This is a genomic window from Chryseobacterium sp. CH25, from assembly GCF_004119455.1.
Lineage (GTDB): Bacteria > Bacteroidota > Bacteroidia > Flavobacteriales > Weeksellaceae > Chryseobacterium.
The window spans coordinates 115,344-554,889 of record NZ_NRQT01000003.1; the positions used below are offsets into that span (position 1 = coordinate 115,344).

Here is a 439,546-nt window from a genome sequence, read left to right on the forward strand (position 1 = left end):
AGCTTAATATCTTTTTTAAGCTCCTGACTGATGCAATACTTTTTTTCAGCATCGTTAGTTGGTTTCTCTTCTTTACAACCTGTAAATAGAACCAGGGCAGACAGAGATAATACAGAGATATATTTAGTAGTGTTCATTTTCATAAGTAGATGTTCGTATTTTTTAAGGTCATGCTTAATGATCGTTTATAAATCTTGTCCAACAACATATTGCAGGTTTTCATAGTATTGATTAAGCTCTTTTTTGGTATCGAGTATGATCATTTTATTGCCAATGTAGGTATCCAGGAAATCCATATATTCAAGCATACTGATGTTTCTGAGTCTGAAATTCTTTTCATGACTTACCAGCAAACCGTCTAATGTAGATTCATAGGTATCATCAATTTCTTCAGAGACCTGTTGGGTACGGATATAGTTTTTGAAAACAGCAACAATTTCATTTTCCGACTTCAGCTGATTTTTACGGGTTTCATTTTTACTTTTTTGAATTTCAAGTTGAGCTTCCTGAATGTTTCCTTTATTTCTGTCGAAGATGGGAAGGTCTACAGAAAGTCCTAATCCGATAAAATCTTTCATGATATTTCCACCACGATCATAACCAATGGAAACAGCTACATCCGGAGTTTTCATTGCATTCTGAATTTCAAGATTCTTAGCTGCATGCTTCTCTTTATTTTTAGCAATCAGGATATCCGGACGGTTTTCTTTTGCTTTTTCCACCCATTGAGTGAGTTCAATTTCTGAAAGCTGTTTTTCCGGCATGGTAAATGAATCTGAAATCACAAGATAAGAATGGGATGGAATCATCAGTAAAGCTTTCAGTTCTGCCTGTTGGTCTTCAATTTCCTGCTTCAATGACACAAGCTTTTTCTTGAATTCAATTTCCTGTGCTTTCAGACGGATATATTCAGCCTTACTGATATTCCCAAGATTTAATTGATTATTATATGATTTCGTTAATTTTTCAATAGAAGCAATCTGACCCTGATAAATCTTTTGCTGTTCCTGATTATACAGAATCTCCGTAACTGAATTTCTTAAGGTCTTTTTAAGTTCACGCAATACTTCCTGTAGTTCGTATTTTTCACCTTCTACTTCAATTTTTTGTAATTCAATGTTTTTCCTTCTCTTTCCTGCAGTCTGAATTACCTGTTCTATTTCAGCAGAGATCTGGGTATTCTTTCCCCAGTTTCCGATAAGCGCTGGCTGCTCTTCAATATCATAAGTTCTCCATAGGTTAACTTCACTGATACTTAATGTAGGATTAGGCCAGTACTTAGCCTGAAGTGCTCTGGCTTCTGCCTGGGAAATCTCTAATTTCTGGGCAATAATATCAAGGTTATTGGCAAGAAAAATAGTTTCAGCCTCCTTTCTGCTGATCTTCAGAGTATCCGAAGCCTGCGCAGAAAAGAAACTAAAACAATGAATATAAAATAGTGTAAAAAAATCTTCTTCAAGGTCTCTTATTTTAAGACCACAAAGCTATTCTCCTAATATTAGAGCCAATTTCGAATGAAATTAAAATTCAGTTAGGCCAACATTAGAGTTTGATTAGAATAGGTTGGGATTTATTTTTAATTCTCGCAGATCATGGAGATTACGCAGATTTTTTTAACACGAATTACACTAATGTATTTCACAAATAACACTATTATTTCTGCAAGAATTATCCACAAACATCTGTGTAAACCTGTGTAATCTGTGGGAAATACAATCAATAGAAACGGACTTTAGTCCGTTTACATATAAATAAGAATTCCATTGGCTTTAGCCAAAACCTGGAAATATGCACTATAGTTTTAAAAATGAGAAGGAAAAACAAGCAGAACATTCGTGCCTACATCTACTTGAGAATCAATTTCCATGGAAATATGGTGATGATCAAAAATACTTCTGGATAAAGATAACCCAATACCACTTCCTTTAATCCCATCCACATTTTTTCCTCTGTAGAATGTATCAGTAATTTTAACAAGATCATCTGCCGGAATTCCTTTACCCTGATCTTTCACTTCAATATTCAATTGATTATTCTTTTCCAATAAGATGATCTCAACAGGCTGTCCATAAGAATATTTAATAGCATTTTCTACAATATTGTATAATGCGAGATATAAAAGCGTTTCATTACCCGGGAATTCTAAAAGAGAAGGTTTAGTAACCTGAAGCTGGATCTTGATAGCCGAATTATTTTCTTTGGCTTTAGCATCAAGTTTTTCATAAATCTTCCAAATCAATTCATCCACTCTTACCTGTTTGTGAGAAGACTCCAGCTTTGTCATTCCGGACATTAAAAGAAGATTATTTAGAATATTTTCAATCTCATAAACATTATCCAGAGATTCTTTAGCTACTTTTTTGTACTCTTCAGGTGTTCTGTCTTTTTGAGCAAATACTTCCAGATTCCCTGAAATAGCCGCTAACGGAGTTTTAAATTCATGAGAAACATAGTTGATGAAATTCTGCTGCAACAAAACATTTTCAGAGATTCTCCCCAACAGTTTATTATAAGACTTAATTAGATCTTCTATTTCATCATTGGTATTGGTGGAAGTAATGGCAGTAGAAATATTATTATAATCTACCTTATTAATTCGTTCCACCACATTAGAGATAGGTTTATATACTACCTTTGATAGATACCGGCTTAAGAAATAAATAGCCAACAATCCAATAATCAAAACAGAAAGCATAATAATGGCAAGTCTCCAGATCTGCGACTGAAAAGAATCATTCGGAGATTTTACAAAAACCACAAAGTCTCCCTGATTATCCGGATAGAAAATCCCATAATAGAATTGATTACCAGCCATGAACTGAGTTCCCTTATTATTTCTGGCAGCCTGTAAGTGAGAAAATTTAATATTTGTATCATTCAGATTTTGTCCAAATGTCACTTCATTGTTCCGGTTATAAACTGCTACCTGATTATTCTGAATAAGATGTTTATATTCCTGCTTAATCTGAGCGTGTCTGTCTTTCGGTAATTCGTCTTTTTCAAGATAATAAATAGCAGAAATCAGGGCGGTATTCCTGAGCTTTTCGAAATAAAAGATCTTTGTACTGTCATAATAGGCAAAAAATATCACCGCAGATGTGATGATAGAAACAATGCCAAACGAAAGGCTTGAAATAAGGGTAAACCTGTTTCTAAGCGTCATGCTAATCTTTAATTAAATATCCTGTTCCTTTAACGGTATGAATAATTTTCTGTTCAGATTCATCAATCTTGTTGCGAACGTAGGAAATGTACACATCCACTACATTGGTTGAACTGTCAAAATCTATTCCCCAAACGTTATGTAAAATCTGGGTTCTGCTCAGTACTTTATTTTTATTCTCCATCAGGAAAGTAAAAAGTTTATATTCTGTAGGAGAAAATTCAATCTCTTTATCGTTTTGGGTAACCTTATGAAGATCCGTATCAATCATAATATTCCCACATGAAAGATGATTATCTTCTTTTTTATAACTCAGTTTATTTCGTCTTGTTAAGGCTTTGATCCTTGAAATCAGTTCTTCAAAATGAAATGGCTTAGATAAATAATCATCTGCCCCAAGATCCAGCATTTTAATTTTATCATCCGGACTGTTCAATGCACTTAAAACTAAGATCGGAGTATAATTTCCTTTAAATCGGATGATCTGTGTAAGCTGCATTCCATCTAATCCCGGAAGCATAATATCCATCAATATAATATCAAAATCATAGGTATGAATAATTTCTCTGGCTTTTTCACCCGAGTCTGCAAGCGTCATCGTATACCCGGCTTCAGAAAGTCCTTTCAACAGGAAGCTGCTAATTCTCTGATCGTCTTCTACCAATAAGATATTCATACTATTTCTTAAATTTCCCATAAATATAGGGATTCTGGCTGAAGAGAGGAAGCCGGGAGAAGGAAGCAAAGATTTTTCAAGGTATAAAGAGAGAATTTGAAACCCCATTCGGAAATTCATCACCAAGTATTAACTTCCAGCCTTTTTTCCTAATTTTGAAGAATGGAGATGACCTATTTAATTATTGGATGTATTGTGGGTGGAGCCTTAGGAGCCATTATTTTATATTTTGCCTTGAAATCATCTATGGTTTCAAGAAGTACTTTTGATGAGTTAAATTTCTTACATATTAAAAACAAATCTGACCTTGAAAATTCAAATACAAAAAATCAGGAACTGAACCAGAATCTCAATAAGGAAAAAGAACTCAATATACAACAACAGGATCTTCTGAACGATCTTAAAAATGAATTTGCCAAACTCTCTGCACAGCATTCTTCACTGAACAGCCAGTTCCAGGAACAAAAGCAATTAACATTAAAACAGGATTTCCAGATAGAAACTCTGATTGCTGAGAAACAGGATTTCTTTGCTAAAAATGCAGAGCTTTCTGCCCAGAATGAAAATCTTCAAAAATTACTGGATACCCAAAAGGATGAAATCACCAAAATACAGGAAGAATCCAAACTGCAATTTGAAAATCTGGCTACAAAAATATTAGAAGAGAAAACAGAGAAGTTTACTGCTTTAAATCAAAATAACTTAAAAAATATCCTTGAACCTTTTCAGGAAAAAATCACTGATTTAAAAAACAGAGTGAATGAAGCTTATGAGAAGGAAAATAAAGAACGGTTTTCTCTTGCTGAAAAAGTAAAGGAACTTGCCGAACTGAACCAGCAGATTTCCGAAGATGCCAAAAAGTTAACGCGAGCATTGAAGGGGGAAAGCAAAACCCAGGGTAACTGGGGAGAAATGATTCTTGAAAGCATTCTTGAAAAATCAGGACTGGTAAAAGGAAGAGAATATTTTCTAGAACATGAACTTCGTGATGAAGACAACAAAGCCCTATTTTCTGAGTTTTCCGGTAAAAAAATGCGACCGGATGCCGTTGTAAAATATCCCGATGAAAGAAATGTGATTATCGACTCTAAAGTTTCTCTTACTGCTTTCACAGAATTAGTGGATGAAACAGATCAGGATGTGTATAACATGAAACTTAATCAACATTTAAGTTCCATCAAAAATCACATTATGCAGCTTAGCCAGAAAGCGTATGATGACTATGGAAAATCATTAGATTTTGTAATGATGTTCATCCCTAGTGAACCGGCTTATATTGCTGCTATGCAGGCAGATCAAAATCTTTGGAACTATGCCTACGAAAGGAGAATTTTACTTTTGAATCCAAGTAATCTTATCACTTCTTTAAAACTGATTGCCGACCTCTGGAAACGTGAATACCAGAACAAAAATGCTCTGGAAATTGCAGATAGAGGAGCCAGATTATATGATAAGTTTGTAGGTTTTGTGGATAACCTTGAAAAAGTAGGGCGCAATCTCGATCTTGCTAAAAACGTTTATAATGATGCCTACAAACAACTTTACACAGGTAATGATAACCTGGTGATCCAGACTCAGAAACTGAAATCATTGGGGATTAAAAATAAAAAGGATCTTCCTCAGAGCCTTATTGACAACGGTAATCTGATAGAATAAAACCTAAACACCATGAAAAAATCAAATCTCATCCTATTAATATGTCTTATTCTTTATCTTGCATCACTTCCTTTCACAGCAGTATATGCAAAGGGGCATGAAATGAGCGGACTAGCCTGCGCTCTGTTAGGCTGGGCAGAAATGAAAGGCGGCGGAATAGCATGGATGGCTAACCCACTACTATTTATTGGAGCATTTTTTCTATTATTAAAACAGGTAAAAATATCAGCAGTCATTAGCCTTATTGCCTTTGGCCTTACTTTCTGCTATTTATCTGTGGATGAAATTACCGTGAATGAAGCAGGACATCAATTTCCCATAACAGGATATGGTCCGGGGTATTTTCTTTGGATAGCAAGCTGCTTTACTTTATTATTGGGAAATATCATTTTAATAAAAACACCGGATCAAATTCAGAATCAACATTAATGCTAAAAAAATGCGGCAACCTTTATTTCAGATTGCCGCATCAATTTTATTTTCTGATGAATTGAACGGAATTTCCGTTTTCAAGTTTCAGAAAATAGACACCTGAAACAAAATGATGAGTATTAATTTTTTCACCTTCTGAAATTTTTCCTTCAGTGATATAGTTTCCTACTGAATTATAGACCGTATATTTTTGAGTCTTACCTAAACCTGCAACCTGAATAAAATCAACAGCAGGATTCGGATATACAGAAAGTTCATTTTGTTTAATTTTCACTTCCTGAGTTGCCAATGTTCCAGAAAAACTAATATTGCTACTGAAATTCTGGGTAACCTGCCCACTTCCTTCAGCTGTTCTCCATTGTATTGTATATGTTCCGGAATTTGTAGGATTCTTGATCATTCCAGAAATGACAACCTGAATCTGGGCTCCGGCAGGAATGACAACACCACTAGTTGCTCCACTTACGGATAGCTGTACACCATTACTCCAGCTTCCACCTACTGTTCCAAATGAAGCAGAACATGGATAGGATACTCCATTTACTTTAAAAGTAACATAGGACTGTAAATTCTTTCCCCCTGATACAACAGGAGAAATTGCCGGAAATCCTGCTGGTAATGAAAAGTAAAACACATTAGGTGTTACAGTACCCGTTCCAATAGCCCCGGATGTTACATATTCAAATGTATAAACAGCAGGTTGCCCCGTTCCGCTATTACTCACCTTTACGGTCTGTGCTTTAGATAGCGAAAGCCCAAATAGCAGGTTAATCATTACAACATAGAAAAATTTCTTCATAAATTCTTTTTTTAAAAGTTTTTTTGATAATAAAAGGCTATTAGTTTTTAATTATTTTTTTTCATCATTCTGTTTTTATTTAGCTGGAGCAATACCATAATATTGCTCTTCTTAAAATCATCAATGTGCTTATTAGAATCAATTCAGTTTTTACGAGTTATTATCTACAAACCCGCTCTATCATTAATCTTTTTGCAAAATTAAATTTTATACAAAATCATAAAACTGAGAGTAAAGTCATATTGAAAAAATGATTGAAACAGACGCACCACACTGAATAACAATTATTTAACATAATCATTTTATAAATATGATTAATGAGGATTTTTTAGAGGATTTTAAAAATAGTTTCAACAATAATTTAAATCGAATATTTACATTGTATAAAAAAAATTTAGAGGCTATATTTGCTTACTCTAAATAATGAATAAAAGCTGAAGGCCTGCTGCGATGAGAATTACTCAATATTACAACAACAGAATACATTCATTAAAAAAACAGCTTATTGAATTTTATTTAGTTATCCTGGCTATCTTCCACGCTGTTTCTATTTACATCTACCTGTTTTGGTTAAAAAACACTTTTCCGCTCTATTATTTCGCAGGTGCATTAGTCTTTTATATTTATTCATATATACTGATCCGAAGAAATTTTAATATATCCAGGATTGTGAATGCCTATCTTCATTTCAGTTCTCTATATATTTCTGTTATTATCTTAAACTTTATTGATGATTCTCTTGTAGGATTTATCTGGTTGTTTCCCATGCCAGTATGTGCCTATGTTTTTTTAAAAAGAAAGATGGTTGTGTATTATATGTTTTACACCATGATATTGATGCTGCTCATTATGATATATGCTAAATATTTTAACCATCATTTTTATGATTATGACAAAAAATTTCTCCGTCCTACCAATGCTGCAACGATACTGGCTAACTTTTCTCTAGTGTGTTTATTTATATATTACAAAATAAAAATCAGCAACTTAGAAACGAAAGCTCTTAAATACACTATTAAAATCAAAATGAAAGAAAAGCATCTGTACAAACCGAATTTTCTTTCAAAAGAGCCACATTATCTGATAGAATTATCTGATAAAAACAAAAATGACTTAATCATAGATCATCGTAAGTTAGAAATCCTGTTTTTTGAGTTGGATAAGTATATGAAACACAATAACTACTTCACGAATCCTTCTATTAAAATTTCTGGTTTATGTTCAGAATTAAAAACCAATATAAACTACCTGTCCAGAGCTATAGATTATAAAGGATACAAAAATTTCAACCAATACCTCAATTCACTAAGAATTAAACATGTAAAAGATCTCATTAAAAAATCAGATTTAACGAAGGTTACCTTAATGTACATTTACACAGGAGCTGGTTTCACAAGTCAGGCAACCTTCAACAGGGTATTTAAACAGCTTGAGGGCATTACCCCCAGTGAATATATTGCCAACCAGCTGCTTACCGACCAAAAAATACTTGCTGAGCCCTAGCATAATCAATCACTTTTATATAATTTTACAAAAGCTGATATAAAAATCTTCAGGTACAGTGAGATGAAATATCTACCTTCATTAAAATTGAATTCTTACCCCAGGTCGGAATCATTTGCAGAAATTTTGATCTCTTCCTTTGGAGCGGGGATTACAGTATATCTTTTTCTGATTATTTTCCAACCTTTTGGTACGGAAAACTTCCATCATCCTTACAAATACCTCATTCTTTTTCCTTACACTATTATCTTTGGAGCTTCTTTTTTCGTTTCGGATCTTTGTACTTTCCGTTTCAAAACCTGGAATACAGGATCTGAACTTTTAAAAATATTGATCATCTTACTTCTGGGATCTGTTTTTTCCTATTTCTATAATTCATTATTCATCAGCCATGTAGCACTTAGTTTTGAAAATTATGGTTATATGTTTCTGTATTCATTAGCTGTAGGCATTCCTATTTCTGCTATATACGTTTTGTCAAGATATATCTATCTGAAGAAAACTCATGAGAATGTTCCGCGGACTATTGATTCACAGCTCAATCAAAACCCTATAAGCTCAACCAGGATTGTTTTTAAAATTCAAATAAACAATACAGAGTTTTCAGTTACTGAAGATAATTTCCTCTGTGTTCAGTCTATGGAAAACTATTGTACACTCTATTATTTAGACAACAATAGAATAAACAAGCAATTATTCAGAATAAGCCTGTCTAATTTATTGATACAAATAGAAACCCATAACATCCAAAGATGTCACCGCTCCTACATTGTCAATCTTGACAAAGTAAAGAACCTGAAAGGCAATGCTCAAGGCTACAAATTGATTCTTCCAGAAATGGATTTTGACATACCGGTTTCCAGAAGTTTCATCTCTGTTATTATCCCTCGGTTACAGCAGTTTAAAAAATAAAACGTTGTCATTGGTCACTATTTCTTGTTATTCATCACATTAAATTGATCTCCTTTTCAGAAAACTACATTTTTGCTCAAAAAAATTAATATGAGTAAAAACATTCGCTTCTTTTCGATCTTTATCTTAGGATTTATCATCTATTATTTCTTTGATCTTTTTTGCTTTAAAAACATTCAGCATTTTACAAAAAACCTGTTTCACAGTAAAGCTATAGCCCATGCAGTAGCCTATTCCATAACATTGCTCCCAATAATCATCACTCTGAAAATTCTATTTCCTAAAAAGAAAATCCTTAATCTTTTTTCTTTAGACCAATCTATTATTAAAGGCTTTTCCTTAGCTTTTATGGCAACCTTACCTATGCTAATTGGATACATTATTCATTTCAGATTAGTCAAAACAGTCAATTTTGAATCATTATTCATCAACACCCTCTCATCTGCTTTTTTTGAAGAACTCATCTTCAGAGCTTTTCTTATCGGAACTTTATACAGATTCACAAGATTAGGCTTCCTTTCATCCATCCTGTTCGGTTCATTATTATTTGCACAGGTCCATTTATATCAGAGTCAAAACACAATAGAGCTTATTGAGATATTTGCGATTACATTTTTAGGTTCAATTCTTTTTGCCTGGATATATTTTGAACAGAATTTTAATGTCTGGGGAGCCATATTCCTACATTTTTTCATGAACCTGTATTGGGAGATCTTCAACGTCTCGGAAAATGTTTCCGGAAACCTCTATGGAAATGTTTATAAGTTTGTATCCGTAATTCTGATAATAGGTCTTGTTGTATACTATAAAAAGAAGAAGAAAAGTCCGTTTCAGGTTACCTGGAAGAACCTTTTTATAAAAAGCAGAGAAGTACAATCATAAATTTTGCATAATTTTGCAAAATGTTGATAGAAAGTTTTCAAAACGAAAAAATAAAAAACGTCACTAAGCTACTTACTGACAACAGGTTCCGTAAAAAATCAAATGTTTTTGTTGTAGAAGGACAGCAGGAAAATGCAAGAGCCATACAATATGATTTTAAGCCTGTAGAATTCTTTATCTGTGAAAATATCTTTAAGGAGCAGGTTCCGGAAGGAAGAATCCACTATGTAAGTGATAAAGTGTATGAAAAGATCGCTTACAGAGGTAGTTCAGAAGGAATTATCGGAGTATATAAAGTAAAAGAAGCTCCTCTTTCTTCTTATGTTCCAAAAGAGAACTCTACAGTTATCATTGTTGAAGGAGTAGAAAAACCAGGTAATTTAGGCGCTATTCTTAGAAGTTGTGAGGCTTTTGGTATTGATGCTCTTATTGTTGCTGACGGAAAAACCGATTTTTATAATCCAAATGTTATCCGATCCAGTGTAGGCTGTCTTTTTGGAATGGAAGTGTATCAGGCAGAAAATGAAGAAACCTTGGAATTCCTCCAGAAAAACAAATTCAACATTTATACAACTTTGATGGATGAGACCGCTGAAGATCTTTACAAAAGAGATTTCACACAGCGTTCTGCAGTATTATTCGGAACAGAACATTCCGGATTAAGTGATTTCTGGATTGGAAAAGGGAAAAACACATTGATTCCTATGGCTGGAAGTATAGATTCATTAAATCTAAGTAATGCCGTAGCCATTACCTGCTATGAATCTTTAAGGCAGAAGAAAGGATAAATAAAGTTGAATCTGGACGGATTGTCTTACAGTCAACGTTCCTGTATTATTCTATCATAAGATTGTTTCACCTTCGGTTCGTAATGACAGGTTAAAGGTAGAAGTTGTGAATAAAGCATAAAAAAACCGTTTCACTGGGTGAAACGGTTCCTTTATTTTTAAGCTTAAGCTAGAATTATTTCTTAGCAGCGTCTTTAGCAGCATCAGCAGCTCCTTTAGCAGCATCAGCAGCACCTTTAGCAGCGTCAGCAGCACCTTTAGCAGCATCTTTAGCAACTTCAGCTCCAGCAGCAGTAGTAGCAGCAGCAGCATCTTTAGTAGCTTCTACAGCAGTAGTTGCAGCAGAATCAACAACTTTAGCAGCAGAATCAGTTACAGTAGCAGCAGAATCAGCTACAGTAGCAGCAGCAGAATCAGTTGTACCTTCAGTAGCTGTAGCGTCAGTTTTTTTACAAGCAACTAGAGAGATTGCAGCGATAGCAGCTACGAATAATGACTTTTTCATAATAAATTAAATTTAATTTTGTTAATATTGTTTTATAAAATTTTCTTCTGTTCTGTTATTTGAACAAGACAAAGGTATAGCAGTTAGAAAATTTGTTTATGAAAAATAATTGTAATACCTTTGTAAAATAGTTTTACAAAAAACATAACTGATAATCAACAATTTAATTATTTTAAAAAAAATTGACAGATTTAGATCTATTACACTTTGAACAGCTAAAAAAGGATGTCCAAGGCCAATATTTAAAAGAATACACCCCTTCACAGGATGACATATCCAAGTGGAAGGGTATAGATATCATATATTTTCAGGAAGACCTACGCAAAAAAGCGAAAGGCAACATCAGCGAAAAATCATTTTACACCTATTTCAAAACTTCACCGGTTACCAAATTACCAAGAATTGATATGCTCAATTTATTGAGTATTTATGCAGGTTACGATTCATGGTATGAATTCAAAAAGCAACATCTTTTTGCTGGAGAATTATTACTGGAAAATGAAAATCTGGAAGAAGAAGAAATCAATGAACTGGAAAAAACAGTTTCTTCAGCACCTGAAATTCCAAAAACTGAAATTCAGCCTAAAAAAGTTGAAATTCAGACCCCTGAAAACACTGATTTACAAAAAATAAATATTGAAAATCAAGAAGTTAACAAAAAACAAACTTCAACCAATCAAATTGAAATTTCAGCAGTTCCACCTAAGAAAAATTTCTTAAAAAAGAACGCATGGGCACTTATTACTTCCGTTTTAATTGCCATCACAGGTTTACTGGGGTTCAAAGATGTACTTTTTTCAAAAACTTACACATATTGCTTCATTGATAAAGACCGAGGGGTTTCTGTTATTAATACATTAGACATCATGGTTATCAAGGAAAATGAATCTCCTTTGATGTATAAAATAAAGCCTGGTGAATGTTTCTCTTATTCAACAAAGGACAAAAACCTGAAAATGAAAATCAGCGCAGCATTCTATGAGCCACTGGAAGTAAACAGAAATCTTGAAAATGCTCCTGAAGAAGAAAAGATAGAACTTAAGCCGGATGATTACAAAATGGCAGCTTATTATTTCTCAAGAAAAGATATCACAGGAAACTCAGAGGAACAGGTAGCCCTTATTAAGCAGAAAAGAAATCAACTGGAGAACCTAATCAGCAACAATGCTGTTATTTACCAGGTGTATGACAATAATACTTATGGTATTGAAAAAATAGACAAACAAAAGTATATCACCCTCGTTACTACTCCTACTACATCTCTGAAAAATCTGAATGTAATAGAAATGAAAAAAGACAACGGTAAGATCGTATCCATTAAATTCAAAATTGCGACTACAGATGAAAAAAATAAATAACTTTTTAATCCTCACTATACTTCTGACTTTATTTACTGCCTGTACAAAGAAGACAGAAGCCAGTGACCTGGATAAACTGCGAAACAGCAATAACACAAAAAGTTATCCCGCTGTACAGATGGATAGTATGCAGGCTATCAATTCTATTACCAAACAGAAAGTTCAGGAACTTCTTGATCTTTCTACCCTTACGCTAGTGGTAACAGAAATACCGAAGTAGACAGTTTTATTTATTCACAGATGGAAAGTTATTTCCACAAACCAGATTCCCTTACCTTTAAAAGAATGTTCAAGGAATTAGACAGTATGAAAGTAAAAGCTGCTAAAGTAAACTCTCTGAATGTTTATAAGGAATTTTATAAAAAAGACACTTTAGACTACGCCAAATTCAATGTAGAATATTTTGACGATAAGAATAAATCTTTAGGAAGTTTTGAGAAAAATGCACAGTATATATTACTGTCAACATCCAAAATGAAAAAAGAATTTAAATTTTACTTTTTAGACTTTTATTCTAAGCCACTTACAAAAGACAGTACTTCTGTGGGAGTCACTAAATAGTCCAGAGGAATATCATTTTCCCAGACATCATCAATAGAATCATCGGGGTCAAAATAATTGACTCCGATTTTTTTTGTATTCTCAGATACACTTTGAAAAAGCCCATCATAGAAGCCTTTCCCATATCCCACTCTATTTCCCTTTTGGTCGCAGTATAAAAGCGGAGTAATCACATAATGAAAATCATTTTCTCCTGAATCTTCATTGGAAACAGGTTCTGAAATACCCCAACTGTTGGTTTCAAATAGAGTATCGCTGAAAATTTCAATACTAATTAGTTTATCATCTACAATTTTAGGCACATAAACACGGATATTTTGCGCTAAAAAATAATGGATGAAGATTTGAGTGTCAATCTCATTAAACTTCTCAATCGGAACGAAAATATGGATTTTCTGCTCAGCCTGAGGTTTAAAGTAAGTAATGAAATTCTGAAAAATCTTTTCAGATAACAAGAAAGCCTCATCATGAGACAAGGCTTTTCTTTGTTGTATATATTTTTTTCTAAGCTCAGCTTTCAACATAACTGTGATATTATTTTTACTGAACAGTTTCCTGATATTTTATGCGTTTTCAGTTGGTTCAAGAACTTTATAAAGTTTATCTGACAAACGAACTCTGAATGGAATTTCAAAAGTGATCTGATCTCCCTGTTTTGCTGTTTCGCAAGGTCCTCCGTTAGCATAAATCTGAGTAATTGTAAATTCCTGCTCCCCAGTTGTAGGTCCGGAAATCAAAACCTTATCTCCTACTGAAACTTCTTTATTTTCAATTAAAAACTGTCCGATTTTAGATTTTGAGAAATAATGTTCTGCTTTTCCTACCAAAACTTTCTTAACTGCAATTTTCTGACGGATATTCTTAGTTTCAGCTTTTGCTAAAGGAGCTTTCGGTAAATCACCTGAGTTTTTAAACTTCAGAGCATCAGATTTTCCTTTTCTGAAAACTTTATTTCCAACTTGTAGTCCTTTTCTTAGCTTCAACTGCTCTTCCCAAGGTAAATGGATCGTATCCAGACATTCTGTAGAACAGCAGTTTTCCATAGCTGCTTTACAGTCGTCACACTGGATAAACAATAGGTGGCAGGCGTCATTGGCACAATTAGTATGATTATCACAAGGTTTTCCACACTGGTGGCACTGTGCAATAATATCATCCGTAATTCTTTCCCCTAAACGGTGGTCAAATACGAAATTCTTCCCAATAAACTTACTGTCTATTCCTTCTTCCTTAATCTGACGGGTATATTCAATGATTCCACCTTCTAATTGGAATACATTTTTGAATCCTTGATGTTTGAAATAAGCACTGGCTTTCTCACAACGGATTCCACCGGTACAGTACATCAATAGGTTTTTATCTTCTTTAAAATCCTGTAATTGTTCGTTAATAATCGGCAAACTTTCTCTGAAGTTTTCCACATCGGGAGTAATAGCTCCTTCAAAGTGCCCTACTTCACTTTCGTAGTGATTTCTAAAATCTACTACAATCGTGTTAGGATCATCAAGCATATTATTAAATTCCTGAGCTTTTAAGTGAACCCCTTTGTTGGTTACATCAAAAGTATCATCATTAAGACCGTCTGCAACAATTTTATGTCTTACTTTAATAGTCAGCTTTAAAAAGGAATGATTATCCTGCTCTACTGCTACATTCAAGCGGATTCCTTTCATAAAGTCATATACTTCTAACGTATCGCGGAAAGCCTCAAACTGATCTGCAGGAACACTCATCTGAGCATTTATTCCTTCATGGGCAACATAAATACGGCCAAGGGCATCAAGGGCGTTCCAGGCTATGAATAAGTCGTCACGAAATTTTTTGGGATCTTCAATTTTAGCGTACGCATAGAAAGATAAAGTAAGACGTTCCTTACCAGCTTCATCAATAAGTCTAGCTCTTTCTTCTGCGCTTAAGGTGTTATACAGTTGCATGCTATAAACGTTTTAAGTGAGAAAAATATTTTTGCAAAGATAGGCATTTTCAAATTAACGCCTTTTCATGGGGTAAATGATAATTGACAGCTTACAGATCATGAGTAATGAGTAATGAGTAATGAGTAATGAGTAATGAAAAATACTTTGTATATTGTATCTATTACAATAACAATCTGTCATATTTTGTTTAAGTTTTTTTTAATTTTTGTTAACTAGAGGCTTAACAATTATGACATAATGCATAAAATGATATAATAGCCGTTAAATTTTAGTTAAAATTGAAACATAGCATACTAATTGCTTACTTATTTAACATTAAATTTGTTTACTCAAAAACATAAAATAGAAATTAATTAATAAACAAGAAAGATATACAATGAAGAGTACTTTAAAAAAACTATTACCATTTGCAGTAGTTGGGGTTATTTCCGGAGCTACTACCGTTGGAGCAATACAATATTTCGGACACGGCTCCAATAATGGAGATCAATCATTTTTCACAACATCAGCTCCCAATACATCATTCGCAGGAATGAATACAGGAGCAGTAGGTGATGATTTTGTAAAGGCAGCTAAAACAACTGTTCCGGCTGTGGTTACTATTAAAAATTATCAAAGCAGAACAGCAAGCAGGGCTACAGAGCAGGATCTGTTCGACTATTTCTTCGGTGATCCGTTTGGCGGAAGAGGCCAGCAAAGGCAAAAGCAACAGCAGGCTCCCGAAAATATGCCTTCAGGAATGGGTTCAGGAGTAATTATTTCTCCAGATGGTTATATTATTTCAAACAACCACGTAGTAGCAGGTGCCAACAAGCTTGAAGTTGTCCTAAGCAATAAAAAATCATATATCGCAACTTTAGTGGGAACAGATCCTAATACGGATATTTCTCTATTAAAAATTGAAGAAAAAGGACTTCCTTACTTAAACTTTGCCAACTCTGACAATATTGATGTGGGACAATGGGTATTGGCAGTAGGAAATCCACTGGGATTAAATTCTACTGTAACAGCAGGTATTGTTTCTGCTAAGGGAAGAGGAATTGGTATTTTAGGAAGCCAGGGGAAAGCAAGCAACCCAATTGAAAGTTTCATTCAGACAGATGCTGCGATTAACCCAGGTAACTCCGGTGGTGCTTTGGTAAATACTAACGGTGAGCTTATCGGAATCAACTCTGCGATCCAGTCTACAACAGGATATTATCAGGGATACGGTTTTGCTGTTCCATCCAATTTAGCTAGAAAGATTGTTGAAGACATCAAGAAATTCGGTATTGTACAAAGAGGATTCTTAGGAGTTTCATCATTAGATCTTTCCAATGATCAACAGGTTCAGGCTTACAATAAGCAATTCAAAACCTCTATTAAATCAGGTAGCGGAGTGTATGTAACAGGATTTGGAGACAACAGTGGTGCAGAAGATGCAGGACTGAAAAAAGGAGATATCATTACGAAAATAGACAACTACGACATCACTGATTTTGCTGACCTTTCTATGTCTATCGGAAGCAAGCGTCCTGGTGATAAAGTTCTGGTAACTTATTCAAGAAATGGTAAAGAAGCTACAGCTAATGTAACGTTAAGAGATCAGAAAGGTGGTACTTCAACCAGAACTAAAGCAGATCTTAGCGTAACAGAAAAAATTGGAGCTGAGTTTGATCCTCTTAATGAGAGATTCAAAACTGAATACGGTCTGAATAGCGGAGTGGTTACTAAAAACGTATCTGAAGGCGGTGAAATGGCCAAGATTGGAATCGTAGACAACTATATCATTATTGAAGTGAACGGCAAGCCGGTAAACTCACAAAAAGACATCGAAAGCATCCTGAATAAATACCAGGGGAATGTACAGGTGAAGTTTGTAGATGACTACGGAAGAATGTATACTAAAGGATTTAAAATGCCTTAATCAACTAAACAATAGTTAGTTTCACATATCAAAAGAAAAACGCTGCAAAAATTTGCAGCGTTTTTCTTTATTATTTATTTGGGTTTATTCATTTTCTCAGCGATTCTTTTTTTCTTATTCCGTTCATAGATCACTTCTACGATCTTACCGCCAATCCAAGAGAATGGAAAAAAGGTAAGGAAGATTGAAATCTTATAAAATGTAGGGTGATAAGGAAAAATAATCACATCCAGCATAGCAATGAAAAGCATGATGAAACCGATTAGAATAGCATAGGCTACTTTAGCGTATTTAACGATGATTGCCGTTGCTACTCCACCAATGGTAGTTCCCAGACCGGAAATAAACAGAAGAAAGCCAAAGAAGGCCTTATCGTCTTTCATACTGAATAGAAATCTCTGCCAATGCTCAAACGGAGCGAAAGCTTCGAAAGTAACCCATTGCGGGAAAGCTCTTATACCAAGAGTAATTATAAGCCCTGTTATCCCAAGGCCTACCAGAACCGCAAATGTATTTCTTATAAAGTTCATTAATCCTGATGTGCAATCATAGAAATTTCAATATCCACATTCTTAGGCAAGCAAGAAACCTGTACTGTTTCGCGTGCCGGGTAGCTATCTGCATCTAAATAAGAAGCGTAAATATCATTCATTACCGCAAAGTCATCCATGCTCTTAAGGAAGATTGTTGCTTTTACAACATTTTTAAAAGTCATTCCAGCTTCTGTAAGGACAGCCTCAAGGTTTTTCATTACCTGATGTGTTTCCTTTTCAATTCCCTCTACAAGTTTACCAGTTGAAGGATCTACAGGGATCTGTCCGGAGATATATAAAACTCCATTAGCCATATTAGCTTGTGAATAAGGACCGATAGCCGCAGGTGCATTAACTGTATTGATTATTTGTTTCATATATGGATATTTATTTTTTTCTAAAATCATCTTTCATTGCCCACCATAAGTTAAGCAATTTCAAGATAATCTCGTTAGATTTATTTTGGATACAAATATAAAATTTATATTGTCAAATGCCAATCTGATATTAGAAAGGTGCATTTGGCTGAGTAAAGCTTCTGTCTTTGTACTTTAAAGCATCACTTAAAATATTGGCTTTGATCCCGATAAAGAAGTCATATACTTTATATTGCCCGAATGGCACCCAGTTAAAAGTAAAGGTAAAACTTCGCTGATCTCTTGCAAAACCAATCCTTGTATAAGCAAGTTCTTTAGTTACCAAGTCATAGTGTGTACTTCCGGTAACATTCCAATAAGGGGTAAGTTTAATACTTCCGTCAAGCCCCAGAGATGCAATTTTACTTCCGAACCTGTTCGTTCCTTTTGAGTACGCATAATTTGCATTAATATTTAATGTCCATGCCTGATCGAAGCGTGCATAGTGATCATCATCAAAATAATAATTCTCATTTCGGACTTCTCCTTTTGAGCTATATTTTTTAGCATAATCCGTTTTCTCTCCAAAGATTTCGCTGCTTAAAGGATAAGACAACTGAACATTGAATCCCTGCACTCCAAAAGCTCCAAATTTCTCTGTTCTGATTCCCTGATCCTGTCCTGGAATGAACTCAATTTTATAGGGATCAAGAGAGAGACTTGTATTAACTGTAAGTTTATTATTAAAGAATGAAGACTGCCCGTTAATAGTGAAAATAGACCAAGGGTGATCTTTAGCTGCAAAGTTATAACTTCCTGAAAGGTTTAACGATTCAAAGATCTTCACTTTCTTTACTCCGGTAGAATCACTTTTAGACTTCACCTTCATTTCGATATTGTTTCCGATGCTGAAGCCTAGTGCCCCAACCAAACTGTTTGATGGGCTTCCAATAATTCCTTTCTCAAAGATAGAATATGGAGTAAGTGCTCCGGTTGCATTATAATAGTTCTTGTAATATCCGAAACCAGGACTTGAAAAATCCGGAGAGTATGTAAACCCAATACTTGGAATTACCATGTGTCTCACAGCTTCTACAATAGACCCCTTTTTGAATTTCATCATTCCATACAATGTAGTCTGAAGACTTGCAGTGGTAGAGAATGAAGAATATCCGGCAAACTTTTTATTGATTTCATCTACAGTTACATTCTTTACGGGATCATAATATCTGTTTAATGTTTTTGTAGTTAAAGCATTGTCAATATTAGCACTTAAACTGAATGTAAAATACTTAGCTAAAGTAGTATTAGTAGCTAAAGCAATATTGTTCTTAAGCCCCGTCTGCATTTTATCCCACATCTCCTTTTTGAACAGTTCATTTTCCTGAGTGTTCACAAAATTCGTCAGGTTAAAACCGGTATTTACGGTAATATTTTCAAGAAGTCCTTGTCTTACTCCTGATTTCGATTTAAACAGATAAAACTGATTCACCGCTACGTTCATCTGTGGAAGACGAAGATCAGCAAGCCCTGTTGCAAAATTCTGAGAGTAAGAAGCAGTTCCTGTAATGGTTACCGGAAGTTTCAGAAATCTTTTGGTAAGGGTTACCGTTGAATTCTGCTGGGTATTCAATACATTCTGGTTGAAAATATAGTTGTTGTTAAGCGGGTTATTATAAAACTTTGTACTTACGATATCCACCTGCGCACTGAACGTAAGGAATGGATTTGCCTTAGAATCCTGAGAGTGTGACCAGCTGATTCTATAGGTACTGTTTTTAGTATAATCATCCAATCCTTTGATCCCTCTTACCATAGTTCCAACATCCGCATTGAAAGTTCCAGAGTAACGGTATTTTTTCTGATAATTCATCTGTGGCCTTAAGTTCCAGCTTCCTTTGGTATAAATATCGGCCAGCACTTTAAGATCAAAATGTTCTCCAATCGGTTGATAATATCCTATCCCATTCAGGAAGAATCCTACGTCTTCTCTTTCCCCAAAACTTGGAATCAAAATACCAGCGGCTCTTTTATCCGAGAACGGCAAGATGGCAAAAGGCATCACAAGTGGCGTAGGAACCTGCTCTATATACATTTGAATAGGTCCTGTAACAATTTGGGATTTATTTTTTGATTTTATCAGCTTGATATTGGAAGCTCTCATGAAATAATCCGCTGCCGTATCTTTTTTCTTTACAAAGTACTCATCGGTAGTATAATCTGCCTTTCTCATAGCAAACACCGAATCATTGTATTTCTTTGTTTTTTGGGCTATAATTACCCCTTCACTTTCTTCTGTTCTTGCATTGAAAGCGATAGCCTGTTTGGTTTTTGTATTATAGCTGAACTCATTGGTTTCGTACTTTTTCCCGGCCTGAGTAGTCACTACAGGCTCTATAATTTTTCCTAAAGAATCCAGTTTTCCTCTGGCATAGATCAGGTTTTTATTATCATCAATGGAAATATAATCTGCATCAATCTGCATATCCTGATATTTTACCTGGGCATTCTTATTAAGGAATGTCATTTTTTTAGGGATATCTCGCCGCTGATCATCTGCTTTTGTCTGAAGTACATCATCTAAAGCTTCTTTTTTTGCAACAATGGTATCCTTTTTGGAAATAGTATCATTAACCACATTTTTAGGCAATTTTTCAGGGGTTTTCTGTGCTAAAAAATTGTTAAAAATTAGGATAATTAAAATTTGTAATATATTTTTGAGGACGGTTTTGGCCAATTTTGTTCTATATAATTAAGGCCCAAAATTAATATAATTTTTATAACTGTAAGATGCACAAACAAAATTTTAAAATAATTTTATCATTTCTCCTACTCCTAATCAGTAACTTTATTTTCTCTCAAAAGAAGTTTACACTGGTTCTTGATGCGGGACACGGAGGAAGTGATCACGGAGCCAACAGGACTTATTCAGACATTGGAAGAATTGCAGAAAAGGATATTACTCTTGCCATTACCTTAAAGGTTGGAGCTATGCTTGAAAAAAACAGGGACTTCAAAGTAATCTATACCAGAAAGATTGATGAATACCCTTCTTTATCTGACAGAACTAACCTTGCCAACCGAAGCAAGGCGGATCTATTTGTATCCATCCATTGTAATTCTTCTGCAAGACCTACAGCATATGGTACGGAAACTTATGTACAGGGGCCTAACCAGAACAATGAAAACCTGGAGGTTGCCAAAAGAGAAAACGATGTAATCTTTTTGGATGAAAAGGATAAGCAGACCTTCGGATCTTATAACCCTGATTCTCCGGAATCCTTAATTGCATTAAAATTACAGCAGAGTAAATATCTTGAATCCAGTCTTCTTTTAGGTGGATTGGTAGAAGATAACTTTGTGAATAAGGATAAAAGATCTTCAAGAGGTGTTTTCCAGAAGAACCTTCACGTTCTTCGTATGAATGCCATGCCATCTGTTCTTATAGAAACAGGTTTCATCAACCATCCGGAAGAAAGCCATTATATTGCTTCAGAAAAAGGTCAGAATGAAATTGCAGAAAGTATCTACAATGCTATCATTGACTATAAAAAAGCGATTGACAGAAAAACAGGCGGATCTTTCACTACTAAAAAACAGGAACCGGAAAAACCTGCAGAGGTACCATTGAAAAATGATTTCAGAATATTGCTGATGAGTTCTCCTACAAAATACAATGAGAACGATCCTGCACTGAAAGGACTTAGTTATATTCTTACTCTTAAAGAAAACGGGCAGTACAAATACTATTATGCAGTAACCAATATGGCTTCTGTGAAAGACATCAATCTTAAAACAGCCAAAGATGCAGGATTCAGAAATGCATTTGCGGTAGGATTTATGCCTAATCAGAGAATAAACATGGGATATTATACCCTAGAAGTATATACCGGCGAAAAACTGAACGGAAATTCATACATCCTTCAGAACCTTAAAGATGTAGAAAGAGAGAAAGACAATGGCGTGTTCTATTACACCTATGGAAAGGCTTATACTTTGGAAGATGCTGTAAAACTACAGAAAGAAGTTGAAGCCAAAGGAATTAAGAATACAGTGATTCAAAAAGTTTATAAATAACTAAAAAATAATTTTGAAGTTAAAAAAGGTTTTTCTACTTTTGCAACCTCAAAATTTGGCCTATTCGTCTAGTGGTCAGGACTCAAGATTTTCATTCTTGCAACAGGGGTTCGATTCCCCTATAGGCTACAAAAAAGAGAAACGACAGAGATCGTTTCTCTTTTTTATTTTAAGATAATTGAGCTGTTTTTAAAGATGGCATTTCTACAATTTGATACTCCTTTTTAAAAAACTTAAATTCTTCAGAAAAATCAATCCAACACCAATACCTTTTATGAGATGATAAAATATATTTCTTTGCCCATAATTCTGGGATAAAAGATCAACATTTACATTCATCCTGGCATCATTTATTTGATATTTCTAACTAAAATTAAAAATAACGCATTGAAACATCCCACCACAGAATATTGGTAATGAATCACTTATTATTATTCAACTAAAAAATCAGAACTTTTTCTCTAAAAAAGCATTCTCTATACGTTATATCTCACAAAAGCATTATATTTGCAAAAGTTTTTTAATAACTATTAGCCATAGTTGGTCAAACAAATATGGTGACACTGATGAAAAATTTTATTGATAACCCCAGTCTACAGGAAACTGCAGATTATCAAATTTTATATCATGCCGGATTTAAAGATACAGGAAGCGAAATTGCTTTTTAAGAAAATCCACTCTAACCCAAAAAGTTACGATTTACAAATCAATGAAGGCGGGATTACAGGCAAGGATGATAAAATAAGTTTCAGACTTTACAGGACAGGAGAAAGGGTTGCTTTTGAAGTAACAATAGACGAACTTACTTTCACCAATACTACTGGAGAATGGAACAACGCACTGATCATGTTGGGAAACACGATCAAAAAAATAGAAAAGGAACAAGAAAATTTAAAAATAGAACAAGCAATAGATAAGCTTAGAAAGTACCTTTCAGAAGAAAATTAAATTTTTTCAAAATAAATTTGGTAGTTTAAAAAATAGTTTATACTTTTGCACTCACATTTGAACGATATGGCAAATCATAAATCAGCACTAAAGAGAATCAGACAGAACGAAACTAGAAGACTTCGTAATAGATATTATCACAAGACTGCTAGAACAGCATTGAAAGCCTTAAGAAATGAGGAGAACAAAGCTGCTGCAACAGAGCAACTGCCAAAAGTTATCGCTTTATTGGATAAATTAGCTAAGAAAAATATTATCCACAAAAACAAAGCAGCTAACTTAAAAAGCAAATTAACAAAGCACGTTAATAAATTAGCGTAAAAGTATAGCGGCCCGTTCGTCTATCGGTTAGGACCTCAGATTTTCATTCTGGTAAGAGGGGTTCGATTCCCCTACGGGCTACTTAATTTTTAAAAACCACTGAGTTTTTACAGTGGTTTTTAAAAACAAAGTAGGAAGCTAATACTTAAAATAATCTAACCGGCCCGTTCGTCTATCGGTTAGGACCTCAGATTTTCATTCTGGTAAGAGGGGTTCGATTCCCCTACGGGCTACAATAAGAGTTGATACTTATAAAAACAAAAACTAACACACTATTTCGGTAGTGGAAGATAGAGGGCCCGTTCGTCTATCGGTTAGGACCTCAGATTTTCATTCTGGTAAGAGGGGTTCGATTCCCCTACGGGCTACCAAAAAGGACTTTTTACAAAGTCCTTTTTTTTGTTTTTATACCTTTCCCTATCCTTTCCGGATCTATTTCTTTCAAAAGTTTTAAAATTTACAGCATCATCCTTACTGATTAAATTATATCTTGTTTAATTATGTTGAGGAATATTAAATTTCATTAAAAATATCACCAAAAATGGAAATATTATTTCCTGTGTCTTCTTTAATTCCTTAAATTTGACTAAAACTATTCATCTAAAAAATAATAACATGAAATTTAATTTACTTTCGAGAGATAAATTCTCTTTTCAAGCAGCTTTAATAGCATTCTGTTTATTCTCTACTCAGCTTATATTTGGTCAGGACAGGATCTATGCTCATGCACAAAGTTCTGGTGTATTTGGTGTAGCGTGCTTAGGATGCCGCGTGGACAATCCATTGAATGCTGTTGGAGGTAACGAGGATGATTATTCAACAATGGTATTGGGAACTGCTTTATTGGGGGGTGTTCAACAGACCTTAATTTTCCCTGATCTCAGAGCTGATACAAGACTTGTTGTAGGTATTGGAACAGATAACATTCCTTTATCTGTACAACTTCTAAGTGGAGTAACACTGGAAACAATGAATGGCGGAACGTCCAATGAAGATCGCAGAACAATAGACATCAGTCTTTTAAAACTGGGAGCGACTCCTAACAGAGGTACCGTAGAATTTAAACCTGCAAAGCCTTATGACGGAATAAGAATTGGGTTAACAGGAGGTGTGTTAAGCCTTGGTGGTGGTTTCAGAATTTATTATGCTTATCAGGATCCATTAATCCATTTATTGGCACATAGCCAGAATGGGCAGGTTACCTTAAGTGGAAATGTCAGCGTAGAAGGTTCTGAAGTTTCATTAACCAATACTTCAGGAAAAGAAGTTTACCGTTCAAAACTTACGAACAATACCTTTAACGCTAATCAGCCTGGCGGGGTTTATATAATGAACCTTCAAACCAAAGAGGGGAAAACATATTCAAAGAAAATTATAATTAAATAAATGATAAACCCAAAAACGGCAGCCTTTTCTGAGGTTGCCGTTTTTTTTGCACATAAAAGAGTAAAATAATTAAATATAATTCTTTATAAAAGCGAATTTTTACTATTTCACAAAAAACTGAAATAAATTATTTAACATAATCATTTTATTTATAAATTTACACAAAACTAAAGAACAAAATTTTTTATATATGAAAACTAATTTATTATTGAGATCACGCAGTATTAAGACTGCTGTTTTTGCTGCTTTATTGTTTCTAACAAGCAATATGTCATTTGCACAGATTGTAAAATATTATGCAAGTGCTCAGACCAATCAGGTACATGGTGTATGCATCGGATGTGGAGTTGTTAATCCTTTGAATGCGGTGGGTCCTAATGAAATGGATTATTCTGTTATACAGGTATCCATAGGTTTGCTGGCCCGTACTGAACAAACATTGATTTTCCCGAACAGTGCTTACACTAACAAACTGGTGATTGGTATTGGTTCTAACGGAACACCTCTAAGTGCACAAGTATTAGGAGGGGTATCCATTGAAACATTCAATGGAGATGTATCTAACAATGATTATCAGAATCTGAACAATGACATCCTACAGTTAGGTGCTGCTGATCCGAGCAAAGGTGAAATTGAGCTTACCATGAATAAACCTTATGACCGTATTAAGATCAATGTCAATGGTGGGTTATTGAGCTTAGGTGGTGAGCTTAGAATATATTACGGATACCAGTACAGAGATCCTTTCATCAGTTTTATGGCTCACGGTCAAAACGGACAGGTTACTCTGGATAAGAATTTAAAAGTAGAAGGTTCAGAGGTTACTCTTATCAACCCTTCCGGAAAAGAGGTATTCCGTACCAAATTAAATTCCAATACATTTGAAACCAACCAGCCTGAAGGACTTTATATTATCAAACTTCAGACTAAGGATGGGAAAACACATTCAAGTAAGGTTTTACTTAAATAAATAATTAAACATGCCAGAGGCGGCAGGCTTGAAAAGCCTGCCGCTTTTTCTATATATACTATTAAAACAGTATTATGATTTATTGACAATAAAAAAACTAATACCTAAATCCCAATACATGAAAATAAATTTATTAGCAGCCTACCTTCTGAGAAAGACAGGAGTATTGATCTTATTACTATATCTAATGAATACAATGTTTTTCTCACAAAACAAAGTATATGCAAATGATCAATCAGCAAATTCATTTGGAGTATGTTTAAGTTGCAGCGTATTAAACCCCAGCAATGCTGCAGGAAATAACGAAGATGATTATTCAACTCTCATAATTAATGCAGGAGCATTAGGACGTGTTGAACAGACCTTGTATTTTCCAACACCCACTACTAAATTAACCAAGTTAACAATTGGAATCGGAACCGAAAGCGCTCCCCTATCCATCCAGCTTCTCAAAGCAGTCAGTATAGATGTTATAGATAAATATGGCTCAGTTATCGAAACCAAAAATATTGACAACAATCTCCTAAAGATCGGGCAACAAGGAGCCACAAGGGCTACTATTGAATTTACTCTCACTAAGTCTTTCAACCGAATTAAAGTCAATCTAAACGGAGGACTTCTAAGTCTCAATACGGGAATACGAATTTATTATGCTTATTTTATTGACCGCTCCGTATGTGATCCTCTAGCAGACGCACTATATCAGTATTCATTTGAAGGAAATACTCAAGATCTTGTTTCCAACTTTAATTTAACTAGTACATTTTTACCTCTTACTTTCGCTAATAATACGCTTACTTGTGACGGAAGAAAAGGTTTAAGCTTTACCCCTAATCAGCAGATTGTTGACGAATTCACTAGCCCTCAATTACCTTCTTCCTTACGAGCTACCCCAAAAACAGTTTCCTTCTGGGCTCGAATGGACCCTGGAAATTCAAAAGCTTTTATTGAACTGAAAATGTTTGGAGCTAAAATCAATATAACCCCAGACACCATAAAAATAAAAGAAGATCAAAATTTTACGCCACCTCCTCAGTACGCAAAGTTCACTCGATTAGCTCGCCCCAATATACCCGGAAAATTAAACTTCTATACAATTGTATTTAGTGATACTCAAGGAACGATGTTTAATCCACTTTCACTCTGTTTATATGTCAATGCAATACCAAGCATTGCTCGCAATGATTTTTTCCCACCTGGTGTTAATATTCCTCCTGGTCTTGGTATCCCAGAATTTACTTATTGTACCAGCTGGTCTAAACCCGTTACCTATACAAATGGAATGTCCCATCCCATGCATAATGATTTCAGTTTTTCTATTAGACAGGCTGAATTTGACGAATTAATTATCTATAATAAAAGTCTAGATTATAATGAAATACAACTATTAAAAAATACATTTAATTCCCCAACAAATATACTACCTACAAAGTCCAATATAATGAAAACGGTTTCTACAGAAAGAAACTTTACAGTATCTCCTAATCCTACTTCTGGGCAAATTACAATTGATGGAAATATCCTTCTAATAGATTCTGATATTTCTGTGAGAAATACATCGGGAACGGAAGTGTATCATTCAAAGTTCAAGTCAAAAACTTTTGATTTACCGCCTACTCTGCCTGGTGGAGTTTATATTTTAACTGTAAATACCACAGATGGAAAAATCTATTCCCGTAAAATTATCCTGACAAGATAATGACTCTATAATTTTAAGATAAGTTAAGGCAGGTTTACATAACCTGCCTGTTTTATACTATAATGCTGAGATACTACACACCTGCTACATGAAACAGTAAAGAGCCTACAATAAAGCAATACGAATGAATCACCAAAGGTTCTCAAAATAAAAATAAGACAGGTTAAAGAGAACCTGCCTTATCAGCACTTGTGTACAATTTAAAATAGACTTGTGATGTTAAACCAAAACTGTTCTAAGATTTCCAGTGCCCAAACAAATATTAATAGAAATGTTAACTTTTTATTTACTGCATCATCCATGCTACTGCATTAGCATACAAAATACTGTTATAAACTACTGATGAAGCTGAAGTTCCGGTACCGAATCTGGTTTTCGGGATTGGTTTTCCTGATGCATCTACTCCAGCAGGATATGATGCTGCAGAAGTATTATCGACTGCACCAAGCGGGAATCCTCCATCTCCCCAGAAGAACAATTTGTATGTTTTATGGATAAAACCTACCATCTGCCCATTGTTTGTGGATATAATATCGACATTGGAACTGTTGATATTAGCATTGGTATAAGAACTGGAATCATCATTATCATCTCCTACCAGCTTTCCTCTTGCATCCCCAAAAGGACCATTAAGGATAGGATGGCTTAAATTAGCTATCGGTTTAACAAGGCCTGTTGCTGTAGCTGCGCTATAGCTCGTAGTTCCTCCGAAGATCTGATTCAACAATTGATTGGGTTGTGCCTGCTGCAGAAAGATCATTGCCCTTCCGCCTTTATCAAGATAATCTTTAAGGGCTACTGCATCTGCGGCATTGGAAGTATAATCCCAGGTAAAAATAATCATATAGGGATTGTAGGTCGTAATGTTGGCTGCTAATTTTCCTTGTGTAATTCCAACAGTTTTAATATCAAATCCCTGTGACGGAACGGTTCCTGTAGGGCCAAAATTTGCTGATGACTGTAATATTGTGGTAGGTGCTGTTGTATTTCCCGGATTAGGTGTATACATCCCTCCTCCTAAAGACAATATTACTCTTTTGGGAATTACGCCTGCACTTACATTCACAGAAAAGCTACAGGATTGGCCTGCAATATTAATCGTGAATAATGCTGTGCCTGAAGAAGACGGGATTCCTGAAATATTGAGAGAAATACTTCCACTTCCATTGGCCAACGTACCTGCACCCGCTGAAGCTACAAGACCTGAAACTCCTGACGAAGGAGCTGATATTGCTGAGTATGGCTGTCCTGTTGCGTTGGAATAATTAATTGTTTTAGTACCATTCGATTGGGTGCCTGAAGTGAAAGTTCCGCTAAGTGAACCGCTGGAACAGTCTAGTGCAAAATTGGGTCCGGGGGTTGGACCGCATTGATCACACAGACAATTAGACCAGCCTGTAGGTTTAAAAACTCTTACACAACTTAATGTGGAATCATACATAATTGTTCCTATAGCAACATCACCACCTTTGGGGTTGATCATGTTTTTAGGATCTGCATTGGTAGGAAGAACCAACCCCATATTATTGGTGGTTTCTTTATTGATGTCTAACGCACCCCTGGGATTGGCCGTACCTATACCTACCTGAGAGAACAAGATATTCACAAAGAATATCAAGGGTAATAAATAATTTTTTATGCTTTTCATTTGGTTTGATTTTGAGGCAAAAGTATATTTCCAATATCCCAACATCCAAAAATACACCTACGCCTTACATACAACAATTGCAATATCCATCGTACTTCAGACATTCTACATGCATTCTACAACCTCAATAACTGAAAGGTCTCAAACCTTGTATTTTTTATCAATCTTTCTCCTCAAACTTTAGAGTAAAAACATAAAATTTTCATCTTTTTTCTGACAACACTAAAAAAAACGTCTGATTTTGTCAAAAAAAACCCGGCCATGAATTGGCCGGATCAGAGTGAAACAAAAATTAGCTATGCTAAAATTAATTTTTAATCAGTTTTTGCTGGTATACAGCTTTATCAGTTGTTGCTTTTAGAATGTACATTCCTTTTGGTAATGAGCTTACATTAATCTGTCCGTTATTGAATTGGGTATTGACAAGTTTTCCTGAAGCATCGTAAATGACAACATTAACCACTTTTTCCTGTGTTTTGATATACACAACATCCGTAACAGGGTTTGGATAAATGCTGAATTCAATCTTTTTCACCTCTGCTGTTGCTAATGTAGAAGCAGTGCTATTCACTTTAAGTGTTTTTTCTACTACTTTTCCGTTTGAGTTGAAGCTGATTACAATATCTGCTGTTCCTGAACCTATCGGAGTAAGTACCAGCTCTTCATCAGCGTTGATATCAGCCGATACTACTGACGGATTACTATTTGACTTAACAGATTTTACAATTGATGATCCAAAGCTGTCTTCATCTGAAACCAGTGTTTTCAGATCAATAGCTGTAGTGCCTGTTGCTGTAACTTGTGACGGGAATGTGTTGCTTACTACAGGAGCTGTATTATCTGGGAACACAGCCAATGCAGGGAACCAATAGTAATCATTCAAAGTTTTAGTATCAATAAGGGTACCGCCTGTATTAAATGTATGGATCCAGTTCTTTTGGAAATGAGCTCCATACCCGCTTTCTGTAGTATTCAGAATCAGATTTCCTGTAGAAGGGTTTACGCGAAGAGCTGCACCGTAAGGAATCTGTTTAAATGTTCCTGTTTGTCCTGGAATTGTAATAAATGTTTCATTAAATACTTTTGTTGTAACATCAAATCTTACAATCTGGTTTCCGGCATTAAAACCTGCTCCTGCTTTAATCCAATACAAGGTATTCTCTGTATTGCTTGCTGTAAAGCTTCCCGCATTCCATGCTCCCCATGAATCTGAGTATTTAGAGGTAGGAATGTTATAATCCTGAACCGTAAGTGTTGCCGGGTTAATATTAGTCAGCTTCTGATTCTGAATAGCCCATACACTTCCGTCCTTTGCCTGAACAATAGAACTGAAAGCTCCTGCAATAGTCGTAACTACAGTATCCGTATTAGGGTCAATAACCAAAACTCCAGCTGCCTGCTTTACGGCAAAGACATATTTTGAAGTACGGATCATATTTCCGATCTGTCCTGAATATTGGCTTCCACCACCTGTTCCGGTGATCATACTTCCAATCTGCAGATTATCAATATCAAACAGATAAATTCCGTTAGAGGCTCCGATATATCCTTTATGCTGATTTACTCCAAGGAATGATCTTCCGTCTCCGCTTCCAATCGTATTGAATGTTGCAATTTTTTGCATGGTCTGAGCATTTGCTACCACCAATCTTCCACCAGGTGTATACTGAGTGTCTCCACCATCCGCAGCCTGTTTAGATACAAAATAGAATTTATCTCCATAAATTGTTCCGTACTGGGTAGTGGCCCCGAAAGCATGATTATTGTTAGCATTACTATAAACACGGTAATTAATAGGTCCATTATTGCTTATAAAGTTAACCGAACCGTTGGTATGCCCAAACCATTCTTCATTCACCATAAAAAATCCATCAGTAAAGTTTGTAGAACTTACATAAGGAGAAACAGGTGTTAATGTTGAAGAAATTGGAAATGATCCTGACATAGGGCTGTAGTTCCATACATCCCACGAACCGTTTTGCAAAGCTCTTGAAGTTGCTCCTACCCCGGAAAATCCGAAATCGGTATCTGTAGGATCTTTAACATAATAGGACCAGAAGCCGTTATACCATCCTGAAGCCCAGTGATCATTAGTATCCTGTGCAGTATAATCATCAAAATCATAAGCTGTTGTGTTTACAATTCCATCTACAGGATATAATGGATAGATTGTATTTCCGCTTTTAATCAGTGCATTAGAATTCTGACTGTTCAAATCAAAACCCAGACCGCCTATTGCAGTTCCGAACTGTGTTCCCTGATACAAAAGGGTAAAAAGTCTGTGATCTGCCTTAGCAATAGCTTTCAGCATATCTTCTCCTGTAGCATTTCCGTTCCATCTGAATCCCCATACCAAAGCATCTGGATTTTTACTGTCATTCCACTGTACAACAAATGCAGCCTGATTGGAACCTGTTCCTACCCAATACTGAATATCAGAGAAACTGATATTCGCAGTAACATTGGTGGTAGTTAATGGAGTATTCCCAGAAACATCATTCCGGGGTACACCCTGTACTTTGATCTGGGCATTCGTGAAAAATGCAAACAGAAAAAGTACGGTAAAAAGGTAAAACTTTTTCATTTTTATTAATTTAAAGATTTTATATGTTGATTATTTTTTTAAATGTAAATCGTAAGCTCCGGCTACTTCTGTAGAAACTTCCCCTAACCAGCCAGCTTCCTGATTGATTCCGGTATACACTTTTACAAAATCAATTCCCAATAGTTTTACATACTTCCCGTTTCTGTCAACCGCCCAGGAAATATCAATATTGGAAGCTTCATCATTATTGGGAGCATTATCTGCATATCCGAAATCGTAAGATTTTCCTACCCAATAGCTTCCAGTTCCACTTTGATCGTAAAAATTATCTTTAAGTCTTGTGCCGGTAAAACCATATGAAGCATTTGAAAGCCATAGCGGATAATAGCTTTGTGCATGGAAGGTATTCTTTGTTTTAAATCCTGTATTCCCAAGATTATCCTGCCATTTGATGTATTCTATATCAGTTTGCCATCCGGTATTTCCCGGAACAGGTGCTTTATTTTCGTCTGGTCTGAAATACGTAATATTATAATCTTTTGTCGTAGTATTTTTGAAATACTCACTTCCTGCAATTTCATACCACTCATTATCATCAGGTTTCCCATTTTTGTTTTTGTCATAAGCCACCATAATAATTCCAGGTTCGCAGTTTCCTGAACGGGGATCATTGGCTGCATTTCCAAAGAATGCATTTCCCAACACTTTAAAATCTCTTCCTTCCAGATTGGGAATTGTGTGATCAAAACCAAATACTACATAGCCTCCAAAACCTCCAAGGCTTACCATTGACGGATTAGAGCCTACCAGATAGCTGTTAGCTTTTTTAATCATATCGGCTTCGGTATTTCCCTGCTCAAACTCCGGAATTTCATTCATAAACTGCCCAACAGCAGGACGGAAATCGAATACTTTAGAGATATACTTACTCAGCGTTCCGGCTTCTTTGGTGACTATAATTTTGGAATGAAATACTTTATTGGCACCCACCTTTAATGTCAGAGGATAAGTAGCCGTTTTGGTACTGATGAATTCCAGTTCAGCATTTTCGGAAATAATAGAATCTTTAATGCTCCAGCTAATTTTTCCGGAAATATCGGTAGGAATATTTAAAACTCTAAAACGTTCAACGGTATAGGCTGTATCTAATTTAAATGCTGGTGGTATTACTTCCGGATCGACAGGAACCGGTGCAGCCACCTCATCATCACTCTGACAGGCGGCAATTATTCCTGCAAAAAGCAGAGATAATAGTCCGGCTTTTAAATAATTAAGCGTTCTTTTATTCATGTTTATCAGTTTTGTTTAATTATATAAAAAGGCAAAATGGGCAGGGATATTTCCGCCTTCGGTTTTCCATTTAAAGTGTCCGTTTTTATCAAAGCAGTATACAAATCCCATGGAAACATAGTTTCGGGCATCTGTCATATAAATGTCCTCTGTAATTGGGTTTACAGCAATTCCGTATGGAGTTTTAATAATGTCTTCATACTCTTTGTCAATAATTCTGTTGGAAATGACCTGCTCTGTTTTTACATCAATGATCCCAAATGTTTTTACATAAGCATGGGTATTGTAATTGAATTCATTGCCGTAGTAATACAGCTTATCATTCACGATGGTCATTTCGCTTACTGCAATATGAAAATCTTTTTTAATGGTGCCTGTTGCTGCATCTACCAGATATAAATTAGAAGGAACGTTATAGTAATCTCCTCTTGAGCTTACATACAGATCTCCATAATTGTCCTTTTTAAGACGGTGAAGATTGATGGCTACATCAATTTTTTTCTTTTCTGTAAAGGTGTTCAGATCAATTACAGAAACCGTTTTATCATAATTCGGAACCATATATCCCCCGGAATTGGCTACAAACAACTGGTTCCCCACGATTTCCATTTCCTCAGGCTGATATCCTACCGTTACATTTCTTTTGATAGACAGAGATAAGGTATCTATTTCCACTACTTTTCCTTTAGGAGCTAATGGATTAATATCTACAGGACCTGCATAACTGCTGGCATAGGCATTTCCATCCTTGAATGTTAAATATCTACAGTTCTGTAAATAGATAGATTTGATATGCTTGGCTGTTTTAGCTTCCAGCACTTCGATGGTATTGGAAACATTGACAACGATGTACATCTTGCTGCCATAGATTTTAATATCGTTTCCTACATCTCCCAGCTCTTTTAAAACATTGGGATTGATTTCGGAATAGATATTCCTGAAATAGGTTCCTTTGGTATAATCAAAGAAATCAAGGGTGCATTTATTACTTCCCATATTTCCTTCATTCAATACGTAGAATCCTTTTATGGTGTTTTTTTCAACAGGGTTAAGTCCTTCCACTACTTCCATAGGAATGATCGTATCATCTGTACGGCAGGAAGTAAGAGCAATGAATACAAAAAATAAAAAAAACAGATTTAGCTTCTTCATAATGTAAAATTTAAAGTGAGTCTGAAGTTTCTTCCCGGCATGGGATAATTCAGGACAACGTCATAATATTGATTAAAGACATTGTTCATTTCAAGGTTTATTTTAAAAGGATGCCCGGCAAGGCTTAGTTTTCTCTGAACAGAAAGGTCGTGGGTATACCAGGGCTGAATATAGTTATACCGGATATTATCCTGCTGTCCGTCATATCTTTCCCCAACATAGATTGTGCTGTAATTAAAACTCCAGTCTTTATAATCTGCCATTAGAGTGAAAGATCCGCTATGTCTTGGTGTATAAGGGATTTGCTCTCCGTAATAGGTTTCTTTAAATCCTTTAGTGATTGTTTTATCTTGGGCGCTCTGGTAAGTATAAGCCAATAATGGTTTGATCTTAACATTCCCCAACATCATTTCGGTCTGAACATTCACATCTGCTCCTATAATTTCAACCTTTCCCAGATTGAGCATCATCCAACGAAACATATTGGTTGTAGGGACGGCAACGATCTTATCCGTCACCTTGTTATAATACCCATCAACCTTTACATAAAGTCCTTTGAATAAAGACTTGTCATACTTTTTCTGATAGGTAAAACCAAGATCATACTGATGGGTAAATTCCGGTTTCAGAAAAGTATTTCCAACGCTGGTATAATACAAATCGTTAAATGTTGGTAGCCTGAAGATATTTTTATAGAAAGTTCTGAGGGTAAGTTCCGGTATGGAAGCAGGCTGATAGCTCATAAAGAAAGCAGGAGTCCATTCTCTTCTGTCATCAGCTTTGAAATTCATTTTGACGTCTTCAGAAGTAAATGTCCCTAAAAGACTTCCTAAAAACTTAAATCTGTTCCACTGATAGGTTGTAGCTAATGCAACCAGAGTTGTATAGCGGGTAGGATAAGAGAAGTTTCTTAAATCAGCATCTAAATTATTGTACTGAAAGTCTCCACTTAAACTGACATCCCAATTAGGAGTAATTGAATATATATTGGAAGACGAGAGATAAACTTCCCGTTGGATATAAGTATTTTTTGCTTGATACTGTGCCTGAGACCTTACCGTATCATTAAAATAAGTGTAATCATAAGCAAACTTACCCTTCAGTTGAGTTTCAAACTTAGGAAACAGCTTTTTCCTGAAATTGGCCTGTACAAAATAAGTTTCATCCAGCATTCTTGCTCCTCTTGCCTTAAAACGGTTTTTTACAATAGGGGCAGGAATACCACGGTTTGAAATATAACCATAGCCGCGAATATTCCAGCTTCCGTTATTCAAAGTTCCATTTACAGATGTTTCAAAGCGTTTTGCTTTAATATCTGAATCATATCTTTTGGAAATGGTATCAGAAGCTGTGGCTCCATTGGGAAATTTTCTGCCATAACGGAATTTATAAAGACCGTCACTCTGAAGAAACTCTGCACTGAAGCTCGTTGCAATCCGTTTTGAAATCTTTTGTTCTAATCGGAATGAAGGATTAAATAAATCAATGGAAGCACTTTTTGCTCTTATAGTGAGATTGGTTTTTCTGTTTCCTGTGAATACTGGTGTTTTGGGCTGTAAATAGATAGATCCTGATGACCCGAAGTCTTTTGCAGGCTGAAAGATTTCACTTTTTTGTCCGTTGTACAATGAAATTTCTTCCAAATCATCCAGAGAATATCTTCCAAGGTCTACCAGTCCGTTTTGGGCATTCCCCAGTTGAATACCGTCATAGAATACGCCTACATGCTGGCTTCCCATACTTCGGATATTGACGGTTTTCATACCACCCATACCTCCATAATCTTTGATCTGAAGTCCGGAAAAATACCTCAGCGCATCTGCAACAGAGTGGCTGTTCAGTCTTTCAAGCTCTTCACCCTGTAAAGTCTGGGCCGGAAGAATTTCTTTAAAGTTCTTTTTATAGATATTGACAGCCTTTATGGCTTCTTCTTTAATACTGTCTTTTTTTCTGGTTTGAGAAAATAGAGTTTGAGAGGTTAACACGAGTACCGTGAAAACAATTTTATGGAATTGAAATGTAGTTAGTTTTGCTACCATTAGCTCATTCATGGATAATGATGACACTAATGGATATAAGAAAAGCAACGACAAAGCACAGCAGTACTGCACAGAATCATTGTAGTCCTAAGCTTTATTCCACGAAAGCGTCAAACGTTTATTTATTTTGGCAGGTCTTCTGACTTACTCCGTTTTTGAAATCCTTCCCATTCCTAGAAACAGTGGATATGCTTTTCAAAAACTTTGGTGCGGAGCTTACAGCAGCGGGTCTGTTCCGGATTTTCACCGGATTCCCTTTTAAGAGCTTTTTACGGCTCACCAAATTTCGGCAAAGATATAAAATTCTATTTAGATACAATGTCATGCAGAATAAAATGATTATCAATGCATAAACATGAAAAATCCCGTCAGGTTGTAACGGGATTTAAACAATGAATTTTATAGGATTATCAATGATTATCTTTTCACAAATTCACGGTCACTCAGGGTTTTCATAAACAAGATAAGATTGGTCTTTTCCTGCTCTGTGAGAGGAATCCGGTTTCCGTTGTTTTTAAAGATGGGATCAAGATTATCTGCTTCCAAAACACCTTTATCAAAATAATCAAGAACAGCTCTTAAAGTTGGGAACTGTCCGAAGTTTCCATAAGGAGCCGTATATTCTACATTTCGTAATGAGGGCACTCTGAAGCTCATATAATCTTCCGGCTTTCCTGTCACTCTTCCACGTCCGGCTTCATTGGTATTAGAGTTTACAGGAAATCCAATATTTCTGAAGCTCTGATCGGTAAAAAGCTCTGTACTATGACAGCTTGCACATTTTTGTTGAAAAGTCTGATAACCTTGTTTCTCGTTTTCTGTAAAAGGATCTCCTTCATTTCGTTTTACTTTATCATACTTGCTATTGGCAGAAATCAACATGTATTCGTACTGTGCAATACTTTTATATATTCTTTCCGAAGTAACGGCTTCATCTCCAAATGCTTTTCTGAATAAATCTTTATACATTAGATCATCCTTTAATTTTCCTATGACTTCCAAAATAGAAGAACCCATTTCTTCATGAGTGATGATAGGAACCAATGGTTGGTTTTCCAATTGAAGAATATTTCCATCCCAATTATAAAACTTCATAAACATCATATTCTGAATAGCTGGTACATTTCGCAGTCCTACTCTATTCTGAATACCTATGGCCTGGGCATTGTTATCCGCAAAAGCATTTCCCTGAATATGGCAGCTGGAACAGGAAACCGTATTATCTGCACTCAGTCTTTTTTCATGAAATAGCTTTTCTCCCAACTCTACTCCATATTTTGTAGGCAAATTGGAATTCACAGAAGTATTAAGTTCCGGAAAACCTAAAGGAATATTAAGTATTAATTTCGGATTATCAATAGGAGCTGGCTCATAATGATCGTTATTACAAGAGATTAACAGTATAAAAATCGTTAAAATGCTTAATCCTTTTTCCATTACAGCTGAAATAAATCTAGTTTTCAACACTACTTACTGAAAACATTCCTGAAATATCACTGGAGCCGTTTCCTCCTAAGTTATCCACAAATTTTATCATTTGATTGGCTGTATGAATATTCGGAGTGGCATTTCCATCTGATCCTGTTCCGGTAACCAGTACAATGGTATTGATCTTACCCGTCAGCAACTTATCAAAATCTGCTTTCACAATAATTTTAGGAGCTTTGTTATCTACTATTGCAGTTTTAGGCAGGTCTAAGGTAACGTCTCTGTATGCATCTACTCCCTGGGTAAAGTTTCCTTCAGATGCTTTGATGGTACTTCCCGTATGAATAGACATCTGTTTGTTATCTGTTCCGTAGAAACCTTCTATTTTCGTAAAGCGATAGCCAGCTCCCCATTCCCACATCATTTGAGTGTCATTAGCACCTGCAGTAGCATAGAATTTTGGAAATCTCACCTGATCCAGCACATTCAGATCTCTTTTTACTCCCAATCCGAACTTAATTCTTTTGTATTCTCCAGCTGGGATATTACTCAGAATATAACGAAGGGTTTCCGGTTTCGACTGATCTATCACGGTAGCTCCCTGATCAAGGTCATTAATTTTATAAGGAACTTCATTGCCATCTGCTTTTATCAAACGAATATTACTGATGACGTATTTCAATTCTGAAAAGTGGTGAACCTGTCCTTCTGCAGAAATATTTGTAGTTGCAGTAGCAGACGTAGATCCTCCAAGAACAATGGTTGTATTTTTAAAAGTATTATTAAACTCAAGGGTTACGTTATTCGCTACAGAGTTATCATCACTATTCTGGCATGAAATTACACCTAATGAAAAAGCGGATACTAGTAGATATTTTTTAAAGTTTTGCATTGTAAAAATTTTAGTGGTTGTTTTGATTAAAGTTGTTTTTATCCTTAAAAACTGAATTTTAAAGAGGTATAGATATTACGCCCCATTCTTGGGATGTTTCCCCAATCTGCATAGGTGCTGTAGTATTTGTTCAACAGGTTTTCTGCGCCTACCTGAAAAACGGTTTTCAATTTTTGGATCTTGAAAGTATAGTTCACGGAGAAATTCCATATTGTATAAGCCGGAGTTTGGTCTTCTCCATATTCTGGGCTGTAATTACGTTGGATAAAGTCTCCGTTTACAGAAGTCTGAACACCGAAATTATGATGGTTAAAATGTAAAGAACTTAAATAACTCAATGGGCGGATGAAGGGTAGATTCTTTCCTTTATCATCTCTTCCGCGGGCATAGGTTAAAGTTCCTTTCCAATGGAGTTCTGGTAAAATGCTGTAGCTTCCATTCAGAGACATATTGAAAAGTGTTGCATGATCTAATGAAGTATAAGCCTTCACTCCTACCGATTGGTAATTCATTGGACTTCCGAGACTTAGAATTTTCCCGATAATGTAATTCTGAATATAGAAGTAGTTTACTTTAGCTTCAATACTCATTTTTTCATTTTTAAACCCTGCACTGGCATTGGTTTCATAGGAAATTTCATTTTTTAAATCAGGATTTCCGATATAATCATAACGGTCAAAGCTATTGTAGATATAATATCCATAGCCTTCTGAAACGGAAGGAGCTCTATGCCCATAACCCGTTCCTACAGAAAAGCTAAAATGATTTTGTGTAAATTGATAACCTGCATGTAAACTGGGAAGAATCCTCGTCTTTTGCTGAGATGCTCCCGGATGAAAAATCCAGTTGAATTCAACATATTTGGACTCATTATAGTTCAGTCCTAAAGATCCACCCAAACTCAAACTGCTTTTATCTGATATTTCCCAGTTGTTAGTCATTGAAAGTCCTGCAAAGCGTGTGGTTACCCAAGGCCAGCTGTACGCAAACATGGATCTGTTCTTTCTGTCCTGTGGATACATCCTCATTTCTGCAATGGATGTATTATTGTACATATTGAGCTCTATGGCTGAAGTATATCTTTCTTTTTTCAGATTCAAAGAAGAAACCAGTCCATAAGTAGTGCTCCATCCCGGCATATCCATGTGTACAAGATTTTCGGGACGTCCGGTATCATCCATATAATGCTCTATGGTATTATAATAGATTTTCGTATCCCAGGATTTAATCAATCCTTCTTTAAACAATTGCTTATAGGAAGCTGAAGTAATCATCGCCCTGGAAAGCCATAAATCCATCGGTAATGCAGGAAACCCCACACTTTTTGCCATATCAAAAATAGCGTCTACTCTTACTGAAGATAAAGGGCTTGTTTTATAAGCTATTCCAATTCCGGTATTGAATTTATTATATTGTGAATGATTGACCTCAGCGCCATTTCCATCATAATAATTTTCTGCTTTCCGGAAGGAAATACTTCCATCCACCACAAGTTTTTTGCCGGAATAGGAAATATTTCCCAGATTGAAAAACTGCTTATTATTGAATTCAAAGCCTGTCTGATACATTCCATTCCACTTTTTTTCAAGGCCGAAAGGAGTACTTTTTCTTTTCAGATCAATACTTCCTGCTATTGTAGCCCCGTGAGAACTTCCTTCCTGCCCTGACTTTATATCGATCGCCGAAAGTGTATTGCTCTCCATATACGACGTTACAGGATCCATTTTATCAGTACATGCTCCGAAAATACGCATCCCATCAATGGTAACAACAGATCTTTCCGTACTCATGTTATTGAGTAAAGGTTCCCAGGCATACGCTCCCCGTTTTATAAAGCTTATTTTGTCTGAAGAAGCCAAAAACTCGTCTATTGAAACTGCCATTTTCATATCCGTTTCAATTTTCTTTTTGCTACTCTTTACTTCTACCTTATCCAGAAGAGTAATGCTGTCTTTTCGTGTTTTCCTATTTTGAGCATTCATTACAACACCCAAAAAGATCAATATTATTCCGAACTGCTTCATGGCATTAGAATAAAGTATCAATAAACAATTCGCTTTTAGCCCCCGGAACACCTGGTGTAAAATCTGTAGAAACCTTGGTTCCTTTGATAATTTTTCCATTTTGATTCAACAGGATAAAATTTAAGGTCCAGTTTCCTGTCATGGTATAATTAACAACACCATGGTAGAGACCGTCATTTTCCTGTATTAAATCTTTATTATTAGGTGATGAGTGATTTCCCATCGAAGGTTCCGGCATTCTTGGATCCAATTGTAAAGTATATCCTTTCACCTCTGAATAGGAGAACTGTGAAGGATCAGGAAAACTTCCTGTGGAAACCGCAGGCTTATTGTATTTATAAATTCCTGCTACCAGTTTATTTTCTGCTACTTTAGGTTTCTGAGGGGAAACAAGAGCAATGTAGTATTGTTCCCCATCATTTCCCGTAAACGAGGTCATATTCAGATTTTTATTATTCTGTTCAGCCACAGTAATATCTTCGTTGATAGCATATACTTTTTGGTTCACCGTAAAACTCAAATAAAGTTTCCAGTTCCCGGAAGCATTGCTTTTATCCGTAAATACAGAATATCCTGAATAATATTTACCTTCCTTTTTATAACTCAGATTGTATTGATACGGACATGAAGTTTTACTCCCATCAGCTTTCGACATAATCGGTAAAAAAGTGACCTCCGAAGTATTGATATTTTCATGAGTCTGGGTATTGGTAATCTTTATTCTGATTTCATTATACCCCTGATAAAATGTTCCGTTTAAAGTCTCGACGCTTATGGTATAGCCATCTGTGTTTACTGTTGCTGCTTCTTTAAATTCGTAATGTTCCGGAACGGCCGTGTTGATTTCGCTTTCATAATCGGTTTTGTCGAGGGTGCAGGAAACAGCCATCAACAAAAGTCCCATGATGAAAATATGATACATTTTCATTGTTGATTTTTTAGTTGGATAAATACAATAGAAATACTTTGAATGCTGAAACATTCAAGATTTTTTTACCACAAAAGGCACAAATATTTTTATAACATGTAAGGTGCTTTAAAGTTATCCACAGCGTGTGGATAAGTCATAACCCTTTATGAAATAGGTACATTAAGCATATTCAAGATATCTTAAATACACTTTTGTGCTTAATTTTCTATAGGAGAATCCTAAAAAACCGGTGGTCTGAAAATGTGTTTCAGAAACAGAAAAGAATAGGCTGTTTCGTAGATGAAATTAGTGTTGGAAACTATAGTTTTTCCAGTGTGAAGGATCTCTGTAATTTCAGGCAGGGTATAGATATCAAGAATTTTCTGGCCTGAATTCTTTGTTTTATTGAAAGGAGTAGATTCCGTATCACTGTTTGCTTTTGCCAGCTCTTTGCTCAAATGGCATTTTCCCTTACAGTGAAGCTCCGGTTTACTTTTGTTAACACAGAGCGTATTAACAATATAATTATAATTTACAGCATACTCAGCCAGGGGTATCAGAGGTCTGAACACCATATAGCTTATAAAGAGTAGGCTGTAAATTAATTTCATGAATTATTTTTTGCTTAAAGCATCATCATATCTTTTGCTCACTTCTTTCCAGTTCAGCACATTCCAGATGGCAGAAAGGTAGTCTGCTCTTTTGTTCTGATATTTCAGATAATAAGCATGTTCCCAAACATCAATTCCCAGGATAGGAGTTCCTTTTTCTTCCACAATATCCATCAATGGGTTATCCTGATTAGGCGTAGAAGAAACGAAAAGTTTTCCGTTTTTATCCACAGAAAGCCACGCCCATCCTGACCCGAAACGGTCTGCACCAGCTTTACTCATCTTTTCTTTGAAAGCATCCATACTTCCAAAAGTTTCAGTAATTGCTTTTGCTAATTTTGCAGAGGGTTGAGTATTCTTCTCCGGAGTAAGGATCGTCCAGAACAATTCGTGGTTATAATGTCCGCCAGCATTATTTCTTACTGCAGGACTTAATTTTGAAGTCTCAGAAAGAATTTTAATTAAAGTTTCTTTTTCCTGAGGAGTTCCTGCAATCGCTTTATTCAGGTTGCTCGCATAGGCTGCCCCATGCTTTGAATAATGGATTTCCATTGTTTGCGCATCAATTGATCCTTCCAATGCATTATAAGCATAAGGCAAAGGAGTTTGTTTAAATTGTGCCAGTGTAAACTGAGCCGCGAATACTGCTCCTAAAGCAGCTATTTTCATAATCTTCATAATGTTTTGTTATATGGTTTAACAATATTTTTTTAGAAAGGAAGTAAGGGTGCTGGAAGCTGGGAGTTATATTAGTTAATAATCGGAACTCCTTTTATTCTATAAACGAAGAGTCCTTCCATCTTCGATCTTCCCTCTTCCATCCTAGTTTAATAACTTCTTAATATCCTCAATCAGGATTTCTCTGTCCGGATGGTATTTTCCGGTAAGCTTAGGATTCTTTCCTTCAGGATCTTCGTAATTCAATCCTGAGTAATAAAGGATCGGCATATTTTCTTTATTGTATCTGCAACGGATATTACCATTCTCATCTACCAGCGCAATCATTCCGCTGTGATTAAGACTTTCTGCTTCATCTTCTTTATCGCCTACATAAATATTGAACTGATCTGCAAGTTTCCCGATATAGGTTCTGTCTCCTGTCAGGAAATGCCAGTTAGGAGATTTTGCACCTATTCTTTGAGCATGCTCTTTTAAGGTTTGCGGAGTATCATTGTCAGGATCAATACTGATGGAGATAATTCCAAAATCCGGATTGTTAATTTGGTTCTGAACCGCTTTCATGTTCGTATTCATTACGGGACAAATGGTAGGACATTTACTGAAGAAAAACTCTACCAGATACACTTTTCCCAACATATCTTTATTGGTGATTTTTTTCCCGTTCTGATCCGTGAGTTCAAAATCAGGAACCTTCATCACGGTATAAAGACTCTTTTTAAAATAACTCATTCCAACTCCTATTCCTAAGAACAGTAAAGCAAACACTGCAATCGGAATAATGATTTTGCTCTTGTTATTCTTCTGATTATTTTTGGGCATAACTTTCAGGATTTTTCTTGAATTCATCTTTACAGTATGAGCTACAGAAGCCATATACTTTAGCTTTATATACCGCAGTATCTTTTAAAGAACCTGCTGTTTTCATATGGCAGATAGGATCTTCTTCATTCACTACCTGAACATTCTTTATGTTTTCTCCTGAAGAGTCCATATTGCTTTTGTGTTTTACCTGGGGTTCTTTGGCGCAGGAAAAGAGGGTTATTGACAGCAGAGCCGTCAAAATAATTGGAAATTTCATTTAATGATCAATTGAAATTAATATTTTTGAATACAATTGTAAGGCTAAACAGTACGTAACAACAACCATACGATCAGTTGGAATCCTATAAATTCCTACTAACAAAGTTTTTTAGGTTAATCTGTAATGAATTGTTTAAATAGACTTTATACAAAAACTAAAATCTTAGTTCAATGTAAAACATTAAACTAAAGGTGGATGGAATATCCTTGAAAAATAGTCTGAAGAATGGGAATCAAAATAATATGAATCTGGAGTCTCATCCTGCAATTCAGTATCTTTTTTATCTGAAAAAGAAAGAATTTCATGAGAAATAAAGACATCTAATCCAGCAATCTTTATCGTCTGTGAACTGTTGGATTGCTTTTCTGTTTTTGCCAGTTCTTTTTCAACGTAGCATTTTCCTTTACAGGTAGACTGAGGAACCTCTCTGTTTTCACAAAGATTTTTCACTATATAATCATAGTTTACCGCATAGTTTACCAATGGCAGAACAGGACGTACTGCAACCGTAAAAATGATAAATATGGAAATAAATAACCTCAATTCTTCAGTTCTGTGTTACAAATATACTACTTCAAAATTGTTTTCTGTTCTATTTATGATGAATGTCATTGATGGATTTTTATTGATCTCTTATGTTTTGTTGGAATTCGCAAGGGCGCAAGGATCTTTTTAAAAGATTATGTTTTTAAGGCGCAAGGATTTTATCTGCGATAAAATTGAATACTGCTTATTTTTTTGAGCTTTAAAATATACACAATGTGAATAAAAATCCTTGCGCCTTTGCGTTTTCCAACAGAAAAGACTCCGCTGTTACCAGCAGAGCCTTCTTAATATAATATAGCCGTATGTTTTTAGTTTCTAAAACTTCATTCTCTGAATTCTCACTGCATTTAAAATTGCCAGTAAAGCAACTCCTACATCAGCAAACACAGCTTCCCACATGGTAGCCAAACCTCCTGCACCCAATACAAGAACCACAGCTTTTACAGCAAAGGCAAGGATAATATTCTGCCAAACGATTTTTTTCGTTTGCTTCCCAATATTAATAGCCATTGGAATTTTACTTGGTTTATCATCCTGAATGACCACATCCGCTGTTTCAATAGTGGCATCACTTCCTAATCCACCCATAGCGATTCCTACATCACTTAAAGCAACTACCGGAGCATCATTTACTCCATCTCCTACGAAAGCTACCGTCTGGTTTTTTGCTTTGATTTCTTTTACTTTATTCACTTTATCTTCCGGCAGAAGATCTCCGAATGCATTATCAATACCCAGCTGATCTGCTACATATTTTACAACAGTTCCTTTGTCTCCACTTAACATAGTGGCTTTTACCCCCATTTTATGAAGATTATCAACGGTTTCTTTGGCATCTGCTTTAATACTGTCTGCAATCGTGATATAACCTGCAAACTTTTTATCGTATGCTACCGCAATAAGAGTGTACACAATATTAGCATGGTTGATATCATAGCTGATGCTGAACTTATCCATTAACTTAAAGTTTCCCACCAGAAGTTCTTTTCCATTGACCGTTGCTTTCAACCCATGCCCTGCAATCTCTTCAACGTTTTCCATTGGAATGGAATAATTGATATCTCCTACATAGTTATGAATTGCCGTGGCTACAGGGTGGGTACTTTTACTTTCCAGCAGATTAACCAGCTGCATGATTTCATCTTTATTAAATTCAGGACTAATGCTTACTTCCTGAACTTTGAAAACGCCTTCCGTCATGGTTCCGGTTTTATCCATCACCACGTTCTGAATTTCGGCAATACTATCCAGGAAGTTACTTCCTTTGAATAAAATTCCGTTTCGGCTGGCGGCTCCAATTCCTCCGAAATATCCTAATGGAATAGAGATCACTAAGGCACAAGGGCATGAAATCACCAGGAAGATCAATGCTCTGTATAACCAATCTCTGAATTGATAATCATCCACAAAGAAATAGGGTAAAAAAGTAATTCCTATGGCAAGAAATACAACAATCGGAGTGTATACTTTTGCAAATTTTCTGATGAATAACTCAGTAGGCGCTTTCTGAGCAGTTGCATTCTGAACCAGCTCTAAGATTTTACTTAGTTTACTGTCTTCATAAGCTGTGGTTACCTTCACAAGAGCAATACTGTTCATATTAATCATCCCTGCCAATACTACTTCTCCTTTATTTTTGGTGTCCGGTTTACTTTCTCCAGTCAAGGCAGCGGTATTGAATGATGCCGAATCTGAAAGCAGTTCTCCGTCTAAGGCCAGTTTTTCACCTGGTCTTAACTGAATGACATCACCTACTTTGGTTTCTTTTGCTTTAATCGTTTTAGGCTGATTATTTTCCATAATTGTAACCTCATCAGGTCTTTGATCCAGTAAAGCTTTAATATTTCCTTTAGCTCTGGTTACTGCCATCGACTGGAAAACCTCTCCTACTGCATAAAAAAGCATTACCGCAACACCTTCAGGATATTCTCCGATGGCAAATGCACCAATGGTAGCAATACTCATCAGAAAGAATTCTGAGAATACATCTCCTTTAATAATACTTTTATAAGCATCTTTCAAGACTGGAAATCCTACAGGGATATAAGCGGCCAGGAACCAAACTAATCGTACCCATCCTGCAAACCATGTAGGTTTTATATAATTGTCAAATGCAATTCCTAATAATAAAATCACAAAGGATATAATCGCCGGGAGAAACATCTGAAAGATGCTCTGATCTCCTGTATCATGAGAATGCCCGTCGTGATCGTGGTCATGATCGTGCCCATCTCCTGCTGAATGATTATGTTGATGTCCTTTTGTTTCTTTTTCCGGGGTTGTACTACAGCACTTTTCCATAACTGTTATTTTTATACAAATTTAAAGGTGAGACAGATGCAATGCTATTGCAAACTTTCGAGACAATTTTCACAGATTCCTTTGGCAAAAAGTCTTATTTCATCAATCCGGAAATTGGTCTGTATATTTTCAGGAAAGGAAATATCTTCTTTACAGGTGGTCTGTTTGCATATTTTACAATAGAAATGAAGATGCCAGTCTTTATGGGTTTTCTCATCACAGTCGTCATCACATAGTTTGTATTTTGTGGTGGTATTTTCCTGTATGCTGTGAACAATTCCTTTTTCTTCAAAAGTTTTTAAGGTTCTGTAAATGGTAATTCGGTCTGCATTCTCAAAGTGATTTTCTATTTCAGACAGAGACATAGCAGCGTCCTGTGAGCTTAAAAAATCATATACCAAAATCCTCATACTGGTAGGCTTGGTATTTTTATCGATGAGTTTGTTTTCTATATCTTTTTTCATTTTTAATCTTTTAAAATATTACAGATGTACTTCATTCTCTTCATATCCTTCTTCTTCGATCTGAAAAGTGGTATGGCTTATTTTAAAATTCTCAACGGTTGTATCTGTCAAGATTTTTAATAATTGATTCTGCGAAACATTAGCTTCCTTTACAACATGAGCACTCATTGCGTTCACACTGGAAGTTAGCGACCATACATGCAGATCATGAACATTCTTCACGCCCTGAATCTGCTCCAGAGATTTACGGAGTTCATAAATATCTACATCAGCCGGAGTTCCTTCCAACAGTACATTGATGGCTTCTTTCAATAATCGCCAAGTTCTTGGGAATATTAATAATCCTATAGCTGCAGAAATCAATGGATCAGCATAATACCAGCCTGTTGTAAGCATAATAATCCCTGCAATCATTACTCCAACAGAAGTTAACATATCGGAAAGTACTTCGAAATAAGCGCCTTTCATATTCAGACTTCCTTCTGAATCTTTTCTGAGGATCATCATCCCGATGATATTCACCAATAATCCGATTCCAGCTACAATCAACATAGATTTACTCTGTACTTCCGGTGGATTCTGAAACCGTTGATACGCTTCAAATAAAACATATATTGAAATTCCCAAAAGAACAACAGCATTTATTACGGCTGCTAATATTTCGGTACGGTAATATCCAAAGGTTCTGGAAGGGTCTGCTTTTTTCTCTCCTATTTTTATCGCAATAAATGCCAGCAATAAACCTACAACATCGGTTAACATATGCGCTGCATCAGCTAATAATGCGAGACTGTTGGTGACAATTCCACCTATAACCTCAGCAATAAGATAAGTCCCGCTAAGGCACAGTACAATCAGTAAGTTTTTTTTATGTCTGCTTGCTGCAGAGGGAGTCTGTATTTGTGTTTGGGTGTTTTCCATAGCTAATGGCTTAATTACATTTCATAATAGGAGGTATTTTCTTTTTTAGGGGGAACATTTTGCTCCCCAATCATTTGTCTGATATTGATCTCTATGGTTTGTGCCAAAGAAGTTACCGGAGTATCTACCGGTCTGTTTTCAAATGGATCCTGCATCATAATTGAGGTCTTTTCGATAGTAATAAACACAATCGGAATCAGGAAAGTAATGAGAATCTCTATAATCAGCTGGGAATCATCCAATCCAAATGGAAGTATGATCGCAAATACGTAGATTAATGTATGCACAAGAATGCTGTAAGATCTTGGAAACACTGTGTTCTTTAATCTTTCACATTTTCCCATGCTGTCGCAAAGTCTTGTGACCATATCATTAAGCTGCATATGTTGAAAATCCGTCAGTTTTGAAGTTCCTATCTCTTTAAGCTGTTTGGAATGGGCATCCAAAAGAGCATTCGGAATATTAGTACCGTTGATTTGATTTTCGTTCAAATAGCCCTGAACTTTATCTGAAAAAGGCAGTTTTCTCAATGATTCTCCTAAAGCATAGGTCCAGATGATCTGCCTCTCTGCAAACTCTCTGATGGTTTTATGATCCTCAGCAGGTAAAAACTGGGTAACCAGCCTTACAAAACTTCTGGAATCATTTACAATGGCTCCCCAAACGGTTCTTGCTTCCCACCATCTTTCATAAGATTGAGAGGTTCTGAATGCCAGCAACAATGATACTGCTGTTCCTAAAAGAGCAGGAATATTCAGAGGCAATGAAATTTTCTGAAACCACGGAAGCATATCCAAAAGTCCTATGGCTACGGCAAATATTCCGATGAACAGAATCTGAGACTTTATTTCACGGATGAAATACCAGACTGATATTTTTTGTTTAATAGCATAATAATTCATGTATTAAATGTTGTAAGATACTCTTTACTTTTCCCTCAGTCGGTTTTTATATTTCAATATAGCAACCCGTAAACAGCTCTAATTTACGTATAAAAATCGACACTTCATTGATTCTAATCTCCTTCATTAATGCTCGTGCTCTCCAGAATTAACCAATTTGGCATTCACAAAAAAGGCAGATTTCACTACTATTTTAGCATTATCCGGAATATCCCCAACAGGCGTTATAGCCGTATATCCCATATCGGAAGTTCCTTTCACCACTTCTACTTTTTCAAAATTCAATGTTTTAGGATGAGGTTTTCCTTTTTCATCATGTTCTTCCTCTATCTTTTTATCGGTTTGAATAAAGACATAGAACTTCCCGTCTGCTTCTACAATGGCTTCAGTAGGAACAGCTGGGGTAACACTTTTATCAAGACTTACGATCCCGGTGATATTCATTCCGTCAATTAATCCTGCTTTATTTCCAATTACTTCGCAGTGCATTGAGATGGTTTTGCTTTCGTTTTCAAAGGAAGATCCGATGCTGTAAATTTTTGCATCGTATTCAGTTTCCGGATTATTGGTCAGTTTAAAATGAACAATCTGTCCTACTCTCATTTTCGGAAGATCTTTTTCAAATACCTGAAGATCTAAGTGAATAGAACCGTTATCAATCACTGTAGCTACAGGAGAAGAAATATCCACATAACTTCCTATCTGAGCGGTAATACTACTGATGGTTCCACTGATAGGAGCTGTAATCACTAAACCGGATCTCATGTTCCCATTGTTGACATTTCCGGGGTTAATTCCCATCATCTGAAGCTGTTTAAGAAGAGATGCTCTTTTAGTTCTTAAAGTTTTCAATTCTGCATCGGCACTTTGAAGATTTTTCTTAGCTCCGGCATCGTTATCAAAAAGTTCTCTCTGTCTTCTGAATTCCTGTTCAGCATAGGTAATTCTGCTATTGGTTGTCAAATAATCTTCCTGAAGCTGAATATACTCAGGATTGGCAATGGTAGCAATTACCTGCCCTTTCTTTACAATACTTCCTACCTGAATATTGATGGTTTTGATGATTCCACCATACAAAGAAGTAATGGTCGCTTTATTGCTGTTCGGTACGCTCAAAAGACCATTTGCTTTAATGGTGGACGTAAGCTCTTTCATTTCTACCGTTCCTAAAGCTACTCCTACCGACTTCATCTGTTCTTCTGTTAAAGAGGCAATGGTTTGTGACTCTTCTTCATGTGCATGTTCTTTCTGCTCTTTTTTTTCAGGTGCTTTTTCTTCTGCAACTTCTTTTTTTCCGCAGCTAACAGCTAACAGAGAGATGAATACAAGGGCTATGATATTATATTTGAGTTTCATATTTGAATTTTTAGCGATACTAAGGTCGTTTACAATCGACTTCATATTATTTGTTGATGATTGAGTTAATAGTGACTACAGCTTGGTTCACCTGCTGAATAGATTCCAGGTATTTTAACTGAATATTGGTAGCCGTCTGCAGGGCAAAAAGATATTCTACATAAGAAATCTCTCCTGTTTTATATCCTAACTGAGCTGCTTTTACAATTTTCTCAGCATTGGGCAACGCCTGATTGGTATAATAATCATATTGCTGTATATCCTGCTGATATTGACTAAAAGCATTTTCTAACTGTGTAGTAAGCTGCTTTTTCTGCATTCTTGCATTGGTTTCTGCTACCTGCTTATCATATTCCAGAGACTGCATTCTGGCTTTCGTAGCCCCAAACGTTAATGGAATAGATACTCCAACCGTTGCAGACTGAAATCGTTTTCCTGAATCATAAAAATTCTCCTGTCCGTTAATGGTATGGAAGCCTATCAGTGATTGATTGGTATATCCTAAACTGAAATCCGGTAATCCTGTAGCTTTTTCAACCTTTTTATTCTTCTCCGCAATTTCCATTTCGTGATAAAAGGCCTTAACAGTAGGATTATTGACAACAACACTGCTATCCAAAACATTTTCAGCTTTTAAAGGTTGATAATTTGTATTGAATGGCACTTCCAGATTTTCTGAAGTATTTAAAAGTGTTTTTAAATTTTTATAAGCATTATTTAAGTACACTTCATTCTGTCTCAACAATAAATCAATTTCTCCTTTTTGGGTTTCTGCTGTATTGATCTCAATCTTTTTAATATCTCCTGCTTTAAATCTCACGGTTGCAATCCTGATAAAATCTTCATAAAACCCTGCAAGACTAGTTAGTTTCTCTTTGTTATACTGAAGATATTCAATCTGATAATAATACGTTCTAACATCTTTTACCAGTTCATTGGTTGTAATCTCTTTATCAATCTGCTTACTCTTAATCGTTTCATTAATGAGTTCCTTTCTTGCTTTAAATAAGGTTGGAAAAGGAATACTTTGTGAAATAGCAAATGACTGGTCAAATTTCGGACTGTTGTATTGTCCTAACTGAGCATCAAAGCTTAATTTAGGAAGTTCTTTAGCTGTAGGCCTCAAAGCTTCGGCTGATTTAATGCTTAAATCCTTTGACTGCAGTGTTAAATTATTATCCATTGCCATTTGCACCGCTTCTTCTACAGATATTGGTCTGGACTGAGCTTTAAAAGTCTGCCCAAGCATCATTAATCCAAAAATAAGCACTATAGTAAATGACTGCATGTTATTATTCTTTCTTTTCAAAATCTTTGTATTAAAAATGATGTACAGCATTGGCAGCACAAATAAGGTAAGGAATGTTGCAGTTACCAGACCACCGATCACTACGGTTGCCAAAGGTTTCTGGACTTCTGCACCGGCTCCTGTAGAAATCGCCATCGGTAAAAATCCTAGAGAAGCCACTGTGGCGGTCATGAGAACGGGTCTTAATCTGGTTTTGGTTCCTTCAAAAACACGTTTTAAAATATCAGTTTCGCCTTCTTTTTCCAATTGATTAAAGGTTCCAATTAATACAATTCCGTTAAGTACAGCAACTCCAAACAGGGCAATAAACCCAATACCAGCACTGATACTGAATGGCATGTCTCTCACCAGAAGGGCGAAGACTCCTCCAATCGCACTCATTGGAATGGCTGTAAAAATCAGAGCAGCCTGTTTAAATGATTTGAATGTAAAATACAACAACATAAAAATTAGCAGCAAGGATACAGGAACAGCAATCATCAGACGCTTACTGGCTTCCTGAAGATTTTCAAACTGTCCGCCATAGGTAAAGTAGTATCCGGATGGTAATTTTACTTTATCCAATTTGGTCTGAATATCTTTTACCACACTTTCCACATCCCTTCCTTTTACATTAAATCCTATTACGATTCTACGTTTTCCCTGCTCGCGGCTGATCTGTGCCGGGCCAAGTTTATAACTCACATTGGCAACCTGTGACAACGGAATCTGAGCTCCCGTAGCTGAGGTTATCATCAGATTATTCACATCTGAAATATCGGTTCTGTGAAGACTGTCTAAACGGACTACCAGATCAAAACGTCTTTCATTTTCAAAAACCTGTCCGGCTGCTTTCCCTGCAAAGGCTGTACTTACCGCGTTGTTGACATCTTCTATATTTAATCCGTAATTGGCAATTCTTGTTCTGTCATACTGAACGTTGATCTGTGGAAGCCCGCTTACTCTTTCAATCTGAGGGGCAGTAGCTCCATCAACCGTTTGAATAATCTTACCCACTTTATCAGCATACACTGCCAATGAATCCAGGTTTTCTCCAAAGATCTTCACCGCAACATCCTGTCTGATCCCTGTCATCAATTCATTAAAACGCATCTGAATAGGCTGGTTTTTCTCAAAGAATACTCCAGGAATGGTTTCCAGCTTTTCGCTGATCTCATCGGCCAGCTCGTTATAAGATTTTTTGGTTTTCCATTCGCTTTGTGGCTTTAATACCACAATCATATCGGTAGCTTCCGGTGGCATCGGGTCTGTAGGAACTTCTGCTGATCCAGTTTTCCCGACTACCATTTTCACCTCATCAAACTGTTTGATAATTCTGGAAGCCTGCATGGACGTTTCTATACTCTGGCTAAGAGAACTTCCTTGCGGCAATATACAGTGGAAAGCGAAATCTCCTTCCTGCAATTGCGGAATGAATTCACCACCCATGTTTTTAAAAGTGAATGCTGCTATTACAAAGATTGCAACAGTTGCTGATACAATAATATATTTTACTTTAATTGCTTTCTGCAGTAAAGGCTGATAGATCTTCTGCAGATAGTTCATCATTTTATCTGAGAAGGTTTCCTTGTGTGATATTTTTTTGGATAAAAACAAGGCACTCATCATTGGAATATACGTCAATGAAAGGATTAAGGCTCCAAGGATAGCAAATCCTACTGTTTTAGCCATTGGGGTAAACATTTTTCCTTCTACTCCTGCCAAGGTAAGAATCGGGATGTAAACAATCAGGATAATGATTTCTCCGAATGCTGCACTGCTTCTAATCTTCGATGCAGAAAGGAACACTTCTTCATCCATTTCAGACTGCGTTAAAGTCCGCATCGATTTCCTTACCCCTAAATGGTGCAGGGTAGCTTCTACAATAATCACGGCTCCATCCACAATAAGCCCGAAATCTATGGCTCCTAGACTCATCAGGTTGGCACTCACTCCAAAGACATTCATCATTCCCAAAGCAAATAATAAGGACAATGGAATGGCTGAAGCTACAATAAGCCCAGCTCTAAGGTTACCCAGGAAAACAACAAGAACGAAAATAACGATCAAAGCTCCTTCAATCAGGTTCTTTTCAACGGTACTGATGGCTCTTCCCACTAAGTCTGTTCTGTCCAGAAACGGTTCTATCACCACATCATCCGGAAGAGATTTCTGAATGGTAGGAATTTTTGCTTTAATATTATTTACAACCTCATTACTGTTGGCTCCTTTCAGCATCATTACGACTCCACCTACCGCATCTACTTTTCCGTCATACGTTAATGCTCCATAACGAACAGCACTTCCCAGACGAACATCAGCTACGTCTTTGATGAAAATCGGAACGCTTCCTGTTTCATTTTTAACGGCAATATTTTTAATATCTTCCAGAGAGGTTACCAATCCGATTCCGCGGATAAAGTAAGCGTTAGGCTTTTTATCAATATAAGCACCTCCGGTATTCTGGTTATTTTTTTCAAGAGCTGTAAAGATTTCAGTAATACTGGTTCCCATGGCCTTCAATCTATTAGGATCAATGGCTACTTCATACTGTTTCAATTCTCCTCCAAAACTGTTGATCTCAGCAACGCCCGGAGTTCCGTTAAGCTGTCTTCTCACGATCCAGTCCTGCATGGTTCTCAGTTCCTTGGCATCGTATTTTTTCTCACTGCCTTTTTTAGGGTGAAGAATGTATTGATATACTTCTCCCAGACCTGTACTTACAGGAGCTAATTCAGGAGTTCCAACTCCTTTGGGAATTTCCTCTACAGCATTTTTTAATTGTTCATTAATAAGCTGTCTGGCAAAATAGACATCAACATTTTCCTTGAAAACTACTGTAATAACAGACAGTCCGAATCTTGAAATACTTCTTGTTTCCTGAATATCCGGAACGTTTGCAATACTCTGTTCAATGGGAAAAGTCACCAGCTGTTCTACCTCCTGACCTGCCAACGTAGGACATGCAGTAATGATCTGAACCTGATTGTTGGTAATATCGGGTACTGCATCTATGGGTAGCCTGGTGGCACTCCATGTTCCCCAGATAACCAATATCAGCGTCATAATACCAATAACAACCTTGTTCTTGATACTGAATTTTATAATTTTATCTAACACGATTTTTATTTAATTTTATTGAAAATATAGGCATACAGCATAAAATACTGCAGCAAAAATATCCTGAAAACCTCTGCAATGGTATTGCAAAGTTTCAAGTAGGCTTAGAAAGCATAACTTTCTAACTGTCAATAAAATTAAATTTTAGGGGGTTGCCATATAGGATCGTATACCTGATAGGCAAAGTCGTTTTTATGAAATAGAATTTTCTTTGAAAAATAAGCAGGAATCTGCTCAGGAATTTCCAATAAAGGATCCATTTTAAAGGCAGAAACAGTCATCTGACAACAACTGCAGGCACACAATGGTGAACAGATGTCTCCTTTATCCGTAGAATGAGTCTCAGAAATACTTAAAGAAATTCTTTTATTTCCTGAATTTAATGGATGAGACACATCTTCACATGGCATCAGTGATAACGCCATGAAATAAATTGCCAGTATCCATCTTAACAGGTTCATTGTTACAAAGGTAAAGTTTTTTTCTAAAATGAGTGAATCGTTAAAGTTTTAAACATGACAAAAATCATTCCTCTTTCATCCTTTATTTTTTTCCAAAAAACATATTTATCACTCAATAGTTATTTTTTTTAAAAGAAAAAGTCATAGTTATTATTCTATTCAACAATAGAATTAGCAAAACAATAAATTTATTTAAAACACCGATCAACAAACGATTAATCAAGATTCCCGATGTACATTTACTACAAATCATGAGACGCCGAAGAGCAGGGATTTGGTTTCGGATTATAAGTTAAAATATTAAAATAATGAAAAGGAAAAATATATTTTTAATAGTAGTAGTTATGCTAGCGGGTTTATTTATATTATTTAGACCAGATATTTTTATAAAAGAAATCTTTGCATCCAAGATGACTATGGAAATACATAAAAGATATTCTAATAGTATACCTAAAACCTTTATTTCTAATCATGTTTATACTTTAGATTATTCGGATAGTCCATCAGTAAGTTTTTTTAGAAATGAAAAAGCTGACTTTATTACTGCCCAATATAAAGGTTCTTTCAATACTAATATTATATATTCTAATAATGCTTTTGAAAGTTTAACCAATAAATTCTCTAGTGCATTTGAATTTCAAAATTCGATTGTTAGATATTTTAATAAAAATATTACAAATGAAAAAGTAAGAGTTGTTAATTTAAACGGAAATTACACAATAAAAAATACTGTTGATAAAAATATGACTTGTATATTTTTTACAGGTGATTTTGAAGTCTTTATGAATAACAAAAGGGTCATTTATTATAAATCATCAGATAAAAGTTCCGTAATTATTAAGAAATATGAATCATTTATACAATTATATATTATAAATGACGATAATGATGAAATCATTAACAAGTTTTTGTTGTAAAATAGTATGATGACTTATTAGCATTATTCAAATAAAATTGATAAATCCAAACCACTGCAGGGTTGCAGTGGTTTTTTATTTATAAGTAAGAGAAATAATAAAGAATTATTGAAAAAAATTGTAAACTCTAATACCTCGGATAATTTTATTTTAAAACAATATAAAGAAACTGAACTATAGCTAGATTCATATTCTTGAAAATACGATCAAGTATCTTTATTATTTTTAACTAAAAAAAACCACCGCAAAAGCAGTGGCTAAAAAATCAAATCTAATTATGGACTGTGATTATAAATTGGGATTATTTTCAATCTCTTTCAGTGGAATACTGAATAAATAATATGGGCTGTTTGATACAAACGGAGTTTTATTCGGAAGATCAAAAACTGTGTGCCCCTTACCATCAACTGTCTTTACAGTTCCGTTAGGTGTTGTTATCTGAACTTTGATTGCCTTTCCTTCTGCATCTACGAACGGTTTTCTTACCACCGTTCCCTGCGTTCTGATAATATCCGAAAGCGAGAATCCTTCTCCAAATAATTCTTTTCTTCTTTCAATTAAGATTTCATTTACCACATCATTCTGTGCCAATGGTCCTGTATAAGCATCCGCATTTCTGGCAGCTCTCAATTGATTTAAAACAGCTACTGCCTGAACTGGGTTTCCATTTCTTGCTTCCGATTCTGCTTCAATCAGGTACATTTCAGCCGCTCTCATATAAACAATGTCCGCAATAAGAGTAGACTTGAACTTGAATTTAGCATACCTCAGCAACCCTTCTCTTGCCGGAAGACCATCCCATGAGAACAATTGAGATCTGATGTCGTTGGAATCAAACAGTTTTTGAAAATAAGGATCAGCCATAAAACTGTAATAATAGCTACCTGATGAAGACACATCCAGATAATGGAAAGCATAACTTGCATCAGACATCTCCTGAGTCTGTGCATGTCCCCAGATCCATTCCCCATTATTAATATCATTGAAACCTTCTTTATACTTTTCAGGAGTCATCAAAGCAAAACCTTCTCTTGCTGTTTTTGCCGCTGCTGCAGCCTTGCTCCACTCTCCTGTATTCAGATAAACTCTTGCTAAGATTCCGTTTACCACGTTACGGTTGATCTTATCTTTTTTATTTCTTGTATAGTTCTTCAGTAAATTATCTGCATCCGTAAGATCACTTTTAATTAAGGCATAAATGTCTTCCAGACTGGATTTTTTCTTTGGAACACTGCTTGTTGTTGAAGGTTCCGTATAAATAGGAGCCGTTAAAGCAGATTTGTCTTTAAGATAGCTGAATTGATAAAAGCTGGCAATATTCAGATAACAGAAAGCACGCAATGCTTTTGCCTGGCCTTTTACCTGATCTTTTTTGGTTTGAGTTCCCTCTGTAGCATCAATCTTAGCAATAACATTATTCATATTATTGATGGTAGAATACAGCATTGTCCAGATAAATGACGGACGGCCTACTGTATTATTCACCATTTCCGTAAAATCGTAGGTAGATGAGAAACCATATTTATTGGTTAGTACAGCTACATCGCTTCCCATCGCATCGCTTGCTCTTAAAACAGTTGAATATCCGATATTCGCAAAGGTAGTTCCGTCATTATTGAATTTTGCCCAGGTTCCGTTGATCACTGTTTCAGCACTTTCAGCAGTTTTGAAAACCTCTACGCTGGTAGCCTGATCTGTAGGAGCCGTATCCATTTCACTTTCACAGCTTGTCAGCGACCATAATCCTATTAAAGCAAAAGATAAATATTTTAAATTTTTCATTGTTCAAATTTTAAAAGTTAGAATGTTGCCTGAAGACCAAAAGTGATTGTTCTCATCGCCGGATATCTGTAATACGTTGTTCCATCCAGGGCCTGTTCAGGATCCATTCCTTTATGTTTATAGAAGGTCAGAAGGTTCTCTGCCTGAACATAAATTCTGAATTTCTTCAATCCAATAGTTTCAAAATAATCTGATGGCAGTGTATATCCTAAACTCACATTCTTAAGTCTTGCATACGTTCCGGAATAAAGGAATCTTGTAGACATTGAATTCCAGTTATTCGTTTTTGTGTTTAACGCAGGAACATCGGTGTAAGGATTCTCAGGAGTCCATCTGTTCAGCATTTCCACACCCCATGCACGTCCACCAGAGTTTCCACTGTGTAAGAGTGAGGTGTAATCTGTATCAAGAATTTTTCCACCAATCTTGAAAGTCAGCAATGCTGAGAAATCAAAATTCTTATACATCATACTTGTACTTACTCCCCCTGTTAATTTAGGCAAAGCAGAGCCTTGTAATATTTTTGTAGCCTTAGCATATTCTGATGTTGTTCCTTCTACCAAGTTTCCATTAGCATCTTTGGTAATTGTCTTCCACAATGGTTTACCATTACTTGGATCTACCCCTACCCATTCCTGAATAAAGAAATCATATACAGAACCTCCTTCATTCAGCTGCTTAGTGGATCCTACTGCAAGAGGTCCTTTTGGCAGTTTAGTAATTTTATTTGTTAAAGTACTCAGGTTAACATCCACATTCCATTGAAAATCGTTTGTTTTAATAGGTGTTGTAAACAATGAAATTTCAAACCCGGAATTCTTAATGGTTCCTACGTTGGCAGGATAATCACTGATTCCTAAAGACGGAGCTACTGGTACGTTAAACAGAAGGTCCTTACTTTTTCTTTCAAAATATTCCACATTACCTTTAATTCTGTTATTAAGAATCGCAAACTCAAGCCCTAAGTTAAGGTTCAGGTTGGTTTCCCATTTCAGATTAGGAGTTCCTACTTTTTCCAATGTTTTTCCTGGCTCGCCGGCAAGAGCATAATCTCTATATAATTCAGGATATGCATAATACAACTGTGAACCGTCTGGTTTCAGCAATTTATCATTTCCTTGTCCCCCGTAACTTGCACGCAATGTCAACTGGTTGAAGAAATTCAGGTTTTTAATAAACTCTTCGTTAGAAAGCTTCCAGGATCCTCCTACAGACCAGAATGTACCCCATCTATTTTCTTTTGAAAATCTTGAAGAACTATCTGCTCTTGTTGATGCGGATAAGAAATATTTATTATCAAAATCATACTCTACCTTTCCAAGGAAACTCAATAAGCTTAGTTTATCACTGTTCCCACCGAAGTTCACCAATAAAGAGGCTGCATCAGGCTCATAATAGTTAGGTAATGAAAATCCCTGTCTACTTCCTGAAATAACCTGGTAATCATATTTATAAAATTCATGACCTCCCAACACATTAATGTGGTGTTTTCCAAACCTCTTATCATAGGTCAGAATATTACTGGTTGTATAGGAAAGTGTTCTGCTGTTTAACTTTGAAACAGAACCTCCCGTCTCTTTCGATTGTCCAAGAAGTGGATTCGTATAATAGTGTTGATTATAATTAACCATGTCAACAGAAAAGCTTGATCTAAACTTCAATTCAGGAAGGAACGTTAATTCCATAAATCCTTTTCCTGAGAAGTTATCGATCTTATTTTCGTTTTTATCCAATGGTAAACTCGCAGCCAAGTTCTGATTCGGAAGCGCTACGGCAGGTCTATATTTTCCAAAATCATAAACCTTGTTTCCTTCTGCATCTAGCACATAAGACCCATCGGGATTTCTTTCATAATAAGGATAGAAAGAAGGAACTACTCTTGCTGCCTGAATAACATTACTAGCTTTAGAATCTGAAGAACTTGGAGCCTGTTGAATACTGTTGGTATAACTTAAGTTTACCCCAACATTCAGCCAGCTTTTAACCTCAGAATTAAGTTTCAATCTTGTATTATATCTTTTAAACCCTGACTCAATTGCCATTCCTTTATCATCCAGATATCCTAATGAAAAGAAATAATTGCTTTTTTCACTTCCACCACTGATATCCAGATCTACCTGGTTTCTGGAAGCCACTCTCTGCAAGATATCTCTCCAGTCATCATTCCATAAAGCTTTTGCTCCCGGTAATAATTTTCCGTCTGTTCCTACTGGTTTTGGATAATTAGCACCATAAGGATTAACCCCTAAATTAGAAATAATATTATCTGTAGCCATCTGGGCTGCCTGCTGGGCTGATATTGAACCTGACTGATAACCGTTTCTCATGGCTTCCCAATACAATTGGAAATACTGATCTGTACTTACCTGTTCATAATCTTTCACCGCTCTACCCGAGAATCCCTGGCTGATATTAAGGTTTACTCTTGCTTCTCCTTTTTTACCGGACTTTGTGGTAATAATAATGATCCCGTTTGCTCCTCTTGAACCATATAAAGCACTTGCTGTAGCATCTTTAAGAACACTGATAGATTCTATATCGTTAGGGCTGATAGCATTGATGTTTCCATCAAAAGGAATTCCATCTACAACATATAAAGGCTCACTGGAAGCACTTACCGAGCCAACTCCTCTGATCCTGATGGTAGATGTTGCTCCAGGCTGTCCTGAAGCTCCGGTAACCTGAATTCCGGGAACCTGCCCTTCCAATGCTTTTGTAACGTTAGTTACAGGTCTGTTATTGATTTTATCGCTGGAAATAGTTGCTACGGAACCGGTATAGCTGTTTCTTTTTGCCTTTCCATAGGCTACTACAACTACTTCGTCTATTTCCTTTTCTTTAAGTGTATCTTTTTTAGGCTTGGAATTTTGTGCACTTACGCTTACAATTCCCAGGAAAAATACAGCAACTGGCGGAATCCAAGCTTTAGAGCTAAATAGATTTTTATTAATCATAATCAATTTTGTTTACCATATATTAAAATTTCGCCCTTTACTGAAAAGTCAGCAAAGGGCATCGATAAATACGATAAACCAAATGCTTATTTTTCCTTTAAAGGCTGAATTTAACACCTTACATAATGCAGGTTGTCAAGATATCATCGGGTCAGTTCCCTCCATCTTTCTTTATAAGCCGATCGAAATATGGTTGCAAAGCTATAAACTTTTAGTCTATAAAACAAGTAGACTTATTAATTTTTCATGATAATTTTTCAAAAATTAACATAAGTTTTTATTAAAAGCCATTACAAAAAGGAGTTGCAACGATTATCATTTGAACAAACATGACAAATATCATTATTAATAATTCAATAAGCAAAACCTAATAATTGACAGATATTTTTGATTTTTAATTAAAAAAACTTTTTAATTTTATAGAATGAAAGTTTTGATTATAAATGGGCCTAACCTGAATCTTTTAGGAACCCGCGAACCTGAGATCTATGGAACTGTTTCTATGGAAACTTATCTGGACAACTTAAAGTCTGAGTTTCACACTCATGAATTAAGCTACTACCAATCCAATATTGAAGGTGAGCTTATCAACAGGCTTCAGCAGGATGATTTTGATGCATTGGTTATTAATCCAGGAGCATTTACCCATTACTCTTACGCAATCGCCGACTGTCTAAAGAATATCAGAAAACCTAAAGTAGAAGTTCACATCAGCAACATCTATAAAAGAGAAGAATTCAGACAAAAATCTGTAACAGCCGCTAATACTGATGCGGTTTTATCCGGTTTTGGAATGGATGGATACAGATTAGCCATACTAAGCTTAAAGTAAATACTAACAGATGACACAGATTTTTTATCTGTGAAATTTGTGCTATCTGTGGGAAATACAAATAAAAAAGCCTCATCAATGATGAGGCTTTCTATTTGTATAATATCTGATTAGATAGTTTGTTCCTGTAATTGAGGTCCTGAAGGGATTAATCTCTTACCTTCTTCAGTATCGCAATACTGCTCGAAGTTTTTGATATATCTTGAAGCAAGATCTTTTGCTTTCTCTTCCCATTCTGAAGCATTTTCATAAGTATCTCTAGGGTCTAAAATACCTGTAGAAACATTTGGAAGTTCAGCAGGAATTTCAAGGTTCATAATTGGAACCTGAACTTTAGGAGCGTTATCGATAGAACCGTCAATGATAGCATCAATAATTGCTCTTGTATCTTTTAGAGAAATTCTCTTACCAGTACCATTCCAACCAGTGTTTACTAAATATGCTTTAGCTCCGTGTTCTTTCATCTTTCCGATCAATGTTTTAGAGTACATTGTTGGGTGTAATGTAAGGAATGCTTCACCAAATGCTGGAGAGAAAGATGGCTGAGGCTCAGTAATTCCTCTTTCAGTTCCTGCTAATTTAGAGGTATAACCGCAAAGGAAGTGGTATTGTGCCTGATCTTCGTTCAGGATAGACACTGGAGGAAGTACTCCGAATGCATCTGCTGAAAGATAAACGATCTTCTTCGCATGACCAGCCTTAGATGGCAATACAATTTTGTTGATATGATAGATTGGATAAGAAACTCTTGTGTTTTCAGTGATAGATCCATCAGTATAATCTGCTACTCCATTGTGAATTACTACGTTCTCAAGAAGTGCATCTCTCTTGATAGCTCTGAAGATATCCGGTTCTTTTTCTTCTGAAAGGTCAATTACTTTAGCATAGCATCCACCTTCATAGTTGAATACTCCGTTGTTATCCCAACCGTGCTCATCGTCACCGATAAGGTATCTCTTCGGATCTGCTGATAAAGTTGTTTTACCTGTTCCTGAAAGACCAAAGAATAAAGCTACATCACCTTTTTCACCTACGTTAGCTGAACAGTGCATAGAAGCCATACCTTTTAATGGAAGGTAATAGTTCATCATCGCGAACATTCCTTTCTTCATTTCACCTCCGTACCAAGTACCTCCAATGATCTGTAGTTTTTCAGTAAGGTTGAACATTACAAAGTTCTCTGAGTTTAATCCCTGAGCTTCCCAGTTAGGGTTTGTTGTTTTAGAACCGTTGATTACTGTGAAATCTGGCTCTCCAAAGTTTTCAAGCTCATAGTGAGAAGGACGGATGAACATGTTGGTAACAAAATGCGCCTGCCATGCTACTTCCATGATAAATCTTACCTTAAGTCTTGTATCTGCATTCGTACCACAGAAAGCATCTACAACATAAATTTTCTTAGCTTCTGAAAGCTGGTTCATCACTAGTTCTTTACAAGACCCGAAAATTTCCGGCGTAGTTGGTAAGTTTACTTTACCATCCCAGAAAATTGTATCTCTTGTAACATCATCCTGAACAATATATCTGTCTTTAGGTGAACGACCTGTGAAAATTCCTGTTTTTACTGATACCGCGCCCGATTCTGTAAGTTCCGCTTTCTCAAACCCCTGATTTTCAGGAGAAACTTCAGCCTGGTATAATTCTTCATAAGAAGGGTTACACACTACTTCATAGTTTCCTTTAATCCCTAATTTCTCTAAATCCTGGATGATTTTAGTGTTTTTCATTTTACTTATATTTTCTATTTCTTTATTGACTTCAACAAAAATAATATTAATTATTTGTTAAAGGTGGTTTAAATATACTGATATAAGTCAGAATGACAAATAAAAAAGCGGGCTTGTAAATTACTGATTATAAATTAATTAAATCTGACCATTCAAAAACAGTAGTAAAACCTTTCTCCCAAAAATAGTCTTTAAAGCCCCCAAATTTGGCACTCATCACGAAATCTCCACCCCAGGCACCCAAACTTTTGACAATACAGGGCAATCTGAGAATATCTTTTCTTTAACTGTGGGAATTTCAATAAAATCGGAAATTTTACGCTCATGAATCATCATTAGTTCAGAAAAATTTTCCAATTCACTGCATAATAAAATTTTCTTTGTGATATCTGAAAATTCATTCACCAATTCCTGAGACTTCTTTTTTGATTTATAGAGATTGATTCCTTCGCGGCTATCTTGCTTCTGATTTAAGTGAATAAATATCAGTTCATTTTTAAAGGATGGATTAAAATCTACCTTCTCATATCTGATCTCCGGCTTGCTCTGAAAAAGTACTGCAGATTTTTCTTTGGCAACGGCAATATCGTATCCGCTTCCCCCCAAACTGATTGTATTTAAATAGAAAGGATCTATTTCAGACCACTCAGCAAGGTTGTTCATTAATGTAGAACTGCTTCCAAGTCCATAATCAGCAGGAAACTGAAGATTGGTTTTTAAATGGTAAGTAAAGTCGTTTTTGAATTTTGTAGTAGAAAGCTGCTGAACATTCTTCAATGTTTTTACAATAAATTCAGCGCTTGATGGAATATTGGTTTCCAGAATCTGCCATGTTTTATAATCAATGACAGCTTTTAACCAAGGTTTGTTCTGATGAAGAGCTTCCCAAAGAATTAAAGACTGTTTATCCTCTTTTTCTTCAAAGAAAAACTCTTGTCCCAGCCTGGTTGGTACCGCTAAGACAAGAGCTCCATCGATTGCGAAATATTCTGAAGTAAGCATAAGCTTGCCCGGTGAAAATATCGCGCTCATATTTTTTATTAATTAGATTGCAGAAGTAGAGTCTACAGATCCGTCAATTTTTTTGATTAATCCCTGAAGGGTTTTTCCTGGTCCTACTTCTACGAAGTTAGATGCCCCATCCTTAATCATATTCTGTACAGACTGAGTCCATTTTACAGGACCAGTAAGCTGATCGATAAGATTTTGTTTGATCTCATCAGGGTTTGTTACTGCTGTAGTAGTGATATTCTGATATACAGGAATAGTAGCTTTTCTGAATTTTGTGTTTTCGATAGCAGCTGCTAATCTTTCCTGAGCCGGCTGCATCAATGGTGAATGGAAAGCTCCGTTTACCGGTAATAATAAAGCTCTTTTTGCTCCTGCTTCTTTTAATTTAGCACAAGCTTCTTCTACTGCAGGAGTTTCTCCTGAGATTACCAATTGCCCCGGGCAGTTATAGTTTGCCGGAACTACGATTCCACTGATTTGCGCACAGATTTCTTCAACTTTAGCATCTTCAAGACCTAAAATCGCTGCCATTGAACTTGGATTTGCATCACAAGCTTCCTGCATTGCTTTAGCTCTCTCAGAAACCAATTTCAAACCATCATCAAAAGATAAAACGCCATTAGCTACCAATGCTGAGAACTCTCCTAAAGAGTGTCCTGCTACCATTTCAGCTCCAAGACCATTTACTGCTTTTAATGCTGCTACTGAGTGTATAAAAATTGAAGGCTGGGTAACCTCTGTTTTTTTAAGATCCGCATCCGTTCCGTTAAACATAATGGAAAGAATATCGAAACCTAAAATTTCATTGGCAGATTCCATCAGATCTTTAATATCTTTTCTAGAATCATACAATTCTTTTCCCATTCCTACGAACTGAGAACCCTGCCCTGGAAATACAAGTGCTTTCATGTATTGAATTAAATATTATGCAAATATAACTATAATGTTAACAATAATCTCTGAAACAGAGATAAATCATCTAAGGTACTAACCTGATTACTCTGTAACCAGTGTTTACATAAGCACCATTTGCTTTAGATTTTACAAACTCAAATTTGGTAGCAAGCTGAGTCTGCACCTTATTCATTTGTTTGAAGATTTCTCCTTTTCTGTTTTCTCTTGTCAACATATCATTAACAACGTCAAAACCTACAATAGCGTATTTTGGTGGAGTCTTGCAGTATTTGTTTTTATAAGCTGCCAGGATCTCTTTTTCAAAATTCCCCTCTGTATTGATTTTTCTGTCCATCAGATATACCAGACTAGCCTGGCTCAAATCATCCACTTTCTTCTCAAAAACAGGAGAATAGAACATACTGAATGCTTTTACTCCCTGTACTTCTTTAGAAAGGGCAATCACTTTATTAGCGAAAGCTTCTCCCATATCATCATTGGCCAGAACAGCAATAACCGGAGCAGACTGCCCTGTCATCATGTTTTGATCCAACTGAATATCTGCTGGAGAGTTTACAATAACGATATTAGGATTTTTCACTGCTTTTTCAAGCCCGGTTTTGATGTAGTTGGCATTTTCTTTTTTAGTATCTGCCACTACATATATTTTTTGATCTGAATATACTGCTTTAACTTCTTCTACAAGTTTATCTGCATAAGTCTGATTATTCGTTTCCACAATAATCAGATTACTATAATTGTATAATTCCGGTGTATTGGCAAATGGTGCCACTACAGGAATTTTTTGATTTTTAGTAAAATCTAACACATCAATTACATTGGACTTAAAGAATGGCCCAATAATAAGGTCCGTATTATCCGGATTGATTTGCGTTAGAGAGTTTTTGAAAGAAGCTTCGTTTCCGGAATCTACAACTTTGATATCCAGTTTCTGACCTCCTCTTGCATTTCTTTCAATAGCTAATTTAGCTCCTGTTAAGAAATCCAGAGCCATGCTTCTATATTGTGTTTCATTGGTACTATATCCAAAAGGAAGCATCAATACAACACTTAACGCATCACCGTTTTTCTTAACATAAGCTGGATCCTGCTTTTTGATTTTTAACACCATTCCGGCTTTTAATCCTTTTGAAAGATCTGGGTTAAGAGCAATTAATTCATCAATACTTACTCCAAACTTATTAACAATGGAAAATACGGTATCTCCCTGTTGAACGGTATAGGTAACATAATCATCACCAACTACTACATTAGCTACATTATTGGAAACGGTTGAAGAACTTTCATTCCCAGAATCCATTTTTGTTTTGGAGTTGGTTGTTTCCGTTACAGAATCCGTATGTATTTTTTTTATTTTGATCGTTTCTCCAGGCTTTAATCCTTTTTCTTCCAATCCTGGATTTAAGGTATAAAGGTCCTGTTGGCTGATTCCAAACTGTTTTGTAATTCTGTAATAATTATCTTTAGCCTGGATTACATAAGTTTCTCCTTCAACAGCAGGTGTAGCTGTTGCTGTTACTGTTTTTTCAACAGGAGTTTCTACAGGCTTTGTTACTGTAGCTGTTACAGTAGGCTGATCTCCACCATATTTTTTGATGCTGGTAAGAGGTAATGTGATCTCATCTCCAATCTTCATGTGAGAATCCAGTTCAGGATTCAGCTTTCTAAGATCTGTTTCAGAGATTCTGTATTGTTTTGTAATCCCGTAGATTGTTTGCTTAGGTTGTAAAATAATTTTACCTACCGGAGTTCCCGCAATTGTTCCTACTTTTTCAGGAGCAACAGTTTTAGGAGCAACCGGAGCTGCAGCTTTTTCTGTTTTTACGGTTAAAACATCTCCAATAGCAAGCTTGCCATCTTTATGTTTTGGGTTTAGTTTCAGCAATTCATCTACAGTTATTCCATACTTTTTTGCAATGTTGTAAGGGTTATCACCTTGTACAACGGTATGTGATTTCTGGGCTGAAACTCCCAAAACCATACATAAACTGGATAGAATAAAAAACCTCTTTATCATATTCGATAATTATAATTTACAAAAATACTTCTTTAAAATTAAATGGCAACAATTATTAATTTGGAATCTTGAACCACCATCTCTTCCAAACAATTTTCAAGCCATGGATATCCTTCATCTGAAAAGAATACACTAAAGTTGAAAACTCTTTCCTGCCACGTTTTGGAAGGATGTACATCTAAAAACAGATTTTCAAGCCTTTCCAACAATTCACTCTGTTTTATTTTTTCTGCATGAAGAAGACGCTTTTTCATTCTTTTAAATGATTTCAGCTGTCTTACTTCTTCAGCTTTCACCATATTTCCGAAGGATTTCTCAGTGGTTTCTGCAGATATTTTTAACTCAGCGAAATCATTAATCAGTATTTCCTCTTTCTTATTCAGTAATTCTAAAATAGGATTATCTGTTAAAATCTTACGGTTCGTAATTGTCGTAAAATTCTGAAAAAAATCTTCTATAGTAAGATCCAACTTTTGAATTTTTCCTAAAGTCTTCTCTTTAAGAAAAAGCATAGAGTTTCTTGGAATCAGAATAGGAAAAGGGATATTTAATTTTGAGAAGTAATCTTTAAGTTCCAGCCAATACATTATTTCAGCATTACCACCAATATAGGCAAGGTTTGGCAATACTTTTTCCTGATATACCGGACGCATTAAAGCATTTGGACTGAATTTTTCAGGATGATTTTCAAGTTCTGCAAGAATTTCCTCTTCTGTAAATTGAGTATTGGTATCTACAACAAAATATTTCTGTCCGTTAAAATCAATTCTATCTCTCGTTTCAGAAAGGTAAAAAAGATTAATTTCACGAGGGTTCACCTGTACTTTCCCATACTTTTCAGTCAGGAAATCTACTTTATCTTTTGAAGTTTTCTGTAAACTGAAATGAAGGAGCTCATCTTTAAAAACTTCTTTTATCTGTTCTTTAAGCTCTCTTGAATCACCATCCAGTATCAGTAATCCGAATTCTGAAAAAAGACGGTTCACCAAAATCTGAATAGCCTGCGTCAAAGTATTTCCAACTTTATAGGCTTCTTTAAGCATTAAGATCAATTCTGTACCGAAAACTGAATCTTTGAATTCTTTTTCAAATTCAGAGATAAAGTAAGTATCATTAATCTTGATTCTGCCTACAGGTCCACCGGTTTTTTCATTAATTTCATAATAATTATTTTCCGTTTTAAAATGGTTGATTTCAGCAAAATCATGATCTTCAGAAGCCATCCAATATACCGGAACAAAATTAAAATCCGGAAAGTGTTCTTTAAGATAGGTACAGGTTTTAACCGTCTGCAAAATTTTATAGACAAAGAAAACAGGCCCAGAAAACAGGTTCAGCTGATGTCCTGTGGTAATGGTAAAGGTGTTAGGCAACTTTAGATTATCAATATTTTCTTTCTGTTTTGATGAAAGAGTAAGGCCTGACAGCTGCTTTGTAAATACATCAGATAAAATATTCCTCTGCTCTGAAGAAAAGGAATCTTTTTTAAGATGAATCTGCTGGCTAAAATGCTCTACAGAAAATGTTTTATTTTCAAAACCCTCAATATTCTGATTCAAAAAATCTTTTACTAATTGAGGTATGCTTTCTATATCATTAAATGATATTTTATTAATTGTTTTCAACCTGTATCGTTTTTAGTTGAACAAATACCATACGATCCCGATATTCAATCTGAAATCATAGACCGGATAATGTGGAAATGCGTATGCTTTGTTAGTAGAAATAACAGTTCCTATCTGCTGCCCTTCTATGAAAAAGAACATTTTTTTCACTTTCATATTAATGTATAGATCAGCAATTGGCTGTCCTCCAATAGAGAATGAATTAGTTCCAGGAAGTATATATTCATTAAGAACAGGGAAATATTCTCTAGAATTAAATTTAGAGAAATAATATACTTTAAGCCCTGCCTGAATTTCCGCAGCTTTTTTAAAGGCCTGTGTCTGATAGAAGAAATTGGCTCTTCCTACAAAACTTGGCATTGGAAGCAGATTTTTATTAGTTAATGCATTTTGGAAATGCAGTCTCGTATTCAAATGGAATTTCCCGTAACTGAAAGTAGCATCACCTCCAATCTGAGAAATATTCAGTGAATTTTCACTTTGTTTTGGTGTGTAATTACTGTCAAAATAAGTATAATTATCAATTCTGAAATAATTCGCAAAAAGTTCTGTTTTAAACCACTTCAGGTTAATACTTCCCCCAAGCTCCATCACAGATTGGTTCTTCGCATTTTCAAGATAATAATTGAAGTTATTATAAATAGAAGTATTCAACAAGTAGTTAAATGATGGATAAGCGCTCTGGAAGTTTACTTTTGCGTTTACAAAATAATCCTTTATCGGTTCAAACTTCAGGTTATTTGTAGTTCTTAAGTAACTTTTAAACTGACTTCCGTTTGAAAATTCAAGGAATGAATTAAGTTGAATTTTATCCCAAAGTTTCACCTGCAGATTTCCTACAGCACCAATTCTGTTTTCCTTAAGCTCAGCAGGAAAAGGCACCCCATCGAGTGCTACTAAATTATCGATTCCAAATTTAAGCATCTGGTAACGGACTCCTGCATCTAACTTGAATTTTTCATTATCGAAAACTAAGCTCAAAGTATTGCTCAGATTGCTGGAATATTTTTTGGTTGTTAAAGGAAATCCACTGACTAGCTCTGTAGCATCTTTATACCAATATCCTTCCAAGGCACCCTGATTGTAGTAGTATTTATTCCCTAGGTGGAAAATAGTATGTCTTATACGGAATGGGAACTTTTCAGCGTTGAAAGGTGTAAACTGATGGCTCAGATAATATCTTCTGTAAGCGAATTGAGAACTCGTTGAAGCCAGATTAACCTGAGCATTCTGTCTGTTTTTATAATTGCTGTCTCCACTCTGAAACAGGTTATCTTCAGTAATTCCCCCACTTTCCTGGTTGTTAACATTTTGATGAAGGTAATGCGTAAACAATTCATAGTTTCCACTTTTCGAAACGTAATGTCCGGAGAATATGGTATTGTTGTTCGCAGCCAGGGAATTTCTGTAAAGCCCCTGTGAACGAAGTCCCATATATTCTATGGCAAAATTGAATCTTTTCCCAATATTCTGAGTGTAGGTAGATCTTAGCGCAGCACCGTTTCTCATTGCATTATGATAGATAAATGTTGCCGTAGGTGTCTTCACATCGTAGTACTTTACATCATTTGCTCCCAGGATCATATATGCTTTATTGGAAGGTAATAAAGATAAGTTCTGTTCTGGATTCACTTCAAATACAAGAGGATTAAAACCCGATCCGATATTGGCAGGCTGTACTCTTCCGAAATTATCATTGTTATTATATTGTGAAAAAATATACGTTTTATCAAAAGTCATTACTGTATCAAAAACTTTCTTCTCTGAGAACTGAGTCTGATATTGGTAATCATTGATGGTAGGTTTAAAAATTTTTAAGGAATCTTTCTTCCCGGAGTCTATCACCAGAGTATCTTCCGGTTTCTTGGATGTTTGGGCATCTTCTGTTTTAACAACCTGTGCATTGGCAGCGAATCCGAAGAAAGTGATTATGAAAAGGATATACTTCATTATTCATTATTGTACAGCAAAAATAAGAAATAATAGTAAATAAAAAACCCCTGCTTAGAGCAGGGGTTGTATATAATATGATCATTATAGATTAATAACCAGGATACTGTTGAACATTTGGGTTAGCATTCTGTTCCTGTAATGGAACAGGTAAAGCCTGAAATTCTTTCATACCCGGACTTAAAGTAACTGTAGTTTGTGGATTAGTAAACCCTCTACCATTTCTTTTCAAGTCGTTATATCTAAATCCTTCAAGGAAGAATTCCATATTCTTTTGCTTCAAGATCTCATCCAGAAGAGCTGTTCCTGTTCCTGCAAATACATAACTAGGATCTCTATAAGTACTTACCCAAGCAACTAATTTAGTTAAAGCAGAAGACGGATTAGTATAATATAAAGCTTCCAATTGGTTAAATACAGCTTCTGTTTTTCTCATGACGATAATATCCTGATCCGGTGTAGTGTATTTTTTTACATCTACTGGCTTAGGATTATCAGGGAAAGTTGTAATACTTGGTGCTCCAATACCTGTTAAACTGTACCAAGCATTCTTTCTAACGTCCGTCGCACTGTATTGATTATAAAATGCTCTGGTTGCAAAACTCTGTCTGTATCTTCCTCCTGAATACCAAGTTGCTGTGATACCATCATTGGCACCTGGCTGATCGTTAGGAGTATATTGAAGTTCAAAGATTGTTTCCGGCTGCCCTTCTGCAGTAAAGAAACTAGCTACTCCACTTGCAGGTAAAAGAGTATAGTTTGCATTATCCAATACTTTCTGGCTATATAGATTTGCATTAGCATAATCTTTAATAGAAAGATAATATCTAGAATACATCATATCCAATGCTGCCTTACCTAAAAGATTAGTTTTTCCACTAGTACTTTCATTTACATCATGAATATTCTGAGCAGCATTTAAATCGGATTTAATCTGATCATATACTGCCTGTACAGAAGATCTTGATAACTTTTGAGAAGGGTCATATTTTAATGCAATAGGAACTCCTAAGCTTTGGTTTGCTCCTCCTACATTATCAGCAAAGAAAGTAATCAAAGTATGGTAGCACATTGCTCTCACTAAGTGAGCCTGAGCAAATAAGTTTTCTGGTGTTTGTGGATCTGTTGTTATATCATCGCTGATTGTACCTTCTTTACTAATGATATAATTGGCATTGGCAATAATCTTATATAGAGAATTCCACAATGTCTGAATATCCCCACTTTGTCTTACAAAGAAAGTTAACGTAGGTTGTCTGGTAGCTGAGAATCTATTAGAGTTACGTAAACTTACAAAACCATTATCTGCTAACAATTCGTTTAATGTAGGAATCAATGCACCATAAGAGTTCTGAGAACCATCATTATTGGTTTGCATTAAATGATATAGTCCCTTAACTGCAATTTCTAATGTCTTTTCATTGTTAATAGCTGTTTCTGTTGGTGGATTTACCGGATTTTCCTGCTTCAAAAACCCTTCCTCCCCACAAGATGTCACTAATAAACCTAAACTGACAACAGCTAATGTATTTATTTTTCTCTTTATATTTTTCATAATGTTTAACTATTTAATAAATTTAAAAATCGATTGAAACCCCCATAATATACTGTCTCATGTTAGGTTGTGTCTGATCATAAACCCCCATGTTCTCTGAAGTATAAGTCCATGCATTCGAATTCGCTTCTGGATCGAAATATAATTTTTTATCAAATGCATACGTCCAAAGGTTTACCCCTCTTACATATACATAAATACCATTAACACCATCAATATTCAAAACGTTCTTAGTAAACTTATATCCAAGCTCAACTTGTCTTAAACGAATGTGATCTCCGTCATATAAGAATCTGTCTGAAGCAGCAGTTGAGTTTCTGTTACCTCCAAATACATATTTTGGTCTGGTAGCATTAGGATTACTTGGCGTCCATGAATTGTATAATGCATCACTAAATGAATTTACGTTAGCATACTGACCATCTCCGTCATAGATAAATGCCCAACGGTCATATACAGAGTACCCTCCTAAGAAATTAAATTGGAAACTTAATTTAAAGTTTTTATACTCCATATCAGTCTGCCAGTTTAACATATGTTTAGGCAATGCGCTTCTTCCTGTAAACACTTGCTTAGCAACAGAAGAACTGTTTGTTGTTGCTGTACGTGTTTCATCTGTATACCATAATGGATCTCCATTTTTAGGATCAACACCAGCCCATAAACGTAAATAGTATTCAGTTGGATTGTGATCAACTGCCCAAGCCTTGCTTCCGTTCCTTACAATTGTAGTAGCTCCTCCTGCCCCTAAAGACTTGATTACGTTCTCATTGTAAGTGTAAAGGAATTTAGTATCAAAGCTAAAGTTTTCTGTATTTCTTCTAAATCCTAATGTTGTTTCAATTCCTTGAGAAACTGTACTACCAAGGTTTCTTGTAATACCTGTAAATCCAGATCCACTAGTAGGAATTGGGAAACTCAACAATTGATCTTTGTTACTGTTCTTAAAGAAGTCAACAGTACCGTATAGGTTATTATTTCCTTTTGTACTGAAATCTACCCCTAAGTTAATTTTTTCAGATACCTCCCATTTTAATCTCTCTCCAGGGTATGCTCCTGTTTGGAAAATATAACCTGCATTTGATGCAAGATAGTCACCTGAGTAAGCATATAGTGCAGCTTTCTGATAAGCAGTTAAAGATGGGTTACCATTTTGTCCGATTGATCCTCTCACCACTAAATTTCTGAATACATTATTCAAGATATTTAAGTTAGTAAGGTTCACACTAGCTCCTACACCATAAAAGTTCCCCCAATAATCACTGAATATAGAGTTTCCTTCTCTTCTAAATGATCCTGATAAGGTAACAAATCTGTTATAAGTATACGCAAATCTACCCATGTAACCTACATCTGTAATCCTTGTAAAGTTAGAAGAAGGAGTAGATGAAGGGTTTGCCGCTACAGCAGCATAAGGAATTCTAGTTCCTGCAGGGAATCCTTGAGCATCCCAATTACTGTTGTTATTTTCAGTTGTATAACTTTCTATACCAATGGAAGCTGAAACATCATGTTTTTCACCAAACTTTTTATTGAAGTGTAAGAATGAATACCAATCCCATGTAAATAGATTTTTGTTATAACCATACAAATAACCATTTCCTTTTACGTCTCCATCAAAATTACCGTCTCCAAAATCTGGATTATAGTAAATCATTTCTCTAGACTGAGTATTATCAATCGCAAAATTGGTTGAGAAAGTTAAATATGGTAAAATTTTATAATCAGCACCTACACTTGAAATAACTTTATCAAAAGTTCCCTTTTCAATATTTTCATTTTCTATCCCGATTGGGTTGAACTCAGGATTTAGAAAGTATAAATTCGTATTATATGATCCATCAGAATTATATGGCTTTTGTGTTGGTGACAAAAGTCTTGCTGAGAATATTGGGTTAGAATAAGAAGATCCATCAGTAGCTCCTGTTTGAATAGATCTGGATAAGTTGATATTAAAATGCATTTTTAATTTATCAGATGCATTCCAATCTCCTTTTAAAGATCCTGAGTATCTCTGGAACTCTGCATTTCTAGCCAAACCTTCTTGCTTCAAATATCCTAAGGAAGAAAATATTTTAAAGTTTTCAGTTCCTCCGGTATAACTGAAATTATATCTATTATAAGATGGAGTATTTCTTCTTGCTAATTTATTCCAATCAGTGTCAGTAACACCATCCCAATCAAATTCAGATTTAGCTAAATCATAACCTCCCTGTAATGAACTTGCATTCCCTGAATTATATAATGCCAAACCAAATAACTGAGTATGCTCAGATGCGTTTGTCATTTTAAATTTTTCAAACGCAACGCTACTTCCACCAATTTCACTGATGAAGTTTATTTGTGACTTCCCTTTCTTTCCTGATTTTGTTTTAATAAGGACAACCCCAGCAGCTCCTCTGGATCCATATAGTGCTGTAGAAACACCATCCTTTAATACTTGAATATCCTCAATATCAGAAGGGTTAATCAAGGAAAGTGCATTCTGAGATGTTAATGCTCCAGCAATATCTCCTGACTGTACAGCAACACCATCAATTACATATAAAGGCTCGTTATTACCAGTTAATGAAGTAAGACCTCTAATTAAAGTAATAGTACTTGCTCCTGGCTGACCAGAACTTGCAGACGAGTATAAACCTGCAACTTTACCTTGTAAAACATTATCAATAGAAATAGCCGCAGGCTTCTCTAGTTCAGCAGCTTTTACAGTTGAAGTAGATCCAATGGATTGTTCTGGCGTAAGTTTTGTACCAAAAGCTCCAGTTAATACTACCTCTTCAATTTTCGTTTCTTTTGTAGCTGTATCTCTCTTTGTTGATTGTGCAAAAGCAACCTGTCCCAAGAAGAACAATGCTCCAGCACTTAATACACGTAGTTTAACATTCATATTAACAAATTTTAATATATTTTAGAGGCAAATATGTTAATAAATATTAACACTAGCAAATTTAATATGCACAGAAAGCTCACTTTCATTCATAATACAACAGAAACACCCCTGTTAAAACAGAAAGATCCTCAATATTTTAACACATTTACCTACAAAAACAAAAAATAAACCCTCTAAAAACAGCTTTAACAATTAATAATTTGACATAAAAAAAATTATTTATAATGAATCTAAATTATAATAGTGCTAATTTTCAATTAAATAGGTGTTTAAATGAAAAAAAATCAATCAATTTTAACGATATATAAAGTTTTATATATGTCTCTACAATTTCAACCCTTTTCTTCAAAAAACCTACTAGACAGGCTATTAACTACATCAAAGTATTATTATCTACAAAAAAAATATTTTAACATTTTAACTACTTTTTAAACCAGTAATTAACTCACAAAAAAGAGAACGCCCTCTTAAACTATTTTGATAAACTTTAAGAAAAAACACCAAAAGCATAAACAAAAATAAGCCGTCTCAATGAGACGGCTTATTTTATATATTTATCTGATATTATTTCAGCTTTTTCTTAACAGCTACTTCTTCATAAACTTCAAGAATATCTCCGATTTCAATATCGTTGTATCCTTTTAAGTTCAATCCACATTCGTAACCTTTTGTTACTTCTTTTACATCATCTTTGAAACGCTTCAAGCTTTCAAGCTCTCCGTCGAATTTCACGATACCGTCTCTTAATAAACGTACTTTAGACTGTCTTGTTACTTTTCCAGTAAGAACCATACAACCTGCAATTGAACCAACTTTAGAAATCTTGAATACTTCACGGATCTCAACGTTACCAATTACCTGCTCCTGAATTTCCGGAGAAAGCATTCCTTCCATTGCTTCTTTTACTTCATCAATAGCTTTATAGATTACAGAATACGTTCTGATTTCAATTTCTTCACGATCTGCAAGTTCTTTTGCATTTGCACCAGCTCTTACGTTGAATCCGATGATAATTGCATCTGATGCTGCCGCTAAGTTGATATCAGATTCTGTGATCTGTCCAACACCTGAGTGAAGGATCTTAACACTGATCTCTTCTGTAGATAATCTCTGTAACTGATCAGAAAGTGCTTCTACTGAACCATCCACGTCACCTTTAAGGATAATATTCAATTCTTTGAATTCTCCTAAAGCAATACGTCTACCTAATTCTTCAAGCGTTGTATGTTTTTTCGTTCTGATAGATAGTTCTCTCTGAAGCTGCTCTCTCTTGTTTGCAATAGCTTTACCTTCACTTTCGTCAGTATAAACTCGGAATTTATCACCTGCTGTAGGCGCCCCGTCTAAACCTAAGATTGTTGCAGGAATTGAAGGACCTGCTTCTGCAAGATTCTTTCCTCTTTCATCAAGCAAAGCTTTTACTTTACCATGATTTTTACCTGCTACTACATAATCACCAACTTTTAAAGTTCCGGTTTGTACCAACATGGTTGCAACATAACCTCTTCCTTTATCTAAAGATGCTTCAATAACAACTCCATTAGCTGAACGGTCTGGATTAGCTTTTAATTCAAGCATTTCTGCTTGTAATAAAACTTTTTCCAACAATACATCTACATTGTTACCGAATTTAGCAGAGATTTCCTGAGCCTGAACATTTCCACCCCATTCTTCCACTAAAACCGGAGGGTTTAAACCTGAAAGCTGTTGACGGATGTTGTCCGGGTTTGCATTTGGCTTATCAACCTTATTGATAGCAATAATCATTGGAACTCCTGCAGCCTGTGCGTGAGCAATAGCTTCTTTCGTCTGTGGCATTACATCATCATCGGCAGCAATTACGATAATTGCAATATCCGTGATTTGAGCACCTCTTGCTCTCATCGCCGTAAAGGCTTCGTGACCTGGTGTATCTAAGAATGTAATTCTCTGACCGTTTTCAAGTTTCACGTTATAAGCTCCGATGTGCTGAGTAATTCCTCCAGATTCACCCGCAATTACATTGGTTTTTCTTACATAATCCAGTAATGAAGTTTTACCGTGGTCAACGTGCCCCATTACAGTAACTACTGGTGCTCTTGACACTAAGCTTTCTTCAGTATCGATTTCATCTTCTGCGTCTGTATCTTCAAGATCTGCATCAGAGAACTCAATTTTATATCCGAATTCATCAGCTACTAATAATAAGGTATCAGCTTCCAGTCTTTGGTTCATGGTAACCATTACCCCAAGTGAGAAACATGCAGAGATTACTTCAGTTGGAGATACGTTCATTAAGCTCGCTAATTCTCCTACCGTAATAAATTCTGTTACCTTCAGTGTTCTGTCTTGTGCTTCAAGCTCCTGCTGACGTTCATCCTGTTCTCTACGGAAAGTTCTCTTATCTTTTCTGTGTTTTGCAGATTTAGATTTACCTCCTTTATTGGTAAGTTTTTCTAGGGTTTCTTTGATCTGGTTTTTAACTTGTTCGTCAGTTAATTCAACTGGCATCACTCTTTGACCAGGTCTATTATTTTGACCTCCTTTCTTAAATCCACCACCTTGGCCACCTGGACGGTTTCCTCCTTGGTTATTTCCGAAACGGTTTCCACCCTGGCCACCTTGACCTTGTGGACGGTTTCCTTGTCCACCCTGACCTTGACGGTTTCCACCTTGGCCACCACCATTGTTATTGTGCGGACGGTTTCCACCCTGGCCACCTTGGTTATTATTTCCAGAGTTTTGATTGTTTCCACCTTGGCCTTGGTTATTCTGACCTCCGCCGCCTGGCTTTTCAATTCTCTTTCTTTTCTTTTTAGCACCAGCACCTGGTTTTGGAGCAAATTGAGTTAAGTCAATTTTTTCACCTACGATCTTAGGACCGTCCAGTTTCTGATAAACAGTTTCAATTTTTTGAGGTTCCTGATTTTCAGGTTCAGCTTCCACTTTTGGAGCTTCTATTTTTTTCTCTTCTACCACTGGTTTTGGAGTTTCTTTTACAGGTTCAACCGGTTTTTCTTCTTCTTTTTTCTCCTCCATTTTTGGTTTGTCTTTTTTTACAGGTCTATTTCTAGATTCTATCTGAGACAAATCAATTTTATCCAAAACTTTAAATTCCTGCTTTTCAGGAGCAGCTTTAACTTCCGGTTCTTCTTTCACTATTTCTTCTTTCTTTTCTTCAACCGGTGTTGCTACTGGAGCAGCAGGTGTTTCTTCAACTTCAGGTTTAGCAGGTTCTAAATCTATTTTACCTAAAATTTTAGTTTCTGGTTTATTTGCTTTAGCTCTTATCACTTCAGGGGTTTTCTTCTCTTCAATTTCCAGCTTTTCTTCCGGAACTTTAGTGATCACCACCTCATGGGAAGCCTTTCTCTGTTCGCCATCTTTAGCAAACTCAGCTTCCAATGCAGAATATGCCGATTCTTCCAATTGAGCGTTAGGATTGCCTTCAACTTCGAAACCTCTTGACTGTAAAAACTCTACTAATCTGGACATCGAAATATTGAATTCCTTAACCGCTTTATTTAATCTAATTTTTGGCATCTATATTATTTACTGTTTTTTAATTTTTAAAATTAAAGTATTTCCTTTTTACTGTCTTATTAAGATTTATTTCACATCTTAATCTTCAAATTCCTCTCTTAGAATACGTTTAACCTCTTCAATAGTTTCTTCTTCAAGGTCTACCATATTTAAAAGACTCTCAGTTTCTTTATCCAATACTGATTTTGCAGTTGTAAGTCCTACTTTCTTAAACTCATCCAAAATCCACTGCTCGATATCGTCATTAAATTCTCTCAATTCAACATCGTCATCCTCGCTGGACTCTCTGTAAACATCAATCTCATATCCTGACAACCAAGAAGCCAGTCTGATATTTTGCCCTTGTTTTCCAATTACTTTAGAAATCTCTTCAACAGGAGTATATACTAACGCGTAGCTAGCATCCTCGTTGATGTCAATTTTATTGATGGTAACATTTCCTAAAGCTCTTTTCACCAAAATCTCAGGGTTTTTAGACCACTGAATAACATCGATGTTTTCATTTTTCAACTCTCTTACTACCCCATGAATTCTAGATCCTTTCACACCCACACAAGCTCCTACAGGATCAATTCTGTCATCATAAGCATCTACTGCAATCTTCGCCTTTTCTCCTGGGATTCTCACTACCTTTTTAAGGATAATGGTTCCGTCCTGGATTTCAGGAATTTCCAGCTCTAATAATTTCTCTAGGAATTTAGGTGCAGTTCTGGAAATAATAATCTGCGGTTTTGAACCTTTAAAATCTACTGTTTCAACAATAGCTCTGATATTCTCACCCTTTTTAAAGAAATCGGATGGGATCTGGTTTTCTTTTGGTAAAATGAATTCGTTTCCTTCGTCATCTAACAAAATTACGTGTTTGTGACGAATGTGGTGGATTTCTCCAACAACGATTTCACCAATTTTATCTCTAAACTGTTCGTACAGCATTGCATTATTATGCTCCTGAAGTTTTGTAGCCAGGATCTGCTTCAGGGTAAGAATATTTCTTCTTCCCAACTGCGCAACAGGAATTTCCATTGTAAAGTCTTCACCTACTTCAAAGGTAGGATCAATCTTCTTCGCTTCAGAAATTTCAATTTCCAAATCGTCGTCTTCAGACATTTCGTCCTCTACAATTGTTTTATTTAAAAATATCTGAAAATCTCCTTTATCCGGGTTTACAATCACATCAAAGTGATCATCTGAATCGAATCTTTTTCTCAAAAGTGTCTTCAGTGAATCTTCAATAATTGCCATAAGATCAATCTTACTGATCCCTTTTTCGTCTTTAAAATCACCAAAGGATTCAATCAACGCTATATTATCCATCTATTCTTTTTTCTTTTTTAAAATTTAATTACTACTAATGCCTTTTTGATATCTGTGTAAGGAATTTCTTTTTCCTCTTCCACATCAACCTTTCCTTTTCCGATATCCTTCGGTTTACGGTAACGCAAAACAAGAGTGATCTTTTCTTCGTCTACTTTTGATAATTCCCCTTCTATTTTTGAAGAATCTTCCAGCATCACTTCAATCTCTCTTCCTATGTTTTTATTGAACTGTCTTGGTGTTACTAATGGTTCGCTTAATCCTGCCGACATCACCTGAAGGCTGAAGTCATGCTCTTCACGATCCATATTGAATTCTATAGCACGGCTTGCATCCAGGCAGTCCTGAAGAGAAACTCCGTTATCACCATCTAAAATCACTGTAATATCATCCCCTGCAGAAATCTTCAGATCAATAAGGAAAAGATCATTTCTGGTCTCAAGGAATTCATTTAATAATTCTTCAATTCTTTTTTTAAACTCCATACATTCTTTTATCTTGATTTACAGTACGAAAAAAGGCTTTCTTGCGAAGCCTTCCCATTTTTTCCGTAAATCCATTGCAAATATACGCTTTTTTTCCAAAAATGCAAAATTATCTTATTATCAAGCAAATAGAACAAAATTCATTTACATTAAATTAAACAGGCATATGAAGGTATTTTTATTATTTTTGTCTTTGAATTTTAAAAACAAACATTTTGAATATAACGATTGTAGGAACAGGTTATGTGGGGTTAGTTACAGGAACTACTCTTGCAGAGCTTGGCAATTCAGTATACTGTGTTGATATTGATGAAAAAAAGGTAGAAGGTATGAAAAACGGCATTGTTCCCATCTATGAGCCGAACCTTGAAGAAATGTTCCTTAGAAACATTCAATCTGAAAGATTATTTTTCACTACCAATTTAAAAGAAGCTTTAGACAAAAGTGAAGTAATCTATCTGGCATTACCTACCCCACCAGGTGAGGATGGTTCTGCAGATCTTTCTTATGTATTAAAGGTTGCGAATGACATCGGAGAAATGATGACTGAGTATAAGGTTGTTGTTAATAAAAGTACGGTTCCTGTTGGTACTGCAGACAGAGTAAGAGAAACCATAGCTTCTAAAACAGATATTCCTTTTGATGTTGTTTCCAATCCTGAATTTTTGAGGGAAGGCTTTGCTGTTGAAGATTCTATGAATCCTGCCAGAGTAGTTGTAGGAGCAAGTTCTGAAAGAGCTAAAGATATTATGGCTACCATTTACCAGCCATTTACCAATACAGGTATTCCTATTATTTTCATGGATGAGAAATCATCTGAACTTACTAAATATGCTGCCAATTCATTTCTTGCTGTAAAGATTACCTTTATGAATGAAATTGCCAACTACTGTGAAAAAGTAGGTGCTGATGTGGATAAGGTAAGATTAGGAATGGGTAGTGATGACAGAATTGGACACAGATTCCTTTTCCCTGGAATCGGATACGGCGGAAGCTGTTTTCCTAAGGATGTAAAAGCACTTATAAAATCAGGAAAACAGGAGAATTTTAACTTTCAGATTCTCGAAGCTACAGAGAGCGTAAATACTTCACAAAAAATAATTCTTGTTTCTGAAATTGAAAAATACTTTGGCGGAAGTATTGAAGGTAAAAAGATCGCTATGTGGGGACTTGCCTTCAAAGCCAATACAGATGATATCAGAGAAGCATCTTCTTTAGACAATATTGCTCTTTTATTAGAAAAAGGCGCAACAATTGTAGCTTATGATGCTGTAGCCGAAACTAATGTTCAAAGACTTCTGGGAGACAAAATTCAATATGCTAAAGGAATGTATGATGCACTGGAAGATGTAGATGCTTTATTTATTGCTACAGAATGGCCGGAATTCAAGAATCCTAATTTTGACCTTATGGCTAAGAAAATGAAAAATAAGGTTATTTTTGACGGAAGGAATATGTACCCGCTTGAAATCCCACAACAAAAAGGATTTCATTATAAAAGTATAGGTAGAAAGACAATTACAAAATAAAGAAATGAAAAATATTATTATTACGGGAGGTGCAGGATTTATTGGATCTCATGTTGTAAGAGAATTTGTAAAAAATAATCCGAACAGTACGATCATCAACCTTGACGCTCTTACTTATGCCGGAAATTTAGAAAACCTTAAGGACATTGAAAATGAGCCTAATTATGTTTTCGAAAAAGCAGACATAACAAAGCCTGAAGAGCTAAGAAAGATATTTGAAAAATATAATCCGGATGCAGTTGTACATTTAGCTGCAGAAAGCCATGTTGACAGAAGTATTACTGACCCGATGGCTTTCATCAATACAAACGTAAACGGAACAGCCAATCTCCTTAATCTTTGTAAGGAGTTCTGGACCTTAAATCCGGATCACACCCATGGCAGATTCCCGGATGAAAAAAGAACCAATCTGTTCTATCATGTTTCTACAGATGAAGTATACGGAAGTTTAGGAGAAACAGGATTCTTCCTTGAAACCACTTCTTATGATCCACAATCTCCATACTCTGCATCCAAAGCAGCCTCAGACCACCTGGTAAGAGCTTATGGAAATACTTATGGAATGCCATTTATCGTATCTAACTGTTCTAATAATTACGGGCCAAACCACTTTCCGGAAAAATTAATTCCGCTTTGTATCTCCAATATTATTAATGAGAGACCTTTACCTATTTACGGAGACGGAAAGTATACCAGAGACTGGCTGTATGTAATTGATCATGCAAGAGCTATTCACCAGATATTTAATGAAGCCAAAACTGGTGAAACTTACAATATTGGCGGATTCAACGAATGGCAGAATATTGATCTGGTAAAAGAACTCATCAAGCAGATGGATGCTAAACTGGAAAGACCTGAAGGCTACTCTGATAAACTTATTACGTTTGTAAAAGACAGACCAGGCCACGATAAGCGTTATGCTATTGATGCCAATAAATTGAATAAAGATCTAGGCTGGAAACCGTCTGTAACCTTTGAAGAGGGGTTAGGAAAAACGATCGACTGGTATCTTGAAAACAAAGAATGGCTGGAAAATGTAACCAGTGGAGATTATCAGAAATATTACGAAAACCAGTACAACTAAGATAATGAGGTATATTGTTTCGTTTCTTTTTGTAGTATTCTCTTCTTTTGTTGCAGCTCAGGAACTTCCCTCTCCACCTGCAATGTCTAATTTGTCTAAACAACGATTGATAGACGAATTTATAGAAGTATCTTATTACAAAGAGGCATTGAACAATTATGCCAGGGAATACCTGGAACTCAAAATGTTCGATTACAGTGTAGACCCACCCAAACAAAAATTAACCAAAGAACAAGTTCAGACAATCATCAAAAACTTCAATTTTGATGATTTTAAAATTTCATTATATAGTTCATTCTCATTTATATCAGAAGAAAACTTAAAAAACCTTATAAAGCTGCATAAAAATATTGGCGGCCAGTTATCAGGAAACAATTCTGTACTTTTAATGACTCCTGCTATTGATTTAAATATTAAAAATCAGATGGACTATGCAATAGAGAATATCAAATAATAAGAAAAGATGAAAGGAATAATATTAGCCGGAGGATCCGGTACAAGACTTTACCCTCTAACCATTGCCGTAAGCAAGCAGCTGATGCCTGTTTATGATAAACCAATGATCTATTACCCGTTATCCACCTTGCTTTTAGCCGGAATTAAGGATATCCTGATTATTACAACCCCACATGACCAGGCTGGGTTCATTAAATTATTAGGCGACGGTTCTCAGATCGGATGTAATATAGAATATGTTGTACAGCCAAGTCCGGACGGCCTTGCACAAGCTTTTATTCTGGGTGATAAGTTTATAGGTAACGATCCTGCAGCACTTGTTTTAGGGGATAATATCTTTTATGGTTCTGAAATGGGTACTTTATTAAAAAACAAAACCAATCCTGATGGAGGTGTTGTTTTTGCTTATCACGTTGCAGATCCTGAAAGATATGGCGTTGTAGAATTTGATGACAACTTCAAAGCTGTTTCTATTGAAGAGAAACCTTTAAAACCTAAATCAAATTATGCAGTACCGGGCCTTTATTTTTATGACAACAATGTAGTGGAAATCGCTAAAAATATACAGCCGTCTGCCCGAGGAGAACTGGAAATCACTGATGTGAACAATGTTTATCTGAAGAATGAAAAACTTGAAGTGGGAGTTCTGGACAGAGGTACAGCATGGCTGGATACAGGAACTTTTGATTCTCTTCATGATGCTTCAGAATTTGTAAGTGTTATTGAGAAAAGACAGGGCTTCAAAATCGGATGTATTGAGGAGATTGCCTTCAGAAATAAATTCATCAACGAAGAAAAATTACTGGAAACAGCAGCAAAATATGGTAAAAGTGGCTATGGCAAGTATTTAAAGCAACTTGTTGGTCAATAACCATATCATTTATAAACCTTACAAACTATTGGCTTTATAGTCAATAGTTTTTGTCCGTAATAACAAATATCAATATATTAGTTGTTATTTTTTTAGATTTATGTAAGCAATAATTTACAGACTAAGAAATCCGGTAAGAATTAATTATTATAAATTTGCAAAAACTTACACAGATGAATGAACCACAGCAAAAGTGGACAGAAACCATTGAAGCGAATCATTCTTTATTTGATTTAAAACTCAAGGAAGTCTGGCGGTATAAGGATCTTGTTTACATGTTTGTAAAAAGGGATTTTATATCAAGCTTCAAGCAAACTATTTTAGGCCCGATCTGGTTTTTTATTAACCCGATTTTAACAACAATTGTATATCTGGTTGTGTTTGGGGCTATTGCAAAGCTTCCAACAGATGGAGCTCCCCCTATTTTATTTTATCTTGCAGGAGTAACTCTGTGGAATTACTTTTCTGCGTCATTACTGGCAACTTCCAATACATTTGTAGGAAATTCCACCATTTTCGGGAAAGTATATTTTCCAAGGCTGGTAACACCGCTTTCGATTGTGATATCCAACCTGATGCGCTTCGGTGTGCAGTTCCTTTTATTTATCATTGCATGGGCTTATTATTTAAGCCAGGGAAAGATACAGCCTAATATATGGATTCTTGCCACTCCTTTTCTTATTGTACTGATGGCATTTTTTGCGCTGGGAGTAGGAATGATATTTTCTGCTCTTACTACAAAATATAAAGATTTGAGTATGTTACTGGGATTTGGTGTCAGTTTATATATGTATGCAACTCCGGTAATCTATCCTGTGTCTTCACTTCCGGGAGGATTCAAAAAGTTAGCATATTATAATCCACTCACCGGGATTTTTGAATGTTTTAAATATGCCTGGCTCGGAGTAGGTGATTTTTCACCGCTAATGTTGGGAATCAGTACGGTTCTTATTCTTATTCTCTTTTTATTGGGAATACTTATTTTTAATAAGGTTGAAAAAACCTTTATGGATACCGTATAAGATTTAACTGCTATCTTTAACTTAAAATCAATCAGAACATGCTGGCTTTAAAAGCAGAAAATATATCAAAACAATACCGCCTGGGACAGGTGGGTACGGGAACCCTCTCCCATGACCTTAACAGGTTCTGGCATAAAGTAAGAGGAAAAGAAGATCCTTACTTAAAAATTGGAGAAACCAATGACAGAACCACAAAAGGAGATTCTGAATATGTCTGGTCCCTCCGTGATATCAATTTCGAGATTGAACAGGGAGATGCCGTAGGAATTATAGGAAGAAACGGTGCCGGTAAATCTACTTTACTTAAACTTTTAAGCAAGGTAACCAAACCGACTACCGGAAAAATTTATACTCAGGGAAGAATTGCATCATTGCTGGAAGTAGGAACTGGATTCCATCCTGAAATGACGGGTCGTGAGAATGTATATCTTAACGGGGCCATTCTTGGAATGACCAGAAAGGAAATTACCAGAAAATTTGACGAAATTGTAGACTTTTCAGGAGTTGAAAGATATATTGATACTCCGGTAAAAAGATATTCTTCGGGAATGTACGTTCGTCTTGCATTTGCCGTAGCCGCTCACCTGGAATCTGAAATCCTGATTGTAGATGAAGTACTGGCAGTAGGAGATTCTGAGTTTCAGAAAAAATGTCTTGGAAAAATGGGCGATGTTACAAAAGGACAGGGAAGAACCGTTCTTTTTGTGAGCCACAATATGGCTGCTATTAATGAACTCTGCAACAGTGCTATCTTATTAGACAAAGGTTCTGTAGTAATGCAGGGCGACAAAGATAAATGTATTATCGAATATCAGCGTAAGAATTCTTATATCTCTCATTACGAAGCTTCAAGAGATCATTTTGAAATTGGTAATGAAAGAATTAAAGTTCGGTCTTATTCTGCAACACCTATCCAGGGAAATGTACTGAATATCAATTCCGGGATCAGAATAAAGGTAGATTTTACAAGCACAATTCAAAATGCTACTGTAGATCTTTCTTTTTATATCAAAAATTCACATGAAGTAATTGTGATGAGTAATGGTTTCATGATCAGTGAAAATGGAGAACCGGGAACCTATTCTATAAGTTTTGATATTCCTGCGAATATGCTTAATGAAGATTCTTATTATTTTGATATGTTCTGGGGAATGAACCGCTCTGAGATTGCATTCAAAACACAATCTTTTGGTTTTGAGATTAATGGAATCAGAAATCAGTTCGGTGATATCAAAAAATCTCCGGGGGTAATTTCTCCTGCTATTGTTTCGGAAATCAAAAAGTTATAACTTTTCAGTATTCATCATTCAAAATAATTAATAATGCTTTTAAATATTATCTTTTCATATAACCGCGCTATGCAGGTAGATTATCTGCTGAGTACTATTTTAAAAAAAATCAAAATAGATGATTATGAGACCGTTATTTTATTTCATACCACGGGCAATCATCATTTGGGTTATAAAAAATTAATTGAAAAGTATAAAGACTATCCCAATATCCGTTTTGAAGAAAGAAAAGAAATATGGTTTGATTCTGCTTTTTTAAAAACATTAACCAACAGAAAAAATTTAAAGTTCTTTTTGGAGAAAAACCTGAGGAATAAACAGGGCGATAACTTTAAAGGCCTGCTTCAGGGTTTACTGAGAGAAACTAAACATGAACTGATCATGTTCAATACAGATGACGGTGTTTTTTACAAGGATGTTTTTCTGGATGAAGATATTCTTTCTGAATTTAAAAAAGATCCTGAAAATTCATCCTACAGAATGTATGTAGGTGATAATATTGAAGGATTTCCTGATTATATTCAGAAAAAGAACAATCATTATGAATGGGATTATTATGCTGATAAAAATATCACACACTGGTCTTATCCTTTTTCGGTGGACGGAACGATATACAACACCAAGCATCTGTTGAAGGTTTTAGAAAAAATACCTTATCATAACCCAATCACATTGGAAGAAAACGTGTTCCGATATGCATTGCAGCACAAACTCTTCAGAAAAGGGATGAGCCCTCTACAGACCAAACTGGTAGGAACAACCTTAAACAGAGTTTCTGTGGAAACATTCAACCCAACCATCAACATCAGTGTTGATGAATTAAATGAAAAATTTATCGAAGGATATACCCTTCAACTCGGACTTCCAGAGCATATTGATGTGGCCAATATTGTACCTTTTGAAGTAAGTGTAGTAAAAGAAGATAAGAAAGTACTTCTGTATTCTTTAGATGAAGATGGAAAGAAAGTACAAAATTCGTATGGAATTGAAGGGACTAAAAACGAGTCCTAACAGATATATAAATTAAATGATTATGACTCCGCATATTATAGATTTTTTAAAGATCGGATCTCCGGAACTGGGATACATTACCGTAGCTGAAGCTCAGAAAAATGTTCCTTTTTCCATTAACAGAGTTTACTGGACTTATTTTACACCTCAAGATGTAATCCGTGGAGGGCATGCGCACAAGAAGCTGCAGCAGGTTATTTTTGCAGTTTCGGGAACAATAGAATTCAACACCCAGGATTTGGATGGTAATGAAGCTACATTCGTTTTAGACTCTCCTTCCAAGGGGCTTTATATTCCGGAATTAATCTGGAGAGATATTAAGTTCAGTCACAATGCAGTCCTTTTATGTCTCGCTTCCGAACATTATGACGAAGATGATTATTTCAGAGATTTTGAAGATTTTAAAAACTACAGAAAATGATACATCCTTTAGCAGACGTACAGTCTCAAAACATAGGTGAAGGAACTTTCGTATGGCAGTTCTGTGTCATTTTAAAGGGTGCTAGAATAGGAAGTGGATGTAATATCAACTGCCAGGTACTTATAGAAAATGATGTTACCATTGGAGATAATGTTACTGTAAAACCGGGCGTTCAGATTTGGGATGGTGTAGACCTTGAAGATAATGTATTCATAGGGCCTAATGTAACTTTCACCAACGATCTTTTTCCAAAATCTAAAAACAAAGATTTCAAGCTGGTAAAAACACTGGTAAAAAAGGAGCATCCATTGGTGCCAATGCTACTATTTTAGCGGGAATCACCATTGGTGAGAATGCACTCATCGGAGCAGGAAGCGTGGTAACTAAAAATGTTCCCGATAATGAAATATGGGTAGGAAACCCTGCAAAATTTTTAAAGAATAATAACAATGATAAAGTTTCTTGATTTACAAAAAGTTAATCTCAAATATCAACAGGAAATAGAAGATACTCTATTGCAGACCTTCAGATCCGGATGGTATCTTTTAGGAGAAAAAACCAAAGGTTTTGAAACTAATTTAGCTCAATATATAGGAACAAAACATGCCATTGGAGTGGCTAACGGACTTGATGCTTTGCGTCTGATTCTTCGTGCTTACATAGAATTAGGAATCATGAAAGCAGGAGATGAAATTCTTGTACCTTCCAATACCTATATCGCTTCTATACTGGCTGTTTCTGATAACGGATTAGTTCCTGTACTGGTAGAACCTGAAATCAATACTTACAATATTGACATTGCTAAAATTGAAGAAAAAATCACTCCCAAAACAAAAGGTATTCTTATTGTTCACCTTCAGGGAAGAATTGTGTTCTCAGATCAGCTTAAAGAGATTGCTCAGAAACATCATTTAAAAATTATTGAGGACAATGCTCAGGCTATTGGAGCAGAATGGAATAATATCAAATCCGGAAACCTAGGAGATGCCGCAGGATTCAGTTTCTATCCCGGAAAAAACCTGGGAGCATTAGGAGATGCAGGTGCTGTGACTACTAATGATGACGAACTTGCCAAAGCGATCAGAGCACTGGCTAATTATGGTTCCAATCAAAAATATGTCAATATTTATCAGGGATTGAATTCCAGACTTGATGAGCTGCAATCTGCGGTTTTAGACATCAAGCTTAAGTATATTGATGATGAAAACAATGCCAGAAGAATCATTGCCAAAAAATTCATCAATGAGATCACTCATCCTGATATCATTCTTCCTGAATATCCTGAAGACGAAAATGAACACGTATGGCATGTTTTTGTAATCAGAACAAACAGAAGAGATGAGCTTCAGACTTATCTTACTGAACACGGAATACAAACCATTATCCACTACCCTATTCCGCCTCATAAGCAAGAAGCCTATAAAGAGTGGAATGATCTGTCTTTCCCTATAAGTGAAAAAATTCATGCAGAAGTTTTGAGTCTTCCGATTTCCTCTGTTTTAGATGAAGAGGAAGTACAGACAATTATTAAAACTGTAAACGAATTTTAAATGGACCAGCCCTTAGTAACAGTTGTCGTAGTTTCCTATAATCAATCACAGTTTATTAAAGAGAATCTGGACAGTATAAAAAATCAGACTTACAAAAACATTCAGTTAATTGTAGGTGATGATGCTTCTCCGGATCACTCTGTAGAAGTTTTTGAGCAGTGGCTGAAAGAAAATAACTACCCTGCAGAAAAAAACTTTCACACTAAAAATACAGGTTTGCCAACCATGCTCAATGAGTGTATGGATCTGGCTAAAGGAAAATATATAAAAATCATTGCAGCAGACGATTTTCTACATCCGGAATCCATTGAAAAATCAGTAGCTGCTCTTGAAAAATCAGGCCCGGAATACGGAATGTCTTTTTCCCACACCCATGCTATCAACAATGACAGTCAGATTACTGAAGATATTGCAGATTATGATGCATTAGGCAACATCGATCCTTATATTTTCAGGGAAGAACTTTTAAAAGGTAATAGAATTGCTGCGTTAACGGTATTGCTGAGAACTGATGTAGTAAGGGAAACCGGTAAATATGATGCACAGTTTATTATAGAAGACTATTACCGTTGGCTGAAAGTAAGCCAAAAATATTTAATAGCTTATATCCCTGAAAAACTGGCTTATTACAGATTGCATACTGATAATATTTCCAAAGTTAAAGCAGACAGAATTGAAATGGAAGCAGCTTTGCTGCAGATGATGTTTGATAAAAAAGGAGCAGCAAGAGGAAGTATCAATTATATCACTCAGAAATTCTACCAATCAGGCACACCACTTCCTGAGGAATATATTGAAGCATATCATAATTATCCATTTCATTCAGGAAAGCTTGATTTTGCGGTAAGAAAAAAGCTTCCTGTTTCTTTATATAAGGTTTTAAAGAAAATTATTTAAGATGAATCCTCTAATCTCCATCATCGTTCCCTGTTACAATCAGGCTGTTTATCTTGATGAATGTCTTGAATCTGTACTTCAGCAGACCTATCAGAATTGGGAATGTATTATTGTGAATGACGGTTCCCCGGACAACACGGAAGATTTTGCAGGAAAATGGGTAGAAAGAGATTCACGCTTCCACTATCTTCATAAAGAAAATGGTGGGTTATCTTCAGCTAGAAATGCAGGGATAGATATTGCAAAAGGAGAATGGATTTTACCTTTGGATGCCGATGACAAAATCTCTCCGGTCTATCTTGAATTAGCAGAGAAAGAATTTAATAAAGGCTACACAGTCATTTACTGTGAAGCGGAAAAGTTTGGGGTGGAAAGCGGAAAATGGATACTTCCTGATTATAACACACAGACTTTAGCACTAAGAAATATTATTTTCTGTTCAGCGTTTTTTAAAAGAACAGACTGGGAGAAAGCAGGTGGCTATGATACAAGCCTTATTTATGGATTAGAAGACTGGGAATTCTGGATCTCTATCCTTAAAGACGGTGGCAAAGTATACAGAATCAACCACGTCTGTTTCTATTACAGGATCAAAGAAAACTCTATGATCAAAGATATGATCTCTAATAATGGAGACATGAAAAAATGGTAACCCATAATATTGTATACAGAAAACACATTGAGTTTTTCACAAAAGAACTTGGAAGTTTTGAGAAACTCTATGAAAGCAACCTGCATCTCAAAAATATCCTTAACAGCAAAAGATATGTTTGGGTAGATAAAATTTTTAAATTTTTTAACAGATAACGGTAATCATCACTTTCCCTGTCTGTAATAAGGCTGAAGTTCCCGGAAAGTAAAGAGAAGACTGATTCCCCCAACAAAAATGAAATACAATTCATATATTTGAGTATCTGATTCAAATAATTCATTTTTTCAGATATGAAATATTGTTCCCTTCTAACACAATTAATGAAACAACTAAGGTATGATTATTGGCAACGGTATTATAGCAAATGCTGTAAAATCTTATGACAGAAAAGATATAGTTTTTTTTGCTTCAGGAGTATCCAATTCCCTGGAGACCAGAACTTCTGAATTTGAAAGAGAATTTTCTCTTTTAAAAACGGTCTATGAAAATAACAGAGAAAAGAAACTGATCTATTTTTCTACCCTGAGCATCCATGACCAATCCAAACAAAACAGCCCCTATGTAATTCATAAAAAAGAAATTGAACACTACATAGAAAATAATATGGACCATTACCTCATCCTGAGAATTGGCAATATTGTAGGCAAAGGCGGAAACCCAAATACCCTTTTCAATTTTCTTAAAACACAGATTACCAATCAGAATAAATTTACCCTGCATCTTAAAGCCAGAAGACTTCTTTTAGATATTGAAGACATCTGCAGATTTGTAGAATCTCAAGGTTTGCAGGCCCATAATAAAGCCATTAATTTTTCCTTTCCTTATTACTATGATTTGAAGGAAATCATTAGTGCTATTGAAAAAGAAACTGATAAAAAGGGACTTTATACGGAGACCAATGAAGGAGATTTCTATAAAGTAGACTTTAATGAAGACATCATGACTTTTTTCTCAGGAAAAAGCCCGGAAAGCTACCTGGAAAACTTAACCCAAAAGTATATTTAAAATGGCCGGTATTTATGTTATTATTGTTACTTATAATGCCATGAAATGGGCGGAAAGATGTTTTACAAGCTTAAGACATTCTTCAGTTCCTGTAAAATGCATTACCATAGATAATGGCTCAACTGATGGAACACAGGAATATATCACACAACATTTTCCCGAAGTAGATTTTATACAGTCTTCTGAAAACCTAGGGTTTGGAAAGGCCAATAATTTAGGAATTGAAAAAGCCTATAAACAAGGTGCTGGTTTCTTTTATCTGATGAATCAGGATGCCTGGATCTATCCGGACAGTTTTCAACAGATTCTGGATGTTTATCAACAGTATCCGGACCAGAAGCAAATCGGAATATTAAGCCCAATGCATCTTGACGGAAGTGAGAAAAAACTTGATCTCCATTTTGAGAACTACCTTTCCAAAGACCTCAGGAATAACAGAATGCTTTCAGACATCTATTTTGATGAAGCAAAGACACACTACGAAATTAGTTTTGTAAATGCCGCCCACTGGTGTATTCCCAGAAGTATTATCGAAAAAGTAGGTGGTTTTAATCCTTATTTCTTCCATGGTGCTGAAGATTATGAATATGTAAACAGAATCACTTATTTCGGGCTTAAAATAGTGGTATGTTCCAAAAGTAAAGTGGTACACGATACTGTGCAATCCTTCTATAAACAGGAACCTAAAGATAAAGAGGAGCTGTTGAAAAATAAAAGGCTTTCCATGATTATGCAGCGGGAAACAAAATATCTTGACCCCAATTACAATTATGACAGCAGAAGAGAGAAAAAAGCACTCTTTTCTTTCGCCCTGAAAATGGGAGCCAAGAGAAATATCAGTGAGTATAAATTCTATATGGAGCAGTATAAATATTTCTCCGGAAAATTTAACGAAATTGAAACAGCCAGAAAAACAGCAATGACAGCTGAACATCCGTTCCTGAATATTTAAATAAGAATGAATATGGAAAAACTCCCCATAAGCATCTGCATTCTTTCCTGGAAAACAGGGAAAACATTAAGAAACACATTGAAATCCTATCGGAAGCATGGTCTTCTGGATATGATTGATGATATCGTTATTCTTTTTCAGGAAGTAAGCGAATCCGATAAAAAACTGGCGGATCAGTATAAAATCAGGTATATAGGCCTAAAAGATAATATCGGGATTGGGAAAGGAATGAAAACGCTTGCAGAAAATGCAGCCTGCGAAAACATTCTTTTTCTGGAACATGATTTTGAACTCGTTGAAGATCAGAAAACTGCATTTTCCCGTCTTAAAAGCGGTCTTGAAATGCTGAACAACGGTTTTGATGTAGTCCGTTACCGAAGCAGAAATACACCGGGCTATCCTCTTATTTCCATCAGACATAAAGGAAATGAGCTGAATTATTATGATGACTGGCATGAGTGTACTTCACCTCATCTCCTGGAATCTCTTCACTGGCTTGATCCTGCAAAGGAATTCCCTGAAAAAATACAGAAACAGGGTGAGTATTTTATTACCACCTCACGTTGGGCCAACTGGACTAATAACCCTTACCTTGTCAGAAAAAGCTTTTTACTGGAAACCATTATTCCTTTTTCAGGAGAAACGGCTTCACTGGAAAGAAATATTGCGGCATGGTGGGTAAAACAGAACTTCAGAATCGCACAGGGAGAAGGCCTTTTTAAGCATAATGACCTTACCAAATATGCTAAAAAAACTATTCTTCAGAAAATCATTGGGAGACTGAAAAACAAACTTAAATAACATTTTAAGATGAAAATTCTTTTTCATGAGGATGAACTCAACTACAGAGGGACTTCTATCGCGGTATATGATTACGCAGATTTCAACGAAAGATATCTGGGCAATGAATCTATCATTGTATACAATAAAAATTCAAAGACCAATCACCCACTGGGAATTGAAAAATTTGAAAAAAGATTTCGTGTACATGGTTATTCAGACTTCAGCGAGGTTGATAAACTTATTCGGGAAGACAATATAGATCTTTTTTATGCAATCAAAAATGGAAATATTGATGGGATTGATACCAAAGAATGTAAATCTGTAATCCACAGCGTTTTTAAACATTTTGAACCTCATGGAGACGTATATGCCTATGTTTCTGAATGGCTGAGCCAGGAAATGACCGGCTCAAAGTATCCTTATGTACCTCATATGGTTAATTTTGATTCTCAAACCCATGAAGATTTGAGGGCAGAGCTTAATATTCCCCCAAAAGCAAAAGTATTTGGGTATTATGGTGGCCATATCAGCTTCAATATACTTTTTGCTCAAAAAACTATTGAAAAGATAGCTTCAAAATATAAAGACATTTATTTCATTTTTATGGGGGTTGATCCCTTCATCAAAAAGAAATGGTGGAAATCTGTTCCTTCTAACATTATCTTTCTTCCACCAAGCTCTGATATCATTATGAAGCAGAAGTTCATCAATACCTGTAATGCTTTGCTTCATGCACGGGAAAGAGGAGAAACCTTCGGAATAACTGTGGCAGAATTCGCAATTATGGGGAAACCGGTGATTGCTTTTGCCAACCCACCGGAAAAAGCTCACATCACTCATTTAAAAGATCAGGCTTATTATTATAACGACAGCAAGGAATTACAAAATATTATCCTGGATGCAGACCTCACTTTATCCGCAAAGGAGCTCTATGAAAAATTTCTCCCTCATCCTGTAATGGATACCTTTAAAAAAGTTTTCATAGATCACTAATAACCAATTTCATTAATAACACATGCAGATAAAAAATTTTTAACCTTGGACATGGGACATCATCGGATATTCGGACTGGATATTCTGAGAATGCTGGCCATTATGTTTGTGGTGATAAGCCATACTCCTACTCTCCTTCCCCCATCTGTATATACTTTTTTAGAATATTTTATTTTTGATGGCGTATGCATATTCTTTGTTCTCAGTGGTTTTCTCATTGGAAACATCATCATCAGATCTGTAGAAAAAATGGATTCAGCAGAGCTGAACTTTTCAATTTCTGGATAAGAAGGTGGTTTCGCACCCTTCCGAACTATTATCTGTTTGTATTGATTCTTGCGGTGTTAAGCAAACTTTTTGTAGGGGGATTTCCACTTAAAGGGGTTTTCCCTTTTTTATTTTTCTGCCAGAACTTATTTCATGTCAATGATTTCTTTTTTGGAGAATCATGGAGTCTTTCTGTAGAAGAATGGTTCTATCTGAGTACTCCACTCATTCTTTTCTGCTGTGTGAATATATTTAAAATCAAGTTCAAAAAATCATTACTTATTGTATCTGTACTTTTACTGTTGTTTTATACATTTCTCAGATATTATATGTACCGAAATGGGCAGCTGTACGAAATGATAGATTACCGTCGTGTTGTTATTATGAGAATTGATAACCTTATGTATGGGGTAATTGGTGCCTATATCAGCTATTACTATCAGGATTTCTGGAAGAAGTATAAATATCAGTTTTTTATTGCCGGGATTGTTCTGGTATCCATATGGAAAGTGCTCTCCTATACCTATCCCGATATCAACAGTTTTTACTACGTTAATATTTTTTATCCGCTTTTCTGTACAGCCATATTTTGTCTTTTACCCTTAATGAGCCAGTATACTTTAAAAAAATACAATCTCATTGCTACAGCGATCACTTATATAAGTTTAATTTCCTATTCTTTATATCTGATTCATTATTCATTAATTAAAAAGTTATTGATAGACCATATATTTTCCTTCATATTTGCCGGAGATTATTTAGAAGCCTATATTCTGAAGAATGCATTTTATTGGGGAGCCTCTCTCTTTGGAGCCTTCCTTATTTATAAATATTTCGAGATTCCAACCACAAAACTGAGAGATCGTATTAGTTTTAAATCAGATAAAAAAAGCCAGTCTCCATCTTTAGAATTTTCAGAAAAGATTAATTAAATGAAAACAAAAACAGTCAACTATATAATCGGGTTACTATTTCTCATTTACTTTTGTATCTGTATTTATAACAGCTACCTTCAGCTCGTATTTCATAAAAACGGCTGGTATCTTGGTGAATGGCTGATTAATTATCAGGATGGTGGATTTAAGCGCAGAGGGCTTTTCGGAAGTCTGTTTATTTTCCTTAATGAACTTACCCACATCAAGCTGGAGTTCCTTGTATTTGCTTTTACAGCAATACTCTACTCTGTCTTTTTCACACTGCTGATTCAGCTTTTCATGCAGAAGAAAAATACACTGCTTACCATAAGTATTATACTACTTCCCGCAGGATTAGGAATGCTGTTGAAAGACCCTACCATTATTGCCAAAAAGGAAATCCTGATTTTCCTGCTGTATCTGATCTACTTCCTAAGACTTGAAGCTCAAAAAAAGGTAAAAGATATTGTAGTCAGCATTTTTATTATTATTGCGATTCTTAATCATGAAGCAGCCTATTTCTATATCCCATTTGTAAGCTTTACCTATTTTATTAAAGACAATGCACCATCTTTTACTAAAATAAAAAAATACTGCTCTATCATTTAGCACCTGCTACTGTTGTGATGCTGTTGCTTTATCAGTTCGGGTACAGTATAAGTACAGCCAACTCCATTCAGTTTCTGCAGGAACATGGGTTAACATTAGTGCTTAAAGGAATCTATGGATATGATCCGCATTATAATGTCCTGAACTTCTATAAAGCACACATGTATGGTTATCTTACCTACCTCATCAGTTTATTTTTTGCATCAGCAACCTTTTATATCTATTGCAGATCAAACAAAATCAGCATCAGTAAAAAATTTCTCGCTGTACAGGTCGTTTTCCTTATTCCTCTCTTTTATATTGCTTATGACTGGGGAAGATGGATCAACATTTTCTTTACACTGCTAACCATCTTTATTGCCGGTGAACAGCAATTGGTAAGCACCCTGAAGAAAGATATTACTGCAATACTATTGATTGCATTCAATTCATTATGGAGAATGCTGCTTTTTACAGCAGGCTTCCTTACCTTTCCGGTTATTGATTCAATTATAAAAAAACTGTATTACTTTATTTATTTTAAACTTTTTTAAAATAGAGTTTCAACCTCTGTTTAGATAACGTGTATGAAAACGAAAATAATTAATTACATTATTGGTATAGTATTTCTCATTTACTACTGTGTAAGTATTGCAACCTCTTATACCCTTATTATAGTAAAAAAAGGAGGTTGGTGTTTTGGTGACTGGATCATCAATTACCAGGACGGAGGATTTAAACGCAGAGGACTTTTCGGAACTCTATTCATGTGGATTAATGAGATTACCCATATTAAGCTTGAATATATCGTATTTGCCTTTGTATTCTTACTGTATACCGCTATTTTCTATCTTTTGGTAAAACTTTTCTGGAAAGAAAAAAACAATATTATGGTCATAGCCTTACTCCTACTTCCTGTAGGGTTCGGAATGATGGTAAAAGATCCCAATATTGCTACCAGAAAGGAAATGATGTTTTTCTTCCTCTATCTTGTTTATATTTTATGCCTGAGGTCAAAGGTTATTATTAAAGATATTACGATAACTGTTTTTATCATCATTACCCTTTTAACGCATGAGGCAGCTTTCTTTTATTTACCGTTTGTAGGATTAGCCTATTTCACAAAAAATGAAGGATCTGCATTTGATAAAATCAAAAAAATAATACTTTATCAACTTCTGCCAGGGGCAATTATCATGGTCCTACTTTATAAGTTCGGGATCAGCTTAAGAACAGAAAATACCATAGAGTTTTTTAAAGCCCACGGCCTGGTACTTGAAGAGATGGGAATTTTTGATTATGATCCCAACTATGATGTGATTGGGGTTTACATATCTCATTTTTATGATTATCAAACCTATGGAATAAGCATACTGCTAGGGGCATTAACTGTTTATATATATTGTAAATTCAATCAAATTAAAATCAATGCTCTGTTTCTTATAGTACAGATCCTGTTTTTAATTCCATTGTTCTATCTGGCAGTAGACTGGGGAAGATGGGTGAATATTTTCTTTACCCTTTTAACGATTTACATTGCTACAGAACCAAGAGCTGTTCTGAGCAGGAAACAGGAAATTATTGCTGTAATATTAATTTTGTTTAATCTTTCCTGGAGAATGATGCTGATAACACAGGGATTCTTAACTTTCCCTCAGTTTGATAGCTTTCTGAAGCAAATCTACTATTTTTTGTATTTTAGAATCACGAATTTGTTATAAGATGATGAGACATTCATTAATCCGGAACAAAAATATTGAAGTAAAAAATGCCTGATATTCACATTATCATTGTAACCTACAACGCCATGAAATGGGCCGAACGGTGCTTTACCAGTTTAAGGAAATCATCTGTTCCTGTAAAATGCATTGTAATAGACAACGGATCTACAGATGGAACCCAGGAATACATAAAAAAACATTTCCCTGAAGTAGATTTTACTCAATCCGAATCCAATCTTGGATTTGGAAAGGCCAATAATATAGGCATAGAGAAGGCATACAAAGCTGGAGCAGATTTTTTCTATCTTATGAATCAGGATGCATGGCTCTATGAAAACAGTATGGAAAAGATGCTTGAAGTATATAACAGCCATCCCAATAAAGAAGAAATTGGCATTATAAGTCCCATTCATATTGATGGATCAGAAAAATATCTTGATATCTTTCTGGATCAGTATATCGCCAAGAATTATGAAAAGACAAGAATGATTTCTGATCTGTATTTTCAGACTTTAAAACCCTACTATGAAATTCATTTTGTAAATGCGGCACACTGGCTGTTACCCAAAAAAACAATAGAAACCATTGGCGGATTTAATCCTTATTTCTTCCATTATGGAGAAGATGATGAATATGTTAACAGAATTCATTTTCACCAAAAGAAAGTCCTCCTCGTTCCGGGCAGTAAAGTGGTTCATGACGGGGTACAGCTACTCCATAAAATAGATTTCACAAAATACGAAGACGTGCGTGTAGAGATCAACACCCTGAATCCGGCTTTTCCAAATGCCCTACAGCAGGAAAAGAAATCTTTAAAACAGAGCATGCTTAAAAATTTTATAACAGGAAATTTTACCCGATACAATGAGCTCTCTCTGAAGTATAAAAAAATTGCAAGAGACAGTGAACAATTAAAAAGTTTACGAAATCAATTGATTCAATCGGGACCCAGTTTTCTGAATCTGTCGTAAATTAGCTCTACAAAAGTTGAAAATTAATGATGAAAAATAATATATTATGTGTGGAATAGCGGGAATTATAAGCAGTAATGCCAGAAATTACCAGGAGGAAATCCGAAAGATGACAGATTCTTTGGTTCATCGTGGCCCGGATTCTTCCCACTATGAATTTTATGAAAATGCTGCACTGGGCCACCGCCGACTTTCCATTATAGACTTGTCTGACAATGGAAAGCAGCCTATGTTCTCCAATACCAGGAATGAATGTATTGTACTTAATGGAGAGATCTATGGTTATCAGGACATCAAAAGACAATATGCAGAATATCCTTATCATGGAGGTTCTGATACAGAAGTTATTCTTGCCATGTATCAGAGAAAACAGGAAAACCTCATCCATGATCTTCCGGGAATGTTTGCATTTGCTATTTGGGATGAACAGAAGCAACAGCTATTCTGTGCCAGAGACCGCTTTGGAGAAAAGCCGTTCTATTATGCCATTGGTAAAAACAATGAATTTATTTTTGCATCTGAAATCAAAGCCATTTTAGCTTCAGGACTTATTCAGCCGAAAGTAAGTTCCCAGGCACTCTCCCACTACCTTCAATATGGATACGTAAGTTCTCACCAGAGTATTTACAGTAATATTTATACACTTCCCCCTGCACATCAACTGATCTGGAAAGACGGAAAGTTTACAGTTTCCCGTTATTACAGCTTACCGGCCAAAGACAGAGTCATAAGCCTTTCCAATGCTAAGGAAGAATTTCTGTACCTGTTAAAAAATGCAGTGAAAAAACAGCTTATTGCAGATGTAGAAGTAGGAAGCTTTCTGAGTGGTGGATTAGACTCCTCATCCGTGGTAGCTTTAGTAGATGAATTTTTACCTCATCAGACGACCATCAGCTTTGGATATGATCACAAAGACAATGAACTGAAATATGCCAAAGAAATTGCCGATAAGTACAAAACCAATCATATTGAAGTTCACGAGAAGAAATCTGACCTTGTTACTTCTTTACTGAAAATATCTCCTTTCTTTGACGAACCTTTTGCAGATGCCTCATTTATCCCTCACTATGAGATTTGCAGAGCAGCCAGAAAGAACCTTACAGTTGTATTATCCGGAGATGTAGGAGATGAACTGTTCGGCGGGTATCATTTCTATACCGTTGAAAATAAATTAAAAAAACATTTCAGCTATAAAAATATCATTGCCCAATTCGGATTAAAATTATACCAGCAAATGAAGCCTACTTCATTCCTCAGCCGGAAGAATGTAGAGTTTTCATCTATTATGGATTTTCATCTGAATGATGTAAGAAATGCCTTTAACAAAAAAGAACGTGATCTCCTTGGGGTTTCTTCAGATTATTTACAGACTTATAGCTTTACTCCCAATCCGGATTCCCTTAATGATATTATGAGAGTAGATCTGGAAAACTATGTCCCGGCTAATATGATGGTGAAATCCGACCGAATGGCAATGGCTAATTCTCTGGAAGTGAGAACTCCATTCCTTGATCTGGACTTTGCAGAATTCTGCATCCAATTACCGGATCAGCTCAAACTGAATGACAGCAATGATAAAATCATCCTTCGTGAAGCAATGGGTTCTTATTGGACAGAAACCATCAGAGCACGTCATAAACAGGGATTTGGTCTTGGAGTAAAAAGCTGGTTTGCAGAAGATAATCTGATGAATTTTTCAAACGACTTGTTAAAAGATCCAAATCATAAGGTATTTAATTTCATTGATTTTAAAGCGGCTCAGAATTTCCTGGACAAAGATGAAAGACATTGGAATCTTTTACAGCTTGCCTTATGGGCTGACAATAATAAATCATATTTGTAAATCTATTATATTTATATCTTTAAACACAAAGCCAAAAAAAATTATATGCCTAATTATTTAAAATCTCTTCAGAGCATATTATTTAAAGAAACGCCAATCAGCTTTATAAAAAGAAAGCTGAACATTTCGTATCTTGATAGTCGTAAGCTCTTTACAATTCATTATAACAATAGAAAAACCAAGATTTATCTTAATAAAAAATTTGGATTTGTTGATCTCTATATCTTTGAAAACGGTATTTATGAAAAATACATCATAGATGATATAAGATCTGTTCTTACCAAAGACAAGGTATTACTGGATATAGGGGCCAATATTGGCCAGCACAGTCTACTTTTAGCTCCGTACTGCAAACAGATTTATTCATTTGAACCTATTCCGGATGTATATCATGAATTTAACGAGAGCATTAAAAAAAATAATTATCAAAACATTAAGCTTTTCAATACCGCCATTGGAGGTGCCTCTGCTGTAAAATCATTTAACTATGTTGCAGGGCACGCAGGAATGAGTTCTTTTATTGAAACCAAAAATCCTGGAAAAAAATTAATCAACGTACAGATAGAGCCTTTGAAAAAAATGATATCTGATGCAAAGTTTGATGTTGTAAAAATGGACGTTGAAGGATACGAAGCCGTTGTTATTTTAGAAAACCAGGACATTTTCCTAAAAAACAGACCTGTTTTCTTTATGGAATTTTGTCCGGCTGCCATTGATGAGCAGGGTGATCATACTTCTAAAGATCTGCTTCAGTTCTTTTTTGATCATAATTTCAAAGTATACAGCAGAGTACATAAAAAAGACTTCTTCACAGTCAGCCAGGAACTGTTCGTTAATGATAACTTAATTATTACGCCCCTTTAGGTTCATGAAGATTTCAGTGATTATCCCCGTATACAATGCAGAAAAATATATTTCTAAAGCGGTAGAATCTGCCTTACAGCTTGATGAAGTTTATGAAATAATTTTAGTGGAAGACCAATCACCGGATAATGCTCTTCAGATATGTCGTGAACTTGCTCTGCAACACAGCAGAATAAAACTTTTCCAGCATCCGGACCAGGGAAATCATGGGGCCGGTGCCAGCAGAAATCTGGGAATAGAAAAAGCAACAGGAGATTTTATTGCCTTTCTTGATGCAGATGATCATTACCTGCCGAACCGATTTGATTCTGAAAAAAAACTTTTCAAAGATCCGAAGGTAGAAGGAGTGTTCAATGCTATTGGTACAGAATATTTAACAGAAAAAGGAAAAGAAGAATTTCAGTCCAAATTTAAAGAAGTATCTCTCAGCACAGTTCATTACCCTGCTGAGGGAGAAGAAGTGTTTAAAGGGCTTTTAAGTATAACACCTAAAGTTTTCGGTACTTCTTTTCATCTCAATTCTCTTACGATAAGAAAAACTGCTCTGGCAGCACATCATATCCAGTTCAATAAGGATCTTCGGGTACATCAGGATACAGATTTCATCATCAAACTGGCTTATCATTGTTACTTAAAAACCGGTAATATTACAGAAGCTGTTGCCATGAGAGGAATTCATGATGATAACAGAATCACGAAAATTGTAAAATACTCTCCACAATACAACCAAAGACAGTTTCTGTTATGGAAATCCCTGAATGAATGGGCTGTTTCCCATCAGGTTCCGGAAGAAGCCGGAAAAAGAATTTATTTAATCTATAAATCATTTGATCTTTCTCTAAAAAAAGGTCTCATCAAATACTGTAATATTTTAAAAGAAGCTCTGAAAAACCCTGAAATATTAAAGACAAAATACCGTTTTACTTACTACAATAGATGAAAATGAGGATCTCTGTAATTATTCCTGTATACAACGCAGAAAAATATGTATCAAAAGCTGTAGAATCAGCCTTACAATTTGATGAAGTCTATGAAGTAATTCTGGTAGAGGACCATTCTCCGGATAATGCTCTCCAGGTGTGCCGTGAATTGGTTCAAAAATATAATAGAGTAAAACTGTTCCAACATCCTGATTTGGGGAATCACGGAGCCGGTGCCAGCAGAAATCTGGGACTGAATAAAGCAACCGGAGATTTCATTGCATTTCTGGATGCTGATGATTATTTTCTGCCCAATAGATTTACCGCTGAAAAAGAACTTTTTGAAGATCCGAAAATAGATGGGGTTTTTAATGCCATCGGTACAGAATATCTTACTGAAAAAGGAAAACAGGAATTCATGTCCAATATTAATGACAGTGAACTACTCACCGTTAACTATGCAGCAGAGGGCCATGAGGTCTTCAGAGGTCTTTTAGGGCTTACCCCTAAAGCTTTTGGTTCATTTTTCACTTTAGATGCCCTTACCGTCAGAAGACATTCTCTTGAATCTAAAAAATTAAGATTTAATGATAGTCTTCGTCTTCATCAGGATTCAGATTTTATCATCAAACTGGCCCATCTGTGTCATCTGAAATCCGGTATTATAGATCTTCCTGTAGCCATGAGAGGAATGCATGATGACAACCGGATCACAAAAATTGTAAAATATACTCCACAATATAACCAACGCCAGTTTCTTTTCTGGAATTCCCTCTACGAATGGGCGAATACTTTATCTCTTGAAACGGATGTAGCACAGCACATCTATCTTCAGAAAAAAGCATTTGAACTTTCAGGAAAAAAGGAGTTTCAAAAACCATGGGATTGTTGGCAGCTGTTTTTAAAAATCCCAATATATTAAGAACAAAATACAGATTCACTTATTCTCACTCATAATAATATATTAGAGCTTTTCTCCCCTATTATTCAGGTAAAATTCAGCAAAAATAATTCCCATAAAGAAGGATTTATATTATTTTTCATCTTTAAAAAAAAATATTTTCTACAAAAATCACTGCTGTAGTTACTTCTACGATGTTAAATCTCATTTTATGGAAAAAAACGAAATCTTACTGCCTTAAAATAAAATTAAAAGCTTAAATTTCGAATTCAAAAGGTACTAATAAAACGCAATTGTAATTCTAAATTTGTTGTAAAAAGGAGAAGAAATGAGGATCTCAGTAGTTATTCCCGTTTATAATGCAGAAAAGTATGTTTCCCAGGCAGTAGACTCTGTTCTTCAGTTTGATGAAGTGCACGAAATTATTCTAATTGAAGATCAGTCCCCGGACAATGCATTACAGGTATGTCAGCAGCTAGCCGAAAAACATGAAAAAGTAAAACTTTACCAACATCCGGACAAAAAAAATCACGGAGCAGGCCCAAGTAGGAATTTGGGAATTGAAAAATCAACCGGTGATTTTATTGCCTTTCTTGACGCAGACGACTATTTCCTACCCAATAGGTTTGATGCTGAAAAGGAATTGTTTAAAGACCCCAAAGTAGAAGGAGTTTACGGAGCTCTTGGCGTACACTATTATTCCCAGAAAGCAAAAGAGCAGTATTATCAGTTATTTGGAGACAGGCTGACTACAGTTTATAAAAAATATGCTCCAAAAGATGTTTTCCCTGGTCAGCTTCATATGCTGGGAACTTTTGGACTCTTCAGTATTGATACTTTAACGGTGCGCAAAGAGTCTTTAATGAACAAAGTACAACCTCTGTTTAAAGCCCATTTAAGGCTTCATGAAGATACGGAATTCCTATTCCGTCTTTCTTATTATCTGGATCTGTATCCCGGAATTCTGGAGGAAGCTATAGCTGTAAGAGGGGTGCATGAAAATAACAGAATAACCAAAGTAGATCTGCGTGTCATAAATCCTGCCGTATCCCGGGCAATACTCTGGAAAGAGGTAGATCTTTGGTCCCAGACTGAAAACAGCATTTCTGAAGATGTCAGAATTCATATTAAAAGAATGCACAGAAGTTTTGAAATTGCAAAGGCTCCATTCCTGAAAAGATGGGGAATGATTATCAAATACTTCTTTACCGATTATAAAAGCATAAGATCCGGTTTATACAACATCAATTTCCGCCATTCATTAATCTCTTAAACCATAACCCTGAATTTACGCATTAAGTAAAATACAACAATCAGAAAAATTGTTGCAGATATTCTATTAAAGCATCCTGAGAACACTTCATTCGGCAAACTTTTTGAAGCAGTTTTTTAATAAAAAGCTGTTCTGTTTTTTTGTGTAAAAAAATTATATATAAGTCTTTATAATTAATTATATTGCAATGCTTTTACCACACAAATGATATAAAAAATTAAGTGACTCAAAAAATGAAAATCTCAGTAATCATTCCCGTTTACAATGCTGAAAAATATGTTTCCCAGGCGGTGGAATCTGCTCTACAGTTTGATGAAGTCTGTGAAATTATTCTGGTAGAAGATAAATCTCCGGATCAGGCATTAGAGGTATGTAAACAGCTTGCCGAAAAACATGAGAGAGTAAAACTTTATCAGCATCCCGATAAAGGAAATCATGGTGCAGGTCCTACAAGGAATTTGGGAATAGAAAAAGCTACAGGCGATTTTATCTCTTTTCTGGATGCAGATGATTATTTTCTTCCTAACCGATTTGATGCTGAAAAAGAACTCTTCAAAAAACCTGAAGTAGAAGGCGTTTATGGAGCTCTTGGGGTACATTATTACACTGAAAAAGCAAAAGCCCAATATTATTCTTTATTTGGAGACCGTTTAACTACTGTTTATAAAAGACATGAACCTGAAGATGTTTTCCCGGGGCAGATCTATATGTTGGGAAGCTTTGGACTGTTCAGTATTGATGCTTTAACAATCCGCAGGGATTCTTTAATAAAAAAAATGGACCCAATGTTTAAAGCCAGCTTAAGACTACATCAGGACACAGAATTTTTATTAAGACTTTCTTATTATCTCAAACTCTATCCCGGAATTTTAGATAAAGCCATTGCGGTAAGAGGTGTACATGAAGATAATAGAATTACAAAAGTGGATTCTAAAAAAGTAAACCCAGCCATTACCCGTGTTCTTTTATGGAAAGAGGTAGATGCATGGGCTGAGAATGAAGCTACAATTCCTGATCATATAAAACTTCATATTAAAAGAATGTATCGCAGTTTTCAGATTGCCAATACCACTACTTCAAAAAATGGGGAATGATTCTTAAATATCTTATAACGGATTACAGAAGTATCCGGTCCGGGATCTATAATATTAACTTCAGAAATAACTTATTTTAAAGTTTATTTTCCCCTGTTTGCCATAATAGAGTCTGCAATGCGGGCAGAAATTTTCCTGCTTGACTCTTTATACAAATGATTACCATCCGTGTAATCATACTCTGCATAATTACCTGAGAAATCAAAGAATTTTACATTCTGTTTTCTTGCTATATCTCTCAATAATTTATTAAAATGAGGGTATTTGTTATGTTCTATATCTGTCAGACTTTTCGATGTTGGAAGACGAACCAGATAAACCTTCCCTTTTGTCCGAAGATAATTAATCATTTCGTTCATAGCAGTGAGACGTTCCGGTGAAAGCGCTACTGTATTAGCCAAATCTCTGTAAAACTCTTCTTTTTTATTTGTTCGGACTGCTACAGAGTCTTTATGCATGTTTATATTGACTTCCAGCCAGCCATCAGCATGAAGAAAAGTATTGGATTTCTCCGCCTCTGCTCTTTCAGTGTAAATTTTAAACCAACTTCTGGTATAATGTTTCAGCAGATATTCATAATTGGGAGATCTGTCATAAAAGTACATATCATTCAGTGGAGAATGCTCTTCAGGAAAATCCTTTTTGTTTTTGATCTGCTTATTTAATGACAGATTCCATGGACTTACCGTTAGGATAAACATACCATTTTTGGTATCAGGATCTAGCTTTCTTTTTAATGCTTTAAAATAAATCTGGCCATAAGGTGATTCTACAATATTCAAAGAAAAATTATCAAAATTGGCAGAAAGTTTATTTTTAAGAGTGGCAGGAACTACTCCTTGGGACCCTCGGGAATCTCCCAATATTATATTCTGCGGTTTTTTCACTGCAAAATGCATGTAGTTATCATCTGTATTGCCATCTGCATAAGATCCCAGTATTGCCAGCACAATAAGTACTGCAACAAAATAAGGCACTATTTTAATTAAAAACTTCTTCATGCTAAAACTGAAAATAAATAAATTCATTATTCCCGAAGTTGGCATAACGGAGAATAAGATAAATGACAACAAGATAGAAGACACGCCTCACCCATGGGTTAAACCTTTCAATTTTCAACCCGTGGAATTTTTCCCTGTTCATCCATTCTATCATCAGCATAAATCCAATGAGAGCCAATACCTTTATTGGCAATGGATGAGGAATAGAAAGCAGTTCACGGCTGAAGATCCTGCCGATATAATGAATCGCCTGAGCTACCGATTCTGCCCTGAAGAAAATCCATGCAAAACAGGTGACCAAAAAAGTAATCAGAATTTGACCGCACTCTCTAAAAGACGGGAAAAATTTCCCCTGAGCAGCGATCTCCATATTCTGACGATTTTTATTCATAATCAGCAAAGGCATAAAATAGAGCGCATTTAAACCACCCCAAATCATAAATGTCCAGTTTGCCCCATGCCAGAATCCTGAAACCAGGAAAATAATAAATGTATTCCTGATCTTCATAGAAAGACCTCCTTTGCTTCCACCTAACGGAATATACAGATAATCTCTGAACCATGAGGAAAGTGAAATATGCCATCTTCTCCAGAATTCAGCAATATCTCTGGAAAAATAAGGAAATGCAAAATTTTTCAACAGTTCTATTCCAAATAATCTCGAAACTCCCAGGGCTATATCTGAATATCCCGAAAAATCCCCATAGATCTGGAAAGCAAATAATACAGCTCCTATAGCTAAATTTCCAGGGCTCTCTGTTTGGTAATTATTAAAGATTTCATTCACCAATGGTGCACAGTTATCAGCAATTACCATTTTTTGAAAAAGCCCCACAGGATCTGCCGCAATCCATCCACAGCCTGTTCATAATTGAATATTCTCTCCCGCTGTATCTGAGGTAAAAGATGGGTAGCCCTTTCTATTGGCCCCGCCACAAGAAGAGGGAAATAGCTTACAAAAACAGCATAGTCTGTAAAACTTCGTTCTGCCTTTATTCTTTTTTTATAGACATCAATCACATAGGAAAGACCATGAAAAGTATAAAATGAGATTCCTACCGGAAGTATGATATTGAGAAGCCAGACATTGACTTTAAAGCCAAAACCTCCAAGAAGGTCTGCAAAGCTCTCAACAAAGAAATTATAATATTTGAAGAAGCCCAGAAAACCCAGATTAATAACAATACTTAATGTAAGCCAGGTTTTAGCTTCCCGGTTCGTTTTACTGTTCTCAATTTTAATTCCTGATACATAATCAAGACCTATGGAAAACATCAGTAAAAACAGGAATCTCCAATCCCAGCAGGCATAAAAATAAAAACTGGCCAACAGTAACAGACGGTTCTGCTCCTGAAATTTTCTGTTGAAAACAAACCAATAGAGACAAAATACTATTGGTAAAAAATAAGAAATCCTATTGAATTGAATAACATCGCCTGTGTTTAGAAGTTAATAAGGGTTATGCCTCTCCCAGTCTTTATCAATTCAGCCTCTATCTTATGCTTGTTATAAAACAATATAAATACAGAGTCTTTTCCTGAGAAAACACTCTTCACTTTCGGCGGAACATTTGTTATTTCAATCATTGGGTGTGTTTTGGATTACATAATTTTCTTCTATTCTTATTTTAATTTTTAAGGGGACATTTCAAAAATTAAAAATAAATGATTTAAGCTAATAAATCTACAATTCTTTTAACAAAACCTTTATAAATTCTATTCTTTAATCTTTAAGGTTACATTAAAAAACTTTACCATCAATGGGTCAGAATATCCCTGGCCACCGTTGCTGAAAATGCCTCTATTGATTTTTCATCCAGGTGTACCTCATCCATCCATTGATATTGATTCTCCAATATATTATAATTGATATAAGGTACCTTTGCTTTCAAGGCAACAGCTTTCATACGAGTATCAAAATCAGGAAATGCTTTATCTTCTATTGAGTAGGGCTCTTTATTAACCGGCATTCTTACAATAATCACTTTACCGTGCTGACTGAGAAATTCTACCGTTTTTTCAAGATAAAGAATTCTGTTTTCAGATATCTTCAAGCCATCTATTCTTTCCTGAAGGATCTTCATATTTTTTTTGTTGGACATCTGCTGCTTTTCAGGAGCTGTCTTTTTGATAATTTTCACATAATATCTGCCATTATCCAAAATAGTAGAAGTTCCTACTTCATTTTTAGGTGGAATTATTTTTTTATTGAACTCATTGGTAATGGAGGGTTCATAACTTTCAAACAGATATTCAAGGTTAGGGTTTACAGCAACCATTGAGGTTTTACCAACACTTTTATCATTTTCAATATAAAATTCAGGGCTGTCAGGTTTCTTTTTATCAACCATTAAAGCCGTAGGCTCCACAGTAACAATAAAAACACCGTCTTTTGTTTCCGGTTTTATTTTTTTCTCAATAGATTCCAGATATTTAGGTCCATAGGGAGAATGTGCCCAGGTAAAGGAATAGTTATACATTCTCGTATTGGGAAATTTCTGATGTAAGATGCTGTCTATAACCGCAGGATCCATCAGCCCAGCCCTAGAGCTCCCCAATATAAAAGAATTCTGCCTTGGAGAGGTGAATCTTTTATAAAAGTCATTTGTATTGTGTCCCAAATAATATACCGCCATGATTATAACCAACAACGGAAGAACAGAAAATACAGCTAACTTTAGAATAGATTTTTTCATAATTAAAATGATACTTAAGCCAGTTAAAACATGGCATACATAAACCCTTTCGGAGCAATATAGAACAAAAGCACCAGGAATACCAAAACATAGTAAAGGCCCCAACGCAATGCGATGCTTTTCCCAACAAATATTTCCTTAATGGCATATTCTTTATCCCGGTTTGCCCATTCAAGCAAAAGCATGAAAAAAGTTACTGTGATGATCTCTTTCTGGATCGGGAAATTAGGTAACTGAAAGAGCGACAATGAAAAAATACCCTGATAGTATTTCACAGCCATATCCATATCTTTCGCAAAGAAAAGAATCATCAGTAACGTGAAAAGAACAAATGTTACAGGAATATTCTTAAGCTCTTCCTTGGTAGGTATAAAATTATTGGACGCTTTGATTTTTTTATTCATTTTCCCATTCAGAATCAATGGGATGAACATAATTCCACTCACCAATCCATGTACAATATAGTGCCATTCAGCTCCATGCCAGAAGCCGACTACCAGAAAATTGACGATGATGGCCATCATCAGTCCATATTTTCCGTAATCTCTGAAATTAATAGATAGGGGTGTAAAAACATATTCTGTAAGCCAGGAAGTAAGGGAAATGTGCCACCTTCTCCAATAATCGGCAACATTCTGTGCAAACAGTGGATAATTGAAGTTCGGCTGAATTTTTATCCCTAAAAGCTTTGAAATTCCGATCGCCATATCTGTATATCCGGAAAAGTCAGCATATAACTGGATAAAATACAGTACCGCCCCGGCAAATAAAGCACTCCCGTTTAAGGTATGATAAGATTCAAACAGCTGAGAAGTAATTACGGCAATATTATCTGCAACAACCAGCTTTTTGAAAAGCCCCCATAAAATCTGCTTTAATCCGTCCGTAAACTGCACCGAAGAGAACTCTCTTTTTATTTTCAGGTTCTTCAAAAACGGAGTTGCCCTATCAATAGGCCCGGCAATAATGCATGGAAAAAAGGCTACAAATATGGCATAATCCAACAGAGACGGAATCTCTTTCAGTTTATTGTTCCTGATATCCAGCAGATAACTGATCATCCTGAATGAATAGAAACTGATTCCTATCGGGAAGATAATTTTCAATAATCCAAGTTGATCTTTAAGCCCAAAAAGCTTCAGAAAATCGTTGAAATTCTCAATGAAAAAATTGAAATACTTAAAATACAGAAGCTGAATCAGAACAATAAATACCCCTGACCTCAGCCAAATCACTTTCCCCTTCTCTCCTGCTGTTTTTATCTTATTTCCTACAAAATAAGTGATCCCTGTAGAAATAACCAACAGGGATAAAAACTCCCAGCTCCAACTGGTGTAGAAGATATAACTTCCTATCAGCAGAACGATATTCTGAATTTTTGTTGTCTTTCCGTAAAGATAATAGACCAAATACAGGGCAATAAAGAAAAGGATAAAGCTGTACGAATTAAGAAGCATACAACAGTCCTTATTTCGAAGTTATAGAGTCTATCATTTCTCCTACATCATTCCAACTTCTGATTTCTGAAGAGGTAAAACGGATTCCAAATGCCTTTTCTACTGCTACAATCAACTGAATATGAGAAAGTGAATCCCATTCTTCAATATCTTCTGCGGTAGTTTCAGGAGTCAGTACAATTTCATCATTATCCAGTTCATCACGGAAAATACCTGTCAGTTTTGTTAAAATTTCATCATTATTCATAATGCTTCAATGTGTTTATTATTTGTTATTAATATATACTTGTCTGTTGCTGTAGTCATCTACAGCTAATACCCATTTTTCATCCTGTCTTGTAAACCCAAGCCTTTCATAATGATCTTCAACCATTTGGTTTTTTGTGGTTGGAATAAATTCTCCAACTACATATTTATAACCATTTTTCCGGGCTGTATCCACAATGGTGTTCAGAGTAAAGTCTTCCATTCCTCTCTTCAGTACCCGGCAACTCATCAGCCATGTGTCTATAAAGAGTGTTTCCTCGTTTTTCTTTTCAAGGACAATAACGCAAATCAAGCCGTTATCTCCATATTTATCTTCTAAGGTAAAGGAAATAGTATGATGATTTTCAGAATTCATCAGATCATCCACCTCCTGTTCTGTGTATCTTACCGTTCTGAGGTTAAACTGATTGGATCTTTGTGTAAGCTGCGAAACTCTTGGTTTTGAAAAATTATTGAAAGACTGAACATCGGAAACCATATTCATACTCATGAGAAAGTCTTCGACATTCGTGAACCTTTCTACATCAACAGCTCTTTGAGCTTCTACCTGATACTGTTTTGTCCTTTCGGCGTCATTATCTGAAAAACTTGCCGTTTCAAAAAGATTCAGGCTATACAGATATTCAAGATATTCTGCCGGATCCTCCGGAAGTTCAGGTACACAGACCTCCGGTAGATTTTCCCGAACGATATTCCTTTCAAACGGATTATCGTCCAAAAATACCATGGAATCAAATCCTATGTTTAAAATACTCTGGATCTTCCTGATATTATCTGCTTTATTTTCCCAATTGGCTACAAAAACGGCAATATCATCCAGTTTAAGAACCATATCAGGATGTTTCTCAAAAGGTTCTTTAGCTTTATCTTCATCATTTTTGCTACAGACAGCAAGGATAATTCCTCTTTTCTGCAGTGCTTTTACCCAATATTGGAACTCTGTAAATGCTTTTCCAATTCCAAAACTTCCGATCTGAATCTTTTCAAGACCATCATCACCAATAATTCCGCCCCATGTTGTATTATCCAGATCCAGAATCAGGCATTTTTTGAATCTCCCTTCCAGTGATAAAATAATTCCCATAATATGATGGGCTACAATTGGTAACGCATCCAGGGATAATACCATTTCTGTATTCACATAAATATTGGGTGAAAACATAAAATCTCTTCCCCACTTATTTTGAATGGAAACCAAATCTGCAATGAAAAAGTTATCATTTTTAACTGCTATTTCTGATGAAAGCAAATAATTGAGTTTATTCTGCTGAAAAACAAACGAAGATTCAACTTTATTGGAGAAATTTCCAAAAACCTGATTATCGATGGATGGAAAATTACAGTAAATAACCCTGCATTTTGTTCGCTTCTGAATGATACTGTAAAGTTCTTCAACATAAGCAGTTTTATTTTCAGCAAAGGAAATCTGGCTATCATATGATTTATAATACTGCCCTAAAAGTTTATGTGAAGATTCAAAAATAATAGTATAATCTGCACTAAACTCATAATATTCTGAAGTTGGATCCTGTATCTGGCGGGAGATCTGCCCGAAATCTGCTTCAAAAACAGTAAGATCAAACCCTTCACTAATGGCCGTTCCCTTCAGGGCAACATTCAGAAATTGAGTTGCCGTATCGCCTAATAAGGCAACTTTTATTTTTTTTAAACTTTGGGTATCTCTGCGAAGTTCTTTTTTAAGCTCCGAAAATGTTTTGTACATAAAGTATTTCTTTTCTATTAAAACATCAATGTACTTTCTCCCAATGCAGTCGGGATTATTTTATCGTATTTTTTACAGAATGGCTGCAAAATCACATCCTCTGTTGAGATATATGTTTGGGATACTTTTTTCATTCCAATAGTTGTGTTGCTTTGTTACAAAAGTAAAGATTTTTATCTGATCTTCACCTTTTTCAGATAATCTCTCAGTGGTTTTTCAATAAATTGATAAAACAGGATTGAAGTAATGATAAGAGTGGCAATGTAAATCCAGAAGACATGATCAATATCCAGATTATATTCCAGTTTCTTCAGAACCTCCCTCAGAATGTAGAGAATGGGTATATGGGTAATATAAACTGCATAGCTTGCTTCTCCCAAATATTCCAGGGGTTTTAATGAAAACAGCCTGGACAGTACTCCATTATTCTTAGATATTAAAATAATAAGCGGAATAAACAGCAATGCCATCAAACCATTGTGATAGAAAAATGAAGTAAAGATCAGTGATAATAGAATCAGTCCAAAAATGATCACTGCGGGAACATCATAATCCTTCTGTCCTGAATTTTTCACAAAATATAATCCTGCCAGATTTCCTACCAGAAATTCATTAATGTGCATCAGAGGAAAATAGTATAGTAATTCATGACTTTCCGTATGAGGGCCTTTATAATAAGATGAGTCTGAATAGATACTGCAAACTATCTGCGTAATCATCCAGATGATAATGCTTATGATCCAAATGCTTTTATTTCCTTTAGAATAAAAATAATTATACAGTAAAGGAAAAAGCAGGTAGAACAGAAACTCTACGGAAATAGACCAGCCCGGAAAATTCAGAATCATAGCTTCTCCCGGAATCCAGCTTTGAAGCCCAAAAAGATACAAAAACCCTTTATAGATACTGAAATTAGAATATCTGGTCACCAGATACAGCAGAAGTCCCAATACATACAGCGGATAGATTCTGGCAAATCGGTTTCTATAATAATCTAAATATTCGATCTTATCTTTTTTGTGGTAAGCCACAATCATAATAAAACCTGAAAGAATGAAGAAATAGCTTACCCCTACATTGGCTTTCAGGAATATATTTGATATATAATCGATTTTATATAAAAACAGATCTTTATTGAAATGGGAAATGACAATAGCCATAGCCGCAAGAAATCTGGTAAATGTAATCTGACTTATCTTCATAAAAACAGTATAAACAGCTGTATCATAAATTTATACATACATTTTTCATCCAGAAATCTTTACGCATAGAATTCACTCTATTTCTTATTTAAATCAATTGACAGTCTAAAGCTATTTAATAAAAATACCGATGTATTTTCCTTCGTATTCTACGACTGTTGTCTCTATATTATTTTTTTCACAGAAATCCTGATAAGAAGAATTATCACCAATATCATCACTGATGAAAACACCTCCTTTTTTCAGATGAGTGTAAAGTTCATCATACGCCCACATTCTTCCGTTATAACTCTTATCCGAATCATAGTGAAGAACATCAAATGTAGTATTTTCAGCAAAGATCTTTGGTAATGACTCCCTGTCTGCAAAACGGAATAACTTCCAGCCACCCTTAAGGTTTTCAGGAACCACATATCCTACATACTGATCTCCATCCTGAGCCAGATAAGGCATGTCTGAACTGTACAGTGTTCCATTTCTTTTCACCAATGATAAAAGTGAAGCCAGGGAAGACCATCCGTATGCAACTCCTGTTTCCACCACATGCTGAGCATTGGTAAATTCACAGGCATAGTAAATCAGTTCCAAAGCACCAGGACCCCCCATCTTCACGGGACATTCCTTCTCTTTCTGTGCTGCAGCAGCTAAAATTTCCTGATAGTCTTTACGAAAAGCATCTGTTTCAAGTCCAAAAAGTTTTGAAACGGCTTCTTTCTGTGATACAGCTTTTCCAGATGCCCAGGAATTTGTCTTTTCTTTCCCTTTAAAGGCGTTACCCCTGTTAACCGTATTTTTAATAATTTTCCGGCCCAATTCCGGATAAAGATCAGGCCTTTTCAGATACCCGATAAATGTTTTGAGAACTCTTGTTATTTCACTCACTGTGTTGCCTTTAATGGAGCAAAAATAAAGATTTTTTTTCATTTATATAAAAACAGATTATATTTGTGTAACTCAAGTGAAAAAAAAGCATTACCCTATCCCTATTATGAAAAATGCCAGTTTATCATCAGGATTTCATTTTTCAATGAACAGTTTTCTTTCAGTCTATTTCCTGAAATATTTATCAGCAAAAGTTGATCAAAATAGTGAGTTATTTAATCAATATCATCATGCTGGAATTAACCGTCAACACTCTTTATAAATCAATATGAAGTTTTCCGTACTTATTGCTCATTACAATAATGCCACACTGTTCAGAGACTGTTATGATTCTCTGCTTAAACAAACCTATCCCGATTGGGAAGCCATTATTGTAGACGATGCTTCTTCAGAGGATCAAAAAGAGCTGGTAAAAGATATCATTGCCGGAGATGAAAGATTTAAGTTCTTTGAAAATGAAAAGAACTCTGGTGTTGGGGTTACCAAAAGCAGACTTATAGAACTTGCCACCGGAGATATCTGTGGTTTTGTAGATCCTGATGATGCCATTCTTCCTCAGGCTATTGAAAAAGCAATTCAGGTTTTTAAAGAGAAAAAGAAAGTAGTTCTCACCTATTCCCGCTTTATGGGATGTGATAAGGATCTGAAACCTCTTGCTCCATTTAAATCTGCAATGCAGGTAAGGAACGGAGATCCCTACTTTTTCAATTATCCCAATCAGATCAATCATTTCGTAACATTCAGAAAGGATGTTTATGAGCAGACAGAAAAAATGAATCCTGAATTAAGAATTGCCGAGGACCAGGATCTTTATTTAAAAATGTATGAAAAAGGGGATGTTTATTTTATAGACGATACCAATTATCTTTACAGAGCTCATGCAGGTGGTATTTCCCAGAACAATAATAAAGATAAATCTTATGATTATTTTGCCCAGGTTGTTTTAGAGACCATGAAAAGAAGAAACCTTACCAGCATCAACGGTAAGAAGATTCCGGAAAAATATACCAATCATCAGGAAATATTCGCTCTTTTGGAATATCAGCATGGAATTTGGTACAGGATTAAAAAAAATATAACCATTACTTTACAAAAACTTTTCAGATAATGTCAGCAAATAAGAAAATAAAGGTTCTTTTCAGACACCGCTCTATGGAAATGGGAGGGGTTGAAAAAGTGGTACTGAGCATGCTCAACAATCTTAATCCTGATAAATTTGACCTTACCATCTGCCTGAACATGAATCAGGGAGAGCTTCGGGACGAAATCCCAAGTCATGTAAAAAAGGTTTATCTTACTGAAGGCAAAGAAAGTTTTTCTAAAAATCCTTTCATTAATAAACTTCAGCTGGCCCGAAGAAGACTGAAACTGATGCGGATATTAAAAAACCCAAAAATTGCTGACCGTATTTTGGGGAATAAAAAGTTTGATATAGAAATCTCTCCTTCTTACGCGACCTTCTCATCTGTCAACAATTCAAGCAATAAAAAGTCAAAAAAAATAGGCTGGTTTCATTCTGAAATCAATTTACCCGCCTTACAGCCTGTAGTTCCTGAGATCATTGACAACTTTCAAAAGTTTGACCACATGATTTACTGCTCGCAAAGGATCAAAGAAATGATGCATCTTTATTACCCGGATCTAAAATATCCTGCAGAAAGTGTAGTCATTAATGCTATTCCCATTGAAGAAATTAAGAAAAAGGCAGAGAAAAAATTAGAAGATTTTCCCCAAGGACCCGTTTTTGTTTCCGTAGGCAGACTTCATCACAGAAAAGGATATCACAAGCTTATTGATGCGCATAAAAGACTGATAGATGAAGGCTTTCACCACAGTATTTTAATTCTTGGAAATGGAGAGGAAATGGAAAATCTGAAAGATCAGATCAATACCAATAATGTTCAGGATACTTTTATTTTATGTGGTAATAAAATGAATCCTTATCCTTATATTAAGAATGCAGATTATTTTATCCTTCCTTCTGAATCTGAAGCCTGGCCACTTGTAATTGCTGAAGCACTGATTCTTCAAAAACCAATTATTGCAACGGATACCGGCGATGTTGGAATTATGATTAAAGACCGCGAAACGGGATATCTGATTCAATATGAAACCGATGAAATGTATGAAGCCATGAAAAAGTTCCTTTCTGATCCGGAATTAATTGCCAGAATCAGAAAGAATCTTCTTACCATCGAAGATCAGTTTGACAATCAAAAAATCTTCAGTGCTGTTGAGCAGATCCTTGAAAACCTTTATCAGCAGAAGCAAAGTGAATGATCATTAGGTAACAATCATTTTTAACCTTCAAAGTTTTCTAATCCAATAATATTCATCAGATCCGAAACAGTTTCCATATCTTTAAACTGATCCGGATCAAGTTGTTGATTAAAATTCTCGTCTACAAAAGCAATGACTGAAAGTAAGCTTATAGAATCATAATTTTCCAGATCCTTTAGCTTAGTTTCAGGAGTTAACGTTTCTTTTTCTTCTAGTTCCTCTTGCAATTTTTCTAAAAAGACTGAAGTTTTCATATATTTTAAATTTTGTGGTTGGTAATGTGAAAATTAAAAGTCAATGATAGTAGCTCCCCAGGAATACCCAACTCCAAAACCGGCCAATAGGATTTTATCTCCTTTTTTCAGCAGCCCTTTATCCATCATATTTTTCAATGCAATTGGAATGGTTGCAGAAACGGTATTTCCTGTATTCTCCATATCAATATAAAATTTTTCGGTGGGGATCTTTGTTTTTCGCCTCAGATAATTCAACATGAAAGAATTAGCCTGGTGAAAAACAAAATAATCAATATCATCCATAGTAAGACCATTTTCCTCTATGGTCTCTGTAATTAACCCCGGGATCTTTTCTATAGTAAAGTTAAAAATCTCAGGACCGTTCATATAAAGATTCTCAGGACCAAACTCATGATTGGGGTTTAATGTAAAATCAGATCTGAAGCCCCCTTTTTTACAATTAAATTTTCTGCTCCGCTGCCGTCTGTTCCCAAACAGAATTTATAATCCTTTACAGTTGTGTCTTTCTCTACAATTACTGATGCGGAAGCGTCTCCAAACAGGCAACGGTTTCCTTTATCTTTTGGATGGATATGTTTGGTGTAGGTTTCTGAAGTTATTAATAAAATCCTGTTGGCAATTCCGCCAGCAATTAATCCTTTAGCAAAAGCCAGTCCATATACAAACCCGGAACACCCTAAATTGAAATCTACAGCTCCAATATTCTTTCTCAGCCCAAGCTTATCCTGTAAGATACAGGCTGTGGTGGGAAGGAAATAATCCGGGCTTTGGGTACAGAAAAGAATAAAGTCTATTTTATTCCTGTCATAGTTCTCAAAAACCTTTTCTGATGACTGTATAGCCAGATCCAAAACGGTCTCATTTTCTGAAGAAATATGACGCTGCATGATCCCTACTTTCTCCCGGATTCTGTCAGAACTCCATTCAGGAAATTCCTTTTCCAAATCCATATTTGTAAGAATCAATTCAGGTAAATAATATTCTATTTTAGAAATTCTTATCATATAAATTCTTTTCTTTGTAAGAGAAAAACAAATTTAGAATAATGATATTTATATATCGTATCATATTAAAAATTCATACCACTTATCAATACCTTATCAAGAGAATCTATCTCAAAATCTGTATTGCTAAAGGATTAAAGGTAGGAAAAAATGTTCGTTTTGTAGAAGTTCCCGAATTAGGCACAGAACCTTTTCTCATTGAAATAGGTGACGAAACAACACTTTCTAACAATGTTAGATTCATTAATCATGATGGCGGTTATAATGCTTTGCATTTTTTTGAAAAGTACAAAGATGTAAGAGCTTTCGGGCGTATAAAAATTGGGAAACAGTGCTTTATTGGTGCAGACACCATAATCATGCTTGGCTCAGAAATAGGTGACAACTGTGTATTGGGAGCAGGCTCTATTTTAACTTCCTCTATGCCAAACGGAACGGTTTATGCAGGTATTCCTGCAAAATTCATCTGCACTATTGAAGAGTATGGAGACAAAGCTTTAAAAAACAATGTCATGTACCCTAGAGAACTCGAAGCAGACAGGCCCAAGCTGGAAGCTTATGTAAAAGAACACCTCCCTCATACCTATAAACCTATAAAAAAATAAATGTCTGAAAAAAAGAAAATTCTCATTAGAATCGGTTCCCTTCGTCATGGCGGTGCAGAAAAAGTTCTGATTAACTTTCTTAAAAACCTTCCCAAAGATAAATATGAAGTTGATTTATTAATTAACCTCTATACAGGAATGTACATCAAGGAAGTTCCGTCCTGGGTAAAGCTCCACTATCTTCTGAAAGGGGAAATGATCACCACCAACAGACCTCATGAGATTCCAGTGAAGGCATTCAGGGTACTTTATCAGAAAATGTTCCTGATGTTCCCTTCCCTACTCTATAAATTCATCCTGAAGAATAAAAAATATGATGTAGAAATTGCGGCTATTCATGGGATGTATAAAGAAATACTATCCAGTCCGCAAAAGGATTCCAAAAAGATTGTATGGATCCAGAATGACATCTTTAATCTGAAAGAATATACTCCTGATGTCATCAGACAGTTTTTCAAATTTGACAGAATTCTGGTAATTTCCAACAAACTGAAAGAGGAAATGCAAAAGCTGGCCCGTAATGAAAAGGAAAAACAGGCTGTTGTAAAGATTTTCAACCCCATTGATTCTCAGGATACTCTCAAGAAAGCAGAAGTAGAAATCAATGACTATCCTTTTTCTAAAGATTTACCAACCTTTGTAACCATAGGCACGGTGTATCCTCAAAAAGGCTATGACAGGCTTTTGGATGTTCATAAAAAATTAATGGATGAAGGATTGAAACATCAGATCATCATTATTGGCGATGGATTTGATTTTGAAAACATCCAGGCAAAACTTAATCAATTGGGACTTCAGGAGACGGTAAAGATGCTTGGCTTCAGCAGTAATCCTTATCCTTATCTTAAAAAATCAGATTTTTATATAATGTCATCCAGACACGAAGGATTCCCTACCATCATTGCGGAAGCTCTTATCCTGAATAAACCTGTAGTTTCTACGGATGTTTCAGGAATTAAAGATCTTCTTCAGGATGGAAAATTAGGTCTTATTACTCCTAATTCTGAAGATGGAATTTATGAAGGGATGAAGCAGTTCTTAACTAACAATGAGCTTCCTGAGCAATACGAGAGAGAAATAGCCCAAACAGATCTTCCGTTTGTGCTTGAAAAATCGGTAGCTCATCTTCAGGAAATCATTGATCATGTATAAAATATTTTGTTATGTCAGAGTATACAGCCATACAGAAAGATTTTTACAGAGAAAGCGGTAAATGGCTTTCCACAATTGGGATTTGGAAAAAATGCATCAATCCTAATCTTCATTATCTTTACGTCCTAAGAAAAGCTCAGAAACATCAGAAAAAGGCTGTTTCGGGGTTATTCTGGAAATTTGTTTTAAGACATTATCAGATCAAATATGGTTTCCAGATTTATCCTGAAACACAGATTGGAGAAGGTTTATATCTTGGGCATTGGGGCGCTCTTGTCATCAATCCTAAGGCTAAAATCGGTAAAAACTGTAATATTGCTCAAGGGGTAACCATTGGACAACAGAACAGAGGAAAAAACGAAGGCTATCCGGTTATTGGTGATGAAGTCTGGATAGGGCCAAACGCCGTTATTGTTGGTAATGTGAACATAGGAAACAATGTTTTGATTGCACCCAATGCCTACGTAAATTTTGACGTTCCTGAAAACTCTATGGTTATGGGAAACCCCGGGAAAATTTACCCGGCAGAAAATGCTACCCAAGGATACATCAATAATAAAATATCTTAATTAGCTTCAGAATTCTTTTTATTAATCCAATAGGCTACCAACAGATTGGGAAGCCAGCACAACCATGCTACAGCAATATAAGAATTGTCAGGATCATGGGTAATCCTTGTTAACAAAGGATACCAGAGTCTTAATGTTACTGCAGCAAACGTACATGCATAGCTGTAAATCATAAATTGCCGGTGTTTTATCACGCGACCTTTTCTGATGTGAACTACTGCTGCCAGTGTAGTAGCAAGCCACACCAATCCCAACGCAATAAATCCTGCAGAGGATACAATACCTCCATTGGCATATATTCCCATGTAGATTGCAGAAACAGAACTTATCAGTACAGAAATGACATAAGACTTTCCAATTATTCTGTGAAATTGCAGGTACTTATTCCGAAATCGACTCCCAAACTGACGCCAGCCAATGAAAAGTGCAATTCCTCCAAAAATAATATGGGCAAAAAATGCAGATTTCCAGATCTGATTTTGAAGAACTTCCAAGGATTTAGATCCCAGAAAAGTATTTTTATGATCAACAAAAGCATACATTAAAGGATACAAACCTATCATCAATGCCAAAACACAGATCAAAACAAATAAGAATTTCTTCATAAAAGCAGTTTAAATTTTCTGTAAAAATGAGAAGAAAAAGCTACTCAAATGTTCCAAAATGAAAGATGAAACCAATATCATCTAATTTATTAACAGACACTTACTGTTCCAGAGTAAGATTTTGGCTTTTTAGAAATTCTCTGGGAGAGCAATTCATATATTTTTTAAAATTCCGGTTAAAAGAAGTTTTTGAATTGAAACCACTTTCAAAGGCTAATGAGAGAATCGTATATTTTTGATTTTCAGGGAGACTTGCTATTCTTTTAAACTCTTCAATCCGATAACGATTGATATAATCATAAAAATTCTTGTTCTCCACTGAATTAATGGTCTGGGATAATATATTGGGATGAACCTCCAGCAATTGGGCTACATATGTCAGGTTTAAATCAGGATCCTTATACAGCTTCTCCTGAACCATTCGTTCTTTCAGTTTTTCATAAACAGTCTGTATCACATCATCTCCGGGAGAGTTTTTTTGATATTTTACAAATTCATTTCCAACTTCTTTTTCATTAGCTCTTTCAGCATCAACAGGCAAATCTAAAATACCAACACGACTGATTCCAAAATACGCAGCAACTAAAATAAACAGGACCACCATTGAAAAAATAAGAATATCATTTCTGATGATTACTGCAATCCATATCAATGCAATTCCAGTAATCAGATAATATGACCAATTCATGTTAATTTTTTCAGTATTAGAATATTGATCAGAAATTTTCTGTTTGTATTTTCTGATGGCCAGAAGGCTCAGACTTACATATAATATTCCCGAAAAATTCATAAAACCTTTAATTACATCACTCAATATTTCATACCCTTTTCCATTATTCTGATATACCTCCATTCTATCCTGAGGAGACAGCATCAAAAACTTAAACAAAATCAGATACATCATCAGTACAGGAAGTCCATTTAACAGCCAGGTCTTCTTATCTGGCTCATTGCCCGTTACAGATACAATATACAGATACAGCATAGGCCCATGCATGAAGGGTAAAAGCAACTCGTATCCAATGAGATAAGGATAGTTTAAATATCCCCCTGAACGAAATAATACAAAAAAGATAAGGTGAACTCCAATGATCAAAAACCAGATAGCCAAAAGAAAATCCTGTGTTTTCTTTTTCATCTTTCCCAATATCAAGAAAGATGAAAAAAAGGCAATAAAAACGCCTGCCCAATACAATATCCCCAGATCAAAATCTGCCATTGAAACTATTAAGGTTAAAATCAGAGTCTGAATTTATTCATTTTTTCACAGTAAATACTATTTATTTTCAGCAGATGCTGTTAATTCTTTTTGAAAAATTTAAAAATATTTTAATCTTCACATTCTATTTTATGATTTATACTTTGTAAATTTATCTTAGTTTTTTAAACGTTTGAATTATTGTAGAACCTTTATTCATGCTAAAGCAAAGTATATCGGAATATTAGACATGATTTTAAGCATATTTTAATATTAAACTTTGTTAAAAGTGAATAGTTTTTCTGCAAAAAGTATATTTTTGCATAATTATTGATTCGGTCTATTGATTTCGGAAATAATTTAAACGAAATAAATAATTATAAACCTTTTTTTAAAATTTAAAATTATGTCACAATCGTACGAAGTTATTTTTGAGAACAATAAGAAATGGGTAGAATCTAAAGTGGCTGAAGATCCAAACTTCTTCAAAGAGCTAGCTAAAACTCAACACCCTGATTATCTTTACATAGGATGTTCAGACAGTAGAGCTACAGCGGAAGAATTGATGGGAGCCAAGCCGGGAGAGGTTTTTGTTCACAGAAACATCGCCAATGTTGTGAATACTTTAGATATGAGTTCCACAGCGGTTATTCAATATGCTGTAGAACATCTTAAAGTGAAACACATTGTTGTTTGTGGCCATTATAACTGCGGTGGTGTAAAAGCTGCGATGACTCCTCAGGATTTAGGATTATTGAATCCTTGGTTGAGAAATATTCGTGACGTTTACAGACTGCACCAGGCAGAACTTGATTCTATCGAAGATGAAGATAAGCGTTATGACAGATTGGTTGAACTGAATGTTCAGGAACAATGCATCAACGTCATCAAAATGGCCTGTGTACAGGAAAGGTATATTCTAGAAGAACAACCTATTGTACATGGCTGGGTATTTGACCTTAGAACAGGTAAAATTATTGATCTTGAGATTGATTTTGAGAAAACCTTAAAAGACATCCAGAAGATCTACAACCTTACCGGTTCCGATTGGGTAATGAGCAGAAAGACTAAATAGTTTTTCTAAAAAAGAATGTGAAATGAAATTCTGGAGTATTATTGTATTAACGTTTTTTCTGAATTTTACAGCGCTGCCAAGCATTGCTGCGGTGGCAGGCTGGGACATTCTTAGAACGAATGTAATAGTGAATGAAGAAGAGCCACATTCTCACCCATCCTCTTTTATTGTTTACGAAAAGACCATTCCAAAACCTTTAGATGTTTTCGACTATCTGAAGTTTTCTGAGCCTGCACCTCAGTCTATGTCTTTCGTACTGATAGATGATTCCTTTCATCTATCGCCTTTACTTAGCATATTTTCTCCGCCTCCGGAAGCTTAATTTTTAAAAGTAGTAGTTAGATTTTATAGTTATTCATGCCTTTTAGGCAATGGATAAGCTGTTTATGCTTTAAAAATTAATTTTCCAATCTTTTATAATTGATTATTTAAGAATAAATCAATCGGTTATAATATTTTCAAAAAATATCATGAAAAAAACATCATTATTAGGAGGAATCAAGGAGAATTTCCCTTCCGGACTCGTTGTATTCTTAGTAGCACTCCCTTTGTGCTTAGGAATCGCTCTGGCATCTGGAGCACCGCCATTATCCGGGGTTATTTCCGGAATTGTAGGTGGGCTTGTTGTAGGATTTCTTAGTAATTCAAATATATCAGTTTCGGGGCCTGCTGCAGGTCTTACTGCGATTGTACTTACCGCCATTACCGACCTTGGAGCATTTGAACTGTTCTTATGTGCCGGGATTATTGCCGGTTTGATTCAGTTGGTATTAGGCTTTGTAAGAGCTGGTAGTATTTCCAACTATTTTCCCAATAACGTTATTGAAGGAATGCTTGCAGCCATCGGTATCATTATTATTTTAAAACAGATCCCTCACGCACTGGGATTTGATAAGGATTATGAAGGAAACCAGTCTTTATTCAGCAACGGAGTAAATTTCGGTTATTTTACTGAACTTTTCGGAGCTATTCATCCTGGAGCTATTATTGTAACTCTTGTATCTGTGGGAATTCTTATTGCCTGGGATAGAGTTCCGGCACTTAAGAGAATGAAAATGCTTCCTGGAGCATTAGTTGCTGTAGTTATCGGAATACTGTTAAATGAATTATTCAAGTTATCAGGAAGCTCTTTAGCTATTGGTACAGAACATTTAGTGTCACTACCTGTTCCGAAATCTCTGGATGATTTTAAAAATCTGATTACAATGCCGGATTTTGGTGGTTTCACCAATCCTAAAGTGTGGATCGTGGGAGCAACTATTGCCATTGTAGCTTCTATTGAAACATTACTTTGTATTGAAGCTTCAGACAGATTAGATAAACAAAGAAGAATTACAGACACGAATCTTGAGCTTAAAGCACAGGGAATAGGAAACCTTGTAAGTTCATTTATTGGTGGACTTCCAATGACTTCTGTAGTGGTAAGAAGTTCTGCCAACGCGAATGCAGGAGCAACTTCTAAAACATCAGCAATGATACACGGAGTACTTCTATTGGTTTGTGTATTAAGCATTCCGTTTATCCTGAATCTAATACCGCTTGCAACACTTGCTGCTGTATTAATTCTTGTAGGATATAAACTGGCAAAACCTGCTACCTTCAAACATTTCTGGCATCTTGGAAAATTCCAGTTCGTACCGTTTGTAGCAACCGTGGTGGCTGTGGTAGCAACTGACCTTTTAAAAGGGGTTGGAATTGGTCTTGCGATCTCTGTATTCTATATCCTTCAGGGAAATATGAAAAGAGCTTATTATCTGAGCCGAGAAAAGCTTGATGATGCAGACGGAATCAAGATTAAACTGGCTGAAGAAGTCTCTTTCCTGAATAAAGCTGCCATCAAAAAAACATTGAAAAACATTAAATCTAACTCTACTGTAATCATTGACGCCAGAGAAACTTCATACATTGCGACAGATGTACTGGAAATGATCCAGGATTTTGCCAATATCCGCGCAAAAGAAGAAGATATCAATGTGGAACTTCTGGGTTTCAAAACTTCATACAAAGATTATGAAAGAAGCCAGGATTCTCACATTCTGATTACCCATAAAAGAGCAATGTAAGCTCACAAAACCAATTTTATTTTAAACTTAACAATTCAACAAACAACTAAAATTATATGAAAGCACATACATACGAAACTCAGTCTACCATTACTCCTGAAAAAGCATTAGAGTTTTTAAAGGAAGGAAACCAAAGATTCGTTAATAACCTTAAAGCCAACAGAGACCTTCTGGAGCAGGTAAATGCAACCCGTGAAGGACAATGGCCTTTTGCAGTAGTTTTAAGCTGTATAGACAGCCGTACTTCTGCTGAATTGATTTTCGATCAGGGATTGGGAGACGTTTTCAGTATCAGAATTGCCGGTAATTTTGTGAATCAGGACATTCTTGGATCTATGGAATTTGGCTGTAACGTTGCTGGTTCTAAACTGATCGTGGTTTTAGGACACACTAAATGCGGAGCTCTGAAAGGAGGCCTTGATGCAGCACAAATTGAAGGTATGGGAATGGATAACCTGAACCACCTGATCAACCACTTTAACCCAATCATCAATGAAGTGATTCAGGAAAATGAGGAACGTTCATCCAAAAACAGTTCTCTCTTAGAAAGGCTTAATCACCAGAATGTAAAAAGCGCTATTGAAGATATCCGTAAACAAAGTTCAACACTTAAAAGACTTGAAGAAGAAGGAAAAATTAAGATTGTTGGAGCTAACTACGATGTTGAAACAGGCGCAGTAAGCTGGTTATAGAATAATCAAGAGTCCTATTTAACTACTTACTGAAAAGTATATAAAGTACTCAGATAAATTGATTGGAAATTAATTTAAATGCATAGCAGAAGGCCATCGGAAATCCGATGGCCTTTATTTTTATAATAACTGAGACAATTTACTTTCCGTTAAATGTGGACATGGTATTACTGATTCCAGCAAATACAAAAGAGAGACTGGCTTTTGAAAAAGTATCTATTCTTTCTGTAAGTTTTTCTGTTTCCTCTTCATTCCATGTTCCTAATACATAGTCTACCTGGCGGCCCGCAGTAAAGTCCGCTGAAATTCCAAAACGAAGTCTTGCGTAGTTCTGAGTCTGTAAAACTTCATTGATATTCTTAAGCCCGTTATGGCCTGCATCAGAGCCTTTCCCTTTCATTCTAAGGGTTCCGAAAGGCAGTGCCAGATCATCAGTAACAATCAGTACATTTTCTAAAGGAATATTTTCTTTCTGCATCCAGTATCTCACAGCATTCCCTGATAAGTTCATATAGGTATCCGGTTTCAGAACGAAAACTTTTCGTCCTTTATACTTTCCTTCTGCCATCCAGCCAAAATTAGCTGTATTAAATGATACTTCAAGTTTCTCAGCTATTTTTTCAGCGACTTTAAAGCCTATATTATGTCGTGTATTTTCATATTCTGAGCCTTTGTTTCCGAGCCCAACGATTAAATATTTCATCAGAAATTTTTTGCAAAATTAAGGGATAAAAAATAAAAAACTCAACCTTAGGAAGATTGAGTTTAAATATTGTTGAAAAACTATTTTATTGTGGTTTATAAATATAGTATTTATCATAGCCTTTTGTCATGTAAGTCTGTAAATCGTACACATAATTTGTACTCATTACAACAGGAACCGGAATAGGTACTGTAAGATCTGTTACCGACCATCTCTTAGGGTTATTCGGAGACAGAATTAAGCTTTCTTTATCATTATTTTTAGTAGCTAACAGCCTTGAGATTTTATATCCTTTCGGTAATAAAGTGAACGGGCTGATCTGCTGATCGTAAGCATAATATTCATAGGCATATTTTTCAGTAGGTGCACCAAATACATTTGGATTATTTGATGTGATAGGTCCTGATATCTTAAGTACTTTAGATACATTATCTCCTACGTAAGTATACTCAGCTTTTGAATAATCTGTATATTTAATTGGGCCTCCTTTAACTTCTTCTCCTCTTTCCGTAGTGATAGATTCCAGTTTTGAAGTAGCAGCATTATATTTTAATGTATAAATATACTTTTCTGAAGCAAATAAAGTTTGAGGACCTGGCTTAGTAGCAGGTGGAACCGGCGGCGGTCTTCTGAAAACAGAACGGGTTTCAGAAATTAAAGTCAGCTGACTGTTATTTCCATAATTGAACTGTCTTTCATAAGATATACTGTCTTTATCCAGTTTTCCATTTCCGTCAAGATCAAGAAAACCTCTGAAGTTGATTTGGCTAATTCTGTCTCCACTGTACATGATATCGGTAATAGAAGCACTGTCTGTAATTACTCTGTTCACAAGCAATCCGCTGTACTGATATTCTGCCAGAGTACCTTTAGCTGTTACCTCTTTATATAAAGCTCTTGGGCCACTTAGCCCCTCTGTATTATTCAGATCCAAAAGAGGATTCCCGTCTTCATCCAATAAATTTTTGCAGGAATGTATTGAAGAAAAGCCTGCAATTAATAAGATAAAATAGAAAATTTGTTTCATTTCCTGGTAATTGATTATTTTTTCACAAATATAATTTTTTTTTGCATAAAAATTATATGATTATTTATATTCTGATAAGATTAACAATAACAGTCCATCTATAATTATTTAATAGATAAACTTCAGATTCTTAGGCCTGTCATTATATTTTGATATGGGTTTCGATGTTCCCGTACTGTATGAAGTGAAACCAGTAACCTGAACGGAATAATACCGGCAATCACATTAAGAAAATAGTTTTTTACCATATATTTTTAATTTGTTCAAATATAATTCAATTTTACACAACACAGGCAATATCAGCCAACAAATTCTCAAAGAACAAAGCCAATAAATAAAAAAAATCTAAAAACATAACGCTTTTAGATTCTTATTTATTATATCGGTATGAAAATTAATAAGGCTGCAATACAGATGTTGTTAAAACAGACTGTGCCATATCAGCATTAAGGGCTGCTGTATCTACCGCAGTTCCTATACCAAGTGCATTACCATTCAGTGTTCTGTTTGTACATGCTATTTTAACAGAATATTTGTTTTTTTGGGTAAGATTCTCAAGGGTTGCATTAAGGTTAAAAATCTTATAAGCTCCGCTATCTCCCTGCAATACATCAGCTCTTACTGCTTTAAGCTTATTATCTACAAAAACACCACAGGCAAACCCTGCAGACGAAGTACCGTTATTTGCTTTTTGAGCAGTCGTTTGAAATGAGAATGTCACTTTATTAGTAGCATTTGTCACGGAGAAAGTATCTACAGCCTGTGGGATTACAATCCAGCTGCTTGTTAAATCATCATTTTCATTGTATGGCACTGGGTTTCCATTGCTATTAAATGTAACTCCCGTTTGATCTGCAACTGTATTAATAGAAAACAGAGACATACTTCCCTGCCCATCAGCTATTTTAATATTTTTCCAGTCATTGGCTGACATTGTAGAATTATTATGAAAGATATCTCCGCTATTACCAGCTGATCCTTTCAATAGGTCTGTACCATTGGTTCTCAGCTCTTTTCTAACATTGATATCTCCATTTACATCTAATTTGTTAACAGGATTTGGAGTGTTTATACCGACCTGAGCCTCAACAAGCCCGATAATCAATAAAAATTGAACAAAAATATTTTTTCATAGTTGGTTTTACTTTATAATCGTGTTAAACACTTGTGGAATTTCATATACATCTACTTTCAAAGATGACTGAGCAATAAAGCTGTTAAGATTGGTACTTGTATTGGTTCCTATCGCCAGCTTTCTGTTAGAAGCATCTCCATATGAGGTAAGTCTTGAACATCCTACACTCACGATATGTTCTCCTTTGGTTAGGTTTGCTACCATTCCAATCTGATTATGCGTAAGGAAAGTAAACTGAGCACTACTTGCTTTCAGGTTATTCTGTCTCAAACTGATCAGTTTATCATCTACGAAAATACCACAGGCATAATCTATTGATGTATCAGGGGTTCCATTGGATGTAAAATTGGCCTGTACTACAGTTTCAAACTGAAAATATGCTTTACTCTCTGTACTGAAAACCTGGATTTTCTGTGATAGCCCGTTAATTTTTTTAAATGCAGTAAGGTTAGAAAAGTCCGTTCCCTTTACAAAAGCTGCTGCTTTACCAGTTCCTGATACAACTGGTGGTTGTTCACTATTTGTAAAATCAACTCCAACTTTATCTGAAAAAGAGTTATTAAAAATCAAGTAGAATTTATTCGGTTCATATTCAGGAATACGAAGAGTTTTCCAGATAGGAGCATATCCTTCACCCTGAGAAACCAATAACTGGTCATTGTTTCCAAAAGAAAGTGAGTTGTCTGTAGCATCAAGTACAGCAATTCTGTCTCTTAGATTTAAATCTCCGTTTACATCTAATTTAGCTTTTGGAGATTCAGTATTAATACCCACCTGAGCAGAAAGCATCATTCCTGCAGTGAGAAATAAAGTCGATAAAATATTTTTCATCAGTTTGTTTTAATTGGATTTATAAGTAACATACTCAATCACATCGATCTTCATGTTAGATTCTAATGTAAATGCATTGGATGCTCCATTAGAACCTTGAACATCACGGCCTATCGCAAACTGAGAATTTATATTTGAAGTATTGATCTTTCTACATGCAATTTCAAGATTCTGTACGCCCACCGGAACGTTAAGTTCTGTATAATTAAGAGTAAAGATATAATCCTGAATTCCTGCTTTTCCGCTATTATTAGTAGATGCAACTCTATCAGGACGTACTGCTACCAGCTTATCATTTCTAAAAACAGCACATGCAAAACGAACATTATCTGATGTGGTAGATTGTGGAGCTTTCATTTCAATTCCGGTTTGAAACTGATACGTAAGCCTGTTCTTGCCATTTTTAATGGTAAAGGTATTTTTAAGACCATCAATTTTCACCCACTTGCCTTTGGCAGCATCATTGATATCATCTCCAACACTATTTCTAGAAACACCGTCTCCTTGAACACTGTTAGAAAGAGTGGTAATACCTATCTGATCAGATGACAAATATGAGTTGATTAATTTGTACTGTCCCTCTTCCATGAAGGGAACATTCAATGATTTCCAAACAGGGGATTTACCTTCTCCTTGAGAAACTAAAACCTGTCCGTTTAATCCTGCATTTCCTGCCTGAGTGGAAGTTCCACCTACTCTAAGTTCTCTTCTTAAAGTAGTTTTTCCATTCACATCGAGAGTAGATTTTGGTTTAGTGGTCCCGATTCCCACCTGTGCGTTGGCGTAGAAAGATAGAAATCCAACTGCACAACTGTATATAATTTTTTTCATAATAAGGACTGCAAATGTACGAATTACGAACCTAAAAAATTCCAGTTATAGCATTTAAACCTATAGAAATAAACACATTACACGATAGAATTATTTATATGAAAAAGTAGAATTATTTCTACAAGCGCCCATTAAAAAAAACAAAACAGAATTGCACAGCACTTTAAAATGCTTCTATATGGGGATTTAACCTATGTTATTTTCTCATTAAAAAGTGACTTTAACCCCATTAAAAAGGGGGTAATTCTCATAAGCATGAATATTCTGAAAAAAAACATGATAACAATCACAAAAAACCCTATAAAAATTTATTCTTTTTATAGGGTTTAGTCTCGTTTACAGAAAACTTAGTAAATTTTAAAAACTATATTTTAATTATGCTCAATGATCGCTTTCAATAAAATATTAACCTCATCTACATTCTTCACTCTTTCTTTTCTCATCATCAGCTGATTCCCTTCTTTTCCGGATTTTTCTTTAAGCTGAGCTTCTGCAGGGTTTCTCGTCAAATAATTAATGATATGCCTGAATCTGTCTGTCTGATAGAATTTGTCCTGAGGATTACTTGGAAAATACCCTAAAAACACCCCATTTTTCATCACAATCTTTTCAAAACCGATATCTGCGGCCAACCACTTTAAAGAAACACTTTTCAGTAAGTTAACTGCTTCTTTCGGTAATGCTCCAAATCGGTCAATCAGCTCAAATTCAAACTGATGAAGATCTTTTTCATTATTAATTTCTGCTATTTTCTGATACAATAAAAGTCTCTCTTCAGTATTTGAAATATAGAAATCCGGAAGCATCAGTTCCAGATCTGTATCAATATTTACATCTTTTACAGATTTGAATAGCTTCTGTCTGTCTTCTTCGTTGTCAAATAGTTTTTCAAAATCAGCATCATCTTTCAATTCTTCAAGAGCTTCCTGCATCAGTTTCTGATAGGTTTCAAACCCCATTTCATTGATAAAGCCACTCTGTTCTGCTCCCAATAAATCTCCGGCACCTCGAATTTCAAGATCTTTCATCGCAATCTGGAAACCACTTCCAAGATCAGAAAACTGCTCAATTGCTTCCAGACGTTTTCTTGCATCAGAAGTCATCATATCATAAGGCGGAGTAATGAGATAACAGAAAGCTTTTCTGTTACTTCGTCCTACCCTTCCTCTCATCTGGTGAAGATCTGCCATTCCGAATCTTTGGGCATCATTAATAAAGATGGTATTGGCATTCGGGACATCCACTCCACTTTCAACGATCGTAGTAGAAACAAGTACATCATACTTTCCTTCCATGAAATCCAGAACATTCTTTTCCAATTGTTTACCATCCATCTGGCCATGCCCTGTAATCACCCTTGCATCAGGCACCAAGCGCTGAATAAGCCCGGCAATATCTTTCAGGTTTTCAATTCTATTGTTAATAAAATACACTTGTCCATCTCTCTGAATCTCATAAGAAATAGCATCACGAAGCAACTCTTCATTGAATCCTACCAACTGTGTATCAACCGGCTGTCTGTTGGGTGGCGGAGTTTTAATAACTGATAAATCTCTTGCCGCCATCAGGGAGAACTGCAATGTCCTTGGAATCGGGGTTGCAGTCAAAGTAAGTGTATCCACATTATTTTTCAGGGTCTTTAATTTATCTTTTACAGAAACACCAAACTTGTGTTCCTCGTCGATAATCAATAATCCAAGATCCTTAAATTTAACAGAACTGCTTGCTAACTGATGAGTTCCGATGATAATATCTACCTTTCCGTTTTTCAGATCATCCAGCGTTTCAGACTTCTGTTTGGCCGTTCTGAATCTATTGACATAACCCACGTTTACCGGGAAGTCTTTAAGTCTTTCCTTAAAACTTCTGTAATGTTGAAATGCCAGAATCGTAGTAGGAACCAATACAGCAACCTGCTTTCCATCTGTAGCCGCTTTAAATGCAGCACGAATGGCCACCTCGGTTTTACCGAAACCTACATCACCACAAACCAGTCTGTCCATCACCGTATCTGCTTCCATATCTTTTTTAACATCTACGGTAGCTTTTTCCTGATCTGGAGTATCTTCATAAATAAAGCTTGCTTCCAGCTCATTCTGCAGATAAGAATCCGGTGTATAGGCAAATCCTTTTGCGGTCTTTCTTTGGGCATATAATTGAATAAGGTCAAATGCAATCTGTTTAACCTTAGCTTTCGTTTTTTGTTTTAAAGACTTCCAAGTTGGAGAACCTAGCTTACTCAATACAATCTCTCTTCCATCCGGACCGTTATATTTTGAGATTTTATGTAAAGAATGGATGCTCACATATAATAAATCTCCGTTTTTGTAAGTAAGTTTAAAACATTCCTGAATCTTTCCATCATTATTTACCTTCACCAGTCCCATAAATTTTCCGATTCCATGATCGATATGGGCAATATAATCCCCAATCTTCAGGCTCATCAGATCTTTCAGGGTAAGCTGTTCTGATTTTGCAAAGGTATTCTTAGCTTTATATCTCTGATAACGGTCAAAAATCTGGTGATCAGTATATACCAACAATTTATGCCCATTATCTACAAACCCTTCATGTAACTCTGATTTAAAACTTTTAAAAGGAAGTTCATGTTCCAGTTCTTCAAAAATAGATTCCAGTCTTTCTTTCTGCTTTTCTGTTGAAAAAGAAATCCAGGTATCAAATCCGGCAGTCTGCTTTTCTTCAATATCTTCAATAAGAAGCTCAAAGTTTTTATGAAAAGAAGGTTGTGGGAGCTGCTCCATTTTAATCTCAGCTATTTCCTTCAATCCTTCAATAGCAACATTTCCGAAATCAACCGTTTTAAATTTTTTATAATCAAATAAAAATTCCTGATCAGAAATAAAAAGATCCTGTGGAGCTCTATGGGCGATATCTTTACTTAAAGTTTCAAATTTTTCAAGGGATTTCTCATAGAATATTTTAATCTTCTGCATCCCTACCATTCCATTCTTAGAAATCACATAACTTTCCTTAGGCAGTAACTGCAACAATGAAACCCTGCTTCCCGTCACCGAGAAGTTCATATTGGATACCAACTGAAAATCTTTCACCTTATCTACAGAAAGTTGAGTCTCGATATCAAACGTTTTGATACTTTCTACCTCATTTCCAAAAAATGTTATTCTGTAAGGCTTTTCGTAGGAATAAGAGAACACATCTACAATTCCTCCTCTTACAGAAAACTCTCCGGGTTCTGAAACAAAATCTGTCTGCTGGAAATGATAATGATTAAGCAGTTCATCTACAAAATCAAAATCCAGCTGATCGCCTACTTTTATATGATGAGAAATCGCTTTAAAGTCTTCCTTCTTCAATACCTTTTCTGATAGAGCTCCGGCATAGGCTACAATTACTTTTGGAGATCTCCCGGAATTGATTTTATTCAGCACCTCAGTTCTTAACACAAGATTGGCATTCTGAGTCCTTTCCACCTGATAGGGCTCAAGGTGGGTGGCTGGAAAATACAGTACTTTTTCTTTTCCAAGAAGATCTTCCATTTCTGTATTGGCGTACAATGCATCCTCTTTATCATCTACCAGATAAAGAATATTTTTTTCTGAACCAAAAAAAGCTCAGCCACAAAAACAGAAACTGAAGACCCTGCACTTCCCTTCACGGCAATATGCTGACTATTTTCTAACTGGGTAAAAATTTCTTTCCCGAATTCCTTTTGCATCAGATCCGGAAGGAATTTTTCGTTGATGGATTTTAACTGCATAAATAGTAATGGTATAAACGACAAAAGCGATTTCGGGAGTTTTCCGAAACCGTTTAACGCTATACAAAGGTAAGGATATTTTTTTCTTTGGTTCTAAATATGTAGACTTTTAGATTTATAATGAAACACTTAGCCATTTAAATCTTAATTTTTCACTAATTTCATTAATTACCTGTTAAAAAAATCGAATATTTTTTCATGGCATAGTGTTTGGGAATGTAAACAAACCAAACATAAAAAAGTAGTATTATGAAAAAAGCAATGAAAATTTTAGGAGTTTTGATGCTGTTCGTTTTTACAGCATTATCTTTTTCGTCGTGCAGCAAGGATGATGATCCTGCAGACAACGACTTTTTTGCAGGAACTTATAAAGGAAGTGTATCTTATAAGGATGGTGGTTCTACCAATATCAGTACTGATGCCGGAAGTATATTTGTAACGAAGATTGCCAGCGGCACCAAATATAACTTCACATTCTCAAATAGCATTCCCAGTCTCAATGGCATAGAATTTAACAAACAAGGAGATAACACATTGGTTATGGTGGGATCTACTGCCACTTCTTATATCAGAATTGATAATAATACATTACAAATTTTATACGCTCAGGATGGTAAAACATGGACAGCCAACTGTAAACGTTAATCTATTCACTATTCATATAAAAGCCTGTTCTCCTAACCGAGGGCAGGTTTTTTATTGCTCAGAAAAATACTTTAATTTTTTTTTAAGCTGTAATAAACTTTAGTTAAGTTTAAAAAACCAAAATTTTTAGCCTGCTTTTTGTATATCTTTATTCAACAAAAAATAAACAATATTCTTATGAAAAAATTATTATCAGCAATGTCATTAGTTTTAGGACTGGGCCTTGCTACTGCTCAGCAGACTGCTCCCGCTACTCATACAACTCCTGCTCCTGTAAAAGCTGCAGCTACCAAACCGGCAGAAGTAAAAGCTGCTAAACCAATGGTTGCTAAAACAGCTAAACCTGCAGAAGTGAAACCAGCCCAGCCAGCCCCTGCTGCTAAAATGAAAAAAGACGGTACTCCGGACAAAAGATACAAGGAGAACAAACATCTGAAAAAAGATGGCACACCGGACAAAAGGTATAAAGCCAATAAATAAAGCATAACATCAACATATAGTTGTTATTTTCATAATCAAATTTCGAGAAAAATCGATGGAATTTATTTCATCGGTTTTTTTATGCCTTACCTCTAAAAATGATTCCACAATTCTCTACTTATTTATAAATTTGGACCATGTTAAACTTCTTCAAGAAAAACGCAGCACTTATCTGGGCAAAAAAACATGTTCAAAAGGCAGAGGAATTCAAAAAAATGCAGAGAAAAATCAGGAAGATCTATTGATTTCTCTTGTGAACACAGCCCAGAAAACACTTTTCGGGCGGGAACATGATTTCGAAAACATCCGTTCTGTAAAGGATTTTCAGGACAGAGTTCCTGTTGCCGACTATGAAGATTTAAAGCCCTACATTGAAAGAGTAAAAAGAGGACAGGGAAATATCCTCTGGACAGATACTCCAGAATATTTTGCAAAAACTTCAGGAACAACATCAGGATCGAAATACATTCCTATCTCTAAAGAAGGAATGCCTTATCAGATTGCAGGAGCTCAGAGTGCTTTATTCCATTATATCAGCAAAAAAAACAATGCCGATTTTGTTAACGGAAAAATGATCTTCTTGCAGGGAAGTCCGGAACTGGAAGAAGTTTTCGGGATTAAAACCGGAAGGCTGTCTGGAATTGTAGCTCATCACATTCCTAATTATCTTCAGAAAAACAGACTGCCAAGCCTGGAAACCAATATCATGGAAGACTGGGAAGCTAAAGTAGATAAGATTGTTGAAGAAACAGAACACCAGAATATGACTTTGATTTCAGGGATACCGCCCTGGCTTATCATGTATTTTGAGAAACTGACTGAAAAACACGGAAAGAAAATAAAACAGCTCTTCCCTAACCTACAGCTTATTGTTACAGGCGGTGTGAATTACGAACCTTACCGTGACAAAATGGAAGACTTATTGGGTGGAAAAGTAGATATCATCCAAACCTTTCCTGCTTCTGAAGGATTTTTTGCTTTTCAGGATGATTACACAAAAGAAGGACTCTTACTGTTAACCAATCATGGTATTTTCTATGAATTTATTCCGTTGGAAGAATATGGAAAGCCCAATGCCAGAAGATTAACATTAAAAGACATTGAGCTAAATAAAGACTATGCTTTAATTCTTACAACCAACTCAGGATTATGGGCCTACTCTATTGGTGATGTCGTAAGATTTATTAATAAAAACCCTTATAGAGTTCTGGTAAGCGGAAGAACTAAACATTTCACTTCAGCTTTCGGGGAACATGTGATTGCTTTTGAAGTGGAAGAAGCTCTGAAAGCAACCCTTGAAAAATATCCGGCACAAATCACTGAATTTCATCTGGCACCACAGGTTAATCCCAACGAAGGGCTTCCTTATCATGAATGGCTGATAGAATTTGAAAAAGAACCTGAAAATGGTGAAGCATTCAGAAATGAACTGGATCAGCAGCTTAGAAACAGAAATACTTACTATGATGATCTGATTTCCGGAAATATTCTTCAAAAGCTTTATATAACAAAGCTTAAGAAAAATGCATTTCATGAATATGCAAAGTCACAGGGAAAACTGGGCGGCCAAAACAAGACTCCAAGATTAGCTAATGACAGAAATATCGCAGATTTGTTAGAAATTTACAAATTTTAGAGATATTTTTTCAATTCCAAAAACGTATATTCGAAAAAAATTATAAATTTGAAAAACTAAACGAAAATAATGAAAGCATCTGTACTGTTGAAATCATCTTTATTAACGTCTTTATTTGTTATTACATCTTGCGCTACTACAAAATACAGCGAGGATATTTCAAAAAACAACTATTCCAATCTGGAAGCCGGAAAAATTTATAAAGTTACCATGAGAGACGGGTCTCCGAAGCAGAAAATCTTATTCAGAAACATTGTTGGTGATAATCTTGTAGGTACAGCCGGAAAAAAAGACAGTACAGAAGTAATTATCCCTAAATCTAATGTAGCTGCTGTGAAAGACAGAAGAAAAGCAAGAATTGCGGCTGGTGCTACTATCATTGGTGCGGCAGGTGTTGCTGCTATCATCATCAGTTCTTCAAGAGCTGACTAAAATAGATTTTATCTTTTGATATATATTTAATATATCTTTCAAAAAACAATATACAGATAGCCCTAAATAAATTTTTAGGGCTATTTTTGTTCATGATTTCCTTTACCCCGTTACAAACCCTACAAAATGTTGAGTTCAGAAATCTTCTTACCGGGAGATTTTTTATTGTTTTAGCCTTTAGGATGCTTGCTACCTTATTAGGATGGTGGGTATACCAGTTAACCAAAGATCCTTTTTCAATTGGCCTTATAGGACTTTCCGAAGTTATTCCTGCGGTAAGCTGCGCCTTATATGCCGGACACGTTATTGACATGAATGAAAAAAAGAGATTATTGCTTATCTGCAATTACGTCTATATCTTTCTGATCGGATTACTTTTAATCCCTGCTTTCTTTAATGTTCAAATGCATTTTACAGGACATGAGATTACCTATTATATTTATGGTGTAATATTCTTTACAGGAATTGCAAGAGCTTTTATCGGGCCTATTGTTCCTTCTATGATTCCTAAAATTGTAAAGAAAGAAAACTTACCGAATGCTGTTACCCTTAACCAGGCAACGTTTCTTATTTCTTCCGTATGCGGACATGCGATTGGTGGGCTTCTTATTGGATATATCGGTGTACAATGGACACTGGTTGTAATTTTATCTCTAATATTTATTGCCTCTCTGTTTTTCTGGCAGCTTAACAAGCAATATTCAGAATATAAAAAAGAAACGGTGGATGTTGTGGAAAGTATGCGTGAGGGAATTTCCTATATTTTTAAAACAAAGGAAATTCTGGGAGCTTTATGCCTTGATATGTTTGCTGTACTTTTTGGTGGAGCCGTAGCAATGATTCCGGTATTTGCCACAGATATTCTGAATTCAGGAGCCGAAGGATTCGGTTTACTGAATGCAGCTTCTGATATTGGATCCATGTGTATTATTACACTTTTATCTATTGTTCCTTTACGAAAAAACCAGGGAAAAATACTTCTTGCCGTTGTTACAGGGTTTGGGCTCTGCATCATAGGATTTGGATTATCCAAGCTTTATTGGCTTTCATTTATGTTTCTGGTACTAAGCGGAATGCTTGATGGTATTTCTGTAGTGATCAGAGGAACTATTGTACAGCTTAAAACTCCTGACCATATAAGAGGACGTGTATTGAGTGTGAATTCCATATTCATTATGTCCAGCAATGAGATGGGACAATTTGAAAGTGGATTAATGGCTAAAGTATTAGGCGTGGTTCGCTCTGTCGTCTTTGGCGGATGCATGACTGTCCTGATCGCACTAATTGTTGGAAGCACTAACCCAAAGCTAAGAAAGATGCAATATTAATAAACTTATCATCTATTATTTGAAAACCACCTAAAACAAATAAAATTAATCATATACAAAACAAGGATAGAACTTTTTCTATCCTTGTTTTTATTTTACACCTAGTTTATTCTAAAACAAAAAGCTTTTTAAATCTCAAATTAAATCACAAAAACAGACAACCATTACAATCTTCACATATTTACACCAATCAATAAAAATACAATATCACAAAACAACACCACACATTCTTTAAATACATATCAAAATATCTTACGAAACATTAATAATTTCATATATTTGCTAGAAATATCCCCTTTATGAATAAAATTTTACTTATTTTAAGCTTTTTCGTGACTGGCTTATGGGTAAATGCCCAGGCTTTTACCGACAAGGCATTACAACAAAGCGCGACACAGCTCAACACCGCCAATACTGAAGGTGATTTCGACAAACTGTTTAAGAAATTTACTGAAACCAAAACTTCTGAAAAATGGCAGGCTGGATACTATGCTGCAGTATCTATGTATCTTAAAGCAGAATTACAATTAAAAAAGTCTCCAGCTTCAGCTATTGAACCCAATGCCACCGCCGGAAAATATGCACTGGGAGCATCACTTTCTCAACCGGAAAATCCAGAAATAAACATCCTTTTGGGTCTCATCACTCTGCAAAGCTTACAGACAGGGGCATACAGATACCCTTCAAAAGGAGAACAGGCCCTTTCTGAATACATTTTAAAAGCAGAAAGTTCTGAACCTAACAATCCCAGACTAGCTATTCTAAAAGCAAAGTCAGCTGAAAAATCCGGCAACAAAACTGATGCTGATGCCCAATATCAGAAGGCAGCATCCGGATTAGACGCCGCACCGGGATGGGGTAAACAACTTATCCAAACGAACAAATAACTTAAGGATTCAATTTTAAATCGGTCAAAATGAAAAAATATCTACTGATTTTTCTAATTTTCATTACCCAAATGGTTTTTGCACAGCAGGACTGTATCACCGCTATACCAATCTGTAGTGATTCAGAAATCGCACTTAAACCTAACGGGCCAGGAAGCGTAAAAGAGGGAAGCGGTTGCGTGAGCTCTGAGAGTAATTCTATCTGGTTCACATTCAGCATACAAACAGCAGGAACCCTTACCTTCCTCATTACCCCAACAGGCCCAAGTGCACCTAAAATCGATTACGACTTTGCATTATACGGCCCTAACCACAGCTGCGCCAACATCAGTGAAACACCACTAAGATGTTCATACGCAGGACTTACATCTTCTATCACTCCACCTCTTACCGGTCTTGATATGACCTCCACAGAGACTACGGAAGGTGGCGGCGGTACCGGCTTTGTAAAATATATTGACGTACTTCCCGGACAAGTTTATCATTTACTTTTAAATAACTTCTCTGCAGAAGTATCTCCTTTCAAATTAAGTTTTGGAGGAACAGCAACATTACTTACTCCATTTGATAATAATTCATTAAAAATCTATCAACCATTCCCATTCCTAAAACCAGGAGCCAACAGTGACGGAAATATTGACGTTTGTGGTAATCCTGTAACATTTGATTTTGCTACATTATCAAATCATATCAGAAACAACAACCCGAATTTCGTTATAAAATATTATCGTAGCGCGGCTGATGCAGCAAGTGATTACGATCCTATCACAACCCCTATTCCGGTTAACCCAACTACTAAGTACACCTACTCTATCTCTTATGTTGACCCAACTAAACCTGTCAACTTCTTAAATCAATGTAGAGAATTTGGAGATATAAGATTTTTTGACAGATCTTATGCTCTGACTCCTGGAGAAATTACTTCATGTAGCAACAACAACTCAGGAACAGCGGAATACGACTTAACTTCAGTTAATATAGGTCTTACTCCTAATCTTAATGTAAAGTACTACCCTTCAATGTATGACCTTGACCACGTCATCAACGAAATAACCAATCCTTATCAGTATATCTCTGCAGAAGGATCAGTATTTGTAAAAGCAACCAATGAATATGGATGTATTACAATTACGGAAATTAAATTAAAATTCCACCCGCTGGTAAAAGTACTGGACAACGCTGGACTGACTCAATGTCATATAGAATCAAATCCTTCTATGGGATTATTCAATCTTGATGACGCTCCTGTTATAGCACCAGGCTGGACAACAAAGAAGAAATATTATCCCTCGATGGCTGATGCAGTAGATGCAACCAATGAAATCCTGAATTACAAAACCTATATTGCTCCAAATGGCGTAGTGTATGTAAGAGTATATGATGACCTTGGATGCTTCAATGTTGCTAAAGTAACTCTTAAAGTAATTCCACCGGTAAAATCTGCTATTCTTAAGGACAAAATGATCTGTATGGAAGATAAAACCACTCTGGATGCAGGCCCTGGATTTACAAAATATGAATGGAGCACCGGAGCAACTACACAAAGTATCAGCAATGTAGGTGTTGGCACTTACTGGGTAAAACTTACAACCAGAGATAACTGTTCCACTGTTCAGGCTGTAACAGTATACCCTTCTGAACAACCGGTAATTACCAGCATTGATGTATCTACAACCAATCTTACAGTAAACGTAACAGGCGGAACTCCTGATTATAAATACTCTATAGACAATGTTACATGGCAGGATTCTAATGTATTCAACAATGTAGCAAGAGGCAATTACAAAGTTTACGTAAAGGATGCTTATGACTGTGATCCTATTATCGTTGAAGCTCTGGTACCTAACATCGTAAATGTTATTACACCAAATGGAGATGGTATTAACGACGTCATGGACTACTCTGCAATTGCAGGTAAGCTAAATCTGACATTAAATATTTTTGACAGATATGGCGTAAAAATTCACCAGGCCGACAAATCCAACGGATACAAATGGGACGGTACTGTTGCAGGCAAAAAGATCCCTACAGGTACTTACTGGTATTCTTTAACCTGGAATGAGAATGACAAAAAGAACACACCGTTCAAATTCTCAGGATGGGTTATCCTGAAAAACAGAGAGTAATCCCCAAATCATACAATAAAGAATCACCTCAATTGAGGTGATTTTTTTATCAACATACTCAACCGCTCTATTAATCGCATTTTCACAAAGACTGCGAATAATTTGTTGAATACTATTTTTTTAATATTTTTTAAATAAGCTATCTTTGCACCATGGCGCAGAAAGAAACATTATCATCCCTTACACACGGAAACTTTGCAAAAGAGCTGTCTATTGCGGATGGAAAAATGCCTCCTAATGCAGTGGATTTCGAAAGACTTGTTATCGGAACTTTTTTGATTGACAAAAAAGGTCTTGACCATTCCATTGACCTCCTTACTCCGGAAGTATTTTACGACCCCAGACACCAGATCATTTTTTCTACCATCCTAAAACTTTACGAAGGTAACCATCCTGTAGATTTAATGACCATTATCCAGGATCTTAAAAAAGAGGATAAGCTAAGTCAGGCAGGAGGAGATCATTATATTATTGACCTTACCATGGGAGTAAGTTCATCTGCCCATATTGAATATCACGTTCGTGTTATTCTTGAAAAATATATTCTGAGAAGTCTTATTAATGTTTCTGCGAATGTAATTGATTCTTCCTATAAAGAATCAACCGATGTATTTGAACTTCTGGACAAAGCAGAACAGTCTTTCTTTGAAATCACCAACGGAACCATTAAAAAAGGTTTTGACACTGCCAATTCACTTGTAAAACAAGCGATTGACACTATTAAATCTTTAAAAGATAAACAGGGACTTTCCGGAGTACCTTCAGGATTCCGTGATGTAGACAAGGAGACAGGTGGCTGGCAGAATTCCGACCTTATTATCATTGCTGCACGTCCGGCGATGGGAAAAACTGCATTTCTTCTTTCCATGGCAAGAAATATTGCTGTAGGTCACAAAATTCCAATGGCATTATTCTCTCTCGAGATGGCCTCGGTACAGCTAATTACCAGAATGATTGCTTCTGAAACAAGAATCTCATCTGAAAAACTCAGAAAAGGAACTCTTGATGATGAAGAATGGCAAAGACTGTTCTCCAACGTATCTGAATTGGAAAATGCGCCTTTATATATTGACGAAACCCCATCTCTTTCAATCTTTGACTTCCGTGCAAAATGCCGAAGACTGGTAATGCAACATGGTGTAAGACTGATAATGGTGGACTACCTTCAGCTTATGACCGCCGGTAGTGGCGGGAAAGGAGTTGGAAACCGTGAACAGGAAATCTCCATGATCTCCCGTTCATTAAAAGCAATTGCAAAAGAATTGAATGTTCCTGTAATTGCACTTTCTCAGCTTTCACGTAGTGTGGAAACACGTCCCGGAAAAAGACCTCAGCTTTCGGATCTAAGGGAATCCGGAGCGATTGAGCAGGATGCGGATATTGTATCTTTCATTTTCAGACCGGAATACTATAAAATTACCGTTTGGGATAATGATGAAGAAGGACAGGAAACCTCTACAGAAAACCAAGCCGAATTAATTATTGCAAAACACAGAAATGGTGCTACAGCAGATGTAAGACTATCTTTCCTGAAACATTTTGCAAAATTCGGTGATATTGAAGCAGCTCTGGATGGCGGCATGGGTGGCGGCTATCCTTCAAACTTTGGTGAGCCAAGTGGATTTGACAAAATCAAGACTACTATTCAACCGGGAGCGGCATTTGATCTTCCGGACAGCTCAAAACTATCAGGATCTTCAATGAATGATTTTGATGATGATGATGACTTCCCGTTTTAAACCATTCAATTTTATAAAGCAGATTTGAAAATCGAAATTTATACAGACGGTGCATGCAGCGGAAACCCCGGAAAAGGCGGGTATGGAATTCTTATGCGTGTTCCTGAAAAAAATTATCAGAAAACATTCTCTAAAGGGTTCCGAAAAACCACCAACAACAGAATGGAACTCCTTGCTGTAATTACTGCACTGGAAAAATTAAAGTCTACAGAAAACGACATTCACGTGTACACCGACAGTAAGTATGTGGCAGATGCTGTGAATCAGAATTGGATTACCGGATGGATCAAAAGAGGCTGGAAAAATGTAAAGAACCCAGACCTCTGGAAAAAATTCATTGAACTTTACAACCAACACAAACCTACAATGCATTGGGTAAAGGGACATGCCGGCCACTTTGAAAATGAACTTTGTGATAAATTAGCTGTTGCAGCTGCCAGTTCTCCCGATTTGGAAATTGATACTTATTTTGAAGGACTTGATAGCAATTCTCTCTTTTAATTTAATTAACATAAATCCGAAATAACGCGTACAAATTTCACTACTTTATCATAATAAATATTATTTTCTGAATAATTTTTAATTTTTTTAACAAAATTAACACGGAATATCTATTTTTTAATTGGGATTTAATATATTTACCAAGAATTAAATTCCCAGTGAAATGAATAAAAATTTATTATTTTACTTCTCAATTCTTCTACTCTCTCTATCTGGAATATCCTTCGCCCAGACCTACCAACTCACCGGAAATCCCATTAACACTACAGGATGGACTGTTGTACCCACTGCTACAACTAGCGGCGACTTCGTTATGCTTACTGATGACGTTGGAAGTAAATCCGGAGCAATAAAACTTAATGATCCTATCAACCTGAAATACTGCGATAAATGGAAAGTCGAATTTGACTTCAGAATTAACGGAAATGGAATACCCGGATTTGGAAAGGGTGATGGGTTTGCCTTTTGGTATCTTGCCAACCCACCCATAACAAGCCAACAGGGATCAGGATTAGGAATTCCACAAAATGCAATTGGTTTTATGGTTGGTTTTGACATCTACAACAATACAACCAGTGCTCAAATGAGCAAAGTGCATATCGCTTATGGTGTAGTTCCTAACACTACAGACACCAACAATATTGAATTTTTCAATACACCCGGAAGTTCTTTTCACTCTGCAGACCTCAACCCAACGCAACCTTTCGTAGGAGACACTTATAAACACGTTGAAGTAACTGGTGAAACAGATCCTGCCAACCCAACAAGCTGGATCATTACTGTAAAAATGGATGGTACCATTATCACCTCTCAATCTTTTGCTCCTTCGGGCGGAGCTGCTACAATGACGCAGGGGTACTTTGGTTTCTCAGCCTCTACAGGTGGAGCTTCAGCGAGAAATTCTATTAAAAATGTAAAAATATATACTGATAAAGTATCAATTCTAAAAAACTTAATCACTCAATCCTTCTGTCCCAATCCCACTACCGGATATGGCAGCGTGAATTTAACGGATTTCAATGTTCAGTTTGTTTCAAATCCTAGCAATTATACTTTCAAATATTACCCTCAAGGCAGTTCAACTCCTATTACCAACCCTACCAGTTATGATTTTAACACCAATACAACCGTAACTGTAGTTATTAAAGATAATGCAGGCGTACTTTGCGACAATCCTGATGGAAAAATCCAACTGGATCTGGCTCCTTTTAAAGCTAACGACAAAACACTTACTGAATGTAATAACAATAAAGCAGGAACTGCCACTTTCAATTTAAACACGGCAAATGTAACAGATGTACCGGGGGGTACAAAAAAATACTACAAAACACTCAATGATTTAAATTCCGGAAACAATGAAATTTTATCTCCGGACGCCTACCTATCTGCTCCGGGAACAGTATATGTAAAAGTAACTACTCCACTGGGATGTACGGGTACAGCAAAAATCACCCTTACCTTTTATCCTGAAACTGCAGTAAGAGACGATACTATTCAATCCTGTTTTATTGAAAATAATATATTTAGTGCAGTATTTAATTTAACAACAGCCAATGTAACATCTTTAACCACCGGTGTTATTAAAAAATATTACACAACAGTTGCCAATGCCGTTAATGGCACCAACGAGATTACCGACCCTTATCAATATACCTCAGCAAGCACTACTGTATATGCAAAAGTAACGGATACCAACGGATGTTTTGCCATTGCTAAGATCAATCTTGTTGTACTTCCACCTGTTAAATCTTCAATCCTTAAAGACAAAACCATCTGTATAGAAAACAGAACCGACTTAGATGCAGGTCCTGGTTTTGACTCATATTTATGGAGTACAGGAGCTACCACTCCTTCTATAAAAGACTTGGGCGTAGGAACTTATTGGGTTAAACTAAAAACAGGCAACTGTATCACCACACAAATTGTCAACGTACTCCCTTCTACCAATCCTGTGATAGCCAGCATTGATATCCACAACAATTCAATCACAGTAAATGTTTCAGGGGGAAGAGCTCCTTATCAATATTCAATTGACGGAATTCATTGGCAGGCATCAAATACTTTTACAGGACTGCCTAGAGGAGAAGTAAAGGTTTTTGTAAAAGATTTCTATAACTGCTCTCCCATTGAAGTTCAGATTACCGTTCCGAACCTGATCAATGCAATCACTCCCAACGGAGACAACAAGAATGACTTCATTGACTATTCTGCTTTAGCTTATAAGAAAAACTTAGTCTTCATAGTATATGACAGGTATGGAAACAAACTTTATGAAGCTAATAAAATCAGAAACTATACTTGGGATGGAAGAGCATATGGTAAAAAAATACCTTCTGCTACCTACTGGTATACAATCTCATGGAATGAAAATGATAAAAACAATACTGAAACAAAATACTCAGGTTGGGTATTGGTAAAAAACATAGAATAAAACTTTAATACAAATAACAACATCACAAACTTTCCACTATGAAAAAAACTCTACTCTTTTTTTACTGAATGTTTTGCTCTGTTTGCCAGGAAAAGCCATATCCCAAACCTATCAACTTACCGGAAATCCTGTAAATACTACAGGTTGGGATCTTGTTTCAGATGCTATTGTAAGTGGAGATTTTATAAGACTTACAACAGACCAGACAAGCAAGTATGGAGCTATAAAACTTTCCACTCCAATTACCTTAAGCTATTGTGACAAATGGAAAGTAGAATTTGATTTCAGAATTGACGGAAACGGAACAACTCAGTTTGGACGTGGAGATGGTTTTACATTCTGGTATCTTGCTAACCCACCAACAGGATTTGTATCAGGAGGTGGTCTGGGAATTCCAGCCAATGCATCTGGACTAATGGTTGGCTTTGATATCTTCAACAACACCACAGAAGGCCAGATGAGTAAAGTACACGTTTTGTATGGTACAAACAATACTGCGGGTAACAATATAGAATTTAATAATACCCCGGGAAGTACTTTCCATTCTCCAGATTTGAATCCCACTCAACCATTTGTAGGCAACAATTATAGACACGTTGAAGTAAATGGAGAAACAGATCTTACCAATCCTACCAACTGGATTATTAAAATTAAAATAGATGGAGTGCTTATTGCCGATCAATCATTTGCTCCTTCTGGAAATGCTGTAGGAATGACACAGGGATATTTTGGTTTTTCTGCAGCCACAGGAGGTGCCAGCGCCAGACACTCAATCCAGAATGCTAAAGTTTTTGTAGATAAAGTTCCTATTTTAAATAATACCCTGAAACCTTTCGTTTGTACCAATCCTGCAACCGGAAGCGGAACTGTAGACCTTACCTCATACAATATGCAATTTGTAAACAATCCCGGGAATTATATTTTCACCTATTACATATTGGGTACATCAACTCCTATTGCCAACCCTACCAATTTTCTATATACAGGAAATACGATTATTAAGGTAGTGGTTAAAGATCCTACATCAACACTTTGTGATAATGGAGACGGTATTATAGAACTAAACCCAACCCCGTTTGCAGCAACCGATGCCACCCTTACAGAATGTAACAATAATAATGGCGGAGTTGGAATCTTTGACCTCAATACCGCTGCAGTAACTACATTAACAGGTGTTACTAAAGAATTTTATCCGAGTATACATGATCTGAACGCCAGCACCAATCAGATTACCAATCCCTCAGCATATGTTTCTCCTCCTGGAATTATATATGTAAGGGTAATTACAGCACAGGGATGTGTAAGCACTGCTAAAATCACTTTAAATACTCATCCACCCTTAACCGTTTATGACGTTCCAATAGAATCCTGTTTTATAGAGAGCAACCCATCAACGGCATCTTTCAATCTTATTAATGCGGCAGTAGTTCCAAACCCGGCAGCATTTACAAAAAAGTTTTATCCATCTATAACAGACGCCCTTAACGAAACTAACGAAATAACTAATCCCGGAGCCTATATTGCCCCTAATGGAGTGGCTTATGTTAAAGTTTTCAATTCAACCGGATGCTTTTCAATTGCTAAACTTACGCTAAAAGTAAATCCTCCTACTCCTTCCAGGGTTTTAAAAGACAAAATCATTTGTATGGAAAGCAAAACGACACTTGATGCAGGCGCAGGATTCAAAAGTTACGAATGGAGCACCGGAGCTAAAACACAATCTATTAAAGATGTTGGTGTTGGTGTTTATTGGGTGAAATTAAAAACCGGAGAGTGTATCACTACTCAGACTGTAACCGTATTTCCGGCAGAGAGTCCTGTTATTTCCAGTGTAGACATTTCAGGTGGATCTGTTACTGTTCATGTAAATGGCGGTATGCCACCTTATCAATATTCAATAGACAACATCCTCTGGCAGGATTCTAATGTATTCACTAATATCCCAAGAGGTGTTGCTAAAGTATATGTAAAGGACAAATATAATTGCGAGCCTATCACAATTAACATCACGATACCTAATCTTGTTAATATCATTACACCTAATGATGACGGAATCAATGATTTTATTGATTACTCAGCACTGGCTGTTAAGCCTAATTTTGAAGTTAATATTTTTGACAGATATGGTGTACAGGTTTTCAAGGCAGATAAAACCAACGGATACAGATGGAACGGTACAGCTAACGGAAGAAGAGTTCCTACAGGAAGCTACTGGTATTCTGTTTCATGGAATGAAAAAAACAACATGAACAGAATAACACCAATCAACTTTGCGGGCTGGATTATTGTTAAAAACAGAAATTAATCACGTTTATCATTCATATTAAAAGAGTCACTCCGCTTTGCGGGGTGATTTTTGCATTAAATTAAGAGGATATATTTCATTTTTATTCATCTCCAATCCTTAAATTTGTGCTATGAATTATTTGGAAGCTTTAAGCAGAAGATATTCTGTGAAAAAATTTAATCATCAAATTATTCCTCAGGAGACCCTTCACAACATTCTTGAGTCAGGAAAACTGTCTGCAAGTTCTTTAGGGCTTCAGCCTTATAAGATTATCATTGTTGAAAGTGAGGAGATGAAACAGAAGCTGATTCCTGCTTTTTATAATCCATCTCAGATTTCCACATGTTCTCATCTCGTGGTGATTGTTTCAAAGAAAAACATTGAAGAGAATTATATTCAAGGATATTTTAAACATATTTCCGAAGTAAGGGAAACTCCTCTTGAAATGCTTGATCCATTCAAAAACAGCATCAATCAGCATATACATCAAAAAACACAGGATGAAATTTTCAACTGGGCAGAAAAACAGTCTTATATTGTATTAGCCAATCTGATGTACGCAGCTGCCATTGAAAATATAGACTCATGCCCTATGGAAGGCTTCAGGCAAAATCTGATAGAAGAGATCCTGAGCATCAACCCCGAAACAGAAAAAGTAACCGTTACCCTCGCTTTAGGCTACCGTTCTGAGGAAGATCACTTCCAGCACATGAAAAAAGTAAGAAAACCAAACGAAAAATTGTTTAAATTTATTTAATATTTAAATGATTGTACCTAAAGCAAGCACATGATAAAAGCGGATGTATTAGTAATCGGTTCCGGAATTTCCGGACTTTCTTATGCCATTAAAGTTTCTGAACAACTCCCTGATGCCAAAATCATTATTGTAACAAAATCTGATGAGGACGAAAGCAATACCAAATATGCACAGGGCGGCCTTGCTGTAGTTACTGACTTTCAGAAAGATAATTTTGAAAAACATATAGAAGACACCATGCGTGCCGGAGACGGCGAAAACAAACGCGATGTTGTAGAAATGGTGGTAACAGAAGCCCCGGCAAGATTCAATGAGATTGTAGAATGGGGAGCTCAATTCGATATGAAAAATGGCAAATTTGCATTAGGAAGAGAAGGAGGCCACACCGAAAACAGAATCGTCCATCATAAAGATATTACAGGTTTTGAAATTGAAAGAGCTTTATTGGAAACTGCCAACAACAGCCCGAATATTGAAATTCTCGACCACCATTATGTAATTGATATCATTACACAGCACCATGTTCCCGGAAAAGAACTTAACGAAGGGGATATTCATTGTTATGGTGCTTATATTCTGGATGAAAAATCCAAAACCATCAAAAAAATCACTTCTAAAATTACATTAGCTGCTACAGGAGGAGCGGGGCATGTTTATAAAAATACAACCAATCCCTCTATTGCAACAGGAGACGGAATTGCTTTCGTTGCCCGTGCAAAAGGAAAGGTTTCCAATATGCAGTATTACCAGTTTCATCCTACTGCCCTTTATAGTAAGATTGACGGAATGCTTTTCCTTATTTCCGAAGCAGTAAGAGGTGACGGGGCCAAATTAAGAACCAAAAGAGGAGAAAAGTTCATGCAGAAATATGATGAACGTGAAGAACTAGCCTCCAGAGATATTGTAGCCAGAGCTATTGATAATGAAATGAAAATTTCAGGAGATGAATATGTTGGTCTGGACTGCCGTGAAATGAATCAGGAAAAATTTCTTGAACATTTCCCGAATATTTATAAAAAATGTAAAGACGAAGGTATTGATCCTTTCACCCAATTGATTCCTGTTGTTCCTGCCTGCCACTATCTGATGGGCGGTATTGAAGTAGACCGAGACGGACAGTCTTCCATCAGAAACCTTTTTGCTGTAGGAGAATGCACCAACTCAGGATTACACGGAGCCAACAGATTAGCTTCAAACTCTTTACTCGAAGGATTAGTTTTCGGACATAACGCTGCCATGAAAACAGTAGCACTTCTGAATGAAAATTTATTCAATTTTGATGATTTGAAAGCAGTTCCGGAGTGGAATGAAGAAGGAATGAAGATCATGGATGAAATGGTCATCATCAGCTACCTTAGAAAACAGCTTCAGGAGATGATGAGTGATCTTGTAGGAATTGTAAGAAGCAACAGACGTCTGAATATGGCATTGCAAAAGCATCAGGAAATTGCAGCTGCGGTTGATGAAATCTATCACTACTCTATCCTTTCTCCACAATTATCAGAATTAAGAAACCTGACTACCGTTGCCCACCTCATCATTACCCAGTCTATGGAAATGACAGAGAATAAAGGAGCGTTTTACAATAAAGATTTAGTCTAAAAGTATACACAATGAAAAGACCAAGCTACGTTACAGATAAAGCATTAAAAGTATTTATAAAAAATGCCCTTGAAGAAGACATCCAGGATGGAGACCACTCTACCCTTTCCACAATTCCTGAAGATCTTCAGCAAAGTGCAAAACTATTGGTAAAACAGGACTGCATCCTCGCAGGAGTTGAATTGGCGGAAATTATTTTTAAGGCTTTTGATAAAAACTTAAAGGTTGAAACATTCATCAAGGATGGAACCCCATGTAAAGTAGGTGACATTGCTCTTATTGTAACCGGAAGTGCCAGATCAATACTTTCCACAGAAAGATTTGTTCTTAATTGTATGCAGAGAATGAGTGGCATTGCAACGCTTACTCATGACTGGGATTCAAGATTGGTAGGAACAAAAACTAAACTTTTAGATACCAGAAAAACTACCCCTAACTTCAGAATGTGTGAAAAATGGGCGGTAGCTATTGGAGGTGGCACCAACCACAGATATGGTCTTTATGATATGATTATGCTTAAAGATAACCATATTGATTATAATGGAAGCATTACCAATGCGGTAAAAATGGCCAAAGACTACGTTAAAAAGACGAAGAAAAAATTAAAAATTGAAGTGGAAACCAGAAATCTGGAAGAAGTTCAGGAAGCCATCAACGCAAAAGTTGACAGAATTATGCTTGACAACATGGATGTTAAGACTATGAAGAAAGCTGTAAAAATGATCAACGGCTCAACAGAGTCTGAAGCATCAGGAGGAATCACCCGTGATATGCTTAAAGAAATTGCATCAACAGGTGTTACCTATATCTCTGTAGGAGCTTTAACACACTCGGCTGAGAATATAGATTTGAGTCTCAAAGCGGTGAAATAGCGTTGAATTTTTAACAAAAACACCCCCACTTTATTAAAAACTCAATAACATGACTTTTTTCATATAAAAAGTCGTTTTTTATTGATAAAACTGGGAATCAACCACTTAACACTATTAAGACTGATTAAAAATTAACATTGAGTTAATAATAGTTAAAATATATTTTGCGAATTTTGCAGAAAATTAAATCTAATTATTACTAACGATTATGAAATTAATCAACAAATCGATGCTAACTGCAGTAATTACTTTATCTACAGCTAGTATCTATTATGCTCAACAAACTCAGGACACAGTTAAATCTAAGTCTAAAGACATTGAGGAGGTAATCCTAAGAGGTGTTACAGATATCGCTAAAGATAGAAAGACACCGGTAGCAGTTTCTACAATTAAAGCTGCACAGATTCTTGAAAGACAAGGTAACCAGGAACTTGTTGAACTATTAAACACAACGCCATCTGTTTATGCAACAAAAGGTGGTGGTGGTTTTGGAGACTCTCAGCTTACCATGCGTGGTTTCGAATCTAGAAACATTGCAGTAATGGTAAACGGTATGCCGGTTAACGACATGGAGGGTGGTACGGTATACATGTCTAACTGGACAGGTTTATCAGACGTAACAAGTACTATGCAAGTACAAAGAGGATTAGGTTCTTCTAAACTAGCTATTGCTTCTGTAGGAGGTACAATGAACTTCCTTACACGTTCTGCAGACATGAAACAAGGTGGAGTTGTGAGATTAGGTATCGGTAATAACGATTTCTTAAAAACATCTTTCGCATACAACACAGGAAAATCTGAAAACGGATGGGCTGCTTCATTCTTGATGGCAAGACAAGCAGGAGCTACATACGTTCAAAATACAGATTATGAATCATATACTTATTTCTTTGCACTAGGATATCAGCCAAACAAGAAGCATAACTTACAGTTTATGATGACTTCTTCTCCACAATGGCATGATCAAAGATCTTTTGCTCCAACAATCGGAAACTATATCAAATATAACCCGGATCATGATGGTTCTCCATACAGACCATACAATGGTGACTATGGATACTATACTTCAGCAGATGGAAACAGAACAAACATAGCAAACGCTATGAACTACTATTCCAAGCCTGTAATGATGTTGAACTGGGACTGGACAATCAGTGACAAGTCTACATTAAGTACAGTTGCTTACATGTCTAATGGACGTGGAGGTGGTGCCAGAAACCTTGGTAAAGTAGGAAATAAAGGAATGGCTGACTTCTATGACGCTGAAGGACACTATAACTATAATTCAATTTTCGCAGCAAACGGAGCAGTAACTCCTACTGTAGGAATTGCAGGAAATACATTAGTACGTACTTCAAGTGTGAATTCACACAACTGGTATGGTATCTTGATGAATTTCCAACACAAAATCAACGATAACTGGAATTTCTCCGTAGGTACTGACGACAGATATTACTATGGATACCACTATCAGGTACTTTCTGATTTATATGGAGCTTCAGGCTACACAGACGGTTCTAACAAAAACCTACCAACAAATAATATTGTTCGTAACACTTATGACTATAAAAAACTGAACTGGAATCCTTTTGGAGGAGCAAATGCACCAATGGAAGAGAGAGTTTCATTCAGTAATGATGGTGAAGTTCTTTGGTACAGTGGTTTCGGACAAGTAGAATATTCTGCTGATAAATTAACAGTATATGCACAAGGTTCCATATCAAACCAAGCATATCAGAGAATTGATGACTTTGTAAAACCGGGATCAACTCAACAAGGTCAAACTGTTGAAAGAAAAACTGGATTTAAAAACCTTTTTGGATTTAATATTAAAGGGGGAGCTAACTATAACATCAACAACAATCATAACGTATTTGCTAATGTTGGTTATTATAGCAAACAACCTCTAATGAACTCTGTATATCCAAGTAACCAACAGGTTGTAAACCCTAACTTAACCAATGAGAAAATCTTCTCAGTTGAATTAGGTTATGGATTCAAAACAGCTAACTTCAATGCAAAAGTTAACTTATACAGAACTGAGTGGAAAGACAGATGGTACAGAAGAAGCAGTGTAATTTTTGATAACAATGTTAGAGGATATTCCGAAATCAGTGGAATTACACAAGTTCACCAAGGAGTAGAAGCTGAAGCAACATATAGATTAAATAAATTCTTAGAATTACAAGGTATGTTCTCTTGGGGTGATTACCAATATAAAGGGAATGCTACAGGCTCTAACTTCCAGGATGACAACACTCCTATTGAAACAAACGGAAAAAATACATCTACACTTTATTTAGATAAGGTAAAAGTGGGAGGTACTAACAACAGTATTCCACAGATGACTTCATCATTAGGATTTACAGTAACTCCAGTTACAGACTTTAGAGTATATGGTAACTGGCAATATGTTGGGAAAATTTACTCAGCAATGAATATGGCTGACTTTATGACCCCTGGCAATGAAGCTTTAAAATTACCAGATTTCAACCTATTCAATATTGGTGCATCTTATAAACTTAAGTTAAAAACCCAAATCAGTATTTTACTATTGGTGTTAACGTAAACAACCTGTTTGATACTACTTATATTCAGGATGGTGTAACGAACATCAAAACAACTGATAAGATTAAGGATAATAAAGATCCTGACTTTGGTAAAACATATGAAGAAGCAGGAAGAGTTTACAAAGGTTTAGCTACTGACAACAGAGTATTCTATGGATTCGGAAGAACTTGGTCTACAACCTTATCATTCAACTTCTAATAATATAACAATATTAGATTTTATAAATATCAATCCCGGCTTTGAGCCGGGATTTTTGTTATCTTTGTGTACAAAAAAATAGAAAATATGGATTTTTACGGAATTTTGAAAAATGCCCACAAAGGATTCGGGTATCTTGAACTTCTTTTGGTAGCATTATTTATCATTGCTCTTTTAGCTACTATGTTCGGTTTCAGTGGGAAAGTGAACAAGTTTTTAAAGAAAACAACCCTTTTCACAATGATCTTCTTCCACGTTCAGTTCCTATTGGGAATCATTATGTTGGTGATCAACTTCACAAAAGGAATGGATATGGGTTCAGTAATGAAAAATGCAGACTTAAGATTCCAGTATGTTGAACACCCGTTTTCTATGCTTATCGCAGCAGTATTAATGACGATCGTTAATAAAAAAGTAAAATCAAACGATACCATTTCCCTTGGAATTACCATTATGGGATTAATTGCGGTAGGTTTATTTGCATTCGCGTTTCCTTGGGCAAAAGTCTTTGGAGCTTAAAACAGACAAAGAAATTATATGCGTTATAATTTATAAATAGTTTAATCTTAAATTTTTAATTAAATCAATGAAAGTAGCTGTAGTAGGTTCAACAGGAATGGTTGGACAAGTTATGCTGAAAGTTTTGGAAGAAAGAAACTTCCCTGTAACAGAATTAATCCCGGTAGCATCCGAAAAATCTGTAGGCAAGAAGGTGAAGTATAAACAGAAGGAATTTACGATTGTAAGCATGAAGGACGCTATAGCTGCCAAACCGGATATTGCTATCTTTTCTGCCGGAGGTTCTACTTCTCTTGAATTTGCCCCATTATTTGCAGAAGCAGGAATAACAGTGATCGACAACTCTTCAGCTTGGAGAATGGATCCTGACAAAAAATTAGTTGTACCTGAAATCAACGCAGATGTATTAACTAAAGAAGACAAGATCATCGCAAATCCGAACTGTTCTACCATTCAGTTGGTAATGGTTTTAGGACCTTTGAACAAAAAATATGATTTAAAAAGAGTAATTGTTTCTACTTACCAATCTGTAACAGGAACTGGTAAAGCCGCAGTTGACCAATTAAACGGAGAAATTAACGGTGATGATTCTGCTGCTAAAGTATATCCATATCAAATATTCAAGAATGCATTGCCTCACTGTGATGTATTTGCTGATGATGATTATACTAAAGAAGAAATTAAATTGATGAAGGAACCTAAGAAGATTCTTGGAGACGATACATTCAATTTAACAGCTACTGCAGTAAGAGTTCCGGTACAGGGAGGACACTCAGAAAGTGTAAACATCGAATTTGAAAATGAATTTGAATTGGATGAAGTAAGAAAAATCTTATCTGAAACTCCAGGAGTAATCGTAATGGATGATGTTAAAAACAATCACTACCCAATGCCCCTGTACTCAGAAGGAAAAGATGAAGTCTTTGTAGGAAGAATCAGACGGGACCTGTCTCAGCCGAAAACGCTCAACCTTTGGATTGTTGCAGACAACCTGAGGAAAGGAGCCGCAACAAACGCTGTACAAATTGCAGAATACCTTGTAGCAAACAACTTAGTATAAACTAACAAAATAAAAAAGAGTCTCAGAATTGAGATTCTTTTTTTATCAAACACATTTATGAGTACCCACAAAGAAAAAATAGGATTTCAAAAAATCATTGCTGCATTTGGAGTTATTCTTTTTGTAGGAAAGATCATTGCATGGAAGCTCACCAATTCCGATGCTGTATTCTCTGATGCTATGGAAAGCATTGTGAACGTCATCAGTGCATTTATGGGGCTATATTCTCTTCATCTGGCAGCAAAACCCAAGGACGAAGATCACCCTTACGGCCATGGGAAGGTTGAATTTGTTACTTCCGGTATTGAAGGTGCCTTAATTGCCATTGCCGGATTAATGATTATTTATGAAGGTATACACAGCCTTATCGTAGGGAAAACCTTAAGCAAAATTGATTTGGGAATCTGGATCATTGCCGCCACTGCCGTAATCAACTATCTTTTGGGATATATTTCCATAAAAAAAGGTCAGAAAGAGAACTCCCTCGTTCTTATTTCCTCCGGAAAGCACCTTCAGTCTGATACCATCACCACCCTTGGAGTGGTAGCCAGCTTAGTGATTGTCTATTTTACTAAAATCTATTGGCTGGATTCTGTGGTTGCATTGATATTTGGGCTTTATATCATATTTGTAGGCTATAAAATCGTTCGAAAATCTTTGAGTGGTATTATGGATGAACAAGATCCGGAAATCCTGCATCAGGTTATTAAAATCCTTGAAGAAAACAGAAGAACAGAATGGATTGATGTTCACAATATGAAAATCCAACAATTCGGAGCCTCACTGCATATTGATGCCCATATCACCCTACCCTGGTATTATGATCTTCGTGATGCGCATAACGAGATGGAAAAAGTCATTATCCTTTTGGCCAATAACATCAAAAGGAGTATTGAATTCAATTTTCATATGGATGACTGCAAACCTATTTCATGTTCGGTATGCCAGATTGAGAATTGCCCCGTTCGTCAAAAAGACTTCGTAAAAAGAGTGGAATGGACCGCAGAAAATGTAACCAGTGTGGACAAACATACTGCAGAATAGAAAAGGCTTAAAAAACAAAAATACAGTTACATTACGCACCACTATTTGCTTTCTCTGCCTCTATGTTTATCTTTTTCCAGTTGTTTTCTATAATAAAACATCGGTACCATTAAAAGGATGATTAAAGGCTGGATAACAAACCTTCGCATATAAAAAGAAAAAAGATATCCAATTTCAAATTTATTCTGAATACAGAACAGATAAATTGGGAAAGCAATCGCGAAAACAATCACCATCATCAAAGCACCTTGTATTGTCCATTGCTTGTTTTTAAATAATCCTTGAATAATCAGGCAGGAAAAAAAAAGATTAAGGACAAATCTAAACACGTGCCCACCAATTAATTTTCCCCATTCAAATGCTGGAAAACTAATGTTTTTGTTGGCCTCATGGAAATAGCTCAGAAACGGATCATAAAATATTTTATCTTCCATTACTCTTACTCCTATTAGCCCAGAGATTCCTAAAATAACAAGAAGCCAGCTAAGAATTTTCATGTTTTAAAGCAAAGAATTTAATCCAAATTAACCAAAGCAAAACAACACTGCCATAAATAGTAGCCGGAAAGACAAAATCATGAAATATCTTACCATATTCCTGATGTTCCACCATTACAATATTCAGCCCTACAATCCGTAAAAGATTCATAATATAAAGCAAAACCAATCCTGCCAATACAAAAATAAAAGTCTTAGAACCTTTATAAAAGGCAAAAACAAACGATACAAACAGGATCATGACAGAAATGGCATTACATCCTTCCACCATTCTGGACACGTATTGTTTCTTCACATAAAACCATACCTGTTCATTACTTATATCATTGTACAATTGAGAAGGGTAACTCAAAACATTTTGTACCGCACTCACCTGATTGGCAATAATTCTTGAAAAAGGATCCAAACCCGAATCCTTATTCGCATTCAGATAAAATTGGTACGCAAAGAGCAACACCAGATAGATGATGATGAAACGTAGTAAAATTCCTAATACCGGCTTAAAATCCTTTAACATACTGCAAAGATAAAAATTAGGCTGTAATAACCTGAATGAGAAGCACAAAAGTTAAAACATAAAGTAGAAAGCCTAATACAACCGGTATAATTTCCACTATTCAGTGATAAAATGTAGAAGTTTTGTTCATACTCCAGTTAAAAAACAGTTCTTAAAATAGTCTTCCTTCCTTATTTTAACCTCTGGCGAATCCCTCTCACAGCTTCCAACTTCCCTCTTAAAAACTATTCATGTTAAATTAGTATATTTGTTTCCATATTAATTATGACTTCTGAAAACGCAAATCGATTTTTTGAAAGCCAATTAGGCAAAAAATCCACCGAATTCATCACATTAGCTCAAAGCGGTTCTGCGAGGGTCAATTTTCTGGCCATAACCGACACTGAAAAATACATCATCACCTACAATGAGAATATTCCGGAAAATGAAAGTTTTCTTTATTATTCCGAGGTTTTCTCTGCACTTAGCCTGAATACGCCATCCATCCTTGCTGTTTCAGAAGACAGGAAAATGTATGTGCAGGAATTTTTAGGAACGCAAACTTTATCAGAGGTCATTACAAAAGAACATGTATCAACTCGTGTAAAATCTTTGGTAAAACAAACGCTGGAAAAGCTATTCAGGTTACAAATCCAGACACAGGATAAAATTGATTTCTCCAAAACATTTGAATACGAATGTTATGATGAGCTTCCGGTGATTCACGATTTGTACTATTTTAAAAATTTTGTAGCAGATGTCCTGGAGCTTGAGTATAATAAATCCACCTTACTGAAAGAGTTCAAACAAATTGCAGCATTGGTGGAAGATCTTGAACCTAAAGGGATCATGATCCGGGATTTCAGGCCAGAAATATCATGGTGAATGAAAAAGATGAAGTTTCATTCATTGATTATCAGTCTGCAATGAAAGGTCCTTTGATGTATGATGTCATTTCATTCCTTTTTCAGGCCAAGGCAGATTTCCCTGAAAACTTTAAAAATGAAATGCTGGATTTTTATATCCAACTATTTGAAGATCAAAACACTCAACATCAACTAAACAACTCGGTTAAACCAATGCAAATGATGAGATTCCTGCAAGTCTTAGGTGCTTACGGCTTCAGGGGACTGATTCAAAGGAAACAGCATTTTATGGCCAGCCTTGAAAAAGGGATACGAAATATCACAGAATTTGCATCTGCCTGGGAAGAGATGAAAAACTATCCGGAGCTTAACAAGGTCATAGCTCAATTGTCATCAGAAGAAACCAGAAAAAAAATTGATGCCATTTTAAATTAGTAATTGGGAAACCAATACAACATACCTTAAAAACTTAAAATACCTTAATGGTTAAATCTAAAAAATAAAGAAGAAAATGCTACACATTGATATACACAGTTTTTCGTATAAAAAAGGAGGAATTCCAAAAGATAATTCAGGAAATGGAGGCGGTTTTGCCTTTGACTGCAGAGGAATTTTAAACCCTGGAAGAATTGAAGAATATAAAACTCAGACAGGAAATGACATCGGCGTTCAGGAATATCTTGAAACCCAAACTGAAATGCCTAAGTTTCTGGAACTCATAAAATCTCTTGTATCCATCAATATTGATGATTATCTGGAAAGAGGATTTGAAAACCTTCAGATCAATTTCGGATGCACCGGCGGACAACACAGATCTGTTTATTCTGCTATAAAAATCGCTGAATTCATCAGAGAAAAATATCCTGACGGAACTCTAATTACGATTCATCACGACGAACAACCACAACTGAACATTAGTAATCAGTAATGAGCAATCAGTAATATTCGTATACCGTTATTACATTACTCATTACTTATCATTATTACTCATACTATATGAAGGCTCTTATTTTCGCTGCCGGAAAAGGCACAAGGCTTAAGCCATTTACAGACCATCATCCCAAAGCTCTGGCAAAGGTGAATGGCATTCCCCTTCTGGAAAGAAACATCAATTATCTGAAAAGCTATGGAATAAAGGATTTTGTGATTAATATTCATCATTTCGGGGATCAGATTGTTGATTTTTTAAATAAAAATGATAACTTCGGCTGTAAGATTGAAATCTCCGATGAAACCAATGAGTTATTGGAAACCGGAGGCGGCCTGATTTTTGCCAGAAAATTTCTGGATCATGGTGAAGATTTCTTAATCATGAATGCTGATATTTTAACCGATATCAATATTAATGCATTGGTAGAATATCACAAAAAATAAAAGATTTTGCTACTTTAGCAGTATCGGACCGTGAAAGTTCAAGAAAACTTCTTTTTAATGATGATCTGGTGTTAAGAGGCTGGTTGAATGTACAAACAGGCGAGCAGAGACTTGCTGAGTTCAATAAAGGGTTTAAAGCTCTTGCATTCAGTGGTGTTCACTGTATCAACCCGGTCATCTTTGAAAAAATAAAAAGAAAAGGCAAATTTTCTGTTATGGAAGAATATCTGGATCTGATGCAGACTGAACATATACATGGTTTTCTGCATGACAGCATTCTTATAGATGTTGGAAGACCGGAATCTGTTATAGAAGCCGAAAAACATTTTAAATAATTTGTACAAATGGAAATGGACGGAATTAGGGATGAAAGTCTGGTAAACCCAGAATTAGATAGTAACGAAACAAAGCTACACAATAGTTTCAGACAAAAAACATGGGATGAAACACTTACCAAAGATAGCTGGATGGTTTTTAAAATCATGGCTGAATTTGTAGATGGCTATGAAAAACTGGCTAAAATAGGTCCATGTGTATCTATATTCGGTTCAGCACGTCTGAAACCGGAAAATAAATACTATGAAATGGCAGTGGAAATTGCTGAGAAAATCACCAAACTAGGTTTCGGAATTATTACCGGTGGCGGTCCCGGAGTAATGGAAGCCGGAAATAAAGGAGCTTTCAATGCAAAAGGAAAATCAATAGGACTTAATATTGACCTTCCTTTTGAACAGCATTTCAATCCTTATATCAACAAGTCCTATTCCATGAACTTCGATTACTTTTTCGTGAGAAAAGTAATGTTTGTAAAATATTCTCAGGGATTTGTAGTTATGCCCGGAGGTTTCGGAACACTGGATGAGCTTACTGAAGCTTTAACTTTGATTCAAACCAATAAAATTGGTAAATTCCCAATCGTTTTGGTAGGAAGTGAATTCTGGGGTGGATTATTAGACTGGTTCAAGGCTACCCTATTGAGAGACGGAATGATTGCAGAAGATGATCTTGATCTTTACAGAGTGGTAGACACTGCTGATGAAGCCGTAGCGCACATTAAGGCTTTCTATGATAAATATTCTGTGAACGTAAACTTTTAATTGGCATATTATTTGTGAACTATAACTAGCAAGTATGATTGTAAATCTATTAATTAAGATGAAAAAACTTTTATATATATCAGGAATTTTAACATTTTTTGTGTTAATGAGTTTTATGTATGTAGACTTTTTCTCTTCAATGACCAAAGTGGATTATATTGATGGAAGCAAGACATTGAAGTTTACCACAAAAATGAATACAAGCCATATCTCGGACGCTATTAAGATCAATCCTAATACAGCAGGATTTGAAGCGGAAGTGAAAAAATATGTGAACAATAATTTTGATGTATTTGTCAATGGTGCTCCCAAAACAATTACCTTCACGGGAAGTCAGATCAGCGGAGAAACTGTATGGGTATATTTTGAGACCGGCGGGGTTTCAGATATTAATACCTTGAAGATTAAAAATACGATCCTTTTAAGCTCTTTTCCAAAGCAAATCAATCTGGTGAGTATAGCCTACAAAGGCAGTCAGAAAATGATGAACTTCCAAAGAGGAAAAGAAGTGAATGAGGTTTCTTTTTAAAGAAAATTAGATTTAACCATTATAAATGGGTACCCTGTAAGTTTAACTTTCAGGGTATTTTTTTGTAATAAAAATCACACAACAGGGATTAATCAGTAAAAATACTGATTGAAAATTCAGCACTTATACTCTAACATACGTTTTTTTAACATTTTAAATTTGTCCTGTAATTACAATATTGAAGCCGACATCATAAAAAAAACGGGGCGGTATCTGAAAAGCCACATGAGTAAGAATAATATTTAAAAACAAATCACATGGACAACAATCAATTAAATGCTTCAAGCCAGGAAATCGACGTTATGATCGTAGTGGATACAGATTACGTAAAAGACTACATCAAAGCCAGAAATATTACCCCAAGTACGGATAAAAATAATCCGGTAGGTATAGATCATAAAAGCCAATATATGATCGTTCCAAGCGCTCACATTGCTACAGGCCAGGCAACAGCAGACTTAAATTTCAAAGGAAGAGATGGAGATACTGTATGCTTCAGAGGCTGCTCTGTTTCTCAGAATTCCGATGATGCCATTATTATATACAGAGTTAAAAAATATGACGGAGTGGATGTGTTTTATGGCAACCCTTTCCAATATGAATTTGTAGACAGAACCATTGCAGCCGTACCTGATCCAAAAAGTTCAGACAGAGATGGAATGCCTTCTGTGCCTGGAAACGTTACTTTTCCAAGCTTAGATGCAAGAATAGGTCAAGTAGGAACAGGAAGCTACTATATTTATTTTGCTTTATATACTTTAGATCCAAAAGACAGCAGCAAACAGACTTTATACAGTTATTGCTATTGGGATCCAACGATTACAGTACATTAATAGAAAATTATAGTACAAGTGAATAATAAAAAAGCCAGCTCTTTCGAGCTGGCTTTTACTATATAAAAAACAATACTTATTGTCCTTTAATGTTGAAATTATCTACTTCCCATGTTGAAGCTTTAGCTGTTGTAGAAGTATATTTAAATGCAATTCTTACATTCTTACCCAAGAAAGCACTTAAATCTACATTTCCTGAGCTTACCCAATCTCCGAATGCACCGGTATTGGTATCCAGAATTGCCGGAAGCTGTGTCCAGTTAGTAGTTTCCACATTTCCGGTATAGTTATCAGTAGCATATACCTGTAAAGCATAACCATCATATCTTACATCTGTAGTAAATGTTACCATAGCCTTAGATTTACCAGCTAAGCTTACTGCTTTAGAAATCAACCAGTCTTCGTTATCGAAATTATTACCTGCACCACCTGCATTACCATTCATCATGGCATAATAGTTCGTTCCGTTTCCTTGGTTAGATGTTCCCCAGAATTGGTTTGGTCCTACTTTATTAACAACCGTCCACTCTGTACTATTAAATCCACCTGCAGCAAAATCATCTTTATAAAGAACAGGAAGCGGTGTATAGATACTTCCGTCACATCTAGGATTAGTTAACTGAAGATCCGGAAGTTTGGTAAACCACAATTGGTAAGTACCATTAAATATACTTAAAACAGCATATACATCACCCTTTCCACCTGCTACTTCAATAGTATTTGCTGCTTTTCCTGCAAATACAGCACGTCCGCTGGTTCTTAAAGTAATTGTTTTTCCTGAACAGTCTTCCAACGTTCTGTTTGAAAGCCCTGTACCATCTGCATACGTTTTACCTAAGTCTCCGTTAATGAATTCAAGATCTTTAATTTTAATCCATCTTCCTACATCTGCTGTTGTTAACTGAGAAATTGTTCTTTCAGAAGCAACAACCGCTCTTGCAGGCTCATTGGAATCATATAAGTGTTTGTATATATTTTCTTCTCTGATTCTGTATCCAATAGTAGATACTGATTCATTAGATCCAAGCTGTAATTCTCCAGAAACATTTCTTAAATACAATCCTTTAAGTTTAATATAAAGGTCTTTTCCTACTTTAAATCTTGCATCCTGGAAAAGATCTGTCTTATTGATATTGATCTTAATTCCCCCGGTTGCGTCCTCTACATACAGATATCTGAAAATGTTTCCAGCCTCATCATTAGCAGTAACCTGAGCTTTTACATAGAAATCTCCTGTAATTTCTGCTAACACTAATCCTGTTGGAGGTAATGAAGCCCCAAGTTGCTTGATATCTGCAATCGTTTTAGCGGTAAGGTTTGTATCACTAAATCTACAAGGGTTTTCCTTAATTTCATCCTGACGTGGGAAGTGATGATCTGTAAGTTCACCATTTTTCTTTCCCTCCATATCAAGATCAGTAACTTTATTGATATAGAACTGGTAAGTTGTATTGGATCCTGACTGGAACTTACTGAATATTCCTTTAAAAGTTCCTTGTCCAGCCGGAATATATTGATTGGCAAAAGAAGAATATCCACTGTTTCTTACTACTGCAGTGTTTTTGTAAACTTTGGCTAATTTATCCCAATTCTGACCAATTACTTTATCCACAGTTTCACCGTTAGGTGCGTAGTTTGAACATAAAGCTTTTGCATCAAATTCTACATTATTCAGCTCCACTAAACAACCGATTAGGTCTTCATTAGCTTTAAGATCTGCTATAGAAATAACTCTTGGTGTGATTTCCCCTCTTGTAGTACAAGATCTTGAAATTACACTTGGCGCTAATTTCTCAGGAATTCTGGAAACTCCGTTTGCTGCAGATTCAGCGCCTGTTTTTACCCCAAGCTGAACTACACCTCCATAAGTACCTACCGCAAGACCATTAAGCTTTACATAGATCTTAGATCCCTGAGGGAATCTTGTATAAGAACTTACCATATCCACACTGATGGTAAAACCATGAGTAGGATTCTTCAATGCATCCTGAATATAGATTGTTTTATAGATATTCCCGGTTTCATCCGTAGAAGAAACATATCCTTCGATAAACAAATCATCACTTGCATCATTAGGCTTATCTGCCGGGAATACATAAGCAGCCCCTGAAGGATTATTTTCAGTAAACTTCTTCTTTAACTCACTTAAGGTTACATTAGCCTTAAAATCGGCAACACACGCGTAACCATCGAGATTGGGTTCATCATATTTATCATCATGTACACATCCTACGATAATCCATAGAGAGGCTGCTGCGATACAAATAGATTTAAAAATTGAATTATATTTTTTCATTGTAGTCTTTATTAGAATCTTAAATAAACATTAGTAAAGAAAGTTCTTCCTCTGTCATACCAAAGTTTTGGTCCGAAATAAGGAGTTGCTCTTTGAGATTCAGCAAGTGCATCCGTAAAGTTAGCGGCTCTACCTTGTTCAAATCCTCCAGTTACGTAGTTTCTGTTATTTAAGATATTATTTACAGAAATACTTACCCCAACTCTGTATTTTCCAAATTGGAAAGATTTACCAGCGTTAGCATTCAGCATAAACTGATCATCAAATTTCTTCTGAGCAGTAAGTTTCTGAATAACTTCCGGTGTAGCTCCATCGTAAATAAGACCTCCTGAATCAGGAATTGTATACATTGCAGCTGTTTTGTTAAGCGCAGAGAAATCAAGATACTGATCCATCAGATAGTTAGCAGAAGCTCCTACCCACCAGTATTTAGGTGAATTGTATTTCAATCCTAAAGAGAATGCTTTTTGAGGTGTACCAGCAACTTTATAATCTTTTACATTAGCAGCACCATAGCTTCTGAAACCATTAAGGTCATCTACTGAATAAACCTGTGGCGTGTTTGTAAATTTGTATTCACCAACACTTGCAACCCCAACAGCATTAATGGTAGGTGTAATTTTCACATCGAAACCTAATTCAGCTCCGATATATCTCTTATCAGCTCCACTCATTGCCTCGTTAATCAATGTATTATATGATCCTGAGTCTGTAGAAACAGCGGCATAATATCTTGCTAATTCAGTAGAGTTACTGATTGTAGTGTAGTACCCTGATACTCTTAATTTTAAAATCTGTCCTCTCATGATATAGCTGATATCATTAGAGTTGATCACTTGATTTTTAACACCAGGAGTTAAGAAATCTGAAACTCTAGGGTTGATATAGATTTCATTAAGTGTAGGAGCTAAACTAAAGAAAGCACCGTTATATACGATAAAGTTTTTACCGTTGATCTTATAGGTAATCTTTCCTTTAATACCAGCATCTAAAGCATTGTATATTGCACTTCTTCCTTTAGAATTATTAGTAAACTGCGCTATTCCGCTTCTGTAGTCTCCATTTCTATAAGACTCAGATTGTGATGCGAATATGGAAGCAACTACATTCCATTTGTTGAAATCAATTTCAGTAGAAACATTTAATGAATAATGATTTCTGGTTAACTGGTAAGAATATTGAGTTCTGTCTCCTACTCTTACTTTAGTATTCTCATCATCAAGGTTATATCTTACATCATTGTTAAAAGGATTAAGATTATTAGCATAGTTAGCTCCTAATAAATCATTAATTCTTCTGAAGTTATCTGATTGTAAGTTCTGATAATTAAAGTTAATATTCAACTTCCAGTTATCTTTCAGTTTTGTATCAAAGTGAGAGGAGAAATTGAAAGTTTTATCTTTATTCACATCATCAATCAATGTATAAGATGCTCCTCTTTCAGAACCATCCATATTGGTTTTATTGATGCGGTTGGTATTATATAGATAATTCCAGTCGATCTGAGACTGTTGTCTGAATTCATCAGCTGTAAGAAGACCGTAGCTTGGTAATTTTCTGTAATATGTAGGGTTTGGATCAGCAGCATGGAACCAGTCTAATCTACTTCTCGCATCGCTACCAAACTGATAGGAAACAGTATTGATCCAGTTAGAGTTTTTACCTATTTTTAAGTAATCTGTTAACATGAATACCGGCTCATACACCTTTCTGATTCTGGAGTTTCTTTTTTCTCCATCTTGCCATCCCCAGTATGAGTTATAGTTTTTACCCATAAGATCATAAACCTCCTGAGTATTTGGAGCATTGGAAGATCTGTAAGTTGGAGATCCGAAAGCCGTTAAATTAAGAGAGTGTCTATCACTGAATTTCTTCTCGATAGAAGCAAAATATGCATAAGCATCCTGATAAACACCATCAATAATTGCTCTGTCTCCCCATCTTCTACTTGCTGAGAATGTGAATGCCCATCCATCTTTAGAAAGGCCTGAAGAATAAGTAGCAATTGCTCTGTGTAAATAACTTCTGTTTGTAAATGAATAAGCTAATGAAGTTTGCTTTCTATAGCTTGATGCTCTTGTATTGTAATAAACAGCACCACCTAAATTACCAAAAGTATATTCTGAAGGAGTAATATTATCCACATTTTCATAAGGATATCTTGTTACATCATTAAGACCTCCCCAGTTGTTAAAGTCTACTTTACCATCATCATTTTTAGACATGGATACTCCATTAAAAAGTACATCCTCAAATCTGTTGTCTACCCCTCTTGGTCTGAACCAGTAAGCACCCAGTTCAAAAGCGGAAACATTCTGGAAAGCATCTCTTCCTGAGCTTAAAAGTCCTACAGTAGGCTGCATTGATGAGCCTCCATCTTCAGTATCATTTGCTGAGTCGTCAATAACTATTACTCCTGCATCTGATCCTAAGTTGTAATTAAGTGTAATAACACCTAAATCTTTTTTCTTCTCATCAGCAGTTACGTCAAACTCTAAGATTTTAGACTCAAAATTTGGTTTTGTCACTGTAATAAGATAGTGGCCAGGTTTTAAATCCACAAACTGGAAGTATCCAATTTTATCCACAGATGTATCATCAGTGGACTGTGCTAGATCTACTTCTGCTTTCTCCAAAGGCTTACCATCCTGATCTTTAACATACGCAAACACAGTAGTTTGTGCAAAGTAAAAAGAGGCAGGCATTAAAGTAAACAAAGAGATTAGGGATAGTTTTTTAATCATAATAAACTTATTTTTAACTCCTTCTTTATTTAAGGGGCAACAAATTTAGGACTATTTTCATTAACTCAAACATTTTTAGCTCTTTATTCTATTAATTTTTCTTAACCTCTATTCATTATCCTAAAAAAACAGAGCTATTTTCATCAATCACAAAAAAGAGCAACAGATGTTAAGAAAAGTGTTCAACAATCATTACAGAATATTTTTAATCCCAAACAAACAGCTTATTTTTTAGCATTGTATAAATAATAAATACTCCTTAACAATATCAAAATAATGAATGATTATGCATTTCTTTCAGACTTTCTATCTCAATCTTAACCTTTTATTAAATTAAACTCAGATTATTTTAATCTTTATTCTTATATAAAATTAGTAATTTTACCCCCTCAATTTTTTGAATATACTAAGAATATGAAAAAATATTTAATCATCGCCGCCCTATTTTGCTTTGGTTCTGCTTTCTCACAACAGAGGCAGGTAAAGAGAGCAGCTGTCGCTTTCCTGAATGTTGAAAACCTTTGGGACACTATTCCTTCTGCAGATTATATTGATGGAACATTGCCACGTTCTAACCCTAAATTCCACAGAAGTGTACCTGTAGATTCTCTTAAATATCTTGAAACAACAGAAGATTATAAAGGGGAATGGAGTGATGATCTATTAATTGGAAAAAAAGTAATCAGAAAACAGTTCTTATCTGAAGATTTTACAGTGAACAGCCCTAAAAGATGGGGTACAAAATACTATAATCAAAAGTTAGCTAATGAAGCTAAGGTTATTTCCGAACTTGGAAGACAATATACCAACGATAACCCTGCAATCTGTGGATTAATTGAGGTAGAAAACAGACAGGTAATTGAAGACCTTATCAAACAGCCTGCTTTAGCAAGAAGCAACTACGGAATTGTACATTTCAATTCTTATGATGCCAGAGGGATTGATGTGGCCATCATCTATCAGAAAGGAAGATTCTCTGTTTTGGATTCATATAAAAAAGAAATTAAAATTTATGATGAAAACGGAAAAAGAGAATACACCAGAGATATTGTAATCGCTATTGGCCTATTAGATGGAGAAAAAGTAGGAATCTTCATGAACCACTGGCCATCCAGAAGAGGTGGAGAAGCTATTTCCCTTGCAAAAAGAAATACAGCTGCTACTGTATTAAAAGAGGAAATGGACAAGGTAACTGCTGAAAACCCTGGTATCAAATTATTCTCAATGGGTGACTATAATGACGATCCGGTAAGCCCAAGTTTGAAAAAACATTTGGCAGCTGTGGGTGATCCAAGTGAATTATCTGATAAAACTCCTTATTATAACTTAATGTATAAATTATATAAGGCAGGTGTAGCCTCTCTTGCTTATAGAGATGCACCGAACCTGTTTGATCAGATCATTGTTTCAAGAAACCTTTATTCTCCTGAAAAAATAACTCCTACTTATACCATTTTTAAAGCTGAGATCTATGCTCCGGCTTATCTGGTAAACAAAGAAGGGCAATGGAAAGGATATCCTTTACGTTCTTGGGATGGAGACCGATTCACTGGTGGATACAGTGATCACTTCCCTGCGGTTTCCGTAGTTCAGAAAGAATATATTAAAAAATAATACAGAAAGGCACTCTTATTGGAGTGCTTTTTTAATAAATACCTGAATTATGAAAAATTTTGTTCTAATACTTTTTATTGCTCTTATACCTTTCAGTTGTCTTCCACAGCAAAACAACACAAAAAGGATAAAGAAAAGAATGAAATGAAACCGTCTAAAAATGATGACGGGGAATGGGATCTTACCGTTATTGACACTCAATTTGATTATTTCCTTAATGCCGTGGCCAAGCCAATGAGCCAGTACTCAGAATCTTATCTGAAAACAAAAAACACATTCCTTGTGAATGAATGGAACAGCTATTACAGCACCGGAAAATACAGGAATATCATAGAATCCGGAATAGATTATGACCCAAGAGAAAACTACGGGATAAAATTTGAATATAAACTTTATCAGGTATTTGCGTATGTAAAATGGAAATACGGATTAAGGATGAACGGATTATCCGGAAGCGACGCCTTCTAAAACGGAAGATAATTTTGACACATAAATCAATTAAAAAAGGTTCAGAAAATTCTGAACCTTTTATTTTTATAATAGATGAAAATTATTTGTTGAATAATTCTTCTACCTTATCCCAGTTTACTACAGAAAAGAATGCAGAAACATAGTCAGGTCTTCTGTTTTGGTAGTTTAAATAATAAGCGTGCTCCCAAACGTCTAATCCTAAAACCGGAGTTCCTTTAACGTCTGCAACAGGCATTAATGGGTTATCCTGGTTTGGAGTTGAAGAAACAGATACAGATCCGTCAGCATTTTTTACTAACCAAGCCCATCCTGAACCGAATCTTGTTTTAGCAGCATCAGAAAAATCATTTTTGAATTTCTCAAGACCACCATAGTTTTCGATAGCAGCTTTTACGTTTCCTACTGGCTCATTGCTTCCGCCAGGAGTTAAAATTTCCCAGAATAGAGAGTGGTTGAAGTGTCCTCCTCCATTGTTTCTTACAGCTGGCTTATCAGTTCCTGTCTGGCAGATCTCTTCAATAGTTTTTCCTGCTAAATCAGTTCCTTCAATTGCTTTATTTAAATTGTCAATATACGCTTGGTGGTGCTTCGTATAGTGGATTTCCATAGTTCTTGCATCGATCGTAGGCTCTAATGCATCGTATGCATATCCTAATTTTGGTAATTCAAATGACATAATCTTTATTTTTAATGTTATACTTCAAAATTAGCCAATATTTAAGGTATTATCAAAGATTGGGGATTACTTTAATAAATCTTTAACATTGATATATTGATTTAGAATGAATTAAATTTTAAAAAACTTTTCAATGTATATAATATCAAACTAAAAAGCACGAATCCTGAGACCCGTGCTTTCTATTTAACAATATTAAATTTATTTATTCATAGACATCAGGAATTCTTCATTATTAAGAGTTCCTTTAATGTTCTTATCTACAAATTCCATCGCTTCTACAGGATTCATTTCAGAAAGGTATTTTCTTAAAATCCACATTCTCTGCGAAGTTTTTTCATCTAAAAGAAGGTCATCTCTACGTGTACTGGATGATACCAGATCAATCGCAGGATAAATTCTTCTATTTGCAATTTTTCTGTCTAACTGAAGTTCCATGTTACCTGTACCTTTGAATTCTTCAAAGATCACTTCGTCCATTTTAGAACCTGTATCAATTAATGCCGTTGCAATAATCGTTAAAGATCCTCCACCTTCAATTTTTCTTGCTGCACCAAAGAATCTTTTCGGTTTATGAAGTGCATTAGCGTCTACCCCACCGGAAAGAACCTTACCGGATGCTGGAGTTACCGTGTTGTATGCTCTTGCCAATCTCGTGATAGAGTCTAACAGGATTACAACATCATGCCCACACTCTACCATTCTCTGAGCTTTTGCTAAAACAAGGTTAGCCACTTTTACGTGTTTCTCAGCAGCTTCATCAAATGTAGAAGCAATTACTTCTGCATTCACACTTCTTTCCATATCTGTAACCTCTTCCGGACGTTCATCGATAAGAAGAACCATCATATATACTTCCGGGTGGTTAGCTGCAATAGAGTTGGCAATATCTTTAAGCAACATTGTTTTACCAGTTTTAGGCTGTGCAACAATCATTGCTCTCTGTCCTTTCCCAATTGGTGCAAATAAGTCAACAATTCTGGTAGAAACTGTAGATCCGCTTCCTGCAAGGTTAAATTTCTCTTCAGGGAAAAGTGGAGTCAGATATTCAAAAGCAACACGATCTTTGATGAATGCAAGATCACGTCCGTTAACTTCCGTTGGTCTTAATAATGAAAAATATTTTTCACCTTCTTTCGGTAATCTTACAATTCCTTTAACTGTATCTCCGGTTTTCAGACCAAAATTTCTGATCTGTGCCGTAGAAACGTATACATCATCAGGAGAAGAGATATAGCTAAAGTCTGAAGAACGTAAAAATCCGTAGTTATCAGGTAAAATCTCCAACACCCCTTCAATGCTTACCATTCCGTCGAAATTAAATTCCTTCTTGTGGTCTTGCTGCTCCTCTGCCTTTTCAGAATGTCTGTTTTGATTCTGATTTTGGTGTTGGTTCTGATGTTGGTTTTGATTTTTATGTTGGTTTCCACTGTTCTGTGGATGGTTGTGTCCCTTTTGAGGTCTGTTAGCCTGTTGTTGAGGATTGTGAGGCTTTTCTTCTGCCTGTGTAGGCTCTTGAGATTCTGTGTTTTTAGGGGCTTCAGGTTTTTCCTGAGGAGTTTCTGTATTTCCAGTATTAGGAGAAACTCTTTTTCTTTTCTTTTTAGCAGAATTAGCGGCAGATACTTCTTCGTTTACTGTTGCTACTACTGTTTCAGTTTTAGGCTCTTCTGCTTTTACTTCTTCAGCAACCGGCGTTATTTCTTCTACTTTTTCCTCTACTTGTGGTTCTGTTGGAGCTTTAGCAGTTGCCTTAGGCTTTGCCGGGGCTTTCTTTGGAGCAGCTTTTTTTACAGGAGCCTTTGCAGTTTTTTCTGCTGGAGCTTCTTCAGTATTGGCGCTGGTTTCCGTGGCGTTGAAATAATCTTTTGCTACTTTAGGATTGGAAGCCTGAAAGTCAAGAATTGCAAAGATTTTGTCATTTTCATTGCTGTTTCTTGCAACTTTAACGCCCAAATCCTTTAAGATTTTAGTCAGTTCCGTTACGGATTTTGACCTTAACGTTTCTATGTTAAACATATTTAATGTAAAAATGTAATTAATTGTGAGTAAGAAAAGTAAGTCCGGTGACTTTTGTTTTCAAGTACATTGTATAATGCAAATCTACACTTATTTTTGAATTGTGCAAAATTTATATTATTTTTGCCAAGAATTTAATATTCAATGCTACAGAGAATACAAACTATATGGACTTTATTGGCAGTTTTAGCTGCTGTTTTCCTTTTTATAACGGGACAGGATGTTGTGATTTCAGACAGTATTCCTGTACTTAATATAGGATGTATTATCCTTGTTATTATTGGATCATTAAGTATCTTCAGTTTTAAAAACAGAAAGAGACAAATTTTGCTGAATACCATCAGCATCATTATAAACGCTTTGTTGATTGGTGTATTGGCGTACTGGCTGCTAAGCTTATCCGGAGGAATTCAGTTTCCTGAGAAGGGTATTGAGCCGATTTTCCCATTAATTGCGGTAATATGTCTGCTTATAGCAAATGTATACATCCGTAAAGATGAGAGGCTCGTGAAATCTGTAGACAGACTTCGGTAACCTTACAACGATTTTTTGAGTGAGAACAGTTCCTTTTCAGGAGCTGTTTTTTATTTGTATATATCTGTATTCTGCTATTCTACCCGATAATCTGCTCCGATCAATTAATTTATGTAACTTCCCTGCAACATTTTGATCTGAAAGACGACAGATTCTATAACTTTTAATTAAAGACTATGAAAAAGCTAACATATCTTACTTTATCGCTATTCTCAGTATGCACTTTTGCGCAGGAAATATCAAAAGAAAGAGTAAAAACTATTATTTCTACCCTGGCTTCTGATGAAATGAAAGGTCGCGAAATTGGAACTTCTGAAAATGAGAATGCTGCCAATTATATTGCCACTCTTTTCAAAGAAAACAATCTTAAATACTGTACAGGAAGCTCATACCTGATTCCTTTTGAATACAATGGTAAAACAGCTTATAATGTTTGCGGCATAAAGAAAGGTAAATCTGATAAAACACTTGGCTTTTCAGGACATTTTGATCATATCGGAACCAATAAAAAAAGCGGTGACAATATTTATAATGGTGCTGATGATGATGCCAGCGGAATTACCACACTGGTAGGTATCGCAGATTATTTCAAAGATAAGGAACCTGAATTTTCTATGGCTTTCATGGCCTTTAATGGAGAAGAAAAAGGAATGCTTGGATCCAAAGCAATCTCTGAGGATAAAAACCTTGACAAAATATACAAAAACATGACGGCTCTTTTCAATTTTGAAATGGTTGCCACAGAATCCCAATGGGGGGAAAATGCATTATATATGACGGGAGACGGCTTCTCAGATCTTGATGAGCTCTTCAACGCTCAAGCAGTAAACGGGTTAAAAATCAATGCTGATCCTTATGCAAAACAGCAGCTTTTTTACCGTTCAGATAATGTCAGTTTTGTAAAAAAGAAAATTATTGCTCATTCATTTTCAACGGTTGACATGACTAAAGCTAAGCACTATCATCAAGTAAATGATGATATCAGCATTGTTGATGTAGATAATATGACCCAAATCATCAATAATTTTGGAAAGACATTGGAGAAACTCAATCCTAAAAACTTTGAACCAAAATATAACGACCAGGTAAATTTTAATTAATATTATACTTCATAAAACCGTCATATTGGCGGTTTTATTTTGGCTTTAGCTGAAAAACTGATTATTTTTCACGCTCTATATTCCAGAGTCTTTTCCACTCTTTTTCACTTTATTTCAATATGTTGTAACAAAAAACTTCATTTTGAAACTTATCCATTAAAGTAAAACGGGATTAAGAACGTCTTATCTTTTAATTTTACGTAATTTTGCTATCCAAATTTTTCATTGAATGAATGAGTATAAAAAATACTGAGGTTCGCGAGGCCACATCAAAAATATATCTACGGAAGTTTATTTTTCAATATTCTGTATTCCTTATTTCAAATTGCTTCACTGGGGACAATTCTTCCCGTTTTAGGAATGCTTTTTGGAACCATCAAAGCAGAAAAAAATATAGCTCCGGTGTATTCAGGAGAATTTCTTGATTTTTTCACCTATGCAAAAGATTATGCCAACTACTATATCCAGTCATTAGTTGCTCAATATGGGTCTTTAAAAGTTCTGGCTTGGCTTTGTATCATTACAGCGTTTATGTTCTTATTAAGAAATATTTTCAGATATCTGGGAGCATTTCTTTTGATTAACTATCGTGTAGGTGTTACCAAAGACCTTCGAGGTGCTATGTACAGAAAAATACTTTCTTTACCGGTTTCATTCTTTACGGAAAGCAGAAAAGGAGATATGATGTCCCGTATGTCTAATGATGTAGGAGAAGTTGAAGGAAACATCCTGGGGAGTTTGGTTGAATTAATCAATGCTCCGTTTATGCTAATCAGTACTCTGATCTCTTTATTTATCGTAAGTCCTGAAATGACTCTTTTCTCTTTATTGGTATTGCCTGTAATGGGAACAATGATTGCATTAATTGGGAAAAGCCTTAAAAAAGACTCTCATGAGGCCCAGCATGAAATGGGAACTATCTTTTCTATTGTAGATGAGACTTTAAAATCATCAAAAGTTATTAAAATCTTTAATGCAGAAAAGATTATGGACAATCGTTTTATGAAGTCCATGAACAAATGGATCTCCAGCTCAATCAGCTTGGGAAGAAAGAAAGAGTTGGCATCACCAATGAGCGAATTCTTAGGGTCTATTACTTTTCTAATTATTGCATGGTATGGAGGGAAACAGATTATTGTTGAACAGAGTCTTTCCCCTGCCGGTTTCCTTGTGTTCTTGGGAATGTTCTTCCAGATCTTACCACCTGCAAAGAGTTTATCAACTTCTATTTCAAACGTACAGAAAGGAGAAGCTTCTCTGAAAAGAGTATTGGAAATTCTGGATGCAGATGTAAAAATTGAAGAAATTGCAGAGCCTGTTTCCATCTCAACACTTAATAAGAATATTGAATTCAAGAATATTGGATTCTACTATGATAAAGCCAATCTGATTCTTAAGAACTTTGATTTAACGATTCCTAAAGGAAAAACCGTTGCACTGGTAGGACAGAGTGGAAGTGGAAAAACTACTATTGCCAACCTTTTGGCAAGATTCTATGATGTTTCTGAAGGACAGATCCTGATTGATGGTGTAGACCTTAAACATTTAAAATTACAGGAATATCGCCAACTCCTTGGGATGGTAACCCAGGAATCTGTATTATTCAATGATTCGGTTTATAATAACATTTTAATGGGTAAACCTAATGCAACCAGAGAGGAAGTTATTGCAGCTGCTAAAATTGCGAATGCGGATTCTTTCATTACAGGTTTATCTGACGGATATGACACCAATATCGGAGATGATGGAAATAAACTTTCCGGTGGACAGAAACAAAGGGTATCCATTGCAAGAGCTGTATTGAAAAACCCACCAATTATGATTCTTGATGAAGCTACTTCAGCTTTAGATACAGAATCTGAAAGATTTGTACAGGATGCTCTGGAAAAAATGATGGAAAACAGAACTTCCCTTGTGATTGCCCACCGTCTTTCAACGATCCAAAAAGCAGACTGGATTGTAGTAATGGAAAAAGGAACCATTGTAGAACAGGGAACCCACCATGATCTTATTGCTAAGAAAGGGATGTACAACAAGCTTGTTGAACTTCAAAACTTTGACTAATTATTTTTAAATCAACATAAAAATGAACCCTATACAAGAGTATTTCTACAGAATCGAAGAGCCTGAAAGAAGTACTCTTCTTTTTTTACGGGAAACCATCCTGGCTTCAGATCCTGAACATATTACAGAAACTTTCAGTTTCGGACTGCCTTTCATCAAGTACAAAAAGAAAATGCTGTGTTATTTTTATTATAGCAAAAAATACAAAAAACACTACCTCAGTTTTTATCATGGTGACAAGCTGGATTATCCGGAACTCACACAGGACGGGAGGAAGAAGTTTAAGATCCTTTTAATTGATGCAGAAGAGGATTTACCGGTAGAGTTTATATTAAGCATATTAGACGAAATAAAGCCATATATTAAAGCTTAGATAGAAAAGAAAAACGGAGATAATCTCCGTTTTTTTATTAGTGATATTCGTACAACCCGTTTGTACCATTAGTGTTTAGAAACAAAAAAGACTGCCCTTTCAGAACAGTCTCAATATGATAATTATATATCTTAATCTTTCAATTTAGCGATAACATCCAAACCTCCTTTGGTAATGTCACCAATCTTACAGATGATTTCAGTATCTAAAGGCAGAAAAACATCCATTCTTGACCCGAATTTGATAAACCCAAACTCATGTCCGGCTTTTGCCTGATCTCCCTCGTTACAGTAGAATACGATCCTTCTGGCCACATATCCTGCAATCTGTCTGAAAACTACTTTATGATTGGTTTCAGTTTCAACTGCTACCGTTGTTCTTTCATTCTCTGTAGATGATTTTTCATGCCATGCTACCAGGTACTTTCCCGGGTGGTATTTTTTGTAGATCACTTTTCCGCTTACCGGATATCTGCAGATGTGTACATTCAATGGAGACATGAAGATAGAAACCTGAATGGCCTTTCCTTTAATGAATTCATTTTCTTCCACTTCTTTGATCATTACCACTTTTCCGTCAACCGGAGCGATTACATTCTCTCTGTGGTCAAGAATACTACGGTTCGGAACTCTGAAAAACCAGAATACAAGACAGTAAATAACCAACAAAGGTACGATGATCAACAAAGACCATATTTTAAGGAAATAGATGGCTAAAGCTCCCAATACCAGAAAAAGTATCGTGGCTACCGTAATTGTTCCTTTTGATTCTCTATGTAATTTCATGAGACTAAATAAATTTTTCTAAAATAAAGTACAAATATACGACAGGAACGCAGATAATAAAACTATCTAACCTATCTAATACTCCTCCATGCCCAGGAATGATGTTTCCACTGTCTTTTACACCGAAACTTCTCTTCAACTGGCTTTCTACTAAATCTCCCAGTGGAGCAAAAGCAGCTACCAAAAATCCTACAAACATCCAGTTACCTCTCAGTTCGGGTTGATACTGTTCTACAAAATAAGACAGCACCAATGTAAGAACAACTCCACCAATATACCCTTCCCAGGTTTTTTTAGGAGAAATCTTTGGAGCCATTTTATGTTTTCCAAAAAATTTCCCTACCAGATAAGCAAAGGTATCACTACTCCAGATCAGGATAAAAAGGAAAAGAACTTCTAGAGAGAAGCTATCACTATAGCTGGAAAACTTAGGTAACCCTAATGCAAAACTGAACGGCAGAGCCACATAAATGACCGTAAAAATCAGTTTTCCGCTATCAAAGTATAATTCGTTAGGAAATTTAAATAAAGTAACTACAGCAATACCAATAAGAGCAAGAGCTAATATCTCACTCAATCTGAAATCAAAAAAGAAATCATGATGGAAGTATCTTTTGGAAAAAATATAAAATATAAAAATGACCAATGGATACACTACCCATTTTTCATATCCTTTTCCAAATTTCATTATTTTCACACACTCCCAGGTACCTACCACCAATAATAAACTTATTAATCCATAATAAAGATATTGTTGCTGAATAAGGCCAGGAAAAATGCTGTTGATAAGTTGCGCCCCTAGCGGAGTCGAACAAAGAATGATAATGGCTACATAAACGAGACCTGAAATGGTTCTTTGAATGAGGTTTTTGTCCAAAATTTAAAATTTAGTAGTGGGTGCTTAATCTTCAAGCAGCAATAAAAACAGTTTTGTATTGGAATTAGAAGAACTGTCCATTTTAGACTGGCTTCCGCTGATGGAAGTAAGGTTCTTGATATTTCCGTTTCTTTTTATTTTCCCCATAGCATCATTCAGGTTGTTTACAATCTGCGAAACATTGGCAATGATGATAATTCTATCCGGAAGCCTTGAAGAATGATAATGAAGAATATTATTGTGTGAAAGCATTATTCTGCCATCATATGCAATCAGATATTCACAGGTGATAAATGCTGCATCATTGGAGGGCTGCAATTCTGAAGTATAAGGTGATTTCACAACATTTAAAAAGTTCTGAAGTTCCTTATCCCAACAGAAAAGGTTGTTAATACCTTCTATTTTAACAATTTGATTTAAAGTTTGTAGAGCCTCCGCTTCATCTGCACAATAATTAAAAAATCCCCCCGAATGCGTAAATAATTGCGCAAACTTATAGTCGAGATCCGCATTTTTTAGCGAATCCCCAAGCTTCTCCAGACTCTGTTTTTCCTCTTCCTCAGGCTGGTTGGTAAGTTTGCTTACAATCCTCTTGAATAAATTCAACTTAATCTATTTTTAGTCAACTTTATACAAAAATAGAAAATAAATTACAATAGATTCCAAAATATCTCCTTAAATATGAAAAAACCTGACAATTTTAAAGTTGTCAGGTTTTATATTTCTAATTTTTCAAGGATTTTAAAGCTGTGTTGGGCTTTCTGGAGCCTGTATTTCGCTTTCCTCCTCTTTTTCTTTAATCTGAGGTATTTCCACTACTTCCGGCTGATCTTTTTCAGGGATTGTATTGGTAACCGGTTTCTCTGTTAATTCAGGATCCCACGCTCTCTTTCCAAAGATCTCTTCTAAGTCTTCACGGAAGATCACTTCTTTTTCTAAAAGCTTATTCGCTAAAGCATCCAGTTTATCTTTATTTTCTGCAAGGATTCTGATCGCTCTCTCATATTGATTTTCAATGATTGATTTGATCTCTGCATCAATTTTAGTAGCTGTTTCTTCAGAATAAGGTTTTCCGAAATTATATTCAGACTGTCCTGAACTGTCATAGTAAGAAATGTTACCGATGTTCGGGCTTAATCCGTAAATCGTTACCATTGCCTGTGCTCTCTTTGTTACAGTTTCAAGATCAGAAAGTGCTCCTGTTGAAATATTGTTGAAGATCACCTGCTCAGCTGCTCTACCTCCTAATGTTGCACACATTTCATCCAACATCTGTTCAGTAGTGGTAAGCTGTCTTTCTTCCGGAAGATACCAGGCTGCTCCTAATGAACGTCCTCTTGGAACGATCGTTACTTTTAAAAGTGGTGAAGCATGTTCTACTAACCATGAAATAGTTGCGTGTCCTGCTTCGTGGTAAGCTACTCTTCTCTTTTCAGAAGGTTTGATGGCTTTATTTTTCTTCTCAAGACCTCCGATGATTCTGTCTACAGCATCAAGGAAATCCTGTTTTGTTACTGAAGTATGATTATTTCTTGCTGCAATAAGGGCTGCTTCGTTACAAACGTTAGCAATATCAGCTCCACTGAATCCCGGAGTTTGTTTAGCAAGGAATTCTCTATCTACATCACCGTCAAGCTTGATTTTCTTCAAATGAACATCAAAGATCTGTCTTCTTTCGTGAAGTTCCGGAAGGTCTACATAGATAGAACGGTCAAAACGTCCTGCTCTCATTAAAGCTTTATCAAGGATATCCGCTCTGTTGGTTGCTGCCATTACGATAACGTTCGTATCGGTTCCGAAACCATCCATTTCCGTAAGAAGTTGGTTCAATGTATTTTCTCTCTCATCGTTTCCTCCAGAGAAATTATTTTTCCCTCTTGCACGTCCGATAGCATCAATCTCATCAATAAAGATGATCGCCGGAGATTTAGCTTTAGCCTGAGCAAAAAGATCTCTTACTCTTGAAGCACCTACTCCCACAAACATTTCTACAAAATCAGATCCTGAAAGTGAGAAAAACGGAACTTTAGCTTCTCCTGCAACAGCTTTTGCCAATAAAGTTTTACCTGTTCCCGGAGGACCTACCAATAATACACCTTTAGGAATTTTACCTCCCAATTTTGTATATTTTTCAGAGTTTTTCAAGAAGTCTACTACTTCCTGTACTTCTTCTTTAGCACCTTCCAGTCCTGCAACATCTTTAAATGTTACCTGAATTCTTTCTTTTTCGTCGAAAAGCTTAGCTTTAGATTTCCCGATAGAGAAGATCTGTCCGCCAGGGCCTCCGCCGCCACCCATCTTTCTGAAAAGAAGGAAGTAGAATAATCCCAGAATAGCAATCCAGATTAATGCAGATATTAAAATATCCGCAAAAGGACTCTTACCTGTTCCGTAATCTTTAGCTGTTTTAATAGCTGGATTGGTTGCTTTGATCTGTTCAAATTTCTGAAGAAAAAGTTGAAGATCTCCATATTTTACAGAATAATCTGCTTTTGGAGCCATATCTAAAGCTGAAAAAGGATTATTTTCCTTTCCGGTTTTAACCATTGCTGATTTCGCTTCTTTGGTAAGGAAAACATCAGCTTTCTCTATGTCTTTGTATATAATAATATTTTGGACTTTCCCCGCCTGCATTTCTCTAAAGAAACCATCTTCATCAATAGTTTTTGCTGTATCTCCACCCAGGAAATTGGAACCAAAGAAAAGCAAAAGAGCTATGATTGCAATAGGAAAGAACCAATTGAATCCTTTGTTATTCATTTAGACTTTTTAAAATTTTTATTATTCATTTTCAATTTTGGTAATGACTGCGTCACCCCAAAGTTCTTCGATATCGTAATATTCACGTACATCTTTCTGGAAAATGTGAACTACTACTGAAACGTAATCTACCAATACCCACATTGAATTTTCTGTTCCTTCAACGTGCCAAGGTCTGTCTTTCAGGTCATTTCTCACTTTTTTCTCTACACTTCCAGCTAAAGCCGAAACCTGTGTATTCGAGTTACCGCTACATATTACGAACGTCTCCGCTACTGAGTTTTCAATGTTTGAAAGGTCAAAGATCATGATATCTTCTCCCTTTACATCTTGAAGTGCTTCAACGATTTTATCTATTAGTGCTTGTTTTTCTGCTGTTTTATTCATTAAAAAAATACTATAATCTGCAAATTTATTGTTTTTTCTTTACTTTAACCTTACTTTTACCCCCTTAATGTCTTAAAGTTTTCTTAAATGAGTCAACTCTTCTATCTGAAAGAATGTTCTTCTACTAATGACGAAATATCAAAGTTTTTACTTTACGAAAATTCAGATTTTATAGGATTGCATACTTTCAATCAAACTAAAGGCCGTGGTCAGTATGGAAATGTCTGGACTCCAACTGCCGGAAAAAACCTGGCTTATACGCTGGCAGTGAATACTCAAAACATCCTGTGCTCCGACTTTATATTCAATTATTATACCGCAATTCTTGTAAGGGATTTCCTTGCCAATTTGGCTGATACTGATGTAAAAATCAAATGGCCGAATGATATTATCCTTAAAGGTAAAAAAATCGTTGGAATTTTGATTGAAAAGAAAAAAATTAATCAAAATAATTATTTCATTATCGGAACCGGAATCAATGTTCTTCAGGACAAATTTGACCAAATATCAAATGCCGGCTCACTCCTGACGCAGACAGGGCAAGAATTCAACCTTGAAGACCTTAGTTTAAACCTTCACGAATTTCTATCTGAAAAACTGAAAAACATTCCTTCTGACCAGGAAATTCTGGACAGTTTCAATAAAAATCTATTCCGCAAAGATGAGATCTCGGTCTTTGAACTTGAAAAAGAGAGACAAAATGGCATCATCCGCAATGCAGATGAAAAGGGTGAACTTTGGATAGAACTGGAAAATGACGGTCTTCGTTCTTTTTACCACAAAGAAATAAAACTTCTTTACTGATTGGCTCTTTTGATATAAAGATACAGAGTAAGCGGAAGGAATACCAAATTAGGTAACCACATCGCTAAAGCAGGTGATAAGCTTTTATTCTCTGAAACCACTTTTAAAGCTTCAAATGAGAAAACAAAAAGGAAAGCTAATGAAATCCCTATGGCAAGGTTAATTCCCAAACCTCCTCTCTTCTTTTGAGAAGACAGAGAAAGGGCAAGGAAAGTCAGAATAATAATGGATACCGGCATTGAAGTTCTCTGATGAAGCTCATTCAGATAAGAATTCAGGTTACTGTTTCCTCTTGCTTTTTCTCTTTCTATGAACTTTAAAAGTTCCGGTGTTGTTTTATTCTGTCCTAAAAGTTCGTTCGGGAAAAGCTCTTCAGGGGAATGGCTATAGTTTTTTCTAAGTTCCAATCCGTTGCTCAACTTTTCTGTATTATCTTTATTGATGGTCTTTTCAAGATAATTATTTAAAACAAACTGTTTTTTGTCCTGATCCCAATATACATCACTGGCTTTTAATTCGTACACCATTTTTCTATGGGTATCGAATTTTTGATACACGAAGCTTGACCCTCTTTTTTCTCTTTTATTCCAGGAATCTACGAAGATGTATTCTGTTCTGCTCAACTGTGAAGAAGCTGGAGCAGTACCCAGAATTTTTTCTTTATTGGCTGCATTATAGGTGTACGCTTCCAACTGATTTTTCTTGATATTAGCCCAGGGAAGTACTAAATGATATACAACCAGTGCCATCAATGCAATCAGAATTGAAGTATAAAGATAAGGTTTTGAAAATCTGTGAAAACTGGCCCCACTACTGATAATGGCTACAATTTCCGTATTATTGGCCATCCTGGATGTGAAATAGATCACGGTGATAAATACCAGAATGGAGAGAAACGTCACCACAAGATTAATAATCCAGAAGGGATAAAAATGAATCAGAAAATACCCAAGATCAAGTTTAGGATCAAGGGCTTTTGCATTTTCTATTCTTGGAATCTTCTGCTGAACATCAATAACAAGTACTACTATAGACAATAGTACCAGCATGAAACTGAAAGTTCCAAGGTATTTTTTAATGATATATCTGTCTACAATCTTAAGCATACGTCTTTTTACAGTCTTTGTCTAAGAACCGGTACTATAGAGTTTTTCCACTCATAAAAATCTCCTGCAAGGATGTGTTCTCTTGCTACTTTTACCAAATCAAGATAAAACGCAAGGTTATGAATCGAAGCAATCTGTTTTGCCAGATACTCTTTAGATACAAATAAGTGACGAAGATACGCTTTTGAATATTCACGATCCACAAAGCTGGTTCCAAATTCATCCAAAGGCGAGAAATCCTGCTTCCATTTTTCGTTTCTAAGGTTCATTACCCCCTGCCATGTGAAAAGCATTGCATTTCTGGCATTTCTTGTAGGCATAACGCAATCCATCATATCTATTCCTAACCCGATAGATTCCAGAATATTCCAAGGAGTTCCCACTCCCATTAAGTATCTTGGTTTTTCTTTTGGAAGAATATCTGTTACTTCATCTGTAATTCTGTACATTTCTTCTTCCGGCTCTCCTACAGAAAGTCCTCCAATGGCATTTCCTTCAGCTCCGGCCTCAGAAATCACTTCTGCAGAAATTTTTCTTAAATCGGAATAGGTAGATCCCTGAACAATTGGGAAAAGTCTTTGCTTATGTCCGTATAATTCAGGATTATCATTCGTCCATTCGATACATCTTTTCAGCCAACGGTGGGTAAGCTCCATAGATGATTTCGCCTGGTTATAGTCACAAGGGTAAGGTGTACATTCGTCAAAAGCCATGAAAATATCTGCTCCGATCTGTCTTTGGATTTCCATAGATCTTTCCGGAGAGAACATATGGTAGCTTCCGTCAATATGAGACTTGAACCTTGCTCCTTCTTCAGTCATTTTTCTGTTGCTCGCTAACGAGAATACCTGAAAGCCTCCTGAATCTGTAAGAATAGGAAGATCCCAGTTCATAAATTTGTGTAAACCACCAGCGGCCTGCATCGTTTCCATTCCTGGACGAAGGTAAAGGTGATAAGTATTTCCCAGAATAATCTGAGCTTTAATGTCTTCTTTTAATTCTCTCTGATGAACTGTTTTCACACTTGCAACAGTTCCTACCGGCATAAAAATGGGAGTCTGAATCTTCCCGTGGTCTGTAGTAATCTCCCCTGCCCTGGCTTTTCCTTCAGAGGTTTTTTCGATATTAAAAAATTTCATCTGTACACTTTTTTAGCTCGCTGCCATCAGCGATTATCATTGTCCGGGTAAAACCCGCTTCAACATTATTTATTTTTGAGGCATTCCCGATTCACTCTGTTTCAGCTTATCTTTTACATATTTGTCCGCTTTAGGATCTTTTTTCAGTAAAATTTGCTGAGCTTCGTTAGCAATACCTTCCATTTCTTCTTTGATCACATAATATTTAAAACTTTCAACAAAGTCATCCGGTTTTATATTATGGGATTTTAAAATAAATCTTGTACCAGCTTCCATATTTCTGTTCTGATACATAAAATTAACCTGATCGTTCATCACAAGATCTGCAACAACTACTGCCATCACATCCTGATCAATCAGGTTTTTAGGCTTATCAATATAATCACTACATGAAAACAGCCCCAGAAAAACAAAAACAAGGATCATTTTTTCATCAGCTTATTTTTATATTTTTTATTGGAAGAATTGGTCATGCTTTATCTTATAATCTATTGATGATTGACTTCCATTTTAAGTTTAAAACACCAAAAACAGCTTCATGGATAATTCCACCATTCATTTTGCTTTCTCCTAAAATTCTGTTGGTAAATATAATAGGAACTTCTACAATTCTGAAGCCTTTTTTAAAAGCTCTGAATTTCATTTCTATCTGGAATCCGTATCCTTTCAGCTTTACATTATCCAATCCGATTTCTTCCAATACTTTTCTTGAGAAGCAGACAAAGCCGGCTGTGGTATCATGGATAGGAAGTCCTAAGATAAATCTAACGTATTTTGAGGCAAAATAAGATAATAACACTCTTCCCATAGGCCAGTTGACCACATTCACTCCTTTTGAATAGCGTGAACCGATAGCCATATCTGCATTCAGACAAGCTTCAAAAAGTTTAGGTAGATCATTGGGATTATGTGAAAAGTCGGCATCCATTTCAAAAATATAATCATATTTATTTTCGATAGCCCACTTAAATCCATGTATATAAGCTTTCCCTAGACCGTCTTTAATATGTCTTATTGAAAGATGCAGGTAGTGAGGATGTTTCTTCTGTAATTCCTTTACTACATCCGCTGTTCCATCTGGAGAAGAATCATCTACTACTAAGACATGAAAGTCATCCTCCAATGCAAAAACCGCGGAAATAATATTTTCAATATTTTCCTTTTCGTTATACGTTGGGATGATGACGAGTTTTTTCATTTCAGTTTGCAAAGATAGTTTATTTAACCTTTTTATTTTATACAAAATAATCTATAATTTTGCAAAAATATTTTTCAAAGATTCCGGGATCATACAAAAGTAGGGTTATGCTATTTTGAATATCCAATTTAATCTATGAAAAATACGTTGTAAGATTAGATTTAACAGATGAAGCAATAAAGAAATTCTATGCCAAGTTGTGTTATTTATAGTTAAATAAAAAAATAAAAAACTTAAAATTTGCCGTCATCACCAAACTACATCAACCATGTAAGAATACCTGAGAATAACGATTGGGTAATTTTTACACTTATAGGCTGTATCTTTTTATATGTCTTTATGATGAATATTATAGAAAGAGATGCAAGTCTTAAAGATTTTCTGCTTCAAAAGTATTTTGATGCAAGCAATAACCTTCCCAGCTGGATTATTACTTCCTGTGTAATTACCCTTACTTTATCTGTACTGATTTCTCAGTATATACCTGTAGTTCCTAAGTTTATTGCAGACCTGCAGGCTTTTGGATACCAGCTTAATAAATTTGGGTACACCTTGCTGGCCGTAATGTTTTTTTATCTGATAAAATCAACATTAGGTTTTTTATTTTATCAAAGTATAGGAGATGGAAAAAGATGGACTATTTTTTATTTCACCTCCACCAAGTTTTATTTTATCCTGTCTTTTTTGCTGATAATTTTGTGTGTTACCCATTATTACTTCCCTATAGACAGAAATAAAATCTTCATATATTATTTCTTCTTCTTTTCTTTTGTATTCATTTTCAAAGTTTTTTTCTATTTATTTCACAAGAACAAGATTCTTCCGGAGAAATGGTATTATAAATTTTTGTATATTTGCACGCTCCAAATTGCACCATTATTACTGCTTTGGAAGTTGTTATTTTTTTAATAAAGTCAAAGATGAGAATAAAGTCTATATTGGTTTCTCAACCAGCGCCTAGTGAGTCTTCTCCATATCTGGATATAGCGAAGAAGGAAAAAATAAAGATTGATTTCCGTCCATTTATCCACGTCGAAGGGGTTGACAATAAAGAGCTCAGAACTCAGAAAATAGATCTGACGCAATATACCGGTATCATTTTTACCAGTAAAAATGCTATTGACCATTACTTCAGACTTGCAGAAGAATTACGTTTTGCAGTTCCGGATACAATGCGATATATCTGCCAGTCGGAAGCAATTGCCAACTATCTTCAGAAGCACATTGTGTACAGAAAAAGAAAGATCAGCTTTGGGGAGAAAAACTTCTCAGATCTTCTTCCTCTATTTAAGAAGTTTCCTACTGAAAAATATCTGTTGCCATCTTCAGATGTTTTAAGTCCGGATATTGTAAAAACTTTAGATTCTGCAAACGTAGAATGGACAAGAGCAATTATGTACCGTACTGTATGCAGTGACCTGACAGACATCAACATTAAAGATTATGACATGTTGATTTTCTTCAGCCCACAGGGAATCAAATCTCTGCAACAGAATTTCCCAGACTTCAAACAGGATGAAACAAAGATCGGAGTTTTCGGAAACACCACTTTGGCAGCTGCAGAAGAAGCCGGTTTAAAAGTAGACCTAATGGCTCCTACGAAGGAAACACCTTCTATGACCATGGCCCTTGAAAAATATATTAAAGCACTTCATAAATAGTCTTTAATACAAAAAATAAACTCAACCATCTTTTCAATGCAGAAAAGATGGTTTTTTTTTAACTACATTTGAACAAAAATTAACATTGAATTGTACGTTCTGATAAAGCATATCGATCCGTACAAAAAATAAAATATTCTGATGAAAGCTCCACAGGCAAAAAAAATAGAAAAAATACTAGAAACCCACGGTGACAGAAGAATTGATAATTATTTCTGGCTTAATGAAAGGGAAAATCCGGAAGTCATTCAATATCTTGAAGAAGAAAATGCTTATGAAGAATTCATCATGAAAGACACTGAGGAGCTTCAGGAAGAACTCTTTGAAGAGATGAAGGCCCGCTACAAAAAAGATGATGAATCCCTGCCTTATTTCTTTAATGAATACTGGTACATTGTACGCTACGAGGAAGGTAAAGAATATCCTATTTTCTGCAGAAAGCATGGAAGCATGGATAACGAAGAGGAAATTATACTGGATGTAAACATTCTGGCGGAAGGTGAAGATTTCTTTGAGGTAGGAAGCGTTGCAGTAAGCCCCAATAATGAACTGACATCTTTTTCTTCAGACAATGTAGGAAGAAGAATCTACACTTTAAATTTCAAAAATTTAAAGACCGGGGAAATTCTTCCGGATAAAATTCTGAACACTACAGGAAAGGCTGTCTGGGCCAATGATAATCAGCATATCTTTTATATCAGAAAAGACAAAAGCCTTCGTGCTTTCCAGGTTTACAGACATCAATTGGGAACCGACCCTTCTGAAGACATCATGATCTTCCACGAAGAGGATGATACTTTTGACGTAAACGTCTTTAAGACAAAATCTTTACAGTACATTTTTATTGCAAGTTCAAGCACAATTTCTGATGAGCACCATTTTATTCCTGCAGACAATGTTTTTGCAGACTGGAAAGTTATTCAGCCAAGAATTGATGATCTTGAATATTCTGTAGAACATTACGAAGATGAATTTTATATCATTACGAATGCTGATGATGCTATCAACTTCAAAATCGTAAAAACGAAGATTGAGAACTGCGGTATAGAAAACTGGGTAGACGTCATTCCTCACCGTCCTGAAGTTTTACTGGAAGGATTTGAAATTTTCAAAGATTATCTTGTTCTTGAAGAAAGAGAAAAAGGTCTTCTACAAATCAAAATTATTGATGAAAAAACTCAGGAGTCTTATTACCTTCCATTCTCTGATCCAACTTACACGGCTTATATCGGGATTAACCTGGAATTTGACACCGAAGTTTTACGCTACGGCTATACTTCCCTTACCCAGCCCGGTTCTACCTATGAGTATGACATGAAAGATAAATCCACAAAGCTTCTTAAACAACAAGAGGTTTTAGGGGGGAAATTCTTCCCGGAAAATTATATTTCAGAAAGAATATGGGCAGATTCCAGAGATGGGGAAACAAAGATTCCAATTTCACTGGTTTATCATAAAGACACGAAGAAATCAGCAGACACCCCTCTTTTATTATATGGATATGGAAGTTATGGACATACTGTAGATGCAAGTTTTTCAAATGTGAGACTTTCTCTTCTTGACCGTGGCTTCATTTATGCCATTGCCCACATCCGCGGTGGTGAATACCTGGGAAGAGAATGGTATGAGGATGGAAAAATGCTGTTCAAGAAAAATACATTCTTCGATTTTATTGATGCAGGAAAATACCTGATCAAGGAAAACTACACTTCATCCAAGCACATCTACGCAATGGGTGGAAGTGCAGGTGGACTTTTAGTAGGAGCTGTTGTTAATTATGAACCTCAATTATTCAATGGTATTGTAGCACAGGTTCCTTTTGTGGATGTTGTTACAACCATGTTGGATGATACTATTCCTTTAACAACCGGAGAATATGATGAATGGGGAAATCCGAATGATAAGGAATACTACCATTATATGAAAGACTATTCTCCTTATGATAATATAGAAGCAAAAGATTATCCGAATATCCTTATCACCACAGGATTCCATGATTCTCAAGTGCAGTATTGGGAACCTGCAAAATGGACTGCAAAGCTTAGAGAGCTGAAGACTGATGATAATATTCTGATCTTTAAAACAGATATGAGCTCAGGACACGGTGGTGCCAGCGGCAGATTTGAATCACTGAAAGAAGATGCTTTGGAATATGCATTTTTACTGAAGATTGATAATAAAGGATAAAAAAGCTAATTACCATCAATAAAATCCGAAATTTAAAACAGCCACAAGAAGTGGCAACATCAATTATTAATCATCATTTATCAATTATATGAACGAGTCCGAATATTGGAAAAAATAGAACAGTTCTTTGAGGATAATTTCCAAACTGAAAAGAACCCGCCTATTGAGACTTTACTATTCTTAATAGGACTGCAAGAGCTAGGCAGTGGACAACAGAAATATACAAAAGAAGACAAAGTAAATCTGATCCATATTGCAGTCTGCAGACTGCTTGAGCCTTTTGGATATTACAAATTCACTCACTTTGAAGATGGGTGGCCACAATTTGAAAAATTAGAAGATCTTCCTGAATTAAAACCTAATGAGCAGACCTTGCTTATGAAAAAGGCGATTATTCAGTATTTCCAGGAAGAAGAATTAATCTAAGCTTAAAAAGCTACATTTTGAAAAATTGACAACAAAACAGCATCATTATTGTCAAAAAAACCATAAGCAACCACAAATAGTACACAAATAGAGACAGGTGAAAACTTGTCTCTATTTTTTTAAACAAAAACAATGTCATGATTTAATTTTTTTCCATTTTTAAATTTTTAATTAAAATTTTAAATCATTTCATTCCAAGCCATTACACTTAATATTTACGAATATCACACCCATATCCTATAAATTCTTATAATTTACTAGGTTTATTCCATATTAGATTTGTAATTTAGGAACTCACAGACCACATTCTTTTGGCCTCCACTATGGTCAATTTCCCTCAGAATATTATGGTCAATTTCTTCAGGCCTACACTTAGGGTGTAATACTGAAAAAAAAGACACTTCAAAATGATATCCCGACTCATTATGAGCCGGGCAGGATAAGAATTTGAAAAAAATACACAAAAAAACTAAGAACTGAAAAACTATGTATTTCAAAGAAAATTCTTCTGAATAAAAACAGATTAAAATTTAAATAGAAATCAAACCATGAAAAAAATTAGCACTTCTTTAATGTTGCTCATGATCAGCATGGCCTTTTCACAAGTAGGTATTTCGAAAAATCCAACAGTCGAAGTCCACAATAAGGCCATTTTACAGGTAGACGGAAAATATGAAGGAAAGAATTACGGAATGATGCTTCCTGAAGTATCTGCACCGGAAAATCTTCCGTTATATAGCCCCGCTACCCAAGATACTGAGATGACAGGAATGATGATGTTCGAAAAAACACATGCTACATTTTATTCCTATGACGGAAGAAAATGGAACAATGAACCTACTGCTTCCGACTTTAAAATGAAGCAATCCAGATTTTTATCCACTACCGATGAGGAAACAAGTGTTGTGTGTGTACTTCTTGGATGTGGCCGACATGTAGGACTGGGCTTCAGCGCTCCTGTTGACGGGAAACAATCTTATAACAGCCTTAATATAACAAGGGAAACTGCAGTAGTAGCAGGTGGTGGATTGTATGGAGACAAAAGCTTTGACAATGCCAAATTCGTTATTAATGAAGCCGGTGTTTATGACATTTACCTGAATGTCCCTTCTAAAACCGGTGGAGCCGTATCCCTCACAAGTGGACCTCAATATCAACTGAGAGCTTATCTGAAACAAAGTAACGGAAGTTACAACGAAGTAAAACTTACCACATTCTTCCCTGATTATTATGGTATCCTGGGAATTGGCGGAGACACCAATACGGCAGCATTCACTACCACAAGGATCCGTTTGAATCCAGGAGATTATATTGTTTCAAGAATACATTCTCCATTGGCAACAGTATCTGTTGTGGTTACTCTTACCGCTGCAGCCAATGCCAACATCGCCAAATACTATCCACGAGAAATAATGTTCACCAAAGTAAGTGATTAAAATGATCAGAAAAACAATTACGCTCAAAGTTTTTATTGCAACAGCAATAGGCACAATGGGATTTGCCCAGGTAAAAATGGGTAACAGACCTGAAACAGTTCATTCAAGAGCTGCTTTACAGGTAGAGCACAATGCAAAAGGGTTTATGCTTCCTCTTGTTGAAAACCATACCGAACTTCCTAATTATAATGCAGCACATGCGGATCTATATGAAAACAAACCTGAAGATAATGGTTTGGTATTTTATAACAAGGAAATTAAAGATGTGATGAAGTATGATGGCTACCGATGGATTGCTGCAACAGAAAGAAGCATCAAAAATTATAAAAATGTAAGTATTCTGGGATCCAATTCATCTGATATATCTGTGGCCAATGTATTGGGAATTACAGGCCGCCCTACTCTTCCTTTCAATATTTTAAATGATTTTGATAGAAATAATGTAAATAATCTAGGCCTTACAGTAAATGCCAACGGTGAAATTACAATCCCTTCAGATGGCTTCTACAGAATCAATCCATCTGTAAAAACAAGCAGTGCCGGTGGACTTTCTGTAGGAAATGCCGCAACCATTATTTCATTGCAGGCTCTTTATACCAATGCTACTGGAGACGGATGGCAAAAAATTCATGAAAACAGTTTTCTGCTTTACGGATTGTTGGTAACCGCAGGAAGTGCAAATTCCGTGAATAACTTTTCCACTACAAAATACCTGCACACAGGAGATCAAATTCGTTTAAGAGCGGGCATCCAGGCTGACACCGGATTAAATGTAGGAGCAGGTGTGAATTTTAAAATGAATGACAGGGATACTTTTATCTATATAGAAAAACTGAACTAACATGAGAAAGAAAATATATATCGCCGCCCTTCTAATGACAGCCAAGATGGCATTTTCTCAGGTTATTATTGGAAGTGCCAACAATCCAAGCCCCAACTCTATGTTCAGCGTTGTGAATAAAGAAGATAATGCTGCACAATCTAAAGGAATGATGATTCCTACAGTAAACAATGAAACAGAATTACCCCTGTACAATGCGAGTCAAGCCAATCGTTTTGATAAGGATCCTTCTATGCAGGGCATGATCATGTACCAGAAAGATATTCAGCGTGTTGTTGTATATGATGGAGAGCAATGGAAACCCACATTCTATGAATCCGGTGGAAGGGTTACCCGTGCCAGCATGAATCCTGCTACCGCCGAAAGTGATTTCCCCTCTGTGGGGTGTATACTTATTGGATGTGGAGAAAAGGATGTCCCTTTTGGATTCCATAACACGACATTAGATGGTGATAAGCTTGGCATTATTGATTCTCAGGGAGCAGTGAACAGCAATTTCAGTAATTTCACGTTCAAGGAATCTGGATTTTATAAAATTCTGATCAGTTTAAAGGTAAAAACTTCAGGAATTCATGTGAGCCCGCCGGTAATTTCTTTCAGGGCATTAAAGAATGGAGCCATCCTTGCCCGAAATGATGTCCCTTTAAATGAAGCGATCCTGATTACAGCCGGAGCCAACCGAGTGGGAACGATGGAATTTTTAGCCATGTTCGACAAAGGAGACAAGCTTAAAGTTCAGGTTTCCGGAGGAGTTTCTATTCTAACGGTTGCCGATGTTTACAAAATTGTACCAACAGACGGAACTTTTATCAGTATAGAAAAACTATAAGTTTTAAATAATACGAAACATTCTATATTCCATATTTCATTAAATCGGGTACTTCAATTGAGGTACCCGGTTTTTATTTTTTATAAAATTAATAATCTATCCTCACTTTTTCCGTTCCATTACCCAATGATTTCTTTAAGCTGACTGAGACCCATTTTAAAGCCTTCTTCAAATCCCATATCCAGCATTTTTTTCATTACTTCTTCAGATTGATAGTGAATATTAACTGTTACTTTTGTCCCTTCCTCTACCCCGGTAAAGCCAATCAGCCATTTTGACCTTGGAGCATCTTCGTTGACCTCTCCATTTTCATCACAGAAAGCACTCGTCCAATCAAAACTTCTGTGTTCTATAATTTCTCCGTATTGGGATTGGGAATATCCTTTTTCACCATTGGGACCCACCATGGCATACAGCCAGATGCCACCTTCTTTAAAATTCTGTTTTACAGTTTCGCTTTTCCAGGGTTTTGGGCCCCACCACTGATCCAACAATTCGGATTGGGTAAAATAGTTCCACACTTTCGAAACATCAGCGTTGTAAATAGTCATTACATAGACGCTTTTCGCATCAAAATCTTTGTTGAAAATGATATTAGATTCCATAAAGTAATAATTTTAATTAAAGGTAACTCTTTATTTATAGAAAGGACTTTTCCTATGACAAGTAAACAATAATTCATAAATAATTGTTAAAAAACAGTCTTTTAAGAAAAAAAACATAATTATTTGGCTCGTTTTTTGTTTAGGTACTCTTAAAACAATTAATTTTAACATTCATTTTTCCAAAACATATATAATTAAGTAATGAATAATAAATTCATCCCAATAATTTCGGTGTTTATGACGATCTCACTGATTGTCTTTGTTACGCTCCAATTTTATTGGCTGAAAGGCTATTATGGTGTACTGGAACAGGACTTTTCAAATAAGGTTTATTCTGTTCTGGAAAACACATCAAAAACAATTGAAGAAATTGAAGCCGATAAATATCTGACTAAGGATAATAGAAGTACAATTCTTGCCAACAGCAAAAACCCTTCTCTTACAACCATTCAACAGGTAGAAGATTCCGGAACGCAGAGACAGATTATCTACTCCAAGAATATTATTTCCAACGCCCAGCTCCCTATCTCTAAAACAGGAGATTCTGTAAAGCTTACTACTTTATATACGGATGAAGCAGCTTACAAAATAAAAAGAGACACTACCAATCGTGAAATTCTTACCTCGGACATCAATCAGGATATTGAAACCGGGGATTATGCTGTAAAAGAATTCGTAAAGGTATATGGAAACAACTTACCTATTGCACAAAGGGTAAGCCCTGCCACTCTTGACTCGGTAATCACCAAAGAATTAAAAATCAGAGGAATTACTGCAAAGTTTGGTTATGGAATTGTTGACAAAGACAATAAACTTACCAGTATTGCCAATAAAGCCTACAAAGAAAAAAAGGACAGCAATACTTACAGCTACCCTCTTTTCACTGATAAAAAGTACAATACTTTATATAATCTGGCTTTAGTTTTCCCTAAAAAGGAATATTCTCTGGCGATGAACAACTGGCCGATGCTGTTGGGAACTTTTCTTTCATTGCTTACGATTCTTGGGATTTATATTATTTCCATCAATTATATGATGAGACAGAAGAAATTAGCTGAAGTAAAAACAGACTTCATCAACAACATGTCTCATGAATTCAAGACCCCGTTGGCAACCATTTCTGTAGCAACAGATTCATTAGCGAATGATAAAATTGCCACCAATCCTGATAAGGTAAAATATTATTCAGAGCTGATTAAGCAGGAAAATCTGAGAATGAAAAAGCAGGTAGAGAATGTCCTGAATATGTCTAAGCTTGAAAGAAATGAGGTAGAATTATTCCTGAGGGAAACCAATGTAAGGGAATTGATTAAAAGAACAACAGAATCTTTCAATCTGATTGTACAGCAGAGAAACGGTACTCTGACTCAACAGTTCAACGCTACTCATTATAATTTTAAAATTGATGAGTTCCACATCTCAAATATGCTGGTGAACTTACTGGATAATGCTAATAAATATTCTCCGGAAGCTCCGGAAATCCATGTGGAAACCAGAAATGAAGGTCATTGGTATGTGATTGAGATCTCAGATAAAGGAATGGGAATGGAAACCCAAAATAAAACAAAGATCTTCGAGAAATTCTTCAGAGAAGAAACCGGAAATATTCACAACGTAAAAGGACAGGGATTAGGACTTTCCTATGTTAAAAAAATTGTAGAACTACACAAAGGACAGATTATTGTGGAATCCAACAAAGGTGATGGAAGTACATTTACAATAAAGCTGCCGATGGGATAAAACATGAGTAATAAGTGATGAGTAATAAATAATATAAGATTAAAGATTTATTTATCATCATTAATTATAAAAATAAGAAACCAAAAACAAAATATAAGAAGAGAGAGTGAGACAGTTCATTCTTAATTGTTAATTATTAATTAGTAAAAGTTATGAGCAACAGAATATTATTAGTAGAGGACGATCAGAGTTTCGGGGCGGTGCTTAAAGATTATTTAACAATCAATAATTTTGAAGTTACCCTTGCTACTGATGGAGAACAGGGATTGAAAGAGTTTACAGAAAATGAATTCGACATCTGTATATTTGACGTAATGATGCCTAAAAAAGATGGGTTTTCATTAGCTGAAGATGTAAAAAAGATTGATAAAAATACACCTATCATATTCCTTACCGCAAGAAATATGAGAGAAGATATCTTGAAAGGGTACCAATTGGGAGCTGATGATTATATCACAAAACCATTTGATACGGAACTTCTTTTATACAAGATTAAGGCTATTCTTCAGAGAAGCTCTACTCTTGAAAATGAAGAGCAGGAGCAGTTCAAGATCAGCAATATCTTCTTCGATTCTATGCTGAGACAACTGAAAGTGGGTGATAAAGAATACAAACTTTCTCCAAAAGAAAATGAGTTATTGAAGCTTCTTTGTATTCACAGAAACGATTTCATGCCGAGAGACCTTGCGCTGAGAAAGATCTGGAAAAAGGAGAACTACTTTACAGCAAGAAGTATGGACGTATATATTGCCAAGCTTCGTAAGTTATTAAAAGATGATGAAGGATTGGAGATTATCAACGTTCACGGAGAAGGATTCAGACTTCTTGTGAAAAATTAATCCAAAAACCGCATTATAAATATAAAATTAGCAAAACAATTGAAAATGTTTTGCTAATTTTGTTTCATACCCAATCAAGGATATGAAGAATACGTTTTTAGGTTTGATCTCTGTATCAATATTAGCGGTCTCTTGTAAAAAAGATGAAAGAGCCACTTATTTAAAAGAAGAAGCTGGTTCACAGCAGCCTTCTGTAGCTATCAATAATACTCCAAAAGCTTCCCTGATGGATCAGGCAGGAATCCAATCCAACTCAGCAACTGCTGCAATGGCCACTGCTCCAGGAATGAACCCTGCACACGGACAGCCGGGACATAGATGTGATATTCCTGTAGGACAGCCATTAAATAGCCAGTCCTCTTCTGCCACTCCGGCATCCCAAAACATCACTGTTGGCGCTAATAATACCATTCAGATTGATCCGAGTACGGCAGCTCAGGCAAAAGTAGCAATGAACAACAGTACTCAACCTGTAAAAACGGCTCCGGGAATGAATCCGCCACACGGGCAGCCTGGGCATCGTTGTGATATTCCTGTAGGACAGCCTTTGAGTAGTAAGCCTGCTGCTACAGCACCATCTCAATCAGTGCAAAATAATATACAGGTTACACCTACTCCAACACCTGCGCAAGCTCAGGCTCAGGCCGCTTCACAAAATCTGGCTATGGGAGAAAAGCCTAAAGTAAATCCAGCTCACGGAGAACCTTGGCACAGTTGTTCTCTAAAAGTTGGTGATCCTTTGCCATAAATTTTGTATTTTTGCAGCTATGAAGCTATTTCACATATTGGCAATAGTATTTTGTTTGGGAATCTTCCTGGTTCCTAAGGATAGCTTCTACGCTCAATCTATGCAGGAAACCTGCTGCAAGGCAGACTCTGGAAAGAAGAGCGACTGTTGTAAAAATCACTCCTCAAAAAAAGATAGTAAAAATGATACTACAAAGTCATGTAATGATGACTGCTGTTCGTCATGTATTGCCTGCTTTACTTTTATTGAGACTCCTTTTTCAAAAAATTTGCGTCTGGAACTTTCTTATTACAAAGCGAATAAGAATCCTCAGTTTCAGTATTCAGACCCTTATCTTTCCGACCGTTTAAAAGAAATCTGGCAGCCGCCCAAAATAGGTTAACTAAATCATTATAAGTTCGTTATACACTATAGCGAACCGTATTTTATTTAATCTAAACTTTAAACAAATGAAATTATATATTTCCAGGTTCATACTTGGTGCATTATTCTTATTTACACAATTTATATCAGCTCAAAATCTTCAGAAAAACCAGTTCAAAGTAAAAGGGAACTGCGAAATGTGCAAAACACGAATTGAAGGAGCTGCCAAAAAAGCAGGTGCAAAAACAGCTGTTTATTCTATTGATCTTCAAACGCTAACCCTAGAAACAGATAAGGTTTCTGCGGACGACATCCTGAAAAAAGTAGCGGAGGCAGGTCATGACAATGAAAAATTTAAGGCATCTGATGATGTTTATAAAAGCCTTCCGGGATGTTGTTTATACGACAGAGATCTACAGCCTGTACAGGCAGAATCTCATCATGATCACCATACCACTGCTACAACTCCTGCTAAAAAAGACAATGAGTTTTATGTAAGAGGAAACTGTGCATCATGCAAAAACAGAATTGAAAAAGCAGCTAAAAGTGCTGGTGCAGATTCAGCGGAATGGAATGCAGAAAAGCAAACGGTCGCTTTACATTTTGATGCTTCAAAAACCTCATCAGATAAGATCCTGAAAGCAATTGCTGATGCAGGACATGATAATGAAAAATACAAGGCTCTAGATACCACTTACAACGGACTTCCGGGATGTTGTCTGTATGACAGAGATTTTACTTTCGGGGAAGCCAACCCAAAGGTTCATTATGAAGAGGAAACTAAGCATGAGGACCATAAAGATCATTCAGTTTCTGCTAATGATGATTCTCACAGCAAAAATGAGAAGAGTATTGACGGTGTTGTAGTAACAGGTTCTAAAGCAGCTACCGCTTTAAGTAAAAAAGAAGCCGGGCTGGTTTTTAATATTGATAAAAAAGAACTTTTAAAAGCGGCATGTTGTAATTTATCTGAAAGTTTTGAAACCAATGCTACTGTAGATGTATCTTTCAGCAATGCTGTTACTGGTACCAAACAGCTTAAAATGCTTGGTTTGGATCAAAAATATACAAGTTTAACCAAGGAACAGCTTCCTGAGATCAGAGGATTAGCTTCTGCATATGGACTGAATTTTATTCCGGGAAGATGGATTGAAAGTATTCAGCTTACGAAAGGTGGAAGTACAGTAACCAACGGTTATGAAAGTATTACAGGGCAAATCAATACTGAATTATTGAAAAATGCTAAGGAGCCGGAAACTTCTCTGAATCTTTTCTCTGATTTTAACGGAAGAGCTGAAGTGAATATTACCAACGTCTCTCCTATTAATGATAAGTGGTCACAAACATTCCTTCTTCACGGAAACGGAACTTTCGGGAATACGGATATGAATGATGACGGTTTTCTTGACAGGCCCAAAGGAACGCAGATTAATGCAGCTTATCTTTTAAATTATAACGATCTTGAAAAATCAGGATTCGGGTCTCATTTCGGGATTAATTTTATCCGTGATGAAAGAACTGCAGGGCAAACTGCTTTCGACAAGAAACTGGCGCAGGATAAGCAACCGGCTTATGGTGTAGGCATTGATATTTCAAGATTCCAGGTTTGGAACAAAACAGGATATGTTTTTAAAGGAAAACCTTACCAAAGCATCGGGTGGATGAACCAATATGTGTATCACCAGCAGGACAGCTTTTTTGGGTTGAGAAATTATTCCGGGCAGCAGCATACCTATTATTCGAATCTAATTTTTGAAAGTATTATTGGAAATACCAACCATAAATATAAAGCAGGAGCAAGTTTCCTATATGATGGTTATAATGAAACATACTTATTAGATAATATTAAAAGAAACGAAATTGTTCCGGGAATCTTTGCTGAATATACTTTAACTGGCTTAAAATATACTTTAGTAGCAGGAACCAGAGTGGATTTCCACAACCTGGCAGGAACTCAGTTTACACCAAGAGTGAATTTTAAATATGATTTTACTCCGCAGACTATTTTAAGACTTTCTGCCGGAAGAGGTTTCAGAACAGCAAATGTATTTGCAGAGAGCCAGCAGTATTTTGCTTCTAACAGAGCGATCAATATTCTACCTAACGGAGGAAATATTTATGGTTTAAAGCCTGAAATTGCATGGAACTATGGTGCAAGTTTACAACAGGAGTTTAAGCTTTTCGGAAGAAAATCTACTATTATTGCTGACTTTTTCAGAACAGATTTTCAGGATCAGGTGTTAGTGGATTTAGATAAATCTCCTCAGCAGCTTACATTTTACAACCTGGAGGGGAAATCATTTGCCAATTCATTCCAGACGCAGTGGGATTTTACACCTTTCAAGAACTTTGATGTAAGACTGGCATATAAATATTATGATGTACAGGCAGATTATATCGGTGGAAGAAGAGAAGTTCCTTTTATGGCTAAACACAGAGGGTTTGTAAACCTTGCCTATGCTACCAATAAAAATGATAAAGGTGGATTCTGGAGCTTTGACACCACGTTAAACTGGGTAGGAAAACAGAGACTTCCTGATATGTCAGGTAACCCTGAAGAGTTTCAGTTACCTAGATACTCTAATTCTTATGCGGTATTGAATGCGCAGATCTCAAGAAACTTCAACAAAAAGCTTAGAGCTTATGTAGGCGGAGAAAACCTAACATCTTATTACCAGAAAAATGCAATCATCGATTTTAAAAATCCTTTCGGAAATTATTTTGATGGCGGAATGGTATACGCCCCAATTATGAAAGCGAATTTCTACGTGGGACTGGATGTGACTTTTTAAAAACAAAATACTCCTTTAGTCTATGAAAAACAGTATCAAATTGATACTGTTTTTTTATTTTCATTAAAAAATTAATCATCAAATCAAAAAAATACTATATTTACATTTTATTATATGTATGAACATACTTAATCAGGATTTTACGATTGATCATAACAGCAAACTCCCTCTGCATGTGCAGGTAGAGGAACTTTTCCGTAAACTTATCAAAATAGAAGTTTATAAAAAAGGAGCTTTATTGCCTAAAGAAGTAGATCTTGCCAACCTGTGGGGCGTTTCGAGAAACACTATTCGACAGGCAACCAACAAACTTGAAAATGAAGGGCTGATCATCCGTAAAAAAGGGATTGGGACACGTGTTGCCGAAAAGAAAAGTCTGGTCACAGGACTGGATCATTGGTACAGCTTTACCAGGGAAATGCAAGAAAAAGGAATTCATGTGGTCAATCAATTGCTGAAGACCACTCAGGTAGTGCCCAATGAGGTAATCTGCAATTTCTTTCAATGTACTCCTGATAAAAAGATATTCAAGCTTTCCAAATTAAAAGGAGAAAGTTCAGGAGATCCGATCGTTTATTTTGAAAGCTATTTTCACCCAAGGATCGGAATTGATAAAGATGATGACTTCAATATGCCACTTTATAGTATGCTTCAGGAAGAACATGGGATCATTGTACACCGTTCCCGTGAGAATATCAGTGCATGCCAGGTGGGTAGTGTAATAGGAAAAAAGCTGAAGGTATCTGCGTCTTTTCCAGTCTTAAAACGAGAACGCTTTGTCTATGATATTAACGGGAAACCTGTAGAATATAATGTAGGGTATTACCGTTCGGATAAATTTACCTATACGATAGATATTAATAAATCTCCAGAGAATTAATTTTCTCTTAGCAATCAATATGTTCAAACATTCTAACATATAAATATAAAAACTAAGCATATGTATAACAGGTATTTTCTTTTGCTGGTCTCTTTCCTGATAAGCAATATTGCTCATGGTCAGAAAAAAGCACCTTACTTTGGCAATGTACAGACCGTGAACGGATACAACCGTGAAATAAGCGGAGAAAACATTGATTATTTTTCAGCTTTCCCCGATCATGCTACCCGTGCGCTTCTTACCCGTACGACTGACGGTGCTAAAACAATAGAATGGGAAACAGCTCCTGCACCACAAAAGAATACCGGACCATACGTCTACTTCAACTGGTTGGTTTCACATTCATCAGGGACCAGCGGCGGGCCCAGAAATTTTGATCTGTATATCAATGATCAGAAAGCATTAATCCTTACCACTTATCCGGCCAATCAACGTCCGGACTGGGTTTCCAAAGCTGCTGACAGCACAGCGTTTGTATTTCATCAAACCAAAATGGACGGCCTGAAAGACTCTTATGGAATTGCCTATTTACGCGTCCCTGTCAGTAAAATAACACCGGGAAAACCTCTCCGCTTGAAACTGGTAGGTCAGAACCAAAACAGCCGTGACTGGTTTATGACCTATAAATTTACTTTCGAGGAAAAAATAGATGCAGCCTCTACTCCATTCATCTTAAAAGACGGAAAACGCCTCATCACCCTTACTACTTTACATTTTGGACCGGATCAGAAAATAACAGCAACCATCAATAATAAAGACTCTCACTCTTTCACAATACCGGATGGGATCAAAACTTTTGACATTCCAGTTGATCTTTCACAGGAAGGGGGTAATGTACAGCTGGTAGTCAATTCAGGAAAAAAAGAGTTGTTCCGTAAAAATATTGAGGCTGGAAAAGTTGTTCCCCGTACTTTATATTTCATCCATCATTCTCATACGGACGTTGGCTATTCTCACCTGCAGGCTGAAGTGGAAAAAATACATACTAAAAACATCTATGACGCTATCAAAATGATTAAGGAGACTAAAAACCTTCCTGAAGAAGCGCGTTTCAAATGGAATGTAGAAGCACTCTGGGATGTGGAAAATTTTATGAAAACAGCCACTGCAGAGGATAAAAAATCATTTGTAAATGCAGTAAATGAGGGCGGAATAGGTCTTTCTGCCATGTATGGTAATATTTTAACGGGTCTCAGCCAGCCGGAAGAACTTTTCCATTACACGGAATATGCTCAGAAACTTGAAAAAGAATATGGATTAAAAATCAACAGTGCGATGATGTCTGATGTACCGGGATTTGCATGGGCTTTAGTCCCGGCACTTACTTCATCCGGAGTAAAATATTTTTCCAGCGGGCCCAATTATTTAGGGAAAACCAACCCTTATCTGGGAGACCGTGTAGGGAATTTTGTAAAAAACTGGGGCGATAAACCTGTATGGTGGCAATCGCCATCCGGAAAGGAGAAAATATTATTCTGGACTGCAGGAAGAGGCTACTCTTCCTGGCATGGAGTACACCCGGGGGCTGTATTTGAAACTGGTCAGAAAAAAATCTCAGAATATCTGGAAGATCTTACGAGAACCAATTATCCGTATGACATGGTGCAGTGGCGCTATAATATTGTAGCGGACAATGGTCCTATAGATCCTTCCGTATCAAGATTTGTAGACGAATGGAATAAGAAATATACTTCCCCTAAGATTGTTCTGAGTACAAATGAAAAGATGTTTGAAGTATTCGAAAAGAAATATGGTGACCAGATCCCTGTTGTAAAAGGAGATATAAGTCCTTATTGGGAAGATGGATCTATGTCCACCGCCAAAGAGGAAGGGATCAACCGAAACAGCAGCCTGAAATTACAGCAGCTGACAACGCTCTACGCGATGCTAAATCCTGGTCAATACAACAGCCAAAAGTTTTATGATGCATGGAGAAATGTTATTCTTTTTCATGAGCATACCTGGGGAGCTTTCAACAGTATTACGGCTCCGGACCTTCCTTTTGTAGCGGACCAATGGAGGGTAAAAAGACAGTTTTCCCTTGATGGAAATTCTCTTTCAGAAAACCTGGAAAAAGAGCTCCTTCAGCCTCTCACCGATCCTTCCTCTAAAACAATTGCGGTTTTCAATACCTCATCATGGACGAGAAGCGGTGTGGTAACCATTCCGGGAACGGCTTTCGGAAATGCTGTGAAGGATGCATCCGGGAATATAGTTCCTCTTCAGAAGCTTCAGGACGGAAGCATGGTATTTTTTGCCAAAGACATTCCGGCATTAGGTACAGCAACCTTTACTATTATTAAAGGTAAAACACAATCATCCGGTACTTTTACAATTTCAGACAACGGAATTTCCAATGGAAAAATAGCCCTGATATGGGATCGTAAAACAGGAAGTATTACCCGTTTTGCAGATAGCGGTTCTACCAATTACGCAGGAAGTTTTAATGATCAGGGACTCAACAGCTATTGGTATGTACCAGGATCTGATCCGAAAGAAGTGATGACCAATGCTGATGTACAGGTAAAAATCCTGGAAAACGGTCCTGTAATCGCTAAAGTTTCCATAATCTCAGAAGCTCCCGGAGCCCATAAACTGGAAAGAATTATCACATTGACAGCCGGAAGTGATGAAGCTGCTCTGGAAAACATTGTGGATAAAAAACCAGTACGTACAAAAGAATCTGTTCATTTCGGATTTCCTTTTAATGCCGACTTTAAAAACATTACAATAGATGCAGGTTATGGAACGATGAAATACCTTACGGACCAGCTTCCCGGTTCCAATATGGATTACTGGTACGGCCGCCGTTGGGTAGATGCTTCTTCCGAAGAAAAAGGAATGCAGTGGATGATGATTGAAACCCCATTGATTGAAGCTGCAGAGATGATTGATGAAAGAATGACCATCGACAACAGCCATAAAAAATGGAAAGATAAAGGAACGCCAGGAACAACAAACTGGTTCAGCTATGCAATGAACAACTATTGGCATACCAACTATAAGGCAGATCAGGAAGGTCCGGTACATTACCGTTATACTCTCCGTCCTCATGCTGAGTTTAATGCTGTAGAAAATGAAAAATCTGCAGCAGCTTTTACACAGCCTCTTATTGCGATCCCCGTTAAAGAAAAATCACAAGTCGGAAAAAGTCTTTTCCGTATGAATAATGAGAATATTGTAGTGACAAGTGTTACTCCTCAGGAAGATAAAAGTCTCCTTATAAGGCTTTACAATCCTTCTGAAAACGAGCAGACCACTGCTTTTATGTGGGAACAGCTAAAACCTTCAAAGATTATTGAACTTAAAACCGGAAAAGTATTATCTCCTACCGAAAAGGTTAGTTTATCCGGAATGGATGTCGTAGAAATCAGAATTGTTCTTTAATATTATTCAAAATCAAAGAAAATGTCAAAGCCAGTCATTGCCATAGACATGGGAGGAACCAGAATTAAGATAGGAATCATCCAGAATGCAAGTATCCTGGCTTCCGAATCTATTGATGCTCATTCCGGACACGGTCTCAGACAGAGACTCCCTTTTATACAGGAAACCGTAGAAAGCCTATTACATCAGCAAGGCCTTTCAACAAACGATATTTTGGGACTGGGCATAGCTTCTCCAGGTATTGTGGACAATATTCAGAAAAGAATTCTTTCTATTGATAAAAAGTTCGGAGACGCTCCGGATATTGATCTGGAAGAATGGTGTCTGCAAACTTTTGATCTGCCTTTCACCATAGAAAATGATGCCCGTTCTGCATTACTTGGAGAATGGAAATACGGGAATGCAAAAAGCTATGAAAATGCAGTTCTTATGACATTGGGTACCGGAGTTGGAAGTGCTGCTGTTATGGAAGGACAATTGCTGAGAGGTAAACATTTTACAGCCGGTATATTGGGTGGGCATTCTGTGATCAATTATAAAGGAAATCTTTGTAACTGTGGCAATAAAGGCTGTGTAGAAACGGAAGCTTCTACCTGGAGCCTCCCTGCCATAGCAAAAACAGAAAATAGCTTTACCCTAAGTGAGCTTTCCTCCTCTCCTGTCATTGATTATGAGCTTGTTTTCAAACTCGCTGAAAAAGAAGGTGCAGCCGCCAAAAATTTGCGGGATCAAAGCTTACAGGCATGGGCAGCGTGTGCGGTTAACCTTATTCATGCCTATGATCCGGAAGTTCTTGTATTGACAGGCGGAATTATGGCCAGCAGTTCACAAATTCTGCCCTATATCAGACAACATATAGAAACTCACGCCTGGACCCCATGGGGAAAGGTACAGATCAAAGAAGGAGCATTCCCTGGTACTGCAGCTTTACTCGGAATCGCACACCTTGTCAATCATTAATAAAAAATCGAATGAAATCAAATTTCAATAAATTCCCTGTTATCAAAATACAAAACCACACCTGCGTAACGGGTTGGGATAATATCACAGAGGAAATAAAAAAAAATACACCCCGTCTCATTGCCATTGAATGCTATCCCGGTGTTTTTATCAAAGAGATCATAACTTCTGTGCAGGAATTATTACATCCTGAATTGATCATTGATACCTCAGAGGCGATGAAACCAGAGAACGAAATTGCAGCAATGGTACAGCAATATGTTACGGATGATCCTGTATTTGGCTATATCACCCCATTGGAGCTGGAAGATTATTTTGATTCGTCAAAAATAGCTGCAATTCAACAACAGATAAACAGCACCCAAGGCTGCACAGTGATTATCGGTCCGGGTGCCACTTTACTGGCCCTGCAGCCGGATCTTTCCCTCTATGCAGATATGCCCCGGTGGGAAATACAGAGGCGCTTCCGTAATAATACAGCCTGTAATCTGGGCAGAACCAATTATACAGATTCTTTTTCCTATCAGTACAAACATGCTTATTTTGTAGATTGGCGTGTTTGTGACCGTCATAAGAAAAGAATTTTGAAGACCTGTCATTTTGTTCTGGATACCACCAAACCCCAACAGCCTAAAATGATAAGCACCAATGCTTTGTTTGGAGCTCTTAAACAGTCCATAACACAGCCTTTCCGGGTTGTTCCGTTTTTTGATCCAGGGCCATGGGGTGGCCAATGGCTGAAAGAAGTCTGCGATCTGGACAGGAATGTACCCAATTACGCATGGGGATTCGATTGTGTACCGGAAGAAAACAGTTTATTATTAGAATTTGGGGATCAGGTTGTAGAAATTCCATCAATCAATCTGGTATTTTTCCAGCCGGAAGCTTTGCTTGGACACCAGGTCTATGATGGATTTGGAGATGAATTTCCTATCCGTTTTGATTTTCTGGATACCATGGAAGGCGGAAATTTAAGTTTACAGGTTCATCCTCTGAAAGAATATATCAGAGAAAAGTTCGGAATGACTTATACGCAAGATGAAAGTTACTATATGCTGGATGCCAGAGACAGCGCTTTTGTATATCTCGGGCTGAAAGAAAATGTAGATCCTGATGCCATGATGAAAGACCTTGCCGCAGCTCAAAATGACAATATTCCTTTTGATGCTGACCAATATGTACAAAAATGGCCGGTACGCAAGCATGATCATGTTTCCATCCCGGCCGGAACCGTACATTGCTCGGGAGCAGATTCTGTTGTGTTGGAAATAAGCGCAACCCCTTATATCTTTACTTTTAAACTCTGGGATTGGGGAAGAATGGGACTGGACGGGAAACCCAGACCTATATCCCTGGAACATGGTAAAAATGTAATCCAATGGGACCGAACCTCTTCATGGACTCAGAAAAATATTCTTAACCTTACGGAACAGGTTGCTGAAGGAGAAGGCTGGCGTGAAGAACGTACAGGACTTGATGCGTGGTCATTTATTGAAACCCGCAGACACTGGTTTACACAAAAAGTAGAGCATCACACAGAAGGAGTGGTGAATGTTCTGAATCTTGTGGAAGGCCGTGAAGTAATCATTGAAAGCCCGGACAACAGCTTTGAGCCTTATATTATTCATTATGCCGAAACTTTTATTGTTCCCGCCCATGTCGGAGCCTATACGATTACCCCTCATGGAGAGAGTGCCGGTAAAGAATGTGCAACGATAAAAGCCAGTGTCCGTACAGAAATGATTGCAAGTAAAGTTTTAAAATAATTGCTATGCCTGAAAACATCAATTCAAATATTATTTATAAATCGACGCTGGTGGCTTCTGTGGGTGGATTATTATTCGGGTATGATACGGCAGTGATCTCGGGAGCCATTGGTTTTATGAAGATCTATTATCAGCTTTCTGATGTGATGACCGGATGGGTAGCTTCATGTGCTTTACTAGGCTGTATTATCGGAGCCATGTATTCCGGAAAGCTCAGTGATCAGGTTGGCCGGAAGAAGGTATTAATGCTTTCTGCCCTTTTATTCACGCTTTCTTCTGTGGGTACTGCACTCGCTCCTAACCTTTGGAGTTTTGTTATATTCAGGATTATAGGGGGAATGGGAATCGGGATTGCTTCTATGCTTTCACCCATGTATATTTCAGAAATGGCTCCGGCAGCGATAAGAGGGCGCCTTATATCGATCTTTCAGCTTGGCATTGTGACCGGGATTCTGGTCATTTATTTTGTCAACGCATATATAGCCGGAATTCATAACGAAACGTGGAATATTTCTACAGGATGGCGATGGATGTTCGGATCAGGTGCTATTCCTTCCATTATCTTTATCCTGCTATTGTTTACCGTACCTGAAAGCCCACGCTGGCTGGCCAAACAGAAACGGAATCCTGAAGCGTTAGCCATTCTTACTCGGATCAATGGGGTTTCTGCTGCTCAACAGGAACTGGATTCCATCAATGATTCTCTGAAAGACGAAAATCCTGTTTCTCTTTCTGATATAAAAGAACCAAAACTCAAGCGGGCATTGGGAATTGGGATTTTACTGGCTGTATTTTCACAGTTCACGGGAATCAATGCGATCATGTATTATGCCCCTGAAATTTTTAAATCTACAGGAGTAGGCTCTGATTCTGCTTTTATGCAGACTATTCTGGTGGGTGTTATTAATGTTATTTTCACTTTTGTAGCGATCCGGTATGTAGATCTCTGGGGACGTAAAAAATTACTGTTGCTGGGGATTTCGGGAATGGCCATCTGTCTGTTTACAGTTGGTCTTACTTTCTATATGCAGCAACAAGGATATATGGTACTGATTGCGATTCTTGGTTATATTGCGTGTTTTGCCATGTCATTAGGCCCACTTACGTTTGTGGTGATTGCAGAGATATTTCCTACTAAAGTACGGGCAACAGCCATGTCAGTAGCGACATTTTTTCTTTGGGCAGCTGTATTTTTAGTATCACAGACCTTTCCGGTACTGATAGGATCTGTAGGCAATGCTTATACCTTCTGGCTCTACATGATCATTGCCATAGCTGCATTCCTGTTTATTCTAAAAAGAATCCCTGAAACCAAAGGAAAAACATTAGAGGAAATAGAACATACCTGGGAAAGTAAGCAGTAGTCTTACTTTCTGAAAATAAAAAATCCCATTTTAGCTGATTACACTAAAATGGGATTTGTTTTATATAGACTTTGACTTATCTTCCAAAGTCATCCTGTACTCTTACGATATCATCTTCATCTGAAGGATTGGATGCATCGGTATGTTGCCATATTTCAGCTACAATTCCCCAGCCTGACAGTCCTATTAATCTGTGTCTTTCTCCCTGCTGAAGTTTTACCTGATCTTTTGGGTGGTATTCTGCCACTTCTCCTTCTTCATCTGTAGTGCTTCTTTTGATTCCTACTGTTCCTTCCACTACCTGCCAGATTTCGGCTCTTCTGTGGTGATACTGCCAGCTTAGTCTTGCTTCCGGAGCAACAATAAGAATTTTCGGGCTTAGCTTCCCTCCTATTCTCAGGTTTTCTACATCAATTCCATCAAAATACTGGTTGGCAAAATCCTGTGCCTGAGCTTCATCTATCACAAAAAAGCCTCCCCATGGTCTGGTATCGTCTTTTGCTGCAATGGTAAATCCCTGGCTTTGCAGAGTCTGTTCCACTCTCTCGAATATTTCTTTTTTTTCCGTGCTCATATATCTTGTTTCTCTTAATTAAAATTATTTATCTGACTCTTCTTTTGACATTGAATAAGGGAAGTCTTTTTCCTGTGATCCTCTGTCTGTATTTGGCTTACTGTCCATTTTAAAATTCAGAACTGCTCCTTTGCTTAATTCATTATGGCTCAACCAGTTTTTGGAATAAGGCTGTCCATTTACATTCAATGATTGTACATATAAATTTTCTGCACTGTTTTCCGCTGCCTTTACTTCAATTTTCTTGCCGTTTTCAAGGTGAATGGTTGCCTCTTTAAATAATGGCGCTCCCAATACATACTGATCTGTTGCCGGAGTTACCGGATAAAAACCTAGTGCTGAGAAAATATACCATGCAGAGGTCTGCCCGTTATCTTCATCTCCACAATAGCCATCCGGAGTTGCCTGATATAGCTTATTCATGACCTGTCTTGCCCAATATTGGGTTTTATAAGGTGCTCCTGCATAGTTGTACAGATAGATCATATGCTGTATAGGCTGATTCCCGTGGGCATACTGCCCCATATTCATAATCTGCATTTCTCTGATCTCATGGATCACGCTACCATAATAACTGTCATCAAAAACAGGTGGCAATGAAAATACTTCATCCAGTTTGGCTTCAAATTTCTTTTTACCGCCCATCAGTTCAGCTAAACCATTAATATCCTGGAAAACCGACCAGGTATAATGCCAGCTGTTCCCTTCTGTAAAGGCATCGCCCCATTTGAAAGGATTGAAAGGCTTCTGGAAATTACCGTCTTTATTTTTACCGCGCATCAATCCGGTCTCCTTATCGAACAGATTTTTGTAATTATACGCTCTTTTTTTGTAAATATCAATTTCTGAGGCAGGTTTTCCTAATGCTTTTCCTAATTGATAGATGGAAAAGTCATCATAAGCGTACTCTAATGTTCTGGCTGCGTTCTCATTAATTTTCACATCGTAAGGAACATAGCCTAATTCATTGTAATATTTTACACCTGCACGTCCAACGGCTTCTATAGGCCCTTCATTATTGGCTCCGTGTTTTACGGCTTGCCAAAGGGTTTCCACATCATATCCGCGAAGTCCTTTGATATAGGCGTCTGCCACTACGGAAGCAGAATTGTTTCCAATCATAATATCGGAATATCCAGGGCTGCTCCACTCCGGTAAGAATCCGCCTTCTTTGTATGCATTGGCTAAACCTTCCAGCATTTCTACATTAATACTTGGATATACTAAGTTCAGGAAAGGATACAAGGCACGGAAAGTATCCCAGAAACCGGTTCCGGCAAACATTCTTCCGTCTGTAATTTTTCCGTTGTACGGACTCCAGTGCTTTATTTTGTTTTGAGCATCAATTTCATATAATTTCTGCGGGAAAAATAATGTTCTGTATAATGAGGAATAAAAGGTTCTCATCTGCTGATCTGTACCTCCTTTTACTTCTATTTTTCCTAAGGTTTTATTCCAGATATTTTTAGCATCGGTTTTCACCTGTTCAAAATTTCTGTTTCCGATTTCTCTTTTAAGATTGATTTCAGCCTGTTCAAAACTGATGAATGACGAAGCTACTTTTGCATAGACCGTTTCTTTATCTTTCAGTTTAAAACCTACTATAGCTCCTGTGTGATCACTGGTAATTTCTAACTTATCATTAATCAGTTTATCATCTTTCCAGGTTTTTGTCAGCTCAAAATCTTTATCAAACTGAACAACAAAATAGTTTTTAAAGTTATCATATTTCCCGGTTGAATATCTGGTAGTATACCCCAGAATTTTTCTTTCTTTCGGTAAAATTTTGATGTACGACCCTTTATTTAAAGCATCAATCACTACATATGCACTGTCTGTTTTCGGGAAATCGAATTTGAAGAAAGAAGCTCTTTCTGTAGGCGTAAACTCAGTAGTTACATTGATGTCTGCTAAATAAACACTGTAGAAATAAGGAGTGGCAACCTCAGCTTTATGGCTGAACCAACTGGCTCTGTCATCTTCTTTAAATTTTAGTTTCCCTACTCCCGGCATCATGGAGAAAGCTCCATAATCATTCATCCAGGGAGAAGGCTGATGGGTTTGCTTGAATCCTTTTATTTTATCGGCATCATAAGTGTAAGCCCATCCGTCACCCATTTTTCCGGTTTGTGCTGTCCAGAGGTTCATTCCCCATGGAAGTCCGACTGCCGGATAGGTATTTCCGTTGGATAATGAGGGTTTAGACTGAGTTCCCATCAATGGATTTACATAATCTACCGGAGATATATTCTGACCGAAGGCCCAGGCTTGTAATAAAATAAAACAAGTGGAAAAAATGTACTTCATTGTATCGTTTCGTTTATTAATTTATATAAGCTTTTTTTAGTGCATAGCTGGAAGCTCCCAGAATAGCCGCATCTTCAAATATGGCAGAAATTTTAACCTGCAAGGTAATGTTATTCTCTTTTAGATTCTGAATAAATCTTTGCTCAAAATGAGGATAAGCTTTTGCTATATTCCCTCCTAAAACTAAAACTTCCGGTTTGTAGTGATCTACATATTTTACGATAAAGTCTGAGAAAGAATCTGCATACTCGTCAAATACCTGTTTTTGTATTTCTAAAGGCATATCCAGAAGATCCTTACTCCCTGAAATTTGTTCTCCGGTCAATTCTTTATACCGATTTACAAACCAGCGTGTCGCCAGATAATCTTCACAGATAGAATCTTTAAAGGGAGAATCCCACAGATCTTCATCCGTGGCAAATTCTCCATTATAGAATGTAGTTCCTAATCCTGTTCCCAGAGTTACTCCAAAAACTCTTTTAAAACCCTGTACACAGCCCCCGAAAACTTCGCCTTCCATAAAAGCAGCCGCATCATTAACAAAGTGAATCTGCTTTGTAGAAGTGGATAATCTTTTAGCCAATTCCTCTTTTATGTTGACATGAAGGATATCCATAAACTTCCCTTGCTCCATCAGCGATATCCCGTTTTCATAATCGAAAGGGCCCGGCATGGCTATTCCTATTAAAAGATCTGATTTAGCCAGATTATGGGCTCCTTTTTCAATGGCTGAAGTCCAGGCTGAGAAAATAGTTTCTCTGTCGTCAAAGGAATTAACATGTTCTCTTACATAGGTTGAAGTGATAATTTCACGTTTTTCAGGATCTACCTGCGCGAGTGTAATGTGTGACCCTCCAATATCGATTCCCAGTATATTCTGCATCATTTTTTAATTTAAATTCAAACTGTTTTATTGTATTGAAAAACAGACAAACAGAAAGATAATGTCTGTATGCCTGTTTTGCAATATGTTATCTGTTTTTCAGATAAAATCTTCATTCAATAGGTTTTATTTAACAATGATTTTACCTGATGAAGTTACTTTATTTTTTGAAGATGTGATTTTGTAAATATAAGTACCTGCAGCCAGATCCTGTGTATTCACTGTGTTATTATTTTGATTAATATCCTGTTTTTTCAATAATTTCCCTGAAGTATCATAGAATGCAACCTCACTGTTTTCAGTAATTGTAAAGTGAATATCACTTCCTCGTTTAACAGGATTTGGATAAACAGTATTATTCTCTTTTACATTCTCAACATCCCTTACAGACAGAGAAGCATTACAAGGAACCTCTGTTTTCCAATTGGTGCTGGTCATATTAACTAATGTTGCAAAATGGGTATTTGCTGTAGCATCCAAAGCACCTGTTCCGCTTCCTTCATCCATCTTCCAATTGGCTTCCAGTCCTTGTGAGTTTGCGGATACATTACAGCTGTTATCCAGAATTTCCTGAGCTGACAATGCTCTTTTCCATACTCTGAATTCGTCCAAAGAACCGTTTAATGCACGGGAATTGTCATAATTTCTTGCCAGATACATAATACCGTTAGCTGTAAAATTACCTGTAACCGGAGTGCTTGTATCAAGAGTTCCGTTAACATAAAGCTTCATCGCTGTTCCATCATAGGTCGCAGCTACATGATACCAGGTATTGGTGTTGAATGCTGTATTTGTATTAATTTTTGTCTGAGAAGAACCGAAACTCAATATAAACTGAAGTTTATTATTCGCCAGATTGCCATCACCGAATCTAAGCATCGCAGAGTTGCTGTCTCCTACTTCAATACCAAGGACTGATGAAATATTAGGGAAAGCTGTTTTAAATGCATTTACTTTTACCCAACCTTCAATGGTTACAGCATTTCCGCTCAGGTTAAACTGTCCTGCATTCAGATAGTTTGTGCTTCCGTTGAAAGAAAGTGATCTTGGGCCAGGGCTTACAACCGGGGCAAAACCACTGTTGAAAGCTCCTTCTCCTGAGTAAGTACTTACTGTTCCGCCATTACATGCTGCCTGTACTTTCCATACATAGCTTGTATTAGGTGTAAGGTTTTGCAGTGAATAATTATTGGTGGTAATATTCTGAACTTCATTCCATGTAGTAGCCGCAGTTGTTTTGTACTGCAATGTATAAGAAGATGCTGTTCCTGCATCCCATGACAACTGAGTTGAGTTTCCAAGATAGCTTCCTGACACAAGACCTGAAGGCGTTGCACATCCGTTTCCGGAATTGAATCTTGGAGCAAAAAGATAAGTACTTGTTAGGGTTGAAGAACAATTAGACTGTATTCTCCAGTCATAATCCGTGTTCATCGTAAGATTATTGATAACCACATTACTTCCGGAGTAGTTGTTGGCAACGTTAGTCCAAGTTGTTGAGCTGGCAGGTTTATAATCGATGTTATACGTTTGGGAGCCATTAGAGGTCCAGTTTAATTTCGCAGAAGTTCCTGTTACATTGGTTACCTCCAGTCCTAACGGCGGATCACAGGCCTGTCCCTGACTCCATGAATAAAGCTGTCCGCTTAACTGAGTGTTTTCATTATAAAGAATATTGGAGCCTGTGCTCAGATAGCTGGCTACATCAGTTCCTGCTAAATCGTACCACATGAACACGCCATATCCGTCATTTTTAGTACTGGTTGCTGAAGAGGCAACAACAGATGCAGGAGTAGACTGAGGGTTTGTATTCTGAATCCAGATTGCTGCCGGGGAGAGTTTTGTTTTATCAAGAGGCGGAACGTTTGGAGCAACATAAGTACCATACATCGCATTCCAGCTGTAATTGATATAATTTCCTGCTGAGTCTCCATTATAGCTTTGTCTTGAAGTAGCCGGACCATAGTAATAGAAGGTAATCAGTTTATCAGGCATTGCGGCTTTCAGTTCCTGTAATAGCATCACAAAAGAACTGTTATTAGGCTGCCCTGTTCCATTATTTCCGTATCCTGCATATTCATCATCTAAATCTACACCATCCAGACCATAAGTATATACAGTATGAGCGACCTGTAAAGCAAAGTCTTTAGCAGCTTCACGGTTAGGGAAATTGGAAATTCCGGCTCCCTGATGGTTTCCTAAAATATCCAGTAATACTTTAATTCCTTTCTGTTGTAAAGGTTTTACGTAGGTATTTACATCATTCAGTACTTTGGTAACATTATTATTGCTTGAGATATAGGCTCTGCTTTTAGAAACATCATAATTGATGTTGGCAGCGAAGATAATGGCCACATCAAAAAGCTGTCTATTGCTAGTCTGTAAAGTATAAGAGCCTGCGTTCAGCATGTTGTTGTTATTCACTTCCACATAACAGACTCCCAAAGGGTTAAGCTGCTGAGCTTTCATTTTAGGGGCGGTCTGAAACATCAGAGCCATAAGGGGAATAAGAAAGGCGTTTTTTTTCATTGATCTTAATTTTATTAGAATAGGAAAAGTCATTGGACCTAGGCCCAATGACTTATTTTTATTATTTTATCATTAATTTCTCTGTTTGTTTGATACTTCCATTCTGCGATTCAAACTGAAGGATATAATTTCCGGATGAAAGTCCAGATGATTCATACTGATTATTTCCGGTATTCAATGATTTCGTGCTCATAATTCTTCCATAAAAATCAAAGATGGTCAGTTTTCCTTTGTTGTATTCATCTGGAACTGAAACCGTAAATGATGAAGATTTGCTGATTGGGTTCGGAAATATTCTGATTGGATTCTTCGTATTAGCTGAGCTTAACTCTCTTTGGCTGGCTACAATTTTTGATACTGTTGAAGTGCCTGTTGCACATGGCAGATCTGTTCCCCAATTGGAAGCATCTACTCCTGTTAAACTTAAACTAATTCCATTTCCTGAACTATCCTGAACCGTAGAACCACTTCCTTCATTGAATTTCCAATAAGCAGCAAGAGAAGTAGCCGGAACAGATACATTACACATATTCTGACTGATTTCTGTCTGGCTTAATGCGCGCTTCCAAACTCTAACCTCATCAACTTTACCATTGAAATTTCTGGAAGTGTTATATAGATATCCTACGTTGAATGCCCCATTAGAACTTACATTTCCGGTTTGTGCTTTGCTTGCATCCAGCACTCCGTTGATATAAAGTTTCATAGAGCTTCCATCATAAGTTGCAGCTACATGATACCAGGTATTGGCATTCAAAGCCGTAGTAGAGGCTAGTTTTTGCTGTACATTATTAATACTTAATACAAACTGAAGCTTATTATTGGCCACGCTGGCATCTCCCAATCTTAATAATGCTGAATTAGTATCTCCTGCTTCTGTTCCCATAATGGATGAAATATATGGAGAAGCAGCTTTGAAGGATGAAGGTTTAATCCAGCCTTCGAAAGATAATGCTGAACCACTTAAATTGATATTTCCTGCTGCTCCGGATTCAGTGCTTCCATCCAGAGAAAGAGCATAAGAACCTGTAGGCGCTGTTCCACCTGATCCACTGTTGAATCTTGGGGCAAACATATAAGTACTTTTTACACTGCAGTTTGTTCTGATTCTCCAATCGTATTCAGTATTAGCCGTTAATCCTGAAACTGTTACCGAACTAGCGTTAACCGCTGTAGCTGCACTCGTCCAGGTGGTTGAAGAAGCTGGTTTATAATCAATATCGTAAGTATTTGTTCCTACTGTAGTCCAGTTTAATTTTACGCTGGTTCCTGTAAGATTGCTGGTGTATAACCCAATAGGCGCATCACAATTGGTTCCTTGTGTCCACGATTGTAGAGTACCGCTTAAAACGGTTGCTTCACCATACAATGTCTGAGTTCCTGCTGTAAGCTGTGATGTTTGATTGGTTCCTTTAAGATCATACCAAAGATATAATCCATAGCCGCCATTTTTCGTTTGAGTGGCCAGGCTCGTGGTTGTAGAATTGGACGTATTTCCCAACCAGACTGCTGCCGGAGAGATCTGAGCTTTAGTCAATGGTGGAACGTTAGGTGCAGAGAATGTTCCGTACATCGCATTCCAGCTGTAGTTGATATTATCTCCTACTCTGGCTCCGTTCCAAGAAAGCCTTGAAGCGGCATCTCCATAATAATAGAATGAGATGATTTTATCAGGAAGCAATGCCCTTAATTCCTGAACAAGCATAACGAAAGAGCTGTCATTAGGTTGCCCTGTTCCGTTATTTCCATAATCTGAATATTCATCATCAAAATCAATCCCATCCAGACCGTAAGTGTTTACTGTATTGGCTAACTGTAGTGCAAAATCTTTGGCTGCCTCACGGGTAGGAAAATTACAGATCCCTGCTCCCTGGTGATTTCCCAAAATGGTTAACACTACTTTCATTCCTTTTTGCTGCAGCGGTTTTATATAGGTATCTGCATTGGTAAGAACCTTGGTCACATTATTGTTAGAATATAAATAGGCTCTTCCACGGCTGGTATCGTAATTAATATTAGCCGCAAAGATGTTTACCACATTGAACAGATAACTGTTCGATGTTTGCAGTTTATACGCTCCCGTATTCAGGATGTTGTTGTTATTCACTTCCACATAGCATATTCCTTTAGGATTAAGCTGTTGTGCATTAAGGAAAGCACCGGCCTGAAGCGCCATGGCCATCAGTGCAGTGGTAAGGATTGATTTTTTTTTCATTGTATAATTTTTAAGGTGTTTTGGTGTGTGAATTTGATATAACAATCCCCTGATCCTTTCTTTTTCAGGAAAGAATCTTAATTAAATAGGCCATATAAACTAATGGGTTATGTCAGTAAATCAGGATTTTCGTTAAAGGTTTTCCAAAGCAATTCTCCAAATAAGGTATTGGCCCATGCGAACCATTCTCTGGTGAATTTTTTGTCATTGTCTTTATGGAAGGATTCATGCATAAAGCCTGTCCCGCCGTGCGTTTTCTGTAAAGTATCTATACACCATCTGATCTCACTTTTATCCTTTGTAGTGAGCGCTTTCATAATGATACTCATTGGCCAGATCATATCCAGTCCAATATGTGGACCTCCTATCCCTTCTGCCAGCTTTCCTTTGAAAAAGAACGGGTTATTTTCCGACCAAACGAATTTTCTCGTATTCTGATAAACAGGGTCATCCGCTTTCACCGCATCCAGATAAGGTAATCCCAGCAAACTAGGGCAGTTCGCATCATCCATCAGGTTATAACTTCCGAAACCATTTACTTCAAAAGCATATATTTTTCCGAATTCAGGATGATTGTAAATTCCATATTTTTTAATGGCTGCATCTACCTCATCAGCAAGGCTGTTCAGTTGCTGAGCCAACGTTTTTTCATTTTTAATCTGAGACACCATTTCTGCTGCCTGACGTAAACTTACTACAGCAAATAAGTTAGAAGGAATCAAAAATCCATAGATGGTAGCATCATCACTTGGTCGGAACATAGAGCTGATAAGACCAACAGGCTTTGTTGGATAACCATATCCACCCATTGGAACTCCGTCTGTAGCCCATGAGGTTGTACGTTCAAATTTGTATGGACCTAAGTCCTTTTTCCTTTGTTGTTCAATGAAAGTCTGCAACGTAAGTTTAATTCCCTGTAGCCAGTTTGCATCGAAAGGTTTTGTATCTCCTGTGGTTTTCCAGAAGTGATATGCTAAACGGATTGGATAACACAGAGAGTCGATTTCCCATTTTCTTTCATGGGTTCCCGGCTTCATATCTGTGTGGTCATATTCTTTCCACTTACTGATCTTTTTATCATCATTATAGAATGCGTTGGCATAAGGATCTTTAAGGATGAAAGTTGTCTGCTTATGGATCACTCCGGAAATCAATTTGTGAAGCTTCTCATCTTTCTTTGAGAACTGCAGATAAGGGAAAACCTGTGCAGAACTGTCACGAAGCCACATGGCATCAATATCTCCTGTAATCACATAAGTATCCGGTGTACCATTGGTTTCACTGTAGAAAACAGTAGTATCTAATGTATTCGGAAAGCAGTTTTCAAAAAGCCAGCTTAGCTCTTTATTGTTTACTTTCTTTTTAAACGCTGCAATAGCACTTTCTACGGATTCACTGGTAAAATGTCTTTTATCTTTAGGAACACGAACTACAGGAAAACCTTCCGTAGCCAGGGTTTTTGCAAAAACATTCTGAGTAAACAGCAATCCGGCTCCTCCCATTGCACTTGTTTTAATAAAATCTCTCCTTTCCATTGATACTTTTATTTCGTTTAATTTTTATTAGTCTTTATTTTACAGGCTTACTTCCCATTACAAATCTCAGTTCGCCACCATTCATAATATCGCTGTGATTCAGTTCCCAGCCTTTGTACTCTTTTCCGTTCAGGAACATTTTCTGTACATAGATGTTTTTATCTGAAATTTTATCTGCGATCACCGTGAAGGTTTTTCCATTTTCTAGCTGTAATGAAGCTTTAGGAAACTGTGGTGCGCCGATGGCATAAACCGGTTTTCCTGGCGTTACAGGGTAGAATCCTAATGAAGAAAAAATATACCATGCTGACATTTGTCCGCAGTCTTCGTTATTCACAATTCCATCCGGTTTGGCTGCATACATATTATCACGGATGTATTTTACCATTTTCTGTGTTTTGTAAGGGCTTCCTGCATAGTTATACAGGTAAGGAACATGATGTCCTGGTTCATCTCCAAATCCTAAAGACCCGATGAATCCTGAGATATCCACATGCTGCTCTCCTTCCATATGAAGGGCTTCTGTAAATGTTTTATCCAGTTTTTCTTCAAAACCTTTCTTGCCACCATACAGATTCATCATTTCATCTATTTGATGAGGCACGAAGAAATCATAAGCCCAGATATTTCCTGAAACCCAATGAGGTTGAAGCTTCTTCCAGTCATTAAGGGTAAAGTCTGCTAAGAATTTACCATCCTTCTGTCTTGGCCAAAAGTGATTATTTTCTTTATTGAAAGTGTTCAGGAAGTTCATTGAACGTTTTTTGTACACCTCAGCTTCATTTTTCTTTCCTAATTTCTCTGCTAATTGTTGAATACACCAATCATCATAAGAATATTCTAACGTTGCAGAAACAGAAGCTCCGTTTTCTGAAGGAGTATAGCCTAATTTAATATAATCGTTAAGACCTCCGCCTCCATCGCTGCTACTCATTTTATCGGTAAGAGAAGCATCTTTCATCGCTGCAAATGCTTTTTCAGCATCAATACCCGGAACTCCTTTTGAAATAGCATCCCAAATCACAGACGCACTGTGATAACCTAACATACAGAAATTATCATAACCGCATAGTTCCCAGATCGGCATGTGATCTTTACGATCTGTATATCTGCTGATAAGAGAATTGGCAAATTCTTTTGTATGTTTCTGATCCATAATGGTCAGCAATGGGTGAGTTGCTCTGAATCCGTCCCAGTAAGAATAGGTACTGTAGTTGGTAAACCATTTCGTATTCATATTTTCCTGAGCGGCTACATAGTCTCCGTTCACATCCATATAAAGGTTCGGAGCAATAAATGTATGATAAACCCCGGTGTAGAAAATTTTTCTCTGACTATCTGTACCTCCGGTTACCTGAAATCTTCCGATAAGATCTCGCCAGGTCTTTTGTGCTGTTTCTTTCGCTTTTGCAAAATCTACGTTTTTCGCTTCTGTATCAAAATTTTCCTGAGCATTCTCCGTGCTTACCGGAGATAAAGAAACTTTTACTTCAATACTTTCCTGATCTTCAGTAGCGAATCTTACAAAGGCTTTAGCATCTTTAGCCAGCGCAATTTTTTCGTTATCTTTTATTTTCCCTTCAGCATAAACTCCATAAGATTTAAACGGTTTGGAAAACTCCATCACGAAATAGGCAAATCTCTTTCCACCCCAACCGTTGCTGTAGCAATATCCTTTGATCTTGTTATTACCTTCTACGCTTACCAATGTGTGATAAATATTTCCGAAGATTTTATTGGTAGGATCAATAATAATATTGGCCTCATCTGTCTTCGGGAAGGTATATTTATGGAATCCTACTCTTGGAGAAGCAGTAAGTTCTGCTTTAATTCCATAGCTGTCCAGCATTACGGAATAATATCCCGGTACTGCAGTTTCTTTATCATGAGTAAATGTTGAACGGTAGCCGGTTTCAGGTTTATCTTCTGACCCGGGAACCATTTTTACCTGCCCAACTGTTGGCATCACCAAAATATCACCAAGATCTGCCCAACCTGTTCCGCTAAGATGGTTATGACTGAATCCCATGATTGTTTTACTGCTGTAATGATATCCGGAACACCAGTCCCAATCACCACTTTTGGTATTTTGATCCGGACTCAGCTGAATCATTCCAAATGGTGTGGTAGCTCCTGGAAATGTATGCCCGTGTCCTCCTGTTCCAATGAACGGGTCTACCCAGGATAAAATGTCATTTTTATTTTGCTGGGCATTGGTTATGGAAACCAGAGCGGTAAAAAAGCAGATCAACAGTTCTTTTTTCATGATAGAGGTATCAGAGATTTTTTAAAATTTAAAAGTTTGTTTAAAATTATGAAAACCTTTATAAACTTCCCAAAAATGGGAGAAAATAAACGAATTTATAATTCTTTATAACTTATATCATTCACTTATATTGAATTCTTTTTCATGAAATCAATAATTTCCGAAATATAACCGAAAGCAATGGCTACTACCGTGTCAGCTGCTCCATAATATACGGTCACTTTATCTCCTTCTGTTAATGCTGCACAAGGGAAAACCACATTAGGGACATCTCCTGCCAGTTCATATAGCTCTGCCGGAGCTAATAAATAAGGTTTTGTTCTGTACAATACTTTGGAAGGATCTTCAAGATCAAGCAAAGCAGCACCCATCGAATATCTGAACCCGTTGCAGGTATTAATCACTCCATGATAGAAAAGCAGCCATCCTTCTTCTGTTTTGATAGGAACCGGTCCGCCACCGATCTTAGTACACTGCCATGCACTGTCTGCAAAAGGGGTAACTTTCATCACGCAACGGTGCTCGCCCCAATATTTCATATCAGGACTATAGCTGATATAGATGTCTCCAAAAGGAGTATGCCCGTTATCACTCGGACGGCTCAGCATGGCATATTTCCCATTGATTTTTTCAGGGAAAAGCACACCGTTTCTGTTGAAAGGAAGAAACGCATTTTCACACTGGAAAAATTCTTTAAAATCAAAAGTATATCCAATTCCGATGGTAGGCCCGTTGTATCCGTTACACCATGTAATCCAATAACGATCTTCTATAAAAGTAACACGGGGATCATATTTGTAATCGGATTCAATCATCTCGGTATTTCCGGCCTGCATTTCAATAGGGTCATGGTTAATATCCCAATTGATTCCATCTTTACTGAACCCTGCGAAAATGTTCATCTGCACGGCTTTATTATCGCAACGGAAAACCCCGGCAAATCCATCTTCAAAAGGAATTACTGCACTGTTGAATACACTATTGGATGTAGGTATTGCATATCTGTTAATGATCGGGTTTTCGGAAAACCTCCACATGATATCATTACAATCTTCCGGGCGATCCTGCCAAGGGATCATTACTGATTGAGCTGTCATAAAGTATCTTTACTTTTTTATTTAAAATTTGTTGATTAATTGATTGGTTCTTCTTTCTGATTTTCTGAATAAGGGAAAGGAACAAACAGGGTAACAAGGAATGCAGGAATAGTAGCAATCAGTACCCAGATGAAGAACATTTTATATCCGATCCAGTCACTAATCATTCCACTGAACATTCCCGGAATCATTACTCCAAGGTTCATAATTCCTGTAGCAAAAGCATAATGAGCTGTTTTATGTTTTCCGGGGGCGATCTGCTGCATCATATAGAGCATTAATCCCACAAAACCAAATCCATAACCGAAATACTCCACTACTACCGCAACACCTACTGGTAAAAGTTCAACAGGCTGGTAATAAGCCAGCAATGCATACACCACAAATGGAATATTGAATGCACAGCACAGCCATATTAAAGATTTCTTCAATCCGCGGGCTGAAATAAAATATCCAGCTAAAACAGATCCCAGGATAAAAGCTGCAGAACCATAAGTTCCGTAGATAAGCCCGATATCTGATGTTGATAATCCTAACCCACCTGAAGTTCTTGGTGCTTTAAAAAACAGAGGTGCAATTTTGATGGCAAAACCTTCTGCAAAACGGTACAGGATAATGAACAGTATACACCACAGAATTTTCTTTTTAGTGAAGAAAGAGGTAATTACTTCCAATAATTCCTGACGAACATTTCCTGCTGTTTTTCCATCCTTCTGCTCTTCTTTATTTTCTTTAGGCAGAATCAGATAATGATATATAGCTAATGCAAAGAACAATAATGCATAAATGGCCATAATAATCATCCAGGCATTAGTAACACCTTTTGTTTTTTCTAACACTCCAGCCACATAGACTAAAGCTCCACTGCTGATAATTTTAGCAAGGTTGTAAAACGCTCCCTGCCAGCCAATATACTTAGCCTGTTCTTTATTGGTAAGAAAGCCAATATAAGTTCCGTCTGCTACCACATCATGGGTTGCTCCACAAAATGCAACGACTGCAAAAAGAGCTATACTATATTTGAAAAAGTCGTGCATAGGCAGACTTAAAGCAATAAGAGCAAACAGAATTCCTATAGCAAACTGGGTAGCAACAACAAAGAACTTTTTGGTTTTATAGATTTCCAGAAAAGGGCTCCAGAGTGGCTTTAATGTCCATGAAAACATGATAAGAGCCGTCCAGAAAGTAATCTGTGAATCCGAAACACCCATGTCTTTATACATAATCCCTGAAACCGCATTAATGGTTACAAAGGGCACTCCCATTGCAAAATATAATGTGGATATCCAAAGAATCGGTTGAATCCGACGGGTTCCGGAGTTGTTTTTTCCCATATTTAAAAATAAAATTCAAAAAGAAAAAGAGAACATCTCAAGGTTCATTCCGGCTAAAAACGAAACTATAAATTTTTTGAAGGTCCTACGCCTACCTCCTGCCTGAATGATTATCCTTTATGAGATGTCTCTGTATTATTAAAGTAATTTGATTATTTTTTATCCCACCAAAGCTTTGTTGCTCCGTTATCAGGACCTCCTAATTGCTGAACTGCCTGTGCATAATTAAAAGTAGAATTCTTGGTATCATTTGTAAATGGAATTCTTCTGATCATCTGATCTGTACCAATTAATCCGCCACTATCATTTTTTCTGACTTTGAATAAAATTGGATATCCTGTTCTTCTTTGTTCAGCCCATGCTTCAGGACCATCTGGATAAAGAGCCAGCCATTTTTGAGTCATAATTCTTTCGAGTTTCTTCTCGTTAGAATCACTGTTGTTCCAAGCGATTGTAATGCTGCTTAATTGTGAATCCCCTGCAAGTATGTTATTGGCTGGATTTTTAGGGTCAATATAAGGAGCCTCTGTAGAAACGCCATCTGCAAGATAAGCCGCTACATCAGAACTTTTACCCCATTCCCCAAAAGATTGACTGACACCAGCCTGATAATTAGATTGTGCATCACCTGCACCCGAGTAACCTCTCAAAGCAGCCTCAGCTTTCAAAAACCAAGTTTCGGCAGCAGTAAATAATTTGAATCTCCCGTCAGTACCAGAGAAATAATCTCCACTAGCAGATCTTGCTGCCGGTTGGGAATAGCCTCCATAAGTCGATTTCCCATTGATTAAATCAATTCCTTGACGTATTCCTATATATTGTGGTTTACCACCTACAACTGTTGCCGGATCTGTTGCCGGATTAGCGTACGCAGCAAGTCTGGGATCTTTAAAGCCATTCATATAAGCCATTATTGGAGCTCCAATATAACAGTCACCCCACGAATAGATAATAAAACTTAATTCATGCTGTCCAACACTTATCAATGCATTGTCTGCATTATCAGAGATTAATCCTGCGGACGAAGCAAAGACTTCCTCAGCATATTTTTTTGATTTTGCCGGATCAGCATAGCTCATACGCAAAGCAAATCTCAGTTTAAGAGAATTGGCTAATTTTGCCCATTTAGCGATGTCTCCACCATAGATCAAATCTGATCTTTTCACAACAGCTTTATCTTCTACATTCTGCGTTGCAGGAGTATTTTGTACTTTTTGCAAGTCAGCAATGGCAATCGTAAGATCATTAATAAAATTATTGTAAGCATCCTGCTGAGAATCAAAATCTGTAATCCCATTTGCATTAGGAGTATCATATTTACTATATACTACAGGCCCATGGCGATCTGAAACTCTTGCCGCTGTAAGGATTTTCAATATCTTTTTTACTGCAAAAGTTGCTGTGAAATCTATCCCGGGATAGTTGTTTTTAGCAGCGTTATCAATAACAATAGAATTATTAAAAGTATCTTGCTGTCTTGCAATAATTCTATTATTCCAGCCATCCATCATTAAATAAGTAAGATTATTTGTACCCCCATTAAATTGAGATGCCGTACTAAACATTCCACTATACATATCTGCATTAAGATTTGTAGCTAACTGATAATCTGCCTGAAAATCTCTTTGTATAGCCTTCATTGGATCTACAATTGCTTTAAAATCTGCATAAAAATTTTCAGGACCTCCAACTTTCTGCTGATTAAAATCTTCAAAGTCTCCGATACAACTGGAGGCAGAAAAAAGGACAGCTACTCCAAGTATATAAGTTTTAATATTAATTATTCTCATTTTAGTATTGTATATTTAGAAGTTAGCTTTTAGTGATAATCCGATAGATCTGGTAATAGGTATACCAAAAGAATCCACTCCTACACCACCGGGTGTATTTCCTGAAACCTGTTCAGGATCAAACGGTGCTTTTTTATAAAAGAAAAATAGATTTGTTCCCACTATACCTACCGTTGCATTTTTCAGGACACTGGAGTTAATATCAAAAGTATAGGTTATAGATGCCTGGCGTAATCTTACCGTTGTTGCACTATAGATATAGGCTTCATCAATTCCTGCCCCTTCCTGATTTGCTCCTACTGTTTTATAATAAGCTTTAGCATCCGTTAAACCAGTATAGGCAGCTCCTGCATTTGGAGTTCCTGGTGCGTATACCGCATTCGGGATTGCTACTCCACCTGCATCTCTGGCAGAAGCACTGTTCTGGCTTACCCCAAGCATATCATTTGCTTTTTCTGTAAGAGACAGGACTTGACCACCAAATTTTCCATCAATCAGAAAAGAAATTCCCAGTTTTCCAATATTAAAAGAGTTATTAAATCCTAACATAAATTTAGGATTAGGATTACCTAAATAACCAATTTGTTTATCTGCCATAGGTTTTCCATCAGTATCTACCAAAATTCTCCCCTGACCATCTCTCAGGAATTTAATACCATAGATGTCTCCGAAAGATCCGCCCAATTTAAGTTTTGTATAAACTCCACCTCCCGTAAGTGCAAGAAGCTGGTTTTCAAGACCATTAAATCTGGAGGGAAATAATTCTACAATTTTATTTTTGTTTGCAGAACCATTTAAATTAGCCGTCCAGCCAAATTTTTCTGAATCAAATATTTTATAGGATAGAGAAGCTTCAAAACCTGTATTTTGTATTTTTCCGGCATTTATATAATAGGAACCGGATGGTAAACCTCCTAAGTTAGAAGCAATATTAAGGGCCAAAAGCTGATTGGAAGCATTTGAATTGTAATAGGTGATATCAAAACTTAAGCGGTTTTTAAACAATCTTAGTTCAGTTCCAGCTTCAAAAGTCTTATTAAGTTCCGGTCTTACAAATAATTCCTTGAACGCCGGATCTGTTACAAGAGAATATTTAGGTTTTATAATTTGACCGGCATCAACATTGTATCCATAAACACTATTATATGGAATCATAGCCGTTGTCAAATTTGCGGGCAGTCCTAATCCTACTGTAGCATAGGACCCTCTTATTTTCCAAAAGCTAATGGCTTCAGGAAGTTTAAAGATTGAAGATAATACAGCGTTAGCACCCACAGATTCATAATCATATCCACTGGTTCCTGTATAAGCCAAAGTGGAATCCCAGTCATTTCTAAAAGTCATATCCACAAAGAACATATTCTTATACCCCAAGGATGCACTTGCAAAAATCGACTGGATTTGTTTTTTAGTACTGTAGTTTATATTATGAAACCCATCTCCTACACTCCTGTCTACATTCCACTGCAAATTACTGACAGTAAATAAATTGGGCGCTGCCAAATAGGCATTATCAATTTCAGTTACTGTATTTCTTGAAGTATTGATGCTTCCACCCACTGTAAAATCTAATGAAATATCTTCACTTAATTTTGGACTCCCTACTAATAAAACGTCTCCATAAGTAGAAGAGTTTTCGTATTTGTTTTGAAGAAATCTTCCATTTTCTCCGTTACTCGTTATCAGAATTGGATCTGAGTATGCCGAAACACCTCTTTGGCTATCTGTAATATTCCAACTATAATTCCCTCTTACTCTTGCTGATAGCCATGGATTGATTTGATAGGCCAAAGATACTGCACTATATGTATTTTTGTTATTAACAGTAACTTTATTTCTGTTTAATACCCAATAAGGGTTTTGTGTTGCAGGATTCCCGTTGAATTTTCCATCTGGTCCTATGGCCCACCAGTTTTGGCCTGGCAATAATCTCGATTTATCTATGTAGTAGTAGTTACTATTATTATATTGATCAAAATCTACTCCTCTTGGCAACCAGTATAAACCTACTAACGGTGAAAAAGAAACACCGGGAGTCTGTCTGTTGATACTGTTTTGTATAGACCCAATAAAATTAGCATCTAAAGTTAATTTATCATTCAGATATTTGCTGGAATTTCTAAAAGAGACGTTGTACTGATCAAAATAAGAAGAAGGAACAATTCCTTTATTAGTAGTATTTCCTATTGAGAAATAATTCGTTGATTTTTCAGTTCCTGACTGGAAAGAAAGACTGTTAACCCATGTTGTCCCATTTTGTAGGAAATCTTTTAAATGATCCTTAGAAGTTCCTTTTGCTCCCCAGCTTTCATTGGAAACACCAGGAGCTTGGCCAGCCGCAGGATCATAAGAAAGATAGCTATGCTGTTGCTTGGGAAGACTATATGCCTGGTCTACTGTAAAACTAGTATTGTAACTTATAGAGCTTTTCCCTACTTTTCCCTTTTTTGTGGTAATCAGAATTACCCCATTTCCCCCAATAGAACCATAAAGAGCAGAAGCGGAAGCCCCTTTTAAGAAGTTGATGCTTTCAATATCATCCGGATTGATGGAGCTTAAAACATCTCCTGCATCCGGCATTGTAGAGTATTGGCTCGCCTCAGCAGACTTTCCAACACTGTTAATAATGGGAATACCATCTATTACATATAAAGGCTGACTGCTACTAGCTGATTTATTTCCTCTCATTAAAACCCTAACCGAACTTCCTACACCATTAGTTCTATTAATCTGTACATTGGAAACTTTTCCGCTGATTGAGTTTAAAAAATTGGGAGTTTTCACTTCTGTAAGCTCATCTCCGCCAATCTGCTGACTGGAATAAGTAAGAGCACGAGCCTGCCTTTTAACCCCCAAAGAGGTAACTACGACCTCCTGAATATCGGTTGTCTTCGTAGTGTCGGCCGCTTTTTTTTCCTGTGCAGTGGCAGAAAGGGAAAAAACAAATAGAACCGGTATAACTGCTTTTCTCATAAGGTTTAGATTAGTTAGATTTAATTGAGAATCAATGACATTACTTTAGATTTTAATACCAAAAAGTTTATTGTTTTTTTAGCAATATTTTGTGGTTTATGTATTAAATTATTTAAAGTTTTGTTAAGATTTAATTCACATTAACAAATCTAAATTTTGTAGACAGTCCGATATAATACTATTTTATCATAAAACGATATTATTTTTTCATAGGCATAATAAAAATAAACGTAAATAATTAATAATCAACACTTTAAAACAGAGTTTCAATAATTAAAAAAAGGGGAATTATTTTGTTATTTTTTAATTTTGGAGAAAAAAATACAACTCAGAGTTCTCTCTGTTTTTTAACAAGAAAACGAACAATACCAGAGCCACGCAACTCTTTTTACATAAAGATTTTTCACTCCATTATATTTGTTTAGAATGGCAAAAAACTTTGTGGAAACCTGAGAATCTATAAGGTAACAAGAAAAGTAAATACCAGAAAAATATTATTCAATTTTTTTAACCCCTTTAAACTGCTCTCTGAATTCAGTGGGAGTCGTCTTTTTAATTGATTTAAAGACTTTATTGAAGTTTGCAATATTATTAAACCCGGCTTCAAAAGCAATTTCAAAAACGGTAAGATTTTTTTCCATCAGCCATCGGGCAGCATAGCTTATTCTAATTTCATTAAGATAATTGATAAATGTTTTTCCTGTTCTTTTCTTAATAAACCTATTGAAGCTCACATTACTCATATTTACCAATGAAGCTACATTATCCAGTGTTATTTTATTCTCAAAATTCTTATGAACAAAATCATGAATAACCTTCATCTTATCATTATCATCAAACGTTTCAGAATCTATACTGTAAGAGGATAAAAGCATCTTATCTTCTGCAGTAGCTAACTCATTGAGGATCTTCATAATTTCTATAAAAGACTCAAAGCTGTTCATCTTGGAAAGATTCAGAAACGAATCCTTTAGTTTTTCAGCAGTTTCTGTAGAAAACAGAATTCCTCTGATTGAATCCTTCATCAGATTATTGATGGGCCTGAGGATATTTTTCTGCATCAGTGCCTGATTAAAGAAATCCTGATTAAACTGTATGGTAATTTCGTGAGTCTTTTTGTACTTACATCTATGATTTGCCCAACAATGTGGTAAATTGGGGCCTACCAAAACCAGCTCCAGATCTCCAATCTCACCTGTGTGATCCCCTATCATTCTACGATAGCCTTTTCCTTTGTACACAAAATTAATTTCAATCTCCGGATGGTAATGATAAGGAAAATCAAAAGATTCTTTAATCCTGTCAAACACCAGAAAACTATCTTCTGGAGATAATGGAGTTATTTCTCTAAGAATATTTTCCAGTCCGTTCATAAAGGCATTTTTGAAAAGGGATTACAATATCGTTTACAGTACAAATATTTGTAAATTTGATAAAATAATATCAATGTAAAAACATATTTACTGTTTTTTTTACCTCATTTTTGATATGTATGTCAGAATAATATTAGGCTTTTGTAATTTAAAATGCTTTAAGTAATGCTTTTTCATATCTTTATACAGAACAATTTTTCATCAGAAAAATAACTTTTATATCAACATCAAATTAATATTAATCAAAACTCAACAGTATGAGACGTAACGCAACTGCCGTATGGAACGGTACCATTAAAGAAGGAAAAGGACATATCACTACTCAAAGTACAACTTTAAACCAGACTCAATATTCTTTTAGCAGCCGCTTTGAGGATGGTGTAGGAACCAATCCTGAAGAGTTATTGGCTGCTGCCCACGCAGGATGTTTTACGATGAAATTAAGTGCAGAACTTTCTCAGGCAGGGTACACTCCTGAAGAACTAACCACTAAATCAGTCATCACTCTTGATCCAAGCATTGGAAAAATTACAAAGTCTGAACTAACCCTTACTGCAAAGGTTCCTGGGATTTCTGAGGAAGAATTTCAGAAATATGCAAAGATCGCAGAAGAAGGATGCCCAGTAAGTGCAGCTTTCAACTTTGAGATCACTTTAAATGCAACCTTAGCTTAAAAACATAATAAGTCTGGGCACTCATAAGTTCTCAGACTTCATTTTAAAATAAAATATACCAATTGGTATATTTTCGTATATTTGCATTGTAATTAAGCATTTAAAAATGTCAAAGGCAGAAAAGACAAAACAATTTATCATTGAGAAAACAGCTACTTTGTTCAATACCAAAGGCTATAATGCTACGTCCCTGTCAGACATAACACAAGCAACCGGATTAACCAAAGGAAGCATTTATGGAAACTTTGAGAATAAGGATCAGGTAGCCATTGAAGTATATAAATACAATGCTGCATTGCTGAGCAAAGTAATGAACCACTCTCTAGGAGATCAGTACCCTACTTCAACAGAAAAACTTCATGCTTTTGTTGCATTTTACAGGAAAAACTGGCGCTCCGTCTTTTCAAACGGTGGGTGCCCATTGATGAATGCTGCTACAGAAGCTGATGATTCTTTTCCTGCGCTTAAACAGTATGTTCAGAAATCATTTACCCTGTGGACGGAAAGAATAGTTGCAGTGATTGTTCAGGGACAGAAAAAAAATGAACTGAAAGCATCAGTGAATGCTGATGAATATGCCTCTCTATTTATTATGCTTATTGAAGGTGGAATTTTACTTTCAAAAACCATGGATGATGAAAAATATCTGAACCAGGCTCTGGATAAAGTCAAAGATATGATTGATCATGAACTGAATATTCTTCCATCATAAATTATACAATATGGAAACAAAAAAAGTGGCGATTGTAGGATACAGCAGAATCCCATTTGCCAGAATGAATACCGCCTATTCCGAAAAGGGAAACCAGGATCTTTTGCTGGCAGCCTTGAACGGATTGATAGACCGTTATCAGCTAAAAGGTAAATTACTTGGAGAAGTCGCTGGTGGTGCAGTCATTAAGCACATCTCTGAAAGTAACCTCATCAGAGAAACCGTAATGAATACCTCACTCAACCCTGCAACTCCTGCCTGCGATCTTCAACAGGCTTGTGATACAGGAATTGAAGCTGCCATTTATATCGGAAATAAAATTGCTCTCGGACAAATAGAGAGCGGCATTGCTTGCGGTGTGGAAGCTATGAGTAATATTCCTTTTGAATCTTCTCCCCGATTGAGAAAAGCTCTTTTAAAAGCTAATAAAGAGAAATCTGCATTTGGAAAAATCAAACAGCTGCTAAGCCCCAAACTGAAGGACTGGATGCCTATTCCTTACAAAGGTCAGGAACCTAAAACAGGGCTTGTGATGGGTGAACATACCGAAATAACGGCAAAACATTATAATATTTCAAGGGAAGATCAAGACGAACTGGCATTTAAAAGCCATCAGAATATGGCAAAAGCTTATGATGAAGGATTTTTTGATGATATGATCACTCCGGCCTTTGGTCTTGACAAAGACAATAACTTACGTCGCGATACCAGTCTTGAAAAATTATCTCAATTAAAACCAGCTTTTGATAAACAAAACGGAACATTAACAGCAGGAAATTCAACCCCATTTACAGATGGAGCCTCTGCCGTTTTATTAGCCAGTGAAGAATGGGCAAAAGCCAATAATCTTCCTATTTTAGCTTATATTACCTTCTCAGAACTTGCAGGAATAGAATATGTAGAAAACAGACAAAATCTATTATTGGCTCCTGTCTTTGCAGCAGAAAGAATGCTGAAGAAAGCAGGAATGAATCTTGAAGACTTTGACTATTACGAAATACATGAAGCCTTTGCAGCTCAGGTTTTAGCAACTCTCAAAATCTGGGAAAATGACGATCTGGCTAAACAGTTTGGATTGGAAAAAGCCCTTGGAAAGATTGACAGGAACAAATTGAATGTAAAAGGAAGCAGCCTTGCAGCAGCTCATCCATTTGCAGCAACAGGCGGAAGAATAATAGCTACCTTAGCCAAACTTTTAAATGAAAAAGGTAGCGGGAAAGGCTTTATTTCTATCTGTGCAGCTCGTGGACAGGGCATAACAATGATCTTAGAAAAGTAGTTTTCAGCTATTTTTATGTAAAAAATATTCATTATGCTATAAATAATATCCCTGTTTATTCGTCTGTAGCGAAAGAAAAATGATAATATTGCAAACGGAAAACAGAATGATCAAGAAAAGCAGTGAAATGAAGCATGGGTAAATACGCTTTACCTTATGAAAATCTAATCAGTTTTAAATAATCAACTAATATGAAAAGAGTTGTCATTACAGGATTGGGAGCAGTGACACCCTTGGGAAATAATGTCGAAGAATTTTGGCACAACAGTATTAACGGAGCCAGTGGTGCAGGGTTAATCACTCATTTCGATTCAGAAAAATTTAAGGTACACTTTGCCTGTGAGGTGAAAGGCTTTGATCCAAAGCTACATCTTACCCACAACGAAATCAAAAGAAGTGACCTTTTTACACAATATGCAATGTACGCTTCTGCAGAAGCTATGCAGGATTCCGGTTTAGATCTTGAAAACATGGATCCTTTTGATTCTGGAGTGATCTGGGGAACAGGACAGGGCGGAATGTGGACTTTTGAAAAGGAAGTAATGGATTTCGCACACGGCGATGGTACTCCGCGTTTTAATCCTTTCTTTGTTCCTAAGTTTATTGCCAATATGGCTTCAGGAATGATCTCCATGAAATATGGACTTCAGGGAATAAATTATACAACAGTTTCTGCCTGTGCAACAGGAAATACAGCCTTGATGGATGCTTTCAACTATATCCGTCTCGGAAAAGCAAAAGTAATTATCAGTGGAGGTTCTGAAGCTGCTATTACCCCTGCTTCAATAGGTGGATTCTCTATTATGAAAGCCATGTCTACCAGAAACGATGATTTCGCAACAGCCAGCCGTCCTTACGACGCAGACAGAGATGGTTTTGTGATGGGAGAAGGTGCAGGAGCATTAGTTCTTGAAGAATATGAACATGCTGTAGCAAGAGGAGCAAAAATCTATGCGGAATTAGCAGGAGCAGCAATGACAGCTGATGCTTACCACATGACAGCACCTCATCCGGAAGGTGTTGGAGCTATTAAAGCCATGCAGATTGCTGTAAAAGAGGCTGGTGCCAATATGGAAGATATAGATTATATTAACCCACATGCTACTTCAACTCCACTGGGAGATTTAATTGAATTAAAAGCGATTAACAAAGCATTTAATGGAAATAAAAATCTTGACATCAGTGCCACGAAATCAATGACAGGGCACTTATTAGGAGCTGCAGGAGCTGTTGAAGCGATCCTTTCTATTAAGGCTATTCAGAATGGTATTATTCCGCCAACCATCAATCTTCACAGTATTGATGAGAACATTCCAAAGGATATTAATATTGTATTCGGAGAAGCTAAAGAAAAAGAGATCAATTTTGCATTGAGTAATGCTTTTGGCTTTGGTGGACATAATGCAACTCTTGTTTTTAAGAAGTTTTCTTAATTTTTAAAATAAATTTCTACCAGATTTTTAACTCTGATTATTTAGGTATAATAGACTATTACTGAGTCGAAAAGATAAAAATACTGGAAATTTTTTAATAAAAATATTGACAATCCCTGTGCTTAAAAAACACAGGGATTTTCTATGCATAAAAGTTTTTTGTAAGTTCGTTCCACTACAAAATATTTTATGAAGAAACTCCACTATGTATTATTAATTCTCATTTCAAATTTTATTTATGCTCAAAATAATTTTGAAATTGATCTCAGTTCAGATTCATACATTAATGACAGCCTTATGTTAGGAGCTCCAATGACGAGAAAGGGATTTGGAGATCTTTATACATTTAAAATGCAGACGAATAAAAATATCTCTGATTTGGCAAAAAAAACAGGATAGATCATTCCTTTTATTATTTAAAAATTCAAAAGAAAAATATTGTCATTGGCTTTATAGAATATCCTCAACCTGTAGCTTTTATTCATCTGGGAAAGAAAGGGGAAGCAAGTCATAATACAAAAATATTTTTTCTGGAGAAAGGAAAACATAAGATTGATTTACCCCAAAACATTAATAATCTGGAACTTGATATACATTCTCCAACCAACAAAGAATATAAGGCTTTAAAAAAATCATTGGAACAGTTTTATATAAAATCAAAAAGCCCTGATCAACGTGACAGTTTGATAAATATGGACAAAAAACAGAAATTTTTAGGAGAATACATCAGGAAAAATCCCAATTCATATGCCGCGTTATGGGAAATTGTGAATGATTATACTCTTAAAGATTATCACCCTGCTTACTTGAAAAACCTGAATTTATTTTCAGTAAAATTTAAACAAAACAAATTATACAAGGGTGTTGAAACTCGTTTAAAAGCAGAACAGTCTACATCCATCGGACAAAAAATACCTGATATTTATTTTGACAAACAGAATAAACTGACTTCTGAGAACTTTAAGAAATATAAATTAACCTTCATTGACTATTGGTCTACCACTTGTGCTCCCTGCATAAAAAGTATGCCTGAAATTGTGAAACTCTATAATGAATATAAAGATCAAAATGTAAATTTCATCACGGTTACAGATGAGCAAAACCCCAATAGAATAGAAACTGCAAAGAATATCCTAAAGAAAAACAATGCCACTTGGGTGAATTTCTTTGATACCAATAAAGACTTCCAGAAGAAAGTAAACGCGACAAGCTATCCACTTCATTTTATCATCGACGAAAACGGAAAAATAATTGCCCGAATCAGCAATAATATAGACGAAGTCAGAACTATTATTAAAGAATATTTACAATAAGTTTTTCAAAAGAAAAAGCAGTCTGGACGACTGCTTTTTTATTATGCTTTTAACCATTCCGATGAGGAAAGGTAGTTCTGATCAGGATAATAAATGAAAAGTAAATTTCTCCCCTTTATCGTATTAATCATAGATTGCGACAGCTCTCTCGGTACAGCAGGACACCCCCAACTTCTTCCGATTCTTTTATGTACTGCTGCAAAAGCATCACTTACATAATCTGCCCCATGCATTACAATCGCTCTTCTATACGCTGCATCATTGAATCCTTTATCCATTCCTAATAACCTCAAAGAATATCCGTTGTCTCCCTGATAGGTTGCATCTGTGATATAAAATCCCATGCTGCTCTGTCTCGAACTTTCCGTGTTAGAAAAATTCGTGGCAAATTCTTCGCCTGTATTTTTACCGTGGGCAACCAAAGAGTTGAACAGTACTTTTTTGTCATTAAGATCAATCACCCAAAGTCTTTTGGTGTTGGAAGACATAGAAAAATCGCAAACAGTTAATAAATGCGACTCGTCAGTAAGCAAACCTGCTTTCTTTAGATTTTCAAATCCTGTTAAGGCCTTAGAAAACACTTCATAGTTCAGTTCATGTTCAGGATCAAATTCAATTGAATTGTATAGTGCTTCTGACGAAGATACTGCGGTAGTAGTATTCTTCTCAGATTTCGTTTCAGTTACTCTTTCCGTCTTTTTTATGTTGACGTTTTCATTCTTTACCATTGCTCCCGGAGAAATGTAGAATGACGTTGTCACCATGTAAACAAGGCCTATTACGCCATAAAATCCTTTCATTCAATAATATATTAGTACCAAATTAGTGGGGCAAAATTATAAAAACATAGGTATCAGCCACTTATAAGTCTACAAAGTTTAACTGAATTTAAGAAACTTTAACGTCCTGATTCTGTGAAATAAAGCTCATTATTTTTGCGAATCTCCAACGAATTCCAGACTAATTGAGTTCATGCAATATCTCAATCCGGTAGGCTTTGGACCATCATCAAATACGTGTCCTAAATGAGAATCACATCTTTTACAAAGAACCTCTACCCTCTCCATTCCATAGGCAGTATCTCTTTTATAATAAACCCCTTCTTTATCTGCTTCAAAAAAACTTGGCCAGCCACAGCTGCTTGAAAATTTTGAAGTGGAACGGAATAAATGATTGCCACAAACCGCACAGTAATAATCCCCTACCTCATCAAATTCATTATATTTCCCAGTGAAAGCTCTTTCTGTAGCCGCTTCCCTGGAAATTGCGTAAAGGTCCGGTGCTAAGATTTTTTTCCACTCGTCATTGGAAATATTCAGTTTTGTAGTATCGGTTCTTGAGTAATATGGATTGTTTTTTGCTTCTGTATTTTCCATAGAAGTAATTTTAATAGGTTCCTGTTTCTGCGTACATCCCTGCAGAACAATTAATATAATGGCTGAAATTAAAAATTTCATCGTAAATTTTAATTATTTATTTCTTAACCACAAAAGTGACAGTATATTTAAAAACACTTAAGTTTATGAAAATCTTTGACTTTCATCTTATGTGAACGTATGAGACATCAGGTTAAACTTTCTTAAGTGCTCTAAAGTGGTTCAAATAAAACTCTTGTATCTTTTGTGGTTCAAATATTGGATGATTTGATAACCAAATTTAGTAAATTTGAGAATATGAATGACGAAGCAAAAAGAAAACAGCTTAGAAAATATAAGGCATTTGCCACAGGACTTTTTGTTCTGATGGCACTTATTTTCATTGTGACAACCATTATGCAGAAGTCTAATTCTTCTCACTGGATAGGCTATGTACGTGCTTTTGCGGAAGCAGCTATGGTAGGTGCTTTGGCAGACTGGTTTGCGGTTACCGCCTTATTCAGTCATCCTCTTGGGCTTCCGATTCCTCATACCAATCTTATTGAAAACAGCAAACAGAGGTTAGGAGATAATCTGGGAAGCTTTGTAGTCAGTAATTTTCTTTCTCCTCAAAATATACGTCCCTATATTCAAAAAATAAAGGTTTCCGGTTTTGCCGGAGAATGGCTTACCAAAGAGAAAAATCAGGATATTCTCATCCGAAACCTGTCTGATATTGTTCTTGATATCCTCAATAAACTTGATGATTCTACTGTAAGTCAATTCATCAGTAAGAAGGTATCTGATATGACGGATGATATTAAACTCAACAAGGTTGTAGGAAACGGTATCAATTATATCCTGGAAAAGAATGACCATCAGAGAATCATCACCAATCTTGCCAAGCAGATTAAAGAATACATTGTTCAAAATGATGAAATGATAAAGGATAGGGTAAAAAAAGGAAGCTATACCTTCATTCCATCTTTTGTGGATAATAAAATTGCAGATAAGATCGCAGATGGTTTATCTGAGTTTTTCAAAGAAATAGAGGAAAATACAGAGCATGAAGTCAGAGGGTTAATCACTCAAAAAATTCATGAATTTTCTGTTGATCTTAAGGAAGATCCAAAATGGGATGAGGAATTTAAGACGATTAAAAATGGGCTTCTTAAAAATGATAAACTGGAAGAATATTCCAATGATATTTGGGTATCCATCAAGAAAACATTGATGAAAGAATTGCAGGAAAATCATTCTGCATTGAAAAATTACCTTTCCAAAAACCTGAATGAGTTTTCACAAAACTTAAAAACAGACGAAAACCTTCAGAACAAAATAGATCATTGGGTTCGGGTAACGGCTTATAAATATATTCTGAAAAACACCCATCAGTTCGGAAACCTCATCAGTACTACGGTGGGGAACTGGCAAGGTAAGGAACTGAGTGAAAAACTGGAACTGGAAGTAGGTAAAGATCTTCAGTTTATCCGTGTAAATGGGACTCTGGTTGGAGGATTGGTAGGACTTATCATTTATACCATTGCTCATTTCTTTATTTAAAAACGGACATATAACCATGAAAAAACTTCTTATTCTTCTCTTACTTTCGTTTTTCCTTCCGGGTAAAAGTCAAAAGGTTGAGTTAAAAACAGTCACAGATTCATCTCAGGTCTTCAAAGGAGAAATAGCAGGAGTTCCCGTTACCTTACAGCTTCACTATGATGGTATTCCGGACTGCAATTTATACCAGCATTTTGTAGACGGATGGTATTATTACGATAAATATCAGAAGAAAATTCCATTGACAGGACTATATGATTATGGAAAACTGTCATTATATAATTTCGGGGCTAAGCATCAACAGGTTTCTAAACAATTCAAAGAAAAAATCAATTCGCCACAGGATGTGGAAAAAGTAGCTGAAATAGTAAAAGGCTTTAATCCGAAGGAAATCATTTTATTTGGGTACAACCAAACTAAAGAAAATCCTATTTCGGGAAGTTTTTATCTTGAGAATAAAGGCAAAACACAGCCAGCAAAACTATTCACCGGTAATGAGATGATCTACCGTTATAATAATTATCTGACTTTACCTAATAACAAAAGAATCAACACCTTTGATATTATTAACCTATATGGTGGAAATCAACTAATTTCTTATGTTTCCGGAGAAAAAGGGAACAGAGTTTTACTGTATTTTGAACATTCTTCCAACCTTAACGCCTGTGGAAGATGCGGTGCCAGTGAAGGTGAAAAAGGCTATAGAATTCTTTATTTTACCAAAGACTGGAATTATAAACGCTATGAAGAATTCCTTACTGAAAGCTGTTTGGAAAACATCTATGATACTCCACAAACAAAATCAAAGGATGGCAAAACAATACAATATAAAATAAAAAAATCGGATTCCTCTCCGGCTCATACATTAACTGTCGACATCCGAAATGCATCTGTAATAAAATCAAAATAAAAAAGAGTTCATATTCTGAACTCTCTTTTTATATTATCTTGGCAATCTGCTTGCTCTTTTTAAAATCTCTTTGTTGATTTCATTAATCAGTTCCGGACCTTCATAAATAAATCCGGTGTATAACTGAACCAGACTTGCACCGGCATCTAATTTTTCAATAGCATCTTTTGCAGAATGAATTCCTCCTACTCCAATGATCGGGAATGCTCTGTTACTTTTATCGGAAATGTACTTAATCATTTTTGTACTTCTTTCACGAATAGGTTTTCCGCTTAGCCCTCCGTTTCCTATTTGCTCTAAAACTTCCGGAGGTGTTTTTAATCCTTCTCTGTTTACCGAAGTATTGGAGACGATTACTCCATCTATTTTTGTTTCTGCAATAAGCTCTACAATTTCGTCTAACTGAGCATTATTAAGATCCGGAGCTATTTTAAGGAGTATTGGTTTCTGTACAGATTTCGACTGATTGATTTTCTTTACTTCAGTAATCAGCTCACGAAGGTATTCTACATCTTCCAGTTTGGCGTGGCTTCCTACATTCGGGCAGCTTACATTCAGTACAAAATAATCTACATGAGGATGAAGACCTTCAAAACAATCCAGGTAATCCTGTGTATAGTTTTCAGGTTTTGTATCTGTATTTTTCCCGATGTTTCCACCGATGATGATTTTCCCTTTGTTGGATTTCAATTTTTCAATAGCAGCCTGAAGACCATCATTGTTGAATCCCATTCTGTTAATGATTCCACCATCTTCAATCAAACGGAATAATCTTTTCTTAGGATTTCCTGCCTGAGCTCTTGGGGTTACTGTCCCGATTTCTACAAATCCGAAACCTAAATCTCCCAATTCATTGAACAAGGTTGCATTTTTATCAAAACCGGCAGCCAGTCCTACAGGATTTTTAAATTTCAATCCGAAAACTTCTCTTTCCAGACGTTTGTCTTCAATAGGTTTTGGGAAAAATAATTTAGTAAGAAATCCAAAATTCTTAAGCATTGAAAAAGTAAAGTGATGTACTTCTTCAGGATCACATTTGAAAAGAATCGGACGAATGAGCGATTTGTACATTGAAAAAAAGTTTTACAAAATTACTCATTTTAAAATTAATGGTGGATTAACCTATGATATTTTATCAAATTGCTTGATATATAGCATCTATAAGGTAGAAAGTTAATGTCACCTGCAAGATCCTTGACAAGGATTTAGGGTTGCCCTTTTCTTTTAATTATCAATTAAGAATACTGACTTAAATCAAAATTCAGGATGTCTCCTACTCTTTTAAATTCTTCATCTACAGTAGCATTCAATATTATTTCTTCATTGGTAACAGGATGATTGAAAATCAATTGATGAGCATGAAGCGTCATTTTATTGATTCCAAATGTTTGAAGCCATAATTTATTCTGCTTATTGCAACCATGCTTACGACAGCCTAAAATCGGATGCAGGATATGTTTGAAATGTTTTCTCAACTGATGAAATCTTCCCGTTTCAGGGATTGCTTCTACCAAACAATATCTAGAAGTCTGATGCTTTAAAAAAGGTAAATCTATTTCTGAAGTCTGCAAACGACGGTAATAGGTAACTGCATTTTGCGTGACTTCATTTTCATTAACCAGGTCATAATCGATGGTTTCTTCTTCTTTAGCCCAACCTCGCAGAATAGCAATATACTTTTTCTCCACTTCTCTGCCTGCAAAACGGTCACTCATTATTCTAAGGGTATCTTTATCTAACGTAAATAGCAGAACACCGGAAGTTTTTCGGTCTAATCTATGTACAGGATACACTTTTTGCCCGATCTGTTTCCTCAGCTCCTGAATAGCATACGTATCGGCCTCTCCGGCATAAAAAGATTTATGCACTAATAATCCACTGGGTTTATTGATGGCAATAATATGCTCGTCACGATAAAGAATTTCTAACATGGTGCAAAAGTAGAGATTTTCAACTGATTCTAGCCCTGATTGTAACGGCATCCTTTTTTGTTGCGGCTGAAGCAAAGCGGAAGCCGTAACAAAAAAGATACAGTGGAAAGCAGGTTCCCGGCTCCTGACAAACCTCATTTGTAAACCTCATTAATTTTACTACTTTCGCGAAAATTATTTCATGAAACAACTATTCCTTGTGCTGTTATTAAGCCTTATTTCACTAAACTCTTATGCACAAGCTTCAGATTCTATTCAGTTGGGGACAGCCCACAGATCTCTTTTTATTAAAGGAAATCAAACATTCAAATATTCTGAATATAAAAAAGTGTTCCACAATGCTGATGCCTTAAAGTATGCGAAAAGAGCACGTTCAAAAACTACAATGGGAAGCATTTTCGGATTTACAGGTGGGATTCTGATGGGTGTAGGAATTGTAAGAGCCCTGCAACCGGACGAGAAGGTAAATACTTATCTTGGAGACGGCAGAGTATATACCATGACTTATAAAAATAATTATGGCGGGTGGCAGCTAATAAGTCTGGGAGCTGGAATTACAATTGCCGGAATTATTATTAACTCCGGAACCAAAAAAAATTTAAGAAAAGCCATTGATATTGAAAATGGTTCTGACAGAAAGGATCAGGCTTATTATAAAGTTGGATTTACCGGTAACGGAGCCTCATTAAGCTATAACTTTTAAGATCAAAAATAATAAGAAGCAGTTTTTTAACTGCTTTTTTTGTTGAATCTTATGATTTTGGATCCAATTTGCTATTTTTGCACATCAGACGTAAAAAAATTATGGCAAAGCAAGAAGATGTTTTCAAGAAAGTAATTTCTCACGCTAAAGAATACGGGTTTATTTTCCCTTCCAGTGAGATCTATGATGGTTTATCCGCTGTTTATGATTATGGACAGAACGGGGCTGAACTTAAAAATAATATCAAACAATACTGGTGGAAAGCTATGGTACAGCTTAACGAAAATATTGTGGGTATTGATTCGGCAATCCTTATGCACCCAACAACTTGGAAGGCATCAGGCCACGTAGACGCTTTCAACGATCCATTGATTGATAATAAGGATTCTAAAAAACGTTTCAGAGCAGACGTTTTGGTAGAAGACTACTGTGCTAAAATTGAAGATAAAGAGAATAAAGAAATCGAAAAGGCTGCGAAGAGATTCGGGGATGCTTTCGATAAAGATCAGTTTGTGGCTACCAATCCAAAAATTTTGGAGTACAGAGCGAAAAGAGAGGCTATTCTTTCAAGACTGGCAAAGTCTTTAGAGAATGAAGACCTTGCTGATGTAAAAGCTTTAATTGAAGAGCTAGAAATTGCTGATCCGGATACTGGTTCTAAAAACTGGACGGAAGTAAGACAGTTCAACTTAATGTTCGGAACAAAACTTGGAGCTTCCGCAGACAGTGCAATGGATCTTTATCTTAGACCGGAAACAGCTCAGGGTATCTTCGTTAACTTCCTGAATGTACAGAAAACTTCACGTCACAGACTTCCTTTCGGTATTGCACAGATTGGTAAAGCGTTCAGAAATGAGATTGTTGCAAGACAGTTTATCTTCAGAATGCGTGAATTTGAACAGATGGAAATGCAGTTCTTTGTAGCTCCGGGTACAGAACTTGAATTCTACGAACAATGGAAACAAAAACGTCTGAACTGGCACAGAGCCCTTGGTTTAGGTGATGATAACTACAGATTCCACGATCACGAAAAATTAGCTCACTATGCTAATGCTGCAGCTGATATTGAGTTCAACTTCCCATTTGGTTTCAAAGAATTGGAAGGTATTCACTCCAGAACTGATTTTGACCTTAAGGCTCACGAACAATTCTCAGGAAGAAAACTTCAGTTCTTCGATCCTGAAAGAAATGAAAACTATGTTCCTTACGTAGTGGAAACTTCCGTAGGTTTAGACAGATTATTCTTATCTATTTTCTCTCACTGCTTAAAAGACGAAGTATTGGAAGATGGTTCTGAAAGAACAGTTTTATCTTTACCACCTGCTTTAGCTCCAATTAAAGCGGCTATCCTTCCATTGATGAAGAAAGATGGTTTAGCTGAGTATGCTGAGAAGATTTTCAATGATCTGAAGTATGATTTCAACTTATTCTACGAGGAAAAAGATGCAATCGGAAAACGTTACAGAAGACAGGATGCGATTGGTACTCCTTATTGTATTACTGTAGATCACGATTCATTAACGGATCACACTGTAACCATAAGAGACAGAGATACGATGCAGCAGGAAAGAGTTCCGGTTTCAGAATTGAGAAGAATCATTGATGAGAAAACCAACTTCAGAAATCTACTTTCTAAAATATAATATTAATATAAAAGCCTTGATTTTTCAAGGCTTTTTTCATTTTCAAAAAAAATCATATCCATATTGTGAAAATGATTACTTTTGAGGCTATTAAAAAAACTAATTATAAACTATGAAGAAATTAATCATTTCATCGCTAGCTATAGCAGTAATGGCAAGCTGCAGCTCTTCAAACGATGACAGTACAAATGACAACAATAATAGCACACCTACTCCTTATCTTCTAAAGACATTCACTGAAATTACTCAGGACGGCGATTCTTTTACTACACAATATAAGTATAACGGAACAAAAATAACAGAAGCATTTGATGTTGCTGATAATGAAAAAACAGTATATACTTATGACGGTGATAATATCATCAAGACTGAAGTGTACACCAAAACGGGAGCATTAAAATTTATGAGAGAGTTTTCTTATTCTAACGGAAAACTGGTTTCTGAAAAAGTAACGGATAAGCACCAACCGGGAACTTTGGTTTACACTGAAACGTTTCAATATCTTAGTGACAGTCATATAAAGCACAATGCTCTTCAAACTTATACTTATAATTCAACCACCGGAGCTTACTCAGATATAAAATTCCAAGATAAGGATATTTATCTTGATGCTAGCGGGAACCTACTTTCGATGACTTACTCAAATAACGGAACCACATACAGCACTACATTCTCTTATGATGGCAATAACCATCCTATGAAAAATGTAAAAGGGTATATAAAAATGGATATGCTCTCTCTTGCAGATGGTGAAATAGGTTATAGTAACCTGGTAAAAGCAGATGGAAACTATGCAGGTTCAGTAAATGGAACCACTAAGACCAGCGCTGTTCATACTCTTAATGCAGCTAATTATCCAACTAAATCAGTCATGACGTATACAAGTACGGCTTTTGGAACCAATAAACACACTTATCTTTACGAGTATAATAAATAGTTATCTGCTCTGATTTACATATTTAGCCCTGAATTTTCAGGGCTTTTATTTTTCTTCAGTGTATTCCTATAATTTATTATTTTAGACCAAAATTAGACCATGAAAAAAATTACTTTACTGGTGTTTGGATTAATCCAGACACTTGCATTTTCCCAAACTCAGGATTTAACAGCATTAGCTGCAGGAGACCATGTAGGAATGAATGCCTTATTTGATGATAAGGACAACCTTTATGGCTACGTTTCTATATATTCTTACGGAAAATCCGGAGATAAAACCAAGAAATTTGAATACGTTATATTGGATAAGAACCTTAATCCTGTTGCCAATAAAGAATTTGAAGGTGATATCACCGCTGCATCTTATAGAGGGTATGTGGATTTTAAAGGTCAGATTATCCTAAAGCCATCCATGATGGATTATTCTCTGATAAAAAGCAGAGAAATCTTTACACCCGTTTCCATGGTTATTAATCCGAAAACCAATACCATAACCAGAAAAGTCTATTATGATTATCTTGAAGACGGAAGCTTTAAAGAGATCAATGAACCGAAAAGCTGGAAGGAACAAAACAAAGAGAACCGAAGTGAAAAAAGAGAAAAAGGGTACAATTATGTTTCAGCAGTAGCAGAAACGAAAGAAGGGGGCTATTTTGCCGTAGAATACAAAGATTATGGAAAGTATATCAACAGCAACAGCCTGATGAAGTTTGATGAAAACAAAAAGGAAGTATGGCGCTATAAATATAATACAGACGGAACCAAGAAAGTTTTTTCTACCTTGACTCCTCTGGAAAAAGATGAAAATTATATCTATTCTATCCTGAAGAAGGTGGATGATGATAAAAAAACATTCAGTCTCCTTGTTCTTGATATGAAAACGGGAAAGCAGATTGCCAATAACCCCATCACAGGAATTACAGATAAGACCATTGAATACATAGATACTTTTATTTCCAATTACAATGCTCTTGATAATGACAAAACTTTTGATGACAAAATTGTATTAATGGGACGAAACTATGCTCCCAACGATTATGATATAGGATTTTCCAGATTAATGATTAATAAATCCAATTTTAGTATTGATACAAAAACGCTTAACTATAAACCTGACTTTGTTCCCCACCTGCCTAAAATAGATGCACATGGATATGTAGAAAGCGGATATTATCTCCTTACTAAAGACTTATATTTCATGAGTGACGGAAGTGTAGGTATTCTTTCTGAAAAATATAAACCTGCCGGCCAATACAACGCTCCAAAAACAACGGATCTTGTTTATGTGTACACAGATAAGGATTTCAAAATTAAAGATCTTAAAGTACTGGAAAAAGAAAAAACAAAATGGGCAATCAATAGTGATTATCTGTTTTCACAATACCTCAACGGTGGAAAAGACGTGGTTTTCTTCTACCGCGATTATCAGAAAGATGAAGTAACCAGACAGAAAAAGTGGAATCTATTTATCAATACAGTTATTGACGGGAAATTCAAGCAGGAAATTATTCCTATTTCCGAAAAGGATAACTACCAGGTAACTCCTTATGTTGCCAAAGAAGGTTATATTCTTCTCCGTGAATACAATACGAAAGATAAATACAATAAGATCCGTTTAGAAAAACTGAACTACTGATATCATAGAATCATTTTGAATTCTTCTAAGAAAAAATGATCTTAAAAAGGAAACCTATCTCACCTTTGAGATAGGTTTTTAGTTTTTCTCATGGATTAAAGAGTTTGGGCTTTTAGCCTTGTCAAGGTTCCCGCATCTTCAAAAATCAGAGGGATCAAGTTGCAACATTATTTTGATTTTGCAACCGTTTCATTAGTCTGATAATAATCCGAGATATTTTTGATTTCATCCAGACTTAAGTTCCACATAAAATTAAGGAACTGCTGATAACTTTCACTTTGATTTTTAGGCTCTATTCTATCCAGATAACGGTTAAGATTGTAGTTTTTTCTGGCCTCATAAATTTTAGAAAAGCATTTTCCCAGCCAATCTTTATAATATTTTTCTTCCTCCCCATCCTGTAAAAACTGCATGGCTACATAAATTCCCAGTCCATAATCTTCAGAGTGAAAATAATTAGGGAGAATTTCCATTCTTGCCATTTTTTTCAAAGCAAGATAAGCATCTGATGGTTTTTCTGTGTCTGCAGAAGTATTCAGCTCAGGAAAAACTTTTTTAAGTCTCTCTATTCTATGAACCATTTCAGGATGCGAAGCCACAGAATCTTTGTTCAGCTTTTCTTTATAAAAGTTATAATTGTAAAGGGAAAAGTCTTCTTTCTTCATCCATTTCTCCTTAAAAGCCTGTTTGGGAAGGTCAAAAAGTTTTTTATAAGTCTCTATTTTAAGCTCTCTTGGGGAAATGGTATCGAATGTCTGAATTTTTTGCAGTCCGTTAACAAATTCGCTTTTCTTAAAATCACTGTTTTTAAAAATAACATACCCCAAAGAGTCTGCCTGCATTTCAAGCTGCCTCTTCTCTATACTCTTTTTATAAATTCTGTTTTTCAAAATATCAAATGCTTTTTCATTTCGTCCCTGACTGCGGCGGTCTGTTGTCTCTTTGATATTTTGTACCGTAGATTTATCTATTTTATTCTGCTCTACAATATTCAGTACAGATTTTAGCGTATGTTCTTCTATTTTATGTCCTAATTCGTGGGAGATGACACCAGCTAACTGAGCTTCATTATCCATCCAGTTGTATAGTCCCATATTAATCACAAAGGTTCCATCCGCAAGGCAATAAGCATTGGGAGTATTATCTTTGGCAATGAGAATTTTAAGATCACGGGAAACTTTTGGATTATTTTTTCTGAGACGCTCCACCAGAGATTTAATAACAATATCAAATTCCGACTTGAAGACAAAATCTTTATTTTTCACCTGGTTTTCAAACTCAGTACCGAATTCTTTATACATTTTAGACATTTCCGAACCTGTTCTCCCTGAATATTGCGCTCTCAGCCCTTTTATAAGGTTTTCATTATTGGTGGTAAAATTTTTCAAAAATTCTTTCCGCTGAAGGTAATCTGCGGTGTCTATTGCTTTATAGGTTTGGGAAATTCCTGCTACTGATAGCAGGAAGCACATCAATACAATAAGTTTTCTGGTCATGTTTTTCATCAATTAAACAAAAATAATGTATTTGATGATTCATTTTTATTTTTTCACCCAAATTATTTTAAATTTGTTAAAGACCGATTGACAAAAAATGAGAATACTAAAATACATGATAGGTGGAGCTGTAGCCGGAGCAGCGGCGGCTTACTTGTTTGGATACGATTATCTGCTCAGTGGAATTTCCAAAACCTACCTTAAAGGAAGATCAAGTGCCCATATTGATGATGGAAATCTGTTTCCCAGCAATCCTATTCCTACAGAATCACCAAAACGATGGGAAGAACATTCAGAATACAATAAAAAAGAATTACCGGAGATTTTAGTTGATGATTTAAAACACTCCAAAACAGCCTCTTTTGTAGTCATAAAGGATGGCAAAATTCTTCACGAACAATACTGGGAAGGTTATAATCAACTTTCGCAAACCAATTCTTTTTCCATGGCAAAAGCAGTTACCGTTATGCTTTTAGGAAAAGCTCTGGAGGAAGGGATTATCAATAATATAGATGAAAAGTTATCCGATTTTTATACAGAATTTAAAGAGAAAACTTTCGGTAATGATGTAACTCTTAAAAATCTGGCTCAGATGGAATCCGGTCTCGAGTGGGATGAAAATTACAATAATCCGTTTCTTCCCAATGCCAGGGCATACTATGGAAAGAGTCTTGTAAAGGCAGTCTTTTCAAGGAAGTTCAAAGAAAAACCGGGAACAAGGTTTGAATATCAGAGCGGAACAACACAACTTCTCGGTTTTGCCTTAAAAAAAGCATTGAAGAAGCCTCTGGCAAGCTATCTTTCTGAAAAATTCTGGATTCCAATGGGAATGGAACAGAGCGCAAAATGGAGCACAGATGATTACGGAATGGAAAAAACATATTGCTGTATCCACTCTAATACCAGGGATTTTGCCAAACTGGGACTTCTATTCCTGAATGATGGTAAAATTGGAAATCAGCAGATTCTCAATGCAGATTTTATTGAGCAGATGAGAACTCCGACAGAAAAATCTGAGAATATTTATGGAATGGGACTTTGGATTAATCATGACAACCCCATAAAACATTATTATTTCCTTGGACTTCAGGGGCAATATATTATTATGGTTCCGGAGCACAATATGGTAATTGTGAAAACCGGAAGCTATGCTAACAATCCTAAAAACGACAGAGGAAGACCGGATCAGGTGAAGTTCCTTGTTAATGAAACCGTACCGTTATTTTAATAAAAATATGGAAAAATACAGCCCAAAAATAGACAGTTATATTGAAAAGTCTCAGGATTTTGCTAAACCTATTCTTCATTATATCAGGGAAACCGTTCATGAATGCTGTCCTGATGCGGAAGAAACTATGAAATGGAGCTTTCCACATTTTATCTACAAGGGTAAAAACCTTTGTGCTATGGCTTCTTTCAAACAACACTGCACTTTCGGGTTCTGGTTGGAGAAAGAGATGAAAACCATGCAGGAAATAACTCAGGATATTGAAAAGAACTCTATGTTCAGTTTAGGTAAAATTACAAAGATTGAAGATCTTCCCTCGAAACCTCAGCTAAAAAAAGCAATCAAAGAAGCTATGGAGCTTACAGATATGGGAGTTACCATGAAGAAAGCAGCTCCTTCTAAAACAGAAGTGGAAATTCCTGATTATTTTCTATCAGCATTACAGGCACAGCCAGCAGCATTACATGTTTTTGAAAAAGCATCTCCATCCTTCAGAAAAGAATACATTACATGGATTACTGAGGCCAAAACCGAAGCTACCCGAAATAAAAGAATGGAGCAGGCTTTGGAATGGATTGCAGAAGGTAAGAGCCGGAACTGGAAGTACGAAAAAAAATAAGATTCTACACAAAAACTAAGTCCAGCCGGACATTCTTACCAAAATCTGCTTTATATCTAACAATAAAAGTATTTATATCCTGTTCGGCACATCTTCAAGTTGCCCTTCCCATTTGGAGACCGCCGAAGTGGCCAATGCATTTCCCAATACATTTGTCATACTTCTCCCCATATCACAAAAATGATCGATAGGAAGAATTAAAGCAATTCCTTCAGGAGGAATACCAAACATGGAGCAAGTTGCTACAATAATAACCAAAGAAGCTCTTGGAACTCCAGCAATTCCTTTTGAAGTAAGCATTAGGATCAAAAGCATGGTAATCTGCTGCCCAACCGTCATTTCAATTCCATAAATCTGTGCAATAAATATTGACGCAAATGTCATATACATCATACTACCATCCAGATTGAACGAATATCCTAAGGGTAAAATAAAAGAAACTACTCTGCTGTTGCAGCCAAATTTCTCAAGCTCTTCTACCAATTTTGGAAATACAGCTTCTGAACTTGTGGTAGAAAAAGCAATGAGCAGAGGTTCTTTAATTCTTTTTAAAAGGTCGAAAAGACGATTCCCCAAGATTAAATACCCTACTAACAAAAGAACAGCCCAAAGAACAGCTATAGCAAAGAAAAAGTCTCTTAAATAAACAGCATATACCTTAAAAATCTCAAATCCGTTTGTAGCAACCACAGCTGCAATAGCCCCCAGCACCCCAAGTGGGGCAAACCACATAATATAACCTACCATTTTAAGAACTCCATGGGCAATGATATCAAAAAGTTTAACTACCGGTTTTGAATATTCTTCTCCTAAATTAGCCAGTGCTATCCCAAACATAATGGAAAATACAACAATCTGAAGCACTTCATTAGTAACAAATGCTTCAAATAGACTTTTAGGAATCACGTGCTTTACAAAGTCTTCCATGGAAAAACTCTTACTGGTTTTCAGAAGGTCATCTGCTGCTGTAACTTCCTGAATGGGTAGTTTGGTTACATATCCGGGTTCCAGCCAGTTGACAAGTAATAGTCCTAAAAAAAGGGAAATCAGAGAAGCTGTAATAAACCAAAGCATTGCTTTTGTTCCCACTCTTCCAATCATTTTGATGTCGCTTATTTTGGCTATCCCCACTACAAGAGTGGTAAATACCAACGGTGCAATAATCATCTGTACCAATCTGATAAAAATGGTTCCAAGCAGTTTAATATTTTTCGAAAAAGGTTCTATACTTTCCGGGTATCTCAGATGAACCAATCCTCCGATTCCCACGCCTAGAATAAGTGCAATAATAATAGCAATAAAAAGTTTGTTTTGTCCTTTCATACATATAGTTTAATTTTTAAATATATGAAGAGGCAACTATCCCCGTTATGCTCTGTGCAGGCATTGCAAGACATTGACAAGTATTGATAAGCATCAACAGTCCGAAGTAGAAAAAGCCAGTTCTCATTCTAATCCAGACATTGTCTTTTAAAGCAAATATGATACTTTTTGATATCCTTCGACATCTTTCAATATCACTTTTACCTAAAACTATACAATAACTTCGCAGGAATTTTTAAACCAATGATTTATACTGAAAACATTAAAAAAAATATAGCTCAGGTTGATTGATTATCCATCCTAAAAACACATTAATGATAAAAAAAATACTTTTAAAGATCATAAGTTCTGTGATCTTTATCTCAACTGCTATTGAAATTTCAGGTCAAATTTCCCTAGCTATTCTTAAACCTGAAGATCAGAATGAACGGGAACTGTATATAAAAGGATTTATTCAGGCTGATTTTATGACAAGTTTCCAGAATATGAAATCAAAAGACGGATTCTCGGCCTACTCAATAGAAATCCCGCAGACAGATGCTATAAGCAGTAATTTTAGTGTAAGACAAACCACACTCGGAATAGGTTTTAAACAGAAGAATTCCAAAAATAATCAAACTCTATCCGTTTATACTGAAATAGACTTTGCCGGACCCAACAATACTATAGCTCCCAGATTCAGACATGGGTATATACAATGGAACAGATGGCTTGCAGGACAGGCATGGAGTAATTTTTCCGATATTGAAATTCTCCCTATGATTTTTGACTTCATGCCTCCTGACGGATTACTGCTTACAAGAAGAATACAGTTGCGCTATACTGCCCCGATTTCAAAAAAAGGAAACCTATCTTTCTCATTAGAAGATCCCAATACTCCAAGTATCAGAATACCGTCCGATTCATTAAACTGGAAAAAGCAGCCTATTATACCTACCTTCTCAGTTCTCTACCGATATGGAAATGAAAAAGAGTATATTAAAGCAGGAGCTGTTATTTCTCCGATGAGTTATCAAATGAAATATACACTTCAGGATGAATATAAAACCAAAACTATTGTAGGATGGGGAGCCATGATCTCTGGAAAACTTCGTGCAGATGCAAAAAATATTTTTAGCCTTCAAACTTCTTTTGGAAAAGGCTTTTCAACCTACAACACCAATTTAAGGGAAGAAAATTATGATGCAATTCCTAATTTTCAAAACAAAAATATACTGGAAACATTAAACCTTTTCAATATAGTTGGAGCCTATGAACATTGGTGGGCACCCCGATGGAACTCTACTCTTTTTTTCAGTTACTCGAATATTGGTTATCAGAACTTTATTCCAAAAGACATGACTAAAAGCTTTCATAATATTTCGGGAAATATTATTTTTCACCCTTATAAAAAGATGCGATTGGGGATAGAAGCCAATTATGGACAAAAACAAAACTTTGGAAATGAAAAGGCCAAAGGTTGGCGAATTCAGACTTCAGCAAAGGTCTATTTCTAAATTATAATATTAATATTTTGAGGACTATTTCTATTTAGTGGAACCTAAAATTAGCTTCAGGCAATGTATTATTTTTGAGGAAGGCTTCATATTCAGGAGATAGCTGAGCACGGCCAAAAGTATTTTCACCGCTCATGCTTCCAAGGCGGACTTTATCTTTCCCGAACTTTTTGTTCATCGCATCCATAGCCTTCATCACCGGGAGATGTTGGTTTTGTGTATCTTCTTCAAAAAGACTGATCTGTCTCTGATCTTCGGGAACAAAATCATTTACCATCACTCCTGCTCTTTTGTAGTGAAAACCATCTCTGTAAACCGCTTCAAAGAGTTCATTTACCACTCTTCCAATCAATATGGATGAATTGGTTGGATTGGAAAGAATTTGGGTCATAGCATTTCTATATTCAGGAAGATCTTTTCTGAATCGGTTAGTCTGCACAAAAACCGTTATCATTTTACAACAGGTATTCTGCCGGCGCAACCTTTCTGAACAGTACATTCCAAAGGTTTCTACCCGCTCCCGGACCGCTTCTTTATCGGTAAGCATTTCCATAAAGCTCCGGGTAACTGCAATGGATTTTTTTGGAGAAGGTGCATCCAACTCCAGCTGACGAATTCCTTTCAACTCATTAATCATCCTCACTCCATGAATTCCCATTATTTTTCTAACCCACATTTCAGGTTTCTGAAGAAGATCCCAGGCTTTATAAACACCACTGTCATTCATTTTGGCGGCTAACTTTCTTCCTATTCCCCAAACATCTCCTATGTTCAGCCATTTCAGGGCCTTTTCTATTTTTTCAGGAGTATCCATAATATAAACTCCATTAAATTGCTCCGGAAAATCTTTTACAATTCTATTAGCTACTTTACATAGGGTCTTACTGGGTGCAATACCAATACTTACAGGGATATTTTCTTTTTCCTGAATCTCGGTTTTGATTTTAGAACAGTATTCGTGGATATCAATGTATTTAAAACCTGTTAAATCGAGAAATAATTCATCAATGCTGTAAATCTCATAATCCACAACAAAAGAGCGGGCTATATTGATGACCTGCTGACTCTTATAATTATAGAGCTCAAATTTTGCAGAAAAGCTTTTTACATCATGCTCTTTAAAAAGATCTCTGTATTTAAACGCAGGAGCAGCCATAGGGATTCCCAAATCTTTTGCTTCCTTGCTTCGGGACACAACACAGCCGTCGTTGTTGGAAAGAACCACAACGGGCTTGCCTTCAAGATCAGGATCCAGAGTCCTTTCACACGAAACAAAAAAGTTATTACAATCTACCAGCGCATACATGACGATCATGAATTATCTACACAAAATTATCATTTTTCAAGAATAAAATCATTCTTTATTCAGGAATTAACATCACATTTAACACACTGAAAAACAAATAAATATTATTTTTAAATACGACATGTTTTGTCGCATTAGGGATATAGCTTTGTTTTCAAAAACAATTTCTGAACTTCTCTTCAAATTCGCTTATTTTTAATTAAAACACGTCAGTTTTTGTCGCTTCCCACTCCTACTTTTGTTTCAAACGATAAAGATTTATGGATAAAGTAACATTAGAAAGAATTCAGAAACTTCACCCATTGGTAAGAGATGAAGTGAAGCAAATTATTAAGGAATGTGATGAAGCACTCACTGGTAGAGCCAAGATAAGAATCACCCAGGGATTGAGATCTTTTGAGGAACAGGAAAAGCTTTACGCAATTGGAAGAATAACGTCCGGAAAAAAGGTAACGAATGCGAAAGCAGGCCAGAGTATTCATAATTATGGTCTTGCTGTAGACATGTGCCTGATGATTGACGGAAAGACAGCCAGTTGGGACACTGTAAAAGACTGGGATAATGATAAGGTAGCCGATTGGTATGAATGTGTGAAAATTTTCGCAAAACATGGCTGGGACTGGGGTGGAAACTGGAAAACGTTTAAAGACCTTCCCCACTTTGAAAAAAAGACAATTCCATCGAAGAAAGGACATGTAAAAACCACGTGGAGAACGCTTTTAAAAATGCCCAGAGATCAGCAGAATTATGTTGTTTTTTAATTCTCTTTTATTGGAAAATAAATAAAACACGTCAAGTTCTGTCGCTTCCCCGCCCTACCTTTGTTTTATAAGAAAGCTACTAAAAACAACAAGATCCTAACATTGAATTCAACCATTTGCTTCAACAAAATCATCAATTCTACAGGATCATACTGTAACGTATTCTTAAAAAAAACAATTAACAAAATAACATGAAAAAGACAACCATTCTTTCTTTGGACGGGGGCGGAATAAGAGGAATTATAACCTGTATTATTCTGCGCTACATAGAAGAACAGCTCCAGTATTATGATAAACCGAGTGCTAAGCTTGGAGATTATTTTGATCTGGTGGCAGGCAGCAGCACTGGCGGGCTGATTGCCTCTATTATTCTATGTCCCGATGAAGTCCGTAAAGCAAAGTATTCTATCCAGAAAGGATTGGAACTGTATGCTGAAAAGGGCGGTGACATCTTCCAGGTTTCCTTTTGGGAAAAACTGGTTAATCCATTTGGATTGTTGAATGAAAGGATTTCTCAGGAAGCACTTGAGAAAAATCTGAATGACTTTTTTGGAAATTTAGAATTAAAAGAGCTAATAAAACCTTGTTTAATAACAAGTTATGATATAGAAAACAGAAGAGCAAAACTTTTCAATTCATGTGAAGCCCATCTCAGTACGGATAATTTCTATGTAAAAGATGTCTGCAGAGCTACTTCAGCAGCACCTACCTATTTCAGCCCGGTACAGATCAAATCTATGTATGGACAAATCTTCAGCCTGATTGACGGCGGTATGTTTGCCAATAATCCTGCTCTTTGTGCTTATGCTGAAGCCAGAAAAATTCCTTTTGCAGAGGTTTTAAAAAATCATCAGAAAGCCAATCATCCTGGAGTAAACGATATGATTATGATATCTATCGGAACAGGAATTGAAGCCAGACCTTATTCATTTAAAAAACTGGAAAAGGCTGGAAAAATTGGCTGGGTAAGCCCCATCATCGATATTTTAATGTCTGCTAACGCAGAAACCGTAGATTATCAGCTTTCTCAAATGTTCCAGACCTTAGGACTGAGAAATCAGAAAAATTATTACCGTCTGAATCCATCATTGAAAAATGCTTCTCCTGCAATGGATAATGTAAGACGTTCTAATATTGAAAATCTGATACAAGCCGGACTAAGCTATATTGATGATAACCGGGAAGTTCTAAATCAGATTGTCCAAAAGCTCATCAGAAACAAAATATAAGCTTAAAAGCTTATATTAAACCCAAATAAGCTTTTAAGCTTATATTAAAATTCTCACCGAATTAAAACGCTTGCTCTGTCAGTTTATAATATTCATCAAAAATTAAATAAAAATGAAAATAAATTATAACACGACAAGTTTTGACGCCCTAGTCAACTATATTTGAATAAACAAAATAACCAAGGAAACCAAAGCTAAATAAGCTTATTCCAAACTTACATTACCCCTATTATTTTTAATAATAATCTTCAGTTCATCAAATACTGAACAGGGTATCTATTGCTCCATATTGAATATTAGTCTGCTAGCACTACTATATATTATTAACCAATTAATAACCTTAACAATTTTAGAATTATGGCAAATTTAGTACAAGAATTAAACAGTTTAGATTTCAGTGTTTACATCGGAGGGCCTATGCAGGCAGCTATCAAGGCTCAGCATGATGCATCCATGTCACAAGTAAATTTCATTAAAGAAGTAGGCTTTGAAGAAGGGGCTCCGGAAGGAGGAGCTAAAAAGCTTAAGTATGTGGATTTTATCTATACAAAATCTGTTCCCAGCACAGCTGAAAACAATGATAGCGTAGTAAAATCAGAAGTAAAATTAAGTGTCCCATTGCTTTGTATGCTGTCAATTCCTTCTTTAAGAATTGATGAAATGACTATTGATTTTAACGCCAAACTTAATTCTGTGGAAACTCAGAATATTGCTAGCGAATTCCAGGGAAGTGCTTCTCTCAGCGCTAAGTTCTGGAAAGTTAAATTCAATGCTTCAGCTTCTTATAAGAAAACCAACTCAAGTACTTCGACTACGGAGAAAACTTATACGTTGGGCGTACATGTAAAAGCTGTAAATGACGAATTACCGGCAGGTCTTTCAAAAATTATGGATATGTTAGAAGATGCTATTGTTGCTTCTGCAGCACCGGTAACTCCTACTCCTTAATTATTTTCAGGATGGCTGCTCCGGCAGCCATCCTTTTAAAAATCATTATCAATTTAAAAAAAACTTATCATGCCAAAATTGAATGAATATTTAGGAGGTATTGTCTCTGAAATTTCCACAGCCAGAAAAATGACAGACTTACAGACTGTACAAATAGCTAAAGAATATGCTAAAGATGATTTATTGAAACATTTTTCCATTCCAAGAATGAAAGTGGGAACGGTAGACCTTACTATTCCTTTTGCTATAGCAGGAAGTCCCCCTATCTTGCCTTTCAGAGACTTTTCTTATGAAGAAATTACCAAAGTAGCCGCAGCAGATTATAATCCTTCTGATACAAAAAATGATCAGAATTTAAGAAATTTCCTAGCCAATCAGGAGCTTAGTTATAATGATTATATAACGAAGATCAAGGCTGAAAAAACACCTACCCTCACCGATACTCAAATGCAGTATTTTGACCCTATTTCAAAGTATATAGTAGAATACTGCCGTTCTCTTCCCAATTTTACATGGAAGAATACAGATCCCCAGTTTTTACAACAAAGCCTTTTCAACAGAATTGTTTTGGAAGCCAGAAGAGTTATTGAAAAGTTAGATAACCGGGAGATTATTGTAGAGGCAAACAAATTGATGCAACTGGATACCAAATGCCTGATTTTCGCTAAAATGAGTGTAAGCGAAGCAGGAATGGAGTGGTCGAGATACGAAGATATCAATGGAAATATTATAGAAACACTTATCCCTGAATAATATAATGAAAAAGTCACAGTTTATTTTAGTTTCCCAGTTAAAGGATCAGTTGCTGGAGTTTCCAGGTATTGTTTCTTCTTTAGAGAAAAAAGATCCTTTTTTGTTGAGAGAATGCTTTCATGGCTGAAATCTGTAGAGAATATTCTTTCTACGAACACCATTAGTGAAGTTTCAGAAATAGCAGGTTTCAGAAGTAAGATTCTGGCAGGTAAAATCAGTGATGATAGAAGCTTTAATGCTAAAAAAAACCAGCTCAAGGTTACCGCAAATCTTCTTCACGATGCACAAAACTGTGTGCTTAATGTATTACTGCCTCATGAAACAAAAATGAATGAATGCAGAGATATCACCAAACAAATACTGGCTTTAGCAGCGCAAACAACAAGTTCGCTTTATACTTCAGAAATAACATTTGAAGATTTTGTACAGAAAGTCTGGTCACATATCCTTTCCGATAATGATTTAAAATTAGGAGGCATCAAACTCAAATCAATGCTTTCTGAGATGGACATCATAATGCTTATTGCTGATGAAATAGATATTAAAGATTTTTCTTAAAACTAAAATAACTCAAAATTCTTTTGAGTTATTTTTTTACACGTCAAGTTTTGTCGCCTTGCCCCACTATCTTTGGAGTATCAAAAAAGACACAGAACAACCATCAACAAAAACTTAAAAACGCCTTTGAATTCAACATTCACTTATGCTGAACAGCCAAAAATATGTTCAAAAAATAACCAACAACCCATCACAACACCCAATATGGAAACACCCAATCACAATACAGATATACTCTTCGATGAAGATCTCTACACCGTGGAATGGAGTGACATCGAAAATGCTGAGATAGACTATGAAAACTATCTTAATGACATTGAAAATTTCTTCAGAGAAGATTTTGAAGAAGGCATTCTTGAAGAAGATGTCTTTTAAGTAAAAATTTAAAACACGACAAGTTCTGACGCTGTCCATCATTATCTTTGAAATCTCTATAATACGCGCACAGCAGTCTCATTAAACATTCTCAACACCTTTGAATTCACCATTCACAAAATGTTGGACAGCCAGAGCTATGTCTGAAAATATAAATCACGTGGAAATTCGGTTTGCGACCACTAAAAACAAAGCCAGGCTCTGAAGCGGTCCTAAGCTTCAATTATTAACCAAATCACAATTTTTTATGAAAACAAAAGAAGAACTAAAACTCTATTTCGAAAATGGAGATATTCCAAAACAGGAAAATTTTTGGGAATGGCAGGATTCGTACTGGCATAAGAGTGAAAAACTGGACAAAGGCTTACTGAACTTACCTGCTTACGAAGAATTTGTTTATTCTCTTACAGATAAAACAGACGTTATCGGTTTAGGAAAAAGAATTATTTTTCCTGAGGGAATTAAAGTGATTAGTGGATTGGGGTTTGCCTTTCAGCCAGCTTCCAAAAATTATATTTCGCATGTTACTTTTCCTAATTCTTTAGAGAAGATCAAATCGAGCGCATTCGCTTTACAGTACTTGACCGGATCTTTAAAAATACCCGGATCTTGCAAAACTATAGAAAACAATGCCTTTTCTAGCAGTAGTATTAATCTATCAGAATTAATCTTAGAAGAGGGCATACAAATAATTGGAACTGGAGCATTTCAGTTTGGCGGCAGTAAAGATTTGAAATACCTCTACATCCCAGATTCTGTAAATTCTGTAGGAGAAAACGCATTTGCCATTCCTTCACTACAAACTGTTTCTGTTCCTATGAATTTTAAAACAGACAATCTTGGCATTCCTTCAACAGCTTTTATTGTTCAAAGATTTCCTGAAAGATAATTACATCATCAATAAACAATATGAAAACAAAAGAACAACTAAAACTCTATTTTGAAAATGGAGATATCCCAAAACAGGAAGATTTTTGGGCATGGCAGGACTCATACTGGCATAAAGAGGAGAAAATCGATATAACTAAAATTGAAGGTCTTGAAAACGGAATTCCAAGCGTCAATAATATTTATGCAAAAATAGATGCTGAAGGAAATGCGTCTTTCGCTCACCTGTTAGTAAAAAGAGTAACCATTGAACCTGGAACATTATATATTCCTGATCGCTTTATGCAAAATTACTATATGCATGAAATAAATTTTGCCAATAGTGTTGTCCGTATAGGAATAGAAGCTTTCAATAACAATTCTTTTAAATCAGTAACTCTTCCCGAGCAGCTTAAAATTATTAATGAACGGGCATTTAGTGGTAATGAGCTAACATCATTAATCATTCCTAATGGGGTAACAGACATTAAAGAATCTGCCTTCCAGTATAACAGGCTTACCTCGCTATACATTCCGGCTTCAGTATCGAAAATTGGACCTAAAGCATTCAATAACAATCCGAATTTAAGCATGGTAAAATTGGAACAGCACACTCAGTATTATCCCGATTCATTTGATCCTAAAACAACAGTATCAGGCGGAACGCTGATTAGCGAAATGTAAACCAAATCAAAAAAAATGAAAACAAAACAAGAATTAAAACTCTATTTTGAAAATGGAGATATTCCAAAACAGGAAGATTTTTGGGAATGGCAGGATTCATACTGGCATAAAGAGGAGAAAATTTCACAGGCTTCTATTGATAGTATTGAGAAAACAATTCCATTCTTTTTAGGCAATGATTTACTTGGCTCTGCCATTGAACTTACAATTCCCACAAAAACAAAAAAAATTCTCAATTCAGCATTTCCATTTGCAGGTGGACCTCATCAGATCATAAAAGTCACTTTTAATGAAGGACTTGAAGAAATAGCAGGATCCGCTTTTATAGGGCAAAATATTAAAAGTATTAAACTACCCTCAACTTTAAAAGTTATTGAATATGGTGCTTTTTCCTCGCAGGGTAATAATCTTAATGGTAATGATTCACTAGAAGAAATTATACTCAATAATGGCTTAACAACTATTGCTGAGATGGCTTTCTATTGTCCTAATGCAAAAGTTATTAAAGACCTCTACATTCCAGGCTCTGTAAAATCTGTAGGAGAAAATGCCTTTAATATTCCTTCATTACAAAGTGTTTCGGCTCCGGAAGGATTAGATCTTAGTAAAGCAGGGATACCCAAAACAGCTAACATCTTATACTACAAAAATTTATAAAACATGAAAACAAAACAAGAATTAAAACAATATTTCGAAAACGGAGATATTCCCAAACAGGAAGAATTTTGGGAGTGGCAGGAGTCTTACTGGCATAAAGATGAAAAGATTCCATCAGACAAATTAGCCTATGATTTTTCTCAAAAAGCAGATCTTGTAAACGGAGTGGTTCCCGCTTCACAGCTGCCAAGTTATGTAGATGATGTTTTAGAGTTTGACTCTCTTTCCAATCTCCCTCAGCAAGGTGAATCCGGAAAAATTTACATCACTAAAGATTCAAACAAAATCTATAGATGGACAGGTGCAAGGTATATTGATATCACACAGGGAGAACTTGGCACTCTGCAATCTGTTACAGATAGAGGAAACGAAACTACAAAATCGATCAAAGTACAGGGAATAAGCTATGGCGGATCCTCTAGTTTGAACAACATCATGATCGGGCAGGAAACCAATGATATGACCAGCCAGGCAAATTATACAATTTCAATTGGTAAAGACACCAATCCTCTTGGTAATGATCATGTTGTAATTGGCCATAACTCTTTCGTTACTGATAATGGAAGCCAGGGAAATACTGTTGTTGGAAACTTCAGTATGCAAAACGGACTTTATTCTAATGAAAACACAGTACTGGGATATTCTGCTTTCGGAAGCGCTAAAGGTGCATCAAGAAATACTGTCTTGGGAGCCTTTGCAGGATATGGAGGAGGAGACAACAAATATCAGAACATTCTGATTGGAAGCAGAGCCGGAATAAACCTTGGACCTGATTCCAGCAATAATGTGATCATTGGAAGTAATTCTGACTTTGGTGACACTCAATTACTAGACAGTCTATATATTCATAACGTTAGTGCTCGTGGCCCGGTAGAGTTTTCCCAAGCATTGATCTCCGGAAACTTTGTAAACAAGTATATAAATATAGATGGTAAATTTTCAATCACCCCGAATAAGATTCCAGCAGCAGATACAAGTTTTACTAAAAATATCGTTGCAAGACCTGATGGAACATTCGGGTGGGAAGACAAAGCCGGTTCCGAATATATTCCATTAGCAGGTACTGCACCTACTAAGCCTGTAACAGGAGATATCGTTATCAAAGACATTAATAACAATAGCTTTACCAGGCTATCTAAAGGAAGTGTTTTCTGTTCTGATAATGCTAAAAACGGGACTCTTGTCGGTTATTCTTCAGTTACGTTCCTTGAACAGTTTGCAGGTCCGGTAGCAGAGATATCCAAAGGAGGAATTATTACAGCAGAACCTACCTATGTAATTACCTGTGGTGGAGCTGAGGTAAGAGGTCTTTCAGGAGCATCTGATTATACTTACAATGTAAAGGATCTTGATTATATCCAGAAAAAATATGCAGATAAACAACATTCCTATACAAAAGAGGAAGTAAAAACCGGCGGTTTATGGATTGATAATAAACCGATCTATAGAAAAACAGTTGTCTTCACTCAGATTCCGGATGAAGGAATCATTAGAATAGACAAGATTTTTGAAGATATGGAAATGATTGTCTCCAATCTGATGTTTACAGAATGGTATGATATGAAAGCAGACTTTTCAGGCAATCAATTAAGAGGTGAAGCTTTCATCTCACTACAAAAAGAGTATGTACAGTTTCAGCTTAAGAATAATCCTAATTATAATTATTCTGCAATTAATTCTTTCACACTAACCCTTGAATACACTAAAAAAAATGACCTTCCTGTGGTATAATATCACAGAAAATACACAACAAAACAATCCAAAAACAAAATATTAAAAAATGGCAACAAACGACACAAAAAATAATGCATCACAAACTCTGTTCAGATTTGTAAGTTTAAGAAATCCTCAATTAACAGAGACTAAGACAAAAAACTTAGGTTTCATTCACAGACCTTCAACTTTATCAAGCTCTTTCGATGCAGTAATCAACCCAGGAGATACAGCTCTTTTAAAATTCCAAGCATTAGAACGTGCTGCAAAATCATTCAATACTACAGGTTATGAAAGCGAAAACCAGATTGAAGCAGGAAGTCTTTCTGAAGCTCTTAAAATTGGTAGAAAAATTGCAAAAAAAGAAGTCCTTTCTGTAGTTGATGAAAATACAGCCAAAAATCTGTCGAATAGCAGCGCAATTCAAAGCAAAATGGGACAGGTATGGGACAATTTGATCTATCAAACTGTAACCCAAAAGAACTTTTATGTAAAAGAAGCTTTAATTCACATTTTAAAAGCAATCCATTACGGATATGTTGCTGATCTTCCGTCAACACCGGAATTAGTAAAAATTAATGGTGAGGACTTAAAAGCTAAGGCTCTTGAAGCAAGAGTGGTGCTCCCTATGAAGTTCTTCGGAGACGGTTATGAAGGAGAAGGTCCAACTTCAAATCCTACCGGAAATGCATTCCAGGTAAATGTTTCCCCAATTGCAGATGGTGTAATCAATGGTACTCCCCTTCCTGTAACTGTTCAGGAGCAATTAAAAGCAGAAGGAAAAAAAATCACAGAGCTTTCTGCTCTTACTCATGAAAAAGATGGACTGAGCCAGCTAAAAGCAGAATTGGAGCCTATTCAAAAGTCTTATTATAAACTTCGTACAAAAGCTCATGAGACTGCTTATGATCAATACAAATCCCTTTATCAGAAAGAGATTGACAGATATGAAACTCAGCTTGAGAAAATTGAATCCAGGATCAAAGAAGGAATGACAGAAGAGGAAATTGCTGCTTTGTATTCTGAATTAGGAGAGCTGAAAGTTCCTCCATTCCAATTTACGTATAAGAATGAAATCAATTTTCATGATTTCAAGGCAAAGCTTTCTTTAGATTCGTTAAAGCTATTGGTAAATGTTTTTACTGAGCTCAGCAGCGGAACCAAGCCTGAGGGAGGGTACGATTTTTCAACGATTGATATTATTTCAGACAGAGATCTTAAGGTAGGAAATGCCGTTGTATCAGTAACAGATGAGTATGATACTTATGCTGAAGTATATGAAAAACTAGATCAGGAAATTTCGGTAAAATCACAAACCTTATTAGAGAAATCACCAGCCAGTCAGGAAGTATACGCTAACGTCGGAGGATTCCTTGTACCAGTCGTTGACTCAAATGCTCTTTCTTCAAGAGTCATTCTTTCAAGATCCTATTATTTGCAGGCAAGCTATACCCCTGAATACTCTAGAATGCCAGGTATTGTTACATTCTATTATCAGGCTGAAAGCAATGCATGGGGATTAGCATCGGCAAAAATAACCGCATCTACGGATTTTGGAACGTTTGATGAAAGTTTCTCTAATATCGCTGTTAATGACAATAAGGTCACTCTACCGTCTTTCCTTATCAACAAATTTGGAAAAATCATCAGAACACTGGAAATCAGGATCTATTTTAATAACGGAAAAGAAACCGTTCTTAAGCTTTCAAATATAGAAATCAATCAACCATATACGGGAATTTTATATACGGAAGAAACAGGAACCGAGCCGGAAAATCCAGGTAGCAGTGCTCAGGCTCCTAGTCCTGGAACCTTTATTCCTAAACATTTCGGAGTAAAAAGATTGGGAATTGCAGATTATCTGAAGGTAGAGCAAAGTGTACATGCTTATGTTCCCGGAGAAGTTTCCAATATTGAGAATGTCATGGCAAGTGAGCTGCGTCACAAATCTTCTGTAGCAAGAGATTACTCTGAAGTTATTGACACGACCTCCGAATCGGTTGAAACTGAAAAGATATCTGATACTTCTAAAGCAGAAAGAAACGAAATGCAAAGCGAAGTTGCCAGAGAGCTTGACAGACAGCAAACAATCACGGCAAGTACCAATTTTAGCTTCAATAAAGGCTATAAGCTTGAGATTTCAGCAGGTTATGCCAACAATACGGCACAACATGACAGTAATAGACAGGCTGTAGCCAAATCTCAGGAAATTACGGAACGTGCTATGGAACGTGTCCTTACAAAAATCAATAAGGAACGTGTTCAGAAAATCATCAAAGAGTTTACAGAAACCAATGTTCATGAATTTGACAACAGAGGAAAAATTGGCAGCAATGTACCTCCTCAACATATCACCGGAGTGTACAGGTGGGTAGATAAAAAGATGAAGAATCAGATTTACAACTATGGAAAAAGAACCATGTTTGAGTTTATGATTCCTGAACCTGCAAAATTACACCGATTGGCATTTGCTGTCAATAGATCCAATCAGTTGATTGCTCCAGTTGATCCAAGAAAAGCTCCAGCTCCTAAAACAATGGCAGACGCCAGATCTGCTACTGCAGATTTACTGAAACATTGGGCTGAAATATATGGTGTAAAATTAACGGATCTGCCTAAAGAAGATGCAGAAGTATATCAGGAGATTATTGGAAGACCCAATGCTACAGGATCTTTTGGTGCAGTAGGAACTCCTATCAACATTCCGCAGAATTATGCAGCCAAAAACATGAAGCTCGGATATTATATGAGAAGAAACTCTTCATGGCATAACAGTAACTTCTACACCAGTGATGGAAGAGGCGGAGAAAGAGACCTTAGCTTCGGAGGAAAAATCAATCAGTCAACCGTATGGGAAGGCGGACTGAACCTCACAGGTTCTTTCAACTTCTTATACAGAGGAAGAAATATTGAAGATGTAAACCTTAATGTAACCCTGTACTGTAAACTTTCTGACGATTATATCCTTGGCTGGAAACAGGAAAACTTTGAAGCAATTATCAAAGCCTACGAAGCAGCTTATGCTGATTTCCTTGCGAAACAAAAAGAATTTGAAGAAAAAGCTAAAGAGGAAGAAGAAAAGAACAAAGAAAACAAAGAGAAGCTGGGTAACTTCTACCGTGATATGGAAAATGTGATCTTAAAGCATAACTGTATTGCTTATTTATTACAGGATTATATGGCTTTAGGAAAAGGCTTTACAAATGGAGCTAAGCAGATGAAGGACTTCAGTATCATCTTAAGTGAAGATCTTGAACAATATGCATCTCTTGCCAAATTCATGGAACAGGCATTTGAATGGAGTATTATGGATTATACCTTCTATCCTTATTATTGGGCCAACCGTGATGAATGGCAAACCATGTATCTTTCTGAAAGCTCTGATCCATTATTCAGAAACTTCCTGCAGGCAGGTATGGCCAGAGTGATTGTTACAGTAAAGCCAGGCTTTGAAGATGCTGTACAATTCTTTATGTGTACCGGAAAAATCTGGAATGGCGGTGAAGTACCTGTAATCGGAGATCCATTGTACCTGTCAATCGTAGATGAACTGAGACAACCAACAGGAATTCCACAAGGTAAATTTTGGATTACAAGAATCCCAACTACTTTAACCATTCTACAGGCTGAATCTGTAGGATTGGACGTTGATCAACCTTTACCAATCTTCCCGGAAACCGATCTGGATAATTGTGAAAATCCGAAGGAACTGGAGACAAAAAGCTCCTTCAAACCAATAAGTTCCCAATTACAACCAGCACCAGGAGTAATAAGTACTTTACCAAAAGATTAATCTTAGGATCCTTGTGATACTAAATATCACAAGGATCTTATATACTGAAATAAATAAAATTTTAAAATAATGAAAAGTAAGGTAATGGCATTAAGACTGCCTAAGAATAAACCCACTGAAATAACTAACTCATTAATAGAAAGTAAGAGTAAAAAATATATTTTAAATGGATATTGGGTAACAAGAAACATTTCTTTTGGTGAAAAAGCAAAATTCAGATTCCTATTAAGTGATGAAGTAAGAATGAATAGTTGGGTTACTGTTACCCCTATAAGAGTTCGAAATAATTTTCTCGATGAAGTATTTCCTTCCGAAGAAATAAGAGTTACCAATAGAACAATGGAAGTTGACTTTATAATGACAGAAGATTTAATAGATTATTTAGATTTAGAAGATATTCGAGAAAATAAAGGCTTAAAATTTTATTGTAAAGTATCTTATTTAGATGATAGCTATGAATTTGAAGAAAATAATCCGTTAGAAATAAAATTCAAACCGAATTATTGTAGTGGTGCTACCGAATATTTAAATGAGGATAATTTCCCCTATAAAAGCAAAGTATTCTTAAAAGTAACGGAGATTTCTAAATTGGTAAAATATTTTGCCGGAAAATATAATATCCCAGAAGTTGCTATTGCTGGTGCCATTGCTGATGAATATAATGCTGTAATAAAGCCAGGGAGAAATATAATTGATTTTTTTCAAGATGGAATAGTAAGCTTAGAGCCGGATTTATTCATTGAAATCACTAAAAATATAATTCTAGAAAATGAAACACTAACTAAGTTATTTAATCCTACCATGAACGATTTAGGCATTGGAAATATAAAATTGGATAATGCAAAAAAATATATGATTTAATGCCTACTGAATTTAATAATATCAACTGGGATTATACAGATTTAGTATCTTATTTAAACACCAATTTAGGGTGTGTTCATTTTGCTGCATTAACAATTAAAATTGCACAAGCCCTTTTCGGTAAGCATATAGCTAATCATTCTGATTGTGCAAAAGAAGCTGTATTAGTCACTTTTTACAAACAAGGCCCAAAATATTACAATAAGTTTCATAAAAGACTTCAAGACAACCCTAATGCGAGTATCGTCCCTGGAGAAGGAAGTAGGGTTGCTATGCAAAGAAGCAGAATAATAAAAGCATTAAATAATCAACAATAAAAATTTGCTATCTTTGAAAAAAAACAATGGGAGTAATATTATATGTGCTAATTATATTTACCGTTTCTAATTTGTATTTTTTTATTCTATAAAAAAAGAAATAATATCAGAAACATTTTGATACTTTTCATGGTATTATTTATTATTTCTGTAAGTATAAATTTTATTGAAAATAATAAATTCTCCGAAAATGATTTTCCGTTATTAACTCTCATTTATCCGATTTCATCATTAATTTTATTTGCCATACATTATCTAATCATTAAATTTAGTTTTGTAAAAGATTATAAATCTTACATTTTAACTTTCTCACTAGCTTCATTTCTTATTTTGGCAATATATGGGTACACTCTGGCTGCAGTATTTGACTGATACAGTTAAATGAGAAAAATAATCTAAGGTCGCTTGTATAAAGCGACCTTTTTATATATCTGCTAGGTATTATTATAGAAAAAAATAGTTAAAATTTAAAGTTCAACATCACAAAATTTATCAACAAAAAATTAAAACACGACACGTTTTGTCGCATTAAGCCCATATATTTGTGGTACAAAATTTTACCATGAAGAAAGATTTTTATCTGACAAGATATGCCTTAATTATAAAAAGATTAGAAAGTTCTCCAGCTACCTATTCTCAGCTGGAGGACTATCTTTTAAACTCTTTTGAATTCCAGGATGCAGGGATCAAAAGTTACTCTATTCGTACCTTGCAGAGAGATATCCGTGAGATATCCGATCTTTTCAACCTTTCCATTCATAATAAGAAAAAAGGAGACAACCGATACTATATCGAAAGCCGCCCAATTATGGAAGTGGATGAATACAACCAAAAACTACTGGAATCTTTCCAGGTAAGCAATGCTCTGAATCTTCATCCTGATTTTTCAAACTTCATTTTCTTTGAAAGCCGCAAACCAACCGGTATAGAACATTTTTATGATCTATTCTTTGCCATCCGTAATAAAAGAGTGGTAAGCTTTGAGCATTACAATTATAAAAACAAGCTGATGACTTCCAGAAAGGTTCATCCTTTGGCCCTGAAAGAATCCAAAGACAGATGGTACCTTATCGCAATTGATACCAAGGATAAGGTTTTAAAATCATTTGGATTGGACAGAATCAACTATCTGGATGTGGCAAAGAACCAATACAGAGAGAAATATAAATACAACTTCAGAGAGCACTTTAAAAATGCATTCGGAGTGATGAATCTGGCAGAACAGAAACCACAGAATATTGTATTAAAATGCAGCCGTCATCAGGGAGAGTATATCCGAAGTTTTCCGCTTCACCAATCTCAAAAAGAAACAAAAGAAACTCCAGAAGAAATCTATTTTGAGTTTTTTCTCCACCCTACTTATGACTTCATGCAGGAAATATTATCCTATGGAAAAGAAGTAACTGTTCTGGAACCGAAAGGTTTAGTTGATGACATTCGTAACCATCTTCAGGAATCTCTAAACCGCTATCTTGAAAGTTAACAGATTATGAAACAATCTCATATTTTTTAGCTATATTTACATAAATACACGCTATTGAGAACTTTATTCATCTGCATCTTCTGTATAATTTCTTCATCCTGCTTATCTCAGCAGAAAGAGGAATTCCGACTGGTGAAAAACTATTACAACCAGCACAGAGGTATGTTGAATAATGAATTCAAGAAAAAGTTTGAAGCCGAATCCAATATTTTTAAAAAAAACTTGATTAAAGGAGATTTTCTCTTTTTCATGAAGAAAATGGACAGTATTGAAAATACAGCCTTAATTGGGGCTCTGTTGAAAGTAAGAAATATTGAAGATCTTCAGACTTTAAAAACTGCTACAGGAAGCTCTCAGGATTTTAATGATAAATCTGTGAATATAGAAAAAATTGCTGATTATCCTGGCGGTATCAACACTCTGAGACAGGAAGTTGCTGACCTTCTGTATGTAGATGGCGTTAACTCCGATGCTAAAACAGTAAAAACAGATGTTGTCTTTATTGTGGAAAAAGATGGAAGCATCAGTAATGTTCACGCCCAGGGAGATAATTTCACATTTAACAGACAGGCTGAAATTGCCTTATACTCTATTTCTGAAAAATTCTCCCCCGCTGTAGTCAAAGGAGATCCGACAAGGTTCCGCTTCAGGATTCCTTTAACGTTAACAATGACTGATTAAATTAGATGTTTACTGACGAATATTACATGAAAATGGCCTTGCAGGAAGCAGAGGCTGCTTTAGAACAGGATGAGGTACCTATTGGATGTGTGGTAGTTTCCAACAATCGTGTTATTGCAAGAGCCCACAACCTCACCGAAACCTTAAATGACGTAACAGCTCATGCAGAAATGCAGGCTATAACTGCCGCTGCTAATTTTTTAGGAGGCAAATATTTAAAAGACTGTACACTTTATGTCACTATGGAACCATGTGTTATGTGCTCAGGAGCCCTCTCGTGGTCACAGATTTCCAGAGTAGTCATTGGTGCCCGCGACGAACAGAGAGGTTTTATTAACAAGCACCTTTCATTACACCCGAAAACAGAAATGATTACAGGTATTATGGAAAATGAATGCTCTACTATTGTTAAAGACTTTTTCAAAAGCAAAAGATAATTTTTTGTTTTATCCCTACATATTGAATAAATAAAATACAAGTAATTCAATAATTATTTATATTTGATATTCATTTAAACTAAAACCATATGAAAAAGTTAACAAGAAAAGAAACAGCCAAAATTAATGGCGGGATCGCACCGGGACAATGTTTTTATATTGACCCTAACACAGGTAAGAGAACATTGGGATGCCAGGTAGAACCTATTCCAGACTGCTGTGGAGGATGGATTTATCCACTTCCCGGACATACATGCCAATCATGTAATCCAGTAATAGAGCTTTAAAGACTATTAAACTAATTCCATGTACAATTAAATTAAACAGCATGAAAAAATTAACAAGAAAAGAAACAGTCAAAATTAATGGTGGTATCCGCCCTGACCAGTGTTTTTATATTGACAGCAATGGTGCAAGAAAGATCGGATGCAGAAATATGCCTTTTCAGCAGGAGGATGGAACATGGCTCTATCCTTTGATCGAATGTGAGGCGTGTGGTGGAGGCCTCTAAGAAACCTATTTAACAATAATAAAAAATCAGAGAACATAATGTTCTCTGATTTTGTTTTTATAAGGTTGTATTCCAATTAATCTTTAAAAATAGAATACATGACAAGATCAAAATATTCATCATCATGTTTTACATGCTGCTTCAATAGTGCTTCCTGTTCCATCCCAATTTTTTCCATAATTTTCCCGGAAGCAGGATTGTGAAGGAGATGAGTAGCATAAATTTTGTTGAGATCCAGTTCTTTAAACCCAAAATTCACAATCGCTTTAGCAGCTTCAGTCACATACCCTTTATTCCAGTAAGGAATTCCTATCCAGTATCCTAATTCTGCTTTATCATCATCTCTGTCATGAAGTCCGATAGCTCCAATAAGCTGTTCTTCCTTATTGCGGATTCCAAATGTAAAGCCGGTCTTATGATCAAAAGCTTCTTTGGACATTTTCAACCAGAATTTAGCATCATTTTCCGTGTAAGGATAAGGAATATTGGAAGTAAGATCCGAAAATATTCTATGTTGAAGAAACTCAACGATAAAAGGAATATCCTGCTCTTCCAATTGGGAGAGAATCAATCTTTCTGTTTCTAATTTTGGAAACTCTTTTAAGTCTTTCATCTTGTTCATGGTTATATTGAAGCTTACGTTAGAATTGAGTACAAAAGCTCCTGATTGTATTTATAAATCTTTTCCAAGGAAATAAAGACCTTTCAAGGTATGCAGTCTGTCCATCACATGGATTTTATCCGTTAAAGGTTTATATACATGAGAAACACCTCCTGTAGCCACAACAAAGCAGTCATCATTCACCTCATCATTGATACGGTTAATAAAACCTTCTACCATTCCCAGAAAACCATATACCATTCCGCTCTGCATGCAGGTTACTGTATCTAATCCCAGCACTGATTTTGGCTTTTTCAGCTCAATTTCAGGAAGCTGAGCAGTGTGACTGATTAAAGAGTTTAAAGAAGTTACAATCCCCGGAGCAATAATAACTCCCATTGTTTCCCCTGTTTCCGCAACACAGCTTGCCGTGAGGGCAGTTCCGAAATCAATAACAATCTTTTTCCTGTTGGGATAAAGATTATGAGCAGCAACAAGATTGGCATAAATATCTGTTCCCATCTGCTTTGACTTCGCCTGTACACCGGACGGAGTAGCACGGTCAACAATTACCGGAGTAATCCCATGGATCTTCTTAATTCCAGAACTCATTACTTTGGTAAGCTGAGGTACTACGGATCCTATGATTACTTTCTGTATTTCTTTTGGTTCTACTTTATAAGTCTGATAAAGCATCAGCATCTGTACATAAAGCTCGTCTGCCGTTCTATAAGGCTTTGTATTGATTACCCATGAAATATCACAATTATCCCCATTAAAAAGGCCGAATCTGATATTACTGTTCCCTATGTTAATTACAATTGAATTCATTTATATTTAAACAGGCTATGATTTGAAAAAATTTGAGTCCCAAATTTATAAAAAAATAAAAGGAGTACTTACAAATACTCCTTTTATCTCTATGTTTATCTTTTTATTTTACCTCTACAATATTATCCTCCATATTCACATCCGCAAGTCTCTGGCTGAAATCAATTCCCAGTACAGACAATTGAGATTTTGTATAAGGAATCGTAATGGTATACTCTTTCTGAGTCCAAGGCCAGTAAGGCATCGTCTTGAATTCACCATAAACATCCTTTTCCTTCCATGTGTGGGTCATATTCAATGGAATCTGGTAAGTAACAATCTTTTTATCAGTAGTCATTACACTGAAATCAATTGGCATTGGAACCTGACCGTTATTGATAAGGGTAACTGTTGTAGATTTTGCATCATACTTTACATCCTTAACTCCGTAATCGATTGTTTTTGTTGTGTTAATCCAGTAATTGTGGAACCATTTCAGATCTATTCCTGAAACTTTTTGAGCAATATGAAGGAAATCTCTATCTGAAGGATGTTTCATACTCCATTGGTCATAATATTGTTTTAAAGTTTCTGCCAGATTTTGTTCTCCCATGATATAGCCTAACTGCACCAGGTACAATTCTCCCTTCACGTAAGAAGCATAAGTATAGGATGTTCCGTTATCATGATGATCTCCTAACCAAACTGCAGGTTCTTCAATTCCTTTTTTAACGAAGTTTCTGTAAGCATCCAATCTTTCAACAAAAGGATTAGGTAATTGCTCTGGGAACAACTGATGCATCGTATACCCTTCTGCATAGCTTGTAAATCCTTCATCCATCCAAGGACGTACAGATTCGTTAGTTGCAAGCATCTGCTGATACCAAGAGTGAGAACCTTCGTGAGCCATTAAGCCCATTAAGTCTTTAATATTTTTAGCTTCTCCAAGGATCATGGTACACATCCCATACTCCATTCCTCCGTCACCTCCTTGAATAAAGGCATACGTTGGATATACATACTTACCGAAATGAGAGTTCATAATCTGGAAATACTTGGTAATATAAGGCTGTGCTTCACCCCACACTTTAGTTTTATCATTTTTCTGATAGACTAAATATACTTTTGGACCTTCCGGAACATTAAAGCTTTCTACTGAATAATCTCTGTCTGCACTCCATGCAAAATCAAGAATATTCTTAGCCGTCCATTTCCAGGTAGCTTTTTTATCTTTTTCTGCCTTAATCTTAGCAGCAGTATCGTATCCTTTTACTTCTGTTGGGTTTTCTAGAATTCCTCCTGCTCCAACAACATAGTCTTTATTAATTTTAATGGTCACATCAAAATCTGAGAAAGGTGCATGGAATTCTCTTCCTAAATAATCAAAAGTTGCCCATCCATCATAATCATACTCAGCAATTTTAGGATACCATTGCGTCATAGTCATATCTACTCCTTCTCTGTTGTTTCTTCCACTTCTTCTGATCTGCTGAGGAATCACCGAATCCCAATCCATGGTAAAGATTGTAGTAGAATTTGGTTTGATAGGTTCTGCCAGATACACTTTCATAATGGTTTCCTGAACTTCAAACTTCAGATCCGTCCCATTTTGTTTGATCCAGTGAATATTCTGAGCCCCTTCCTGATCTTTCGGAATAGTGGACAGTGTTGAAATCCCGTTTTTCTGCAACCTTCCGTCACCATTTTTCCCTTGGGAAGACACTCTCTGATCCATCATGGAATTAGGCTTAAAGGCATTCCAATACAAATGGAAATATACCACATTAAGCTCATCCGGTGAGTTATTGGTGTATTCTAAGGTTTGTTTTCCCTGATAGGTAAATTTTTCAGCATTGACATCAATATCCATCTTGTATTTCGCAGCCTGCTGATAATAAGCTCCTTGCTGAGCCTGGAATTGTGAAATGATAAACGCAAAAATGATTGCAGCCGATTTTCTCATTTAAAATTTTATTTTTTCTAAAGGTAGGTAATTTAAACAAAACCCTAAAATGTGGAGTTATAACAAGGTTTTGTTCTATTTTATATGGTTTTAGATGAATCTTATTCAGGATTGTTAAAAGACTTACAAAACTATTTTTCACCACAGATTGTGCGGATTTTCACAGATGAATATGGTTCATATCCTACAGTTAGCAGTATTGATCTTTCAATAGCTTTTTAATCAATGTAATTTGACCCAAATGATAATAGGCATGTTCAATCATTCCATCAATATTCCTTTGATAGGTTCCATACTTTTCATCTACAAACACCTCATCAAGCTTTGAATCCGGCATCTTTTCCAACAGAGTTGTAAACTTTTCAGAATCTGACCATAGCTTATTCAACAAAGCATTCCATTGTTCCTGAGATTCAATAGGCGGAGCATCAAAACTATATTGATCTTTTATATCTAAAGTTCCCCCTTCAAAAACAGGGATGATTCCAGCGATATAATAGTCTATATGAAAAGTGAGCATGGCAATAGTATTTAAAGAACCAACCTTCGTTACAGCCTGTTCCCAGATTACATCAGAAAGCTGATCTTTAAAATTGGTATTGGCAATCCAAAGGCCATCAAGCATGACCTCTTTGAATCTTTTGGCTAATTGTGACACTGAACTCATAGCTATGGTATGTTTTTCTAAAGATAAAAAAAACCTCAACTGTTTTTACAGCTGAGGTTTATATTATCAAAGGAAATTAAGATTATTTCTTAGCAGAAACTTCTTTTTTCCCACTTCTTAAAATCTTTTCAAGGATTCTTAAAGTAATCAGATAGGTTGGTTTTACTCCTGTAAGACCTAAACCACCTGAAGATAATGTACTACCTGTTTCTAACGGATTATCCGAAGCATAGTACGCATAGCAAACAAACAGATCCGGTGAAATATGATGTCTGATTTTAGAGGCTACCTGAATCGCTTTCTGATAGTGAGCTCCTTCCATTTCAAGCCCAATCGCTCTCCATGAAGTATTCATAAAGTATGAAAGAATGTCTTTATTTTGAAGAGAAGTTCCTAAAACCGTAATCATTGGACCTTCAAAAGCCTTCAATTCATCATCTTTAAAATCATCAAGCTTTAATGCATTTTCAAAAGGATAATTATCGGCAGTTCCTTCAAAGATATGAGAAGTTGGGATCATAATATCACCTTTTTCTCCGGTAAGAATACCTGCTTTACCCATAATGGATACAGATTTTACATGCATCATGTATACTTCTCCTTTATGTTCGTAAGGTTTCAGTAACTCGTCCATTACTTCAAAAGCCTGCTCACCGAAAGCATAGTCAAATACCATTACTACATCATCTCCTGAGAACTTAGTATCAGCAAATGGAGTATTTTTTAGGTTCATTTTGCTAAGATCAATGATCTGTACATCAATATTACTTCCACTTTTATCAGCAATATGGATCATTCCTTCATCCATGGCAAATTTTAATACCTTGTCACGAAGTTCTTTTTTATTAGAGATTTCTTCGTACAGTTTATAATCTACCTCATTGTTGTGCTTCTTTTTAAGGGCATCATTAGCATACAGCATATTCTTTACAGAGTGCATGTTCGCTGAAATGATGTGCAAAGGACGGGTATGAAGATTGTTTTCAAACAAAACCTCTTTCACTTTATTAGCCCATTTTTCACCAAAATAATGGTGTCCTACTCTTTCCTTTAATATAGCACTGAAATGAATTTCTCTCTCTGTTGATCCTTTTGCATCCTCAAGGCTTACTTTTCCTAAGTTATAGATGATTTTAAATAAACGGTCCGGATTATTATCATCACCAAAAGTATTGTAAGCTCTTAATGTTTCATCAAAAGATCTTCCTATTAAAGAAGAAAGGTGGATTAATGCCACTTCTTTCTCTTTTCTGCTGAATTTCTTTTCACCCTTCACTACTTCTTCAATAATTTTGAAGGCACGTGTTGGCTTCCAGTTTTCATCCTGAATGAAAGCCAGGTTACGGATTTTATCAGCTTCTATAAATAAGAATGTAAGGTGGGTAAGAATGTCATAAATTTCGGAACGGCCCAAAAGAACCTCAATATTCATTTGGTGTTCGTCTATTCTATAACAGTTTCTTCTTCTTTTCTTTGGAACAATAGGTTCGAAACTTCCTTTATCAAACCCTTCATCAGATGTAAGATGAATAAAAGCACATTCTTCAATTCCTTCCGGAAGCCTGTCTAGTACATACATTAAACCATCAAGTTCCAATTTGTTCGGGATATTCATGGTTCCATAAATTTCCGGATTGATGGTTTTTAACAAGCTTCTGATACTTTCTCCTGAAACCCCTGCCGGTTTGAAAAATCCTCTATAAAATAAGTGTCTCATAGAGATGTATAATCTTTCAATAGCCTCTGTTGTTTCTCTTGCTCTAGAATTTGTCATAAAATAAATTTCACACAAATATACAAAATCTCCGCTCAACTTATTTTAACTATCTTTTAATTAAGTTGTTTAAAACCCATCAATAGGCAGATTTATTTTAAGATATGATGATATTCTTCTTTATTTTAATATGAAATGAATATTACTATTTTAATCTTATATTTATAGTAGTATAAAATTTTAAAGCTGAGGTTAAAAATAAACTCAATCCCTGGATAGTAAAATGACATGATACTATTAAAAACGTTCACTCTGATGAAACAAACATTAAATAGGATTCCTTTTTGGGAAAACTATGGATCTGTCATATTTTAGTTTATTTTTTGCTGCTGACGATATTTTTAGAAAATATATCTTCAATACGCCATAAGCTTTCAAACAACAAGCACAAATTCCAATCCGCCCCTCCCAAAATTAAAACCATTGTTTAATTTTTAGTTAAAATTTGACAACACCCCTAAAAATTATAGGGGTAAAACATTTTCAATTCATTTTTTTTGTAAATTTGCCCAGTAAAAAATCACCCAAATATGTCAACCTTAAGATTCAAAGCATTAGAAACCCTTCCATTTAAGGATTTCAGAAAAGACAACTCTGTTGAAATCCCTGCGAAATTATCAGAGCTATTCTGTAAAAATGTTTTCTCAGAAGAAACAATGAGAGAATATTTAACCAAAGAAGCATTCAGCTCTATTATGGATGCTATTAAAAAAGGAACAAAAATCCAGAGACATATCGCAGATCAGGTAGCGGTAGCGATGAAGGATTGGGCAATGAGCAAGGGAGTAACTCACTATACTCACTGGTTTCAGCCTTTGACAGGTACTACTGCTGAGAAGCATGATTCATTCTTTACTCCTATTGAAGGCGGTAGAGCGATTGAAAGATTCAGCGGAAACATGTTGATTCAACAGGAACCGGATGCATCTTCTTTCCCGAATGGAGGAATCAGAAATACTTTTGAAGCTAGAGGATATACTGCTTGGGATCCTACATCTCCTGCATTTATCATGGGAACAACATTATGTATTCCTTCTATCTTCATTTCTTACACTGGAGAGACATTAGATTACAAGGCACCTTTATTAAGAGCTTTGAATGCTGTGGATGAAGCTGCAACCAATGTAATGCAGTATTTTGATAAAAATGTAACTAAGGTAACTCCTACTTTAGGGTGGGAACAAGAATATTTCCTTGTTGATTCAGCGTTATACCAATCACGTCCGGATCTTGTATTAACAGGAAAAACATTATTGGGACACTCTCCTGCAAAAGGACAACAGCTAGATGACCACTACTTCGGTTCTATTCCTACAAGAGTAATGAACTTCATGAAAGAGTTGGAAATCGAGTGTATGAAGTTGGGAATCCCTGCAACAACAAGACACAACGAGGTAGCTCCAAACCAATTCGAGCTTGCTCCAATGTTTGAAGAAGTAAACGTTGCTGTAGACCACAACTCTTTGTTGATGGATATCATGGCAAGAGTTGCTCACAAGCACCACTTCCACATCCTATTCCACGAAAAACCATTCGCAGGAGTAAACGGAAGCGGAAAACACAACAACTGGTCTTTAGCTACTGATACAGGTGAAAACCTTTTAAGCCCAGGAAAAAATCCTAAGAAAAACCTACAGTTCTTAACATTCTTCGTGAATACAATTAAAGCTGTACATGAATATGCTGACCTTTTAAGAGCAAGTATTGCTTCTGCAAGCAACGATCACAGATTAGGTGCTAATGAAGCTCCACCGGCAATTATTTCAGTATTCATCGGAAGCCAGTTATTCAGCGTTTTAGAAGAGCTTGAAAAAGTAACGAACGGAAAATTATCTCCGGAAGAAAAAACAGAATTAAAATTAAATGTAGTTGGAAAAATCCCTGAAATTCTATTAGATAACACCGATAGAAACAGAACTTCGCCGTTTGCATTTACAGGAAATAAATTTGAGATCAGAGCGGTAGGATCATCTGCAAACTGTGCAGAATCTATGACCGTAATGAACACTATTGCTGCAAAACAGCTTAATGATTTCAAAAAAGAAGTTGACGCTTTAATTGAAACAGGTCTTAAGAAAGACGAGGCTATCTTCAATGTATTGAGAGAATACATCAAGCAATGTAAAAACATTATGTTTGAAGGTGACGGATATTCTGATGACTGGGCTAAAGAAGCTAAGAAAAGAGGATTGAACAACCTTAAAACAACTCCTGAAGCTCTTAAGCAGGAAATGGATAAGAAATTCCTTGATCTTTATGAAGAAATGGGAATCTTTAACCACAGAGAAGTTGAAGCAAGAAACGAAATTAAATTAGAAAAATATTCTACTGTTATTGATATTGAAGCAAGAGTGTTAAGTGATATCGCAAGAAACCACATTATTCCTTCCGCTTTAAATTATCAGAACAGATTAATTGAAAACGTAAAAGGTCTTAAAGAGATCTTTGGAGACAAGGAATTCAAATCTTTAGCAAAAGAACAGATGAGTTTAATCACAAGCATTTCTGAAAATGTTTCTATCATTAAACTTGGTGTTGAAGATCTTCTTAAAGCCAGAGAAGCAGCCAAAAGCATAACAGACAGCCAAAAGCAGGCAGAAGCATACTGCAACAAAGTAAAACCTTTATTTGACGGGATCAGAGACGCTTCTGACAACCTTGAAATGATGGTAGACGATGAGCTTTGGCCAATGACAAAATACAGAGAGATGTTGTTTACAAAATAACTCTGTAAAGTTCCATATTAGTTAAATTCCTCAGTTTTTTCTGAGGAATTTTTTATTATATCTACTCCATGATAACAGATTCTATTCGTTAAGATTTTGCAACTTCTTAACTAAAACATTCCTTTCAGATCTGGTTTTACATGGAAAAGAGAGATAAGATTTAAAACCAACATCAAAACATCTGATAAAAGCCTATTAATACTGGCTTTTAATAAAATTCATTTTGTTTTTTTAACAGCCCTGAAAATTAGAGTTTTAAATTACAAAACGCTATTTATAGAAGAAAATCGATAGATTTTGTTAAAGAATCTTAATAAAAAAAACCGCAGGCTTGCCAAAAATAGGCAGTTGCGGTTTATTTTTCTTTAACATATGTAAATAATATGTTAAATAGTGTTAAAATGAGATCCTGACAATTATCATATCAGGGGTCTTTTACTCGGAATCTCTACTTTTGTAATGCTTTTGAAAATAAATATTCCAATTTTAACACGGTTAATCAAATATATATGAAGAAAAGAGTTCTGTTTTATTTAGTTGCTTTAGTTACTACAGTATCATTGCAATCGTGTGCTACTAATTATGTGGTTTCAAAACCAGCAACTTACAGTAAAGAATACAAAACAGATGCCAAACTAGCTTCTATTGATAACAAAAAAATGGAGCAGGATAAGCAGAAATTAATCGACTCTTTTCTTGCTGAAAAAGCGGCATCTATAGCAAATGCTAAAAAAGCTGTTAAAAATTCTGAGATTGCAAAAGCAATCAAACATAATAAAACCATCGACGGTATCCTTGAAGAAGCTGAAACATACCTTGGAACTCCTTACAGATATGGAGGAACAACAAGAAGAGGTATTGATTGTTCAGCTTTCGTTCTTTCTGTATTCGGGGCTGCAGCAGGTCTTACTTTACCAAGAGTAGCGGCTTCTCAGGCTCAGGAAGGGGAAAGAGTTGAAAAAGGAGAATTACAGAAAGGAGACCTAATCTTCTTTTCTCATGGAAGAAGAATCTCTCACGTAGGTATTGTAGAAAGTGTTACTGAAGAGGGTGAGATTAAATTTATCCACGCAGCAACATCTAAAGGAGTAATGGTTTCTTCATTGAATGATTCTTATTGGGGACCTAAGTTCAGATTCGCAAAAAGAGTAATCAATGCAGAAGGGGAAGCTTACAACAACCTAGCTTCTACTACTCAAGCTACACCAGCAAATTTTTAATTTTATAAATAATTGATTTAAATAATGAAGCCATCAGAATTCCTGATGGCTTTTTTATGTTTCATACTTTCTTATTAAGTTTTGACTAAAGCCAATAGAATATATTGATATAAAAAAACGGGCTTTAGCCCGCTTCTATTGAATTTAATGATTAACGTTTAATATCCCTTCTTGTTAAAAAAGGTCCTCAAAAATATCAGCAGCCAGCATCTACCTCAGAGCTTAGCTATTTCTGTCTATTTCAATATCCAGCTTATACAACAGTCCATAGACTTCCGAAAGCGAAAATTTGGCCTTTTTAAGCCTATTTAACACCGGATCTATTGAATAGTTAACCGAAGTCCTCAAATCTGCCTTTTCAAGATTAGTATTATCGAAAACAGCGCCTGAAAGATCACAACTGTTAAAGACCGCCTGAGACAGGTCAGAGTCTGCAAAGTCAACCTCTATCAGTTTTGAGTCTTTAAAAATAGTTTTCTTAATAGAGGTCTGATAGAAAACAGAATTATTAAGCATACAACCATCAAACTTAAAAGACAGGCCAAAGGCATTACAATCAGTAAACTGAAGACCGAGCATTTTGCATTCCTTAAAAAGAACATCCCGAAAAGCTGCTGAGGTAAGCTTCGCCATGCTTAGGTTACAACCTTTAAACTCGCAGTCTGTAAAACTAAACCCAGACAGGTTTCCATATTCAAAACTGCAATTCTTAAAAGTACAGTTTTCATATTCTCCTTTTTCTAATGGAAATTGGATAAAATCTGTATTTTCATAATTTTGATCTAAAATATAAGCGTCTTTCATATCAGATGATGATTAATGGGTATAATGATAGTGCCCATCAATTTTGTGGGTCTAAAAGCAAATTAAATCGTTTTGGGAAGAACTAAACTAAGCTGTTCTTATCTGAATAATTAAGTTTAAAGAAAATAAAAGTCATCATGGAGAAGGCCAACAAAGAACTTCCACCATAACTGAAATACGGAAGCGGAATCCCTACCGTTGGGAAAAGCCCCATAACCATCCCTAAATTGATGGAAAAGTGCATCAGAAGGATCGAAGCAAAACAATAACCAAATACGCGGTTAAAAGTAGACTTCTGTTGCTCTGCCAGGTAATAGATTCTTCCAATGTAAATCATATAGCACAAAATAAGAACTGCACTTCCTAAGAACCCCCATTCTTCTCCTACGGTACAGAAGATATAATCGGTTTCCTGCTCCGGAACGAATTTCCCTTGTGTAACTGATCCTTCACGATATCCTTTTCCTAAAAGGCCACCAGATCCAATGGCTGTTTTAGAATATAATAAGTTGTATCCTGAAGTATCTCTAAATGCTTTTTCACCTTTATAAAGAACCTCAATTCTTTCTCTCTGGTGCTTAGGCAGTTTTTCTAAAATATAGGGTGAACCAAATGCCAGTCCACATAATAAAAGAATAGACCCTGAAATTCCCGAAATAGAAATCACATCCCAGGACATTCTATGGTAATTCATTGCGATTAAAACTCCGGCAATAAGTAAAATAGCTCCGGCTACATACACTGGCGGAATGGCTAAAGCTACCAAAAAGACAGCCGCAAAAATGAAACCTATCCCAAACAGCATCCCACTTAATCCTTCTCTGTACAAAGCAATAAAGAAAGCAATAAAAACAAGCATAGATCCAACATCCGGAATAGCAAGTACTACCGCTGCCGGAATACCAATAATTCCTAAGGCAGTAAATAAAGACTTTCTATTTTTAAGGTTAAAATCAGGTCCGGAAACATAGTTGGCTAACATTAATGCTGTACCGATTTTAGCAAACTCTACAGGCTGCATGGTAAAACTTCCGAATTTATACCAGTTCTTCTGTCCCAGAATTTCCTTTCCGAAAGGGAAAAGCCCAATCAGCAAGAGTACTCCGCCTATATAAATGATACCTGCCATATTTTCGAAGAACTTGCTTCTTCCTACAAATATGATAAGCCCAACAAATACAGATATACAGAAGAACATCAGCTGTTTTTCTCCCAGTTTTTGGTCAACACTGTAAATATTGGCAATTGCAAAAATACAAAGCATGAAGTACAGTCCGAGGCCCAGTTTATCTATTCCTTCTGTCCATTTCATTGCTTCACAGGTTTTTTAGCAGTATTATTATTTTTAGCTTTCTCTTCGTCTATCTTCTTTTGAAGCTTGGCTTTTTGTTGCTTAACCAATTCAAGACTGTCCTTTATTCTCTTTTGTTTAATAGAATCAGGTTTAGGGTCTTTATAAAGCCCTTTACGTTTCAAGTCAGCAATCCATTGCCTTTTGTATTCCGGCATGAAACTCGAGGTAATCATTTTCTTATACAGATTTTCCCTCTTCAAATCACCGGTAATATATTTTTCAGCAATCACGGTACAGGCCGGGCCTGCCCAGGTTGCTCCAAACCCTGCGTGTTCCATTACAGCTACCACAACAATTTTGGGTTTATCAGCAGGAGCAATTAATACAAAGATAGAGTTATCCTTTCCTTGCGGAACCTGTGCTGTACCTGTTTTAGCTAACTGTGTAAAATCATTGGATTTCAATCCTCTTGCAGTTCCTCTTAAAACTACGGCTTCCATCCCTTTTAAAACAGGATCAAAGTGTTTCGGATCTACTAGAGTTTTATGTTTAACCTTAAACCTTGGATCTGGATTTGGTTTTCCATCAATTGCTTTTACGATGTGAGGAGTATAATACCAACCTTTGTTAGCAATAGCAGCTACATAATTGGCCAACTGAATAGGCGTTACCAAAACGTCACCCTGCCCCATTCCATTATAGATTGCTCCGGTTGACATTTCATCCCAGTTTTTAAAATCAGTTCTCTGGGATCCGCTTGCTTTCATGATGGCTTTAAACCTTTTCTCATAAAAATCTCCGGAAGGTATTCTCCCCTTAGCTCCTACGGCAAAGTCATTATTTAAGAATTCTCCGACTCCAAAGCTGCTCATGATTTTTTTCCATTCATCAACACCTTTTGAAGGATTTCCAGGGTATTTTTTGATGATGGCAATAAATGCATAAGTAAAGAAACAGTTACTGGAAACCTGAATAGAAGGAATAAGCGGATCTGCTCCACCATGCCCTTTAATTCTTTTTCCTTTATAGAAGAAACCACCACCACAAGGGAAAATAGTTTTTTCAGTCATTACTCCCATCTGCATTGCAGCAAGGGCTGTTAATAATTTAAAAGTAGAACCCGGAGGATAACCTGCCTGCAAAGAACGGTCAAAAGTAGGCTTATTTTCATAAAGCGTATCTTTTGATAAAGCATATAGATTTTTAGATTTATAAGGTCCTGTAAATAGGTTTGGATCAATATCCGGTCCGGTTGCTGCTACTAGCACTTCTCCGTTGTTAGGATCTATCGCTACCACGGCTCCGTGCTTGTTGACAAGCATTTCTTCTGCTGTTCTCTGAAGATCATAATCAATAGTCAGGGTAATATCTTTACCGGTAACTACGTCCTTATCTAAAGATCCGTTTTTATAAGATCCGATATTTCTAAGCCTGATATCTTTTTGGATGTATTTCATCCCTTTTACCCCACGAAGTTCCTTTTCATAAGACTTTTCTACTCCTGTTTTCCCGATAAAGTCTCCTGGCAGATAGTAAGTAGAGTCTTTTTTAATTTCTCTTTCGTTTACTTCACTGGTATACCCCAAAAGGTTTCCGGAAGTAGACACTTCATATTGACGCTGAGGTCTCTGTACAATATTAAAAGCCGGATATTTAAAAATAATTTCCTGTACTCTTGCAATATCTTCTCTGCTGAGATCCTTTAAAAAGGTCATAGGAGTAAGCTTAGAGTAGTACTTTTCTTTTTTAATAACATTGATCTTGTTGATGAAATCCGTTTTAGAGATTTTCATCAGACTGCAAAAGCCCAAAGTATCAAAATCAGGTTTCATTAACCCTTGTGTAAAGGAGATTTCATAAGCTGGCTGGTTTCCTACCATGATCTTTCCGTTTCGGTCAAAAATAACCCCACGTTGTGGAATTACATATTCAATTTTGATAGATGTATTGGCTGCATTCAATGCGTAACGGTCTGTAAACAATTGCAAATAGGCAAGCCTCGCTACAAAAATAAGGGCGATTACAACAAGGACGGAAAAGATTTTTAAATAACGTGTGTTCAAACTTTTTGTTTGATTTTAAATATTAATGCGTAAATAACTATAAATATAAAGGAAATTATACTTGTTATCACTACATTAAGTAATATTTCAAAAAAACGGCTAAATTTAAAAAATTCGATGTACTGCACTAACAGCTGGTGCAGGAAGATACTTGAAAATAAAAACAGTAAAAACTGAGCCCATTGAAGGGACTGAAAAGAGAAAAAGTCTGTAGAAGTATCTGTTGAGGTTCTGAAGATTAATGTTCTGAAATACGCAATAAGTGTTGTTGCAAAAGCATTGATCCCCCAGGTGTTGAGGAATCCATCCACAGAAAGCCCTATTAAAAAGCTTAGTGCTAAAAACTGAAATTTATTTCTGAAAAAAGGATAGAACATGACAAATACGGGATATAATACCGGAGTATATTTCCCGAAAACAGTAATCCTGTTCAATACAAAGATCTGTAATGCAACAAGAAAAATCATGATTAATATATCGGTAAATAAAGTCCTGCTAATCATTTTCTTTTTTTATTACAGCCTGCATCGTGTCCTGAATTTTCTGCACTTCCGCTTTTTTCAGGTTTTTCACGACATACACTTTATTCAACGCTCCCATTTTTTCACTCAGTTCCACAGAAATATCCCAGAAACCGGTTTTATTATCTACGGAATATCCGGCAATAGTTCCAATCATCACCCCTTTCGGGAAAATAGCAGATTTCCCGTCTGTAACAACGGTATCTCCTACTTTTAAAGCAACATATTTTGGAATATCGGCAAGATGCATCACTCTGGAGTTATCTCCGTTCCAGGTTAATGTTCCAAAATATCCGGAATTTTTAAGAGAAGCATTAATTCTGATTGTATTGACACTCAATACAGACTGAACCAATGCATAACTATCTGTAGAATTGATAACAATCCCCGCAATACCTCTTGGTGCCATTACCCCCATCTGAGGGAAGACTCCATCTCTGCGGCCGCGGTTGATTGTAAAGTAGTTATTTCTTCTGTTGATACTATTGAAAACAATTTCACCATCAACAAAAGTATAGATCTGACCACCTCCAATGGTATCATGTACTCTTTTGAAAACCGGATTCTTAGCCCCATCTTTTCCATAAAGTTCTGTCATAAGAGCTTTATTCTGAACTACCAGATCTTCATTGATCTGTTTTAGCTTCAGATAAGAAACTCCCTCATCAATATACCCGGAAATCCATGAATTTAACGCAGCCGTTTGGCCCGCAATCCAGGATCTCTGCATGGCATTTCTAGAGAATATCAGAACCAGAGCAATAATTTGCAGGAATATAAAGAAGACAAAAAGTGTGTTCTTCGAAAATAATCTCAGCAAAAATCCCATTCAGATATATAGTCGTAAAAAGTTAAAATTATTTAATTAAGAAATTGAATTTATCCATATTCTTAAGGGCAATACCAGTTCCGCGAACTACCGCTCTCAACGGATCTTCCGCTACAAATACAGGAAGACCTGTCTTTTTGTGGATTCTGTCCGCAAGACCTCTTAATAATGCACCTCCTCCGGCAAGATAAATACCAGTCTTATAAATATCAGCAGCCAATTCCGGTGGCGTAAGGGAAAGAGTTTCCATTACGGCATCTTCAATTCTGATGATAGATTTGTCTAATGCACGGGCAATTTCTTTATACCCAACCATAATTTCTTTTGGTTTCCCTGTAATAAGGTCTCTACCTTGTACCGGAATATCCTCGATGTCTACATCAAGATCTTCTACAGCAGAACCTACTTCAATTTTAATTCTTTCAGCAGTTCTTTCTCCAATATAAAGGTTATGGTGAGTTCTTAAGTAATAAGCAATATCATTGGTAAATACGTCTCCTGCAATTTTTACAGATTTGTCGCATACGATACCTCCTAAAGCTACAACAGCAATCTCAGTAGTACCTCCACCTATATCGATGATCATGTTACCTTCAGGCTTCTGTACGTCAATCCCAACTCCTATAGCAGCTGCCATTGGTTCATAAATTAATCGTACTTCTTTTGCGTTTACTTTTTGAGCAGAGTCTCTTACCGCTCTTTTTTCAACTTCAGTAATACCAGAAGGAATACAGATTACAATTCTTAATGCAGGCTGTATGAATTTACCTTTGATTCCAGGAATTTTCTTGATGAATTCCTTAATCATGTGTTCAGAAGCGTGGAAATCTGCGATAACCCCATCTTTCAATGGACGGATTGTCTTAATATCCTCGTGAGTTTTCCCTTGCATATGCTTCGCCTGTTCACCCACAGCAATCGGCTTACCCGAAGAACGTTCAATTGCAACAATTGACGGTTGATCTATAACAATTTTATTATTATGGATGATAAGGGTATTGGCTGTTCCCAGGTCTATCGCAATTTCTTGCGTAAACATATCAAATAAACTCATATTTTTCTTCTGATTTTAAGTTTACAAAGATATAAATTTAACACAACGAAAGAAATTTCAACACAACTTAATTTGGTTAAAATTTTATTAAAATTTATAATTCTTTATTAACTTTCTGTTTAGACAATTACAGAGTTTGATTTCAACTAAAATTAACAGGGGAATTTGAACTGTAAAAACATCAGGAAAAGCAGAAAATAGTTGAATCAATAGGTCAATTTGCCAGATTCCCTTTAGCAGATTAAGTTTTCAGCTTTCTTCTCCTTCATATCATTTACTTTTCGATCATAGTTTTTACGATAATTATCATATACACTATCAGAGGTTGATTAATTAAAAAAAGCGTAAATTTGCGACTGCTTATGTTACAGTATTCCAACATCCATCGAACATCGAATTTTGCCGTGCTTTCTATAAGCTACGAAAAGGCCGATGTAGAAACGAGAGGAAAGTTTGCATTCTTTGATGAAAACATCAAAAACTTTGTTTCCCGCGTCCATCAGGAAGATCTTGGGGATGCATTTGTGGTTTCCACATGTAACAGGACTGAGATCTATACCACATCTTCCAATTATCTTTTAGTGGCAGAAGAATATTGCAAAACCATCGGAGTAAATCTTACGGATTTTCTTCAGTTTGCTAATATTTTAACCAAAGAAGAGGCTTTAATACATCTTTTCAGAGTAGCTGCCGGTCTTGAAAGCCAGATTATTGGAGACTTTGAGATTATTGGTCAGATCAAAAAAGCATACGCCCGTTTTAAAAAGGAAAGACAGAATTCTAATCCATATCTTGAAAGAGCTATTAATGCTGCTATTCAAATTTCAAAAAGGATAAAGAATGAAACCGGGATTTCCAACGGAGCTGCTTCTGTTTCTTATGCCGCTGTTCATTACATCCTAAACAGCCAGAAGAGAATTACTGAAAAGAACATTCTTCTTCTTGGAGTGGGTGAGATTGGGCAGAATACAGTTGAGAACCTGGTAAAACATGTTTATCAGCCGAAAATTAAAATCGCCAACAGAACTCAGGAGAAAGCTGAAAAGATTTCCCAGAAATATAACATTCCTCATGTTGACTATGCTGATGTTGACAAGGAATTAAAAGACACGGATATTCTTATCGTGGCTACAGGGGCAAAACACCCTATTATCAACCAATCGCATTTCCCTAATGGAAAGGAAACATTGGTGATAGACCTTTCTATCCCTCACAACGTTGAAAAGAATGTTAAAGAAAATAAAAATGTAACCTTAATTGATGTTGATGAACTTTCAAAACAGATTCAGGAAACGATCCAGCAGAGAGAAAAAGAAATTCCAAAAGCTGAAAAGATCATCAAGGAACTGATGAAAGACTTTATTGAATGGGAGAAAAAAAGAAAACTGGCACCAAACATTCATCATTTCAAAGCAGTCTTAAAAAACATGGAACGCAATGAAATGCATAACTTTTACAAGAAAAATAAATATATAGGCATCACGGATATGGAACTTTCTGATAAAATGATCCAGAAGATCACCAACCGTTTTGCAAAATATATCATCGATAATCCTTTAAAAGCCGAAGAAATTAGTAAATTAATGCACGAAATATTAGTTGAACAACCAAACAACGAATTCAATGAAAAGCATTAGAATCGGAACAAGAAATTCCGCACTTGCACTTTGGCAGGCTAGAGAGGTTGCGAGGCACCTTCAGAACAACAATTATTTAACGGAAATCGTTCCTATCGTTTCTTCTGGCGATAAGAACCTTAATCAGCCTTTATATTCATTAGGGATTACTGGGGTTTTCACAAGAGACCTTGATGTAGCCTTGTTGAATGATGAGATTGACATTGCTGTTCATTCTTTAAAAGATGTCCCTACCCAATTACCTCAGAATATTGAGATGATTGCCTATCTGGAAAGAGATTATCCTCAGGATATTCTGATCAGAAAAGCATCTGCAAAAAACAAAGAGCTTCATGAGCTAAAATTGGCAACAAGCAGCTTGAGAAGAAGAGCTTTCTGGTTAAGACATTTCCCGAATACTGAGTTTTCAGATATCCGTGGAAATATCCAGACCCGTCTTCAGAAACTTGAAGATGGAAATTTTGATGCTACCATTCTATCTTTGGCCGGGATCAAAAGAATGAAAATGGAAATTGATTATGAAATGCTTCCGGTAATGATTTCTGCCCCATCTCAGGGTGTTATTGCTGTTGCAGGACATTCCGATAAACCGGAGATCAATGAAATACTGAGACAGATCAACCATCAACCTACACAGACTTGTGTAGAAATTGAAAGAAACTTCTTAAGCACTTTAGAAGGCGGATGTACAGCACCTATCGGAGCTTTTGCAGAAATCATTGAGGATCAGATCCGCTTTACAGCAGCTCTTTGCTCCCTTGATGGTAAAAACTGTATTGCTATTGATGAGAACTTCGAGTACAACGCTACAGAAAATTTTGGAGAGAAATTCGCAAAAGTAGTATTGGAAAACGGTGGTAAAGAATTAATGGCAGAAATCAAAAGCCAGATCTAAGAGTATTTAGATTTCAAATTCTTTTTAACTCCTTTTTTCATCTTCTAACCTACAGACATGAAAATCTTATTTACCAAAAATATAGACCAGGCAACAATATCCAAAGAATTAGGAGAGGATATTTCGGTTGACTGTGTTGAGGTAATTAAGACTAAACCTATTCTGATCAGCCCGTTTGAACTGAAAAATTACTCTTTGATCTTTACCAGCGTCAATGGTGTGGCTTCGTTTTTTAAAAACAGGTTTAAGCCTAATGAAAATTTCACGGCTAAAAACTACAACAAGATTTACTGTGTAGGCGAGAAAACAAAAAAGGCTTTAAGAAAACATGGCTTTGGAACATTTAAGGTATTAAGGAATGCGGATGCCCTTTCAAGATTCATTATAGGAAACTGCCAGCATGAGCAGTTTCTCCACTTCTGTGGTAATCTTGCTATCAATGTTCTCGACAAGGAACTTCCTCTTCAAAATATTAAGTATAAAAAGATTACGATCTACAACACCGAGGAAACCAATCCTTTAATTCCTGAAAAATATCATGCTGCAGTATTTTTTAGTCCAAGCGGAGTTCGTAGTTTTGCAAAGCGAAATTCCCTGAAAGATATGAAGCTGTTTTCGATTGGAGAAACCACCTCCGGGGAATTAAGAAATTATACTCACGAAAATATTTTCACGTCTGAAGAAAATACACTAAGCTCTGTATTTGAGCTGATAAGACAGGAAATTGTGAGCCAACTTTAGAATATCTGTTACCGAATTTAGATGGTAATATTAGTTTAAATAGATTATGATTAAAAACGACCTATATTTAAAAGCACTTCGCGGAGAAACCGTTGAAAGACCTCCTGTCTGGATGATGAGGCAGGCTGGAAGATATCTGCCGGAATTCATTGCCTTAAGAGACAAGTATGATTTCTTCACAAGATGTCAGACACCTGAACTTGCTGCTGAGATTACCCTACAGCCTATCCGCAGATTTCCTTTAGACGCAGCGATCCTGTTTTCTGATATTTTGGTGGTTCCACAGGCTATGGGAATCGATTTCAAAATGAAAGAATCCGTTGGCCCTTGGTTGGATACTCCGATCAGAACAATGGAACAGGTTCAGAATATCGAAACTCCGGATGTGAATGATACTTTAGGATACGTTTTTGATGCTATTGAGTTAACGCTACAGAAATTAGACAATGATATTCCATTGATTGGTTTTGCAGGTTCTCCATGGACCATTCTGTGCTACTGTGTGGAAGGAAAAGGAAGTAAGGCTTTTGATATTGCGAAATCTTTCTGTTTCCAACAGCCTGAAGCCGCTCATTTATTACTTCAGAAGATCACTGATACTACGATTGCTTACCTTAAGAGAAAAGTAGAAAAAGGGGTATCTGCTGTACAGGTTTTCGATTCTTGGGGTGGAATGCTTTCTCCAACAGATTACCAGGAATTCTCTTGGCAGTACATCAACCAGATTGTTGAAGCATTAAGTCCTCTTACTCACGTAGTAGTATTTGGAAAAGGATGCTGGTTTGCATTGGAAGATATGACAATGTCTAAAGCTTCTGCTCTTGGTGTTGACTGGACGATTAAGCCGGAATTCGCAAGAACATTAACCAACCATACGATGACTTTGCAAGGAAACTTTGATCCTGCAAGATTACATTCAACTCCTGAGACGATCAAGAAAATGGTAAATGAAATGATTAACCGTTTCGGAAAAGACAGATACATCGCCAATCTAGGACACGGTATTCTTCCTAATGTTCCTGTTGAAAATGCTGAGGCATTCATCAGAGCAGTTGTTGACTGGAAACCTAACCTGTAAAAACAAATATAGTCTTCAACACTGAAGATTTAAGATAATAAAGAAGCCCTATCATTACTGACAGGGCTTTTTTATATGTTTTTCTGTATTGTTAGCTAAGCATTCGTTGTGCTTTTTTAACACCTTCTACCAAAAGATCAATTTCTTCAAAAGTATTATAAACAGCAAAACTTGCTCTTACAGTTCCTGCAATATTAAAGAACTCCATGATAGGCTGTGTACAGTGGTGCCCTGTTCTTACAGCAATACCCATTTTATCAAGGATCATCCCTACATCAGAAGAAATCCCCACGCCTTCCAGATTAAAGGAAACAACTCCTGTTCTATGTGCTTTTTCACCATATACTTTAAGTCCTTCAATTTCTAAAAGGTGTCTTTGGGCATATTCCAGCAAAGCATTCTCATGTTTCTGAATATTTTCATGCCCTACTCTATTCATAAAGTCTACAGCCGCTCCAAGAGCAATGTTTCCACCTACATTAGGTGTTCCTGCTTCATATTTAAATGGAAGCCCAGCATACGTTGTTCCATCAAAAGAACATGTTGCAATCATTTCACCACCTCCGTGGAATGGTGGTAAAGCTTCTAATATCTCACGTTTACCATATAAAATACCTGTTCCCATTGGAGCATACATTTTATGTCCCGAGAATACGAAGAAATCACAATCTAACTTCTGAACGTCAATATTGAAGTGAGGTGCAGACTGCGCTCCATCAATAACAATATAGGCATCTGAATTTTTTCTTGTTTTTGCAATGATTTCTTCAACGGGGTTTACGATTCCCAACGCATTAGAAACCTGGTTTACAGAAACCACTTTAGTTTTTTCGCTTAAAAACTGATCAAGGTAATCTAACTGAAGAATTCCATTTTCGTCAATAGGAATCACACGAAGTTTTGCTCCGGTTCTTTCACAAAGCAACTGCCATGGAACAATATTAGAGTGATGCTCCAGGTAAGAGATAATAATCTCATCATCTTTTTGCAATTTTTGAGTCAAAATATAAGAGATGAGGTTCAAACCTTCTGTTGTTCCTTTGGTAAAAATAACTTCAAAATCATGTTCAGCATTAATGAACTTCTGGATCTTTCTTCTTGAAAGCTCCATTTCTTCTGTTGCAAGTTGGCTTAATGTATGTATTCCTCTGTGAACATTTGCATTAAGTTCTGTATAATATGCGTGACAGACGTCTAAAACCGAATTTGGCTTTTGAGATGTAGCTGCATTATCCAGGTAAACCAATGGTTTACCATTCACTTCTCTGTCCAATATAGAAAACTGGCTTCTTATTTCCTGAATGTCAAACATTTATTTATTTTTTAAATTAAACCGTTCTTATTTAGAACCCTTCAAATTTACGGCTTTTTTTCCGAAAGGAAGCATGGAGATCCAAGCTGATACTTGTCAGCTGATAGAAATATTCGATAGCATCGAGTAAACAAAACCGATAAGGAGACTAAAAGGAACAAAAAAAACCTGCCAAAAAATTGACAGGTTCTTATATTGTATTGTTTAAATAAGCAATTCTTATTCTGCTGCAGTTTCTTCTGCTGGAGCTGCTCCTTCTTCAGTTGCAACTTCTTCTTCATCTTCATCATCCATTGCTGCTGCACCTCCTTTCATTGCATTTCTAGACATCTTAACAGCTACTACTACTGCATTGTCTGGGTGCATGAAAGAATATCCTTCAGTTTTGATACCACCGATGTAAAGTTTGTTACCGATTCTTAATGGAGTAACATCTACAACGATTTCGTCAGGTAGGTTAGCAGGAATAGCTTTTACTTTTAGCTTTCTGAAAGACTGACGTAAAACACCACCAGCTACAACACCTTTAGAACGTCCTGTAATTCTTACTGGAACCTCCATAACTACTGGCTTATCGTCAGATAGTTGGTAGAAGTCGATGTGAAGAATTTTGTCAGTAATTGGGTGGAACTGAATATCTTGAAGAACTGCAGGAATTGTTTTTCCGTCAACTTCAATAGATACCGTGTGTGCTTCAGGAGTGTAAACTAATCCTTTGAAAGCTTTCTCTTCAGCAGAGAAGTTTAAAGGTGCTTCACCTCCATAAACAACACAAGGAACTAATTCAGCATCACGTAAAGCTTTTGTAGACTTTTTGCCCACGCTTTCTCTTTTTGTACCTTGAATTGTAATAGATTTCATTTATAAAAAATTTAAAAAATTGTTCTTGTTTAAATTTGCAAACTATTTAAAATCAATTAAATAACAAACTTGCTACTGATTGATTTGTGCTCATGAACCATCGTCATAACGTCCGCAAATAATGGGGCGCAAGATAGCACTTTTATTTTAGATGACAAATTATTTTTAACAGGAATTGAGTCAGTTACAATAACTTCCAATAGTTTTGAGTTCTCAATATTCTCGTAAGCCTTTCCTGAAAGCACTCCGTGAGTAGCCATAGCTCTTACTGTTTTTGCTCCTTTCTCAATCAGGATATCTGCTGCTTTGCAAAGCGTACCTGCAGTGTCAATCATGTCATCAATAAGAATTACGTTCTTACCTGTAACATCTCCAATAAGGAACATTTCTTCTACAACGTTTGCTTTCTTTCTTTCCTTATAAGCAATTACCACTTCAGCTCCTAGGTGACCTGCATAGTTTTTTGCTCTTTTTGCACCTCCCATATCCGGAGAAGCAATCGTAAGGTTATCAAGATTTAAAGATTTGATATAGTCCACGAAGATAGAAGAAGCATAAAGATGATCTACCGGAATTTCGAAGAATCCTTGAATCTGATCTGCGTGAAGATCCATTGTCATCACTCTTGTTGCTCCTGCTGCTGTAAGAAGGTTAGCAACTAACTTAGCACCGATCGGCGCTCTTGGTTTGTCTTTTCTGTCCTGTCTGGCAAGTCCGAAGTAAGGAATTACAACGGTAATGCTCTTTGCAGAAGCTCTTTTTGCTGCATCAATCATTAGAAGAAGTTCTAAAAGATTGTCTGCAGGCGGGAATGTAGATCCGATTAGGAAAACTCTTCCACCTCTTACAGATTCGTCCAAAACAGGCTCAAATTCCCCGTCGCTGAACTCCTGAAAGTTGATTTTTCCTAATTCTTTCCCATAACTCTGGGCAATTTTCTCTGCCAAGTCCCTGCTGGTTCTTGTACAAAATAGATAACTTAACTGATCGGCCATTTTTACTTTTTAAAAGATTTTGCAAATTTAAAAAAAACCACAAGATTTACTCCTGTGGTTTTTAAGTTTTTATTTAATCAAATAATTATGGGAATTTAACTCCTGAATAATTACTAGGATTTACCTGTGGTAATGATGAATTATAAGTTGCATTAATTGCAGTAATAAACTCGTTCGCAATAATAGCATATCCTCTACCTGTTAAATGTACTCCATCCAGCGAGAATGCACCACCAGATACAAACTTAGCAGTATATTTCACCCCGTCCCATGAAATTCCAGAATCCCCGGCCAACGTCTTAAGTTTAGCATTTGCATCTACAAAAGCATATCCTTTTGCTGTTGCCGCTGCTTTAATGGTTACATTATAAGCATCTATAGCATCATTGATTTCTTTAATCTCAGATGGAATCAAAACATATTTATCTGCAAATGGATACGCTACTCCTCTGGCACCAAGAGATGCAGGAACACCTGGAGGAAGGGTCTCAAGTGTACCAATTGCCGCCTTTGTTGTTAAAGGAATAAGATCTCCAGATCTCGCCTGTCTTGCCTGCCCATAAGTAGCGCCAAGATAAGTCGCCAGCAACACTAAAGTTGGATTTCCGGAATTTGTAGCAGCAAAAGTAATCTGTGCTCCCAAATTTGGAATACTTTCATCTTTAATCAATAATGGGTTAGCTGCTGTCTTAGAAAGAGGTTTAATTCTATCTCCCGCTCCTAATCCTGCTAAAATCTGGCTTAGAGGTCCGTATACATTTTTATTTAAATCATCAATTGTAGCCTCTCCAACAGCAACATTTCCTTTCCCTAAAACGGCTGCCGTTAAAGGATTTGTTGGTATTGTTGTTAAAGATGGAATGGAAGTTACACTTGGAATATTAGCAATAACTCCTTTCGCTTTTGTAGCTTCAATTTTAGAAATCAACATATCATAATATGTTTTAAACTGAGCAGGAGGTGTTAAAGTTTCAACAGAGCTGTCTGCACCTGCTAAAGCATATAATAAGGCATCATTATTTCCAATCCATAATGAGAAGAATGTAGGATTTTGGCTGGCAAAATCATCCATTACAGACACATTAGGTGACGAAGCAAATCTTACAAAATAAGGATTCGCTGTTTTTGTTGTTATTCCTGCAATATCACCATATTTTGGAGCTAACAAATGAGCTACTTTTGCTCCAGGAACCCCCATATTATTAAAGGGTCCTTTAAGAATATTGCTGACTAAATTTGCTGCCTTATTATCATTAATAGGACCTATATCAGGTGATCCATCAACAAAACCTTTTATATAAAGTTTTGTATCCTGAATCTGAGCCGTAGCCCCTCCGCCTATAGGCAGAAGTAATCCTCCGTTATTATCTCCCATTAAAGGCTGTTTAAAGTCTCCACCACCTACTAGCTTCATTTGCTGAGCAATCATAGATGGATAAGATTCATTTTGCCCATCAATATAAAGAGCTCCATCTCTGTATCCAGAAGTCAGTGAATTTCCTAAAGCAACATATTTTGAGAAATCAGCACTTCCTTTTGATACCTGAATATCTTTTACATCCGTATCAAAATCAGTCTTACAGCTTGTTACTGTAAAAAGAAGTGCAGAAACTGCTATTGTCGATATTATAATTTTTTTCATAGTCTTTTAAAATTAAAAAGGATTATAAGATAAACCTAGACCAAAATAGAACGCTCTTGCTTTCGCCTGTCCGTAGAATCCAAGATTAGCATTATTTACATTTCTATATTGAGGCATTGCATATCCTCCTGCGATGTCAATTCCAAACTGCTTAAGTTTAAATCCAACCCCACCTGTAATTACATAGGTATCAAAAGAAGGCGTTTCCGGAATAAAGTTCTCATTGGTATATGGAGACTCATCATAATATGCTCCTAAACGTCCATAGATCATATTAGTAAATGCATATTGGGTACCCAATCTGAAAGTCTTAGAGTTCTTGAAGTTCTTAGGGTTAACAAGTACAGTTGGATCTGATGGATTGGTAACACCAAGTGGTGCATTGTCGAAATCCAATACAAGTTTGCTGTATCTTTCCCATCCATGATAGTTGAAATCAGCAGAAACCTGCCATTTTGGAGTCACTTTATAAGTTAAACCAATAGTATATTCTTCAACTAATGGAAGTGTAGCCGAGAATCCATCCTGGCCTGAAGCATTTAATTTTAATAATGAATATGGAGTCTGAGACGGGAACTTAAATGTAGCAGTTCCATTTTTAGCCTTCATATCAATTGCTGAACGGTAAGCAATACTCACATCCAACTTCGGATCAGGTCTGAAATAGAAACCGAATCCATATCCGTGTCCAGTTGCTTTTTCATCATTGATGTTTACCTGTCCGTTAAACTGTGTTACAGCCTTATCCCAATCCACTTTTCCTCTTGCATAGATATAGCTGGCACCAAAAGATAACCAAGGAGCTAATTTTACGGAAACCATAGGCTGGAAGTAGAAACTTTTCAGTTCCATTTTCTGTACAAGTTCTTTACCCTCCCAATTTTCCGGCCACTTAATCGTACTTCCAAAAGGAGTTGTAACACTAAGACCTACGGTTAGTTTTTCTATAGGTCTATAAGTAATCGCAGCATAGAAAGGAGTTCCCAGAGGGTTATCCGTTTCTGTACTCTGCAAAGTATTTAAGTTTTGAAAAGTAACTTTATTACTTGCACCAAACCCTCCTGCTACTACACTCAGCTTGGAAGGAATAAATGACATACCTGCCGGGTTGAAGAATGTCACACTTGCATCTTCGGCGTGAGCACTAGTATGCGCCATTGCCAATTGCTTTACCCCCTGCAAAGAAACTCTAAAGCCTCCTGCGTAAGATAAAACGCCCGCCAATAAAGCAGTTGATACTAATATTTTTTCATAGACTATTATTATATAACCCAAATATAAAATTATTTTGAATACACCTGTTAATATTTCCCAACATTTTAAACAATATACAAAAAGAAAACTATGTTTAAAATAACATTCTAAACATAATATACCACAAAACAATATATAACAAAGGATTACAAAAAGAAGCAATATACAGCATCAAACCTGTTTAATATTAAACATTTGTTTAACAAAAGAGAATTATCACCTTTCCGGATAGTAAGATACAGTAAAGTCTGAAAAAGTGTTAAAATTACCAACAGGGCATTTTCCAGGAAATCCAACATTTGTAAAATAACAAAAAAGTGGCTCATCAAACCTGCTGAACATCAATTCTTCATCACTCTCCAATCACATCTTTATTAAAATATAAAAATGTTTTACCCAGAATTCGGGTTATTTAAGTATTTTAGAATTGCATAAAGATAAAAATACATAAATTTGCAAGATTATAAATAATAGTAATATGAGTTGTGGATGCAAAACATCCGGCGATTCTGCACATTCTTGTGGTCCTAAAAAAACCGCAAATGGCTGTGAAAATGTAAATACCTGCGGGAATAGTTATAAATTAAGTGTTTTTGACTGGCTTTCTAACATCAACAATCCGGCACCAAACAGGTGTGATTTTGTAGAAGTTAGATTTAAAAATGACAGAAAATCGTTTTATAAAAATGTAAATAATATCCCTTTACATATAGGTAGCGTAATTACAGTAGAATCTAGTCCGGGACACGATGTAGGCGTAGTAAGCCTTACGGGAGAATTAGTAAAGATTCAGATGAAAAAGAAAAAGTTTTCTGAAGAATCTGCACTTAAAATATACAGACAGGCCAACCAAAAAGATCTTGAGGTATGGCAGGAAGCAAGAAAAAAAGAAGAGGGTGTAAAACTTGAAGCAAGAAAAATTGCTCAGAGACTAGGCCTCGAAATGAAGGTAACTGATGTTGAATATCAGGGTGATTCTTCAAAAGTCACATTCTATTACACGGCCGATAACCGTGTAGACTTCAGACAGTTGATTAAAGATTACGCCGGAGCTTTCAGAACCAAAATTGATATGAAACAAATTGGTTTCAGACAGGAAGCTGCAAAAGTAGGAGGAATAGGTTCTTGTGGACGCGAGCTATGCTGCTCTACATGGCTAACAGACTTCAGATCTGTAAACACAAATGTGGCAAGATATCAACAATTAAGTATTAACCCTCAAAAACTTGCGGGGCAATGCGGTAAGCTTAAATGCTGCCTTAACTATGAGCTTGACAGTTATCTGGATGCCCTAAGTAATTTCCCTTCTTCTTCCACTACACTGGAAACAGAAAAAGGAAAAGCATTCTGTATTAAAATAGATGTTTTCAAAAAGAAAATGTGGTTTGCCTACGTGGAACATTCCATCGCATGGTATGACTTCGATATTGACCTTGTTAAAAAGCTGATTTCTAAGAATAAAAGAGGAGAGAAAACACTTCCATTAGAAGACTTGAAGCAGCCTGATACACCGTCTCAAAGCATTGACCTTATTCAGGAAAACAACGTAGATCGCTTTGAGAAGAAAAACAGAAACAACAGAAACAGAAACAATCAGAACAAGCCAAACAACAGTCAAAACCAGAGTCAGGGACAAGCGCAGCCACAGGGACAAAGAAAAAACAGACCTGAAAGACAGGAAAAACCCAACAGACCTGAGAAATCTGAAAACCCTAATGCTAATTCCGGAAACCAGCAGAGACAACCAAAGCCACAACAGCAACAAAAAGCTCCTGTGGAAAAGGTAAAAGCTGAGGCAAATCCTGATGCAGAGAAAGCTCAACAAAGCAACCCGAACAAGAAAAAATTTAAAAAGAAATATCCTCCAAAAAAAGATAAAAATGCGTAACATTTTAGGATTATTCACCTTTATCCTTTTCTTTAACTGTAACTCTTCTTCAGGAGAAGATGTTATTATGAATTCCGTTGATAATAAATGGAATAAGAAAAGTGAACAAAAATTTAATCTTGAAATTTCAGATCCGCAAAATCCTAAAAATATTATATTTGTCGTAAGAAATAACAACAATTATCCTTACAGTAATATAAGATTTATTGTGAATCTCACCAATCTGCAGAACAAGAAAAAGGAAACCGACACTCTCAACTATGTTTTGGCAAAACCAAACGGAGAATGGCTGGGTACAGGCTTTGGTGACACAAAGGAAACATTTTTTCAATATAGGGTAAATTACAAGTTCCCAACGAAAGGAAAATATGAAATTGGCCTAACTCAGGCGATGAGAAACGACAACCTTCCTGGAATTGAAGATGTTGGAATAAAAATAGAAACGGCTAAACCGTAACCATAAATGGAAGTAAACAATAAAAATGCAGGAAATAAGGGGAAAACATTTCCTCTCCCTCCCAAAAAAAAGAACACCTCTTGGAAAAAATGGGTCTCATTTATTTGGATTGGACTCATTGCGGTAGTTTTAGGGATTTCAGGGCTTTTCTTTGCCGTTTCCCAAGGATTCCTTGGAGAAATGCCAGATGTAAAAGAACTTGAAAATCCAGATATCTTCGTAGCTTCTGAAATTATATCTTCAGATGGGGTAACACTGGGTAAATTTGAGAAAGAAAAGACTCAGCCTATCGTATACAAAGACCTTCCACCTTATCTTATCTATGCCCTTCAGGCAAAAGAAGATGAGCGTTTTAAAGAACACTCAGGTATAGACTTATACTCTATTGCCAGAGCAGTTGCTTACGGAGGGGGACGTGGTGGTGGTTCTACCATTACTCAGCAGTTAGCAAAACTTCTTTTCACAGGAACAGCCTCTCAGAATAAATTTGAAAGAGCATTCCAGAAGCTGAAAGAATGGGTAGTTGCTGTAAGTCTTGAAAAAAGATATACAAAAGAAGAGATTATCACTCTTTATTTCAACAAGTTCGACTTTCTATTCAATGCAAACGGTGTTGAAATGGCATCCAGAGTTTATTTTAACAAAAAAACTTCTGAGCTTACTCTACCGGAAGCTGCAACTTTTGTAGCAATGCTTGAAAACCCAAGAAAAAACAATCCGTACAGATATCCTGAAAAGGCAAAAGAAAGAAGAAATGTTGTATTGGATCAGATGCAGAAAACAGGATATATTGATGCTGCTACCTATGAAAAAGCCATCAACACTCCTGTAGAAGTAGATTTTCACCCAATTAAAAGCATTACTGACGGATATTCCGCTTACTACAAATTCTATCTGAGAAAAGAAATTGATAAATATCTTGAATCTCACGAAAAAGAAACCGGAAAAAAACTTAATCTATATAAAGACGGTTTAAAGATCTATGTTACCCTTGATTCTAAAATGCAGAAGTATGCAGAGGAAGCAATCAAGGAACACTTAACTGATCTTCAGAAAAGATTTGATGCTGAACAGAGAGGAAGAAAGAACAGACCTTTCTACTACCTTACAGACAAACAAATCAATGATGTGATGCTTCAGGCCATGAAAAGAACAGGCCGATACAAGCTGTTAAAAGCTGACGGAATGCCTGATGATTCTATTATGATGGAATTCAAAAAGCCAATCAAAACATCAAGATTTACATGGGCTGGAGAAGAAGAAGTTGAAATGTCACCTTGGGACTCTATCAGGTATCACAAACAAATTGCACAGGCAGGTCTAATGTCTATGGTTCCCGGAACCGGAGAGATCAAAGCCTGGGTAGGTGGTATCGACTGGCAACACTTCCAGTACGACCACATTAAGCAAGGTAAGAGACAGGTAGGATCTACATTCAAGCCTTTCGTATATGCCACTGCAATTATGAAATTGGGAATGACTCCTTGTTCAACTGTTTCTAACGGAACTTATGACCACAACGGATGGCATGTACCGGGAAGAGGAGGAATGCTTACTCTAAAAGATGGTTTAGCACACTCTCAGAACCCGATTGCTGCAAGACTTATCGAAATGACAGGTGTAGATGCTGTTATCCAGACCGCAAGAGATTTGGGTGTAACAGAAGACATTCCTAGAAACAATACCATTGCACTTGGTTCATCAGATATCACCATCTATGAAATGTTAGGCGCCTACAGTACTTTCGCCAACTATGGAAACTACAATAAGCCGGAAATGATCTGGAGAATTGAAGATGCCAACGGTAGAGTAATTAAAGAGGTTAATGTAGAACCTAAAGAAGTAATGAACCCTATGTACGCTTACACAATGATCGAACTGATGAAAGGTGTTGCACAATATGGTACCGCTTCTGGAGAACTGGGAAGAAGAGGAATTTCAAAAGGTGTTGAAATTGCAGCTAAAACAGGTACTACACAGAACAACTCCGATGGTTGGTTTATGGGAATCACTCCTAAACTGGCAACAGGAGCCTGGGTAGGTTGGGAAGACAGAGCAACTCACTTCTTTGGAACCGGTGAAGGTCAGGGTGCGAGAATGGCATTACCAATTTGGGCGATCTTCATGAAGAAAGTATGGGCAGACAAAACATTAGGAGTTACTCCGGATGATAAGTTCACCAAACCTTCAGACTGGAAAGACGGTTGTTCAAACCTTAAAGGATTAGGTGGCGGATATGGAGATGACGGCAGTCTTCAGACCATAGACGAGATCAAGAATCCAAGACCGGCAGATCCAACCCCTAAGAAACCTACAGAAAAGAAAGAGGAAAATATCAATGAAAACCTTCATTCAAACGATGAGGTAGATTTTAATAAATAATTTCTCTTTTACAAATACATAAGACCTTTCAATAATTTGGAAGGTCTTTTCTTTTATAATTAATACCTTTGAAGGATGAATATCGAACGCATCAGCCAACCTTTTATCACGAAATTTCCGGGAGATTTTTCCAACAATCCTATGCAGAGAAATACTCCAAAGGTGTTATTTTCAACAATTAAACCTGCAGGCTTTGACAAGCCTCAATTAATAGCATTCAATGAACCGTTAGCAAAGGAAATAGGATTAGGCATGTTCGACGAAAAAGATCTTGATTTCCTGGTCGGAAATAACCTTCCGGACAATGTTCAGACCTACGCCACAGCTTACGCAGGACATCAGTTTGGAAACTGGGCAGGACAACTTGGAGACGGAAGAGCAATTATTGCAGGTGAGATCACCAATAATTCAGGAAAAAAAACTGAAATTCAATGGAAAGGAGCCGGAGCAACTCCCTATTCACGGCATGCAGACGGAAGAGCTGTTTTAAGATCTTCCGTAAGAGAATATCTGATGAGTGAAGCTATGTACCATTTAGGCGTTCCTACAACCAGAGCTTTAAGCCTTGCATTTACCGGAGAAGATGTTATTCGTGACATCATGTATAGCGGAAATCCACAATTGGAAAAAGGAGCAGTAGTCATCAGAACAGCTGATAGTTTTATCCGCTTTGGTCACTTTGAGCTCATGTCCGCCCAACAGGAATACAAAACCTTACAGGATTTATTGGATTTTATTATTGAAAATTACTATCCGGAAATTACATCATCGGACATTCAAAAATACAAAGACTTCTTTGAAAACATCTGCACCCGCACCGCAGACCTCATGGTGGAATGGTTCAGAGTTGGGTTTGTACATGGAGTTATGAATACAGATAACATGTCTATTTTAGGATTAACCATTGATTATGGCCCCTATTCTATGATGGATGAATATGATTTAAATTTCACTCCCAATACTACCGATCTTCCGGGAAGAAGATATGCTTTTGGAAAACAGGGACAAATTTCTCAATGGAATCTGTGGCAACTCGCCAATGCACTCCACCCGTTAATTAAGGATGAAAAGTTTTTAGAAAATACTTTAAACAGATATGGCAGCTATTTTTGGGAGGCTCACGACAAAATGCTTTGCAGAAAGTTCGGGTTTGATGAATTAAGAAAAGAGGATGAAGAGTTTTTTACTAACTGGCAGGGATTAATGCAGGAACTGGAGTTTGATCATACTTTATTTTTCAATCAGTTGGAAAAGGTGACGGCAGAAGTAGACTTAAAAGAACACTTCAGCAATATCTCCTACTCTTTTTTAAATGAAGAAAAACTTGGAAAACTCAAAAGCTTTATTGAACAATACGAAGCCAGATTGCACTCAAATACCATTTCAAAAGAAGAATCTTTACAAATAATGGCGAAATCAAATCCCAAATTCATTCTCAGAAACTATCTGCTCTATGAATGTATTGAGGAAATCAACAATGGGCAAACAGAGATGTTGAGTAAGCTCACCAAAGCATTGGAAAACCCTTATGAAGAAATGTTTCCAGAGTTCTCCATTAAAAGACCATCCGGATATGATGACACTGCGGGATGCTCCACACTTTCGTGTAGTTCTTAACAAGTACAATATAAAAAACCATAAATATTGAATTTTTGACATCATATTAAATATTTTCCCTAATTTTAGAGAAATCTTTTAACATGAAAAAAATTATATTTTCTTTAGCAATAGTATCATGCTTTTACAGTAATGCACAGACAATACTATCAGAAAATTTTGACGGGGCAACATTCCCCCCAACCGGATGGACAAAATCAAATACCAACACACAAAGAGCGTGGAACTCTACCAGTATTGTTTTTTCCGGAACATCTGCTACTTCTACTGAATTAAGAAATAGATTTACTATAAACGGAAGCAATTCTGCAACGATAGACTGGGTTGCGGGTGCAAATGATGCAAGCTTGGTAAGCCCAGCTTTCAGTTTAGCAGGAGTAACAAATCCAACGCTAAATTTCAAAGTAAAACTAGGCTGGGGATATATGATAAGCCTAAATGAAGGTAATCTGCTGGCACAGATATCAACTAATGGCGGAACAAGCTGGACAACCCTATGGAATGAAGACAGTGAACCAGGTTTCATTGATGATGGAGATGGAAATGTAGATACAGATTTATACAATACAGTTACTGTACAAAGAGACTTAGCTGCATATGTGGGGCAAACGAATGTCAAAATAAGATTCCAATATGTTGCAGACAATGCTGATGCTGTTTCAATAGATGATGTACAGGTTATAGCCAGCGGATCTCTTGGAACATCTGAAGTCTCGAAATCAAAAACCAACATATCTGTTTATCCAAACCCTACAAAAGGAGAAGTAAATATTAAAACGGATAAAAAGATTAAATCAACAGCTGTTATTGATATGTCCGGAAAGACTCTTAACAAAACAGAATCCGGAAATACAGATATCTCATCTCTTCCAAAAGGAACTTATCTGATGAAAGTAGAATTTGCTGACGGAACTTCTTCTACAGAAAAAATCATTAAGCAATAACCACAACGCTTATACAATATTCATAAAGCCACCAATTATGGTGGTTTTTTATTTTACTTTTGCAAAAATACGACACGTGTCATTTATTAAAACAAAATTTGCTAACTTTTTCAGGCTGGTTTTTCCATCCTCTTATTCTGAACTGGGTGTTTTTCTGTTTTTCATCACCTGTTACGGAATCCTTGGTTCTTATATTGCCATTCATTACAGGATTATTTTCGATAGCAGGATTCCTTGGGATGCTTATTTCAGCTTTGACAACAAATCTATCCTTATGACCGGCGGAAGTTTTGAAAGACATCCACTATCCTATTATTTTTTCAACTGGATCAAAGAATTATGCCTATTGATTTCGGGAGGAAAAATGGATATGACTTTCAGACTAACTTTAGCATGGCTTAGCAACATCATCATTACTTTAAATGTTGTTCAGATTTTCAAATATCTTAAAAACATCATTAGACTGCCACTAACATACAGTCTTTTCATTACCCTATTTTTTGGAATCTTTTCCACCAATATTATCCTATCATTTACTCCGGAAAATTTCACTTATACTCTCTTCTTGCTTTCATTGTACAATTATTATGCAGCAATAAAGCTCAGAAAGGAAGAAAAGATTCCGGCAGCAGCACTGTCGTTGGCCGGCATTACTATTGGAGGACTTACTATCACCAACATTGTAAAAATTTTTATTCCGGTATTTTTTGAAAAAGGTCTTTTCAAAAGCTGGAAAAAAATAGGGGGTGCTATTTTAAGAGGAATAATCGCTGTCATCATATATGCATTACTCTACCTTTATAGAATTGATTTCAAATACCAGAATATTTTTTCAAAGACCAATCAACAGTACGAGAAATTCTCCAATGTAGAAACTATGCCGACCTGGGATATGGTTTTATCTTTCTTTTTTGGCGGCAATATTCTCTTCCCAAGTTTTATCCTTTCAGATAAGGATAATATGAAAGGTTTCAATTTTAAAGGTCTTTATATGGATCTTTATTCTTCCCCATTTTCTTATATTTTCGTAGCCATAGTATTAATACTGATAAGTTGGAGTTACCTGAAGAATTTTAAAAACAAATGGGTTCAGGTCATTATGATCTCATTCCTTTTCGATATTTTAATTCATTGTATAATGAGGTTTGGTCTTCACACTTCATATATTTATGGCGGGCACTTTGTGTTTGTATACCCACTGCTCATTGGATGGTTATTCTACGCCTACAGGTCCTCTCCTAAAATGATGTCTTTTTTAACACTTACCGTCAGCTTATTATTTGTTTACTTACTTTCAAATAATATATTCAGAATGTCCGAATTCTTTTGGTTTTTAGAAACTTATTACCAATAAAAAAAGCCGGGAGTGATCCCGGCTTTATATTTTAAAATTTCAATATTATTTCGCTTCTGAACAGAAAATTCTGTACTGAACAGCAACTGCAGATTTAAAGTACTCTCTGATTCTTGAAAGATCTCCTGCTGCACTCTGTTTAGTAAAATAACTTCCTGCTAAAATTTTATAGTTGGGTCTTAAAGAAGCATCCGTTTCTACCTTCAGGTTAGGAAATCTTTTTCTAAAATAAGACTTCACTTCATTAGCTTCCTCATTACTTTTCACTGTTGTAATCTGAATTTTATATCCTAAAATTCTAGGATTTTTTCTACAGATTTCAGCATTGGTTAATTCCCTATTCGGTACATAAATTTTATTCGGTTTTGTACTCGTTCCTGAAGAAATTCCAGAGTCTATATTACTGTAATCTTTGGTTGGATTATTTGTAACAACTTTTGAACATTTATCTTCAACACTTTCCAAAGCAGCATTTATTTTGGAATCCATTGTAATAACGAGTTCCGTTCCTGAAAGAGTGTCTTTTTTAACAACTTGCTGTGCTTCAATACTATAAAAACTAAATAATGATAATATCGAAAATATTTTAATCAAATTTCTCATTTAAACTTGTTTCCGCAAATTTATACAAATTAAAAAACTATACCAAACCAGTTATTTAGAATCAATACAAATTAAACGTAAATGATATTTTCCCCTTTCGCTTTGCCGTTAAATTTCTGTTAAAAATATTATTTTTGCGGAATTGATTGAATGTTCAATAATTTACTAACATAAGATAATTTAAATGATTAGTTGGAGAAAGCATTATAAAAAAACGTTGATCGCAATAGGCTTATTGCTATCAACCAGTGCTTCATTTTACGGGCAAGACGGCGATCCTAAAAACGGAGAGAAACTTTTCAAAGCGAATTGTACTGCATGTCACGCGCTGGACAAACAAGTTGTAGGACCACCATTAAAAGGTGTTGTAGAACGTGTAAAGACAGAAGGTGGTGTAGACAAAGATTGGCTTCACAAGTGGATCAAAGACAACAAAGCTCTTAGAGCTTCTGGGGATAAATACGCCAATGAGATTTTTGAAAAGTTTAATAAGACTGAAATGCAGGTCTTTCCAAATCTTACAGATAAGGATATAGACGACATTTTAGCATTCACAACTAATCCGCCAGAGCCGGAGCCAAAAAAGGATGAAGCTAAAGCAACCGCTGGTGAAGGTACATCTGCAGCTCCTGCAGACAAAAGCACAACAAACATCGTTATTATTTCACTTTTAGCCATTGCTGGTCTATTAGTTTGGATTTTGGTTAAACTAAGACAATTAGTAAAACTGGGTCAATCTGAAGAGTTATCAGGGCTTAACGAAACAAGAGTTCGTTCTTTCAGTGAAATGTACGAGAAGTTCCACTACGTTGGTAAGGCGTTATTAGCAATTCTTGCTATTCTTGCTGCTTACGGAGTTTGGAACTGGTTAATGTGGATCGGTGTTTACAAAGGTTACAAACCTGAACAACCTATCTACTTCTCTCACAAAATCCACGCTGGAGAACAGAAAATTGACTGTCAATTATGTCACTCTAGTGCTAAATACGGAAAAGTATCTGAGATTCCTTCTATGAACGTTTGTATGAACTGTCACAGAACAATTTCTGAATACAACGCAGATCACTACATGGAGCCAGGAAAAGATAAGGCTTTCTATGACGGAGAAATCCAGAAGATCTACGCTGCAACAGGTTGGGATCCTGCTAAACAACAGTACACAGGAAAAACACAGCCGGTTGAGTGGACAAGAATCCACAATATGCCAGACTTCGTTTACTTCAACCACTCTCAGCACGTAATTGCTGGTGAACAAGCGATCATCAACTCTTTCAACAAGAAGAACCCTAACAACAAAATTGATGTTGTTTGTAAAGCTTGTCACGGAAAAATTGATACAATGAATGTTGTTCAGATGGCTAACGACTTTACTATGGGATGGTGTATCGAGTGCCACAGAACTACTGAGGTTGATATGAACAACGGTTATAATAAAGAGTACTTCAAGAATCTACACGACAAGTTGAAAAAACAATATCCACAAGATGGAGGTAAAATCACTGTAGATGCAATTGGAGGTCTTGAGTGTGGTAAATGTCATTATTAATAACTAAAAAATTAGAAGTATAAATGGCTTCAAACAAAATACAATTCAGAAGTATTCATGAACTTAAAGATCCAGCTTTAAATAATAAGCTGGCTCAGAAAGAGTTTCAGGAAGAAATTCCGGTAGAAGATTTCCTTGGAGATGCTGAGACAAACGGATCAAGTACTTCAAGAAGAGATTTCCTTAAATTACTAGGATTCTCTACAGCAGCAGTTACTTTAGCTGCCTGCGAAGCTCCGGTAATCAAAACGATTCCTTATGTGGTAAAGCCGCATGATATTATTCCAGGAATCCCTAACTATTACGCTTCAACATATTTTGATGGGTTCGACTTTGCTAGTGTTTTAGTAAAAACTAGAGAAGGTAGACCAATCAAAATTGAACCAAACCCGGCTGGTGGTGATTTAGGTAAAACTAACGCAAGAGCTCAGGCAAGTGTACTTTCTCTTTATGATAATGATAAAGTAAAGCAGCCTAAACTAGACGGTAAAGATGAAACTTTCGATAAAGTAGACAGTTTCGTTATCAAAGGTTTGGAAGAAGCTAAAGCGTCAGGCAAAAAGATTGTGGTTTTATCACACTCTTTTGCTTCACCAACTTTCAAGAAGTTATTTGCAGAATTCAAAGCTAAATATCCTACAGCTGAATTAGTAACCTTCGATGCATATCCGTATGCTGCAGGACTAGATGCTGCTCAGGAAGTATTCGGACAGAGAGCATTACCTGTTTATGACCTTAACGGTTCTGAATTGGTAGTTTCTTTCCAGGCTGATTTCTTAGGAGATTATAACGCTTCAAGCTTAGAGTCTTCTTATGCAGCTGCTAGAAAGCCAGGAGCAAACATGTTAAGACACATCCAGGTGGAGTCTAACATGTCATTAACTGGTGCTAACGCAGACTCAAGATACAGATTAAAGCCAAGTGCAGTAAACAAAACTTTAGTTGAAGTTTACAACGCAATCGTAGGTGGTGGTACTTCAGACAAGACTGCTACTGAAATTGCTAACGAACTTAAAGCAAAAGGAAGCAAAGCTGTTGTTTTTGCTGACGGTTCTAAAGGTGCACAGGTTTTAGCACACTTAATCAACCAAAAGTTAGGTTCAGTTGCTTTCACTGGTAAAGCTAACTTCCTAAAAGAATTCAACGGTGCAAGATACCAGGAATTCCTAGGTTGGGTAAACGGTGGACAAGTTGGAGTATTAGTTACAAACAACGTAGATCCTATCTATGCTCATCCAAAAGGAGAAGACTTCAAAAAGTCTTTATCTAAAGTTCCTTATGTAATTGCTGTTGCTGATAAGAAAAATGAAATGTACAAAGCAGCTAAGGCTGTTATTCCAGTAGCTAACTGGTTAGAGTCTTGGGGAGATATCGAACCACAGACTGGAGTATATTCATTAATGCAGCCTACAATCCAGAAGATCTACAAATCAAGACAGATTGAAGAATCTCTATTGGTTTGGAAGAATGGTAAAAACAATGCTGCTAACAACTACTACGATTATTTAAAGGCAAGCTCTGCTTCTCTTTTAGGTAGTACTTCTTTCAACAAAGCATTATATAACGGTATCAATGCTTCTACTAACTCAACAACATTATCTTATGCAGGTGGAAACGCTGCTCAGGCTGTTGCTGAATTAGGAAACTTCAAAGCTTCCGAATTAGAATTAGTATTATACACTACGACTGCAATGGGAGACGGAACTCAGGCAAACAACCCTTGGTTACAAGAGTTACCTGATCCAATCACAAGAATGTCTTGGGATAACTACTTAACAATTTCTCCAAAAGATGCAGAAAAGTTTGCTATCGATAACGATCTTAACGCGAGAATGCAGTTAGATGGTTCTATCGTAAACCTTACTGTAAACGGAGTTACAATAAAAGACGTTCCTGTATTCGTACAGCCAGGTCAAGCAGAAGGATCAGTAGGTCTTGCGCTTGGTTATGGTAAGAAAAACTCAGGAGCAACTGCTGATACAGGGGTAAATGCTTATCCTTTATTCGATGGTTCTAACCTTGTTCTTTCTGGTGTTAAAATCGAGAAAACAGGAGAAGATCACGAATTCGCAGGTATCCAGCTTCAGAATACATTAATGGGTCGTTACGAAATCGCTAAGGAAGTTCCTCTAGCTGAATTCATCAACGTACCATTGATGACGAGCACAAAGGATGGAATAAGCCTTTGGAATACCACACAATCAGCGGAGCTCTTCCAGCAAGAAAAATCGACCTTTGGGATGCATTTGATGATACTGACGGTCCTCACTTCAACTTATCTATTGACTTGAACTCTTGTACAGGTTGTGGAGCATGTATCATTGCTTGTCAGGCTGAGAACAACGTTCCTGTAGTAGGTAAAGAAGAGGTAAGAATGTCTAGAGATATGTACTGGTTAAGAATTGACCGTTACTATTCTTCAAGACAGAAAGTTGAAGTTTATGAAGGATTAAAAGAAGGAATGGCTGTACCTGAATTATATGGTACTGCATTCGGAGACGGAGGGGCATTGAACCACCCGGCTGATAATCCAGATGTAATCTTCCAACCAGTAATGTGTCAGCACTGTAACCACGCTCCATGTGAAACTGTATGTCCGGTAGCGGCTACTTCACACGGTAAGCAAGGTCAAAACCATATGGCTTACAACAGATGTATCGGTACAAGATATTGTGCAAACAACTGTCCGTACAAAGTAAGACGTTTCAACTGGTTTACTTATAACCTAAACGATAAGTTCGATTACAACATGAACAACGATTTAGGAAGAATGGTACTTAACCCTGATGTAGTTGTAAGAACTAGAGGGGTAATGGAGAAATGTTCAATGTGTATCCAAATGACTCAGAATACAATTCTTGAGGCTAAGAAAGAAGGAAGAAGAGTGAAGGATGGAGAATTCCAGACAGCTTGTTCTAAAGCTTGTTCTACTGGTGCAATGACATTTGGAGACATGAATGATAAAGATTCTTCAATTAGAAAGGTGTATGCCTCTAACAGAAGATATTATTTACTAGAGGAGATCGGAACAAAACCAAACGTGTTCTATCACACTAAAGTAAGAAACAGAGTAGAAAAATAAAGTTTAAATAATAAATAGGTAAAAAATGTCAGGACATTACGAAGCTCCGATAAGGGAACCTCTAATTATTGGTCACAAAACTTATCACGATATCACAGAAGATATTGCACGACCTATCGAAGAAAGAGCAGGTAAATTATGGTGGATCTCATTATATGCAGCCTTAGTTCTATTCATCTATGGATTCGGATGTATCGCTTATACTATCGGAACAGGTATTGGATCATGGGGGCTTAACAGAACTATTAACTGGGGTTGGGATATTACCAACTTCGTATGGTGGGTAGGTATTGGTCACGCCGGAACCTTAATCTCAGCGGTATTATTATTATTTAGACAGAGATGGAGAATGTCTGTAAACAGATCTGCAGAGGCGATGACGATCTTTGCGGTTGTACAGGCAGCAATCTTCCCTGTAATTCACATGGGTAGAGTTTGGGTTGGATACTGGGTATTCCCATTACCAAACCAGTTCGGTTCTCTTTGGGGGAACTTTAACTCTCCTCTACTTTGGGACGTATTTGCGATCTCTACGTATTTCTCAGTATCAACTGTATTCTGGTTCATGGGACTTATCCCTGACTTTGCAATGATCAGAGATAGAGCTAAGACTCCTTGGACTAAAAAGATTTATACATTCCTTGCATTCGGTTGGGGTGGTAAAGCAAAACACTGGCAAAGATTTGAAGAACTTTCTTTGGTTCTTGCAGGTTTAGCAACTCCACTTGTATTCTCGGTACACACAACCGTATCTTTTGACTTCGCGACTTCAGTAATTAAAGGATGGCACTCAACTATCTACCCTCCTTACTTCGTTGCTGGTGCGATCTTCTCAGGATTTGCAATGGTACAGACACTATTGTTAGTTGCTAGAAAAGTATGTCACTTAGAAGAATATATTACAATGTATCATATCGAAATTATGAACATCGTAATCGTTCTTACAGGTGGTATGGTAACTGTAGCTTATGCTACTGAATATTTCATCGGATGGTACTCAGGATCTAGATTTGAAGATTTCACATATCTTTCTCCAGGTGCTGCTGTAGGACCTTACTGGTGGGCATTCTGGTCATTGATCATCTGTAACCTTGTGGTTCCTGCTTCATTCTGGTTCAAAAGAGCAAGAACGAACATTATCTGGACATTCATTGTTGCTTTGATCATCAACATCGGTATGTGGTTTGAGCGTTTTGATATCATCGTTATCAACCTTTCTAGAGACTACTTACCAGGATCTTGGACAATGTTTAAACCAACGATCATTGATGTGGGTGTATACTTAGGAACTATCGGATTCTTCTCTGTATTATTCTTATTATACGCAAGAACATTCCCTGTAATTGCACAGGCTGAATTAAAATCGATTTTGAAAATCTCAGGTGAAACTTATAAAGCAAAAGAAGGAGATGAGCACCACTAAAATTGTATACGGACTTTATGCTGACGACGACGATTTAATGAACGGCGTTAAAGCATTCAACGATAAAGGAATCGCAATAAACGAGGTTTACACTCCGTTTCCGGTTCACGGACTAGACAAAGCTTTAGGGTTAAAGAAAACTAGAATTTCTGATGCCGCTTTCATCTATGCTTGTTATGGAGTTACTATTGGTGCTACAATAACTTGGTATGTGATGAATCATGACTGGCCTCAGAACATCGGTGGTAAACCTGCTTTTGACTGGGCACACAACATGCCTGCATTCGTAGTTCCAATGTTTGAATTAATGGTATTCTGTGCAGCTCACATGATGTCTTTAACTTTCTTGGTTAGAAACAAAATGTATCCAGGAGCTCCAGCTCAGAACCCAGATCCAAGAACTACTGATGATAAATTCATGATGGAATTCGTAACTGAAGATGTAGAATCTGTAAAGCAGTTGCTAATTGAAACTGGAGTTGAAGAAATAACTGTTAAAGACGCTTAAAATGAAAAAGAACGTATTAAGAATTACAGCAGTTTTAGGTTTAACAACAGTTTTACTTAACTCTTGCGGACCAAAGGAGAATACTCCGTTGGTATACTTCCCGGACATGTATTTTCCGGTAGCTTATGATCCATTGATGAAGGCTCAGGATGCGTATTCAGATCATGAAAATGAGATTCCTGCTTTTGTTAAAAATAATGGTGCAACAGGTCTTTCTCCAGTAGAAGGATCAGTTGCTCAAAATAAAGATGGAGTTTTTGAAGAAGGTTTAAAACCAAAAAATGTTGACGAGTACAACGCAGGTTATGACGCTTCTAAAAAACTTACAGCTTCTCCTCTGAACCCAGCTAATGCTGCTAAGGACCTTGAAAGAGGAAAAGTATTGTTCGACCATACTTGTGCTGCATGTCACGGAACAGGAGGTGATGGACAAGGACCAATTGTACAGTCTGGAGCATTCTCTGGAGTACCAAACTATGCTGATAGAGAACTTACAGTAGGGTCTGTTCATTATGTATTAACAAACGGTAGAAATGCCATGGGATCTTATGCGGGACAATTAAACGCAGGAGACAGATGGAGAGTAGCTATGTATGTGATGAGTGCTTTCAAAAAAGGAGCAGCACCGGCAGCAGCTACAGCGGCGGCACCAGCAACTGAAACGACTACCGAAACTAAAAAATAAGAAAAGAAATGTATAGTTTTTCACCAAAATTAAAATCAACTTCTATCATACTTCTTGTTGTAGGTTTAGTTCTGTTTGGTATTGGCTTCTTTATGAACAAAGGACTTTCTACTGAGCAAATAGAACACATGATGGAAGCTGTTCATGCTTCTGGACATGATGCTCCTACACACTCAAGTGAAATGGTTGGACCGCAGGATCATGCTGCTCACTTAGAGCACGCTACAATGCAGGTTCATAACCAGCCTTTAGCATCGCTACACTTTGTAGCAGTGTTCTTCTTTGGAGTAAGTTGTGCTGTATTGTTTTTTTACTGTATTCAGCATGCTGCCCACGCTGGTTGGCCAATTATTATTACAAGAGTAATGGAAGCTATCGCTTCTTATATTCCTTACGGAGGTGCTATTCTGGTTATTATGATGATTTTAAATATCACTCACAATGGCCACCTATTCCACTGGATGGATCCGGAATTAACGAATCCTGAATCTGCACACTTTGACGTAATTTTATTCGAAAAGAAAAGATTCTTAAATATTCCTTTCTATGCTATCAGAACGATCATTTATGTAGTAGGTGCTTCTTTCTTCGCATGGAAACTTAAAGCTCAGTCTAAAAAAGTAGATGAAACTAAATCTAAAGTTGAGTATCAAATGCTTTACAGATGGGCAGTAGGATATATTGCATTCTTCGGATTTGCTTCTGCTGCTTGGGCTTGGGACTGGTTGATGTCTATTGACCCTCACTGGTATTCTACAATGTATATCTGGTATTCAATGGTTAGCTGCCTTTCAAGTGGTATTGCTGTAATCATTCTATTAAGTGTTTATCTTAAGAAAAATGGTTTCTTACCACAGTTCAATGACAACCACTTACACGATTTAGGAGTTTTCCTTTTCGCTACAAGTATGCTTTGGACATATACATGGTTCGCTCAGTTCATGCTTTACTGGTATGCAAACGTTCCGGAAGAGGTTAACTACTTCTTCGGAAGATTCCAACACTATGGAACTACATTCTTACCAATGCTTGTTATTAACTTCTTATTACCACTATTGGTATTAGTAAGTAGCAGCATCAAGAGAAACTACAAAGTGGTTACCACAATGGCTGTAGTAGTTATCTTAGGACACCTTTTAGATTACTTCAACATGGTAATGCCGGGAACGGTAGGGCCATTCTGGAACACTCCTGAAGTATTCTTGTTAATCCTGGGAGCAGTTCTATTCGTAGCTGGACTATTTATGTTTACTGTACTTTCAGCTTTATCTAAACTGAAGTTGATCCCTACAGGAAACCCTTACTTACACGAATCTGAAATTTATGAGTATCCTTTCTAAGGGCTTATCATAAATGAAAATATAAAAGACTGATTGTTAAAACGATCAGTCTTTTTTTATACATTAGTTTTAAAATAATAGGATGAAAAGAACAAAACAAAAAATAAAATCTACTATTAATAAAGGTTTTAGTAAATTTGCAACAAACCAAATAAAAATGAAAAAGTTTTCTTTTCTACTTGTTTTCAGTCTGTTGCTTTTTACAGCATGCAAGAAAGATCATGTAGATGCTACGAATACTAAAACGCTGCAGTCAAGTATCAATGATATGACTTCCAGCCTACCTACCATTAAACAGATTAAGTTTAATGAAGCTCTTTATATCCTTAAAACATTTGGCGTGGAAGCTGATGGGGATGTGAATGAGCTAAAAGCTCTTGGAAAACTGATTAACGGGAAAAAAGTTCCTGAGATTATGACCTTAGCTGATGAAGTTGCACAGAAAAACGGAATCGAATGGGCCAGTTCTGCTCCACCTTCACTGGGTGAAATGAATATCTTCGGTGATGATAAAGCCAAAGAAAGTGATCCTAACGATGTAAAAGCAGGAGCACTGTCTATTGTAACAAGACCAACAGGAGATGATGGAAATGGTGCACCAACAGCCATTCAGATCGTACCAAGATTAGTAGATGCCGCTGGAAACCCAGTATCATTTACCGGTGCAGGTTTGGAAGCTACCTTAGAAGTATTCAGTAATGGAGTAAGACTTTCTACGGCTAAAAACCTGATGCAGGATAACAACTTTAAAGGATTCAACCTTAAGTTCTCTTCTATTCCAGCTTCAAAAGTGGTAGATAACAAAATTGATATCACCGTTTCTGTAAAAACAACAGCAAAGACATTCAAGATGTCTAAAATTGGATTGGATGTAAATGCAGCTGCTTTAAAAGTTCCTGCCGTTCCAAAAACAGATACAACAGCAGTACCACAACAGCCAAGTGCAGTAGTAGATCCGAATAATCCGGCAACCACTACTACACCAACAACTACAGAGCCTGGTACAGCAACTCCTGCAACACCAGCTGCACCAAAGCAGCCTACTGCAGATCCAAAAAATACAGTAAGTAAATTCCTGAGCAGCGTAAGTTCTCAGAACCTAAAAGCAGCTTATGATACATCCAATAACCCAAGTTGGGGAAGCTATGAGTCTTTCTCAAATCCTAATTCCGGTTTTGGAGCTGTAAAAAATGTAAGTGTGAAAAATATTACCACAAGTGCAACCAATGCAAATGGGGCAAGTGTAAACGCTACTTATGATGTAACAGATAAAAACGGAAAGACTACTTCATTAAAAGTAACTTTCGGACTTAAAAATGTAAACGGAGACTGGAAAATTTCCAGCTATAAAATCAATCCATAAATGGCTTCAGCAGAATTAATCAAAAGACTAGAAGATACAATTGAAAATATTCCAGACTTCCCTATTCCAGGGATTCAGTTTAAGGATATTTCGCCTATTTTTTTAGATCCTAAACTTTATGAAGATGTAATTGCAGACCTTGTTGCCAAAAGCAAAGGGAAAGTAGATGCAGTATGCGGGATAGAAAGCCGTGGTTATCTTTTTGGAATTGCGATTGCTGTAGCATTGGAAGTTCCTTTTATCTTAATCAGAAAAGCAGGAAAACTTCCACCACCCGTAATTTCAGAAAAATATGACCTGGAATATGGCAGTGCAATTATTGAAACCCGTGAAGGACAAATAAAGCCCGGACAAAGAGTTTTAATCCATGACGATCTTTTAGCAACAGGCGGAACAACGGAAGCCGCTGCCAAATTAGTAGAAAAACAGGGAGCAACTGTTGCTCAATTCAGTTTCCTGATCGGTTTAAAAGGCCTGAATGGGGATGAAAAACTAAAAAAGTTTGGTGCAGAGATCTACCACATTCTGGAATATTAATCTATACCAATAAAAAAAATTATGCTTCGTAAACTGTGTTTTCGAGGCATTTTTCTTATTAACAGTTGATAATTCATAACATTTATATAACAATGCTCTAAAAGTATTTTGTAAATCTCTAAGAAACAATTAAATTTGCAATTCAATTTTTAAAAACTTATGGCAAAATTGGGAAAGAATGCTCAGAACGAGCAAGAAGGTAAAGAAACGGTTGAGTTCTTCAAAGATCTTGACAGAGAGGCCTTAAACACTGAGAGATTTCTTGAAAAATATTCAAAACCTTTAGGGATTGTATTTGGAGTTTTAGTTTTAGGAGTTTTAGGATTCTTCGGATATAAGCAATTTGTAGTTGCTCCTAAAAATACTGAAGCCGTAAAAAGCTTCCTAGCTGCTCAGAAAAATCTTACAGAAAATAAAAATGCTGAAGCTTTAGGAGGAAAATCTGCTGCAAACCCAGGTTTCATCGGAACTTCTAACGAATATTCAGGAACAAGCATCGGTCAGTTATCTGCTTACAATGCTGGTTTATTGAAATTTAAAGAAGGAAAATTCCAGGAAGCTTACGATCTTTTAGATAAATTCTCTTCTGACAACAAAACGCTGATGGCAATGAAATACGGAGCTATGGCTGATGCAAAATCAGGATTGAACAAAAATGATGAAGCTTTATCATTACTAGACAAAGCAGCTACTGCTTCTGATGATCCTTATACTACTTATTTCTTCACAAGAAAAGCAGGTATTGTAGCTTTAGGATTAAAGAAAAATGCAGAAGCTAAAAAATACTTCTCTTCAATTGACGAGAAATATCAGGATTATGACAACGGAATGTCTGATTCTTACATTGAAATGACTAAATATTACTAAAAAATGGCAACAGTTAATCTTTCCGATTACAAGCCACTTCATATAACTAATGCCGAAGATTTTTCTATCGGCATTGTTTTTTCTGAGTGGAATGATTTTGTAACGTACAATCTTCGTGATGCAGCTTTGGAAATCCTTGAAAAAGAAGGAGTAAAATCAGAAAACATCAAACTTTTTCCTGTTCCGGGAGCCTTTGAATTAAGCTACGCAAGTATGCAGCTTTGCAAAGAAAGAAAATATGACGCTGTGATCTCTATCGGATGCGTAATCCGCGGAGAAACCCCTCACTTCGATTATGTTTGCTCTGCTGTAGCACAGGGAATTAAGGATTGTAACATCATGACAGATACTCCTACCATCTTCTGTGTTCTTACAGATGATACCAAAGAGCAATCTATTGCAAGAAGCGGTGGAGATCTTGGAAACAAAGGTGTAGAAGCAGCGGTTACCGCTTTAAGAATGATTGATTTCAAAAAGAAATTATCTGATAAAAAAGGAAACATCGGTTTTGGACACTCTTCTTAATCGTTGACATACTTTAACAATATATAGGGACTATTTTTTAATAGTCCTTTTTTGTTGGAAGATTTAAGAATAAAGGCAAATCCATTAAACATTCGTTTAAATTATGCTTCAAAATTCTTAAAATCTTATTAATAAATATCAGGTTTTGCTTTTTTTCACTTAAAAGTTGTATACAACAACTATCTTTGCGAAAATCGTATAGACCATAAATCCATGTTTCTAAAAAAAATAAAACCTTTCCTGTATTTAGGAGTTTTTTATCTGATTATTTCCTTGCTTATAAGGACAATATTCTTCTTCCATCCCATCACTACAGCCAGTTTCGGATTTTTTGAGATCATTAAAGTACTGTTTGTAGGTCTTATTAACGATATTTTTGTTTTTATCCTTGCCAGTGCTATCCTTGCCCTCTATTTCTTATTCCTATCCAATTCAAAATATAAAAAACCGTACGGATATATTATTTTTGGAGCCTTGGCTGCATTCTTCCTGTATATCTGGCTTATCCCAAACAATATTTTCAAGCAATACGGTGGTTCTGTAACAGAAATAGCCCTTTCTTTTGTAGGTGTAAAGACATTCCTGTTTGGATTAATGCTGTTCCTTCCTACCCAAAGAATCAAGATCCGTAATGTTTTATATTTTATCACATTACTGCTCTATGTACTGCTTATCATCTTTAATGGAGTAAGTGAATATTTCTTCTATAATGAATTCGGAGTACGCTATAACTTTATTGCAGTAGATTACTTAATATACACCAATGAAGTCATTGGAAATATCATGGAGAGCTACCCTGTAGTTCCTTTGTTTTCAGGGATCATGCTTGTTACATTAACGATTACATGGTTTATCTATAAAAAGACAAAAGATGAATTACTAGAGCTTCCCAACTTCAAACAGAAATTAATCTTACTGGGATCATTTGCTGTACTTTGTGCCATCAGCTTACTGACTCTTCCGTCATTAATGCAGATTAAATCTGACAATGTTTTTGCTGATGAAATTGAAGCCAACGGACTTCCTAAGTTTTACTGGGCTTTCACCCATAACGAACTTGACTATTTCCAGTTTTATTCACAGCTAGACCAAAAGCAGGCAGAGAAGAATTTCCTAAGCCAATATCCACAGCATACGCTCTCAAGAAATATTGTAGCAGAAAAGCCGGAACTTAAGAAAAATGTGGTATTAATCTCTATTGAAAGTCTTTCTGCAGAATTCCTTGAGCATTATGGAAATACACAGAAAATCACCCCATTCCTGGATAGTCTTGCTGATAAATCTCTGATGTTTACTAACCTTTATGCTACAGGAAACAGAACTGTGCGTGGACTGGAAGCTTTAACACTTTGTATTCCTCCCACTGCTGGAGAAAGTATTATCAAAAGAGATGATAATAAGAACAAATTCACTACTGGAAATGTATTCAAATCAAAAGGATATGATGTAAAATTCCTGTATGGTGGCTACAGCTACTTTGATAATATGCAGGATTTCTTCGGTGGAAACGGATATGATATTGTAGACAGAAACAACTTTAAACCAGAAGAAGTTACCTTTGCCAATGTTTGGGGTGTTGCAGATGAAGATATGGCCAGAAAAGCCATTCAGGTAATGAATGCTGAAGCAAAATCAGGAAAACCATTCTTCAACCACTGGATGACGGTTTCCAACCACAGACCTTTCACCTATCCTGATGGAAGAATTGATATTCCCGGAACTTCAAAATCCCGTGAAGGCGGTGTAAAATATACTGATTACTCTCTGAAACTGTTTTTTGATATGGCTAAAAAACAGGATTGGTATAAAAATACAGTCTTTGTTATCGTTTCAGACCATTGCGCTTCCAGTGCTGGAAAAACAGAACTTCCGATGGATAAATACAGAATTCCTGCAATGATTTTCTCAGAAGGATTTATCCAGCCACAGAAATTTGACACCCTGATGTCCCAGATTGACTTAATGCCTACCCTTTTCGGATTATTGAATTTCAATTATCAATCTAAGTTCTTAGGTCAGGATGTTTTCAAACCGGAATTCCAGCCTAAGGCCTATATTGCAACGTATCAGGATCTTGGTTTTGTAAAAGATAATCGCTTAACCATCATTTCTCCGGTTAAAAAAGCAAAACAATACTCTCTGGAACTGGAAAAAAGTGACCTTGCTCCGGAGTTTAAACTGTATTATGATGAAAAGCTATTAAAAAATACAGATCAAAAGCTTGTAAATGATGCTATTTCAGCTTATCAGTCAACTTCTTATTGGCTGAAAACCAAACAGCTTAACAGATAAGGTTAAGTCTCCTTCAACAGATATTTTAGCTATATTTGAAGGAAGAAAACATTAACCAAAAAACAAAAAGTTCAGGAAGAGAATTAAAGAACTGTGAATAAATAACAGTATTTAATAACTGATTGAGTTTTATACTTTAAAATATGAAGTATTCATTAATATATACGAGGTTGTTTTTCATCCTCGTATTTTTATTTTCGGGAGTAAAAGCCCAAACGCTTACCATTACCAATAATACCGATAGCCCAATCATTGTAAAAAATGGCAAAAAGGAAGTAACCCTCAATAATCGGGGTAAAAAAGAGTTTACTGAAACAGACAAAATCTCCATTACTATTCCTAATGATCTTAATCAAAATATTAATCTATTTCTTGAACCAACAGAAAAATTAAATATTGCTGTAGAAAAGGGCAATAAATTTGTTTACACAGGAGACCGGGCCAAACTTCATGAATATCTTAACGAAAAATTAAATATTGATACATTTGGCAAAATAAATACTTATGAACAAATAGGTCAGAAGAAGAATCACGGTGAACTGGAAAAAGTCTCAGAACTGCTCCTAATGGACGTTTTAAATAAAACCGGATTACCTAACATTGTTGTTTCTTCAGAAGATAAAATTTCAATCAGAAGATTAAAAAATTATATCAAGTACAACTGGCTTTATACCATATTTCCTACGCTTGATCGAGGAGAAACAAGCTTTAAAAAAGAAGTGATCAATTACTATTTCAAAAAATATATAGAAAAAGATATTCCTAAGTTCAGCTGTACAACTACTTTCCATTATAATGTCATTGAAATTTTAGCAAAAAATAAATCTTTATTACCTGCGGAACTTCCTACTTACCCTATTGTTGAGCATACCGATGATGATAACCTTAACAAGTATCTACCACAAAACTGTCAAAAACAATATTTTCAGGAGAAATACAACTATCTGGAACACATTAACGGACACAACAAGGAGTATTATAAAAAAGTTCTCAGAGAAAAGTTTAACGAAGAATAGAAAAAATGTTTCTTAAGGTTAATTATTCTCAAAGTAAAAATCTTTCAATCCTAACATTTTAATTATTGTAAGCTTTAATTTTATAAATTTACGGACACAAAAAAAGATTTATTATGAGATGGACAGACGACAGAGGCGGCAACGTTGATGATCGCCGTGGCTCCGGAGGCGGAGGCGGCGGTATGATTGTTGGCGGCGGACTCGGAACTTTAATTATAGCAGCTATTGTTTTCTTTTTAGGAGGTGATCCTTCAGGTATTTTAAATTCCGGCAGCATACAGTCTTCAGGCAATACAGGAGAAAAAAGAGAGCTTACTGCACAGGAAAAACAGATTGGGGAAATGGTTGACATGATGTCCGGATGGAATACCCTAACCTGGGATCAGATTTTCAAAGAGAATGGAATGACTTTTTCCGAGCCTAGAATTGTACTTTTCGAAAACACAACCAGCTCCGGATGTGGTACCGCTCAATCTGCCATGGGACCATTTTATTGCCCTGCTGATCAGAAAATCTATATGGACATGGAGTTTTTCGGTGAGCTTCAACAAAGATTTGGAGCTAAAGTCACTGAATTTACCGTAGCCTATGTTCTTGCTCATGAAATGGGACATCACGTACAAACTCTTCTGGGGACTACCCAAAAAGTAGATGCCTTGAGAAGAAGCGGAAGATATTCTGAGGCTGAAATGAACAGAGTATCTGTAGCCACAGAACTACAGGCAGATTTTTACGCCGGAGTTTGGGCTAAACGTACTGATGAGTCCAGAAAAATTCTTGAACCTGGAGATATTCAGTCTGCAATAGAGGCTGCAGAAGCTGTAGGTGATGATAATATCCAAAAAAGAGGACAGGGATATGTAAATCAGGAAAGTTTTACCCACGGATCATCTGCTCAGCGTAAAGAATGGTTTATGAAAGGATATAACACCGGAGATATCAGACAGGGAGATACTTTCAACCAACTTTTGAAATAAAAATAGACTTAATATTATAAAATAATCGCCAGTGAAAATCTTCACTGGCGATTTTGTTTCTTCTATCTTACTTCTTTAAACCCAGCAGGTTCATTGAGAACACACCTTTAATTTATTGTAATTCAATTGGATTACTATTCTTTTTAGCTTCTTCTTTCACTCTTTCTTCCATTCTCTTTCTCATTTCAGCAGGATCCTGATTTCCGCCCCCGCCGGGACCTCTTCCCCCCCCTATTCTCATTGGAGCAGATATTCCTCCACCTCCTTGAGTCATAAACGACATAGGGTCTGTTTTAAACTTTTGCTGTTGCTTCAGATAATCACTCCTTTTTACTTTTAAAGTATTTCCAAACTGGTTTAAAGCTGGAAGTTCTGCAATCTTATAGTTCTTCATCAGATCAAAGGAATAATCTCCTTTTTCATCCTCAATTTTTACAATAAGGCCAGGAAGACCATTAAATTTATAAGGTCCATCCTGATAAGGCAGATCTGTAGTAAACCAGGCAGTCCATTTTCTTCCTGCAAAATCTGTTTCCGCTTTCTGAACCTTATACTCTCCTATTTTTCTTGTTTCTGAAGAAATTTTCCAGTTCAAAGGTCTATCTTCCTCATACGAGTAAACGTCTCGTCCTATTCTGTCTTTAAAATAAGTTTTTTGATTCGCTTTATCTTTTTCTACAGAATAATTAATATTGGATCTTAAACTTTCCATCTGATCCCTGTTAATATTTCCTCTTCCGCCACCACCCTGAAAGGCTTTCTGCATGATAGAATCTCTTTTAATTCTGTTTTCAGAATAAAAAACAGATTTATCCTGAGAAATATCAAGATATGCATTTTCAGTTTTTATATCTGCTTTATTTTCAGCATCTGGCTTCATCGTTACCTGATATACAAATCGGTTCGTTTGTGCAGAAACCTGCTGTATAAACAGTGCCAGAGCAATAATGCCTATTCTTTTCATATTCAAGTTAATTTATGTTTTGGATTTCAAAACATTACCAAGGTTAAACTCATCAATGATAAAAATCGATAAAATAAAAATGCTGATTTTTATATCCTGATTTTTGTTCGTATTTTTGCGTCATTAAATCATTCTAAATAAATACAATGATAAAAGTATCAGACTATGCAAAGGAGAAAGCCATCCAACTTATGACGGAAGATGGTTTTAACCCTGCTGAAGATTATATAAGAGTTGGGGTGAAAAGCGGCGGATGCTCTGGTTTAGAGTATGTTTTGAAGTTCGACAACCAAAAAACAGACACAGATCAGATTTTTGAAGATAATGGTATTAAAATTATTATAGATAAAAAATCCATCCTTTATTTAGCAGGAACTACTCTTGAATATTCAGGAGGATTGAACGGAAAAGGGTTTGTATTTAACAACCCGAACGCATCCAGAACATGTGGATGTGGAGAATCATTTAGTCTTTAGAGAAAAGACATAAGATCCTAGACATCAGAAAAATATGAGGTCTAAATCTGAAATCTAAAAAATTATAATGAGTAAATATACTGAAGACGATTTAAGAGTCGATCTAGAAAATAAAAAATATGAATTCGGTTGGGAAACCAAAATTGATTATGAAGATTTCCCGATTGGTTTAAATGAGGATATCATCCGTGCCATCTCCGCTAAAAAAGAGGAGCCGGAATGGATGACTGAATGGCGTCTGGAATCTTTTAAAATCTGGTTAAAAATGGTAGAGCCTAATTGGGCTAATATCAAATATGAAAAACCTGATTTTCAAGCAATCCGTTACTACGCTGCTCCAAAGGCAAAACCGGAATTAGAAAGCCTTGATCAGGTAGATCCTGAATTACTGAAGACTTTCGAAAAGCTAGGAATTAATATTGAGGAGCAAAAAAGACTTTCAGGAGTTGCTGTAGATATCGTAATAGATTCAGTTTCTGTGAAAACTACTTTCCAGGATACATTGGCAGAAAAAGGAATTATTTTCTGTTCAATCTCTGAAGCTATTAAAAACCACCCAGATTTAGTAAGAAAATATCTTGGAAAAGTTGTTCCAAGAGGAGATAACTTTTATGCAGCATTAAACTCCGCAGTATTCTCTGACGGAAGTTTCTGCTATATTCCTAAAGGCGTAAAATGTCCAATGGAACTTTCCACTTACTTCCGTATCAACCAGGCAGGAACAGGTCAGTTTGAAAGAACCCTTGTGATTGCAGACGAAGGAAGTTACGTTTCTTACCTTGAAGGATGTACTGCTCCGTCAAGAGATGAGAACCAGCTTCACGCTGCGGTAGTGGAATTAATTGCACTAGACAACGCTGAAATTAAATATTCTACTGTACAGAACTGGTACCCAGGAAATGAAGAAGGAAAAGGAGGAGTATTCAACTTTGTAACGAAGAGAGGTCTTTGCGAAAGAAATGCAAAAATCTCATGGACACAGGTTGAAACAGGTTCTGCTGTAACATGGAAATATCCATCTTGTATTCTGAAAGGAGATAATTCAATCGGAGAGTTCTACTCTATCGCTGTAACAAACAATCACCAATATGCAGATACAGGTACAAAAATGATCCACATTGGAAAAAATACCAAGTCAACGATCATTTCAAAAGGTATTTCTGCAGGAAAATCTCAAAACTCATACAGAGGACAGGTAAAAGTAATGCCTTCTGCAAAAGGAGCAAGAAACTTCTCTCAGTGTGACTCTTTATTGATGGGTAATGAATGTGGCGCACACACGTTCCCCTATATTGAAATTAAAGATCCTACTGCACAGTTGGAGCATGAAGCTACAACTTCAAAAATTGGAGAAGATCAGATTTTCTACTGTAACCAGAGAGGTATTGATACAGAAAGAGCCATTGCTTTGATCGTAAACGGTTTCAGCAAAGAGGTTCTTAATAAACTTCCAATGGAGTTTGCTATTGAAGCACAGAAATTACTTGAGATTTCATTAGAAGGATCAGTAGGATAAAAAAGAAATGATAGCTACAGAAAGATTAATTTTAAGAAAACCTGCAAAAGAAGATTTTGAAAGTTTCTTTGAAATTAATCATGACCCTGAAACCAATATTCATAATCCAAGCGGACCCATGAGTTTTGAAAAAGCAGAAAGTACATTTACAAGAATGCTTGATCACTGGGATAACCATCATTTTGGAAGCTGGGCCATTACTGAAAAGGAAAACCCTGAAAATATAATAGGTTTTGGAGGACTGAGCTACAGACTCTACGGAGAAGAAGAAAAATTGAATTTAGGCTATCGTTTTGCTTCCCAGGCATGGGGGAAAGGATATGCCACAGAATTCACAAAGAAAGCTATAGACTTTGGGTTTAATGAGGACAATAAAGAAGAAATATTCGCCATTGTCCGTCCCGGTAATATAGCTTCTGTTAAAGTTTTGGAAAAGGCAGGTATGACCAAAATTGGGACCCTTAATGATGTTCCCGGTCAACCTGAAAGTTTAGTATATAGAATTCAAAAATAATTTGTTTAAGCAAATAAAATGTTAGAAATTAAAAACCTTCACGCCAAAATTGAAGATGGCGCAGAAATATTAAAAGGGATTAACCTTGAAATAAAACCAGGAGAAGTTCACGCTATTATGGGGCCAAACGGAGCTGGTAAGTCTACCCTTTCTTCTGTAATCGCAGGAAAAGAGGATTACGAAGTGACAGGTGGAGAAATTATTTTCCAGGGAGAAGACATCATTGAAGATGCTCCTGAAGACAGAGCACACAAAGGAATCTTCCTATCTTTTCAGTATCCAGTGGAAATTCCGGGAGTTTCTGTAACAAACTTCATCAAAGCTGCTTTAAACGAAACAAGAAAAGCAAACGGATTGGCAGAAATGCCAGCAAAAGAAATGCTTGCATTAATCCGTGAAAAATCTGAAAAATTAGGCATTAAAAAAGATTTCCTTTCAAGATCACTGAACGAAGGATTCTCCGGAGGTGAGAAGAAAAGAAATGAGATCTTCCAAATGATGATGCTTGATCCTAAATTAGCTATTCTTGATGAAACAGATTCAGGATTAGACATCGATGCTCTAAGAATTGTTGCAGACGGTGTAAATGCTTTTAAAAATGAAGGAAATGCAGTTCTTTTGATTACGCACTATCAAAGATTGCTTAACTATATTCAACCTGACTTCGTTCACGTTTTAGCTAACGGAAAAATCATCAAAACAGGTGATAAATCTTTAGCATTAGAGCTTGAAGAAAAAGGGTACGACTGGCTTCTTAACTAATAAGAAGCAGTATTTCAGAGATTAAAAATTTTCGCGGTCATTCATAAACGTAGCAAAAAAGAATCTCTAATATTAAAAATTGGATTACCTATTCCTCGGAATAGCAATATTTTTAGTTCAAAATAAAAAGATAAAATGGTGCAAACCACAGATATACCAGTAATGGCATTAAAAGAACAAATCATCGAAAACCATAATGAGTTTTTGGAGAGCCTTCGTCACAGATTTCTGGATGATGATAGAAAAGCTGCTCTTCAGAAGTTTGAAAACATTGGTTTTCCGACAAAAAAAGACGAAGAATATAAATATACCAATCTAAAGGAGATCACGGAAAAAAGCTACAACTTCTTCCCGAAAGAAAACCACAATATCACTAAAGAACAGTTTGATGAACTGCACCTTGGAGAAGAAAATTTTGATTGGATTGTTTTCGTAAACGGTAAACTTCATAAAGAACTTTCAAAAGTTTCTATTGAAAATGTAGAGTTCCTTTCATTCAACTATGCATTGAATGATGACAAACATAAAGAGGTATTTGAAAAATATTTCAACACAATTGCTTCCAAAGATTTAGCTTTCACCAACTTAAACCTTGCGTACTGCAAATATGGTTTCTTTTTGAAGGTTCCTAAAAATGTAGTGATTGAAAAGCCAATTCATGTTTTCTACATTTCTCAGAATCAGGACGAAAATACATTCTACAATACAAGAAATTTATTAATCGTAGAAGAAGGTGCTAAAGTTGAGGTTATTGAAAGCCATCACAATTTTGATGACACTTATGTGTTCACCAATTCTGTGACGGAAATCTTTACTTATCCAAATGCAAAAGCAGACTGGCACAAACTTCAGAACGATAACAATACTTCTTACCTTGTAGACAACACCTTTGCTAGACAAGAGAAAGACAGCTTAACCACTGTAAATACATTCTCTTTCGGAGGTAAGCTGGTAAGAAATAACCTTGATTTTATTCAGAATGGATCCAATATCAATTCATTCATGAACGGGATCACAATTATCGGAAAAGATCAGTTGGTAGATCACCACACAGCGGTTCACCATAACTTCCCTAACTGTGAAAGTTACCAGAACTACAAAGGAATCTTTGATGGCAATGCTCACGGAGTGTTCAACGGAAAAGTTTTTGTTGATAAAATTGCTCAGAAGACTAATGCTTACCAGCAGAACAACAATGTACTGCTAAGCGAGGGAGCAAGTATTGATACTAAACCTCAGTTGGAGATCTTTGCAGATGATGTAAAATGTTCTCACGGATGTACAGTAGGTCAGCTTAATGAAGATGCCCTATTCTATCTAAGAGCCAGAGGAATTTCTAAAAAAGAAGCTCAGGCATTACTTTTATATGCATTTGCGAATGATGCAATGCAGAACATCGATATTGAGCCTCTTAAAGAAAAGATTTCAAAGCTTTTAGCTGAGAAATTAGAAGTAGATATAGAATTCTAATCGATATATATTGATACATAAAAAGCACTTCGTTTTGAAGTGCTTTTTTATTGCTTTCTATTCTGAAATTATTTTTTCAGCCAGCTTTGATTATCTTTATTTTCTGAACGTTTCTTCCCGTTATCAAAATTATATGCTAATCCAACACCCAGAGTTTGCTTCAGCTGGGTTTTCCATATTTGGTTGTGATCATATAACAGATCCAGCGTTACATTCGTAGAAATATATTTATTAATTTTCATGCTTAAAACACCGCTATAGCCAAGAACTAATCTTTCCGGATGATCCAGATAGTTTGAGAACACAGAGGCTGTGTTAAGCAAAGTAATGTTCTCCATAATTTTCAGCTTATACATTGCTGTTCCCAGGAAACCGAACTGGAAAAGAGAAGAATCTCCATCATTTTTAAGTCCGTAGGTTCCTGCTTTTTGAAGATCTTTATCTAACACAAAAGTCCATCTGGCATTTGCCGGACGCAATGTCACTGTAAGATTGTCATTTGGACGGTAAGTAACCCCTGCTCCAAGGCTTAAATAACCTGGTGCCATAAAGTTTGAGATTTTCTTTGCATCAGGATTGTTACCATCTTCATAACCGGGCGCAAACTGAGTCTGAAGACCGGCACCTGCAGAAATATACCAATGTTTAGCAAACTCTCTACCATAGTTTGTAGACAGGTTGATAACATCCTGAGTTTTTCTTACTCCGGTACCTTGCGTGTTGTTTTGTCCGTAACCAAGAATAATAATGTTTTCCCAAAGGTCTTTCCCTTTTTCATAAGTAAGGTTGTAATTGACACCGGCAAGCCATCCTACGTTGTTGGCTCCACCACCAACCCAGTTTGAAAAGGCAGCCTGATTAAGCATTAAAGTATTTTGTCCCTGGATAGACCAGGCCTTAACAGTATCTGTTGCAGGAGCATCAGTTTTTGTTTCCTGAGCCATGGCCATAGCTCCAAAAGAAATGGAAGCGATCAATAAAACTTTTTTCATAATTAACGATTTACTACAAATGTATAAATAATAATTTACGCCAAGATAAAACTCACTTTAAATTGAATTGAACCCAATCAGAATTTCCTTTATAACACAATGAAAATAAAACACATAAACAACCACTCCTAACACTACGAACTTAAAGCAACTTAAAACCTAATCCTTTGAAATCAAAAAAAGCACCTCATTTCTGAAATGCTTTTATAATTAAATTATTATTGCTGATTTATTTTTTAATCCACCACTGGCTGTCTTTACGATCGGAGCGTTTTACTCCGTTTTCAAGTGTATAGGCAAATCCAATTCCCAATGTTTGTTTTAGCTGTGTTTTTTCAATCTGATTATGATCATACAACAAATCCAGTGAAATATTGGATGAGATATACTTGTTAACCTTAAGATTCAGAAGTGCTCCATAAGCAAGCACCAATCTATCAGGACGATCCAAGTAATTGGAAAAGACTGAAGCCGTATTGGTTAAGTGAATATCTTCCATGATCTTAAGCTTATACATTGCCGTTCCAAGGAAACCGAATTGTAATAATGAAGTAGCGCCATCTGTTTTTAAACCGTAGTTCCCGGCAAGTTGAAGTTCCTTATCCAGTACAAATGTCCATCTGGCGTTGGTAGGGCGCAAAGTTACCGTTAAGTCATCATTTGGCCTGTAAGTGATACCCATCCCGACGTTCAGATACCCCGGAGCCATAAAATTTGAGATTTTTTTAGCTTCCGGATTATTGCCGTCTTCATATCCAGGAGCAAACTGAGACTGTAATCCTGCACCTAACGAGAAATACCAGCTTTTGGAAAATTTCCGCCCATAGTTGGTAGAAACATTAATGACATCCTGGGTTTTTCTTATTCCCAGCCCTTTAGTATCATTCTGCCCATAACCAAGGACAATAATATTCTCCCAAAGATCTTTATCTTTTTCATAGGTAATATTATAATTGGCACCGGCAAGCCAACCAACGTTATTGGCTCCCCCACCTACCCAATTGGAGAAGGCCGCCTGATTAATCATTACTGTATTTTTTCCTAATACTGACCAGTATTTCACAGTGTCTGTCACTACTGAATCTTTTTTCAATTCTTCTTGTGCACTTGCATAAATCCCCATAAATATGGAAAGAATCAATAAAAACTTCTTCATTACTCTAAATAATTTTCAATGCAAAAATATTAATATAATTTTTTTAAAAGGTAAATTTACCCTTAAACAATATACTTTTTCTTATTTCAAACTACTGACAACAAAATACTTCAATCAAATCAAGCCAAAATAATCAGGTCAAAAGTTAAATTTGATACCTTTTGTCTTAAAATCAGGCGGATATAAACCGTTTCATCGCCAAATTTTCCGAAATTTATCCTTGGCTTTTGATTTGACGTACAATCTTCATGTTTAAAAATGTAATTTCCAAAAGAGCGATTATATACCCTTTGCTGATGCTATCTGCAATGTGGTTCGGTTATTTTTTACAAATGAACGGCTTTTTTGGAAGTTGCTTCGGAGCCATTATTCCCCTTGTCCCCGAAGGGCTCTTGGGGATAGTAACTTCTCCTCTTTTACATGGAAATATAGATCATATCATAGGAAACTCTATTCCTATAGCTGCACTAATGTTTCTATTATATCAATTCTATCCGTTGGTTGCCAATAAGGTTTTCTTTATCGGATGGATTGCAACAGGACTTCTTGTATGGCTACTTCCTCCTATTGACATCATGACCGGTGAATATATGTACACCTGTACCATTGGAGCCAGTGGTGTAGTGTATGTACTCGCCTTTTTCCTTTTCTTCAGTGGTGTTTTCAAGTGGAATATGAAACTTCTGACTATTTCTTTACTTGTTGTCTTATATTACGGAAGTCTGGTATGGGGAATGCTTCCTGAAGAGCTCTTCTATAATATGCAGGAACCGAGTAAAATCTCCTGGCAGGCCCATCTTTCCGGAGCTATTGTAGGAAGTATCATTGCTTTTGCTTTTAAAAATGTTGGGGAGAAAAAGAAAAAATTCATCTGGGAATACCCTAATTATTACAGTGAGAAGGATGATAAACTATGGCAGGAATACAAAGAAAATCACCCCGAAGATTTTATGGAACTTCCCTATAAAAAAAGAGATGACATCTGGGATCATTTGGATGAATTAAGAAGAAAATAAAACTTATTTCATTACATTTGATAAAAAACACACATGATCTCCGAAGAATATTTATATGCCATCGCTTTACGTGAAAGCAGCCAGATTGGTGATATCAATTTCCATAAACTTGTAAGAACCTTTGGAAGTGCAGAAAATGCATGGAAAAAAGCAAAGAGAGAATATAAAAAACTGGAGGGTATAGGACCCAAAACAGTTGCTGATATTGGGAATGAAAATCATCTGAAATTAGCAGAAAAAGAACTTAAATTCTGCGAAAAAAACAATATTCAAATCAAATTAAAGCATCTTAATGAGTCTCCTGCTCTTCTTAGTGAGTGCATAGATGCTCCTTCCATCCTCTATCAAAAAGGAAGCATTGATGAATCCCTTCAAAAAGTAAGTATTGTTGGAACCCGTAATATGACACCTTACGGAAAACAGTTTATCGGAGATTTCTTTGAAGCGACCCAATCTGCAAAATATGTTTCTGTAAGTGGCCTTGCATTAGGAGTAGATAAAGAAACTCATGAGCAGTCTATCCGATATAAAAAACCAACAGTAGCAGTTCTTGCCCATGGTTTTGAGTTCTTATATCCTGCTAAAAACAGAAAACTATCTGAGAAAATTCTTCAGGAAGGAGGTATTTTATTAACAGAATTCAATTCTACAAGAAAACCAGATCGTGAAAATTTCATTCAGCGAAATAGAATTATAGCAGGGCTCTCCCCAGCAACCATCGTTATAGAAACCGGATTTGGTGGTGGTTCTGTAAGTACAGCAACATTTGCGAATGATTATAACAGAGACGTTTTTGCTCTTCCTGGGAAAATCACAGATATTCATAGCCAAGGCTGTAATCAATTGATTCTGCATAACAAAGCAACGGCTATTTCTACGATAAAAGATCTCATAAACATGTTAGGTTTCAATAATCCAAAAGAAAAAATTGCTGAGCTTTTCCCTTACAGCGAAACAACAATACAGTTAACTGATAATCAAGAAATTATTCATCAATTCATCAAACAGAATCCTCAAATTTCTCTGGATGATCTTGCCCAGAAAACAGACCTTTCTTCTCACAAAATTTTACCGATAATTTTAGAATTAGAACTTTTGGGGAAAGTAAAATCATTTTCCGGGAGACAATTTATCGCAATTTAAGAATTAACGATTTCTTAATACTGCATTATTTCATACATAACATTTAATTTTTAATAATTTTTAATCACAAATTATCAATTTAATAATATTTCAAAACATTATTATTTAATTTTTAACAATGTTAAAATAGAGTGTTGTGAATCTTGAAAAAAAAATTAAATTTGTTGACAATAATATTCAACCTTAATATATGGAACAATATAATATTGACCAGAAAATCCAAGAGTTTATTGCAAAAATTGAAGCAAAAAATCCTAACGAACCGGAATTCTTACAGGCTGTAAAAGAAGTTGCCGTAACTGTAATTCCATTCATTGCTACGAGAAAAGAATATAACGGAATGAAGCTGCTTGAAAGAATGGCTGAAGCTGAAAGAATTATTATCTTCAGAGTTCCATGGGTTGACGATAAAGGAGAAATTCAGGTTAACAGAGGTTTCAGAATCCAAATGAACTCTGCGATTGGACCATACAAAGGAGGAATCCGTTTCCACCCTACTGTAAACTTATCAGTTCTTAAGTTCTTAGCTTTCGAACAAGTGTTTAAAAACTCTTTAACTACTCTTCCAATGGGTGGTGGTAAAGGAGGTTCAGATTTTGATCCGCAAGGAAAATCTGATATGGAAGTAATGCGTTTCTGCCAGGCTTTCATGACTGAATTATGTAAGCACATCGGTCCTGAGACAGATGTACCTGCAGGAGATATCGGTGTAGGAGCTAGAGAAATTGGTTACCTATTCGGACAATACAAGAAAATCAGAAACGAATTTACAGGAGTTCTTACAGGAAAAGGACTTGCTTACGGAGGTTCATTAATCCGTCCTGAAGCTACAGGATACGGAGTTGTATACTTCGCTGAGCAGATGCTTAAGACTATCGGACAGAATTTCCAAGGGAAAACAGTAACGGTATCAGGTTTCGGAAACGTAGCTTGGGGTGTTATCAAGAAAGCAACTGAGCTTGGAGCAAAAGTTGTAACACTTTCTGGTCCTGACGGATATGTTTATGATAAAGACGGTATCAGCGGAGAAAAAATTGATTATTTATTAGAACTTAGAGCTTCTGGAAACAACAGAGCTGAGGACTATGTTAAAAAATATCCATCTGCTGAATTCCACGCTGGAAAACGTCCTTGGGAAGTGAAGTGTGACGTAGCATTCCCTTCTGCAACTCAAAACGAATTAGATTTAGATGATGCAAGAAAATTAGTTGAAAATGGATGTCTTTGTGTAACTGAAGCAGCTAACATGCCTTCTACATTAGACGCTATCAACTATTTCTTAGACAATAAAGTATTATTCTCTCCTGGTAAAGCTTCCAACGCTGGAGGTGTTGCAACTTCAGGATTAGAAATGACTCAGAACTCTATCCGTCTTAACTGGACTTCTGAAGAAGTTGACGCAAGATTAAAGGAAATCATGATCGGTATCCACAAAGCTTGTAGAGATTACGGAAAAGACGAAGACGGTTATGTAAACTACGTAAAAGGTGCAAATATTGCAGGCTTCGTAAAAGTAGCAGAAGCAATGTTAGCTCAAGGAGTGGTGTAAAAAATAATAAAGGTTGGGATAAACTCCCGACCTTTTTTGATATAGCCTGTTCCCGGGATAATGGGAAAAAAGTAAAAAGTGAAAGGAGAAAGTGCTGCTATATGCAGCACTTTTTTTATTTTTATGAATATGGAAAACACCTTTAAAAATATTGATGATTACATCCTTTTATTCCCTATCAATGTTCAGAAAAGGTTTATTGGGCTAAGAAAGGCAATCCATTCCCAAGTTCCCAATCTTGAAGAATATATTAGCTATCAGATGCCTGCTTTTAAGTATAAAGGAAAACCTTTGGTTTATTTTGCCGGATATAAAAAACACATCGGATTCTATCCTGGTGCTGAAGGAATCAAAAATTTTGAAAAAGATTTTGAAGAAAGGAATTACAAGTTTTCTAAAGGAGCTGTACAGTTTCCGATAGATGAAGATATTCCATTGGATCTGGTTAATAAGATTGTAGCATTTAGGATTACAGAAATTGAGCAAAAAAAATCCTGAAATACAAGATTCCAGGATTCAGACTAGTGTTTGCTAAAGTACTATCACTTTTTCTTCTTAGATTTTTTCTCTTCTTTAGTGGCTTCTGCAGGTTTAGTAGCTTCCGTTGTGGTTCCCGCACTAGCTGTGGCTGTACCTGCCGGCGTTGCTGTTGAAGCTTCTGTTGCAGTAGTATTTTGTCCACTTGTTGTGGTCGTGGTAGAATTCCAATCTGTTTTGGTTTCTGATGTTTGCGGCTGTGTTTGAGTGGTGGTTGTCTGGTTATTAGTAGTGCTTTCGGCTGGCTTCTGGGTTTGTGTTTGAGCCGATACTGCGATTACTCCGACTAAGGTAAACGCTGCCGTTAAAAATAACTTTTTCATAATGTAATATTTAAATGATTGTTTAAACTAAACGGGGGCTCATTTATAAAAATTATGTGTAAATAGCTTATTTAACGGACTTTATCACTTTTTAAGAGGAATTTGTAAATATGAAAAAGAAAATCAAATCATAAAAAAAGAGCCCCTTAAGGCTCAAAGAATGACTATTTTTAGTCTTTTATCGTCTTTAAAACTAATATTAAATGCTTTAACAATTTTTATTAGTTTTACTCTGGCTTTGAATCCTTGTCAAGGTTTAGAACCTTGACAAGGATTGTTTGCTAAACTATTCCCAGTCAAGGCGTTCATTTTTCATCACCTTGCTTTTCATCTTAGAATTTACTTCGCTATATTCTTCATCATTTTCTCTACAAATTCAAAAGCAGCCGGGCAGATTACCGTATTTTTCAGCATCAGGTTGTTGATCTGATAAATCTTTTTGCGGTCTGTATGAGGGTATTCTCTACAGGCTTTTGGTCTTACTTCATAAATAGAACAAGTATTATCACTGTTCAGAAAAAAGCATGGAAGGTTTTGTAATACCTTATCATTGTCTTCATCCACTCTCAGAAATTTAGCCTCGAAATCAGCAGACTTCATACGCAGATGCTTAGCGATACGTTCAATATCTTTTTCAGTGTATAACGGACCTGTGGTTTTACAGCAATTGGCACACTGTAAACAGTCTATTTCATCAAAGACTTCATCATGGGTTTCCTGTACTATATAATCGAGGTTTTTGGGCGGTTTTTTCTTTAATCCGTCCAGAAATTTTTTATGTTCTTTCTGCTTTTGTAAAGCCTGTTTTTTATAAAAATCTAAATTCATTTATTCTTTATTTCCTGTCTGAGCAGGAAGATCTGTTTTTTGATATTCATTGATCTTATCAAGATCTAAAATCGTAGCAAGATTCTTTTTATCAGGATAATACATCGGAACAAATTTCGCTCCGTACACAATTTCTCCAGTCACATAGGAAGATCTTTGAACTACCGTATTAGAGAATACTTCATCAAACGCTCTTACCTGAACAATGATCTCAATATCCGTACTTTTAAAATCATCCTCAGAGAAGCCGTAAAATGGTGAGCCTTCATTGATTTTATGAACTACTGTCCAGTTCAGAGCCAAAGTATTGATCTTGCTTAAATGGGTTTCCAACCTGTAAAAATTGCTCTTGGGAACATCATTTTCAATGACTTCAATGGCTGTAGATACAATCACATCGGCATCCGTCAATGCATTATTCTTATAAGGGGCTAATCTGAACATTAAGGCTGTTCCCTCTTCAAAAGGAGCAATCACCGCAATATCAGAAAATCTTAAATAAGCTCTCGGTCTTGAAAATCTTCCATAAAAAAGACCTGTTGCAATGGCAAAGGTAAGCAATCCCAGAAAAGCCTCAAAAGTGGCTACTAAGCTGGCCAAAAAGCCCACAGGAGCAATCCTTCCATATCCTACAGTAGTAAATGTCTGCGAACTGAAGAAGAATACATCAATAAACTCATTCAACGGATCACTTTTATCTATCCCAGTAAGGTGCTCCACTCCAATCAGGTAATAGATCATAGCAAATAAAAGATTGATGAGAATATAAGCTACAACGAGGTATGAAATAAAACGGAATGAAGAGAGATTCAGCATCGTATGATACCAGCTCAGGCTGTTGAAAACATTCACACCTGTTCTCTTTACATTCGGGAGACCATCTTTATTGATGAACCTTCCTGAAGCATTGCTTCCGAAACCACTGTTCTCCGTGTTTTTCTGGCGAATCTTTTTTCTGAACCCTCTTGTCATCTTATCTCATTTGTTTTTTGAATAGCTTAGCAATTGAACATTACCCTTCTCCTCTTTCCGGATACAAAGATAAAATATTGTTTTCATGAATTTTATCAATTGGATCCTTTACTCATTCAATTTGATTTTACAGTAAATTTGAAGTATGAAAAAGCTTGAATCAAGAGAGGACATTGAACACCTGGTTAATTCATTTTATGCCAAAGTAGTAAAGGATGAAACAATTAGTTTCTTCTTCAATGATATTGCTAAAGTAGACTGGGATAAACATCTTCCTAAGATGTATTCGTTCTGGGAATCTATTCTTTTCGGACAGATGACTTACAAAGGAAATCCAATGGGTGTCCATTTCCCGATCAATGAAATACAGGCTATGGAACAAAAACACTTCGATAGATGGCTGGAACTGTGGAGAACAACCATTGAAGAAAATTTCGTTGGTGAAAATGCTGACATGGCCATCTATAAATCCGAAAATATCGCCAAACTGATGGCTTTTAAAATGGATTTAGCGAGAAGACTTTAGCGAGGTTCGGGATCCGAGTTACGGGATTTTTTTAAGGAACAATTACCGTAAAAATATACGCAGCCAAGTTTACTAAAAGTACGGTTCCGTACAGGATATTCGTTTTCCCACGGCTTAATGAAAGCATCACTATAAATACGGATAAGGACAGAAGAATAATATCTTTTTTGTCCAGCCCAAGTACCAATGGGATATCATATACGATACACACCACTGAAACAGCAGGAATCGTAAGCCCAATACTTGCCAATGCAGAACCTAGGGCAAGATTTAAACTCGATTGTATCTGATTGGCTCTTGCGGCACGTATAGCAGCAACCCCTTCAGGAAGCAGTACTACTGCAGCAATAATAACCCCAACCAAAGACTTAGGAGCTCCTACACTCTGTACCATTCCTTCAATGGTATCTGAAAGCCCTTTTGCCATCAAAACAACAATTACAAGGCAGATCACTAGAAATCCAAAGCTTATCAGAGTTTTTGTTAATGTAGGAATATAATGTTCTTCAGGGTGTTCATCAGGAACAATAAAGTAACTTCTGTGTCTCACGGTTTGTACCATCAAAAATACACCGTAAATAACTAGACAGGCAATAGATACAAAAATAAGTTGTGCCTGATTATAGAAAGGTCCGTTAACACTGGACGTAAAATTAGGGAGAACGAGAGTAAGGACCAGGATCGAAACAGTACTTACCAAATAAGTAGTTGCTGAGGTCCTTGCAAAGAACTGTTCGTGGTATTTAACACCACCTACCAGAATACAGATTCCCAAAATGCCATTCAGAATCAGCATTACGGCGGCAAAAACGGTATCTCTGGCCAGCGTGATCGCCTGATCTCCGCCGGCAACCATCAGTGAGATGATTAACGCTACTTCAATAATGGTGATACAAAGAGCAAGGATAATGGTTCCGAAAGGCTCTCCTACTTTATGAGCCACCATTTCTGCATGGTGAACTGCCGATAAAACACTCCCAATAAGTAAAATTCCGGCAATAATATCATAAATAACACCACTTCCCATCAGTCCGGAAAAGTAGTAACCTACCGCAAGGACAGGAAAAATATAAGTGTAATGTAAAAGTTCTTTCAATTTCATATCGTGACTACAAAATACAAAAAATCTATAACATTTTCAATATCGAAAGAAAATATTAATAATATTTTAATGAGGCCAGAAGTTAAAGTCCTGATAATCTGTTAACATATGAAAAAGCAATCCTATGGCAACAATTCTAATATTTCCTTTAAAAAACAGCAGCAAAAAATACACCGCAATGGCATAATAGGAATGTAAAAAATGAAAACCTATACTTTCTCTTGACGGATCAAAAATAGGATTGGCAAAAAGGTGGTCCAGATCTACCAGCATTGTCGCCAATAATATGAGATACACCTTCTTCCAATTTTTAGGATAAAAGGTCAACGCAATAAAGACAGGAAACACAAAATGCAAAAAATAATGTGTACAGGTTTTGAGCAAAGCAATTTCTGATGGAGCCATTAAAGGATTTTTTCCAGTTTCCAGGGTTACCACCGTAAAATTAAGGGTAAATTTCCTTTTTTCGCTTTTATTTTCAACCAATAATTCTGAGATATGTTTCCGTACAGCATATAATCAATATCGGAAACGATCTTTTTCTCTGTGTAGCTCAGTGTTTTCAAAGATGAATACAGTAAAGAACTATTGCGAATCAGGATATAATTTTCTTTTAATTGAGAAGATGTTATTACAGGCTTTCTGGTAGATTTTATGACAACTCCATTGTTATTTTTACTAATTTCATTAGGCTGAAAAGGAATTGCTGTGAATTGGTTCTCACTATTAATCCACTTTTTAGATTGAAAATAGTCCCATGTTTTTTCAGCATTTTTGCTTTGAATCTCAATGCTATAATTAGGCTGTGTAATCTTCTGAAAGGTTTTCTTTTCAATCTCATTAAAATTATCATCATATTCATAGCTGATAATGGTATCGTTAACCTGCTCAAGATTTGCGGTAGCTTTTAAAGAAGTAGCCTGTGAAGAATCTGCAATGCTTTTATTGAAAAAACGGCTGAAGTTTCTGATGTTCTCCTGATCTAGTTCCATTTCCAGAAACTGATCTCCTTTCTGAAATTTTGATTCAATTGAATTAAAAGCGTTCAGATTTGAATTATTTTTAATCTCAATTTCATCATCATTCAGTTCAATAGTAAAGTTTTTAATTTTCTTCCCTGAAATGAATGAAATACTTCCTAATGTATTCTGAATAAACTCGTCTGTATTCCGAGCAGGACTTGAAGAAGTCTGAAGGAGCTGCTTTTTAATTGTTTCAAAAGCGGAATCAGAAGTTCCCGCAACACAGTGATTACCTTCTATCATAAAGAAAAACTGATCTTTTTGAAAACGGTTATTTCCTTTATCTGTAAACTGTTGCTTCTTTAAAAAAGCGATGAACTGTTGAGGATCTTTAAGTTCTAAAACACTATACCATTCGGAGAATTTAGTGTCTTTAATATGGAAAATCTGCAAAAAATCCGGAATTCTGATTCCTGAATTTCTGATTGAAGCAGAGCTTTTACCCTTTGCATCACTTCCGGACCAGCTTGAAGGATGTGTAGCTAAGCTGAAGAGATATTGTCCCGTTAGTTTCTTACTATCAATTAAAATAACTGCATCTGCGTTTTCAGGAATATATCTGAGGTTTTTATCTTTATGAAAAACCACAAAATACACTGCAACAGCAAGCAATACAAGTAACGGGACAATAATCTTCTTTTTTTTCATTTATAGTACGGGTGATTTCTTTTCGGTCTCTTTTGTTTTAAAAATCTGATCGAATATATCAAAGAAGTACATTAAGCTGTTCTCCGAAGAATCTTTAATATTATAATTCATTTCAGTCTGGATACTTTCTCCTTTCACTTCGGTTTTATAATACAATTCTCCTACATTTTTTCTGATAGCATCCAATGTCTTTCTGTCTTTAGGGCTTTTGAATTCTTTATCTAAACCTGTTAAAAGCTTCTGAAGATCCAATCTTCCGGATAAAGGATATTTAGCTGAATCTTTCGCCCATTTTCTGGAAATATCAGATTGACTTCCCGATAACATATTGTCTGTAGAGCTCATCAGATATACCACTCCATCTTTTACTGTAAAGAACAGCTGATCAACATATCCTCTATCTTTCTCGTCTTTAAAGGTGTATACATTCCCTTTTTTTGAGAATTTTTTAGCTAGTTTTTTATTGGTAGCCAGCATATCAAAAATACGGTTCCAATAGCCTTCATTCTCTGTTGCAAAAGCGAAAGTGAAGTTAGGAACAGCGATCTCCTTCGTTTTCTTTACTTCTTTTTCATTGAAATCAGCATCATATTCGTAATCCGTATATTCTACTGTTTTGGATTTCAACTCATTTAAAACAAAAATTCCGTTTCCTGGTGCTATTTTGGAAATAGCTTCTTCATCCAGAATAATTTTCATGGTTTCCATAATGAGCTCCATTTCTTTTTTGTACTCATTAACTCCGGAATTCTGAAGAAGGCTGTACATCATATCAAAACATTTTGCTCCATTTACATTCATTGCATAGTAACCAACGCTTTTTTCATTGATAAGTTCCAACAGCTTCTTGTTTTTCTTTCCTTTGTAAATAGCAGACATGCTCTTCTGAATTTCAGAGTTTTTATGCTGATAATTATTAACCAGTCTTACTTTGTCTTTATCAAAATACAGATTGAACGAATAGTTGGAGTTGTACATGTTTTTGAAGATCTGCCCATAAGTATAATACTTCGTCATCTTACCATAGATTCCATCATTTACAATTCTTCCATAGTCTGTATAAACAAACACATCTGAATTGGCATCTCTGAAGGCCAGCATTTCTTTAGGAACTTCAATTTCTAAATTTGAATTGAAATATTGGTCAAATCGTCCTTCAGCGTTCTTTTGAACAATCTTAAAGTCTTCTCTACGGATAGAATCCTGCTCTTTCTGGTAGGCTTTTTCAGCTTCCTCGTCATAACCTTCACTAGGCATTACACCCTCATCCTCAGGAATCTCTGCACTTTCTTTCTCTTTAGGATACTTGTGGTGTTTTTGAAGGTATTTGATATCTTTCTGAATTCTTGCAATCTCTTTATTATTATCTTTAATACTCTCTTTCAGATACTTAATATCTTCCTTCAGATTTTTGATTTCCTCTTTATAATCAAAAGGTTTTTCCGGCTCATCAGCATAAACATCTACTGCTGTAACAGCAGAATCAGCAACGGCAACAGCCGTACTGTCTGTAACAGCTTCTTCTGTCCAAAGATCACCTTTATAAGGTCTGGTATAGCTAATCATACTGAGAACAGCGCGGCTCCCATTCCAGGCTACAAAAATATCATCATCAATATCTACGTAAGAATAGTTCTTTCTGCTGAAAACCTCCTGTCCTTTTTTCTTCATAGAATTAACAAATTCCTGGAACTTCTCCTTATTATCAATGATAAAATGGGTATTGTAGGTCTTAATAGAATCATTAAAACTTGCGTAATGATACTGAACAGCATCATACTTGATTCCTGTTTTGGAATAATCTGTCCAGGAAGGTTTTTCCTTGTCTTTTTTGTTGAGTTCATGCAACAAAGGGTTCAGTTTACTCCAGTTGATTTTATTGTTAAGCTGTTTTCCGTTAACTTCCATATAAAATACGGCATCAGACGGGATTTTCATACTGTTTTGGGCAAATACCAAGGTAAAGCCAAAGAGTACGAAAATAATGGTTTGCGTTTTTTTAAAGATAGATTTCATGACTATAGTTTAGAAATTTATTGAAAAAGAATAGTGTTTTGTATTTGTTTTTTCTGAAGGATAAGATCCAGAATATCAGCCTCCAGCTTAATTGCTTTTTTGTTCGGAGAAAGTACGTAAGTGTTATTGGTTTGTGATTTCACAGCATTTTCAAACTGCATAATGGAAGTATATTTTGCATCATTGAAAACTTCCTTATCTGCTTTACTCATCTTATCATAATCTTCTTTGAAGGTATTGACTTTATTTCTTGCCAATGTTTTCTTCTCAAGATTCTGACTGTAGACCTGTGTAGGAACCATTTTCCCCAATATTTTCTGAGCTTTCAGTTTTTCCAGACCTGCATTGATGTTTTCAATTTTTTTGAAATTACAGCTCAGCTTGATGATGTAATTCTCCAGATCCACAGATGTTTTCACATTACTGATTCCCGAAGTTCCTTTAAAAATAGCTGCAGCTTCATTGATTTTCTTTTCAATTTCAGCTTTTTTGGGAACTTTTTTTCCGTTGATGGTTTCCATTTTAGATATGGAGGCCAGCCTTGTTTTACTTTTGCTGGCATTAAGAATAATAGTATATTCTCCGGTACCATCTGCTTTAATATTCACTTTATCAAGAATGTCGAAACAGCTTGTAAGGAGTAGCAAAGGGATACATAAAAGAAATAATCTGAGAAAATTTTTCATGATTGGGTTTAAAACCACAAAATTACTCAATTTCGGTCTTAAATCCTTATCATCTTTGATTTTTCAAGTACAAATAGCTGTTTTCCGGTACTTTTTCAGACCAAGAAGACTCTCATTTTCAAATACGTCCTTTCAGGTAGTCCTGGCGAAGGTCTTCATCCAGTTTTTCGATAGCATAGCGCAGACAGGTTCTTGGCATTTCTTTATAGTACTGGTTCAGATAACCAATGAGTTCCTGTTCATTTTTATTGCCCATTTCCCGCAGCAGCCAGCCATTGGCTTTGTGCATCAGATCATGAGGATGTTTCAGATTTCTGGTTACAAATTCTTTGGTAAGATCAAAAGAGCCTTTTTTAATATAATGCATCGTCCCTACCACAGCAATTCTCTTATGCCACATCTCTTCCATCTCAGAAAGATCTCTCAACAGATTTTCTTTCCTGTTTTCGTAAGCATATCTGCCAAGAATTTTATAACAACTGGAATCTACCAGATCCCAGTTATTAACATATTGAAGATGGCTGAGATAAAATTCTACGATTTCATCTTTTACCAGTATATCTTTTGTTTTTTCAAACTTTGAAATCAGCATAAAAAGAGCAGTAAGCCGATGTTCATGGTATTTTGAAGATAGAATTTCGCTTAACTCTTTTAAATTGATTTTTGAATAGTACTCTTTGGCTACAGACCTCTGATCCGGAACAGTTACACCCAGAAACAGATCTCCTTCACCGTATTCTCCTTTGCCTGTTTTGAAAAATCTTGGAAAAAATTCTGCTTTTTCAGGAATGGACAACACTGCAAGAGCTTCCTGTATTTCTTTAACAATACCTGTACTCATTCAATGATTTTTTAGAATTAAGCTTTATGCTCCAGAGCATTATTTTCCTGCTCCTCTTCTTCCTTTACAATCTGTTTAGGGTTAGCAACTTTCGCAATGGTAAGCCCCTGAACGATAATAGAGAATACCACCACACAATAGGTAATACTCAAAATGGTCTCACTGTATTCACTTTTCGGAATAGACATTGCCAACGCAATGGAAACCCCACCACGGATTCCTCCCCAAACCAATACTTTTACGGTTTGTGGACTGAAGCTTCTTCTCAGAGAAGTAAACTTTGTAGGCCCCCAGATGGAAATAAATCTTGCAAACAGCACAACAAAAATAGCCAGTAAGCCAGGAATCATAAAGTGTTTCAGGTCTTTAATCATTAAAAGTTCAAACCCGATGAACAGGAATAATACAGCATTCAGAATTTCGTCAATCAGCTCCCAGAATTTAATCAGGTAGTCCTGAGTAACAGATTTCATTTTGAAGTTTCTGTTAAAATTCCCCATAAACAATCCTGCCGCTACCATGGTTAATGGTCCTGAAATATGCATCTGCCTTGCAATAAGATAACCTCCCATTACTACAGAAAGCGTTACCAGTACGGAAATAATATAATCATCCACTTCACGCATTAATCTGGAAGTAACCCAACCGAGTAAAACCCCAAGTAAAAGACCTCCTCCAGCTTCATGAAGCAATAGTAATCCAATATTTTCTACACCAAGATCTACTTCTTTTCCTACGGCAAGCTGTAATACTACGGTAAACACTACAACGGCCATACCGTCATTAAAAAGAGATTCTCCGGCTACTTTTGTTTCCAGTGATTTAGAAACATTCGCCTGCTTCAGGACACTCAGAACCGCCACCGGATCGGTAGGAGAAATTAATGCTCCAAAAACGAGACAGTAGATAAACGGAAGCTTAATTCCTACATACGGAAGGAGATAAAACATTCCAAATCCTACTACAAAAGTGGAAATTACAACTCCTACTGTGGAAAATATCAATACAGGCCGGAACTGTTCTTTAAGATCATTAATGTTAATATGAATTCCTCCAGCAAAAAGAAGAAAATTAAGCATTGCTCCCATTAGTACCTCTGTAAAATCAATACTGTTCATCAGATTATGAAGATGACCGAAAGTTCTTGGAAGTACCGTTTCTCCAAACATTACCAGGAAAATAGAAACCACAATGGCAATCACCATGATTCCAATAGTACTCGGAAGTTTTAAAAATCTGTAGTTAAGATAGGCAAATATGGATGCTAATACGATTAATGCTGAAAATGAATAATATAATTCCACTAAGTGTTCTCTTTAAAATTAATTTATAAGTCTAAGTAAAGGACCTTGATGTATATTCTCTGACCTCCTTTTTCCCAGATATCAAACATGCCGTCCTTTGAAGTCCTTGATCCTCTGGTATAATCATTTCCTATATTCAGAATATTCAACAGAATGTATTCATCTCCCACCGAATTTACAAGGTAAGCTGTTTTCTCAGACTTTCCGTCTCCGGAACTTTTAATTCCATCTGCAAGAGCACGAAACTGGCTCAGGTGATGCATAAAATTGGTTCCATCTTTTAAAGAATCATAAGCTCTGAGTAAAATAAGCAAAATGTCCAGATTCGTAGGGTCTTTATCATACAGAGCCTTCCCCTGCTTGACACACTCTTCAGAATTGTTTTGCTTAAAAGCTTCCGCCAAATTCTTAAATGCCTCCTCTGAAGTACTTATTTTATCTGTCCGAAAACTTCTTCCATAATAAAGATACTGTGCTTCTATACTATCCAGAGACTTTGGATATCCTTTGTATTTGAAAAGAAGTTTCTCGTAATTGTACGGAGAATCAGAACTTTTGAAACTCTTTTCAATGGCTTTAAAATCCACTTTCGATTTCTGGCTGAATCCAAAAACCGAAAACAGAATGAATAAAAGGAAAAAATGATATTTCATTAATTATTGTTTTCTTCCTCCTCGTCATCAAAGTATTCGAAAAGGAAATCGTTGTATGGGAATCTTGAAATATGAATCTTCATCACCTCATCGTAGATCATCTTTTTCATTTCAGGGAAGTTTTCCTTCGTTAAAGCAGAAATGAAAACAGTTGGATACTTTGATTTGGCCATCCATGTTTTTTTCCATTCGTCAAGAGAAATATTCTTCTTTGAACTAGGTGTTAAATCATCTTCATCTTTCTTTTCATAGCTAAAATCATCAATTTTATTGAATACCATGATCATGGGTTTCTGATGTGCATTGATGTCCATTAAAATCTGATTAACAGAAGCGATGTGATCTTCAAAACTTTCATGGGAAATATCCACTACATGAATAAGAAGGTCTGCTTCACGAACCTCATCTAATGTAGATTTAAATGATTCTACCAATTGCGTCGGTAGTTTTCTGATAAATCCTACGGTATCGGTAAGCAGGAAGGGTAAATTTCCAATCACTACTTTTCTAACCGTAGTATCAAGGGTTGCAAACAGTTTATTTTCTGCAAAAACTTCAGATTTTGAAAGAGAGTTCATCAATGTGGACTTTCCAACATTGGTATACCCAACTAAAGCAGCACGAACAACTTTTCCGCGGTTATTACGTTGGGTTGCCATTTGCTTATCGATCGTCTTTAATTTATCTTTCAACAAGGTAATCCTGTCACGAATGATACGACGGTCAGTCTCAATTTCTGTTTCCCCGGGACCTCTCATCCCGATTCCCCCTTTCTGACGTTCCAAGTGGGTCCACATTCTCGTCAAACGAGGTAAAAGATACTGATACTGTGCCAGTTCTACCTGAGTTCTTGCATAAGAAGTCTGTGCTCTCTGTGCAAAAATGTCAAGAATAAGATTGGTACGGTCCAAAATTTTAACTTCCATTTCTCTTTCTAGGTTTTTAAGCTGTGAAGGAGAAAGTTCATCGTCAAAAATTACGGTTCCGATTTCATTTTCTTTTACATATTCTTTTATTTCGAGTGCTTTTCCACTCCCAATAAAGGTTTTGGAATCTGGTTGTGTTAATTTTTGGGTAAAGCGTTTTTGTACGGTTGCTCCTGCCGTGAAAGCTAAAAACTCAAGTTCATCCATGTACTCCACCAGTTTTTCTTCATCCTGATTCTGGGTAATAATCCCTACCAAGACTGCTTTCTCATAATTATGTTCTTTTTTTTCTAACATTAAGTTCTGTCTATGTTTATGATTTTTACAAGATAATATTTTTCAGAAAAAAAACAAAATCAAATTTTAGTTAATAACATTTTTTAATATAAATTTAAGATTATCCTAGATTGTTTTGTGAAAAATCAATAACTTTATGTAATAATTTTCTGATTTTTAAACATTTAACTTAAAAATTAATATCCAGAAGATCATGATTACCCATATTAGATGTATGATTATTGATGATGATGAACTGGACAGGCTGGTTCTTCAGCATTATATTAAACAGTATGAGAATATAGAAATTGTCGCTTCTTTTGATTCGGCTGAAAAGGCAATTCCTTATCTCGAACTTCCCATTGACCTCCTCATCACCGAAACCAACCTAAAAGGTATGAGTGGTTTGGAGTTTCGCAAATTAGCCCATAAAATTCCTGCCTGTATCTTTGTAAGCTCACATCCGGAACTTGCGGCCTGTGTTTTTGAGATCAATACGCTGGATTTTATTACCAAACCCCTCACTTCAGAACGTTTTCATTATTCTATGCAGAGACTTCTCGATTTTTTCAAAATAAAGGAAAAATGTGAGTGCTATGATGCTATACTGGGACAAGAGTTTATCAAGATCAAAGAAAGTGGAAACATTTCTCAGATCAGAAAATCTGATATTCTTTACCTGGAAGCTCTCAAGGATTACACCCGAATCATCACTCTTGAAAAAAAGCACTGTATTCTTGATTCCTTGGGTAATCTTCTGCATAAAAGTTTTTTTGATTCTTTTGTGAGAATACACAGAAGTTATGCTGTTCCCAAACATCTTATCCGTGGAAAAAGCTGTCATGAAATAGAGCTCATCCATCATATTAAGCTTCCCATCGGCAGAACATATAAAAATAATCTGTCTTTCTTTGAGCCTTAAATTCCAACAATAATTCACAAAACGCCATTGGTCGATTATTTCTGTCGTTGGTCTATTTTCCGGTTATCGGGTCATGATAGGTAGTAATTTAGTCTTCCCAATTTTCTTATGGAAAAACTTGAATTCATCACCTTAAAAACCGTTATCCATGAAAAAAACATCTATTTATTCTCTCATCTTGTTTGCCTTTTCCTTCTTATGCCTGAAAGCCCAATCTGCAATTCTGGCAACGGGAATGGATGCTTCAGATGGCAGTGGCTCAGTTTCCTATAGCGTCGGGCAAATAACCTATCTTTATAAAGGAACTGGAGATCTGGTTCTGGAAGGCGTTCAACAGCCTTATGAAATTACTGCATTAACCACTCGTGAAGCAGCGACATCTGATCTAAAGGATATTCTACTATACCCCAACCCATTCAAAGATTATCTGTACCTTGATTTTACTACCAATAATTTCAAAGGGGCGGAATATCAGCTATTTGATGCCCAGGGTAAATTAATCCGAAAAGACATGATCTTAGAATCAAAATCTGAACTTAATTTTTCAGATATCCCTTCTGCCATGTATATCATCAGAATTAATCAGCATGGAGAAAACATAAAAACTTTTAAAATCATCAAAAAATAATTAACATGAAAAAAATATTATCAATGTTCTGGATTCTGTCCGGCCTCTTTATGGGGCTTTCACAGGCTCCCGAAAAAATGAGTTATCAGGCAGTTGTGAGAAACGGATCTGGGCAGCTGCTAGCCAATCAGGGAATCGCAATCAAAGTAAGCTTATTACAAGGATCTCCTGCCGGCACACTTGTCTACTCTGAAAGACTTACCGGAAACACAAATGCTAACGGTCTTATCAGTATGGAAATAGGGACAGGAACAGTATTATCAGGAGTTTTTTCTTCTATTGACTGGACCTTGGGAAATTATTATTTAAAAACAGAAACTGACCCTTCAGGCGGAACGAATTATACCATAGCAGGAACCAGCCAACTATTAAGTGTTCCTTATGCCATGTATGCAAAATCCGCAGGCGGTGGTGGGGGCAGCTTTGCTATTCCGTATACCAATACTGTAAATAATCCTTCTACTCTATTTTCATTAATAAACGATGGAGACGGCACTTCATTAGAAGGAGTGAACAATACTACCACCTCGAGTATCGCAGCAGTCAGAGGGATTGTAAGCAATACAGCTCCTGGTGGATTTTCCTCTGCTGTTCGTGGGATCAATAATGGAACTGGCGGTTTAGGTATTGGTGTCTGGGGAAGTCAGGCAGGAAGTGGCTGGGGTGTATATGGAGTAACGCCTAATGGCTTGGGGGTATATGGAAATTCCAGTGCTAACGGAACCGGTGTATATGCTAACAGTAATACAGGTACCGGGCTAACAGCAACCAGTAATAATGGAATCCCGGCAAGTATATCTATCTTCAATAATGCGAATAATAACAATGCCCTCAGCGTATCCACTGTAGGAAACGGAACTGTTGTAAATGTTACCACATCAGGAAACGGTGCCGGGGTAAATAGCTCTACAGGAGCCGGTTTTGCAGTACATGGAAGCACCTCATCTCAATCTTCTGCCGGTATTGTAGGTGATAATACCGGAGCGGGTGAAGCTGTTGTGGGTAGAACCACCAGTGATATTGCAGGTGCTGTAGTAGGACGAAATGATGGTGGTGGATATGGTGTAAGAGGATTTATAGCAACCAGTACAACAGGAACAGGTATTGGTGTTTATGGACAGGTAGGGTTAAATAACAGTACTGGACGGGCAGGGCGATTTGAAAATTTTAATCAAACAAATACTGACGCGAATACTTTTGAAGTACAGTCTAACGGCAATGGAAATATTCCTGATAACACCAAAGGAAATGCTGCTTCTTTTGTACTCGACAATAACAATAGTGTTGGTGCAGCTGTAAGAGGAGAAGTTAATACGATCTTCGGAAACTTTGGTGCTGCAGCTGTCTTTGGTGTTTCTTCAGGCACAGGAGGACGTGCCGGATTATTCTATGCATCAAATCCTTCCGGAAACGGAGCATCACTCATTGCATTAACTGATGGTAACGGAAATGCGATCACAGCCAATGCAGGAAAAGATGGAAATGGCGTTGAAACCAATATTGATGGTGCAGGAAACGCACTTTATGCATGGGTTCCTTCTTTTGCAACCGGAAGAGCGGGAAGATTTGAAATCTTCAACGAAAATAATACAAATGATGTAGTAACAGTGAAAACGGTAGGAAATGGTATAGCAGGAAATTTCAAAGTTGATAAAACACAAGGAACCTCACCTGCTGTAAAAGGAGAAGTAAATTCTATATTTTCCAACTTTGGAACGGCCGGAATTTACGGTATTTCTTCCGGAACAGGTGGATTTGCTGGTTTATTTCACTCAAGTAATCCTTCCGGAAACGGCCCTGCTATAGTAGCTATTGCGGACGGAAATGGAAATGCTATTACGGCTAATGCAGCAAATGGCGGGGATGGTGTTGAAACTACCGTAGACGGAACGGGATCAGCTATTTATGCATGGGTCCCTAACTTCAGTAATGGACGTGCTGCAAGATTTGTAAATTTTAATACAGGAAATACCAATCCGGCACTTACAGCGGAAACCCACAGTACCGGTTCTATTGCCGTATTCAAATCTGGAAACCCAGGCACTGTAAATGTTGCCCGTATAGACAATACAGGGAAAGGATTCTTCAATGGAGGCACCCAAAACAGTGGTGCGGACGTTGCAGAAGCATTTGATGTACACGGAAGTATTTCAGAATATGAACCTGGTGATATACTGGTCATTTCAACCAATGCTGACCGAACTGTAGAAAGATCTTCAAAACCTTATTCTAATCTTGTTGCTGGAGTATATGCAACCAAACCTGGAGTTCTTTTAACAGAAGAGCATATTGATACAGATATTTCCAATAAAGTTCCGATGGGTGTTATTGGAGTCATCCCAACCAAAGTATGTCTTCAAAATGGAAAAATAAAAAGAGGAGATCTTCTGGTTACTTCATCTCAAGTAGGGATTGCCATGAAAGCTGATCTTAAAAAAGTGAAAATTGGACAGGTCATTGGAAAGGCACTTCAGGATTATGATCAAAAAGAAATTGGAAAAATTCAAGTATTAGTCAACATAAAATAAACCGTTATGAAAACAGTATATATCATCCCATTATTACTCTTAAGCACCATTATCTATGCTCAGGAAAATAAACAGGTTGCTCCTGTGGAAGATCAGCCCCTTGCTTTAAAACAGATTAAAGAGCAGGAAGCTAAACTGATGCAGGAAGCTAAAGAAAATATAGAAAAGCAAACGGTTCATACAGGACTGACTTCTGACCAGGGACTGAAAGTAAAAAAACAGGAACAAAAACCTAAAGCTGCTAATACATCAGGACAAATGCTCCCTAGCACAGCAACACTGGAAGAAATAAAAAGAACAATTCCCAACAGACAGGCATCTCACAATACCATACATTCTAGGAACACAAAAACAATTATAGGACTCCCTAATACTGCAACTTTAGAAGAAATAAAAAAGACAATCCCTAAAAACTAATACCCTCAAAAAACTAATAATCCCAAAGACTGATAACCAAACTAGATTTTTCAAACAAAAGAAGTCCGCTCATGAGCGGACTTTTTATATTTCATAGTGGAGACTATTAATCCCAATCAGCAGCTACAAACTTCATTGTGTTTCCCTGATTGTCGGATAATGTAAGAAAATGTCCCTCTACAGAATATTTTGTCATGGTTTCAAATTTCTTCTGAAAAGAGCTTTCCAGAGCCATATCCTGACAGGCTTTCATGGTGCTTACTCCCTGAGAAACTTTAAGAGTTCCATCATTTTTAAATTCGGAAGTAAAAGACATTTGGTTACACCCCATGTATGCACTCCCCTGAATCTTACCCTTTTCCAGCTTTCCGGTCAGATTAATTTCAGCTTTATGAGCAATCAGCTGATCTTTAGAAAAACCATCTAAAGAAACCAGCATCCATTGTCTTTGAATACTTGGGTTTTTATCCGGTACTGAAGAACAACTGAAAACAAGGCCTAAGAATAAAACAGCAAAAAGGGGAAATAATATTTTTTTCATGCTGATTATCATCCCATTTTCGTACCAATCCGGGACAGAATCTCATAAAAATTAGTAAATTAGCGACACAAAAATTATTTTATAAAATGAAAAGACTATTTCTACTATTCACTTTCTTACTGGGCTTTGCTCAGATGAGGGCGGATGAGGGGATGTGGCTGCTTATGCTCATCAAAAGACTTAACGGTGTTGATATGCAAAAAGAGGGTCTACATCTTACGCCTGAAGAAATTTATTCAGTTAACAATTCCAGCTTAAAAGACGCTATCGTAAGTTTTGGTGGTTTCTGTACTGGGGAGATTGTTTCTGATAAAGGACTTTTATTTACAAACCACCACTGTGGTTATGGAGCTGTAGCTGCTGCTTCTACTCCTGAAAAAGATTATCTGAAGAATGGTTTCTGGGCCATGAAACAGAAAGACGAATTCAACGCAAAAGATCTTTATGTAAGATTTTTAGTAAGAATGGATGATGCTACTCAAAGAATCACGTCTAAGTTAAATAACAATATGACCGGAGCAGAGAGAAAAGCTGTTATTGATGCTGAAACGAAAGCAATTCAAACAGAAAACTCTGAAAACGGAAAATACACTGTAGTAGTAAAAGATTTCTTTAACGGAAATGAATTCTACTATTTCGTATACCAAGATTATAAAGACGTAAGATTAGTTGGTGCTCCACCTTCATCATTAGGAAAATTCGGTGGTGATACTGATAACTGGGAGTGGCCAAGACATACTGCTGACTTCACTGTTTTCAGAGTATATGCTGATGCTGCAGGAAATCCTGCTGAATACTCTCCAAGCAACGTTCCAATGAAACCTAAGCATTTCTTACCGGTTTCTCTTAAAGGAGTGAAGCCAGGTGATTTCTCAATGATCCTTGGATACCCTGGAAGAACCAACCGTTATTTGACTTCTTACGGAATTCAGCAGATGGTAAACAAAGACTATCCGGCTTGGGTTGAAGCTTCTAAAACTGCAATGGATGTAATGAAGAAGTACATGGATAAAGATAAAGCTACTCAGCTTAACTATGCTTCTCAATATGCTTCTGTAGCGAACTACTGGAAAAACAGACAGGGAACTATTGATGCAGTAATGAAAAACGGAACCATCACTGATAAGAAAGCTATTGAAGACAAATTCAAAGTGTGGGCAGCTCAACCAGGAAATACTTCGTATGATGGTATTCTAGATGATATTAGCGTATACTACAAACAAACTTCTGACAGAAATGTTGAAAGAAACTACGCTACTCAGTTCACCAGAAATGCTAAATATATTTCCCTTGCTTTACAACTAGGTTCTGTTTTAAAAACTTACGCTGCTCAGGATATGCAGGGAAGATTAGCTATGAAAGCTAAAACAGAAGCTGCTATTAAAGCTGCTTACGAAAACTTCAGTCCTTCATTAGAAGGAGATATGCTTGGTTCAATGACCAGCCTTTACCAGGCAAGAGTAAACAAGGAGGTTGCTTCTGCTACGATCTTAGGATTAGATGCTAAAGCAATTTCTAACCTGGCTTACTCTTCTATTTTCGCTAACAAAACTTCTGCTACGAACTTCTTATTGAATCCGGATGCATTAAAGCTTGATGCTGATCCGCTTTGGAAAGCAGCAAACGGTATTGTTGCAGATCAGAAAATGAGTACTGAAAAATACGTTAAAGTAGATGACAACTTTGCAAAAAACAGCCGTCTATTCTTAGCTGGTTTAGTAAAAGCAATGCCTGAGAAGAAGTTCTATCCAGACGCAAACTCTACTATGAGATTAACTTATGGTACTGTAGATAAACTTCCTATCAGAGAAGACAGAAACTACTTTGGTGTTACTGATAACTACTATACAGATATGTCCGGTCTTGTTGGAAAATACAAGAAAGGTGATGAAGAATTCGATTTACCTCAAAGAGTAATTGACCTTTACAACCTTAAAGATTTCGGTCAGTATGCTGATGCAAAAGGCTTCATGCCAGTAAACTTCCTTTCTAATAATGACATTACGGGTGGAAACTCTGGTTCCCCAGTAATTGACGGAGACGGAAACCTTATTGGTATTGCTTTTGACGGAAACAGCGAAGCACTAAGCGGTGATATCGTATTCGAGCCTGAATGGCAGAAAACAATCAACGTAGACGTTCGTTTCGTTCTTTGGACAATTGATAAGTTTGCTGGTGCAAGAAGATTAGTTGATGAATTAAAGCTTGTAAGAGATGCAAACACTCCAGCTGATACAAAAACTAAAAACTCAGGTACTACAACAATGCCTAAGAAAACAAAGAAAAAATAATCTTATCTGATATATTTTTGAAACCGTGAAAGTAATTTTTCACGGTTTTTTTATTTTTGAATATAAAATAAAAAATATGAGTTCCAATCCTATATTATTCACCGCTACCATTAAACAAAATGGAGAAATGAATGCTGCTTTTGTAGAATTTCCTTTCTCAGCAGAAGAACTATTTAACAAAAGGGGACAGGTTAAAATTAAAGCTCTGTTTGACGACAAAGTTGAATATCGCGGCAGCCTTGTTAAAATGAAATCTGACTGTCATATTTTAGGATTGACTCAGGAAGTCAGAAAGCAACTCGGAAAGACCTTTGGAGATGAGGTTATCATTTCCCTTATTGAAGATAAAGAAGAAAGAATTGTTGAGATTGCAGATGACATCAGCTTGATCTTCAATGAAAGTCCCGAGGCAAAGATCTTATTTGATAAAATGAGCTATACCCACAAAAAGGAATATATCCGCTGGATTGAGGAAGCAAAAAAGCCTGAAACAAGAGAAAACAGAAAAATTAAAATGGTTCAGATGATTCTGGAAGGAAAAAAGGGAATATAACATTCTTTAATTATACCTTTATTTCTGCTTCCAAATACTGCATTCCTCCCCCGTTGGTAACAGTTAAAAATCCATCATAATGGGCTACCTTTACACCAAGATCGTTCATCATCTCTTTAAAGTAGCCTTTATTCTCTATACTGCCAGATTGCCATAGAAATTGAGCATACTGTCCTTTTTGATTCTGAAAAATCAATGAATTCAGTGTACTTTTTAATCCGGTTGATTTAAGGTCTATCACTACACTTTCATTGGCTACAAAATCTTTAGCTAATACCATAAAATTATTCATTTCCTGCTCTTTAATTATACGTTTCTCTTTACTCTAAGACAAAAATATTTATATGCTGCGTCAAAACTTGACGTATTATTTATACAAAGCAATATCTCCTAAAATCAACTGAATTTCATCATTTTAAAAATATTTGATCTTTTTTTGTCAGGATTTTAAATAGTGCCCGACTATACTTTCAACTACAACTTAAAAAAATCACTCTTATGAAAAAGACCTTTTTTAAAATGGCAACAGTGGCGGCGGGAATTATAACAACATTCTCCCTTTTATCCTGCAATGATTCGGACAATAACATGATGGACCTGTCTTCTCAGAGAACCATCACCTTTGAAAACGTTATTACTCCTAAAGATTTTGTACAAAGTGGGAGCTTTCAGGGAACCGGAGCAATGCCAGTCATATTACCCGGACAATCCGTATCCATCAGATTCAGTGCAGGAAAAGCACAGGCATTAATGTTTGCTACGATGTATGGCCTTTCAAAGGATTGGTTCTTTGCTTCTCAGCAACCGGGCATCAAGCTATTTGATACCAATGGGAAAGCCATTACCGGAGATGTTTCTTCCAGTGTATTGCTCTGGGATAACGGAACAAAGGATAATATATCCGGACAGACGGAAAGCAAACCTATCACTATGGTTCCTAACGTGGATGCTACAAAACTGATGAAACTTAATCTTGATTATAATGAGATATCATCGGAGTTTACATTAACCATCTCCAACACATCTGGCGGAACAGCCAATGAAACACCTTTTTCTCCCGGAGTTTGGGCTGTTTCCAATTACAATGGTTCTCAGCTGCTGAACAGTACTCCGTTCTTTACCCCCAACTCTTTATCCAACCCTGAGATTACGGATATTGCCCAAATGGGAAATATTGATAAAATGAAAACAAAACTAAATGCCAATACGGGAATTATGACAGGGCTTTCTCCTGCTTTAGTGGTAATTTATCGTGGGGATAAAAATCCAATCTATGAATTGGGAAAAACAGATAACGGAATGGGATTAAAGGAAATTGCACAGTTTGGAAATGTAAACAAGTTGCAAAACAGTTTAAAATCTTTCCCTGGTGTAAAAGGGATTTATGTGGCCGGAAATGCGCCTGTTTCACCAGGAAGTAAAGTTATGACCAGCTTCAAGGCAGATCCGGGTGATAAAATTGCTTATGTTACCATGTTTGGTTTTTCCAATGATTGGTTTTTCGCGAATGAAGTTGGCATTGATGCTACTGTAAAAGGCGATCTCAGCTCAAAAACTGCTTTATTTGATTCCGGTACAGGAATAGACCAATATCCCGGGGCTGGAAATCATCAGGCTTTATTTGGTGGAACCCCACAAAGTGAAACAAAAGTTATTTCAAAGGTGGGAGCCCAATATCCTGTCCCTGCAGCACAAAACGTAATAAAAGTTACTGTAAATTAAATTGACAACAGAAATTAACAAGCCCAGACAACACTCTGTCTGGGTTTTATTATTTATTTATATGAATAGCACTAAGCATTCCAGAATTCCCGATCTAAGCTTCTGTATTGTATGGCTTCAGAAATATGATGAGAAAGTATTTTTTCAGATTCTTCAAGATCAGCAATGGTGCGAGCTACTTTAAGAATTCTGTCATAAGCTCTGGCTGAAAGATTCAACTTTTCCATAGCCAGTTTAATCAGGTTAAATGATATTTCATCCAGTTCGCAGAATGCTTCAATTTCCTTTGGTCCAATCTGAGCATTGCTGCTGATATTAAGATTTCTGTATCGTTCATTCTGAATTTCTCTCGCTTTCAGGACGCGTTCCCGGATGTCTTTGCTTTTCTCCCCTTTCCTTTTTTCTGAAAGCTGTTCAAATTCTACTTTCTGAACTTCGATATGGATATCAATCCTATCTAAAAGAGGCCCGGAAAGCTTATTCATATACCTCTGCATTTCATAAACCGAGGAAGTATTATTGGGATCATCTGGAAAAAACCCACTTGGACTTGGATTCATTGAAGCAACCAGCATAAAACTTGCGGGATAATTAACAGTGAACCGTGCTCTTGAAATAGTCACTTCCCTATCTTCCAAAGGTTGTCTCATCACTTCAAGCACTGTTCTTTTAAATTCCGGCATTTCATCAAGGAATAAAACACCATTATGGGCCAGTGAAATTTCTCCCGGTTGAGGATAACTTCCACCTCCAACAAGTGCAACGTCTGAAATGGTGTGATGTGGGGATCTGAAAGGACGAACAGTCATTAATGAAGCTTCTGTTCCTATTTTTCCTGCTACGGAATGTATTTTTGTAGTTTCCAGAGCCTCTTTCAAGGTTAATGGAGGTAAAATACTAGGAACTCTTTTGGCCAACATCGTTTTTCCGCTTCCCGGCGGACCTATAAGAATAATATTGTGTCCACCAGCAGCGGCAACTTCCATAGCTCTTTTAGCAGTTTCCTGCCCTTTAACTTCTGAGAAATCAAACGGGAAATCATTGACTCTTTCATGGAATTCCTTTTTGGTATCCAAAATAACCTTCTCAATGGCCTTATCTTCATTAAAAAAATCAATAACCTGCCTTATATTTTCCACTCCGTATACATCAAGATCACTAACAATAGCAGCTTCCCGGGCATTTTGAATAGGCAGAATAATTCCTTTAAAACCCTCTTCCCTCGCCTGAATTGCTATAGGCAAAACGCCTTTAATGGGTTGTAAACTACCATCCAATGACAGTTCTCCCATAATAATATAATTCTGAATTTCTTCAGCCAGAATCTGATCTGAAGCAGTCAGAATCCCAATCGCTATACTCAGATCATAAGCAGAGCCTTCTTTTCTCAGGTCTGCAGGAGCCATATTAATGGTAATTTTCTTCCCGGGAATTTTATATCCTACATTTTTCAATGCAGCAGAAATCCTGTAACTACTTTCTTTAATGGCATTATCAGGAAGTCCTACTAAATGGTACCCTACTCCGCCGGTATCCACATTTACTTCAATGGTTATCGTTTGGGCTGCAACGCCATGAATGGCACTGCCATAAATTTTGATCAGCATGGTGTGTTTTTGAGGTAAATATAACTAATATACTATTTTAAAAATCTGACAGTTATGCTGATATTTTCCTATAGAAAAAATGATTTAGAAAATGATTTTAAGGAAACAAAACATAATGAAATTACTAATACCTTTTAAATACTCTAGAAATTGAACCATTAATAAAAAGGGTTAAATAAAATTTTGAAAAACATCCAATATTCTATCTTCACAAAGTAAATTAATTATTAAGCTTTCCTAATTTTCTTAATTTAAAATAAGAATATATATGCGTTGGAAAAAACGCAATAAACAGGCTTACGGAAAGATAGTATTCTCTTATGAAGAACATATAACCCGTTCCTAATAAGTAAATACAAAGTGGAACGGCAAAATATCCTGCTTTTGAATTTTCTTTACTTAGAAATAGGTAAGACAATGATCCAATAAAGAACATTGAAAAATAGAAAATTTCAGACATAAGTATAAGGGTCCCTCCTCCTTGTCCATGATCAATTCCCTCATATTTAAAGCTATTAATAATGATCATCAGAATTATTCCTAAAAAATAATTTAATAAATAAATGCCAAAACGATTTTGATTGATTATTATTAAAACAATTAAGATAATCATCAAAATAATTAAAGTAGTCATAATTTTAATTTAGAATGTTATTTTATAAGCTATTAATTCTATTTTTTGAATTGGTTCATGGGTATTAATATAACTAACATTATATACTTCTTCTACTTTTATTCTTTCAGGCGACACCCCATTATCAGCCATATATTTTTGGGAAAGTTCAACAACTCCATTTGCAACCTCCTTATAATTTGTTATACTAGCATCAACAGAGGCTAATATTCTATCTCCTGATGCATAAAAAACAGGAACATAGAATACTCTCTTATTGAGAAATCTTGAGATTTCAAAATCAATAATTCCCTTCATAGAAGGTTTTTTATCCTGATGTTTCTGAAGAAAGTTCAACATATTATTAAACAAAGATAAATTCAATTTTGAATAATCCAAGCTAAATTTTGTGGCAATAATCCAAGCTAAATTTTGTACATAAATAAAATACCATTGAGGGCGGAGATAAATCTTATCAGGATATCCATCGTCAGTTGTAGCATGTTGTAATGTAAATCCATTTCTACCATACATTACAAAATCAGAAGTTCCCTTAGGCAGGTATATTGCTCTTAATATTTCTTTGAGTGTTTCTCCTTTAAATATCTCTTTTTGTTTAGATTCATTTTCTAAAAATTCAACCCCATACTTATCCATATAATAGGTAAAAAACTTTACCCAAGGTTCAACTTTACTTTTTAAATTTTGTTCAGGTCCAACAACCTTCCAGGCTTCGATATATTTCTTAATAGTAGCATCATCTGCATCCTTTAAATCAATATCCATCTTTATATCATCTGGTTTTAGATTGTTTATTTTGGTATGGGCATAGGTATCTCCAAAACGGTGTAACAACTCCCCTAATTCTTTGATATCTTCATTGGGGGTATATAAAAATTTAACCGCAGTAAAAAACTCTTCAATGCCATGAAAGCCACCTGTAAGAGAGTGAATATCCTGTTGTGGCCCAAATAAGTGCCCCCAAGTATCATTTAGCTCAAATTTTGTATCATCATGTATTGTTGTATCGGGAGCCTCGGTTGCCGTAGCAAGAGCCAGGGCTAACTTTCTATCCATTCCTAACATTAAACAAACCAAATATACAGTACTGTAATGTCCATCCGTTTCATAGAACAGAAACGCTTCATATGCTTTACGTATTTCAACAAGTTTATCTGCCATAGGCATTGCAGTTTTATGCAACCTCAAAGCCTTTACCTTCATATTGTTATCTCCAGAAGTATTCTTTGGCAGTCTTAATGCAGTCACTTTATTTTTCATTTCTTTAGGTTTTAAAAGAAACTAAGCGGAAAAAATCCGCTTAATTTCTAAATTATTATTAATCTTTAGGTAATGTACTTTCTGTTTTATCCGATCGGAATAACTGAATATCCCTTTGGTCAAAACTTGTTTTGGTTTCAAGTTCTGAAGGGTTTTCACAGTTTTCCGGATTGTTTTCTACGAAGAACGGAAGTGGCTGATCTACCGGCAATCCTGTTGATTTGTCCTGAAGAATTGTTAAAGTAGTCGGAACTCTTGTTATCCAGTATTTTCCTTGTGGTTTTCCAATTGGCTGGCGCATCTCGTCTACAATACTCATATACATTGGATCTCCAATAACAGGAACTTCCCCACCATTCCAGATTTTACCTGTTGTAAGGAAAAACTGAACGGCGTCTTCAAAACCTGGTTTTACGGTTACAATAACTCTGGCCATACCTGCCTGTAAGAAACTTCTGAACAAAGGATCTACACTTTCACTCAGGTACATCTCCTGCCACATCTTGCGGTTTGCCCAATAATACGGATAGAAGGTATAATCCATAATATCCCATTCAAAAGCCTGTTCCATGAATTTAGCCAATGCGGTATATTTGTCAAGGTTTTCTCCAAGATTTACTTTGAAATTTTCCATTTTATCCCCGCTTGTAAAATCCTGCCCTAATACTTCTAAATAATCCTGCAGTAAATAAGCTACACAGTTGTGTTTCAGCACATCATGCTCCATATATCTGTAGAAGTTGCTGGTCTTTTCTTTACCTTCATCCTCTTTCTTTTTCTGTTCAGCATCTAATTTTGCCTGATCTTCAACAAATTTCTGATAAGCAGTTTCATAGGCGGCAATAATTGCATTAAAATTCTCCAAATACCATTATCCATAAAGGCATCAGAAAGCTTACAAGCTAAAGTCACATTAAAAGTTACTTCTCTGATATTTTGACCTCTATAAAGGAAATTGAAAGTTCCTTCAAGGTTTAATCCATCTTCAACCCAGGTTCTCTGATACGGGCTGTCAAATGAAATAATACCTCTTTCTCCACCTTTACCATTACTTACAATAAGTGCGCTGGGATAAACGAAAAAGCTTCTTGTTGCATGAAATTGCAATGACATTTTCTTGGCAACATAATCCGGCGTAATATTGATTTGCGTTCCTATAGCTCCAAAAGTACCACTGGTACCTGGTCTTCCTTGAATATTCTGATATACTTCAATTTCTTCTTTAGGAAGATCAGTAAGCTGTACTCCATATTTATCTGCCCAATATTGTAAAAGCTCTTTGGTTGCAACTTTCGCATTGGCCATATTATAAGGTTTATCTGCTTTTCTTGGATCTATAGGTGCTGTAAGTAACTGTCCTTTTGAAACAGCCAGAGACAAACGGTGCAGCTTTGCTGGCTCCGGAACCATAAACTCAAACATCGTACGTTTACCATAATTGTAGATTTGATTTTTCATCTTTTTATCTACCCATCTGTATACTCCCGTAATATGCTGAGGTCCACTATTTACATTATCAATTGTAGTGCCTGTAGGATTAATAATTCTCCCTCTGTTATCAAATTCATGAACATTGGTTTCTGTATATTCTTTGATAATTTTCTGAATCCTTTCTTCAGAGATTTTTGTAAGCACTTTTTCCATTGCCTTTTCAGTAATCTCCTGAGATTTCATCACGGCCTGTCTTGCGCTGTCATGTCTAGCAGTGTTATTGGCATAATCTGCTCCAATCTCAAATTTATTGGTGATCCCATCAAAGCTATACCTTGCATGGGCGTTGATATTCTGCTGTCTTTCCAATTCCCTTGCAACCTCAGTCTGCATATCTGTTCTTGAGGTTTTACCTGTATCGGATGTTTTTTCCATCTCCTGAGATGCACTTGTAGTATCAGTAACTTCGGAATAATCTCTGGAAACAGAAGATTTATGCCTTAGCTCGCTGGCCATTACGTTTTCAATATTGGAAACCTCACCCGGCACATAGGCATGTACGCTCTGTACCACTTTAAGATAGTCTGCAACTCCTAATCTTTTGATTCCGAAATTTTTCCTTTTAGCATTTCCACCTGTCAGATCTTCATTTCCGGCTCCATTAATTGTTCTTTTCAGAGTAAGCATTCCTGTCAAAAACTGATTGGCAGGTACATTTGACAATTCAAGATAACCTTCTCTTCCATTTTCAAAATAAACATTAATCCTTATTTTTGAAATGAGGCTGTATCTACCTGTCATCATTGCCGGAAAGCTTACCATTCCGTTAATAACATTGATATTATTGAATGATTCTTCATAGATTCCTGTATTTGATTCCAATGTTACTTTTGCATTGGCTACGTTCCATGAATTATCTTCTACTTCAAAGGCAAAATTTATAAATGTTCGGGAGCTGGTGAACATACTTCTGTAAGACTGTGCATATAAACTATAGGCCAAGTGTGTTCTTTGAAGAGAATTTATTACGGGAACAAGAGCTCCCCCGATATTGGCATACTGTGCCTGTTCATTGGTTCCATTTTCAATGGCAGTCTGTTCTGTACTGGCAATTTGATTCTGAATATGGGAAACTACGTCACTATAGGACTGGAAACGGTCGTCAACTCTAAGAACCTGTTTTCCTACCTCCAATTCAGTTTCAGAAATGACTTTATAAGTACCATCCATTGGAAACTCAGGAAGTCTGATTTCTCCAGCACTCTTATCCGAACATAATTCCATAAACAGATCAAAAGAATCCAGAGTCAGCTTTGCCTGAAGATCATAAACATTAAGACCATTTCCGCCTTCAAAATTAAATGGAGTCATTCCGGACTGTAATTCTTTTAAGCGGTTGTATAATCTCTGTAGCTCTTCTTCAGACCCTTTCTGTTCTTTTATAATCTCAATAGCACTGATCGTTTTTTCAATTTCAGTAAATTGCTCCTGATATCTTCTTTTATAATCTTCATATGCAGACTGATAAGCTTTGCTACTGGATGCATAGTTGTTTTCCTGTAATATTTTCAGTTCAGCATTCAGGGTTTCCATTTTTTGTTTTCTCAATAAAGATTGAGTGAGTTGCAGATCTTTCTCTGCATTGGCTTTTATTCTCTCAATATCTTTGACTGGAAGACCAAGTGACTTTTGGCCAATTACCCCCTTGGAAGTTAACACAATTCCCGGATTTGAAGCATCATCTTCTACAAATAAGACTCTCGGCATAACAAGCCTTCCGTCCAACGCATTATCCAAAGGTGTTTTGTCTCCATTGGCTTTAATGACATCATTGTCTATATTCATATTTTGGGCAAATCCAAAGTGAAGAGCCTTCAGTACATGGCTGATTGCTTCTTTAACATAAAAGTCTTTCTGAGTAACTACCTGATAGATAAGATTATTCCAAAGCAGCCCAAATACTTCAAGGCCTCTGGCATTCAGTTCTTTATTAACATCAATCAGTTCTTTATAGAAAAATTGCGTGGTTGTTAAACCAAAACTATCTAGTTTTTCTTTCTTGGCAATCTGTCTGCCGATAATAAGTAGCTGCCCAAACTCACCTGTTTCAATTTCTTTTTCTGTTTTAAAAGCCGACGGTGCAAATTCAGCAGCTACCATAGGAAGTACATCCGATTTTTTTACTCCGCTCAGTCTTGCTGTAATAGCAGTATCAAAAACTCCTTTTACTCCTTGTGGTCTGTGGATAAATCCTAAGTTTCTTCTTTTTGTTTCTGTTAATTGTGGGTTTCTTAAGCTCACAAATCTAAATAATGTTTGTGACGCATTGTTATTAGTTGACATTTTAATTTTGTGTTGGTTTTATAAAGGTTAAGATTTGAAGAGTCCTGTTTTAACAGAATACTTCAATTGTAACTTTATTTTTTAAGGTGGTTTCAGATAAAAGATATCCACCAGGATTTTTTAATACTTAGGCCTTTTCTTTAATTTCCTGATGCAAATATCGAAGAAGTAAACGCCAAAACTCGTCGTATTAAAATCATGTATAAAAGTTTTTCACCTATTATAAGGCACACAGAATTAATTTACTGAAAATCAACAAACCACCTAAAATCCGGTGGTTTATTTTAATTAATCGTATTACAAATTATCACAATTGGCTACAAACAGAGGTTTGGGTAATTTTTTTACGGTAACCTGTGGTTGTGAAGTTCCCGTGATTCTGTCAAACTTCATCAGCACATCATTATAATGGTAATCTTTACTTTTATAATCCAATTGCTTAGCTGGTACAGCAGAATTTACGTATACATTTCTTACTTTATTATATTTATAGTAATTCAAATCTATTTTACCATTCATATCATCATTGGTGTTGTAGGCATTGTTTACTAATTTATAATCTGCAGCAAAGGCCATATCAAAAGCCTGATTCATAAATTCCAGTTCTTTTTCATCGGAAAACTCTTCTTTTACAGTTGTTTTTTTAATAATTTCTTCTGAACCTCTATTCGCATCCACCAATCCTTTTTTGGTAATTTTAAAAACAAAGTCATTGTGGTACAGGCTATCCTGCATATGTTGTACTATAAAATCGTTATAATCTCCTGTTGGAAAATTGTACATTAACTTTGGAATATCTACCGTTTTCCAATTTTTTTCGTTCTGTTCTTCCAGCATGGTAACGGAAGACCATTTTTCTTTAAAAACATGAACATTAGGATAATCCAGGCAATTGGCATCATCATTAAAAAGGGTCTGCATCTTATTGGGAAATTCACCAACAACAATATTACTGTTTCCAATACCGTCTCCTAAAAAATTAATCCGCATCCCTGCTTTTATATCAGGATTTTTGCGGGCATACACGTAAAATTTATCTTCCGGGTTTTTAGGCTTCAGATAAAGAAGGTCTTTTTCAACATTCCACGTTCCTTTTATCAGGGTTGCATAAGCCATGATAAGAAATGTTTTATTTTTATTGAGAACAAAAACGGCACCTTTTCCTTTATATACACCATCAATATTTTCTGTATTTTTTTGAGCTTGTGCAAGTACCATACAGAATACCATTAAAGGCAGAAGAATTCTCTTAAAATTTAATTTCATCGTTAAATATTTTGATAAATATCGGGAAAAAACAGGAAAAAAGTTCACGGTTCTTTCCCTTTTGTATTTCATAAAGACTCTTATCGTTTTTTGACTCAGATCAAAGTTTTGCCTTTTTCAACACCATAATTTTGCAGCACAATAAAGAAACACATGGCAGAACTTGAAAAAATTATTTGGATCTCTATTATTCTCATCGTTATTATTTCGGTAAAAGAAAGGCTTAAACTGGCTCTTCCCCTTTTACTATTATCAGCTGGTCTTATTTTGAGCCTTACAAGATTGGTTCCTTCTATAGATATGAGCCCGGAAATGATTTTTTATGTCGTTTTACCGCCAATTTTGTTTGATGCCGCCTGGAATACTTCCATTCCTGAATTTAAAAAAGAATTCTCCAAAATATCACTCCTTGCCGTAGGATTAGTCTTTCTTACGACAACCATTATTGCCATCATTGCTCACAGCATTATTCCCGGTTTCTCATGGCCATTAGCTTTCATTTTAGGAGCAATTATCTCTCCACCGGATGCTGTAGCGGCGACCTGCATTACCAAGGGGCTTCCTTTGCCTAAAAAGCTGGTAACCATCCTTGAAGGGGAAAGTCTTCTGAATGATGCATCAGCCCTTATTGCCTATAAATGTGCATTAATTGCTATTATAAATGGGGCTTTTTCCTTCTGGAATGCCGGATTTCAATTCGTTACCATCAGTTTAGGTGGAATTATCGTTGGCCTTGTGATAGGATATGTCTTTCTTAAGCTGCACAGATTTTTGAATGGAAACAGTAATGCAGAAACCTTTGTGATTATTCTGCTGCCATTTGCTACTTATAGCATAGCTGAACATCTGGACTGTTCAGGAGTGCTGGCTGTTGTAGTTTTAGGAATGTATCTGTCCTGGAATTCTTTTTCTCTTTTCAGTGCTAACAGCAGAATACAGATGAGCCACTTCTGGGACGTTATTGTATTTGTTCTGAACGGCTTAGTCTTTCTGATTCTGGGAATGCAGCTTCCTCAGATTATTGCAGATATTCCTCATACTGAACTGCTAATTTTAATGCTGTATGGCCTTCTCATTTTTGGTATTCTTATCATTGTAAGGCTATTTGTCATCTTTACATTTCCCTTATTTTCAGCAGATAAAGCAAAAAAAGAAACAGGATTTTTTTCACAAGCCAAAAAGGAATATATTATTTTATCATGGTCCGGAATGCGGGGTGTTGTTTCATTAGCCGCGGCACTCGCAATGCCCTTGCAGGATGAAGACGGAGTTTTGATCGCTCAAAGAAGCACTATTCTATTCATCACATTTGTGGTGATCATTCTCACTTTACTCATTCAAGGTTTTACCCTGCCTCATCTGATAAAGCTTATAAAACCTGCTGAAGAAGAGGAAAAGAGTGAAAAAGAACTGAATACTCTTTTAATTAATCAATCCCTTTCCTTTCTGGAAGATAAGAAAGAAGACCCTTTCATCAGTGAAGGTATTATTTCCGGGATGATTGAAAAATTAAAAAAAGAAGAAACAGAACTTTATCAAACTGAACCTACAGACCGCAAAGAATGGAGAAAAACTTATTTCAATATAGAACTTCAGCTTATTGAATTTCAAAGGAAGGAACTGATTAAAAACTATTACAAAGGTGAATATTCACTTGAAGTGGTCCGCAAAAAAGAGTGGGAATTAGACTTTTGGGCCACTACCGTTTGTCATGAAATGGAAACATTAGAATATAAAAATTAGGAGTGATCTTACTTTTTTAACCTAAGTCAAAGTTTTTCATTTCCCGTGTGTCCAACTTTGCATTGCCATATTAAAATAACTGAACGATGTACAGATTCCCACAGATTGCAGTATTTGCATTAAAATACGATTTTATGATCTTTTCTATAGAAAATATTATCAAATACCGTCAAATGCATCCTTCCTATAACTTACTAAAAGAAAATATTTTACAATAAAATTCAATCACAATGAACTCAACAGAAACAAAAAAAATACGTTCAGTGTTTCATGTGAAACATAAAGAGTATATTACCCCCCATTTCATCAGGGTTATTTTCAATATTAATGACAATCAGGCAGAAATGCTCACTCATGTAAAATCTGGTTCAAATAACAAGATATTTATCCCTACAGATGAAACAGATACACAAGAAATCGTAAGAACCTATACCAACCGAAAAATTGATCTTGAAAATAGAGAGCTAAGCATTGATTTCGTAGCACACGGAGACAATGGACCTGCATCAGCATGGGCATTACATGCTCAGGAAGGCGATTTTTTAGGCATAGGAATGAAAGAAAGCACAAGACCTTTAGTTCCTGAAGCCGATTCTTATCTGTTAGTAGGTGATGCCACTGCCCTACCCGTTATCTGTGCGATTGTTGAACAGCTGCCTGAAGGAGTAAACGTTAAAGTACTGATGGAAACATTCGGAAAAGACGATGAAATACTCTCCTGCTCTGCTGCCAATGTAGATATTGAATGGCTTTATAATCCAACACCGGAAAAAGGAAGTCAACTTGCAGAAGCTGCCAAACAGTTTAAATTTCCTGAAGATGAACAAAGAAAATATGTATATGTTGCTGCAGAATATTCTACGGTAAAAGAACTTCGTGATTATTTCAAAGCTGATCCCTCTCTTGATCCCCGTGCTCTGCATGCTGTATCTTATTGGAAGGCCGGTGAATCGGAAAATCAGGCTGGATTGCATAAAAAACAGTCATCATAGGATCGTTTTTTAACCCAGGTCAAAGTTTTTATTCCCCGGATAAAGGAATTTTGCAACACGATTTAAATATAAACTATGAACATTCAATCTATTATCATTGCCCTGGATGAAAGTATCTTTTCTCCACGAATTGCTTCCCGGGGCTTTGAACTGGCCGTCTTTTTTAATGCTACAGTAAAGCTCCTGTTCGTAAGAAATAATACCGCCATTCTCAATGCCTCACTAGCCAATACTTCTATCGAAGATGATGACTCTATGGAAAAGCAAATGGCTAGAATTAAACAAGTTACCGAAAAATTTAGTTTGGTAGAACATTCAACCACCATCCTTAATGGTGATCCGCAGGAACAGATCATTCAATTTATGGCTGACAACAGCGCAGACCTATTAATTGTAGGTACCCATGGAAGAACCGGATTAGATCACCTCATCAGTGGCAGTACCGCAGAGTATATCATCCGTCACTCTACTACTCCAGTATTGGTTCTTCCTTACAATCACGAAACACACTAAATCTTATTTATCATAACTAACCTCTTAAAGCAAGCTCAACGCCTGCCTGGCGGAGCTATGTCTTACAACAAATGAAAACATTAATCAATCCACTTCTCTGGAAATCACTCTTACTATGCTTTAGCACAGCATTGAGTATTCCCGGAAATGCACAAATCCGTTTGCTTACCTTAAATCAAACGGTAGAAATGGCACTTTCAAACAGCAATGCCCTGAAACTGAAAAGGGCTTCTGTAGATCTCGCCATTAATAAATACAACCAGACCAAAGATCAGTCTCTTCCCACGGGAAGCGTCAGCGGAACATTTTCTCATACTGAAAATATCGCCAACCATATCAAACTGGGATCTCTTGACTGGGTACTCCCTAAAAGAGCCGAATCCTATGTAGGAAATGCTTCTCTTAACGAAACTGTTTTCAATGGTTTTAAACTGAAGTATGCAAGGCAGTCCACTCTCCTCCTTTCTGAAATTGCGAAATCCAATGTGAATCTTACTGAGGATGAGGTAATTTACACTGCGGTTCAAATGTATTTTGACCTGTACAAAATTTCTCAAAGCCAAAAAATTGTACAGCAGAATCTCACAGCAGTTGATAACCTTATTCAACAAGCGGAACAGTTTTACCGTCATGGCATTGTAACTAAAAACGATGTCTTACGATTTAAACTTCAAAGATCCGGAATTGAGATTACAGCTTCAGACCTTGAGGCTAACCGCAAAATCGTATGCTATAATATGAATGTCCTTCTCGGACTTCCGGACAGCCTTGACCTGCAGACAGATTCGGTGCTTTTAAAAGAAGAAACTCCTTTTTCATTGGAAGAATATCTTGATATGGCTTTTTCTCAAAGAAAAGAGCTTGAGCAAAATACCCTTCAATCAAAAGTTCAGATTTTTTCATTTAAAGCTCTGAAAGCTGATGAGTTACCTAAATTATCTGTAGGTGCAGGAATGGGATATAATCATGCAGGTTCTACTTTTATTCCTTCCAACGGAACTTTTATCGCTCCATTTTCTTTAGGAGCAACCGTTTCATGGGATTTTTCCACTTTATGGCTAAACAAGAACAAACTGGCTGAAATTCAAATCAATCAGAAGCAGACTTCAATAGAAAAGAATATCTGGTCTGATAAAATCCGAACAGAAGTTAATCAAGCTTATCAATTGTATATCAGATCATTAAACAAGGTCAATCTTCTTCACTCCTCTATTGAAGAGGCTACAGAAAATAACCGTATGCAGGCAGACCGTTACAAAAATAATGTAACCACTGTTACAGACCGTATTGATGCAAATGCTAAGCTTTATCAGGCACTTACCGATTTAGAAATTGCCCGTGCTGATGCTTCTGTGGCTTGGTATCATCTCCTGAAAGTTTCCGGAAAAATTTCAACAATTACTCAATAATAACAACTATGAACACTAACAATACTATGGAAGTTACTCCTTCAAAACAAAAAAAATACATTGTTCCCGTCATTCTCCTGGTCGTGATTGTCGCAGGAAGCATCTTCGGAATTAAACAATACTTTTACCATCAATCCCATGAAGATACAGATGATGCACAGATAGACGGTGACCTCAGCGCTGTGGTAACCCGTGTAGGCGGCTATATCGATTCTATTGGGTTTGAGGACAATCAACGTGTCAGCAAAGGACAGGTTCTGGTTAAATTGGAAGACCACGAATATCGTCTGAAGCTGGAACAGGCCATTGCAGCTCAAAAAACAGCAGGTTCAAAAATAGGAGTTTCTCAAACTCAGGTTTCAACTACTCATTCTGCATCATTAGGATATAAAGCTAAAGTTGATGAAGCTAAAGCTAAGTTATGGCAGGCCAATCAGGATTATGAACGCTATGCAGCTTTAATTAAAAACGGATCTATTCCGCAGCAGACTTTTGATAAGGCTAAAGCAGAGCGCCAAATTGCTGAAGCTGCCCTACAATCTGCGGAGGAACAGTACAAAACGGCTGTTGCTCAGATTGGAAACAGCCAATCCGAATTGGTTGTAACGAATACAGCAACAGGCCAGCAACAGGCAGATGTAGATTATGCTAAACTGCTTCTCTCCTACACTACTATTAAAGCTCCTGTTTCAGGAATTGTTACGAAACGTCGTGTACAAATGGGTCAATTGCTTCAGGCCGGACAAACGTTATTTGCCGTTGTAGACGAAAATAATCTGTATGTAACCGCTAATTTCAAAGAAACCCAGATGCAGCACATCCGCGCAGGGCAAAAAGCAGAAATTATTGTTGATGCTTACCCTAACGAACCTATACAAGGCGTTGTACACAATTTTGCAGGGACTACAGGAGCAAAAATGTCTTTGTTACCTCCTGATAACGCGACAGGTAACTTCGTGAAGGTTGTACAGCGTATTCCTGTAAAAATAAAAATTAACGCTACTCCGAAGCTCCTTAAGAAGATTCGTCCGGGGATGAATGTGGAGGTAAGCGTATTAACTAAATAACTCAACATGATGGCTGAGAAAGGATTTAGAAAATGGGTGATCACGTTTACGATGGTATTGTCATGTATGCTTGAATTTTTAGATACCACCATTGTGAACGTTGCTATCCCTCATATTCAGGGAAATATGGGTGCCATATTAGAAGATGTTGCCTGGGTTTCTACCGGTTATGCTGTTGCCAATGTCATTATTTTACCCATGTCCGGATGGCTGGGAAGCCGTTTTGGAAGAAAGAATTACTTCTTATTTTCCATTATTGTTTTTACCATTGCTTCAATGCTTTGTGGGAATTCCCATACGCTGGTAGAGCTAGTCACGTTCAGAATTCTGCAAGGGTTGGCCGGTGGTGGTTTGATCTCTACGGCGCAGGCTATTTTGCTAGAAACCTGGCCACCAGAAGAAAGAGGTACAGCAACAGCGATTTTCGGTTTTGGTGCTGTGGTTGGGCCTACTGTAGCTCCTGCTTTAGGAGGATATCTTACGGATCATTTTTCATGGCCGTGGGTATTTTATATCAATCTTCCTTTGGGAATTTTAGCTGCAATTCTTACGTATCAATATGTGAGGGAAACACCCAAAGAAAGTACGGGAAAACCTGTTGACTGGTGGGGAATTCTGTTGCTAACCATTGCTGTAGGAAGTTTACAGACTGTACTTGAAAAAGGGGAAGAAAAAGACTGGTTCGCAACCAATTATATTACTGTACTTTGTGTGACTTCGGTGATTGGTATTTTATTATTTATCTGGCGGGAAACAACAACAGAACATCCGGTTGTGAATCTTAAATTATTCCGATACAGAAGTTTTTCTGCGGGAATGGTTACATCTTTTCTCTTTGGAATTGGATTATATGGATCGGTATTTATATTTCCACAGTTCTGTCAGAGCTTATTAGGTTTCTCGGCACAACAGACAGGATTTCTGCTGCTTCCTGGACAAATCTTTACTATCGCCCTGATGCCAACCGTAGGAAAGCTTCTGAAAAAAGGAGTTCCACCACAGCTATTTGTGATCGCCGGATTCCTCTGTTTCTTTATTTTCCCGATGATTATGAGCAAGGCGACCTTATCTTCCGGAAATACAGACTTCTACTTTCCTCTTTATTTCAGAGGGATTGGAATAGGACTTTTATTTGTGCCTTTGATTACGTTGGCTATTAAAGACTTAAAAGGTCCGGAAATCGGACAGGGAGCCGGATTGTACAATATGATGCGTCAATTGGGAGGCTCTTTCGGAATTGCAGGGCTGGCTACATCTGTTCACATCGGAAAGGGACAACATAGGAATTATCTGTTGGAAAACGTCAATGAATATGGATCTGCTTATTGGGAAAGAACCCAGGATTATATTTCAAGCTTCATGGGTAAAGGGTTCTCTCATTCTGATGCTTCTGAAATGGCTTTACATGCGATAGATAAAGTCATTAACAAGCAGGCAATGCTGATGGGCTTCACAGATGCTTATCAATATCTTGGGATTGCCATGCTTTGCTGTATTCCGTTTGTGTTACTGCAAGGCTTTAAAAAGAAAAAGGTAGAAATACCGGCAGATGCTCATTAATATTTGATTTTAAAACAAAACATCACTCCAAAACGGTCACAAAATGAAACCAGAATTAACCAATATCAACAGCGGTGAAATTATTGCTTCGAAAAAGCTCACCTCTACGGCATGGCACATGAAATTAAGAGTTCCTTTTTATATAGAATTGAATATGGACAGAAATCCAGGGTATATTATCCCTTTATTAACAGAGAATGAGGATCAGGAAGGAGTTTTACTCATCAGATCCACTTTATGGAATTACGATGTGGTACGAAACACTTTAGAAATCATTATTTACAAACGAAAAAATAATGAAGAATGGCTTGAAAATCTGTCTTCTGGAAATATCATCCAATATCTTGATCCTGAAGAAATCATTATTCAAGGGTTGAATGCTGAAACGTATTACCTGATAGGCAATACAGAGGCACAGGCATTTTTCTATCAGTTCAACAGAAGTCTTCCTTTTACAAGCACAGTAAACAGCTTTATCTACAGCAAAAATACAGGGGATTTTTTCCCGGATATTGATGGAAGTTATCCGCTCAACTATCACATTATTTATCCCTACAGTCCTGAGCGGGTAATCCATCTTTTTAAAAAGGACCTTAGCAGGGAGACTGAAAGTTACACTATCCTGCTTTTCTGTGAGCATGAGGTGAATATGCTGTTTTCACAATACTTTAAAAAGGAATGGGGAGCCACTGAAAACCAAATCAGAATTGCAAATTATAATCATTAACACTTCCATCATGTATTCATTATTGGCTGAAAAAATTTCCCAAATCACTTCAATTGATGAAGAAGGAATGGAAATCGTTCTGTCTTATTTTAAATATTTCCAGATCAAGAAAGAAGAAATCCTTCTGAATGAAAAGGAACATTCTACCAAAATTTATTTCGTAGTGAAAGGCTGCCTCAGAATTTATTTTCTGCAGGCAGATGGTACAGAGGCAACAAGATACATTGCTTTTGAAAACAATTTTGCCAGCAATCTTGTAGGATTAATCACTGGTGAAGGTTCTGAAGAATATATTCAGGCTCTGGAAAGTTCTGAGCTTCTTTATATTTATTTCAGGGATTTTCAAAGTCTTCTGAGTAGAGTTCCGGGTTGGGAAAAGTTTTATATCTACTATCTGGAAAACGCTTATGTGAACAACACCCGTCATCTGATGAGCTTTTTAACCATGGATGCCACGGAAAGATATAAACAGCTTCTGGAACAGAATCCGACTGTTGTGCAAAGACTTTCTAACAGGATGGTAGCCAATTATCTGGGAATATCACAGGAATCTTTAAGCAGACTGAAAGGAAGGCTTTATAAATAGAAAAACAACCAACTAACATCCTTATTTTTTTTACCAGGCTCATTATTGGGTCTGGTTTTGTATATCAATATAAGCTGTTACAAAATAAAATCGGCACAAAACAGATTGTGCCGATTTAACCACTATTAAAAACTAACGAAAAGATTATTTAATCCTTTATTTTTTTATCAATTTATTTCTATAAATCTCTCCTTTAACGCTTTTGGAAACGATGATATAATTTCCGGGTACCAAATGACTTACATCAATGGCTTGTCTGTACTGATGGTTATCTTTCTTAAGAACCAGTTTTCCGGACATATCCATAATAGCAACCTCTTTGTATTCCTCTGATTCTTTCCCGATATAAAGGAATTGCGCCGTAGGATTTGGATATATATTTAATTTATTTTCTTTTGGTTTTGTTATTTCTCCTGTGCCTAAATTTCCACAGAACTCCCAATTCCCATACTGCAATTCTACAAAGGCAAACGGATCTAACATTTTACACTGATCTGGACAATATTCTGTACAGGCATAAAATCCATATTGCCCGGGTTCAGTAGCAGTATAGGTATCTCCTGTCACATTAGGAATCACACAAGGATCGCCTGTAAAAGGAGCTGTAGTTGTAGGAACGCACTTAAACCAAGTATGTGGACCGTAAACTACAGGAAACACATTATCAAATTTCACGGGAGCTTCTGAACATACATGTACTATTCCACCATCTACAATTTCATAGGTTCCCGGAACAAAAGTGGACATCATTGCAGGAAGTCCATACACATATCCGTCTCCCATTACTGCCTGGCTTTCTGCCGTACAGTCTCCCTGTGTAACTGCTACCTTAAAATAATACAACTGGTCATTACTTCCATTAATGGTTAGCTGCTGAGAGGTAGCTCCCGGAATTGCCTGCCATGGATTATTGTTAGGAGTCTGCCAGGTCCATTCTTGTTTATACCACTGATACGTAGAATAAGTCTGTGTAGTGGACAGTATTTCATCTTCACTCTCACAAAACAGGATCTTATCTGCAAAGACAGCTCCTAATCTCGGACTGGTAATGGTAGGCTCACACTGTGCCTTTATATTCAGAAGGTTGAACAATAAAAATGTTAAAAAAATCAGTTTTGTTTTCATATATATTGACATTTAAGTTGATTTCTGTTTTAAAAGTCATCAGCATTAATCAATCAACAACCTGATCCCGAATTTCACATTAAAATGCAGAGGTTTTTCCTTATAAATGGTATTGGGAGAATTCTCATCTTTAAAATGATAGCCAATACCCGGTTCTGCATAAATTCCCAATCTGTTTACCACCTTCACCTGTAATCCTACTGCCGTATTCACTGAAAACGACAGTGGCTTATGATCCAATTTTTCATTTGAAGTTTCTTTTACCTCATCATTTACTACATAACTTGTTGTAATAGTTCCTGATATAGGTTTTTCTACCAAAGCTCCTCCTGTAACATATCCTGTAAATCGTCCTTTCTGAATAACATTATAATTAACCTGAACAGGAATTCCGATATAATGAACTTTCTGCTCTCCTTTAATATAATTATCATCACTTCCGGAATGAAGTTCAGAGGCCAGCTTGGTATAATTCAGTCCGGTTCCTATTCCCCATCTTTTACCCAGATTATAATACACCGACAATCCGAATGTTACCGGAACTTTATGTCTGATCCTTGCTTCTACCGGTTTATTTTGATTAGCCAGCAGTATTTGAGTCAAAGGATCTTCTACATAACTGGAAGCAGCCCATACCTGTTCAAAACTCATAGGCTTTCCACTTACAGAAGCATAACCATTGAACTGCTGTTCTGCAGAATTGGATGATGCATTTCCTGTGAGCATACTCAGCATCCATTTCTTTTCAGATCTGGATTTTCCATTCTTAGTTTTGGTATTATCTGCATATTTTTCAGATAACTCTTTTTCTATCTTATTTACCTCGTCTTCAATTCCTTCATTCTTTATTTTACTATCCGCCAAAGGCATTTCATTCGGTTTATTTTCCGCCTGAGAACTTAGTATGTCTCCAACCACAGGCATTTTGGTAACAGCCTGTACCTTTTCTTTATTTCCCGTTTCTTCTCTTCCTGCCTTTTCAGAATTTGTGTATTCAATATTTCTTATAGAAGAATGTACTGCATTAATGGTATTCTGAGCTAAAGAAATATCTGCCTTTGAGTTGTTCCAAATCTTTCTACTCTCTTCCTGTTCTTCATTATTCAAAGGCAGATTTGTATCTGTTTTTTTATTATTTTTATTAGAATCTGATGGATTCTGTGAAAGTGTACCATGGTTTTCTTCCGGCATTATTTTCATGATTACAAAAATCAAAACAGCTGCTGCTGCAACACTTCCGATGCGATAAAGCCAGGATTTATTTCCGTCCCCTACCGCGTCTATCTTTTTCTCTTCATTTTCAGCATCAATTGAAGGAATAAAGCCCGGCATCAGCTTATTTTCTTCTTCTGAGAACAATTCATCTTTGATGTCATCCCACAATCCTTCCGGAACCTCTTCTTCATGGTTCTCCATTCTGCTACGCAGGTTATTGAGCCACTCGTTATTCATATTGTGCTTTTTTTGACATTTTAAATTCCTTTATTTTCTGAACCAGCAGCCCTTTTGCACGGTGAAACTGTGATGCTGAAGAGTTTTCTGCAATTCCCAGCAGCAATGCAATTTCTTTATGGCTCTTATTTTCAAACACATACAAATTGAAAACGGTTCTGTATCCGTCCGGAAGAGACTGAATCAGTTTCATAATATCTTCTTTCGGGATTTCCTCAAAATCCGGTTCTTCTTCATGGGGAAGATCGGGAAGATCTTCTACCTCAACGGAAGATTTAAAGTCTCCTTTCTGCCTGATATGCTTCAGAGATTCATTCACTGCAATACGGGTAATCCATGCTCTAAGTGAGCCATCTCCTCTGTATTCAAATGATTCTATAGAACGAAACATCTTGATAAAACTATTCTGAAGTATATCATGTACATCTTCCTTTTCAACAATATACCGGGAACATACATAGGTAAGATTACCTGAATAAGCTCCAAAAAGCTCTTTCCAGGCGGCTTCCTCCTTCTGCAGAAGGCGGTTTACCAAAATCTGTTCCTTACTTTCTCCCATGTACTGCTCCAGTATACGATATATGATTAAATTTTTAAAGCAAAAAATAGATTGCACCGTATAAATACAATCTATTTATAGTAATAACCATTAATTAATATTTTACACAGAACGGAAAATTATAATTAATTGCTTCATAAGGGGCAAGTACTGTACCATCTACGGTAATTTTCTCGGCAGTTAAAGCGAATCGCAGTGAGCCGTCCATCCCTACAAAAAAACCTTTCTGTTTAGCATTCAATGTCACTTCTGTTTTTTTGATCTTTCCATCTACAGGAATCAAGAGCTCCATAGATTTGGGAGCCAGGGATAGCTCAATCACATTGTTTACCGTATTGATAGAAGCTGTATATTTAATTTCATACTTCACCTTTCCTATTGTCTTAAGAGCCTCTTCTGTCTTTACCGGATCTTTTACTACTGTTTTCACAATTTCATCCACAGGAAATTCTGAAAACATAATGGTGTCCTTTTTTGCTTTAAAATTTTTTATTTTTTCTGTTTTGTTTTCTCCCTGTATGGTAATAAGTCTTCCTTTATAATCTCCATTCAGATCTTCCAGTCTTACCGGTCTGATTTCCGGGCCATCAACACTACATGAATACAAAGTAATTCCTGTTATTACAATTAGGATCGCTGTTAAAAATTGAGATACTGTAAATTTTTTCATTGCATTATTTTTTCATTAAACATTAATTATTTTGAGTACTCATTGATATAAATCTCATTTCCCGGAAATCTTGCATTATTTTTTCAAAAAACCAACATTTTTCATAACTCACTGATTTTATGGATGAAAAATTTGATTCAAATAATTATTTATACAATAAAAAATAACAATCATTTTGAATTTCATATTCTGATGATTTCATTTTAATGCTTTCAGTATCTTATAATAAAAAAGGAAGCTACCCTATGCAGCTTCCTTCCCATTTATTATTTATCAATTACATTTTACTGCACTCCACCGCCTAAAGCACGGTAAAGGTCTACCTCAGCATTTAATCTTTCCAGTGTTACATTAATAGCTTCCAGATCATTCTGAAGTTTATTATTCTGAGCTGTAATTACTTCAAGATAGGTTGCCATTCCGCTTTTATACAGCTTCAAAGCATCTCCAATTCCTTTATCTAAAATAGCCGTTCTCTGTTCTAAAAGCTGTAATCTTTCAGAAGTTCCCTGCGTTTTTGCCATAGCATCAGAAACTTCTCCAACAGCTGTCATTACAGACTGTTTAAAGTTGATTGCCGCCTTTTCCTGTTCAATTAATGCCGTTTCATAGGCGGTTTTCAACTGTTTTTTCTGAAAAATAGGAGCGGCTAAATTAGCTGCGACCGCTTTCGTAATAGACCCGGGAATATCAAACCATGAACTGAACTTATTGGAATTCACTCCAATCTGCGGGCTCAGACTGATACTCGGATACATTGCTGCTTTAGCCAATCCTGTTTTTGAATTCAGGCTGATTACATTAAATTCTGCCATCTTCAGATCCGGTCTTCTGCTTAGTAATTGAGCAGGAAGACCTTGTGAAAGCTTATTCTCAGGGATCATTGTTTTCAGATTTCCTGATCTTTCAATTTTGGTTGGATATTCTCCACAAAGGATGCTCAATGCATTTTCCTGAATGGAAATATTCTGTTTAGCCAGAGGAATCAGAAGCTCGGCAGTTTTCTTTTGCGCTTCGGATTGCTGCACCGCTAAAGAATTGATTTGCCCTGCTTTAAACTGAAGATCCATCATTTTAAGGGTATTATTGCTCAGTTCAATATTCTGCTCTGCTATTTTCATCTGTTCGTCTAAACTTATCAGATTATAGTAAGCCTGGGCTACCTGAACAATGATTCTGCTTTTTACGGCATTCAGATTTTCTTTTTGAGCAAAGTATTCTGCTGCTGCAGATTCTTTCTGCATTTTGGCCTTTCCCCAAATGTCTACTTCCCATGAAAGTCTCAGGCTAGCACTGAAATCATCCATGTGTGTTGTTCCTGCAAACTGTTCATTAAGAGATCCGTTCAGGGTATTGGTAGAAGCCCAGCTTCTGTTGGCTCCAGCACTAAAATCCAGGGTTGGAAGAAGAGATAGTTTAGCCTGTTTATAGATCAGGTCCAGCTGTTCTATGTTTTTCAGGGCAACGTTTACTTCATTATTTCTGGTTAATGCTTTATCTATTAAATCGATTAATTTCGGATCTTTAAAGAACGTCTTCCATGGAAGTACTACTGTATCTCCTGTTACCTGCACAGATTCTTTATACGTTTCCGGCATCTGAAGATCTGTTCTTGCATAGGGTTTCCCCACAGCGCAGGACACCAGTACTGATGCTATTGCGCCTGAAATAAGGAAATTCTTTATATTAAATATTCTCATTTGTCAATTCATTTTGGATTACAGGATACTTCTTTTTGGATGAAAATTTCTCATCCAGATATTGGAAGAACATATACAGAATAGGAATTACAAATACTCCTAACACCACTCCGCTCAACATTCCTATGGCAGCACTCACACTGATGGATTTGTTTCCTGAAGCCATTCCTCCTGTAGAAATCATCAATGGAATCATCCCTACAATAAAGGCAAGTGATGTCATGATGATCGGACGTAATCTCGCTTTTGCTCCTTCCAATGCGGAATCCAGAATAGAAAGTCCTGCTTTTCTTCTCTGGACGGCAAATTCTACAATAAGGATCGCATTTTTGGCCAATAGACCAATAAGCATGATTAATCCTACCTGTACATAGATATTGTTATCCAATCCAATTGCTTTAATTCCCAGGAATGCTCCTACAATTCCCGTTGGGATGGAAAGCATTACCGCTAATGGAAGAATATAACTTTCGTATTGTGCTGCAAGAAGCAGGTACACGAATAGTAAACACAATCCAAGGATTACAGCGGTTTGGTTTCCTGCTGATTTTTCTTCCAAACTTAAACCTGTCCATTCATAACTGTAGTCAGAAGGAAGTTTATTCAACGTTGGTTCAATTTTATCCATCAGGGCACCGTTACTGATTCCCGGCTTCGGCACTACGTTAATGTTCAATGAATTATAAAGGTTATATCGCTGAACAGATTCCGGACCGTATACTTTTTTCAATGTGATTAAGGTATTGGCAGGAACCATTTCTCCTTTATCATTTTTCACAAAAATATCATTGAACGCCTGCTCATCCATTCTGAAAACACCGTCAGCTTTGATATTCACTCTATAGAACTTCCCGAATCTGGAGAAATTCTGAGACTGGTCTCCTGAGAAATACGTCTGGATTGAGTTTAACAAATTAGAAATACTTACGCCTAACTGTTTGGCTTTATCTTCATTTACTTCAAGTTCAAGCTGTGGATAATCTGCTCTGAACATCGTGTAAGCATACGCTACTTCCGGCACCTGCATCAATTGTCCGATCACATCATCTGCTTTAGATTTCAATACCTGAGGATCTCTACCCATACGGTCCTGAAGAACGATCTCCGCATCATTGGTTACTCCATATCCTTCTACCGGCGGCATTCTGAAGCTCATTACACTTCCTTCTTTGATCACAGACAGTTTTCCGTTAACAATATTCATGATCTCGTCAATATCCTGAACCGCTCCTCTTTCTTTTTTAGGTTTTAATTTCACAAATCCCATTGCGTAAGCAGGTCCTGCACTGTTGCTTAACAGGTTAAATCCTGTAATGGATGTATTTTCCTGCACAGCATCTACTGTTTTTAAAATCGCATTGATTTTATTAGAAACTTCTGTAGTTTTCGTTAATCCGGTTCCTGGTGGCATACTTAATGAATAAATGAAGAATCCATCATCTTCCATTGGAACAAAACTTTTGGTAGTGCTTGACATCAGCCATGCTGAAATTCCTATAATTCCCGCTACCAGCCCTGCTGCGATCCATTTTTTTCCGATTAAAAATCTTACTCCTTTTGCATAACGTTCCGTCATATTGTTGAACCCTGCATTAAAAGCAACCGCAAATCTCTGCCCGAATCCTTTTGGTTTTCCACCTTCTTCTGCATGGTGATTTTTCAAAAATACCGCACATAAAGCTGGTGTTAAAGTAAGGGCGTTCACCGCAGAAATAATAATTGCAATCGCTAATGTATAGGCAAACTGCTTATAGAATAATCCTGCAGAACCAGACATAAATCCAATCGGAATAAATACCGCAGACATCACCAACGTAATGGAAATAACAGCTCCTGTAATTTCACTCATCGCTTTATGGGTAGCATCTCTTCCAGAAAGGTCTGTACCTTCCATATTACTGTGAACCGCTTCTACCACTACAATCGCATCATCGACGACAATACCAATCGCCAGTACAAGAGCAAACAATGTCAATACGTTAATCGTAAATCCTAATACCAGAAGGAAGAAGAACGTACCGATAATAGCTACAGGAACAGCAATAGCCGGGATAATGGTAGATCTGAAATCCTGTAAGAAGACAAATACCACAATAAATACAAGGATAAATGCTTCTATCAATGTAGATTTTACCTGTCCTGTTGCTTCATCCAATCTTTCCTTGGTACTCATTACCTTGGTATACTTGATACCTGGCGGGAAGGATTTCGACAGCTGATCAATCGCTTTATTTACTCCTATTTCAATTTCATTGGCATTTGAACCTGTTGTCTGCATAATGGCTACCGTAACTGCATTCTTCCCATTGGAAAGGTTATCTCCGGTATTGTTGATGGACCCAAATTCTATTCTGGCTACATCTTTAAGCCTGATTACATTGGTTCCGTCATTTTTAACCACCATCTCTTCATATTGCTCCGGCTTATTCTTTTTTCCTTTGTATCGGATTACATATTCTAAAGCAGCATCTGACTCCTCACCCAATTTACCAGGTGCTGATTCTAAACTGTGATCTGCAATGGCATTGGAAACATCAGAAGGTTCCAAACCATAGGAAGCCATCTTCTGTGGATTAAGCCATATCCTCATTGAATAATCCTTAATTCCGAAGATCTGCGCCTGTCCTACACCTTTTACCCTTTTAATCTGTGGGATAAGGTTGATATTGGCAAAGTTCTGAAGAAAGGTTTCATCATATTGCTTATTATCTTCAGTATAGATATTGAAAATCAACACCATACTATTCTGCTGTTTTGAGGTCGTTAATCCCATTCTTACCACTTCCTGTGGCAGGATTGGGGTAGCCTGCTGTACTCTGTTCTGAACATTTACGGCAGCCTGATCGGCATTTACTCCCTGTTTGAATATAACAGAGATGGTAAATGTTCCGTCATTACTTGCCGTGGACTTCATGTAACTCATGTCTTCCACCCCGTTAATCTGCTCTTCCAGAGGGGTTACCACGGAACGGATCACCGTTTCACTGTTACCCCCAGGATAAGAACCTGAAACCGTAATGGTAGGCGGAGAAATATCCGGGAATCTGGTCACTGCCAATTGGTTTAATCCAATGATCCCCAAAATGACAATGATAAGGGAGATTACCGTCGCTAATACCGGACGGTCTATTATCTTTTTTAACATTTTCGAATTTTCTAAGAATGATTATAAAATTATTTCGAAGGAGTTACTTTAGCCACAACCAACGCTCCATCTGTAAGGGCATCTATTCTGTTGACAGCAATCTTATCTCCTGCATTCACTCCTGTTTTTACAAAGTAATCCTGAGAAGTGCTTCCGGATACTTCAATCTGTGTCATTTTCACTTTGTCTTTACCTTCAAGCTTATAAACGAAGAATTTATCCTGAATATCTTTTACAGAGGTTTTAGGAAGCTTCACTACACCGTCCAGCGCATTGTGAATCATTACTCTTCCGGTTCCTCCTGATCTTAATAATTTATCCGGATTTTGGAAAACTGCTTTCATCTGGATACTTCCCGTATTTTTGTCAAAGTTCCCACTGGCATTTTCCAATCTTCCTTTAAAACCATACTTAGAACCGTCTGCTAAAATAAGTTCTACATTGTCAGCATGATCTCCTGAGGCAGCAGCTCTGCTATGAGCAATAAAGTCTGCTTCGTTCATTGAAAAATAAACGTTTACACTGCTGATATTGGAAAGCGTTGTTAATGGTGAAGCATCAGACGGGCTGATGAGGTTTCCGACCCTGTTTGGGATTCTTCCAATATATCCGCTTACCGGTGCTTTAATGTAGGTAAAGTTCGCATTGATTTTTGAAGAACCTAATGAAGACTGTGCCTGAGCCACCTGTGCTGATGCTGCCTTTAAGCTGGCCTGAGCCGTTTTCAGCTGCATATCGGAAACTACCTTTCCTTCTACAAGAGGTCTTAGTTTTTCAACTTCAAGTCTTGCGCTTTCCTGTGCTGCCAACGCAGATTTTAAAGCCGCTTCGTTGGTATTTACCTGCTCATTGTACACGGATGGATTGATTCTAAACAACGTTTGTCCTTTGCTTACAAACTGACCTTCTTTTATGTATACAGCTTCCAGATATCCTGTTACCTGAGCTTTTATTTCCACATTATCCTGCCCTTCTATACTTCCGGGGTACCCCGTTGCTACGTCTTCATTTCCGGTATTTACCTGAACGAAGTCTGTAGGAAGTGCTACTGCCTGCTGGGCCGTTTCCTGGCCGTTTCCTGAACCGCAGGAGTACAGTATTGCTGCAGCGGTAAGTGAAAGTGCCAGATATCCTTTTCTGTAGTTCATAACATTTGTTTTTAAATTTTACAGGAGCAAAATAAGTTCATATAATAAGGATGTTCATCTAAAAATCTGGTGAAGCGTAGTTAATCGCAGGTGAAGCGTACGATACTAAAAATGAAAGGAAAAGCGGTTATTTTCGCCATTCAGATTGATAAAAAAGGGCTTTTTCGCTTTAATATTTCAAAAATACGGTTGACGTTTAAATTTCTACGTTTCACTTTTAAAACTCCCGGCTCTGGTTATTCCCCGACCTAATTTCGCAGTATCAAAACATTAAAAAAGAAGTCAATAATTTAAATTTTTATCAAATGAAAAAGTTTTTAGCAATCACAGCGATCGTGTTAGGTTTAGGAGTACAGGCTCAGACCACAGAACCGAAAAGAGATTCAGGGATAGAATTAATTCCTAAAGCGGGAATCAACATTGCCAATCAGTCTATTAAGAATGTAAATGGAGAGAAATCAAAGACTTCTTTCCAGGCTGGTTTAGGGGTAAATATACAGACAGGTATTAAGAATTTCTCTGTACAGCCTGAGGTTAACTTCATCAGCAAAGGGACAAAGTTTAAAAACAGTTTTGGAAATGAAACCTATAACTTCAATTATATAGAGGTTCCGGTATTGGCCAAATACAGCTTTGGTCCAGTGTATGTAAATGCAGGCCCTTCTATCGGCTTTCTGATGGGAAAAAATGATAAAGTGAAAGCCGCTTATGGCAAAACAAAATCAATAGATTTCGGATTACAGATGGGTGCTGGTGTAGCTATTCCTGCAGGACCTGGAAAAGTAATTGTAGATGGCAGATATAATTTAGGCTTAAATAATATCTCTGATGAGAAAGGTTTAGATGTTAAAAACAGAGGTTTTGCGATTTCTCTGGGCTATGCTATTCCTTTATAGTCTTTAGATCATAGCTTTTTCTTTATATAGGATTCCTTCATGAGTAATTCGTGAGGGGATTTTGACATGTATAGGCTTGGAAGCTGGAAGAGGGATACTGGAAGTTACTGTTGTGCAAACAACTTCTGATCTTTATAAAAACGATTGATTAAATCATTAAAAATGATTTTCATTTACCTTCGTATTCAATAACTTCCCTCTTCCAGCCTCCAGCTTCCATTCATTAATAATCCATCCAGGATTTGAATATAGAAGCCTTTTCACGGCTTACAATCACTTCCATTTCAGGCTGTTTTCTCAGCTCCAGCTTTAATTTCCCGTTGAAATGGTTAAAGATCTGCTTTACAGAATCAATATGAATGATAAACTGTCTGTTGGCACGGAAGAAGAATTTCGGATCCAATTGTTTTTCAAGCTCTTCTAATGTTTGAGGAATATTTTCTACCACACCTGTATTCAGCATTGCTTTACTGATTCCCAGTTCTGTGTAGATGTATAAAATATCTTCTGCCTGCACTGTTTTATACCCATCACGGTGAGCGATTAGGAAGCGTTTTCTATAGTCTTTAGGCTGAATATAATTGAGCAGTCCTTCAATGGCAGAACCAACAACCGGAACAGATTCCATAAAGGTTTCATAGCGTTTCAATGCAGCGTCCAGCTCATCTTCTTCTATGGGTTTTAAAAGATAATCTATACTGTTGTATTTGAAGGCCTGTACTGCATACTCATCATAAGCAGTTGTAAAGATTACAGCACTTTTAATCTCATGTTTATTAAAAATTTCAAAGCTTAATCCATCTGCCAGACGAACATCCATCATAATGATATCCGGAACAACATTATTTTCCAGCCAGTTTACGGTAGAGGTTATTGAGTCTTCTACGGAAAGGATCTCAATATGAGGTCTCAGCTTTAGCAAAAGTCTTTTTAGCCGATCTGCATTGGGCCTTTCGTCCTCTACTATTAGAATTTTATTAATCTTCATATCAATGGAAGTTTTACAATAAATTTATCTTCAGTTTTTTCTATAATGGGTTTTGTGTATCCCAGGATCTCATATCTGGCGATGATATTGGTTAGCCCAACTCCAGAGGAATCCGGCTTATTAATTAAGGGTAAAAAGGTGTTGGAAACCACCAGTTCACTCTCAGAATTTGTATATACGTGGATCTCCAGCGGGTTTGCTTTTGAAGTCTGGTTATGTTTAATAGCGTTTTCAACTAATAGCTGCAGAGATAATGGCAGGGTGTACATAGATCTGTATTCTTCCTGAATATCAATTTTAAATACCACTCCTTCCCCAATTCTTTTCTCAATAAGGAAAATATAGGAATCTAAGAATTTAAGTTCTTCTTCTACAGCAATAATATCTTTCTTGGAGTTTACCAGCAGGTATCTGTACACCCGTGCAAATTTTTCGGAATATTCATATCCTAACTGCTGATCTTCCAGAATGAGCTCAGAAAGTACACTCAGGTTATTAAAGATAAAATGAGGATCTATCTGCAACTTAAGAGCCTGAAGTTCAGCTGCCATAGCTGCCTGTTTATGCTTTGAAGCCCTGATTTTATGCTGAGCAGCTTCTACAGCCGTTTTTTTCCAGTTTTGCAGCAAATAATCAACGGTATTAAAACCACTTATAATAAGAGATATCACGATATTGGTGGCCACCCATTGTCCTAATAAAGTATATTCCTTTCTGGAATCCATTTCCGGTAAAGTATCCGAGGTGCAGTCTACAATGGCATTGATAATCATCACAATCAGAACACTTCCCACAATCTGAAGAAATCCCTGAATAAGAAGCCTTTTAACAGTCCTGTCTTTCCATGGAAGCAACTTATTGAGAGTAGAATCAATAAATATACTCACCTCTGAAATGATAATTGAAAAGAAGAATACCCACAGAGCGTCTTCAATGAACATCTTCAATGGAGTCTCCAAATAGCTCTGCCACACCGGATCGAAGGGATCAATAAGATAGGAAAATCCACAGAAAGCAATGACTGCTACTGCCCAGATCACCAACCGCCTCTTCATGGCGGAAAGAATCTTTTTGCTTCGTATTAAATTTTTCCTGATGGTAGAAATCCTATTCATTATCCGGCACTTTGTGAATGTAAATATAAAAATAGATTTCAGAAGACTGTCTGCTATTTTCAACGAGACCGCCAAAACCGTCCGTGAAACGTAAAATAGATGAGTTCAAATGAACGCTGACGTTTCATCACCTGAAAAAGACATTTCATCATCGTTTTATGCAACATCACCATATTTTTAATAAAATACTACCTGCTCCTCTCCTAGTTTTGCAGTATCAAAATCGGTACAATGAAAACAATAATTGTCTGCACAGATTTTTCGCAGGAAGCTGAAAATGCAATTCATTACGCAGCTTCTATGGCTAAGGAAAACCACTACAACATCGTTTTGTTCAATTTGCAAAGCATTTCAATTCATGCTCTGAATGCACAGGTTTCTGCTGATTTTTTCTATGAACAGACGCTTAAAAACCAACAAAAACTTACTGATAAATCTATTGAAATAAATAATTTATATTCCGTTAAAACAGAATTTTATCTGGCCTCGGGAAATTTTATTGAAGAGCTGAATCAATGTATACAAGCCACAAACAGTGATCTTATCGTCATGGGAATGGCAGAAAAAACTCTTGAACAGAGACTTTTGGGAAATAATGTAATTAAGGCTATTCACAGAATTAAAAAACCGATATTAATTATTCCCGGGCATATAGAGTATACAGGAATCCGAAAGGTTCTCTTTGCCTATGATACCCATAAATCGATCACATGGTCTGCAATGAATGACATTTATGCTTTCATTCATGAGTTTAATGCAGAAATTGAGGTATTTAACGTAGGTGAAAGTGTAGAGGATTTTACAGAAGTCATTCATGATATTGATCTGAATTCCGGTTACGATCTTGATGATATTAAATATAGCTTCAAGATGATTCAGTCTATTGAAATCATCAAAGCTATTGAAGAGGAAGTAAAACTGACGAATGCAGATCTGCTGACGATGGTTCCTTACCGATATAATCTTGTAGAATCTCTTTTCCACCGAAGCAAAACAGCCATTATGGCCTATAAAAATAAAGTTCCATTACTGTCAATTCCATTAAACACAGATTAAGACTCAACAATCAATAAAAATCACATTTGAATTATCCTTTTTGCCTTTTTAAAGGTTAAATTTTACACTTAATCTTGTTTAACAGGACCGGAGAGCAATTTCCGGTCCTGTTTTTATTTGAAACTTTATCTATTATTTTTGATATAATTTGTATTTTTATCTAAGCACCAAAAACAAATAATTATGAAGTCTTTTATTTTTCATTACCGATGGTATATGGCCTGTTTATTATTGTTTGGATATACACAGTCCTTTGCTCAGGGAATCAACAGCCAGGATAGAAATCCTGTTCAGTGTACACAGAAGCTCAGATTGATATCAGATAAGATGGTTTTCACAAAAGACCGTCAGGAAAAACCCGTCAAAGTGGATATTACTATTGATCCCCAAAGCTCTACCATCAAAACAATTTTGCAGGAACCTGGTCAGAAATCTCCATCTGAACGGACTTATCAGATTAAAAATATGAATTGTACAGCTAATGAGGATTTTACTTTCGGAAGAGTAATTTACGCTGTGGCAACAGGTAACCCTGATGGTTCATTTTCCAGTGGTGAGTTTCTTTTGGAGGCTACAAAACGTGGGCTATTTTTCTCAAATACAATTGATCCACCTGAAAGTAAGGCCATCATTCCAGTTATAAAATTTGAAAAACTATAAATAAAAACCACCTCAGCGTTGAGGTGGTTTATTGTTTTATGAGATTAAAGCTATTAGAGCCTGATAATAATTCTCAAGTAAGACTTTGTCTCCGTTTAAGAACAAATACGGTTCTATCAGTTCCAGCTCCATAAGATTGAAGGTATTATCAATCAACACTCCGTCGACTCTTGCATATAATGTGGATTGAGGTAAGCTTTTCAGATAAGCACCTGCCTGTTCTATATGCAATGGATCCGGAGTTGGATAACTGATACTTCCGCCATGATAATGCTGCACTCTGAAATCTCCTTCCTTAGGTGTTTTTAATGAACAATGACTATATTTTCCATTAAAAAACAGGAATGACCATTCTCCATTTTTAATTTCTTCTACGAAAGGCTGTACCATATAATCCTGCTCTTTCAGAAGCTCATTTATTTCTTTAGAACGTTCGTCAACATTATCTCTGCTGATGGTCACTGTATTTTGCGCTCCGGCGCTTACGCATGGTTTCACAACTAGTTTATCAGCGTTCAAAAGATCAAAGAAATGATTCTCAAAGAAAGATCCTTTTTCCAGATATTCTGATGCAATTACTGGAAGCTGCTTATTGGCAATATCTTTCAGGTAATGCTTATCGGAGTTCCATTTGATGATTTCTACAGGATTTAAAACTCTGACTCCCAATTGTTCAATATGATCCAGCCAGTTTAGAAATTCACTCAGATGATTATGATAATCCCATGGTGACTTAATGACGGCTACATCAAAGCTGCTCCAATCTACGTTTTCATCATTCCATATTGATGGAACTACATCCAACCCTTTCTCTTTTAAAAAGTTGATGAGATCTGTATCTTCATCATTAGCCACTCCCTGTGAAAGTCTTGCTTCTTTTTTATAGCCTACTACTGTGATTTTCATGCTTCTGTTATTATGATTTTATCTTATAGTAAAGTTGCGAAGAATGGGTGGATATGTGGAGACACAGATTTTTTAATTTGGATGGGTACAATTAAAAGATGAATAATTTAACCAACAAAAAATCTCAGCTTTTTGAGTACGTTATTCTTCAAAATATACTCTAATTCTCAATATTTTAATACATTTGTTATAAAACATACTTCAAATGAATTTCGAGCAGGTTAATCTACACCTTGAAGCCTATAAAGAACATAACCAGATTCTGGATGCAGCAAAATATCTGATTCATTCTTTTGACCTGGAACATGACAATTTTGCAGGATTTGGATTCAGGGAAGAGCTTTCCCCTACTTCTATGCTTCTTACGGCAGAAGGAGAACTGGGAGGCCCACAAACAGTGATGATTCCTAGAAATTTATTTGATTTTGACCTGAACCTTGTCTTAAATATGGTAGCTCATGAAATGCTTCATGTAAGGCAAAAAGCTCCGGGCCAGGTAATTGAAGACAAGAATGAAAGAGAGTTTCAGGCTTATTATGAAATGCTTTTTCATAAAGTCTTTCCACAGGTTCCTGACGTCTCAGACTTTCATAAAAAGTTCTTCGGTGGAAAAGCCCTTGAATATTATAAAAGAATGGGTGAAGGTTCAGAATTACAACAAAAATATGCAGAACAGAAAACAGAAGTAGAACATTTAATTAACACATTACCATGAACGTAAAACCAGACATCACTTGGGAAGATTTTGAAAAGATAGATATCAGATGCGGAACTATTATTTCAGTAAACGATTTTGAAAAGGCAAGAAACCCTTCCTACCAATTGGAAATAGATTTTGGCGACCTCGGAATCAGAAAATCATCTGCTCAGATCACTTCGCTTTATCAGAAAGAAGAATTGATAGGAAAACAGATTTTAGCAGTCGTTAACTTCCCTAAAAAACAGATTGCCAACTTCTTCAGTGAATGTTTAGTTTTAGGATTATATGGTGAAGACAAAAAAGACGTTACTCTTTTAGCACCTTCATTACCTACTAAAAACGGAATGCAGGTAGGATAAAAATAAAAAACACAATGATACAGAACATACCACTAGAAAAGGTTTTATTTCTTGATATTGAAACCGTTCCACAGGCTGGCTCCTGGGAAGATTTATCTGAAACTGATCAGCACCTTTGGGACAAGAAAACAAGATTCCAGAGAAAAGAAGATATTTCCGCAGCAGAATTTTACGACAGAGCCGGAATTATGGCAGAATTCGGAAAGATTATCTGCATTACCATCGGAATGGTAGAAAAAAATGAAACGTTAAAAATCAAAAGTTTCTCCGGACATGATGAGAAGAAGATGCTTCAGGAATTTGGAGAGATTTTCAACAGTCCGAGACTGTATAATGTGATTCTCTGTGCCCATAACGGAAAAGAGTTTGATTTTCCGTGGATTGCCCGAAGATATCTCATCAATGGCATGCAGCCTCCTGCCCCTTTCCAGATGTTTGGAAAAAAGCCCTGGGAGATCCCTCATATAGACACCATGGAGCTATGGAAATTCGGGGATTATAAAAGTTTTGTATCACTGGAATTATTAGCTCATGTCTTTGGTATTCCCACTCCAAAGGATGATATTGACGGCTCAATGGTTTCATCAATTTACTACATAGAAAAAGACTTGCAGCGAATTGTTGATTATTGTGAAAAAGATGTCTTAACTTTGGCAAATGTTTTCCGACGTATGCGTCAGGAAGATTTGTTGAAAAGGAATATCAATTTAGATTAAAAAATGAAATTTACAGACGATCAAATTGCAGACATTGGTGAAGAAATCATCAGCGTACTAAAAACCGTATATGATCCCGAAATTCCGGTAGATATTTACGAATTAGGGTTAATTTATGATGTACAGATTTCCGATGATGCTGACGTAAAAATTATAATGACCCTTACCACTCCTAACTGCCCGGTAGCCGAAACACTGCCTCAGGAAGTAAAAGATAAGGTAGCAGAAGTAGAGCACGTAAAAAGCGTTGACTTAGAGCTTACTTTTGAACCTAGCTGGAATAAGGATATGATGAGCGAAGAAGCGAAATTTGAACTGGGAATGCTATAAATCTTAAGCATTTTCTAACCAAATACAATTCATATTACTATAAAGGAATATGAAATTTGAAAATATAAAAAGGATGTCATAGTGTGACATCCTTTCTTGTATCATTGAGGCCTCAATTGAAGGTTATTTTTACAATTCTTTCGCTACTTCTTTTCCTTCTCTCCTGCTCCATTCGCTCCATGATCCTACATAGAGATTCGGAATAGTAAAGCCTGCGTGAGCCAATGCTAAAATAGTATGACATGCTGTTACTCCAGAACCACAGTGAATAATCAGGTTTTCATGTTGATTTTTAAGTAATCGGATATATTTTTCTTTTAGAATTTCAGGGCTTAAGAACAACCCGTTTTCATCCAGATTTTCTGAAAAAGGAATATTGATAGCTCCCGGAATATGCCCGGCAACCAGATCAATAGGTTCGGATTCACCTCTATATCGGTAAGCATCTCTTACATCAATGACTGTAGAAGAATTGCTTTCTAATTCATTTTCAACCTCTTCAAGACTAGAAACAGGAAGATCCCAGCTCGCTTTTTTAATCAATGGAGCCTTTTCAAATGGCTCTTCTCCTGATGAAAATTCGATGCTATTCTTTTCTGCAGACTGTATTCCGCCATCCAGAACCTGAACATTTTTAAACCCAAAGGATCTTAACATCCACCATGCTCTGGCAGCGGCATTTGAACCATTTTTGTCATCATATACAACAATATGAGAGTTTTCAGAGATCCCAAGATTGGAAAGTGTTTCAGCAAATTTTCCCGGAGCAGGAAGCGGATGTCTTCCACCAAAGGCAGCATCTTCTCCTATTTCAGCTAAATCTTTATCCAAATCAACGAATCTTGCACCCTTGATATGTTTCTCAAGGTAGTTTTGCTTTACATCTTTTCCTATCCTTGCATCAAGAATAATCAGGTTTTCTGTTGAAAGGCTTTTTAATTCAGACGGTGAAATTATTGGAGACATTTTGTTGATTTTTTAGGTTGATTTTTTTAGGTTTTGGCTAAAGCCAATGGATTGATGGATATAGTAAAGCGGGCTAAAGCCCGCTCCTATTTATATTTTTTATTTCACGCAGATTACGCGGATTTCGCAGATCCTAATTCCCAGTTTCTTATCTGCGTCATTTGCTAAATCTGCGAGAGATTTTAAATCATTTTAAAAATGAAAAATATCCTTCGCTTTATTGTAAGAGCTTTCAAAGTTTAAAAGATTCAGCTTGTGCTCTGCTTTTTCAACACTCATAAAGTTGATGACCTGTTCTGTAGGCATATTTCCTACCAGATCATCTTTTGCCATAGGACAACCGCCAATTCCTTTGATAGCACTATCAAATCTTCTACAACCTTGGTCATAAGCAGCCTTTAGCTTTGAATAGGAATCTTCATAACGGTTATGAAAATGTCCTCCGAAATTAATTTCAGGATATTTTGAAGGAATTTTTTCAAATAAAAGAGTAATCGTTTCCGGTGTTGCCACTCCTGTAGTATCAGAAAGCAGGATATCTTTCACTCCAATATCCGAAAATCTCTGTGCCCATTGATCTACATCTTCCCACTTCCACATTTCACCATACGGATTTCCAAAAGCCATAGAGAAATAAATGTTCAGTTGCTTTCCTTCACTTTTTACAAGTTCAAGCATTTTAATGATTTCATCAAAAGCTTCTTCCTGGCTCTTATTGGTATTTCTGTGCTGAAAGGTTTCAGAAATAGAGAAAGGGAATCCCAGAATATCTACAGACTGATGTTTTAATGCTTTTTCCGCACCTCTATAGTTTCCGATAATGGCAGAAACTTTAGTTTTGGAACGGGATTTATCGATATTTTCAGCCACCTCGTCAGAATCAGCCATCTGTGGAATTGCTTTTGGAGATACAAAACTCAGACAATCCAATACGTCAAAACCAACATCCATTAAGGAGTTGATATAATCTATCTTTTTATCAGTAGGGATAAACTCTCCCCATCCCTGCATTGCATCTCTAGGACATTCGGTAAGAAACATTTTTACTTTATTGATTTTCTCAAATATAATAAAACTAAACTATTTAGTATACTGTACTTACAAATCTAACATTATTTTGATTTTCAAAGTTTTATATGCGATTTATAATTTCAATAACTGATATTCACCCGCAAATAATGTATTCTGAGCATCAAATTTGCTAACTTTGTTAAAATTTATGATAAATCTGATGAGTACAATAGAATTCAATCCGTTATGGAAAGAGAAATTACTGAACCGTTTCCTTAGTTATGTAAAAATATATTCAACCAGTGATGCTGAGAGTGAGGCAACTCCTTCTACTGAACGCCAGTGGGATATTGCCAATTACATTACTGAAGAGCTGAAAACAATCGGTTTGGAAGATGTTTCAATTGATGAACACGGTTATATTATGGGCTATGTTCCTTCTAACCTTGAAAATGATGACAGACCAACCATCGGATTCATCTCACACTACGATACATCTCCGGATTTCAGTGGAGAAAATGTAAGACCTCAGGTTTGGGAAAATTATGATGGAAGTGACCTTCTATTAAACCAGGCTACAGGATTCACTTTATCTCCTTCAAGATTTGAAAGCTTAAAAAAATATATCGGCCAGACGGTAATTACCACTGACGGAACCACTCTTCTTGGAGCAGATGATAAAGCAGGTTGTGCAGAAATTGTAACGGCTGCAGAATATCTTATCGCTCACCCTGAAATTAAACACGGAAGAATTGCTGTAGGATTTACCCCTGATGAAGAAATCGGAAGAGGTGCCCATAAGTTTGACGTAGCTAAATTTGGTGCAGAATGGGCTTATACAATGGATGGTGGAGAAGTTGGAGAACTTGAATACGAAAACTTTAACGCTGCCGGAGCTGTTGTAAAAATCCACGGATTAAGCGTACACCCGGGATATGCTTATGGCAAAATGATTAATGCCGCTTTATTAGCTGCAGAATTCGCTCAGACCTTACCAGCTAATGAAACTCCTGCTACGACTAAAGGTTTTGATGGGTTCTACCACTTAATGGATATTACCGCTGATATTTCTGAAGCAAAGCTTCAATACATCATCCGTGATCACGATGCTGACAAGTTTGAAGCAAGAAAAAAATTCATGGAAGAAAAAGTGGCTGAATTCAACCAAAAACATGGTGCCGGAACTGCTGAAGTGGAGATCAAAGAACAATACAGAAACATGAAACAGCAGTTTGAAGGCAAAATGCACATTGTAGATCTTGCTGCCAAAGCAATGACTGAAGCTGGCATTGAACCTAAGATCAAAGCGATCAGAGGAGGAACAGATGGTGCTCAGCTTTCGTATATGGGGCTTCCTTGTCCAAACATCTTCGCTGGAGGAATCAACTTCCATGGACCATATGAATATGTAGCATTGGAAAGTATGGAGAAAGCAACAGAGGTAATTATTAATATTGTAAAAGCTTAATAAGATGAAAAGACTCTTAGCATTAGCCTTCATATTATCTTTTGCTTTCGGAAGTGCTCAGGTATCTGCATTCCAGAAGGCTGATTCCAAATATGAAAGAAAGAAACAAGCATTGTATAATAAATACCCTAAGCCTAACGATCTGAGAACTAAGCTAGAGTGGCTTCTTACGGAAGATAAAATAACATCTTATAAAAATGCTCTTGAGAAAATTTCTGAAGGCGATAAGAAAGCATTAGCCAATGATCCGCCCGTCAAAACTAAATTGACAAAAGAAGCGGAATATGAAACAGGAAAAACAGCTTTTCAGAAATCATTATATGAAGCCGTTGATCTTGCTTTCTTAAACTACGCCTCAGACTCTTATAAAGCTACCTTAAGTTTTGTTGTAGACTCTAAGGGAAATACTCTTGATGCTCAGGTTAAAGGAAATAATGATGATGTAAATGCATTTATTGAAGCAGCCTTTTACCGCATCAAAGAAAAAGGCAAATGGAAACCGGCAGAAGCCAATGGGAAACCGGTATCATCCACCGTATCTCTTCCTTTAGTTTTAACATTCAAAAAATAAATACAATAAACCCGCTGTAATAGCGGGTTTTATTTTTCTCGTTCCGTAAATATCACAAATAAGCCAAAGCCAAAAACATTAATAGTACTGAAAATCATTATGTTATTGACATTAATTTAATGCAATTATTTTGTAGACTTTAAATAATTCACCTAATTTAGATAGAAACTTCAAATTCACGCTTATGAAAATGAAATCTAACTTCTTCAAAATCAGCAGAAAATTCCATTTATCTATTCTTTTTGCTATTTTCTGCGTATTTCTTTTAATGTCTTGTTCTCAGGATGATCCGGCAACGACTCCTGTTGAAAAGCCTACTGAGCCTGCTGCACTGAAAACCTTAGGAAATCTGACCTTACAAAAAAATGTAATTATTCTGAATGATGAATCTGTTAATGCAATTTCTACTCATAATGAAGGAGCAATTACATTTAGCCGTATGACTCCACAAACAGACAGTATTTCAACAGGAACTGTTATTGTAGGTACAAAAATAGATGGCGATCAGGTGAATACCATTCTATCAAAAGTAACTTCCATTTCTAAGTCTAATAATGGATTTATCTTACAAACCTCCAGTGCCAAACTTGAAGAGTTCATTTATAATGGAACTCTAAGCGGAGTCTATGACCCCTCAGATAAAGCGCCGGTTAGCATCAATGGAAAAATGGTTAATTATATTCCCATAGAAGGTTTGGTATCCAGAGAAATCAATAATAAAATTCTTTCTATTGAGGCAAAAAACCTTAAAAATCAAAAAATAGTTGAGTTCAATCGTTTTAATTTTGACAAAACGTTCTCATTTCCTTTATCTTCAGCCGGAACATCCAGTGTGAACGTAAAAGGGGGATTTACGCCTAAAATTGATTATAATATTTCCTTCTCATGGGGCCACTTATCTGATTATTATGTGAACCTCATCATGGATGATATTAAACTTCAAAGCACAGCAAACATTATAGGAAGTCTTGGCTACACAGCAAGCAGTACAGATTACCTGAATATTCCAATTGCTCCTATTGTACTTGGGCCTACAGGCCTAATTTTAAGCCCTACTATTTCTGCTGGGCCGTTTCTTGGTGTACAGGCAACAGGAAAAGTACAGGGGCAGCTTCTGGATCTTGAAGGAAATGCCAACTTCCTTGTGAGCAAAACACCAGCTCTGAATATCAACCTTCAAAAAAATCTGATCCTGCCATCACTGGATTAGAAGGAAATCTGTCTGCAGAAGCAGGCCTTGAAGCAAAAGGGGCTGTAGGACTCATGTTTCTCACTATACCTATTGCCAATTCAGGATTAAGGGGAAGAGCATCTGCCCTTTCTTCTTTAGGATTAACAGTTATCCCTGAAAGAAAAGGTGTTTTTTCTGTAAAAGGCAGAATACAGGCAGATATGTTTTATGGTTTTGGGATCTCCCCTTTCAGGTATGAGGGCACTATTCCTTTATTCAAAAAAGAATATTCACTATATCAAAAGGACTTTATTTTTTAAAGAAAAAATGATAATTGTAAGAAAGCCACCATATGAGTGGCTTTTTTTGTTCGATAAAAACTACACACACTACTCATTTACAATTATTTAAGACTATTTCATTATATTTACAAAGGATGCACAATCCTAAACTATAACATTTAATACCAAATTAAACTATGAAACAAATGAAAAAACTTTTGAGAAAGGATCTTTCAACGATTCTTGGTAACGGAATAGACAGTTGCCATATGGGAGGAGATTCTTATAATTGCCAGAACGACTGCCAGTGTGCCTGGGGAAAAGCCTGCGAAATGTATGAAGACGGAAGCCCGGGACAATGCATTTCTGTTGGCGGCGGCGGCGGAACCAGTGGCGGTGGATGTCCTCCTCCAAATGATTGTACGGAACAGCCATATTAAAATTAAATCACAAACAACCTATCGGAAGTCATCATGGCTTCCGATCTTTTTTCATTCAAAACAGGATTATCGTCAAAGTATTTCTACCATTCATCAAATAAAATTCCCGCTCATCTTTCAGATCTGTTGTTTTGCATCAAATTCATTAAACAACAATCACTTATGAAAAAAACTCTTTTTTCAACGGCCATTTTAGCAGCAAATTTTGTATTTGGTCAGATGAATCTTGAACACACTTATACCTCTGATAGTAGCCATTGGGATGTGTATTCAGACAACAGCACCTCTCATTATCTGATTGGCAGAGGAAATAATACTTTTGATATCTACACAGCCAATCATACACTGTATAAAACTTTAACGCCTAATATTCCCAATACCTATCTTCATATCCCAGAGTTACTCAAAGAAAACTATTCCATTTCCAAGCGTATTTTTAATACAGATGATAAGTTAGAGTTCATCTTAACTTTTATCAATAATCAAGGAGGACAGCGTTTAATGCTGATCATTAATGAAGACGGAAATATCATCAAACAGTTTGGAAATGATTATCATTCACTCTATCAGATTTTTCATGATGCAGCATCCAATCAGAACAAATTTGTCATTTCAAAAAGTTCAGGTACCAATACTGTTACAGAAGTGTATGCGCTCCCTACTTCAGCCTTAACTACTTCTGAAATTCAGTCACAGAATAAAAATAAGCTTTCTGCTTTCCCCATTCCTACTAGCAAGCTGTTGAATATTATGAATCCTGGAAACGGCGGAAACAATGTTCAGGTCTATGATGTTTCCGGAAAAACAGTTCTTAGTAAAAACTTCAGTCCCGGAGAGAAAAATATTTCCATTGATGTAGAATCTCTTAAAGCAGGGGTTTATCTGTATACAATCGGAGATCAAAGTTCTAAGTTCATCAAGAATTAAACCTTATCACCATATTGGTAAAATCTCACTTCACTTGTAGTGGGATTTTTCTTTTTTAATGAATACTCCTAAAAAATAAAACAGGGATATCTACAGCTCATCAAAACATCATTACCGTTCATCAAATAAAATTTCAATCGTATTTCAGGATGCTTTGTTTTGCATCAAATTTTAAAAGTAATCAATTTATGAAACAACAATTTTTAGCATTCTGCTCTTTGTTATTATGCATTACATGTTCTATGGACACACAGGCTCAGCAAACATCGTCTTTACACTTTGGTATTAAGGGTGGAGCAAATTTTACAAAAACCTCAACGGAGTCTTCTTCCTTGGAAGGGAAATACGGTTTCGGCTATCAGGCGGGAGCAATGGCAAGATTGGATATTGGAAGCCTGTATGTACAAGGAGAAGCACTGTTCAACAAAAGAAAAACATCTTACGAAGCAAAAGACAAACAAACAACAAAACTAACATGGAACTCTATTGATATTCCTGTAGTGCTAGGGTATAAATTTGTTAAAACTGATGATTTTAATGTAAGAGCATTTGCTGGTGGTGTGTACAGTTTTGCTTTTAACAACAAGTTATCGGTTTCCGAATCAATGCAGGAAGGTTTTAACAAGTTTGATAAATCCAATATCGGAATTACAGGAGGAATAGGTGTGGATTATAAAAATTTCACAGTAGACCTCAGGTATGAACATGGCCTTTCCAACATCAGTAAGGAATTTAAATCTAAGCCCCACAGCTTTAGTCTTGGGATAGGTTATTTCTTATTCTAAAAACTTGAATTATCTTTGACTGATTAGAAACTGTAAACTGCAGTTTCTAATTTTTTGTAATCCCATTTCAGATACCTCCAATGACTAACCCCTTTGTTTTAAAAGAATATATCTTCACATTTATCTTCTGGCTTGTTCTTACTATTGTATTATGGTGTAACTTTCAGACCGAGACAGATAAATATTTGGCAATGATTCAGGCCATTATCATTGCTCTAAGCTCCTTTACCTTCACTCATTTTTTAACCAGCAAACTTCTTCCCAAGGCGCTACGGGAAAAAAAGATGAAAAAGTTTCTTATCCAGACAACTATGGTCATTTTTATTTTGAGCATCATATTTTCTGTTATTTTCACTTACCTTGAGGCGGCCCCAAAAGATCAATTACCACCTAACTTTAAAGACCACCTGCCTTTTTTATGGCGTGGATTTTATATGTCTTTACCCGCGTCATTTCTTATCAACGGATCGGCCTGCGGCATCAAATTTTATAAGGAGCATGGAAGAATAGAACGGGATCATATTCTCCTTCAACAGGCTCATTTGGAAAACCAACTCAAGCTTCTTCAGGATCAAATTAATCCCCATGTGGTATTTAACATTCTGAACCACATTCATATTTTAATGAAGCACGATACGGAACTCGCAGATTATTTATTGATGAAATTCTCAGATATTCTACGATACCAGCTTTATCATTGCAATCAAAAACTGGTCTCTCTGGACAAGGAAATTGAATATCTTCAAAACCTGATTGAGGTTGAAAAATTAAGATGGGGAAATGAACTGAATGTAAAATCTACTCTGGAAATTGACAATAGAAAAGCTCTGATTGCCCCTCTGCTATTGGTTCCTTTTATTGAAAATGCCTTTAAATATGTTTGCAGACTTCCCGGGCAAACGGGCTATGTAAAGATCTTTTGCAAGGAAGAGAACAATACCCTTTTCTTTTATGTTGAAAATTCATATTCAGAAATGGCTGTTCATAAAAAGAAAGACGGCGGCATTGGGCTGCAGAATGTAAAGAAGCGTCTGAAATTACAGTATCCTGATGCTTATGATCTTAAAATTGAGTCTGATAATCTTGTCTATAAAGTAAATTTAACCTTAAAACTGTCTGAAAATGAGCAATAATATTCCCAAAATGAAATGTCTGATTGTAGATGATGAGCCCTTAGCAAGGTTTCACCTTAAGGAATTAGCAGACCAGATTGATTTTTTATCTGTGGAAGGAACCTGTGCCACAGCTTTGGAGGCGGATGCTAAGGTAAAGGAAAGCGAAATAGATCTTCTTTTCTGGATATTAATATGCCCTACCTGAATGGTATTGATTTCCTGGAACAGTTGGAAAATCCACCATTGTGTATTTTTACAACCGCTTATTCTGAATATGCATTGGAAGGATTTCGTCTTCAGATAGTGGATTATCTTTTAAAGCCTATTGCTTTTAACCGTTTTTATCAGGCAGTAAATAAAGCGCAGCAGCAGTTTATCATCAATGAAAAATTAAAGAAAAATACCCCTCTTGATGATCCTTTTATGTATGTGAGACAATCTGATACCTTTATCAAGGTTTCGTGGGTGGATATTTTATATATTGAAAGTATGCAGAACTATACCAAGCTGCATTTTAAAGATAAATCCCTTGTCATTCATCAGACTATGAAAGCTATTGAAGAATCTTTGCCCTCAGAACATTTTTTTAGAATTCATAAGTCGTTTTTAATCAACATTACCCACATTGATATGATCTCCGGGGGCAGACTGTTTATTAATAAAACAGAACTTCCTATTTCCCGTACCCGAAAAGAGGAACTGCTCAATCAGGTAGTGTATAAGAAACTGATCAGTAAATAAAAGAAAGAAGCCGGAAAGTGTTTGGGGGAATTATTCAAGTTAAAAATAGATCAAATAAGTATATTCCGGCCTCTTTTCTCATATGTTAAGGTAAATTCCAGCGTAATGAAACCGCAGCATAGAATGTACTTGAAAACTTCGGGTCTTCTACTTTTTTGTCTTTAAAAATACTTTTGATTTTTCGTTCACTTTCGCTGAAACTTCTCACTAGGGTTGAACCACCTGTGATTCCCAGACTCAACTTATCACTGATTTTTATTTCCGGTCTGAGACCTGCGGTGATCTGTTGATAACCAAACATAATCGACTCTCCATTTTTATTTCTTTCCACAGTCATTCCGCTAAGGTTAACTACGGCTTTTAAAGTAAAGGCATCCGAGAACTGATATCCTACTTCTGCGCCTTCAGGGAAATTAATTCTGAATTTGACCTTTCCATTGGTTTTCCAGTCAAAATAGATCCACGGAAGAACCATCGGAGCCCCAAATGCAGTAGTAAGCACCGGCCCTGCTCCCAACGCAAGATTAGGATTAAAATGTCTGATAAACAAAACTCCACCCTGACCCAGCACATCATCAAAATTAACATGCTCAAGGTCTGTATAGAGACCTACCGAAGCCATCATCATCATACTCCATTTCTTTCCCAAAGGCCGTATGTGCTGTAATCCTACCTGAGCATTCAGCATCTGATCCGGAAATAATGGTGTTTCGTAATTTTGGTGAGACATTTTCGCATAGGATCCGCTAAGCAGCATAGACCATGCTTTTACCCTGCCTGCACTGTCTTTTTTGACAGATAATGGAATACTCAGATTCAGGTTGATTCTTTTAAAATCACTTTTGGAATTGGTTTTTGTACTGTCTTCCGGACGGATATAATTAGATGCTGGAATATATTCTGTTTTAAGCTCAGCTGAAATTCCCGACTGGGCACTTACCCAATATCCTAACGGCAACAGACAGCAAAAAGCCGTCAAAAGGTTCCTTTTCATATTTTAAATTTTATGCAAAGAGAACCTTTTAACTATTTTTCACAAAAATTACTTGATTAAGTGCCCGAATACTATGACCAATAGAAACATTTGAAGGATAAACCAACTGGAAGCTGAAAGTTACTGTCACACGGTTTCAATAACTCCCCTCCTCCAGCTTCCCGCTTCCTTACTATCTAAGCTACAGATTCCTGCATTACAGTCTTCTTACCTTTAAATATCTGATATCCAAACCATACAGCAACCAAAGCCATTCCTGCGCGGGTTACTACCATCGGTAAAATAGAGTCTGCTTCTAAAAGACCTAATACTCCTGACATTAAAAAGGTTACCATCAGCTGCATGAATCCCAACAGTGCTGCTGCAGTACCTCTTCCCTCTTTAAAAGGTGATAGAGCATGTGCTGAGGTAAGAGGAAACAAAATTCCGATAGCCAGCAAGGATAAATACAACATCCCTATTTCCAATATCATAGAAAGGTTTCCTGCTGCTATAAAAATGTGAAGAGTACATACAACCAGCAGTATTAAAGTGGCTGAAAATAAAAGCGTTGAATTACTTATCCTTTTAATTAATCTGGGGGTAATATAAGCTGCTGTAATTAAAGCTAATGAATTGAATGCGAATATAAAACTGAAGGTCTCACTGGAAAACCCATGAATTTCCATAAATAAGAACGGAGCATTTGAAATGTAAATAATCAAAGAGGCAAATGCAATACTTCCAACCATTGTACTGTTAATAAATTCTTTGTTGGAAATAATCATTTTCAGCTGCTCCTTTAACCCTTTTTCATCAGTGGTTACATTATCCGGCTCGCTGATTCTTGCATTAGTTTCCGGAACATATTTGTATACCATAAAAAATGTAATCAGTCCCATAATACATAGAAAAGCGAATGAACTGTTCCAGCCCCAATATTTCAGAAATACACTTCCCATCAAAGGAGCTACGATAGGTGCAATACCACTGATCTGAGATTGTTGTGCAAAAATAGTTACAGACTTCTGTTTATCATAAAGATCAATAATAATGGCTCTACCAATCACAATTCCTGCACTTCCTCCAAATGCCTGTAAGAAGCGCATTGCCCATAAGACGTAAATATCTGAGGTAAAATAGATGGCCGTTGCTCCTATAATAAAAAGGAGAAGCCCACAATACAGCATAGGTTTACGACCTGTTTTGTCTGATAAAGGCCCCCATAATAATTGTCCGAAAGCAAATCCGGCAAAGAAAACAGAAATAGAAATCTGGATATGCCCGATATCTGTTTTAAAAATTTCAGCCATGTTTGGGAAAGCAGGAAGATAAAGATCTATACTTAAGGATTCTAACGTGTTGAGCAGTGCCAGAATAAACACTACAATACCTAACTTCTTCATAAATTGTAAGCCTTCACAGGCGGTTTTTTTCAGGGTGCAAAATTGCCTTAAAAAGCAAAAGATTACAATAAAAGAATTGAAGGAAGTATAGGACAAACTGAAGATTAAAATATAAAAACAATTGAAAACACTCAATTTAAACCTGCATTAATTGTAAATATTGAGGATTATGTTTTTTAATTATTCTTAAAGCTGTCAGGGTTTTGACCGGTATATTTCTTGAAAAACCTTGAAAAATATGAAGCATCATTAAAACCTAGCTTAAAAGCAATCTCTTTTACCGTGAGTGCTCCAAAGCTGAGCTCCCTTTTAGCTTCCAGAATAAGACGCTGAGAAATCATTTTTTTACCGTTGTTCCTCTCAGAAGACGTACAATATCATTAAGATGATGGGTGCTTATCTTTAATTTTTCAGCATAAAAGCTTGTTTCTTTATGGGTAATATAGTGTTTTTCAATAAGCTCTACCAGATCATGGATACGTTGGCGGTCATTCAATAAAGGTTCCTGAGGTTTAATCTGTTCTCCAATGATGATGCAGAATGCTTTCAGATAAGCCTTTAAGAGTTCTGTTCTTGACTCACCTTTATACTCCTGCTCAATTAATGCTATAAGCGTACTGCAGGTTTTTTCATTTTTAGGATCTAAGAAAAAAGGAAGCTGACCGCCGGTTAGTACAGATTCAATAGTACATGCTTCGTTGAAAATTTCCCGGCTTATGGCCATTGCATATCCTTCTTCTCCTTCTACCTTCATATTGAATGCCTGTCCCGGTGCAATGATACAGATTTGATTGTTTTCAAGTTTATAGCTTTCAAAATCCAGTTCCAGATGGCTTTTTTCATACACTTCCCTGAACCAGATAATTTCAAAAAAATTATGCCGGTGTACATCATGGAAATTCTCCGGACCTGCCGCACTCAGGGTACTCATCTGAAATTCTTCAGAAGTAAGGTGGTGCATCGGTATTTCTTTCTCTGGTATATTCATCACTGTATTTAAAAAATAGTTACATCACAAACAAAAACCACAGCAAAAAAAGTGCTGCGGTTTTCTACAATATTTAAAATTAAATAAAATTTTATCCGTTTTGGCTCCCTAAAAAGGCATCCCATCCCTGAGCAGTAAGAGCAACTAACTGGTTAGATCCTCTCGCTACCATAAAGTTTCCTTCCTCTTTTTCAACAGCATGCCCTATAATGGTAAAATCCGGATGGTTTTTCATTTTATCAAAATCATTTGGTGAAATGGTGAACAGTAATTCATAATCTTCACCACCGCTTAAAGCTGTCATTACCGGGTTTAAGTTCATTTCATCTGCAGTAGAAATAGTAAGATTGTCCATAGGTACTTTTTCTTCATACAGTCTGAATCCTACTTTAGACTGGTCAGATAGATGTAGAATTTCAGAAGCCAGACCATCTGAAATATCAATCATAGAAGTTGGTTTAATATCCAATTCTTCCAGAATCTTTTTAACGTCTGTTCTTGCTTCAGGTTTCAGCTGTCTTTCCAGGATATAGTCGTAACCTTCCATCTCAGGCTGCATATTCGGATTCGCAAGATAAACTGCATGTTCTCTTTCAAGCACCTGAAGTCCCATGTATGCTCCCCCTAAATCTCCTGTTACCACAAGAAGATCATTAGGTTTTGCACCACTTCTCTTGACAATATTTTCATCAGCTTCAATTCCTACAGCTGTAATACTCATCACTAATCCTGAGTTAGAACTTGTAGTATCTCCTCCAATCAAATCTACTTTATATCGGGTACATGCTGCCTGAATTCCTGCATAGATTTCTTCCAGTGCTTCTACCGGAAAACGGTTGGAAACAGCCAAAGAAACTAAAATCTGTGTAGGAACAGCATTCATAGCAGCAATATCACTTAGGTTAACTACCACTGCTTTATAGCCTAAATGCTTCAACGGAACATACCCTAAATTAAAGTGTACTCCTTCCGCTAACACATCAGTTGTAAGAACTACTTTTTTATTGCCAGGATTAACCACTGCCGCATCATCTCCTACCCCAAGCTCCGAAGATTCATTGGATAGTGGAAAATGCTCTGTTAAATGCTTAATCAGACCGAATTCTCCTAGTTTTGAAATGGGCGTCAGCTCCTGTGATTTATCTTCAAACATAAAATTTCTTTTTTGTACAGTGTTCAATATAAAACGTAATATGGCTCTGCAGCCAGTTATAACATTAAACCTTGAACTTTAAATTACTTTGTAAATTCTGCCGGATCAATATTATGCGGGTGAAAAGGAAGCTTTTTGAAGTCTTCTTTGGATAACACCACTGTTTCCGGGGTTTTGTATTTATTCATTGCTTCCACTACATCATCTGGCGGAGTGGTCATTTTTCTCAGCATCATATCAATCCATACTCCTGTTGCTTCTGCAGTTGCACAGTGCATCCCATCCGGTGTATAGAATTTATGAACGAAGCGGTAGATAGAAGAATCATCAGAACATCCGTCAATTTCTACACTTACAATCACCGTTTGGTCCGCATAGATCTCCTTAAAGAAAGAATATCTTTCGTGCAGAATAACAGGACCAATTCCCCATCTGCTTAATTGGGTTACCCCCATTTTTTCTTTAGTCATAAAAGCCATTCTGGCTTGTGCACAGTATTGTACATAGGATGAATTAGCTAAATGTTTGTTGGCATCAAGATCGCTCCAACGCACTTCAAATTTATGGTAGAAAATCATACTGAAATCGTTTTTGGTATAATAAAAAATTATAATCTTCAAAAATACTCAAATAAGATGGTTTATAAAAATTGTACTTTTGAAAAAATAATCTTCAGCATAGGATTACACATACATGAAACAGATCATTATTATCGGAGGTGGTGCTGCAGGCTTTTTCTGTGCATCCAACCTTGACGAAAAGAAATATAAAATTACGATACTAGAACAGAACTCGGATGTCCTTCAGAAAGTTAAGATTTCCGGAGGTGGGCGATGCAATGTTACCCACGCCTGCTTTGATCCAAGAGAACTGGTACAATTTTACCCTCGTGGAAACAAAGAGTTATTAAGTGTCTTCACCAAATTTCAGCCGGGAGACACTATGGAATGGTTTGATCAGCGAAATGTTCCTTTGAAAATAGAAAATGACAACAGAACTTTCCCTGAAAGCAATTCTTCACAAACCATTATCAATACTTTTTTGAATGAAGTTCAGAAGAAAAATGTTCTGGTACAAACAAAATGCAGCGTAAAAGAGATTGAAAAACAGGATGAAAAATACGTTGTAAAAACCAATTCCGGAGATTTTGAGACAGATTATATCGTATATACTACCGGAAGTTCACCAAAATCTTTAAAAATTGTTGAAAATCTGGGACACAAGATTGTAGACCTTGTTCCTTCTCTTTTTACCTTCAACATTAAAGATGAGCTTTTAAAAGATCTACCGGGAACCAGTTTTGAAAATGCAGGAATTTCGATTCCTAAATTAAAAACTGAGGAAAGCGGGCCACTATTGATTACCCATTGGGGGCTTTCCGGACCTGCTGTCCTGAAAATTTCAGCATGGGAAGCGATAAGTCTTGCTAAACTTAAGTACAACTTTGAAATTGAGGTTAATTTTGTGTCTGTAGATATAGAAGATGCAGAAGAAATGTTCCAAAGCTTCAAACAAAGCAACCCTAAAAAGACGATTGGACAATCAAAAATCTTTGATATTACGAACAGATTCTGGCAAAAAATCCTGGAGATTTCAAAAGTAGACCTCAACAAGCAGGTTGCCAATATTTCAGGAAAAGAGATGCAGAAAATTCTGGAGAACCTTTGCAAAAAGAAATTTCAGGTGACCGGAAAATCAACCTTTAAAGATGAATTTGTAACAGCCGGAGGTGTTGATTTAAAAGAAATTAACTTCAAAAATATGTCTTCAAAATTGCTGCCTAATTTCTATATTGCCGGAGAAGTTTTAAATATAGATGCGGTGACAGGTGGTTTCAATTTTCAGGCATGCTGGAGCGAAGGCTGGCTGATTGCACAGGATTTGAATCTTCTATAAAAACTAAAAAACTAATACATGAAAAAACACATTTGCTTTTTATTTCTATTCTGGTTGTTTTTAGGACACAGCCAAAGCAGAACTATCGTTTCTGACTGGACAGCTTTTACCCAGGCAGTAAATATTGAGAATAAACAAAACTGGAACTTCAGAGTAACAGCAAAAATCCGAAAAGATAATCAGGATAATGGATCTAACGCCAGTTTATGGTGCAGGATAGACAATAAGGATAAATCTACAGGCTTTTTTGAAAATCAGTACTATACAAAGCAGGCAACCAACGAGTGGAAAACCTATGAAATAAAAGGAAAGGTAAGTGCTTCTGCACAAACAATAAACATCGGGGCTTTTGCACAAAATAACGGAAATTTTTATTTTGATGACTTTAAGTTGGAAGTTAATGATGGCAAATCAAAAAAATGGCTTGAAATTCCTTTGGAAAATTCAGGATTTGAAGAAGAAATAACCGGCTCCAGTCCTTGGTTTGAAGGGATTCATTCTCAAAAGAAAACTCATGTAAAACATTTTGCCATTTCAACATCAGATATTCAACCCTTTAGCGGCAAAAAATCTTTACTCATCAAAGGAGAAAATCTGATTGGTACTATGCCTGAGGGTAAATTTATGGACGTTAACGGCATCAAATTATATTACGAAATATATGGAGAGGGAGAACCTGTACTGATGCTTCATGGTAACGGACAGTCCATCAGTGCTTTCATGAATCAGAAGGATACTTTTGCAAAAAATACAAGGTTATTTTAGTAGACTGCCGCGAAAGAGGCAAATCTACCTATGATAAAACCAAAGAGCTTACTTTTGATATTCAGACTGAAGACTTAAAACAGTTTTTAGATAAATTAAACATCAAAAAGGTAAAAATCCTGGGCTGGAGTGATGGCGGAATTCTTGCTTTATCAATGGCTATGAAACATCCTCAGTTGGTAGATAAAATTGCCTGTTCAGGGGCTAATATCTTTCCTGAAGGACAAAAAGATGAAGAGGTTAAATATTTGAGAGAGGCCGTAGAAAAGCTGTCTAAGGATAATAAAGATCATAAAAATGATGTATCTCTGGACCTCCTCAATCTTGATCTGAAATATCCCAACTGGACCTTTGAAGAGCTTAAAAAAATTGAATGTCCTTCATTAATTATTGCGGGAGATAAAGATATTATCAAAATAGAACACACGGTAAAAATGGCAGAGTCAATACCTAAAGGGCAATTAGCTATTATTCCTAACGCCAGTCATTTTGTTCCTGAAGAAAAACCTGAATTATTCAATGAATTGGTCATTGATTTTTTTGAAAATAAATAAGCTTTTTAGAAGCATACCTATGAAAAAAATAATATTTCTACTATTTACACTTGGGTTCACATTATGTTTTTCCCAGACACAGACAGCTGAAGTTCCGCCTAATCAAGACTCTACTGCGGAAAGTAAAACCCCAAAAACAGTTACACCAGCAGAATACCCTGGCGGAATCCCCGCATTCATGCAGGATGTCTCCAAAGCCATTAAGATTAGCCGAGTAAAAGGAGCCAAGGGACAGGTGCGGTCTAAGGCTAAATTTTCTGTAGGACCCAATGGGGTAATAGACCAGGTTATGGTAACAGGAACCAATCCGGACCTTAATAGTGAAGTAGAACGGGTATTGAAGACTATGAAGACCAAATGGACTCCTGGAAAAATTGATGGAGAACCTGGATCGATTTGGTATGCCGTTCCCGTCGTCATCAATTTTGATTAACTAAAAATGCTTTCAGCCAAAAGAAATACCGCAATTTTCTTCAAAGTCCTTCTTATCTTAGGATTTGTGTATTTCTTTTGGCTGATGTTTTCCATTACCCTGGAGTATATTCCTATAAATCCCAATGTCAGTTTCCTGATGATTAAACAGACTGAGGTGGAACAGAGACCGGAATATCTTTACTTTTTCTACACTCATGTGTACACTAGCATTTTAGTCCTTCTTTCAGGGTTTCTAGCTATCATAAGGAAAGATTTTGGACTGAAAAACCTCCACAGAAATATGGGAAAAGTATACATTTTCCTCATTTTACTTTTGGCTGCACCTTCAGGAATCTATATGGGATTTTTTGCTAATGGCGGGCTTTTTTCAAAAATTTCATTTGTTATACTTGGCTTTTCATGGTGGTTTTCCACTTTTAAAGCGTATCAGCTAGCCAGACAGAAAAAGTTTAAAGAACACAAGCAATGGATGTGGCGAAGCTTCGCTTTTACATTATCAGCCATCACGTTACGAATGTGGAAGGTTATTATTGTATATTTATTCCAACCTAACCCCATGGATGTTTACCAGATCATTGCATGGCTGGGCTGGATTCCCAATATCCTTTTGATTGAATACTTAATAACAAAAAAACAGATATGAAAACTTTACATTACACCTTGATTTCCCTGCTTACAGTTTCCCTGATAAGCTGTAAGAAAGACGGAAAAACAAATGAATCACCCAAAGATTCTCTAACCGCCAAAAAAGACTCCGTTGCTATTCCTGAAATTCATAAAGAATATTATGGCGTTTACACGGGTGATTTTGCGGGTATGGAAAAAGTGGTTGACGATGTAGACGGTACTGAATATGAAGAGAATTTCTACAAAAAAATTTCCATAAAAATTAACAGGATTACCAAAGACAGTGTTTATGGGCAAAGTATCGTAAACGGAAATCAGCGCCCTGTAAGAGGAGTTTTTAATGAGACTTCAAAGTCTTTTGTATTGGATGAGCCAGGAAACGATAAAACAGATGGCAGATTCGAGGTAAAACTGAATGGAGACAGCTTAACAGGAAAATGGAATGCCTTCAATAAAAAAGCAGTAAAAGCACCTTTAAAATCTCTCAAACTCATCAAAAAAGACTTTGTTTACAACCCCAACTTTATGCTGGACCCTGATTCCAATCTGGTAGACTGGAACAACCCTAAAGATTTTGTAGAAAAATATACGGATAGCGATGGCAAAACCGAAAGCTACACAACATCAAAGAACCGCGTTGCTTCAGATGCTGTCTTTAAACTGAATGCTTCCAAACAAAAGCTAAGCGAAAAAGACATTAAAAATCTGAGAAAACTGGATATGGAAATCATTAAGAACTCAGTTTTTGCGAGACATGGCTATTCTTTTAAAAAAGAAACTTACAGAGACTTTTTCGAGCAGACAGATTGGTATATTCCGGTTTCCAATAATGTAGATAACGAGCTTTCACCTTTAGAAAAGGATAATGTGGCATTACTGAACCGATTCATTAAATATGCTGAAGATAAGTATGACAGCTTTGGAAGATAGATTAATAGATTATAGGTAACAGGTATTAGATATCAGGGGTTGAAGTTAAGTTCTGACCTTTTGTCATTGTAACGAAAAGATAGAGCAATAGACAACCTACGGTATAGCACAGAATATCAATCCACGAGAAAGAGTTTCCAATCACAATATACATCAGGCTTCCAGGACGGAAGCCTAGTTTTTCTGCAATATTAAAATACTGGGCAAACTCTACAAAAAAGGAGAAAACTAAAATTCCCCAGATAAGTTTTTCGTTATTTATTCTAAAAAAACTCTTCACTAAAGTATAAAGCAGTATAACAACAATAACATCACCAAGATAGGCTCTTACAAAGAAAATATCTTTCAGTTTTGTAGCAATCAGTACCTCAATCAGGAAAATAAAAATAGAGATAAGCAGATATTTCAGGCTAAATTGGAATTTCATGTTGATGTTTTATAAAGTTTAGACATAAAAAATCGGTATTTTAATGAATACCGATTTTTATTCTGACAAATATATTATTTCTTTACTTTGATTGTACATCCAATGGCAACAGTTTTTGTCATCTTCACCGGCTCTCCTTTTATTAAGGCATTTACGGCATCCTGAGCATAATATTCTGATACATCATTCGGGTTATCATAATTGTTGTCAATAGCCCCTATGTACTTTACAATATTCTTCCCATTTTCCTTTTGCAGGACAAAAACATGCGGAGTCTTTGTGGCTCCATATTGCGGATAGATCTTCTGCCCCTCATCCACTAAATACGGAAAAGTAAATCCTTTCTGTTTTGCCCTTTCTATCATCTGTTGGTAACCATCTTCCGGTTGCACGTTTGGATCGTTTGGGTTAATAGCAATTACCGGATATCCCTGACTTTTATACTTCTTATCAAGCTCAATAATTCTGTCTTCATATTTCTTAGCATATGGGCAATGATTACAGGTAAATATAACGATGAATCCTTTAGCGGTTTTAAAATCACTTAGGGAGACCATTTTCCCATCAATATTTTTAAGTTTAAAGTCTGTAGCCTCATCTCCTACTTCATACCCTTTTACTGTCGAAACAGTCTCTTTTTGAGCCTCTTTTTTATCGTGATTTATGGCTGTAAAGCTTAGCAAGCCTAATCCAGCGATGAAAGCTGCAATTAATGTTTTTATATTTTTCATACTCTTATTGATTATAGATTTTCTGTAATTGTTTTCTCAAGTTCTGCTTTACTCATTTCTCCATCATTGAAATACACTTTCTCTCCGTTTTTATAAAAAATTGTGACCGGAATATTCCCATCCCACTCTTTTTCAAACCTTGGAATCCAGGTATTCATTCTTTTAATATCATCTAAAAGAACAACTTCAGCAGTCAGGTTTTTATTTTTAATGAATTTTAAAACCCTTTCTTTATCTACCAGCCGGTCTAAGGAAACCAGAATCATTTTAAATTTAGAATTACCCGCATTTTGGTTATTAACTTCCATAAAATGAGGAAGCTCCTTCACACAGGGAGCACAGGTAGTAGCCCAAAAATTCACAATCAGAAGCTTATCCTTCTCCGATTGGATCTTCTTTTCCAGCTCTTCATATTTCAGAACAGCAACTTCTGTCTGCTGGGCATTGCAGAGTTTGCAGAACAGAAAAAGGGCCAGGATTTTCAGCAAATTCTTCATATTCAAATTTAACAATTGCAGCTTTTATCTGTGATTTTCAAACTGTTAAAGTTTGTTAACAGGTACAATAATCTATTAATTTAATTGTTCACACAGTATTGAGTTATTGAAATAAAATGTACATTAGCTGTTCAACCAAACTAAAATCATTATGAAAAAATCAATGAATCAAAAAAAGAAACTTACGAAGAAAGAAATGAAAGCAATTAACGGAGCAGGACCTATCTGTCCGTTGGTATTTAGTTGTACAGACCGAAATACCGGAGAAGAATTATATGGAGTCTACGGAATCCAAGACGGACCTTGCTGTTAATTACAGATAATAACACCAAACTAAAAGTTATGAAAAAATCAATCAATCACAAAAAGAAGCTTACCAAAGCTGAGCTTAAAGAAATCAGTGGTGGTGCTAAAGCCAACTGCGCGGAAGATCTATGCAAACTCAGAGGAGTAAGCAGCCATTTCATGATTATTGGCCCTAGAGGTAAAGACGGATATTGCTGTTAATAATTTTTAACCCCTATAAAAGAAAAATGATTGGATTAACCTCCAATCATTTTTTTTATGGCGTTGAGTTTCATTAAAGCTTCAATAGGTGTTAAAGTGTTGATATCTATCTTAGTAAGTTCTTCCCTGATATTCTCCAAAACAGGATCATCCAGTTGGAAGAAAGAAAGCTGCATATTTTCTTCGGTTACTCTTTTGATATTCTCTGAAGTTCCTCCATCCTGAGTTCTGCTGGCCTCAAGCGTTTTAAGGATCTCATTGGCTCTGTTGATTACTTTAGCTGGCATACCGGCCAGTTTTGCAACATGAATACCGAAGCTATGCTCACTTCCCCCCGGAACCAGTTTTCTCATAAAGATAATATTCCCTTTATTTTCCTGAATGGAAACGTGGAAGTTCTTCACTCTTTCAAAATTCACGGTCATCTCATTCAGTTCGTGATAATGGGTTGCAAACAAGGTTTTCGCCTGTGTAGCATGCTGGTGAAGGTATTCTGCAATAGCCCATGCAATGGAAACTCCGTCATACGTTGAAGTTCCACGCCCAATTTCATCTAAAAGGATAAGGCTTCGTTCTGAAATATTATTCAGAATATTAGCTGCTTCATTCATCTCCACCATGAAAGTAGATTCTCCTGCAGAAATATTATCTGTTGCTCCTACCCTAGTAAAGATCTTGTCCAACAATCCAATTTCCGCATGTTTAGCTGGTACAAAACTTCCAATCTGAGCCAAAAGACATACAATAGCCGTTTGACGCAAAATCGCTGATTTACCGGCCATGTTCGGTCCTGTCACCATGATGATCTGTTGAGAATCTTTATCCAGGAAGATATCGTTCGGAATATATTTTTCGCCTAATGGAAGAGCATTTTCTATAATTGGATGTCTTGCTTCTTTCAGATCAATCGCAAAACCGTCATTCAGAATAGGTTTCGTATAACTTTCAGAAACAGCAAGCTCTGATAACCCTGCCGCCACATCAATTTGAGCAATAATATTAGAGTTCCCCTGAATCTGATCAATATACACCATGGTCTCAGCACATACGTTTCTGTATAGCTGACTTTCCAGAGCACTTATTTTTTCTTCAGCACCAAGGATCTGGTTTTCATATTCTTTTAATTCTTCTGTAATGTAGCGCTCAGCATTCACAAGGGTTTGTTTTCTCACCCAGTCGTCCGGCACTTTATCTTTATGGGTATTTCGGACTTCAATATAGTATCCGAAAACGTTATTAAAATCAATTTTAAGGCTTGTAATCCCTGTTCTTTCAATCTCTCTCTGGCACATTTCATCCAAAAAGCCACGCCCTTTGCTTTGAAGGCCTCTTAATCTGTCCAGCTCTTCAGAAACACCATCTTTGATCACATTTCCTTTGGCAATACTTACCGGAAGCTCTTCATTAAGGTGATTTTGTAGATATTTAATCAGTTCTTCCAGATCAAACAGAGGCTCTAACCATGCCAGCACATCTGCATGAGGATGCAATAATGCTTTGATTTTATGAATATTAATTAAACTCTGACGCAGATACCCCAATTCTTTAGGTGATATTTTTTCTGCAGCCAATTTTCCCATCAATCGGTCAAGATCAGAAATTGACTTTAAAAGCTGTCCTATTTCATATTTAAGATGATCATTTTCGTTTAGGAAATCAATCAGAGAAAGTCTTCTGGAAATTTCATCTACTGATTTTAAAGGAAGAATAATCCTTCTTCTCAGCAGTCTTCCTCCCATCGGTGTTGAAGTCTTATCAATAATATCCAGCAATGATTTCCCTTGTGGGTTGCTTGGATATACAATCTCCAGGTTTCTTAGGGTGAAATTATCCATCATCAGATAATCTTCCTGAGGAATAATCTGAAGCTTGGTAATATGAGAAAGCAGGTTATGATGAGTATCTTCTACCAGATAAGCAAAAATAGCTCCTGCTGCCGTAATAGCCAGCGGAAGGCTTTCCACTCCAAATCCTTTTAAAGAATTGGTTTTAAAATGACTGGTTAATTTTTCGTAGGCAAAATTGTACTGAAAAGCCCAGTCTTCCAATTTAAAAGCATTTTTATTCTTGATCTGCTCCGGAATCTGTACACTTCTCTGGAAAATAATTTCACTGGGATCGAAAGTATTGACAATATGTAACAGCTTTTCAAGATTACCCTCACTTACCAGAAATTCACCGGTAGAAATATCCACTAAGGCAATTCCATATTTCTCTTTTTCCTTATGCAAGGAAAGAAGAAAGTTATTTTTCTTGGAATTTAAAACCTGGTCATTGAAAGTTACTCCAGGAGTTACCAACTCCGTAACACCTCTTTTTACAATTCCTTTAACCATTTTAGGGTCTTCCAGCTGATCGCAAATTGCAACTCTCATTCCGGCTCTCACCAGTTTTGGAAGATAGGAATCTATGGAATGATGTGGAAATCCTGCCAATTCTACACTTCCTTCTCCATTATTTCTTTTGGTAAGAACAATTCCCAGTATCTGTGAAGTCTTCACGGCATCCTGCCCAAAAGTTTCATAAAAGTCCCCTACTCTGAAAAGTAAAAGCGCATCAGGGTATTTTCCCTTGATGGTATTATATTGAGTCATTAACGGGGTTTCCTTCTTCGATTTTGCCATAGTAAAAAATGAGCCCCAAATTTAAAAAAATAAATCCAGCGTTGCAGAATTGTTTCACGGTTATCCCTGAATAACTTTTCCTTATCAGGAATAAATTGTATTTTCACCATAAAATCACATCCATGGAATTTCCTGTTTTAGAAACTGAAAGGCTTATTTTGCGCCAGCTTACCCTTCATGACACCCAAGATTTATTCGAATATTTTTCATTGGAAGAAGTTATGGAATATTATGATCTTGAAGCCTTCAAATCTACCGAAGATGCACAGCAAATTATTCAGCATTTCAACAGTGAGTTTGAAAAAGGAAAAGGATTTCGTTGGGCTTTACAACTAAAATCTGATGGAAAAGTAATCGGAACCTGCGGTTATCATAATTGGTACAGAGAACATTTCAGAGCAGAAATAGGATATGAACTCAATCCGTTATTTTGGAGACAGGCTTATATGAAAGAAGCCATTCTTCCCATCCTTACATATGGTTTTGAAAGCATGAGATTGCATCGCGTAGATGCATTTATAGATCCCGCTAATATTTCTTCCGAAAAACTTCTGACTTCTCTGAATTTTACAGAAGAAGGAACTCTTAGGGATTACTTTTTTGAAAAAGGGAAGTTTGTGGATGCCAAAATCTTCGGATTCATTAATAAATAAAGGCTGGAAGCCAGAAGAAGGAAGCTGGAAGTTTCTATTTGACAGGAGACTTCTACACAATTGTAATAAGAATATAAGAGATTCTTCCTTCGTCAGAATGACAAAGACACAACATATAAGAATCAAATATTTTTAGGAATGGCTTACATTGGTTTTTCGACAAAAATAACTTCCAGCTTCCCGCTCCCAACTTCCATCCTATCTTTTCCCCAAATGTTTCTCTAAGGCCTCTGAACTTTTCTTATATGCCCATTTTTGCTTATAATTTATCCATTTAGCTTTAAACAGTTTACGCATAAGCTTATCTGTATACCTCATGATAAAAACATGATACAGCATATTGGCAAAAACATTCGGTTTATTGGGAAGAGCTCTTAATGACAGGGAAAAACCAGGTTCAAGATACCTGTTGAAGTGCCAGAACGCTCCCGGAATAAAAAGAGCGTCACCATGTTCCATAAAGATTTCGTAGCCTTTTGCATACTTCAGTGCCGGAAATTTCTCGTAATCAGGATTCTCATAATCTACATCATAAATGGTATGAACAGATAACGGAACTTTATATAAAAACGGAGACTGTTTCTGATCGAACAACAGAATTCTCTTTTTCCCTTCAAAATGAATATGCATAAAATCACCCAGGTCTACATCATAATGCATCAGTACATGAGCTTCACTTCCCCCAAAAAACAAAGTAGGAAGCCTTTTAAAGAACTTTATCCCTAAATCAGGATAGGTAAAGTTCTTAAGCAACTCAGGAAGTCTGTCTGTAATAATATAGAAGAAAATCCTCAGATCTGAAGGCTTGCTTTTTATGGTATCAATATAATCCTTCATTTTCATATTGGTTACCGGAGCATCAGAACTTTTAGCTGCATCAGCCGGCTTATTATCATACAAAGGAACATTCTGATCTCCTGCCTTTTCACGGATATAGGCCAGATTCCATTTGTCAAAAGCATCCCAGCGGCCTGCAAAATTCTTAATTAAAAGAGGCTTCTGTTTCCTGAAATAATTCTTCTGAAAATCTTCTTTACTGATATCATTGACTACATCTACGTTTTCGAGGATCATGTATTTTGTATTTAATGCGAAATAAAAATAGTGTTTTTTTGAACACTGCAAAAATTAAGATGAAAAGGTTGGAAGCTGAAAGAGGGATGCTGGAAGTTATTATTTGTCTGCGAACTTCTATATGCCATTCTATAAAAAGTTTTTATATAAAACTTAAACCTTCTCTTCGACTTCAATAAATTCCAGCATCCAGCTTCAGACTTCCCTACTTTATTCTGAAAAAATTATATTTGTGGTATTAAGCGAATTTATGAGAGTCTACAACACGAAACATTTCATTAAAATCCTTTTCAGCTTACACAAAAGTGATACTCTGAAGATTCTTTTCCCAAGCATGATTCTGGTAGGACTATATTCCTGGGGAATCCAGTATCTGGAAGTAGGCTATTTTCATCTTACAGCAAAATCAGGAATCAGTAATGTGGGGATGATTCATTCCCTTTTGGGGTTTGTTCTCTCTCTTTTATTGGTTTTCAGAACCAATACTGCCTATGACAGATGGTGGGAAGGAAGGAAATTGTGGGGTAAACTGGTGAATGATACCCGTAACTTTGCCATAAAGATTAATACCATCCTTGGAGATAACCGCCAGGATGCAGAACAGATTTCAAGATATTTAAAGTATTTTCCTCACTTTTTAGCCAAACACCTTTCTAAAGAATCTACCCGTCTGGCATTGGATGGAGATTATTCAGAAATTGAAAAATCTTTGAAAAATCATGGGCCCAGTGAAATAATTATTCTGTTAAGCCATAAACTAAATCAGCTAAAAAAAGAAGGCAAAATTTCAGAAATTGAAATGCTGTATTTAGATACTCAGCTTTCTGGATTTCTGGAAGTATGCGGTGGATGTGAAAGGATTAAAAATACTCCTATCCCCTATTCTTACTCCTCATTTATTAAGAAATTCATTATTCTTTATGTATTTGCCCTTCCGATTGCTTACGTGATTACCATTGGACTTTTCATGATTCCTCTTACGGTGTTTGTTTATTATGTCCTGATGAGTCTGGAATTGATTGCAGAAGAAATTGAAGATCCTTTCAACAATGATGAGAATGATATTCCGATGGAAACAATCGCTCAGAATATTGAGAAAAACGTTCATCAGATTATGAGCAAAAAATAAAAAATCAACCTTTTAAAGGTTGATTTCTTTGAGTTCTCCGTCCTGTTTGATCTCTACAAACTTACTTTCTCTGTTGGCGGCATCATAACCATAGAAAAAGGTTGAATATATGGGTGATGAATATAGATAATTACCCAATCCATTATAAGTATCTGTTGTTCCGGTCTGCTGCTGATAGCTCCCTGTTGCCGTAAAGTTCACAATCGTTTCAAGATAATACTTCCCAGGTTTCAGTTTTTCAAACTTGAATCTTCCGTGGTCATCCGTTAAAGCTTCTACTCTGTATTTAAAAGCCTCTTCAGACATATAAACCGTTGTTTTTTTATTTTCATATTTCTTCCTCATACTATAAAACTCTTCAAAATAAGGAGTCACCGGAAAAAGCATGATAACCGTACCTTTGGGAGCATAATGCTTTTGCCCAAGCAATGGCTTGATTCCCCAATTGTTTTTTTGTTTGGTAGATGCTACTCCTTCAATGGTTGAATTCCCGAAGGCAAGCATATCACGAGCCATTTTTTTATCAAAGAAAGCCTGTGGATAATAGCTATTCTGCGCCTGAGTATGCAAAAAGGCAAACATCAGTATGAATAAAGTGAATAATTTTTTCATAGTATATTTTTGAATCAAATATAAGTATTTTACTATTTTTGAAATAAAAATAGCTATGAAATACATTTTTCTATTGTTTTTCTCTGCTTCTACCATGATCTTGGCACAGAAGCCTTGTGGATATAAAGACGGATTGCAGGAAGGAAGCTGCAAAGAATTTTATGACAACGGACAGGTAAAAAATATGGTGGAATGGAAGAAGGGAAAAAAAGAAGGTGATGCTGTTTTTTATCATGACAACGGAAAAGTAAATGCTAAAGGCGAATTCAAGAAAGATTTCAAAGTAAATGAATGGGTTTACTATGATAAAAACGGTACTCTAACCGCCAAGGAAATATATAGAAATGGAGATAAAAATGTTTATGACAACAGCTTTACAGCCACTTTCTATTCTCCGAAAGGAGTTGCAGAAGAAGTTTCCAATTATAAATTCGCAAAGCTACACGGAGAAACCAAACTTTTTCATGAAAATGGAAAATCGGTAAAACAAATAGGACAATATGAAAACGGACTTGCCACCGGAAAATGGAAAGTATTTTATCCATCCGGCAAGTTACAGCGCGAAACAGAATTCGTTAATGATAAATGGAACGGCAACAGAATTCATTACCGTGAAGACGGAAGCATTGAAAAAACAGAGGTCTATAAAGACGGAAAATTAATCTCAACAAAATAATACAATTGGTACAGAAACTAAAACTGGAGGAACTAAACAGAATAGATGTAGAAACATTTAAGAAAGTTGAAAAAATTCCGTTGGTCATCATTTTAGACAATATCAGAAGCATGCATAACGTAGGTGCAGCTTTCAGAACGGCAGATGCCTTTTTAATTGAAAAAATAATCCTTTGCGGAATTACGCCTCAACCGCCTCACCGTGAGATTCATAAAGCGGCATTAGGGGCTACGGAGAGTGTAAACTGGTCTCATGAAGAGGATACCAACAATGCTATTTCAGATTTGAAAAGCAAAGGTTATGAAATTATAGGAATTGAACAGACTACAGGTAGCCAGATGATTACCGATTTCACGATTGACAAATCGAAAAAATATGCTTTGATTTTAGGAAACGAAGTAGAAGGAATCAGTGATGAGGTACTGCCTAATGTAGATGTATTTTTGGAAATTCCGCAGCTTGGAACCAAGCATTCTCTTAATGTAAGTGTATGTGGCGGAATTGTGATGTGGGAGTTTGCAAAGGCCCTAAAATAAAAAAACTGCATATGTCGTTAGTAGACAGTGCAGTTTGAAATAAATCTAATAAAAAGTAAAAATGAAAGGCGACAAAGGTACCTTTTTTTCTTTACAAACAAATTTTAACGTCATTTTTTTTGTTTTAACTTAAAAAAAGTCGTGTTTTCAGAAACAGTTTCGTTTAATTTTTTATAAATTAGCACAATGTTTATCAAGGACTATATCTCAAAAGATTTCCCATGTTTTCACCTGTCGGACTCTATAGAATCCGCAAGAAATCTATTGGAAGATTTTGGGTATTCCCACATTTTTATCAAAAAATCTAACCATTTCTACGGAGCTCTTGCAATGGACTTTCTGTATGAGGAAGATGGTGGAACCTTGAAGGATCTTGAGCACCAGATTGAACGCTTTGCTATTTTGGAGGACAGTAATATTATGGACAGCATCCGGCTGTTTTATACCTTCAGCAGCAATATTGTTCCGGTGATTAATAAAAATGAAAAGTATTTGGGGTATATTACCTGTGAAGATGTTTTCCAGGACCTTTCCCGTTATCCGCTTTTTTCAGAAACAGGAGCCATTCTTACTGTAGAAACTCCTGCCAGAAAATACTCTATGACGGAAATCACTAATATCGTAGAAAGCAATAACTCGAAGTTTTATGGAGGGTTTATAAGCTTTATGTCTGAAGAAGTGGTTCAAATCACAATAAAGATCAGCAATGAAAACCTGGCCTCGATAGACGCAACTTTTGATCGGTACGACTACAGAATTGTTGAAAAATATTATTCTGATGAGAAATCCGATCTGTTTAAAGACCGATTCGGTTTTTTCCAAAAATTTATAGAAATATAACATGAAGGCAGCCATATATTCTCAGAAAAAAGATCTTGATACTTTTTTATATTTAAGCAAGTTTATCTCTGAACTTGAAACCAGAGGTGTAAAATCTGTTCTGTATGATGAAATGGCTGAAGCACTTCAGTTTTCGAAAATTTTCGAAACATTCAACAATAAACAGGACCTTTTGGATAAGGAAGTGGATCTTTTCTTCACTTTCGGTGGAGACGGAACTATTGTAAACTCTCTAACATTTATTGAAGATCTTGAGATCCCTGTAGTAGGTGTAAACACCGGAAGATTAGGATTTCTTGCTTTCTTTACGAAAGAAGAAGCGTTTAAAGAACTGGATTCTATTCTAAAAGGAGATGTGAAAACAAGCCGCCGTTCGGTAATTGAAGTCGTTTCCCCAAATCTGGAAGGATTTTTCCCGTATGCATTGAATGATGTAACTGTTTCAAGAAAGGAAACTACCTCTATGATTACGGTAGACTCTTATATTAACAACGAGTTTCTGAATGTATTCTGGGGTGACGGGGTAATTATCTCCACTCCTACCGGATCTACCGCATACTCTTTAAGTTGTGGCGGACCCATCATTTCTCCGAATAACGAAAATTTCGTCATCACTCCTATCGCTCCTCACAATCTGAACGTGAGACCTTTAGTAGTAAATGACAAAGTGGAAATCAAATTCAGAGTGGAAAGCCGGGTTCCACAATACTCTCTTTCTTTAGATTCAAGATTGATCCATATTGAAACCGATAAGGAAATCATCATCAGAAAAGCCGATTTTCAGCTTCTTCTGGTACAGCCCAACAATTTGAGCTTTTACGAAACCATCCGTCAGAAGCTACTTTGGGGACGCGACAAAAGAAATTAATGATTTCTTAAAAATGATTACCTTTACACGAAATTAAACACCTAATAAATTTATAATAAAAAGTAAAACATGAGCAGAATTTTTCCGGCAGGAGTTGCCACAGGTCAGTTAGTTACTGATATCTTTCAGTATGCTAAAGAAAACAAATTTGCATTGCCTGCAGTAAACGTAATTGGATCAAGCAACGTAAACGCTACAATGGAAACTGCAGCGAAATTAAACTCTCCTGTAATTATTCAGTTTTCAAATGGTGGAGCTGCTTTCAACGCAGGGAAAGGATTAAGCAACGACGGACAAAAGTCTGCAATTTTAGGAGCTATTGCTGGAGCAAAACACATTCACACTCTTGCAGAAGCTTACGGAGCAACAGTAATTCTTCACACAGACCACTGTGCAAAGAAATTATTGCCTTGGATCGACGGATTAATGGATGCTAACGAAGAATTCTTCAAGCAGACAGGAAAATCTCTTTATTCTTCTCACATGCTAGACCTTTCTGAAGAATCTTTAGAAGAAAACCTTGAGATTTCTGCTAAATATTTCGAAAGAATGGCTAAACTTCAGATGACTCTTGAAGTAGAAATCGGAGTAACTGGTGGTGAAGAAGACGGTGTTGACAACTCAGATGTTGATAACTCTAAATTATATACTCAGCCTGAAGATGTAGCGTATACATACGAAAAGTTAAAAGCTATTTCTGATAACTTTACCATTGCTGCTGCATTCGGTAACGTACACGGAGTTTACAAGCCAGGAAACGTGGTTCTTACCCCGAAAATCCTTGACAACTCTCAGAAATATGTTCAGGAGAAATTCGGAACTGCTGATAAGCCAATTAACTTTGTATTCCACGGAGGTTCTGGATCTACTTTGGAAGAAATCAGAGAGGCAATTGACTACGGAGTAATCAAAATGAATATCGATACTGACCTTCAGTTTGCATACACAGAAGGAGTTAGAGATTATATGGTTAACAATGTTGATTATTTAAGAACTCAAATCGGAAACCCTGAAGGAGAAGAAAAACCTAACAAGAAGTTCTATGACCCAAGAGTTTGGGTAAGAAAAGGTGAGGATACTTTCTCTACAAGATTAGTACAGGCATTTGAAGATTTAAATAACGTAGATACTTTAAAATAAGAACTGTAAATTTGTACCAATGTAAAAAGGGCTCCATGTGAGTATATTTACATTGGTACATTTTACATTTATACATTAATACAATTAAAAATGGCATTCGACTGGTTTAAAAGAAAAGCAAAAAACATTACCACTTCTACTGATGAGAAAAAAGACGTTCCCAAAGGTCTTTGGCATCAGACTCCATCCGGAAAAGTTGTGGAACATGATGAATTAAAGAGAAATAGCTACGTTTCTCCTGAAGATGGATTTCATGTAAGAATAGGAAGTGCGGAATTTTTTGACATCCTTTTTGACGGTGGTAAATTTACCGAACTGGATGCCAATGTTGAAAGTATTGATATCTTAAACTTCAAGGATACAAAACCTTATAAAGACCGTTTAAAAGAAGTAAAAGCAAAAACAAAACTTACAGATTCTATCAGAAATGCTGTAGGAACTGTAAAAGGAACTGAAATGGTAGTTTCTTGTATGGACTTTGCTTTTATCGGTGGATCTTTAGGTTCTGTAATGGGTGAAAAGATCAGAAGAGCTGTAGACTACTGTATCAAGCACAAACTTCCGTATATGATTATCTGTCAGTCCGGAGGAGCAAGAATGCAGGAAGCTACTTATTCTTTGATGCAGTTAGCTAAAGTACAGGCTAAATTAGCTCAACTTTCAGAAGCAGGTCTTTTATACATCGCTTACCTTTGCGACCCAACTTTTGGTGGAATTACAGCATCTTTCGCGATGACTGCTGATATCATCATGGCAGAACCAGGAGCACTAATCGGTTTTGCAGGACCAAGAGTAATCCGTGAGACTATCGGTAGAGATTTACCGGAAGGATTCCAGACCTCTGAATTCCTACAGGAAAAAGGATTTGTTGATTTCATTGTAAAAAGAACTGAAATTCAGGACACTGTTGCTAAAACCGTTAATTTATTAGCTGCAAAAGCATAGTTTCTGTAACAAAAACAATACAGTCTCTCTCTAATTAGGGAGAGATTTTTATTTATGAGGACTTTTAAGATATTTTTCAACACCATCAGGAGTATGAGTTTTAAGAAGATCATGCGTCTCTTATCCCTTGTTCTCCCCCATCCTCTTTTTGCCATCCTCAGCTTTCATGCTACGGCTAAAGCATTTACTATTGCACAGGCAAAATTCCCAGCCACGGCATCCAACAACGGCATTGGAAACGCTTTCAGACATGCCCTTTGGTGCTGCTTCATCATGATGTATTGCTGCAAAGTTTCTTCCCCTAAAAAGGCTCTTGATTTCTGTAAAAGAATGACAGATCTTCACGAAGAATTGTTTCCTAATCAGCCTTTGGAAACGAAAATGGATCTTCATAACAACAAGTTAGGAATGGATTATTTCATGGAGCTTTTACCCGGAATTCACCGCCAGTTCTTTGAAAAAAGCTTTTTTGTAGAAGGATTGGTCAAAAAATGGATGATGCTAAAGTCTTAAAGAGCTTAGACGATGACTTTGAGGGGCATCTTGTTTATCTGGAAGATTAATTAAATATATTTTATTTTAAACGCTAAGAATACGCAGAGAGGTTATAAATCCTTATGCATATTTTCGATCGCAAAGGTACTTCGTTCAGAAAGGAACTCTAGCCTGTGTACTCTGCTAAGTGCTAACGCCACTGCGAACGGAAAATTTTACATCTTCCTATAAAAATCTTTGTGAACATTGCGTTAAAACAAATGATTTCCAATAGTTTGAGTCTGTTATCAACAGATTTCTTCTCACTTCTCAAAAACTTAAGTGCTTAATTCTTTTGTAACTTTTGTGGTTTAAAGTATTTTTGATAAGTTTAAACAATTAAATCAATCGAATGGTTCTCAGCAGAATTTGGTCGGCATTCATTATCATTGCCATTGGCATTGCCAGTATAAAATACATTTCATCAAGCCATTACAAAACCATTTTCAATGATATGGTTGTTGGAAAGGGCGGTGATACGGTGAAAATCGCGACTCAACCCATGAACGCCCTCTCTCCTGTTGTGAAGGACAGCCTGATGAAGAAAAATGATTTTGAAGACAGCAGAATTCATTATAAGACAGATTCTTTAAAGCAAAATGTAGCCGTTTATCGTGTTCAGGAAGCTGATGGAGTTATCGGAACTTCTGAAACTGCTGTAAAAATATGTCTTGGCCTTATCGGAATCATGACATTGTTTATGGGATTCATGAGTATTGCTGAAAAAGCAGGCGGAATCAATCTTTTAAGCAGATTCATTCAACCTTTCTTTTCAAAATTATTCCCGGATATCCCTAAAAACCACCCGGCATTTGGACATATGCTGATGAATTTCAGTGCCAATCTCCTGGGATTAGACAATGCTGCCACTCCGTTCGGATTAAAAGCAATGGAAAGTCTTCAGACCTTAAACCCTAATAAGGATACTGCCAGCAATTCACAGATTATGTTCCTGTGTCTTCACGCAGGTGGAATGACGCTTATTCCGGTATCTATTATTGCGATCAGGGCTTCGATGGGATCCAAAACCCCTACTGATATTTTCCTGCCTTGTATGATTGCTACTTTTGCCGCCACTTTGGCTGCCATGATTATTGTTTCTTTATACCAGAAAATCAATCTTCTTCGTCCAGTAGTTATTGCGTATGTTGGAGGAATCTCAGCGATTATTGGTTTATTAGTTGTTTATCTTGTACAATTAAGCAAAGACGAACTTGATGATTTCAGTAAGGTATTAAGTAACGGGCTTATTCTGTTTATTTTCCTTGCTATTGTACTTGGAGCTGTTTATAAAAAGATCAACGTTTTTGATGCCTTTATTGAAGGCGCTAAAGAAGGATTCACTACCTGCGTAAAGATTATCCCTTATCTGGTTGGGATGTTGATCGCTATTTCCTTATTAAGAACTTCCGGAGTTTTTGATGTGATCATTGACGGAATGAAATGGGTAGCTAATGTAGCTCACCTGGATCCAAGATTTGTGGATGGACTTCCAACGGCATTAATTAAACCTTTATCCGGTTCCGGAGCAAGAGGAATGATGGTAGATACGATGGCAACTTTCGGAGCAGACAGTTTCCAGGGTAAATTAGCAGCGGTTCTTCAGGGAAGCTCAGATACGACGTTTTATGTAATTGCAGTATACTTTGGTGCCGTAGCCATAAAGAACACAAGATATACGGTAATTGCTATGCTTTTGGCTGATTTGGTAGGTATTATTACTTCTATTGCGTTGGCTTATTTATTCTTCGCTTAATTTTGTTGCTAGTTGTCAGTTGCTAGTTCTTACGTTAAAAAATGATATATGAGTTACAATAAACTTGATATTTACAACATTGCCTTTGAATTGTTTATTGAAACACATCAATTGTCACTACAACTACCAAAGTATGAACTATACGAACTTGGCAGTCAATTAAGACGCTCAGCAGACTCAGTTGTTACAAATATTGCAGAAGGCTATGGAAGAAATAATTACAAAGGAGATTTTATCAAATTCCTCACTTATTCTCAGGCTAGTTGTGATGAAACTGTATGTCACTTATCAAAAATCACAAGACTTTACCCGGAATTAAGTCCAAAATTTAAAGAGAAATCTGAACAATACAATCTATTAGGAGGAAAAATAAATAATTTTATAAAATACGTTCAGCTAAGCTGGCGTACATAACTCAACAACTAGCAACTAGCAACTAGCAACTAGCAACTAGCAACTAGCAACTAGCAACTAGCAACTAGCAACTAGCAACTAGCAACAAAATTACCCATTATGATTACAGATAAAGAATTTACCCTAAGACTCATCCGCCAGTTAACACAAGCTCTAGAAAAACTGATTCTTGATAAACCTGAAGAAAGTTTAATGCAAAAAGAGTTGGATTTTGATACTTTGATGAGAGATATCTTCAAAATGAATTTTACAGAAGTATCTTTTATGACCAAGGAAGAAATGATTGCACTTGTTAATGAGAGACAGGAAAGAGACCGTAAAGACTATTATGAAATGCTTGGGAACCTTTTCTATTTCAAAAGCAGACAAGAACAGAATAAAGACTTTCAGGATAAAGCAAAAACATTCTATGAGCTGTATCTACAAACCAGCGGAATATTTGCCCTCCCGGTAATTAACAGAATAAACGAATTAAAAAAAGCACTTGAATAAAGTGCTTTTGTATTTTTAGAATGTAATTTTATAAGTTCCGCTGGAAGAAACATTGGCTTTCTCTGCCTTTACATATTTCTTCACCCAGGCAACAGATGTAGATGATACGCAAGGATCTGAAATTCCTCCCGTTCTTCTTGCAGACACCACATTTCCTGCTTTATCTACAGTATAGGCAATCGTTATAGATCCGCTGGCTGTACAGCTGTGAGATGGTTGTGCGCCTCCTCTTCCCATTGTTCCGGGAATATACCCTACCAGTTTTCTGTCAATTCCAACTCTACTGTCTCCGTTTCCTTCTCCTCCTAGTGGATCTCCTGCATTTCCTGGGCCATTTCCGTCACCTTGTCCGCCAGGCTTTTGTCCTTTTCCACCAAGAAACTTACCAATAGCTGCATTTCCTTGCCCGTCACCATTTCCGGTTTTTGAATTGGCTTTAGCAGCTCCGGCTTTTTTAGTATTCTTAGTAGTGCTTGTACTCGTGGCTTCCTTTTTTTCCGCTTTTTTAGACTCCTCTTTTTTAGGAACCGTATTTTTAGCATTATTTCCTGTAATTACTTTTTCCTTCGCTTCAACTTTTTTCGGCTCGGGTTTCACTACCGGTTCGGGTTTTACTTCGGTTTTTGTTTCAGGAACAGGAACTTCTACAGGTTCTGGAGTTACAACTTCTGTTTCAGCAGCTAAACTTCCTGGCTGCTCTGCAGGCTCTTCTGCACCGTTTCCGTTTCTGTTGTCTCCAAAGTTCACCAGCATGGTAGTCACCACTTCAGGTTCTTTATCCAGTTCAGGTTTTAATTTATAGTAAAAAACAAAAAGCAGAATCGCAGCCCAAATCAGGATAGAGAGTAATGCACTCTTTACCCGATCTCGGTTTTCCTCGTTCTTGTTTGCGGTGTAGCTTCTCATCTTAAAAAATGATTCTTAGCATTTATTTATCTTTAACGGTTGCAATAGCAATGTTAAATTTATGTTTTTCAGCAATTTCCATTACAAAGACAACATCCTTATGCATGGTATTTTCGTCAGCTCTGATCGTAAAGGATTTATTCGTCTGCCCGTTTAATTTATCTGCAATAATCTGTTCCAGTTCTCCTTTATTTACCGGATTATCATCCACAAAATAAGAACCGTCCGGCTTAATACTTACAATAACAGGATTGGGAATATTATCTTCAACAGCTCCGGCTTTCGGCAGATTCACCTCTATAGCACTTTGGTTGGCTGCAGACGAGGTAATCATAAAGAAGATCAGCATCAACAGGATAACGTCTGTCATCGCTGCTAAACTGAATTCCGGGTTGGCTTTATTTCTTCTCTGAATTTTCATCTTAAGAAAGATTTATAAAGGTTTATTGATAAGGTCTAAAAATTCTCCTGACATGTTCTGAGCTTTCAGTACAAATTTGTCAATTCTTGTTAAAAGAATATTATAACAGAAGTTGGCAGGAATTGCCACTGCAAGACCTACTGCTGTTTGTCCTAAAGCGGTATAAATACCTTCAGAAAGTGTTTTTGGAGAGAAAGATCCCGTTGCATGTGACAGGTTAAAGAAGGCAATAATCATCCCGATTACGGTTCCCAAAAGCCCTAACATTGGTGCAATACTCGGTACCACAGCTAAAAGATTCAGGTTTTTCTCCATATTGGCAACTTCTACCTGAGCCTGAGCTTCCATAGCGCTTACAATATCAGAAACAGGGCGTCCAAGTCTTGAGATCCCTTTTTCAAGGATTCTTCCTTCCGGCGAATTCTGTGTTTTGCAATAATCAGCAGCAGCCTCTATTTTTCCTTCCTTAATAAAGTCTTCAATATTATTCATGAAGTTAGAATCTGTTTTTGAAGTAAGCCTTTTAATAAAGAAAAATCTTTCAAAAAACAGATATAGTGAAAACACTCCCAACAGCAATACGGTTACCATCACTATTTTAGCGAAGGCTCCTCCGTGGAACATGATTTTCCAGAATGAAAATTCTAAATTGTCTGCGGCAACTGCAGGTGTGGTGATTTGTGCAAATAAAATCTGAGAAAGTTCCGTTAACAGCATTAAATGTGAATTTTATTAAAGTTTCAACGACAAATGTAGTGGAATATTATGAATTGAACTCTTAAAAATTGCTTAAAAACAACTTAAAGTTTGTTATGATGTATAAACAGCAAATTTCTTTCCAAAAAGAAATTTTGAAAAGAAATCTGGTATTAAAAAAGAATAATAAGTAGCGCTTAGTCTTCGTCTACTTCAATATCATCCTGTTTGAACTCGCATTTTAGTCTAAAAGGAATCGGAGCATCTGATCCGGTATAGAAGTCATCAATGGTTCCCTTCCATATCATCTGAAGCTCACCTTCTTCATTCTTCTCGAAAAGAAGCTCATTATCATAAACATAGGCCTCATCATCATCGAAAAGATCTACCTCTGTATAGGTATCTTCGTCAGAATCATTGATTTTGAATGTTTTTCCTTCTATTTCCGCAGAGTCGATAGGAAAATCGAAGACCTCAAGTGAAAGCTGCGGAAAGTTGTACTGTAATGAATCATCATCTACGTGATCCAAACTGTCATCCGTAATAATTTCAACCTCTAAAAAATGTTGCTGGTTGCTGTAAACTGCTTTACAATAAGTGTTTCTAATATTGTATTTTAGCGTTTCGTCCGGATGGTAAATTTTTAAAATCCCTTTCATTTTTTCTTAAAAAAAGAACTGTAATACTATGATTGTTAAACGTTTTAGACAAAGATAAAAAATTGATTTAATGTGAAAAGGATTTTGAATATTATTTTTTAAAATCAATTCACACAATGAGTCTGAATCTCCCAATAATACTTACTTTTGTTTTATAAAGATTCTGAAAATGAAAAATGTTTTATCAAAAAGTATTCTGGGAATAGGTTTAATAATTGGTCTTGCCTCGTGCAAAAAGACTGATTCTCCGCTTACAAAGGTGACACCTACCAATCTGGATTCTATTGCCTCCAATTATTATGAACAGTATCTTAAACTATATCCTTTAGATGCAACGGCTCAAGGAGATTTAAGATACAATGATCAGCTTCCTATCAATATTGATAAGGATTTCATTTCAGGAGAGGTTGCCTTTTACAATTCGGTGCAGAAGCAGTTGGAAAATGTAGATTATAAAGCTCTTTCTGATGAGGATAAGGTGGTATATGATGTATTGGATTATACTTTAAAAGATAAAATTGAAGCTTACGCGTATCATCCTGAATATATCCCATTTACTCAGTTTGGTGGTCTTCCATTAAACTTCCCGCTATATGGAAGCGGCCAGGGAAGCCAGCCTTTCAAAACTGAAAAAGATTACAGCGACTGGCTGAAAAGAATGGAAAAATTCCCGGAATGGATGGATGCTGCAACCGATAATTTCCGTGATGGAATCAGCAATAAAGTAGTTCTTCCTAAAAAACTGATTGTGAAAATGATCCCTCAAATGAAAGCCGAGGAAATCATCACTCAGGATATGGAAAAGAACATTTTCTACGGTCCTGTCAAAAATTTCCCAAAGGACTTTACTCAGGCACAAAAAGATAAGTTTTCAGCTCTTTACAAAGAGGCTATCACCAAGAAAATTATTCCTGCCTATACTAAAATGGGAGTATTTCTTGAGAAAGAATATTTACCAAAAGGTAGAGATACAGACGGATACAACAGTCTTCCTAACGGAAATGAAATCTACGGTTATTATGTAAAAAGCTGGACAACAACAAAAAAATCTCCTGAAGAGATCAACAAAATTGGACTGCAACAAGTTGCTATGCTTCGTGCAGAAATGGAAAAAGTGAAGCAGCAGGTTGGCTTTAAAGGAACATTGGAAGAGTTTATCACTTTTGTGAAAACAGATCCAAAAGCAATGCCTTATAAGACTTCTAAAGAGGTTTTAAATGGTTTTAATGCTATTCTGACGAAGATTACTCCGAAACTGAAGACCATGTTTAATGTTACTCCGAAAACAAAGTTTGAGATCAGACAGACAGAGAAATTCAGAGAGGCAAGTGCCAGTGCAGAATATATTCCTGGAACTCCTGATGGTAAAAGAGCTGGGATTTTCTATGTCCCGCTTCCTGATCCTACTCAATTCAATGTGACTTCAGGAATGGAATCTTTATTCTTACATGAAGCAATTCCGGGGCATCATTATCAGGTTTCTCTTCAACAGGAAAACACTAAACTTCCAAAATTCATGAGATTCGGATGGTTTGGAGCGTATGGTGAAGGATGGGCTCATTATTGTGAGACTTTAGGTCCTGAATTTGGCTTGTATACAGATCCTTACCAGAAAATGGGCTATTTAAGCGATCAGATGCTTAGAGCGGTAAGACTGGTAGTAGATACAGGTTTACATACTGGAAAAATGAGCAGAGAAGAAGCTATTAAATACTTCCTGAGCAATATTTCTTATGATGAAGGGGCTGCTACAGCTGAAGTGGAAAGATATATGGCCATGCCAGGACAGGCTTTAGGATATAAAATAGGATCTTTAAGAATCCGTGAATTGAGAGAAAAGTATCAGAAAGAACTTGGTAATAAGTTTAATCTGGCAAGCTTCCACGATGAAGTATTAAGCCAGGGATGCCTTCCGTTAGATGTTTTAAACAGAAAGATGGAGCTTTGGGCGAAAAAACAAAAATAAAAACTACAGGTACTGAAAAAAACAGTACCTTTTTTATGCTTTAATATTTCAAAAAAACTGAATAAAAATGATCATAGAAAGCCTAAAAACTCTTTACAGCAGAGATTTAAACAAATTAAAAGCAGAAATTGAAGCCTATCAAAATGAAGAAAACCTTTGGATAACAGATAAAAACATCTCTAATTCTGCAGGAAATCTATGTCTTCATTTGGTAGGAAACCTGAATCATTTCATAGGGGAACAGCTTGGGAACACAGGCTACGTAAGAGAACGTGATCTGGAATTTTCACTAAAAAATGTTCCAAGAGCAGAACTTATAGAAAAAGTGGAAGCTACCGAAATCATGGTAAATAGCGTACTCAGTCAATTATCTGAAGAGGATCTGAAAAAAGTATATTCACGTATGCCTTCTGAAGATAAAATGTCTACCACTCATTTTCTGATTCACCTGATAGCTCATCTTGATTATCATCTGGGCCAGATTAATTACCATAGAAGATTATTGGATCTGTAACCACTATTTAAACTACCCCGTCTTTTTGCTGCGCAAAAATCCACCCCTTCAAAGAAGGGGAATTTTGCTCGGTAAAACATCAGGGTTTTTACTTCTCAAACATCATTTTGGTAATAAAGTCCTTCTCCCCTTTTCCTCTTGCCGGAGAATATTCTCTGCCATAGAAAATAATCTGAAGATGAAGTTTATTCCATACATCTTCCGGGAATAAGTTCTTGGCATCTTTCTCTGTCTCTACTACATTTTTACCGGAAGTAAGTTTCCATTGTGTCATCAGACGGTGAATATGGGTATCTACCGGGAAAGCCGGAAAACCAAAACCCTGGCTCATCACTACCGATGCCGTTTTATGTCCTACGCCCGGAAGCGCCTCTAATTCTTCATAAGTCTGCGGAACAATCCCATTATGTCTTTCTAATAAAAGTTCTGCCATTCTCTTTAAGTTCTTGGCTTTGGTATTGGATAATCCTATTTCTTTAATTAATTCCTTGATCTGAAATTCTTCCAGTTTTGCCATTCTCTGTGGAGTTCCGGCTACCTCGAAAAGGTTTGGGGTAACTTCATTCACCTTTTTATCCGTTGTCTGTGCAGAAAGGGCAACAGCTACCATTAAAGTATAAGGATCGGTGTGATCCAAAGGAATAGGTGTTGTAGGATACAATTTATCCAGTTCTATCTGAACGAGTTCAGCTCTTTGCTTTTTTGTCATTTTACCCTTAAATTTGAACAAAAATAAATCATTATGCTGAAAGTTGGAGATAAATTACCTCAATTTGAAGGAACAAATCAGGATGGAGAAGCAATATCTTCATCAAACTTAATCGGAAAAAAGCTAGTTGTTTTCTTTTATCCTCAGGCGAGTACTCCAACATGCACCGTGGAAGCCTGTAACCTTAGTGATAATTATTCCAAGCTTGAAAAAGCAGGATATCAGCTATTGGGAGTAAGCGGAGATTCTGTAAAAAAACAGAAAAATTTCCATAGCAAATTTGCTTTTCCTTATGATCTTATTGCGGATGAAAGCCGTGATATTATTGAAAAATTCGGAGTTTGGCAGGAGAAAAAAACGTTTGGTAAAACCTATATGGGAATTGTAAGAACCACGTTTATTTTTGATGAAAATGGAGTGTGTACAAGAGTTATTGAAAAAGTAACGTCTAAAACAGCTGCTGATCAAATCCTGGAAGGATAGTTTTAAATACTGATAAAAGAAAAATCCACAAAGAGTCTTTGTGGATTTTTTATATTGTAATGTTTGACTTTATTCTGTTTCATAATAGTTTAGCTCCTCTGTTTCACCAGGAAGGGTAACATATTTTTTAAACTTCAGTCCCAGTTTTTCGATCAGTTTTTGTGAAGAAACATTTTCTTTTGAAATAATGGCAGATATTTTAGATAAACCAAAATCATCCATCCCAATCGATTTCACTTTCTGAGCACCTTCAAAAGCATATCCTTTTCCTTCAAATTCTTCCAGTAAAGAATATCCGATATCTACCACATCAAGCCCTTCTCTTTCAAAGATTCCTACAGCTCCTATCTTCTCATTACTGTCTTTAGTTATTAAAAGATAGTTCCCGTATCCCAGTCTTTCAATCTGTGGGGCAAACCTATTCAGAATATATGCTTCAGCATCCTCAACGGTATTTACATTTCGGTTACCGATATGCTGAATAAATTTCGGTCTGTTATAGAGTTCAAAAACAAAATCTCTGTCTTCTGCAGACATTGGGCGAAGTATTAAACGCTCCGTTTCATAAGTATTATCTGCGCTTGGGTGTTTTTTTAGGCTCATCTTTCTTTGGTTCTTCTTTTTTCTCGACTTTTAAAAGTCTGGGGTTATTAGCACATTTTTTATTGTAAAGCTCAATATAGGTTCCATTATCCTTTACATTCGATACAAGTCCAGTTGATTTATTAACCGTTAATGTAAAATGCGTTTTCTGATAAGGACACTCCTGTGAAGTCAGTTTTCCAAGATCCAGATAATAATTCTTTTGATCTTCATGATAATTACCTGCAAGATCTTTGAATTCCTCATCCACCATATAACCATCTGCAGCCAGTATTATTGCGGCTTCCTGAGCATTGTCTATCTTTCCTACAAAAGATTTTAAAGCTTCTGTATCAAGAATATAATTAATTTTTCCTCCCGAAGAATAAGCTATATAATAAAAGCTGTCTTCACTTGGGAAAAGATTAAACCCTGAAAACTGCGGTGTATAATTGATTTTCCCACCAGATGTTTTGATTTCCTCTCCTTTCCCATAGCTATTGTATACCAAAGTCCAGGAATCTACCTTATTATCAGGTTCTATTCTCTGTAATATATTAGGGATACTTGAAAACTTTTTCTTCTCCTGAGCATATCCCAGAATAGTAAAAAGTAAAAGGACTAAAGTCGCGAAACGGAGTGTAAATTTAATCATAGCCTAAAAATAAGCATAAAAGATACCAAATACTACATAAACTTATCTCCTTTCTTGAAATTTTTCAGATCCAGGACATAATCCTTAATTAACTGGTCGTTGTCTCTAGGGCAGATAAGAAGTGCCTTATCTGTATCTACCACAATATAGTTCTCAAGACCGTCAATAATGACCGCCTTATTGTTGTTTTTTAAACGGATAATGTTCCCTTTTGAGTTGTAAGCGAGTAAATGCTTTAATTTCACAGCATTTTCATTCTTATCTTTTTCAGTGTTTTCGTAGATGGAAGTCCATGTTCCCAAATCACTCCAACCTAAATCTGATGGAATAACATATACATTTTTAGCTTTCTCTAAAATCCCATTATCAATAGAAATTTTCTGAACCTTCGGATAAATGGTTTCTATACAGTTGTTTTCTTTTTCCGAATTATATTCACAAGCCATAAAATGCTGTGTCATTTCGGGAAGATACGTCTCAAAGGCATGATGAATACTTTTGACATTCCATATAAATATTCCTGCATTCCAAAGGAAATCACCACTTTCTAAAAAGCTTTGGGCAATTTCAAGAATTGGTTTTTCAGTAAATGTTTTTACTTTGAAATATTCTGAATTCTTTTTTTCTACAAATTGGATGTATCCATAGCCTGTATCAGGTCTTGTAGGGGTAATTCCCAATGTTACCAGATAGTCATTTTTGGAAGCCAGGTCAAATGCCAGCACTACTTTTTCAAGAAATACGTCTTCTTTAAGGATCAGGTGGTCTGCCGGAAGAACAATCATGGTAGCATCCGGATTAATTTCAGCAATTTTATTGGCCATGTAAAGGTTACAGGCTGCTGTATTTTTCATCAGAGGTTCTCCCACGATATTTTCTTCAGGAATCTCCGGAAGCTGCTGATGGGAAAGTGCTATATACTCTTTATTCGTGATAACGAATATATGTTCTTTTGGAATTACCTTGCTGATTCTATCATAAGTTTGCTGAATCATGGTACGCCCGGTTCCTAAAATATCCTGAAATTGTTTTGGAAATTTCTGTGTACTCATGGGCCAGAATCTGCTACCGATCCCCCCAGCCATTATAACGCAGTATCTATCTGATTTTAACATTCTTAGCTACATTTTTCTACCCTCGCTAAAGGTTTGAAAGAATACTTTCTTCCAGTGGCCAGGTTCTTACAAAGATAGTTTTTTTTAATCAGACCCTCTAATAAATACTTTTCGTTGCGATATATAAAAAATTCTCCTTTTTGAAGCTGTTCAATGAAATGAAGACTATCATCTTGTTTTTCAGTATGAAAATATCTTACAAGATCAGGGCTTGCCATAAAATTGGCCTTCGGTGATTTTGAAAACTTTACAATGATAGGTTTCAGCTCTTCATCATAAACCTCAAGGCTTTCAAGCAGCATATTTTTAAAAGTTTCTTTCCATTCATTGCCATGAGGAGAGATTCTTCGTCCATATTTTTCAAAAGCAATAAGATGTGCCAGCTCATGAGTAAGGACAAAGAAAAAAAGTTGTGGGGTAAGCGTAGAGTTTACCGTAATTTCATGAGAGTTATCTGGAAGTTTTCTGTAATCTCCCAGCTTAGAATTCCTGTTTCGAGTGACTTTTATATGAATATAATAATCTGAAAACCAAATCCTTAAATAATCAAGTGTATTTTGTGGTAAATATTTTTCTAACGATTGGATAGACATTTTACAAACTTAGTGGAATTCCTGCATAGAAATTCAATAATTTAAGGCTGAAAAGATAATTATATTTCGCCTGCGCTACTGATCCCTGTGCATTTGCATAATTATTTCTTGCAACATTAACGTCGTAAATGGTTGTTTTTCCTGCAGCATAGCTTTTATCGGCAAAATCAAGAGCCAATTTGGAACTTTTTTCTGCTTCTAATGCAGCTAAGTATGATTCATAATTGGCATCAGCATCAAACTGAGCTTTCTGTATATTCTGTCTTACCGTTTGTTTCTGCTGTTCAAGGGTTATTTTACTAACGCTTTCATTTAATTTAGACTGCTCAACCTGCAGTTTTGTTTTCCCTTTATTGAAGATAGGAATATTAAGAGACACTCCTACATTTTGTCCAAACTGATCTTTATACTGTTCAAAAAAAGTTCCCTGTACAACGCCTGGTGGAACATTAAATGATTTATTGTAGAATGTATTAAGGCCGGCACTGGCTGTTAATGTTGGCCAGAATGCTGTTTTACTTACTTCGGTTTGTGCTTCTGCTGATCTTATTCTGCTTTCTGCAGCTTTAATCTGAGGCTGTACATCATAAGCTTTTGTAAGAACCTCATCAACTGTAACCAATTGAGAATCTAATCCTTCAGGAATATCTACATTTTCTACATCAAAATCTTTATAATCTGAAAGCTGTAAAAGCTGAGCAATGGCGAACAAAGCTCTTCCTACATTAACCTCTGCTGTTTTAAGATTTTGTTTTTCTCTCGCCCATGCTGCCTCTGCTTCTGCCAGAACGGTCTGAGCCGTAGTCCCAACCTGAGTGGTTATCTTTGCTCTATCATGCTGTTTTTTAGCATTTTCTACAGCACTTTGAGAAATCTTAACAATTTCTTTGTTCAACAGAGCTGTTAAATATTGTTGTGCAATCTGCACAGAAATATCGTTTTTTATTGCTTCAATATCGTATTGGCTGGCTTCTACATCAAACTGAAGCTTTCTTACATTCTTTTCTAACCTTCCGTTATTGTACACCAAAACATCAGCACTTATTCCAACGCTGTTATTGAATCTGTCGTTTCTATAACTTCCTGCCCCTAATGATCCCTGCCCGAAACTCACTCCATTGATCACGCTACCTGACACAGATGGCAAATAATCTTTTCTGGCTGCTTTAAGATTGTATTCCTGGTTTTGTTTGGTATATTGATTTTGGATAACCTGAAGATTATGCTCCACTGCATAGCTTACACATTCTTTTAAGGACCATTTCTTCTGAGCACTTAAACCCAGACAACTCAGTCCAAAAACGATAATCCAAACTTTTTTCATATTATGTAGATGTTTATTTGTTTTTAATGGTCATATGGAGCCGCCTCATCTTTATCAGTATCTGTACTGTAAATCCCAGCGATTTCATATTAAGATTTTTCCCTATTAGACGAAGTAAATATAAAAAAGTTACAGATTGAAAAAAATAGTTTCATTTTAATAAAACTTTTGAGAATTTTGTATCATGACAAACGAACAATATCAGGAAGCTATCGACTGGCTTTTCGTACAGATGCCCAACTATCAGATAGATGGGCAGAAGGCTTATAAACCGGGGCTTGACAATATCACCAAGCTTTGCGCTTACTTTGGAAATCCTCAGGATAAAATAAAATGTATTCATGTTGGTGGTACCAACGGAAAGGGCTCCTCAAGCAATATGCTGGCATCTGTTCTTCAGGAAGCCGGTTACAAAGTAGGTCTGTATAACTCTCCACATCTTATTGATTTTACAGAACGTATTAAAGTGAATGGTAAAAATTGTCATAAAGAGTTTGTCTTTGATTTTATTCAGAAGCTTAAAAATATTCCTGAAGATATCAGACCTTCATTTTTTGAGTTTACCACCATTATGGCTTTTGAATATTTTTACCAGCAGCAGGTAGATTACGCCATTATTGAAGTGGGGTTAGGTGGAAGGTTAGATTCTACTAATATCATTAAACCATTAGTTTCTGCCATTACCAATGTTCAGCTTGATCATCAGAATATATTAGGAGATACCATTGAAGAAATAGCTGCTGAAAAAGCTGGAATCATTAAAAATGGTATTCCCATTATTTCAGGAGATGAAAATGAAGCCGTTAAAACAATCATCAAGGAAAAAGCAATAAAGGAAGGTGCTCCTTTCATAGACGCTACCCTATTTCATACTGACCTTTCTTCTGATTTAAAAGGAAATTATCAGCAAAAGAACATCCGTGTGGTTCTAGCTATTGTTGAGGAATTAAAAAAACTACACATTACCATTACAGACAAGGACCTGGAAAACGGACTATTAAATGTTCATCAAAATACAGGATTCATTGGCCGTTGGTTTGAGTTTTCAAAAGACCCTCTTACCATCTGTGACACGGGACATAATCAGGCCGGTCTGGAGTATGTTTTTTCACAATTAAATTCTATTGACAGGCACAAGCATATCATTTTGGGGTTTGTAAATGATAAAAAATAGATGAAGTGATGAGTTTACTTCCTGAAAATTCTGAGTTTTATTTTGCCAAACCATCCATCAACAGGGGAAGACATCCCGAAGATTACGAAAACTTGCTAAAGGATGCGAAAATTTTTTATAAAATTTTCAACTCCGTACAGGAAGCCTATCTATCTGCAAAAGAGCAATGTACAAACGAAGAAATGATTTTTATTGGCGGAAGTAACTTTGTTGTTGGAGATTTTTTAGAAAAAAATTTAGAGTTTAAAGAATAAGTTGTATATTTGCACCACTCTAAACGAGAAAACAACAACAAAGTCTAGAGGGTTCTTAGCTCAGTTGGTTCAGAGCATCTGGTTTACACCCAGAGGGTCGGGGGTTCGAATCCCTCAGGACCCACAAGAAAGGAAACGAAACCTTTTAAAAAAATTCGGGTTCTTAGCTCAGTTGGTT

The 439,546-nt window shown here is 36.2% G+C and carries 390 protein-coding genes, 5 tRNA genes, 10 pseudogenes and 2 riboswitches (1 of these 407 running past the window's edge); of the genes and pseudogenes, 232 read left to right on the forward strand and 173 right to left on the reverse strand.

From position 1 onward, the window contains the following. From BOQ64_RS08725 to BOQ64_RS08740, 4 genes are all read right to left on the reverse strand, one after another. Positions 1-137: the beginning of an efflux RND transporter periplasmic adaptor subunit gene (locus BOQ64_RS08725; protein WP_228448277.1), read on the reverse strand. 973 nt of this gene lie to the left of the window's left edge; 137 of the gene's 1,110 nt are visible here — the first part of the coding sequence; its start codon is at positions 135-137; the stop codon falls past the left edge of the window. 48 nt (positions 138-185) lie between these two features. Further along, positions 186-1,469: a TolC family protein gene (locus tag BOQ64_RS08730; protein WP_129059687.1), complete on the reverse strand. Its 1,284-nt coding sequence runs from the start codon at positions 1,467-1,469 to the stop codon at positions 186-188. 332 nt (positions 1,470-1,801) lie between these two features. Further along, the gene (locus BOQ64_RS08735; protein ID WP_129057745.1) at positions 1,802-3,163 is read right to left on the reverse strand and encodes a sensor histidine kinase; all 1,362 of its coding nucleotides are present in this window, start codon (positions 3,161-3,163) and stop codon (positions 1,802-1,804) included. A 1-nt stretch (position 3,164) separates the two neighbouring features. After that, the gene (locus BOQ64_RS08740) at positions 3,165-3,839 is read right to left on the reverse strand and encodes a response regulator transcription factor (RefSeq protein WP_129058070.1); all 675 of its coding nucleotides are present in this window, start codon (positions 3,837-3,839) and stop codon (positions 3,165-3,167) included. Positions 3,840-4,001: 162 nt separating this feature from the next. Between BOQ64_RS08740 and rmuC the strand changes: the two genes are divergently transcribed. Together rmuC and BOQ64_RS08750 are read left to right on the forward strand one after the other, a co-directional pair. Next, the gene (rmuC, locus tag BOQ64_RS08745; protein ID WP_410494467.1) at positions 4,002-5,495 is read left to right on the forward strand and encodes a DNA recombination protein RmuC; all 1,494 of its coding nucleotides are present in this window, start codon (positions 4,002-4,004) and stop codon (positions 5,493-5,495) included. A 12-nt stretch (positions 5,496-5,507) separates the two neighbouring features. Then, positions 5,508-5,924, forward strand: a complete 417-nt coding sequence (locus BOQ64_RS08750) for a hypothetical protein (protein ID WP_129057747.1) — start codon at positions 5,508-5,510, stop codon at positions 5,922-5,924. A gap of 46 nt (positions 5,925-5,970) precedes the next feature. On the opposite strand, the gene BOQ64_RS08755 is transcribed toward BOQ64_RS08750, so the two are convergent. Further along, positions 5,971-6,726, reverse strand: coding sequence for a T9SS type A sorting domain-containing protein (locus tag BOQ64_RS08755; RefSeq protein WP_129057748.1), 756 nt, complete (start codon positions 6,724-6,726; stop codon positions 5,971-5,973). Positions 6,727-7,176: 450 nt separating this feature from the next. Here BOQ64_RS08755 and BOQ64_RS08760 point away from each other — a divergent pair, with 450 nt between their 5' ends. From BOQ64_RS08760 to BOQ64_RS08775, 4 genes are all read left to right on the forward strand, one after another. Then, positions 7,177-8,229, forward strand: a complete 1,053-nt coding sequence (locus tag BOQ64_RS08760) for a helix-turn-helix domain-containing protein (protein WP_129057749.1) — start codon at positions 7,177-7,179, stop codon at positions 8,227-8,229. An 87-nt stretch (positions 8,230-8,316) separates the two neighbouring features. Then, entirely contained in the window at positions 8,317-9,141 is an 825-nt protein-coding gene (locus BOQ64_RS08765) for a LytTR family DNA-binding domain-containing protein (RefSeq protein ID WP_164975782.1), read from the forward strand. A 90-nt stretch (positions 9,142-9,231) separates the two neighbouring features. After that, the gene (locus tag BOQ64_RS08770) at positions 9,232-10,023 is read left to right on the forward strand and encodes a CPBP family intramembrane glutamic endopeptidase (RefSeq protein ID WP_129057751.1); all 792 of its coding nucleotides are present in this window, start codon (positions 9,232-9,234) and stop codon (positions 10,021-10,023) included. 20 nt (positions 10,024-10,043) lie between these two features. Continuing rightward, positions 10,044-10,811, forward strand: coding sequence for a TrmH family RNA methyltransferase (locus BOQ64_RS08775; RefSeq protein WP_129057752.1), 768 nt, complete (start codon positions 10,044-10,046; stop codon positions 10,809-10,811). 175 nt (positions 10,812-10,986) lie between these two features. Here the strand turns inward: BOQ64_RS08775 and BOQ64_RS08780 are convergent, their stop codons facing one another. Further along, positions 10,987-11,316 carry a hypothetical protein gene (locus tag BOQ64_RS08780; protein ID WP_065395887.1) on the reverse strand — a complete coding sequence of 110 codons (330 nt, stop codon included), beginning with the start codon at positions 11,314-11,316 and terminating at the stop codon, positions 10,987-10,989. A gap of 182 nt (positions 11,317-11,498) precedes the next feature. Here BOQ64_RS08780 and BOQ64_RS08785 point away from each other — a divergent pair, with 182 nt between their 5' ends. The 3 genes from BOQ64_RS08785 (at position 11,499) to BOQ64_RS23795 (ending at position 13,235) form a co-directional block, all read left to right on the forward strand. Beyond that, complete coding sequence (locus BOQ64_RS08785) at positions 11,499-12,674, forward strand: hypothetical protein (protein ID WP_129057753.1); 1,176 nt, start codon at positions 11,499-11,501, stop codon at positions 12,672-12,674. Then, positions 12,658-12,894, forward strand: coding sequence for a hypothetical protein (locus BOQ64_RS23790; protein ID WP_228448278.1), 237 nt, complete (start codon positions 12,658-12,660; stop codon positions 12,892-12,894). Before BOQ64_RS08785 ends, BOQ64_RS23790 begins: the two co-directional genes overlap by 17 nt. A gap of 65 nt (positions 12,895-12,959) precedes the next feature. Then, complete coding sequence (locus BOQ64_RS23795) at positions 12,960-13,235, forward strand: hypothetical protein (protein WP_228448279.1); 276 nt, start codon at positions 12,960-12,962, stop codon at positions 13,233-13,235. Here the strand turns inward: BOQ64_RS23795 and BOQ64_RS08795 are convergent. Together BOQ64_RS08795 and BOQ64_RS08800 are read right to left on the reverse strand one after the other, a co-directional pair. After that, positions 13,184-13,759 carry a 5-formyltetrahydrofolate cyclo-ligase gene (locus BOQ64_RS08795; RefSeq protein WP_129057754.1) on the reverse strand — a complete coding sequence of 192 codons (576 nt, stop codon included), beginning with the start codon at positions 13,757-13,759 and terminating at the stop codon, positions 13,184-13,186. The two genes, BOQ64_RS23795 and BOQ64_RS08795, sit on opposite strands and share 52 nt — an antisense overlap. Positions 13,760-13,798: 39 nt before the next feature. Beyond that, on the reverse strand, positions 13,799-15,169 hold the full coding sequence (locus BOQ64_RS08800; protein ID WP_129057755.1) for a rhodanese-related sulfurtransferase: 1,371 nt from the start codon (positions 15,167-15,169) through the stop codon (positions 13,799-13,801). A gap of 379 nt (positions 15,170-15,548) precedes the next feature. Here BOQ64_RS08800 and BOQ64_RS08805 point away from each other — a divergent pair, with 379 nt between their 5' ends. Next, on the forward strand, positions 15,549-17,078 hold the full coding sequence (locus BOQ64_RS08805) for a trypsin-like peptidase domain-containing protein (RefSeq protein WP_129057756.1): 1,530 nt from the start codon (positions 15,549-15,551) through the stop codon (positions 17,076-17,078). 74 nt (positions 17,079-17,152) lie between these two features. On the opposite strand, the gene BOQ64_RS08810 is transcribed toward BOQ64_RS08805, so the two are convergent. From BOQ64_RS08810 to BOQ64_RS08820, 3 genes are all read right to left on the reverse strand, one after another. After that, complete coding sequence (locus tag BOQ64_RS08810) at positions 17,153-17,608, reverse strand: hypothetical protein (RefSeq protein WP_066698014.1); 456 nt, start codon at positions 17,606-17,608, stop codon at positions 17,153-17,155. After that, positions 17,608-17,988 carry a RidA family protein gene (locus tag BOQ64_RS08815; protein WP_129057757.1) on the reverse strand — a complete coding sequence of 127 codons (381 nt, stop codon included), beginning with the start codon at positions 17,986-17,988 and terminating at the stop codon, positions 17,608-17,610. Before BOQ64_RS08815 ends, BOQ64_RS08810 begins: the two co-directional genes overlap by 1 nt. A gap of 130 nt (positions 17,989-18,118) precedes the next feature. Then, complete coding sequence (locus BOQ64_RS08820; protein ID WP_129057758.1) at positions 18,119-20,704, reverse strand: putative LPS assembly protein LptD; 2,586 nt, start codon at positions 20,702-20,704, stop codon at positions 18,119-18,121. Positions 20,705-20,757: 53 nt separating this feature from the next. On the opposite strand from BOQ64_RS08820, the gene BOQ64_RS08825 reads away from it, so the two are divergent. The 10 genes from BOQ64_RS08825 to BOQ64_RS08870 all read left to right on the forward strand — a co-directional run bounded on the left by BOQ64_RS08825 (position 20,758) and on the right by BOQ64_RS08870 (position 27,368). Beyond that, entirely contained in the window at positions 20,758-22,044 is a 1,287-nt protein-coding gene (locus tag BOQ64_RS08825) for an N-acetylmuramoyl-L-alanine amidase (RefSeq protein ID WP_129057759.1), read from the forward strand. A gap of 57 nt (positions 22,045-22,101) precedes the next feature. After that, positions 22,102-22,173, forward strand: a tRNA-Glu gene (locus BOQ64_RS08830). Positions 22,174-22,671: 498 nt separating this feature from the next. Next, the gene (locus tag BOQ64_RS08835; RefSeq protein ID WP_129057760.1) at positions 22,672-22,992 is read left to right on the forward strand and encodes a hypothetical protein; all 321 of its coding nucleotides are present in this window, start codon (positions 22,672-22,674) and stop codon (positions 22,990-22,992) included. A 66-nt stretch (positions 22,993-23,058) separates the two neighbouring features. Further along, a complete protein-coding gene (rpsT, locus tag BOQ64_RS08840) occupies positions 23,059-23,313 on the forward strand; it encodes a 30S ribosomal protein S20 (protein ID WP_002983073.1) in 255 nt (84 codons plus the stop codon). Positions 23,314-23,322: 9 nt separating this feature from the next. After that, a tRNA-Glu gene (locus BOQ64_RS08845) sits at positions 23,323-23,394 on the forward strand. 80 nt (positions 23,395-23,474) lie between these two features. After that, a tRNA-Glu gene (locus BOQ64_RS08850) sits at positions 23,475-23,546 on the forward strand. A gap of 63 nt (positions 23,547-23,609) precedes the next feature. Next, a tRNA-Glu gene (locus tag BOQ64_RS08855) sits at positions 23,610-23,684 on the forward strand. A 244-nt stretch (positions 23,685-23,928) separates the two neighbouring features. After that, positions 23,929-24,699, forward strand: coding sequence for a T9SS type A sorting domain-containing protein (locus BOQ64_RS08860; protein ID WP_129057761.1), 771 nt, complete (start codon positions 23,929-23,931; stop codon positions 24,697-24,699). Between the two features lie 190 nt (positions 24,700-24,889). Continuing rightward, positions 24,890-25,669, forward strand: coding sequence for a T9SS type A sorting domain-containing protein (locus BOQ64_RS08865; protein ID WP_129057762.1), 780 nt, complete (start codon positions 24,890-24,892; stop codon positions 25,667-25,669). Positions 25,670-25,679: 10 nt separating this feature from the next. Beyond that, positions 25,680-27,368 carry a T9SS type A sorting domain-containing protein gene (locus tag BOQ64_RS08870; RefSeq protein WP_129059688.1) on the forward strand — a complete coding sequence of 563 codons (1,689 nt, stop codon included), beginning with the start codon at positions 25,680-25,682 and terminating at the stop codon, positions 27,366-27,368. 286 nt (positions 27,369-27,654) lie between these two features. Here BOQ64_RS08870 and BOQ64_RS08875 read toward each other — a convergent pair whose 3' ends face one another. The 21 genes from BOQ64_RS08875 to BOQ64_RS08975 form a co-directional block, all read right to left on the reverse strand. Then, the gene (locus BOQ64_RS08875) at positions 27,655-29,016 is read right to left on the reverse strand and encodes a hypothetical protein (protein ID WP_129057764.1); all 1,362 of its coding nucleotides are present in this window, start codon (positions 29,014-29,016) and stop codon (positions 27,655-27,657) included. 307 nt (positions 29,017-29,323) lie between these two features. Next, positions 29,324-31,600, reverse strand: a complete 2,277-nt coding sequence (locus tag BOQ64_RS08880) for a DUF5074 domain-containing protein (protein ID WP_129057765.1) — start codon at positions 31,598-31,600, stop codon at positions 29,324-29,326. Between the two features lie 30 nt (positions 31,601-31,630). Further along, positions 31,631-32,851: a cell surface protein gene (locus tag BOQ64_RS08885; RefSeq protein ID WP_129057766.1), complete on the reverse strand. Its 1,221-nt coding sequence runs from the start codon at positions 32,849-32,851 to the stop codon at positions 31,631-31,633. Between the two features lie 15 nt (positions 32,852-32,866). Continuing rightward, positions 32,867-34,003: a YncE family protein gene (locus BOQ64_RS08890; protein ID WP_129057767.1), complete on the reverse strand. Its 1,137-nt coding sequence runs from the start codon at positions 34,001-34,003 to the stop codon at positions 32,867-32,869. After that, entirely contained in the window at positions 34,000-36,042 is a 2,043-nt protein-coding gene (locus BOQ64_RS08895; protein ID WP_129058071.1) for a TonB-dependent receptor plug domain-containing protein, read from the reverse strand. Before BOQ64_RS08895 ends, BOQ64_RS08890 begins: the two co-directional genes overlap by 4 nt. Before the next feature lie 111 nt (positions 36,043-36,153). Next, a riboswitch (cobalamin riboswitch) is annotated at positions 36,154-36,341 on the reverse strand. 118 nt (positions 36,342-36,459) lie between these two features. After that, on the reverse strand, positions 36,460-37,479 hold the full coding sequence (locus tag BOQ64_RS08900; protein WP_129058072.1) for a cytochrome-c peroxidase: 1,020 nt from the start codon (positions 37,477-37,479) through the stop codon (positions 36,460-36,462). A gap of 16 nt (positions 37,480-37,495) precedes the next feature. Further along, complete coding sequence (locus tag BOQ64_RS08905) at positions 37,496-38,362, reverse strand: MbnP family protein (protein WP_129057768.1); 867 nt, start codon at positions 38,360-38,362, stop codon at positions 37,496-37,498. A gap of 44 nt (positions 38,363-38,406) precedes the next feature. Then, entirely contained in the window at positions 38,407-40,386 is a 1,980-nt protein-coding gene (locus tag BOQ64_RS08910) for a TonB-dependent receptor plug domain-containing protein (RefSeq protein WP_129058073.1), read from the reverse strand. Positions 40,387-40,390: 4 nt separating this feature from the next. Further along, a complete protein-coding gene (locus BOQ64_RS08915) occupies positions 40,391-41,314 on the reverse strand; it encodes a hypothetical protein (RefSeq protein WP_129057769.1) in 924 nt (307 codons plus the stop codon). Between the two features lie 221 nt (positions 41,315-41,535). After that, on the reverse strand, positions 41,536-41,907 hold the full coding sequence (locus tag BOQ64_RS08920) for a hypothetical protein (RefSeq protein ID WP_129057770.1): 372 nt from the start codon (positions 41,905-41,907) through the stop codon (positions 41,536-41,538). 3 nt (positions 41,908-41,910) lie between these two features. After that, positions 41,911-42,585, reverse strand: coding sequence for a superoxide dismutase (locus BOQ64_RS08925; RefSeq protein ID WP_129057771.1), 675 nt, complete (start codon positions 42,583-42,585; stop codon positions 41,911-41,913). Positions 42,586-42,729: 144 nt separating this feature from the next. Then, positions 42,730-43,407 carry an SCO family protein gene (locus BOQ64_RS08930; protein ID WP_129057772.1) on the reverse strand — a complete coding sequence of 226 codons (678 nt, stop codon included), beginning with the start codon at positions 43,405-43,407 and terminating at the stop codon, positions 42,730-42,732. Next, complete coding sequence (locus tag BOQ64_RS08935) at positions 43,394-43,579, reverse strand: YHS domain-containing protein (protein WP_228448280.1); 186 nt, start codon at positions 43,577-43,579, stop codon at positions 43,394-43,396. The genes BOQ64_RS08930 and BOQ64_RS08935 overlap by 14 nt, the downstream gene beginning before the upstream one ends. A gap of 270 nt (positions 43,580-43,849) precedes the next feature. After that, positions 43,850-44,212, reverse strand: a complete 363-nt coding sequence (locus tag BOQ64_RS08940; RefSeq protein WP_129057774.1) for a hypothetical protein — start codon at positions 44,210-44,212, stop codon at positions 43,850-43,852. A gap of 318 nt (positions 44,213-44,530) precedes the next feature. Beyond that, positions 44,531-46,516, reverse strand: a complete 1,986-nt coding sequence (locus BOQ64_RS08945) for a heavy metal translocating P-type ATPase (RefSeq protein WP_129057775.1) — start codon at positions 46,514-46,516, stop codon at positions 44,531-44,533. 44 nt (positions 46,517-46,560) lie between these two features. Further along, a complete protein-coding gene (locus tag BOQ64_RS08950) occupies positions 46,561-46,980 on the reverse strand; it encodes a Fur family transcriptional regulator (protein ID WP_089734725.1) in 420 nt (139 codons plus the stop codon). A gap of 18 nt (positions 46,981-46,998) precedes the next feature. Then, a complete protein-coding gene (locus tag BOQ64_RS08955) occupies positions 46,999-47,901 on the reverse strand; it encodes a cation diffusion facilitator family transporter (protein ID WP_129057776.1) in 903 nt (300 codons plus the stop codon). 14 nt (positions 47,902-47,915) lie between these two features. Next, on the reverse strand, positions 47,916-48,803 hold the full coding sequence (locus tag BOQ64_RS08960; protein WP_129057777.1) for a bestrophin family protein: 888 nt from the start codon (positions 48,801-48,803) through the stop codon (positions 47,916-47,918). A gap of 126 nt (positions 48,804-48,929) precedes the next feature. Next, on the reverse strand, positions 48,930-50,159 hold the full coding sequence (locus tag BOQ64_RS08965) for an efflux RND transporter periplasmic adaptor subunit (RefSeq protein WP_129057778.1): 1,230 nt from the start codon (positions 50,157-50,159) through the stop codon (positions 48,930-48,932). A 46-nt stretch (positions 50,160-50,205) separates the two neighbouring features. Beyond that, positions 50,206-54,567 (reverse strand): CusA/CzcA family heavy metal efflux RND transporter, encoded by a 4,362-nt coding sequence (locus BOQ64_RS08970; RefSeq protein ID WP_129059689.1) that lies wholly within the window; start codon positions 54,565-54,567, stop codon positions 50,206-50,208. Positions 54,568-54,704: 137 nt separating this feature from the next. After that, positions 54,705-55,028, reverse strand: coding sequence for a DUF6660 family protein (locus BOQ64_RS08975; RefSeq protein WP_129057779.1), 324 nt, complete (start codon positions 55,026-55,028; stop codon positions 54,705-54,707). A gap of 308 nt (positions 55,029-55,336) precedes the next feature. Here BOQ64_RS08975 and BOQ64_RS08980 point away from each other — a divergent pair, with 308 nt between their 5' ends. Continuing rightward, positions 55,337-55,945, forward strand: a complete 609-nt coding sequence (locus BOQ64_RS08980) for a hypothetical protein (protein ID WP_129057780.1) — start codon at positions 55,337-55,339, stop codon at positions 55,943-55,945. A gap of 288 nt (positions 55,946-56,233) precedes the next feature. Here BOQ64_RS08980 and BOQ64_RS08985 read toward each other — a convergent pair whose 3' ends face one another. Further along, positions 56,234-57,727, reverse strand: a complete 1,494-nt coding sequence (locus tag BOQ64_RS08985; RefSeq protein WP_129057781.1) for a RagB/SusD family nutrient uptake outer membrane protein — start codon at positions 57,725-57,727, stop codon at positions 56,234-56,236. 17 nt (positions 57,728-57,744) lie between these two features. Continuing rightward, a complete protein-coding gene (locus tag BOQ64_RS08990; RefSeq protein ID WP_129057782.1) occupies positions 57,745-60,681 on the reverse strand; it encodes a SusC/RagA family TonB-linked outer membrane protein in 2,937 nt (978 codons plus the stop codon). An 83-nt stretch (positions 60,682-60,764) separates the two neighbouring features. Then, positions 60,765-60,861: riboswitch (SAM riboswitch) on the reverse strand. Between the two features lie 244 nt (positions 60,862-61,105). On the opposite strand from BOQ64_RS08990, the gene BOQ64_RS08995 reads away from it, so the two are divergent. Further along, positions 61,106-61,513, forward strand: a complete 408-nt coding sequence (locus BOQ64_RS08995) for a type II 3-dehydroquinate dehydratase (RefSeq protein ID WP_129057783.1) — start codon at positions 61,106-61,108, stop codon at positions 61,511-61,513. Positions 61,514-61,623: 110 nt separating this feature from the next. On the opposite strand, the gene pckA is transcribed toward BOQ64_RS08995, so the two are convergent. The 11 genes from pckA to rimP form a co-directional block, all read right to left on the reverse strand. Beyond that, positions 61,624-63,240 carry a phosphoenolpyruvate carboxykinase (ATP) gene (gene pckA, locus BOQ64_RS09000; protein WP_129057784.1) on the reverse strand — a complete coding sequence of 539 codons (1,617 nt, stop codon included), beginning with the start codon at positions 63,238-63,240 and terminating at the stop codon, positions 61,624-61,626. A 216-nt stretch (positions 63,241-63,456) separates the two neighbouring features. After that, a complete protein-coding gene (locus BOQ64_RS09005) occupies positions 63,457-64,272 on the reverse strand; it encodes a GYDIA family GHMP kinase (protein WP_410494838.1) in 816 nt (271 codons plus the stop codon). A 12-nt stretch (positions 64,273-64,284) separates the two neighbouring features. Further along, a complete protein-coding gene (gene fabD, locus BOQ64_RS09010; RefSeq protein ID WP_129057786.1) occupies positions 64,285-65,160 on the reverse strand; it encodes an ACP S-malonyltransferase in 876 nt (291 codons plus the stop codon). A 70-nt stretch (positions 65,161-65,230) separates the two neighbouring features. Then, on the reverse strand, positions 65,231-67,183 hold the full coding sequence (locus tag BOQ64_RS09015) for a LysM peptidoglycan-binding domain-containing protein (protein ID WP_228448281.1): 1,953 nt from the start codon (positions 67,181-67,183) through the stop codon (positions 65,231-65,233). Positions 67,184-67,221: 38 nt separating this feature from the next. Further along, positions 67,222-68,808 (reverse strand): bacillithiol biosynthesis cysteine-adding enzyme BshC, encoded by a 1,587-nt coding sequence (bshC, locus tag BOQ64_RS09020; protein WP_129057787.1) that lies wholly within the window; start codon positions 68,806-68,808, stop codon positions 67,222-67,224. Between the two features lie 12 nt (positions 68,809-68,820). Beyond that, on the reverse strand, positions 68,821-70,758 hold the full coding sequence (locus BOQ64_RS09025; protein ID WP_129057788.1) for a putative porin: 1,938 nt from the start codon (positions 70,756-70,758) through the stop codon (positions 68,821-68,823). A gap of 91 nt (positions 70,759-70,849) precedes the next feature. Next, entirely contained in the window at positions 70,850-72,313 is a 1,464-nt protein-coding gene (locus BOQ64_RS09030; protein WP_129057789.1) for a RagB/SusD family nutrient uptake outer membrane protein, read from the reverse strand. A gap of 22 nt (positions 72,314-72,335) precedes the next feature. Beyond that, complete coding sequence (locus tag BOQ64_RS09035; protein ID WP_129057790.1) at positions 72,336-75,203, reverse strand: SusC/RagA family TonB-linked outer membrane protein; 2,868 nt, start codon at positions 75,201-75,203, stop codon at positions 72,336-72,338. 567 nt (positions 75,204-75,770) lie between these two features. Further along, positions 75,771-78,728 (reverse strand): translation initiation factor IF-2, encoded by a 2,958-nt coding sequence (gene infB / locus BOQ64_RS09040; protein WP_129057791.1) that lies wholly within the window; start codon positions 78,726-78,728, stop codon positions 75,771-75,773. Between the two features lie 78 nt (positions 78,729-78,806). Then, positions 78,807-80,042: a transcription termination factor NusA gene (nusA, locus tag BOQ64_RS09045; RefSeq protein WP_129057792.1), complete on the reverse strand. Its 1,236-nt coding sequence runs from the start codon at positions 80,040-80,042 to the stop codon at positions 78,807-78,809. A 17-nt stretch (positions 80,043-80,059) separates the two neighbouring features. Then, positions 80,060-80,527: a ribosome assembly cofactor RimP gene (rimP, locus tag BOQ64_RS09050; RefSeq protein WP_129057793.1), complete on the reverse strand. Its 468-nt coding sequence runs from the start codon at positions 80,525-80,527 to the stop codon at positions 80,060-80,062. 215 nt (positions 80,528-80,742) lie between these two features. On the opposite strand from rimP, the gene BOQ64_RS09055 reads away from it, so the two are divergent. The 28 genes and pseudogenes from BOQ64_RS09055 (at position 80,743) to BOQ64_RS09190 (ending at position 106,398) form a co-directional block, all read left to right on the forward strand. After that, positions 80,743-82,056 carry a UDP-glucose dehydrogenase family protein gene (locus BOQ64_RS09055; protein ID WP_129059690.1) on the forward strand — a complete coding sequence of 438 codons (1,314 nt, stop codon included), beginning with the start codon at positions 80,743-80,745 and terminating at the stop codon, positions 82,054-82,056. A 4-nt stretch (positions 82,057-82,060) separates the two neighbouring features. Continuing rightward, the gene (gene rfbB, locus BOQ64_RS09060; protein ID WP_129057794.1) at positions 82,061-83,140 is read left to right on the forward strand and encodes a dTDP-glucose 4,6-dehydratase; all 1,080 of its coding nucleotides are present in this window, start codon (positions 82,061-82,063) and stop codon (positions 83,138-83,140) included. A gap of 4 nt (positions 83,141-83,144) precedes the next feature. After that, complete coding sequence (locus tag BOQ64_RS09065) at positions 83,145-83,594, forward strand: hypothetical protein (RefSeq protein ID WP_129057795.1); 450 nt, start codon at positions 83,145-83,147, stop codon at positions 83,592-83,594. Between the two features lie 9 nt (positions 83,595-83,603). Beyond that, a complete protein-coding gene (rfbA, locus tag BOQ64_RS09070; RefSeq protein WP_129057796.1) occupies positions 83,604-84,467 on the forward strand; it encodes a glucose-1-phosphate thymidylyltransferase RfbA in 864 nt (287 codons plus the stop codon). A gap of 173 nt (positions 84,468-84,640) precedes the next feature. Beyond that, complete coding sequence (locus BOQ64_RS09075; RefSeq protein ID WP_129057797.1) at positions 84,641-85,489, forward strand: ABC transporter permease; 849 nt, start codon at positions 84,641-84,643, stop codon at positions 85,487-85,489. Positions 85,490-85,527: 38 nt separating this feature from the next. Then, positions 85,528-86,778 carry a polysaccharide ABC transporter ATP-binding protein gene (locus BOQ64_RS09080; protein WP_129057798.1) on the forward strand — a complete coding sequence of 417 codons (1,251 nt, stop codon included), beginning with the start codon at positions 85,528-85,530 and terminating at the stop codon, positions 86,776-86,778. 33 nt (positions 86,779-86,811) lie between these two features. Continuing rightward, positions 86,812-87,789 (forward strand): hypothetical protein, encoded by a 978-nt coding sequence (locus BOQ64_RS09085; RefSeq protein WP_129057799.1) that lies wholly within the window; start codon positions 86,812-86,814, stop codon positions 87,787-87,789. 22 nt (positions 87,790-87,811) lie between these two features. Then, entirely contained in the window at positions 87,812-88,210 is a 399-nt protein-coding gene (locus BOQ64_RS09090) for a sugar 3,4-ketoisomerase (RefSeq protein ID WP_129057800.1), read from the forward strand. Further along, the gene (locus BOQ64_RS09095) at positions 88,207-88,542 is read left to right on the forward strand and encodes a hypothetical protein (RefSeq protein WP_228448282.1); all 336 of its coding nucleotides are present in this window, start codon (positions 88,207-88,209) and stop codon (positions 88,540-88,542) included. The genes BOQ64_RS09090 and BOQ64_RS09095 overlap by 4 nt, the downstream gene beginning before the upstream one ends. Before the next feature lie 5 nt (positions 88,543-88,547). Then, on the forward strand, positions 88,548-88,676 hold the full coding sequence (locus tag BOQ64_RS23800) for an acyltransferase (RefSeq protein WP_262708751.1): 129 nt from the start codon (positions 88,548-88,550) through the stop codon (positions 88,674-88,676). Then, complete coding sequence (locus BOQ64_RS09100) at positions 88,660-89,760, forward strand: DegT/DnrJ/EryC1/StrS family aminotransferase (protein ID WP_129057801.1); 1,101 nt, start codon at positions 88,660-88,662, stop codon at positions 89,758-89,760. Before BOQ64_RS23800 ends, BOQ64_RS09100 begins: the two co-directional genes overlap by 17 nt. Then, a complete protein-coding gene (locus tag BOQ64_RS09105) occupies positions 89,761-90,657 on the forward strand; it encodes a glycosyltransferase family 2 protein (protein ID WP_129057802.1) in 897 nt (298 codons plus the stop codon). A gap of 1 nt (position 90,658) precedes the next feature. Next, positions 90,659-91,309 carry a glycosyltransferase family 2 protein gene (locus tag BOQ64_RS09110; RefSeq protein ID WP_129057803.1) on the forward strand — a complete coding sequence of 217 codons (651 nt, stop codon included), beginning with the start codon at positions 90,659-90,661 and terminating at the stop codon, positions 91,307-91,309. A 336-nt stretch (positions 91,310-91,645) separates the two neighbouring features. Beyond that, on the forward strand, positions 91,646-92,314 hold the full coding sequence (locus BOQ64_RS09115) for a hypothetical protein (RefSeq protein WP_129057804.1): 669 nt from the start codon (positions 91,646-91,648) through the stop codon (positions 92,312-92,314). Position 92,315: 1 nt separating this feature from the next. Next, complete coding sequence (locus BOQ64_RS09120; RefSeq protein WP_129057805.1) at positions 92,316-93,266, forward strand: glycosyltransferase family 2 protein; 951 nt, start codon at positions 92,316-92,318, stop codon at positions 93,264-93,266. A 12-nt stretch (positions 93,267-93,278) separates the two neighbouring features. Then, the gene (locus tag BOQ64_RS09125) at positions 93,279-94,067 is read left to right on the forward strand and encodes a glycosyltransferase family 2 protein (RefSeq protein ID WP_129057806.1); all 789 of its coding nucleotides are present in this window, start codon (positions 93,279-93,281) and stop codon (positions 94,065-94,067) included. Between the two features lie 9 nt (positions 94,068-94,076). Beyond that, positions 94,077-95,042: a hypothetical protein gene (locus BOQ64_RS09130; RefSeq protein WP_129057807.1), complete on the forward strand. Its 966-nt coding sequence runs from the start codon at positions 94,077-94,079 to the stop codon at positions 95,040-95,042. Positions 95,043-95,144: 102 nt separating this feature from the next. After that, a pseudogene (locus BOQ64_RS09140) lies at positions 95,145-96,241 on the forward strand (acyltransferase family protein). Then, positions 96,242-96,832: a hypothetical protein gene (locus BOQ64_RS09145; protein WP_129059691.1), complete on the forward strand. Its 591-nt coding sequence runs from the start codon at positions 96,242-96,244 to the stop codon at positions 96,830-96,832. Between the two features lie 14 nt (positions 96,833-96,846). Further along, complete coding sequence (locus BOQ64_RS09150; RefSeq protein ID WP_129059692.1) at positions 96,847-97,365, forward strand: hypothetical protein; 519 nt, start codon at positions 96,847-96,849, stop codon at positions 97,363-97,365. Between the two features lie 33 nt (positions 97,366-97,398). After that, positions 97,399-98,532, forward strand: coding sequence for a hypothetical protein (locus tag BOQ64_RS09155; protein ID WP_129057812.1), 1,134 nt, complete (start codon positions 97,399-97,401; stop codon positions 98,530-98,532). Positions 98,533-98,579: 47 nt separating this feature from the next. Next, positions 98,580-99,503, forward strand: a complete 924-nt coding sequence (locus BOQ64_RS09160) for a glycosyltransferase family 2 protein (protein WP_129057813.1) — start codon at positions 98,580-98,582, stop codon at positions 99,501-99,503. Between the two features lie 46 nt (positions 99,504-99,549). Further along, complete coding sequence (gene asnB / locus BOQ64_RS09165; protein ID WP_129057814.1) at positions 99,550-101,346, forward strand: asparagine synthase (glutamine-hydrolyzing); 1,797 nt, start codon at positions 99,550-99,552, stop codon at positions 101,344-101,346. A 45-nt stretch (positions 101,347-101,391) separates the two neighbouring features. Beyond that, on the forward strand, positions 101,392-102,210 hold the full coding sequence (locus BOQ64_RS09170) for an FkbM family methyltransferase (protein WP_129057815.1): 819 nt from the start codon (positions 101,392-101,394) through the stop codon (positions 102,208-102,210). Between the two features lie 4 nt (positions 102,211-102,214). After that, on the forward strand, positions 102,215-103,150 hold the full coding sequence (locus BOQ64_RS09175; protein ID WP_129057816.1) for a glycosyltransferase family 2 protein: 936 nt from the start codon (positions 102,215-102,217) through the stop codon (positions 103,148-103,150). A 2-nt stretch (positions 103,151-103,152) separates the two neighbouring features. Next, positions 103,153-104,052, forward strand: a complete 900-nt coding sequence (locus tag BOQ64_RS09180; RefSeq protein WP_228448283.1) for a glycosyltransferase family 2 protein — start codon at positions 103,153-103,155, stop codon at positions 104,050-104,052. Between the two features lie 307 nt (positions 104,053-104,359). Continuing rightward, positions 104,360-105,304, forward strand: coding sequence for a glycosyltransferase family 2 protein (locus tag BOQ64_RS09185; RefSeq protein WP_129057817.1), 945 nt, complete (start codon positions 104,360-104,362; stop codon positions 105,302-105,304). A gap of 233 nt (positions 105,305-105,537) precedes the next feature. Further along, positions 105,538-106,398, forward strand: a complete 861-nt coding sequence (locus BOQ64_RS09190) for a glycosyltransferase family 2 protein (protein WP_228448284.1) — start codon at positions 105,538-105,540, stop codon at positions 106,396-106,398. An 83-nt stretch (positions 106,399-106,481) separates the two neighbouring features. On the opposite strand, the gene BOQ64_RS09195 is transcribed toward BOQ64_RS09190, so the two are convergent. The 8 genes and pseudogenes from BOQ64_RS09195 to BOQ64_RS09230 all read right to left on the reverse strand — a co-directional run bounded on the left by BOQ64_RS09195 (position 106,482) and on the right by BOQ64_RS09230 (position 115,625). After that, positions 106,482-107,426, reverse strand: coding sequence for an SGNH/GDSL hydrolase family protein (locus BOQ64_RS09195; RefSeq protein WP_129057818.1), 945 nt, complete (start codon positions 107,424-107,426; stop codon positions 106,482-106,484). Next, positions 107,401-108,832: pseudogene (locus tag BOQ64_RS09200) on the reverse strand (MBOAT family O-acyltransferase). The gene BOQ64_RS09195 and the pseudogene BOQ64_RS09200 overlap by 26 nt, the downstream one beginning before the upstream one ends. A 323-nt stretch (positions 108,833-109,155) precedes the next feature. Further along, on the reverse strand, positions 109,156-110,094 hold the full coding sequence (locus BOQ64_RS09205) for a hypothetical protein (protein WP_129057819.1): 939 nt from the start codon (positions 110,092-110,094) through the stop codon (positions 109,156-109,158). 23 nt (positions 110,095-110,117) lie between these two features. Then, a complete protein-coding gene (locus BOQ64_RS09210) occupies positions 110,118-111,551 on the reverse strand; it encodes an MBOAT family O-acyltransferase (RefSeq protein ID WP_129057820.1) in 1,434 nt (477 codons plus the stop codon). Positions 111,552-111,561: 10 nt separating this feature from the next. Further along, positions 111,562-111,798: an acyl carrier protein gene (locus BOQ64_RS09215; protein ID WP_129057821.1), complete on the reverse strand. Its 237-nt coding sequence runs from the start codon at positions 111,796-111,798 to the stop codon at positions 111,562-111,564. 18 nt (positions 111,799-111,816) lie between these two features. Beyond that, positions 111,817-113,541, reverse strand: a complete 1,725-nt coding sequence (locus BOQ64_RS09220; RefSeq protein ID WP_129057822.1) for an HAD-IIIC family phosphatase — start codon at positions 113,539-113,541, stop codon at positions 111,817-111,819. A 173-nt stretch (positions 113,542-113,714) separates the two neighbouring features. Beyond that, positions 113,715-114,743 (reverse strand): acyltransferase family protein, encoded by a 1,029-nt coding sequence (locus BOQ64_RS09225; RefSeq protein WP_129057823.1) that lies wholly within the window; start codon positions 114,741-114,743, stop codon positions 113,715-113,717. Between the two features lie 111 nt (positions 114,744-114,854). After that, on the reverse strand, positions 114,855-115,625 hold the full coding sequence (locus BOQ64_RS09230) for a class I SAM-dependent methyltransferase (protein ID WP_129057824.1): 771 nt from the start codon (positions 115,623-115,625) through the stop codon (positions 114,855-114,857). 268 nt (positions 115,626-115,893) lie between these two features. Between BOQ64_RS09230 and BOQ64_RS09235 the strand changes: the two genes are divergently transcribed. Next, positions 115,894-116,733 (forward strand): glycosyltransferase family 2 protein, encoded by an 840-nt coding sequence (locus BOQ64_RS09235; protein WP_129057825.1) that lies wholly within the window; start codon positions 115,894-115,896, stop codon positions 116,731-116,733. Continuing rightward, positions 116,733-117,905, forward strand: a complete 1,173-nt coding sequence (locus BOQ64_RS09240) for a glycosyltransferase (RefSeq protein ID WP_129057826.1) — start codon at positions 116,733-116,735, stop codon at positions 117,903-117,905. The genes BOQ64_RS09235 and BOQ64_RS09240 overlap by 1 nt, the downstream gene beginning before the upstream one ends. 20 nt (positions 117,906-117,925) lie before the next feature. Here BOQ64_RS09240 and BOQ64_RS09245 read toward each other — a convergent pair whose 3' ends face one another. The 3 genes from BOQ64_RS09245 to BOQ64_RS23810 are packed head-to-tail and all read right to left on the reverse strand — an operon-like array spanning position 117,926 to position 119,166. Further along, on the reverse strand, positions 117,926-118,159 hold the full coding sequence (locus BOQ64_RS09245) for a phosphopantetheine-binding protein (protein WP_129057827.1): 234 nt from the start codon (positions 118,157-118,159) through the stop codon (positions 117,926-117,928). A 33-nt stretch (positions 118,160-118,192) separates the two neighbouring features. Then, on the reverse strand, positions 118,193-118,528 hold the full coding sequence (locus tag BOQ64_RS23805; protein WP_228448285.1) for a 3-oxoacyl-ACP synthase III family protein: 336 nt from the start codon (positions 118,526-118,528) through the stop codon (positions 118,193-118,195). A 35-nt stretch (positions 118,529-118,563) separates the two neighbouring features. Beyond that, positions 118,564-119,166: a hypothetical protein gene (locus BOQ64_RS23810; RefSeq protein WP_228448286.1), complete on the reverse strand. Its 603-nt coding sequence runs from the start codon at positions 119,164-119,166 to the stop codon at positions 118,564-118,566. Between the two features lie 41 nt (positions 119,167-119,207). On the opposite strand from BOQ64_RS23810, the gene BOQ64_RS09255 reads away from it, so the two are divergent. Genes BOQ64_RS09255 through BOQ64_RS09265 form a run of 3 tightly spaced genes read left to right on the forward strand, consistent with a single transcriptional unit; the run spans position 119,208 to position 121,492 of the window. Further along, positions 119,208-119,771 (forward strand): acyltransferase, encoded by a 564-nt coding sequence (locus BOQ64_RS09255; RefSeq protein ID WP_129057828.1) that lies wholly within the window; start codon positions 119,208-119,210, stop codon positions 119,769-119,771. Next, positions 119,772-120,923 carry a glycosyltransferase gene (locus BOQ64_RS09260; protein WP_129057829.1) on the forward strand — a complete coding sequence of 384 codons (1,152 nt, stop codon included), beginning with the start codon at positions 119,772-119,774 and terminating at the stop codon, positions 120,921-120,923. 11 nt (positions 120,924-120,934) lie between these two features. Next, a complete protein-coding gene (locus BOQ64_RS09265) occupies positions 120,935-121,492 on the forward strand; it encodes a serine acetyltransferase (protein WP_129057830.1) in 558 nt (185 codons plus the stop codon). Here the strand turns inward: BOQ64_RS09265 and BOQ64_RS09270 are convergent. After that, on the reverse strand, positions 121,489-122,097 hold the full coding sequence (locus tag BOQ64_RS09270) for a DUF2306 domain-containing protein (RefSeq protein WP_129057831.1): 609 nt from the start codon (positions 122,095-122,097) through the stop codon (positions 121,489-121,491). The genes BOQ64_RS09265 and BOQ64_RS09270 overlap by 4 nt on opposite strands. A gap of 100 nt (positions 122,098-122,197) precedes the next feature. Beyond that, a complete protein-coding gene (locus BOQ64_RS09275; RefSeq protein ID WP_129057832.1) occupies positions 122,198-123,235 on the reverse strand; it encodes a helix-turn-helix domain-containing protein in 1,038 nt (345 codons plus the stop codon). 466 nt (positions 123,236-123,701) lie between these two features. Between BOQ64_RS09275 and BOQ64_RS09280 the strand changes: the two genes are divergently transcribed. From BOQ64_RS09280 to BOQ64_RS09295, 4 genes are all read left to right on the forward strand, one after another. Continuing rightward, positions 123,702-124,370, forward strand: a complete 669-nt coding sequence (locus tag BOQ64_RS09280) for a carbonic anhydrase (protein WP_129057833.1) — start codon at positions 123,702-123,704, stop codon at positions 124,368-124,370. Positions 124,371-124,392: 22 nt separating this feature from the next. Continuing rightward, a complete protein-coding gene (locus tag BOQ64_RS09285; RefSeq protein ID WP_129057834.1) occupies positions 124,393-124,692 on the forward strand; it encodes a hypothetical protein in 300 nt (99 codons plus the stop codon). 148 nt (positions 124,693-124,840) lie between these two features. Continuing rightward, entirely contained in the window at positions 124,841-126,433 is a 1,593-nt protein-coding gene (locus tag BOQ64_RS09290) for a SulP family inorganic anion transporter (RefSeq protein WP_129057835.1), read from the forward strand. 56 nt (positions 126,434-126,489) lie between these two features. Next, entirely contained in the window at positions 126,490-127,125 is a 636-nt protein-coding gene (locus BOQ64_RS09295) for a carbonic anhydrase family protein (protein ID WP_129057836.1), read from the forward strand. A 139-nt stretch (positions 127,126-127,264) separates the two neighbouring features. On the opposite strand, the gene pth is transcribed toward BOQ64_RS09295, so the two are convergent. The 6 genes and pseudogenes from pth to mfd form a co-directional block, all read right to left on the reverse strand. Next, positions 127,265-127,828 carry an aminoacyl-tRNA hydrolase gene (gene pth / locus BOQ64_RS09300; protein WP_129057837.1) on the reverse strand — a complete coding sequence of 188 codons (564 nt, stop codon included), beginning with the start codon at positions 127,826-127,828 and terminating at the stop codon, positions 127,265-127,267. 85 nt (positions 127,829-127,913) lie between these two features. Beyond that, positions 127,914-128,855, reverse strand: a complete 942-nt coding sequence (locus tag BOQ64_RS09305) for a hypothetical protein (RefSeq protein WP_129057838.1) — start codon at positions 128,853-128,855, stop codon at positions 127,914-127,916. A gap of 394 nt (positions 128,856-129,249) precedes the next feature. After that, on the reverse strand, positions 129,250-129,960 hold the full coding sequence (locus tag BOQ64_RS09310; RefSeq protein WP_228448287.1) for a hypothetical protein: 711 nt from the start codon (positions 129,958-129,960) through the stop codon (positions 129,250-129,252). Positions 129,961-129,996: 36 nt separating this feature from the next. Further along, positions 129,997-130,821 (reverse strand): hypothetical protein, encoded by an 825-nt coding sequence (locus BOQ64_RS09315; RefSeq protein WP_129057839.1) that lies wholly within the window; start codon positions 130,819-130,821, stop codon positions 129,997-129,999. A 9-nt stretch (positions 130,822-130,830) separates the two neighbouring features. Then, positions 130,831-131,652 carry a hypothetical protein gene (locus BOQ64_RS09320; protein WP_129057840.1) on the reverse strand — a complete coding sequence of 274 codons (822 nt, stop codon included), beginning with the start codon at positions 131,650-131,652 and terminating at the stop codon, positions 130,831-130,833. Positions 131,653-132,023: 371 nt separating this feature from the next. Beyond that, positions 132,024-135,391: pseudogene (mfd, locus tag BOQ64_RS09325) on the reverse strand (transcription-repair coupling factor). A gap of 249 nt (positions 135,392-135,640) precedes the next feature. Here mfd and BOQ64_RS09330 point away from each other — a divergent pair. The 18 genes and pseudogenes from BOQ64_RS09330 (at position 135,641) to BOQ64_RS09415 (ending at position 158,506) form a co-directional block, all read left to right on the forward strand. After that, positions 135,641-136,036, forward strand: a complete 396-nt coding sequence (locus BOQ64_RS09330; protein ID WP_129057841.1) for a hypothetical protein — start codon at positions 135,641-135,643, stop codon at positions 136,034-136,036. Between the two features lie 177 nt (positions 136,037-136,213). After that, complete coding sequence (locus BOQ64_RS09335) at positions 136,214-136,516, forward strand: hypothetical protein (protein ID WP_129057842.1); 303 nt, start codon at positions 136,214-136,216, stop codon at positions 136,514-136,516. Positions 136,517-136,653: 137 nt separating this feature from the next. After that, a pseudogene (locus BOQ64_RS09340) lies at positions 136,654-138,152 on the forward strand (GH3 auxin-responsive promoter family protein). 69 nt (positions 138,153-138,221) lie between these two features. After that, positions 138,222-138,584 carry a hypothetical protein gene (locus tag BOQ64_RS09345; RefSeq protein WP_129057843.1) on the forward strand — a complete coding sequence of 121 codons (363 nt, stop codon included), beginning with the start codon at positions 138,222-138,224 and terminating at the stop codon, positions 138,582-138,584. A 92-nt stretch (positions 138,585-138,676) separates the two neighbouring features. Further along, positions 138,677-139,912: an MFS transporter gene (locus tag BOQ64_RS09350; RefSeq protein ID WP_129057844.1), complete on the forward strand. Its 1,236-nt coding sequence runs from the start codon at positions 138,677-138,679 to the stop codon at positions 139,910-139,912. Between the two features lie 299 nt (positions 139,913-140,211). Next, complete coding sequence (locus tag BOQ64_RS09355; RefSeq protein WP_129057845.1) at positions 140,212-140,799, forward strand: hypothetical protein; 588 nt, start codon at positions 140,212-140,214, stop codon at positions 140,797-140,799. Positions 140,800-140,828: 29 nt separating this feature from the next. Then, positions 140,829-142,925 carry a T9SS type B sorting domain-containing protein gene (locus BOQ64_RS09360; protein ID WP_129057846.1) on the forward strand — a complete coding sequence of 699 codons (2,097 nt, stop codon included), beginning with the start codon at positions 140,829-140,831 and terminating at the stop codon, positions 142,923-142,925. Positions 142,926-143,077: 152 nt separating this feature from the next. Further along, positions 143,078-144,664, forward strand: coding sequence for a replicative DNA helicase (gene dnaB, locus BOQ64_RS09365; RefSeq protein WP_129057847.1), 1,587 nt, complete (start codon positions 143,078-143,080; stop codon positions 144,662-144,664). A gap of 24 nt (positions 144,665-144,688) precedes the next feature. Further along, positions 144,689-145,165, forward strand: a complete 477-nt coding sequence (gene rnhA, locus BOQ64_RS09370; RefSeq protein ID WP_129057848.1) for a ribonuclease HI — start codon at positions 144,689-144,691, stop codon at positions 145,163-145,165. Positions 145,166-145,328: 163 nt separating this feature from the next. Further along, a complete protein-coding gene (locus BOQ64_RS09375; protein WP_129057849.1) occupies positions 145,329-147,596 on the forward strand; it encodes a T9SS type B sorting domain-containing protein in 2,268 nt (755 codons plus the stop codon). 82 nt (positions 147,597-147,678) lie between these two features. Continuing rightward, the gene (locus BOQ64_RS09380) at positions 147,679-149,901 is read left to right on the forward strand and encodes a T9SS type B sorting domain-containing protein (protein ID WP_228448288.1); all 2,223 of its coding nucleotides are present in this window, start codon (positions 147,679-147,681) and stop codon (positions 149,899-149,901) included. Between the two features lie 112 nt (positions 149,902-150,013). Then, positions 150,014-150,640: an NAD(P)H-dependent oxidoreductase gene (locus BOQ64_RS09385; RefSeq protein WP_129057851.1), complete on the forward strand. Its 627-nt coding sequence runs from the start codon at positions 150,014-150,016 to the stop codon at positions 150,638-150,640. Between the two features lie 30 nt (positions 150,641-150,670). Beyond that, positions 150,671-152,242, forward strand: coding sequence for an L-aspartate oxidase (nadB, locus tag BOQ64_RS09390; RefSeq protein WP_129057852.1), 1,572 nt, complete (start codon positions 150,671-150,673; stop codon positions 152,240-152,242). 11 nt (positions 152,243-152,253) lie between these two features. Beyond that, a complete protein-coding gene (gene nadC, locus BOQ64_RS09395) occupies positions 152,254-153,114 on the forward strand; it encodes a carboxylating nicotinate-nucleotide diphosphorylase (protein WP_129057853.1) in 861 nt (286 codons plus the stop codon). A 208-nt stretch (positions 153,115-153,322) separates the two neighbouring features. Further along, positions 153,323-155,883: pseudogene (locus BOQ64_RS09400) on the forward strand (TonB-dependent receptor). Between the two features lie 87 nt (positions 155,884-155,970). After that, the gene (locus BOQ64_RS09405; RefSeq protein WP_129057854.1) at positions 155,971-156,402 is read left to right on the forward strand and encodes a hypothetical protein; all 432 of its coding nucleotides are present in this window, start codon (positions 155,971-155,973) and stop codon (positions 156,400-156,402) included. A gap of 67 nt (positions 156,403-156,469) precedes the next feature. After that, positions 156,470-157,462 (forward strand): aspartate-semialdehyde dehydrogenase, encoded by a 993-nt coding sequence (locus BOQ64_RS09410; protein WP_129057855.1) that lies wholly within the window; start codon positions 156,470-156,472, stop codon positions 157,460-157,462. A gap of 57 nt (positions 157,463-157,519) precedes the next feature. Continuing rightward, the gene (locus tag BOQ64_RS09415) at positions 157,520-158,506 is read left to right on the forward strand and encodes a cation diffusion facilitator family transporter (protein ID WP_129057856.1); all 987 of its coding nucleotides are present in this window, start codon (positions 157,520-157,522) and stop codon (positions 158,504-158,506) included. A 41-nt stretch (positions 158,507-158,547) separates the two neighbouring features. Here the strand turns inward: BOQ64_RS09415 and BOQ64_RS09420 are convergent, their stop codons facing one another. Together BOQ64_RS09420 and xrtF are read right to left on the reverse strand one after the other, a co-directional pair. Further along, a complete protein-coding gene (locus BOQ64_RS09420; protein ID WP_129057857.1) occupies positions 158,548-159,003 on the reverse strand; it encodes an exosortase F system-associated membrane protein in 456 nt (151 codons plus the stop codon). After that, on the reverse strand, positions 158,990-159,520 hold the full coding sequence (xrtF, locus tag BOQ64_RS09425) for an exosortase family protein XrtF (protein WP_129057858.1): 531 nt from the start codon (positions 159,518-159,520) through the stop codon (positions 158,990-158,992). Before xrtF ends, BOQ64_RS09420 begins: the two co-directional genes overlap by 14 nt. A gap of 264 nt (positions 159,521-159,784) precedes the next feature. Between xrtF and BOQ64_RS24830 the strand changes: the two are divergent. From BOQ64_RS24830 to BOQ64_RS09455, 6 genes and pseudogenes are all read left to right on the forward strand, one after another. After that, a pseudogene (locus tag BOQ64_RS24830) lies at positions 159,785-160,800 on the forward strand (aminoglycoside phosphotransferase family protein). A 76-nt stretch (positions 160,801-160,876) separates the two neighbouring features. Then, positions 160,877-161,293, forward strand: a complete 417-nt coding sequence (locus BOQ64_RS09435; protein WP_129057859.1) for an RNase adapter RapZ — start codon at positions 160,877-160,879, stop codon at positions 161,291-161,293. A 68-nt stretch (positions 161,294-161,361) separates the two neighbouring features. Next, positions 161,362-162,074, forward strand: a pseudogene (locus BOQ64_RS09440) (NDP-sugar synthase). A gap of 9 nt (positions 162,075-162,083) precedes the next feature. After that, positions 162,084-162,836 carry a TIGR00730 family Rossman fold protein gene (locus BOQ64_RS09445; protein ID WP_129057860.1) on the forward strand — a complete coding sequence of 251 codons (753 nt, stop codon included), beginning with the start codon at positions 162,084-162,086 and terminating at the stop codon, positions 162,834-162,836. A gap of 58 nt (positions 162,837-162,894) precedes the next feature. Continuing rightward, entirely contained in the window at positions 162,895-163,365 is a 471-nt protein-coding gene (locus tag BOQ64_RS09450) for a DUF6702 family protein (RefSeq protein WP_228407579.1), read from the forward strand. Between the two features lie 257 nt (positions 163,366-163,622). Beyond that, positions 163,623-164,198: an inclusion body family protein gene (locus tag BOQ64_RS09455; protein ID WP_129057861.1), complete on the forward strand. Its 576-nt coding sequence runs from the start codon at positions 163,623-163,625 to the stop codon at positions 164,196-164,198. 76 nt (positions 164,199-164,274) lie between these two features. On the opposite strand, the gene BOQ64_RS09460 is transcribed toward BOQ64_RS09455, so the two are convergent. Both BOQ64_RS09460 and BOQ64_RS09465 read right to left on the reverse strand, forming a co-directional pair. Next, positions 164,275-166,494 (reverse strand): DUF5689 domain-containing protein, encoded by a 2,220-nt coding sequence (locus BOQ64_RS09460; RefSeq protein WP_129057862.1) that lies wholly within the window; start codon positions 166,492-166,494, stop codon positions 164,275-164,277. An 11-nt stretch (positions 166,495-166,505) separates the two neighbouring features. Beyond that, a complete protein-coding gene (locus BOQ64_RS09465) occupies positions 166,506-169,238 on the reverse strand; it encodes a carboxypeptidase regulatory-like domain-containing protein (RefSeq protein ID WP_129057863.1) in 2,733 nt (910 codons plus the stop codon). A gap of 414 nt (positions 169,239-169,652) precedes the next feature. On the opposite strand from BOQ64_RS09465, the gene BOQ64_RS09470 reads away from it, so the two are divergent. Both BOQ64_RS09470 and BOQ64_RS09475 read left to right on the forward strand, forming a co-directional pair. Next, positions 169,653-170,852, forward strand: a complete 1,200-nt coding sequence (locus tag BOQ64_RS09470) for an endonuclease (RefSeq protein ID WP_129057864.1) — start codon at positions 169,653-169,655, stop codon at positions 170,850-170,852. Positions 170,853-170,996: 144 nt separating this feature from the next. After that, on the forward strand, positions 170,997-171,320 hold the full coding sequence (locus tag BOQ64_RS09475) for a DUF6146 family protein (RefSeq protein ID WP_262708746.1): 324 nt from the start codon (positions 170,997-170,999) through the stop codon (positions 171,318-171,320). Positions 171,321-171,402: 82 nt separating this feature from the next. Here the strand turns inward: BOQ64_RS09475 and BOQ64_RS09480 are convergent, their stop codons facing one another. Beyond that, positions 171,403-171,999, reverse strand: a complete 597-nt coding sequence (locus BOQ64_RS09480) for a superoxide dismutase (protein ID WP_129057865.1) — start codon at positions 171,997-171,999, stop codon at positions 171,403-171,405. Between the two features lie 201 nt (positions 172,000-172,200). Next, complete coding sequence (gene rho, locus BOQ64_RS09485; RefSeq protein WP_129057866.1) at positions 172,201-174,018, reverse strand: transcription termination factor Rho; 1,818 nt, start codon at positions 174,016-174,018, stop codon at positions 172,201-172,203. Positions 174,019-174,162: 144 nt separating this feature from the next. Here rho and BOQ64_RS09490 point away from each other — a divergent pair, with 144 nt between their 5' ends. The 4 genes from BOQ64_RS09490 (at position 174,163) to BOQ64_RS09505 (ending at position 178,089) form a co-directional block, all read left to right on the forward strand. Next, positions 174,163-174,552, forward strand: a complete 390-nt coding sequence (locus BOQ64_RS09490) for a DUF4293 family protein (protein ID WP_123869529.1) — start codon at positions 174,163-174,165, stop codon at positions 174,550-174,552. Positions 174,553-174,728: 176 nt separating this feature from the next. Continuing rightward, positions 174,729-175,652, forward strand: coding sequence for a M28 family metallopeptidase (locus BOQ64_RS09495; protein WP_129057867.1), 924 nt, complete (start codon positions 174,729-174,731; stop codon positions 175,650-175,652). Between the two features lie 360 nt (positions 175,653-176,012). After that, positions 176,013-177,716, forward strand: a complete 1,704-nt coding sequence (locus BOQ64_RS09500; RefSeq protein ID WP_228448290.1) for an ABC transporter ATP-binding protein — start codon at positions 176,013-176,015, stop codon at positions 177,714-177,716. Between the two features lie 22 nt (positions 177,717-177,738). Then, positions 177,739-178,089, forward strand: a complete 351-nt coding sequence (locus BOQ64_RS09505; protein WP_129057869.1) for a DUF1801 domain-containing protein — start codon at positions 177,739-177,741, stop codon at positions 178,087-178,089. A gap of 131 nt (positions 178,090-178,220) precedes the next feature. Here BOQ64_RS09505 and BOQ64_RS09510 read toward each other — a convergent pair whose 3' ends face one another. From BOQ64_RS09510 to rsfS, 5 genes are all read right to left on the reverse strand, one after another. Then, positions 178,221-178,874, reverse strand: a complete 654-nt coding sequence (locus BOQ64_RS09510; RefSeq protein ID WP_129057870.1) for a phosphatidylserine decarboxylase family protein — start codon at positions 178,872-178,874, stop codon at positions 178,221-178,223. A 4-nt stretch (positions 178,875-178,878) separates the two neighbouring features. After that, a complete protein-coding gene (locus BOQ64_RS09515) occupies positions 178,879-179,751 on the reverse strand; it encodes a phosphatidate cytidylyltransferase (protein ID WP_129057871.1) in 873 nt (290 codons plus the stop codon). 24 nt (positions 179,752-179,775) lie between these two features. Next, a complete protein-coding gene (locus BOQ64_RS09520) occupies positions 179,776-180,357 on the reverse strand; it encodes an LUD domain-containing protein (RefSeq protein ID WP_164975783.1) in 582 nt (193 codons plus the stop codon). A 135-nt stretch (positions 180,358-180,492) separates the two neighbouring features. Continuing rightward, positions 180,493-182,511 carry an ATP-dependent zinc metalloprotease FtsH gene (ftsH, locus tag BOQ64_RS09525; protein WP_129057873.1) on the reverse strand — a complete coding sequence of 673 codons (2,019 nt, stop codon included), beginning with the start codon at positions 182,509-182,511 and terminating at the stop codon, positions 180,493-180,495. 21 nt (positions 182,512-182,532) lie between these two features. Then, complete coding sequence (rsfS, locus tag BOQ64_RS09530; RefSeq protein WP_129057874.1) at positions 182,533-182,898, reverse strand: ribosome silencing factor; 366 nt, start codon at positions 182,896-182,898, stop codon at positions 182,533-182,535. An 87-nt stretch (positions 182,899-182,985) separates the two neighbouring features. Here rsfS and BOQ64_RS09535 point away from each other — a divergent pair, with 87 nt between their 5' ends. After that, on the forward strand, positions 182,986-183,702 hold the full coding sequence (locus tag BOQ64_RS09535; RefSeq protein WP_129057875.1) for a biotin--[acetyl-CoA-carboxylase] ligase: 717 nt from the start codon (positions 182,986-182,988) through the stop codon (positions 183,700-183,702). Here BOQ64_RS09535 and BOQ64_RS09540 read toward each other — a convergent pair. From BOQ64_RS09540 to BOQ64_RS09555, 4 genes are all read right to left on the reverse strand, one after another. Further along, positions 183,696-184,808 carry an LptF/LptG family permease gene (locus BOQ64_RS09540; RefSeq protein ID WP_129057876.1) on the reverse strand — a complete coding sequence of 371 codons (1,113 nt, stop codon included), beginning with the start codon at positions 184,806-184,808 and terminating at the stop codon, positions 183,696-183,698. The genes BOQ64_RS09535 and BOQ64_RS09540 overlap by 7 nt on opposite strands. A gap of 8 nt (positions 184,809-184,816) precedes the next feature. Beyond that, positions 184,817-185,947, reverse strand: coding sequence for a tRNA guanosine(34) transglycosylase Tgt (gene tgt / locus BOQ64_RS09545; RefSeq protein WP_129057877.1), 1,131 nt, complete (start codon positions 185,945-185,947; stop codon positions 184,817-184,819). 69 nt (positions 185,948-186,016) lie between these two features. Next, positions 186,017-186,373, reverse strand: a complete 357-nt coding sequence (locus BOQ64_RS09550) for a DUF4296 domain-containing protein (RefSeq protein ID WP_129059695.1) — start codon at positions 186,371-186,373, stop codon at positions 186,017-186,019. A gap of 55 nt (positions 186,374-186,428) precedes the next feature. Further along, positions 186,429-187,145: a polyprenol monophosphomannose synthase gene (locus BOQ64_RS09555; protein WP_129057879.1), complete on the reverse strand. Its 717-nt coding sequence runs from the start codon at positions 187,143-187,145 to the stop codon at positions 186,429-186,431. A 240-nt stretch (positions 187,146-187,385) separates the two neighbouring features. On the opposite strand from BOQ64_RS09555, the gene BOQ64_RS09560 reads away from it, so the two are divergent. The 7 genes from BOQ64_RS09560 (at position 187,386) to BOQ64_RS09590 (ending at position 194,525) form a co-directional block, all read left to right on the forward strand. After that, entirely contained in the window at positions 187,386-188,054 is a 669-nt protein-coding gene (locus BOQ64_RS09560) for a DUF4271 domain-containing protein (RefSeq protein WP_129057880.1), read from the forward strand. An 11-nt stretch (positions 188,055-188,065) separates the two neighbouring features. Further along, the gene (locus tag BOQ64_RS09565; protein ID WP_034721908.1) at positions 188,066-188,806 is read left to right on the forward strand and encodes a uroporphyrinogen-III synthase; all 741 of its coding nucleotides are present in this window, start codon (positions 188,066-188,068) and stop codon (positions 188,804-188,806) included. 141 nt (positions 188,807-188,947) lie between these two features. Then, positions 188,948-190,993: a S9 family peptidase gene (locus tag BOQ64_RS09570; protein WP_129057882.1), complete on the forward strand. Its 2,046-nt coding sequence runs from the start codon at positions 188,948-188,950 to the stop codon at positions 190,991-190,993. Between the two features lie 105 nt (positions 190,994-191,098). Next, positions 191,099-191,419 carry a hypothetical protein gene (locus BOQ64_RS09575; protein ID WP_228448291.1) on the forward strand — a complete coding sequence of 107 codons (321 nt, stop codon included), beginning with the start codon at positions 191,099-191,101 and terminating at the stop codon, positions 191,417-191,419. Between the two features lie 548 nt (positions 191,420-191,967). Then, a complete protein-coding gene (locus BOQ64_RS09580) occupies positions 191,968-192,855 on the forward strand; it encodes a hypothetical protein (protein ID WP_129057883.1) in 888 nt (295 codons plus the stop codon). Between the two features lies 1 nt (position 192,856). Beyond that, a complete protein-coding gene (locus BOQ64_RS09585; RefSeq protein WP_129057884.1) occupies positions 192,857-193,696 on the forward strand; it encodes a hypothetical protein in 840 nt (279 codons plus the stop codon). Between the two features lies 1 nt (position 193,697). After that, a complete protein-coding gene (locus BOQ64_RS09590; protein WP_129057885.1) occupies positions 193,698-194,525 on the forward strand; it encodes a hypothetical protein in 828 nt (275 codons plus the stop codon). 119 nt (positions 194,526-194,644) lie between these two features. Here the strand turns inward: BOQ64_RS09590 and BOQ64_RS09595 are convergent, their stop codons facing one another. Then, positions 194,645-195,130 (reverse strand): SRPBCC domain-containing protein, encoded by a 486-nt coding sequence (locus tag BOQ64_RS09595; protein WP_129057886.1) that lies wholly within the window; start codon positions 195,128-195,130, stop codon positions 194,645-194,647. A 201-nt stretch (positions 195,131-195,331) separates the two neighbouring features. On the opposite strand from BOQ64_RS09595, the gene BOQ64_RS09600 reads away from it, so the two are divergent. From BOQ64_RS09600 to BOQ64_RS09645, 10 genes are all read left to right on the forward strand, one after another. Further along, complete coding sequence (locus tag BOQ64_RS09600) at positions 195,332-196,870, forward strand: sensor histidine kinase (protein ID WP_129057887.1); 1,539 nt, start codon at positions 195,332-195,334, stop codon at positions 196,868-196,870. Positions 196,871-197,022: 152 nt separating this feature from the next. Then, the gene (locus tag BOQ64_RS09605; RefSeq protein ID WP_002982671.1) at positions 197,023-197,709 is read left to right on the forward strand and encodes a response regulator transcription factor; all 687 of its coding nucleotides are present in this window, start codon (positions 197,023-197,025) and stop codon (positions 197,707-197,709) included. 82 nt (positions 197,710-197,791) lie between these two features. Further along, positions 197,792-198,457, forward strand: coding sequence for a hypothetical protein (locus BOQ64_RS09610; RefSeq protein ID WP_129057888.1), 666 nt, complete (start codon positions 197,792-197,794; stop codon positions 198,455-198,457). 37 nt (positions 198,458-198,494) lie between these two features. Next, positions 198,495-198,839, forward strand: coding sequence for a hypothetical protein (locus BOQ64_RS09615; RefSeq protein ID WP_228448292.1), 345 nt, complete (start codon positions 198,495-198,497; stop codon positions 198,837-198,839). A gap of 67 nt (positions 198,840-198,906) precedes the next feature. Continuing rightward, positions 198,907-201,612, forward strand: coding sequence for a TonB-dependent receptor domain-containing protein (locus BOQ64_RS09620; protein ID WP_129057890.1), 2,706 nt, complete (start codon positions 198,907-198,909; stop codon positions 201,610-201,612). Between the two features lie 118 nt (positions 201,613-201,730). Then, entirely contained in the window at positions 201,731-202,492 is a 762-nt protein-coding gene (locus BOQ64_RS09625; protein WP_129057891.1) for a GntR family transcriptional regulator, read from the forward strand. Between the two features lie 60 nt (positions 202,493-202,552). Next, positions 202,553-205,879: a glycoside hydrolase family 38 C-terminal domain-containing protein gene (locus BOQ64_RS09630; RefSeq protein ID WP_129057892.1), complete on the forward strand. Its 3,327-nt coding sequence runs from the start codon at positions 202,553-202,555 to the stop codon at positions 205,877-205,879. Positions 205,880-205,900: 21 nt separating this feature from the next. Beyond that, on the forward strand, positions 205,901-206,839 hold the full coding sequence (locus BOQ64_RS09635; protein ID WP_129057893.1) for an ROK family protein: 939 nt from the start codon (positions 205,901-205,903) through the stop codon (positions 206,837-206,839). Positions 206,840-206,850: 11 nt separating this feature from the next. Next, on the forward strand, positions 206,851-208,605 hold the full coding sequence (locus BOQ64_RS09640; protein WP_129057894.1) for a class I mannose-6-phosphate isomerase: 1,755 nt from the start codon (positions 206,851-206,853) through the stop codon (positions 208,603-208,605). Between the two features lie 5 nt (positions 208,606-208,610). Beyond that, positions 208,611-209,969 (forward strand): sugar porter family MFS transporter, encoded by a 1,359-nt coding sequence (locus BOQ64_RS09645; RefSeq protein WP_129057895.1) that lies wholly within the window; start codon positions 208,611-208,613, stop codon positions 209,967-209,969. A 76-nt stretch (positions 209,970-210,045) separates the two neighbouring features. Here the strand turns inward: BOQ64_RS09645 and BOQ64_RS09650 are convergent, their stop codons facing one another. From BOQ64_RS09650 to BOQ64_RS09705, 12 genes are all read right to left on the reverse strand, one after another. Continuing rightward, positions 210,046-210,543, reverse strand: a complete 498-nt coding sequence (locus tag BOQ64_RS09650; RefSeq protein ID WP_129057896.1) for a phosphoheptose isomerase — start codon at positions 210,541-210,543, stop codon at positions 210,046-210,048. Positions 210,544-210,567: 24 nt separating this feature from the next. Continuing rightward, a complete protein-coding gene (locus BOQ64_RS09655; RefSeq protein ID WP_129059697.1) occupies positions 210,568-212,850 on the reverse strand; it encodes a GH92 family glycosyl hydrolase in 2,283 nt (760 codons plus the stop codon). Between the two features lie 16 nt (positions 212,851-212,866). Beyond that, positions 212,867-213,736 carry an ROK family protein gene (locus BOQ64_RS09660; RefSeq protein ID WP_228448293.1) on the reverse strand — a complete coding sequence of 290 codons (870 nt, stop codon included), beginning with the start codon at positions 213,734-213,736 and terminating at the stop codon, positions 212,867-212,869. A gap of 123 nt (positions 213,737-213,859) precedes the next feature. Further along, positions 213,860-216,262, reverse strand: a complete 2,403-nt coding sequence (locus tag BOQ64_RS09665) for an endo-beta-N-acetylglucosaminidase H (protein ID WP_228448294.1) — start codon at positions 216,260-216,262, stop codon at positions 213,860-213,862. A 61-nt stretch (positions 216,263-216,323) separates the two neighbouring features. Beyond that, positions 216,324-218,477, reverse strand: a complete 2,154-nt coding sequence (locus BOQ64_RS09670; RefSeq protein WP_129057898.1) for an endo-beta-N-acetylglucosaminidase H — start codon at positions 218,475-218,477, stop codon at positions 216,324-216,326. Positions 218,478-218,584: 107 nt separating this feature from the next. Next, complete coding sequence (locus BOQ64_RS09675; protein ID WP_129057899.1) at positions 218,585-220,012, reverse strand: glycoside hydrolase family 125 protein; 1,428 nt, start codon at positions 220,010-220,012, stop codon at positions 218,585-218,587. 34 nt (positions 220,013-220,046) lie between these two features. Next, positions 220,047-222,278: a GH92 family glycosyl hydrolase gene (locus BOQ64_RS09680; protein ID WP_129057900.1), complete on the reverse strand. Its 2,232-nt coding sequence runs from the start codon at positions 222,276-222,278 to the stop codon at positions 220,047-220,049. Between the two features lie 125 nt (positions 222,279-222,403). Next, positions 222,404-223,375: a glycoside hydrolase family 130 protein gene (locus BOQ64_RS09685; protein WP_129057901.1), complete on the reverse strand. Its 972-nt coding sequence runs from the start codon at positions 223,373-223,375 to the stop codon at positions 222,404-222,406. A gap of 35 nt (positions 223,376-223,410) precedes the next feature. Next, complete coding sequence (locus BOQ64_RS09690; RefSeq protein ID WP_129057902.1) at positions 223,411-224,709, reverse strand: MFS transporter; 1,299 nt, start codon at positions 224,707-224,709, stop codon at positions 223,411-223,413. Between the two features lie 152 nt (positions 224,710-224,861). Next, a complete protein-coding gene (locus BOQ64_RS09695; RefSeq protein ID WP_129057903.1) occupies positions 224,862-226,499 on the reverse strand; it encodes a SusD/RagB family nutrient-binding outer membrane lipoprotein in 1,638 nt (545 codons plus the stop codon). Positions 226,500-226,514: 15 nt separating this feature from the next. Beyond that, positions 226,515-229,472, reverse strand: coding sequence for a SusC/RagA family TonB-linked outer membrane protein (locus BOQ64_RS09700; protein ID WP_129059698.1), 2,958 nt, complete (start codon positions 229,470-229,472; stop codon positions 226,515-226,517). Positions 229,473-229,966: 494 nt separating this feature from the next. Further along, on the reverse strand, positions 229,967-230,845 hold the full coding sequence (locus BOQ64_RS09705; RefSeq protein WP_129057904.1) for an AraC family transcriptional regulator: 879 nt from the start codon (positions 230,843-230,845) through the stop codon (positions 229,967-229,969). 257 nt (positions 230,846-231,102) lie between these two features. Here BOQ64_RS09705 and BOQ64_RS09710 point away from each other — a divergent pair, with 257 nt between their 5' ends. The 6 genes from BOQ64_RS09710 to BOQ64_RS09735 all read left to right on the forward strand — a co-directional run bounded on the left by BOQ64_RS09710 (position 231,103) and on the right by BOQ64_RS09735 (position 236,256). Further along, complete coding sequence (locus BOQ64_RS09710; RefSeq protein WP_068940661.1) at positions 231,103-231,519, forward strand: OsmC family protein; 417 nt, start codon at positions 231,103-231,105, stop codon at positions 231,517-231,519. Positions 231,520-231,625: 106 nt separating this feature from the next. Continuing rightward, positions 231,626-232,231 carry a TetR/AcrR family transcriptional regulator gene (locus BOQ64_RS09715; RefSeq protein WP_129057905.1) on the forward strand — a complete coding sequence of 202 codons (606 nt, stop codon included), beginning with the start codon at positions 231,626-231,628 and terminating at the stop codon, positions 232,229-232,231. A gap of 10 nt (positions 232,232-232,241) precedes the next feature. Continuing rightward, positions 232,242-233,510, forward strand: a complete 1,269-nt coding sequence (locus tag BOQ64_RS09720) for an acetyl-CoA C-acetyltransferase (RefSeq protein WP_129057906.1) — start codon at positions 232,242-232,244, stop codon at positions 233,508-233,510. Positions 233,511-233,701: 191 nt separating this feature from the next. Continuing rightward, a complete protein-coding gene (fabF, locus tag BOQ64_RS09725) occupies positions 233,702-234,943 on the forward strand; it encodes a beta-ketoacyl-ACP synthase II (RefSeq protein WP_129057907.1) in 1,242 nt (413 codons plus the stop codon). Between the two features lie 189 nt (positions 234,944-235,132). Beyond that, positions 235,133-235,342, forward strand: coding sequence for a hypothetical protein (locus BOQ64_RS09730; protein ID WP_129059699.1), 210 nt, complete (start codon positions 235,133-235,135; stop codon positions 235,340-235,342). A 293-nt stretch (positions 235,343-235,635) separates the two neighbouring features. Further along, positions 235,636-236,256, forward strand: coding sequence for a TlpA family protein disulfide reductase (locus BOQ64_RS09735; protein WP_129059700.1), 621 nt, complete (start codon positions 235,636-235,638; stop codon positions 236,254-236,256). Between the two features lie 41 nt (positions 236,257-236,297). Here the strand turns inward: BOQ64_RS09735 and BOQ64_RS09740 are convergent, their stop codons facing one another. Together BOQ64_RS09740 and msrB are read right to left on the reverse strand one after the other, a co-directional pair. After that, the gene (locus tag BOQ64_RS09740; protein WP_129057909.1) at positions 236,298-237,056 is read right to left on the reverse strand and encodes a murein L,D-transpeptidase catalytic domain family protein; all 759 of its coding nucleotides are present in this window, start codon (positions 237,054-237,056) and stop codon (positions 236,298-236,300) included. A gap of 129 nt (positions 237,057-237,185) precedes the next feature. After that, positions 237,186-237,713 carry a peptide-methionine (R)-S-oxide reductase MsrB gene (msrB, locus tag BOQ64_RS09745; RefSeq protein WP_129057910.1) on the reverse strand — a complete coding sequence of 176 codons (528 nt, stop codon included), beginning with the start codon at positions 237,711-237,713 and terminating at the stop codon, positions 237,186-237,188. 216 nt (positions 237,714-237,929) lie between these two features. Here msrB and BOQ64_RS09750 point away from each other — a divergent pair, with 216 nt between their 5' ends. Together BOQ64_RS09750 and BOQ64_RS09755 are read left to right on the forward strand one after the other, a co-directional pair. Next, on the forward strand, positions 237,930-239,174 hold the full coding sequence (locus tag BOQ64_RS09750; protein ID WP_129057911.1) for a DUF445 domain-containing protein: 1,245 nt from the start codon (positions 237,930-237,932) through the stop codon (positions 239,172-239,174). Between the two features lie 16 nt (positions 239,175-239,190). After that, positions 239,191-240,084 (forward strand): hypothetical protein, encoded by an 894-nt coding sequence (locus BOQ64_RS09755; protein WP_129057912.1) that lies wholly within the window; start codon positions 239,191-239,193, stop codon positions 240,082-240,084. 33 nt (positions 240,085-240,117) lie between these two features. Here the strand turns inward: BOQ64_RS09755 and BOQ64_RS09760 are convergent, their stop codons facing one another. Further along, complete coding sequence (locus BOQ64_RS09760) at positions 240,118-241,155, reverse strand: quinone-dependent dihydroorotate dehydrogenase (protein ID WP_129057913.1); 1,038 nt, start codon at positions 241,153-241,155, stop codon at positions 240,118-240,120. Positions 241,156-241,319: 164 nt separating this feature from the next. Then, entirely contained in the window at positions 241,320-242,015 is a 696-nt protein-coding gene (locus BOQ64_RS09765; protein WP_129057914.1) for a pseudouridine synthase, read from the reverse strand. Between the two features lie 181 nt (positions 242,016-242,196). Between BOQ64_RS09765 and BOQ64_RS09770 the strand changes: the two genes are divergently transcribed. The 4 genes from BOQ64_RS09770 to BOQ64_RS09785 all read left to right on the forward strand — a co-directional run bounded on the left by BOQ64_RS09770 (position 242,197) and on the right by BOQ64_RS09785 (position 246,933). Continuing rightward, positions 242,197-242,718, forward strand: a complete 522-nt coding sequence (locus BOQ64_RS09770) for a hypothetical protein (protein WP_129057915.1) — start codon at positions 242,197-242,199, stop codon at positions 242,716-242,718. A gap of 101 nt (positions 242,719-242,819) precedes the next feature. Further along, positions 242,820-244,361 carry a glycine--tRNA ligase gene (locus BOQ64_RS09775; RefSeq protein WP_129057916.1) on the forward strand — a complete coding sequence of 514 codons (1,542 nt, stop codon included), beginning with the start codon at positions 242,820-242,822 and terminating at the stop codon, positions 244,359-244,361. 112 nt (positions 244,362-244,473) lie between these two features. Then, the gene (locus BOQ64_RS09780; RefSeq protein WP_129057917.1) at positions 244,474-245,298 is read left to right on the forward strand and encodes a hypothetical protein; all 825 of its coding nucleotides are present in this window, start codon (positions 244,474-244,476) and stop codon (positions 245,296-245,298) included. A gap of 99 nt (positions 245,299-245,397) precedes the next feature. Then, on the forward strand, positions 245,398-246,933 hold the full coding sequence (locus BOQ64_RS09785) for a hypothetical protein (protein WP_129057918.1): 1,536 nt from the start codon (positions 245,398-245,400) through the stop codon (positions 246,931-246,933). 167 nt (positions 246,934-247,100) lie between these two features. On the opposite strand, the gene BOQ64_RS09790 is transcribed toward BOQ64_RS09785, so the two are convergent. Continuing rightward, entirely contained in the window at positions 247,101-248,429 is a 1,329-nt protein-coding gene (locus BOQ64_RS09790) for a M48 family metalloprotease (RefSeq protein ID WP_228448295.1), read from the reverse strand. 97 nt (positions 248,430-248,526) lie between these two features. On the opposite strand from BOQ64_RS09790, the gene BOQ64_RS09795 reads away from it, so the two are divergent. Beyond that, complete coding sequence (locus BOQ64_RS09795) at positions 248,527-249,657, forward strand: serine hydrolase domain-containing protein (protein WP_129057920.1); 1,131 nt, start codon at positions 248,527-248,529, stop codon at positions 249,655-249,657. Positions 249,658-249,664: 7 nt separating this feature from the next. After that, positions 249,665-250,276 carry a YdeI/OmpD-associated family protein gene (locus BOQ64_RS09800; RefSeq protein ID WP_129057921.1) on the forward strand — a complete coding sequence of 204 codons (612 nt, stop codon included), beginning with the start codon at positions 249,665-249,667 and terminating at the stop codon, positions 250,274-250,276. Positions 250,277-250,348: 72 nt separating this feature from the next. Here the strand turns inward: BOQ64_RS09800 and BOQ64_RS09805 are convergent, their stop codons facing one another. Continuing rightward, positions 250,349-251,599, reverse strand: a complete 1,251-nt coding sequence (locus BOQ64_RS09805; RefSeq protein WP_129057922.1) for a dicarboxylate/amino acid:cation symporter — start codon at positions 251,597-251,599, stop codon at positions 250,349-250,351. Positions 251,600-251,913: 314 nt separating this feature from the next. Between BOQ64_RS09805 and BOQ64_RS09810 the strand changes: the two genes are divergently transcribed. Beyond that, complete coding sequence (locus BOQ64_RS09810) at positions 251,914-253,095, forward strand: DcaP family trimeric outer membrane transporter (RefSeq protein WP_129059701.1); 1,182 nt, start codon at positions 251,914-251,916, stop codon at positions 253,093-253,095. 34 nt (positions 253,096-253,129) lie between these two features. Here the strand turns inward: BOQ64_RS09810 and BOQ64_RS09815 are convergent, their stop codons facing one another. After that, entirely contained in the window at positions 253,130-254,410 is a 1,281-nt protein-coding gene (locus BOQ64_RS09815) for a Y-family DNA polymerase (RefSeq protein WP_228448296.1), read from the reverse strand. 251 nt (positions 254,411-254,661) lie between these two features. Here BOQ64_RS09815 and BOQ64_RS09820 point away from each other — a divergent pair, with 251 nt between their 5' ends. The 18 genes from BOQ64_RS09820 (at position 254,662) to BOQ64_RS09905 (ending at position 271,029) form a co-directional block, all read left to right on the forward strand. Further along, positions 254,662-255,162, forward strand: coding sequence for a M15 family metallopeptidase (locus BOQ64_RS09820; RefSeq protein WP_129057924.1), 501 nt, complete (start codon positions 254,662-254,664; stop codon positions 255,160-255,162). A gap of 191 nt (positions 255,163-255,353) precedes the next feature. Beyond that, the gene (locus tag BOQ64_RS09825; RefSeq protein WP_129057925.1) at positions 255,354-256,391 is read left to right on the forward strand and encodes a patatin-like phospholipase family protein; all 1,038 of its coding nucleotides are present in this window, start codon (positions 255,354-255,356) and stop codon (positions 256,389-256,391) included. Positions 256,392-256,748: 357 nt separating this feature from the next. Continuing rightward, on the forward strand, positions 256,749-257,339 hold the full coding sequence (locus tag BOQ64_RS09830; RefSeq protein WP_129057926.1) for a DUF2589 domain-containing protein: 591 nt from the start codon (positions 256,749-256,751) through the stop codon (positions 257,337-257,339). 69 nt (positions 257,340-257,408) lie between these two features. After that, positions 257,409-258,092: a hypothetical protein gene (locus BOQ64_RS09835; RefSeq protein WP_129057927.1), complete on the forward strand. Its 684-nt coding sequence runs from the start codon at positions 257,409-257,411 to the stop codon at positions 258,090-258,092. Between the two features lie 111 nt (positions 258,093-258,203). Further along, positions 258,204-258,650: a hypothetical protein gene (locus BOQ64_RS09840; RefSeq protein ID WP_129057928.1), complete on the forward strand. Its 447-nt coding sequence runs from the start codon at positions 258,204-258,206 to the stop codon at positions 258,648-258,650. Between the two features lie 126 nt (positions 258,651-258,776). Then, positions 258,777-259,025 (forward strand): hypothetical protein, encoded by a 249-nt coding sequence (locus tag BOQ64_RS09845; RefSeq protein ID WP_129057929.1) that lies wholly within the window; start codon positions 258,777-258,779, stop codon positions 259,023-259,025. Between the two features lie 247 nt (positions 259,026-259,272). Next, positions 259,273-259,914 carry a leucine-rich repeat domain-containing protein gene (locus tag BOQ64_RS09850; RefSeq protein ID WP_129058078.1) on the forward strand — a complete coding sequence of 214 codons (642 nt, stop codon included), beginning with the start codon at positions 259,273-259,275 and terminating at the stop codon, positions 259,912-259,914. 20 nt (positions 259,915-259,934) lie between these two features. Then, positions 259,935-260,576 carry a leucine-rich repeat domain-containing protein gene (locus BOQ64_RS09855; RefSeq protein ID WP_129057930.1) on the forward strand — a complete coding sequence of 214 codons (642 nt, stop codon included), beginning with the start codon at positions 259,935-259,937 and terminating at the stop codon, positions 260,574-260,576. A gap of 15 nt (positions 260,577-260,591) precedes the next feature. After that, positions 260,592-261,233, forward strand: a complete 642-nt coding sequence (locus tag BOQ64_RS09860; protein ID WP_129057931.1) for a leucine-rich repeat domain-containing protein — start codon at positions 260,592-260,594, stop codon at positions 261,231-261,233. A 3-nt stretch (positions 261,234-261,236) separates the two neighbouring features. Further along, positions 261,237-262,964: a hypothetical protein gene (locus BOQ64_RS09865; protein WP_129057932.1), complete on the forward strand. Its 1,728-nt coding sequence runs from the start codon at positions 261,237-261,239 to the stop codon at positions 262,962-262,964. 49 nt (positions 262,965-263,013) lie between these two features. After that, complete coding sequence (locus BOQ64_RS09870) at positions 263,014-266,739, forward strand: hypothetical protein (protein WP_129057933.1); 3,726 nt, start codon at positions 263,014-263,016, stop codon at positions 266,737-266,739. A gap of 69 nt (positions 266,740-266,808) precedes the next feature. Beyond that, positions 266,809-267,600, forward strand: a complete 792-nt coding sequence (locus tag BOQ64_RS09875) for a hypothetical protein (protein WP_129059702.1) — start codon at positions 266,809-266,811, stop codon at positions 267,598-267,600. Next, on the forward strand, positions 267,600-267,917 hold the full coding sequence (locus tag BOQ64_RS09880) for a hypothetical protein (protein WP_129057935.1): 318 nt from the start codon (positions 267,600-267,602) through the stop codon (positions 267,915-267,917). The genes BOQ64_RS09875 and BOQ64_RS09880 overlap by 1 nt, the downstream gene beginning before the upstream one ends. Positions 267,918-268,479: 562 nt before the next feature. Further along, a complete protein-coding gene (locus BOQ64_RS09885) occupies positions 268,480-269,400 on the forward strand; it encodes a helix-turn-helix transcriptional regulator (protein WP_129057936.1) in 921 nt (306 codons plus the stop codon). A gap of 54 nt (positions 269,401-269,454) precedes the next feature. Further along, complete coding sequence (locus BOQ64_RS09890) at positions 269,455-270,081, forward strand: hypothetical protein (protein WP_228448297.1); 627 nt, start codon at positions 269,455-269,457, stop codon at positions 270,079-270,081. 5 nt (positions 270,082-270,086) lie between these two features. Then, positions 270,087-270,518, forward strand: coding sequence for a nucleoside deaminase (locus BOQ64_RS09895; RefSeq protein ID WP_129057937.1), 432 nt, complete (start codon positions 270,087-270,089; stop codon positions 270,516-270,518). Between the two features lie 89 nt (positions 270,519-270,607). Further along, positions 270,608-270,805 (forward strand): hypothetical protein, encoded by a 198-nt coding sequence (locus tag BOQ64_RS09900; RefSeq protein WP_089735062.1) that lies wholly within the window; start codon positions 270,608-270,610, stop codon positions 270,803-270,805. Positions 270,806-270,846: 41 nt separating this feature from the next. Continuing rightward, positions 270,847-271,029 carry a hypothetical protein gene (locus BOQ64_RS09905; RefSeq protein WP_129057938.1) on the forward strand — a complete coding sequence of 61 codons (183 nt, stop codon included), beginning with the start codon at positions 270,847-270,849 and terminating at the stop codon, positions 271,027-271,029. 76 nt (positions 271,030-271,105) lie between these two features. Here BOQ64_RS09905 and BOQ64_RS09910 read toward each other — a convergent pair whose 3' ends face one another. The 5 genes from BOQ64_RS09910 to BOQ64_RS09930 form a co-directional block, all read right to left on the reverse strand. Beyond that, the gene (locus BOQ64_RS09910; protein WP_129057939.1) at positions 271,106-271,642 is read right to left on the reverse strand and encodes a GNAT family N-acetyltransferase; all 537 of its coding nucleotides are present in this window, start codon (positions 271,640-271,642) and stop codon (positions 271,106-271,108) included. Positions 271,643-271,702: 60 nt separating this feature from the next. Beyond that, positions 271,703-272,461, reverse strand: a complete 759-nt coding sequence (locus tag BOQ64_RS09915; RefSeq protein ID WP_129057940.1) for a type III pantothenate kinase — start codon at positions 272,459-272,461, stop codon at positions 271,703-271,705. Between the two features lie 103 nt (positions 272,462-272,564). Next, positions 272,565-274,403 (reverse strand): M1 family metallopeptidase, encoded by a 1,839-nt coding sequence (locus BOQ64_RS09920; RefSeq protein WP_129057941.1) that lies wholly within the window; start codon positions 274,401-274,403, stop codon positions 272,565-272,567. A 190-nt stretch (positions 274,404-274,593) separates the two neighbouring features. Further along, positions 274,594-275,070, reverse strand: coding sequence for a DUF1572 domain-containing protein (locus tag BOQ64_RS09925; RefSeq protein WP_129057942.1), 477 nt, complete (start codon positions 275,068-275,070; stop codon positions 274,594-274,596). An 82-nt stretch (positions 275,071-275,152) separates the two neighbouring features. Then, a complete protein-coding gene (locus tag BOQ64_RS09930) occupies positions 275,153-276,844 on the reverse strand; it encodes a DUF6909 family protein (protein ID WP_129057943.1) in 1,692 nt (563 codons plus the stop codon). 530 nt (positions 276,845-277,374) lie between these two features. Between BOQ64_RS09930 and BOQ64_RS09935 the strand changes: the two genes are divergently transcribed. Then, positions 277,375-279,570, forward strand: coding sequence for a glutamine synthetase III (locus tag BOQ64_RS09935; RefSeq protein WP_129057944.1), 2,196 nt, complete (start codon positions 277,375-277,377; stop codon positions 279,568-279,570). Between the two features lie 509 nt (positions 279,571-280,079). After that, positions 280,080-280,790, forward strand: a complete 711-nt coding sequence (locus tag BOQ64_RS09940; protein ID WP_129057945.1) for a C40 family peptidase — start codon at positions 280,080-280,082, stop codon at positions 280,788-280,790. Positions 280,791-281,012: 222 nt separating this feature from the next. Here BOQ64_RS09940 and BOQ64_RS09945 read toward each other — a convergent pair whose 3' ends face one another. The 6 genes from BOQ64_RS09945 to BOQ64_RS09970 form a co-directional block, all read right to left on the reverse strand. Beyond that, the gene (locus BOQ64_RS09945) at positions 281,013-281,594 is read right to left on the reverse strand and encodes a pentapeptide repeat-containing protein (RefSeq protein ID WP_129057946.1); all 582 of its coding nucleotides are present in this window, start codon (positions 281,592-281,594) and stop codon (positions 281,013-281,015) included. 82 nt (positions 281,595-281,676) lie between these two features. Further along, a complete protein-coding gene (gene rodA, locus BOQ64_RS09950) occupies positions 281,677-282,906 on the reverse strand; it encodes a rod shape-determining protein RodA (RefSeq protein ID WP_129057947.1) in 1,230 nt (409 codons plus the stop codon). Beyond that, the gene (locus BOQ64_RS09955; protein WP_129059703.1) at positions 282,903-284,951 is read right to left on the reverse strand and encodes a peptidoglycan D,D-transpeptidase FtsI family protein; all 2,049 of its coding nucleotides are present in this window, start codon (positions 284,949-284,951) and stop codon (positions 282,903-282,905) included. Before BOQ64_RS09955 ends, rodA begins: the two co-directional genes overlap by 4 nt. Next, positions 284,948-285,454 carry a rod shape-determining protein MreD gene (locus BOQ64_RS09960; protein WP_129059704.1) on the reverse strand — a complete coding sequence of 169 codons (507 nt, stop codon included), beginning with the start codon at positions 285,452-285,454 and terminating at the stop codon, positions 284,948-284,950. The genes BOQ64_RS09955 and BOQ64_RS09960 overlap by 4 nt, the downstream gene beginning before the upstream one ends. Next, positions 285,447-286,301 (reverse strand): rod shape-determining protein MreC, encoded by an 855-nt coding sequence (gene mreC / locus BOQ64_RS09965; RefSeq protein ID WP_129057948.1) that lies wholly within the window; start codon positions 286,299-286,301, stop codon positions 285,447-285,449. Before mreC ends, BOQ64_RS09960 begins: the two co-directional genes overlap by 8 nt. Positions 286,302-286,329: 28 nt before the next feature. Further along, on the reverse strand, positions 286,330-287,355 hold the full coding sequence (locus tag BOQ64_RS09970) for a rod shape-determining protein (RefSeq protein ID WP_002982450.1): 1,026 nt from the start codon (positions 287,353-287,355) through the stop codon (positions 286,330-286,332). Between the two features lie 362 nt (positions 287,356-287,717). On the opposite strand from BOQ64_RS09970, the gene hemA reads away from it, so the two are divergent. The 4 genes from hemA to hemE are packed head-to-tail and all read left to right on the forward strand — an operon-like array spanning position 287,718 to position 291,706. Then, entirely contained in the window at positions 287,718-288,992 is a 1,275-nt protein-coding gene (gene hemA, locus BOQ64_RS09975) for a glutamyl-tRNA reductase (protein WP_129057949.1), read from the forward strand. Continuing rightward, positions 288,979-289,887, forward strand: coding sequence for a hydroxymethylbilane synthase (gene hemC, locus BOQ64_RS09980; protein WP_129057950.1), 909 nt, complete (start codon positions 288,979-288,981; stop codon positions 289,885-289,887). Before hemA ends, hemC begins: the two co-directional genes overlap by 14 nt. A 57-nt stretch (positions 289,888-289,944) precedes the next feature. Further along, positions 289,945-290,628, forward strand: a complete 684-nt coding sequence (locus BOQ64_RS09985; RefSeq protein WP_129057951.1) for a uroporphyrinogen-III synthase — start codon at positions 289,945-289,947, stop codon at positions 290,626-290,628. Between the two features lie 46 nt (positions 290,629-290,674). Beyond that, entirely contained in the window at positions 290,675-291,706 is a 1,032-nt protein-coding gene (hemE, locus tag BOQ64_RS09990; protein ID WP_129057952.1) for a uroporphyrinogen decarboxylase, read from the forward strand. A gap of 91 nt (positions 291,707-291,797) precedes the next feature. Here hemE and BOQ64_RS09995 read toward each other — a convergent pair whose 3' ends face one another. The 5 genes from BOQ64_RS09995 to BOQ64_RS10015 all read right to left on the reverse strand — a co-directional run bounded on the left by BOQ64_RS09995 (position 291,798) and on the right by BOQ64_RS10015 (position 297,791). Further along, positions 291,798-293,018: an aminotransferase class V-fold PLP-dependent enzyme gene (locus tag BOQ64_RS09995; protein ID WP_129057953.1), complete on the reverse strand. Its 1,221-nt coding sequence runs from the start codon at positions 293,016-293,018 to the stop codon at positions 291,798-291,800. A 219-nt stretch (positions 293,019-293,237) separates the two neighbouring features. Then, positions 293,238-293,879, reverse strand: a complete 642-nt coding sequence (locus tag BOQ64_RS10000; RefSeq protein WP_045491758.1) for a 50S ribosomal protein L25/general stress protein Ctc — start codon at positions 293,877-293,879, stop codon at positions 293,238-293,240. Between the two features lie 56 nt (positions 293,880-293,935). Continuing rightward, entirely contained in the window at positions 293,936-294,874 is a 939-nt protein-coding gene (locus tag BOQ64_RS10005; RefSeq protein WP_129057954.1) for a ribose-phosphate pyrophosphokinase, read from the reverse strand. Positions 294,875-294,959: 85 nt separating this feature from the next. After that, on the reverse strand, positions 294,960-296,516 hold the full coding sequence (locus BOQ64_RS10010) for a G-D-S-L family lipolytic protein (protein WP_129057955.1): 1,557 nt from the start codon (positions 296,514-296,516) through the stop codon (positions 294,960-294,962). Between the two features lie 12 nt (positions 296,517-296,528). Continuing rightward, positions 296,529-297,791: an OmpP1/FadL family transporter gene (locus tag BOQ64_RS10015; RefSeq protein ID WP_228448298.1), complete on the reverse strand. Its 1,263-nt coding sequence runs from the start codon at positions 297,789-297,791 to the stop codon at positions 296,529-296,531. A 457-nt stretch (positions 297,792-298,248) separates the two neighbouring features. Here BOQ64_RS10015 and BOQ64_RS10020 point away from each other — a divergent pair, with 457 nt between their 5' ends. From BOQ64_RS10020 to BOQ64_RS10045, 6 genes are all read left to right on the forward strand, one after another. Continuing rightward, entirely contained in the window at positions 298,249-299,658 is a 1,410-nt protein-coding gene (locus BOQ64_RS10020) for a stage 0 sporulation family protein (protein ID WP_129057957.1), read from the forward strand. Then, positions 299,651-300,115 carry a gliding motility lipoprotein GldH gene (locus BOQ64_RS10025; protein WP_129057958.1) on the forward strand — a complete coding sequence of 155 codons (465 nt, stop codon included), beginning with the start codon at positions 299,651-299,653 and terminating at the stop codon, positions 300,113-300,115. The genes BOQ64_RS10020 and BOQ64_RS10025 overlap by 8 nt, the downstream gene beginning before the upstream one ends. Positions 300,116-300,121: 6 nt before the next feature. Beyond that, positions 300,122-302,497 (forward strand): transglycosylase domain-containing protein, encoded by a 2,376-nt coding sequence (locus BOQ64_RS10030; RefSeq protein ID WP_129057959.1) that lies wholly within the window; start codon positions 300,122-300,124, stop codon positions 302,495-302,497. A gap of 75 nt (positions 302,498-302,572) precedes the next feature. Beyond that, positions 302,573-304,114 (forward strand): protein adenylyltransferase SelO, encoded by a 1,542-nt coding sequence (locus tag BOQ64_RS10035; protein WP_129057960.1) that lies wholly within the window; start codon positions 302,573-302,575, stop codon positions 304,112-304,114. Between the two features lie 83 nt (positions 304,115-304,197). Beyond that, positions 304,198-305,058 (forward strand): T9SS type A sorting domain-containing protein, encoded by an 861-nt coding sequence (locus tag BOQ64_RS10040; protein WP_129057961.1) that lies wholly within the window; start codon positions 304,198-304,200, stop codon positions 305,056-305,058. Positions 305,059-305,134: 76 nt separating this feature from the next. Continuing rightward, positions 305,135-306,412, forward strand: a complete 1,278-nt coding sequence (locus tag BOQ64_RS10045) for a DUF6080 domain-containing protein (RefSeq protein WP_228448299.1) — start codon at positions 305,135-305,137, stop codon at positions 306,410-306,412. A 45-nt stretch (positions 306,413-306,457) separates the two neighbouring features. Here BOQ64_RS10045 and BOQ64_RS10050 read toward each other — a convergent pair whose 3' ends face one another. Then, the gene (locus BOQ64_RS10050) at positions 306,458-307,015 is read right to left on the reverse strand and encodes an SPOR domain-containing protein (protein ID WP_129057962.1); all 558 of its coding nucleotides are present in this window, start codon (positions 307,013-307,015) and stop codon (positions 306,458-306,460) included. Positions 307,016-307,199: 184 nt separating this feature from the next. Here BOQ64_RS10050 and BOQ64_RS10055 point away from each other — a divergent pair, with 184 nt between their 5' ends. The 13 genes and pseudogenes from BOQ64_RS10055 (at position 307,200) to BOQ64_RS10115 (ending at position 323,176) form a co-directional block, all read left to right on the forward strand. Next, positions 307,200-308,561: a c-type cytochrome gene (locus BOQ64_RS10055; RefSeq protein WP_129057963.1), complete on the forward strand. Its 1,362-nt coding sequence runs from the start codon at positions 307,200-307,202 to the stop codon at positions 308,559-308,561. A 23-nt stretch (positions 308,562-308,584) separates the two neighbouring features. Then, positions 308,585-311,643 (forward strand): annotated as a pseudogene (locus tag BOQ64_RS10060) (TAT-variant-translocated molybdopterin oxidoreductase). Between the two features lie 25 nt (positions 311,644-311,668). Continuing rightward, entirely contained in the window at positions 311,669-313,066 is a 1,398-nt protein-coding gene (gene nrfD, locus BOQ64_RS10065; protein ID WP_068940796.1) for an NrfD/PsrC family molybdoenzyme membrane anchor subunit, read from the forward strand. Then, positions 313,053-313,574 (forward strand): DUF3341 domain-containing protein, encoded by a 522-nt coding sequence (locus tag BOQ64_RS10070; RefSeq protein ID WP_045491790.1) that lies wholly within the window; start codon positions 313,053-313,055, stop codon positions 313,572-313,574. The genes nrfD and BOQ64_RS10070 overlap by 14 nt, the downstream gene beginning before the upstream one ends. A gap of 1 nt (position 313,575) precedes the next feature. Beyond that, positions 313,576-314,259, forward strand: a complete 684-nt coding sequence (locus BOQ64_RS10075; RefSeq protein WP_129057965.1) for a c-type cytochrome — start codon at positions 313,576-313,578, stop codon at positions 314,257-314,259. 8 nt (positions 314,260-314,267) lie between these two features. After that, entirely contained in the window at positions 314,268-315,599 is a 1,332-nt protein-coding gene (locus BOQ64_RS10080) for a quinol:cytochrome C oxidoreductase (protein ID WP_129057966.1), read from the forward strand. Positions 315,600-315,756: 157 nt separating this feature from the next. Continuing rightward, positions 315,757-316,962: a hypothetical protein gene (locus BOQ64_RS10085; RefSeq protein ID WP_129057967.1), complete on the forward strand. Its 1,206-nt coding sequence runs from the start codon at positions 315,757-315,759 to the stop codon at positions 316,960-316,962. Continuing rightward, the gene (locus tag BOQ64_RS10090; RefSeq protein ID WP_129057968.1) at positions 316,963-317,499 is read left to right on the forward strand and encodes an adenine phosphoribosyltransferase; all 537 of its coding nucleotides are present in this window, start codon (positions 316,963-316,965) and stop codon (positions 317,497-317,499) included. A 159-nt stretch (positions 317,500-317,658) separates the two neighbouring features. Next, entirely contained in the window at positions 317,659-318,366 is a 708-nt protein-coding gene (locus tag BOQ64_RS10095; RefSeq protein ID WP_129057969.1) for a tetratricopeptide repeat protein, read from the forward strand. 3 nt (positions 318,367-318,369) lie between these two features. Next, positions 318,370-318,891 carry a 6,7-dimethyl-8-ribityllumazine synthase gene (ribH, locus tag BOQ64_RS10100; protein ID WP_129057970.1) on the forward strand — a complete coding sequence of 174 codons (522 nt, stop codon included), beginning with the start codon at positions 318,370-318,372 and terminating at the stop codon, positions 318,889-318,891. A 213-nt stretch (positions 318,892-319,104) separates the two neighbouring features. Next, positions 319,105-321,183, forward strand: coding sequence for an LTA synthase family protein (locus tag BOQ64_RS10105; RefSeq protein WP_129057971.1), 2,079 nt, complete (start codon positions 319,105-319,107; stop codon positions 321,181-321,183). Between the two features lie 143 nt (positions 321,184-321,326). Further along, positions 321,327-322,199, forward strand: a complete 873-nt coding sequence (locus tag BOQ64_RS10110; protein WP_129057972.1) for a hypothetical protein — start codon at positions 321,327-321,329, stop codon at positions 322,197-322,199. A gap of 113 nt (positions 322,200-322,312) precedes the next feature. Then, on the forward strand, positions 322,313-323,176 hold the full coding sequence (locus BOQ64_RS10115) for a neutral zinc metallopeptidase (protein WP_129057973.1): 864 nt from the start codon (positions 322,313-322,315) through the stop codon (positions 323,174-323,176). A 112-nt stretch (positions 323,177-323,288) separates the two neighbouring features. Here the strand turns inward: BOQ64_RS10115 and BOQ64_RS10120 are convergent, their stop codons facing one another. Beyond that, entirely contained in the window at positions 323,289-324,140 is an 852-nt protein-coding gene (locus tag BOQ64_RS10120; RefSeq protein ID WP_129057974.1) for a GLPGLI family protein, read from the reverse strand. A gap of 146 nt (positions 324,141-324,286) precedes the next feature. Between BOQ64_RS10120 and BOQ64_RS10125 the strand changes: the two genes are divergently transcribed. The 5 genes from BOQ64_RS10125 (at position 324,287) to sufD (ending at position 328,878) form a co-directional block, all read left to right on the forward strand. Beyond that, entirely contained in the window at positions 324,287-324,616 is a 330-nt protein-coding gene (locus tag BOQ64_RS10125) for a HesB/IscA family protein (RefSeq protein ID WP_129057975.1), read from the forward strand. Positions 324,617-324,683: 67 nt separating this feature from the next. Then, complete coding sequence (sufB, locus tag BOQ64_RS10130; protein WP_068940815.1) at positions 324,684-326,132, forward strand: Fe-S cluster assembly protein SufB; 1,449 nt, start codon at positions 324,684-324,686, stop codon at positions 326,130-326,132. 7 nt (positions 326,133-326,139) lie between these two features. Beyond that, on the forward strand, positions 326,140-326,646 hold the full coding sequence (locus tag BOQ64_RS10135) for a GNAT family N-acetyltransferase (RefSeq protein WP_129057976.1): 507 nt from the start codon (positions 326,140-326,142) through the stop codon (positions 326,644-326,646). Positions 326,647-326,664: 18 nt separating this feature from the next. Then, the gene (gene sufC / locus BOQ64_RS10140) at positions 326,665-327,408 is read left to right on the forward strand and encodes a Fe-S cluster assembly ATPase SufC (RefSeq protein WP_129057977.1); all 744 of its coding nucleotides are present in this window, start codon (positions 326,665-326,667) and stop codon (positions 327,406-327,408) included. A gap of 162 nt (positions 327,409-327,570) precedes the next feature. Beyond that, on the forward strand, positions 327,571-328,878 hold the full coding sequence (gene sufD, locus BOQ64_RS10145; protein WP_129058080.1) for a Fe-S cluster assembly protein SufD: 1,308 nt from the start codon (positions 327,571-327,573) through the stop codon (positions 328,876-328,878). Between the two features lie 68 nt (positions 328,879-328,946). On the opposite strand, the gene BOQ64_RS10150 is transcribed toward sufD, so the two are convergent. Next, on the reverse strand, positions 328,947-329,870 hold the full coding sequence (locus tag BOQ64_RS10150) for a DUF3078 domain-containing protein (RefSeq protein ID WP_129057978.1): 924 nt from the start codon (positions 329,868-329,870) through the stop codon (positions 328,947-328,949). Between the two features lie 229 nt (positions 329,871-330,099). Beyond that, positions 330,100-331,026 carry a DUF3078 domain-containing protein gene (locus BOQ64_RS10155; protein WP_129059705.1) on the reverse strand — a complete coding sequence of 309 codons (927 nt, stop codon included), beginning with the start codon at positions 331,024-331,026 and terminating at the stop codon, positions 330,100-330,102. Between the two features lie 248 nt (positions 331,027-331,274). On the opposite strand from BOQ64_RS10155, the gene BOQ64_RS10160 reads away from it, so the two are divergent. The 4 genes from BOQ64_RS10160 (at position 331,275) to BOQ64_RS10175 (ending at position 335,232) form a co-directional block, all read left to right on the forward strand. Next, a complete protein-coding gene (locus BOQ64_RS10160; RefSeq protein WP_129057979.1) occupies positions 331,275-332,042 on the forward strand; it encodes a rhomboid family intramembrane serine protease in 768 nt (255 codons plus the stop codon). 33 nt (positions 332,043-332,075) lie between these two features. Beyond that, entirely contained in the window at positions 332,076-333,185 is a 1,110-nt protein-coding gene (gene dprA / locus BOQ64_RS10165; RefSeq protein ID WP_129057980.1) for a DNA-processing protein DprA, read from the forward strand. 190 nt (positions 333,186-333,375) lie between these two features. Then, on the forward strand, positions 333,376-334,734 hold the full coding sequence (gene gdhA / locus BOQ64_RS10170) for an NADP-specific glutamate dehydrogenase (protein WP_101238650.1): 1,359 nt from the start codon (positions 333,376-333,378) through the stop codon (positions 334,732-334,734). 129 nt (positions 334,735-334,863) lie between these two features. Further along, positions 334,864-335,232 carry an iron chaperone gene (locus BOQ64_RS10175; protein WP_129058081.1) on the forward strand — a complete coding sequence of 123 codons (369 nt, stop codon included), beginning with the start codon at positions 334,864-334,866 and terminating at the stop codon, positions 335,230-335,232. 44 nt (positions 335,233-335,276) lie between these two features. Here the strand turns inward: BOQ64_RS10175 and BOQ64_RS10180 are convergent, their stop codons facing one another. The 3 genes from BOQ64_RS10180 to BOQ64_RS10190 form a co-directional block, all read right to left on the reverse strand. Then, positions 335,277-335,594, reverse strand: coding sequence for a hypothetical protein (locus tag BOQ64_RS10180; protein WP_129057981.1), 318 nt, complete (start codon positions 335,592-335,594; stop codon positions 335,277-335,279). A 339-nt stretch (positions 335,595-335,933) separates the two neighbouring features. After that, entirely contained in the window at positions 335,934-336,422 is a 489-nt protein-coding gene (locus BOQ64_RS10185) for a YkgJ family cysteine cluster protein (RefSeq protein ID WP_129057982.1), read from the reverse strand. Continuing rightward, positions 336,423-337,394, reverse strand: a complete 972-nt coding sequence (locus BOQ64_RS10190) for an ion channel (protein WP_129057983.1) — start codon at positions 337,392-337,394, stop codon at positions 336,423-336,425. Between the two features lie 145 nt (positions 337,395-337,539). Here BOQ64_RS10190 and BOQ64_RS10195 point away from each other — a divergent pair, with 145 nt between their 5' ends. Then, the gene (locus tag BOQ64_RS10195; protein ID WP_129057984.1) at positions 337,540-337,920 is read left to right on the forward strand and encodes a group III truncated hemoglobin; all 381 of its coding nucleotides are present in this window, start codon (positions 337,540-337,542) and stop codon (positions 337,918-337,920) included. A gap of 31 nt (positions 337,921-337,951) precedes the next feature. Here the strand turns inward: BOQ64_RS10195 and BOQ64_RS10200 are convergent, their stop codons facing one another. The 9 genes from BOQ64_RS10200 to hflX all read right to left on the reverse strand — a co-directional run bounded on the left by BOQ64_RS10200 (position 337,952) and on the right by hflX (position 347,415). Further along, positions 337,952-339,022, reverse strand: a complete 1,071-nt coding sequence (locus tag BOQ64_RS10200; protein WP_129057985.1) for a calcium:proton antiporter — start codon at positions 339,020-339,022, stop codon at positions 337,952-337,954. Between the two features lie 66 nt (positions 339,023-339,088). After that, complete coding sequence (locus tag BOQ64_RS10205) at positions 339,089-339,427, reverse strand: DUF6122 family protein (RefSeq protein WP_185147070.1); 339 nt, start codon at positions 339,425-339,427, stop codon at positions 339,089-339,091. A gap of 26 nt (positions 339,428-339,453) precedes the next feature. Then, positions 339,454-340,692: a hypothetical protein gene (locus BOQ64_RS10210; RefSeq protein ID WP_129057986.1), complete on the reverse strand. Its 1,239-nt coding sequence runs from the start codon at positions 340,690-340,692 to the stop codon at positions 339,454-339,456. Next, the gene (locus tag BOQ64_RS10215) at positions 340,693-342,708 is read right to left on the reverse strand and encodes a hypothetical protein (protein ID WP_129057987.1); all 2,016 of its coding nucleotides are present in this window, start codon (positions 342,706-342,708) and stop codon (positions 340,693-340,695) included. Positions 342,709-342,725: 17 nt separating this feature from the next. Then, positions 342,726-343,394: a hypothetical protein gene (locus BOQ64_RS10220; RefSeq protein WP_129057988.1), complete on the reverse strand. Its 669-nt coding sequence runs from the start codon at positions 343,392-343,394 to the stop codon at positions 342,726-342,728. 118 nt (positions 343,395-343,512) lie between these two features. Continuing rightward, positions 343,513-344,235 carry a DNA alkylation repair protein gene (locus BOQ64_RS10225; protein WP_129059706.1) on the reverse strand — a complete coding sequence of 241 codons (723 nt, stop codon included), beginning with the start codon at positions 344,233-344,235 and terminating at the stop codon, positions 343,513-343,515. A gap of 17 nt (positions 344,236-344,252) precedes the next feature. Beyond that, positions 344,253-345,539, reverse strand: a complete 1,287-nt coding sequence (locus BOQ64_RS10230; protein WP_129057989.1) for a cation:proton antiporter — start codon at positions 345,537-345,539, stop codon at positions 344,253-344,255. Positions 345,540-345,562: 23 nt separating this feature from the next. Further along, on the reverse strand, positions 345,563-346,192 hold the full coding sequence (locus BOQ64_RS10235) for a DUF4919 domain-containing protein (protein WP_129057990.1): 630 nt from the start codon (positions 346,190-346,192) through the stop codon (positions 345,563-345,565). After that, positions 346,192-347,415 (reverse strand): GTPase HflX, encoded by a 1,224-nt coding sequence (gene hflX, locus BOQ64_RS10240; protein ID WP_129057991.1) that lies wholly within the window; start codon positions 347,413-347,415, stop codon positions 346,192-346,194. Before hflX ends, BOQ64_RS10235 begins: the two co-directional genes overlap by 1 nt. A 193-nt stretch (positions 347,416-347,608) precedes the next feature. On the opposite strand from hflX, the gene BOQ64_RS10245 reads away from it, so the two are divergent. From BOQ64_RS10245 to BOQ64_RS10260, 4 genes are all read left to right on the forward strand, one after another. After that, complete coding sequence (locus BOQ64_RS10245) at positions 347,609-348,316, forward strand: LytR/AlgR family response regulator transcription factor (RefSeq protein WP_228448300.1); 708 nt, start codon at positions 347,609-347,611, stop codon at positions 348,314-348,316. 148 nt (positions 348,317-348,464) lie between these two features. Further along, positions 348,465-348,944, forward strand: coding sequence for a T9SS type A sorting domain-containing protein (locus tag BOQ64_RS10250; RefSeq protein WP_129057992.1), 480 nt, complete (start codon positions 348,465-348,467; stop codon positions 348,942-348,944). Positions 348,945-348,949: 5 nt separating this feature from the next. After that, positions 348,950-351,472 carry a beta strand repeat-containing protein gene (locus BOQ64_RS10255; RefSeq protein ID WP_129057993.1) on the forward strand — a complete coding sequence of 841 codons (2,523 nt, stop codon included), beginning with the start codon at positions 348,950-348,952 and terminating at the stop codon, positions 351,470-351,472. A 6-nt stretch (positions 351,473-351,478) separates the two neighbouring features. After that, positions 351,479-351,889 (forward strand): hypothetical protein, encoded by a 411-nt coding sequence (locus BOQ64_RS10260; protein WP_129057994.1) that lies wholly within the window; start codon positions 351,479-351,481, stop codon positions 351,887-351,889. Between the two features lie 106 nt (positions 351,890-351,995). Here BOQ64_RS10260 and BOQ64_RS10265 read toward each other — a convergent pair whose 3' ends face one another. After that, positions 351,996-352,430, reverse strand: a complete 435-nt coding sequence (locus tag BOQ64_RS10265) for an META domain-containing protein (protein WP_129057995.1) — start codon at positions 352,428-352,430, stop codon at positions 351,996-351,998. Positions 352,431-352,516: 86 nt separating this feature from the next. Between BOQ64_RS10265 and BOQ64_RS10270 the strand changes: the two genes are divergently transcribed. Continuing rightward, complete coding sequence (locus BOQ64_RS10270; RefSeq protein WP_129057996.1) at positions 352,517-354,721, forward strand: S46 family peptidase; 2,205 nt, start codon at positions 352,517-352,519, stop codon at positions 354,719-354,721. A gap of 76 nt (positions 354,722-354,797) precedes the next feature. Then, positions 354,798-355,274, forward strand: coding sequence for a YdeI/OmpD-associated family protein (locus BOQ64_RS10275; protein ID WP_129057997.1), 477 nt, complete (start codon positions 354,798-354,800; stop codon positions 355,272-355,274). A gap of 10 nt (positions 355,275-355,284) precedes the next feature. Here BOQ64_RS10275 and BOQ64_RS10280 read toward each other — a convergent pair whose 3' ends face one another. Beyond that, positions 355,285-355,566: a hypothetical protein gene (locus BOQ64_RS10280; RefSeq protein WP_129057998.1), complete on the reverse strand. Its 282-nt coding sequence runs from the start codon at positions 355,564-355,566 to the stop codon at positions 355,285-355,287. 206 nt (positions 355,567-355,772) lie between these two features. Between BOQ64_RS10280 and BOQ64_RS10285 the strand changes: the two genes are divergently transcribed. After that, positions 355,773-356,996 (forward strand): spondin domain-containing protein, encoded by a 1,224-nt coding sequence (locus BOQ64_RS10285; protein ID WP_129057999.1) that lies wholly within the window; start codon positions 355,773-355,775, stop codon positions 356,994-356,996. 71 nt (positions 356,997-357,067) lie between these two features. On the opposite strand, the gene BOQ64_RS10290 is transcribed toward BOQ64_RS10285, so the two are convergent. The 6 genes from BOQ64_RS10290 to BOQ64_RS10315 all read right to left on the reverse strand — a co-directional run bounded on the left by BOQ64_RS10290 (position 357,068) and on the right by BOQ64_RS10315 (position 365,537). Continuing rightward, on the reverse strand, positions 357,068-358,603 hold the full coding sequence (locus BOQ64_RS10290; RefSeq protein ID WP_129058000.1) for a YifB family Mg chelatase-like AAA ATPase: 1,536 nt from the start codon (positions 358,601-358,603) through the stop codon (positions 357,068-357,070). Between the two features lie 220 nt (positions 358,604-358,823). After that, entirely contained in the window at positions 358,824-359,237 is a 414-nt protein-coding gene (locus tag BOQ64_RS10295) for a hypothetical protein (RefSeq protein WP_129058001.1), read from the reverse strand. Positions 359,238-359,246: 9 nt separating this feature from the next. Next, entirely contained in the window at positions 359,247-360,497 is a 1,251-nt protein-coding gene (locus BOQ64_RS10300; RefSeq protein ID WP_129058002.1) for a hypothetical protein, read from the reverse strand. A 58-nt stretch (positions 360,498-360,555) separates the two neighbouring features. Next, complete coding sequence (locus BOQ64_RS10305) at positions 360,556-361,362, reverse strand: hypothetical protein (protein ID WP_129059707.1); 807 nt, start codon at positions 361,360-361,362, stop codon at positions 360,556-360,558. Further along, positions 361,287-364,271, reverse strand: coding sequence for a hypothetical protein (locus BOQ64_RS10310; RefSeq protein ID WP_129059708.1), 2,985 nt, complete (start codon positions 364,269-364,271; stop codon positions 361,287-361,289). Before BOQ64_RS10310 ends, BOQ64_RS10305 begins: the two co-directional genes overlap by 76 nt. A gap of 297 nt (positions 364,272-364,568) precedes the next feature. Continuing rightward, positions 364,569-365,537 carry a hypothetical protein gene (locus BOQ64_RS10315; protein WP_185147071.1) on the reverse strand — a complete coding sequence of 323 codons (969 nt, stop codon included), beginning with the start codon at positions 365,535-365,537 and terminating at the stop codon, positions 364,569-364,571. 153 nt (positions 365,538-365,690) lie between these two features. On the opposite strand from BOQ64_RS10315, the gene BOQ64_RS10320 reads away from it, so the two are divergent. The 8 genes from BOQ64_RS10320 to BOQ64_RS10355 all read left to right on the forward strand — a co-directional run bounded on the left by BOQ64_RS10320 (position 365,691) and on the right by BOQ64_RS10355 (position 374,134). Then, a complete protein-coding gene (locus tag BOQ64_RS10320) occupies positions 365,691-367,280 on the forward strand; it encodes a Na+/H+ antiporter (protein ID WP_129058004.1) in 1,590 nt (529 codons plus the stop codon). A gap of 230 nt (positions 367,281-367,510) precedes the next feature. Further along, positions 367,511-368,272, forward strand: a complete 762-nt coding sequence (locus tag BOQ64_RS10325; RefSeq protein WP_129058005.1) for a siderophore-interacting protein — start codon at positions 367,511-367,513, stop codon at positions 368,270-368,272. A gap of 75 nt (positions 368,273-368,347) precedes the next feature. Further along, positions 368,348-368,785 (forward strand): universal stress protein, encoded by a 438-nt coding sequence (locus BOQ64_RS10330; protein WP_129058006.1) that lies wholly within the window; start codon positions 368,348-368,350, stop codon positions 368,783-368,785. 71 nt (positions 368,786-368,856) lie between these two features. Continuing rightward, positions 368,857-370,194, forward strand: coding sequence for a TolC family protein (locus tag BOQ64_RS10335; protein WP_129058007.1), 1,338 nt, complete (start codon positions 368,857-368,859; stop codon positions 370,192-370,194). An 8-nt stretch (positions 370,195-370,202) separates the two neighbouring features. Then, positions 370,203-371,261: an HlyD family secretion protein gene (locus tag BOQ64_RS10340; RefSeq protein WP_228448301.1), complete on the forward strand. Its 1,059-nt coding sequence runs from the start codon at positions 370,203-370,205 to the stop codon at positions 371,259-371,261. Between the two features lie 6 nt (positions 371,262-371,267). Then, positions 371,268-372,821, forward strand: a complete 1,554-nt coding sequence (locus BOQ64_RS10345) for a DHA2 family efflux MFS transporter permease subunit (RefSeq protein WP_228448303.1) — start codon at positions 371,268-371,270, stop codon at positions 372,819-372,821. A 43-nt stretch (positions 372,822-372,864) separates the two neighbouring features. Further along, entirely contained in the window at positions 372,865-373,548 is a 684-nt protein-coding gene (locus BOQ64_RS10350; RefSeq protein WP_129058008.1) for a siderophore-interacting protein, read from the forward strand. Between the two features lie 10 nt (positions 373,549-373,558). Next, a complete protein-coding gene (locus tag BOQ64_RS10355) occupies positions 373,559-374,134 on the forward strand; it encodes a Crp/Fnr family transcriptional regulator (RefSeq protein WP_129058086.1) in 576 nt (191 codons plus the stop codon). Positions 374,135-374,290: 156 nt separating this feature from the next. On the opposite strand, the gene BOQ64_RS10360 is transcribed toward BOQ64_RS10355, so the two are convergent. The 7 genes from BOQ64_RS10360 to BOQ64_RS10390 all read right to left on the reverse strand — a co-directional run bounded on the left by BOQ64_RS10360 (position 374,291) and on the right by BOQ64_RS10390 (position 383,933). Beyond that, entirely contained in the window at positions 374,291-375,259 is a 969-nt protein-coding gene (locus BOQ64_RS10360; protein WP_129058009.1) for a T9SS type A sorting domain-containing protein, read from the reverse strand. A 45-nt stretch (positions 375,260-375,304) separates the two neighbouring features. Next, complete coding sequence (locus BOQ64_RS10365) at positions 375,305-376,711, reverse strand: porin family protein (protein WP_129058010.1); 1,407 nt, start codon at positions 376,709-376,711, stop codon at positions 375,305-375,307. Further along, entirely contained in the window at positions 376,704-377,270 is a 567-nt protein-coding gene (locus tag BOQ64_RS10370; RefSeq protein WP_129058011.1) for an RNA polymerase sigma factor, read from the reverse strand. The genes BOQ64_RS10365 and BOQ64_RS10370 overlap by 8 nt, the downstream gene beginning before the upstream one ends. Positions 377,271-377,364: 94 nt before the next feature. After that, entirely contained in the window at positions 377,365-377,940 is a 576-nt protein-coding gene (locus BOQ64_RS10375) for a DUF4840 domain-containing protein (RefSeq protein WP_129058012.1), read from the reverse strand. A 284-nt stretch (positions 377,941-378,224) separates the two neighbouring features. Beyond that, positions 378,225-379,640: an efflux transporter outer membrane subunit gene (locus tag BOQ64_RS10380; protein WP_129059709.1), complete on the reverse strand. Its 1,416-nt coding sequence runs from the start codon at positions 379,638-379,640 to the stop codon at positions 378,225-378,227. After that, positions 379,627-382,785, reverse strand: a complete 3,159-nt coding sequence (locus BOQ64_RS10385) for an efflux RND transporter permease subunit (RefSeq protein ID WP_129058013.1) — start codon at positions 382,783-382,785, stop codon at positions 379,627-379,629. The genes BOQ64_RS10380 and BOQ64_RS10385 overlap by 14 nt, the downstream gene beginning before the upstream one ends. Positions 382,786-382,814: 29 nt before the next feature. Further along, positions 382,815-383,933, reverse strand: a complete 1,119-nt coding sequence (locus BOQ64_RS10390; protein WP_129058014.1) for an efflux RND transporter periplasmic adaptor subunit — start codon at positions 383,931-383,933, stop codon at positions 382,815-382,817. Positions 383,934-384,238: 305 nt separating this feature from the next. Between BOQ64_RS10390 and BOQ64_RS10395 the strand changes: the two genes are divergently transcribed. Continuing rightward, positions 384,239-384,829, forward strand: coding sequence for a porin family protein (locus tag BOQ64_RS10395; protein WP_129058015.1), 591 nt, complete (start codon positions 384,239-384,241; stop codon positions 384,827-384,829). A gap of 223 nt (positions 384,830-385,052) precedes the next feature. On the opposite strand, the gene BOQ64_RS10400 is transcribed toward BOQ64_RS10395, so the two are convergent. Both BOQ64_RS10400 and BOQ64_RS10405 read right to left on the reverse strand, forming a co-directional pair. Next, positions 385,053-385,817, reverse strand: coding sequence for a LytR/AlgR family response regulator transcription factor (locus tag BOQ64_RS10400; RefSeq protein ID WP_129058016.1), 765 nt, complete (start codon positions 385,815-385,817; stop codon positions 385,053-385,055). Then, positions 385,814-386,872, reverse strand: coding sequence for a sensor histidine kinase (locus BOQ64_RS10405; protein WP_228448304.1), 1,059 nt, complete (start codon positions 386,870-386,872; stop codon positions 385,814-385,816). The genes BOQ64_RS10400 and BOQ64_RS10405 overlap by 4 nt, the downstream gene beginning before the upstream one ends. Between BOQ64_RS10405 and BOQ64_RS23815 the strand changes: the two genes are divergently transcribed. From BOQ64_RS23815 to BOQ64_RS10415, 3 genes are all read left to right on the forward strand, one after another. Beyond that, on the forward strand, positions 386,871-387,026 hold the full coding sequence (locus BOQ64_RS23815) for a hypothetical protein (protein ID WP_164976854.1): 156 nt from the start codon (positions 386,871-386,873) through the stop codon (positions 387,024-387,026). The genes BOQ64_RS10405 and BOQ64_RS23815 overlap by 2 nt on opposite strands. A gap of 137 nt (positions 387,027-387,163) precedes the next feature. Further along, positions 387,164-387,988 (forward strand): universal stress protein, encoded by an 825-nt coding sequence (locus BOQ64_RS10410; protein WP_129058018.1) that lies wholly within the window; start codon positions 387,164-387,166, stop codon positions 387,986-387,988. Positions 387,989-388,171: 183 nt separating this feature from the next. Beyond that, entirely contained in the window at positions 388,172-388,648 is a 477-nt protein-coding gene (locus tag BOQ64_RS10415) for a hypothetical protein (protein WP_129058019.1), read from the forward strand. A gap of 36 nt (positions 388,649-388,684) precedes the next feature. Here BOQ64_RS10415 and BOQ64_RS10420 read toward each other — a convergent pair whose 3' ends face one another. Continuing rightward, a complete protein-coding gene (locus tag BOQ64_RS10420) occupies positions 388,685-389,554 on the reverse strand; it encodes a RimK family alpha-L-glutamate ligase (RefSeq protein WP_129058020.1) in 870 nt (289 codons plus the stop codon). 205 nt (positions 389,555-389,759) lie between these two features. On the opposite strand from BOQ64_RS10420, the gene BOQ64_RS10425 reads away from it, so the two are divergent. Genes BOQ64_RS10425 through BOQ64_RS10440 form a run of 4 tightly spaced genes read left to right on the forward strand, consistent with a single transcriptional unit; the run spans position 389,760 to position 391,659 of the window. Next, positions 389,760-390,269 (forward strand): hypothetical protein, encoded by a 510-nt coding sequence (locus BOQ64_RS10425; RefSeq protein WP_129058021.1) that lies wholly within the window; start codon positions 389,760-389,762, stop codon positions 390,267-390,269. Continuing rightward, positions 390,266-390,613, forward strand: a complete 348-nt coding sequence (locus tag BOQ64_RS10430) for a tRNA-binding protein (protein ID WP_129058022.1) — start codon at positions 390,266-390,268, stop codon at positions 390,611-390,613. Before BOQ64_RS10425 ends, BOQ64_RS10430 begins: the two co-directional genes overlap by 4 nt. 14 nt (positions 390,614-390,627) lie before the next feature. Continuing rightward, positions 390,628-391,329 (forward strand): 3'-5' exonuclease, encoded by a 702-nt coding sequence (locus BOQ64_RS10435; protein ID WP_129058023.1) that lies wholly within the window; start codon positions 390,628-390,630, stop codon positions 391,327-391,329. A gap of 3 nt (positions 391,330-391,332) precedes the next feature. Continuing rightward, complete coding sequence (locus tag BOQ64_RS10440) at positions 391,333-391,659, forward strand: SUF system Fe-S cluster assembly protein (RefSeq protein WP_027372057.1); 327 nt, start codon at positions 391,333-391,335, stop codon at positions 391,657-391,659. Between the two features lie 129 nt (positions 391,660-391,788). Here BOQ64_RS10440 and BOQ64_RS10445 read toward each other — a convergent pair whose 3' ends face one another. Further along, positions 391,789-392,625 carry a sulfurtransferase gene (locus BOQ64_RS10445; protein WP_129058024.1) on the reverse strand — a complete coding sequence of 279 codons (837 nt, stop codon included), beginning with the start codon at positions 392,623-392,625 and terminating at the stop codon, positions 391,789-391,791. 192 nt (positions 392,626-392,817) lie between these two features. Further along, positions 392,818-393,666: a hydroxymethylglutaryl-CoA lyase gene (locus BOQ64_RS10450; protein WP_129058025.1), complete on the reverse strand. Its 849-nt coding sequence runs from the start codon at positions 393,664-393,666 to the stop codon at positions 392,818-392,820. 190 nt (positions 393,667-393,856) lie between these two features. Here BOQ64_RS10450 and pepT point away from each other — a divergent pair, with 190 nt between their 5' ends. The 9 genes and pseudogenes from pepT to BOQ64_RS10490 all read left to right on the forward strand — a co-directional run bounded on the left by pepT (position 393,857) and on the right by BOQ64_RS10490 (position 401,135). After that, positions 393,857-395,104, forward strand: coding sequence for a peptidase T (gene pepT / locus BOQ64_RS10455; RefSeq protein WP_129058026.1), 1,248 nt, complete (start codon positions 393,857-393,859; stop codon positions 395,102-395,104). A 4-nt stretch (positions 395,105-395,108) separates the two neighbouring features. Next, the gene (locus BOQ64_RS10460; protein WP_129058027.1) at positions 395,109-395,675 is read left to right on the forward strand and encodes an energy transducer TonB; all 567 of its coding nucleotides are present in this window, start codon (positions 395,109-395,111) and stop codon (positions 395,673-395,675) included. 184 nt (positions 395,676-395,859) lie between these two features. Then, positions 395,860-396,885: a hypothetical protein gene (locus BOQ64_RS10465; RefSeq protein WP_228448305.1), complete on the forward strand. Its 1,026-nt coding sequence runs from the start codon at positions 395,860-395,862 to the stop codon at positions 396,883-396,885. Between the two features lie 53 nt (positions 396,886-396,938). Then, on the forward strand, positions 396,939-397,166 hold the full coding sequence (locus BOQ64_RS23820; RefSeq protein WP_228448306.1) for a hypothetical protein: 228 nt from the start codon (positions 396,939-396,941) through the stop codon (positions 397,164-397,166). A gap of 167 nt (positions 397,167-397,333) precedes the next feature. After that, on the forward strand, positions 397,334-397,567 hold the full coding sequence (locus tag BOQ64_RS10470) for a hypothetical protein (protein WP_129058028.1): 234 nt from the start codon (positions 397,334-397,336) through the stop codon (positions 397,565-397,567). Positions 397,568-397,729: 162 nt separating this feature from the next. Beyond that, positions 397,730-398,494, forward strand: a complete 765-nt coding sequence (locus tag BOQ64_RS10475) for a T9SS type A sorting domain-containing protein (protein ID WP_129058029.1) — start codon at positions 397,730-397,732, stop codon at positions 398,492-398,494. Positions 398,495-398,682: 188 nt separating this feature from the next. Continuing rightward, positions 398,683-399,279 (forward strand): porin family protein, encoded by a 597-nt coding sequence (locus BOQ64_RS10480; protein ID WP_129058030.1) that lies wholly within the window; start codon positions 398,683-398,685, stop codon positions 399,277-399,279. Positions 399,280-399,563: 284 nt separating this feature from the next. Next, a complete protein-coding gene (locus tag BOQ64_RS10485; RefSeq protein WP_228448307.1) occupies positions 399,564-400,412 on the forward strand; it encodes a sensor histidine kinase in 849 nt (282 codons plus the stop codon). Next, positions 400,402-401,135, forward strand: a pseudogene (locus tag BOQ64_RS10490) (LytR/AlgR family response regulator transcription factor). The gene BOQ64_RS10485 and the pseudogene BOQ64_RS10490 overlap by 11 nt, the downstream one beginning before the upstream one ends. An 85-nt stretch (positions 401,136-401,220) precedes the next feature. On the opposite strand, the gene BOQ64_RS10495 reads toward BOQ64_RS10490, so the two are convergent. From BOQ64_RS10495 to BOQ64_RS10520, 6 genes are all read right to left on the reverse strand, one after another. Continuing rightward, the gene (locus BOQ64_RS10495) at positions 401,221-402,129 is read right to left on the reverse strand and encodes a DUF6268 family outer membrane beta-barrel protein (RefSeq protein ID WP_129058032.1); all 909 of its coding nucleotides are present in this window, start codon (positions 402,127-402,129) and stop codon (positions 401,221-401,223) included. Between the two features lie 176 nt (positions 402,130-402,305). Beyond that, entirely contained in the window at positions 402,306-403,514 is a 1,209-nt protein-coding gene (locus BOQ64_RS10500) for a multidrug effflux MFS transporter (RefSeq protein ID WP_129058033.1), read from the reverse strand. A gap of 176 nt (positions 403,515-403,690) precedes the next feature. Beyond that, a complete protein-coding gene (locus BOQ64_RS10505; protein ID WP_129058034.1) occupies positions 403,691-403,855 on the reverse strand; it encodes a helix-turn-helix domain-containing protein in 165 nt (54 codons plus the stop codon). Next, on the reverse strand, positions 403,852-404,502 hold the full coding sequence (locus BOQ64_RS10510; protein ID WP_129058035.1) for a hypothetical protein: 651 nt from the start codon (positions 404,500-404,502) through the stop codon (positions 403,852-403,854). Before BOQ64_RS10510 ends, BOQ64_RS10505 begins: the two co-directional genes overlap by 4 nt. Positions 404,503-404,593: 91 nt before the next feature. After that, the gene (thiL, locus tag BOQ64_RS10515) at positions 404,594-405,655 is read right to left on the reverse strand and encodes a thiamine-phosphate kinase (protein ID WP_129058036.1); all 1,062 of its coding nucleotides are present in this window, start codon (positions 405,653-405,655) and stop codon (positions 404,594-404,596) included. Positions 405,656-405,738: 83 nt separating this feature from the next. Next, entirely contained in the window at positions 405,739-406,233 is a 495-nt protein-coding gene (locus BOQ64_RS10520) for an acyl-CoA thioesterase (protein WP_129058037.1), read from the reverse strand. A 115-nt stretch (positions 406,234-406,348) separates the two neighbouring features. On the opposite strand from BOQ64_RS10520, the gene BOQ64_RS10525 reads away from it, so the two are divergent. The 6 genes from BOQ64_RS10525 to BOQ64_RS10545 are packed head-to-tail and all read left to right on the forward strand — an operon-like array spanning position 406,349 to position 410,862. Then, positions 406,349-407,551: an NAD(P)/FAD-dependent oxidoreductase gene (locus BOQ64_RS10525; RefSeq protein ID WP_129058038.1), complete on the forward strand. Its 1,203-nt coding sequence runs from the start codon at positions 406,349-406,351 to the stop codon at positions 407,549-407,551. A gap of 18 nt (positions 407,552-407,569) precedes the next feature. Further along, entirely contained in the window at positions 407,570-408,316 is a 747-nt protein-coding gene (locus tag BOQ64_RS23825; protein ID WP_228448308.1) for an alpha/beta fold hydrolase, read from the forward strand. Next, entirely contained in the window at positions 408,310-408,870 is a 561-nt protein-coding gene (locus BOQ64_RS23830) for an alpha/beta fold hydrolase (protein WP_228448315.1), read from the forward strand. The genes BOQ64_RS23825 and BOQ64_RS23830 overlap by 7 nt, the downstream gene beginning before the upstream one ends. A 19-nt stretch (positions 408,871-408,889) precedes the next feature. Beyond that, positions 408,890-409,303: an energy transducer TonB gene (locus BOQ64_RS10535; RefSeq protein WP_164975785.1), complete on the forward strand. Its 414-nt coding sequence runs from the start codon at positions 408,890-408,892 to the stop codon at positions 409,301-409,303. A 6-nt stretch (positions 409,304-409,309) separates the two neighbouring features. Next, positions 409,310-409,948, forward strand: a complete 639-nt coding sequence (locus BOQ64_RS10540) for a DUF2306 domain-containing protein (protein WP_129058040.1) — start codon at positions 409,310-409,312, stop codon at positions 409,946-409,948. Beyond that, positions 409,945-410,862: a YARHG domain-containing protein gene (locus tag BOQ64_RS10545; protein ID WP_129058041.1), complete on the forward strand. Its 918-nt coding sequence runs from the start codon at positions 409,945-409,947 to the stop codon at positions 410,860-410,862. The genes BOQ64_RS10540 and BOQ64_RS10545 overlap by 4 nt, the downstream gene beginning before the upstream one ends. A 25-nt stretch (positions 410,863-410,887) precedes the next feature. Here the strand turns inward: BOQ64_RS10545 and BOQ64_RS10550 are convergent, their stop codons facing one another. From BOQ64_RS10550 to BOQ64_RS10560, 3 genes are all read right to left on the reverse strand, one after another. Next, positions 410,888-411,289 (reverse strand): DUF2809 domain-containing protein, encoded by a 402-nt coding sequence (locus tag BOQ64_RS10550; protein WP_129058042.1) that lies wholly within the window; start codon positions 411,287-411,289, stop codon positions 410,888-410,890. A gap of 74 nt (positions 411,290-411,363) precedes the next feature. Continuing rightward, positions 411,364-412,020: a thioredoxin family protein gene (locus BOQ64_RS10555; RefSeq protein ID WP_129058043.1), complete on the reverse strand. Its 657-nt coding sequence runs from the start codon at positions 412,018-412,020 to the stop codon at positions 411,364-411,366. A gap of 11 nt (positions 412,021-412,031) precedes the next feature. Continuing rightward, positions 412,032-412,517, reverse strand: coding sequence for a TlpA family protein disulfide reductase (locus tag BOQ64_RS10560; RefSeq protein WP_129058044.1), 486 nt, complete (start codon positions 412,515-412,517; stop codon positions 412,032-412,034). Positions 412,518-412,668: 151 nt separating this feature from the next. Between BOQ64_RS10560 and BOQ64_RS23075 the strand changes: the two genes are divergently transcribed. Then, complete coding sequence (locus BOQ64_RS23075; RefSeq protein WP_164975786.1) at positions 412,669-412,830, forward strand: hypothetical protein; 162 nt, start codon at positions 412,669-412,671, stop codon at positions 412,828-412,830. Positions 412,831-412,859: 29 nt separating this feature from the next. Continuing rightward, positions 412,860-413,024 carry a bacteriocin gene (locus BOQ64_RS10565; protein ID WP_129058045.1) on the forward strand — a complete coding sequence of 55 codons (165 nt, stop codon included), beginning with the start codon at positions 412,860-412,862 and terminating at the stop codon, positions 413,022-413,024. A 35-nt stretch (positions 413,025-413,059) separates the two neighbouring features. On the opposite strand, the gene mutS is transcribed toward BOQ64_RS10565, so the two are convergent. Next, the gene (gene mutS, locus BOQ64_RS10570; RefSeq protein ID WP_129059711.1) at positions 413,060-415,648 is read right to left on the reverse strand and encodes a DNA mismatch repair protein MutS; all 2,589 of its coding nucleotides are present in this window, start codon (positions 415,646-415,648) and stop codon (positions 413,060-413,062) included. Between the two features lie 122 nt (positions 415,649-415,770). On the opposite strand from mutS, the gene BOQ64_RS10575 reads away from it, so the two are divergent. Beyond that, on the forward strand, positions 415,771-416,301 hold the full coding sequence (locus tag BOQ64_RS10575) for a GNAT family N-acetyltransferase (protein WP_129058047.1): 531 nt from the start codon (positions 415,771-415,773) through the stop codon (positions 416,299-416,301). Between the two features lie 198 nt (positions 416,302-416,499). Here BOQ64_RS10575 and BOQ64_RS10580 read toward each other — a convergent pair whose 3' ends face one another. Next, the gene (locus tag BOQ64_RS10580; protein WP_129058048.1) at positions 416,500-417,375 is read right to left on the reverse strand and encodes a cupin-like domain-containing protein; all 876 of its coding nucleotides are present in this window, start codon (positions 417,373-417,375) and stop codon (positions 416,500-416,502) included. Between the two features lie 232 nt (positions 417,376-417,607). On the opposite strand from BOQ64_RS10580, the gene BOQ64_RS10585 reads away from it, so the two are divergent. Further along, the gene (locus BOQ64_RS10585) at positions 417,608-418,504 is read left to right on the forward strand and encodes a bestrophin family protein (RefSeq protein ID WP_228448309.1); all 897 of its coding nucleotides are present in this window, start codon (positions 417,608-417,610) and stop codon (positions 418,502-418,504) included. Positions 418,505-418,516: 12 nt separating this feature from the next. Here the strand turns inward: BOQ64_RS10585 and BOQ64_RS10590 are convergent, their stop codons facing one another. Further along, complete coding sequence (locus BOQ64_RS10590; RefSeq protein ID WP_228448310.1) at positions 418,517-419,116, reverse strand: hypothetical protein; 600 nt, start codon at positions 419,114-419,116, stop codon at positions 418,517-418,519. A 55-nt stretch (positions 419,117-419,171) separates the two neighbouring features. On the opposite strand from BOQ64_RS10590, the gene BOQ64_RS10595 reads away from it, so the two are divergent. From BOQ64_RS10595 to BOQ64_RS10640, 10 genes are all read left to right on the forward strand, one after another. Further along, a complete protein-coding gene (locus BOQ64_RS10595) occupies positions 419,172-419,792 on the forward strand; it encodes a toxin-antitoxin system YwqK family antitoxin (protein ID WP_129058049.1) in 621 nt (206 codons plus the stop codon). A gap of 5 nt (positions 419,793-419,797) precedes the next feature. Next, the gene (locus tag BOQ64_RS10600; protein ID WP_129058050.1) at positions 419,798-420,328 is read left to right on the forward strand and encodes an RNA methyltransferase; all 531 of its coding nucleotides are present in this window, start codon (positions 419,798-419,800) and stop codon (positions 420,326-420,328) included. 186 nt (positions 420,329-420,514) lie between these two features. Next, the gene (locus BOQ64_RS10605) at positions 420,515-421,168 is read left to right on the forward strand and encodes a CBS domain-containing protein (RefSeq protein WP_129058051.1); all 654 of its coding nucleotides are present in this window, start codon (positions 420,515-420,517) and stop codon (positions 421,166-421,168) included. A gap of 1 nt (position 421,169) precedes the next feature. Continuing rightward, positions 421,170-422,036, forward strand: a complete 867-nt coding sequence (locus BOQ64_RS10610) for an NAD kinase (protein ID WP_129058052.1) — start codon at positions 421,170-421,172, stop codon at positions 422,034-422,036. A 69-nt stretch (positions 422,037-422,105) separates the two neighbouring features. Next, a complete protein-coding gene (fbaA, locus tag BOQ64_RS10615) occupies positions 422,106-423,176 on the forward strand; it encodes a class II fructose-bisphosphate aldolase (protein ID WP_129058053.1) in 1,071 nt (356 codons plus the stop codon). A 90-nt stretch (positions 423,177-423,266) separates the two neighbouring features. Continuing rightward, the gene (accD, locus tag BOQ64_RS10620; RefSeq protein ID WP_129058054.1) at positions 423,267-424,121 is read left to right on the forward strand and encodes an acetyl-CoA carboxylase, carboxyltransferase subunit beta; all 855 of its coding nucleotides are present in this window, start codon (positions 423,267-423,269) and stop codon (positions 424,119-424,121) included. A gap of 93 nt (positions 424,122-424,214) precedes the next feature. Next, the gene (locus tag BOQ64_RS10625; RefSeq protein WP_228448311.1) at positions 424,215-424,634 is read left to right on the forward strand and encodes a DUF6973 domain-containing protein; all 420 of its coding nucleotides are present in this window, start codon (positions 424,215-424,217) and stop codon (positions 424,632-424,634) included. Positions 424,635-425,007: 373 nt separating this feature from the next. Next, positions 425,008-426,411: a nucleoside recognition domain-containing protein gene (locus BOQ64_RS10630; protein WP_129058055.1), complete on the forward strand. Its 1,404-nt coding sequence runs from the start codon at positions 425,008-425,010 to the stop codon at positions 426,409-426,411. Positions 426,412-426,459: 48 nt separating this feature from the next. Continuing rightward, complete coding sequence (locus BOQ64_RS10635; protein ID WP_129058056.1) at positions 426,460-426,825, forward strand: four helix bundle protein; 366 nt, start codon at positions 426,460-426,462, stop codon at positions 426,823-426,825. A gap of 99 nt (positions 426,826-426,924) precedes the next feature. Further along, a complete protein-coding gene (locus BOQ64_RS10640; protein WP_129058057.1) occupies positions 426,925-427,317 on the forward strand; it encodes a hypothetical protein in 393 nt (130 codons plus the stop codon). A 15-nt stretch (positions 427,318-427,332) separates the two neighbouring features. Here the strand turns inward: BOQ64_RS10640 and BOQ64_RS10645 are convergent, their stop codons facing one another. The 4 genes from BOQ64_RS10645 to BOQ64_RS10660 form a co-directional block, all read right to left on the reverse strand. Continuing rightward, the gene (locus BOQ64_RS10645) at positions 427,333-428,223 is read right to left on the reverse strand and encodes a ferric siderophore ABC transporter substrate-binding protein (protein ID WP_129058058.1); all 891 of its coding nucleotides are present in this window, start codon (positions 428,221-428,223) and stop codon (positions 427,333-427,335) included. Between the two features lie 22 nt (positions 428,224-428,245). Further along, complete coding sequence (locus BOQ64_RS10650) at positions 428,246-428,644, reverse strand: ExbD/TolR family protein (protein WP_129058059.1); 399 nt, start codon at positions 428,642-428,644, stop codon at positions 428,246-428,248. A 12-nt stretch (positions 428,645-428,656) separates the two neighbouring features. After that, entirely contained in the window at positions 428,657-429,361 is a 705-nt protein-coding gene (locus BOQ64_RS10655) for a MotA/TolQ/ExbB proton channel family protein (protein WP_068941094.1), read from the reverse strand. Positions 429,362-429,537: 176 nt separating this feature from the next. Further along, a complete protein-coding gene (locus BOQ64_RS10660) occupies positions 429,538-429,999 on the reverse strand; it encodes a hypothetical protein (RefSeq protein WP_129058060.1) in 462 nt (153 codons plus the stop codon). A 169-nt stretch (positions 430,000-430,168) separates the two neighbouring features. On the opposite strand from BOQ64_RS10660, the gene BOQ64_RS10665 reads away from it, so the two are divergent. Beyond that, positions 430,169-431,965 carry a DUF885 domain-containing protein gene (locus tag BOQ64_RS10665; protein ID WP_129058061.1) on the forward strand — a complete coding sequence of 599 codons (1,797 nt, stop codon included), beginning with the start codon at positions 430,169-430,171 and terminating at the stop codon, positions 431,963-431,965. 67 nt (positions 431,966-432,032) lie between these two features. After that, positions 432,033-432,479, forward strand: a complete 447-nt coding sequence (locus BOQ64_RS10670; protein ID WP_129058062.1) for a DinB family protein — start codon at positions 432,033-432,035, stop codon at positions 432,477-432,479. A gap of 88 nt (positions 432,480-432,567) precedes the next feature. On the opposite strand, the gene BOQ64_RS10675 is transcribed toward BOQ64_RS10670, so the two are convergent. Continuing rightward, positions 432,568-433,188, reverse strand: coding sequence for an endonuclease III domain-containing protein (locus tag BOQ64_RS10675; RefSeq protein ID WP_129058063.1), 621 nt, complete (start codon positions 433,186-433,188; stop codon positions 432,568-432,570). 33 nt (positions 433,189-433,221) lie between these two features. Here BOQ64_RS10675 and bcp point away from each other — a divergent pair, with 33 nt between their 5' ends. Next, positions 433,222-433,671, forward strand: coding sequence for a thioredoxin-dependent thiol peroxidase (gene bcp, locus BOQ64_RS10680; RefSeq protein WP_129058064.1), 450 nt, complete (start codon positions 433,222-433,224; stop codon positions 433,669-433,671). Between the two features lie 69 nt (positions 433,672-433,740). Here bcp and BOQ64_RS10685 read toward each other — a convergent pair whose 3' ends face one another. Genes BOQ64_RS10685 through BOQ64_RS10705 form a run of 5 tightly spaced genes read right to left on the reverse strand, consistent with a single transcriptional unit; the run spans position 433,741 to position 437,940 of the window. Continuing rightward, positions 433,741-434,274 (reverse strand): GNAT family N-acetyltransferase, encoded by a 534-nt coding sequence (locus BOQ64_RS10685; RefSeq protein ID WP_129058065.1) that lies wholly within the window; start codon positions 434,272-434,274, stop codon positions 433,741-433,743. Further along, positions 434,243-434,908, reverse strand: a complete 666-nt coding sequence (locus tag BOQ64_RS10690; RefSeq protein WP_129058066.1) for a hypothetical protein — start codon at positions 434,906-434,908, stop codon at positions 434,243-434,245. Before BOQ64_RS10690 ends, BOQ64_RS10685 begins: the two co-directional genes overlap by 32 nt. 32 nt (positions 434,909-434,940) lie before the next feature. After that, positions 434,941-435,993, reverse strand: coding sequence for a mannose-1-phosphate guanylyltransferase (locus tag BOQ64_RS10695; RefSeq protein WP_129058089.1), 1,053 nt, complete (start codon positions 435,991-435,993; stop codon positions 434,941-434,943). 32 nt (positions 435,994-436,025) lie between these two features. Next, on the reverse strand, positions 436,026-436,616 hold the full coding sequence (locus BOQ64_RS10700) for a SprT-like domain-containing protein (protein WP_129058067.1): 591 nt from the start codon (positions 436,614-436,616) through the stop codon (positions 436,026-436,028). Between the two features lies 1 nt (position 436,617). After that, positions 436,618-437,940, reverse strand: a complete 1,323-nt coding sequence (locus BOQ64_RS10705) for a TolC family protein (protein WP_129058068.1) — start codon at positions 437,938-437,940, stop codon at positions 436,618-436,620. A 184-nt stretch (positions 437,941-438,124) separates the two neighbouring features. Between BOQ64_RS10705 and BOQ64_RS10710 the strand changes: the two are divergent. Together BOQ64_RS10710 and BOQ64_RS10715 are read left to right on the forward strand one after the other, a co-directional pair. After that, positions 438,125-439,368 (forward strand): annotated as a pseudogene (locus BOQ64_RS10710) (bifunctional folylpolyglutamate synthase/dihydrofolate synthase). 49 nt (positions 439,369-439,417) lie between these two features. Then, a tRNA-Val gene (locus BOQ64_RS10715) sits at positions 439,418-439,492 on the forward strand. The last annotated feature ends 54 nt before the right edge of the window (positions 439,493-439,546 follow it).

Bases quoted from the DNA above. Each gene is read 5' to 3' on its own strand.
- BOQ64_RS09735 (WP_129059700.1), top strand. From the start codon at position 235,636: ATGGACAAAAAACAGAAATTTTTAGGAGAATACATCAGGAAAAATCCC.
- BOQ64_RS10095 (WP_129057969.1), top strand. From the start codon at position 317,659: ATGGCAAAATTGGGAAAGAATGCTCAGAACGAGCAAGAAGGTAAAGAA.
- BOQ64_RS10660 (WP_129058060.1), bottom strand. From the start codon at position 429,999: ATGAAAGGGATTTTAAAAATTTACCATCCGGACGAAACGCTAAAATAC.
- BOQ64_RS08800 (WP_129057755.1), bottom strand. From the start codon at position 15,169: ATGCAACTGTATAACACCTTAAGCGCAGAAGAAAGAGCTAGACTTATT.
- BOQ64_RS10215 (WP_129057987.1), bottom strand. From the start codon at position 342,708: ATGAAATCTATCTTTAAAAAAACGCAAACCATTATTTTCGTACTCTTT.
- BOQ64_RS08950 (WP_089734725.1), bottom strand. From the start codon at position 46,980: ATGAAAAAAGATATAGAAAACAAACTCATCGATAAAAATACCAAGCCT.
- nadB (WP_129057852.1), top strand. From the start codon at position 150,671: ATGATAAAAGCGGATGTATTAGTAATCGGTTCCGGAATTTCCGGACTT.
- BOQ64_RS09280 (WP_129057833.1), top strand. From the start codon at position 123,702: ATGTCACAATCGTACGAAGTTATTTTTGAGAACAATAAGAAATGGGTA.
- BOQ64_RS09375 (WP_129057849.1), top strand. From the start codon at position 145,329: ATGAATAAAAATTTATTATTTTACTTCTCAATTCTTCTACTCTCTCTA.
- BOQ64_RS23805 (WP_228448285.1), bottom strand. From the start codon at position 118,528: ATGAACGGTCCTGAGATTTTTAACTTTACTATAGAAAAGATCCCGGGG.
- BOQ64_RS09865 (WP_129057932.1), top strand. From the start codon at position 261,237: ATGAAAACAAAACAAGAATTAAAACAATATTTCGAAAACGGAGATATT.
- BOQ64_RS09740 (WP_129057909.1), bottom strand. From the start codon at position 237,056: ATGAAAGGATTTTATGGCGTAATAGGCCTTGTTTACATGGTGACAACG.
- BOQ64_RS08995 (WP_129057783.1), top strand. From the start codon at position 61,106: ATGAAAGTTTTGATTATAAATGGGCCTAACCTGAATCTTTTAGGAACC.
- rimP (WP_129057793.1), bottom strand. From the start codon at position 80,527: ATGGAGTTTAAAAAAAGAATTGAAGAATTATTAAATGAATTCCTTGAG.
- BOQ64_RS10135 (WP_129057976.1), top strand. From the start codon at position 326,140: ATGATAGCTACAGAAAGATTAATTTTAAGAAAACCTGCAAAAGAAGAT.
- BOQ64_RS10665 (WP_129058061.1), top strand. From the start codon at position 430,169: ATGAAAAATGTTTTATCAAAAAGTATTCTGGGAATAGGTTTAATAATT.
- hemC (WP_129057950.1), top strand. From the start codon at position 288,979: ATGAAAAGCATTAGAATCGGAACAAGAAATTCCGCACTTGCACTTTGG.
- BOQ64_RS10550 (WP_129058042.1), bottom strand. From the start codon at position 411,289: ATGAAATTCCAATTTAGCCTGAAATATCTGCTTATCTCTATTTTTATT.
- BOQ64_RS08975 (WP_129057779.1), bottom strand. From the start codon at position 55,028: ATGAACCTGTTAAGATGGATACTGGCAATTTATTTCATGGCGTTATCA.
- BOQ64_RS09915 (WP_129057940.1), bottom strand. From the start codon at position 272,461: ATGAATTCAATTGTAATTAACATAGGGAACAGTAATATCAGATTCGGC.
- thiL (WP_129058036.1), bottom strand. From the start codon at position 405,655: ATGTTTGAAGATAAATCACAGGAGCTGACGCCCATTTCAAAACTAGGA.
- BOQ64_RS08960 (WP_129057777.1), bottom strand. From the start codon at position 48,803: ATGAATTATTATGCTATTAAACAAAAAATATCAGTCTGGTATTTCATC.
- BOQ64_RS09195 (WP_129057818.1), bottom strand. From the start codon at position 107,426: ATGAATTTATTTATTTTCAGTTTTAGCATGAAGAAGTTTTTAATTAAA.
- fabF (WP_129057907.1), top strand. From the start codon at position 233,702: ATGAAAAGAGTTGTCATTACAGGATTGGGAGCAGTGACACCCTTGGGA.
- BOQ64_RS10345 (WP_228448303.1), top strand. From the start codon at position 371,268: ATGATGGCTGAGAAAGGATTTAGAAAATGGGTGATCACGTTTACGATG.
- accD (WP_129058054.1), top strand. From the start codon at position 423,267: ATGGCATTCGACTGGTTTAAAAGAAAAGCAAAAAACATTACCACTTCT.
- BOQ64_RS09480 (WP_129057865.1), bottom strand. From the start codon at position 171,999: ATGTCATTTGAATTACCAAAATTAGGATATGCATACGATGCATTAGAG.
- BOQ64_RS09690 (WP_129057902.1), bottom strand. From the start codon at position 224,709: ATGGGAAAAAACAACTCCGGAACCCGTCGGATTCAACCGATTCTTTGG.
- BOQ64_RS10255 (WP_129057993.1), top strand. From the start codon at position 348,950: ATGAAAAAAATATTATCAATGTTCTGGATTCTGTCCGGCCTCTTTATG.
- BOQ64_RS09840 (WP_129057928.1), top strand. From the start codon at position 258,204: ATGCTTTCATGGCTGAAATCTGTAGAGAATATTCTTTCTACGAACACC.
- BOQ64_RS10450 (WP_129058025.1), bottom strand. From the start codon at position 393,666: ATGTTTCTTACCGAATGTCCTAGAGATGCAATGCAGGGATGGGGAGAG.
- BOQ64_RS09830 (WP_129057926.1), top strand. From the start codon at position 256,749: ATGGCAAATTTAGTACAAGAATTAAACAGTTTAGATTTCAGTGTTTAC.
- hflX (WP_129057991.1), bottom strand. From the start codon at position 347,415: ATGTTAGAAAAAAAAGAACATAATTATGAGAAAGCAGTCTTGGTAGGG.
- rodA (WP_129057947.1), bottom strand. From the start codon at position 282,906: ATGAAATGGACAGAAGGAATAGATAAACTGGGCCTCGGACTGTACTTC.
- BOQ64_RS09290 (WP_129057835.1), top strand. From the start codon at position 124,841: ATGAAAAAAACATCATTATTAGGAGGAATCAAGGAGAATTTCCCTTCC.
- BOQ64_RS08735 (WP_129057745.1), bottom strand. From the start codon at position 3,163: ATGACGCTTAGAAACAGGTTTACCCTTATTTCAAGCCTTTCGTTTGGC.
- BOQ64_RS09360 (WP_129057846.1), top strand. From the start codon at position 140,829: ATGAAAAAATATCTACTGATTTTTCTAATTTTCATTACCCAAATGGTT.
- BOQ64_RS10335 (WP_129058007.1), top strand. From the start codon at position 368,857: ATGAAAACATTAATCAATCCACTTCTCTGGAAATCACTCTTACTATGC.
- gdhA (WP_101238650.1), top strand. From the start codon at position 333,376: ATGGAACAATATAATATTGACCAGAAAATCCAAGAGTTTATTGCAAAA.
- BOQ64_RS10545 (WP_129058041.1), top strand. From the start codon at position 409,945: ATGAAAACTTTACATTACACCTTGATTTCCCTGCTTACAGTTTCCCTG.
- BOQ64_RS10295 (WP_129058001.1), bottom strand. From the start codon at position 359,237: ATGACTACTTTAATTATTTTGATGATTATCTTAATTGTTTTAATAATA.
- BOQ64_RS08895 (WP_129058071.1), bottom strand. From the start codon at position 36,042: ATGGTAGCAAAACTAACTACATTTCAATTCCATAAAATTGTTTTCACG.
- BOQ64_RS09600 (WP_129057887.1), top strand. From the start codon at position 195,332: ATGAATAATAAATTCATCCCAATAATTTCGGTGTTTATGACGATCTCA.
- BOQ64_RS09650 (WP_129057896.1), bottom strand. From the start codon at position 210,543: ATGAGCACGGAAAAAAAAGAAATATTCGAGAGAGTGGAACAGACTCTG.
- BOQ64_RS09110 (WP_129057803.1), top strand. From the start codon at position 90,659: ATGAATCCTCTAATCTCCATCATCGTTCCCTGTTACAATCAGGCTGTT.
- BOQ64_RS10205 (WP_185147070.1), bottom strand. From the start codon at position 339,427: ATGGCTCCATCAGAAATTGCTTTGCTCAAAACCTGTACACATTATTTT.
- BOQ64_RS09420 (WP_129057857.1), bottom strand. From the start codon at position 159,003: ATGAAAATTCTTAGCTGGCTTCTTGTTATTTTAGGAATCTCTGGGCTA.
- BOQ64_RS10640 (WP_129058057.1), top strand. From the start codon at position 426,925: ATGATTACAGATAAAGAATTTACCCTAAGACTCATCCGCCAGTTAACA.
- BOQ64_RS10110 (WP_129057972.1), top strand. From the start codon at position 321,327: ATGAAGTATTCATTAATATATACGAGGTTGTTTTTCATCCTCGTATTT.
- BOQ64_RS09330 (WP_129057841.1), top strand. From the start codon at position 135,641: ATGAAAAAAGCAATGAAAATTTTAGGAGTTTTGATGCTGTTCGTTTTT.
- BOQ64_RS09145 (WP_129059691.1), top strand. From the start codon at position 96,242: ATGAAAACAAAAACAGTCAACTATATAATCGGGTTACTATTTCTCATT.
- BOQ64_RS09930 (WP_129057943.1), bottom strand. From the start codon at position 276,844: ATGACAAATTCTAGAGCAAGAGAAACAACAGAGGCTATTGAAAGATTA.
- BOQ64_RS10695 (WP_129058089.1), bottom strand. From the start codon at position 435,993: ATGGCTGGGGGGATCGGTAGCAGATTCTGGCCCATGAGTACACAGAAA.
- BOQ64_RS09870 (WP_129057933.1), top strand. From the start codon at position 263,014: ATGGCAACAAACGACACAAAAAATAATGCATCACAAACTCTGTTCAGA.
- BOQ64_RS10115 (WP_129057973.1), top strand. From the start codon at position 322,313: ATGAGATGGACAGACGACAGAGGCGGCAACGTTGATGATCGCCGTGGC.
- BOQ64_RS10385 (WP_129058013.1), bottom strand. From the start codon at position 382,785: ATGTTAAAAAAGATAATAGACCGTCCGGTATTAGCGACGGTAATCTCC.
- BOQ64_RS08880 (WP_129057765.1), bottom strand. From the start codon at position 31,600: ATGAAAAAGTTTTACCTTTTTACCGTACTTTTTCTGTTTGCATTTTTC.
- BOQ64_RS09320 (WP_129057840.1), bottom strand. From the start codon at position 131,652: ATGAAAAAAATTATATACAGTTGTGCAGTTGGATTTCTATCTTTCTAC.
- BOQ64_RS08925 (WP_129057771.1), bottom strand. From the start codon at position 42,585: ATGAAGATTATGAAAATAGCTGCTTTAGGAGCAGTATTCGCGGCTCAG.
- BOQ64_RS10610 (WP_129058052.1), top strand. From the start codon at position 421,170: ATGAAGGCAGCCATATATTCTCAGAAAAAAGATCTTGATACTTTTTTA.
- BOQ64_RS10330 (WP_129058006.1), top strand. From the start codon at position 368,348: ATGAACATTCAATCTATTATCATTGCCCTGGATGAAAGTATCTTTTCT.
- BOQ64_RS09860 (WP_129057931.1), top strand. From the start codon at position 260,592: ATGAAAACAAAACAAGAATTAAAACTCTATTTTGAAAATGGAGATATT.
- BOQ64_RS09680 (WP_129057900.1), bottom strand. From the start codon at position 222,278: ATGAAAAAAGAACTGTTGATCTGCTTTTTTACCGCTCTGGTTTCCATA.
- BOQ64_RS09795 (WP_129057920.1), top strand. From the start codon at position 248,527: ATGAGAATACTAAAATACATGATAGGTGGAGCTGTAGCCGGAGCAGCG.
- BOQ64_RS09675 (WP_129057899.1), bottom strand. From the start codon at position 220,012: ATGGAAAGGAGAGATTTTATTAAAACAAGTGCAATGGGAGGAGCCGGA.
- fabD (WP_129057786.1), bottom strand. From the start codon at position 65,160: ATGAAAGCACTTGTATTTCCAGGGCAGGGTTCTCAGTTCGTAGGAATG.
- BOQ64_RS09880 (WP_129057935.1), top strand. From the start codon at position 267,600: ATGCCTACTGAATTTAATAATATCAACTGGGATTATACAGATTTAGTA.
- BOQ64_RS10685 (WP_129058065.1), bottom strand. From the start codon at position 434,274: ATGAGCCTAAAAAAACACCCAAGCGCAGATAATACTTATGAAACGGAG.
- BOQ64_RS09125 (WP_129057806.1), top strand. From the start codon at position 93,279: ATGGAAAAACTCCCCATAAGCATCTGCATTCTTTCCTGGAAAACAGGG.
- BOQ64_RS10395 (WP_129058015.1), top strand. From the start codon at position 384,239: ATGAAAAAGTTTTTAGCAATCACAGCGATCGTGTTAGGTTTAGGAGTA.
- xrtF (WP_129057858.1), bottom strand. From the start codon at position 159,520: ATGTTAAAGGATTTTAAGCCGGTATTAGGAATTTTACTACGTTTCATC.
- BOQ64_RS10270 (WP_129057996.1), top strand. From the start codon at position 352,517: ATGAAAAGACTATTTCTACTATTCACTTTCTTACTGGGCTTTGCTCAG.
- BOQ64_RS09085 (WP_129057799.1), top strand. From the start codon at position 86,812: ATGCTTTTAAATATTATCTTTTCATATAACCGCGCTATGCAGGTAGAT.
- BOQ64_RS10300 (WP_129058002.1), bottom strand. From the start codon at position 360,497: ATGAAAAATAAAGTGACTGCATTAAGACTGCCAAAGAATACTTCTGGA.
- BOQ64_RS08890 (WP_129057767.1), bottom strand. From the start codon at position 34,003: ATGAAGAAGCTAAATCTGTTTTTTTTATTTTTTGTATTCATTGCTCTT.
- BOQ64_RS10430 (WP_129058022.1), top strand. From the start codon at position 390,266: ATGAACGTAAAACCAGACATCACTTGGGAAGATTTTGAAAAGATAGAT.
- BOQ64_RS09460 (WP_129057862.1), bottom strand. From the start codon at position 166,494: ATGAAAAAATATAATTCAATTTTTAAATCTATTTGTATCGCAGCAGCC.
- BOQ64_RS10575 (WP_129058047.1), top strand. From the start codon at position 415,771: ATGGAATTTCCTGTTTTAGAAACTGAAAGGCTTATTTTGCGCCAGCTT.
- BOQ64_RS08875 (WP_129057764.1), bottom strand. From the start codon at position 29,016: ATGAAAAGCATAAAAAATTATTTATTACCCTTGATATTCTTTGTGAAT.
- BOQ64_RS10375 (WP_129058012.1), bottom strand. From the start codon at position 377,940: ATGAAAAAATTTACAGTATCTCAATTTTTAACAGCGATCCTAATTGTA.
- BOQ64_RS09265 (WP_129057830.1), top strand. From the start codon at position 120,935: ATGTCAGAGTATACAGCCATACAGAAAGATTTTTACAGAGAAAGCGGT.
- asnB (WP_129057814.1), top strand. From the start codon at position 99,550: ATGTGTGGAATAGCGGGAATTATAAGCAGTAATGCCAGAAATTACCAG.
- BOQ64_RS08860 (WP_129057761.1), top strand. From the start codon at position 23,929: ATGAAATTTAATTTACTTTCGAGAGATAAATTCTCTTTTCAAGCAGCT.
- BOQ64_RS09940 (WP_129057945.1), top strand. From the start codon at position 280,080: ATGAAGAAAAGAGTTCTGTTTTATTTAGTTGCTTTAGTTACTACAGTA.
- BOQ64_RS10435 (WP_129058023.1), top strand. From the start codon at position 390,628: ATGATACAGAACATACCACTAGAAAAGGTTTTATTTCTTGATATTGAA.
- BOQ64_RS09105 (WP_129057802.1), top strand. From the start codon at position 89,761: ATGGACCAGCCCTTAGTAACAGTTGTCGTAGTTTCCTATAATCAATCA.
- BOQ64_RS10285 (WP_129057999.1), top strand. From the start codon at position 355,773: ATGAAAAAGACCTTTTTTAAAATGGCAACAGTGGCGGCGGGAATTATA.
- BOQ64_RS09500 (WP_228448290.1), top strand. From the start codon at position 176,013: ATGCTTTTTGGAACCATCAAAGCAGAAAAAAATATAGCTCCGGTGTAT.
- BOQ64_RS09005 (WP_410494838.1), bottom strand. From the start codon at position 64,272: ATGAGCGCGATATTTTCACCGGGCAAGCTTATGCTTACTTCAGAATAT.
- BOQ64_RS09490 (WP_123869529.1), top strand. From the start codon at position 174,163: ATGCTACAGAGAATACAAACTATATGGACTTTATTGGCAGTTTTAGCT.
- BOQ64_RS08835 (WP_129057760.1), top strand. From the start codon at position 22,672: ATGCCGGATTTAAAGATACAGGAAGCGAAATTGCTTTTTAAGAAAATC.
- BOQ64_RS10175 (WP_129058081.1), top strand. From the start codon at position 334,864: ATGGAAAACACCTTTAAAAATATTGATGATTACATCCTTTTATTCCCT.
- BOQ64_RS10360 (WP_129058009.1), bottom strand. From the start codon at position 375,259: ATGAAAACAAAACTGATTTTTTTAACATTTTTATTGTTCAACCTTCTG.
- BOQ64_RS10465 (WP_228448305.1), top strand. From the start codon at position 395,860: ATGAAAATGAAATCTAACTTCTTCAAAATCAGCAGAAAATTCCATTTA.
- BOQ64_RS10155 (WP_129059705.1), bottom strand. From the start codon at position 331,026: ATGAAGAAGTTTTTATTGATTCTTTCCATATTTATGGGGATTTATGCA.
- BOQ64_RS10090 (WP_129057968.1), top strand. From the start codon at position 316,963: ATGGCTTCAGCAGAATTAATCAAAAGACTAGAAGATACAATTGAAAAT.
- BOQ64_RS09610 (WP_129057888.1), top strand. From the start codon at position 197,792: ATGAAGAATACGTTTTTAGGTTTGATCTCTGTATCAATATTAGCGGTC.
- BOQ64_RS09220 (WP_129057822.1), bottom strand. From the start codon at position 113,541: ATGTACAAAACATTTTCGGAGCTTAAAAAAGAACTTCGCAGAGATACC.
- BOQ64_RS09720 (WP_129057906.1), top strand. From the start codon at position 232,242: ATGGAAACAAAAAAAGTGGCGATTGTAGGATACAGCAGAATCCCATTT.
- BOQ64_RS10415 (WP_129058019.1), top strand. From the start codon at position 388,172: ATGAAGTCTTTTATTTTTCATTACCGATGGTATATGGCCTGTTTATTA.
- BOQ64_RS23790 (WP_228448278.1), top strand. From the start codon at position 12,658: ATGAAAAAAATAAATAACTTTTTAATCCTCACTATACTTCTGACTTTA.
- BOQ64_RS09640 (WP_129057894.1), top strand. From the start codon at position 206,851: ATGAAATCAAATTTCAATAAATTCCCTGTTATCAAAATACAAAACCAC.
- BOQ64_RS10410 (WP_129058018.1), top strand. From the start codon at position 387,164: ATGAAAACAATAATTGTCTGCACAGATTTTTCGCAGGAAGCTGAAAAT.
- BOQ64_RS23820 (WP_228448306.1), top strand. From the start codon at position 396,939: ATGTTTCTCACTATACCTATTGCCAATTCAGGATTAAGGGGAAGAGCA.
- BOQ64_RS10445 (WP_129058024.1), bottom strand. From the start codon at position 392,625: ATGTCTCCAATAATTTCACCGTCTGAATTAAAAAGCCTTTCAACAGAA.
- BOQ64_RS10000 (WP_045491758.1), bottom strand. From the start codon at position 293,879: ATGAAATCTATTACAATTCAAGGTACAAAAAGAGAAAGCGTGGGCAAA.
- BOQ64_RS10265 (WP_129057995.1), bottom strand. From the start codon at position 352,430: ATGAAAAAAATATTATTTCCCCTTTTTGCTGTTTTATTCTTAGGCCTT.
- BOQ64_RS08935 (WP_228448280.1), bottom strand. From the start codon at position 43,579: ATGGACTCTTCAGGAGAAAACATAAAGAATGTTCAGGTAGTGAATGAA.
- BOQ64_RS09160 (WP_129057813.1), top strand. From the start codon at position 98,580: ATGCCTGATATTCACATTATCATTGTAACCTACAACGCCATGAAATGG.
- rsfS (WP_129057874.1), bottom strand. From the start codon at position 182,898: ATGAATAAAACAGCAGAAAAACAAGCACTAATAGATAAAATCGTTGAA.
- BOQ64_RS09810 (WP_129059701.1), top strand. From the start codon at position 251,914: ATGATAAAAAAAATACTTTTAAAGATCATAAGTTCTGTGATCTTTATC.
- BOQ64_RS09535 (WP_129057875.1), top strand. From the start codon at position 182,986: ATGAGTCAACTCTTCTATCTGAAAGAATGTTCTTCTACTAATGACGAA.
- BOQ64_RS09590 (WP_129057885.1), top strand. From the start codon at position 193,698: ATGAGAAAGAAAATATATATCGCCGCCCTTCTAATGACAGCCAAGATG.
- BOQ64_RS10340 (WP_228448301.1), top strand. From the start codon at position 370,203: ATGAACACTAACAATACTATGGAAGTTACTCCTTCAAAACAAAAAAAA.
- BOQ64_RS09215 (WP_129057821.1), bottom strand. From the start codon at position 111,798: ATGAATAATGATGAAATTTTAACAAAACTGACAGGTATTTTCCGTGAT.
- BOQ64_RS10005 (WP_129057954.1), bottom strand. From the start codon at position 294,874: ATGGCCGATCAGTTAAGTTATCTATTTTGTACAAGAACCAGCAGGGAC.
- bcp (WP_129058064.1), top strand. From the start codon at position 433,222: ATGCTGAAAGTTGGAGATAAATTACCTCAATTTGAAGGAACAAATCAG.
- BOQ64_RS10500 (WP_129058033.1), bottom strand. From the start codon at position 403,514: ATGAAGAAGTTAGGTATTGTAGTGTTTATTCTGGCACTGCTCAACACG.
- BOQ64_RS09335 (WP_129057842.1), top strand. From the start codon at position 136,214: ATGAAAAAATTATTATCAGCAATGTCATTAGTTTTAGGACTGGGCCTT.
- BOQ64_RS10200 (WP_129057985.1), bottom strand. From the start codon at position 339,022: ATGAAATTGAAAGAACTTTTACATTACACTTATATTTTTCCTGTCCTT.
- BOQ64_RS09635 (WP_129057893.1), top strand. From the start codon at position 205,901: ATGTCAAAGCCAGTCATTGCCATAGACATGGGAGGAACCAGAATTAAG.
- BOQ64_RS09800 (WP_129057921.1), top strand. From the start codon at position 249,665: ATGGAAAAATACAGCCCAAAAATAGACAGTTATATTGAAAAGTCTCAG.
- BOQ64_RS08915 (WP_129057769.1), bottom strand. From the start codon at position 41,314: ATGAAAATGTATCATATTTTCATCATGGGACTTTTGTTGATGGCTGTT.
- BOQ64_RS10495 (WP_129058032.1), bottom strand. From the start codon at position 402,129: ATGAAAAGGAACCTTTTGACGGCTTTTTGCTGTCTGTTGCCGTTAGGA.
- BOQ64_RS08780 (WP_065395887.1), bottom strand. From the start codon at position 11,316: ATGAAAAAGTCATTATTCGTAGCTGCTATCGCTGCAATCTCTCTAGTT.
- BOQ64_RS09305 (WP_129057838.1), bottom strand. From the start codon at position 128,855: ATGAAACAAATTTTCTATTTTATCTTATTAATTGCAGGCTTTTCTTCA.
- BOQ64_RS10365 (WP_129058010.1), bottom strand. From the start codon at position 376,711: ATGAATAACGAGTGGCTCAATAACCTGCGTAGCAGAATGGAGAACCAT.
- infB (WP_129057791.1), bottom strand. From the start codon at position 78,728: ATGCCAAAAATTAGATTAAATAAAGCGGTTAAGGAATTCAATATTTCG.
- BOQ64_RS09585 (WP_129057884.1), top strand. From the start codon at position 192,857: ATGATCAGAAAAACAATTACGCTCAAAGTTTTTATTGCAACAGCAATA.
- BOQ64_RS10520 (WP_129058037.1), bottom strand. From the start codon at position 406,233: ATGATTTTCTACCATAAATTTGAAGTGCGTTGGAGCGATCTTGATGCC.
- BOQ64_RS10440 (WP_027372057.1), top strand. From the start codon at position 391,333: ATGAAATTTACAGACGATCAAATTGCAGACATTGGTGAAGAAATCATC.
- BOQ64_RS10020 (WP_129057957.1), top strand. From the start codon at position 298,249: ATGAGTTGTGGATGCAAAACATCCGGCGATTCTGCACATTCTTGTGGT.
- BOQ64_RS10485 (WP_228448307.1), top strand. From the start codon at position 399,564: ATGAAAAAGTTTCTTATCCAGACAACTATGGTCATTTTTATTTTGAGC.
- BOQ64_RS09910 (WP_129057939.1), bottom strand. From the start codon at position 271,642: ATGAAAGACTTAAAAGAGTTTCCAAAATTAGAAACAGAAAGATTGATT.
- BOQ64_RS08795 (WP_129057754.1), bottom strand. From the start codon at position 13,759: ATGTTGAAAGCTGAGCTTAGAAAAAAATATATACAACAAAGAAAAGCC.
- BOQ64_RS10480 (WP_129058030.1), top strand. From the start codon at position 398,683: ATGAAACAACAATTTTTAGCATTCTGCTCTTTGTTATTATGCATTACA.
- BOQ64_RS09920 (WP_129057941.1), bottom strand. From the start codon at position 274,403: ATGAGAAAATCGGCTGCAATCATTTTTGCGTTTATCATTTCACAATTC.
- BOQ64_RS09410 (WP_129057855.1), top strand. From the start codon at position 156,470: ATGAAAGTAGCTGTAGTAGGTTCAACAGGAATGGTTGGACAAGTTATG.
- BOQ64_RS10070 (WP_045491790.1), top strand. From the start codon at position 313,053: ATGAGCACCACTAAAATTGTATACGGACTTTATGCTGACGACGACGAT.
- BOQ64_RS09495 (WP_129057867.1), top strand. From the start codon at position 174,729: ATGAAAAAGCTAACATATCTTACTTTATCGCTATTCTCAGTATGCACT.
- BOQ64_RS09730 (WP_129059699.1), top strand. From the start codon at position 235,133: ATGAAGAAACTCCACTATGTATTATTAATTCTCATTTCAAATTTTATT.
- ribH (WP_129057970.1), top strand. From the start codon at position 318,370: ATGGCAACAGTTAATCTTTCCGATTACAAGCCACTTCATATAACTAAT.
- BOQ64_RS09815 (WP_228448296.1), bottom strand. From the start codon at position 254,410: ATGATCGTCATGTATGCGCTGGTAGATTGTAATAACTTTTTTGTTTCG.
- BOQ64_RS09785 (WP_129057918.1), top strand. From the start codon at position 245,398: ATGAAAAAAATTACTTTACTGGTGTTTGGATTAATCCAGACACTTGCA.
- BOQ64_RS09850 (WP_129058078.1), top strand. From the start codon at position 259,273: ATGAAAACAAAAGAAGAACTAAAACTCTATTTCGAAAATGGAGATATT.
- BOQ64_RS10050 (WP_129057962.1), bottom strand. From the start codon at position 307,015: ATGAGAAATTTGATTAAAATATTTTCGATATTATCATTATTTAGTTTT.
- BOQ64_RS10690 (WP_129058066.1), bottom strand. From the start codon at position 434,908: ATGATTAAATTTACACTCCGTTTCGCGACTTTAGTCCTTTTACTTTTT.
- BOQ64_RS08865 (WP_129057762.1), top strand. From the start codon at position 24,890: ATGAAAACTAATTTATTATTGAGATCACGCAGTATTAAGACTGCTGTT.
- BOQ64_RS10025 (WP_129057958.1), top strand. From the start codon at position 299,651: ATGCGTAACATTTTAGGATTATTCACCTTTATCCTTTTCTTTAACTGT.
- BOQ64_RS09130 (WP_129057807.1), top strand. From the start codon at position 94,077: ATGAAAATTCTTTTTCATGAGGATGAACTCAACTACAGAGGGACTTCT.
- BOQ64_RS09970 (WP_002982450.1), bottom strand. From the start codon at position 287,355: ATGAGTTTATTTGATATGTTTACGCAAGAAATTGCGATAGACCTGGGA.
- BOQ64_RS09550 (WP_129059695.1), bottom strand. From the start codon at position 186,373: ATGATCCTTGTTTTTGTTTTTCTGGGGCTGTTTTCATGTAGTGATTAT.
- BOQ64_RS09405 (WP_129057854.1), top strand. From the start codon at position 155,971: ATGGATTTTTACGGAATTTTGAAAAATGCCCACAAAGGATTCGGGTAT.
- BOQ64_RS10645 (WP_129058058.1), bottom strand. From the start codon at position 428,223: ATGAGAAGCTACACCGCAAACAAGAACGAGGAAAACCGAGATCGGGTA.
- BOQ64_RS23795 (WP_228448279.1), top strand. From the start codon at position 12,960: ATGTTCAAGGAATTAGACAGTATGAAAGTAAAAGCTGCTAAAGTAAAC.
- BOQ64_RS08740 (WP_129058070.1), bottom strand. From the start codon at position 3,839: ATGAATATCTTATTGGTAGAAGACGATCAGAGAATTAGCAGCTTCCTG.
- BOQ64_RS08985 (WP_129057781.1), bottom strand. From the start codon at position 57,727: ATGAAAAATTTAAAATATTTATCTTTTGCTTTAATAGGATTATGGTCG.
- BOQ64_RS10460 (WP_129058027.1), top strand. From the start codon at position 395,109: ATGAAAAGACTCTTAGCATTAGCCTTCATATTATCTTTTGCTTTCGGA.
- BOQ64_RS09270 (WP_129057831.1), bottom strand. From the start codon at position 122,097: ATGAAGAAATTCTTATTTGTTTTGATCTGTGTTTTGGCATTGATGATA.
- BOQ64_RS10315 (WP_185147071.1), bottom strand. From the start codon at position 365,537: ATGAAATTAAATTTTAAGAGAATTCTTCTGCCTTTAATGGTATTCTGT.
- BOQ64_RS09035 (WP_129057790.1), bottom strand. From the start codon at position 75,203: ATGAATGTTAAACTACGTGTATTAAGTGCTGGAGCATTGTTCTTCTTG.
- BOQ64_RS10555 (WP_129058043.1), bottom strand. From the start codon at position 412,020: ATGAAAAATATAAAAACATTAATTGCAGCTTTCATCGCTGGATTAGGC.
- BOQ64_RS09155 (WP_129057812.1), top strand. From the start codon at position 97,399: ATGAAAACGAAAATAATTAATTACATTATTGGTATAGTATTTCTCATT.
- BOQ64_RS09790 (WP_228448295.1), bottom strand. From the start codon at position 248,429: ATGACCAGAAAACTTATTGTATTGATGTGCTTCCTGCTATCAGTAGCA.
- BOQ64_RS08770 (WP_129057751.1), top strand. From the start codon at position 9,232: ATGAGTAAAAACATTCGCTTCTTTTCGATCTTTATCTTAGGATTTATC.
- BOQ64_RS09805 (WP_129057922.1), bottom strand. From the start codon at position 251,599: ATGAAAGGACAAAACAAACTTTTTATTGCTATTATTATTGCACTTATT.
- BOQ64_RS08760 (WP_129057749.1), top strand. From the start codon at position 7,177: ATGAGAATTACTCAATATTACAACAACAGAATACATTCATTAAAAAAA.
- ftsH (WP_129057873.1), bottom strand. From the start codon at position 182,511: ATGAATAACAAAGGATTCAATTGGTTCTTTCCTATTGCAATCATAGCT.
- BOQ64_RS10075 (WP_129057965.1), top strand. From the start codon at position 313,576: ATGAAAAAGAACGTATTAAGAATTACAGCAGTTTTAGGTTTAACAACA.
- BOQ64_RS09285 (WP_129057834.1), top strand. From the start codon at position 124,393: ATGAAATTCTGGAGTATTATTGTATTAACGTTTTTTCTGAATTTTACA.
- BOQ64_RS09760 (WP_129057913.1), bottom strand. From the start codon at position 241,155: ATGTACAAATCGCTCATTCGTCCGATTCTTTTCAAATGTGATCCTGAA.
- dprA (WP_129057980.1), top strand. From the start codon at position 332,076: ATGATCTCCGAAGAATATTTATATGCCATCGCTTTACGTGAAAGCAGC.
- BOQ64_RS09825 (WP_129057925.1), top strand. From the start codon at position 255,354: ATGAAAAAGACAACCATTCTTTCTTTGGACGGGGGCGGAATAAGAGGA.
- BOQ64_RS10475 (WP_129058029.1), top strand. From the start codon at position 397,730: ATGAAAAAAACTCTTTTTTCAACGGCCATTTTAGCAGCAAATTTTGTA.
- BOQ64_RS10185 (WP_129057982.1), bottom strand. From the start codon at position 336,422: ATGAATTTAGATTTTTATAAAAAACAGGCTTTACAAAAGCAGAAAGAA.
- BOQ64_RS09995 (WP_129057953.1), bottom strand. From the start codon at position 293,018: ATGTTTGACATTCAGGAAATAAGAAGCCAGTTTTCTATATTGGACAGA.
- mutS (WP_129059711.1), bottom strand. From the start codon at position 415,648: ATGGCAAAATCGAAGAAGGAAACCCCGTTAATGACTCAATATAATACC.
- BOQ64_RS10670 (WP_129058062.1), top strand. From the start codon at position 432,033: ATGATCATAGAAAGCCTAAAAACTCTTTACAGCAGAGATTTAAACAAA.
- BOQ64_RS10580 (WP_129058048.1), bottom strand. From the start codon at position 417,375: ATGATCCTCGAAAACGTAGATGTAGTCAATGATATCAGTAAAGAAGAT.
- msrB (WP_129057910.1), bottom strand. From the start codon at position 237,713: ATGAAATTTTTAATTTCAGCCATTATATTAATTGTTCTGCAGGGATGT.
- BOQ64_RS08945 (WP_129057775.1), bottom strand. From the start codon at position 46,516: ATGGAAAAGTGCTGTAGTACAACCCCGGAAAAAGAAACAAAAGGACAT.
- BOQ64_RS09065 (WP_129057795.1), top strand. From the start codon at position 83,145: ATGAGGTATATTGTTTCGTTTCTTTTTGTAGTATTCTCTTCTTTTGTT.
- hemA (WP_129057949.1), top strand. From the start codon at position 287,718: ATGTTACAGTATTCCAACATCCATCGAACATCGAATTTTGCCGTGCTT.
- BOQ64_RS09385 (WP_129057851.1), top strand. From the start codon at position 150,014: ATGAATTATTTGGAAGCTTTAAGCAGAAGATATTCTGTGAAAAAATTT.
- pckA (WP_129057784.1), bottom strand. From the start codon at position 63,240: ATGAAAAACACTAAAATCATCCAGGATTTAGAGAAATTAGGGATTAAA.
- BOQ64_RS09700 (WP_129059698.1), bottom strand. From the start codon at position 229,472: ATGAGAAAAGCAGTTATACCGGTTCTATTTGTTTTTTCCCTTTCTGCC.
- tgt (WP_129057877.1), bottom strand. From the start codon at position 185,947: ATGAAATTTTTTAATATCGAAAAAACCTCTGAAGGAAAAGCCAGGGCA.
- BOQ64_RS09855 (WP_129057930.1), top strand. From the start codon at position 259,935: ATGAAAACAAAAGAACAACTAAAACTCTATTTTGAAAATGGAGATATC.
- BOQ64_RS09120 (WP_129057805.1), top strand. From the start codon at position 92,316: ATGGCCGGTATTTATGTTATTATTGTTACTTATAATGCCATGAAATGG.
- BOQ64_RS08885 (WP_129057766.1), bottom strand. From the start codon at position 32,851: ATGAATAAAAGAACGCTTAATTATTTAAAAGCCGGACTATTATCTCTG.
- BOQ64_RS08980 (WP_129057780.1), top strand. From the start codon at position 55,337: ATGAAAAGGAAAAATATATTTTTAATAGTAGTAGTTATGCTAGCGGGT.
- BOQ64_RS09665 (WP_228448294.1), bottom strand. From the start codon at position 216,262: ATGAAAAAAAACGCCTTTCTTATTCCCCTTATGGCTCTGATGTTTCAG.
- BOQ64_RS09015 (WP_228448281.1), bottom strand. From the start codon at position 67,183: ATGATAAAGAGGTTTTTTATTCTATCCAGTTTATGTATGGTTTTGGGA.
- BOQ64_RS09025 (WP_129057788.1), bottom strand. From the start codon at position 70,758: ATGAAGTATATCCTTTTCATAATCACTTTCTTCGGATTCGCTGCCAAT.
- BOQ64_RS08920 (WP_129057770.1), bottom strand. From the start codon at position 41,907: ATGAAATTAATTTACAGCCTACTCTTTATAAGCTATATGGTGTTCAGA.
- BOQ64_RS10010 (WP_129057955.1), bottom strand. From the start codon at position 296,516: ATGAAAAAAATTATAATATCGACAATAGCAGTTTCTGCACTTCTTTTT.
- rmuC (WP_410494467.1), top strand. From the start codon at position 4,002: ATGGAGATGACCTATTTAATTATTGGATGTATTGTGGGTGGAGCCTTA.
- BOQ64_RS10565 (WP_129058045.1), top strand. From the start codon at position 412,860: ATGAAAAAATCAATCAATCACAAAAAGAAGCTTACCAAAGCTGAGCTT.
- BOQ64_RS10400 (WP_129058016.1), bottom strand. From the start codon at position 385,817: ATGAAGATTAATAAAATTCTAATAGTAGAGGACGAAAGGCCCAATGCA.
- BOQ64_RS09345 (WP_129057843.1), top strand. From the start codon at position 138,222: ATGAAAGCATCTGTACTGTTGAAATCATCTTTATTAACGTCTTTATTT.
- BOQ64_RS09925 (WP_129057942.1), bottom strand. From the start codon at position 275,070: ATGAGTTCAGTGTCACAATTAGCCAAAAGATTCAAAGAGGTCATGCTT.
- BOQ64_RS10630 (WP_129058055.1), top strand. From the start codon at position 425,008: ATGGTTCTCAGCAGAATTTGGTCGGCATTCATTATCATTGCCATTGGC.
- BOQ64_RS09570 (WP_129057882.1), top strand. From the start codon at position 188,948: ATGAAAGCTCCACAGGCAAAAAAAATAGAAAAAATACTAGAAACCCAC.
- BOQ64_RS09620 (WP_129057890.1), top strand. From the start codon at position 198,907: ATGAAATTATATATTTCCAGGTTCATACTTGGTGCATTATTCTTATTT.
- BOQ64_RS23825 (WP_228448308.1), top strand. From the start codon at position 407,570: ATGAAAAAACACATTTGCTTTTTATTTCTATTCTGGTTGTTTTTAGGA.
- BOQ64_RS08810 (WP_066698014.1), bottom strand. From the start codon at position 17,608: ATGAACTTTATAAGAAATACATTTGCGGTTCTGGTAGGCCTTGGGATA.
- BOQ64_RS09075 (WP_129057797.1), top strand. From the start codon at position 84,641: ATGAATGAACCACAGCAAAAGTGGACAGAAACCATTGAAGCGAATCAT.
- BOQ64_RS09770 (WP_129057915.1), top strand. From the start codon at position 242,197: ATGAAACAACTATTCCTTGTGCTGTTATTAAGCCTTATTTCACTAAAC.
- BOQ64_RS09170 (WP_129057815.1), top strand. From the start codon at position 101,392: ATGCCTAATTATTTAAAATCTCTTCAGAGCATATTATTTAAAGAAACG.
- BOQ64_RS23075 (WP_164975786.1), top strand. From the start codon at position 412,669: ATGAAAAAATCAATGAATCAAAAAAAGAAACTTACGAAGAAAGAAATG.
- BOQ64_RS10405 (WP_228448304.1), bottom strand. From the start codon at position 386,872: ATGAAGAGGCGGTTGGTGATCTGGGCAGTAGCAGTCATTGCTTTCTGT.
- BOQ64_RS09885 (WP_129057936.1), top strand. From the start codon at position 268,480: ATGAAGAAAGATTTTTATCTGACAAGATATGCCTTAATTATAAAAAGA.
- BOQ64_RS10195 (WP_129057984.1), top strand. From the start codon at position 337,540: ATGAAAAAGCTTGAATCAAGAGAGGACATTGAACACCTGGTTAATTCA.
- BOQ64_RS10160 (WP_129057979.1), top strand. From the start codon at position 331,275: ATGTTTAAAAATGTAATTTCCAAAAGAGCGATTATATACCCTTTGCTG.
- sufB (WP_068940815.1), top strand. From the start codon at position 324,684: ATGAGTAAATATACTGAAGACGATTTAAGAGTCGATCTAGAAAATAAA.
- BOQ64_RS09935 (WP_129057944.1), top strand. From the start codon at position 277,375: ATGTCAACCTTAAGATTCAAAGCATTAGAAACCCTTCCATTTAAGGAT.
- BOQ64_RS10380 (WP_129059709.1), bottom strand. From the start codon at position 379,640: ATGAGAATATTTAATATAAAGAATTTCCTTATTTCAGGCGCAATAGCA.
- BOQ64_RS09175 (WP_129057816.1), top strand. From the start codon at position 102,215: ATGAAGATTTCAGTGATTATCCCCGTATACAATGCAGAAAAATATATT.
- BOQ64_RS10655 (WP_068941094.1), bottom strand. From the start codon at position 429,361: ATGCTGTTAACGGAACTTTCTCAGATTTTATTTGCACAAATCACCACA.
- BOQ64_RS10635 (WP_129058056.1), top strand. From the start codon at position 426,460: ATGAGTTACAATAAACTTGATATTTACAACATTGCCTTTGAATTGTTT.
- BOQ64_RS10250 (WP_129057992.1), top strand. From the start codon at position 348,465: ATGAAAAAAACATCTATTTATTCTCTCATCTTGTTTGCCTTTTCCTTC.
- BOQ64_RS09705 (WP_129057904.1), bottom strand. From the start codon at position 230,845: ATGAACGGACTGGAAAATATTCTTAGAGAAATAACTCCATTATCTCCA.
- BOQ64_RS09095 (WP_228448282.1), top strand. From the start codon at position 88,207: ATGATACATCCTTTAGCAGACGTACAGTCTCAAAACATAGGTGAAGGA.
- BOQ64_RS10390 (WP_129058014.1), bottom strand. From the start codon at position 383,933: ATGAACTACAGAAAAGGATATCTGGCACTTTCACTTACCGCTGCAGCA.
- BOQ64_RS09660 (WP_228448293.1), bottom strand. From the start codon at position 213,736: ATGATGCAGAATATACTGGGAATCGATATTGGAGGGTCACACATTACA.
- hemE (WP_129057952.1), top strand. From the start codon at position 290,675: ATGATTAAAAACGACCTATATTTAAAAGCACTTCGCGGAGAAACCGTT.
- rfbA (WP_129057796.1), top strand. From the start codon at position 83,604: ATGAAAGGAATAATATTAGCCGGAGGATCCGGTACAAGACTTTACCCT.
- sufD (WP_129058080.1), top strand. From the start codon at position 327,571: ATGGCATTAAAAGAACAAATCATCGAAAACCATAATGAGTTTTTGGAG.
- BOQ64_RS08805 (WP_129057756.1), top strand. From the start codon at position 15,549: ATGAAGAGTACTTTAAAAAAACTATTACCATTTGCAGTAGTTGGGGTT.
- BOQ64_RS09580 (WP_129057883.1), top strand. From the start codon at position 191,968: ATGAAAAAAATTAGCACTTCTTTAATGTTGCTCATGATCAGCATGGCC.
- BOQ64_RS10425 (WP_129058021.1), top strand. From the start codon at position 389,760: ATGAATTTCGAGCAGGTTAATCTACACCTTGAAGCCTATAAAGAACAT.
- BOQ64_RS09455 (WP_129057861.1), top strand. From the start codon at position 163,623: ATGGACAACAATCAATTAAATGCTTCAAGCCAGGAAATCGACGTTATG.
- BOQ64_RS10540 (WP_129058040.1), top strand. From the start codon at position 409,310: ATGCTTTCAGCCAAAAGAAATACCGCAATTTTCTTCAAAGTCCTTCTT.
- BOQ64_RS09750 (WP_129057911.1), top strand. From the start codon at position 237,930: ATGAATGACGAAGCAAAAAGAAAACAGCTTAGAAAATATAAGGCATTT.
- BOQ64_RS10355 (WP_129058086.1), top strand. From the start codon at position 373,559: ATGTATTCATTATTGGCTGAAAAAATTTCCCAAATCACTTCAATTGAT.
- BOQ64_RS10525 (WP_129058038.1), top strand. From the start codon at position 406,349: ATGAAACAGATCATTATTATCGGAGGTGGTGCTGCAGGCTTTTTCTGT.
- BOQ64_RS09350 (WP_129057844.1), top strand. From the start codon at position 138,677: ATGATTTCCTTTACCCCGTTACAAACCCTACAAAATGTTGAGTTCAGA.
- BOQ64_RS09235 (WP_129057825.1), top strand. From the start codon at position 115,894: ATGAAGTTTTCCGTACTTATTGCTCATTACAATAATGCCACACTGTTC.
- BOQ64_RS10180 (WP_129057981.1), bottom strand. From the start codon at position 335,594: ATGAAAAAGTTATTTTTAACGGCAGCGTTTACCTTAGTCGGAGTAATC.
- BOQ64_RS10120 (WP_129057974.1), bottom strand. From the start codon at position 324,140: ATGAAAAGAATAGGCATTATTGCTCTGGCACTGTTTATACAGCAGGTT.
- nrfD (WP_068940796.1), top strand. From the start codon at position 311,669: ATGTCAGGACATTACGAAGCTCCGATAAGGGAACCTCTAATTATTGGT.
- BOQ64_RS09315 (WP_129057839.1), bottom strand. From the start codon at position 130,821: ATGAAAAATATTTTATCGACTTTATTTCTCACTGCAGGAATGATGCTT.
- BOQ64_RS10470 (WP_129058028.1), top strand. From the start codon at position 397,334: ATGAAAAAACTTTTGAGAAAGGATCTTTCAACGATTCTTGGTAACGGA.
- BOQ64_RS09715 (WP_129057905.1), top strand. From the start codon at position 231,626: ATGTCAAAGGCAGAAAAGACAAAACAATTTATCATTGAGAAAACAGCT.
- BOQ64_RS09755 (WP_129057912.1), top strand. From the start codon at position 239,191: ATGAAAAAACTTCTTATTCTTCTCTTACTTTCGTTTTTCCTTCCGGGT.
- BOQ64_RS10235 (WP_129057990.1), bottom strand. From the start codon at position 346,192: ATGAAATATCATTTTTTCCTTTTATTCATTCTGTTTTCGGTTTTTGGA.
- BOQ64_RS10260 (WP_129057994.1), top strand. From the start codon at position 351,479: ATGAAAACAGTATATATCATCCCATTATTACTCTTAAGCACCATTATC.
- BOQ64_RS09960 (WP_129059704.1), bottom strand. From the start codon at position 285,454: ATGATTAGCAGGACTTTATTTACCGATATATTAATCATGATTTTTCTT.
- BOQ64_RS10080 (WP_129057966.1), top strand. From the start codon at position 314,268: ATGTATAGTTTTTCACCAAAATTAAAATCAACTTCTATCATACTTCTT.
- BOQ64_RS10535 (WP_164975785.1), top strand. From the start codon at position 408,890: ATGAAAAAAATAATATTTCTACTATTTACACTTGGGTTCACATTATGT.
- BOQ64_RS10275 (WP_129057997.1), top strand. From the start codon at position 354,798: ATGAGTTCCAATCCTATATTATTCACCGCTACCATTAAACAAAATGGA.
- BOQ64_RS09445 (WP_129057860.1), top strand. From the start codon at position 162,084: ATGGAAATGGACGGAATTAGGGATGAAAGTCTGGTAAACCCAGAATTA.
- BOQ64_RS08775 (WP_129057752.1), top strand. From the start codon at position 10,044: ATGTTGATAGAAAGTTTTCAAAACGAAAAAATAAAAAACGTCACTAAG.
- BOQ64_RS10210 (WP_129057986.1), bottom strand. From the start codon at position 340,692: ATGAAAAAAAAGAAGATTATTGTCCCGTTACTTGTATTGCTTGCTGTT.
- BOQ64_RS09875 (WP_129059702.1), top strand. From the start codon at position 266,809: ATGAAAAGTAAGGTAATGGCATTAAGACTGCCTAAGAATAAACCCACT.
- BOQ64_RS09245 (WP_129057827.1), bottom strand. From the start codon at position 118,159: ATGAAAACTTCAGTCTTTTTAGAAAAATTGCAAGAGGAACTAGAAGAA.
- BOQ64_RS10350 (WP_129058008.1), top strand. From the start codon at position 372,865: ATGAAACCAGAATTAACCAATATCAACAGCGGTGAAATTATTGCTTCG.
- BOQ64_RS10700 (WP_129058067.1), bottom strand. From the start codon at position 436,616: ATGTCTATCCAATCGTTAGAAAAATATTTACCACAAAATACACTTGAT.
- BOQ64_RS09240 (WP_129057826.1), top strand. From the start codon at position 116,733: ATGTCAGCAAATAAGAAAATAAAGGTTCTTTTCAGACACCGCTCTATG.
- BOQ64_RS09685 (WP_129057901.1), bottom strand. From the start codon at position 223,375: ATGACAGCTCAATCAGTAATGATCCCTTGGCAGGATCGCCCGGAAGAT.
- BOQ64_RS10150 (WP_129057978.1), bottom strand. From the start codon at position 329,870: ATGAAAAAAGTTTTATTGATCGCTTCCATTTCTTTTGGAGCTATGGCC.
- BOQ64_RS09645 (WP_129057895.1), top strand. From the start codon at position 208,611: ATGCCTGAAAACATCAATTCAAATATTATTTATAAATCGACGCTGGTG.
- BOQ64_RS09905 (WP_129057938.1), top strand. From the start codon at position 270,847: ATGAAAAAATTAACAAGAAAAGAAACAGTCAAAATTAATGGTGGTATC.
- BOQ64_RS08930 (WP_129057772.1), bottom strand. From the start codon at position 43,407: ATGCCCAAAAATAATCAGAAGAATAACAAGAGCAAAATCATTATTCCG.
- fbaA (WP_129058053.1), top strand. From the start codon at position 422,106: ATGAGCAGAATTTTTCCGGCAGGAGTTGCCACAGGTCAGTTAGTTACT.
- BOQ64_RS10290 (WP_129058000.1), bottom strand. From the start codon at position 358,603: ATGCTGATCAAAATTTATGGCAGTGCCATTCATGGCGTTGCAGCCCAA.
- BOQ64_RS10650 (WP_129058059.1), bottom strand. From the start codon at position 428,644: ATGAAAATTCAGAGAAGAAATAAAGCCAACCCGGAATTCAGTTTAGCA.
- rho (WP_129057866.1), bottom strand. From the start codon at position 174,018: ATGTTTAACATAGAAACGTTAAGGTCAAAATCCGTAACGGAACTGACT.
- BOQ64_RS08955 (WP_129057776.1), bottom strand. From the start codon at position 47,901: ATGGAAAACACCCAAACACAAATACAGACTCCCTCTGCAGCAAGCAGA.
- BOQ64_RS09185 (WP_129057817.1), top strand. From the start codon at position 104,360: ATGAGGATCTCAGTAGTTATTCCCGTTTATAATGCAGAAAAGTATGTT.
- BOQ64_RS09820 (WP_129057924.1), top strand. From the start codon at position 254,662: ATGGATAAAGTAACATTAGAAAGAATTCAGAAACTTCACCCATTGGTA.
- BOQ64_RS10125 (WP_129057975.1), top strand. From the start codon at position 324,287: ATGATAAAAGTATCAGACTATGCAAAGGAGAAAGCCATCCAACTTATG.
- BOQ64_RS09190 (WP_228448284.1), top strand. From the start codon at position 105,538: ATGAAAATCTCAGTAATCATTCCCGTTTACAATGCTGAAAAATATGTT.
- BOQ64_RS09630 (WP_129057892.1), top strand. From the start codon at position 202,553: ATGTATAACAGGTATTTTCTTTTGCTGGTCTCTTTCCTGATAAGCAAT.
- nadC (WP_129057853.1), top strand. From the start codon at position 152,254: ATGAAAAGACCAAGCTACGTTACAGATAAAGCATTAAAAGTATTTATA.
- BOQ64_RS09355 (WP_129057845.1), top strand. From the start codon at position 140,212: ATGAATAAAATTTTACTTATTTTAAGCTTTTTCGTGACTGGCTTATGG.
- pth (WP_129057837.1), bottom strand. From the start codon at position 127,828: ATGAAATATTTAATCGTTGGGCTCGGAAACAAAGGCTCAGAATATGAA.
- BOQ64_RS10320 (WP_129058004.1), top strand. From the start codon at position 365,691: ATGGCAGAACTTGAAAAAATTATTTGGATCTCTATTATTCTCATCGTT.
- BOQ64_RS10280 (WP_129057998.1), bottom strand. From the start codon at position 355,566: ATGAATAATTTTATGGTATTAGCTAAAGATTTTGTAGCCAATGAAAGT.
- BOQ64_RS08825 (WP_129057759.1), top strand. From the start codon at position 20,758: ATGCACAAACAAAATTTTAAAATAATTTTATCATTTCTCCTACTCCTA.
- BOQ64_RS09435 (WP_129057859.1), top strand. From the start codon at position 160,877: ATGCTACACATTGATATACACAGTTTTTCGTATAAAAAAGGAGGAATT.
- BOQ64_RS09765 (WP_129057914.1), bottom strand. From the start codon at position 242,015: ATGTTAGAAATTCTTTATCGTGACGAGCATATTATTGCCATCAATAAA.
- BOQ64_RS09225 (WP_129057823.1), bottom strand. From the start codon at position 114,743: ATGAAGATAAGTCAGATTACATTTACCAGATTTCTTGCGGCTATGGCT.
- rfbB (WP_129057794.1), top strand. From the start codon at position 82,061: ATGAAAAATATTATTATTACGGGAGGTGCAGGATTTATTGGATCTCAT.
- BOQ64_RS09625 (WP_129057891.1), top strand. From the start codon at position 201,731: ATGAACATACTTAATCAGGATTTTACGATTGATCATAACAGCAAACTC.
- BOQ64_RS10560 (WP_129058044.1), bottom strand. From the start codon at position 412,517: ATGAAGAATTTGCTGAAAATCCTGGCCCTTTTTCTGTTCTGCAAACTC.
- BOQ64_RS10370 (WP_129058011.1), bottom strand. From the start codon at position 377,270: ATGGGAGAAAGTAAGGAACAGATTTTGGTAAACCGCCTTCTGCAGAAG.
- BOQ64_RS10510 (WP_129058035.1), bottom strand. From the start codon at position 404,502: ATGAATATACCAGAGAAAGAAATACCGATGCACCACCTTACTTCTGAA.
- BOQ64_RS09295 (WP_129057836.1), top strand. From the start codon at position 126,490: ATGAAAGCACATACATACGAAACTCAGTCTACCATTACTCCTGAAAAA.
- BOQ64_RS09835 (WP_129057927.1), top strand. From the start codon at position 257,409: ATGCCAAAATTGAATGAATATTTAGGAGGTATTGTCTCTGAAATTTCC.
- BOQ64_RS08910 (WP_129058073.1), bottom strand. From the start codon at position 40,386: ATGAAGCAGTTCGGAATAATATTGATCTTTTTGGGTGTTGTAATGAAT.
- mreC (WP_129057948.1), bottom strand. From the start codon at position 286,301: ATGGGATTTTTGCTGAGATTATTTTCGAAGAACACACTTTTTGTCTTC.
- BOQ64_RS10040 (WP_129057961.1), top strand. From the start codon at position 304,198: ATGAAAAAAATTATATTTTCTTTAGCAATAGTATCATGCTTTTACAGT.
- BOQ64_RS09275 (WP_129057832.1), bottom strand. From the start codon at position 123,235: ATGAAAAAGAAAACACAGGATTTTCTTTTGGCTATCTGGTTTTTGATC.
- pepT (WP_129058026.1), top strand. From the start codon at position 393,857: ATGAGTACAATAGAATTCAATCCGTTATGGAAAGAGAAATTACTGAAC.
- BOQ64_RS10325 (WP_129058005.1), top strand. From the start codon at position 367,511: ATGAACTCAACAGAAACAAAAAAAATACGTTCAGTGTTTCATGTGAAA.
- BOQ64_RS09210 (WP_129057820.1), bottom strand. From the start codon at position 111,551: ATGCTTCTTAATTCGTACAGCTTTATCCTTTTCTTTATTGCCCTGTAT.
- BOQ64_RS09595 (WP_129057886.1), bottom strand. From the start codon at position 195,130: ATGGAATCTAATATCATTTTCAACAAAGATTTTGATGCGAAAAGCGTC.
- BOQ64_RS09710 (WP_068940661.1), top strand. From the start codon at position 231,103: ATGAGACGTAACGCAACTGCCGTATGGAACGGTACCATTAAAGAAGGA.
- nusA (WP_129057792.1), bottom strand. From the start codon at position 80,042: ATGGATAATATAGCGTTGATTGAATCCTTTGGTGATTTTAAAGACGAA.
- BOQ64_RS10085 (WP_129057967.1), top strand. From the start codon at position 315,757: ATGAAAAAGTTTTCTTTTCTACTTGTTTTCAGTCTGTTGCTTTTTACA.
- BOQ64_RS09260 (WP_129057829.1), top strand. From the start codon at position 119,772: ATGTCTGAAAAAAAGAAAATTCTCATTAGAATCGGTTCCCTTCGTCAT.
- BOQ64_RS10605 (WP_129058051.1), top strand. From the start codon at position 420,515: ATGTTTATCAAGGACTATATCTCAAAAGATTTCCCATGTTTTCACCTG.
- BOQ64_RS08990 (WP_129057782.1), bottom strand. From the start codon at position 60,681: ATGATTAATAAAAATCTATTTAGCTCTAAAGCTTGGATTCCGCCAGTT.
- BOQ64_RS08750 (WP_129057747.1), top strand. From the start codon at position 5,508: ATGAAAAAATCAAATCTCATCCTATTAATATGTCTTATTCTTTATCTT.
- BOQ64_RS10705 (WP_129058068.1), bottom strand. From the start codon at position 437,940: ATGAAAAAAGTTTGGATTATCGTTTTTGGACTGAGTTGTCTGGGTTTA.
- BOQ64_RS08905 (WP_129057768.1), bottom strand. From the start codon at position 38,362: ATGCAAAACTTTAAAAAATATCTACTAGTATCCGCTTTTTCATTAGGT.
- BOQ64_RS09475 (WP_262708746.1), top strand. From the start codon at position 170,997: ATGAAACCGTCTAAAAATGATGACGGGGAATGGGATCTTACCGTTATT.
- BOQ64_RS09100 (WP_129057801.1), top strand. From the start codon at position 88,660: ATGATAAAGTTTCTTGATTTACAAAAAGTTAATCTCAAATATCAACAG.
- BOQ64_RS09900 (WP_089735062.1), top strand. From the start codon at position 270,608: ATGAAAAAGTTAACAAGAAAAGAAACAGCCAAAATTAATGGCGGGATC.
- BOQ64_RS08870 (WP_129059688.1), top strand. From the start codon at position 25,680: ATGCCAGAGGCGGCAGGCTTGAAAAGCCTGCCGCTTTTTCTATATATA.
- BOQ64_RS09895 (WP_129057937.1), top strand. From the start codon at position 270,087: ATGTTTACTGACGAATATTACATGAAAATGGCCTTGCAGGAAGCAGAG.
- BOQ64_RS10035 (WP_129057960.1), top strand. From the start codon at position 302,573: ATGAATATCGAACGCATCAGCCAACCTTTTATCACGAAATTTCCGGGA.
- BOQ64_RS10225 (WP_129059706.1), bottom strand. From the start codon at position 344,235: ATGAGTACAGGTATTGTTAAAGAAATACAGGAAGCTCTTGCAGTGTTG.
- BOQ64_RS08755 (WP_129057748.1), bottom strand. From the start codon at position 6,726: ATGAAGAAATTTTTCTATGTTGTAATGATTAACCTGCTATTTGGGCTT.
- BOQ64_RS10310 (WP_129059708.1), bottom strand. From the start codon at position 364,271: ATGTCAACTAATAACAATGCGTCACAAACATTATTTAGATTTGTGAGC.
- BOQ64_RS09565 (WP_034721908.1), top strand. From the start codon at position 188,066: ATGAGAATAAAGTCTATATTGGTTTCTCAACCAGCGCCTAGTGAGTCT.
- BOQ64_RS10505 (WP_129058034.1), bottom strand. From the start codon at position 403,855: ATGATTTCTCAGCGTCTTATTCTGGAAGCTAAAAGGGAGCTCAGCTTT.
- sufC (WP_129057977.1), top strand. From the start codon at position 326,665: ATGTTAGAAATTAAAAACCTTCACGCCAAAATTGAAGATGGCGCAGAA.
- BOQ64_RS09695 (WP_129057903.1), bottom strand. From the start codon at position 226,499: ATGAGAATAATTAATATTAAAACTTATATACTTGGAGTAGCTGTCCTT.
- BOQ64_RS09255 (WP_129057828.1), top strand. From the start codon at position 119,208: ATGATATTTATATATCGTATCATATTAAAAATTCATACCACTTATCAA.
- BOQ64_RS09985 (WP_129057951.1), top strand. From the start codon at position 289,945: ATGAAAATCTTATTTACCAAAAATATAGACCAGGCAACAATATCCAAA.
- BOQ64_RS10420 (WP_129058020.1), bottom strand. From the start codon at position 389,554: ATGAAAATCACAGTAGTAGGCTATAAAAAAGAAGCAAGACTTTCACAG.
- BOQ64_RS09450 (WP_228407579.1), top strand. From the start codon at position 162,895: ATGAAAAAACTTTTATATATATCAGGAATTTTAACATTTTTTGTGTTA.
- BOQ64_RS10590 (WP_228448310.1), bottom strand. From the start codon at position 419,116: ATGAAAAAATTATTCACTTTATTCATACTGATGTTTGCCTTTTTGCAT.
- BOQ64_RS09205 (WP_129057819.1), bottom strand. From the start codon at position 110,094: ATGAAAAAATCTATTCTAAAGTTAGCTGTATTTTCTGTTCTTCCGTTG.
- BOQ64_RS09505 (WP_129057869.1), top strand. From the start codon at position 177,739: ATGAACCCTATACAAGAGTATTTCTACAGAATCGAAGAGCCTGAAAGA.
- BOQ64_RS23810 (WP_228448286.1), bottom strand. From the start codon at position 119,166: ATGATAAGAATTTCTAAAATAGAATATTATTTACCTGAATTGATTCTT.
- BOQ64_RS09470 (WP_129057864.1), top strand. From the start codon at position 169,653: ATGAAAAAATATTTAATCATCGCCGCCCTATTTTGCTTTGGTTCTGCT.
- BOQ64_RS10595 (WP_129058049.1), top strand. From the start codon at position 419,172: ATGAAATACATTTTTCTATTGTTTTTCTCTGCTTCTACCATGATCTTG.
- BOQ64_RS09115 (WP_129057804.1), top strand. From the start codon at position 91,646: ATGATTATTGGCAACGGTATTATAGCAAATGCTGTAAAATCTTATGAC.
- BOQ64_RS09415 (WP_129057856.1), top strand. From the start codon at position 157,520: ATGAGTACCCACAAAGAAAAAATAGGATTTCAAAAAATCATTGCTGCA.
- BOQ64_RS23815 (WP_164976854.1), top strand. From the start codon at position 386,871: ATGGCGGAAAGAATCTTTTTGCTTCGTATTAAATTTTTCCTGATGGTA.
- BOQ64_RS10055 (WP_129057963.1), top strand. From the start codon at position 307,200: ATGATTAGTTGGAGAAAGCATTATAAAAAAACGTTGATCGCAATAGGC.
- BOQ64_RS10245 (WP_228448300.1), top strand. From the start codon at position 347,609: ATGATTACCCATATTAGATGTATGATTATTGATGATGATGAACTGGAC.
- BOQ64_RS09080 (WP_129057798.1), top strand. From the start codon at position 85,528: ATGCTGGCTTTAAAAGCAGAAAATATATCAAAACAATACCGCCTGGGA.
- BOQ64_RS10220 (WP_129057988.1), bottom strand. From the start codon at position 343,394: ATGAAAAATTTTCTCAGATTATTTCTTTTATGTATCCCTTTGCTACTC.
- BOQ64_RS08965 (WP_129057778.1), bottom strand. From the start codon at position 50,159: ATGAAACTCAAATATAATATCATAGCCCTTGTATTCATCTCTCTGTTA.
- BOQ64_RS10030 (WP_129057959.1), top strand. From the start codon at position 300,122: ATGGAAGTAAACAATAAAAATGCAGGAAATAAGGGGAAAACATTTCCT.
- BOQ64_RS10625 (WP_228448311.1), top strand. From the start codon at position 424,215: ATGAGTTTTAAGAAGATCATGCGTCTCTTATCCCTTGTTCTCCCCCAT.
- BOQ64_RS10675 (WP_129058063.1), bottom strand. From the start codon at position 433,188: ATGACAAAAAAGCAAAGAGCTGAACTCGTTCAGATAGAACTGGATAAA.
- BOQ64_RS10190 (WP_129057983.1), bottom strand. From the start codon at position 337,394: ATGACAAGAGGGTTCAGAAAAAAGATTCGCCAGAAAAACACGGAGAAC.
- BOQ64_RS09030 (WP_129057789.1), bottom strand. From the start codon at position 72,313: ATGAAAAATATAAAGAGAAAAATAAATACATTAGCTGTTGTCAGTTTA.
- BOQ64_RS10105 (WP_129057971.1), top strand. From the start codon at position 319,105: ATGTTTCTAAAAAAAATAAAACCTTTCCTGTATTTAGGAGTTTTTTAT.
- BOQ64_RS09605 (WP_002982671.1), top strand. From the start codon at position 197,023: ATGAGCAACAGAATATTATTAGTAGAGGACGATCAGAGTTTCGGGGCG.
- BOQ64_RS08815 (WP_129057757.1), bottom strand. From the start codon at position 17,988: ATGAAACAAATAATCAATACAGTTAATGCACCTGCGGCTATCGGTCCT.
- BOQ64_RS08900 (WP_129058072.1), bottom strand. From the start codon at position 37,479: ATGGAAAAAGGATTAAGCATTTTAACGATTTTTATACTGTTAATCTCT.
- BOQ64_RS09555 (WP_129057879.1), bottom strand. From the start codon at position 187,145: ATGAAAAAACTCGTCATCATCCCAACGTATAACGAAAAGGAAAATATT.
- dnaB (WP_129057847.1), top strand. From the start codon at position 143,078: ATGGCGCAGAAAGAAACATTATCATCCCTTACACACGGAAACTTTGCA.
- BOQ64_RS09540 (WP_129057876.1), bottom strand. From the start codon at position 184,808: ATGCTTAAGATTGTAGACAGATATATCATTAAAAAATACCTTGGAACT.
- rpsT (WP_002983073.1), top strand. From the start codon at position 23,059: ATGGCAAATCATAAATCAGCACTAAAGAGAATCAGACAGAACGAAACT.
- BOQ64_RS09780 (WP_129057917.1), top strand. From the start codon at position 244,474: ATGAAGAAATTAATCATTTCATCGCTAGCTATAGCAGTAATGGCAAGC.
- BOQ64_RS09510 (WP_129057870.1), bottom strand. From the start codon at position 178,874: ATGAAATTACATAGAGAATCAAAAGGAACAATTACGGTAGCCACGATA.
- BOQ64_RS09465 (WP_129057863.1), bottom strand. From the start codon at position 169,238: ATGATTAAAAAACTATCCCTAATCTCTTTGTTTACTTTAATGCCTGCC.
- BOQ64_RS09945 (WP_129057946.1), bottom strand. From the start codon at position 281,594: ATGAAAGACGCTTATATTTTAGATCAAAATTATGAAAATACAGATTTT.
- BOQ64_RS09090 (WP_129057800.1), top strand. From the start codon at position 87,812: ATGACTCCGCATATTATAGATTTTTTAAAGATCGGATCTCCGGAACTG.
- BOQ64_RS09655 (WP_129059697.1), bottom strand. From the start codon at position 212,850: ATGAAGTACATTTTTTCCACTTGTTTTATTTTATTACAAGCCTGGGCC.
- BOQ64_RS09775 (WP_129057916.1), top strand. From the start codon at position 242,820: ATGGCAAAGCAAGAAGATGTTTTCAAGAAAGTAATTTCTCACGCTAAA.
- BOQ64_RS09670 (WP_129057898.1), bottom strand. From the start codon at position 218,477: ATGAAAAAAAAATCAATCCTTACCACTGCACTGATGGCCATGGCGCTT.
- BOQ64_RS09180 (WP_228448283.1), top strand. From the start codon at position 103,153: ATGAGGATCTCTGTAATTATTCCTGTATACAACGCAGAAAAATATGTA.